Source organism: Treponema primitia ZAS-2 (assembly GCF_000214375.1).
GTDB classification, from domain to species: domain Bacteria; phylum Spirochaetota; class Spirochaetia; order Treponematales; family Breznakiellaceae; genus Termitinema; species Termitinema primitia.
On sequence record NC_015578.1, the window covers coordinates 979,773 to 1,441,145 of the forward strand.

The following is a 461,373-nucleotide window of genomic DNA, read 5'->3' on the forward strand; positions in this document are numbered from 1 at the left end:
CCCGTAGGGCTGCCAAGATGGTCATCCTGGATGCGGACCACCCGGATGTGGAGAAGTACGTGGAATGGAAGGCCGGGGAGGAACACAAGGTAGCCTCAATGGTGACCGGATCGGCGGTGGTGAAAAAGCGCCTGGAAGGCATAAAAAAGGCCCTCTCCGATTTCCGGGGTCCCGATGCGGATGCCTTCAATGCCGAAAAGAACCACGAACTGGCTGCGGCGATCCGCAATGCCCTGAACGACAAGATACCCCCCACTTACCTTTACCAGCTTTTGGGGCAGCTTGAGCAGGGCGACCAGGGGGTGAACCCCAAGCTCTTCACCACCGCTTGGGACGACGAGGCTTACAATACCGTGTCCGGCCAATCCTCCAACAACAGCCTCCGGGTCAGCGATGGCTTTATGCAGGCCGTGACGGAGGATGATGACTGGAACCTGGTCAGCCGTACCAGCCGGAAGCCCGTGAAAACCATCAAGGCCCGGCAGCTCTGGGACCAGGTCGCCCGCTCTGCCTGGCAATGCGCCGACCCCGGTCTCCAGTACCACACCACCATCAACGACTGGCACACCTGCCCGGCGGGCGGGGAAATTCGCGGCTCCAACCCCTGTTCGGAGTATATGTTCCTGGACGACACGGCCTGTAACCTGGCGTCGATCAACCTGGCGGCCCTCTATAACCGGGAAACCAGGGAATTTAATGTGGAAGGCTACCTCCACGCCATCCGAATATGGACCAGTATTCTGGAAATTTCTGTGGTCATGGCCCAGTTCCCGGCGCCGAAGATCGCCCAGCTTTCCTACGAGTACCGGACCCTGGGGCTGGGCTACGCCAACCTGGGGACCCTGCTGATGCTCATGGGCCTGGCCTATGACTCCGCGGAAGGCCGTGCCCTGGCCGGGGCCTTTTCGGCCCTCCTCTCCGGTGAAGCCTACGCCCAGTCAGCCCGTATGGCCGCGAACCTGGGTCCCTTCCTCCATTACGCCGACAACAAGGACGCCATGCTCCGGGTGATCCGCAACCACCGCCGGGCCGCCTACAATGCCCCTGCCGCAGATTACGAAGTCATCCACACCCCGCCCATGGGCATCGATCCCGCAGCCTGCCCCGTCTATCTTCTGGAAGCCGCCAAGGCCGCCTGGGACCGCGCCCTGGAATTGGGAAGCGCCCACGGGTTCCGGAATGCCCAGGTCAGCGCCATAGCCCCCACCGGGACCATCGGCCTCCTCATGGATTGCGACACCACCGGGGTGGAACCGGACTTTGCCCTGGTCAAGTTCAAAAAACTCGCCGGCGGGGGCTACTTCAAGATTATCAACCAGTCGGTTCCCCCGGCATTGGAAGCCCTGGGCTACAGTCCCGAGCAGATCGACGGGATCATCGCCTACGCCACGGGTCGGAAAACCCTGTCAGGCGCCCCGGCCATTTCCCCGGAGGCCTTGACGGAAAAGGGCTTCACCCCGGAAGCCCTGGCCGCCGCAGAGGATGCGGTCAAGACCGCATTGGGCCTGGACGGGGTCTTTAACCCCTGGATACTGGGAAAAGATTTTGTGGAAAAGACCCTCAAGGTGCCCGAATCGACCTGGTCCCTCCTGGGTTTCAGCCTCCTCAAGCACCTGGGTTTCAGCGACGAAGATATCGCCGGGGCGGAACTCTACGCATGCGGGACCATGGGCCTTGAAGGGGCTCCCCATTTGAAGCAGGAGCACCTATCAGTTTTTGACACCGCTACCCCTTCGGGCAAAAACGGCCGGCGATCCATACCCTGGACCGCCCACATCGGCATGATGGCCGCCGCCCAGCCCTTCATTTCCGGGGCCATCTCCAAGACCATCAACATGCCCAACAACTCAGGCTACGAGGACGTCAAGGGTGCCTATATGCTTTCCTGGAAAAGCGCCCTCAAGGCGGTGGCCCTGTACCGGGATGGCTCAAAACTCTCCCAGCCCCTGTCCTCCTTTGCCCCGGGCACGGATCCCCTGGCGGATACCATCCTCGCGGTGGAGCGGGGCCTTGAAAACCCGGCCCTGGCTGAGGAACGCAAATTCCCTGCAGCAGGGGAGGGCGCTTCCGGCAGCCGGAGCAAACGCAAGCCCCTGCCTAATCGCCGGGTAGGCTATACCCAGAAGGCAAAGCTCGGCGGCCATTCGATCTTTATCCGCACCGGGGAATACGACGACGGCGCTCTAGGTGAAATTTTCCTGGATATGCACAAAGAAGGCGCCGCCTTCCGCAGCCTCCTCAACAGTTTTGCTATCGCTGTATCCCTGGGCCTCCAGTACGGGGTGCCCCTGGAAGAATACGTGGACGCCTTCACCTTCAGCCGCTTTGAGCCCAATGGCATGGTCCAAGGCCACGACTATGTGAAGATGGCCACCAGTGTTATTGATTATATTTTTCGGGACCTGGCCATCAGCTACCTCAAGCGCACCGACCTGGGGCAGATCAAGCCAGAAGACATCGATGACAACAACAGTCCTAAAAACGAGGCCCCTGCAAATTCCGCCGGCCGCCATATCAACAGTAAAATTATGCGGGGAGCTTCGTCGCAAGCAGCGCACCGGGACAGCCCGGCCAAAGCTGTCGTCCCGGGTCCCAGCCTCCAGGACACCGGAGCTATCAAAATCGCCCAGGCCCGGATCAAGGGCTACGAAGGCGACCCTTGCCCCACCTGTGGTTCCTTCACCCTGGTCCGCAACGGGACCTGCATGAAGTGCGATACTTGTGGAGGGACCACCGGCTGTAGCTAAACTGAATCGCTGAAAATCCATCTTGACAAGCTGGTAAAACGGTACTAAAATAATACCAGGTATTAAATAATGATTTAATACTAATCGGACACTTAAAGGAGAAAGGTGATGGGTGAAGGCGATAAGGTACAAACCTCTGTGGAAACTCTACGGGATTATTTTGATTCCCTCCTGGTGGAACTGCGGGTAATTGATTCGGTTGAGGCATCAACCGGAATGACCCTCTATGGACATTCCTTTGCCACCCCTGTAATGGAGGCGGCGTTGTCGGGATTGGATAAGGTCCGCCCGAACGGCACGGTGGAAGCCGCGAAGGGGGTTGCCGCTGCCGGGGCCGTTATGTGGACCGGAATCGGCAGCGAGGAAGAGTTGGAATCCATCATTGCCGCCGGGGCTAAGACCATCAAGATTATTAAACCCTATGCGGATAAGGATTTGATTTTCAAAAAAATCGAACACGCTGAAAAGGCCGGGGCCATAGCAGTTGGTATGGATATTGACTTTGTATTCGGCGGCAAAAGCAAAAAAGGTTTTGCCATGGAATACCCGGTCAGCCCAAAAACCCTGGATGATGTCAAAAGTTTTGTTAAGGCAACAAAGCTCCCCTTCATTTTGAAAGGTATCCTGAGCGAAAGGGATGCGGAAAAGGCCCTGGAGGCAGGGGCCGGGGGTATCGTGGTTTCCCATCATGGTGGCATCGTGGATTGTGCAGTCCCGCCGCTCCAAATACTGCCCCGCATCACAAAGCTTATTAAGCGCAGGATTCCTATTTTTGTAGACTGCGGAATTACCAGGGGAACCGATGTTTTTAAGGCCCTGGCCCTGGGAGCTACCGCTGTTTCCGTTGGCAAGGTGATAATGCCGGCCCTGAAAAATGACGGCGCCCCGGGGGTGCAAAAAGTGTTTGAAGAAATAACTGCGGGACTCAATTGGGTTATGAGTTTAACCGGGTCCCGTGACCTTGAGCATATTGATCCCGCAGTATTATGGAATAAGCTTACGCAGTAATAGTAATACGATTTGCTGTCTAATCCGGGTAGTTCAGGTTTTCCTTGCCCGGGTTTTTCAGCACCGCCGCATAGCGCCGGGCTTCCCATTTGGCTATGTTCAGGTTCTGCTCCGAATAGTTCCCGCACTCCGCCGGGGCTGCCCCGGGGATATCCCCCTCAAAGGCGATGATCCAGTCCAGCAATTCCCGGATCAGGGGCAGGACTTTCTGGGAATCCCAGTCCCCTTCAAGGATCACGTAGCAGCCGGTACGGCAGCCCATGGGGCCAAAGTAGACCGTCTTGGGGGCCCATTCTTTATGGGAGCGCAGGAAGGTCGCGCCCAGATGTTCTATGGTGTGCAGGGCCGGCACGTCGATGACCGGCTCCTTATTGGGTTCCTTGAACCGCAGGTCGAAGGTGGTCAGAATGGTGCTACCGAATTTGTCCTTTCTGGAAACATACAGACCCGGCTTGAGCCGGAGGTGGTCCACCTGAAAACTGGCAATTTTTTCCATGATACGCTCCTTGCTGTAAAATACAGCTATATTTTACAGCAGTTGCTTAAATAATGCTATCCGCCATGGGCAGTCCCCCTCGCCAAAAAAGGGCGCCTGGCGCCGTTACCATAAACGCACGTGTTTTTTGTGTGTAAATTCACGTTTTTCCGGATCTTGTAAAATTGGTAAAATCTTTCGAAAATTTGTGTAAAAAACGAAAATTTATGATAAAATTCGACTTATGAATATAAGGGTGAAGTGCTTTTTTGCCGGTCTCCGGCTCCTTGCGGCGCTCGTTCTTACGGCGTTGTTTAGCGCCTGTCCCCAGGTGGAGGGTGTAAAGGCTTCCGATAACCGGCTCCTGTCGATTACTGCGTCCCGGGGTGATTTGTCCCCCTTGTTTAACCCGGATTATACGGATTATGAGCTTTTGGTCCCCTTTGATGCGGAAAGCGTCCGGCTGGAGGCGGTTCCCGGTGACGGAGGCGCCCGGGTGAGCCCCGGTAGGGTGGTGGAAAAACCCCTCGGCCCGGTGGACACGGTGGTGGTGTTTACCGTATACCCCCAGGACTGGTCGGCGGTCAGAGACTATACGGTTACGGTCAGGCGGAAAAGCCCGGTTTCCAAAAACACGAACCTGGCCTCGGTGTGGGTAGCGGATAAGGACGGGAACAAATGGCCTTTTTCCGACTATCACAATGACAATGATGAACCCCTGGCTTTTTCTCCGGGGCTAACTGCATATACCGTGAAGGTCCCCAATTCCATGGAGCGGATTGCCCTGATCTGCACGCCAACCAATGAAAACGCCGCTGTAAGTGATACGGGACATTATAAAAAAACCGCTGAATATACCTATACAGAGCTTGCGGTGGGCATTCCTGAGGAGATTAACGTTACTGTCACCTCAGAGGACAGGACGGAAACAAAGACCTATACCTTTACCGTCACCAGGGCGGCCCCTGATCCGGGGAACAATCGGCTGCGGAGGCTTTGGATTAACGGCAAGCTTGCGGCGGATTTTAAAGGCTCGGACGCCGCATATACCGCCAATGTCTCCTGGGCAGATTCAGTAACCCTAAAAGCGGAGGCGGAAGAACTGGGAGCAAGGATTTATGATAGCACTGATACTGCGATAAACCCGGAAGGCAGCGCTGTAACTGCGGTGCAGGATCTTCCTTTCTCCGGGGCGGGCGTAATCACCTATACCCTCAGGGTTGCGTCGGTGGACGGATCCGATATGGCTTATACCATAACCCTTACCCGCCTGTCCAAAGATGCCAGCTTGGGCAGTATTACGGTGACTGCGACTGCGGCTGGGAGCCTTGAAACCTGGACACCGGCTCTGATCGATTTTCTTCCAACCGATGATAGATCCTGGGCTTACGGCACTGAAGAAACCCCTTTAATTACCACCCAATCCGCAAACATTACGGTGACCGGGACCCTTCCGACAGGTTCTCTTGCACAGATAAGTTCTCCTTTGGAAAACACCCTGTCTGAGGGGGTGCATTGCCTGACCCTGACGGTCACCGCCCAGGACACCACGGTCCGTCACACCTACAGTATCTGGCTTGAGCGGCTGCCCGTGGACAGCAATGCTGATCTGTCGAACCTTCAGGTGCAAGCCGGAGGAATGACCCACACCTTGATCTCATCCTCTCCCTCGCCTGAAACCAATTATTCCCTGTCCATACCGGCGGCAACTGCCGGCGTTACTATTACTGCAACCCCCGCCTCTTCCCTTGCAAAAACCCTGACCGTGAAAGGGAGCAACGTTAGTTTCGGGGCTTCCCGGAACGTGACTGAAATATCCCCGGGTATAACTACCATTCCTGTGGTGGTTACCGCCCAGGACGGGACCACAAAGACCTATGTGATCACCCTCTACAAGCCGGGAACTGCGGGCCTCTCCATTACCCTGCTTCTCTCCGATGGGGGTGATTTCATAACTATAGATCGGGACCTGCCGGATTCCAATATATTTATCTATCAGAATGGCATCGCATCGGGCGCCGGGCATCAGGATCTGCCCAGGACGGTGGAATTTTCCTTCACCGGGGAAACCGGGTATTGGTGGTATGTGGATGGAAAGAAAAAGGGGAATAATAACGAGTCCCTTCTCATCGACGCCCTTAACTATTCTCTGACAAAACACCGGGTAACCCTGATGGTTCAGCAGGGGGACATTATTATTTCCAGAGAAATATTCTTTACCGTTACCATGAATGTTGTGGAGGATGGATTTGATGACTTGCCATCGTATTCTTATTAAGCTTATACCCTTACTGATAATTTCAGCGCTTTTCTTGCCCCGCTGTTCCAACATTTTGGCCTCCCGGGACATTCAGGGTGAAGAAGCCGCCATCCCCCCGGACATGGGCCTGGTCAGGCTGAACCTGGATAACGGTTCGCCCCTGAACAGAAGTCTGCTGCCTAACCCGGTTTTTGCCTATTACGAACTGGTTTTTACCGATGCGGGGAACAGCGACAACAGTATTACTGAGACCATCACCGGTAAAAACACTGCTGTCAGTATAAAAGCGGGGGTATGGAACCTTGCAGTCACCGCCTTTGTAAGGAGGGCGGGGCAAGACTTTTCTGCGGCGGCGGGGGAAAGCTCTTCTCCCCTGGTGGTGGAAGCGGGGGGGACTACCAGTGCGGAAATTTTCCTGTATGCCCGCACCGATGGGAAGGGCAGCTTCTCCTATACCGCCAGCTTTCCCTGGGGATTGGACAAGGCGGAGCTTACCCTTCAGTCCTTTGCTGATCCATCGGTGGAAAAGAAGGTGGACCTTCTTGCGTCCCCGGGGCTGACCAATCCCGGTTCCTTTGATGAGCTGCCTTCCGGTTTTTACCTGCTTTTTCTTAGTCTGGAAAAGGATGGGCAGGTCGCGGGAAAAACCGAAGCGGTCCATATTTATGACAACCTGGATACCCGGGCGGATTATGCCTTTACCGCCTCCGATTTTGCCAAGGCGGCCTTTTTCAGCGGTACGGTGAGCATGAGTGACGCGCTGTCCGCCGACTATACCATCACCGCTGTCTATCTGTTCAGCTCCGATGGAAATGAGATTTCCTATATGTATGACACTACTATTGAATGGCCGGATTGGACCATAAGGGCGCGGGCCTATTCCGGGCCGGCGTACTTTAAGGTAGAGCTTGGTAAGGATACTGATTCTGACGGGAGTCCTGATATATTCCGCCTGAGCAAATCCCAGCCTATAAACTTGTCCACAGAAGGCAAAAGCGGTATAGTGCTAACGGTTGAGAAGTATGCTATAACCGGGATTAGTAGTGTTGTGACGCCGGACCTTACCGAAGCCTTTGAAGGGGATAAAATTACCCTTAATATTGCCCCTGCCACAGGGAAACAGCTTGAAGGGGGTACTCTGGGCTATACCTACGGCAGCACTACGGTCAAGCTGGATGAATTGGCGGCCGTCCCCTCCTTTACTATGCCCGGAGCGGATATAAGCATTGTTGCGGGATTTGAAGATGTCCCTGATGCCGGACTTATTGTGGATGGCGTTCCTGTGACCCCTGCCCCTACTGGCTTGACTACAGCCTTGGCCAATATTGCTACCGATGTTACAGGTGGTTCATATCCATCTGCTGGCAAGCAGTACACCATCGTTCTTGGGGCTAATGAAGCTATTGGTCCCCAACAGCTTATCTATCCTGGCAAAACTGTAACCATAACCATTAAAGGCAGCGGAGCGCCCCGCACTGTAAGCCTGTCCACCCCATCAAGCAGCCTTTTTGCCCTGGGAAACGGGGTTACCCTTATCCTGGATGACAAGATCATCCTGCAAGGTATACACAATAATAATGCTCCATTGGTTGTAGTTAATTCCGGCGCTGTCTTTGAAATGCACGAAAGCACCGGACTGATAGATAATATCTTTAATGCCACCGGAACACTCGACGGCGGCGGTGGGGTGTATGTAGCTTCCGGCGGTACGTTTACCATGACAGGCGGAACCATTGCCGATAGCGGCGCTCTTTCCGGCGGCGGCGTGTATGTAGCTTCCGGTGGTAAGTTTGACATGAGTGGCGGGACCATCAGTAGTAATAGTTCTCAACGTGGCGGCGGCGTGTATGTGGCGTCTGCTGTAACTCCCAGCAGTGGGTTTACCATGACGGGTGGAAGCATATTCGGTAATCATATCAATATATCCAACTTCGGCGGCGGCGGGGTGTATGTAGCTTCTGGCGGAGAGTTTGTTATGGATGGGGAAAGCACTATCAACGGTAATGGCAACATTTTTGACAATGGTGGCGGGGTGTATGTAGCTTCCGGTGGAAAGCTTACCATGAAAGGGAAAAGCAGCATCAGCGGTAATGAAGCCGATGAACGTGGTGGCGGGGTGTATGTAGCTTCCAGCGGAGAGTTCGTTATGGAGGGTGAAAGTACCATTAGGGGCAATAAGTCTACCGCTGATGGCGGCGGCGGCGGGGTGTATGTTCATTCCGGTGGAGAGTTCGCTATGAACGGAGGGATAATCAATAGTAACACTGCCCTTGAAAACGGCGGCGGAGTGTATATGACAGGTGGCGACTTTACCATGAATGGCGGAACCATCAGCGGCAATACTGCTGCCTCTACCGGCGGCGGAGTGTATATGACAGGTGGCGGCTTTATCATGAATGGCGGAACCATCAGCGGCAATCAAGCCGCCTCTAGCGGCGGCGGGGTGTCTGTGCCAGGTGGCGTGTTTACCCTGGATGGAGGGACTATCAGCGCCAATACTGTCGACGATGGCTTGAGTGGCGGCTTGGGCGGCGGGGTGTCTGTGACAACGGGGCTGACGACGTGGGGTAAGTTTGTCATGAAGACAGGAAGCATCGGCGGTAATCAAGCCACATCTAGCGGCGGCGGGGTGTATGTGAAGGGATTGAATACCGACTTTACCATGGAAGGCGGAACCATCAGCGGTAATACCGCCCCTAATGGCGGCGGGGTATATGCCGGTAGTTGGTTTACCATGGAGGGGGGAAGTATCAGTGTTAATATCGCCTCCGCTTCCGGCGGCGGGGTATATGTCAAGGAAATCTTCACCTTGACAGGGGGAACCATAACCGGGAATACCGCACCCGCAGGCAGCGGGGTGTTTGTAGTATACGACTTTGTTATGGGCGCCGATGCAAGGGTGGCTGCGGATAATCGTGTTTTTATATCAAATAATGTAACGGCTGGTACGGATCCCGGTATTATTGAACTCTCCGGATCCGCTGGGACTGATCCCATAGCCGTAATAGACCTGGACGTTAATTCGGGTTTTGCCGCCGAGCAATGGGCTGGAAAAACTCTGCTTGAGAGGGGAGGAGGTTTCGGGATGGCAACCCCCCTTCCCCGGAGCCGTTTTATCCTGGGAAATTTTGTTAATCCCCAGACCCCGTCTGTATCGGTCCCCATCGACCCGGCTCATTATAGTATAGATGCCACCGGGCGTTTGCGGAGACAGTAAAAGTGAGGCCTTTATGAGTTGCTTAAAAAACAAAAGCCCCGGCCTCTTCACTGCGGCCCTGGCCCTTTCCGCTTTGCTGTCTGTTTCCTGTGAGCAGCCGGAAACAGACATCCTGGCCCTGGTGGACCAAAAGGTCTGGGAAGCCAATGCCCCCAGGATTCAGGTGTCCTATGAGGTGGATTCCGATAAGGGGCTTACTATCCCTTCGGTGTCCAGCGAGGCTAAACAGCGTTTGCCCTTTACGGTAAGTTACACTCCTATAAACCAGGAATGGGCCTTTGCCCAATGGACGGCTTATCATGATTCGACGCCTTTGACTTCCGGGGATATTTACTTTGAAAATAGCAGTAATACTGTTACTCAGGTTATCATCCTTACGGATAAGTATGATCGGATCACGTTGAAACCCCAGTTGGAGGAACGGCTCCGGGTTTGGGACTGGCGCCCCAACGGGGGTACGGATACCCCGCTGGTTAAGAATACCTCCATCGTGGTGCGCTTTACCCAGAACATTGCAGGTGAATCCTTTATCATCAGAAACGAACAGGGGCGGCTTCAATACGATGAAAACTATGAGCCCGTATACCGGGCTGCTGGCGAGTTCAGAAATATTACCATCCTGGGCAGCTCCTACGGAAACGAGCCGGTAAATTTCGCCCGGTACTTTAACGATCCGGTGATACAGGGGGATACCCTGAGGCTGGAGCCCAATCCCCTTGATGCCATACCATCCTACAGTTATATTACGGTAATACTTGGCCAGGGGATAAACAGCTCCGGAACCCAGGTAACCCTGTCGGCGCCTTTCCTGTTCCAATACGCAGTGAGTAATAAATTCGATGATGAAGGCCCGCACATCCTGTTCTTCGGCGTTAGCGGGGACGATGGGGAAACCCTGAGCTTCGCGGCGGTGGGGGAGGAGGATGCCCCCGTCGGGGACTTTACCCTGCACCCGGGGGTCCCCCTGTACTTTATGGTTTCCGCCAATGATACAATATCCGGGATGAATATCGGGCAAATCCGCATCACCGAAATTGCTGAAGGCGTCTCCTATCCGCCCCAGGCCCACTGGTACACCGGGGATTACAATGATCCCCTGCGGCAAAACCTGATAAAAAATGCGGAAAAGATATACGACAGCAGCGGAACCAATAAGCTGGAGGGAATACACATTTTCTCCTACACCCCCCTGGCCCGGACCGAGACTTACGACTATACCGGCCCCATGGAACTACAGGTCGATGTATTGGATCCCCAGGGTAATAGTACTACCCGGAGCTACCCGGTTTACCGGGAATAGGGGAGAGTTTTGCTCGTTGCAAAAAAGGGCGCCTGGCGCTATTTTGGTGAAGCTTACCTAACTCACAGCTCAAACGCACGAGTATTTGTGTGTAAACGCACGTTTTCTGTTTTGTGTGTATTGCACAGGTTTTTGAGTCTAAATGCACTATTTCTGTTGATCTTGCAAAGCTGCAAAAGAATACATAAAATCGTATCTATGAAAAAGCGAGGGAAGGTTTTTTTCAGCGGGCTCCTGCTTGCGGCGGGGATCCTGGTCAGCGCCTGTAACCAGGCGGTGGGGTCCGAAAACTCGGGGGATCTTTTGCAGACTATCCTGGTTTATGGGGGGACCGAGGTGCTTCAGCTCCAGGGGGTTCACCGGGAGTGGCCGGGCTTTGATCCCCGGGAAACCGAATACACCCTGGCAGTCCCAGCGCATATAGAGAGCATAACTCTGGAAGCGGCGCCCCGGGACATCAGTGTCCGAATCAGCCCCCAGAAGCAAATAGAGAAACATTTTTCCTACGGCGAAAGCGCGGAGATCACCTTTACGGTATACTCTGCGGACTGGGGCTCGGTGCAGACCTATACAATAACGGCGTCCCGGGAAAGCCCGGTATCCCGCAATGCGGCGCTTGCGGAAGTATGGGTGCGGGATCAGAACGGGAACCAGTGGCCCTTTTCCGATTATACTGGGGAAGACGGCAAAAATTTGAATTTTTTCCCGAGCGTAACGAGTTATTTCCTGAAAGCGCCCAGTACCATGAGCCAAATCGCCCTGGTCTGTACCCCTGCGGACACCAAGGCCGAAATAAGCGGGACTGAAACCTATCCCCTGAGTTTCGACGGTCCCCGGGAGATACCCATACGGGTAACTGCCCAGGATGGGACCGGGGAAACCTACACCTTTACGGTTACCCGAACTGCCCCGGACCCGGAAAACAACACCCTGCGGCATCTGTGGGTAAACGGCCTGGTGATTGATGAATCCGACGACAAGGTAAGCGTAAGCACCGGTCCGGAAGGGAATCTGGTTTATACAATAAAGGTACCCTACAATGAAAAAGCGACCCTCCGTGCGGAAGCGGCGGAATACGGGGCAACCATAGCCGATGGGGCCGGAGCCGGACTGACTTCCGGAGACAGCGCAGTAACCGAAGAAAGGGAACTCAGCTTTGATGGGACGGATACCCTGAGCTATACCATGAAGGTCCAGTCCGAAGGCGGGAGCCAGGAGTACACGGTCAACTTGGTCCGTATGTCCATCGATGCAGAACTTTCCGGTATCAGCATAAACGGCGCGCCCCTGTCAGGATTTGACCGGACCATTATGAGCTACGGCAGTTCCACAACACCAAAAATTACCACCACTGCTGAAACAATAAATGTGTCCGGCACGCTTTCTGATCCTAATGGGGCGGTGAACGCCCTGGACAATCATCCCCTGGCCCTGGGATCAAACCGGCTGACCCTGACGGTAAATGCCGAGGACCCCGGATACCGCAATACCTATACTATCTGGGTAAGGCGCAACTCCATCCCCGGCACTGGAAGCGAGCCTGGTGGTGGAACTGACCCCGGTGGTGGAACCGATCCTGGCGGTGGGACTGACCCCGGTGGCGGGACTGACCCTGGCGGTGGAACCGACTCCGGTAGCGGCGGTGCTGCGCCGGCCTTTACCCTTTCTCTGCCTACGGAAATAACGGGTATCACAGGTAGTCCTGCGGATGGAACGGCGCTTATCTATAAACAGGGGACTGTGGGTGATTCCGACAAACCCCGCAGCTTTACGGTAAGCGTACCTACCGGGCAGGGACTTACCGTATATGGCTGGTATGTGGATGGGCTGCAACGAGGCAGTGAATATTCCTTCAATGTGGACGCGGTAAGCTACCCGCTGGGGACTCATAGGGTGAGTGTTATCATCCTTAAGAATGGGAAACACTATTCCTATGAAAAGACCTTTACTGTTCATTATGATAAGTAGGGGGAGGAAATAATGAAAAAAGCCAATCGAATAATTATTCTGTGGGCCCTGGTATGTATCTTTCTCCTCTGGGGATGTTCCGATATATTAAAAGAATCGGTAAATTTTGAGCTGCCTGAAAACAAGGGCCTGGTCCTGGTAATCATCAACGGTTCTGATGGTGCGGGGCGTACCTTGCTGCCCAAAGCCCCGGATTTTGTCCGCTACGATCTGGTCTTTACCAAAGGCGCCGCTGAGGAATCCTATCCGGATTGGAAAACCACTGATGTAATAAGCCTGAACGTGGGGGAGTGGGCCCTGGAACTTACCGCCTATGTGGCCGGAGCTGCATTGCCCCTGGCTGCCGCCAAGGGCAATGCCACAGTAACGGTAAGCCCAAGCGCCCCCGCCACAGTAAACGTAAGCCTCTATGCCCTTACCGGCGGACAGGGGACCCTTAGTTACAATATCACGCTGCCCACAGATTTGAGTTCCGCCCAAATGATTGTGAGCCCCTTTGCCGGGGGAAGCGATCAAACGGTGGATTTACTGCTTAGCGGCGCTTCCGGTTCCCTGCCCCTAGCATCGGGAGATTATCGTTTAACCCTGACCCTGAATAAGGACGGACTCCCTGCGGGAAAAACCGTTGCCCTGCAGATCTACGACAATCTAGTGACCGAAGCGACGTATGAATTTAAAGATGCCGACTTTAGTTCCGCAGTAACCATAAGCGGCCCGGTTCCAACAAAAACGGGGTATACGGTAACGGAGATATATATTTATAGCAGCGCCGGTCAGAAGATTGATGCAGCAGTTGGGGGTATAAACACGGCAAAAACCGCATGGTCCTTCACGGTGCCATCGGGGTATGAATCGGTGTATTTTAAGGTGGAAGTGTGTAAAGATGGAACCCTTGCCCCAAAATTTCTCAGCAAACCCATTGCCCTTGACCAACTGCAAAGCCATGATGGGGAGGGAGCAATAGCGCTGGACTTTACGTATGCTATTACCATTCCCACAAGTTTAAGCGGCGGCAGTGTTACTGCGGTCCCTGTGGAAGCCTTTGAGGGGCAGACCGTTACCCTTACGATGCACCCGGATAGCGGTAAGCAGTTTAAGGGGGGGAGCCTGAAATACAAGGGTATCACCCAGGAAAAGGGTGTCATTCTGGAAACACAGACGGTTTCTGGTGATGAAACTGCGTCCTTTGTCATGCCTGCGGAGGATGTGGGCATTGCTGCGGAGTTTAAAACGCCGCTTACGGCAGGGTTGTTCAAGAAGAATGCTGCTGAAAGCCTTGAAGAAATAACCGGAGACTATACAACGCATTCCCTTGCCAATGCACTGAGTTACATCAAAACATCAGCATCTGTCAGTCCGGGAGATCGCTTTGTCATAATTTTAGGTGAGACTACGAATGCGACCCTCTCGCCGGCAAGCAGCACTGGTGATAGCACCGGCTATCTTAGCAAAGCTGTCACCGTTACCTTGCAGGGAAGTGGAGCAGCCCGGGAGGTGAGCCTTGACAATAGCGGCTCTCTTTTTGTTGTTGGTAATAATGCCGAATTGATTTTAGGTGATAAGATTATCCTGCAAGGACGTAATTCAAACGGCTATAGTTTAGTGCGCGTTGAGGGCACGGGTAAGCTAACCATGCAGAGCGGATCGGAAATTAAAGGAAATAAAACCTCTGCCAGTGTAAGCGGAGGTGGGGTGTCTGTAACATCCGGTGGAACCTTCACGATGGATGGCGGAACCATAAGTGGTAATTACGCTGCCAGCAACGGAGGTGGGGTGTATGTAACATCCGGTGGAACCTTCACGATGAATGGCGGAACCATAAGCGATAATACCCACAACGCCTCCTCCTCCTTCTCCGGTGGAGGGGTATTTGTAGAGACTGCTGGTGAAACAACTTCCAAATTCTTTATGAATGGCGGAGCCATAAATCGTAATACCTCCTCAAGCCGTGGCGGGGGGGTGAGTGTACTCAGCGGAACCTTCACTATGACTGGTGGAACCATAAGTGGTAATATCTCTGCCACTGCTGCCATTTCAGCCTCTTCCGGTGGGGGGGTATCTGTATCTGGAGGAACCTTCATTATGGATGGCGGAACCATAAGCGGCAATACCGCCTCTGCCACCGACTCATCTGCCACTACCAGTGGTGGGGGGGTATCTGTATCTGGAGGAACTTTTACTATGAATGATGGAACTATAAGCGGTAATACCACCACTACCACCACCTACAGTACCTCCTCTGGTGGGGGGGTATCTGTATCTAGTGGAGCCTTCGTGATGACTGGCGGAACCATAAGCGGCAATACCGCCACATCACCCAATGATAACAATCCCGCTGCCTACGGCGGGGGGGTGAATATATCTGGTGGAGCCTTCGAGATGACTGGCGGAGCCATAATCGGTAATGCTACGACATCCTCCCCTACCTCCCCTTCCATTAAGATCAATGGTGGTGGGGTGTATGTATCTGGTGGAACCTTTACTATGAAAGACGGACTCATCAGCGCTAATACTGCCCCCTTCGGTGGCGGGGTGTACGTGTCCGGCGGAACAACCAAGTTTGTTGAGAAAGCATCTCTTAGTGCTAATATTGCTGAAGAAGGCGGCGGGGTGTACGTAAGCGGTGGCTCCTTCACTCTGGCTGGCGGCGCTATCAACGGCAATATCGCCAATGGCGGATCTTATTCCAGAGGCGGCGGGGTGTATGTCAAGACCGGTATCTTCACCATAAGCGATGGAACCCTCGACAATAACAGCGCCATAGCTTCAGTCGCCTCCTATGGGGGCGGGGTGTATGTCGGCGGCGGAACCGTGAACATGACAAAAGGAACTATCACCGCCAATATCTCCTCATGTGAGTCCTATTCCTATGGCGGCGGAGTGTACCTGGACGGCGGAAAATTTACCATAAGCGGAGGTACCTTCAGTAATAATACCGCATCCTCACTTACCCCCTCCTATTCCCGAGGCGGCGGAGTTTACGTGTACACCGGAACCTTTGAAATGGCCGAGCTTGGCCGTATAGATACCAATAACCTGGTATGTATTGAGCCCGGTAAATGGATAACCCTTACCAAGCCGTTTACCGGCGCCGGTCCCATCGCCCTTATCGACCTTTCCGGCAGCTCCAGTAGTTGGCTCCCCCCTATAAAAGTGCTTAAGAAAGAAACATCATTTGGAACCCAGGATATCCCTCTGGATCGTTTTCTCCTGGGAGATTTTGTGATAGGCCCCCAGCGGAAATCCATTGAAGCCATGGGGTATTTTCTCAATACCGACGGAACCTTACAGTCATGGTAGCTAAACTAACGCTGCCTGTTTATGGCCGGCCCCTGGTTTTGGGGTTTCTCGCTGCCCTGCTCGCCGCTTCCTGCGATCTGTCCGGGGAGACGGATATCCTGGCAGTGGTGGATCAGAAGGTGTGGGAAGCTTCCGCCCCCCGGATCGCCGTGTCCTACAGCGTGGAAAATGACAAGGGCTTCACCATTCCTGCGGTGTCCGGGGAGGCTAAGCAGAAGATACCCTTTACCGTGACCTATACTCCCCTGAACCAGGATTGGGCTTTTACCGGCTGGACCGCCCTTGACCCATCGGGGAAAGTCCTGGCGTCCCGGGATATATACTTTGAGGAACCTAACAACAGTTCTACCCAGGTGATCATCCTTACGGATACCTACTCCCGGATTACTCTTAAGCCGGTTCTGGCGGAGCGGCCCCTGGTTTGGGACTGGCACCCCAATGGGGGGACCGATAACCCGGTGAATATCAATACTCCGGTGGTGGTGCGGTTTACTAAACCGATGCGTGTCGAATCCTTTGTTTTCCGGTACGATGCTAAGGGCGATCCGGTGTGGCGGAATGAAAGCGGGGAATTCAGAAATATTACCATCCTGGGCAGCCCCGAATTCGGAACCCGGGAACCGGTAAATTACGCCCCCTGGTTTCTCGATCCTCAGTTAAACGGGGATACCCTGAAGCTGGAAGTGAATTTGGCCTATGCCCGGGAACATTCCCTTGCCTATAGCTATATTTCCGTAACCCTGGGCCAGGAGATAAGCTCCGCCGATTATGTTACCCTCTCCGCCCCGGTGCGCTTTCAGTACGCGGTGAATGACGGTTTTGACACCGAAGGCCCGGTGATACGGCGTTTCAGCGCCGCCCTTCCCGCAGAGGAGGGGGAAGATCCGGTGGAGCTGCCCTATGGGAATCCGGACCACCCTCAGCGCCATCTGGCGCCGGGGGCTCAGTTGGACCTTATCATCTCTGCGCTGGATCAGATTTCCCTCGCAGATATCAGACAGATAGAGATTAGCGAAAAAAAGGCCGATGGTTCCGCCGTTTCCGGCCCCATTACCTTCTGGTATACTGAAGATTATCAAAAGCCCGAATGGCAGACTCTGATCGCTGATGTGGAAAAAAATTATGGCAATCTGTCGGGGCTTCATATTTTTAGGTATGAATTTAAAGGGGCCCCCGAATATCAGGGATACATAGATTTACAGGCCGATGTGTACGATCCCCTGGGAAATTTTTCTACCGCCCTGTACAGGATATACCAGGAAGGGCCGGAAATTACCGAATAGGAAAAAGTATGAAAACACGATTGATCCTGACAGTATTCATCCTTGCCATTACCGCCTCCGCCTTTTCGGTAGAATTTACCCTCCGCCCCCGCTTCTTTGCCCTTTTCCCCCTGGGTGACAAGACCGTAGAACGCTTTGATACGGGCTTTGGGGGGGACCTGCTCTTTGATGTGAATATATCCAGCCTCCTCACCAATCCCTGGGGTATCGGCTACTCTGCGGGCCTTGAAGGGGGCGCGGGTTTTACGCCCCTGAAAACCGACGCTGCGGACAGTATCAGTTTCCTTTCCGGCGGTCTGGGGCTGGGAGTATTTTACTACCCTATTTCCCGGCTTAACCTGCGGCTGGACGGCGCCCTGGGCCTTTACCAGGGGAGCCTTTCCTCCGGGGGAAATTCCGCAGAAGGGTCCGAATCCTCCCTGTGGTGGCGGGCCGGAGCCGAGGCGGGGTTCCGGTTTTCACCTCTGATTACCCTTTCTGCGAACGTCGGGTACCGTTACTATAATAACCGTTTCAGCGAAAGTACCGGCCCAGCATTCTATTCGGGACTTTACACGGGACTTACCCTGCAGCTTAATTTTGAAACCCGTTCTTCCTATAGGGGAATTGATGTCCGGCTGGACCAGGACGACGGGATTTACCCCTTGTACCATTCCCTGTACCGGAACAACCCTGTAGGGAGCCTTATACTGACAAACCGGGAAAGCGCGGAAATACGGAATGTACGGGTAAGCTTCCAGGCGGGGAGCTACACGTCCTCGGAACTGTTCTGCGGAAGCGTCCCCCTGCTGGTCCGGGGCAGGAGCACCGAAATTCCCCTGCTGGCGGATTTTTCCCGGGCCCTGATGGATTTTACCGCTGACGGGCGCATTATCGGGGAAGTGCTGGTCCGGTATACCCTGCTGGGCGCCGAGCGGACCGCCCTGTTGAGCGTCCCTGTGCAGGTCCATGGGCGCAACAGTTTCCTCTGGGCCGATCCCTGGGGGCTTGGGGCCTTTGTGTCCCCCACTTCGGCGGATACCCTGGAGTTTTCCAAGCAAATAACCGGCCTGGCCCGGGGGAGCCTGCGGCCCGAGCTGAACCGGAATATGCAGTTGGGGATCTGGCTCTTTGAGGGTCTCAAAGCTGCGGGTCTGGGCTATGGCGGGCCCCTGGAAACCCCCTATGTGGAGTACCGCCAGAGCCCTGAGAAAATTGACGATATTCAGTATCCCTTCCAGACCCTGGCCTTCCGTACCGGCGACCTGGACGATCTGGGTCTGCTTTTTGCGGCGATTCTGGAAGCGGCGGGGATTTCCTCCGCCTATATCCCCCTGGATGACGAATTCATCGTCGCCTGGCCCCTGAACATCAGCGAAGCCCAGGCAGGGAACTTTTTCAAGGATACGGAGAAACTCCTGGTAGTTAACGGCGAAATCTGGCTGCCCCTGGCCCTATCCGGTTTTAACGATGGGTTCATCGCCGCCTGGGACAAGGCGGGGGAACGTTTGAACCGGGCGGAGGCTTCCGGGGAAGGTTTTGAGTTTATCCCCAGCGCCGATGCCTGGACCGTGTATCCCCCGGCTGCGGCCCCGCCCCTGCGGAACCGGAATACCCGGCCCGATGAAAACGCCGCCGCCGCTGCGGTGGAAAGGGCCCTGAAAAGCTACATTGACCAGGAACTGGCCCCGGCTATAGTCCGGCTTCAGGAACAGATCCGGGGCGGGGCTACCCCTGCTCTGTACAACCAGTTGGGTCTGCTGCAACTGCGGGCCGGTTCCCACCGGGATGCCCAAAGGACCTTTGAACAGGCTGCGGGAATGGGGTCCCTTCCCGCCATGCTGAATTTGGGGAACCTGTTTCTCATGGACGATGACTGGAACAATGCGGAATCCTGGTTTAACCGGGCCCTGGACACGGACCCTGAGTATGAACCGGCTAAACGGGGATTGGAGAGGGTCAGGGCAGGCCGGGGCTAATATGAAAAAACGAAACTCGCCGGTTCTTTTTGCCCTGCTCTTTTTTTTACCTATCCTCTCCATTCATGCTGAACAGGGTCTTGAGTTCCGGCTTGCCCCGGGCGGGGCTTTTCCCCTTTCTGAAAACCGCTTTGAGCCGGGCTTTGGCCTTTCCGCCGCCCTGGACTGGACCTTCCTGCCCCTGGGCCGCTTGTTCAAGACCGGCCCTTTGCAGGACCGCCTAAACGCCGGTTTAAGCGGCCAGGGGGGATTAGGCTCCCTGGGCGTAAAGGACGGCTCTTCCCTTTCCCTGCTGGATCTGGGCCTGGGGCCCCTGGTGCGGCTCGACCTGGGGGAACGGTTTTCCCTGGAAATAACCGGGAACCTGGGCATATACCAGCTCAGCTACGATCAGCTCAAACAGTCCGCCCTGCGCTGGGGGGGAACCCTCTCAGGCGCTTTCCGGCTGGCCCCCTATTTATCGGTTTTCCTCAACGGGGGCTATCACCGCTATGAATACAACCGGGAACCCCTGGCCCAAACCCTGAGCATCGGCGCAGGGCTCAGCATAAACCTTCTGGAACTGATCCGGCCTCAGACCCGGATCAAGGCGGAGAAAACCCTGGACAACCCGGTATTCCCCGTTTCTTTCGCCTGGTACGAGGATAACCCCCTGGCAACGGTCCGGGTGACCAACAATGAGCGGAACACCCTGCGGGATCTGCGGCTGTCCTTTTTCCTGGAACAGTACATGAACGAACCCTTTCTCCTGCCCGGCATCCCCCAATTAAAGCCCGGCGAATCGGTGGATATCCCCGTAACAGCCCTGTTTAACGGGACCATGCTGGACCTGGAGGAAAATACCAACGCCAATGCCCGGATCATCCTGAGTTACCGCAATCTGGGCAGCCGCCGGGAAGCGGATTTTCCCCTAGAGATACCGGTCTATCACCGGAACGCCATGAACTGGGACGATGACCGCCGGGCTGCTTCTTTCGTATCCCCCCGGGATAGCGCCGCTCAGCTCTTTGCCCGGTATACCGCCTCGGTGGTGGACCGTCGTCTGCGCCCTGACACTCCCCGAAACATCCAATACGCCCTGGGCCTACTGGCGGCCCTCCAGGAATACGGCATTCACTACATCATTGACCCCTCCAGTTCCTACCTGGAGCTTTCGGAAAACGCCTCCGCCCTGGACAACCTTAACTACCCCTACCAGACCCTGCTCTACCACGGCGGTGACTGTGACGACCTTTCCATCTTGTTCTGTTCCCTCCTGGAAGTTCTTCGGGTAGATACGGCCTTCATCACCATACCGGGGCATATTTACGCCGCCTTTGACACGGGCCTGGAAGCCCCAGCCGAAGACCAGGAAAGTGACGGAGGCTTCATTGTGTATGATGACCGGCTCTGGATGCCCGTGGAAATCACCATCCCCGAAAAGGGCCTGTACCGGGCCTGGCAAACCGGCATTGAGCAATGGCGAAGCGCCGGTGAAGAGGGAAAATTCTACCCCATGGGTGATTCCTGGGCCGTCTATCCCCCGGTCAGCGTAGGTGAAGCCGGAAGGGACCCGCCGGCCCTGCCTGGAGAGGATGCCCTCATAGGTGCCTTTGAAAAAGAAATGGAAGGGAATTTTTCCAAAAAAACAGGTAAATGACCATCGGAAATCTCTAAAAACTCGGTTGGTTTTTAGAGATTTCCGACCTTATCTAACAGGCCGCTTTCCCCGGAGGAATTTTTTCACCGGCTGAGCCAGAAAGTAGCCGCCGAATATGACAATAAACCTGTCCACAATATTTATAGGTATCCGGGACAAAACATCCGCTGCCAGTAAAGGTACATTATTCCGCAGAAGGCCGAGTTTGAAGGCGTCCTCGGGAGAAAAGAGAATATTTTTTTGCAATAAAACAACGTGAATAACAAAATCAATAATGCCCCCAAGAACACTTAGCATGCCGCTATCGGTTATAAATACCAGGAGCAGTATCGCGATTTTGCTGATCGGGGAAGCCGACTCCGGTTCAGTATTTTCCGCCCAGGACCTGCAGAAACTCCAAATCAGCAGTACTTCCGCAATGCTGCAAAGGATATAATAGTAGGTTGTAACTTGCTCGGTTCTGAGCACGATAAGAACAGCGGTCAGAATGCCGGTAAGAATCCCCGGTATAGGCCCTGCGGCAAAGCATACAGCGCAGGTAAAGAGGGTGTCCAGAAACAGGGGCAGAAGGAAGACCTCGCAGATCAGGGTATTCAGGAGAAAATTGCATCCTGTTGCAAAGGCGCACAGAATAATCAGCTTTACAATTTTTCCTGGAGTCAATTTTCTTGCGCGGGGAACTGCGTTGCAAGATGCGGGCATTACCATTCCCGTACAATTCGCCGCACAATCTCCCCGGAATGTTTCGAAGCGATAGGCAGGAATTGGTCATGGGTAACCGGCGATTCGGTCCCCGCAATGTCCGAAAGGGCCCGGATGATCAGCCCAGGGACCTTAAAAATGTAGCAAGCCTGGGCTATAGCGGCCCCCTCCATTTCCACCGCCCGCAAGGTCGGAAACCGTTTACGCAGCTCGTTGATCATTTCAGGCTCGTGCATAAAGATATCCGCCGAACCGATGAGGCCCCTGCAATGGTTGAAGTTCTCAGGCAGTATCCCCTCCCGTTTAAGGCTATCCACCGCAGCCTCCGCCCGGCGTATCAAATCCTCGGTCACCGGAAAAATAGGCGGCATACCGGGTATCTGCCCCAGGGCGTAGTTAAAGGCCGTAACATCCGCATCGTAATAGACCAGCCCATCGGAGATGATAGCGTCCCCAAAGCTCAGTGCAGGGTCAATCCCCCCGGCGGACCCGGTATTGATCACCAGTTCCGGGTGATAATGATCGATGAGCAAAGCGCAGCCCACCGCAGCGCTTACCTTACCGATCCCGCAGAGCAGAAGCGCCACGGGCTTATTTTCCAGCTTCCCGATATAAAATTTATAGCCCCCGATTGTTTCCAGCCGGGAATCCTCCAGGGCTGAACGGAGAAGGCTTATCTCCTCCTCCATGGCTCCAATAATACCTATCATGGTTACCTCACTGGGCTTAGTATACCACAAATCGCCTGTTCGTGCTATATTTTTCCTATGCCCCACCGCTTCTTGCAACGAAGTTTCCCGCGCAACAGAGCCGCCATTTTTTTGGCCCTCCTGTGCCGCTGTATAGTTATTGCTCTCCCCATCTTCGGGACGGAGTATTCTTCCATCACCGGGGTATTTGCGGATTGGATGGAAGTGGAGAAAGCCCTTTCGGGAAACCCTGCTGAAAACGGCGCTCTTCTGTCTTCGCTCATGAAATTCCGGCTGACCCTGGAGGCTTACACCGAATCCCCCCTTTTTATGCAGTATGAGGGGGCGGTTCTTTTTTCTCTGGAACAAAAACAGCAGATGATGGAGTTAATCGAAACCTTTGCTGAGTCCGCTGCCAGGGGGAACATGGCTGAGGCTGCAGAAAACGCGGTTGCTATACGCTCCACGCTTGTTTTCTGGCAGCATTTTGAAGTCACCGTGTCGAATACGGTTTTCGCGAAAACCTTTTCGCTTTTTGTATTTTTTATTTTGATTATTGCGGCTCTTATATATTTTCTCTGGCACCAGCAGTCCGCCCTGCAGTATTCACGGCGGCAGAATCAGGAAGCTGCGGATCTTTCCCGGAGGATTATACTGGCCCAGGAAGCGGAACGTTCCCGGATTTCCATGGAGATCCACGATACGGTGCTGCAGGATCTGGGGCGGCTCATGCAGCTTACCGAAGAGTACGGGGCAAAGACCGGCCAGGGCAGTGAAGCTATCCTGGCTATGGAGGACCGGCTGATAACACAACTCAGGATGGTTTGCCGGGTAATAATGCCGCCCAATTTCAGCAGGCTCCTTTTGGCAGATTCCCTGATGCAGCTGTGTTTTGATTTTGAAAAGCGGACCAGAGTGAAATGCCAAGCCAGTATTAGTGAGGATATTTCTGCAGAGGGGCTTCAGCCGGATATGCAGTTACAGTGTTTCCGTATTGTCCAGGAGGCGCTTACTAATATTGAAAAACACGCCCATGCCACGGAAGTATCACTAACCGTGCGGAACAGCCAAAAAGGTGAACGGCCCACCCTGCTCATAATACTGTCCGATGACGGCTGCGGAATCGAAGATGATAGCCTGATCGGCCCATATCCATTAAGTGCCGCAAACCGGGCCGGGGAAGATGTCTTTGGCATTCGGGGCATGTATGAACGGACGTCCATTCTTAAAGGGGACCTTGCCTTTATAAACGAAATAGGTCAGGGCCTTACGGTACGGATAGAGATTCCATTAGGAATTTCTAAAAGCTTCAGTTTTTAGTGATGCCCCTGGGAGGAGATGTATGAAAACTCTTGTACTTATTGAAGATCACGACATGATGCGCCGTGGTCTGGCTTCTTATTTTTCCCAACAGAAACGCTGGGAAGTAGTGGGGGAAGCCGCAACACTGGATGAAGCTTCGGCGCTTTTTGAAACTCTGGTGAAAACCGGCGTGCCCCTGCCTGATATAGTACTTCTGGACATTGATCTGAACGGCGCCTGGGGTCTCGATCTTGTCCCTAAGCTCCGTGAATGGTACGGTAAAAAGCCCCCGGTGCTGGTATATTCGGTGTTTGACGACTATGCCCATGTCAAAGCCGCAACCCGCGCCGGTGTCGCAGGATATGTGTGCAAATCCCAGCGGGAAGCCGAGCTGGAAACCGCCATGGACACGATCCTTCAGGGTGATATTTATTTCACCCCCTACCTGTTCCCCAAAATTTCCGCCGTTTCCGATATCACCATATTTCTGACCAAACGAGAGCGACAAATCTTTGAGCTGGTACAGCGTTTGTATTCTAACGATCGGATCGCCGGAGAATTGGGCATCAATATCCGTACCGTAGAAAACAAACTGAGTATCATCTATGACAAGATCGGTGTTAAATCCCGGGGTGAACTGGAAAAGCTGTAAACGCGGTTTCGGGTATAATTCTATAACATTTTAGGCTTAATTTTCTGTGTGCTCAGGCGTCGATGGTTCCCACACCGTAGACCGGTTCCGCCCCTGTTCCTTAGACTGGTACAGAGCCGCATCAGCCCGCTTGATAATGTCATCTGCGGTGAGGCCCGCTTGCTTGTCAAAAGTCACTATCCCCAGGCTGATGGTTACCTGGGGCAGGGGCGGCTCCCAGGGGACTTCCATTTCCGCCACCGAATTCCGCAGCCGTTCTGCCACCAGCCAGGCAGCATCCCTGTTGGAACTGGGGAGCAGTATGGTAAACTCCTCGCCCCCGAAGCGGGAGGGCACATCTTCGGTGCGGACACTTCCTTTTATCGTCTGGGCCAGACATTCCAGAACCCGGTCCCCGGCCAGGTGGCCGTAGGAGTCGTTGAAGTTTTTGAACTTGTCCACATCAATAACGATAAGGGAAGAGATGTCGTCCCTCCGTCTTGTCCGGGCAATTTCTTCCATGAGCCGGGTCATAAAAAAACCGTGGTTAAAGAGGCCGGTCTTTACATCCCGCACTGATTGTTCGTAGTGGAGGTGGTTCTGTATGGCCTGGGAGACAAAGGACATGAGCTCTTCCAGGAAGGTCAGCTCCCGGGGGGTATATTCCTTTTCGAGCATCCTGTGGCCGATGATGATCAGCCCGTAGAGGTTCGAGGGCCCCATGATGGGCGCCACCAGTTCGGGCTTAAGCTGTTTCAGGGTACTGAAGGTGGTGGCGGCTTCCGTCTGGCTTTCCAGGAGATCAAAGTTGACCGGCTTGGGGTGAGTTTGAAAGAACGCTTCAAAGGGGGTGATGCTTTCAATCTTCAGGGAAATTTCTACGTTTTTGTAGTTCTGGTAACCTTTGATGGTTATCTCTTCTTTGTTCTGATGGGGTTTCCAGAGGAACACAATAAAGCCCGGTAAAAACTGATCCGAAATCTGGCGCACCGTGGCGTCCATGATCTCTTCAATATTGGTGCGGTTGAAAATATCCATGGCCCCGTCCAGGAGATCCTTATAGTCCCGGATCTCCTTGTTCAGGGAATCAATATGGGCAAAGACACCAACCTCTTCCAGCAGGGAATAGTGCTCCACGATCTTTGGGTCGCTTAAAAAATGGTGTAAATCTGGTGTTTCGTTCATTAGGTTATGGAATAATGATCCGCCAGGGACCTGCGCCAGTCCGCCCGGTGTTCCTTGTCCTCCCATTCAAATATTTTTTTTATGGTGAAGTTCCGGGGATCCTGGGGGTTGCTGAAATGGACCACCCCAAAACGGCCGCCGCCTATATAGGTGACCGTATCCCCCCGTTCCAGGGTCTCCTTTTCCGCCAGCCGGGCAACGACGCAATCAAAGTGGACCGCCTGGCCTGAGGACTTATCCGTCAGAGCCGCCGCAAGGTCCCGTATGGGTTTCCCGCAATAGGGGCATTCCGGAACCGGTATAGGTTCGGCGGATATTTTTGGCGCCGTCCACTTGGGCCGGTCAACCAGGGCCCCCTTGGCTTTATCGAACCGGACATTGTCCCCGGCTTTCTTTTTGTTATCCTTATCCCGCTCCCGGTGTTTAAAACCCCGGCGGTTATTTCCTCCCCTTCCGCTGCCGCTCATAAAAGGTCCCTCCCTGCGGAATCCCCAGGATCTCATTACTCAGGACCTGCGCCATGCGCTGAATCGCCTCGTAGAGATAATCCTCACTATTGATCTTGGCTCGTAAAAGCTCAAGTCTTGAGGGTCCTGTCGGGTTCTCCATCGCGTTTACCAATGGAGTTTTCCGCGGTACTGTAATCATACACGCTCCATAAACGCTGATGCAAGATGGGTAATATCATGGTGGTTTATAAATACCACGTCGAATCTGATACTCATTTCATTATATTCTCGATGTTCTGAGAGGAAATACTTAGCTGTTTCTATGATGCGCCGTTGCTTTTTTTCGTTTAAACCGATCCGAAGCTCCTCAAACCCAAAGGAAGACCAGGTTTTGACCTCTATAAACACAATTATGTCCCCATCCCGGGCGATTATATCGATTTCCCCGGTCCGGGAACGGAAATTTCGGGCAATAATCTCCATTCCCTTCTCTTCAAGGGCCGCCGCAGCCCTGGTTTCGCCCTCCCGACCGGGGTTGTTTTTAGGCGCCACCCTGGGAAAGCTCCTTAGGGTTAATGGCCCGGACTATAAAAAGAGATTTTTCACTTAATAGGTCGATAGTTTCCCCCTTGACCTGCTCCCGTATCTGCCCTGTTTCATCTATGAGTATGGCAATTTTTGGTCGAAGGGGAGCATCACCCCGGATTTCCATTACCCGGGCCATGGAACCGTTGTTCAGGAGTATGATGGACCCTATGGGGTAGACCCCCATGATCTTGATGAAAGCCTTGATCACATCCGGGTCAAAGCGCAGGGAATTGTCCGCCAGGAGGCTTTTCATGGCCTGGTAGCCTATCATGGAATTGCGGTAAGGTTTCTGGCTGACCATGGCTTCGAAGGCATCAGCCACCGAGATGATCCGGGCGCCCTGGTTAATCTCGTCGCCCTTGAGGCCCTGGGGGTAGCCTCCCCCGTCCCAGCGTTCATGGTGCTGCATCACTAGTTGCCCCAAATCTTCAGGGTAGTTAAGCTCCTCATGGACGATCTTGTAGGCGTAAAGGGTGTGGCTCTTAATATATTGGAGTTCCTCTTTTGTAAGCTTGCCGGCCTTGTTGACCAATTCCTTGGGCAGCCGAAGCATCCCCACGTCATGGAGCAGGGCGCCGGTGATGTATTGCATGATCCGGTGGTTGGGCATCCGCATCTCCTGGGCAATATGGGCGCTCAGAATGGCGGTATTCACGGAATTTTTTGCCATTTCATGGCCCTGAACTTCTCCGCCCAGGATGAAGTTGATAAAAACACTCCGGTCTTTCCTGATTAAATCAAGGATGCGGTTTGTCATGCTGTCTATGAGACGGTTATCCGTGGCAACCTTGGCGGTGATGGTCAGAAATATCCGGTCCAGCCAGGAGATAAGGGCGGTATAGTTGCGGTAGGTTCCGCTAGGCTCCTTAACCTCCGCCAGGGACAGGAAGCTTTTGGAGTCATTCCGGAGGGCCGCCCGTTCCGCCCTGGTTGTGGCGGAAATTTCCTGTTCAAATACCCCGGACGAAACCGGAAAATCCGGCAGCTGGACGCCCGGCGCCGGGGCGCCTGATGCAGCGGACGCTGGTAATGGGGACGAACCCAACCCAGGAGCTTCAGGGAGCGGAGAAGCCGATGCCGGCGATCCTGCCGCCTCCGGTACCAGAGGCGGCACCACCAGTTCCCCATCGGTTTCCACCTCTGTAATGCCCCAGTTATTCAGCCGGTCAATGGAGGATTGCTTGAGTACTACCCCTGAGGTCATGAAAAGGCTATCTCCCTCTATAAAAGCTGGCTTGGTAAAGACCAGGCCCTCCCGTAATTCCTTTACCGGGATTTTCTTCATTCTTTTTCCTTCGCAATTACGAAAGCCAAAATTTTTGCCATGGTATCCCAGCACCATTCGGGGATATAGTCCCCGGTTTTTGCCGCGTCCAGGATCGCCTCCAGTGAAGGGTCCTCCAGCACCGTAACCCCCGCTTCCCGGGCTATGGCGATGATCTGCTCCGCCTCCCGTCCCTTGCCTGAGGCGAGTATCCGGGGAGCGGGCTGTTCCGGGGCATAGCCGATGGCCGCCGCTTTTTTCACCGGGCTATACCTCCTCATTAACGACTGACAGGGACATATCCAGGTCATCCTCTTCAAACAGGAACCCTTCACCTATGTCTCTGAGAGTTACCTGTTCCGCAAGCGGTCCCAGCAGGGTCAACAATTCTTTTTCCAGAGAGATACCCCTTCCCGGTTCCAACGAAGGAAAGATCCCGACCACTGCCCGGGAGCCCTTTCCCCCGGGGTTTTCCAACATAAATGCCCAGCGGCGGCGTTCACTGTATATATCAAGAAAAAGGCGTGACGCTTTCCATGGGATAGTATTGGTATCGGTTAATACTATTCGTAACGAGACCTTAAATTCAACACCCTCCGCAGTAAAGGAGAAGGGTAGGGTAACCCAGCGTTTCCCGTCCCTGCCCCTTGCCCGGTTTAGCAGCCCCAGCAGGGGGGTTTCGGCCTCAACCCTGTCCGCCAGATCCCGAAATTGCCCGGCACCATCTTCGCCCTCGCCGGAATGGTGACTGTCACCTTTTTCGCCGTCATCATAGGCGGCGGTATAGCGTTCCAGGGCTTCGGTACTCAGGGTGAGGCCCTTGTCGGCGGCGGCTGCGGCGGCCAATGCTGTGGAACGGGGGAATTCCCGGGTTTTCAGGTCCCCCTCCTTGCGAGGGAGGCGATTTTTCAGGAACAGAATTTCCTGGCGGAGCTGCTGGATCAGCTTTGTATCCATGGGAAGGGAAAAAAATTTAAAAAAAGAGAGCAATGAAGATGATAGGGTATCCTGGGGAAGCCCCAGGGTAAGAATCAAGCGTTTCAATGCCCCAGGTTCCGCGGGGAGATCTCCGGTTGAAGTCGGTACTGAAAGTTCCGGAGGAAGCTTACCGGCTGAAGTCGGTACTGAAAGTTCCGTGGGGAGTTCTCCGGCTGAAGCGGGTACTGAAAGTTTCCCAGGGGGCTTACCGGCTAGTGCTGGAATATCCCCAGGGAGCTTGCCGGTTAAAGCCGGTGCTGGAAGTTCCGGGAGAAACCCGGGCCGCTTACCGATCCCTTCCTGGGCCGCGAGCTTCATTGGGGAACCTGCCCCGCCGGGATCGGCCTAGCTCTGGGCGCTTGCCGGAGCTTCAGCGGACGCTTCCGCAGGGGCGGCGGCAACTGCTGTCTGGGGCTTCTTCCTGATGATAAGTTCCCGGATTTTGGCGGCCTTACCGATCTTGTCACGGATATAGTAGAGTTTGGCCCGACGCACCCGGCCGGGGCGCATCAGTTCTACCCGGGCGATCCGGGGTGAATGAATGGGAAATATCCGTTCAACCCCGACGCCGTAGGAATTTTTCCTGACCGTAAAGGTCTTTCCTATCCGGGAATTCTTCATGGCAATGACCAGGCCTTCGTAGACCTGGATCCGTTCGGTTTTTCCTTCAACGATCTTAAAGTGGACCTTCACGGTATCCCCTACTTTGAAATCGTCCAGTGTTTCCTTCATCTGGGAGGCTTCAATCGCCCGTATTTCGTTCATCCTTTTCTCCCCCGGATTCGACGGGCTTTTCATCTGAAAGGCCGCCCAATTCCTGTATAAGTTTACGGGTTTCCCCATCAAACAGGTCCAACGCTTCCCCCCGGCGGATTAAATCCGGCCGCAGGGTAAGGGTTTTTTCAACCCGCTTTCTAAGGCGCCAACGCCGTATATTTTCATGGTGCCCCGAGAGCAACAGCTCCGGAACCCGTAGTGTATCATAAACTTCCGGCCGTGTATACTGGGGATACTCCAAAAGACCCCCGGAAAAGCTTTCCTCTTCCAGGGATTCCGGGGTAATCACCCTGTCCACCAGCCTATAGGTGGCGTCGATTACCGCCAGGGCCGCCACTTCCCCGGAGGAAAGCACATAGTCCCCCACGCAAATCTCATCGTCCACATAGGCGTCGATGATACGCTGGTCTATTCCCTCGTATCTGCCGCAGAGGAGTATCAGCTCCTCCTCCTGTGCCAGTTCCCGGGCAAGCTCCTGGGTAAAGGGCACACCACCCGGGCTCAAATAGATTACGCGCCCCGTGTCGGCGGCCTCAAAAAGGTGACTGTCACCTTTTTTGGCAGCGCCCACGGATTCCAGGGCCAGGCCTAAGGGTTCCGGCAGCATCAGCATACCCGCGCCGCCGCCGTAGGGAGCGTCATCGCAGGTATGGTGCTTATCTTGGGCAAAGTCCCGGATATTTACCGGTTGGTACTCCACAATGCCTCGGCTGACCGCCTTTGCCATGATGGAGCTGGCAAAGAAGGCGTCGATAATTTCCGGGAACAGGGTGAGCACCGTATACTTCACAGGCCCTTCTATTCCAAAACCCAGGGTTCCAGGAGCAGGGCCGTACGCTTTTCCATATCAATGGCCCCGAAAAATTCCTTTCTGAAAGGAGCCAGGCGGTGCTCCCCCCCGGTAAGCTTCACTTCTATCAACTGGCCGCCGCCGCCTTCGATCACATCGTGGACTTCCCCTAGGACTTTGCCGTCCCGATCAAGCACCTCGACGCCCCGCAGGTCCTCCACATAGTACTCGTCCTCCAAAAGGGGCGCCGCATGGGCCCGGTCAACCACCAATTCCGCCCCGGTGATGGTTTTGGCGGCCTCCGGGGTATCAATACCCCGGAATTTTATCCCCAGGGAAGGGCCGATCCGGGTGGTTTCTTCTATATGGAAGGGGGTTTCGCGGTTTTCCCGGCGGAGTAGTACAGTTTCAAGCTGCTCTAGGTGTTCCCTTTCCCCTGAAAAGGGTTTTATCTTCACAAAACCCTTAACGCCGAAGGGTGCGCCCACCAAGGCTGCCACAAATTTGTCGATCATTTTCCGTTGTTCATTATAAAACTTCCACCCGCCGGGTCGCAGCCCGGGGGTTTCGGTCAGTCCAAAATTTCCAGGACCGTGTGTTTCCCGCCCTTGGCGGTGGCGGCCTGCAAAACGGTCCTGATCGCCTTGGCGATGCGGCCATGTTTACCGATAACCTTACCGATATCGTCCGGCGCCACCCTCAGTTCCAGAATTGTAGACTTTTCCCCCTCAATGACCGTAAGTTCCACCGAAGCGGGGTCATCAACCAGGGATTTTACAATATACTCAACCAGATCCTTTTCCATAGGCTCTCCTTTTGAACGTGAAAATTATAAGGAGATGTTTTTCTTATTCAGGATCCTGCGTACCGTATCGCTTACGGTGGCACCATTTTGGAGCCAAGCCTTTACCTTATCCGCATCAAAGAGGATTTGCTTGTCCTCTGCTTCAATAGGATGATAATAGCCCAATTCCTCGATGGTCTTACTGTCCCGGGCTGCCCGTTTGTCCATAACCACAATGCGGTAATAGGGCCGTTTTTTCGTTCCGAATTTCTTGAGCCTGATTCTGGCGCTCATGAAGAATCCTCCTGGTATCTACGCTTTTCTGTCCCTCATAGGTAGCCGCATAAGCGGCATCAAACAGCGTGAAATATCATTATAGAAAATAGATTGTTTTTAGTCAATTACGCTTGACGCTTCCTATATTCTAGTCTATCCATAATATAGCCCATGATACAAATGTTATTTTCCCTACGATTCCAGTCACAGCTTCGCAGGACCAGGTCGGATTTGGTCTCGGCTTTGGAGGGGGCCATTGTCCGGGCGGCTGAAATCTCCGGGGCCAAGGTTCGGAAAGAACACCACTGTATCACCGCCTCCTTTAAGGAAGAAACCCTGGGGTTCTGGCTGGACATACTCATGACCCTGGAGGCTGTCCATGGGGCTCTGCAAAGGGCTGCGCCGGAGCTATACGGCCATGTATGCGTCCTGGGCCGGGATATAGCCGCCGGGGAGTATGAAACCGGGGAGGAGGGCTCCGAAGGCGGCCCGGTCTTGCTGCGGCAACTGCCCTGCGAGGCCGGCGCCACCGGGATATGGTGTTCTGAAACGGTACGAACGGCCCTGGAACCCTATGCGTTTTTTGAGGCCCCCGGTGAAAACAATGAAGCCTATGGGCAATTAAAAAACTTCAAAGCTCTTGCCGCTTATGATGCCGGCTTTGCCAAGCTCTTCCCCTTCAGCGAACAGATACAGGAAGCTCTGGGCCAGAGTGACTTAGCAAGCGCCCGCCGGGCGGTTTTGTTGGCCCCGGCCTTTACAGGTAAACGGGAAGCCCTTTCCCAGTATTGCCGGCGCCTGCTGGGGGAGTTCCCCCCCCTGGTTATCCGGTTTGGGGCCGGCGGGACCGGGCTTGCCTGCATCACCGATGCCCTGAGCCTGTCTATCCGTTCCCTTTTCACCCGCCCCCGGGACGCTGTACCCTCGCCGGAACTACCGGGGAAGGCGGGGCTCTTGACGGAACTCGACAGCATCGGGACTTTCATCTTCAAAGAACGGCTGGGGGATGAGTTTTCCCCCTTTGGGGTGCAGAAAACCCGTCGGTTTTTTCAATCGCTCCTGGAAAATTACGCTGTTGCAGCAAAGGACCGGTCAATTATCCCGGTTATCCTGCTGGAAAATATAAGCCAAGCCAATCCTTTGGCGGCCCGGCTTGTGGTAGAGGTCTGTAATGAACTGTTTCCCCCAACGGACCAGGGGGTTTATATACTGGGAACCTGTACCGGTGAAGCGGGATTCCCTGAAGCAAATGCTAACGAAGCAAACTCAGGCGAAGCAAGCTCCGATTTGGGGGGCGAAGGGAGTCCGGGGGGCAAACCGTCTTTGGGCATCTGGGAAGCCCTCTTTTCCCGGATGCTGCGTTTCTCCCCATCCCAGGAAACCATGCCGGAAGTTTCGGAATTTTCGAGCCCGGTGGATCCCCGTGGATTATCCCCGGAATTGCCCCGGGACTTATGGGAGATAGCCTATACCATGGGTCTGCTCAGGCGTTACTTCCCCCCGGCCTTGTTTCTCAGGCTTCTTGAGGAGGAAGGGAAGAATCCGGTAATGATCTCCCGGGCTCTTGATATGCTGGCCGCCCTGGGGATCATTGATTTTACCGGGGATCCTCTGCCCCGGTTCCGGGATTTTTTTACCCTGGCCGAGGAGCATTTGGGCCCCCTAAAGGACCGTATCCACTCCTTGGTACGGAACCGTTTGCTGGCCTGGGTGGGGGCGGGCAAACTGCGGCCCAGTTTTAAGCTGCTGGAGGCCCTGGCAGATCTGGGGGAAATCGGTTCCCCGGAACTGGTCCTGGAAGCCCTGAGCTTGGATCTGTCTAACGGTACCTGTCTGAACCTGCGTCGGGCCATTGAGCAGTCCCACCTGGAGGAGGTCGCCGGCCCGGACCGGCTCCCTACGCTGCTCTATATCTTCAAAACCCAGGAAAGTCTGCTTCGGGGTGACCGGGCAGCCATTATTGCCGCCTTTGGGGATCCGCCTCCTGAAGAGGATTTCCCCCCCTATAAGGTGCGTATCCTCACCAATGAGACCAGCTATAGTTTAAGTGTCCATGCTATTGATCAAGCCTCAGAGCTGATCAAAAAGGCCATGCTATTATGCCAGGGCCGATCGGTGGGCAGGGGGCTTGCCCAGGCGTACCGCCTTTTTTCCCTGGTGAACCTTTCCCGGCGGCGCCTGTCGGATGCCATGGACTACTTTGCCTTTGCCATGGAACAGGCGGAAAAGTCCGAGGATTTTGAGGAATTTACCCTCTCCGCCTATTATGCGGCCCAAGCCCAGTTCCTGTTCGGCAATATCGCCAAGGCAGAGCGGCTGGCCCGCAAGGCGGAGGAGACCGCCCTGATAGTAGGGCTTACCGCTTGGGCGGACCGGAGCCGCTTCCTCCGGGGGAAACTCCGCTTTGAGTCCGGCCTGTATCAGGATGCGTTGGATCTTTTTACGGAACTGCGAAGCCGGCCCACAGGAACCCTTTCCCCGGATGCCGAGGACACCCTGGAAGCCTGGATATACCGGTCTGCGGTGTACCTGGGAAGTGCCGGTATCCCCAAACCCGCTCGGGCAAACGGCGACGCCCGGTTTTTCGAAATCGAAGCCTCCTACCTGGCCGGGGACTACCCCCTGACGGCGGTCCTTTCGGAGCGGCTCCTGGAGGATCTCCCGGCCTGGGACTTTCTCTTTATTGAGCAGCCCGATTGGCGGAGCGGCTTTGCCCAGGGTGAACTGTACCTGTTTTCACAACGGGAATTCCTAGGCCCCTTGATCGCCGCCTACCACGCCCTGGCCCTTTGCCGCCTGGACAGGCCCGGCGAGGGTCCCTCCCCAAAGGCAGAAGCCCGCCGCAGCATGGACCAGCTCTTTCAGGACGAGCAGTTTTCCGATATGGACCCCAACGATGCTTTTTACTATTACGCTTATTACTGCGTACTCGGTGAGTCCGGGGCGGCGGAGGTGGACATGAATACCGCGGTCAGCATGGCCTTCAAACGGCTCCAGCGCCGGGCCAGCCGCATCGACGATATCGAAATTAACAAAGCTTTTCTGAACCGGCATTACTGGAACCAGGCGCTCTGCCTGGAGGCCAAGGAACACAAGCTGATTTAGGGCTGGCACTAAACCTGGCTTATTCTGTTTGTTGGCTATCCAGGTAAAGGCGAATATCGCTGATTAATTTTTCTGCTGCTTCTATGAAGCTGCTGTTTTTTTTCGTTAGTTTTTGAAAGTCGCCTGCTTTGGCAGCGAATTCCAGTTCTTCGGCCATATTGCCTATTTCTACGGCATCAATACCCCGGCTTGCCCCTTTTAAGCCGTGAACCGTGATCATATAATCGGAAAGATTTTTTTCATTTGGTTCGCGGATTGTGTCCAGCATCGCCGGGGCGCTTTTACTATAAGCTGTCAGGATGCGCTTGTATATTTTTTCACTGTTGTAGCGTTTAATGCCCCCTGGTATATCCAAACCGGGCACGGGTTTTTCGCTTTCATTTTTCTCAGCCTCGGCCGCGCCGGGTCTTTCTTTTTCTGCCTGCGCCAAAGTTTCGGCGCTCTGCTTGGCCTTTACCCATTTATTGAGCATCTCGTCAAGTTCCATAATATCTATGGGTTTTGACACAAAGCCGTTAAAACCATTTGCCAGAAACATCGCTTCGTTGCCCGTAAGGGCATTGGCGGTAAGGGCTGCAATCGGAATATTTTTTGCATATTCCGTGCCGATTTCATTTCTGATGATGCGCACTGTTTCTATGCCGTCCATTTCGGGCATCATGTGGTCCATGAGCACCAGATCGTAGGGGTGTTTTTCGTCTTTAATCATTTCTATGGCTTTCATGCCGCTGGAGGCACATTCAACCCTAAGCCCGTAAGGTTCAAGCAGGCCCTGGGCTACTTCAAGGTTTATGGCCACATCATCCACCACGAGCACCCTGCCGTAGGGCATCCAGGCCCTTTTCAAATCCTGGACAGGGTTCCGGGATTCTTCCATAAAGCGCAGGGCCGCGAACATCTCCGCTATTTCTTTCCCTATTACGGAATTTCCTATTGTTTTTTGCGGGAGTGTCATGGTAAAAGTACTGCCCTTTCCATATTCGCTTTCCACACTGATAGTACCGTTCATAAGGGTCAAAAGTTTTTTTGTGATCGAAAGCCCCAGGCCAGTGCCTTCGATTTTCCGGTTTGCCCTGGTGTCAAGCTGGCTGTATTCGGTAAAAAGTTTTTCCCTATCTTCCTGCTTGATCCCGATCCCCGTGTCGGAAACCTTCAGTATCAAAAGTATTCCGTTTTCAAAAGGCTCGTGGGTTATTTCAAGCCGCACCTTTCCTGCTTTGGTATATTTAATCCCATTGGATAGGATGTTGTTAAGGATCTGCTTAATCCGCAATTCATCGCCAAAAAGAGTTTCCGGTAAATCGTCGCTCACCGAAAGTTCAAAGCTTATCGGTTTTTCGCCTATGCGCACCATATTGAGGCGCACCGATTCGCTTATCAGAGAAGCGGTACTGTATTCTACCGGAATTATTTCAAAATTGCCCGTTTCAATTTTTGAAATATCCAGAATATCATTTATGATTCCCAACAGGGTAACTCCCGAAACTCTGATTTTTTCAATGCTGCCGTGGGCAGTTTCGGGCAGAGCTTTTTCCAGCACAATGTTTGAAAGGCCTATGATGGCATTAAGGGGCGTGCGTATTTCGTGGCTCATGGTCGCAAGGAATTCGCTTTTTGCCCTGGATGCGGATTCGGCAATCTTTACCTGTTCCGCAAGTTCCCGGGTTCTTTCCCCAACTAAAATTTCAAGCTCCGCTTTTTGCTGATGTACCTGGTTATACGAATCGGTCAGATGTTTTGCCAAAGCGATGGTCATACCGGTGGTCACAAAAAAGAAACTGTAGCGGGTCAGGAAAATACCGGTATGGATGAATGCCGCATCCAGTGTGTCAACTACGGCGGTCAGGCTCAAAAAGATAATAACCGTAACGATATTTCCGAACAGGGTCTTGGTAAGGCCGTTCTGTATCACTTTCAGGAGATTCCATTTGGCATAGGCATGTTTTTTCCATTGGCGGTGAATGTCTTTGCAGAAGGTAAATATTACATCATGTCCCAAAACAAAGATCAACATGAACATGCAGACTACCCGCCAAAGGTTCAATGCGTCGTCAGCAAATTCAGTGGAGAAAAACGACTGCAGGACAATCAGGACGAAACAGAACAGGCCATACAGCTTTGCAGGCAATAGAATGCGGTTAAAGTTGAGCTGTTCGATAAAAGACGCCAGAAAGAATACCAGAATATAGAGGGCCGAATATTCAATTTTTTGGGTGATTGCAGAATCGCTGATAAGGTTATGGATGATAGGGCTCCGGGCAATAAAATAAATCCCCGTCATAACAGAAAAGATGCCGTAATAGAAATTGTACTTTTCCTCTCTCCGCATCAGAAAGAAAAGCATAAGGGTATAGAGGCCGACAAAAATATACACGGTACAAAAAATCAATGTCCTTTGGTCGGCGCTCTGTCTCATCACGATGCGGTAATCATCAATAAAATGCGGGGCACTGTAAAAAAGCCCGCCGTAATCGAAACCGGGAGGGCTTATGATCCTGATGGCAAGAATGTTCGTGCCTGTATGAAAAATATCCCGGTACACCGGAATACCCGCGCCCCGCCGTGTCCGGTGTTTGGTTATTTGGCCCTTTGGGTCCAGGTGGATTTCTGAATGGACTAAAAACCCGTTGAGGTATATTTCCCAGTTATCCCCGATGCCCGCCAAATAAATGCCCGGGGTTACCGGCGGCGAACTTCTCAGGGCGCGCATCGCGTCGGTATCGACTTCAAAAGGGATGGCCATGGTGAATTCCTGATCGGCATCTGCCCACGGAGCAAGGAAAGGGCGGCTGCTTTTGAGGCCCAGGATGTCCTTAATAATAAGCGAGGGCTTTCCTTGCTTGGGCAGCGCCACCGCCTCCCAGTCAAGGGGAGAAAATTCCCGGATTATATCCTGAAAGGTAAAGCCGTTTTTTGCATAAATAGGGCAGTCGGACAGCGCTACCCTGAAGGGGCTTGCAACGGAATTTTTCGGCCTTGGAAAGAAAAGCGCCGCGCCTATGAGAACCGCGGCCAGAAGGAAATATATTGCAAATTGAGCAGGTTTTTTCATTCGGGATAAATGATATAGCAAAGTGATAAATTTATACTACCCGGTGTTAGTTTTGAACCGGGCTGGGGGTGCCAAGTGCCTGATAAGAGCGCCTTCGGCAGCTCCATTAAAGCATTTTTCCCTTTCAGGTCCCTCAAAGGCGGAGCCTGGGGTGCCAGGCTCCGCCTTTGGAATCCGTAGCCGGTAAAGCCATGCGTTCTGTTCGGGTTCCGGGTGAACATTTCCCCTTCCCCGGTGGTCAGCCATCAGTGCCATCTGTCCGGGACTTTATGTATTCTTCTGCGGTTTGGACTGCCATGTCTTTTATGGGATAATCCTTTGTGTTTCTGGTTACTAAAATAGTGATTTTATTTTCTTTTGCGGCAAAATATTGAAGGCTATCTTCAAAATCGCTGAATTTTGAGGATAGACCGGAATCGACTGTTTTCTCGTTTATAGGTACTATATGAATAATCGAGCGTAATTCGTAAAGCTTCGTTTTTGCCTTGTCGTTTCCGAATGATTTTCTGAGCATATAAAACACATTTGCCAATACAACCGGGGTGGTAAACAGCTGAACATTACTATTACTGCCAAGCTCAAATAATTCAGCGGCAGGCAAGGCAAAAGGATCGCGGTAAAGCAACACATCAAGAATAATGTCCGAATCAATAAAAACTTTTTCCATCCCTATTTTCCGCCGAGTATCCGTTGCAGCCGCTCATCGGTCTCCGCCAATTTATACAGCTTTTTCACTTCTTCCTTGGAAACCGCGCCAAGCAGACCTTCGACTACCGGCGAAAATTTCTTTTCAGGAGACGGTTTTTGGGTAAGATTCCTAAAATAGTTTTCAACAATCTTTGATAAGCTGCGATGGCGGCTATCGGCATATTCCTTTGCCGATAGAATTACGGATTGGTCCATTTGCAGGGTTAGCTTTGTTTCCATAGGTGACTCCTACGTGTAAATATAATATATTTTACACGTATTGTCAATAGCCGCGGACAATGTCAAAAGGCGCCCGGCGCCTTATTCCCCTGAATCGGCAATCCTATCCCCGGTCGGTCTGATACTTTTTTTTAAAAACCAGTATACACGGATATCCATATTGAATATGCTAAAACGCGAAAACTTTTTTCCTAAAAATCTATTTGCAAAGAGGTGTCGTCATGGTAAACAGGGGTGACTATATTTCCGATTCCGAGTGGCAGCGTTTCCAGGATTTTTCGAAAGACCGGGAAACTCCCTGCATTATCATGAACCTACAGACCATAAGGGAAAACTACCAGCGTCTGCGGGGCCTTTTCCCCTACAGCGAAATCTATTACGCCGTCAAGGCCAACCCGGACCCGGAAATTATCTCCATGCTGGCGGAGATGGATTCCTGTTTCGACATCGCCTCCCGGCCCGAGTTGGACAAAGTCCTCGCCCTGGGGGTTATCCCCGAGCGGATCTCCTACGGCAATACCATTAAAAAAGCCAGGGACATCGCCTACTTTTACGAGAAGGGGGTCCGCATGTTCGCCACCGACAGCAAGGAGGACCTTAAAAACATAGCCTCCGCTGCACCGGGGGCCAAAATCTACGTCCGTATTCTGGTGGAAAACTCCGTTACCGCCGACTGGCCCCTGTCCCGCAAATTCGGCTGCCACCCCGACATGGCCTACGATTTGCTCATCCTCGCCCGGGACCTGGGCTTGGTCCCCTACGGTATCTCCTTCCATGTGGGAAGCCAGCAGCGGGATATAGGCCAGTGGGACGATGCCATTGCCAAAACCAAATACCTCTTCTCCTCCCTGGAGGAGGACGAGGGCATACGTCTTTCGATGATCAACATGGGCGGCGGTTTCCCCGCCTCCTATACCACCCCCACCAACGATCTCAGCGAATACGCCACCGAAATACGGCGTTACCTTGAGGACGACTTTGGGGACGATCTCCCCAAAATCATCCTGGAACCCGGCCGCTCCCTGGTGGGCAACGCCGGCATCCTCATGACCGAGGTGGTCCTTGTCTCCCGGAAGAACAACACCGCTCTGAACCGTTGGGTCTACCTGGACGCGGGCAAATTTAACGGCCTCATAGAAACCCTGGACGAATCCATCAAGTACCCCATCGTCACCAGCAAGGACGCACCAGGGGTAAAGGAAGCGGAGGTCATCCTGGCCGGCCCCACCTGCGACAGCATGGACATCCTCTACGAAGACTATAAATACCGCCTGCCGGTGGATCTTAAGGTTGGGGACAAACTCTACTTCTTATCCACCGGAGCCTACACCGCAAGCTATGCATCCGTGGGCTTCAATGGGTTCCTGCCCATCAAGACCCATATCATGTAACAGCCCCGGCACCCTTAGGCCGCTTTAAGGAAAGCGCCGATACTTCCCGGGACATGGCAGCGCCTCAACCCGCCATGTCCGCAGTGAGCTCCGGAGCCCAAGGGCGCAGCATAAAATAAGCTCTGGAGCCTTACACCTTTGCGGCTGATTGAAGGAAACTTTCAAACCATTTAGCAAGACAATCACTGCTTTATTTGAAAGATTAAATTAATCATAAGTTTAGCTAATTCATGTATTGATTTATTCATACCATTATTTACCCAATGATATATAATGCCAATAGTACCCGTAGCTAAAAACATAAAATAGTATTCCTTGGTTTGCTCATCAGGCAATTTATCAGTTAAAAATTTTGAAAAATTTTTCCGATACATAGAACTGAAAAGCGTCTTGGAAAAATTAATATTTCCATTTTCGCTAAATAACACATAAATTGATTTATTATTGTCCGCAACATGCTGCAAAATTTCTTCCATCATTTGCAATGCGCCATGTTTATCATTTTTATAAAATTCATATTTATTAGATATACTATCAATAAAAGCAAGCGTTTCTTCTTCGGTTTTTCGGAGTAAATCATATTGATCGGCATAATAGGTATAGAATGTTGAACGGCTTATATCGGCAAGCGCACATATCTCTTTGACGGAAATGAGCGAAATTGGTTTTGTTTTCATCAATTCCATGAGGCTTTCACGTAGAACCATCCTGGTATAACGGGCTTTTCGGTTATCTTTTGCTTGTTTGTTTTCCATGAATTAACAATTCCTCCGTTTCTTTACCTTGACATTTTCTGGAATTTTGTCCAGAAATAGACATAAACACAACGTAGTGTTTCATTCAGTTTGTATTATATTGAACTCCATGTTAGGTTTTAGCATACCAAGGCTTTTAAGTCAATTATTTTTTGGGGAGCCATAAAGATGAAAGCTGGTATAGTTATTTATATTCTGCTTTTTACAACGGGAAATATTTTTGCACAATCCCCGCGGCTCTATTTTGGCGGAAAGTTTGGCCTTGGCCCAATCCTGGGGCAGGATGGAGTTGTTTTGGGGGGCAATCTCAATCCCATACAGCTTGACTGGCAGATGGCTAAATTTTTTGCCCTTGGAACCGGGATGGGGTTTTATTTTGCCCCGCAAACAAAGGTAGAAGCCCCGAAGCAAACAGATCCCAGTTCCGGCATAATGGAAACCTATGCCGGCATGGAAACACACATGGTTTTCCCGCTGCTTTTGAAGGCAACTATCAACCCAAGTATCTTTTCCGTTGAATTTGGCGGAGGTCTATATGTTGCCCCGGTACTAATGAATACAACAGTCGAAAGATCCAATGACAATGGATACACCGTTTCAGAAGCCTATGGCAAGAAACTTTTTTCAGTTGATCATCCTAATCCGTTAGGGCTCATTGTTTCCAGCAGTTTTGGAGTTAAAATTGGCAATGGAATCATTTTTTTAGATTTAGGTTATTTGAGAGATTTTTCCGAAGTTACCGTCAAATTCAACGATAAAAAGGTTGGGAATCATCTTTGGAATATGCTTGCTGTTAACATCGGCTATAAACATGGATTTTTATCCAAATAAAATCGGAAGGAGATTAAAAGTATGAAGACAAAATTTGGAATGTTTTTTTTGCTTGTATTGGTCGTCATATCTGTTTCATGTGCAACCGGGCAATACATGGAAATGAAATCAAAGGAAAATGCGGAAGTACTCGGGTTAGTTCAAAGTACATTTTTGGTGAGTGGTTCTTTCAGATACCGAAGCACCATTAATACGCAAGCCTATATCACCCTATTGGCTGAAGCGCAAAATAAATACCCCGATATAAATATTGATATACGGGATATTTCATGGGCAATTGGGCAAGGAGATGCTGCTAATAATAACTATGAGTACACTGCTATTGGAAAAGTAATTAAACAACAGTAGCCAAAAATGTATAGTAGGCATAGAGGTATCTGGAGGGCCCCGTTTTCTTGTGCTTATTCCCGGAGCCCCACCAGCACAAACCCCGCGGCGCCCACGTTCCACCCGTCCTGTTCCTCCCAGCTTGCCAGTACGGTCCGGGGAAATTTCTCTCCCGGAGACCCGCTCATGACCCCCAGGCCGGTATAGACAAAACCGGCCGGAAGGGCGGGTAGGCTCAGTTCCTGAATTTCCGTAAGCCCATTCCGGTTTATCCCAATAAACCCTTTTCCGCTTGGGCTGATCACCAGGGCAAGGGGTTTTTTGACATAGCCGCCGGAATTTTCCGGGGATACCGGATATTCCGTTTGATAAAACCCGGGGAATATCAGAATATCATTCTGGGTGTTGCCTAAAACTGAGTCATCGGCATAATACCGGAGGCTGGTGAATTCCGGGGAAACCACCGCTGCAATCCCCGGAGCTTCGGGGGATGCAGACAGCTTCGATGGGATCATCTTTTCCAAGACCTGGCGCAGCAGGTCCGGCGCCTGTTCCAGGGGGCGGGGTTGGGATGCGTTTTGCAGGGCCCCCGGGCTTGATTGCGTTCCGGGCGCCGATAAAGCCGCAGTATGGAAATACCCGATGCCCCGACCGGTTCCGGCCTTTTTTACCGCCCGGTAATACCAGGCGTCATCGGGGCCTTCCCGCAGGTCTTCCAAATCCCAGCCTTCCTCAGGGGGAAGATCCCTAAAAGCGGGGATGTCCAGTTCCTCAAGGCCCCCGGCTCTGGTTCCGGCGGCGGCCTGTAAGCCCCAGACCTGGGGCGAAGGGGGGGGCAGGTTTGTATCGATAAAGTAATCGTCCCGGTACAGCAGGGCTGCCGGGGTTTGCCCATAGATGAAAAGGGTATCCACCGAATAGTCCTTCCAATACCGGCCCATATCCGCCTGGTACAGGGCTATCCCGGCATTAGTGGCGGGGGTAACTCCCTCGCTCCCGTCGGCAGAACCTGCCCAGGGGGCGAAGGCCAGGAAGCCTTCACGGTTTATACCCAGGAAGAGCCGGTCCTCCCGGGCCAGGATGCCTGCAATACGCTGGGCAAGGGGCCAAGGTATATAGGGGGTCAGGGATGCCTCATCAGGGGAGGGGATCAGCGCCGGGCCATCCTCTCCAAGCTCAAACCACAGGGGGTTTTCCCCACTTTGCAGGATCGCCCGGGGAAGCTGCCCGTATTCTACCGGGGGCATTTTCGGGATCGCCGCTTCACCGGCTGGAAGTTCTGCAGGAAACTGCGCTGGAAGATCCGTGTTTTTTCCAGTGCATGAAAACAGGGAAAGCAGGCATATCAAGGATAAGACAGAGACCATAGTTTAATGTCGGAATGTAGACGCCAGGGAATGACTGGAATAAAGAGAAGATTTACCACAGGCGCCCACAAAGGGGTTCCTCCGCTCTCCCCCGGCCTAGTTCCCCGCCTTCACCCACATCCACCCGCTCCGGCTGACCCGGAGCAAGCCCCCGGCTGAAACATAGGTATCCGTCTCTGCACCGACCCTGAACCGGAACCCCACCCCAGGTTCGGCTATTACCGGTTTAGCAAAGGGGGATGGCCCGATAAAGGGCCCAATTGTTTCCCCTGGCTGCCCCGGCCCTTCCCTGAGCAGGGCTTCCCGGGATACCGGTAGTTCCACTTCTTTCCGAAGGGATATACGCCGTCGATCAAACCCGGACTTTACCGTGCGGACCGCGATGTCCGTCCAGTCCGCGCGCCAGGGGTCGGCCTGTATCTCCGGGGGGACTGAGGAACTTGCCAAAAGTGAGCGGAAACGGGGCCAATCGAAGTACTCGGGCCGCCGTTTCCCCGGATCCGCCGATGCTTCCGTTGCGGCGGCCATTTCCCGGTAGAACCAGGCCTCCGGGCCGCCCTGCCAGCTGAGGTAGATACTGCCTTCTTTAGCGTCGAAGGGGAAAATACCCCCGGCAGGACGCATTTCCCCGGGAAGTACCCCCCTGCTTGGCCAGTAGGGGAAGGCCAGGATGCCGGTCGCCCATTCCTGGACCACCGAAACAGCTGCCTTTCCCCCGGCGGTTTCCGCAGTTTGATAGACCCCCTCCTGGTTTAACCAGATAAGCCGCCAATGGGCTTGTCCCAGGGTCTCCTCCCAGAGGGAGGGCAGGGATGGCATTACCACGGTGTATTCCTGGGGAATAACCGGATCTCCGCAGGCCCCTAGGGCCATGATTAACAGAAAAACCAAAAATACACAATTTCCTTTCATACATAAGGTAGGTATATGGTATGAAGATTGCTTTAATTTCTTTTTTGTTGCATACTATTTTTATAATGGCTGAAATTGAAGATTATCAAAAACAGCTCACTGAAGTCCTGGAAGCCCGGGCCGCCTGGTTTGAGAAATCAGAACTGGCCAAGCTAAAGGAAGAATTTCGTACCTTTCATACCGCCTTTGCGGGGCTTTACAATTTATTTTTAAAAAAAGGGTTGATCATCGCGGATGTTTACAAAAATGAAGTAAAGATCAGCGAACTGGAAGTACCGGAAACCGGCCCGTTTGAGGAAGGGGACTGGAAGGATCAGTACAGTCTGCGCTTATCCAACTATGATAATCAGCTTGACTTCCTGGTTAACTTCTACCAATTCAGCGTTGATTTTCTGAGCATGGAGAAGATAAAAACCATTCTGGGCTTGGTACGGTTTATTGACTGGACCAAACTTTCCAGTAACAGCGAGGCCCCCAATAACAAGGCTACCATGGAGGTTATAAATCAGGCCAAAGCCGGAGCAGATCCCCTGTCTGCCAGTATTATCAATGAGGGGCTCTCCAAATTATCCAGGACCACCGGCAGCATCCTTTCATACCTAAAGATGCTCTCTGATTATAACCGGGAAGCCTATAAGGGAACCCTGAGGACCAAGGTTCTCGGCAGCCTGAACCCGGGGGAAGCCTCGTCCATACCGCTTTTAAAGAAAAAAATTGCCGCAGAAATGCCCGGCCAGCCTTTTTACCCGGAGCTGTTGGAGGAGATCAACAAAGAAAATTCCAAGGCCGGCAAAGCCCTGCGGGACAAGGTCCTGAAACAGCTTGTGGTGCCCGAGGATAAGTCCAAGATGGAGGCGCCCCAGATATCATTTAAGGGAATACTCATCGAAGGGCTCAACGCCATAGGCTCCTCCAATACTTCTATTAACGAAATTGCAGCCAAGTTGGATGAAAACGCCGAATTCCTGGAAGGGCGGAAAAACGGCTTCTGGGATAAACTCAAGCGTGTAATCCAGCAGATGCTGAACAAGGAACCGGACCCAACCATTTTCGATGTGGAGTACATAGACCCCATTAAGGGAGTACCGATCAAGGAAAAGGTAGATTTTTCCAACTTCAGGAGCGAAATGGACCGCAAGTGCCGTACCCTGATCGCCCTGTCCTCCCGAACCGGCGCCGCCTTCAACAAGATGCAGTCCATGAGTGAAAGCCAGCTTGTGGTGCTCCTGGAAAAAAATATCCGGGACATACAAACCATGCACAAGATCCTGGGCGCCCTGGATGATTTTTTCAAACTTGAGGCGGGCAGGGAAGACCGGGATAAGGTAAAGGGAATCAAACCGGAATTGGCGACCATGAAAAACGCCATTGTCAAAGCAAATCAAAGACGTCATGAATATAGCGCCCAGAAGGAAGAGGAAGAACAACTTAAGAAGCTTGGCATTACGTCCGGAACTTAAAGGGGAAAATTATGTATACACTTTGTGTATCTCAATCGGAAGCAAATCTGAAAGGTTTGCATACACCTTGTAAATTTCAATCGGAAGCAAACCTGAAGGGTTTGCCAAAGGCCTTTAAAGGGTATTCAGTTTTGTTAACAAAATGCGGGGCTGTACTTGTGGTACTGTGCCTTTTCTTCGCCGGCGTGCCCGGCGCCTTTGCTCAGCCCATGCAGGACCAATCGGGTCCCCAGCCGGGACAGACTGCTCCAGCTGCGTCCCCAGCGCCGGGTACTGCCCCAGCAGCGGACGCCCCTGCTTCCCCTGCGCCTGAGTCCCCCGGACAGCGCCCACTAGCGCCTCCATCTGCGGCGGATGCCCCGGCTTCCCCCTCGCCTGAATCCCCCGGGCAGCTAGTACCGCCCCCAACAGCGGAAACCCCCGTGCCCGGCGAAGTTCCTACAGCGCCGGACTTTGCCGAATCCCGGCCCCAGATTGCGAACCGGGAAGAGCTGACCATAGTGATTTCCCGGGACGAGGTGGAGCTGGATTTTCGGAAATCCTACCTTGCCAGCGAAGCCCAGCTATTTACCGCCCTTTACGAGGGGCTGTTCTCCTACCATCCCTATACCATGGAACCGGTACCTGCCGCAGCCAGCGCCTGGGAGGTCTCGGAGGATAAAAAAGAGTGGACCTTCACCATCCGGGAAACCGCCCGGTTTTGGAACGGGGACCCCCTCAGGGCGGAGGATTTCCGGGCCGCCTGGATTTCCCTGCTGGACCCCAAGCGGCAGTCCCCCTATTCGTCCCTCTTTGACATCATCGAAGGCGCCCGGGATTACCGGCTGGGTAATATCAGCGATCCCGCCGAGGTAGGCATTTCAGCCCCCGAACCCCGCAAACTGGTGGTAAAACTCAACTCCCCGGCCTCCTTCTTCCCCAGTATGCTCTGCCATCACTCCTTCAGCCCCATACATTCCGCCATGCTGGAAAATGAAGACTGGTCCCGGTTTCCACCGGTTTCCAACGGCCCTTTTTATATCTTGGAAAATACCGAGGACTCCATAGTGCTTACCCGGAATGAACTCTACTGGGATGTGGGCCGGGTAGCCTTGAAGAAGATCGTGGTCAAATATTCGGAAGACGCAGATGAAGCCTCGGCGTTCTGGAATTCCGGGGAAGCCCGGTGGATCGCCGGGGATGTGAATATGGAAACCCTGACGGATCGCAGCGGCATCGTGGTTAACCCCATGTTTGCCACCCACTACTACTTTATCCGCTCCTCCCTCAAACCCTGGTCGGATCCCCGGGTCCGGCGAGCCCTGGCCATAGCCCTGCCCTGGGAGCAGGTCCGGCAAGGCCATTTCCTCCCCGCCAAGACCCTCATCTACCCCATATCGGGCTACCCGGAAGTTGAAGGCCTGGATACCACGGACATTGACGAGGCCAAGCGGCTCCTGAGCGAAGCAGGATACCCCGATGGGATGGGCCTGCCCCAACTGGTGATACGCCTGACCCCCTCCCCGGAAGCCGCCCGTATCGGAGGCCTCATGGCCTCCACCTGGAAAGACGAACTGGGGATCCAGGTAAAGGTAGAGGTGGTTCCTTACAGGCGGTATTTTGAAACCCTGAAAGAGGATAACTACCAGGTAGGCTTTTCAACCTGGATAGGCGATTTCCCGGACCCCTATACCTTCCTCCAGATGTGGCGCCGGGACTCCAACCTGAATGACGCCCGGTACGACGATGCGGATTACGAAGACCTGATGGAAAAGTCCATGTCCGAAGACGGAACTGCCCGCTTGGAAACCCTGGCAGCGGCAGAAAAACTCCTCCTGTCCCGCGGGGCAGTACTCCCCATTTCCTTCAGCCCCGCTGTGAACGTGGTAGACACCGACGAACTGGAAGGCTGGTTCCCCAATGCCCTGGACATACACCCGGTCAAGTATTTTTCGTTTAAGGCCTTCCGGCCCCTGCCGGGGGTAACGATGCTGACTCATTGAGCTTGGGAGGATGTGAACAATAAAAGAGGCTATCCGGGACATCCCCGAATAGCCTCTTTTCTATTTTGTTTTCTTATTTATTTAGCGGGACTTTTCCACACCTGGCTTTCTTCAAAGCCGTTAATGGATTTGATCAGGGCCAGCCAGTAGTCGGCTTCGTTTTTGGAGGTGTAGGGGCCTACCCGTACCCGGAAATAGGTTTTCCCTTCTACCTCGCGATTTTCTATCAACGAGGTAATGCCCTTGCCGGAGAGAGTTTCTCTGACCCCTTCGGCCCGGACCTTGGTGGAGAAGGAGCCGGTCTGTACCCAGTAATTGTCCCGGGCTTTGGACGGGGACGGGACCGAGGCGACAGTGCTGGGCGCCGCAGTGGGCTGCCGGGCCGGGGCGGCAGCAGGAGCTGAAGTCCTTGCGGCAGGGCGGGGCGCATTGGGAACCGCCGCAGTTGTAGGACGGGGCACGTCAACGATCAGCCGATTGCCGCTTGTGGTGGTGCTTCGATCCACGGTCACCGTCTCATTGGGATTTTCGCCGTAAATGTAAAAGACATTTTCCTGCTGTTTGCCCGCCTCAGGCGGGGTCTGAAGCCCGGTGATGTCAATAGAATTCTTAACCAGCTCCACCGCATTGACCGATGCCGGCAACAGGGCCGTGTCTTCCGGCTCCCCCACAGGGATCGGGCGCACCTGGGGTTTAACCGATACCGCAGCCGCAGCAGGGGAGGGCCCCTTGGGTGCAACCACCAATATACAAGCTCCTATCACAATGACCAGGAAAACACCCACCGAAACCGCAATGAGGAGTAATTTTTTCTTTTCCATACTATTTATGCCGTCCCCTCCCGGGAGAGTATTTCGTTAAGCCTGGTTTCTATACGCCGCCTATCCAGGGGAGCGCAGAAACCAAAATATCCCGGGTTTTCTATTATATAAATATCGACCTTTTTTTCTAAATATTGAGAGGTGAAATCCTTTTGACTTTTAAATCGGCGCAGTACCTGTCCCAGGGGGAGCCCATCCCGTTTCCGGGCCCGGAGGAGCCGGACCAGGAAGGGCGCCTGCACCAGGAATATGCAGTCCAGCCTTTTAAAGACCGAAGATCGGTGAAGCAGCGCCGCGTTGATCACACAGGGCCGGTCCCCCTGTTCTGCAATCCACTCATCGGTCATGCGGTTAGCCAGAGGGTGGACTATCCCCTCCAATGCGGCCAATTCCGCCGGGCTGCCGAAAACCTTCTGCCCTAAAAGCCGCCGGTCTATAGCCCCCGCCTCGTCCAGAATATCCACCCCGAAGCGCTCCAGGATGGCCGCCTTCCCGGCCTCAATGGCCTGGTGCCCTAGTTTGTCCACATCCAGCACCGGCAGCCCCCGTTCCTCCAGAAGCCGGCCTATGAAGTTTTTTCCCGCGCAGTAGGGCCCGGTTAGACCGATGATCTTTTTCTGATTTGTACTATGTTCCACAGTCTGCATATATTACTGTATATATCTATAAAATGGAATGCCTTATTTTTCTTGTTTTTCCGCATCATCCGTGTTATATTATAAGCTCCAATACTGCATACAATTTAGGAGAAACACCTTTGGAGAAAAATTGGAAAAAAAATGTCGCCTGGTTTTTGTCCGGGCAAACCATATCTCTGTTCGGATCCATGTTGGTTCAGTATGCTATTATGTGGCATATTACCCTTAAAACCCAATCCGGGTCGATGATGACCCTGTTTGTTATCGTAGGAATGCTCCCGACCTTTTTCATTTCCCCCTTTGCCGGCGTCTGGGCGGATCGGCATAATCGAAAATACCTTATTAATGGTGCGGACAGTATCATTGCTCTTGCCTCGCTCCTGGTAGCGATTCTATTTTTGGCTGGTTTTGAGCAGTTGTGGATCCTGTTCGCCTGTGCAACCGTCAGAGCCTTAGGGCAAGGGGTACAGACACCGGCAGTTGGCGCCTTCATTCCCCAATTAGTTCCGGAAGAGCATCTGACAAAAGTTAACGGTATAAATGCATCTATCCAGTCCTGTATAATGCTTGTTTCTCCCATGGCAAGCGGAGCCTTATTAACCTTTGCTTCCATAGAATACCTTTTTTTTATCGATGTAATCACTGCGGCGATAGGAATCGGTTTTGTGTCTTTTTTGGTAAAAGTTCCTTCTGTACCGAAAACTGTTGAGACAGGAGAATCTGAGAACAGTAATGCTGCAAGTTATTTTCATGACCTTAAAAAAGGATTCTCCTATATCTCAAAGCACAAGTTTATTTTGCGTCTCATAATTCTTTCCGGTGTTTTTCTGTTTTTTGCCGCGCCCCCTGCGATGCTGACACCCTTGCAGGCAACCAGAAATTTTGGCGCAGAAGTATGGCGGCTTACGGCAATAGAAATTACCTTTTCTGCTGGTATGTTGGGGGGTGGGCTCCTAATGACTCTCTGGGGCGGTTTTAAAAATAAAATACACACCATAATACTTTCCTGCGTATTCTTCGGTATTGAGTCCATTGTGTTCGGCCTGGTGGCTAATTTCCCGGTGTATCTGGCAGTTATGGTAATTTGCGGCGTAACCATGCCGCTGTATAACACCACCAGCACCGTTTTAATACAAACAAAGGTGGATCCCGCCTACATGGGCAGGGTGTTCAGTGTTTTTGCCATGATGTCAACGATTTGCATGCCCTTGGGAATGCTGCTGTTCGGACCCCTGGCGGATCATATTTCCATAGATTGGATATTAATCGGCAGCGGCATGGTAACCGTTTTATTGGCGATCCCCTTTATGGCCAACCGGGAACTGCGGGAAGGCGGGAAAGCTCCGGCAACGAGCCCCTAATCCCGCCCTTCATAGGGCAAAAAACTGGACAATTTTCGCATTCCTGTGATAAAATCACCAGAGGTTTTAACACATATGGATTATACGATTATGTCTCCCGAATATTTTGCCCCCCTGCCGGACCTTGATATGGCTCTGGCCCGTATTGGCCTCCGCCGGAGTGATGTTTCGTCTCCCGGTTTAGAAAATCTCCGCACCCTGATGGATTCCTGCCTGATGACCGTGCCCTTTGAGAATCTGGATATCTATGATTATAAAAGGCAGATAGATTTCTGCCTTCCCCATCTGTTTGAAAAATTTGTCATAAACCGGCGCGGCGGGTATTGCTATGAAAGCAATGGTTTTTTTATGGGAATTCTGGAAGCCCTGGGCTATACCTGTTCCGCCTGCCAGGCCCGTATTTTATTCGGCGGAAACATTATGACCCCCGTGGCCCACCGCATAACTATTGTTACTCTTGGGAACACACGGTATCTGTGCGATGTGGGCTTCGGCGGCGCAGGCTGCGCTGAAGGGCCGGTCAACCTTGATGATCCGGGCATTCAGGAAATAGGGGGACATCAATTCTCCATACGCCGCCATGAAGGTGATATCCTTGGCGATATGACCCTGGTTACCCATACACCGCGGGAAGCTTCGTCGGGAGTTCCGGAAGGGGAGTCGGGTTTTTATACTTTTTATACCCGGCCCCAGTCTCCTTTGGAATTTATCGCCCTGAATAACAGTATGGCAACTAATCCTGTTTCGATGTTTTCCCTAAACCGAGTGGTCCGTATGCGTACCCCCACGGGAACTTTAGTCATCGACAATAAAATATTCAGAAAAACGGTGAACAGTGAAGTTGTGGAAGAAGAAATTACCACCAACAAAAGGCTCTACGAGATTCTTACCGGTGAATTTAAGATGATTGTGCCTAAAATGAGTTACAGTACTGATTTTCCCAGGGAATGGTTTTAAAGGTATAGAATTACAACTCTTCTTCTTCGGTGGTAAGTTCCTCAAACTCTTCTTTTTCAAGCTCTTCTGTTTTGCTGATGATCTGGACCGCTATCTTCTTCCCGATAACCCCGGGCCGGCAGAGGTACTTCTTTTTATTGCCAATGTTGAGGGAAAAGGTGTCCCCAACTTTGACATTGTAGAGCCGGACTACATCCCCGGCCCGCAGGGCAAGCACATCCTTGATAGGAACCTGTATTCTCCCAATTTCGGCCACCACGTCAATATCCACGGTGGAAAGTTTTTCCTTGAGGGTGTTGAGGTTTTCATTGGTGGCCGCCCGACGTGCCGAAGAATACCAAAACTGGGCGGACAGTTTTCCGATAATGGGCTCTATGGTCAGGTAGGGGATGCAGAAGTTCATCATCCCTTCCACTTCCCCCAGTTTGGTTTCCAGGGTGACCAGAACCACCATGTCCGTAGGGGGTACGATCTGGGCAAACTGAGGGTTGGTTTCGATCTGCCCCAGCCGGGGCCTGAGGTCGATCACCTGTGCCCAGGCTTCCCGCAAATTCCCCAGGATGCGGACTATCATCCCCTCCATGACCGCAGCCTCAATGTCGGTCAACTCGTGCTGGGACTTGGTCCCCTCCCCGGTGCCGCCGAAAAGACGCTCAATAATGGAAAAGGTGATGGCCGGGTCTATTTCCAGGATGGCATTCCCCTTCAGGGGGTCCATGTTGATAACCGCCAGGGTAGTGGGGGTGGGGATAGACCGGATAAATTCTTCATAAGTCAGCTGGTCCACCGAAGCCACGTGGACATGGGCCATGGACCGGAGCTGGGCGGACAGGGCGGTGGTGGTAAGCCGGGCAAAGGTCTCGTGCATGATAGAGATGGTCCGGATCTGTTCCTTGGAGAATTTGTCAGGCCGCTTGAAGTCATAAATTTTGATCTTCCGGGTATCCGCGGCAGGCTTAAAATCCTCCGGTTCCGTGTCTCCGGCGTTGATAGCGGTGAGCAGCTGGTCTATTTCATCCTGGGACAGAACTTCCGTCATTGAATAAAAAACCTCCGGTTTTTTATTTTGGAGTTTTCACCTGGGGCGAAAACTCCATACTGCATTCCGAATAACCGTTTTTCGGGTAAATCGGTTAAAAAACCCTAAAATCTCACCTTTCCCCAGTATAACAGAGGTGGGTAAATAAATCAATACGTAACCACCCAATGGGGCAATGGGTAAGGGCCGCTTAGACCTGCCCCCGTATCTCCGCCGCCAGGTAGAAGGACCCGGTCCCCAGAACCGGTAGCCCCGCCTTTCGGCTTTCTGTCAGAATGTACTGTATGGCCTTTTCCGTTTCCGGGATAAACAGCAGTTCCGGCGCCGTTTGCGCAGCCCCGGCCTTCTCCTTTATACGTTGCACTTCTTTTTCAAAGACCCCGTTTATCCTACCCGGGTCACTCACCTTGAAGTTTCCCGGGGTGGTGATAATGATCCTGGAAAAGGCCGGGGCCAGGATCGCCGCCATGGCCTCTACATTTTTTCCGGCAGCGCAGCCGAAGATGAGCATCCCCCCCGTTCCGTAAAGCGCAGTAAAAGTGTTTACACAAAGTTCCACACTTTTTTCAGTATGCGCCCCGTCAATGATCACCGGCGTATCCTCCCGCAGTTTTTCAAACCGGGCGGGGATTTTAAAGCCCCTGAGACCCCGTTGCAGGGTTTCCCCATCCAGGGAGGGGAAGGCTGTTTTCAGGGTTATTGCAGCCAGGGCGGCGTTCAAGGCCTGCACGGCCCCGGGTATGCTTACCGAAAGTTTCAGCGGCGCCGGGAAAAAGCCTTCCTTTTTAAAGCTCAGGGTAAAATTGGTGCCCTCTTCACTGACCGTGAGATCCCTGATTTCGGCGATCTCCGGTAAGTAGAGCAGGGGCGAATGTTTCTCCGCTGCAGTTTTTCTGAACAGCTCCAGGGCCTCTTCGCACTGTTCCGCCAGAACAACCGGTTTTCCGGGTTTGATGATCCCCGCCTTTTCGCCGGCCACTTCCGTAATGGTGTTGCCCAGGAATTCCGTATGCTCCAGTTCAATAACCGTAATCACCGAAACGATGCTCTCCACAATGTTGGTGGGGTCCAGCCGCCCTCCCATGCCGGTTTCCACCGCCAGGGTATCGCAGTGTATCATCCGGGCGCAGAGAAAGTAGTACAGAGTCAGGAGCTCAAAGTAGGTGGGGGGCCCCTCGTTGGCATTGTTCCCGGAAAAGATACGGTATTCGGGCTTTGAAAAGTCCTTCAGGGCCTCTTCCAGATTCCGCAGTTCGTTTCCCGCTTCAATATAGATGCGCTCATCAAGAAAACGGTGGCCCTCTGTTATCCGTTCCCGGTAGTCCATTATATGGGGGGAAACGTACTGGGCAGTTCTGAGCCCCATGGCTTCCAGAACCGATGTTATCATCCCTGTAACGGAACCCTTGCCCTTGGAGCCCGCCACATGAATAGAGGGGGCGCACAGTTCCGGATGCCCCGCCGCTGCTGCGATGGTATCCATCCGTTCGGGGCGGAAGCTGCTGGGCTGGACTGTTTCCGGATTTACAAACTGGTTGAGCCAGTCGAATACTTCCTGAGATGTTTTAAATGAAGGAAAAGATTTTTTTTCCATTACTCCCGCCTAAGCATAATTTGAACATCAATTATAGATAAACCCTAAAAGGGCTGCCGTCAAGTCCTAAACTACAGCAATTTCTCAGTTTATGATGACTTTATTAGGGTAGTGACCGGGAGGGGAGGGCGATTCGCTACTCCCCCTAACCTGTGGAGTCTGCTTACGGAGCCCGCTACACTCTTTTACGCGGTCTCCTCCAGCAGGGAATTCCAGAAAGAACCCACTTGCGTGGGGGAGGGGGGAGCAGCGAATCGCCCTCCCCTCCCTGCCGTTATCCCATATAGTTACCTTAAAGCGATTGCTGTGTTTTTGGTACGCAATGCCTTTTTCCCCCGAGGGGGGCCTGACGGCCAATTTTTCAACCAGGCCCCCCTGATCTGTTTACAGCAATTCTCCTAAGGTAAATGCATGGGGATAGAGGCAGGGGCGGGCGGGTACTACCCCCGCTCCCCGTCTCTGGAATTCCCCGCCGTAGCAGACCCGAAGGGGCTGACGGAGGCGGATTCTACAGGTTAGGGGAGTGGGGGTAGTACCCGCCCGCCCCGGTCAGTAACCCAATACAGCTATCATTAACAGAGAATAGCAGTAAAACAGCCGTTGACGTATGCCCCAAAGGGCAGTATATTGTAATTATGACGTACAGTATTGCCATGGCCGGAAAAGGCGGTGTGGGAAAAACCACCCTCTGCGGTTTGTTTTTGAATTACCTGGCCCAAACGGGAAAGGGTCCCATCCTTGCAGTGGATGCGGACGCTAATTCTAACCTGAATGAAGTCCTGGGGGTGGAAAAAACCATCACCCTGGGGGATATTCGGGAGGAGATTGCCAAATCGGAATATGCGGAGAAAAACCCTATTCCCACCGGGATGTCCAAGCAGGACTACGCCAATTTCCGTTTCAGCGCCGCGGTTACGGAAATGGACAATTACGATTTGCTGGCCATGGGGCGGACCCAGGGTAAGGGCTGTTATTGTTTTGTCAATGACCTGCTCCGGGATCAGCTTGAGAAGTACTACCAGAATTATAACTATCTAATAGTAGATAACGAAGCGGGGTTGGAGCATATCAGCCGGGGTATACTGCCTCCGGTGGACCTGATCCTCCTGGTGAGCGACTGTTCCCGCCGGGGTGTAGAGGCTGCAGGACGTATCGCCGAAATGATAGGCCAGTTGGACTTTAAGGCGAACAAGGTGTGCCTTATCGTGAACCGCGCCCCGGGTGGGAAACTGGAACAGGGGCTCCTGGACGAAATTGCCGAGCAAAAGCTTAACCTTATCGGTGTGATACCTTCGGATGATTCGGTCTATAAATTTGATGCTGAGGGGAAGCCCCTGGTTGACCTGCCCGATGATTCCCCCATTAAAAAAGCCCTGGGTGAGATCATCAAAAAATTGGAGTTAAAATAACGCTTGACAGCCCACAATAGTGCATTTATACTGTGACTGTATATGCGGCTCTCCGTAAAGTAATGTACAGGTAAACATACCTGCGACCCTTTTTACGGTTGAGTTTTGGGAATGGTTACCCCTTGGGGGTAAATCCGGTCCCGATTTTGAGAGGGTTATTATGTCCAAAACAAAGAAACTTGTCCTTGCCAGTTTATTACTGGCCATCCTGATCGTTGTTGAAAGACTTCTAAGCGTTCAAACCCCTATACTCCGAATCAGTTTCGCCTTTGTCCCAGTTACCCTGAGCGCCTTGCTCCTGGGGCCGGTCTGGAGCGCCCTGGTGGCGGGCTTGGGGGACGTGATTGGGGCCCTCCTTTTTCCCAAGGGGGTCTTTTTCCCGGGCTTTACCCTGAGTTCCCTGGTCACCGGTTTAATCTACGGCTTGTGCATCTACAACCCCAAATCCAACAAAAAATTCCTCCAGGGCCTGATCCTCGCCAATGTCCTTATCCTGATCTTTGTCCGCATGGGGCTTACCAGTATCTGGGTGGCTATTACCACCGGCAGGGCCTGGACCTTCTTTGTGGCAACCCGGCTCACCGCAGCCCTGATCATGATGCCCATACAGGTGGGGATCATGTACCTGCTGAAAGTGTTTCTGGATAAACCTATAAACCGATACCTGATGGATAACCGGGATCAGGATCCCCAAACTGTCCCGGAAGCGCAGTAATCTTGTCCGCGCCTTCTCTGATAGAAATTAAGGGGCTGGAGTATGCCTATCATTCCGGCGCCAGGGTATTGCATGATATCAATCTTTCTGTTTGCAAAGGGGAATTTGTCGCCATTGTCGGGCAGAACGGTTCAGGCAAATCAACCCTGGCCCGGCTTATGGCGGGTATAGATTTCCCCAGCGCCGGACAGGTTCTGGCAGGGGGGATCAATACCAGGGACAAAAAGCTGGCCCTGGATTTGCGGAAAACTATTGGCATCGTGTTTCAGAACCCGGAAAACCAGATCGTCTTTGAGAAGGTGGCCGACGATATGGCCTTTGCCCTGGGCAACCTGGGGCTTGATAAGGATGAAATCGCTGTCCGCATTCGGGAAACCGCCGCCATGATGGGCATCGAAAACTTTACCGACGGCTTTGAACTGTCCATGGGGCAGAAACAGCGGGTTGCTATTGCAGGGGTGCTTGCCATGCGGCCTGAGTGTATCATCTTTGACGAACCCACCGCCATGCTGGATCCCCGGGGAAAGAAGGATATCCACAGTATCATTGTGGATCAGCATAAGCGGGGCCTCACGGTGGTTTATGTCACCAATGTTATTGACGAGGTACTTTCAGCGGACCGGATAATCATCCTCAGCGGGGGCAGTGTAAAATACGAATTTGAAAAAAAGGACCTGTTTCGCAATATCGATAAACTAAAGGAACTGGGTCTGGAAACCCCCTTCATTTTTGAAAGTGTGGACAAACTGAAAAGCCGGGGCATTGACATTGAACTGGAAGACTATACCCTGGACGATTTAACAGAAAAAATAGCAGAAAAGGTAAAATGAAGAACCTGCTTATACTATTGCTATTTTTAGGTTACACCTTTATTGTATTTTTTACCTCAAACTACTATATCCTGGGGGCGTATTGCCTCATCAATATCTTTGTCATGATCCTTGTCCATGTAAAGGTTAAACCTGCTCTCCGCTATACCGCAGGTATCCTGCCTTTTATCATTTTTGCGGCGGCCATCAATTTCTTTCTGGAGGATACAAACACGGCGCTGCTTTTTTTTATACGCCTTTTGGTAGTCTGCAATGTTACCCACAGCTTTAAGTACATCCTCTCCACCACCCAACTTGCCAATGCCATAGAAACCTTGTTCTACCCCCTGAAACTATTCCGGGTGAATCCCAAGGATATAAGCCTCATGATCTGCATCTGTATCGCCTTTATCCCGGTGCTTTCCCGGGAGCTGGAACAGATCAAGCAGGGCTTGCAGGCCAAGGGCATGGAAATGCGTATAAAAAATGTCAAGTATGTACTGAAACCCTTCCTCTACGGTGTTTTTAAGCGGACCGATGAAATTTCGGACGCCCTCAGAGCCAAAGCATATATGGAATAGCCTTAGAACATAGCATTATTTATATATATAGCAAATTTTGCTTGACAAACCGCTGATTTGCCCGTATCATAAAAGGGCATTCGATAAATAGTTATATATATATAATTATCTATATCTATAACTATATCAGTAAGCAACAGGATTTTTTTCCTGTTATAACAAGCATAAACCAGAGAGGAGGTAAGGGATGAAAGTTTCAGAAATTCTGAAAACCAAGAAGACGTTTTCCTTTGAGGTGTTTCCCCCCAAGGAAAAAGATGGTGTTCCCAAGCTGCAAAAAGAATTGGATCAATTGTTTCAAATGAAGCCGGATTTTATTAGCTGTACCTATGGCGCCATGGGCACCAACGTAGGGGAGTCTAAGGAAATCTGCAAATACATCGTGGATCACAAGGTCAACTGTGTAACCCACTTTACATGTATTGGGAAAACAGCCGCCGAATTAAAGGCAATTTTTGCGGAATATGTGGCCATGGGGCTTGAAAACGGCCTTGCCATGCGCGGCGATTTTCAGAAAGATCCGGTCACCGGGGACATCAAGTCTTCCACAGGCGGCGAATTTGAACATGCAAACCAGCTTATCAGCTTTTTGCACAAAGAATTCCCCCAGGTGTGTTTTGCCGCTGCGGGTTATCCCGAAAGGCACCTCCTCGCCTCCAGCCTTGAAAGTGATATCAATTACCTCAAGGCGAAACAGGATGCAGGGGCCGAGCTTATTATGTGTCAGACCTGTCATGATATCCCCGCCTATGAGAAGTGGGTCGCCCAGTGCCGCAAGGCCGGTATCAAACTTCCCATTGTTATTGGCATTATGCCGATTCTTTCCCGCAGAAACGCCATCGACATGACCATTCCCGGCGCCGTTCCTGTGGAACTGTCACGGATCGTGGGCCAATACAGCCCCCCGCCCCCTCCGCCCAAGAGTGCTTCCGAGGAAACCCTCAAGCAGTACGATGATCTGGTCAAAAAATACGCAGGGGAATTTGAAAAATACGGCATGGAATACACCATCAACGAAGTAAAGAACTACCTGAAGACCGATCTTCAGGGCGTGCACTTCTATGCGCTCAACAAAGCTGAAAAAGTTATCAAAATTGTTAATGACGGCAACCTGATCGCACTGTGTAAGTAATTACCGGGAGTTTTGGCGGGGGATAGGCTTGTGCTTGTTCCCCCGCCAATTAATATTTTCAAACCATATAGGAGATTATTATGGCTAAAGGTTCAGATGCGGTGAAAAAATTCATCGGTTCAGATATTGACATTGCCCAGGCGGTTTATCCTGAACACGCTTATGATGTCAATGAGATCGCAGCAAAATTAAGCATTCCTGAAAAATATATTGAGCAATACGGAAAATACAAAGCTAAGATAGACTACAATTACCTGAACAACGAGCTGAAGAGCAAACCTGATGGCAAGCTCATCCTGGTAACCGCCATCACCCCCACTCCGGCTGGTGAAGGCAAGACCACCACCACGGTTGGTGTGGCGGACGGTCTTTCCAAGATCGGCAAAAAAGTCGTAGTAGCCCTGCGCGAACCCTCCCTGGGGCCGGTATTCGGCGTCAAGGGCGGCGCGGCCGGCGGTGGCTGGGCTCAGGTCATCCCCATGGAAGACATTAACCTGCACTTTACCGGAGACTTCCACGCCATCGGCGCTGCGAACAACCTCCTGGCAGCCATGATTGATAACCATATCTATCAGGGCAACAAGTGCAATATCGACCCCCGCAAGATCATTTGGCACCGCTGCGTTGACATGAACGACCGCCAGCTCCGCTTCATCGTGGACGGCCTGGGCGGCAAGGCCAACGGCGCCTCCCGTGAAGACTGGTTCGACATCACCGTAGCCTCGGAAGTTATGGCCATACTCTGCCTTTCCAAGGACATCGACGATCTGAAAGCCCGGCTGGGCCGCATCATCGTTGGGTACACCTACGGCAAGCAGTCCGATAATACCGAAAAACCGGTTACCGCCGGCCAGATCAATGCCCAGGGCGCCATGGCTGCCTTGCTCAAAGATGCCCTGAAACCGAACCTGGTCCAGACCCTGGAAGGTACCCCCGCGTTTATCCACGGCGGCCCCTTTGCCAACATCGCCCACGGTTGTAACTCCATCATGGCCACCCGGCTTGCCCTCAAAATGGGCGACTATGTGGTAACCGAAGGCGGCTTCGGCGCTGACCTGGGCGCAGAAAAATTCCTGGACATCAAGTGCCGCTTCGCCGGGCTCAAGCCCTCCGCAGTAGTTATCGTTGCCACCGTCCGGGCCCTCAAGTCCCACGGCGGGGTAGCCAAGGCTGACCTTGAAAAAGAAAACCTTGACGCCCTGGAGAAAGGCCTTCCCAACCTGCTCCAGCACGTAGAAAACATCACCAAGGTGTACAACCTTCCGGCGGTGGTTGCCATCAACGCCTTCCCGAAAGACACCAAGGCTGAACTGGACCTGGTGGAGAAGAAGTGCAAGGAACTGGGCGTCAATGTCGCGCTTTCCGAAGTGTGGGCAAAAGGCGGCGAAGGCGGCCAGAAATTGGCCGAAGAAGTCGTAAAACTGTGCGAACTGCCCAACAAGTTCACCTTCAGCTATGACGAAAAATCTTCCATCAAAGATAAGATCGAAGCCATTGCGAAGAAGATCTACCATGCCGACGGCATAAACATTCTTCCTGTGGCGCAAAAGCAGATTGCCCAGCTCGAAAAACTCGGCATGGACAAGGTGCCGATTTGCATGGCCAAGACCCAATACAGCTTCTCCGACAACCCGGACCTCAAAGGTGCGCCGAAAGGCTGGACCCTCACGGTTCGTAACATCAAGATTTCCGCCGGCGCGGGCTTCATTGTAGCCCTTACCGGTGACATCATGACCATGCCCGGTCTCCCCCCTGTGCCCTCCGCCGAAAAAATCGACGTGGACAACACCGGGAAAATTTCCGGCTTGTTCTGATTCAGTAACACTGAAGAACGGGTAGTGAGTATTTCTCATTACCCGTTCTTTTATTAAGGAAGGAAAGAATGGGTTTTGCTGAGAAAAGCTGCGTTGATTTTGTTACCGTGTTGGCAAGCAAGGAACCGGTGCCCGGCGGTGGCGGCGCGTCCGCCCTGGTGGGCGCCGTAGGGACCGCTCTGGGCAACATGGTGGGCTCCCTTACGGTGGGCAAGAAAAAATATGCCGATGTGGAAGCGGACATCATCAGGCTGAAAAAAGATTCTGACCGTATCCAGGCGGATTTTATCGCCCTGATTCAGCGGGATGCCGAGGTCTTTGCACCCCTGGCCAAGGCTTACGGGCTACCCAAGGAAACCGAGGCTGAAAAGGCGGAGAAGACCCGGGTTATGGAAGCGGCCCTGAAAGAGGCGTGCAGTGTTCCTGTGGCGATCATGAAGAAGTGCGGCGAGGCTATCAAGGTTATTGAAGAATTTGCCGCCAAGGGCAGCAAGCTTGCCCTGAGTGACGCCGGGGTAGGGGTACTGTTCTGCAAAGCTGCCCTGTCCGGGGCCAGCCTCAACGTGTTCATCAATACCGCTGCCATGACCGACCGGGCCTATGCGGAAGACATCAATCGTCAGGCTAACGCACTCCTTAACGAGTACGAACCCCTGGCGGATAAGATTTTCAAAGGCGTAAAAGATCAGTTGAAATGATCGAAACTTAGGGAATCCCTGAAACTTTAGTTTTTAGGGATTTACATCAAAATTAATCGAGGTAAAGTATGGCTCAATTATTAGACGGGAAAGTAGTTGCCGCCGCATTGGCGGAGTCTCTTAAGAAAGATGTGGAAGCTCTCAAGGCAAAGGGTGTTACACCCACCCTGGGGATTATCCGTTTGGGTGAAAAAGGCCCGGACATTTCCTATGAAAAGGGCGCGACCAAGCGGGCCGAAGAAGTGGGCGCGGCGGTAAAAAATTACATACTCCCGGAAGATACAACCCAGGAAGCCCTGCTCAAGGTTATTAAAGAAGCGAATGATGATAAGGGTGTCCATGGCATCCTGCTCTTCCGCCCCCTGCCCAAGCACATTGATGACAATGTAGCCCGGGCAGCCCTGCTTCCCCAAAAGGACATGGACGGCATCACCGATGGTTCCATGGCGGGAATCTATTCCGATTCAAACCAGGGCTATGCCCCCTGTACCGCCGAATCGGTTATCAAGATCCTTGATCATTACAAGATCGACCCTTCGGGAAAGAAAGTGGTCGTTCTGGGCCGCAGTACGGTTATCGGAAAACCCGTATCAATGCTGCTGCTTAAAAAGAACGGAACCGTGACTGTCTGCCATTCCAAGACCCAGAACCTTCCTGCAATAACCCAGGAAGCGGACATTGTGGTGGTTGCCATGGGACGCGCTCTGAGCGTGGGCAAGGAAAGCTTTAAGGCCGGCCAGTATGTAGTTGACGTGGGCGTCAATCCCAAGCCTAACGGCGAAAAGGGAACCTGCGGTGACGTAAAATTTGACGAAGTGGAACCCATTGTGGCCGGTATCAGCCCGGTACCCGGGGGTGTAGGATCGGTTACCAACTGTATCCTCATCTCCCACGTGGTGGATGCTGCAAAGAAAGCGTAGTTTTTGTTTTAGGGCTATGCAATACATAGCCCTAAAATTTCACACGTATTGAATGTGTACTTCCTTGAGGAAATTTTCCTCAAGGAGGGCCGCAATTTTTTTGACAACGTTTCTGCGGATTTCAAGTTCTTCAGGCATAGTCGGGTCCTGGTGGGCCTCGTTAATCTTTGTACCCACTAAAAAAACAATCCTATCGCTGTTCAGTAAATATTCCGTCATACGATGGGCGGGTGAATCCTTCCTATTTTTTACTTTCTTGTTTTCTTCCAGCAGTTCCGCTGTTGCCCCCAGAGTCAGTATTCCTTCGCATACCAAGTCAACCCCTTCTATTTTAGAAAGGGGCGGCCCTCCCCCGGACAGAAGATTGCCTCTTTCGATTTTCTTTCCCAGTTCCCGGGAGATTATCTGCGCGCTGGTCCCCCCGGAAACAATTTTTTTGCCCTTAAAGGCAACAAAGGTTTCCGCAATTTCCTTATCGCTTTCAGGGTGATAGGGCGGCCCGGTAAATACCAGTAAATCCCGGGGCTCCCTGAAATAAACCACCGCGCAGGTAATATCGTCCTTTGCGCCGGTCATATCCTTGTACTCCGCTTCGGTTACCAGGTTTTCTGAAAGTTCCCTGGCGCTTATAAGCGGGGTGGTTTCTATTTGTTTAAGGATAAAGTTTTTCGCATTTTCTATCCCCCAGCCCGGGGGGTAGGCTTCTGACCCCATGCCCGCCTGGGTAACCCCGTCTGAAAAAAAGACAATCCTGTCCCCGGGATATGCGGTCCATGTGGAAAAGGAAACGATTTCCTTTTCCGGCCCTGTTTTTTTATTTTTCCGTTCGATAGGGATTCTGTCTTTTTCAAGTTCTATTATTTTATCGTTTTGTACGATGATGGCAGGGGGATTATCATATTCCAGTATCTTCAGGGAACAGCTATCTTTGCTTGAGTGATTTATATCAAGCAGGGTAAAGGTGGCATAACTTAAATCCCGCACACTGCAAACAGGAAGGCTGTTGATTATTAATTCTGCTGAACGCTTTATGGGTATGTCAAAGGATACAAATTTATTTAACATTGTTGCGGTCAGGGAAGCCAGCACATTTGCCTTAATGCCGCTTCCCAGGCCGTCAGAAAGGGTGGTGATTATCCTGCCACCTGAGGGGCTCCGCTGGTAAAGAAAGATATCCCCCGCAGCGGTCTGCCCGGCCTTTTTTACCTGAAAATAATCCACCTCAACAAAAATGACCCCCGGGGCCAGCAGTTCGGTCATTTATTTTTTGCTCCCCTTTTTTCGGTTTCACCCTGGCTATGGGATTCTATGATTGTGTTTAATATGGCCTCGGTTTCTGCGGCATTTTCCCCGAGCAGAAACGCTATTTTCTGGACTGCCTGAACATTTTTTTCGATAATTTTCCGTGCCTTATTCACTGTCTTATCCCGCCTGATTTGCGGGACCGTGATGTCATCGATTACCCCGGCGACCACTTCTCCTTTTTCTATCACATAAATATTCAGATGAAGCACCTTCTTGTCATACCGAATATCGTAATCAAAGCTCGATGCGGTTTCCGCAGAAAAGGCATCTACAAAATAATCTGAAAAATCAATAATTTTGGTAAGGTTCAGTTCGATTAATTCCGGGACTAGCTCATAGAGTTCTTCGATTTCCTTCCCCATTAAGTGTGCAAAGTTTCTGTTCGCCTCCAGAATGTGAAGGTCCTTGTCGACGATCAATATCCCGCTAGGGCTGGCCTTAATCAGGGCATTGGCTTTTCTCTGTGCCATGTTCCGCATATAGGTGGCGCACATAGTTTTTTCCGCCCGCTTTTCCAGCAAGGCCGCAGCAAAGGTCCGGCAGTTATCATACCCGCACCTTCCGCAGTTAAGCTCGTCATCATCTCCGTATTTACCGATGGTTCTGAGGGCGGTCCGCAGTTCTGAAACCGAATGTTCCACATGGGGGCTTTTTATAAGGGTCAAGGTCGCCTTGGGCACAAAGCCGTCCTGCAGGGTTTTATCGTCAAGCTGTTTTTCGGCGGTCGCCGCATATTGCAGCAGATATGCCCGGCGCATAATCTCCGATGTGTCCCGTGTAGTGCAGGGGCCGTTAACACAGCCCCCGGGGCAGGCCAGCAGTTCAAGAAACAGGGGCGCGGGAAGATCCCCGGGCGAAAAATCGTTCTTTAACAGTTTTGCTATTGCATTGATCCCCGACACAGACATCCTTGACACCCCGGAAAAAGACTTGTAGTTTTCCAGCGAATGGGTCATCCCGCCGTCAACGGGATAGTAGACGCCCTTGGCAGCCCTACAAGGTACAAAGCCGTCCTCCCCGGCTTCGATATCCTCAGGGCTAATGCCTTCCTGGGCGAACCAGTTTCTCAGCTCATCAAAGGTAAGGGCAGCGTTTATCTCCCGCATCTGGTCAGCTTCCCTTTTTTTTGCAATACAGGGGCCAATAAAAACCACGGCAATTTTATCGCCATACAGTTTCCGCAGATATACTGCGTGGGACAGCAGGGGCGATGCCCGGTCATTAAGGTAGGGAACAAAGGCCGGGGCATTCTGCTTGACATACATAACAACGCTGGGGCAGGCAGAGGACAGAAAAAGCCGTTGGTTGTTTTCAGGCTCCTTTTCCAAATCCGCCGCGATATCCGCAGAGACAAAGTCGGCCCCCAGGGCGGTTTCGGAAACCCCAAAAAACCCCAGCTTTTTCAGGGCCCCGATAAATTTCGCCTGGGGAAGCCCATGAAACTCCGAAGCATAGGCGGGTGCAATTGAGGCATAGACCTTGACCCCCCGGCTTATCAGTTTTTTGACCTGATCCACATCGTTTCGGACGCGCTTGGCCCTGGCGGGGCAACTGATAACGCAATTCCCACAGTAGATGCAGATCTTTGGTATTATTTCAGCGTGTCCGTCCTTAACCTGGATTGACTTCACCGGGCAGCGGCTGATGCACTTGAAGCAATCCTGGCATTCTGATCGTTCTGTATAAATGGGGTATTGAATCATGGGGGAATTATAGCAGTATCAGGGGGCGGTTTCAACTGGTGGGATGGTTTAGCGCGATTCTCAGGGTTAAGCCATGGTGGCTCATTCTCCGGGAGAGGCATCCCCGCCCCTCCCGGAGGCTTGGGTCAATATGGGAAAACGGGTATTGCGTCATACCGTTATTTGTAACAAAGGGCTGAAGTATTCTGTTATATTTTGCAATGGTTTGAGGCTCTTTTTTATGTAAGTTCTTTACTTCGGTCTTGATCCTATACTTACCAAAAGCAATGACAGTATTTATAACTGCTTGAGTAATTTTTACCAATATTTTATACTTTTTCTATGAAAACTATATCGATACGACAGCCGTATGCTACACTTGTTTGTAAAGGGATAAAAGCTGTTGAAAATAGGGCTTGGGATACTAAATATCGGGGGAAGCTGCTTATTCACGCTTCCGGCAAGCCGCTTGCATGGCCAGAATTAAAATATATGCCGGATATTTTTACTAAATACCATCTTAAATATTATGGGTATGACCCTCTGCCTAAAGATGCCCCGGATTCTTTTAGAGGGTATATTCAATTTTTAAATGAGATAGTTAAGCTGTATGGTTTGGGCGAGAAACTTACTTATAAAATGCCTGTAGACGAAGCAAAAAATGCTGCCAAGAAATATGGGTTTATTATGCCTAGTCAATGTATTGTCGGGGAGGCTGAGCTGGTCGATATTATCGATGATTCGCAAGATGAATTTGCTGAGCCTTCTTGCTTGCACTGGATTTTTGACAAGGCTGTTTTGTATGAAAAACCGATTATGAATGTGATGGGGAAATTGCGGTTATGGGAGTATGAAAAATAGTTCTGCCCTTTTCATTTTAGCAATTTCCTGTTTTCGACAGATACCAGTATAGTCATTTGCTGGATAGCGATTTTGTTCAACCGTTTGAGGCGTTCGTGCTGTTCTATTCCGTCATTTATCAGGACGGCGTTGATATTTTCCGTGTTTGAAAGGCATATCAGTTCATTAATATCGGCGTAATCCCGGATATTTCCTTTTTGATTGGGGTTTTTGTCCCGCCATTCTTTGGCGGTAAGACCAAAGAGGGCGACGTTCAGGACATCGGCTTCATTGGCATAGATAATGGAGGTCTGCTTTTTGGTTAATTCGGGAGGTATAAGGTTTTGTTTTATGGCATCGGTGGTATCAATCCATTTTTGAGGGGACAGGGTAAAGGCGTTTAATCCGGCTTGTTTTCTAAACCCCTCGAATTCGAGGGGTTTAAAGCTGGGGTTATAAAGGGTTTCCTAAATTCCCAGATACTCTATGGTGTTCCGGTTGCGTAGCCAGTTGGCTATGACTGCCGTAGGGTCATCAGATTTGAACCTGGCAATATCGGTTAAGGAGATATAGTCGTTTTCATTGTTTTGGATGATGGTTACATCGGTATTTTTTACAGTGATTTTTTCCATGATAACTCCTTTGGGTTATTCCGACATTTGGAAGCGTTTCATTTGCCAATAACCCTATCGGAACCTAGGTTCTTGGTGCCACCATATCTGCCCGTCTTTGGCTGTAGGCTTATGACGGTGGTTAGCTCTACCAGCTCTTTGAAGCTGACTTTGAAACTGTTCAAACCGGACTTCCCTTTAATTATGGCGAATTCGCCATAATTAAAATCGGGGTTATGTATCTGTTCCCATATCCCTATATATTCCAGGGTATTACGATTTCGAAGCCAATCGGTAACAAAAAAGTCGCCGTCTTTGACTTTTAACATATCAGTGATACAGATATAGTCTTGATCGGCAATCTGCATTACGGTAATTTCTGTGTTCTGTACTGTGATTTTAGCCATATAGATACTCCTTTCAGATTTAATTTGTAAAGCTGGACACTTTTTGACTAAGTTCAGGCTTATGTATTTGTTCCCTCGCTTTCAGAAATTTCCGTCAATTCAGCTAGCTTTTTCCTAAGGATTTTTTTGTCAGGAAGTTTAAGAGTGTATTCAGCAATAAGAGCCGGGGTTAGGCTTCTGCTGAGGGCGTATTCTACGACGGTGTCGTCTTTGGAGGCACAAAGGATTAGGCCGACACTCGGATTTTCGTGGGGTTTTTTTATATCCCGGTCCAGGGCTTCAAGATAAAAGTTGAGCTGCCCTAAATGCTCGGGGCTGAATTTGCCTACTTTTAATTCGATGGCTACAAGGCAGGTTAATTCACGGTTATAAAAGAGCAAATCGATGTAGAAATCCTGATTACCAACTTGTACCCGGTATTCTTCACCAATAAGGGAGAAATCCTTACCGAATTCCAGGATAAACTTTTTCAGATTGGCAAGGATTGAGTGTTGCAAATCTTTTTCATGGTGTTTTTCAGGGAGATTGATAAATTCCAGGGTGTAATTATCACGAAGCACTGCAAGGCCATTACTTTTCTCTATAAGGCTTTTATTCTTCTTATTTGAGATCATGGTCCGTTCAAATAACATACTGTCTATCTGCCGTTCAAGTTCCCGTTTTGAATAGTTGTGCTTTATGCATAATCTGATATAAAATTCCATTGATTCATCGCTTTTTGCGCCGGCCATTATGAGGAGATTATTAGACCAGGTAATTTCTCTCACCAGTGGTGAGAGTTTTGACTTGTCTTTATAAATCTCATAAAATTGTTTCATTCTCCAGACGTTTTGAGGGGAAAACCCGTTAATGTCCGGATATTTGGATTGAACAAATTGTGAAAATTCCCGGATTGTGCCTTTTCCCCAACCGTTTTCAAGGACTTTCTGGCTTATATATTCGCCGACATCCCAATACATATCGATAAAAGCTTTGTTTACCGATTTATATATTTTAGCCTTGGCTTTTTCGATAATGGAGACTATTTCGGTAAAATGAGCGGTTAATTCATTTGGCATTGTTAAGCAAATCCTCCAATATAGTATTGGTTTATGGCGGTATTTTCAAGCATTTTGATTTACCTTGGGAAGGGGAAGGTTATATCCGGCAATATACCCTACGGTGATTTTTATATTCTGTACCGTTATTTTAACCATATATGTCACTCCTTTCGTATTTAATTTATAGTATCAAAGACATTTCATATTAATAAACGTATGAACCCTCATATACAATAAATGATTTTATCCTGTCTTTATTCTTGTGGTAATATCAAATGAAATAACATTTGTTTCAATTGATTTCACAAGATCAAGAAGATTGGAAATGTCTGTCAATTCAAATTCTGGTAAATCATCTTCCTCATGCGTTCCCTTGTTAAGTAAATTCCACATATATTGTCCTTTCAACTTTTCAAACAAATTATAGATATCCGATTTATTATCTATTTTTTTTAATTTTTCTTTAAGTGCATCAATAAGACTAGATAAATCTGGTTTAGAGTTAGGAGAACGCATTGATACAGAGAGATCGCTTTTCATTTTTTTCCCGATTTTTTTCCAAAGATTTTCTGCAATACTTTCAACTGCTTGGCGGCACTTTGAGGCCACATCTTTTAGTTCGTTTTTTTCAAAATGCTTTTGGGCCTGCACTAAATAATGAGATGAATCACCGATGGAGAATTTGATACCACGAACAGAATTTAATTCAGTGGGATAAAAGTAATATTGCGTTACTTCTTTTTGCGTTCTTTTTACACCTAGTTTATTTTCCAATATTCTAATAAACATTTCACCATGACATGTAATAATCAGTTCCCTATTTTTAAAATCAGAGTTGTTCATTAATAGTTCTGCTATTCCACTTCTATGATCATCGTCAATGGCATTAACAATATCATCAAAAATAATAAAACCAATATTTTCACTAATTACCTTTGCCAACAATATTGAAAGTCCCAAGACTCTTATATGCCCTTCGCTTAAAATATGCAGAGCGTCATAGCTATCGGTAGAACTAAAAAACTTTATCATGATTTTTTCACCTGATCCGGAAGGCAGTATTATGTTTTCAAGTTTTTCAAAATCTGAATCATGATCGTTTATAATATTGTAATAGTTTCTTACTTTTTCGGAAAGCCCAGCAGCAAATAATGATGGTAAACCATTGCGATATTTCTTTAATTGCGATATAATATTATTGTACGCATTTATATATTTTTTATATTCCATAACTTGATTGTTTTCATTTTCGATTTCTTTAAACATCGGTTCATTTATTTTTTCAAAATTTTCCAATGACAAATTAATACGATCTATTTCATCATTAACTAATTTCTCATTTGCAGTTAATTCGGATAACCTATTATTAAATATATGATATTTCTGTATTTCACTATCACTGGTTTCTTTTTCTTTTCGTTTCTGATTTAACAAATCATTATGTTTTTGTATCAATGATTTAATCTCTGGATATTTTTTAGATTCATTTTCCACTATAGTAATTTCATTTGAAATAATAGAAAGGTTAAGAAAAATTGAAGCAATGTCTGTAAATGTCTGCTCGGTTAATTTGCTTAAAAATCCATCGTAATCTATAACTCCCAAATATTCATTTATTTCCTGAATGTTTTTGTCCAGCTCGCGTATTTGACGTTCAACACTTTTTGCCACGTTAGGAATTTTGCTTTGTAGCTCTGTTAAGCTTTTTAGTTTATTAATCTCTGATCGTGCATTTATAAATGGATTGGAAATAGTCTGTGTAATTGGAGTTTTGCATGCTGGACAAATAGATTTGTCTGAATCGGCAATATTTTCAATTGCAACAATGGCTGAATATAGTTCCTTATAATTTAAATCAGAAGATAGTTCGTATAGACATCTAATATCTGTGTTTAATTTTGAAGTGTCGGAATGCAATTCAATTGTTTTTTTTGATACATTATCAATCGTTTCCGTTTTTATATCTTCCGATATTTGCTGTGCTTTCTGTTTTTGTAATTCTTCAATTTTCCCACCAGTTCCATTAGTCCCATTCAAAAATATATATAATTCGTCTCTGTTTTTAATATCTTTATTTCCGACTTCATCTATAAGTGTATTTACATTAGTTGAAATTTCTTCAAATTTTTTCTTATTCTCTACAAGTCTTTGTTTCTCCGATTCATTTTTTTCAATTTCAATTTTAAATAAATCTGCTTTAGGTGTATTTGTAGGAAGATATTGAAAATTATCTGTAAATCCATCTACAAAATCGCTAAAGGCATCAAGGCCAAATAAAGCCGCGATACGATTTTTTTGCTCATTGGGGGTATTTGCGGATATACGAGCAAATCCATCTATACGATTTTTTTCTATAAATGCAAAACGAAATCTTTCCTGATTTTTTATTATATTTTTCTTTTGCCCTGCGGAATCAATATAATAGACAATTGGAACTTCTGATATTTTCCTGCCAACATTTTGTATATAAAAATCAAGAGGTATTCGTTTTGCTTCAGCTTCTGAAATTTCGCCAAGAAGGGCGTATTCAAGGCCCTCACAAAAACTTGATTTACCAGAACCATTGGGCCCGTAAAGAAATGTATATTTTTTGTCAAATATGAAATGTTCCTGTGAGGTAAAACCTCGAAACGGACCTATCTCTAATTCATATATTCTTTCACATGAATCAATTTTAGCAGCATCTTTTTCTCCATTTATTGATAGTATTCCGGGTATAGTATCTTTTTCTTTTAGGATTAATTCCGAAATTTTTTTCGCCCGCTGGCCTGATGCCGTACCAAGAGAGGAAAGTAAATCAAAATTAGAAATGATTATATTGAGTAGTTTTATATCCATATCGGATAATGATTGTATATTTAATAGCCTAATCCAATTTAATAACTCCCTTTTTGCAATTTCATTCATAATTGTACTCGCTCATTCGTAAGAAATGTATTGCCTATCATTTCTATTCAACCTTTGGCAATCTATTTACAATATCAACCGTTTTCACACTTAGGCTTATGACTGACAGCAATAAGTCCAGTATATACCGTGGATCCCCATGTTCCGCAGCCCAATCATTGGGATTATTGGTTATACCGCTTTCTTTGTGGGTGGTTACAGCGTAACGTTCCATAATCCATTCGATGGCAGATTTTCCGTTTACCACATATTCATAGGCTTTAGCGGGGATGTTAGAAATTGTTATTTGGGCATTATAGATAATAGTATCTTTCTGTTCCTTCTTATCCTTTTTAGCGAATTCCATTTTATTAACTACAAAATCTTTTTTCTCTACCCCTGTTACTTTAACCTCGGCAGGTTTCTTCTGATCCTCATAAGTTAGATGAAGATCCGCAAGTTTTTTTCCGGCTTCGCTAAATTCCCAAAAATCATGAGGCTTTTCTACTAATGGAAGGCGGGGGAGCATTTTTTTAAGGTCGTTGGCGAAGGTTTTGCGATACTCCGGGCTATGGAGAATACCGTAGACATAATAAAAAATGTCTTCTTTTGTCACACGGTTCCCATAACGGGTTCTGGCCTGTTCAAAAATAAAATCTGAAATAGCGTCATGGCGAATATATTCATCATCTACATTTTCAAATAATCCACCCTGAACCTTATCTTTCTTTTCATACCAATACAGAGGAAAACATTGGGATTTTCCAATTACTTCAAGGTCTGGTAAAACATCGGTAATTATACAAGAAAATTCTTTTGTAACACCTACGCCAGAAACACAAATTAAATGATTTTTATATTCTGCTGTTGGAAATAACTTTTGTTGTTGATATGTTCTTTGGATGAATTGTTTTTCATAGCAAAATGTTTGCTTTACAAAAGGGCGGTATAAAGACACACATAATGAATTATTGTCGAAATTATATTTGATGTTATTTTCAAGATCTTTAAGAAACATATCTGTCCAAGTTATTTTACTTGTATCATAAGTTACCCAATTTTTAGAATAAATCTCATTCTCTGATTTTTGGTAATCAACTCTTTGCGAATTATAAAAGTTAACCATAGCCTTAATGTTTTTTGTAAGTAGGATTTCAGAAAAATTATAAAGCCATGCATCTTTATTAGTGGCTATACCTAATGAATGCGCTGTAAAATATGAATGTGAATTACTATCGAATTTATTTTCAGCCTCTATTGGTATAAATTCATTAAACCTGCTATTACGTTTATTTATCCAGTCCCCATGTTTATTTGGTTTGATCTGCGTCATTTTTATTGAAGGGTTAAGTATACTTTGCGCCGTGCTAACAATATTGAGTTTTTCCTCTCTACTTAAATAATCCCCAATGTCTTTATAAAAAATTTCATCTTTATTTTCAATTTCATTTGGTTTCTTAACAATTATGGAAATTGATACTGGCGTTCTGGAACCAGAACCAAATATTTTACCGCCTTCTTTTCGACTTAGTTCTCCACTTGTGCGTTGATTTCCTCGTAAATTATAAACATAAATTGTTGAAAATTCTTTTTCAAGAGCCATACGGAAACCGTCAAGACCATTGCTGTCAAGCCATGAACCGTTAGAAACAAAGCCAATAATACCACCATTATTGGGGTCTAAACGGTCAGAAGCCCACCGAAATGCCTTAATATAACTATCATAAGCCGCTTTATTCAAATTAGCATTGGAAGTTTCAACATAAGTTTGTGCAATTCGAGCTTCTAGTCTAGGATATACCTGATTCTGCGCATTATCATTTGCCGATTTCTGTCCTACAGAATAAGGCGGATTACCAATAATTACCCTGAGGGGCATTTTCTGCTGTTCCTGCACCCGGCGGGAGTTTTGGGGGAATATCTCGCTAAAAAGATTTTCTCCTTCTTTAGTCTCCCCTAACTGGAAAGTATCGGTAAGACAAATACCATTAAAAGCTGTATACCCATGATTAGCCGCTTTCTTTGGGAACTTCTTAATTTTAGCTTTTGCCCCGGAATCTGCAACGGCTAATTCCTTAATAGGCTCTAAAAATATTTCGTTATAGGGGTCAAGAGATTTTAATAAATCATGGTATACGTTCTCAATGTTAATCGAAGCGATATAATAAGCCAGCAACATTATTTCGTTGGCGTGGATTTCTTTGTTATACTTCCGTTCTAAATCTTCCGGGCGGATTATGCCGCTTTGGAGCAGGCGGGTTATAAAGGTCCCGGTCCCCGTGAAGGGGTCAAGGATATGGACATTCTCATCGGATAAGCTGCGGGAGAATTCCTTTTGTAAAACATCTTCAACGCTGTGAATAATAAAATCTACAATTTCCACCGGAGTATACACTATCCCCAATTTTTCCGTTACCAGCGGGAAAGCAGTGCGGAAAAATTTATCGTAAAGGTCGCTGATTACCCTTTGTTTGGCTTCTCCGTTGTCTAAACCTTCGGCACGTTTGCGGACCGATACATAGAAGCGGTCAAGCTGCTCGCTGTCCTCTTTGGTGGTTTTTTCATTAAGGACATTGATAATACCCTGCATGGATTGGGATACGGGGTTGTTTTTGACGAAAGAATAATCCTCAAAAAGGGCTTCAAATACAGGCTGGGTAATGATGTGCTGGGCCAGCATTTCTATTGCGTCTTTCTGTGATACGGAAGGGTTTATGTTTTTCTGTAAGCCCGATAGATAGCGGGTGAATTCGTCCTTGGGTTTTCCTTCCTGCGAGACAATGGCGGTGATTTGTTCGATATGACGCTCGGCAATTTTAGCAACATCGGCGGCCCATTGTTCCCAGTATAAACGGTTGCCGCATTTCTGTACCATCTTGGCATAAATGTAGCCCTGGAATTGGGCGAATTCCAGTTCCATTTGTTTCTGGAATTCGGATTTTAGTTTTCGGTCCTTTGCGGCGCCGCTTCCGCTGTCATCGTCTCCATCGGCGGCAGCCCCGCCTATACTGGTTCCGGTTACTTTAATTTTATCGGGCTTCTTTTTATTGAGTTCTATTTTATTGATGGTAGCGTTAAAACGGTCATCGTGGGCGCGGAGGGCATTAAGGACGGTCCATACTACATTAAAGCGGTCGGATGCAAGGATTTTTTCCGGTTCCGCTGTACTCGGTACAACCACAGGGATTATGATATAGCCGTATTTTTTATTGGGGGCTTTACGCATTACCCGGCCTACGGACTGGACTACATCAATCTGGCTGTTCCGGGCGGACAGGAACATAACGGCGTCCAGGGATGGAACATCTACACCCTCGGAAAGACAGCGGACATTATTAAGGATATGGCAATCCTGCTTTCCGGTATCCGCCGATTTAAGCCATTGCAATTTCCGTTCCCTGGTCTGCGCTCCCATGGTACCGTCTACATGTTTGGATTCTACGGTAACAATTTCCTTGCGCTGTTCTTCGGTGAGGCTTTCAAAATAGGCTTCCCGAACATCATTAAAAGCTTCGGCTGTTGCCTTTGATATGGCGATATTCTGACAAAAAGCAACGGCGCTGTGCATGGGCTGGGGGTCTATGTTTTCAAAGATTTCTTTGTCGGTTAAGGATTTTTTGGAAAGGGCATTGATACAACCGATAATTTTTAATGCATCCTCTACTTCGATTTCCTTGTTTTCATTTGAATTATGCTTTTCTATAGCGGCTTTTAATTTTTCGTTTAATTGCTCTGTTTCGATGGTTAAGACAATGACTTTATAATCGGATAATAATTCTTTATCTACGGCCTCGCCAAAACCAATACGGTACATTTCTTCACCGTATAATTTGGTATCATCCATGGAGCATAAAAGAGCATCCGCCTCTTTTGCCTTTTTCTGCGCCGATTCGGAATAGAGCCGGGGGGTGGCGGTCATGTAGATTCGTTTTTTGCTTTTGAGGAATTTGTCGTCGTGGACTTTTACAAAGGCCGATTCATCCTGGCCGGAAATAGTTACACCGGTGGTGCGGTGAGCTTCGTCGCATATTATAAGGTCAAATAGAAATGAGCCTTGTTTCTGCTTGTTTATGGATTTTTGTACCTGGCTGATTACGTCTATGGATTGGTAGGTTGAAAATACTACCACTAAGCCGCCTGACTTCTTTTGTGAAGCTATGGCACGGTCGTATTGCTGGGTAATGTTCTTAATGTTGGTGGAAGCTGGCAAGGCTAAATCAACGACAGAATCATCGTCCTTGGTTTTTGACACTTGGGCATCTGAACAAATACAGATGGGGTATAGGGGTTCCTGTGCCTGGGCGGACCATTCCCGGAGGGTTTGGCCTAAAAGGGCGATAGAGGGGACAAGGAAAAGGGCAAAGCCTTCCCCCCCGGTTTCGTTCTCGAGTATGCGAAGGCTGGTAAAGGTCTTGCCGGTTCCGCAGGCCATTATCAGTTTGCCCCGGTCGCTGGTTTTAAGGTAGTTATGGGTAGCATCTATGGCAGTCTGCTGGTGGGGTTTGGGGCTGTACCGCTTTTTTACGGCCTGTTCGCCGGAACTTCCTTTGTCCAGTTTGGCCCAATCTACGGGGGCGTCAACTAAATCTAAATACCCCCGCCGTATGACTTCCGGGGTTTGGCCTTTTATGGTGTTTTCAGCTTCGGGGTTAAACCCGGCTATGGTGGTATCAAGCCATAAGCGGCATGAGAAACGGACTTTTTTACCCGGCTCCAGAACATCGTAAAAGGATTTGCCGGAGGTAGACAGAAAGGTGTCTACCATTGGTTTGTTGATCCGGGTATCTTCTTTGAAACATTTACATTGGATAGCCCAATAATCGCCGTGGATAGTCCGGGCAACGAGGTCTATTCCGGTATCTTTGCCAGAAAAGTCCTTCCGTGAGGGGAAATCGCCCCATAGCCAGACATTGCTCCACTGAGCAGCATAGAGGGGATCGGATTTGAGGTATTCCTGCATGAGTTTTTCAAAGCGGTAGCCTTTGTCCCGTTCGGAGAAGGCGGTGTCACGGTATTTTTGGATTACGGTTTCAAAGGGGTTCATGCTGTCGCCTCTTTTGAGTTTATTTTATAGGAATTAATTCTATCAACTAATTGTAGGTTCTTGAAATATGGCAAGCCAATACAATATTCAAAATTAGAATTTCTATCCGCAATATAAATACCACCAAGTTTTAAGGACATTTTGCTATTTTCCTCTGCTATAAAAATATCTTGTTGGCTATTTTTAAGAAGAGTGAGCATTTTATCAATTTGAATATCAAGTTTTTTTAGAATGGTAATTAAAATACTGAATGGCTGCGAGTCCATGCCATCCCGGGACATTAATGCGGGCATATACAAACAATCGTTAATTAAAGGAATAACCGATCTTCCATTTTTTAATTGACACTCCAATTCCTTACCCCAACAAGGGTAACCTGGGTCATTGGCGGATGATAATTTATGGATTCCTAATGGCTCTAATAATTCAGGAAATTCTTCAATTAAAATTTTTGGCGTCTCTTCCTCGTATATGGAATTATGATTTCCTTTATTAATAAGATAGAGATTATCTTTAAAGATCACATAAAAGATCAAATCATTATCTTTATTCTTAACCAAATGAAAATGCCGTATTCTAAAAGAATTAAATAAAAAATCATTAATATACTTTCTGTGATTTTTATCTTTTGATTCATCAGTATAATATGTATATGCAGAGTTTGGAAGAAAATTATATGACCTGTCATTTATTTTTTTAGTTTCGCATTGAAAGTATTTGATCCTTTTTTTTAACTGTGTTTCAATATCACTATTTTCCATTAATTGGTTTTTTAGTTTTGATGAATGGAATATGTAGTATTTCTGGGGAATTATATGGGTGTTTAAAAATTTTTCAATGACAAAGAAATAGTCTTCAAAAATTTCAATGCTGTTACTATCAGAGAAATTAGGTGGCAGAAAGCGCCATTCATTATTTGGAAGAATAGAGAGAACAATTTTTCTTGTTTCCATATCAAGAAAATTAAATATGGATTGTTTTATTTTATTAGACCTTTCAGCCTTTGTTTGCAAATCTCTATTCATTTTAAAGAAATCCTATTTTCCCGGCTTTGACCCGATAAGCGTAAAGGTCAGCCCGCATTGATATCGCTCGCCGCTTTCCGGATTGGTTATTTTATCGGAAGCGTAAAAGCCGACTGATCCGGAGGAGAAGTCTTTGGGCTGGGCGATAGTTGTGGTCCATTCTTTGCCCTCGCTGTCCTTGATGGTAATCTGAAGGAATCGTGGGGCTTTGGGGTCTCGTTTGGCTGGTTCGGGCATGGCGGGTCTCCTTATGACCTTATTATACTATCAAACCCTATGCACGCAAGTAACCACCCGCCCCTGGATCCGCAGATTTTCCAGTTCCGCCCCGCTTATCTGCCGGGGAGGATAGGCAGGGTTGGCGCTGATGAGGAAGACCGACCGGGGTAGCTCGTCAAAGGATACCCGCTTGACCAGTAGGGAGGTGTCCAGGGACAGGACATAGATGCCGTTGCCTTCGGTAAGGCCAGGGTGGAAAATAACCGCATCACCATTGTAGATGTGTTCGCCTATCATGGAATCCCCGGCGACATAGACGGCTTGTAAGTTCTCCGGGCGGTAGGGGCTGATAAGGGATCGGGGGAGTTTGAGGGTCTCCTCCTCGGCGTAGTCTTCTATCTCCCGGCCCTGTCCGGCGGCGGCTTCCTGACGAAGCAGCTTGATAGTGGCTTTTTCGGTTTCAAAGGGGGAGCCTTCCCCCAGAAGGAACCAGTTTAGGTTGACGTTATATATAAATGAAAGCTTTTCTAGGGTTTCACGGGAGGGTTTGAGCATACCGGTGGAAATTTGGTAGCCCAGGGCTTTGGAAAGGCCGAGGCTTTCGGCAAAGCCCTTTTTGGTTAGGCCGGTGGTTTTTTGGATAAAATTGAACCGTTCTCTTTCGTTTTCCATTGACAACCCTAATAATATGGTATAGATTTTCTTTACTATTATAGATGATACTCTATACTGGATTGATTTGTAAAGGAGGTTTGTAGGATAATACGGCAAAAATCATAGTAGGAACCTGCGGGTTATGCTGTATCTTTTATAGCCCGGATTGTTTCATTTTGATATTTAATTCAGCAATCGCATTATAGTTATGATGCTTTGCATAAGAGCTTGCCACTCCCTTTTCCTTTAACAAAATTAAACTTTCTGTCCAATATGCTATAATGGCCCTTCGTATCCCATCCAGGTGCATAAATTCTTCTGCAACATTAAAATCGCCTTCGTATACTATAGAGACAGAACGGGGTAATGCCCTGTCATAGGCTTCCTCTTGTATATTTCCATTATGATTTTTTACCCACTCAATAACCGGTTTATAATCAAATACTAATTTATCCATGAGTATCATATGTGTTGATTTTTTGTTTTTGGTATTTAATGTACTAAATGCTACTTCATGGGGTCCAATATTTATGGTATAATATCTTCCGCCATTTGTCATTGGGAAAAGCACAAAAGTCCAAATGCCTTGAATATCCAGCCAATGCAGCAAGCCTGTAAAACTAAATAGCTGCATTATGTATTTACTAAAATCATCGTCTTGAAACATCCTGTCAACTTTTGGTTTTCTAATAATTTCATTTGGGTCGATTTCATTTAATTTTATTGATGCTTCATAAAGGCTTATTGAAAATAATTCTTTTTGCCCTTCAATTTCTTTGACTAATTTGCTTCTAAAAATATAATGCAAATTGTATTCTACTTTTCTCCAATCATTCACCTGCCGGAAATCACCTAATGCCCAGGGGCCAAATTGTTTATAGGGTTCAGTTGCATTTATTTCTTTTATCCGTTTCAATGGTGGATAATCAGTACCGCCAATTTTTATATAATTTGTATTCTGAGAAACCAGTACATAAACAAAGCCTCCATTGGCATTTTCCATGATGATATTTACACCTTTAACTTATAAATATTTGCTATTTCTTCTCTTACTTCCATTAATGCAAATCCTAAAATATTTTCACCTTTCCAGTAACTTGGTTCCTGTATATTTTTATTATCTTCGTCAATACCTATACCCCATATTTTGTCAAAAGGGCTGGCTTCAACCAATATTTTATTTCCGGTAGATAATAATATTTCCATCATGCCTTCATTTTGAGTAAACTTATAAAAATTGCCATCCAGAACTATTTTGTATTTGGCTTTATCCCACGCATTTGCATTGAAGTTTTTGACTTGCCGCCCAAGCGCTTTCATTTCTTTTGGGTTTATTGTCGATAATATTTTTTCAAAAGTTTCCTTATCATTAAATAATAAAGCCTTTTGTGCCATCATATATTGTTCTGCGCAGCTATAATTAAATTCACCTACTGTAAAATCTGATTCCTGCCATTGGCTAAAACAGCCTGTTGATAAATTGTGTTTGTCTGTTTTCCAAAAAAATATATAATCGAGTCTTTGTCCCAGAGAAATTTGTTCTATTATTTTATCTACAGAATATTTTTGAATGTGATTTTCACTTTTAAAGGGAGATGGTAAATAGTTAATTTCATCCATATTTTATGGTAACCTTTTTATCTTATATTGTCTACTGTCACTACTAGGATTTTCAATAATTTTTAAGGGCATATTATACATACTGTCCGACTGTTTTCTGAGTTTTTATTGCCCCAATATGAGTTTTTACTCTATTGCCGCATTATATTATTTTACATTCAGCTACAATTTTATCTTTTATCTCATTATATTTTATGCCCTCAGTTAATTTTTCCAATGATTTTAATGATATTGAACTATTGTTTTTGAAAATAGTATCTATCTTATTTGTCGATAATACATAAAACACCCATTGGTCCATGTTTAATGGATTAACCGTTTTCTTTTCTTTATGTTTTAATAAGCAAAAAACATAAATGTCAGAAGGTCTATTAAATTCGTTTTTATTCAATTTTATTTTCCAGTCACCTCTTTTTTTAATTGAAAATATTATCTTGGAATAATCAAATTGATCCCATGTTTGCAAATATGCAGATGATTTAACTTCAATTTTTATTCCATCCTCAGTTTCCAGATCGTATTCACTCCATTCACTTCTAACTTCGGATAAATCTATACCCATTGCTGTTGCTATTATAAATTCAGCAAACCTTCCCCGTGTTGCATTGCTTAATAAGTCAGAAACGCTCCATTTCCAAAAATCAGCTATACTATATTCGGTATTTGCTCCATTAAATGTTAAACATTCATCTCCTGTTTTTATTTTAGTTATTCTCTTGTGTAAATCTGCCATTATCCACTCCTTTCTTATATGGTATACTATATGATTACATTTTAGTAAATGATTTATAACTCTTATTGTGGGAATATTGCCATATAATTACTTGCATACTCCAGATGACCGGGGAATAAATTTTTGCGCCCGGTGCCCTTGCGCCACCAGAAGGCAGGCATATTGGTTCACCCTTGAAAATTGTAATTATTTCTTCATATATTATCCAGAACAATAAATATCATTTCTTTAATTGTAATCATATCATTAATAATTTGAATATGTATAGGAACTAATTTTGATTTTTCTGAAAAAGAATGCAAGAAATAATTAGCTGGACTTCCTATGGTCCATGTTTTGTTCAACATTTCATGTAATTCATTATAATTTGTACCATCAGCTTTATAATTATTAATTTTTTCTTCAATCTCGTTTCTCATTTTTATATCTTCATCACTTAATTCCATGGGTGGTACATATGGCGGAATTCTATGGGCCAGAGCATCCCGATAGTTTTTTGCATATTCATTATACCAAGCTTGCGATTTCTCACTCGAAAAATGATTTTTCAAATTATCATTCAATTTTATATAAAAATCCTTTTTATATAGTCCCATTTTATTTCTTTGCTTTTTTTCTGAAATTGATGGGTCAAATAAATTATTTTCGTATGCAATAAATAAGCTTAAATTTTCGATTATTCCATATACATTTATTAAAAAAGCGTGTAAGTTAATACAAATAGTTGTTACATTACTTAATCCCAACAAGGTATTTCTATCAGGAGGATATATTTCAAATATATTCTCAATACATTGATTCAAAATATTTATCCGCCTATTTACGCCATGAATTAAATATTCTCTTGCTTTATTGTTTTTTACTATTTTTTCTTTACTGCATATTTTTTCAACAATATCAGCATATATTTTCGGAATGCCAAAAAAATAATTATTAATTTGGTTTAACTGATCTTCGGTATATTTCATCTATTAATCCTATAAATTTATTTATTCGTCTTCGGAATAATCTTTCAAAGCCATTTCAGCTCTTATAGGATTATAATAAAGATAATCCAGAGTATTAAAGTAATATTCCCATATTTGTCTTCTTCTTTTTTTATAATATTTCCATATCGTTTTTGAACCTCAATAGCGGCTTGTTTTCCACCTTTTATGATTTTAGAGATATTTTCTATAAATTCTTGGTTCAATTTTTCTTTCATTTTTCAAGTTCCAGTTTAAATGGCTATAGGCCAGTTTTCACATTTTGCTTCGATTATCTTGTTCTCAAATAATCTCAAAATATTTTGAATCGAATAAATAGTCTTCCTTTGTTTCGTCAATAATCTGATACTTTTTATCATTATAATCATTTTTAATCCCTATTACTTCGTATATGTTTCCATTAATTAGTGAAAAACTTGATTTACCAATAAATTTTACTTTCATTATTGTTTCTTCGATTATCTCAAATAATTTCTTTTCATAAAAATTATCATTATTACTATCATCTTTTATACAATAATAATCACCAGGTATAGAATTTGTTTCATAAATGCACTCTTTATACAGCACACCGATTTTTGTTTCTCCTTTATAACGAATATTCATAGAAATATTTTATAGCAAAAATCAGATTTAATCAATACAAGTTTTACAAAATTCTTTCCCGAAAGCAGTAAGAAATAATCCTTTTTTATTAATTTTATTTGTTTTATAACCTTTTGCCTTATAATTTTCTGGAATGACCATTTTTTCTTTAATAAAAGGATGATTTTCTAGTTCTTCATAAATATTGTTTTCTGTCAATAAATAATCCGGAGGGATATAAGTTATCCCAAGTCTATTAAAATTATCAAAATAATGCTGTATCTTTATTGGTGGTTCGCAATCACATTTTTCTCCAACATTTGAAAAATGCTCTAGTATATTCATACCGATGCCTGTATTATCTATTTCATATCGTAATGTTATAATTGGAATGGCAGTTTTTTGTTTTAAATATTTTAATATTTTTGCTTCATTTGGGCAAAGCTGTTTTATTATTTCAACAAAAGCTGGGTGTACTCCGTTTTTTACCACTTTGTTCATTGAAGCAGCCAATAAATTAGCATACATATTTCGTAATTCAATATTATCCATACAATAACTAATATATTGAAGTGCAGGTACGGCTATATGAGTTTCAGGCGGTTCAATGTTCTCAGGGTTGATATTTTCCAATTTTATGTTTAATAATAATTTTGTTTCTGATAAGTTGTATTCTTTAGAAATAATCCATTTTTCCAGAGGCAATAGGGCAGCCTTTATTGCCCTGGGAATTAACCCAATTAATTCTCCGGTTGGTTCAACGATAGGTTTCCCACCATCATTATAAACAGCTTTCCCCACTTCTTTAACTAAATCTTTAGCTACTTCAAGAGAATCTTTATCCATCATTATATATTCCTATGGTTCTATATAATATTAGTTTTCATCATTTTTCAAGAACCCTTTAGGCATTTCACATAAATGAGTAAAAAATAAAACCCTCCTAGCCGGAAAGGTGCCAGCCGACTTTGTTGGGGAACACTTTTGCATAGGGCCGCCGCCTTATGCTTCGGCCTGAAATTTCGGGCGTATCCTTTTTTCATTATGGGTAATAATTGGCGTGGTATTAGAGACGGCCTTTAAGCGCTGCAAAATCGGCTCCTAACTCATCAGCCTCGGCGAATATGGAAACATGGTAATTTGAAAGCACATCCAAAAAAGCAATCCTCGGGATACCCAGGGCTTTTGCAGCTATACCGGAAGAAACTTTCCCAAGTTCGTAGAGTTTTACCAGAGAAAGGGTTTTCATTTCCTGGCCGAATTCTTCACTTTGCATTTTAAGGGAAAATGCCAGAGTTTCGGGATAGTTTATGGTTATTTGTTTCTCCATTATACCACCTTATGCCTTTCTTATCGGCGCTTCTTTATATATTAATTCGCTATCCTGGACCGGTCAAGCCATCGCTGCTAGAATAGTACCACCTCAACCTCGCTGCCCTCATTCAGAGCAGTACTCTGCGCCGGGATGTCTACGAAACAGTTGCAGCCCAAAAGGGACCGGATCTGCCCCGAAGAGTGGCCTTCGGGCAGGCTTACAAAAGGAAGGTCCCGGTTTTCTGGCTCTGTGAGTTTTGCCCGGATAAAGCGGCGGGTGGGGCTTTTCTTGAGGAAGGGGTCTTTCAGGCGGGCCAGGATACGGCGGGTTTCCAGGTCTCTGCGGCGGGCCAGTTTTGCCAGGGCCGGGCGCGCCAGGAGTTCAAAGCTAGTAAAACTGGCGAAGGGGTTACCGGACAGGCAGAGGAGAAGCGTGTTCCGGTACACCCCGCAGAGGACGGCGCTGCCGGGCTTGAAGGCTACACGCCAGAAAAGCTGTTCTGCCCCCAGCAGGGTAAACACTTCAGGCATGATGTCCTTGTCGCCCACGCTCACCGCGCCGGTGGTGATGAACATATCCAGGTTCCCAGCCTCCGCAGCAATTCTGGCGGCTACCGTAGCGGCGTCATCTGCCATTGCAGGCAGGAGCCGGGCATGAAAACCAAATTCTTCCAGCCGCGCGGAGAGCATAGTATCGTTGCTGGAATATATTTTTCCCGGCGCCAGGGGCTGGCCTGCCGGGGTAAGTTCGTCCCCGGTACAGAGGAGGCCGATCCGCGGGGCGCGCAGTACTGGTACGGTATCCATACCCATGGACGCAAGTAGCCCCAGATGGACTGCCCCGAGCCATTCCCCTTCCTGGACGAGCGGTTCCCCCTTGGGTATATCCTCACCCCGAAACACGTAGTTTTCCTGCGCTTTGACAGGACGGAATACCAGCAGCTCCCCGGCTTCGGTCCGCACATCCTCCAGGGGGACCATGCAGTCCGCGCCTAGAGGCATGGCAGCCCCGGTCATGATCCGCACCGCTTCCCCCGGCACAAGGGGGCGCTCAAAGACACCGCCGGCGTATACGACCCCGGTAATGCGCAGCCGCACCGGTTTATCCGCCGACGCAGTCGGGGTGTCCCCGCTGCGGAGGGCAAAGCCGTCCAGAGGGGAGCGGTCAAAGGGGGGATTGTCCATGGGGGCATGGATGGTTTCCCCGGCAATAAACCCCAGGGCCTTATTGAGGGGGAGGCGCTGAATTTCTTCGATGGGGGAGGTCTTGCTCAGGATCAGTTCCTGGGCTTTTTCCAAGCTTATCCATTCCATGACGATATTATAGTAGAGGGTATGGGGTGTGGGGTAGGGGGTTGAGGGCTATTACTCCGGCTTAGAAATGACCTTACCCCTCCGCCCTAACCTGTATCCGCCCCCCCGCATCCCGGCTCACATTCAAAGCCGCCATCACACCTTTCAGCCTCTCCGCCGTAATGGGGCTATCCACCGTTATCTGGGCCAGGTCCGCCACCCGGGCAGCGCTGGGTTTTACCTGTTCCCCTTCTCCGGCCTTGACCATGATAAAACAGCCCGGCTTCACCACTTCCCGCAGGCTGTTTGATTCGCCGATGATAAGCGCCGCCGGGGGTATCTGTTTCAGAAATTCACTAAAACCTTCTGCCAGGCTGGGCTTCACAGACCGGAGCCAGAAAACCCGCTTTGCTCCGGCTTGGAGCAGCCGGGAGGTGTCTTTTTCAGCGCTACTTGCAACGCAGTTCCCCGCGCATTCGGCGGGGATATCCCTGCCGCTGGAAATCCCCTCTTCTTCAAGCACATAGGGTGTAGAAATACTGCAAGCCCCGCAGCCTTTTCCGCCCCGGGGACAGGGCTCCCCCACTTGGGTCACCGTGGTAGTCTTGAGGGCGATCACGGTGAAATCATCCTTAAATAAACGTATCAGCTCCGTTGCCAGCACTGTTTTTCCCGCATTCCGCCCTGTGGCGCCAATGAGGATCATCTGTTCTGCAATGGGAAGGGTATCTTCCATACCTAACAATATATCCTATTGAGAGGTTCAGGACAATTATATAGGCCACTATTTTCTTGACCCCTGTAAATAAGGGTGATATAATAACTTATATTATAGATATATATTTATCTATATATTTATCCACACATTGGTCTATCCATATACCAGGAGAGGGGTTTTATGGCAAAGAAAGTTTCCGTTAAGGAAATTCAGACGACCTGTTGTTACTGCGGGACAGGTTGTCAGCTTTTGTTCACCGTTGACCAGGATGCAAACAAAATTTTGGATGTGCATCCGGTCTGGGGCAGAACGAACGAGGGAACCGCCTGTTTGAAGGGCTGGTACGGCTGGGATTATCTGAATGATCCCCAGATATTGACTAAACGCTTGAAGGAACCCATGATCCGCAAGAACGGGAAGGGTTCGCCCCTGGAAGTGGTGAGCTGGGATGAAGCCATCAAATTTGTGGCGGATAACTTCAAGAAGATCAAAGAGAAATGGGGCCCCGATTCTTTCCTCGGCGCAGCTTCGGCCCGGGGACCGGGAAACGAAGCGGGTTACATTACCCAGAAGTTTACCCGGGCGGTTATGGGGACCAACAATATCGACCACTGCGCCCGGATTTGCCACGCCGCTTCTGTCGCCGGTTCACGGCAGACCATTGGCGAAGGGGCCATGTCCCTGTCCATCCCGGAAATTGAGAATGCCGAGGTTATTTTCAACATCGGCTATAATGCGGCGGCTTCCCACCCCATCGTGGCCCGCCGTATCGTCAAGGCCAAGGAAAAAGGCGCCTTTATTATCTGCGCGGACCCCCGGATCACCGAAACCGCCCGGATCTCGGACCTGCATTTGCAGTTGAAGGGCGGGTCAAATGTAGCTTTGGTGAATTCCCTGGCGAATGTGATTATCAGCGAAGACTTAATCGACCATGAATTTGTTAAGCTCCATACTAAGGGCTTTGACGAATTCTGGGAAATTGTCAAAGAATATACCCCCGAATACGCCGCGACAATCACCGGCCTTTCTCCTGAGGACATACGCTTTACCGCCCGGAAGTACGCCAGCTCCAAGCATTCAGTTATCCTGTGGGGTATGGGGATCACCCAATTTTCCCAGGGGGTTGAAACGGTTAAATGCTGCTGCAGCCTTGCCATGCTCACCGGGAACTTCGGTCGGCCCAGCTGCGGCACCGGGCCTGTCCGGGGGCAGAACAATGTGCAGGGTACCTGCGACATGGGGGACCTGCCGGATGTGTACCCGGGGTACCAGAATGTTACGGACCCGGAAATACAGGCAAAGTTTGAAAAAGCCTGGGGGGTAAAACTTTCCAATAAAGCGGGCATTCAGCTTACCCGGGTTCCGGAATTTGTGATTCACGAAAAGGATCCTGCAAAGCGGATACATGCCTACTATATAACTGGGGAAGATCCGGCCCAGTCAGACCCGGATTTGGAAGAAATCCGCGAGACCCTGGACCAGGTTGACTTTGTGGTGGTTCAGGACATTTTCTGGAACAAGACCGCCGAACACGCCGACGCTGTTTTGCCCGCCACTGCCTGGGGCGAGCATGACGGCTGTTATACCAGTTCCGACCGGGGCTTCCAGCGGGTTCGCAAAGTACTGGAACCCCAGGGCAATGTCCTGCCGGATTGGGAAATCACCTGCCGTATCGCCACCGCCATGGGCTATCCCATGCACTACAACAATACTGAAGAAATCTGGAACGAGATGATCGATCTCTGTCCCAAGTTTACCGGCGCCACCTATGAAAAAATGGAACGCCAGGGCAGCGTCCAATGGCCCTGCTGGGACAAGGGACATGAGGACACGGGAACCATGTTCCTCCACAAGGATGGCCACTTTGCCACCCCGGACGGTATCGGCATATTAAAGACCTCCCCCTATCACCCGCCAACGGAAGTGGAGAATACGGAATTCCCCCTTTCCCTCTGTACGGTCCGCGAGGTGGGGCACTATTCGGTGCGTACCATGACGGGAAATTGCCGTATGCTGCGCAACCTGGAGGACGAACCCGGCTGGGTCGAAATGTCCCTGGAGGATTGCGATAAACTGGGGCTCCGGGAAGGGGAGATCGTGAAGGTTTTCTCCAAACGGGGCAGCGTCTACACCCGCTGCAAGCCCACAGAACGGGTAAAGCAGGGCGCGGTGTACATGACCTACCAGTGGTGGATAGGGGCGTGCAATGAATTGACCATTTCTTCCCTTGACCCTGCCAGCCGCACGCCGGAGTACAAATACTGCGCCGCCCGGGTGGAAAAGATCAAGGACCAGGCCTGGGCTAAAGAAGAGGTCGCCCGTATCTACGAAGACCTCCGTTCACGGATGCACATTGTAAAAGAGGAGGTTTTAGCATGAACTCTTTCATAAAAGCAAACCCGATTCGCTGCATAGGGTGTAGAACCTGTTTGATAAGCTGCGTGGTTGCCCATGAGGGTAAACGGATATTTGAAATCGACCCCGACGCCTATAACTTTAATCCCCGGCTTTTCATGGTTAAGACCGCCCGGGTCAGCGCCCCGGTCCATTGCCGGCACTGCGAAAATCCCGCCTGCAAGGCATCCTGTACCTCAGGGGCCATCTACGTGAGGGACAATGTGGTGCTTGTGGACACCAAGAAGTGTATAGGCTGCAAAAACTGCGTCATAGCCTGCCCCTTCGGTGCGGTGGAAATCGTGGAAACCGCAGAAGTCCAGCACGACGGGTCACCCAGGAAGATCGCCAATAAGTGCGATCTCTGCGCCGGTGTTGCAGACAGCCCCTCCTGTGTGAAGGTCTGCCCCACCCAAGCCTTGGCCCTGGTTACCGAGGATGACTTGAGCGAAAGCGTAGCGGATAAGCGCAGAAGCGCTGCTGTCGCTGCTCTGGTCTGAGAAGCGGGTACGCGGATTGTGAAACTGTGAGTGGAAGGGAGCAGGGCGCGGCCTGTTGGGAAGAGCGGGATATTGTCCGTATAGACGCAACGGGCCGCCATAGGCGAATCGACCGGGTAATTAAAGAGGAGCCCTGTACCCTGTTTATCAACGGGGAACAGGTCAACATCTTTGCCTGTTGTCCGGCTGATTTGGAGGAACTGGCCGTGGGCTACGCTTTTTCAAAGGGATACTTCAGGGATAAAAAAGAGATAGAGGCACTGTCCATAGATAGTGACTCCGTTTCTTTGTCCATTCGGAACAGTGGAACTGTCGCCGATGCGGACACTCGGGTTTTCCCGGAGGAAATTTCCCTTTCCCCCGACGATATATATGCTGTCTGGGAAAGCTTTAACGCCCAGTGCGAGTTGTTCCAGGCTACCGGGGCGGCCCATGCCATGGCCCTGACCGACGGCAAACAGATACTTTTGTTTGCCGAAGATGTGGCCCGCCACAATGCCCTGGCAAAATTAATCGGCAAAATAATTCTGGGCAGCGTTGATCCCCGGGGGAAGATTTTGCTGATAAGCAGCCGGCTGGCCCTTGAAATGTTCAGGATGATAGAATCCCTGGGGCTTGCAGTATTGCTGTGCCACGGGGCGGTCAGCGCCGGGGCGGTAAGAAAGGCGGAAGAAGCGGGGATAACCCTGGCGGGTTTTGTGGGGCGCGCTTACATGAACATTTACAGTCACGGTGAGCGGATTACCGGGGTAGGGGCTGTATGAAGGGCGTGAAAAAAACTGCCCAGGGAAAATCCGGCCCGGAACAAAGGGATTTTTTGCCCGAGGCCCTGTCCGGGGCAGAGACCCTGAAAGGGGAGCCGGCAAGGCCGCCGGCAGGGGAGCCAATAGTGGTACGGTGCGCGGACTGTGCCGAGTTTCCCTGTAGTATTAAATGCGATAGTAATGCTATCGCCTATGTCTGTGGGGATTTGATGATAGAGCTTGATAAATGTGCTGTATGCGGGCAGTACAAGGGCAACAGTATCCCTGACTGTGTTGTCTCCTGCGGGTTTTCCCAGGAGAAGGCAGTCCTGGAAATACCAAGCGTCGGAATGAAACAGATCAGGGCGGCCAACGCCCTGTCCTTGCTGAAACTTTAAGAGAGGAGTTTTCTATGAGCGGAGAGGGAGCGTTTTTTGTATTGGCTGACCCGGAAAAGTGTACCGGGTGCAGGGCCTGCGAGGTGGCGTGTTTTGCGGCCCACCAGAAAGGGGTCCTGAAAACGGTTGGGACGGTTACTACACCGCTTATTCCCAATTTATACCTAACCCGGACTGAGACTATCAAGATGCCGATCCAGTGTCACCACTGTGAAAACGCACCCTGTCTCCAGTCCTGCCTGCCCGGCGCCCTGGAACGGAAAGACGGGTCTGTAGTGGTGAACGGCAAAAAATGTATCGGTTGTCGGAACTGCGCTTTGGCCTGTCCCTTTGGGGCCATCCAGATTATAGGGGCGGATATCCTGCCTGAACTCGGCGGTGCGGCGCCGGCGTTCAAGTGCGACCTCTGTCCGGATCGGGAGAATGGCCCCGCCTGCGTGGCCACCTGCCCCAACGAAGCGTTGCGGGTGGTTGACACGGAAGAAGAACTGCGGGAAAAACGGATCAGGTCAAGTGAAGCGGCGGAAGCCATTCAGGGCAGCAGCAAGGGGGTGCAGTAATCATGGCGGTAATTCAGATAGATAAAGATATTTGTACGGGGTGTCAGGAATGTACCAAGGTTTGCCCGGTCTATGCTATTGAGGGAAACCCCGGTGAAGCCCAGACCCTGGTTGCGGAACGCTGCGTTATGTGCGGCCAGTGTGTGCAGAAATGCAAGTCCTATGTTTCCCTGATCGATCACGGCCCGGAAATGTACAATAAAAAGCGCGAGGAGCGGATGCTGCCTGAAACAGTGCGGGAGCCCCTTTTTGCGGCCCATAACGTGAGCCATTTGGCGGAAGTGATCAAGGCCCTGGGCGATCCTTCCCTGTTCACGATTGTGCAGGCCGCCCCGGCGGTGCGGGTGGGTATTGCGGAAGACTTCGGCCTGCCCCTGGGCTCCCTGGCTTCCGGCAAGATGGCCGCAGGCCTGCGGCGGCTGGGCTTCAAAAAAGTCTACGACACGAATTTTTCTGCGGACCTCACCATCATGGAAGAGGGCACTGAGCTGGTAAAGCGGGTCACCGAAAAAGGCGTCCTACCCATGTTTACTTCCTGTTGCCCTGGCTGGGTCCGGTATATGGAGAACAACCACCCCGAACTTACCAAACACCTTTCCTCCTGCAAGAGCCCTCAGCAGATGGCCGGCGCGGTTTTTAAAACCTACGGTGCCAAGCTCGACGGGGTCAAGGGCGCCAAGGTTTATAACGTATCGGTCATGCCCTGCACCTGCAAAACCTTTGAGGCTGCCCGGGCGGAGATGAACTCCTCGGGTTGGCAGGATATCGACGTGGTGATCACCACCCGGGAACTGGGCTATCTCCTCAAGTACAAGGGCATAGATCTGGCTACCCTGCCGGATGAAGAATTTGATATGCCCTTAGGCGAGTATACCGGGGCCGGGGCCATCTTCGGCGTAACCGGCGGGGTTATGGAAGCGGCCATCAGGACCGGCTACACCCTGATCACCGGCAAGGAACTCAAGGATGTGGACATCAATGCTGTGCGGGGAAGCGACGGCTTCCGTCGGGCGGAGATCAAGGCTGGGGATCTTACCCTCAAGGTAGGGGTGGTTACCAATCTTAAGAACATAGACCCGGTGATAGAACAGCTTCAGGCAGGAACCCTGGACGCCCACTTTGTGGAAGTCATGACCTGCCCCGAAGGCTGCATCTCCGGTGGAGGCCAGCCGAAACTGCTGTCAGACACTGATGTTCCCGAGGCATACCAGAGCCGGCGCAATGCCACCTATGACCATGACAAGGCCCTGCCGAAACGGAAGTCCCACGAAAGCGGGGCGATAAAGAAGATCTACGCCGAATTCCTGGAGAAGCCCAACGGACACAAATCCCACGAGCTTCTGCACACGAGTTATAAGAGTGAGTGAAGAAGCCAAGCCGCTGACAGGCAGCGCCCTGATCCTGGCCGGTGGCCAGGGTAAGCGGATTGGCTACGACAAAAAAAAGCTGGAACTGGCTGGGGAGCGCTTGCTTCCCAGCCTTGTTGAACGGCTGGGGAAACTTTTCAATGAGGTGTTCATCTCCTCCAATAACCCTACGGGGGTGAGCGGCCTCATTACCCTTCCCGACAGCATTGGTGAGGGTCCCATGGCGGGCATCTATCAGGGCTTGCTCCGCTGCACCAGCGAGTACCTCTATGTGGTTGCCTGCGATATGCCCTTTATCAATACTGACTATATCGCCTATATGCAGGAACTCTTGGCCCGGGAAGGCCCTGATGTGTGCATTGCCCGGCATGATAACGGCGACCTGGAACTTTTTAATTCCTTTTATAAAAAAAGCTGTGCTGCACCCATGGGGGAAGCCCTGTCCCGGGGAATATACAAGATACGCCTGGTGTTTGACCAGTTAAATGTCCACATGATCCATGGTGAAACCTTACAAAAATTTGGTGATGGGGAGATGTTTTTCAATATCAACTACAAAGAAGACCTGGAGCAGGCGGAACGCAACTTGCAAGGCCGGCTTTAGTCAGACCGACTTTAGCCAGCAGGTTCCCCGCGCTACTTGCAACGAAGTTTCCCGCGCTACTTGCAACGAAGTTCCCCGCGCAGTATTTCTATTAGAATACCCCGATACAAGCCGCCCCAATGGCGCCTGCGTAGATTCCCTGGGGTAAAAATTGCACATCAACCTTGAGTACCTCTGAAAGCGCCCTGCGGATACCGGAGCTTTCCGCAAGTCCTCCGGTTAATACTACCGGAGGTTTGAGGCCGACCCTGGCAGCAAGGCTGCTTATCTTTACTGCCATGGACAGCGCCACTCCTCCTACAATTTCTTCCCGGCTATGCCCTTTTGCCAGGAGCCCGATGATTTCCGATTCCGCAAATACCGCGCAGGTGCTATTTAATCGAATGATTTTTCCGGCGGCAAGTAAAGTGTCCAGGAGGTTTATGTCAGCATTGAACCTTTCTAAGACCATCTGCATAAAGCGGCCCGTACCAGCGGCACATTTGTCGTTCATCTGAAAAGACGTCACCTTGCCGTTTTCCACTGCAATGACCTTGCAGTCCTGGCCGCCTATATCGATAACCGTCCTGACCCCCGGCATCAGGTATTCTGCGCCCCGTGCGTGGGCGCTTATTTCGGTAACAGCCTTAGTCCTTTCGGTCACCATATCCCGGCCGTACCCGGTGGCGATAACCGGTATATTGACAGCCAGGTCATTATCAGCTGCGTTAAGGCCAACATCGGCGGCGTTGCCCTTAAGGTTCGCCAAAACATGAGAAGCGCTTTCCTGCAAATTCCACCCCGTGGGCTGCAGAGAATAAGCAGCAACCCCATGCCGGCTTAGTAAAACTCCCTTGCATAGTGTGGAACCGCAGTCTATGCCGATGGAGTATTCAGCTTTCCCGTCCATTTATAGCATCTCAATAAAGGCGGATATACGGGTTTTAAGCTGCTCCGTATCTCCGGAGGAATAATCGGTCTCCAGGCTCATAAAAGGTATGTTACGGGTCTTGAGAAATTCCCCAATAGTATAGGATTCTATAGCGTAGGTATGACAGGATTGCAGCACCATTTCCAGCACCCCGTCGGCCTTGAATTGATCGCAGAGCCGCCCCAGCAGTTCAAGCCGGTTTGGGTTGGGACTCATCACGCTGCATCCTATATTGAGATAATAGTCACAGAGGGCATCGTAGGGTTCGGCGGACTCGTCAATCTGCCGATCAAACTGTTTTGCTCCGGTACAGTTTTCATAGGCTACTACCACTGCCCCGCTTTCTTCAATGACCCGGGTGAATTTTTCTGTGGCCCCTCCTATGGGGCAGCCGGTAACAATGATGCGTTTCGCCGTGGCGGCAACAGGATGCTTTCCGTTTTGGTATTCATCGGTAATCTTGCTGATGGTCTCTTTTAATTCCTGTACTTTTTTTTCGTGATCGAATTTGAACTGAACGCCAAATAGTATCTGAAGCTGCTGTAAGCCGGAAAGGGGAGGGGGGTTCATCACCGATAGTTCATACACGTTTTTTAAAAGGGCACGTTCCTTGTTCCTTTGCTGTATAGCCTGGCGTAGTTTTTCTGTCGTAATGGTTACGCCGAATTTTTCTTCCACTCTGCTCTTTAAGCGTTTAATTTCTTCCATCCAGGTCGCCCGGGAAGCGGGCCTGTCCTGATTATGGGGAAGATCCATCACATGGACATCCTTGATCTTGCCCAGGAGTTCGTACATTTTTGTTTTCCCGTCACAAGTAGTCTCGCCAACCACCAGATCAGAAAAATACATATAGGGGCATTTATCGGCGGCGGCGAATCCGTAGGAAGCTTTAATAAGGGGGCAGAGGTTGCGGGGAAGGACCTTTTCCGCCTCCCCTATGGTTTCATCGCTGGTAGAACAAAGGCCCACAGGTATGAGGCCGACGGCCAAAAAAAGTTCTATCGGCACATAGGTACAAAAGGTTCCAACCACTCCCTTGCCCTGTTCCTTCAGGATTTTCATGGCGATAAAGCCCTGTTTACGGGCATCGGAAAAGGATTCAAAAATCTCAGGCAGCTCTCTTTGTTCAATCATTGTTTTATTACTCCTCCTATGAATATTATTCCGCATTCACATATTGCAAAAACTGTTGAATACGGGGGTTTTCAGGTTTATCCAATATTTCTGACGGGCTTCCGTCCGTTGCAATTGCCCCGTCATCCAAAAACAAGACCCGGCTCGCCACTTCTTTTGCGAAACGCACCTCGTGGGTTACCAATATCATTGTAGTTCCTTCGAAAGCTAATTTTTTGATAGTGTTAAGCACTTCCCCTACCAGTTCCGGGTCCAATGCAGATGTTGGCTCATCAAACAGCACTACATTGGGATTTACGGCAAGCGCCCTGGCGATGCCGACTCTTTGCTGCTGACCACCCGATAACTTTGACGGATAAAAATCTTTGCGATCCATTAACCCAACTTTATCCAGGAGCTTCAGGGCAATTTCTTCAGCTTCAGCCTTTGGCCTTTTGTGGACAATCATTAACGCTTCCATTATGTTTTGCAGAGCTGTCTTGTTCTTAAACAGATTGTAGCTTTGAAATACCATTGATGTATGCTTGCGTAAATCCAGTATTTCCTGTTTTGTGTGTTTTTCCGCATCTATTCTGATATCGCCTATGGTGATGATACCGCTTGTAGGAATCGTTAAATAATTCAGGCAGCGCAACAAGGTGGATTTACCTGTTCCGGAAGGTCCCATGATTGCCACCACCTGATTTTTGTATATTTGTAGATTGATGTCCTTTAGCACCTTTGTATGCTCATCAAAATTCTTATACAAATGCTCGGTTACTACCAATGGTTGTGCAGGGGACTTGCCGACTAAAGTCGGTCCGACTAAAGTCGGCGTTGCATGTAGCGCCATATAAATTAAACCCTCTTGTGCTCTGCCTTAAAGTTAAGGCTATGCGAAAAAACGCATAGCCCGGGTTATGGATAAGCCCTTAGTTGATGTAAATCGTCATATCCTCATACAGATATTTTTTTACGATTCTGCCGCAGGTGCCGTCATCCAGCATTTCTTGTATTACCTTGTTTACTTCCTCACACAACGCTTTACCCGCATCTGTTTTTTGGAAATAATAGCCTACATTATTCGCAAGCAGTTTTTCATCCAAAATTCTCAGGGTTTTCCCTGACACGTCCATGTATTGATTTGCGCCTGTAACAGGGCCGCCCATTACATCAAGTCTGCCTAAATCCACATCCGCATAGCCGGTATTTAACCCTTCATAAACCACGAGCTCAAAATTGTATTTGCCGGACATATCTTCCAGAATGGTTTCACTTGCCTGACCAGAGGAAACGCCGACTTTTTTACCCGCCAGGTCATTAAAGGTATTAATTTTTGTATTATCATTTTTTACAGTGAGACACTGTGCATCGCCGTAATATGCTATGGAAGGATAGTATTTTTCGCTTCTTTCCGCTTTTATAGCAAAACAATTTGCCGCTACATCCGCCCGAAGGGAGGAAAGCTCTCCAAACATGGAATCGAAACTTGCCCGCTTTACCACTACATTCCAACCTGTACGCTTTTCGATTTCCGCCCACATCTCCCCATCGATGCCTGTCCACTCGTTGCTCTCTGTTAACAGGCTGTATGGAAGGCCGCCGCCTCCCGTTACAACCGTAACGGTTCTCGCCGTCGTCGCCGCCGTCCCCGCGGTATTGTTTGTTTTGCCCTGACACCCGGTAATGAATAGTACTACGGTACAGGCAATAGCAAAAAAAAGTATTGTTCTTTTTTTCATTGTAATTCTCCTCCATAGAAAATTATTAATTCTCAATACGGAAAATCCGTAGTAAGTGCATCTTATAAACAGCTTAATAAGCCGCTTGGCATTTCTTTTCCAGATATTTATGTACAAATCCAAACAAAAAGATAATAACCCAATATACCAGCATCACTGCGGCATATATCTCAAAATATCGGAAGGAGCGCGCACCTGCCATTCTGGCGGCTCCCATAACATCCGCGACACCCAGCATAAAAGCAAGGGATGATGATTTGATTAGATTGATCATGTCATTAAAGAGGGGAGGCAAAGCAACCCGGACAGCCTGGGGCAAAATGATTCTTCGCATTAACTGTAAATTTGTCATCCCCAGGGAATATGCGGCTTCCTTCTGGCCTTCATCAACAGACATTAAGGCAGCCCGTATGCTTTCGGACATAAAAGCTCCTACATTCAGGCTCAGCACAACGGCAACCGCCGTTACAGGAACCATATTCCTTATGGTTACGCTGTAAATGGCCAGCCCATAGTAAAAAAAATACAACTGCGCCACAATCGGCGTGCCCCGAATAAGGGAAACGTATCCTCGTGTTATGGGATAAAATATCTTTATTTTGTAATATGCGATAACGGCAATGATAACGCCTATGATTAATGCAAAAACCGTTGCCGTTACTGTGATTTCCAGCGTTACATTTAATTTGGAAAAAATTCTGGGCAGAATTTCAATAAAATAACCTGCATCAAAATTCATAACAATCTCCCGTGGTGGGATCTGTCAAAAAATAGGGTATTTCATTTATATGGCAGGCGGGGCTTTTCGCCCTGTGTATAATCAAATTCTCCAGTGCGGCAAGCGGTAGGGGCGCCCTGGGGTTAAACTGGTATTCATTTTTCTTAAAATCTCGGCCGCCCGGGCCTTCAATACCGCCCATTCAGGGTACACCCCTGGGTGAAGCGGCGATCATCAAAACAATACTATGTTTCATGGCAAGCTCCTTTTTTTGCAGCGAACTGATAAATTTATATGATTTAGACAACTTATCAAGGATAGTACATTGCTGTCAAGCCTCTGGCGAGGTTTGTATGCTTTTGTTTTGCCAATTTTCAATAATTTGAAACCCGATGGCCCTTTTTGTATGGAACTTTACATAAGCGGCTTTATCCCCTACAATATCCTACAATAAAGGAATGAGTATGACAGATTCCGATACAAAGACCTTGCTGCGGTCCATCCCGGCAATGGATGAGCTGCTGAACGCACCCTGGGCCGCCGAATTTTCCGGCTCCCTGGGAAGGGAAAATGTAAAAAAAATAATAGAAGAGGCGCTTGGCGAAATCAGGCGTGAAATAAACGGCGGCACAACCGCCAGCATGCCGATGGATGAACTTGTGGCAAGCCGCGCTGCAACCCTGCTCCGTTTAAAATTATCCAGTACCCTGAAGCCCGTGGTCAATGCCACAGGGGTGATCATTCACACAAACCTCGGGCGCGCGCCCCTTGCCCCTGAGGCGCTTGCTGCAGTCAATGAAATATCGGGAACCTATAGCACCCTGGAATACGACCCTGAAAAAGGCGGACGGGGAGGGCGCAATGTTCATGTTGAGTGGCTCCTCCGCCGCCTGACCGGCGCGGAAGCGGCGCTGGTGGTCAACAACAATGCTGCCGCAGTGCTCTTGGCGCTGTCAGCGACAGCCGCAGGCCGGGAGGTCATCGTTTCCTCCGGAGAACTTGTTGAAATAGGCGACTCCTTCAGGATCCCGGAAATACTCGCCTTTTCAGGCGCGAAAATGATCGCCGTGGGCTGCACCAATTCTACGCGTATAAAAGACTATGGCGATGCCATCACAGAAAACACCGCAGTTTTGCTTAAAGTGCACCCTTCAAATTACCGGATAGAAGGTTTTGTCAAAACCACGGCCCGTGAAGAACTGGCGGAACTTGCCGCTGAGCGGGGACTCGTGTTTATGGAGGATCTTGGCAGCGGGCTCCTCGGCTCCCTTGGAGTAGGTGGCCCGCTTGGCGCAGCTTTGGCAAGCCGGGAGTGCTCAGTCCGGGAATGCCTCGAAGCCGGTTCCGGTGTCGTAACCTTTTCCGGGGACAAATTGCTCGGCGGTCCCCAGATTGGGGTGATTGCAGGGTCAAAGAAGCTTATTGACAGGATGAAGTCCCATCAGCTTCTCCGGGCCCTGCGGGTAGACAAAATGACTCTGGCGGCCTTTGAAGCGACCCTCCGGCTCCACCTTTCGGGTAAACAGGGAAGGATACCGGTGATTGGGATGATCGAAACGGACAAACCTGTCCTGCTCGAAAGAGCCCGCCGTCTGTGTCGTTTGTTAAAACAGAGCGCTACTTGCAACACCGACTTTAGTCGGCAAGTTCCCTGCGCAGTAAAGCCCGGGGCCGGTGATTTCACTATTGCTGTGGTAGAGACAGAAGACGCCATCGGAGGCGGTTCTTTCCCCACGGACCTGCTTCCCGGTTTCGGTGTGGCCATAAGCTCGCCTTCTTTCAGCGCAGAAATATTGGCGGCAGGACTGCGGGCGGCCACCATCCCGGTGATCCCGGCTATCCGTGAAGGCCGGGTGATCCTGCACCTCCGTACCCTTTTGCCCGGTGATGAGAAATTAATCGCCGCCTCATTCACATCGGCTATCAGGGGGGAGGCCGTATAAGATGGAGGAGTATCCTTTCATATTTGGGACGGCTGGACATATCGACCATGGCAAAACAGCTTTAGTACGTGCCATGACCGGTATTGACTGCGACCGCCTGGAGGAGGAAAAACGCCGGGGCATAACCATTGAACTCGGTTTTGCCCCCTTGAATTTACCCAACGGCAAGACCGTCAGCATCGTTGATGTCCCCGGGCACGAACGCTTCATACGGACCATGGCCTCAGGCGCCGCCGGCATGGATGCTGCCATGCTGATAATAGCGGCCACCGAAGGGGTCATGCCCCAGACCAGGGAACATCTTGATATCCTGAATATCCTTGGGGTCAGGTTCGGCCTGGTGGCGCTGACCAAGAAGGATTTGGCAGATGATGAAACTCTTGAACTGGCGACTGCGGAAGTGCTCGAATTAGTCCGGGGCACCTGCCTTGATGGGGCGCCAATCATACCGGTTTCATCGGTAACCGGGGAAGGGGTTTCACAAATCCTGGAAGAAATAGAAAAGATAATCGGCAAAATACCTCCACGGGAAGGCAGGGGCGCGTTTTTTCTACCCATTGACCGGGTCTTCAGTAAAAAAGGTTTCGGAAGTGTGGTAACCGGGACATCCTATCAAGGGAGTCTTTCTGAGGGCGACGAAGTAGAAATAATGCCCACCGGCGCGGTAGGAAGGGTGCGTTCCCTCCAGACCCATGGGGCGAAAGTCGCTTCTGTTACCGCAGGGCAGCGGGTGGCCGTCAACCTTGCCGGGGTTTCCCATGACCAAATAGAGCGGGGATCCGCGGTCTGCGAAAAAGGGGCTTTTATCGCCACGGACTGCATAAGCGCATGGTTAGAGATACTGCCTTCGGCGCTTGAAGCGGTGGCCCACTGGCAAAGGGTACGGCTCCATGTGGGGACGACCGATGTGGTCGCCAGAATCTCGCTCCTGCGAATGAATGCAGGTGTAAAAAAGTCAGGCATAGTTCCGGGAAACGGGGCTCCTGTACAGATTTTGTGCGAATCAAAAATTACAGTTGCAGCCGGGCAAAGGTTTGTGATACGTTTTTACAGCCCCCTCATGACCATAGGCGGAGGGCGGATCATGCTGCCAAACGCCGAACTGGCAAAGGGCAAAGCGGATCGGGAGGCAAAGGCCAGGATAGTTGAAAGCCTTGCCGCCGACTTCAGCCCCGTCACTCTGCTTGCGGCTATCATCCATGACAAAGGAATCCTTAGCGTATCCGGCCTGTCCGAGCTTTCCCAGATGGGCAAGGACACTTTTACTGAGTCTTTAAGCGTACTGTCCTCAATACCGGATACATACGCTTTTTTGGAATTCGGTACCCCGCAAAATTTTATCTCCAGCGAAGCCTTTGACACAGTAACCCGATCAGCCCTGCGTATTCTCCATGAGTTCCACGCAAAATACCCAGAACTCTCCGGTCTTGATGCAGAAAAACTATTTACATCCCTGGACAGCGTTCACGGCTCAGGCTTGGTTAAAGCCGGGGATTTCAAGGTCCTGCTTGGCATAATGGCTGCGAGAAATGCTATAAGCCCGGTTGCCGTGCAGGGAAAAACCTGTTACCGGGCGGCGGATTACCGCCAGGCCGTGGACAGCAAGTTGATGGATCTTGCGGGGCGCATCAGGGAAGCGATGACATCTGCGGGTTTCAATCTTTTAAAACTGCCGGAACTGGAAGAAAAACTGGGCGTCTCATCTTCCGATATAAAGCGGGCGGTAGCATATCTGCGGGAACAGGACGACCTCAGGACCATAGAAGGGGGGCTGCTCTTTTCCCGGGAGATGAGGGATAAACTGCTTAAGGCGCTTTCTTCGATGAGCGGTGATATTACGGTTGCTTCTTTACGGGATTCCATTGGCGTGAATAGAAAAGAAAGCCTGGCGATGCTGGACTTTCTGGATGCACAGGGATTGACGAAGCGGGTTGGGGATACGCGGGTGCTGGTGGGGTAGGGGTGTAATAGAAACACTGGAATATTTTAAAAAATAAGGGCTTGTCTAGAATTTTACACCCCATCCAGCGCTTCAAGTATCCCGTCAATCTCCGCTTCCGTGGTTCCGCTCCCAAAGCTGAAGCGGACCGTCCCGCCCGGAAATGTCCCGGCGGTCTGATGCGCCAGGGGTGAGCAGTGCAGCCCGCTGCGGGTAATGATGCCGTGGTTCTCAAACAGAAACCGTGAGACCTCTCCGGCATCCTTTCCCGGAATGACAATTGAAACGACCGGTACGCAGCGATCCGGATCAAGGGTTCCGCAGACGCTAATTTTTTTTATTTGCCCCAGGCCCGATATAAAACGCGCCGTGGAAGCGCGTTCACGCACCCGTATCGTTTCGACCCCGGTGCGTAAAATCTCTTCCACCGATGCGGCAAGGCTCAGTATACCCATGGTGTTTTGCGTGCCCGGCTCGAACTTGTCCGGCAAAAAATCAGGCATATCCAGGGACTGGGATACGCTGCCGGTACCGCCGCTTATCCATTGCCGCATCTGCCCTGCAGCCGCGGCCCCAATGGCGAAGCCCCCTGTGCCTGCAAGTCCCCGCAGCCCCTTATGCCCCGCAAAGGCAACAACATCGCTGTTTACAACACCGACTTTAGTCGGAGAGTTCTCTGCGCTACTTACCATAGAGTTCCCCGCGCCGTAATCTTCCATGGTAAAGGGCAGGATGCCCCCGGTCTGGGCCATGTCCAGGATAGTCAGGACGCCGTATTCATGGGCAATTCTGAAACATTCTGTTACGGGTAATATCGTGCCCAGGACGTTTGACCCATGGGGCATAACGAGCAGTCTTGTGTTTTTCCGTATTGCACTGCGTATCTTTTCAGGATCCAATGAACCATCCGGATCGCACTGGATCCAGTCAAGCTCAATCACGCCGCTTTTGCGAAGGCTCTCCAGAGGGCGGGCAGTTGCGTTGTGCTCCACGCTGGTGGCCAGTACATGATCCCCTTCTCTGACAAGGCCGTTTATGGCCATGTTCAGGGATTGTGTGGCGCCGCTTGAGAATATCACCCGCAGCGGATCGGCCACCCCCAGGAGCTTTGCTACAGCCCTGCGGGCCCGCAATGCAATGGTTCCTGCCTCCAGCCCTTCAAAATTCCGCCCGGCGTTGAGGTGGGTCTCCTCTAAATATCCGCGCAGTTCCTCGACTACCGCCGGGGACAATGCAGGCGAAGTGGCGGCGTAATTCGCGTATATCATATCACAATTATAGTGTGATAAGCCCGGAGGCCTTTGCCAGGGTGTTTGTTATTTTCATCATGTCAACGATACTTCCTACGGCAAGGGATTCGGTCAGCTTATAGTAATTGGCGCAGGTCCCGCAGGTATATACTTCCGTGCCTTTTTCCTGGAGCACTTTTAGATCCGGCACAGTGTTTGCTCCCTCGGTGGTCAGATGCGCTCCGCCATTCAAAAATATAACCGCTTCCGGCAGGGGGTTTAATTGGGTCAGGGAGAATATGAAACCCTTGATGAGCAGCTTTCCAAGATCCTCCGCCCCCCTGCCCATGCTGTCCGCAGTGATGAGAACCACCGGCCCCTTCTTCGCGCCTCCTGCAGTAGGGGCATTGGATGCAGTTTCGGTATCTTCCGGAGGCGCGTTAAAAGCCTGTTTGGGGTCCTTGGTGATAGTCACCTTGTAGAGCGATGCACCCTCATCGGTATACGAAAAACCGCAGCCTGTTCCTTTAGCCATTTTCTCCAGGTTCTGCACCGCAACAAAATTGTCTACTAAAACCACCACGCCATCAGCGCCCTGCTCGGCAAGGGCTTTTTTGGCGTTTACCACCGGTATCGGGCAGGGATTTCCCTGCATATCTAAAGTTTTCATGTATTAACCTCCTATTTGTACCTTATTGGAATAGTATCACCTTTTCCGCTTTTGGTGCAACTTCCCCTATGATTGCGGCGCTTTCGTCCCCGGCTTCCCTGATGCGGGCCGCAAGCGCTTCCGCCTCGTCGGGAGCTACGGCTATCAAAAGTCCCCCGGATGTCTGGGGATCGAATAACAGTTCCTGGGTGGCAAAGGGGAGGGCGCTTAGATCGGCGTACCTGCTCCCACGGTTGCGGTTGCGCTGTCCTGCGGCGGTCAGCAGGTATTCGTTTGCATAGGCCACCGCTTCCGGGATAAGGGGCAAGGCCTCCGGGTCCAGTATTATTGCCGCCTGATCCCCTGCCATCTCCAGGGCATGGACAAGCAGCCCAAAACCGGTAACATCCGTGCAGGCGCTTACGTTAAAACCCGCCATGCTCTCGCAGGCATAGCGGTTGAGCCGTTCCATAGAGGCTAGTGCCTGCCGAAGGGCACCTTCAGACACCATCTCCACCCGCAGTGCAGCCATCACAATCCCTACGCCCAGGGGCTTTGTCAATATTACTTTATGCCCGATCTTTGGAGTGTTGTTGCGTATCACCTTTGCTGTCTCGACCATGCCCGTGACGGCCAGCCCGTACTTTGGCTCCTTGTCGTATATCGAGTGCCCTCCACCCAATACGGCCCCTGCCTCGGCGATTTTTTCAGCGCCCCCGGCCAGTATCTCTGCCAAGATGCTTTTGTCCATGGCCTCGGGAAAACATACTAGGTTCAGGGCAACCATGGGTTTGCCGCCCATGGCCCATACATCGCTCAGGGCGTTTGCGGCGGCAATGCGCCCAAAAGTGCGGGCATCATCGACCATGGGGGGGAAAAAGTCCGCAGTAAAGATGAGCGAGTTTTTCTCATCAAGTATATAAACTGCGGCGTCATCGGAAGTGTCGTAGCCGACCAGGAGCTGTTTGTCCTTGCTTACAGGCAGAGCCGCCAGCAGCTTGGCAAGCCCATCGCTTTCTATCTTCGCCCCGCATCCGCCGCTTGTGCAGGAGGATAGTAGTCCTTTTGACAGCAGCGATTCAGCGTTCTTGCCCATCGGTTCCTCCATCCGTACTGTTGATCATGATCTTCTTGTATTCATTCCCCGATTTCTCCCAGGCCTCTCTTATAGCAAGTCCCCGCTCTGACAGAAACACGGCGGCCCGTTCAAGGTCTTCCGGTACAAACCTGAGGCAAAAACCGCATCCCGCCCTGATGCCCGCAGGCATGGGCATGACGCGGACATAAAACCCCTGCTCCAACAGCGCCTGCTCCGCCATAATGGCCTGGGCGACACCCTCGAAACCGACGATTAGTTCTTTGCTGCTGCTTTCCATATGGGCTGTTATCGACGGGGTAATGAGCTGCGCTTTTTGACAACAAAAAATGGCGGAGGCGTGTGAGAATCGAACTCACCAAGGACGTTTCCACCCTTTGACGGATTTGAAGTCCGCAGCCGCCACCAGGCGACATTCACCTCCACGGAATAATGATAGGATTTTGAAGCTTTGTTGTCAATCACGGCGGTGGAAACTGCGGATCGGAACTCGGGAACCCTTTTTCGGGATATTAAACCGGGCATATTTTTTTGGGGGGGAAAATGCTTGACTCTTTTTTTGCAGGACGCTACTGTTATTGTATCCTACTATTTTTATAGTGTTTATAGGACACTTGCTTAAAAAGCGCTTACATTATGGGCGATTATATGCCGCAGGAGGTTTTTATGAAAAAAAGCGCTATGTTTTTGCTATGGGTTGGGGCGGCAATTTCTGTTTCGGAAATATTTACCGGCGGTCTGCTTGCTCCCTTAGGACTTGTTCAGGGACTGATTGTAATAATTATCGGACATATAATCGGAACAGCGCTTTTTGCGGGGGGCGCGTGTGTTTCTTATTGCCGGAAACTTAATGCCATGGATAGCGTGGCTTTTTCCTTTGGTAAACTCGGAGGAAAATTAGTCGCCCTGTGCAATTTGGTACAACTTATGGGCTGGATTATTATTTTAGTTGTACAGGCAGGAGGCGCTATTGCCGGTGTATTTCCAACCCTGCCTTTCTGGACAGTAACACTGGGGTTGTCTATACTTCAAATAGTATGGGCCGTGATTTTCGGCACTCCCGGAGGCCGCATAAACGATGTGGCGGTTGTTCTCCTGGCAGGGCTTTGTGTTTTATTTTTCGTTGAATCATTTGGATACGCCGCCGGTTCCTTTTCCATTTCAAATAACATGAGCATAATGTTAGGAATAGAATTGTCCATAGCCATGCCGGTTTCCTGGCTGCCCTTGGCCGGAGACTATTCCTCCAAAGCAAATGACAAAATTGGCGCTACTCTAATGCCCTTTCTTGGATATTTTTTGGGAAGCTGCTTTATGTATATCATCGGGCTTTCCATTGTCGTTTCAAACGGGAGTGATATTTTTGCTTTCATCGCATCAAGCAGGTTTCGATATGTCGCCTGCGGCATAGTTTTACTGTCTACTATAACCACTAACTTTGTCGCTATTTATTCCGCAGCCGTTTCATCAACAAAATGGATAAAAACCAAAAACGTAAGGACATCAATTCTAGTTGTTGGAATATTTACATTATTTGTTTCTGTGTTTTTTCCGGTCAGCCGCTTTGAGCTAATACTGGAAAAATTTCTTACCTCTATCACCATGGTATTTGTGCCGATATTTACCCTTGTTTTACTTGAGTTCTTCATGAAAAAACAAAAGACTGAAAAACCCATCAATTGGGGACAGTTGTTTATTGTGTTTATCGGCATAGCCGGTAATTGGCTGTTTAATAAATACAGTATTTTCATCCCTACGGTTATGACTGCCTTGCTGGTTTCAACATTATTTACCATTAAATATATCGTTGGAAGAACTCAAGCAAGGGGTAGAAAAAACCCTTGATAGGGTATAAATAATGGGGGTAATCATATCAGCCCGCCCTTACCGAAGGGCAACTTTCCCGGCTGGAAAAAGCTGCCCTCGGGAGACTTCCCGCTCTCAAAAAATACTTGCGTTTCCACGGTTCCTATGGTATTATATAAGGTGTTAATGCTGAGCGCAGAGCCCTAAAGGGCGTTAATTCCTTATAGGAGAAGAAGATATGGCGGTAAAAGAAGTCCAGACCACCTGCGCGTATTGCGGCGCCGGTTGCCAGCTATTGTTTACGGTAGACCAGGATGTGAACAAGATCCTCGATGTGCATCCCGTTCAAGGCAGAACCAACGAGGGCACGGCGTGCCTGAAGGGCTGGTACGGCTGGGATTACCTCAACGACCCCCAGATTATTTCTAAAAGGCTCACCAAGCCCATGATGCGCAAGGGCGGCAAAAATAGCCCTCTGGAAGAGGTGGAATGGGACGAAGCCATTGCCTATACCGCGGGCCGGCTCATGGAAATCAAGGCAAAATACGGCCCCAACTCCATTATGGGCACCGGCTCGGCCCGGGGCTCGGGCAACGAGTCCAACTATATCATGCAAAAATTCATGCGCGCAGCGGTGGGCACTAACAATGTCGACCACTGCGCGCGTATATGACACGCTCCTTCTGTAGCGGGTCTACAGTATTCACTAGGTTCAGGCGCTATGACCATGGGAGTGCCTGAAATAGAAGATGCATCTCTCTTATTTGTTTTCGGCTATAACGGCGCCGATTCCCACCCCATAGTTGCCCGCCGCATTGTGCGCGCCAAGGAGAAGGGCGCCAAGATAATCTGCGTGGATCCCCGGATTATCGAAACCGCCCGCATTGCGGATATGCACCTCCAACTGAAAGGCGGCTCAAATCTCCTCTTGGTCAACGCCCTGGCCAATGTCATCCTGGAAGAAGGGCTCTGCGACTATAACTTTATAGAACAGCACGCCAATGGATTTGACGAGTTTAAGGAAATTGTAAAGAAATACACCCCCGAAAGCGTGGCCGCCCAGACCCAGATTCCCGCTGAGGACATCAGGGCAGCTGCCCGTATGTATGCCACTAGCGGCCGCTCCATGATCCTCTACGGCATGGGTGTCTGCCAGTTCGGGCAGGCTGTGGATGTGGTCAAGGGCCTGGCCAACCTGGCTATCATGACCGGCAACCTGGGCCGCCCCTCCACGGGCATTGGCCCGGTGCGGGGCCAGAACAATGTCCAGGGCGCCTGCGATATGGGCGCCTTGCCCAACGTGTATCCCGGCTACCAAAGCGTTGCCGTCCCGGCGATACAGGAAAAATTCGAAAAAGCCTGGGGTGTCAAACTGTCTGACAAGCCCGGCATCACCCTGACCGTGGTGCCCCACCATGTGCTGCACGAAAAGGACCCCACCAAGCAAATCCACGCCTATTACATCATGGGTGAAGACCCGGTCCAGTCCGACCCGGATTCGGCGGAAGTGCGGGAGTCCCTGGAAAAATGCGACTTTGTGGTGATGCAGGACATTTATATGAACAAAACCGGCCAGTACGCCGATGTCCTGCTGCCGGCCACAGGCTGGTGCGAACATGACTCGGTCTTTTCCTGCTGCGACCGGGGTTTTCAGAAGGCCCGCAAGGTCATTGAGCCCTCAGGGGATGTGAAGAACGACTGGGAAATCATCAGCTTGATTTCCACCGCCATGGGCTACCCCATGAAATATAACAACACCGTGGAAATCTGGAACGAACTGATCGATCTTTGCCCCAGCTTTGCCGGCGCCACCGACGAGAAGCTCGAAAAGAACCTCTCCATCCAGTGGCCCTGCCGGGACAAGGGACCGAACGATTTGGGCACAGTCTACCTGCACAAGGACGGCAAGTTCGCCAATGCCGATGGGAAGGCCAACTTTTTCGCCACCGAATGGCGGCCACCCCAGGAGCTGGAAAACAATGAGTATCCCCTTACCCTGTGCACGGTCCGCGAAGTGGGCCACTATTCGGTGCGCACCATGACCGGCAACTGCCGGACCCTCCGCAACCTTGAGGACGAGCCAGGCTGGGTACAGATTTCGGCGCGGGATGCGGAAAAGCTCGGTATAAAACACCAGGAACTTGTCAGGATAAGCTCAAAACGCGGCTCAGTTATTACCCGGGCCAATATTACTTCCCGGGTCAAGAAGGGCGCGGTGTATATGACCTACCAGTGGTGGGTCGGCGCCTGTAACGAACTGACCAACAGCACCCTGGACCCCATCAGCAAGACCCCGGAATACAAGTACTGCGCCTGCAAGGTGGAAAAACTTCCGGATCAAAAAGCGGCCTGGGACGATGTGAACAAGACCTTGGCGGATTTACGGAACAAGATGTTCATCAGCGTAGCACGGGAAGGCGTGTCAGGGTAAAGAAGAGACGATGTAGGCAAAGCCCAGGGTGGAAACATCTTGGGCTTTTTTTAAGCCCTGGGGAAATCAGGGCGCTGCGGAAAAACCATTGACCCTTTCCTGCCCAGCCTGTAGCATGGGGTAATGAAGGGCATCAACCGGATCCGTGACCGGATCGAAATAGCCATCGAGATTACCCGGGACAGCCAGGTCCCTATTTTGCTCATGGCCAATCCGGGGCTTGCAAAATCAACCGTGGTGTACAACTGGGCCAGACGTAACAATTACCATATAGAAACGTTGATCGGCTCACGCTTTTCCCAGGAGGAAATCCTGGGTTTTCAGGTCCGCGCCGAGGACCGTGAAACCGGCGAGCATTACCTGGAACTCCTTCCCCCCCACTGGTACCGGAATATCCTGGAACAGGAAAGCAGGCAGGTGCCTTCGGTACTGTTTCTGGACGAGTTAAGCACCGCCCAGGAAAACGTTCAGGGCGCTTTGCTCCAATTGGTGTTTGAGCGGAAAATCGGAAACGGCCGGACCCTGCCGGAATCAACCCTGGTGATCGCCGCAGCAAACTACAAGCAGAATATCCCCTTCCAGTTCAACATCATGGCCCCCATACTCAACCGCTTCTGTTTAATAAACCTGTCCTACGACAGTAATGATGCTTTTCTGGATGAATTTCTCCAGGATGAGGCGGAGCTTGTAAAAGACCTGGTTGTCTTTGAGGAAAAGGAAATTACCCCCTGGCAGCGGGACTATCTCCGGGACGGCTTAAAGATGATGTTCAGGACCCTGTTCCGTTCTTTCGAGGAAGACAACCGGGACATGGACAAGGACCTGATCTACACCATGGACATCAACAACCAGGTTTACAATACCATGTACGACGACGATTCCCGGTATGTGTACAATTTCATCTCCGGCCGCACCCTCTGGTACCTGCACAAGGTTACGCTTTCCTTCCTCCGCAAGGGCCTGACTATCGAAGAACACGGCGCCGCCATACTCAACATGGTTTTCGGCCTCATAGGGCTGGGGACCAACACTTTTACTGATACCCAGCGCAAAGCCTACCTGAAAAACGCAGAAACCCTATACCGGCGGCTCTACGGAATTCTCGCATCCCGGGATAGTCCGGGCGCCCTGGAAAGCGCATCAAGCGATCTGTCTGCAGCCCTGGACTTTACGGGGAAGAGCGCTGCCGATGCCATCAACGAATGGGTTCTCTTCCACGAATCTTCGGTGCTCCAGGAACTCCTGGACCCGAACCTGGAAGCCCTGGCCTCTCACATAGGCACCGCCTACGGCATAAGTCCCGGAGATATAGAACGGCTGCACCAGCGCATCAACCACAATAAGGCGGACCTCTACACCTTTTCCAACGATATGCAGCGCCTGGACTACCTCATCGGCATCATTGAGGACGAGCAGAAGGGTGTACCAATTGAAACCGCCGGGGACCAAGTCGGCGGCGGGCATGGCGCACTCAGCCTGCTGCGCAGTATCCGTGACGCCTACGGGCCCTGCCGGGACGAGGCGGCCCAGCTCATGATGAAAAACATCTGACCATGGAAGGTTCCTGGGAACCGGCCCTATACCGGGAAACCAACAAACATCTGGAGCGGCTCAATATCCGTATCAGTTATATTGACGCGCCCATGGCAGCCCTGATGCCGAATGTTCCGGTCAGTTTTTCCTACCGGGCCATGCGGGGAGAGTACTGCATTTATATCGACAGAAAAGCTGACCATCCGACGTTTATGGTCCGGGACCTTCATGAAAAGGGGCATATACTCTTTAACCACTTTACCCGTCCCCGGACCCACCGCCAGCAGTTCGAGGAATTTTTCCGCCGCAACCTCCATACCTTCCTGAACCGTCTTCCCCCAGAACGGAATTTGACCTCCAAACTGGGAAGCTATGCCACTTACATTTACAACCGCTTTTCCGATATCGCCCAGGCCATGGAGATCAACTCCAAGCTTTTTAGCGCTGACCGGGGGGTCAATTCGTCCGCCCCCCGGGGTGTGCTGGAGGGCTTTGTTTTCCCCCGGGACGGGTGGCCCGAAGGCCTGGACTGGATGAGCTACATGAGCTTCCTCTGCACGGAGCTGAACTTTTTTTTGGACCACATCGGTGATGGGCCGGGGCAAAAAATAAAGTCCAGCGACATTGCTAGCTATAACGCCATGCAGGCCGCTGAGCGGCGTATTCAGGACATCCAGGAAACCCGGAAAACCGCCGCCGATGCGGACAGTAACGCTGCCTATGAACCGGAGATTATCAAGCACGGAAGAACCGATAACTTTTCTGATACCAAATCGGTCAATACGGTTACTGAGCTAAATAACGTTAAAGACCTGGTACGGATACTGCGGGAACGGAGTCTCCTGCTGAAACGGAACCGGCTTCACACGGACATACTCTACAATATTAACCGGAATAGATTCGGTGACATCCTCATTCCCCGGCGCTACCGGGTTGAAAACTACAACCTGAACAATATCTGTATACTCCTGGATGTTTCAGGCAGCGTTCCTGCGGGCTTTGTACGGCGGGTTATCCATACCATCATGCAGGCCGAGGGGGCCTTTAACAAGCATATAAGCCGCCTGGTCTGCTGGTCCGACAGCCTCTGCTCAGACACAAGCCTGGCGGGCATTAGGGAGATCAGCTCCGGGGGTGGCACCATGCTGGGGGCTGGTATCGAATATTGTAAACGGTACCTCAACGAACGCTCCAGCTTTTTTATCATCAGCGATTTTCAGGACGATCTCAATGACTGGATCAGCGCCGCAAAGGACCTGGGCTGTGCGAAAACCGCCGTGGGCTACGGCAGGATGGGCCGGGAATCCAGCTTTGAGCAGTGGTTTTCCGCCATCGGCTCCAATGCTTCCTACCGCAAAAACCCCGTGGACATACGCCGCTTTGTTTCGGTTTTTGACACAGTGCTCCTGCGGGATAATTTGGTGCAGTGGGCGGAACTTCCGGCTTCCGCAAATTCCCCCAAAAAAATGGTTGACAGCAGCCCATAATACGGGTTACATTAGATAAAATAATAACGATATGGGTAGCAAAGAATGGGTAACAAAGAGTATCGGATAACTTTTGCCATTGAGGGTGGAGAGACCCTTTCCGCCCTTGCCCCTGAGGGGGAGACCCTTCTCGAAACTGCCCGCAAGGCCGGGATTGATATCGATGCCCCCTGTTCGGGGAACGGGACCTGCGGCAAATGCCGGGTCAGGCTCGCCGAAGGGGCCGCCGAAGGGGCGGTTCCCCGCCAAATCAGCCCCGAGGATTATGCCGCTGGTTGGCGGCTGGCCTGCGGTATTAAGGTTATCTCCGACTTGACCCTGGAAGTGCCCCCCTCAGCCGGGGCGTTCAAAAACCGCATGAAGGTAACTGACCTCAGCGAAGGCCGGGAACGGGCGGCTTTTGAGGCCCTGGGCAAGGATATGGACGAGATGGGCTTCCGGGGGGACAGCGGCCTGGAAACGATTGCCCTCAGCCTGGCGCCTCCGGCTATGGATGACGCCATGGCGGATCGTGAGCGGCTCTTGGCTAAGTACGCCGAAACGAGTGGCCGGGAGGCTGAACTTAGCATCTTTGCCCTGCGAAAGCTCCCACAGACCCTGCGGGAATCAGATTTTTCTATTATATGTGTCCTTAGAAAGGGGGAAGACCGGGATCCGGCAGTTCCCTCCCGAGACCTGATCCTGGATATACTCCCCCCGGGCGCCGAGCCGGTATTGCCGGGTCTGGCGGTGGACATTGGTACCACCTCGGTAGCCATGGTGCTCACGGACCTCAGGACCGGGAAACTCCTGGCAGGGGCTTCCGGCGGGAACGGACAGATCCGCTTTGGTGCGGATGTGATAAGCCGCATTATTGCCAGTACAAAGAAAGGCGGCCTGGAACGGCTGCGGCGGGCAGTGGTTGAGGAATGTATACTTCCCCTGATCCAGGGTATTTGTACCAAAGCGGGGATCCCCACTGAGGGCATCTACCGGGCGGTGGTGGCGGCCAATACCACCATGACCCACCTTTTTACCGGGGTCTACGCAGACTATCTCCGGCTGGAACCCTATGTGCCCACTTTTTTTCAAACTGCCAAGTACCGCAGCATCGACCTGGGTCTGAACCTTAACCCTGATGCCGAGGTACTGCTGGCCCCCAGTATAGGCAGCTATGTGGGTGGGGACATCACCGCCGGGGTCCTCTCTTCGGGTATTTACAAGAAAGACACTTTTTCCCTTTTCGTAGACCTGGGAACCAACGGGGAACTGGTCTTCGGTAATTCGGAGCTCCTCATGTCCTGCGCCTGTTCCGCCGGTCCTGCCTTTGAGGGCGGGGACATCAGCTGCGGTATGCGGGCCACCGACGGGGCCGTAGAAGCCTGCTCCATTGACGCGGAAACCATGGAACCTGCCCTGACCATCATCGGGCCTCCGGGCCAGAAGGCTGCGGGGCTCTGCGGTTCCGGGCTCATCGACGCCATCGGGGAGCTTTTCCGCTGTGGGATCATCAATGCCAAGGGGAAAATCATCAAGGAAGGGAAGCGGATCAGCCATGACGAATACGGCGCCGCCAGCTACATCCTGGCTTTTGGGGCGGACAGCGTTACCGGAGCCGATGTCTCCCTGAACGAGGTGGATATTGACAGCTTTATCCGGGCCAAGGGGGCGATTTTCTCCGCCATCAGGTCCATGCTGGCAATCATGGACTTTTCTGTTGACGCCATTGAGGAAGTCTACGTGGCCGGGGGCATAGGCAGCGGTATCAATGTGGAAAAGGCGATCCGTATCGGCATGTTCCCCAAGATCCCGGTGGAGAAATACCACTATATCGGCAATACCTCCCTGTCCGGAGCCTACGCCATGGTCAGCTCCGCCGGGGCCGCCGCCAAGGTGACCGAAATCAGCCAGGGCATTACCTACCTGGAACTGTCATCCCACCCGGGCTATATGGACGAATTTGTGGCGGCCTGTTTCCTGCCCCATACCAACGGAGCCCTTTTTGAGTGATGAACAGGGTCGGGCCGGGGGAACCATGGCGGCCCTTGCCGGAGGCGCCAGGACGGAGATAAAAAACCAGAAAGAGGGGGTCCCCCTGGCCCATTATCAGGGACTTTACCGTACCCGGGACCCTTTGGAGATAGGGGAGCGTTGCGGTCTTGTATATGAAAAAACCGGAGAAGGGGAGGGGGCTTTCCCTATCCGCCTCCTGGGGACCGAATATAAGGCTCTTTACCCGGAATTTGAGCTTCAGGATGACGCCGGTAAGCTTGTAACTGATCCTTATGAAAAGATCCTTCTTTTGAGGTATCTTTGCGAGGGGAAGTTCTTTGCAAGCCGGGGCAAGCAGCTTTCGTATAACGAGGTGCCCTGGGGCCAGACCTACTACCGCAACTTCGAGGGGCGCTGCCTTAAACGGCTGGCATTTACCTTTGGGAACGATTTAGAGGGTTTTCGTCAGATAGTTGAAGCGGCGCCGGGACTCCGGGCAGAAGCCCTGGACAAGGGGGATGTCGGGTACCGGTTTGAATTTATCAGCGGCCTGTTTATGAGTGTTTTGATCTGGGCAGGGGACGAGGAGTTTCCCCCCTCAGCCCAGATACTATTCGATGATAATTTTGTCTTTGCCTTTACCGCCGAAGATATGGCGGTGGTGGGGGAAGTGGTAATCAGGAGGTTCAAGGGGATGAAAAAATGAGGACTTTGAAGGCTAATTCGATAAAAAAATATCAATATTTGGAACATTTATAAATATTTACAGTTTACTTTTTTTAAATTCGCTGTTACTATAGATCCTGTTAGGGATTATTTAGTTGAGAGGAGGCTTATAGTGAGAACATTGGAGAATTTTACTACCATTGAACAAATGGAAACCGTAACCGCCAAGTTGAAGGAAATGGCAACCTTTGTGCATGCCGAAACCTGGCAGGATCGGGCTAAGAACCAGACCCCCCATTGCAAATTTGGGGAAGACGGGATTTGCTGCAAAAACTGTTCCATGGGACCTTGCCGGATTACCGCCAAGGCTTCCAGGGGCGTCTGCGGCGCCGATGCCCATGCCATAGCGGGCAGAAATTACCTCCGCACCATAGCGGCTGGTACTTCCGCCCACTCGGATCATGCCCGTGAGATCCTTCACGTGCTGCACAGCGCCAGCCGTGACGGTAATTACCAGGTGCGGGATGAGCAGAAGCTTATCAAACTGGCCAAAGAATGGGGTGTTGCGGTAGATGGCCGCGATATCTATGATGTAGCCCACGAAGTCGCCGAAGTGGGGCTTGCGGAATTCGGGAAAAGCTTCGGTACCCTGCGTTTTATCAGCCGGGCCACCCCGGAGCGGCAGAAAGTATGGAAGGAACAGGACATTGAACCCCGGGCTATTGACCGGGAAATCGCCACCTCCATGCATATGACCAATATGGGAAACAGCGCCGATGCGGCAGCTTTGCTTCACCAGGGTCTGCGGACCTCCCTTTCCAACGGCTGGGGCGGCTCCATGCTGGGTACGGAAATCACCGATATCCTGTTTGGTACCCCCACGGTATGGAATACCGAAGGCAATCTGGGCGTTCTGGAGAAGGACTATGTCAATATCGTGGTCCACGGCCATGATCCGGCCTTCTCGGAAATGGTGGTAACCGCCGGAGAGCTTAAAGAGCTGATCGATTACGCCAAGAGCAAGGGCGCCAAGGGCATCAACCTGGTAGGCCTCTGCTGTACCGCCAATGAAGTGGCCATGCGCCACGGGGTCCGCATGGCGGGCAACTTCCTCCAGCAGGAAAACGTGGTCCTCACCGGTGTGGTGGAAATGATGTGCGTGGACGTACAGTGTATCTTCCCCGCTCTTTCCGTGCTGACCGAATGCTACCACACCAAATTCGTTACCAGTTCCCCCATCGCCCGGATTCCCGGCTCGATCTATATCGAATTTAAGCCCGAAACTGCCTTTGAGCAGGCTAAGGAAATCATCAAGATGGCGATTGACAACTTCCAGAACCGGGATGCGTCGAAGGTCTATATTCCTGACACCAAGCAGAAGGCTACCGTAGGTTATCCCTGCGAACAGATCATCAAGCATCTGGATGGGGTCGCCAATAGCCATGTGGACGAATTAGGCTCCTACCGGCCGGCCATTGATGCCATTAAAGCCGGTGTTCTCCGGGGCGCAGTAGCCATTGTGGGTTGCAATAACCCCCGGGTACGGGCCGACTATTCCCACTTTGAAATCATGAAGGAACTCCTGGCAAACGATGTGCTTATCGTAGCCACAGGATGCGCCGCCCAGTTGGCAACCAAGGCAGGACTGCTCCAGAAGGAAGCTAAGTACCTCTGCGGCGCCGGTCTCCGCCGGGTCTGTGAACTGGTCGACATTCCGCCGATCCTCCACATGGGCGCCTGCGTCGATATCAGCCGCATGATGCTCCTGGCAACGGGCATAGCCAAGGACTGGGGGGTTGATACCACCCAGATCCCCGTCGTAGGCTGTGCGCCGGAATGGATGAGCGAGAAGGCGGTATCCATCGCCAACTACGTAGTGTCCACCGGGCTTGACGTATACCTGGGCATTGAGCCCCAGGTTAAGGGAAGCTCCCAGATGATGGAACTGATTACCGAAGGTACCAGGAAGATCACCGGGGCCGGATACATCATCAACACGGATCCCCATGAACTGGTTAAATCAATACTTGACGGGCTTGAGAAAAAACGGGCTGGTTTGGGTATCTGATGAAGATTGCGATCACCGGAAAGGGAGGCGTCGGGAAGACCACTTTGGCTGCGGTATTAGCGCGGCTGTATGCTGCCGAGAATCGAACGGTTCTGGCGGTAGATGTGGATCCCGATGCCAATCTGGGCTTAGCCCTCGGGTTTACCGAGGAGGAAGTGGCGGCCATCACCCCCATCTCCAAAATGAGCGACCTTATCGCCGAGCGTACCGGGTCAAACAAGGATACCTTTGGGAAGTTCTTCAAGATCAACCCCAAGGTAGACGACATACCCGAATTATTCGCCCGGGAGAAAAACGGGGTTAAGTTTCTGGTGATGGGTACTGTGGAAACCGGAGGCGGTGGCTGCGTGTGCCCTGAACATGTGATGGTCAAGAGGGTCATCTCCCACCTGGTGGTAGCCAGGGACGAGGTGGTTATCATGGATATGGAGGCCGGGCTTGAACACCTGGGCCGGGGCACCGCAGGAATGGTGGACCGGTTCATCGTGGTAATCGAGCCGGGTGAACGGAGTATCCAGACCTATCACAAAGTAAAATCCCTGGCCGCTGACCTGGGAGTTATGGCTGTAAGCGTGGTGGCCAGTAAGGTCCGGAGCAAGGACGATGAGGAATACCTCAAAGCCCGTATTCCTGCTGAGGATCTTTTCGGGTTCATCTCTTACAACGAAGAAATTATAGACGCCGACCGCCGGGGGGTATCGCCCTATGATACCAGCGGGAAGGCAAAAGCCGAGATCATGAAGATCAAGGAACGCATTGATGCGGCGAAGTGAAACGTTGCGGTAAACCGCGGCGTTATTTGCCGCAGGGTATGCGGCACATAAATCCTGAAGGAGAGGTGCTTTATGAAATTATTATTTAACCGGGTTTTTGACGGTGCCGACGAAATGGTGGCAGTAGCCGAAAAGACACTGAATGAGACCCTGAAAGAACTGGGGCCATCTGCCCCCCTGGCCATGCCCAACACGGCGTATTTTCTCGCCAATCATCTGGCCTATCTGGGTAAGAAGATTACCACCCTGGGTGAACTCAAGGCTGCTTTTGACGAGACTAAAGCTAACTGGATGCCCCGCAACCAGCGCCTGGGCGATGCCTTTAAAACCGGCTTCGGCACGGTGCTCGCAGGCGAAGTTGTTGAAGCCTGTAAATACGCCAAAAGCCCCACCCCTTACGGTGAGGGCGACAACCGGGAATACTGGGGCCACATGAGTGACGCCGAAGTGCGTGAACTCGGGGTACCCCTGGTAACCGGGGACATTCCCGGATTCGTGGTCATCATCGGTCCTGCCCCCTCGGATGAGGAAGCGGCTGAGCTGATCAAGGGATACCAGTCCCGGGCCATCTTCGTGTTCCTCATTGGCGGGGTCATCGATCAGGCCAAACGGATGAAGCTGAACATGAACTTCTCGGTCCGCGTTGTCCCTGTAGGGCCGGAACTCTGGCACGTGGCCCACATTATTTCTCTGGTAAACCGGGCCGCCATGATCTTTGGCAATGTCCAGCCCGGAGATCAGGAAGAATTTGACGATTATACCTTTAAGCGTATCCGGGCCTTTGTAAACGCCTATGACCCCTTGCCGGATCTGACTGTAGCTTACGGCGGCGGCGCCATTGCCATGGGTTTCCCGGTTATCACCAACTCCACCAAGGACGTGTGGCCCGTACCGAAGAGCCTGATCATCCAGAAGGATACCAAAGACTGGATCGAAACCTCCCTGGAAGCCCGGGATATCAAGATCAAGGTTACCAAGGTTGACATCCCCGTAGCCTTCTCCACCGCCTTCGAAGGCGAAATTATCCGCCGGGCTGATATGCACGTGGATATTGATGGTTCCAAGGGCGACTGTTTCGAATGGGTTGATACCAAAGAAGCCAACGAGATCGAGGATCACAAGATCGAACTTTTCGGGCCGGATTTGGACAGCGTAGCCGAAGGGTCCCGCTGGGCCCTGGGTATTGTGGTAGAAGTTGCGGGTAAGAACATGCAGAAGGACTTTGAGCCTGTGTTTGAACGCCGGCTCCACCACTACCTGAACTATGCTGAAGGGGTTATGCACACCGGGCAGCGGGACCTTATCCGTATCCGGGTCAGCAAGGCCTCCTATGCAGCGGGTTTCCGGGCAAAGCATTTGGGGGAAATCCTCTATGCCAAGCTTAAGGGCGACTTCGATGCCATCATCGACAAGGTCCAGGTAAAGATCTACACCAAGCCGGAAGATCTCAAACGGCTGAAGGCAGATGTAAACAAAGTCTACGCAGTCCGGGATGACCGGCTTAAGTCCCTCACCGACGAGAATGTGGAAGTTTTCTACAACTGCATACTCTGCCAGTCCTTCTCCCCGGCCCACGTGTGCGTGGTTACCCCGGAACGGCTGGGCCTCTGTGGCGCCGTGTCCTGGTTGGACGCTAAAGCCACCAACGAGATCGACCCCAATGGTTCCTGCCAGATTGTTACCAAGGAACGGGTGGTGGATGAAAAACTCGGCATCTGGGAAGACGTGAACGAAGCGGTGCAGACCGCCTCCCACGGCTCCCTCCAGGCGGTTACCCTCTATTCTATCATGCAGGATCCCATGACCAGCTGCGGTTGTTTCGAATGTATCTGCGGTATCGAGCCCGCCACCAACGGCGTGGTTATCGTTAACCGTGAACATTCCGGCATGACCCCCCTGGGGATGTCCTTCTCGGAAATGGCCTCCATGACCGGCGGCGGGGTTCAGACCCCGGGCTTCATGGGCCACGGCAAGCAGTTCATCAGTTCCAAGAAGTTTATGGCAGCTGAAGGCGGCCCCGCGCGTATCGTGTGGATGCCCAAGGCGCTCAAGGAATTTGTGGCTGCCAAGCTTAACGCAACTGCCAAGGACCTCTATGGGATCGACAACTTTGTGGACAGAATTGCTGATGAGACCGTTACCGAGGACGCGGAAAAATTGGTGGAATACCTGACCGAAAAGGAACACCCGGTACTGCAGCTTGAACCCCTGATGTAATGAGCAAAAAAAAGCAATGGCGGGTGTATCCCGCCATTGCTTTAACAGAGATTTACACATATCAAAGAAAGGAGAGATGTTATGTCGTTTAAACGCGTTCCGCAGAAATTTCCGGCCACCATTAAAGAGGTGATAATTGGCGCCGGGGACAAAACTGTTACCCTGGGGGGTGAGAATGTACTCCCCTTCTACAGTTTTGATGACAAGATCAAGAACCCTCCCCGGGTGGGCGTAGAAGTTTCTGATCTGGGGCCAAACCGGGATTTGCCGGAATTGGGCAAATTCTATGCCGGGGCCGAAAAAATCGCTGATGTGGCAAAAAAAGCCTGCACGATTCCCGGCGCCGATTTTATCAGCCTGGTGCTTGAAAGCGCCGACCCCAATGGGGCCAACAAGTCCATCGAAGACTGCGTTGCCCTCTGTAAAGAAGTGGCCGCTGCGGTAACTTTGCCCCTGGTGATTCAGGGCAGCAAAAACACCGAAAAAGACGGTCAGCTCTTTGTGAAGATCGCCGATGCCCTGCAGGGTAAAAACGTGCTCTTCATGTCTGCCAAGGAAGACAACCACAAGGGTATTGCGGTAGGCGCGGTTCAGGCCTATGGACAGAAGATAGCCGCCGAATCTGCGGTGGATATCAACCTGGCCAAACAGCTCAACGTGCTTATCACCCAGTTGGGGATTAAACACGAAAGCATCGCCATGAACGTGGGTACCGCTGCTGCGGGTTACGGTTTTGAGTACGTAGTGAGTACCATGGACCGGATCAAGCTGGCTGCCCTGACCCAGAACGATGACAAGCTCCAGATGCCCATCATTACCCCTGTAGGGGAACAGACCTGGGCCGTGGGTGAATCATTCAAGAGCGAAGAGGAAGCACCCGCCGGCTGGGGTCCCCGGGAATCACGGGGTATCGCCATGGAAGTGGCCACCGCTTCTGCGGCTTTAGCTGCCGGTTCAAACGCTGTTATTCTGCGCCATCCCGCATCGGTTGCCGCAGTTTCAAAACTTATTGCGGCATTGGTATAAGGAGGAGAAAAAATGGCGCTTAAAGGATTAGACATCTTTAAATTATTGCCCAAAACGAATTGCAAGAAATGTGGCAACCCTACCTGTATGGCCTTTGCTATGAAGGTAGCTCAGGGCGGGATTACTATCGACAAATGCCCTGACATTTCGGCGGAGGCCCTGGCTCAGCTCAGCGAAGCTTCGGCCCCCCCCATGAAGGCCCTAACCATCGGTGCTGGGGACAAAGTATACAAGCTTGGCGGCGAGACCGTACTGTTCCGGCATGATAAGACCTTTGTGTCCAAGAGCCTCTATGCAGTAACGGTGTGCCAGGATTGTGTGGACGAAAAGCTTCCCAAGATCAAGGCCGTTGACTATGAGCGTATCGGTGAGCGGATGATCGTGGACCTGATCAACGTGGAATTCTCCGGCGATAAGGCCAAGTTCCTTGACACCGTGAAGAAGGCCCAGGGCGCTGCCCGGACCCTCATCCTGGAAGTGTCCGATGCGGATGCCGCCAAGGCTGCCCTGGATCTGGTCAAAGCTGAAAAGCCCATCCTCAACGGGGCCAATGAGTCCAACTGGGAAGCCTTTAACAAGATCGCCACCGAAGCCGGGGTTGTCCTGGGCGTTACCGGGAAAGACCTGGATGTTATCTACGACACGGTGCAGAAACTGGAAGGCGCTGGCAACAAGAACCTGGTCATCGACGTGGGTTCCGTCTCCATTAAAGATGCCTTTGCCAACGCGGTGCAGATTCGCCGGGCAGCCCTGAAAGACCAGGACCGCAGTTTCGGCTATCCCAGCATCGTTAACCTGTCCAAACTTGCCAAGGGTGATGATGTACTGCAGACGGCATTGGCTTCGGTCTTTACCCTGAAATACGGTTCGATCATTATTCTGAGCAACATGAGCTATGCCCAGGCATTGCCCCTGTACGGCCTCAGGCAGAATATCTACACCGACCCCCAGAAGCCCATGAAGATGGAACCGAAGATCTACCCGGTCAACGGCGCGGACGAAAATTCTATTTGCGCCATCACCGTAGACTTTGCCCTTTCATACTTCGTTATCAACGGCGAACTGGAGCGGAGCGGGGTGCCTGTAAATCTAATCGTCTCCGATGCCGGCGGGTATTCGGTGCTTACCTCCTGGGCGGCGGGAAAATTCTCTGCCGGTACCATCTCCAAGTTCTTTAAGGAATCGGGTGTTGAGGGCAAGGTGAAGAGCCGTAACCTCCTTATCCCCGGCAAAGTTGCCGTCCTAAAGGGCGAGCTTGAAGAAAATCTGCCCGGCTGGAAGATCCTGGTCGGACCCAACGAAGCGGTTGGGGTAGTCAAATATCTCAAAGATTTTAAAGGTTAACAAGAAATCGCTAAAAACTAAGCAAGTTTTTAGCGATACCCACAATTTTATTGGAGGATTGTATTTATGGGTAAATTTATTGTAATTGGTGAACGTATTCACTGTATTTCTCCGGCGATTAAAGCGGCCATGGAGACCCGGGATCCCGAGCCTATCAAGAAACGGGCGAAGGAACAGCTTGATGCGGGGGCCACCTACCTGGACCTGAATATCGGGCCTGCGGAAAAGGGCGGCGAGGAACTGATGCAGTGGGGCGTAAAGCTCCTGCAGGAAAATTTCGACAATGTGCCCATCGCCCTGGATACGGCGAACAAAAAGGCCATTGAAGCGGGTATCAAGGTATACAACCGCTCCAAGGGCAAGCCCATTGTCAACTCCGCCGATGCGGGGGATCGTATTTCCTACATTGACGTTGCGGCGGCCAATGACGCTATCGTTATTGCCCTGGCATCGAAAGCCGGTGTTCCTTCGGACAACGAAGAGCGCCAGGGCTATGTTCTGGAAATGCTGGAATACGGCATGAACCTGGGCATGGATGCTGCAGATTTGTGGTTTGACCCGCTCTTCCTGGTTATCAAGGGTATGCAGGAAAAACAGCAGGAGACATTGCAGTTCATCAGCTGGCTTGCCGAACAGGGCTTTAACTCCACCGGTGGGCTTTCCAATGTGTCCAACATGATGCCCAAGACCTTGCGTCCCATCGTGGATTCCTTCATGGTTGCCATGTGCATCAGCCACGGCCTTACCTCCGCTATTGTGAATCCCTGTGATAAACAATTGATGCAGGGGATTAAGACTGCGGATATTATCATGAATCAGTCCCTGTTCTCCGATTCGTACTTGGAGCTGTAGTCTATGTCAGACGAAAACCACGGCCACGATCATGGGCATACTCACGCCCATGATCATGACCATGGCGCTGACCATGAGCATGATCACGGTCATGGTCATGGTCACAGCGATGGTCATACCCACGAGCATGAACATAGCCACAGTGATGGTCATACCCATGAGCATGAGCATAGCCACAGCGATGGTCATACCCACGAACATGAGCATGCCCACGGTGACGGTCAAACCCACAGTCATGAACATACCCATGGTCACGAACATGAGCATGCCCACGGCGATGGTCAGACTCACAGCCATGAACATGCCCATAGTCATGAACATGTCCACGGTCAGGGCGGCGGCGATTTAGCCAAGCTCAAGACCTTGCTGAAGTACATGCTGGATCACAACCGGGAACACGCGGATGAACTGGGTGACCTGGCGCACAATCTCTATCACGCCGGCCAGACAGAGTCTGCGGATAGTATCCACGAAGCGGTCAAGGACTTTCAGAAGGGGAACGAAAAACTCGATAAAGCCCTGGCTTTAATCAAGGATGGCAAGTAATGTGTCTTTCCACGGCCTATGAATTGGGCGGCGACGGAACAAGGAAGATGCTCTGCGAATATGTCAGCGTTATTAAAGTGGTGGGGGATACCATAACCTTCACCGACCTGATGGGCCAGGAACTTAGCGTAACCGGTGCGCTGGAAAGCGTGGACCTGGTAAAAAACGCGATCATCATAAGCCCATTCAGTATTTCAGTCAGTAATGCTGCCTCCGGGGCCGGAAAGAAACGCTACGAGCTTATCCGGGAGATTTTTAATTCCTGTTCGGGAAACCAGATGCGGGATGTGGATGTCCAGGAGATAGAGACCGACGATGTGGACGCCTACTTGGCGCATATGTACCAGGGAGAACATTTTACCAGCGACAAAACCGTGCGCGGCGACGGGGTGGTGGTGTTCGAAATCGACGCATCCGGGCTGGCTCAGCGGGTCTCATTTACGGAAATAAGTTAGCGGAAAATTAGGTAACATAGAAACGGGCAGTTGGCGGAAACGTCAGCTGCCCGTTTTTTTGGGTGGGGTATTTAGCCCTTCTGAATTAACCGGTCCCTTAGTGAAAATCTCCCCAGCGTTTTCCGGTTTCCACGCTGACCCGCAGGGGTATCCGCAGTTTTACTGCGTTTTCCATTACTTCTTTTACCATTTTTGCTGCGGCAGCGGCGTCGGCCTTTGGGCATTCAAGGATCAACTCATCGTGGACTTGCAAAAGCAGCTTTGCGGGGCTCTTTTCTTTGGTGAGCCGTTCGTCCAGGTGGAGCATGGCGGTCTTGACTATGTCCGCTGCGGAGCCCTGGATGGGGGTGTTTACCGCTACTCGTTCTGCACCAGCTTTTTCAGTTTTGTTCCGGGAGTTGATGGCCGGGATGTAGCGGCGGCGGCCCAGGATGGTGGAGGCGTAACCTGTTTGCTCAGTATTTGTGATGAGTTCTTCAATGAGGCGGCGGATACCGGCGTAGGTTTTGAAGTAGGCTTCAATAAAATTCGCCGCATCGGTGCGGGTGATGTTCAGCTCCCTGGCGAGGCGGAAGGCGCTCATGCCGTACATGACACCAAAATTGATGGTCTTGGCCATGCGGCGTTGGTCAGGGTGCACATCTTTTTCACTAACCCCGAAGATCAGGGCGGCGGTGCGGGCGTGAACGTCTTTACCTTCGTTGAAGGCGGCCAGGAGGTTTTCGTCCTGGGAAAGGTGGGCCAGTACCACCAGTTCTATCTGGCTGTAGTCGGCGGAGATCAGCACATTGCCCGGTTTGGCGATAAAGGCTTCCCGGATGCGGCGGCCTTCTTCGTCCCGGATAGGGATGTTCTGGAGGTTGGGTTCCCGGCTGGAAAGGCGGCCTGTGGCGGTGCCGGTCTGGACAAAGTTGGTGTGGAGCCGGCCTTCCCGGTCAGCCAGGTCTATCAGGGCATCCGTATAGGTGGACTTGAGTTTTGCCAGGGTGCGGTGGCGGAGGATCAGGGCCGGGACCGGGTCCTCATGGGCAAGCTCTTCCATCACCGCCACATCGGTGGAGTAACCGGTTTTGGTTTTTTTGCCTGGCTTGAGTTTTCGTTCCGTAAAGAGCACTTCCTGAAGCTGCTTGGGGGAGCCCAGGTTGAATTCGTGGCCTACCAGTTTGTAGGTATCCGCCTGTATCTGGTTCAGTTCCTGGAAGAGTTCGACCCCATAGTCCTTGAGAACCTTGGGCTCTATTTTGATCCCCAGGCCTTCCATTTCTGCAAGTATGGGGAGCAGGGGCATTTCCAGGTCCCGGAAAAGGCTTTGGGAGCCGGTTTTTTCCAGACGCCCTTCAATATAGGCCTTAACTCGCAGGGTAAGGTCAGCATCTTCTGCGGAATAGCGGGTGGCGGTTTCCAGGGGCACATAATCAAAGGTTTCACCCTTGGGAACGATGGTGTTGTAGGCTACGGGGGTGTAGCCGAAGTGGTAGGATGCCAGGGAATCCAGGGAATAGTTGTTCCGCTCAGGGTCATCCAGCCAGGCGGCTACCATGGTGTCCCAGATTTTGCAGTTCCACCGGGGGAGGCCCCAGCCCCGGGAAACCTTGTAGTCGTATTTGGCATTGTGGGCAACGGCGGTCATGGCCGGGTCCGCCAAAAACTGCCCCAGGCTTTCCCTCACCTTTTCCGGGTCTAGGAAGGGGGCGGGGTTCCCGGCGTCATCCGCCACGGTCCGGTGGGCCGCCACGGGCACGTAGAAGGCTTCTTTGGGCTTCAATGCCAGGGATATGCCTATGGGCCGGGCATTCCAGGCGTCCAGGGAATCGGTCTCAAAATCCAGGGCGATAAAGCCTTGTTGCCGGGCTTTGTTCAGGATCGCTTCAAATTCGGCAAAGTCCAGGATCGTCTTGTACACCCCGTCCCCCAGCAGGGCCGGGTCCACAGGGCTCCGCTCAGGGCCGCTTGCGCTGTATGCTGCCGGGCCGCCGAAATTGTTGCCGCCATCCGCCGGGCCGCTGGCACTGTCCCCGGTATAGGGCGCATCTCCGCCAGCTCTGTCCCCCGCGCCCCCAGCTTGGTCCCCGGTATGGGACGCACTGCCAGCTCCACCCATGCCATTCGCCAAGCTGCCGGCATAGGGCGCCCCGACTTTTCCCTTGGCCGCCGGGTCCAGGGCGGCCGCTATCTGGCGGATATCCTCCCGGAGTAGGACCTGGGCGCCGGCGCTTCGGTCCAGGTTTTCCACTGAAAATTCATCCAGGGCCTGGGAAGGGATGGGCGCCTCATAGCTCAGGGTGATTAGGGATTTGGCTAAATAGGCGCTTTTCTTACCTTCGGCGAGCTTTTTCCCCACCGCGCCTTCAATGCCGGCGATGTTTTTGTAGATTTCGTCCAGGGAGCTGTAGCGGGCCATAAGTTTTACCGCAGTCTTTTCGCCCACCCCCTTAACCCCGGGCACATTGTCCGAAGTATCCCCGATCAGGGAAAGCAGGTCCAGGACCTGGGTGGGGTTTACCCCCCATTCGGCCTTCACTTCCCCTGGGCCTACCAATTCGTAGGGGAGGCCGCCTCTGACCGTGTTGGAGGGTGCGCTAGTTTCACCGGCTTTGGCCGCCTTGGCGGGCCGGAGCTGGTAGGTCCCGTCACCCACCAGTTGGAGCAGGTCCTTGTCCGAGGAAAGGATGTAGCATTGGCGGCCCTCGGCCCGGCATTGCTTGGCCAGGGTGGCGATGATATCGTCAGCTTCGAAGCCGTCTGCCTTGAGGGCCGGGACTTTTAGGGCGGTCAGGACTTCTTCTACCAGAGGCACCTGGGTGTGGAGGTCCTCCGGGGCCTTTTGCCGGGTGGCCTTGTACTCCGGGTATTGTTTGTGACGGAAGGTGGGAGTGGGGGAGTCAAAAACCACTACCAGGCGACGGGGCTTTTGGGGCTTTGCCAGGAGCACCCCTGCCTCATCTGCACCGGGGGCGCCTTCATCCAGAAGGCTGACCAGGGTCCGGGCAAAGCCGAAGAGGGCGGATACGTTCTGGCCACGGCTGTTTCGCAGGGGACGGCTCAGGAAGGCGAAATAGGAGCGGTAAATCAGCCCGTAGGCGTCGATCAGGTAGAGGGGGTCTTTCATACCTTTATCATAAAGGATGCGGCCCCTTCGGTAAAGCGTGAATTTTCCCGTTAGCCAGGGCTTGGTAACAAGGGTACGGCCTAGGCCTTAACTTCGCAGTTCCTGTACCAGTTCCAGCAATTCCTCGGATTTACGGAGCAGGGACTGGAGCTCGCTGTCCACCTGGGTCACCATCACGTTGTTTTCCTTGGTGATGCCGCTCACATCATTGACCAGGGTGGTGATGGACTTGCTGAAGGCTGATTGTTCCTGCACCGCCTGGGCAATGGACTGAACCTGGATCATCGCTTCCTCGACTATTTTCTGGGCGGAGCTCAGGGAGCCTACGGTTTTTCCCGAAAGGTTCGTAACCTGGGAGATTGACGCTACCGCATTGTCCATGCCGGTGATATTGGTTTTGGTCAGTTTCTGCATTTCCGAGATGGAGCTTTCCACTTCCTTGGCGGCGGACATGGTTTTTTCCGCCAGTTTACGCACTTCCCCGGCGACCACCGCAAAGCCCCGGCCGGATTCGCCGGCATGGGCGGCCTCAATGGATGCGTTCATGGCCAGGAGGTTGATCTGGTCCGCGATGTCGGAGATCACGTTCATGATACTACCTATGTTGTTGGACTGTTCCCCTAAACGGGTGATATTCTCTGTCAGGGTCCCGGTGAGGGAGTGAAGGGCCTCCATGGCGCCTCCGGATTCCTGGGCCATGGAAACCCCGGCCTCAACCTTCTTATTGGACTCTTCGGATTTTTCTGCCGCCGTACCGGCGCTGTCGGTGATCCGGAACACTTGGGAACTGAGCTGTTCCACCGAGGAAAGGATATCGTTGATCCGTTCGGTCTGGGCATCCCCCCCGCTTTTTACCTTGGTGGCGCTCCGGGAAATGCTGGTTACCGAATTTTCCACATCGTGGGCGGCTTGTTCCACCTTAACGGCTATCTCCATTATCTTGGCGGTGGCCTGTTCGGCTTCCGCTGCCTTGGCGGTGGCTTCCTCTTCCTTTGCCTGTACCGCAGAAAAACTGGATTGGAGATTTTGAGACATACGGATGAAGGATTTTTGGAGCACCGTGATTTCGTCCTTCCCAGCGGCAGTAATCTGAATATCAAGCTTGCCCGAGGCCAGCTGTTCTGCGGCCTGGACGGTTTCCCGCAGGGGCTTGGTAATGGACCGCAGGGTAAAGACGCAGAGGGGTCCCAGGAGGATCACCAGCAATGCGGCGCAGCAAATTATAATGAAGATCATCTGCCTGTTAAGATCTGCGGACATGTTCTGTTCCATTTCTGTCTTGTAAGCATCGATATTGTCGATATAGATCCCCGTGGAAATCCAGATATCTGTACCGGGGATAAATTCCACATAGGCCAGTTTCGGGGCGTTCACCATATTTCCGTTGGGCCCTGGCTTGGGGAAAATAAAGGAGACAAAGCCCCCGCCTTTTTGGGCGTTTTCATAGAGTTCCCGCACATAGAGGACCCCCATAGCATCCGGGGTGTTCCCCAGGTCTTCCCCCTCGCGCTGGGGCAGGGTGGGGTGCATGAAGATCACCGTCCCCTTGTAGGTAAAGTAGTACCCGGACTGATCCTCCTCAAAGCGGTAGTCCTTGATATACTTGGAGATAATGTCGTGCTGTTCCTGGGGATCCGTTATGCCCTCTAGGGCTCTGCCCAGGGCAATTGCCATGGACTGGGTACCGAGTTTGAGCTTTTCCCGCTGTCCCTCCAGCATCACCGTTTCCGCCCGGGAAATACCCGCATCCTTAACCCCCTGGGCGGTAAAAAAAACCGTACCCATCAGGGCTACTATGGATAGAATCAAAATGGCAATGATGGCTATTATTCGTACGCCTATGGAAATGTTGCGAAGCATGGCTTCTCCTTTTTTTTTAATAATAATCCAAAAAGGAACCAGAAACAAGGGTCAGGGCGCCGGAATATCCCCCCCATCCCAGGCAGCTAGGGCTTCATCCATATCCCTGACTATCCCCTGGTCCAGAGCGCCTTTTTCCGCCATGGAGTATAGGACCGCCATGGTGTCCCGGTGATTTCGCTGGGGATGGTAGGGTCGTTCTTCGCTCACCGCCTGGTAGATGTCGATGCAGGCCATGAGACGGGAATTAAAGTCTAATTCCCCTGCCTTTTTACCGAAGGGATAGCCTGAGCCGTCCAGCTTTTCGTGGTGGTTGGAGGCCCAGGCGTGGATTTCATCAAGCCCTTCTATATTGGCAAGCAGATCGTGGGTAAGCCGGACATGGTCGGTGATGATGCGGAATTCGTCATCTGTGAGCCGGCCTGGTTTTTCCAGGATCGTTGTGGGGGTCGCCAGTTTGCCGATGTCGTGGAGGGACGCTGCCAGGTAGAGCTTTGAGCGGAGGGTGGGGGAGTAGCGGTAATGGCCGCCCATTGCCCAGGCCTTGCTGGCTATCTGGGTGGAATGGCGGCGGGTAAACTTTGACTTATAGTCAATAATACGGGTGATCAAATCCGCCAGGCGCAGGATCACCGCATCCTCAATGTCTACATAATAGGGGGAAAGGTACTGCCCGGTGCTGGCGGCGATTTGCTTGTCCCGGAGGGACTGGAGCATATCCTGGTCCAGCACGGCCAACATAGCCTTGGCGGCTTGTCCTGTGTAAAGCATCCCGGCCTGTTCTTCTATATAACTCCGGAGTTTCGGCAGCTCATCCCCGGGGTAGTTTTGCAGGCCCCAGGTAACATCCAGGTTATCTGAAATAGCGATAAGTTCCGCCTCTAGGGGGAATTCGCCGTTCCGTTTCCCGTAGGGGCCGGAACCGTCGGCCCGCTCGTGGTGGTAGAGGATAAAATCCTTCACACCAGTCTTAAACCCCAGGGTATCCACATTCCGCTGGCCTAATTGGCAGTGAAGTTTCATGTGTACATTCTGACCCGATCCGTTGCCCGAGGGCTCTCCCCGGTATTCCGCAGCGATATACTCGGTCAGGGCGTTATCGTGGAGCAGGGCGCAGCTGGTCAGGGCAAAGAGCCGGTCCTCCTCCATCCCCAGGTGCTGTCCCAGGGCCGCAGAAAGGACGGCGATCCGCTTTCCGTGGTTGGTACTTGCCCCCAGCAGTTCACCCTCTACAATATCCAGGGCTGCCCCTATGGTCTGTATTAATTTGTCCATACGAATATTCATTAAAAAAATGCTCCTTGTTCCTGTTACTGTTGAATAGTATACTACATTGTCAATGATTTTCCAAAAAATGAAGATCCCGGAGGCGCCGGACATGGACACTGAACAGCAGATCATCATGATTGTGGACGACAATATAGCCAACCTCACCATGGGGAAGAACATACTGAAGGATCTCTACCAGGTCTTTACCATCCCCTCGGCCGAACGGCTTTTCGCCATGATGGAACGGGTTACCCCGGACCTGATACTCCTGGACATAGAGATGCCCGGCATGGACGGCTACCAAACCATAAAAAAGCTCAAAGCCGATGAGAAATTGCGGGAAATCCCGGTGATCTTTATTACCGCCCGGTCTGACATGGACAGCGAGCTGGAAGGGCTGAACCTGGGGGCCATCGACTATATTTTCAAGCCCTTCTCGGCATCCCTGCTCCTGAAGCGCCTGGAAACCCATTTGACCATGATTAGCCAGCGGAAACAGGTAATTCGGGCCAAGGAAGCCGCCGAACAGGCCAACCGGGCTAAGAGTAATTTTCTGGCTTCCATCAGCCACGAGATCCGTACCCCCATGAACGCCATCATCGGCATGAGCGACCTCATGCGTACAGATAACCTTGACCTGGTACAGCAGGGCTACTTTCAGGATATCAAGAAAACTTCCAAAGCCCTGTTGCAGCTTATTAACGATATTCTTGATTTCTCCAAGATCGAAGCAGGAAAGATGGACCTGGTTCCCGTTCATTTCGATTTCCACGAACTCTTTGACCATATCTGCTCCATGAACCGTTTCCTCGCGGAAAGCAAGGACCTGGAATTCCGCAGCCTCATAGAAAACACTATCCCCCAGGCGCTCTACGGGGATGAGATGCGCTTCCGTCAGGTGATTGGCAATCTGGTCAGCAATGCCGTAAAGTACACCCGGGAAGGGTATGTATCCCTGTCGGCGTCAAGAACCGTGAAGGATGGGAATGACTACCTGGTAGTTACGGTTGAGGATTCCGGGATAGGGATAAAGAGCGAAGATTACGGGAAAGTATTCAATTCCTTCCAACAGTTTGATGCCGTAAAGAACCGGGGTATCCAGGGAACCGGCCTGGGGCTTTCCATTACCAAGGCCCTCATGGAAATGATGGGGGGTTTTCTGGAATTCACCAGTGAGTACGGCAAGGGCTCCCTGTTCACCGCTGCCTTTCCCCTGGTTCCCGGTGATCTTGCCCGGGTGGAGCACCGGGTGATCACCCAGCGGGTGCTGGCCGCAGATGATGTTTCCATCCTGGTGGTGGACGATAACTCGGTAAACCTTACGGTAGCCCAGGGCTTTCTTGCCACCCATAATATCAAGGCCGACGTCGCCGAAAGCGGCTTCCTGGCCATCGAAAAGATCCGGGCCAAATGCTACGACTTGATTTTCATGGATCACATGATGCCCGAGATGGATGGCATAGAAACCACCCGCCGGCTCAAGGCCATGGCAAAGGAAGAGGAATTTGCTTGGCTTGCCAAGGTCCCCATTATTGCCCTCAGCGCCAATGCTGTTACCGGGGCCCGGGAATCCTTCCTGGAAGCGGGAATGGCCGACTTTCTCTCCAAACCCATTGATGGCTATGAAATGAACCGCATCCTGGATAGGTGGCTTCCCCCGGATAAGCTAAAGGCAACCCACCCGCTTATCCCTGCCGACGAGCCATCGGCTTCCGGAACTTCCGCCACCCCTGAGGATTCCCTGATGAAGGAGCTTTCCCGTATTGAAGGGCTTGATCTGGTGGAGGGGCTCTCCCATCTGGGGAATAACCGGGAGGGGTATCTTAAAGCCCTCCGTCAGTTCTATGATGGTTATGAGGAATATAAGGATGCCATCCTTAAGGACCTTGAGCAGGAAGACTGGAAGGACTATGCTATACGGGTCCACGCGGTGAAGGGGGTCTTTGCCGCCCTGGGGGTACAGAAGCTGGCGAACTGGGCCTATACACTTGAGTTAGCCTCCAAGAGCGAGGCTGCCGGGACCTGCCTGGCTGAAACCGATGCCTTTTGTGCCGCCATGGACAGTTTTTGCGCCGCCCTTTCGGAAACTTCCCTGGCCGGGAAAGAGGAGGAAGGCGAAAAGACCGCCACCACGCCGGAATTTGTCCGGGAACAGCTTGAGTTGCTGAGAACAGCCTGCATAAACTGTTCCAGCGATGACGCCGATGCCATAGCGAAGGCCCTGGACAAACTCAGCTGCGGGGAAGGAACCGATATGGCTCTGAAGAAAATATGTCAATTGATCGAATCCTATGATTATGACGGAGCTCTGGAAAAGATTTCCGCCCTGACGGATTCACTGTAAGGTAAAAAAGGAGCTTGGCGAAACTGCGTTTCGCTTCGATTAGACTGCGCGGTAGGCACCGCACTAAATTAGGAGTTAATTATGGCAGAAAGAGAAACGATTCTTGCGGTGGACGACATGCCCGAGAATCTTACCGCCATACGGGCCATACTTCAGGATTATTTTGATCTTCGTCTCGCCCGTTCTGCAAAAATGGCCCTGACCCTGCTGGAAAATACCCATGTGGATATGATACTCCTGGATATTGAAATGCCCGGTATGAGCGGTTTTCAGTTTCTGGAACAGATGTACCGGGATCACCCAGGGAATAAAAAAATCCCGGTTATCTTTGTCACTTCCCACGCCAACCCGGAGTTCATAAATACTGCGGTCAATGCGGGCGCCAAAGACTATATCATCAAACCCATCAAGCCGGAGGTGCTTTTAAAAAAAATCGACACCATCATCGGGCTGCCCCAGAAAAAGCCCCAAGTGACCCCCCAGGAGGCAAAATTCCGGGAACTCCAGGAAGCCGCCGGCGCCGGGGACAGCGCCCGCTGCGAGGCGGTATTGAAGGAACTCACCGCTTTGACCGAATTCTCCCCGGAAAACATCCGTCAGCGGCTCCTGGATATAAAAACGCGGATCGCCAAATTTGATTTTGAAAAGGCAATCGAAAGGATCAACGAAGCCATCAGTTTTCTCTAAGCCCCGCAAAGTACTTGAGACGGCCCCTGTCTATGGCTATACTTAGTGCAGGAGACCTGTATGCCCCTCAAATGGATCGTGCTTATCATCGCAGTTATTATGTATGTGCTTGTGGTTATTTTCCCGGGCAAAAAATCCGTCAGCGCCCTGGGTGCCGCCCTGCTCACGGTGATCCTCGGGGTGGTAAGCCCTGGTGAAGCCCTGGGGGAACTGGTAAACTGGAACGTGCTCATGATCTTTGTGGGCAGCCTGGTGATCGCCGAACTTTTCATCTATTCACGGGTCCCCGCGGTGATCGCCGATTCAATCGTCCTCCATTCCCCTAACGTGGGGATCGCCATTGTGGCCATACTCATGATGACCGGCATCATCTCCGCCTTTGTGGAAAACGTGGCCACCGTCCTGGTGATGGCCCCCATAGCCCTGGCGCTCTGCAAAAAACTGAAGCTAGACCCCACCTACTTCATGGTGGGCCTGGCAGTGATGGCCAACCTCCAGGGCACCGCCACCCTGGTGGGGGACCCCCCCTCAATGATCTTTGCGGATTTCGCACAAAAACTATTCGGTGGCTTTGGGTTTAATGAATTTTTTGTCTTTCAGGGAAAGTTTTCCATATTTTTCGCCGTCCAGATCGGCATGATCGCCGGGGCGTTCTTTTTCTACGCCTACTTCGCCAAAAAGGGGGGTGGGAAAGTTCAGGTGGAACAGGAAACTTCCCTCAGCATGGTTCCGTCAATCCTGCTGATACTGATGATCCTGGGACTGGCGGCGGCATCCTTCGTCTTCGGGGGCATTTCCCTGGTTTCAGGGCTTTTGGTGGTGATCCTTGCAATAGCAGGACTGCTCTGGTTCAGGCTCATCCGCCGGGAAAGCGGGAGCAAAGTTCTTGAAATGATAAAGGGCCTGGATTGGGATACGGTACTCTTCCTGATCGGCATTTTTGTGGTGGTCGGCGCAGTGGCGAAGGTGGGGCTTCTTAATGATTTTTCAGTATTCCTTTCCCATGTCGTGGGGAACAGTGTGTTTTTGGGCTTCATCATTATCCTGATTGTCTCCATCCTCATTTCTGGTTTTGTGGACAACGTACCTTATATTATCGTCATGCTCCCTGTGGCGGCCCAAATGGCGGAATCTCTGTCCCTTCAGCCTTCCCTCTATATGTTTGCCCTGCTCATCGGTTCCTGCATGGGGGGCAACCTCACCCCCTTCGGTGCCTCCGCCAACATCGTTACTGTGGGGATACTGAAAAAGCAGGGGGTACAACTGAGCTTCAGCCAATGGCTTAAGATAAGCGTCCCCTTTACCCTAATCACCGTTGCCGCATCAGCGATCTTTGTTTGGGTTGTATGGAGATAAAAGTGATGAGGGAAGGGATGAATTTTTCTCTTATTTCTCGTTTCTTATAACTAGCCCTATTCGCTCTGCCGTCCAGGCCAGTTCTTCCCGGCTATGGGCCGCAGAAACCGTGATCCGCAGTCTGCTCTGCCCTGCAGGAACCGTGGGTGGCCGTATTGCCCCGACAATGATCCCCTCTTCCCGCAGGGATGCTGCGGCTTCAACTGCCTCCCGGTTACCCCCTATGATGATCGGTATAATTGGTGTTGGGGAGTCCGGGGTTTTTACGCCCTGTTCCGCCAACTTTTCTCGCATAAACGCGGCGTTGGCGCCAAGCTGCTGAACCAGTTCATCGGACTTTGAAAGTAAACTTACTGCGGCGTTAGCGGCGGCTATGGTCGCCGGGGACAGGGCTGTGGAGAAGATAAAACTCCGGGCCTTGTTGGTAAGATAGCCGATAAGCTTACTGCTGCCTGTAACATAGGCGCCTTCGGAGGCCAGGGCTTTGCTGAGGGTACCCATCTGTATGTCAACCTTGTCTGCCAGGCCAAAGTGGTGGGCAGTCCCCCGGCCCCTGCCTAGAACCCCTGTAGCATGGGCGTCGTCTACCATGAGGATCGCGCCGTATTTCTGGGCCAGTGGAACTATCCTGTCCAGAGGGGCGATGTCCCCATCCATGCTGAAGACACCATCGGTCACGATAAGCCGTTTGCGGGATGAGCCACCTTCCAGGGGGGTATCCTGGAGGAGTTTTTTTAGGGCATCGGTGTCGCAGTGGGGGTACACAATTATCTTGGCCCCCGAAAGGCGGCAGCCGTCAATAATGCTAGCGTGGTTCAGAGCATCGGAAAAAATCAAGTCCCCTTTTGTCATAAGAGATCCGATTATCCCCACATTGGCCATGTATCCGGTATTAAAGGTGAGCGCTTCTTCGGCGGATTTATAGGCCGCCAAATTCCGTTCCAGGGTTTCGTAGAGGGGGTGGGAGCCGGTGATGAGCCGGGCGCTGCCGGATCCGGTTCCCCAGCGTTGCAGCGCCTGTACTGCGGCATTGATCAGTTCCGGGTGGTGGGTAAGCCCCAGGTAGTTGTTGGAAGCCAGGACCAGGCAGGTTTTGCCTTCCGGGTCCCTGACGTGGGTGGCGTCCAGGGGGTCCCAGGTTTTATTTTCCCGGTAGAGCCCCAGGCTTTTAATTTCGTCCAAGCTGTTCTGTAGAAAAGAAAACATCCCCTTAATCCTCCCCGGAAAAAACCAGAACCGCCCTAGTTTCTAAATACAGTTTTAATGCGTCAATATCACTGCCCGGGTGTATGAAAAACACCCGGCCCCCCCGGGGATCATTTAGTGCTTTGAGTTTAGTAATTCTGTGGTAGAGTCCTTTAATCGCCACATAGCCTGTAACATATTCAGGATCATCGGACCAGCAGAGTTCAGCCAGGGTTTCCGGGGCGGATAGTACCTTGGAGGCAAGTACCAGGGCTTCCCGGGTATGGGAATTGTCCAGCCCCTGCCGGGAAAGCCAGGCGCCGAATGTAGCTTCATTCTCAAGGTCCATGCGGGAAACCCGTACGCCCCGGTTTCCACCGGGGTCAAGCCGTTCCCCGGTGACGGCGTCCAGGAGCATGGCCCCCCGCATATTGCTGTGCAGGGCAGTGAGGGCAGTAAAGGCCCGGTCTACTGCCTGGGCCTTTACTCCTGCATTGACAAGGAATTCTCCGGCGTGTTTCCGGCCTTCTTCGTAATTGGCGGCTTCCCAGGTTTCGATGGGGAGCCCAGGGATTCTGGTGATTTCATGGTCATCTATGCCTTCTATGGTCAGCCGGATAAAATCAGCCTTGCCCTTGGTATGGGACAGGGCCCGGCGTATCATTTCTGCGGCGGTCTTTTCTATCCGGTCTTCCTCAAGCAGCCGTTCAGCCCCTGAGATATGGGCTCCCCCTGATTCGTGGGACCCCCCTGCTGCGGCACGCATACGGACACTGTAGAGCATTTGTCTGTCCTCCCGAATTTAGATACTTAATTTCCCTATGCGCTGAATGGGAAAGCCAGGATGATATTTTTAAACAGCGTTACTGAGCGGTCAATCTCCGATTTAGTAATCGTCATGGGCGGGTTAAAGTAAAGCACATCCTCTAGGGGCCGCAGTAAAAGCCCCTCTTTAAGGGCGGCCTTGTAAATTTGGTAGCCCGTCCGCTGTGCCCCGTCAAAGGCCTCTTTTGTGTCCCGGTCCTTCACCAGTTCCAGGGCATTGATGAGCCCTATATGGCGTATCTCCCCCACATGGGGATGATCCGCGAATACCTTGGCCAGTTCGCCGTGCAGGTATACTGCGGTTTCTGCGGCCCTGTCCAGTACCCGGTCCCGTTCCAGGATTTTCAGGACCGCTATGGCCGCGGAGGCCGCCAGGGGATTGCCGCTGTAGGTGTGGCTGTGCATGAACGCCCTGCCCTGGGCATAGTCGGCGTAGAAGGCGTTGTAGATTTTTTCCGTGGTCACCGTGATAGCCATGGGGAGGTAGCCCCCGGTGAGGCTTTTGGAGATACACATAATATCCGGGCTTATGCCTGCATGATCGCAGGCGAACAGTTTTCCTGTGCGCCCGAATCCTGTGGCTATCTCGTCAACAATCAGGTGTATCCCATAACGGTCACAGGCAGCCCTGAGTTTTTGCAGGTACTCCGCCGGGTATATACGCATCCCCGCCGCGCATTGCACCAGGGGCTCAACGATAAAGGCGGCGGTTTCCCCGGCGTGCTTTTCCATAAGGGCTTCGGCCTTTTCAAAACATTGGGTCCCGCAGCTCTCCCGGGTCTTGCCATAGGAGCAGCGGTAACAGTCGGGCCCCTCCACCCGCAGTACATCCAGGAGCAGGGGTTTGTAAATTTTTGAAAATATGTCGGTTCCCCCGGTAGAAAGGGCCCCCAGGGTCTCGCCGTGGTAAGCTTCGCTCAGGGCCATGAAGCGCTTCTTTTCCGGCTTTCCGGTCTGGTAGTGATACTGAAAGCTCATCTTCAGAGCGCTTTCTACTGAAGAGGATCCGTTGTCAGCGAAGTTGAATTTGCTAAGTCCCGGGGGTACAATCGCTGCAAGACGCTCGCATAACTCTATGGCTGGCTCATGGGAAAAATTGGCGAAGATAACGTGCTCCAGTTTGTCCAGCTGCGCCTTTATGGCTTCGTTAATCTCAGGGTTACAGTGCCCCAGGAGGTTACACCACCAGGAGCTGATAATATCGATGTATTCTTTGCCATTGGTATCGTAGAGGTAGAGGCCTCGGGCGTGATCCACCACAATAGGCGGCAGTTCTTCGTAATCCTTCATCTGGGAACAGGGGTGCCAGATATGGCGCAGATCCCTTTCCTGCAATGGGTCCATCATTACTCCTTAAAAGAGCGCCCCTAGCAGGGAATCGCTAATAGTGATAGTTTCGGCATTTTCTTCTATACAGACCAGTACCGGCAGGCCTGTGAGTTTTTCTATCGTAATTTTATTGTCTTCATGCAGGGTGTTCCCAGGCAGGAAGCGGTTGATGATAAAGCCCCTGACCCGAAGACTTAAATGTTCAGCGTAGGAGGCGGTGAGGACAGCTCCGTTGATACCCCCCAGCGCCGGGGGGACCACGATCAGGATATCAAGGGACAGGGCTTTGATAATATCCGTGAGCATAATCTGTTTTTCGCCGTCCATGCGTATGGGGCAGACAATGCCCCCGCTCCCCTCGGCTACCATGTAGTCATGCCGGGCCGCCTGGGCGGTGTAATCGGCGCGGATCTTTTCCAGTTCCGCAGGATTGCCTTCGATTTGCGCGGCCAGGTGGGGGGAGTAGGGGTGTTCGTACACATAGGACACGGTTTCCTCTGCCGGAGTTTTCAGTCCCGCTATGCGCCGCACATATTCTGCGTCCCCGGGGATGAGCCGGCCCTGCTCTTTTTCCGCGCCGCTCAGGGCCGCCTTGTAATACCCCGCGTCGAGGCCCCGCTGAAGGATGCCCTTCAACAATAGTGCGGAGACAAAGGTTTTCCCCGTGTCGGTTCCCGTAGCGCTGATAAAAATACCCTTAGTTTTTTTCGTGTTTGAAGTCATTAATACTGAGTATAAACCTAAAAAAAAGGGGTGGAAAGGTCATTTCCACCCCTCTGTTAAAAATTACTTATGCGTTAAGCCGTTTTTCGATGGCGTCCAGTTCCGAATACAGTTCCTTGGGGAGCTTGTCGCCGAACTTAGGATAGTGGTTCTGCCGCACGTCGGCAATTTCCTTTTTCCAGCCTTCGATGTCCACGTTGAGGATCTCCTTCATGTCCGCCTCGCTTACCCCCGCAGGGCGCTCGATAGCGTCCGGTGTGGGGAGTATACCGATGGGAGTGTCCACGAATTTACCCTTGTTGTCACAGCGGTCGAAGATCCAGGCCAGGACCCGGGAATTTTCGCCGTACCCGGGCCAGATGAATTTGCCCGCATCATTTTTGCGGAACCAGTTGACGAAGAATATCTTGGGCAGCTTGGACTCGTCGTGGGTCTGGCCCAGTTTGATCCAATGCTTGAAGTAGTCCCCCATGTGGTAGCCGCAGAAGGGCAGCATGGCAAAGGGGTCCCGGCGTATGGTGCCGGCCTGAACGTCCAGGGCAGCGGCGGTTACTTCGGAGCCCACGATGGAGCCCATGAACACCCCGTGAATCCAGCTTTTGGCCTGGTTTACCAGGGGGATGGTCTTGGGACGGCGGCCGCCGAAGAGGAAAGCGCTGATGGGCACACCCTTGGGGTCCTCCCACTCGTCGGCAATAGCCGGGCACTGTTTGGCCGGGCCGGTGAACCGGGAATTGGGGTGGGCCGCGGGTTTCTGGTCCTTGTTGCTCTTGTCCTGGACCCAGGGATTGCCGTTCCAGTCGATGAGTTTTCCGGGAGCATCGTAGCCTATCCCTTCCCACCACACGTTTTTGTCCTCCGTCAGGGCGACGTTGGTGTAGATGGTGTTGCTCTTGATGGTATCCATGGCGTTTTTGTTGGAGTCGTTGTTGGTGCCCGGGGCCACGCCGAAGAAGCCCGCTTCCGGGTTGATGGCATAGAGCCGGCCGTCTTCCTTAAACTTCATCCAGGCGATATCGTCGCCCACGGTCTGTACTTTCCAGCCCGGGATGGTGGGGATGAGCATGGCCAGGTTGGTCTTGCCGCAGGCCGAGGGGAAGGCGCCGGTGATGTACTTTACTTCGCCCTGGGGGTTGGTGAGCTTGAGGATCAGCATGTGTTCCGCCAGCCAGCCTTCGTCCCGGGCCAGTACCGAGGCGATGCGGAGGGCCAGGCACTTTTTGCCCAGCAGGGCGTTTCCGCCGTAGCCCGAGCCGTAGGACCAGATTTCCCGGGTTTCCGGGAAGTGGGAGATGTACTTTTTGTCCACCGGGGCGCAGGGCCAGACCCCGTTGTCCTTTTCGCCGGCCCCCAGGGGCTTGCCTACCGAGTGGTAACAGGGTACGAAGAAGCCATCGGGTCCTAAAACATCGAGTACTTTGGTCCCTACCCGGGCCATGATGTGCATATTGGCCACCACGTAGGGGGAATCGGTGATTTCCACCCCGATTTTGGCAATATCCGAGCCAACCGGGCCCATGGAGAAGGGGATTACGAACATGGTCCGGCCCTTCATGCTTCCTTTATAGAGGCTGGTCATGTTTTTTTTCAGTTCCGCCGGGTCAATCCAGTTGTTGGTGGGCCCCGCATCGTCCTTGCTTTTGGAGGCGATATAGGTCCGGTTTTCCACCCGGGCCACGTCCGAGGGGTCGGACCGGAACAGGTAGCTGTTAGGCAGGATTTTCTCGTTCAGCTTGGTCGCCAAACCGGCGTCCAGGGTGAACTGGATCATCCGGTCATATTCGGCCTTGCTGCCATCACAGACCTCAACAGAGTCCGGGGTCATCAGGGAAACCGCGTCTTCAACCCACTTTTTGAGGCTGGCGTGCTTTAGTTCTTGGACTTTCATGAATACTTACTCCTTAATGTAGGCGGCTTTTAACCGCCAAGTAAAATCGGAAGGGAACCTACGGTTCCCACTACTCCTTGCAAATGTAATTAATTAAAACTAGTTATTTCCTTCATTATAAAAGAATATGGCAACTTGTAAAAGTGGGTGATTTTAATATATGCTATATATTATGATTATCGTGGGTATTATTGTATCCTTGGCCATGCTGGTGGTGATTATCCGGTTCGCCCTTTCCAAAAAGACCGAAAAGCTGGTGCGCTTGGCCTCAATTATCGCCCTGGGGCTTATCGTTCTTGCAATCGTTTTCTGTTTGATCATGATCGCAGCTGGGCCTAAGGAAGTGGAAGAGGAAGTGGCCTTCACCGCCCTCCCCCCATCCACGCCGGTAGCAGTGACGAATACCGGGGCCGTGTATTTTCTTATTTTTGGGATTGTGGTGGTGCTTTTTTTGGGGTTTATTATCTTTACGGCCATGCGGGATCAGAAAAAGGGCAAAAAGAGCCTTTAGGCCACCAGATTGACCAGGGCCCCGGTTGGGGAAGGGGGGGCAGGGTTATAGGGTAGGGCCACACTGGCCGCCTGGGCCTGGCGTATCTGGTTCCTGTACTGGTCGATCAGGGCATCGATACGCTCGTCGGAAGGATCCGTATCCATGGCGGGCTCGGGCCGCCGTTTGATCTGGGAAAGCTGTTCAATGAGCACATCCAGGACCTTGAGCCGGCTGATGGCCACGCCCCGGGTCCCTTCTGGCGCAGGAACCCCGGAGACATGCTTAAAGTGGGAATATATGTAGCTTCCGGGGGATACGGGCAAGGACATTCTGCCCCCCCGGGATGCGCTGATTGCGTAGCCGATACTGGGAATTGCGGTGTTGGCTGAAACCCCGAAACTCATACTCTGCTCCTTCCCTTTGAATATCGGATAAGCAAGTGAAAGTATTAGCAAAAAAGTTTAACCCCGCTCATACCGAAGGGCGGTATTTGACAAGTACTACCTGAAGCGGTAAAGCAAGATAAGGGGGTATAAAAAAGTGTGTAAAAAATGCACAGAATGTGAAGTATTTACACATTTCACCCTTGGAACTGCCTTGGGAATCCCTTCATTTTGTGGAAATTAACAGAAAATGAGCTTGGCACAGTTCTTGCTTAATCATTATAGGAAAGTGAAATATAAAGGAGCAATACTATGGTCGGCTTTTTGAGAACAAGGAAAATTGATTCCCGGGCAAGGAGTTTGAAATGGACATTTTCCGCGGTTTTATCGGTTTTGCTCTTGATCATGGGATGCGACAATTTAGCGGACAACACCCCGGAAAACAATAACAATGATGGTGATCAGACCTATGTCGGCGATACGACCGAGGCCGGAGATACAAGCGATGCCGGAGTGTGGGATGGGGTTGCGGACACTGAATTTTCCACCAATACAGATGCAGCTGCCATACTGGCTGCTATATACGCGCTGGAGGCCGACTCAGGGGATTATGAATCGGCGGTACCGGATTCTGCCAAAGATACCACCGTCCCCGCTGTTTCCGATGCGGCGTCTATCGTTCTTGATGACGGACATAGTACAGTAACTCCCAACGATTCGGTAGGAATAACTATTGATGACACGAACAATATCATCACCATCACTGCCGAAGGTACCTACGCATTGTCTGGCAGCCTTTCAGACGGACAAGTGATCGTCGATGTGGACAAAAATGTGAATTTGATTCTGAATGGGGTCAATATCACATCTTCAAAAGGCGCGCCCCTGGCCTTGTTTGGCAAAAAGAAAAAGATCATAAGCCTTGCCGAGGGTACGCAAAACACCCTCACCGATGCAGCGGCGTATACCAGTTTTTATAAAGATGACGAACCGAACGGAGCGCTCTTTTCAAAAAAAGCGCTCACCATTAACGGCAGCGGAAGCCTTACGGTAAATGGCAATTACAACAATGGTATTAGCTGCAAAGACAACCTGAAAATTCTTGGAGGAACTATCACAGTTTCCGCAAAGAACAATGCGCTGAAAGGTAATGATTCTGTGGTCATTAAGGGCGGGGATATAAATATTACATCCGACGCGGATGGTATCAAGTCTGATGCGGACGATGAAGGCGCGGGATATGTCTATATCAGCGGGGATGCAAAGCTCTCAATACGTTCGGCGGAAGACGGCATACAGGCATACCGGGCTGTGCATATTCTTGAAGACGCCGTGGTAAACATTAGATCCGGCGGCGGCACAACGAGTAAAACTACGGGATACGACGGTGATACCAGTTGCAAAGGTATAAAGAGCGACCTTGATTTGCTCATTGAAGACGGGACATTCAATTTGGACTGCCTTGATGATGCAATCCACTCAAATAATGGGGTACTTATTTCCGGGGGAACCTTTTCAATTAAAACCGATGACGACGCAATACACGGCGATTCCCTTGCAGTTATCAACGGCGGAAATATCTCAATTACCAAATCATACGAAGGGCTTGAGGCGGCAAAGGTGGTTGTAAACGGCGGTACCATCAATATGACCGCCTCTGACGACGGCATAAACGCTGCGGATGGAACCTCTACTACTCCCATGCAGCGTCCCGGACCTGGCGGAGGACCGGGCTGGCAGCCAGGACAAGGCGGTATGGCCGCAAATACAAATTGCGCCATCACCATAAATGGTGGAAATATAACGGTGAATGCCGGGGGCGATGGCATTGATTCCAACGGAAATGTCTGGATTTCCGGAGGCTTCATAGTTGTTCACGGGCCTACTTCCTCCGGGGACGGCGCCCTTGACTCGGATGGGACATTCTTCATAGACGGCGGCGTCCTGCTTGCGGCAGGCTCTGCGGGTATGGCTCAAAAGCCCTCAACCACTTCAACACAATATAGCCTGGCTTTCACATTCAGCGGCAGGAAGAATGTCGGAACCCAGGTTGTAGTTAAAGACTCCAAGGGTGAAACAATGGCGGACTACACTGGGGCTAAACAGTTCCAATCACTCATAATCAGTTCCCCGGATTTGGTGAACGGGGGGGTATATTCGGTGTATATAGGGAATGCCCTTTCAAAAACCTTTACAGTTTCCAGTAAAGTGACGTCCGTGTCTTTGTGACTGACGCCAAATTAGTTTGATGTCGGACCGTACAGGTGGGTATAACCGGAGCGCTACAGCCCCCGATTCAACCGTGCCCAGTCTGTAAGCCTCCGGTCCAAGCTGCGTATTTCCCCCTGGTTCGCCGAGCGTATCCGGTCATGCAGGTAGGGGAGTATGACCCGCTCTTTCATGGCCATCCAGTTCCTGGGCAGGATATTCGGCGGGGTTAGGAAGGTTTCAGGGGGCATACGCCCCAGGAGGCTGGGGTAGAACTGGGGGAAGATCCGCTCCGTCACTGTGCGGAGGGCGGAAAACCCGTTGGCTATGCCGAAGCGGGTCTCGTTGAGCCGGTTGTTTTTTCCTGCCTCCAGAAACAGCCGCTGGGTCTCTTCTTTAAAAAACCATTCAGTAAAGGCTTCGGCGGCTTTTTTCGCCCGGCTGTTCCGGAAAATGCCATAGTACACCATGTCCTCTGATAGGGGGATGGTATCCTTCCCGGCGATCCAGCGGAAATCCAGGCTTGCCCTTCGCTCCTGGGGGAGGGTGAAAAATTCTGAACTACCCATGTGGAAGAACAGGATACGCCCGGACTGGGCAAGTTTTGCCGGGGGATCGTAAAAATATTTGAACGAAAAATCATCTTCCGCCTGTATGCTGGTATTGGCCTCCTGTATCCAGTCCTGGATAAAAGACAGGGACCCCTCCAGGGCCCGGCTGTCCCATTCCAGGGGGGAGGCTTCCCGAAAGGAGGCGCCAAAGAGGACAGCGCTTACGAAAATAAAGTCATCATTCCAGGCGGGGGAAAAGCCCATCCGGGAATAGATGCCGTTGCTTTCGATATTGTAGGTTTTTCCGATTTCCCTGATTTCCTCCAGGGAAATTGTAAAGGGGTTGGACAGGAGTGTCCCCTTATCCCTGGAAAAGACAAGGGCGGGAATATTAAAAGCCACCGGGAGCAGGTACTGTTTTCCGTCGATATTCCCCAGGGCCAGCAGGGGAGGGTAGAATGATTCCCTTGAAATCTGGTTTTTCTTAAAAAAACTGTCCAGAGGTTGAAAAAGGTTCCTGGTGGCGGCACTTTTAAGCCAGCTTCCCACCACAATATCCGGGTAGGAGCCATCGTTATCCGTGAGCTTTTGGGCAGGGGACTCAAAATACCGGGTTTCGATCTTATAAATATCCTGGTTGGCATTAAAATATTCGGCATATAGGGCAAATTCCGGCTTATCGGTCCATAAAACAGCCGTATTGGAGCTCTGTAATGCGCAGGAATCCAACAGATGCAGGATCAGGGTTGTGAACAAAAAGGCCGTTAATGGCGAGTGCTTGTTTTTTCTCATCATAGGAAGTATATTGATATATAATGCAAATTCAAGAACCCCGAATAATAAGGCTCATAGAACAAATCAGCGAGCATTACCGCTCAAATATTGCCAACCGTTTTATCCGGCCGGCTCTATTGCAATTACCCATAGAGAATCAGGAATGGAGCTTGATCGAGGTTTTTATGGAACGGGGGGATCAATTCCGCTTCCAGGGCTATGAATTGGATGAACTCTACCATCAGCTCGCCGCTGCCGCCAACCTGGTTTCCCTGGCCCGGACCAGCCTAGCCCCGGGCTTTCGGAACCGCCAGGGGATAGACTCTGTTAAAGGTTCCGATAAGGTGCTGCGGGATATGGCTTTGAATAACTTTTCTTCCAACCTCCGGGTCCTGGCGGATCTGCTGAACGAACTCTTTGTGCTCCTGGTAGAAGCGGATAAAGTTGCAGCCCGGGGCCGCAAACCCCTCTATGCCCAGATGCCGGAATTGAACGATTTAGGGCGGAAGCTCATTGGATAACCCGCCTTTGGAAAACGGTTTTCCCGGGACTTGCGAATAAAATGGAAAAAAAATCAGCCTTTGTTGCGGTGGTGGGCCGTCCTTCAGTGGGAAAGTCAAGCTTAGTAAACCTGTTCTGCGGCCAAAAGGTAGCAATAGTAAGCGCGGTTCCCCAGACCACCAGAAACGCTATCAGGGGTATTGTGAACCGGCCCCAGGGCCAGTTGGTTTTTGTGGACACCCCGGGCCGCCATGCCTCGGAACGGAAACTCAATAAAAAACTTATGGAGGTCGCGGACCGGGCGGTAGCAGAGTCGGAGTTGGTCCTCTACCTGCTGGACGCCTCCCGCCCCCCGGGCGCCGAGGAAGAAGCCATTGTCACAGGGCTTGCTTCCTTTGCGCTTACTACCCTTGTGGTGGCTGTCAACAAGATGGACGCCAAGGGCGCCGACTTTGAGGCGGCCCGCAGTTTTATTACCCAGCGTCTTCCCCTGCTTCCCGAAGCCCGGATATTCGGGATTTCCGCCCTGAAAGATGAGGGGACCGGACCTTTACTGGATTGTCTTTTCAGCCTGGCCGTGGAGGGTGAGCCCCTTTACCCTGAGGAATACTACACCGACCAGGACCTTGGCTTCCGCATCGCCGAGATAATCCGGGAGAAGGCGATCAACCGCCTGCGCCAGGAACTGCCCCATTCCCTGTATGTGGAGGTGGCGGACACGGAGTTGCGCTCCAAAGAGGGGGCCCCCGAGGGGGACCCTGAAAAGACCCGGCTCTGGGTCCGGGCTTTTATCATTACTGAGCGGGAATCACAGAAGGGCATGGTAGTCGGCAAGGGCGGCGAAATGATCAAGGCTATACGCCAGGCCGCCCAAAAGGAACTGAACAGTATCCTTGACTGGAAGGTGGAACTGGATCTGCGGGTTAAAAGCTCCCACGACTGGCGTCACAACGACAAGGTGCTGAAGCGGTTAATTTCCCGGGAATAATACTGCTGTGGATCATTTGCCTTCAGGGTTAGATAAAAATCCATCGATCTGGGATAGTAAATCTGTGTAAGTATCTACACAAACAATATCGCTGTTGTCAGATCGTATCGCCGGGGGGGCGCGGAAGAGGCAGCCCGCATCGGCTTCCCGGATCATTGCCAGGTCGTTGAAGGAATCCCCTGCGGCGAATACCCCCAGGTTAATGGACTTGAAGGCGATAACCGCATGCTTTTTGCCGTCCTTCTGCCGGAGCTTGTACCCGGTAACGGTGCCGTCCGCCTCGGTGATCAGGGTGTTGCAGAAAAGGGTAGGGTAGCCTAGTTTTGCCATCAGGGGCTTGGCGAACTGTTCAAAGGTATCCGAAAGGATGATAAGCTGGGTGCGTTCTTTCAGGGCCCGGGTAAATTCCGCTGCCCCCTCCAGGGGTTCCATGGTCCCGATGACTTTCTGGATATCTGCCAGCTTAAGATGGTGTTCTTCCAGGAGTTTCAACCGGAACGACATGAGCTTATCGTAATCAGGCTCATCCCGGGTGGTACGCCGCAGTTCGGGAATACCCGCAGCTTCGGAAAAGGCTATCCAAATTTCGGGGATCAGAACCCCTTCCAGATCAAGGCAGACAATGGGCATTACAGAAACCGATCCTTTATACAAAATTGTTATTGGAGCATTCTACTATGGGGAATAGAATGGCGCAAGGCGTTGTATTGCCAATTTAACCAAAGGTGGCTCATCCTCCGGGAGGGGTGGGGATTGCCTCCATCCCCTAACCTGTAGAGTCCGCCTCCGTCAGCCTCGCTTCGCGAGTCTGCTACGGCGGGGAATTCCAGAGACGGGGACGGAGGCAATCCCCACCCCTCCCGGAGACATAGGTCAACATTAGGAAACTGGTATTGCGTGCTGTTATGTTTAGCAATGGCCTCAGGCAATCCTTACTTTTGTATGGCAATGGTTTTTTATTGTAGGTATATGGGGATAAAGGCAGGGGCGAATTGCCATCCCCCCCGGTCAGTAACCCAGTACAGCTATCACACTGACCGTTGCTTATGCAACTTTCATTCGTAACCTATTTTTGTAAAATAGGCCATAAAATAAGAATTTTCTTATATGGAAATAAAACTTTTTAATATAGTATTATAAAAAAAAGCTAAATTTGAATGGTAAAAATAAGTATTATTTTACTAAAAAGTGTTGCAAATGAAGAAACTTGAGTTGTACAACCCTTTTTCCGCCCCTGTTTTTCACCTGGAGACCACGGCCAGCACCATGCTGGACGCCCGGGAACTGGCTGCCCGGGGATCACCCCACGGTACGGTGATCATGGCGGATGTTCAGGAAGCGGGCCGGGGCCGTATCCCCAGCCGTCCCTGGAAGGCTGAAAAGGGCAGCCTTCTTTTTACCTTACTTCTCCGGTATCCCGGGATGGAAGCCATACCTCAGGCACTGACCCTCAGAACCGGCCTGGCCCTGGCCTTGGCTATCGAAGATTTTGTCCCGGCCTTTAAGGGGATGACCCGGGTCAAATGGCCCAATGACCTGATGCTGGGATCGAAAAAAGTGGCGGGGATACTCACCGAGGGGGACGGCAAAAATGTATATATCGGGATTGGGGTGAATGTGGCCCAGGGGGAATTTCCTCCTGATATCAGAGATAAGGCTGTGAGTTTGGGATTGGCGCCGGAGGCCCGGTTCCCCTTGCTGGAGGCTTTTCTCCGGCGTTTCCATGGGCAACTTGAGGGGCCTGATTCAGGGAGCGATAGCTGGCGGGAACAGCTTGACCGGCGGCTGTATATGAAGGGCAGTCAGGTACGCTTCATTGACGGCCCAGCCGCTTCGGGCCGCTTGGTGGAGGGGACTCTGCAAGGCATAGGCCCCGGGGGGGAGCTTCTTATCCAAACCGGAGACTCGGCGGAAGCCCAGGGTTTTATCACCGGGGAACTGGATGTGTATTGAGTTGACCCCCTGGCTAATTCACTCTATTATTAGGGAGTGGCAGCTTTAAAAAACCGGAATAAAAATACTTCTCCCCCTCCGAAAAAAACGATTCAGTTTGTTTTTTGGACCCTGTTTTTCATAGTGATTATCAGTCTTTTTATCGTCAGCTGGCAGCTTATTGAATCTAATGTAAAAAAAACCGGACTTCTGGACCGGCTCTTTAACCGGGAAGCGGCAAGGACTGAAAGCCCTTCGGAAATCCCGGTGCCCCTGGAAATTGGCCCCGGTGTACCCAGCCCCGGTCAGGCAGAAGATGGCCTGCCTATAGGCCCTACAGAACCTGCTCCCGAGCCAGCGGACGAATTTACCCTTACCGGGGATGAGGCCCCTGAGCCGCAATCGCTTACCGAAACCAAGCCTGCCGCCCCGCCTGTGACCCCGGCGCCTCCGGCCGTACAATCCCGGGACCGGGCTCTCTACTTCATCCGGGTTGACGGGGACGGGACCATCCTGCGTACTTCGGTTAACCGTACCGTAACCTTGAGCGATTCCCCTTTGGAGGATGTGTTGCGACTTCTCCTGCAGGGTCCCACAGCGGCAGAAAAAGCCCGGGGCCTTATCACCCTGATTCCCCCAGGGACCAAATTCCTCAGGGCCGAAGTACGGGGATCCACAGTCTACATCAGTTTTAGCGAGGATTTTCAGTTCAATACCTATGGAGTGGAGGGTTATGTGGGCCAGCTGCGACAGGTGGTGTGGACCGCCACGGAATTTTCCAATGTCAAGGATGTGCAGATACTCATAGAAGGCCGTCGGGTTGATTATCTGGGGGAAGGAATCAACATTGGGAGCCCCCTGGACAGGGATGCGTTCTAGGCTTCAGAAAACCCGAAGCCGCCGCATGGAAAGGGCCTTGCCGGTTTCCCGGTCCATTTCCGCAATCACCCCCCGGAGTTCCGGAACCTGATCCGCCGATGGTTCAGCGCAGGCCATACGGTACAGCACCTGGGTCCGCGCCCGGTCCAGGCAAATCTTAGCATCCATGCCGATTATGCCGCCTGATACGCCGGTCATACCCAGATCCGATATGTAGCCCGTACCCCCGGGGAGCACCTTTTCATCCGCAGTCTGTACATGGGTATGGGTACCCACCACTAGGCCTGCCCTGCCGTCCAGGTAATAACCCAGGGCTTCCTTTTCCCTGGTGGATTCTGCGTGAAAATCAACCAGTACTATGGCGGGAGACTTAAGGGACTCTTGAGTCCCAAGGGACTCTTGAGTCCCAAGGGTCTCTGGAGACCCAAGGGTCTCTGGAGACCCAAAGGTCTCTTGGATAACCGAGTCAAAGGAGCGGAAGGGGCAGTCGATGGGGGTCATCAGTTCCCGGCCCTGGAGATTTATCACCAGATAGGGGATCTCGTTTTTTCTGATCAGCACCCAGCCATGGCCCGGGGCGCCGGCGGGATAATTCAGGGGCCGCAGTATCCGTTCTTCAGTGTCCAGAACGGGCCAGAAATCCCGTTTCTCCCAGACATGGTTCCCCGAAGTAACTACATCCGCCCCGGCGGCAAGGATACGGCTCAGATTAGGGTTGGTAATACCGAAACCATCCGCGGCGTTTTCCCCGTTGACCACCACAAAATCTGCCCTCTCATCCCGGATAAGGGAAGGGAGCAGCTTTTCCAGAACATCCAGCCCCGGATTGCCCACCACATCGCCGATCATGATTACCCTTAGTGCATCCATAGGGGAAGTATACGGGGGAAGGGGGGATTAATCCAGGGTAGATTTTTAGAAATATTTTACGTGTATTATAATGAATAATGCGGCAATTGGTAAAATTTGTTGTGATACAAACATGATGCGATGTTTCGCCGGAATGATACCATCACGGCTGTTTAAGATACCGGTAATCAACAAGATCCAGGTGATGTTCCTCCAGCCAATTCCGGACCCGCTTGTCACAGAGGGTTTCCAGATCCTTGCATCGGGGCAGGGTTAAGCTGGTATTGTCCAGCAGGTACTGATCGATATAACCGGGGTGGAAATGCAGCACCCGAATTTCGTCGGAACTGTTTAAAAGGCCATAACGGTCTTCAAAAAAATCCTCTGGCTTCGCTCCACGGTTAATGATATCCCCATAGTCCAGCCTATCCACTGCGGAAAGGTAGCCCTTTTGGGGCTGCCCGTCCAGTTCAATATAGTGCAAGCCGTACCGAAGGGCAGCATCCCTGAGGGCTGCGGTAATTTCATCGCTTTGAACGGAGTGAATTTCAATATGCAGGGGATACTCCCCGGTGAGATCGCGAAACCTTTCTATCTGGGCGTTTGTTTCCCGCAGGGCATCGGGGTAACTAATCTGGTACCGGCCGGTTTTATACTCCCCGGAGCGGCGGAAACGTCCCTGTTCATCCACCAGGGAGGGAATGCTGTCCGGGGGGCTGCAGGGAAGGCCCTGTACAAAATTGGTATGCAGGACCAGGCACAGATCCGGCATTTCTTTTTTACGGAGCTCCAGGGCAAATTCCGCAGCGGGCATATTTACCATAAGCCCTGCGGTCCGGGCGATGCCGAATTTGCAGGCCTGGATAAGTCCAAGGCTAAAGGCCCGGGAAAAGCCAAAATCATCGGCGGCAATTATCAGTTTCATCCCCAGCAACTCCTACAGTTTAAGTTCTCTTCTACCGGTGATTTTGAAAATGACCAGCAGACAGATAACAGAAATACCCATAAAGATCACCGACAGCGCGGCGGCGTTGCCGTACATACCCCGGATAACCTCGGTATAAATGGCCACCGTGATGGTCCGGGTTCCCGCCACATAGAGCATGATGGAAGCACTGAGTTCAGAGGTGGTCTGCATCCAGGTCATGATGGAACCCGACAGGATTCCCGGACCCAGGATGGGCACCGTAATGCGGGTAAAAACCCTGAGGGGGGAAGCTCCTAAACTTATTCCCGCTTCTTCGGTACTCATGCTGATGGAACGCAACAGGGCGGATATGGAACGGATCATGTAGGGAAGCCTGCGGATCACATAAACCAGGATCAGGGCGCCGGCGGTGCCTGCCAGCACAAAGGGTTTGCGGAAGCTTACTGAAATGGCTATTCCCAATACTGAACCGGGAATGATAAAGGGTATCATGGAAAAGGCATCCAGGGCGGTGTTGAGTCTGCTGGGTCTGCGGACCACCACATAGGAAACCAACAATCCCAGGATTATAATAATGAGTACCGCAGCGCTGGAAAAAACCAGGGTATTACGAATGGAGTCCCCCAGCCGGGAAAACACGCGGTTAAAGCTGTCCAGGGAAAAACCATCCACAAACATGGACCCCGAGGGGGAGGTCTTTTTAAAAGCCGTATAGATGATCAGGGCCTGGGGAATAGTGGCCAGTCCTATGAGGGTGTAGCAATACAGATGGGCCAGGATACTCCGGAGCATCCCGGCCTTAACCGGTTCTATGGGCTGGTATGCGTTCATGGAATAGGAGTTGTGATCGGTTACATACTTTTGGGCCAGGAATACCGCCAGGGTGGTAAGCATCAGGATAAGGCTCATGGCGGCGGCAAAATTCTTGTCCGATCCCGTTTCGGCCATGTACTGGTTAAAAATAAGCACCGGCATGGTGCGGTACCCTTCTCCGATGAGCATGGGGGTGCCAAAGTCCGCGAGGGAACGCATGAACGCCAGGAGGGCTGCGGCAATAATGGTGGGCGTTATCAGGGGGATTACCACCAGGGTAAAGCGGCGAAAACCGGTACAGCCGAATCCTTCGGCAGCCTCAAAGAGGGAGGTGTCCATGCTGGACAGGGCGCCTGAAACGTAGAGGTAAATGACGGGCATCATAAAGAGGGAGGCCACCAGGAGTATGCCCCCAAAGCCGTAGATACCCTGGTAATGCAGGCCCAAAATGTCGTTTAAAAACCGGGTAAGCGCCCCGTTGCGGCCTAAAAGAAGTATCCAGGAATAGGCGCCGATAAAGGGAGGCGAGATCATGGAAAGGGTAATCACCAGATCCAAAAAAGAGCGGCCCCGGATCTTAACGGTTTTCATCACAAAGGCCAGGGTAGTACCAAGGACCGTGGCCAGCAGGGTAACGCAGGAAGTAACCTTCAGGCTGTTAAGGAGTGAATTGTAATAATACTTTCTGCTGAAAAACAGGGCAAAATTAGCCAATGTGAGTTCCCCGCTTTCATTGTCAAGGGCGCTCTGTTTTAAAATACCAAAGAGGGGATAGAGCAGAAATAAAACAAAAAAAATCAGGGCTCCGGCGCTGACGATCATCCAGATGTCAAAGGGCCGGCGTCTACTCAAGCTCATTCTGAACTCCCTTAAGGAAGTTTACCCTACCTTCGGGATCAAAAATATTTACCTTATGCCGGACAAAATCCAGGGTAACGGGGCTGCCGGTTTTAAATTCTCCCTGTTGGTCCGAGGTCATGATCACCTCTACCGGGGGGCTAAAACCGGTTTCAACCTGATAGTGGGTATTGGGTCCCAGAAACACTTTGCTGCGCACAGTTCCTCGGATTCCCGGCCCATCCCCCCGGACAATAAATTCCTCAGGACGTATGGAAACCAGAACCTTGCTTCCTGCGGGGGGGAGCTCGTCTCCCCAGGTGTCCAGGGGAACCCTGAAACCGTCAGGAAAAGTAACCGTCCCCCGATCAAACTCCGCTTCCAGCAGGTTGCTGCGCCCTATAAAGGTGGCTACAAAACGATTGGCCGGCCGGCCGTATATATTCTGGGGAGCGCCGACCTGTTGTATAACCCCGTCTTTCATAACGGCAATACGGTCGGAGATAGCCAGGGCTTCTTCCTGATCATGGGTAACATAGACAGTGGTAATACCCGTCTTGTTCTGTATATCCTTGATGGCATCCCGGGTTTCTATACGCAGCTTTGCGTCCAGATTTGAAAGGGGTTCATCCATCAGGAGCAGATCCGGTTCTATCACTATTGCCCGGGCCAAGGCTATGCGCTGCTGCTGGCCTCCGCTCATGCGGTTGGGCATACGATCCCGAAGCTCTTCAATATGTACGGTATGCAGGATGGCATCAACCCGGGACTCAATTTCCGGCCGGGGGATATTCCGGTTCCGCAGACCGAAGGCAACATTTTGAAAGGTGGACATATGGGGAAAGATGGCGTAGTTCTGAAACACCATACCCACATTGCGTTTATTAACCGGTACTTGGTTTATGACCCGATCGCCAAAAAGAATACGCCCGCCCTCAATGGAATTAAACCCTATCATCATCCTGAGCAGAGTTGTTTTGCCGCAACCCGAAGGACCCAGGAGGGTGAAAAATTCACCCTCCCGTATTTTAACCGAAAGATCGGGAATGATAGTATTATCTCCGTATTTTTTTACCAGATGTTCACAGGTAACGGCTACGCTCATGGTAAAACTCCTTCAAACCCGTTGTTCCTATTGAAGAACCCTGGTCATAAGATCATTGAATTGCGCCTGAATCCTCTTGGTGTTCTGGATGATCCACTCCTCGGGATAGTCCATGTGATTTTTGCCTACAATCCGTTCAATATCGCTGTAGGGTTTAAAGTAGGAAGCCAGGGCGGCGTTTTTACGGACCGGCCGGGAACTGGTGGTGGTCCCCATGGCGCCCTGCATCTCCTCGGAAATTACAAAGTCTACGAACAGCCGGGCATTTTGGGGGTTTGCCCCGCCTTTGACTATCTGAACGGTACTGGGGGCAAAATAGAGACATTCCCGGGGATACACAATTTCCAGATGTTTGGCTCCGTCCTTCATATAGGTTACCGATGGCGCCTCCCAGGTAAGGGCTACCCCGTATTCGCCGTCCGCCACGGATTTATGGATATTACCGGAACTCTCCAGCATGATGCCATGTTTCAACAGCTTTTCCACATAGCTCCAGCCGCTGTCAGATTCGTACCGTTTGCCCTCGGCAATGGCAAAGCCGTCCAAAATTTGCCCCAGGTGGCTGAAGGCGGAATTGGATTTTGCAGCGTTACCAAAAACAACCTTTTTGGCCAACTGGGGCTGCAACAGATCCGCATAGCTTTCAATCTTTATGTTTCCCACCACATTCCGGTTTACCAGCAGCACATGGGTAGTAAATTCAAAGCCCGTAAAATAGTTATCCGGATCCTGGGCCACTTCTTCTATAAAGGCAGCCTCGGGGCTGTGGTATGGCTCAAAAAGATCCTTGCTGTTCTGAAGCAGGGACTTGCCGCCGCCTATAAGCACATCCGCTATGGGATTATCCTTTTCTGCGGTCAGTCGGTTCATAAGCTCTCCGCCGCTGGCGGATATAACCTCTACCTTAACGCCGTACTTTGACTCAAAGGCCGGAATCAGCTGGCTCATAAAATCTTCCGAGGTATTGGAATAGACAACCAGATTCTTGGATACTCCGCCGCTGTTCTTGTCCTCTTTGCCGCCCCCGGCCGCTAAACCGGCCGCAATGCCTCCGAACAGCGCAAGGGCCAAAAAAAACCGTATGGATTTCTGCATTACATGATCCTCCTAAAAATTGACAGGTGATAAACACAATAGAAACTATATACCATTATTTTAAAAAGGGCAAGAAAAAAAGCAGGAATTGCTCCCGGGCTCAGATCAGCTCATCCGATGCCTGGACAATGAGCCGCAGTAGTTGGAGTATATTTGTGAGCCTGGTGACGATGCTCTGGAGCTGGCTTTCCATGGGCAACACGGAAAAGGTGTTCAGCTCTTCCCAGTTCAGGATGACTGTGGGGTCGTTTTTCCGGCAGTCTTCCAGGGTATCCGTAAAACCATCGTGCAGCACAGAAAGGTGGAAGATCGCCTCGTTGATGATGGTTTTCGCTTCCCCGTTGACCGTGTCCAGGTTTGCACTTATGATCTTTGTCTGGTTTTTATCCCGGTCTATTTTTATCATCGCGGTTTTAAGACGATTGCTGTAGACCCCGCCGTTGGCAAGTGAATCGTCAAGTTCGTTGATACGATCGTGATAGGGTATGAGCGTCCGAACCGATTCGGAAAGGGGCAGGGAAAGTGCGGGGGTAACCCATTGTGCCCGGACAAGGATCAAATCGTAGAGTCCCAGGAACTCCATTTTCTCTTCCAGAAGAAAGGCGCTTAAATAATTGAGCCCCTGGGAAAACCTGAAACCGGGAAACCCCTTCTTTACATACATTTCCCCGGCCCGGTCAGTATAGTTCTTAAGATTATTTACATTGGTATAGCCGAAAACCGCCTGGGCATATTCGGTGATTTGGGTGTTTTGTGTAACCGTGATAATTTTCTTGAGGTGGTCGAACATTTCAGTCTTTATAATTTCCAGGTAGGCCCCAGTGATGTCCTCATTGTGAACAGAGGGGACCCAACTCCAGTCAGGGTTCTTGTCGATAAACCGGATCATCATCTCCAGTATCCCCGAACGTTTAATATCCCGCAATTGGAGGAGCAGGCTGTTCCAGAGCTTGGGATTCACCACATCCGTATCTTTAAATGCCTTTAATGCCATCAAGGCGGAATTCCAGTCCAGGTTCGGATCAAGGGTACCGGTCAGTTCCAGAAAATCCTTAAGTTCATCCGAGATCAGCCGGCCCTGTACCGGAATAAACTGGGGGTTATAGCTGAAGTTGCGTTCCCGAAGGTGGCTGTCGAATTTTTTTAGAAAAAAGTAGAAATCAAAACTAACGAATTTGATCAGGGTCAAAATGAGATTATAACATTCATTTATACGGCCTTTCAGTTCTGTATCAAAGCTGCCGGCCAGGGTATCGAATTCGGTTTGTATTTGTCGGGCTAGATCCCGGGGGGGTATGTTTGTTGCCCGTTCATCAATGCTTTCCGGGGAAACCTGGGCCAGGATGTCCAATTGTCTGGGGTTAAGAAAATTGTTGACCGTAGCCAGTTTGAGCTGGGTCGACTGGAGGGCGTGCTGCAACAGGGTCTGGGCCGGGGAAACAACCTTGTAGATGCCGAAGAAAAACCGGGCAAGCTCCGGGTCAGCCTCTTCGGTCTTGATCCGGTAAAACTTCCCATACTTATTGGCCGCCACCATCTTGGACATCTTTTTAAGGGTCCGTCTTTTGGCCCGCTCGGGATCAGCTTTCCCGGTAAACAGGGAGATAAACCACTTATATAAAGAAAACGCCATGGTAAAAACTGACCTCTTAAAAGCATGGGAAAAGGGTAACCTGGCCGCCGCATAGCAGCGGCCGGGTTAAGTTTATCTCGCGTATTCGGTGATTCTGGTTTCCCTGATAATCGTTACTTTGATCCTGCCCGGATAGCGCAGATCGTTTTCGATTTTCTTTGCTATCTGTTTGGCCAGATCCCGGGACTCTTCGTCGTTCACCGCCTCGTTATTGACGATGATCCGCAGCTCCCTTCCCGCCTGGATGGCAAATGCCTTATCCACCCCGGTAAAGCCCGTGGCGATATTCTCCAGGTTTTCCAGACGCTTGACATAGTTGTCCAGGGTTTCCCGCCGGGCCCCGGGCCGGGCCGCGGAGATGGCATCGGCGATCTGGACCAGTACCGATTCAATACAGGAGGGCTCTATATCGTTGTGATGGCTCCCGATGGCGTTGATGATCCGGGGGTCCTCCCCCATCTTCCGGGCCATGTCCATGCCGATTTCCGCGTGGTTCAGGTCCGAGTCGCTTTCAATACCCTTGCCAATGTCGTGGAGCAGGGCCCCCCGCTTGGCTAGTTCCCGGTTGGCGCCGATTTCTGCGGCCAAGATGCCCGCGATAATCGCCACTTCCTTGGAATGGTAGAGCACGTTCTGGCCGTAGCTGGTGCGGAAATAGAGCCGCCCCAGGGTGCGGATCGCTTCCTGGTTGATGTTGTGGATACCCAGGTCAAAGAGGACCTTTTCGCCCTCCTCGAAGATTTTCTGGGAAATGTCTTTGGTTACCTTGGTGACAATTTCCTCGATCCGTGCGGGATGGATACGCCCGTCGGTGATGAGCCGTTCCAGGGCGATCTTGGCAATTTCCCGGCGCACCGGGTCAAAGCAGGAGATAACCACCGCCTCCGGGGTATCGTCGATGATGATATCCACCCCGGTCATGGTCTCCAGGGTACGGATATTCCGCCCCTCCCGCCCGATAATACGGCCCTTCATCTCGTCGTTGGGAAGGGTCACGGTGGCTACGGTTACCTCGCCGGTAACTTCCGTAGACAGGCGCTGGATAGTGGCGATCAGCACATCCCGAGCCTTCTTTTCCGCGGAAAGGTTGGCTTCCTGCTCGATCTTGTTGATCAGCCCCTGGGCGTCATGCTTAGCCTCGCTCTCCAGATCCTGGATAATCAAGGCCTTCGCTTCATCCACCGTGAGGCCGGAAATTCGTTCCAGCTCTGCCCGGTACCGTTCCTCTTCCATGCCCAGAGCATTATCCCGTTCCTGCAAATCCCGCTCTTTATCCGTCAGGACCTGTTCCGTCTTCTCTATCTGGGCCGTTTTTTTATCTATAGTCTCTTCTTTCTGCAAGACACGTCTCTCGTATCTTTGCAGCTCTGCCCTGCGTTCCCGAGTCTCCCTTTCCAGCTGGTTACGATCGCGTATAACTTGTTCTTTTGCTTCAAGAAGTATTTCCTTCTTTTTAGCGTCAGCTTCCTTTATAGCATCCTGTTTTATACGTTCGGCGCGTTGCTCCGATGCCGTAAGTTGAAATCTGGCATACAGCCATCTTATAGTCCAGCCTAAGGTTAACCCGGCAAGAGGGAGGATAATCCAAATTATCCAGTTCATTGCTTCACCCCTTACCGATGTGCATTAATTCACAGTACCATATTATAATAGAGGAAGATGGCGTGTCAAGGGGTCGGTATGACGGTTGCTTACTATCCCTGGAAGGGCCAGTCCTAGGGGCTATATAGGAAGCAGGCCACCTGGTGGTTTCCTTCCACGGTTTGTAAGGCTGGAACGGAGTTTTTGCAGCGTTCCATAGCATTGGGGCATCGGGAAGCTAGGGCGCAGCCCACTTTGCGGCCTATGGGACTGGGGATGTCCCCCTGGAGTTTGATTTTTTCCCGTTTTTCGAAGGGGCTTTCCGGGGGTATCGCCGAAAGAAGGGCCCTGGTATAGGGATGGAGGGGGTTTTTATAGATCCCCCCGGCCTCGCAGAGTTCCACAAGCTTCCCCAGATACATGATGGCGATCCGGTTGCTGATATACTTGATAACGCTCAGGTCATGGGAGATAAAAATATAGGAAAACCCCATTTCCTGCTGGAGTTCCTTAAAAAGATTAAGGATCTGGGCCTGGATGGAAAGGTCCAGGGCGGAGACCGGTTCGTCGCAAACCAGGATTTTGGGATTCAGGGACAGGGCCCGGGCAATATTGAGGCGCTGCCGCTGGCCTCCGGAAAATTCATGGGGGTAGCGTATGGAATACTGTTCGTCCAGGCCCACCTTTTTCATGTACCGGCGGACCTCCTGGATCCGCTGTTTGGGGTCCGTTACGGTTTTGTGGATCACCATAGATTCCCCCACAATTTCCTCGGCGGTTTTCTTTGGGTTCAGGGAGGAGTAGGGGTCCTGAAAGACCATCTGGATGTCCCGGCGCATTTCCTTCAGGGCATGGCCCCGAATGGCGGCGATATTGGTTCCGCCGTAGTAAATTTCCCCCTCCTCAGGCTGATAGAGCCGCACAATACAGCGCCCCAGGGTTGATTTTCCACATCCTGATTCTCCAATAATACCCAGGGTCTCCCCGGGATACAGATCCAGGGATATATCATCCAGGGCGTAAAGGTATTCGGCCTGTCCAAAAGGACCAGCGTTGCGGAGCCGGAATCGTTTTCCCAGGTGTTTAATACTTAAAATCGGTGGATCCTTATCCATTAACTCTTTCCTTCTTTTTTAGCCGTTCCATGTCGGATTCTTTCAACTGCTGTTGTGGCAACTGCCGATGGCAGGCCACCCAATGGCCATCCTCAATTTCCTGCAATTCCGGCACTTCCTGGGTGCAGCGGGGGATGGCGTAGGGACAACGGTTATGGAAATTGCAGTACTGCCCGGTTAACCGGAGATCCGGCGGGGTCCCTTCAATAGTATTGAGTTTTTCATTCTGATCCGCCGACAGTCGGGGGATGGAATCCAGAAGCCCCCAGGTATAGGGGTGGAGGGGGTTTTTGTAGAGTTCCCCGGTTTCGGCATGTTCCACGGTTTTGCCTGCGTACATGACCATCACGTCGTGGCACATCTCCCAGACTACCCCAATATTGTGGGTGATGAGTATGATGGATGTTCCCGCTTCTTCTTGGAGCCGGCGCAGAAGTTCCAGTACCTGATCCTGGACGGTTACATCCAGGGCAGTGGTGGGTTCATCGGCGATAACGAGCTTGGCCCGGTTGCAGAGGGCCATGGCGATGATGACCCGCTGGCACATTCCCCCGGAAAGTTCGTATGGGTAGGCGGACATACGGCTTTTGGGATTGGGTATCCCCACATCGGCCAGGGCTTTTACCGCCATGGCATAGGCTTCCTTCCGGGTCTTATCCTGATGGGCGCAGATGGTTTCTATCATCTGAAACCCTACTGTAAATACCGGGTCCAGGGAGGTCATGGGGTTTTGAAAAATAAAAGAAATATCCTTGCCCCGAAAATCCCGCATCCGTTTCTTGTCAAACTGGAGAACATCGGCGCCTTCAAAAAGAATACGGCCTTCCACGATACGCCCTGTGGGGGGGAGGAGCTTAATCAGGGAAAAGGCGGTAATACTCTTGCCGCATCCCGATTCCCCCACGATCCCCAGGGTTCGCCCTTCTTCAATGGAAAAGCTGACCCCGTCCACCGCCTTGGCAGTACCACTGGAAAGGAAGAAATAAGTTTTGAGATTATCTACGGTGAGTACTTTTTTACGTTCCATACCCGCCCCCTACCGTTTCATCTTGGGGTCCAGCACATCCCGGACTCCGTCACCAAAAAGATTAAAGCCAATCACCGTAATGAGGATGAACACCCCCGCAATGGTGGCAATATGGGGGGATGAATTCAGGCATCCCCGGCCGGCCCGGAGTATATTCCCCCAGGACGCGGTGGGGGCCACGATGCCCAGCCCCAGGAAGCTCAGGGCCGATTCGGAGATGATGGCGCTGGCAATATGCAGGGTGGCGTATACGATAATCTGAGGCAGGGCGTTGGGCAGAATGTGTACCAAGGCCAGCCGTATATCCGAGGCCCCCAGGACCCGCTCGGCGTTACAGTATTCTTCATTTTTCAGGATGCTGAACTGTCCCCTGACCACCCGGGCAAAGCCGGGGATGGTTCCTATGCCAATGGCGAGGATCACATTAAAGAGCCCTGACCCTAGGACGGTGATGAGCAGAATGGACAACAGTATATAGGGGAAAGCCGAAAGGCCGTCCATGATTCGCATGAGTATCGAATCCACGGCCCCTCCGATATAACCCGCCAGGATCCCTACCAGGGTTCCCAGGAGACCTCCGAGGAGTATACTCCCCAGGGATACCACAATGGACACCCGGGCGCCGTAGAGAATACGGCTAAAAAGGTCCCGGCCATAGTCGTCGGTACCGAAGATGTGGCCGTGCTGCCCCGGTTTAAGGAAGGGGTTGATCAGGTCAATTTTATTGGGGTCGTAGGAACTTAAAATTGGCGCCAGGATTGCCAGAAGGAGGATGGCCACAATAATCCCAAACCCCAGAAGGGCCACCCGGTTCCGGCAAAATTTATGGACAAAATCGTTCTGCCGCCGTTCCCGGCGGATAATTTCATTGTACGCCGCAAGTCGGGAGGCGCTATCTTGGGTATCCGGTATATCAGCCATTGGCTTTCCCCCATAACATGGTTTCCGCTGCAAATTTAGGGTTCACCAACATATAGATCAGGTCCGTGAGGAGGTTTACCAACACAAAGGCAATGGCAATTACCATCACTGTCCCCTGAATGAGGGCATAATCCCGGTTGTTAATGGCGTTGGCGATCATGGTGCCCATCCCGGGCCAGGAGAAAATGTTCTCCGTGAGTACCGCCCCGGAAAAAGCCCCGGCAAGCTGCATCCCCACCACGGTCACAATGGGGGGCAGAGCGTTTTTCAGGGTATGCCGCCAGAGCAGGGTTCCTTCTTTGAGTCCCCGGGCCCGGATGGACCGGATAGATTCGCTGCCCAGGGCTTCGATTACACTGGAACGGGTTACCCGGACAAAAGAGGCCAGGGGTACCAGGGTAAGGGTGATACAGGGCAGCGCCAGGTGCCGCAACAGTTCACCCAGGCCATCTACACTGCCGGACATGCCGAAGGTGGGGAGCCAGCCCAGATTCACGCTGAACACCAGGACCAGCATAAGCCCCACCCAGAACACCGGCAGGGAAACTCCCACCAGGGACAGCAGGGTCAGGATATAATCCAGGGTTGAAGACTGCCGGGACGCCGTGGTCACCCCGATGGCAATCCCCCCGATGGTGGCAATGATCAGGCTGGTGAGGGTCAGGAGCAAGGTATTGGGGATACGTTCGGCAATAATCGTCCCCACCGGGCGGTTATAAAAATAAGACCGCCCAAAATCCCCCTGGATGATATTTTTTAAGTACCGGATATACTGGACAAACATACTGTCATTCAGCCCCATCTCTTCCCGGATAAGCTCCATCATCTGAGGGCTCGCCTGGTCCCCCACCATGGCGGTAACCGGGTCCCCGGGAACCATCCGAGTAAGTATAAAGGTCAGGGTTACCACAATAAAAAGGGTGGGGAAAACCTGTAGGGTTCTACGGATAATGAATTTGATCATGTAACAGCCTTTTATAAGGAAGAACCGCAGGAGAGCTTGTTCCGGCATCTGCCGAAGCATTGATAAAATCAGCTCCCCTGTGGCTTTCCCTTATATAAAACAAGGTAGAAGTTAGTTAGCTATGGAAAGGTTGATATATCCCGGTTCGCCCTGGATGCCCTTGGTGACATCCAGTATTGCCGCCCACTGTTCCACATTTTTTACCCGGTTGGTGACACCCCAGGTCAGTTTTTCGTTGGCATAGAAGATCCCCACATTTTCGGGAACCACCTGTTCAAGGATCTCATGGTAAAGCTGGATACGCTTGGTCCGATCGGGGATCGCCACTGCTAAGGCGATTTTTGCGTCAATGGCTGGGTTGGAATAACCCCAAGGGTTATAGTTTCCCCCAATTTTGTCGGTGGAGAAGAAATAGCCCAGGGAGGTGGCGGGATCCGAGGTGCAACCCTGGCTCCCAGCTTGAAGTTCAAAGCTGCCGGTCTGGAGTATTTCCATATATACCGCCTGCTCAGTGGTAACGGGAACCAGCTCCACATTGAGAGCATCCTTCCACAGGGCCTGGAGTATGGTTACCGCCCGTTCCGCATTCCCGGTACCTACATAATTGATGGTTACTTTGAACCCGTTGGGATAACCCGCTTCGGCTAGCAGGGCCTTGGCAGCGGTGGGATTATAAGCGGGAACCAGTGCTTCCAGCGCCTTATCGTAACCCCAGCTGTTATTAGGCAGGGGCAGCTTCTGCACAGTTCCTTCATTATATCGGAATACCCCCTTGGCCAAGGTATCGTAGTCGGTGGCTTGAATCAAAGCCTTCCGTACCCGAGGATCGCTTAGGGGACCCTTGGCCCGGGTGTTAAAGCCTATCAGGTTGACCCGGAAGGCGGGGTTTTGGTATAGGGTCAGACTACTATTGTCTTTCACTGTCTGAATAGTTTCACCTACCACATTGAGGTCCACATCAATTTCCCCTGTGCGGAGGGCGTTAACCCGCTGTGCTGTGTCACTGATGATATAATATTCAACCCGTTCAATATTGGCCTTGGTCCCCCAGTATTTTTCGTTCCGCACCATGGTGGACTTTTGATCCGGAATATGGCTTTCCAGGATATAGGGGCCGGTACCGATAAAGTGGGTGGCAAAGTCCTGCCCCCAGCCTTCCTGTTCCTCCGGGGGGAAAATCGTATTGGTGGTACTGGTAAGGTTATAAAGGAAATTTGCATCGGGCACATTCAGGTGGCAAGTAACCTGGTAGGGACCGGTTACTTCCACTTCCCCTAACATATAGAGGTAATTGGAGAAATATCCCTTGGCCCGATTCAAGCAATAGACCACATCTGCAGGGGCCAACTCGCGGCCGTTCTGGAATTTTCCGGGGTGGTAAAGAACCCCTTTACGCAGGTTAAACACATAGGTTTTGCCATCTTCGCTGATTGTCCAATCGGTAGCCAAGTCGGGGAAGAAGTCAGACCGGCCCTTATTATTCCGTACCAGGGTATCCCCCAGTTGGCCGATAACATTATCCGCTGCGGTGCTATCCAAATAGAGAGGGTCCAGGGTTTTGACACTTCGGTTCAAGGAAACACGCAGGGTATTATCCGCCCGGGGAGTTCCACCGGCTTGAGATTTTCCGCCTCCGTAGACGGAACCGACGCCACCGGCCAATAGCAGGGCCAGAGCCAGGCCCGCTACAAGGGGTCTGGCTGCACAAAGTAAACTTTTTTTCATAAAATCCATCCTTTTTCATATCGAGAAAAATTTTTATAGCACCTTTGATAAATCTTATAAAACACATAAGAATTGTAGGTAGCCAATAGGTGGATAATAATCAATCCAAAATAATTTGTCAACAATTATTTTTAAAAAAGGAGTTTATTAAGCGGCAACTATTTATTCTTTAATAAAAAGGGTAGGGAAAACCTGTAGGGTTCTGCGGATAATGAATTTGATCATGTAACAGCCTTATAACAGGAAAGAACCGCCGGATATCCGGGTTTTTGACAAAAAGTCCCGGGCGTCCGGCGGTTTCCCATACCAGAAATGGATAGAAGCTAGTTGCTTATGGAAAGGTTAATATACCCCGGCTGGCCCTGGGTTCCCTTGCATATATCCATCACCGAAGAAGACCACTGTTCCACGTTCTTAACCCGGTTGGCCACACCCCAGGTTTGTTTTTCGTTGGCGAAGAAGATACCCACGTTTTCAGGTACCACTTGCTCAAGGATTTCATGATAAATCTGGATACGCTTTGCCCTATCTGGGGTGGCCACCGCCGCCGCAACCTTGGCGTCAATTTCGGGCTTAGAGAAGCGCCAGGGGTTATAATTACCTCCAATCTTATCAGTAGAATAGAAATACCCCAGGGAGGTGGCGGGGTCTGCGGTACAACCCTGGCCGCCTGCCATGATTTCAAAGTTGCCGGTATTGAGAATTTCCATATATACCGCCTGTTCCGAGGTACTGGGAACTAACTCCACATTCAGGGCTTCCTTCCACATAGCCTGGAGTATGGTAACCGCTCGTTCCCGGTTTGCGGTGGCCACATAGTTGATGGTTACCTTAAACCCGTTGGGGTAGCCCGCCTGAGCCAGCAGGGCCTTGGCTCCCGCCACATCATAGGAGGGGACCAGCCGTTCCAGGGACTTATCATAGCCCCAGCTATTAATAGGAAGGGGAAGTTTCTGGGCATCACCTTCGTTATAGCGGAACACTCCCTTAGACAGGGTTTCGTAATCCGTGGCCTTGATCAGAGCCTGGCGAACCCGGTTGTCACTGAGGGGTCCTTTGGACTGGGTGTTAAAACCCACCAGGTTAATCCGGTAAGCCGGGGTTTGGTACAGGGTCAGTCGATCACTGTCGATTACGGTTTGGATGGAATCCCCCACCAGGGCTACATCAACGTCGATCTCTCCAGTCCTGAGGGCATTAGTCCTCTGGGCGGTATCGGTGATGATATGGTATTCAACCCGGTCGATATTGGGTTTGGTCCCATAGTAGTTATCGTTCCTTACCAATATAGTCCGCTGATCCGGGGTATGGGTTTCCAACTTAAAAGGTCCGGTTCCGATAAAATGATTGGCAAATTCCGCGCCCCAGCCATCGACCTCTTCTTTGGGGATGATGATGTTGGAATTACTGGTCAGATTATACAAAAAGGTCGCATCGGGCACATTCAGGTGGCATGTAACCTGGAAGGGGCCGGTAGCCTCCACAGGGCCCAGCATATAGAGATAATTGGAGAAATATCCCTTGGCCCGGTTCAAGGAATAAACCACATCCTGGGCGTTTAGCTGCCGGCCATTTTGGTATTTTCCCGCATGAAAATACACATCCTGACGAAGATTGAACACATAGGTTATACCGTCGGCGCTGATGGTCCAATCGGTGGCCAGGCTCGGATAAAATTGTGATTGAGTCGCATCATTCCGGACCAGGGTATCCCCTATCTGCTGGATCACATTATCCGCTGCAACGCTATCCAAATAGAGGGGGTCCAGGGTTTTAACACTCCGAGACAGGGCAATACGCAGGGTATTATCCACCCGGGGGGTTCCTCCGGCTTGAGAATTTCCGCCTCCGTAGGCGGAACCGACGCCACCGGCCAATAGCAGGGCCAGAGCCAGGCCCGTTACAAGGGGTCTGGCTGCACAAAGTAAACTTTTCTTCATAAATCCATCCTTTTTCATATCGAGAAAAATTTTTATAGCACCCTTGACAAATCTTATAAATTACTTAAGAATTGTAGGTGACCAATATTTGGATAATAATCAATCGAAAATAATTAGTCAACAATTTTTTTAAAAAGGAGTTTATTAAGTGGCAACTATTTATTCTTTAACCACCCTAGAACTGGATGAATCCCAAAAAAAAGCCCTGGTGGATGAGCTAACTTCGGCCTTGGGCCAGATATACACCAAGGGCTTGTCCCTGTATTTCACCAAGGTAAAACCCGAGGACACCATAGGGGATGCGAAAAACCAGCTTCTCTTCTTTGTCTGCGTCCCCCCCTATATTACCCTGGAGAAAAAACGGCTTACCATTAAGATCCTCAATGATGCGGCGATTCGGGGGGCGGGGTATAAGGGGAAGCTCAAGGTGATAGTTCTCTTTCAGTACCATGATGATGACGGGGTGGGCAAAGACGGCCTCCTCTTTGCGGATGCGAAGGCCGCAGCCCATAACTAAGAAAAATTAATTTTTAAGGAGATACATATGGCAACTATTTTAGCAACCACGGCTCTGGAATTGAGCCCGGAAAAAAAGAAAGAGGTCATTGCGGCCTTGGGCGTATCAATTGGGGAGGTTTTTAAAACCTATTCCCTTTATTTCCAGCAGCTATCCCGGGAAAATGTGGCCGGCGCGGCGGTGGATCAAACCACCTTTTACGTTTTTGTCCCCCCTTATATGGAGGTGGATCGCCGGCGGACCCTGATCAAAAAGCTCCATGACACCATGGTGGCCCAGGTGGGCAATAAGGGGGATCTGAAAAACATTGTAATCTTCAAATACCATGATGATGAGGCATGCGGCGTAGACGGGATATTACGGTCCGACGCCAAGGCTGCAGCGGCCAAATAAAGAACCCTATATATGAAAACAATGAGTATAGGCAATTCGGGGCTTACAGCCTCGGTGCTCACCCTGGGAACCTGGTCCATCGGGGGCGGAGACTGGTGGCAAAATAACGACGATGAGGCTTCTATTAAGACCATACATCGGGCTCTGGAACTGGGGATCAACCTTATTGATACCGCCCCCATCTACGGCCTGGGTCACAGCGAGGAAGTGGTAGGGAAGGCCCTGGCCGGAGGGAAACGGGACAAAGCCCTGATCGCCACTAAGGGGACCTTCCAGTGGGACACCGAAGTGGGCCGCTATGTCTACGATGTGGATGGTCACCGGGTCTTTGTGGACCACAGTTATGGGACCATCATTAAGGATTGTGAAGACAGCCTAAAACGGCTGGGAACCGATTATATCGACATCTACTACCTCCACAACCCTGCCAGGGATACGGTAAAGTACCCTGTGGCGGATACGGTTCGGGCTCTTCAGGACCTGAAAAAACAGGGAAAGATCCGGGCCATCGGCCTTTCCAATGTCCAGGTGGAACATATCGAAAGCCATATTGCTGCGGGCTGTGAGTTGGATATAGTCCAGCGGAGGTACAGCCTCCTGGAGTCGGATGTAGAGAAGGATATACTCCCGCTTTGTGAAAAGCACGGGCTTTCCCTCCATGCATATACCCCCCTGGAACGGGGCATCCTGACCGGCACGGTAAAAGCGGATCAGGTTCCCCCGAAGGGGGATGCCCGGGATGGACAGTTTTGGTGGAAATCGGAAAACCTGCCCGACGCGGTCGAATTTGTCCGTAATCTGGGGGACCTTTGCGAAAAAAACCATTGTTCACCCATGGAGCTGGCCATTGCCTATCTGCGTAGCAAGCCCTTGGTGAATGTGATCTGCGGCGCCCGCCGGCCTGCCCAGATTGAGGTGGATGTGCCTGCTGCTGAACTGGTCCTGGCCCCTGAGGATGTGGCGGAAATCCGCCGCCGTGTCGGGGTACTCAAGGCCAAACACCCTGTTTAAGCGGTCTTTTTTTAAGGAGTAGCCCATGCATGATCCCCGGATTAAGGCCATTGCCAAAACGGCGGTTAACTTTTCGGTCTCCCTGCAAAGGGGAGAGAAGCTTCTTATCGATATAACGGACGGCGCTGAGGATTTTGCCCTGGCCCTGGTTGAGGCCGCCCATGAGGCCGGGGGGTTCCCCTATGTAAACCTCCAGACCAGCCGCTTGAACCGGGCTTTAATTCTGGATGGCAGCGAGGAATCCTGGGCAGCCTGGTACGAATACGAGCGGGTCCGAATGGAGGACATGGATGCCTACATTACGGTCCGCCGGAATGATAATCCCGCAGAACTTTCGGATGTGCCTGGGGAAAAGCTGGCCCTCTACAACAAGTACTATGGCAAACTCCACTATGGTATCAGGCTGCCTAAAACTAAATGGTGTGTCCTGCGCTACCCCAATTCCGCCATGGCCCAGGCCGCAGGGATGAGCTTTGAAGCCTTTGAGGACTTTTTTTTCCGGGCCTGCGGGGTGGACTACGCCAAAATGAACGAAGTGGTCCGTCCCCTGGTGGAACTGGTAAAGCGGACCGACCGGGTACGGATCATTGCCCCGGGGACGGACATTAGCTTTTCTATTAAGGACCAGGGGCCCAAGGACCCCATCTGCGGAATTTTTAACATACCCTGTGGTGAAGTGGGTTTCCCGGTAATCCCCGATTCAGTGAACGGCGTGATTGCCTACAATGTGCCATCCCTATTCCAGGGCTTTATGTTCCAGGATATCCGGTTCCGCTTTGAAGGGGGCCGCATTGTGGAAGCCTCCTCCAATGATACCGGGCGGATTAACCGCGTCCTGGATACTGACGAAAACGCCCGGCGCATTGGAGAGTTTGCCATGAGCTTTAACCCCCATGTTACCCGGCCTATCTTTGATACCCTCTTTGACGAAAAGATGGTCAAATCCATCCACTTTACCCCTGGCAACAGCCCCATCAACCCCTCAGGAATCCACTGGGACATTGTGCAGTCCCAGGATGCCAAGGATGGGGGCGGCGAGATATGGTTCGATGGAGTACTGATCCGCAAGGATGGCCTTTTTGTGCTCCAGGATCTGGAGAACATCAACCCCGAAAAAATATTTCCCTTGATTAGCTAAGCAGTTCATCCAGTTTCAGTATAGCCTGGACATAAATATGGATGGCCTCCTCCAGGGAGGCAACGGAAACTGCCTCGTTCACCTGATGGGCCTTCCCCTCCAGGGGCCCGAAGGGGGAGGGGATGTCCCTTCTTTCAGGGCCATAGCCCACCGCCCGGGGCAGCCTGCGGGCATGGGTACCCCCGCCCATGACAAAGGGCTTTAGGTCAGTGCCCAAATGGCGGTTTGCAATATCGTTTAAGGCTATTACCAGGGGATCATCCGCCGGGGTATAGCAAGGGGGGCGATTGTGAATTTTTTCCAGGGTATAGCCGTAGGCCGCTCCTCTTTGCCGCAGCCGTTCCACCAGTTCTTCCTGGGGGCTTGTAATGGCATAGCGCACATTAATCCCGATGATAAGTTTGCCCTCCCTGGTTGCCCCAGTACTGCCCACATGGGTGGTCTTCCCGGATAATTCGTCTTCAAAGGCAATATTGAGGCCTTCGCCGTAATAGTCCGCAAAGGAATCCGCCACAAAGGTCAGGGCAGGAACGGCGTCGCCCTGGGCCAGATTTGCTTTGAGGATACCCGCCGCCAGCTTTTGAAGGGCGTTTACCGAATTTTCCGGAAACGCTGCGTGGCCGCTGATCCCCCGGGCGCTTATCCGCACCAAAGCTCCTCCCGGTTGCCCGCTTCCTTCAAGGGCCTCCACAGTAAAATCGGATCCCAACACCGCCCGGGCTTCTTCGGCGCCGATACCACGTAATTCCACAGAGGCATAGTTAGGTACCATGTTGGACACGGTCCCTCCCTCAAATCGTACCAGATTTCCCTCCCCCAGATTGGCGACAAAATCGGCGGTAAGTATGCCCTTCTCCCCGTTGCAAACAGGAAAACTGCTATCCGAGACCAGCCCAAAGGCTGGCGGGTTATCCACTTCGAGAAAATGGGCTATATCCTGCATTCCCGCCTCTTCGTTACAGCCAAAAAAAGCATAAAGCCCGTGTTTAAGAACTATGCCCTGGTCCTGTAAAAATTTGAGGGTATAGAGCACTGCTACTGCGGGCCCCTTATTGTCCGTAGCCCCCCGGCCTATAATAAACCCATCCTGCTCCCGCCCTTCAAAGGGCGATCCTGTCCATCCGTCTCCCGGGGGCACCACATCAAGATGGGAAAAAAACCCGATGGAATTGGAGGAAAGCCGCTCAGCGGTATCTTTTCCATAAAGGGCGCCGATGCCATAATAATCGTAGGATTTTACCCCTAATCCATGTTTGCGAATGAGCCCTTCCATACTATCCACTACGGCGCCGCAGGGTTCCCCAAAGGGGTATTTCCCGTTTGGGGCGGCGGATATACTGGGAATCCGTACCAGGGTCTTAATGTCTTCTATCAATTCGCGCCGTTTATTTAGTATCCATGTATCCAACGCCCCGTCTAATTCTTCTCCGGTCTTCGATCTATTCATGGTTTTCGCGCCTCCACTGCATTGACAATTGTATAAAAAAAGTATAAAGCATATAAATACTGTATGACTAGTATAATAAAGGGAGTTTAAAAAATGACCAGTAAACAACGGATCAAGGCGCTTTTGGAGAATAAGTCCATAGATCGAAGCCCGGTAGCGGGATGGTTTCATATGCCTCTTTTGGATCGGAATGTGACCGATTTTACCCAGGCCCTGATCAGTACCCGGGATTATTACGGCTGGGATTTTATCAAGGTAATGACCAACGGCCATTTTATGACCGAGGCCTATGGAGGGGAGATTGAATTTTCCCAAAATCCCCTGAATTGGTATGGGACGGTTATACGCTACCCCGTCCGGGACCCTCATGATGCCGCCAAACTTCCTGTGCTGAATGCAAAAACTAATCCCCTGTTTAAACGGGAAGTGGCCATTGTAAAAAATCTGGTGAAGCATTACAAAAAAGAGGTGCCCATCATTGCCACCATTTTTAATGCCCTGACCTCCTTCCAGGAACTAAATGCCAGCCTCAACCCCCTGTTTACCCAGGTTATGATCCGCCATCATAAGGAAGAGCTCCATAAAGCCCTTCGCTCAATACAGCAAACCAACAAGAATTATTTGGATGCCCTCATCGCCGAAGGAATAGACGGTATCTTTCTGGTGAATCAGTATGCAGCCAAACATATTATTACGAGCAAAGAATATGATGAATTTGTCACCCCCTATGATAATGAGCTTTTGGAGTACATCAAGGGTAAGACCTGGTTTAACATGGCCCATATCCATGGAGAAAAAAACCTATGGGTTGATAAATATGTGGACACCCTCTATCATGCCCTGAACTGGGAGAATACTCCCAAGGGGATAAGCCCAGGGGCGGTGAGCAGTATTACTAAGGTGGCGAAGCAATTCCCCGGAAAGGTCCTGATTACCGGTCTGGATCAGAATCATGACTTTGTCAGTGAAACCAATGACCGGGAAGAGGTAAAGCGGGTATTAAAAAAACGCTATTTAAGAGCCAAAAAAGAGCTGGGTAGTAACCGGTTTATCTTTGGCCCGGGCTGCACCTTGCCGCTTTCGGTACCCAACTATCTTTTTACCCTCATCAGGGAAGTGGCGGAAGAAGAAGGGAACTAGCACTCATATAGCTTGATCAATATTTTTAATTTTAATATTGTTATTATTTATGGTCAAAATTGAAAACAATCTATCCAAGGGAAACGTGCTTACCAAACTGGTACTTTTTGCGCTTCCTTTTTTGGCGTCCAACCTGGTCCAGTCCTTCTACAATGTGGCGGATATGCTCATCGTGGGGAATTTTAGCGGGACCGCAAGCATGTCCGGTGTTAATATCGGGGGACAGATAACCTTTATTTTGACCAATGTGGTTATCGGGCTCTGTATGGGGGCCACGGTGCTTATCGGCCAGTATGTGGGGGCCGGGAACCGGGTCGGCCTGGAGCGGGTTACTGCCACCATCATCACCATGCTCATCGGGACCGCCCTGGCGATCACCGTGGTGATGCTGTTTTTTAAGGGACCGGTGCTGCGGCTCATCCGGACTCCGGCGGAATCATTTGCTGAAAGCGACCGGTACCTTACGGTGACTCTTATCGGGGCTGTATTCATCTTCGGGTACAATGCCTTGAGCGCCATACTCCGGGGCATGGGCAATTCCAAACAACCCTTCTATTTTGTGTCCATTGCCTGCGTTACCAATGTGGTTTTGGACTTGGTTTTTGTGGCGGCTTTTCATTGGGATGCCTTTGGCGCTGCCCTGGCTACGGTGATCTCCCAAGCCCTGAGTATGTTCCTCTGTATCATTTATATGGTACGGAACAATTTTCAGTTTGACTTCAAGCTCCGGTCTTTTAAGATTTACAAGGATCAGTTGGCCCTGATTTTTAAGATAGGCCTGCCTACCTGCTTACAAAATGCGGTTACCAGCCTTTCCTTCCTGTTTCTTACAGCAATAGTGAATATAGTGGGCGGGGTCACCGCTTCTGCGGCGGTGGGAGCGGTGGGCAAATTCAACAGCTTTGCCTTTATGCCCACCATGGCCATGAGCGCCTCGATTTCTGCCATGACCGCCCAGAATATCGGGGCCGGCAAAATGGAAAGGGCAATTCAGACCTGCAAGATCGGGACAATTTTTTCGGTCTGTGTTACCTGGACCTTTTTTGTTCTGGTTCAATTATTCCCCTCAGTCATCCTGAACGCCTTTGGCAGCGATCCGGAGATGATCCAGGACGGGATTAGCTACCTCCGCATCTTTAGCTTTGATTTTCTGTTTATCCCCTTTATTTTTTGCATTAATGGGTTTCTTATTGGCGGCGGCCATACCATATTTACTCTGTTCAGCAGTATGCTTTCAGCGATACTGCTCCGGGTGCCTGTTTGCTACATCTTTGGTGTGGTCATCGGCTGGGGTCTTCAGGGTGTCGCCCTGGGCGGTCCTGCCGCCGCCGTTGGAGCTTTGGTTGTAACGATCATCTACCTGGCAACCGGCAAGTGGAGAAAAATTGTGATCAGAGCCGGTAGGCCGGTTGCTGAGGAAAGCTGAGTCGGCCTCACATCCTGAATTCGCTGCCCAGGTACACTTCCCGCACCATTTCGTTTGCCAGGATCAGATCCCGGTCTCCCTGGGCGACTATGGTGCCGTCGGCGATGATGAAGGCTTCGGTGGTTATCTCCAGGGTGTCCCGGACATTGTGGTCTGTGATGAGTATCCCTATGCCCTTTTCCGCCAGCCGGCGGATAATTTGCTTGATCTCATAAACCGCGATGGGGTCGATACCCGCAAAGGGTTCGTCCAGCAGGAGGAACTTCGGCTCCGTGGCCAAGGCCCGGGCGATCTCGGTACGCCGCCGTTCGCCCCCTGAGAGGGTGTAGCCGTACTGGGTGCGGATGCGGCCTATGCCGAATTCATCCAGCAGGGCTTCAAGGCGATCCTTTTGGGCTGCTTTGTCAATATCCCTGCGGCTTTCCAGGATAGCCCGTATATTCTGTTCCACCGTAAGTTTGCGGAAAATCGAGGCTTCCTGGGGAAGGTAAGCAACTCCCATCCGGGCCCGGCGAAACATGGGTTTTAATGTGATATCATCCCCGTTCAGGGCCACTGTTCCCATGCTGGGTTTGTAGAAGCCCACAATCATGTAGAATATCGTTGTTTTCCCCGCGCCATTGGGGCCCAGGAGCCCCGCCACTTCTCCGTTCTTCATGGTAAAATCAACGCCTCGGACCACCTCCTTGGCGCCGAAACGCTTGTGAAGGTTCGTTACCGTTAAAATGTGGTTTGTTATGGTGTTGGAGTCAAGCTCGTCCACGGGCTATTCCTCTTCTTTTGTTTCTTCTGTCACTTCTTCTGTTGCTTCTTCTTTCGCTTTCTCTTTGATAGAGCCGGAAACTGAGCCCTCCATGGTAACATCATCCGTATCAAGGTCTACCCTGATCCGGTCGGCCCTGAATTCATCGTTAGTTTTATAGACCACCGGAAACCCCGACAGATCCAGCAGTTTTGCCTGACGGCGGTACACGGCGTATTCGGAACGGCACACCATATCATCCTTGAAGAGCCGAACCGAGATTTGGAATACCGTTATTTCGGCCTGATCGTCATATTCAATAAAACGGCCCTTGGCGACGATTTCGTTTTCCCGGTCCTCCAGGGTGGAATTCCCCTCCAGCCGGGCTATTTTGAGTTTTCGGTCATAGCGTAGGCGGTCGGTCTGGAAGAGTATGTTTTTATCCTCCTCCAGCCCCCAGACTTCGCCGAAGCAGTCGATAAACTGATTATCTTCCCCCTGAAGCTCTATCCGGTTAGCCCTGAGCAGCAGCTTATCGGACCGCACCTCGGCATTCCCGGTAAGCATGGTGATTTCTTTCCCCGACGCCCGACCCCCGGTCATGTGATCCGCCCTGAAAGTAAAGGTATCTGCATTGACAGAAAAGCTAAGGGCCAACAGTAAAAGTGTCAGGGGAAGGGTTTTTATGACCATAGGGCCGGTTCCATGGGCTCATACCCATCCGCATCCGGGCTTTGTTCCGGATTAATGAAAGGTTCCCCGTTTTCGGGGTAGCTGCCCGGTTCGGCCACTTCTTCGGAGGATTCCTCCCCGGAAGAATCCTCCTCATCCTTATCAACAAAAGTTCCATCTACGCCGCCGGAAAAGGCCCAGGTTCTGCTCCGGGCATCGGCGAAAAAACCCTTGCCTGAAAAAAGGGTCCCGTCGGAACGCTGGATGCCCACGGTATCCTCTTCGCCCCCGGTAAGCAGCCTCGGTTCGTCCTCCCAGGAAAGGTTATCTGTTTCTATGGTTATATCTTCCGACTCAACGGCGATAATAATACTTTTTTCCAGCAATATATTTCCTGACTCCAGTTCCACCAGGGCATTCCCCGCCCGGCCTGAGGCATTTACATCATCACCGTGATTGTAAAACTGTTCAAAGGAAAAATTCCGGAGTTCCATGGTCTGCCGTTTTTCATACCGTTCCGCCAGCTGGGCCCGGAAACGCACCACCGGGTCCCCATCCCGCATCCGGACATACTCCACCTCTCCCATAATAATGTCCGGCTGGTCTTCATTTTCAGATTCCATGTCACCGTAATCAAAGGAGCAGCTGCCCAGCAAAACTAAGGCTATACCAATGAGGAATGAGAAATGAGAAATGAGGAATTTGTGTTTTGTCGCCACTCTTTTTTTGCCTGGTTTCGTATCTTTCATTCCTAACTTCTGCTTCCTAATTTCTAATTCCCTTTCGTTTTTTTGACCGCAGCGATGAAGTCCCGGAACAGGGGGCTGGCTGCGGTGGGTTTGGACTTAAATTCCGGGTGGAATTGTACCCCCAGGCCCCAGGGGTGATCCGACCATTCTACGGCTTCCACCAAACTTTTATCCTCCGTAAAGCCTGTAAGCTGAAGCCCTGCATCGGTCATTTCCTTGCGGAAGGTATTGGCAAATTCGTAACGGTGCCGGTGGCGCTCGGAAACGGTCTTTTCTTTATAGGCCGCGAAAAACAGGGAGTTTGGTTCCGCCAGGGATATCCATTTTCCCAGCCGCATGGTGCCGCCGTAGTTCTTCACATCCACCTGATCCTCCAGGAGGCTTACCACCGGGTGCTTGGTGTCCTGGTTAAATTCCGTAGAATCCGCGTCCTCCCAGCCCAGCACATTCCGGGCCCAGTCTATCACCATGATCTGCATCCCCAAACAAATGCCGAAGTAGGGGAGCTTGTTTTTCCGGGCCCATGCCGAAGCCTTAACCATGCCGTTGATGCCCCGCTGGCCAAAGCCTCCGGGCACCAGGATACCATCCACCCCCCCATCCGCAGCGGAAGCCCCCAGGACAGCATCGGCATCCTCGGTTTCTTCCAGTCGGGAGGAGTCGATCTTTACCAACTCCACTTCCACCCGGTTTTCCAGCCCCGCATGGAACAGGGCTTCAAACACCGACTTATAGGAGTCGTGAAGGTCCATATACTTACCCACGATGCCGATTCGGACCTTGCCGCTCAGGCTGTTAAAACGCTCCATCATGGAGTACCAGGGTTTGAGGTTGGCGTGCCTGCTCTCTACCCCCAACTTTTTCAATACCACCTGATCCAGTTTCTGATCGAAAAAAACCAGGGGTACCTCATAAATTGTAGTGTCCACATTGTAGGAAGTAAAGACCGCCTCGCTTTCCACATTGGTAAAAAGGGCTATCTTCCGTCGGGTTGCCTCTTCCAGCATTACCGGGGCCCGGCAAATCAGCACATCCGGCTGAATTCCCTGTTCCTGCATAGCCTTCACCGAGTGTTGGGTGGGTTTGGTCTTTAACTCACCCTCGCCGACCTCCGGGATCAGGGTCAGGTGGGCTGAAAGGACGTTTTCCCGGCCCAATTCATGAATAAGTTGCCGGGCTGCTTCCAGAAAGGGGATGGATTCAATATCCCCCACGGTCCCACCGATTTCCACGATCACCACATCAGTATCGGCGTCTTCCTTGGAAACCGCCAAAATCCGATTTTTAATTTCGTCGGTTATGTGGGGGATCACCTGGACACAACGCCCCAGGTACCGGCCCTCCCGTTCCTTACGGATCACGGTTTCGTAAACCTGGCCGGTGGTGATGGAATTGGCCCGGGAAAGGGGCCCGGAGGTAAACCGGGCGTAATTTCCCAGATCCAGGTCCGTTTCCCCCCCATCGTCGGTTACATAGACCTCCCCATGCTGGTAGGGGCTCATGGTCCCAGCATCCACGTTAATATAGGGATCGCACTTGACCATCCGGACATTAAACCCCCGTCCTTCAAGCAAGGCTCCCAGGGAGGAGGCCGCGACCCCCTTACCAAGGCTTGAACACACGCCCCCGGTGACAAAAATAAACTTATTCATGTAAACCAATTATCCCGATGCGGGGGGGCTTAGTCAACGTACTGACAAATTCCCGGTTTGCTCAAAGGGGGTTCCGCCCGGTCACTACCCCAGCAGTAAAAGCCCACATTTTACTAATATTATAAAATTGATAATTGACACTATCTAGCGCAGTCCTTACTATAAAGGGTATGGCAGATGAAATAGTTTTGACCGATGCTGATTTTGAGCAGTACCGAAACCTCATTTACAATGAAAGCGGTATCAATTTTACCAAGACCAATCGCTCCATTCTGGAGGGCAGGCTCAAGGAGCGGCTTCGGGGTAAGACGGGGATCACCTTGGGTTCCTATTTTACTACCATCTCCAAAGATAAAGAGGAGCTCAAGGGCTTTCTTGATTCGGTTACCACCAATCTGACCCGGTTTTTTCGTAATCAGGCCCAATTTGACGCTCTGGAACACCATGTTATCCCGGAATTGATGAAGATTAAGAAGCCTACAGGCAATACTACCATCAAAATCTGGAGTGCCGGCTGTTCCACCGGGGAGGAACCCTATACTATCGCCATGCTTTTGACCGAAATTCTGCCCCCGCCCTGGAAATTTGAGATCGTGGCCAGTGATATCAGCCTGAAATGCCTTATGACCGGCAAGGAGGGCTTCTACGCCGATGGTCGTATGGACGGTATCCCGGATAATTACCTGAAAAAGTACTTCGACAAGGTAACCGGAGGCTATAAGGTTAAGCCCGAGCTGATGGCTAAGATACGTTTTGATTACCATAACCTTAAAAACGATTCGGGGCAGCGCAATCTGGACATCGTATTCTGTCGGAATGTGATCATCTATTTTGATGAACAAACCCAGCTCGGGGTGGTTAACCGTTTCTGGGATTCCATGGCGTCCAAGGCCTTTCTTTTTATCGGCCATTCTGAATCCCTCTTCGGGATGAATACCAAATTCGAATTTGTTAAAACCGAGTGGGCAACCTTGTACCGGAAATTTATATAGGGCAGAGAAAAATAGTAAAAGGAGAACGATTGTGGCTGAGGATGTTGCGGTATTAATTGTTGACGATTCGGCGCTGATGCGTAATCTCATAGGCAGGATGATAGAAGCCACCCCTGGGTTGGTGATTGCTGAAAAGGCCATGAACGGACGTTTCGCCCTGGATAAGATACCCCGGGTCAACCCGGATATTATCGTCCTGGACCTGGAAATGCCGGAAATGAACGGCATTGAATTCCTTAAGGAACGAAAAAAACAGGGGATCACCATCCCGGTGGTGATCCTTTCTTCCATTGCCGCCAAAGGCGCGGAGATCACCTTTGAAGCCCTTTCTCTGGGGGCCAGCGACTTTATTCAGAAACCCTCAGGTTCGGTGTCCGAGGACATCCACACCGTAAAGGATACCCTGGTGGGCATGCTCTTAGGCTATGGCGGTCAGTACCGCCGGAGTCAGGGCCGCAAGGTAGTCCCCTCCATTGATTTTACCGCCAAGACCATTACCCCCATTGCACACGGAACCGAGCCGGCGAAAAGTTCCACGGTCAGTCAGATCCTGGGTAGCCCAGCCACCGGGCCGGCCAAGCCGCTGGTAGCGGTACGCAAGCCCGCTAAGACCGAAATTATTGCCATCGGTATCTCCACCGGCGGACCTGACGCCCTGCGGGTGGTGTTTGCCAACCTGGATAAGGACCTGAAGGTGCCCATCGTGGTGGTTCAGCATATGCCCCAGGGCTTTACTAACGAATTTGCCAAAAGCCTGGACCGGCTCTGCCCCTTGGATGTGAAGGAAGCCGAAGAAGGGGACGCTATACAGCCCGGGCGCATCCTCATTGCCCAGGGGAATAAGCACCTGGAAGTGGAGCGGAGGGGCGGGGGAGTTGTAGCCCACCTTTCCGATGCGCCCCAGGTGAGCGGTCACCGGCCTTCGGCGGATGTGCTCTTCGCCTCGGTGGCTCTTGTGTATACCAACCATGCCCTGGGGGTGATCATGACCGGTATGGGCCGGGACGGCGCCCAACAGCTGGGGACCATTTTCAAGGAAGGGGGCATGACCCTGGGCCAGGATGAGGCGTCCGCCGTGGTTTACGGTATGCCCCGGGTAGCCCATGAACTGGGCCATGTGCAGGAGCAGGTTTCCCTGGAGAAAATGGCCCGCCGAATCTGCGATGTGGCCAAGGCGGTGCGGTAAAGGTTTTTTCAGGTAAGAAAAATTTTAAAAATTACCGGGGATTAGCGGATATTCGCCGGATCTTGTAAAAAAAATATGAAAAATAGGTATGAAGATTTACTGGAATATTACGATGAGTTGTTTCCGGTTGAAAAGAAGCGCATGGAATTTATTGAATTCCTGACAAAAAACCTGGATCCCTCCAGGCCTTTTCGGGTTCTGGATATAGGCTGCGCCACCGGGACCACCGCCCTGTACCTGGCCCGGCAGGGCATGGATCTGGTGGGCATTGATGTCAATGAGACCATGATCCAAAGCGCCAACCGTCGTAACCGGGAACCCAAAAGCAACGCCCGTTTTTTTTGCATGGATATGCGCGCCTGCCGCTCCTATTTCCCCGCAGCAAGCTTTGACATGATTCTCTGCCTGGGAAACAGTCTGGCCTGCCTCAACAGTAAAGGTGAAATTGATTCCCTGTTCCGCCAAGTCCGGGAACTTTTGGTGCAGGACGGGGTTTTTGTGTTTGAGCTTTTGAATTACGACCGTATTGTGGTGGGAAAAAGCGGCGAAATACCCCCCAAAGAAACGGTGCGGGTGAATCTTACCCAGCGTTATAATACCATCCCGGACGGCCATATACGACTCAGCACTGCGGTCCTTTCCCTTAACGGCTACCCGGTCTTCTCCGAAGACACCCTGCTCTACCCGGTGGGTTCCCGGGAATTAAGCTCCCTGCTCCGGAATGCCCCGCTCAGTGGAGAACCTTTTTACCGGGACTTTGACAAAAACCCCCTGAGCCGGGAGGCGGTTACCCTGGTGGGGACTGCCAGGAAGGATTAACTCCCCGGGCTTTAGCCCATTGGACTTTAGTCCGCCGGGCTTTTAGCCCGCCTTCACCTGCCACTTGCCCTCGATTTTTTCGAACCGGGCGGCGGGTAGGGTGACCTGGCGGCTGTCTTCGGCGCTGAGTTTTACGGTACCTACCACCACATTGACCTCCACCACTTTCCAGATAGCATCGTCATAGCTGATCTTGCAGCCCTCAGGGGGGATGAGCCGGCGCTGTTCGTTGTAAAAATTGTGCTCGTAGGCCAGGCAACAGAGGAGACGGCCGCAGGGGCCGGAAATTTTCATGGAGTTCAGGGAGAGGTTCTGGTCCTTGGCCATTTTTATAGAGACCGGCTTGAGTTTGTCCGAAACCGCGTGGCAGCAGTAGGCCCGGCCACAGACACCCAGGCCGCCCACTACCCGGGATTCGTCCCGGACCCCGATCTGGCGCAGCTCAATACGGGTCTTGAAGATACTTACCAGGTCCTTTACCAGTTCACGGAAGTCCACCCGGTTTTCTGCGGTAAAGAAAAAGAGGATCTTTGGTTCCTCCAGTAGGTAATGGACCGAAACCAGCTTCATTTCCAAACGGTGGGTCTCGATTTTTTCCTTACAGATCCGGAAGGCGTCTTTTTCCTGTTTCCGGTTATATTGGGATTTTTCCAGGTCATCCTTGGAGGCGGGCCGTTCTATCCGGGATATTTCGCCTAAGCCCGGAGAATTCCGGTGCTGTATGGGGCCGATTATCTGGGCCAGATCCCGTCCGTACCGGGTGGGAACCATGACCCAGCTTCCGGCGCCCAGTTCTTCCCCTTTATAGGCGGCGAGAAAGGTTTCATTGGAGTAGGAAAGCCGGAGCCGGTAAACCGGGGTGTCCGGGGCCAGGGGGTCATCCACGGCTACAACGATAACATCGGTTTCTTCCCCCAGGGAGTCAGAATTATCCTCTAGGGCGGAAATATCCTCATCCCCGTCCATATCTTCATATTCATCAGACATAATGGTTTCCTTTTTTGGCGAAAGCAGGATCGCCGAGGTCGCGTTACAATAAAAACATAGGTCTTTATTGTACTAAATCTACAAGCAGGCCGGTGATTTCATCAAGCCGGGCCAACAGTCCAAGCTGGTCAACCTGGCCCGCAAGTATTCCCGCAGCCAGTTGTTCCAGTTTTTCATCCACCACCCGGATCACGTGATGCCGTTTTGCCTCTTTTGATTCCGAGGTTCCACGCTCACCCTTAAACCCGGGTTTTAAGTAATTGGGGATGCCGATCTGGGCTTCAATATCGTAGCCATTTGCCACCACATAGCGGAGGAAACGGCGGACCGCCCGTTTGTACTGTGCTATCTCCTCACCCAGGGGCCGCAGCCGCAGATCGTCACCGGCGCTGTGGACCCCGTCAAGGAGTTCCTGGAGGACCTCTTCCGAGGGGGCAAGGCTGTCCAGGGCGGCCGAGGCTTCAAGGTCCTCAGCTTCCCGGGTTTCGGTTCCCTCCAGGAGACGGGAGAAGGCACTCTTTTTTGTGCCTTTTATTGCCTTGTCCCCGGGTTTCCGGGTCTGGGCGTAGGCTGCGGGGTTAAAAAGCGGGATGTTGCTGGGGAGCTCTATTTTATCCATTCGATCCCCCGGAGCGGGAAGCCTTTTTTGAATGGGAGAAAGCCGAAAGGGCGGATTTGACCCCCTGGGCGTCCCGGTGCTCCGCAACGGCCCGATCCCAGGCTTCATCGCTTTGGCAGACCGTTACCTTGCCGTGGATAAGGCAGCCCTCGTCAGCCTGGATGCGCCGGGTGATAATGTCACCCAGGACCAGGGCGGTATTGAGGATGATGATTCGCTCGTCGGCCAGGATGTTTCCATAAACAACCCCCCCTATGGTTACCGTGGTGCCCGTGATATTGCCCTTCATCCGTGCCCGTTCCCCCACCACGACCCGGCCCCGGGCGGTCAAATTGCCCTGTATGCTGCCGTCCACCCGGGTAAAGCCCCCGGACTCAATATCGCCGTTAATCGAAGCGCCGGGACCTAAGATGGTATTAATGGAAAAATCTTCGTATCTGTCGTTGGACATTCACCCTCCCGCCTTCGGCTGCCTGAGGGTTTACCGTTGGTTTTTTGCGATGCTGGAACGGATATTAAGGTACTTGAAGGGGTCTACCACGTCGGAGCCGATATGAACCTCGTAATGCAGGTGGGGTCCTGTGGAAAGGCCGGTGTTCCCGATATAGCCTATGGTTTCCCCCTGCTGTACCCGCTGCCCAGTGGTTACCCGGAACTGCTGCATATGGCCGTAGCGGGTGTAGAACCCATGCTTGTGCTTGATGATCACATAGTTCCCGAAGCCCGTGGCGTCGTAGTCCACGGTTACCACCTGCCCGTCCGCGGCAGCCACAATGGCATCCCCCTGGCGGTAGGTGGACATATCAATGCCCTTATGAATGTAATATTGGCCGGTAAAGGGGTTTTCATTCTGTCCAAAGAACATGGAAATATGGCCTATGCCGCCTTTGATAGGCCAGATGCTGGGAATTTCCGTGAGCAGGGCACTCTGGGAATCCAGGAGGGTGCCGATTTCCTTGACCGGCTCCACCGCTGAGGCCAGGTATTCAGAAAGCCGCCGCACATCGTCCACTTCCTGGAGGGTCCCTTCGGCGGTTTCTTTGATATCGAAGAATGAGGAAAGGTCCCCGGAAAGGGAGGGATTGGAAGCCCTATTTGCAGGAGTATCCACCCCCAGGGCGGAAAGGGTGCTGGAAAGTGCCACTTCGAAGCCCCGGGCAGTGCGCAGGAGCCGGGAGGTTTCGTCCCGTAACTGGTCCAGGCTGGCCTGGGCGTTCTTGAGCCGCCCATCCTTGTCCGCCAATACACCCCTGGTATTGCTGTAGGAAGCGCCGTACCAGAAGAAAGCCCCGACTATACCTGCCAGGACCAGGGCCATACAGGCCATGGACAGCACGGTTACATGGAGATTGTAGACTTTTTTCTCAGAATGGGGGACTAAGACGATGGTATACCGGCGGGTTAGCTCCTGAAAGATGACTTTGAAAAAGGAAGCTATCCCTTTGACAAGTATAAGGGCAAGGTTTTTTACCTTAAAGACCAGACTGTTTTCAAACCGTTTATACTCGTGAACCGATGCCACTCTATACCTCTATGTAATTATCGGGTTATATCCCTTTTTTCATTGTACGAAAAAGCACTGTTTTCTGTCAAATTATAAAAATTTCGTTCTCCATATTGTACTCCAAATACTTTCTTTTGTCAAATGGGGTTTCTTTTTAATTTTTTCCATATTCCTTTCCTTTTTTGACAAAAAATCTATAAAAGAGTATACTATCAGTAAATTTATCTCGGGGAAACGAAATTTTCAATAAAAAATGAAATATTTTTTAAGAATGGGCATAGCTTTATTTGGCTTATTGTCCCTGGCGGCCTTTCTCGTTTCCCTTTTCCTGGCCCGGGATATGACCAGTTCCGCAGGAAACCTCACCGGAAGCTCCGGGGCCCTCCCTTCCCCTCTGAATTACCACTTTGCCCTTTATTTGCCGGATAACCGGAATTCCTTCTTCACCGGGATTATCCGGGGGGCGGAACAGGCTGCGGCGGAGCTGAATTTAGCGGTTTCCATCCATTCTATTGACCCGGCCAAAAATGAGCTGGAAATGGCTTCCTATACCGGGATAGACGGGGCTGTGGTTTGCCCCTACCTGGACGACGCTCTGGCCCGGCGCCAGCTGGATAAGCTGGGGGCGCAGCAGATTCCGGTGGTGATCATCAACCACAATGTGCCCAACGATCAGCCCTGGCCCTTTATCGGGTCCAACAACTTCGAGGTAGGCCGCAGGGTAGGCCTTTCTGTGGGCGCCATCAACGAAGGGCCCATACGGCTGGCCCTGGTGTACAGCGACAAGGCGCCGGGCATATACGGGGAGCGGGAACTGATGGAGATGGGGATATCCGCCGCCTTGGGGCAAAGGCTGGCCGCCCCTATCCTGGGGCTGCGGACCAACCTGAATCCCCTGGATGCGGAGGAACTCCTGTACCGGCTTTTCAGGACCAGGCAGGACATCAATACCATCATCTTTACGGACCCGAACGATACCCTGGCGGCGGTCCAAACCTTGATCGACATGAACCTGGTGGGTCAGGTCCAGATCATCGGTTTTGGTGATGATCCGGGGATACTGGAAAATATCCGCAAAGGCCTCATCGCCTGTAGTGTCCTGACCAATCCTGAACGGATAGGCTACGAATCCATACGGTCCCTGTGGTCCCTGCGGAACACAGGCTATACCCCCACCTCCATTGATACGGGGATAGGGATCATAGATCGGAGCAGCCTGTGAAATCCCCCCTTGGAAGGATACGGGGTTCCATCCGCCTGCAAATGCTCTTCAGCGGGGTGGGGGTCTTTTTGATCCTGGTTCTTTCCACCGCCTATATTCTCTTTTCCTCCATAAGACTCCAGGCGGTGTCGGCCCGCAGCTTTGAGAAGGAGCGGTTTATCAAGTCCATCCAGGAGGGGCTTGAGGCTTTTCAGGAACCCCTGCTCAACTATCTTTCTACCCGTTCCTCCAACGCCCTCTCCCGGATTCTCATTGATACCCAGGCCCTGCGGTGGAAGCTGCCCACCTATATGCCCATAACGGTGAACCAGTCCGAATTGAAGGAACGGGAGCTTTATTCCCTGATCCATTCCTATCTGAATCTGGCGGACCAGGCCATGGAGGAAAAGCGGGGACGGAATGTATCCGCCTATACCCGGATCTACGATGAGATGGAGGGGCTCCTGGGCTACATCAATAACGAGATAGACCACATCAGCACCGAACGGTTCAGGAGCCAGTTGGATGCCTATGGGATTTTTATCGCCGATGCCTGGGCGGTTCAGTTCTGGAATTTTTTGTTCATCATTTTTATTTCCATCTTCGCAATCCTCATGCTTTTCAGTTCCATCAGACGTATCACCAGCCCCCTGGTCAGACTTTCCGCCATGGCGGTGGAGATCTCCGCGGGGAATTTTGGGGTTAACGATATTGAGCCCAGTTCTGTTGAGGAAATGGATCAGCTGGTCCGGGCTTTTAACCGGATGAAGCACGATATCAGCCAATATGTTGAGGCCATACGCCGTCAGGAAAACATCAGGCAGGAATATATGCAGGAGCGCTTGCGGAATATGAATATGGAAGGCCTGGTGCGGCACATGGAGATCTACGCCCTCCAGGCCCAGATGAATCCCCACTTCCTGTTCAATACCCTGAACACGGGGATGCAGCTTGCCATTGTGGAGGGGGCGGACCGGACTGGGGAATACATGGAGTACCTGGCCCGGCTCTTCCGGCATATTATCAGAAACAAAGAAATTATTGTTCCCCTGCGCCATGAAATTGAAGGGATGAATTACTATTTCTACCTGTTAAGGGTACGGTTCCCCAAGAGCCTCGATCTTGCCATGGACTGCGACGAGGCCCTGCTGGACAGATACAAGGTGCCGGTTTCTATACTCCAGCCCCTGGTGGAAAACTGTGTGGTCCACGCCTTTAAGAACGTTCCGGCCTATCCTGAGGAAAGTTCCGCCCGGGCTTCCCACATCAGGGTTAGTGCGGCTCTGGAAGGGGAACGGCTGGTGTTACAAGTGGTGGACAATGGCAGCGGCATGACCGGGGAAACCCGGGAAAAGCTGCTCCATCCCCAGTCCATAGCCCAGTCCTCTCTGTCCAGGGTTATGGGGCTGGAAAACGTGATCCAGCGGCTGTACTTTTTCTACCCCGATGATCCTGAAGTGGTGGATATCAAGAGCGGCGAGGGCGGGGAAGGGACCGCCATCATTATCCGTATCAATACCCTGAGGGAACCCTCGTATCCCGGAGGAAGCCGTGTATAGAGTTCTGATTGTGGACGATGAGGAGCCGGTCCTGGACAGTTACGAATTTATGCTGAAGGGCACCGGCGATTTTGCCCTGGCGGGAAAGGCGCGTACGGGCTTTGAAGCCCTGAAACTGATCTACGAGCTGGAACCGGATCTGGTGTTTATGGATATCAACATCCCCGGCCTGGATGGGCTGGAGGTGATCACCGAGGTCCGCAAAAAATTTGTCCCCATGGTTTTTATCCTTTCCACCGCCTATGAGCGTTTCGATCTTGCCCAGCGGGCCATACCCCTGGGGGTGTTTGCCTACTTGGTTAAACCGGTTTCAAAGAAAACTTTTTTAGGCGCCCTGGATGAGGTCCGCGCTGCCCTGAAAAACCGGGTGCCCGATCAGGCCCCCCAAACCGAAGATGAGGCGGCCCGGCAGTTTCTGCAGAAAACCATCTGGAAGGAGATTTCCGCCGAAGACTGGGAAGGGTACCGGGAACGGTTCAGCCTGCCCTCGGACAAAGGGATAGTGTTTATGGCGGAACTGGATCAGGATACGGAAATCTGGTGCGGAAAAATTGCCGAACAGCTTTCCTACCGCCATCGTTGCCGCTGGGATGTGATACTGAACCGGGGATTTTTTCTTGTTTTTGAGGAACTGCCCCGGGATACCCTGGAGGGCCGGCTTCTGGGTATATTCAGGGAAATTAAGCTGCCCCCTGGAATCTGCTGCTACGGCATAGGGGAACCCCGTCCGGGGCCGGAACTGTACCAGTCCTGCAACGGCGCATTGAGGGAACTGCAAAACAAACTGAACTCTACGGATATGAAGCAGAGGGAACGGCAAAAAATAGTACAGCTGCGGCATAAGATCGGGATTGCCGGGGCGGAGGAGGTAAAAAAGCTCTTCAAGTCCCTCTGGGAGGAGGTGTTTTCCTCAGGCGATTTTACCCTGGCAAAGATGAAGATGTGCGCACTTTTTCTGTTCCTGATAGACGACTGTACCGGATCCTACGGCGCCCATTCTGAGCTGGAACCCCCCTTTTACCCTGCCGAGGAGATACTGGCCCTGGAGGATATGGCGGAATGGGAACTCTGGGCGGATGACGCCTTCGGGAAGCTTCTGTTCCAGGCCACCCTGCACAGATCGGGCAACTTTCCCCTGCCCCTGGGCAAGGCCATTGAGTACATCCACGGGCATTTTGCGGAGGGGCTCCAGCTCAGTGCTGCGGCGGAGGCAGCCCAGGTTTCCTCAGCCTATTTAAGTCGCCTCTTTTCGGAACACCTGAAAACAAACTTTGTGGATTACCTGACCGAGCTGCGGATAGAACAGGCGGAGAAGCTTATCCTGGAGGGGAGGATGAATATCAAGGAAGTGGCCTTTGCGGTGGGGTACCAGGACCCGAATTATTTCAGCAAGATATTCAGGAAAACCACCGGAGTGCTGCCCACGGTGTATGCTGCCCAGGGCAGGGTATCTTCAGCGCAGGAGGGTGGATATGAAACGGATAAACTTTAGCTGGTTGATAGTAGTAGTGTTGGTGTTTTCCGGCTGTTCCCGGGGGAAGACTGCGGCCTCTCCGGCGCCGGTACAGGGTGCGGCAGTATCTTCGGAGATCCCCAGTGTTGCAGTGCCGGAGCCGGACGGGACCAAGCGGGTGACCATAGGGTTTTCGGTAGCCACGGCGACCTTTATTGTTGAACGGTGGAACAAGGATGTGAAGGTCTTTTCCGGGGCGGCCCAGGAACTGGGGGCGGATGTGCTGGTTCAGCTTTCCGCCGGGGGGACCAGGGAGCAGATTGCCCAGATAAACTATATGGCCAATCAGAAGATAGATATTCTGGTGGTGATCGCCAATAATACTGAGATGATGACCGGGGTAATCAAACAGGTCCGGGATGCAGGTATACCCGTGATAGCCTATGACCGGATGATCATGGGGGTGCCCATTGATGCGTATATTTCTTTTGATAACCGGGAGGTGGGCCGTAAGTTCGGGCAGGCCCTGACCGATGCGGTTCCCCGGGGGAAGTATTTGGTGGTTAACGGCTCTCTGGCGGATTCCAACAGTTACGAAGTAAATGTCGGGCTTCATGAAATACTGGACCCCCCCATTGCCGCAGGGGACATAGAGCTTGTACAGGAAATCTGGCTTGAGGAGTGGAGTTTTGACGAGGCCCTGGAAAAGGTAGGCGCCATATTTGAAGAGCGTTCGGACTTTGACGCCATCTCCTGTGGCAATGATCAGATAGCCGGCGCGGTGATCCAGCTTTTATCCGAGCGGCGCCTTGCCGGAAAGGTGATGGTGGTAGGCCAGGATGCGGAACTGATCAGCTGCCAATATGTGGTGGAGGGGCTTCAGCTCATGACCGTGTATAAGCCCATAGGAAAACTCGCTGTCCGGGCAGCCCAACTGGCCATGTCCATCGTGGAGAAGCACCCCATTCCCCCGGCTACCATGCTGGACAACCAGAGCGGGACCATGGTTCCGGGGTATATAGAAATGCCTGTAGCGGTGGATAAAACCAATATGGATGTGGTCATCCGGGACGGTTTTCACTCCCAGGAGGATATTTACCGGAATGTTATGGAGTCCCACGAATGGGGAAAATATTGACATTAAAATATTCCTTCTAAAAGGGGGCACATTTTTGGAAAAGGGGAATATTCTTCTTTTTTGTCAAAAGATTACGGTATCCAATAGACATGTTTCCGATCCAAAATAGATCAAGTTTATAATTCATTATTCATTATGGAGGAAAAAAATGAAGAAAATTAGTTTAGTCTTAGTGATCCTTCTGGCCTTTGGCGCCATGGCATTTGCCGGTGGCGGACAGCAGGGCGGCGGAACCGGCGGAGCCAGTGCTGCACCCCTTATTGGTATAGCAATGCCCGAAACCACGGTTCTGCGCTGGGTAAAAGACGGCGCCAGCCTTAAAGCGGAGGCGGAAAAACTCGGCTACCGCGCGGAACTCCAGAACGGCAACGGCGATCAGGTTCAGCAGAACCAGCAGATCGGTAATCTCCTGACCCAGGGCGCCAAGCTCCTGGTGGTCGGTCAGTTGAATGACGGCGTCGCCTCTGCGATTTCCGATGCGGCCCGGGACAAAGTTGCGGTCATCGCCTATGACCGTATCATCCAGAATTCAGCGGACTACGATTACTACATCACCTTTAACAACTTCAAGGTCGGCCAGCTTCAGGGCCAGGGCCTGGTAAAGGCTATGAACCTCGACGCCGCCACCACCGCGGCCCCCAAGTACATCACCTACTTTGCCGGTTCCCCCACTGACGGAAACGCCTTCTTCTTCTTTGACGGCGCCACCAGCGTTCTCAATCCCTATATTGAGAAGGGCGTACTCAAGGTAGTGGGCCCGGCGCCCAAGGATTCCAAGGACACCGCCAATTTCCAGCGTATAGCCACTGAAGGCTGGCTGCCCAATATCGCCAAAAACAGGATGGAAAACCTCCTCACCGGGGATGCCCGCAGCGTAACCCTTGATGCGGTTCTTGCCCCCAACGACACCCTGGCCCGGGCCATCATCGAAGCCTGCCTTGCGGATGCCAAATATGCCCAGAAGCTGCCCGTGGTATCAGGGCAGGACGCCGAAGCCGCTTCCCTGGCCATGATCAAGAACGGCCAGCAGGCCATGACCGTGTTCAAGGATACGGGCAAACTGGCTGAAGCCGCCATCATCCTTGCGGACCAGATCCTCAAGGGCGTGGCGAATCCCGTGGTTCCCGGGGCGGTCCTGGCTTCCAGCATCGGCCTTGAGAGCATCGGCGATACGGGGAAGAAAGTGGTAAAAGCCTATCTTCTCGATCCCATTAATATCACCAAGGACAATTGGAGAGAACCCATCACCGCAGGATTCATCAGTGCTGATGAAGTTGCAGCCAACGGTTTGCAATAAGCGTGTGAAATCGCTGTTTTGTTAGAGCGTTTTTGAATATAGGGCCGGCTATGAAGGTACACTTCATGTCCGGCCTTGTATCTTTTCTATTGATAAAGGAAACGCCATGGACGAGTATATTCTTGAAGTACAAAACCTGACTAAGGAATTTCCCGGGGTCCGCGCCCTGGACCGGGTGAATTTCAGGGTTAAGAAGGGCGAAATCCATTCCCTCTGCGGGGAAAACGGCGCCGGCAAATCAACCCTGATGAGCGTAATCAGCGGGGTGTATCCCAAGAGCAGCTACGATGGGACGGTCCTGTACAAGGGCCATGAAACCGGTTACCACAGTGTAAAGGATAGCGAAAAAGAAGGACTTGCCATTATCCATCAGGAGTTGGCCCTGAGTCCCTATTTATCAATTTACGAAAATATATTCTTGGGACACATGAAAACCCGGCTTGGGATTATTAACTGGAATTTTTATATAAAGGAATCGCAAAAGTACCTGGACCGGGTAGGCTTGAAAGAAAGCCCCTATACTACGGTCAGCAAGCTGGGGGTGGGAAAACAGCAGCTTGTGGAAATTGCCCGGGCCCTTTCCAAAGAAGTGGACCTTCTCATCCTTGATGAGCCCACCTCTTCCCTGAATGATGAAGAAAGCAACCATCTGTTAAACCTCATCCTTGAATTTAAGCGCCAGGGCATTACGGCGATTATGATTTCCCATAAACTTAATGAGGTGCTCAAGATTGCGGACAGTATTACTATTTTTCGTGACGGCAAGACTATTTCCACCTACGATGTCAAGGCGGATAAGGTCACAGAAGAAATGATCATCAAGGATATGGTGGGGCGGGATTTAACCCATCGTTTTCCGGGTAGGAAATCAAACCCCGGGGAAACGGTCATGGAAGTCAAAAACTGGTCGGTTTATCATCCTGACTATCACAATATGAAAGTTGTGGACAACGCTTCATTCTACCTGCGGAAGGGGGAGATCCTCGCCTTCTGCGGGCCTATGGGGGCAGGGCGCACCGAATTGATGATGAGCATCTACGGTAAATCCTACGGTTCCCGCAGCGAAGGGGAACTCTCTCTCCACGGAAAAAAGATTGAGCCCCGTTCCGCAAAAGCCGCCCTGGAAGCGGGGATCGGGTATGTTTCGGAGGACAGGAAAAATCTGGGGCTGATCCTGATCCAAACTATAAAGAACAATATTTCTGCTTCTTCCCTGGCAAAAAAATTCTCCCGGTTCGGTCTGGTGCAGGCGGCAAAGGAAATCGCGGAAGCTGAAAAATACCGGAATGAACTGCGGATCAAGACCCCTTCGATAGATCAGCTTACCCGGAACCTTTCGGGTGGTAATCAGCAGAAGGTGGTGGTAGGCCGCATCCTGCTGGCGGACCCGGAGATCTTTATTGTTGACGAACCCACCAGGGGTATAGACGTCGGCGCAAAAACTGAGATATATGAAATCATAAACGATTTGGCGGCCCAGGGGAAAAGCGTGATCATGATCAGCTCGGAACTTCCCGAAGCCCTGGGCATGGCGGACCGGATCTATGTTATGAATGAAGGTAAAATTAAGGGCGTGCTGAGCCACGATGAGGCGACTCAAGAAAAGATAATGCACATGGCCCTGGTAGGGTAGTTCCCTTCCGATTTACGGAAAAAAATAGAGGAGTAGTGATTATGAGCGATACAGTGGAAAAAAAGCCCAGTATTGGCAGTTTGCTTATGGGCAGCTTAAAGGGCTATTCAATGTTCTTTGTCCTGGTATTGATAATGATTGCCTTTGCCTATCTTACCGGGGGCACCAATTTTTCATCCCGCAACTTTACTAATATCCTCATTCAGTACAGCTATGTACTGATCCTTGCGGTAGGAATGGTGATGGTAATCATCGTGCTGGGCATAGACCTTTCGGTTGGATCGGTCTGCGCCTTTGTGGGGTCCATCAGCGCCATGACCTACAATACCGGCATAGGCATGGCTCCCACCCTGCTCATTGCCCTGGCCATAGGGGTTTTGGTGGGCGCCTTTTACGGGTTCTGGATAGCCTACATGAACGTGCCGGCCTTCATTGCGACTCTGGCGGGGATGCTCCTGTTTCGGGGCTTAAGCTATATTGTTACGAGCCTTAACCCCATACAGCTCCGTGACAACGGCTACAAGCAGATGGCTTCAGGGTTTTTTCCCAATATATGGATTGATGAAGCCCAAAGCTTTGACATCCTTCCCCTCATTGTTGGAACAATTGTAGCACTGCTATTCGTTGTTTTTGATGTTATTACCCGGATTAACCGGAAAAAGAACAAGTTTGCTGTTTCCCCTGTTTGGGCCTTTGTTTTAAAGCTAATCATCATCAGCGCATTGATACTCGCCCTGAGTCAGCGCTTTGCAACCTACCGGGGCCTGCCGATAGTGGTGGCGGTTCTAGCCATCACGATTTTTATCTTTCAGTTTATGATGAACAACACGATTCTGGGGCGCTACATTTATGCAGTAGGCGGGAACGCCAGATCAGCAAAACTGTCGGGGATAAACTCGGAACTGGTTGTTTTCCTTGTATTCTGTCTGATGGGCCTCCTCACAGGCCTTGCTGCGGTTATCCACACCGGTTACATGAACTCGGCGCTGCCTGCTGCCGGCATGGGCTTTGAGATGGACGCCATCGCCTCCTGTTACATAGGCGGGGTTTCCGCAGCCGGCGGTATAGGCACCGTAGGCGGCGTTGTTATCGGCGCCTTTATTATGTGCGCCATCAACAACGGCATGTCCCTGATGAACCTGGGTGCCGCATGGCAGCAGGTGGTCCGGGCAATAATACTGCTCCTGGCAGTATTCTACGACGTGTATACCCGGCGCAAAGCGGGCTTGGGCTGATATGTCCGTATATAAGCCTTTATTGAGCCCCACGCCATGCGGCCTGGAAACGTCTACCCGCTCACCGGTTCGCGGGCGTTTTTCTGGCGGGGCTCGGTTGATAGTAAAAACGCGGGGTCTCTTGGCTGCCGTATAAAAAGGTGGTGTTTTTATGACCCCGAAAGAACGGCTCTATACCCGGCTTGCAGGGAAGCCGGTAGATAAGATCCCCAATATGAACATCATGATGCACATCGTGGCCCGGGAAGCGGGGGTTTCATACCGGGAGTACGTTCAGGATTACCGGAAGCTGGTTGAGGGGAACCTTATCTGCGCGGAGAAGTACGGCCTGGATACGGTGAGCGCCATCTCGGATCCCATGCGGGAGGCCGCGGCTTTCGGCGCGGAGCTGACCTTTCCTGAGACCACGGTCCCCTATGCAAAGAAATCCCTGATTAGCGATGACTGGGATCTTTCGGTGCTGAAGCGTTTTGATCCAACGGAAAGCGAGCGTACTCTGGATCGCATCAAAGGCTGCGAACTGCTCAGACAAAGGGTGGGGAAGGATTACCCCGTGGTGGGATGGATAGAAGGCTGCATCGCCGAGGCGGCGGACCTTAGGGGCTTAAATGAACTCTTGATAGACCTTGCCATGGAGGAAGAGCGCCTTCCGGAATTGTTTCAAATCATTTTTGAGGAGCAGAAACTCTTTGCAAAAGCCCAGATCCATGCCGGGGCGGATATTATCGGGGTGGGCAATGCCGCAGCATCACTAATTGGCCCGGTCTTGTATAAAAACTACGGTCTGGAATGGGACAAAAAAATCACCGAATATATTCATGCCTGCGGAGCAAAGGTGAAGCTCCATATATGCGGGAATATTACGCCTCTCTTAGAATTACTGCGGGAAGTGAAGGCGGATATCCTTGATATTGACTCCATGGTGGACTTCGCCAGGGCTGCAAGGTTCTTTGAAGGGACAGGTACCGCGGTGAGCGGGAACGTACACCCCGCAGGGGTGTTGATGCAGGGGACGGCTGAGCTGGTGGAACGGGAGATAAAACGCTGCATGAACATCAGCTCGGCCACTTCCCTGGTCGCTGCGGGGTGCGAGGTTCCTTTGGCTACGCCGGAGGAGAATTTGCTTTTGATGGATCGGCTGCTTTATCTGTAGGGATGCGGATACGCAATTATTCCACCCTAATGCAAGAAATTTGCTATAATCATAGAAAGAATACCAGCTTATTGCTTTTAGCCCTACCCCCTCTTGAAACTAATTGAAATCTTTGCTATATTATCGCAATTCAGAGCGTCTATTAGCATTTTTTATCATACCATAACGGATGAACCTAAGGAGTAGTGTAGATGGGCATCGATATTACCAAGATGCGGAACATTGGGATTAGCGCGCATATTGACTCGGGGAAAACCACCCTTTCGGAACGTATTTTGTTCTATTGTGACAAAATTCACGCCATCCATGAGGTCCGCGGGAAGGACGGGGTAGGCGCCACCATGGACCACATGGAGCTTGAGCGGGAGCGGGGGATTACGATTCAGTCCGCCGCGACCCAGGTTGAATGGAAGGATTATACCATTAACCTCATTGATACACCCGGGCATGTGGACTTTACCATTGAAGTGGAGCGGTCTTTGCGGGTCCTGGACGGGGCGATCCTGGTGCTTTGCGCGGTGGGGGGGGTTCAGTCCCAGTCCATCACCGTGGACAGGCAGCTTAAGCGTTACCATGTGCCCCGTATTGCCTTTGTCAACAAGTGTGACCGTACCGGGGCCAACCCCTTTAAGGTGCGGCTCCAACTCCGGGAAAAACTGGGGCTTAACGCGGTGATGATACAGATCCCCATTGGGCTTGAGGATAAACTTGAGGGCCTGGTGGACCTGATTACCATGAAGGCCGTGTACTTTGACGGCGACTCGGGGACCGAACTCCGGTACGCCGAGATCCCCCCCCACCTTAAGGGGGATGCGGAAAAGTACCGGGAAGAGCTGATCGATGCGGTTTCCCTCTTTTCCGATGAGCTTGCGGAGAAATTCCTGGGCGGGGAGGATATAAGCGAGGATCTCATCCATCAGGCTATCCGTAAGGGGACTCTGGCGGAACAGTTTGTGCCGGTGATGATAGGTTCCGCTTATAAAAACAAGGGTATCCAGACCCTCCTGGATGGGGTGAGCAACTACCTGCCCAACCCGACAGAGGTAAAGAACTACGCCCTAGACCTGGACCACGGGGAAGAGCGGAAGGAGCTTATTTCCGACGAAAAGAGCCCCACCGTGGCTCTGGGCTTTAAACTTGAGGACGGCCAGTACGGCCAGCTTACCTATGTGCGGATTTACCAGGGCTCCCTGAAAAAGGGTGAAGAATTGATCAATACCCGGGCTCGGAAAAAGTTCAAGGTAGGCCGGCTGGTGCGTATGCACTCCAACGATATGGAAGATATTACCGAAGGGGCGCCCGGGGACATTGTGGCCCTGTTCGGGGTCGAATGCGCCTCCGGGGACACCTTTTGCGGGGGCGGGCTTAACTATGCCATGAGCTCCATGTACGTCCCCGAACCGGTTATCTCCCTGGCAATCAACCCCACGGACAAAAAGTCCGCAGACCAGATGGCCAAGGCCCTGAACCGTTTCACCAAGGAGGATCCGACTTTCCGGACCTTTGTGGACCAGGAATCAAACCAGACCATCATCCAGGGTATGGGAGAACTCCACCTAGAAGTGTACATCGAGCGGATGCGCCGGGAGTACAAGTGCGAGGTGGAAACCGGTATGCCCCAGGTTGCGTACCGTGAAGCTATTCAACAGCGCTCGGACTTCAACTACACCCACAAAAAGCAAACCGGCGGTTCCGGCCAGTACGGAAGGGTAGCGGGTTATATGGAACCCTACGGCGACGGGGACTACGAATTTGTGGACAACATTAAGGGCGGGTCCATACCCAACGAGTTCATCTCCAGCTGCGATAAGGGCTTTAAGGAAGCGGTCAAGCGGGGCAGCCTCATCGGGTTCCCCATTGTCAATATCCGCTGTTTGATCAACGACGGAGCGTCCCACCCGGTGGACTCCTCGGATATAGCCTTCCAGTTAGCCGCCATCGGCGCCTTCCGGGAAGCTTACAATAAGGCAAAGCCCTGTATCCTGGAGCCTATTATGAAGGTTGCCGTGGAGGGACCCACTGAATTTCAGGGGAATATTTATGCCTCAATTAACCAAAGGCGTGGTATAATATCCGCATCCACTGAAGATGGGACCTTCTCCCGGGTGGAAGCTGAGGTACCCTTGAGCGAAATGTTCGGCTATTCAACGGTGCTCCGGTCCTTGACCCAGGGCAAGGCTGAGTTTAGCATGGAATTTGAAAAGTACGGCAAAGTTCCGACAAGCATTTCCGAGGCCCTCGTGAAAGAATACGAGGAAAAACGAAGAAAAGAGCAGGGAAGGTAGGAAAAATGGTTAAACAGGAACTGATACAGAGAAGTCCGGTGCGAATATTTGAGAAATCCATCCACGGCGGGCTTGGGGCCGGGGAAGTGGGGATTATTTCATCCCAGAGCGGCATCGGCAAGACTTCGGTGCTGGTGCAGATTGCCCTGGACAAGCTTTTACAGACCAAAAAGGTCATCCATGTATCTTTTACCCAGCATACCGACTATGTCCTTGCCTGGTATGAGGATATTTTCGATGAATTTGTCAAGAAAAAGAACCTGGAAAATTCCCGGGAAGTGAAAAACGAACTGATAAAAAACCGGGTCCTGATGAACTTTAACCAGGATGGGGTTACCGGGGAGCAGATCCTCAAAAGCCTTCGGGCGATGATCGTGGATGGGGGCTTCAATGCCGATGCCCTGATCATCGACGGATTTGACTTTAACAGGATGAGCCGGGAACGTATCGCTGGGGCTAAAGAATTTGCCAAGGAACTGGGATTTTCGGTCTGGTACAGCTGTACCGTCAAGAGTGACGCCCCGGCCTACGACAAGAAGGGCATCCCCCTGGTGGTAACGGATTTTGTGGATCTGGTGGATGTGGTGATTGTCCTGGAACCCAGGCAGGATCACATTGCACTTACGGTTTCCAAAGACCGAGACACTTATAACCCTGAACACATGGACCTGAAACTGGACCCGAAAACCCTGCTTATTTTGACTTAATAGCTGCGGCCCGGAGGGGACTATGCGTAGTTTGATAAGAAACCTGCTCTCCGGCGCGGTACTTTTAGCTCTGTGTTTTTCCTGTGCCAGTTCCGGAGGTGCCCGGGCGCTTCGTGCGGCCAAGGTGCCCATAGAGCAGACGAAACTCTATCCCCAACTTGGGCATAGCTTTCCGGTTTCTTCTGTTGTTTTCAGCCCTGATAACACCCTGATCATTTCCGGCGCTGCGGATAACCTGGTTAAAATCTGGGATATCGAAAGCGGCCGGGAACTGTGGACCCTCTCGGGGCATAGTTCTACGGTAAAATCCGTGGCCGTAAGCCCGGAGGGCAAACATATTGTCTCGGGTTCCCTGGATAATACCATCATCATCTGGGATACCGAAAATGGCCGTGCTCTGCAAACCCTGACAGGCCATGGCGCCGCTGTCTATTCCGTGGCCTACAGCCCCGACGGCCGGTATATTGCCTCAGGTTCCGCAGACCGGACCGTCCGCTTATGGGACGCCGAGAGCGGTCAGGAACTGCGGACCTTCACCGGTCATAGCTTTTGGGTGAATGCGGTGAGTTTCAGCCCCGACTCCCGTTACCTGGCTTCCTGTTCCCGGGATAATACCATCAGAATCTGGGACGTCCAGAGCGGCCGCTTACTCCGCTCCCTTTCCGGGCACAGCGATGAGGTGGATGCCCTTTGCTACAGCCCGGATGGTAAGTTTATTGCCTCGGGTTCCCATGACATGACTATCAAAGTATGGAACGCCGAAAATGGCCGGGAGATGCGGACCCTGGAGGGACATTCGGGGGTGGTAAAATCCATTGCTTACAGCCCCGATGGCCGGTATATTGTTTCCGGTTCCAGCGTGGATGCTACCATAAAGATCTGGGACGCCGGTACCGGTCAGGAACTGAATACTATTGAATCCACAGGTATCGAAAGCCTCAGTTACAGCCCGGACGGGCAGCGTTTTGCCTCAGGCTCCCATGATAACAGTATCAGTGTCTGGAGCGCTGCTGGCGGTGTGGAGTTGCAAAAGCTGTCCAGCCGTTCCTCCTGGGCCCGGGCCTTGGCTTACAGCCCGGACGGAAAGTTTATTGCCGCAGGTTCCGCGGATCGGACTATCAGGATATGGGAAGCCGGTTATGGCCGGGTGGTGCGTTTTCTGACCGGCCATACCGCTTCGGTACGGGCCCTGGCCTACAGCCCGGACGGTAAGTATATCGCTTCCGGAGGGGCGGATAATTCGGTCAGGGTGTGGAACGCCGAAACCGGACAGGAACTGTGGACCCTGACGGATCACAGCTCGGTGGTCCGGGCCGTAGCCTATAGCCCGGATGGCCGCTTTATCCTTTCAGGCTCCGCAGATAACACCCTCAAGATATGGGATACCGAAACCGGCCTTGCCCTGCGGACCCTTTCGGGGCATGGCGCTCCGGTGAATACCCTGGCCTACAGCCCCGATGGTTTGTATATCGCTTCCGGTTCGGAGGATGCTTCTATTAAAATATGGGAAGCTGAAACTGGCCTGGAACTGCGGACCCTCAGGGGGCATGATTCATGGATTATCAATTTGGCCTACAGCTCCAATGGCAGGTATATCATATCCGGATCAATGGATAGGACCATGAAGGTATGGGACCTCGAAAGCGGCGAAGCAACGGATACCCTGGAGGGGTATTCCGGGGAACAGCAATCCGGCATGGCTCTGAGCCCTAATGGCCGTTTTATTGCCGCCACTACCGGTGGCGACGCCACCGGTAGTGGCGTAGACAGCAGAACTATCCGTATCCGGGATGCCGATAGCGGCAAACTGCGCTTTGAGCTTACCGGGCATACCAACGAAATCTATGCCCTGGCCTACAGCCCCGATGGCCGCTTTATCGCTTCCACCTCCCTGGACGGAACTACCCGGATATGGGACTCCGTTGTGGGCAGAGAACTGGCCCAATTCATCGGTTTTAATGATGATGAGTGGATTTCTGTCACCCCCGATGGCTATTACAATTCTTCCTTCAAGGGAGACGGGTACTTCAATATACGGCGGAGCGGCCAGGTGTACGGCCTGGACCGGTACCGGCCGGCTTTTTTCAAACCTGCACTGGTTCAATCCCGGCTTCAGGGGCTTTCCACCAGGAGTTCCCGGGGATTCCGGGGTCCGAACATCAACGGGGTATCTGCCCCGCCGGATATACTTGTGGGTGAGTACGAAGCCGGTAAACTGCCAGTTCAGATATCCAGCCGCTACCTTCCCCTTAAAATGGTCAAGGTTTTTCAGAATGGCCGCCTTTTGGGGAACGATGTATTAGGCTCTCTTGAAGGAACGGGATTTAAACCTGCCCCCACGGGGCTTACGGTTACCGGAAACGCCAAAAAATTGGACTTTATTCTTCCTCTTACCCTGGAAGGGGGAACCAATACCATAGAGATTGTCGCCCTTGACGGCTTTACCGAAGGCCGTCACTTTGTGGAACTGGAGGGCCCTCCCGAGCAACCTGAAGCCGAAGAGGAGCTTCCCAAGCTCTGGGTTTTTTCCATCGGTGTTAGCCGTTATGATGACCCCCGGATTAACCACCTGGGTTTTGCCGCCTTTGATGCCCGGGAGGTCCTCAATTTTTTCAAGGCCCAGGAAGGAAAACAATTCGGGAAGGTGAATACCCTGTTCCTCAGCACCGGGGAACTTTTGAGCCCCACCTGGAATAATATCACCCAGGGGCTGGGTGCCTTTTTTCGGGAGGTCGGTTCCCGGGATACAGTGATACTGTTCCTCTCCGGTCATGGGGTGAGCGATAAAGAGGGGAACTACCACTTCCTTCCGTCGGATTTGCGCCTTACCGAAGGGAATATTCCCTTTGAAGGGACCCTGTCCTGCCAGGATATCAATGCAGCCCTGGATATTCCGGGGCGGAAACTGGTATTTATTGATTCCTCCCATACCGCGGGAATTAGGGCGGGAAATATCCGGAATGTAGACAGTATCCGCCTGGCCAGGGAATTCCAGGATAACCGCCCCCTGATTTTTAACTCCGGGCATGGGGATGAGCTATCCTACGAAAACGCCCAATACCAGTTGGGGCTCTTTACCTATGCCCTGCTCCAGGGTTTGCAGGGCCAGGCGGATACCCGCCGGGACGGCCAGGTAACCATGGCGGAACTGGACGCCTATGTGACGAAAACCGTATCGACCCTATCCGGGGGCCGACAGAACCCCTCCGCCTCAGGCGGCTATAAGGACTTTGTGGTTGCAGTGACAGAGTAGGGTGCGAAACCCTCTCAGTCCACTTTTTCCCAGAAGACGGTTTTTTCCAGGGGCGCTCGTTCGCCATGCCGGTCTGCGGGGCTTGCGTCATCCCCGGGGTAACCCAGCATCAGTATTGCTGCGGGAACCAGATTTTCCGGGATATTGAATTCTTTCACCAATACTGCAGGATCAAAGTGCATGACCCAGAGGGTTCCCAGGCCCAGTTCCACCGCCTGGTACATGAGCTGGGTAGTAACGATACTGGCATCAATTTCTCCGCTTTTGGCATCGTCGGCTTTTCTGACCCAGCATAGGTTTGTATCATAACAGACGATGAATACCGCGGGGGCGCCGTTCCTGCAGGGGGTACTGGCATCAATTTTTTTAAGACCCTCCGCCCCGGTTACCGCCAGGATGCGCTGGGGCTGTTTATTTGCCGCAGTAGGGGCGATTCTCCCGGTTTCAAGGATAATGTTCAATTTTTCCCGTTCCACCGGTGTGTCCTTGTACTTGCGTACCGAATAACGGCTGAGGGCTAATTCTTTAAAAGTCATGGGTGGGCTCCTTTTTTTAAGTATATCAGGAACCACCACAGGGTTAAAGGCCGGTTTGAGTTAAGCGGGCTCTCCGGGAAACCGTAATCCCCAGATGGCTCTTATGGCGTCCATGGTTTCCATCACCCGGATGATGTCCCGGTGGGGCATTTCAGGGCATTCGGATGAACCGGATTCGATAGCTTTCCTGCAGGCTTCAACCTCATACTCAAAACCGGTCAGTTGCGGCGGAGGGTCAAATGAAGCAATGAGTTTATCATCAGTATTATAAACCCGAATGCCCGCACAATTGTTAATGTTAAGAAATTCAATATAACCCTTATCGCCATATATAATGCCGCGCCGGTCACTCCGGTACAGCATGCCAAACTGGAGGAAGGCAATTTTTCCATCATCATAGCTAAAGTTGACACTGCTCATGGCGTCTACCCCTGTTTTATAGGGGATCAGGGTTGAGCCGATTTTTTTAATTTTATCCCCAAAGTGCATCAGCGCAAAATTGACCGGGTATACCCCGATATCCAACAAGGCGCCCCCGCCCAATTCAAGTTTTCCCAGCCTCTCCACATTATGAACCGGGTACGCTAAATTTGCGGAAAGCGCATGGATTTCCCCTATTAAATTTTTTGCAAGTATTTCATCCATGGTTTTTCTCATGGGCATATACCGGGTCCAGATAGCTTCCGCCACCAGCAGTTTTTTCTCCCGTCCAAGGGCAAGTACTTCCTTTGCCTGAGCGGCATTCAGGGTAAAAGCCTTTTCGCAAAGGACATTTTTTCCGTTAAGAAGCGCCGCCTTTATCTGTTCCGCATGGTGGGAAATTGTTGTGGCAATATAAATTAAATCAACATTTTTGTCCTGATACAATTCTTCGTAGGACCCATAGGTATGGGGTATTTTGTATTTATCCGCAAACTCCCCGGCTCGTTTTAAATCCCTGGATGCCACGGCATAGGCCTTTGCGTTTTCCATCTGGTTTAAGGTTCTTGCCATGGTATTGGCAATATTTCCGGCTCCGATAATACCTACGTTCATTTTAGTCTCCCTGGCACTTGGCCCGCGCGGACCCTCAGCGGACAATACGCCCGCTTGATGAGCCCTTCATCAGTGACAGTATTTCATCTTTTGTGGAAAAGTTAAAGTCCCCGTAAATTGAATGGCATAAGCAGGAAGCTGCTACGGCAAATGAAACGACATCACAGTCGCTTTTAGACAATTCGGAATCCTGAAGCGCGTAAATCAAGCCGGCGGAAAACGAATCCCCGCCGCCTATGCGGTCAACAATATTATGGATTTCGTAGGGGGTATAAACACCCTTGTTTTCCGGGGCAAAGCAGGGGGTGTCAGTTTTTTTGTTGTACAGCATGGCGCCCCAATTATTATGGCTGGCGGAAATGCTTTCTCTGAGCGTGAAGGCAACTTTTGATACATTCGGGTACTTTTCGGTGATTTGACGAGCCACATCGGGATATTTCCCCGTTTCAAGCTTACCCCCCGCAGCATCACTGTTGCCGGCTTTGATATTAAGCATATCGTCAGCGTCTTCCTCGTTACCGATAACAATATCCGCGTGGGGTATTATTTTTGCCATAACCTTACGGGCCAGTTCCCTGGGCTTATAAGAATCGTCCCAATTCCAGAGTTTTTTGCGGAAGTTAAGGTCCACCGAAACAGTTACCCCCCTGTCCCGGGCCATTTTTACCCCAAGTTCCGCCGCCTCTGCGGCATTTTTTGAAAGCGCAGGGGTAATTCCGGTAATATGGAACCAACGGCAATCTTTGAAAATTGCTTCCCAATCATAGGCGTCAGGGGGCGTCAGAGCGATTGCGGAATAGTCACGGTCATAGATAACATTGCTGGGCCGCTGATTGGCCCCGGCTTCCACAAAATAAATCCCCAGCCGCCCTGATTTCCGGCGAAGGACAAACCGGGCGCCTACCCCGGCAGCATTCAGGTTAGCAATACATGCGTCGCTGATAGGATTCTCCGGCAATGCGCTCACCATTTCTACCGGCAGGCCCTGGAGTCCCAGAAAAGCTGCAACATTGGCTTCTGCGCCGGCGAAGCTCATGTCCGTCGGGCCGGGCAGGGCCTGTCTGAAACGCAGGTACCCCGGCATGGTCACCCGGAGCATCACCTCGCCGAAACTTACAAAGGTTTTTCTATCGCTCATTTTGTTCCCCTGTAGGCCTGCCAAATAGCTATAGCCCGTTTGGCCCGGCGGCTAATCTCGTCCCATTGCTTTGCCCGTATCAGGGGCCGCTGGGCAATCCATGTGCCGCCTATCCCAAGTACCTGGGGAATATTTGCATACTGCCCGATATTTTCTTCGCTCACCCCGCCCAGGGGAATATAGCTTAGCTTAAGATAATTATAGGGGTTATTCAGGCTTTTCAGATAGGAAGCGCCCCCGGAGGGTTCGGCGGGAAAAAATTTCAGGATACTTGCACCGGCTTCCAGGGCTGCTTCAAGTTCCGAGGGGGTGACAATGCCCGGGATAAAGGGCAAATTCGCCTGCTTTGCCTCCGCAGCAATTGCGGGATTGAAACCCGGGGCAAGCCCAAAGGCCGCTCCGAGCTTTTTTACCCGCTGGGCCTGGCCGCTCTTTATAATGGTTCCTATCCCTATGGTCATTTCCGGCACATCACGGGCGATACGTTCTATTGAAGGTTCCGCTGCTTCTGTTCTGAGGGCAAGCTCAATGGCGCTGATCCCCCCGGCAACCAGGGCCCGGCAAAGGGGGACCGCATCCCCGGGATCATCAATTTCCAGTACCGCAATAATGCCCTTTGGGGCGAGTAAGTCATATAATTCTGCATGTGTATCGCCGCTCATAGCTAATGCTCCTAACGTTTCATTTTTTTACAATCCGTTTCATTTTATGATAGTAAGGGTGAATTTAGGTTCTGTCAATACGGTGTTCCATTTTTTAAAAAAATTTGATACAACAAAGTATGGATACTAATGAAAAGGTAAGCGCCGTGGCCCGGACCATGGCTATCCTTGAAATCCTGAGTAAGGATGACCAACTGGGGGTCAGCGAAATAGCCCGCCGAAGCGGCCTGAATAAAAGCACGGTATTTCGTTTTCTCAGCACCCTTTCCCAATTGGGGTATGTGTACCGGGATGCGGCCAATGATCGGTATGGCCTTTCGCTAAAACTCAATGCCCTGGTGGGAATTCGTTCAAGCTCCCGGGATATCCTCCGTTATGCCTCTTCGCCCCTTGATTTTCTTGCAAAAGAGACCGGAGAAACCATTCATTTGGCAATTTTAGAGGATGGGGAGCTGGTTTACCTTCGGAAAATCGAGTCGGCCCACTCATTACGGGTCGTTTCAATGACTTCTTCGGTTGGGGACAGCGTTCCCATGTACTGCACCGGGCTTGGAAAGGCAATTTTAGCGTGGTTTTCCGTAGCTGAACAGGAAAAATATATCGCCCACCAGGTTTTTACCAAATATACCGAGACAACCATAGTGGATGGCCCCTCTTTATTGAAGGAATTGGGGCAAATTAAGGATTGCGGGTATGCCTTTGACAGGCAGGAGCATGAGCAAGGGGTGGTTTGCGTTGCCGCCCCGGTGTTTACCTCGGGGCAATTGCCCATTGCGGCGGTGAGTATTGCGGGGCCTTCGATACGGATGCGGGAGGAGATCCTTCCCCGGTATATCGACCTTATTTTATCGGTTACTAAAGAAATATCGGAAAAACTGGGAACCATGAGCTCTGAAGACGAGAATTTACCGGTATTTTCTGAACCGGAACTTAAATAATGAAACATGTTTCAATATTTGCTTGACAAAATGAATTTTCCCATGTAATAATAAATTGATGTTCAATATGGGAGGCTTTTAGATATTCCTGTAATTGATACAATAAATTTTTTGGAGGAAATTTATGGTTAAGAAAGAAAAATGGTTTATTGGTTTAGTCATGATCCTGGCACTTGCTTTTGCCGCTAACCCACTCCGGGTCGATGCCGGGGGACAGGCTCAGCCGGCCGGGAAAAACACGATCACCGTTTGGGCGTGGGATGACAATTTCAATATCGCTATCATGAAGACCGCCGTGGCCCGTTACAAGGAACTGAGGCCGGATGTAGATTTCAATGTTGAAATTATTTCCAGTTCTAAAGAAGATGTTTACAAAAAACTTCAGACAGGCCTGGCCTCCGGGGGCAGGAATTTACCCGACATTGTTCTGATAGAGGATTACAGCTTTTATCAGTATGTCAGCGCCTATTCAAAATACTTCTATCCCTTGAATGATGTACTGGATTATTCCCAGTTTTCCCCCTACAAGGTTCAGGTAATGACCCTGAACGGTAAGCGCTACGGCGTCCCCTTTGATACCGGGGTATGCGCGAACTTTTTCCGCCATGACATTCTGGAAAAAGCGGGCTTTACGGATGCGGATATTACCGATATAACCTGGGATCGGTTTCTGGAAATCGGGAAGGTTGTAGAGCAGAAAACCGGTGTTAAGATGACCATTGCCAATGGTACCAACTGGTCATCTTTCTTCCGTATGATGATTCAGTCCGGCGGGGCATGGTATTTTGATGCCAATAACAACATGACTATTACGAATAACGCCGTCCTGCGTGAAACCTTTGAGACGATCAAAAAACTCCGGGATGCCGGGGTAATTCTTGAATGTGCCGACGATTCACAGCTTGCGGGGGCCCTCAATAACGGTACCACCGCTTCGGTTATCAATGCTGCATGGCGGGTTTCCACGGTCAAGGCGGAGCCATCCCAGTCCGGCCAGTGGCGGGTTACCACCATGCCCCGGCTGAACAATGCCAAGGGTGTTAACGCTTCTAATACCGGCGGTTCGAGCTGGTACGTGATTGAAAACAACCAGCCCAAGGATTTGGTCAATGACTTCCTCAAAACTATTTTTGCCGGAGATCAGTCATTCTACAACAAGATCCTGGTTGATCAGGGCGCTGTCTGCGCCTGGCTTCCTTCCCAGTCCGGCCCGGCCTATTCCGTAGGCGATCCCTTCTTTGGCGGCCAAAAGGTAAATCTGTTTTTTGCTGAACAGCTTCCCAAGATTCCGCCGGTAAATTATGGCCAGTATGTTCCTGAAGCCAATACAGCGGTCAATTCCGCGCTGTTTAATTATCTTCAGGGCAACATAACAATTGATGAAGCGCTTAAACGCGCTGAGGACCAGCTCAAAAACCAGATACAGTAAATCTGTTCCAGGCGGGGTGATTATGAATAGTATTGTGCATAGGGCTAATAAATATGATAAGTATGGCTGGGCTTTTATATCCCTTGCCATGCTTGCCTTTGCCCTGTTTACGGTTTATCCTATAATCAGCTCGCTTGGACTTTCTCTGAAAGTACTGCGCCAAGGTGATTATGTTTTCGGGGGGCTTGCCAATATCAAGCGCTTGATTGGGGACAAAATTTTTCACCGGACCATTGGCAACACGTTTATTTTTTTGGTAATCCAGGGGCCTATCATGCTTTTCCTGGCCCTTGTTTTTGCAAGTATCCTGAATAATAAAATAAAGTTTCGTTCGTTTTACCGTACCGCAATATTTATTCCCTGTGTTATGTCCCTTGTTTCCTATTCTGTCCTGTTCAAGATGATGTTTGCCACAAACGGCATTATCAATAATTTTCTTATGTGGACCCATGTACTGAAGGAGCCCATATTTTTTATAAATGATCCCTTCTGGGCACGAGTGGTAATCATGATCGCCATGACATGGCGCTGGACAGGGTACAATATGATGTTTTACCTTGCGGCAATGCAGAATATTCCCCTTGAAACCTATGAAGCGGCCCATGTTGACGGCGCTGGTCCTGTGACCATTTTTTTCCGCATTACCCTGCCGCAGCTTAAGCCAATTATCCTGTTGACCACGATAATGACCACCAACGGCAATTTGCAGCTTTTTGATGAGCCCATGAATTTAACCGGTGGTGGGCCGGCGGAGTTGACGACTACCATGTCCCAGTATATTTATAACAATGCTTTTGTATTTTCTCCCGCATTTGGGTATTCGGTAATGATGTCCTATGTGATCGTAATAATGGTCGCTCTTCTTGCTTTCATTCAATTCAAGGTTGTCAAGGACGATTAGGCATGAAATATAAAATGGCTGCGAAATCTGTAGTTATATGGGAGAAAATCGCGACGGTCTTCAAGCATATATTCCTCATAGTAGTTGCTCTGATGAGTATTTTCCCGTTTTTCTGGATGATTATTGGTGCAACAAATGAAACCAGGGAAATAACCAAGGGTGTCCTGATCCCGGGCACAAATTTTCTTAAAAACCTTACAGGATTACAGCAAACAGGAAATATTTTTCATTCAATTATTAATACCGCTGTTATAACATTGTTTCAGGTATTTTTTTCCCTGTTGATCTGTTCTATGGCAGGATACGGTTTTACAAAATACCCAAACAGGATAAGAAGCCGTCTGTTCAGTGTGTTTTTGCTTACCATGATGATTCCCTTTGCTGCGATAATGATTCCCCTTTTCACCATGATGAGCAGCTTTAATCTTATTGATACCAAGATTAGCGTTATAATTGCATCCCTTTCCAATACATTTCTAATTTTTTTCTTCCGCCAGAGCTTCAAGTCATTTCCTACGGAGATAATTGAAGCCGCACGTATTGATGGTGCCGGTGAATTTTATACTTACTTCAGGATTGTGATACCTGCCATGCGGTCAACTTTTGCCGCCGCCCTGATCTATGCCTTTATGAAAGAGTGGAATAACTACCAATGGCCCCTTCTGACATTGCAGTCCACCGGCAGCAAGACCCTGACATTGTTTATTTCAAACCTGTCTTCCGCTTACTATGTTGATTACGGACAGATTATGGCTGCTGTTCTGATAGCGACCATCCCGACCATAATTGTTTTTATGACTATGCAAAAACAATTTGTTGCCGGAATTATTGGTTCTGTTAAGGGCTAATTGAAAGAGGAGAATTATCATGGATTATTATCTTAATGCGCGGGATGTGAATAGTAAAATTTATCCTTGCCCTGTTGAATATACGGGCGTAGATCCTGCGGGAAACAGAATTGACTTTACCAACTATTATATGCGTTACAACGGTAAGCCCTATTATGCAGTTTCCGGGGAAATGCATTTTTCGAGAATAGATATGCGGTCCCTGGAAGATGAAATCATCAAGATGAAGATGGCCGGAATTACCATGATTTCAACCTATCTTTTTTGGATACACCATGAAGAAGTAAAAGGACAATTTGACTGGAAGGGGAATAAAAATCTGCGTGAATTCCTGAGCCTGTGCAAAAAGCAGGGTATTTTTGTTTTGCTTAGGCTCGGGCCTTTTTCCCATGGGGAATGCAGGAACGGCGGACTTCCGGACTGGCTTTTCGGCGTTCCCTTTGATATTAGAAGCAATGACGAAGAATATCTCTTTTATGTTAAAAGATACTTTAATGAAATCGGGAATCAGGCAAAGGGTTTTATGTTTAAGGATGGAGGCCCTGTTGTCAGTATACAGATCGAAAATGAATATGAACATGCTTCTTCTCCCTGGGAACCGACTACGGAAAATTCAGGCGAATGGACACCTAGCGGTAACGATGGGCCTTCTCATTTCAAAGAGCTAAAAAAAATTGCCCTGGAAGCGGGGCTGATTGCACCCCTCTACAGTACAACAGCCTGGGGCGGCGCATGCGCTCCGGTTGAATATGTCATGCCCCTTTGGGGGGGATATCCCTTTTGGCCCTGGATTTTCTATGGGGACGACATAAAAGAGCATCCTGCCACCACGGAATTTATTTATAAAGATTTTCATAATAATGATGCCCCCAAATATTATAATTTTGATCCCATTTACCCCCCTGAGGATTTTCCCTTTGTTTGCTGCGAAATGGGCGGAGGTATGGCCAGTTTTTACCGCTATCGCTTTAAGCTGCCCTGGGCCAGCGTGGAAGCCCTGGCAAACATAAAGGCCGCAAGCGGCTGTAATTTTCTTGGGTATTATATGTATCACGGCGGCACAAACCCAAAGGGCCTGAAAGTCCCCTATCTCAATGAATGTGCCCTGCCGAAGGTTTCCTATGATTATCAGGCGGCAATCGGGGAATACGGACAGATACGCGAATCTTTCAAGCGCAGCAAACTGCTGCATTATTTTTACAAAGATTTTGAAGCTGTTTTCTGCGACACAAAAACAGTGCTCCCCGATGATGCAAAGGATATGAAGCCCGATGATATGGAAAGCCTGCGCTACAGCATCCGTGTTAACAAGGGTAGGGGGTTTCTTTTCCTGAATAACTATCAGGATCATGCCGAAACCAGGGCAAAGGAAGATTTTTCCATAGCTGTCGAACTTTCAGAAGGAAAAATCCGGGTGCCGGAGGAAGGCGCCCTGTGCCTTGACAAGGATGCATCGGCTGTTTTGCCCCTGAATCAGGACCTGGACGGCGTTACTGTACGGTATGCAACGGTCCAGCCTGTGACAAGGCTGCAAAAAGGCGATGAGATCTGGTACTTTTTCTGCCGGGTCAGGGGGATGAAACCTGAAATTTGTGTTGAAGGAAATGATCCGGTCAAATTTAGCGATACTAAAACTGAAAAGGCCATTCTGAAAGGAAAGGATGGCAGACAGATAATGGTCTGTGTTTTGAGTGTAGAAGATAGCCTGCGTTTCTGGAGAATTAAACTCCCCGGCGGAGATTTGGCTTTTTTGTGCGACCAAACCATGCTTGAGGATGCCGGTAATTTGCGGATAGAAAGTATAGGCTCTGTGGAGGGGGAGATTGCCGTTTTCCCCGCCCGTGAAAGTATCAGTATTAATGATACAAGTTACAAGGCAAAGAGAGATGACGGTATTTTTTCATACTTTGATATATCCTATGGTAAAAATAACGTTTCCCTTTCCTGGGAAGATGCCAGCTCAAAGGCGAAAGATTCTGACGGCGCTCTGCGCCGCCCTGTTATCGGCAGCCCTATAACTTCAACAAAGATTACAAATGCCAGGGCAAAGATAAAAATAGACCCTGCTTCATTTGATTGCTGCAAACAAGTTTTGCTGCGGGTTGAATATACAGGCGACATAGGGTATGCGTATACGGATACAGAGCTTGTCAGTGATAATTTTTGTAATGGCGATGTATGGGAATTCGGCCTCAGGGAATACAGGAATGAGGTACTGGAAAAGGGTATACACATTTACATTTCCCCGCGCAGAAAGGGCGGTAAGGTTTGCAGCGATTCGGAGATGGCAGCCCGTTTTGCCGTATACGATGAGTCCTATGCGGAAATTTCAGGCATAAGCGCTATACCCGTGTTTGACTGTCGGCTCGTTTTATAAGATAGCATAGAAACTGATAGATGAGGGGTATTGTACTATGAAAATTAAGCAAATGGAATTGTTTAAAGTTCCTCCGCGCTGGCTCTTTTTGAAAATTACCACCGACGATGGATTGTTCGGTTGGGGTGAGCCTGTTGTCGAAGGAAGGGCGGATACCGTTAGGGCCTGTGTGGAAGAATTGAAGGATTATGTAATCGGCAAGGACCCGATGCGTATTGAGGATATCTGGCAGGTATTGTATCGCTGCGGTTTTTACCGGGGCGGCCCTATCCTTTCATCCGCAATTTCCGGCATCGAACAGGCGCTTTGGGACATAAAGGGAAAATATTACAATGCCCCGGTATATGATCTCCTGGGCGGCGCCTGCAGGGACAGCATAAAAATTTATTCCTGGATAGGCGGAGACCGCCCTTCCGATGTGGCAAAGGCCGCATTAGAAAAAAAGGAAATAGGTTTCAGCGCTGTTAAGATGAATGCCACAGAAGAGCTGAATTATATTGATAATTTCAGTAAGGTGGAGGAAGTTATAAGCCGTGTTTCCGGTATCAGGGAAGCCTGCGGAAAAGATTTTGGCATTGCCGTTGACTTTCACGGGCGGGTTCATAAACCAATGGCAAAAATTCTGGCTAAAGAACTGGATCCCTTTCATCTCATGTTTATTGAGGAACCGGTACTTAGTGAAAATTATGAAGCCTTTAAGGAAATTGCCGCTTATACGTCCACTCCTATAGCTACCGGGGAGAGGCTTTATACCAGATGGGATTTTAAGAAAATTTTCGAGCAGGGCACCGTAAATATCATTCAGCCCGATCCTTCCCATGCCGGGGGCATACTTGAATGCAGAAAAATTGCCGCCATGGCGGAAGCCTACGATGTAGCGGTCGCCCCCCATTGCCCCCTGGGGCCAATCGCTCTGGCAGCCTGCCTGCAACTGGACGCCTGCACACCGAATGCGATCATACAGGAACAAAGCCTGGGTATACACTACAACAAGGGCAACGATTTAATGGATTATGTTAAAGATAAAAATGTTTTCCGCTACAGCGACGGATATGTTCCTGTTTCTACGGCCCCGGGGCTGGGAATTGATATTGATGAGGATATGGTCAGGGAAAGAGCAAAGATCGGGCATCATTGGAAGAACGATGTCTGGCGTAACGCCGATGGAACTGCTGCGGAGTGGTGAAGGCTATCGCCGGCTCCGGGGCGGTCCCCGCTTTCCCATGCTTGTAGTTCCAGTTCCCGAGGCCGGTTTTATAATCGGGTCTCCCGGGGTATTCCGGGAAAAGGTGCAGGCCCTTCGGGCAGCATCCTCGGGTAGGGTAGCAAAGGCGCAGTAATCCTTCACTTCAATGTCGTCCACCAGTCGGCCCGGTACACCCCCGGCCCGCCCGAGCAGTTCCGCCACATCCCGGGCCCCGGCGCCATTACGCCTGCCCAGCCCCACGTATACCCGCGCGCCGCCCCCGGCGGAGGAGAAGGCTTCTCCGGAGAAATTTCCCCCGGCGGGCCTTGCAGGAACACCGCGTTTGCCCTTGACCGGGTGTTGCTTGAAATCAAGCTCCCGTTTGGGGTCCTCGCTAAGTTCGGTAATTGCCCCATACCGTGAGGGGTCAAGTTTTTCCCCATAGGCCATGGCGATAAGGGCCTCTACGGCGCTCTCGGCGCCCAGCCGTTTTATCAGTTTCCTTCCCAGCCTGGTCTGGGGCAGGGCTGCCTGTAAGGCCGCCGGCAGGGCCACTGCCTGGGCTTCCGGCGCCTGTTCCGGCCCGCTTTCCCCCTCAGAAACAACGGCTTCTGCTGTTTCGGCTTCAAAAATGGTGTCCGCCACCGTTTCCGGTAGGGCCTCCATGATACCCCGGAGTATGCGGTTTTCCAGGGATTTGGTCACCGAGGAAACCGCCGGGGCTTTCATCCAGTTGATCTTGCTCCCCAGGGTCCGCTCCATGCTTCGGGAAATGTGGCTGATGCGGCCCCGATCCGAGGGTAGGGCCAAAGTGATGGCAATGCCCCGCCTGCCCGCCCGGCCGGTGCGGCCTATGCGGTGGACGTAGGTTTCCCCGTCATTGGGAAGGTCCCAGTTGATCACATGGGTAAGCCGTTCTATATCCAGACCCCGGGCTGCAACATCTGTGGCCACCAGGATGGAAACATCCCCGCCATTGGCACTGTACCGGGTGCGGAAACGCCTGAGGGTCCGTTCCCGGGCTTCCTGGGAAAGGTCACCGTGGATGGCCTCTGCGGAATAGCCCCCTTCCATGAGTCGCCGGGATAGCTCATCAGCCCCCACCTTGGTGGCGCAAAAGATAAGCCCGTAGAAACTTTCTGCACTATCGATAAGCCGCCTGAGGGCTTCCAGGCGGTCTTCCTTTTTGAGCACCAGGTAGTATTGATCCACCAGGGGCTTTTCATCATCCGGGGCAGTATCTTCCAGGATATCCACCGCCCCTATATGGTTTTTGACAATTTTTAAGATCGGGTCCGGCATGGTGGCAGAAAAGAGAGCCACCCGGCGGTCACTTTTTACGGACTTTAGTATCCGTTCCACATCTTCGATAAAGCCCATATCCAGCATCTCATCCGCTTCATCCAGGATGAACCATTCTATGGCCGATAAGTCCAGTACCTTCCGTTCCATCAGATCCATGACCCGCCCTGGGGTGCCCACCACGATCTCGGTCCCCCGTTTCAGGTCCAGAATCTGGCTTCTGATGGAGGCCCCACCGTATACTGCGGTGATCCGGGGTATGGGGGAAGAGGCCAGGGAGGCAATTTCCCGGGAAACCTGGAGAGCCAATTCCCTGGTAGGGGTCAGGATCAGTGCCTTGGGTGCATGGCCGCTCTGCCGCAGCCGTTCCACCAGGGGAATGCCGAAAGCCGCGGTCTTGCCGGTTCCGGTCCGGGCCTTGACGATCAGGTGCCCCTGATTCGCCAAAAGCCGGGGAAGGGCGATGCTCTGGATGGAGCTTGGGGCGGTAAAACCCTTGCGGGTCAATGCTGCTAAAATGTCATCGGACAAGCCAAAGGAAGAGAAGGGATGGGTATCGTCGGTGGTCATAAATTCCTTAAAAACAAATGATTTCTAATATATGGTAGCATTTGCGGGGTATTCCGTCTAGGGGTAGAAAAAAGATGGGAAATAACATAGGTGGATATAACGCGGGGCCTGGTGGGTAAATCGCATCGGCCCCCGCGGAATAATGCGGGGGCGATGCGATTTACCCACCACCCGCGCTTTTGTACGATGGTATTTCCCATCTTTTTTCTGCTGATGGGGGGGGGGGAAGCGGTGTGGTAGGCGGGGGGCGACTCAATTCGAGATAAGCCACGAGTCTAGGGGGCTTATTCTTCTTCCCAGTAACGTCTTAGGACTTGGGAGGAGAAGCCTTCGCTTTTTAGGTTGCTTCTTAGAAAACGGGTTTCTCCGCCGGCGGGGCTTCCGTGAGCTGTGGCGGGGTATCGTTTTTCGATGAAACGTGCAAGTAGGGCTGTTTCTTGCTCAAGGCTTAGGGCTTTTTTGCAAGTATCCCGGGCGGTTTCCCGGTCAATGCCCCGGCGGCATAGCCCATTGATAAGTCTGCGGGGACTTTCTGCGCCGCGGTTCAGCCGGGATTCTATCCACCGTTCCGCAAAACGGCGGTCGTCCACGATTTCTAACTCCGTCAGGCTGGAAACTGCCGCTTTTATGTAGGCCTTAGCATAGCCCCGTTTCTCAAGCTTCACCTTGAGTCCCGTCACGGTCTGTTCAGCCAGGGCTACCAGGCGCAGGGCTGCCCGCTCGGCACGGTAGCACTCTGCCGCAAAACGCAGGGACTCTTCTTCATCGGGACTGATTTCTTTATTTGGGAAAAAATAATCCCCCTCCTGAAGCGGGGGGGGAAGGTATCTGGGATTATAAGAAAACAACGCCCCATCCGAAAGCCCGATGCGGCAAATAACCGGCCCTGCCTTAGGCGCATTGGTTTTTAAGGACACCACGGTCATTTCGTCCCCACCGGTATTTGGTAGTTGTTAAAAATAGAAAATTACCGCTTGGAGAACTGGAAGCGTCTACGTGCCCCGGCCTGGCCGTATTTCTTACGTTCCACCATCCGGGAGTCCCGGGTAAGAAACCCGTTGCTCCGCAGGGCAGCATAGTTGGCCTGGTCAATCTGGCAAAGCGCACGGGAAAGTCCGTGACGACAAGCACCGGCCTGGCCATTTATACCACCGCCGTAGACATTGATCAGAATGTCAAACTTGTTTTCATTGGCGGTCACCATCAGGGGCTGCCGCACAATAACGGCATGTTCGCTTTGGACAAAATACTGGCCCAAATCTTTGCCGTTTACCACTATTTTGCCTTCCCCGTCCCGGATATACACCCGGGCAACAGAAGTCTTCCGCCTGCCGGTTCCAATACCAAGATTCTTAATCACCTTATAACCCTCTACTTAGTGCGGTGACTACCGCACAGTTTAATCGAAGCGAAACGAAGTTTCGCACAAACTTATAACTCAATAGCCTGGGGGCTCTGAGCTCCATGGGGATGTTCAGAACCCGCATAGACCTTAACGTTCTTCCATAATTTCCGGCCCAGGGGTCCCTTGGGCAACATGCCCTTAATGGCCAACTCCAGGGGAGACGTGGGATGCCGTGCGGCAAGCTTTTCGTAGGTGACGGTCTTAAGCCCCCCTACATAGCCTGAATGATGATGATAGAGCTTATTCTGGACTTTCCGTCCGGTCAGCACCAGCTTTTCCGCATTAATCACCACCACAAAATCACCCACTTCCTGATGAGGGGCAAACACGGCCTTTTCTTTTCCCCTGACAATGGAAGCAGCCCTAGCCGCGACCCTGCCAAGCACTTTGCCGCTGGCGTCAATAACAAACCACTTCCGCTCTACATCAGCGGGTTTTACAAATATAGTCTTCATACCTTACCTTCTAAATAATATACAGGGCGAGTTAAAATAATGCCATAAAACAGAGATTTATGTCAAGTAGGGGTTTCCCCCGCTTATTCCTCGGTTTTTTCTGTTTTTTCTTCTTTTTTCGCTTCCGCCCGGTCTTTAATATCCGCAATGCCGATGAAAACCGCGATAAGGCCGATAAATACGGCAATCACCGGCAGCCCGCCCCGGAGAAAGGCCAGAACATCCCCCCACCAGCCAAGCCCCGCAGGCAGAACCGCGCAAACCGCTGCGGCAATGATAATAAGACCAAGAATAAGAGCTTTCATAGTAACCTCCAAAAACTAATGATGAATTTTACGGATAATCATAACCAAAAATGCGGCTATGAAGAAACCGGTTGGTAAATTGGATAGTATCAGCATCGCCAGGGGTACGGAACCCACCAGAAACGCCGATCCGCTGGTGATCCCGAACATACCAAGGATAGAATACACAATTTCGGCATAGGCCGTTATGGTTCCTATGACCATGAGCATCCAGGCTGCATCCCGGGTTTTTGACCAGACTATGATGGCAAAAAAGGACGCTAGGGCTCCCAGAAGCAGACGGCTCGATATGTAGAGGATCTCCCCTATATCCATATCAATAGTATCCCCATTAAGCGGGAAAATTTCAAGATAGGATTTTAGGGGCTGCTTTGGGCAGCCCTATAATTATCCCACGGTACAATCAACATACCCGCTGCAGAGCAATGGGGTATCTTGTTCTGTACGGCATGGATTGTATGCGGGTTTAATACGTATTAAACCCGCTTGCGAATAAAGACCAGGAAATCAAAAAATCATACTAAGCATTTTCAATAAGACTCCTATACTGATATTGAGCTTAAATAGAGGTTATGCGAAACTTCGTTTCGCTTCGATTAACATAGCAGCTAACGCTGCTTAGTATAGAGGTTAATAATGAGTTTGTCTAAACGGGTTTCCCTGCTGATTGCAATTCTGGTGTTTTTTGTTTCTCTTTGTATCGGCCTCATTTCTCTGGCGGTCGCTACCAGGGTAGTGTTGGCGACTTCTGAAGACGCCATCAGGGCCGAAGCAAATCTGGGCGCTGAAATAGTATCCGCCATGATTGATACCCAGCTTGATAGATTACAGGAACTGGCAAACCGCCGCCGGGTCCAGTCCCTGAATTGGGAAGACCAGGTAGAGGACCTTATCACTGAGATGGACCGGGTGGGGTATCTGGATATGGCCATCGTTACCCCCGATGGGACCGCCCATTATATAAAGGAGAAAACTACCGCCATGCTCGGCGATAGGGATTATATAATACGGGCCTTTCAGGGAGAAAAGGCGGTTTCCGATGTCATTGTCAGCCGGGTTATCAATAAGCCGGTGGTTATGTTTGCAGTCCCCATCTATGCAGAGGGCAAGGTGGCGCCACTTGCAACACCGACTTCAGTCGGCAAGTTCCCCGCGCCACTTGCAACGCAGTTTCCCGCGCCACTTGCAACGCAGTTTCCCGCGCCACTTGCAACGCAGTTTCCCGCGCAGGTCCTCATCAGCAGGCAGGATGGGACCTTTCTGGATACTATGACCAAAAGTATCGGCGTTTCCAACGGCGGTTATGCCTTTATGATTAACCACAACGGGGTTATCATTGCACATCAGAATACTGACTATGTAGTAAAACAGATTGCCCCGATAGAAGAAGCAAAGGCTAACCCTGCACTGCTATCCCTGGGGAATGCGGTCCGGGAAATGATCAGCAGCAAACAGGGGTTCACCAGTTACACTGTTGACAAGCGGGGTATGGTGGCCGCCTATGCCCCTGTTGAGGGCTTGAACTGGATACTTGCGGCTACCGCCGCGCAGGAAACTATTCTTGAGGGGGTTACTGCCCTGCGGAATCTCCTTATTATCGTTGTGGCAATTTTCCTTGCCCTCGGGATTATCGCAGCTCTATTGATAGGTAAATCCGTTTCAAAACCCCTGGTTAAAATGATCCCCATTCTGGAAGATATGTCCAACGGGGACTTAACAAAAAAACTGGAAGTAAAATCAAAGGATGAGATCGGCGCTATGGCCGATAAATTCAATACCTCCATCGGGAATCTCTCCGGCATGGTTTCGGGGACCAAGCTGGCGGTGGGAAAACTTAAAGCAATGGCCGACAATCTTTACAGTACCATGCAGCAAAGCTCCGAAGCGGCGGGCCTTATTGCACAAAGCGTCTCCTTAATCAAGCAGAAGGCTATGTCCCAGGCGGCATCGGTAACCGAAACTCATGCCACCATTGGGGAAATAAAATCCCACGCTGAAAAGCTTAACGATTCTATCGAAAGTCAGAGTGCAGCGGTGGTGGAATCCTCATCGGCTATTGAGGAAATGGCGGCTAACATTAAATCTGTTGCGGAGATTCTTACCAGGAATTCCGAATCCATGGAGGAGCTCCTTAAGGCTTCGGAAACCGGCAAGGATGGTATCCAGCAGGTCTCGGAGGTGCTCAAAAAACTTGAGGATGATTCCGAGGGCCTCCTTGAAGCCAGCTCCATGATTCAAAGTATAGCCCAGCAGACCAACCTCCTGGCGATGAACGCCGCAGTCGAGGCGGCCCATGCGGGAGAGTCCGGCCTGGGTTTTGCGGTAGTTGCCAACGAGATACGAAAACTGGCGGAGAATTCATCCGCCCAGGGCAAGTCAATTTCCGCTGTCCTCAATAACCTCAAGGGCCAGATAAACCAGGCCGTCTCCCTGGCAGGGGAATCCCAGGAACGCTTCTCCCGGGTTTCGGAATTGCTGGATCAGGTCCGTAACCAAGAGACGGTGATCAAGAACGCCATGGATGAGCAGACCACGGGGAGTTCCCAGGTCCTGGAGGCCATCCATGCGATCAAAGAGATTACCACCCAGGTAAAGGACGGTTCCGGCGAGATGGTGCATGCCAGCGCCGCCATCCTTGAAGAGATGGATCATCTTGCAGGGGCCACCGAGGAAACCAACTCAGAGGTGGACGGCATAGCGGGCAGTACAGACCGGATCAATAACGCGGTGAGCGCCCTTAACGAGATCACCGGTGAAACCAAGGAAAGTATTTCCCGGCTCTCCCGGGATGTGGACAAGTTTAAAGTTGCCCAATAGGGGAGAGCAAGCTTGCTATTACCCTAAATACCCTTTGGCTTTCAACAACTCTGCATTCAATATCCCCCCGCCGGCAGCGCCCCGGACCGTGTTATGGGACACCGCGACAAAGCGGATGTCGAACACGTTGCAGGGACGGAGCCGCCCGATAGACACCGCCATGCCCTTTTCGGCATCCCGGTCCTTCCGGGGTTGGGGCCGGTTCGGCTCTTCCCGGATGATGATGGGCTGGTTCGGCGCCATGGGCAGATCCAGTTCCTGGGGCAGTGCCCGGAAATCGGTCCAGATACGCTTTATCTCATCAATGGACGGCTTTTTGGCGCCAAATTCCAGGCTCACGCAGGCGGTATGGCCGTCTATCACCGGTACCCGGTTGCAGTGGGCGCTGATTTTCGGGCCTGGGGCGTTAACAAAACTGTTCCCCTGTATGGAGCCCAGAATTTTCAGGGGTTCCTGTTCTGTTTTTTCTTCTTCCCCGCCAATGTAGGGCACCACATTGTCCACAATGTCCAGGCTGGGTACCCCGGGATAGCCGCCGCCTGAAACTGCCTGGAGGGTGCTGACGATGATCCGCTGAACCCCGTAGCCTGCCTGAAGCAGGGCCCAGAGGGGGGTCATGTAGCTCTGTATCGAACAGTTGGGCTTCACGGCGATAAAGCCCTTGTCCCAGCCTCTGTTTTTTTTCTGAAGGGGGATAATGTCCGCGTGTCCTGGGTTCACCTCGGCGATAAGCATGGGCACGTCGCTGGTCCAGCGGTTAGCCGATGCGTTGGACACCACAGGAATCCCCGCCGCAGCATAACTGTCTTCCAGGGCGGTGATCTCATCCTTCCCCATTTCCAGGGCGGAGAACACAAAGGCACAGTCCCCCCGTTTCACCGCCGCCGCAGCTTTGGTCACATCGTTGGCATCCTCCACAATCAGGGAGGCGGCGTCAAGGCGACTGGTCCCGCCCAAATCGCCCCGGGTAGCGTTCCATTTGCCCCCCACGGCTTCACTATACAATTTTCCTGCGCTCCGGGGAGAAGCTGCCACATACCGTACTTCAAACCAGGGATGGTTTGCCAAAAGCGCAATGTACTGCTGTCCCACCATGCCGGTGGCGCCTAATATTCCTACGGGAATCTTTTCCAAAATTAACCTCTGTTTAGTGCGGCTGCTGCTGCACTGTTTGATCGAAGCAAAACAAAGTTTCGCATAACTTCTATATTGTCACTATTCTTTTAGCGTAAATCCCAGTCCTTCTACCACTGTCCTCAGCGGCGCTACGCTGCCTGATGCCAGGGGCCCCAGAGGGAGCCGGGCCGGCCCTGCGGGAAGCCCCGCCCAGTTCATTGCTGCCTTGATGGGAACCGGGTTCGTTTCGATGAAGGCGGTTTTGGCGAAGGGCAGCAGTTCGTAGTGCAGCTTTCTGCCCTCCTCAAAATTACCCTCCAGACAGGCCTTGGTCAGGGCGGCAATTTTTTTCGGTATCAGGTTGGATATCACCGAAACGACACCGTCGCCCCCCAGGGCGATCAGGGGCAGGGTGAAGGAATCATCCCCGGATAGCACCGTGAAGGGCTTCCCCGCCGCCTTTCCTGGCAGGGCAATTTCCCTGATGATGTCCCCCATCTGGGTGATATCCCCGGAAGCTTCCTTAACCCCGATGATGCCGGGTATTTCCGCAAGCTTTTTCATCAACTGTACGGGGATATTCTTCCCGGTCCGGCCGGCGATGTTGTAGATCACCACCGGTATGCCCACTGCGGCGGCAGCCTCAAAGTGTTTGATAAGCCCCGAGTCGTTGGGTTTATTGTAATAGGGGGTGACCACCAGGGCAGCGTCGGCCCCCAGGTCTTTGGCCCGTTTGACGTAGCCCACCATATGTTTAGTGGAGTTGGAGCCCGCTCCGATGATTACCGGAACGCGCCCCCGGATTTCCTCCAAGGCAATCCTGATCAGCTTTTCTTCCTCATCATCATCCAGGGTCGGGGTTTCCCCGGTGGTCCCCATGGGAACCAGGCCGTTGATCCCTTCGTCAATCTGGAACTTGACGAGCTTCCGCCATCCCTCAAAATCCACATCCCCGTTTTCCTTCATAGGGGTGATCAGAGCCGTAAAGGCTCCGCGGAACCTTTGGTACAGTTCCTGTTGGGATTGGTTCATAGTATGCTCCATTTCTTTCGTTGTAATTGCACGGCGCAGAGGCCGCACGGTGACTTATTATTTCACAAAGCGGGGCTGTCAAACAAGGGTTTCCTTCAAGATATCTTCCATTACATCATCAAAGGTGAATACCCCGTTCCTGGCCTTGCCCGCAGCTTTCCCGGGCTTGCAGTCCAGGAGCCATTCGGCGGCCCGTATGGCCCCTAAAGCAAGGCCGTCCCGGTTCCGGGCGCTGTGACTTATCTCGATGGTGTCCGAAGGGGAATCGAAGCTCAGGGCGTGGAGCCCGGGCACAGAACCCAGGCGCAGGCTGGGAAAGTGGATCTCATCCGGCTCAGGGGGGCGATCCAGTTTTTCCCAGACCGCCTTCTTTTTCCGGGTCATCGCCTGGAGCACCTTGCCCACCAGGATTTTGGCAGTCCCGGAAGGGCTGTCAACTTTTTTGTTGTGGTGAAATTCCCAGCCTCCCACGTCGTATTCCGGAAAAGGGTCCGCCAGTTTGGCCGCCAGGGCGGCGATGCGGTAGAAGAGATTTACCCCCAGGGAATAGTTGGAGGACCAGCAAAGGGAGGCGCCTTTTGCGTTTACCAGTTTTTCTATCTCCGGGAGCTTATCGTACCAGCCCGTGGTACCCGCCACGGTGGGGATCCCCCGCTCTATCAGGGCAGCGATGTTTCCTGCCGCCGTATCGGGCCGGGTAAACTCCACCGCCACATCCGTTCCCCCAAGTTCCTTCGCCTCCGCAATAGCCTTGTACAGGGGCGCCCCCGAGGCGGTCGGCCCCGGGGCGGCGGGGTCAAGCGCCACAGTAATAGTGTGGCCCCGTTCCAGGGCGGTTCTTTCCAGTATCCGGCCCATCTTGCCGTATCCGATAAGGGCAATGTTCATAGCCTCTCCTCTTTCGACAGGGGTTCAAAAAAGCATTTGTGCAGGGCGATTACTACTTCCCCCGCCTGGGTGTCATCCACAATAAAACTGATATTTACTTTACTGGCCCCCTGGGAAATCATCTGCACCTGTATCCCCAGGAGTACGCAGGTCCCGAAGGCCCGCTGGAGTATCTCCGATGAACGCCGCACATCACCTACAATGGTGACTATAGCCTTGCCAGTCCGTATCTCCACACTGGCTATGCGGGACAGGTCCTGTTTCAGGGCTCCCAGCTCGTGGTCCGCGTCCAGGGTCAGGGACACCGAAACTTCACTGGTGGCTACCATGTCCACCGAAAGTTTATGCTCCGCGAAGGTGGTAAATACCTCGGCCAAAAAGCCGTGCTGCCCCACCATGCGGGTAGAAACGATATCCACCAGGGTAACGTTTTTCCGGGAAGTGATGGCCCGCACCGGGCCTGCCTTTTTATCCAGGCTTCCCACAATCCGGGTGCCCGGCGCATCGGGGTTATAGGAATTTTTCACCCGCACCGGGGTCCCGGTTTTGATACAGGGCTGCATGGCCCGGGGGTGCAGCACCTGGGCGCCGAAATAGGCCAGCTCTGCCGCTTCCTCGTAGGTCACGGTCTCCACAGGCCGGGCCTTTTTCACCAGCCGCGGGTCCGCAGTTAGTATGCCGTCCACATCTTTCCAGACCTGGGCCTCATCAGCTTTCAGGGCCGAGGCGATCATGGTGGCGCTTAAGTCCGAGCCCCCCCGTCCCAGGGTGGTGATATTCCCCTGCCGGTCCCTAGCGATGAACCCCGTAACCACCGGCACAAGCCCCCCGCCAATCAAAGGAAGCAGGGCCTTTGGGATTAGGTTCCAGCTGTCCTTTTCAAGCTCCGCGGAACTAAAATTTGAATCCGAAAGAAACCCTGCGTCCCAAGAATCCAGGGCCCGGGCTTGTATGCTAATGGAATTGAGGTAGGCTGCGACGATCCGTACGGAAAGCCGTTCCCCAAAGGAAACCAGATAGTCCCTGGTCTTGCCCGTAAGTTCCTTGATCATGGAAATCCCCGTCAAAAGGGTGTTCAGTTCCTTAAGCAGGGCCGTCACTTCCCCCAGGCCGGTACTTTCCAGGCCCAGTTCTTTTACCGTATCCAGGTGAAGCTTTTCTATGCTGTCCGTAACCACAAGCCCTTCGTTCAGGGCCTTGTCGGCGGCTTCCAGAAGGTGATCCGTGGTATCCCCCATGGCGGACAATACCAGGACCGGCTTTTCTGCGATGCGGCGGGCTACAATATCAGCTACATGGCGGATCCGTTCAGCATTGGCAACGGAACTCCCCCCAAATTTCATGACGATCATCGGTTATTCCCTCTTTGTCCCCGAATATTGACCACCACTGTAGCAAAAGCTGTATTTATATGCAATGGTTTTGTAATTTCCAACAGTACCGGCCATTCACTTCATTGAGGCATCCTGAGTTTTGTGTTACACTGTTAACAATGATTGCGGAAAAAAGTCTTGTGGCGTATAAAAACCGTCCGGCCCTGGTTTCGGAAAGAACCGGGGATAAGCTGGGTATTTCCCTGGCAGGGGGTGAAAAACTCAAGGTCCGGGAAAAGGACATTGAGCTGCTCCACCCCGGGCCCTGTACCCAGGCAACTATTGAGGGTCTTCTGTCCGGGGATGAAACCGGGGAGATTGATATTAAGGGCGCCTGGGAACTCCTGTTGGGCAATAAGGTTCCATTGCGGGATTTGGCGGAACTGATTTACGGTGAATATACTCCCCGAACTGCCTGGGCCGCTTATGAAATCTTCAAGAAGGGGCTGTATTTTTCCGGGGACATAGCCGGGATAAGCAGCCGGGATGCGGCGGCGGTAGCGGCGGATGGGGAACGGCGGAGCCTGAAACAGCGGGACCAGGCTGAGCGGGAAGCCTTTCTGGAACTCCTCAAATCAGGAACCGCGGATTTTTCCGACCCTTCCGGCGAGGAAATCCGTTTTTTACAGGATGTTGAAGCCCTGGCCTACGGGCGTACCGAAAAGAGCCGTACCCTGCGGGACCTGGGCCGCCAGGAAACCCCCCTGGAAGCGCACAGGCTGCTCCTGTCCGCCGCTTTCTGGACTCCCTGGGTAAATCCCCACCCCCAGCGTTATGAGCTTTCCCTGGCCCCAGCACGGCATTTGCCGGATCCGCCTCCCCCGGAGGCCCGCACCGACCTTAGCGGGCTTGAAGCCTATGCCATAGACAGCCCCTGGAGTCACGATCCGGATGACGCGGTTTCTCTGGAGAAGCACCCCGCAGGGGGGCCGGATACCCTGTATGTCCACGTTGCCGACCCAGCGGCATCGATCCTTTCCGGCAGCCCTGGGGATCTGGAAGCTCGGGGTCGGGGGGCCACCCTCTATCTCCCGGAAGGGACGGCGCGTATGCTTGCGGAAGAGTCCCTGTCCCTCTACGCCCTGGGGCTCAGTTCCATTCCGGATACCAGTCCGGCCACGGAACTTTCCCCGGCCCTCAGTTTCAAACTCCTCCTGGGCGATGATGGCTCAATTCTGGAAACCGACATTTTCCCCTCCTTGATTCGGGTTACCCGGCTCAGTTATGCCGGTGCGGACGCCCAGGTTGCTGGGGACGCCAATCCCGTGCTGGCCGGACTTTTCCAAATAGCGGAACGTAACCTGAGGCGCCGTATGGCTGCCGGGGCGGTAGTGATCGAACTGCCGGAAACCCATATGTCTGTGAACCTGCCGGAAAAGCCCGGCGCGGACGGAACCGTTTCCATCCACCTTTTGGAGAACTATAAATCTGCGGATATGGTCCGGGAGTGTATGCTCCTGGCAGGGGAGGGCGCCGCCGGCTGGGCTCTCCAGAAGCGGCTTCCCTTCCCCTACGTGAGCCAGGAAACGGGGGATCTTCCCTCTTCCCCCCTGCCCGGCATGGCCGGTTCCTATCAATTGCGCCGGTGTATGCGCCCCAGGACCCTTTCGGTCAAACCGGGGCTCCACTGGGGGCTCGGTTTGGACCAGTATACCCAGGTGACCAGCCCCTTGCGCCGCTACACGGACCTCCTGGCCCACCAGCAGATCCGCGCCTTGCTTTCCGGGGCTGTCCCTCTGAGCGAAGATGATCTTATGGTCGCCTTAGCCGCCGGAGAAGCTGCCGCAGCCGCCACGGTGCAGGCGGAACGGGCCTCCCGGGCCCATTGGATCGCGGTCTATCTCCGGGATAAAAAGGGATCCCCCTGGGAAGGCATTATGATGGAAAAAAAGGGAAACCGTGTAGTGGTAATGATCCCCGGCCTGGGCCTTGAAACCCAGGTCGCGGCTAATTCAGAGCTTGCCCCCAATGATCCGGTAACCCTAACCCTCTCGGGGGTCAAAATTCCCGAGGCGGAGGCGCTTTTTATCATCAATCAGGAATAAGTGTATACTTCTTTAGGGTGGAATTTGGTTTTACTCTCTTGACGGAAGATGAATTGTGTATAAGACTAACTTTATATGAGTGACTATCTGGATCCAAATAATGAGGAGCTTCTCAAAGACTTTTTTAGTGAAGCCCAGATGCAAGTCGATACTCTGGAACAGAATATTCTGGTCCTTGAGAATGAAGGCGGCAACAAAGACGCGGTAGACGAAATATTCCGTGCGGCCCATACCCTGAAAGGGGGGTCCGCGACTGTGGAAATGATGGAATTGTCCCATTTTACCCACATGGTAGAGGATGTTTTGGATGCTATCCGCTCGGATCAGCTTGCGGTCAACGAGGATGTGGTAGACACCCTCCTGGCAGCCATCGATATCATTAAAGCCATGCTCGGACAGCGCATGGAAGGGGCGATCTATCAGGCGGATACTTCCGAGATGGAAGGCCGGCTGGAGGCTTTGATCCCCGAAAGCTCCAAGGGCAAGAAAGGGGGCGCCGTAAAGGCTAAACCCCCTGCGGCTGCCGCTCCTGCCCCGGCCGCAGCTGCCGTTGCTGCTCCCGCCGCCCCTGCCGGGGGTCTTTCGGAAGACGATCTCCGGGAACTGCGGGAATCCGTGGATGGCGGAATGCCTATCTTCCGCATTTCCGTAGTTTTTGACGAAAGCAGCCTGATGAATACCGTTGGGGGTATCCAGGTATACGCCGCCCTCAAGGGGGATGGCACGGTACTGCGGACCATACCGGATTTTGAACAGCTCTACGAGGATAATTTCTACCCCACGGTGGAATATTACGTTGCCAGCAATAAAACCCCGGAGGATCTGAAAAAACACGTTCTCATCCCCGATGTATCCCTTTCAGCCATTGTGACTGATGTAAGCAAACCTGCCGCCGAGGCCGCCCCTGCTCCTGCCGCTGCTCCGGCGCCGGTTGCTGCTCCTGCTGCCCCGGCTCCTGCAGCCGCCCCAGCGGAAGCTGCCGCCCCTGCGGCAAAATCTGCGGCAGCCACCGCAGCAGCCGGTGAGGATGCCAAGAAGGCCGGGAAAGAGGCGGGCTCCATACTCAGGGTAGACTCCAAACGCATTGACGACCTCCTCAACCTGGTATCCGAAACGGTTATCACCAAGGCGACCTTTAACCAGATAAGTAACCAGTTCGGCGATTTGGTAAACGATCTCCACAGCATAGAGGGCGCCTACCGGGAGAAAATTAAAAACCTCTTCGATCGGCTTCCGGATTATCTGGAGGGCATCCAGGAAGGACGCTCTATAAAGGATGTCCGTAAGGAAATCAACGAAGAATACGGGGATATTTTCGCCCTCTTTGACGGCTTTGAAGCGTCCCTGAAAAACAATATGGGCAAATTCCGGTCCACCTCCCAGAACCTGGGGCGGATCACTGGGGAACTCCAGGAAGGGGTCATGCGTATCCGTATGGTGCCCATCAGCCAGATATTCAGCCGTTTTCCCCGGCTCGTCCGGGACCTGTCCAAGTCTCTTAATAAGAAAATTAATCTGGTTATCGAAGGGGAGGAGACCGAACTGGATAAGTCGGTTATTGAAGACCTCCTGGACCCGATCATGCACTCGGTACGGAACTCCATCGACCACGGGATCGAATCCCAGGAAGAACGGAAGGCTTCGGGCAAACCCGAGGAAGGCATGGTCCTCCTCAAGGCAACCAACGAAGGCAATATGATCGTCATCGAGATTTCCGATGACGGCAAGGGCATAGACGTGGAAGCGGTCAAGGGCAAGGCGGTTGAACGGGGGCTTATCAGTCCCAACAAGCTCCTTACAGACCCGGAAGCCTTCAACCTGATCTTTGAACCCGGGTTTTCCACTGCCAAAACCATCACCAGTATATCCGGCCGGGGGGTCGGCCTGGATGTAGTCCGCCGGTCCATTGAAAAACTCAACGGAACCGTTACGGTTACCTCCGAAAAAGGGAAGGGCACTACTTTCCTCATCAAACTGCCCCTCACCCTGGCAATTATCCAGGGCCTTTTGGTCCGGGTGGGCGGGGAAATCTACTCTATCCCAATTACATCGGTCATCGAAAGCCTGCGGATTAAGCCCGAGGAAATCAGGATGATCGACAATTACGAAGTGTTCAACATCCGTAACGATGTTATCTCCCTGCTCAGGCTCAACCGGCTCTTTGGTATACACACCGAGGAACAGCAGGATTACAATTTTATCGTTATCGTGGGCACCGCAGAAAAGAAGATGGGCTTCATGGTGGACAGCCTGATCGGCGAAGAAGACGTGGTCATCAAACCCCTGCGGGATCAGTTCACCAACTCTCCGGGCATTGCCGGGGCGTCCATACTGGGGGACGGTTCAGTCTCCCTGATCATCGACGTAAGTCAGCTATTGGAACTGGGGCTCCACCAGGAATTGGAAGCGCGGAGGGTTCGGGAGTTGTCGAACCGGTAGCGCCCCGGTACAGTGAGGATAAAATATGGCAGTGATTAGAGATTTAGCTGAGGTAAACGCCGAGCTTCAGGAACAGATGGAACGGACCGATACGGTTGATTTCAAGATGATCACCTTTTCCCTTGCCGGGAAAGACTATGCGGTGGACATCATGAACGTCAAAGAAATCGCCAAAGCGGATAAGTTCACCTACGTTCCCAACGCCGCGTCCTTTGTCCGGGGGGTATACAACCTCCGGGGGGACATCATCCCGATTGTAGACCTCAGGACCTTCTTCCACCTTCCCACGGATAAAAAGAAGGATGGCCTGGAAAATATGCTGATTCTCCGCATTGAGGATCGGGTCTACGGGACTATCGTTGATAAGATCGACCGGGTGGTGGGGATCAATTCCGATTCCATCCAGCCTCCGCATCCCATATTCGGGGACATTAATATCAAATACATCAGCGGTGTGGTTGAAAAGCAGGGGGAGCTTTTCATCATCTTGGACGTGATCCGGATCTTTACCCAGAGCGAAGAGGACAAGGCGAAACCCCGGGGCCAGGCCATACAGGAAGCTTCCGTAAGCCCGGCGCCGGACAATTTCTTCCCTGCCCCCCAGAGCGCGGCTGCGGCTGCACTGCCTGAGCCTCCCCGGGACTCGGACCTCCAGTTTGTCAAAGAAAGTTTAGGCGCCCTTAAGCGGTTTACCGCCGGCCCCTACAACGATACCTGGGTCCGCAAGCGTTTTGCCGATTGGGCCACCACCCACGGGGGCAGCGATCTCCAGCTTAAAAACGCCTCCGAGGCTGAGGAATTCCTCAAGCCCTTCTATTCCCCCAGTACCGGGGCCTTCTGGAACGACGACTTTGCCTATACCCTTAAAGCAGCGCTGCCGGATATGCCCTCCAACAGCATCCAGGTTTGGAACCTGGGCTGCGGAAAGGGCTATGAAACTTTTTCATTAGCCTGTATACTCAAGTCACGGTATCCTGATGGTCATATCAAGGTCTGGGCCAATGATAACGACATCATGGCCATATCTTCGGCGCCAAATATGATTTTTGACCTGGAGGATGTGCCGGAGTATTGCCGGGGCTTTATGTCCAAAGGAAAGAACGGGTACAGTTTCAGCCCTGCTATCAAGGACTCGATACTTTTCGAGTACCATGACGTGCTGAATGAAAACCCCCTTCCTGAACTGGACATTATCCTGGCGCGGGATTTGATTTCCTTCTTTAATGAGCAGCAGCAGGGAAAAATCTTTGCCGATTTTTCCGAAAAACTGAAGACTCGGGGGGTAATTATTCTGGGAACAAATGAAGAACTTCCTGAAGGCGAATGGCTATCCATCGGGAAGAGCGGCGTTTCCGCATTTATGCGAGCTTAATTTTAGTTTTGAAAGGAGTATGTTATGAGAGTTGAATATATTAACCCTTTTGTTGAAGCGGCCTTTAATGTTTTGAAAGAAGTCCTCAATACGGATGTGAAGCGGGGGGACCTCTACCTCAAATCCACCACCATGTCCATTATGGGGGTCGCCGCCATGGTCGGCCTTGCGGGGGATGTGGAAGGCCGGGTTCTCTTTGATATGACCAAGCCCACCGCCCTGGGGATTGCAGGGGCCATGAATGGTGAAGCTTTCACCGTCATGGACGAGCTTGCCAAGGCTACCATCCAGGAACTGGCCAACATGATCACCGCCCAGGCGGTTACCAAGCTCCATGACCTGGGCTTCAAGTTTGACCTGACCCCGCCGGCCCTTTTTACCGGTGAGAACATGGAAATCTCCAACCGCGAGGTGGAAGCCCTGATTGTTCCCATGGAGCTTGGCAATAATATCGGTAAAATCGAGATTAACGTAGCTGTCCGGGAACGGGGCTAGATACTTTTAGGCCTTGCCGGGTAACGCCCCTGGGCTTTCCGGGGGGTGTTGTCTTTGTTTAAGCAGTTTCCCGTTGACAAGGTCCTGCAATATATGTAAGAATTAGTGTACCCAAAACAGGGGCGGTTAGCTCAGTTGGTTAGAGCATCAGTATGACACGCTGAGGGTCGACAGTTCAATTCCGTCATCGCCCATCCCGGTAAGTTCTTATTAAACGAGGATTTACCGGGTTTTTTTATGCCAATCCACTTTTGGCGTCCTGTTTCTGTGCCAAATCTCCAGGTGTTTTTCTTGCTTTCTCAATTTTCGTCTGTTACGATGATTATATGAATTAGCAAATATTCAGGTAAATAAATGGAGGATGGAATGAAACAAGCAGTTCAAAAAGTCGGGCGCTCGTTAAGTGCAATGGTTATGCCTAATCTGGGAGCGTTTATTGCATGGGGGCTCATAACTGCCCTTTTTATTGATACCGGCTGGATACCAAATAAAACATTAAGTGCCATGGTAGATCCCATGTTGAAGTATTTACTGCCCCTGCTGATTGGGTATACCGGCGGTAAGCTGGCGGGTGGTGGTGTCCGGGGCGGCGTAGTTGGTTCTATTGCCACCATCGGTGTCATTATGGGCGCCGGGATTCCTATGTTCCTGGGCGCAATGATTGCCGGGCCTCTGGGTGGTTTTTGTATCAAAAAATTTGATGAAGCTATTGATGGTCATATCCCGGCAGGTTTCGAAATGCTCATCAATAATTTTTCTGCGGGCATTATCGGTGCAATTCTTTCGATACTCTGTTATCTTGGTATCGGGCCGGTTGCAGAAACAATAACTAATGCCTTAGGCGCCGGGGTCGGCTGGCTGGTGGATCACAGGCTTTTGCCCTTTGCCTCAATCATTGTTGAACCTGCTAAGATTCTCTTCCTCAATAACGCAATAAACCACGGAGTCTTTACACCTCTGGGAAGCCAGCAGGCGGAAACCATGGGACGTTCAATCTATTATATGATTGAATCAAACCCCGGTCCCGGCATGGGGCTTTTGCTGGCCTACTGCCTTGTGGGAAAGGGCAGCGCCAAGAGCAGCGCCCCCGGAGCGGCAATCATTCATTTCTTTGGGGGTATTCACGAAATTTATTTCCCCTATGTGCTGATGAATCCGGTACTGATTCTCGCCATGATTGGCGGCGGTTTTTCCGGTGTACTTACTTTAACTATTTTTAAGGGCGGCCTTATCGCCCCGGCTTCTCCGGGATCAATTTTCGCAGAACTGATGATGACTCCCAAGGGCGCTTATATTCCCAATATTCTGGGTATCCTGGTAGGCGGGACAGTATCATTTTTCCTTTCACTGATCCTGCTTAAAGCCTTTGGAAAGGGAGACGCTGATCTTGAAGCCGCCCAGTCAAAAGTTAAGGCAAATAAAGCTGAATCAAAAGGTGTAGAGCTTAATGAAGTTAAAACCGCCTGGGACAATAAAGGCGCTGGGTCTTCACCGGCGGAAGTTAAGAAAATAGTCTTTGCCTGTGACGCAGGAATGGGTTCAAGTGCAATGGGCGCCACAAAACTGCGCAAGAAGATACTGGCCGCCGGATTTAGTGATATTACCGTAGTACATTCCCCGGTGAGTGAAATCCCTGCGGATGCTGATATTATTGTATGTCACAAGGAATTAGGCGGGCGGGCGTCCGCCGCTAAGCCGGGGGCGCGTTTGGTAACCATCACTGATTTCCTCAATGCTCCGGAGTATGAGGAACTTATCAATAGCCTGAAAAAGTAGAAAGGAAGGATATGATGCTGCAATTTACCCATACTATTACGGATCCTAATGGTATCCATGCGAGGCCCGCAGGACTCTTTGTTAAAGAAATGCAGGTTTTTAAAAGCAATGTTACTATTAATCGTGAGGAACAAAGCGCCAGTGCAAAGCAGCTTATCGCGCTTATGAAGATGCGGCTCAAATGCGGCCAGACCTTTACCGTTATTGCCGAAGGAGAAGATGAGGCTGTTGCAATAGAAGCGGCAAAAACTTTTCTTGCCTCTAATTTGTAAGGGCTGTGGGTAAAATGAATTTATCCGGGATTTCGGCGCGGCTTGCACATCTTCTGGAACTGCTGCTGGCCGCGCAGGAACCGGTAAAGGTTGATTTCCTGGCAGAGGCCCTTGGAACCAGCCGGCGTACCGTATTTCGGGAACTGGAAACCGCGGGCCCTGTTTTGAATTCCTTTCAGGCGGAGCTTGTTTCCATTCCCGGAAAGGGTATCGCCTTTTCAGGAACAGAAGACGCGCGGAAAAGCATTTATGCAGCCCTTGGGGATTATGGTTTGCAGCCCGCTTCCAAACGGGAGCGTCTTTTGCTGCTGGTGATTGAAATTCTTGCGAATTCGGGGGTAATACAAAAACTGTTTTATTATTCCAATATACTAAAGGTTAGTGAATCCACAGTCAGCAATGATATTAATGAGCTGGAACCCTGGTTTAAGCAGCATGGTATACATCTTGTAAGAAAAGGCGGGATAGGGATAATGCCTGAGGGGACGGAAGAAGCGATACGCACCGCCCTGGTGAGCCGTCTTATTACGGATGGTGAGACAGGTGGAAAATCGTATACTGCTTCTTTTTCTTTTCCCGGAGATCTTATAGAACAGGGGGTACGGGAGGTTATGCAAAGCAACGGTGATAAGTTTGAATGGATGACCGCCGAATCCTATTCCATGATTACCGTATATTTAATGGTGATGGTAAAGCGTATCTTTGCGGAAAAGTCCCTTGGGGATGAAAATAAAGTCCTGGGTGATTATCAGATAACGCTTGCAGGTATTGTGGCAGGTGATCTTTCCAACTATTTTTCAGTATCCTGCGGAAATGCGGAAATTCAGGGACTAGCAGTTCAGATACAGGCTTGCCGGGCCAAGCAGGAAACGCCGGTAGAAACAGGCTCCCCGGAACGGAAGGAATTAATCCGGGCTTTAACCTACGAAATGATAGATCGTTTTGATTCTTCCATTGCCGGGGTTCTTAAAACTAATGAGAAATTGGTGCAGCTTCTGGGCAAACATTTAGGATCGGCTTTGACCAGGTTACAGGCAGGTCTGGATGATCCTAATCCTCTGCAAATGGAACTTATTAACAAGTATCCTGAAGTTTTTCAGAAAACCTGCCGCGCCGTAACGGCAATGGAAGAAAGCCTTGGGTTTAAGGTTCCTGTAAATGAAATTACTTATATTGAAATACATTTTCTGTCAGCCCTTGCGGCGCTTGGAGAAAAAAACATCAGGAAGCGGATCCTCCGGGCAGGGGTTATTTGTGTTGCCGGTATAGGGACATCCTATATGGTGGCGGCTCAAATACGAAAGCGTTTTATCGGGGATCTGGAATTGGATGTATGCGGTTGGGATGACAGGGAATCCTGGGAAAAGGATGATTTTATAATTTCAACAATTCCCCTGGAAAATACAGAAAAGCCGGTGGTATTAATCCAGGCAATCTTACAGGAAAATGATTATCAGCAAATACAAAATACAATCAATGCCTATGCCTTTGTTGAACGGGGAATGATTGTTCAAAAGGTAGATCGATCCCTTGATGAACAGCTTGAAAAACTGGAAAATATTTTGTTGTTTACCAGAATGCTTCTGGGTAGTTTTACGGTTATACGGATAAATGCTGATTGCAGTTTTGATTATTTGTTTCGTTTTGCATCTGATCGTTTTGCCCCTCTGGCCAGAGAGACTATTTACAATAAATTGATGGATCGTGAAAAAATTTCAAGCCAGGTAATCCCCGATCTGGGGGTTATTTTGCTCCATACCCGCAGCGATGCTATTACAATTCCGGTATTTGCGATACTTAAACCTGATGGAGAAAAATTCAAGGATGAGTATTTCAGAGGTGCAAAAAGTTGTGTGGTCATGCTCCTGCCCGAAGCTGCGCCGGCTGAAATGACCGACTTAATGGGCGGTTTATCAAGCGCCCTTATAGATGTACCGGCGTTTCTTGATGCAATTCATGATGGTAACGAAAAAGTAATTAAGGCTTTATTGGAAGCGGAAATTTCCGACTCCCTTCTTCAATACAGTAACGAAAAATTAAAGAAATAGGAGGCTTTTATGGCGAATTTACCAATGCTCAGGAAGGAAAACATTCTGCTGAATCAACCCAAAGCGGATAGGGAAAGCATTATACGCCGCTGCGGAAGGATGCTGGTTGATTCGGGGTATGCGAATGAACGTTATATTGAAGGGATGGTAAAGAGGGATAATTCTTTTACCACTTATATCGGTAACTATATTGCACTACCCCACGGGGAAGAAGCGTACAAGGTTGATATTATTGCTACAGGTATTGTGGTACTTGCTTTTCCTGAGGGTATTGATTGGCAGGGAACCCTGGCATACCTGGTGATCGGAATTGCAGCCAAGGGTGATGAGCATATTGATATCATGGGCAACGTGGTGGATAACCTTGAAACCGGCGATGATGTTGAGAAACTTGTCAGGGAAGGAACTGTTGAGGATGTTTATAAAATGCTCGCCGGTGCTTCTGTATGATCATCACGGTAACCTTAAATCCGGCCCTGGATAAGACTGCCAGGGTAGAGATTATGCAGCCCAATACCCTTAACCGCCTTTCCGATGTGCGTGTTGATGCCGGCGGAAAAGGGGTAAATGTGTCCGCCATGATAAGCGCTCTGGGCGGCAACAGTTTGGCTACCGGCTTTGCGGGAGGCGGGGCGGGTGAAGAGCTCTTGTCGAGAATTGCGGGGCAGGGTTTGGCCCATGATTTTGTGCGGATAAAATCGGTAACCCGCACAAATCTTAAAGTTGTTGATTCAAAAGGCGCCTTAACCGAATTAAACGAACCGGGACCGGAAATTACGGCTGAGGAATATTCGGCCTTGGAAAAAAAGCTTTTAGGTTTTGGAACAAACGGGAACACCTTTGTTCTTTCCGGGAGCCTCCCCAGGGGGCTTAAAAGCGATACGTATAAAAAACTCTGCGGCCTGCTTCGGCAAAACGGGGCTGCGGTATTTTTAGATGCCGATGGCCCGGCGTTGGAGCTGGCCCTCAATTCGGATACATCCGCTTTGCATGGGGTTGGACTTCCCAATTTTATTAAGCCCAACCGGTATGAGCTTTTAAAACTGTTCAGCATGGAAGACCAGGAAACTTCTGAAAAAATTTTAGCCCGCCTGTGCTTGCAATTGCTTGATAAGGGAGTTGAGCTGGTTAGTCTTTCTTTGGGGGCCGAGGGTGCGCTTTTTGCCAGGGCAGAGGGTATCTGGCGATGCCCGGGGCTCCCGATACGGGTACAGTCAAGTGTTGGCGCAGGGGACAGCATGGTGGCCGCCCTGGTATACGGTTTTGAAAAAGGTCTGGGGATGGAAGAATGTTTTGCCCTGGCCATGGCCGCCTCAGCAGGGGCCTGTACTACTGAAGGTACCAGGCCGCCTTCAAGGAATTTGGTAGATGAGTATTTGAAACAGGTTAGTTTACAAAAAATAGTATATGGGAATCTCTAAAAACTTCAGTTTTTAGAGATTTACAGCTTAAAAAAGCATTTGCACAGTCTTTAGACGAGCAAATGCAGGGTACCTCTAAAAACTAACCGAGTTTTTAGAGGTACCCATAAAGGAGAAATGTTAAAATGGGACAAAAAACAAAAGCGGTGAGGCTCTACGGGGCGGATGATCTCAGGCTGGAAGAATTTGAACTTCCTGAAATAAAGGATGATGAGATTCTTGTCAGAATAATAAGCGATAGTATTTGTATGTCTACGTACAAGCTTGCGAAACAGGGAAAAAAACACAAACGATGTCCTCAGAATGTGGATACCAATCCTATTATCATTGGCCATGAGTTTGCCGGGGATATAGTAAAAGTGGGGGCAAAATGGAGCGGTGAATTTAAAGCAGGCGAAAAATTTGCCCAGCAGCCTGCGCTTAATTATAAAGGAAGCCTTGCCTCCCCCGGTTATTCCTACGAATTTTTCGGCGGGGATGCAAGTTATTGTATTCTTCCCCATGAGGTGATGGAATTGGGCTGCCTTCTTCATTACGATGGAGACGCTTATTTTTATGCTTCCCTGGCAGAACCGGTAAGCTGTATTATCGGCGGCTATCATATTATGTACCATACCAACAAGCAGAATTATGATCATGCCATGGACATTAAAGAAGGCGGCAATGTGCTTATCCTCGGCGGCGCCGGCCCCATGGGGCTTGAAGCAGTTGAATACCCCCTGTACGGCGGTAATAAACCCACTCGGATTGTTGTTACCGATGTGGATGACGGCCGGCTTGAACGGGCAAAAAAACTAATCCCCCCTGAACTGGCAAAAAAACAGGGTGTAGAGCTGCACTATGTAAATCCCCGCGGTTTTGCGGATCAGTATACTGCTCTTATGGATATTACCGGGGGGAAAGGGTACGACGATGTATTTGTCTACGCCCCTATTAAGGAGCTTGCGGAGGCGGGAGATCGGCTTATGGCCTTTGACGGCTGCCTTAACTTTTTTGCAGGTCCCTCGGATAAAAACTTTTCTGCCATGATGAACCTCTACAACTGCCATTATACCAGCACCCACATACTGGGAAGCACCGGGGGTAATACTGATGACCTCAAGGAAGCTATTAAGCTGGCATCGGAAAAGAAAATCCGTCCTGCGGTTATGGTAACCCATATCTGCGGTATTGATGCTGTGGCCTCAGCGGTTATTAATTTGCCGGAATTACGGGCGGGAAAGATTGTTACCTATACGCATATCAATATGCCCTTAACTGCCATAAGTGATTTTGCCAAACTGGGTGAAAAGGATCCTCTATTTGCGGACCTGCATAAAAGTTGTGATGCCCATCAGGGATTGTGGAATGCGGAAGCGGAAAAAATCCTTTTAAAACACTTTAAAGTGGGAGCATAAAATGATCACATTGCAGGGTAAGGGAGTGAGTGATGGCATAGCGCTTGGAAAACTGACTTTTCTGGAACGTACCCATTTTTCGGTGGAAAAGAGGACCATTACCGATGTTCCGGCTGAAGTTGAACGTTTTAATGCAGCCAGAGAAACAGCCGCTGCACAATTGGAAGAGCTTTCCAGGACCATGGCTGAAAAAATAGGTAAAGAAAATGCCCTGCTTTTTGATATTCACAGTATGATGCTCTCTGACCCTGATTTTTTTGAACCTATGATAGGCATTATCGAAAACCAGAAGATCTGCGCAGAATATGCGGTTATGGAAGCCGGCTCCGCGCTGGCCCAGGATTTTGCGGACATGGACGATGATTATATGAAAGAGCGGGCTGCGGATGTCCGGGATGTGGCTAACCGGGTAGTAGCGATACTGTCAGGTACCTGGATGGATGTTTCTGCAGGAAGCGATCCGGTTATTCTTGCGGCAGATGATTTTAGCCCCAGTGAAACGGTTCAGTTTGACCGTTCCAAGGTGTTAGCCCTGGTTTCCAGGGCAGGGGCAGCAAATTCTCATACTGCCATATTTGCCCGGACCATGGGGATTCCGGCTATTATAGGTTTTGGGTCCTCCCTTTCAGCGGGGCTTGCGGGTGTAAATGCAGCGGTAGACGGCGGTACAGGGGTGCTTTGCATTGACCCCGGGCCTGCGGTTATTGAAGAATTTCAGAAAAAACATGAACTCCTGGAAGAAGAAAAACAGGCCATGGAAAAATACCGGGGCAGGGAAACGCTTACAAAAAGCGGAAAAAAGATACAGCTCTTTGCCAACATTGGTTCTGTTACGGATGTGGAAGCAGCTATTCTGGGGGATGCCGAAGGGATAGGTCTTTTCCGCAGCGAATTTCTTTACCTGGGCCGTGAGGATTATCCCGGTGAAGAAGAGCAATATGAAACCTATAAGCGGGTACTTGAATTAATGAAGGGCAAACAGGTAATTATCCGTACCATGGACATAGGGGCTGACAAACAAGCCGCGTATTTCGGCCTCCCTGGGGAAGAAAACCCTGCCCTGGGGATGCGGGCAATACGTATTTGCTTGACCCGGCCTGAACTGTTCAAGACCCAGTTGCGGGCAATTTACCGGGCTTCCTCTTTCGGCAACGCCGCAATCATGTTTCCCATGATCTGTTCTGTGGCAGAATTACTGCGTGCAAAAGCGATTTTAAAGGAAGTGCGGAATGAGTTGCAGGTTCAGGGAATCGCTTTTAATGAAAAAGTGCCCGTCGGTATCATGATTGAAACCCCTGCCGCCGCCATAATAAGTGACCTTCTGGCAAAGGAGGCTGATTTTTTCAGTATAGGTACCAACGATCTGACCCAGTACACCCTTGCTATAGACCGTCAAAATGATTTGTTAAGCGAGTTTTGCGATATTCACCATGAAGCAATACTCAGGCTCATAAAGCTTAGCTGCGATAACGCCCATAACGCGGGTATTCCGATTGGTATCTGCGGCAGCCTGGGCGCCGACAAGACCCTTACTCAGTTTTTTATTGAAACCGGCATTGATGAGCTTTCGGTGGAACCTTCCTGTGTGCTGCCTTTGCGGAAAGTGATTGCGAAATTGTAGGAAGGATGCTCAAGCTCTACCTTTGCCCGAAGACTTCGGATATTGCCTTTTTATAAAGATTCTGGTAGAACGAATACAGTAAAAAGGAGACACCATGAAAGTTATTCAAACCGCTGCGGCGCCTGCTGCTATCGGTCCCTATTCCCAGGCTATGGTCACGGGAAATTTGGTTTTTAGTTCCGGGCAGATCCCCCTTTCTGCGGAAACCGGGGAAGTAGTCGGTGCCGAAGTGAAAGAGCAGACCGAGCAGGTTATCAGGAACCTCAAGGCGGTGCTGGAAGCCGCCGGCTCTTCTCTTGCTGCTGTGGTCAAGACTACCTGCTTCCTGGCGGACATGCAGGATTTCGCTGCTTTTAACGAGGTCTACGCCAAGCATTTCAGCGGCAAACCTGCCCGCTCTACCGTGGCGGTGAAGCAGTTGCCCAGAAACGTCCTGGTAGAAATTGAGGCGGTAGGGGAACTGGTGAATTAAACCAGGTGGCAACGGTATGAGGTAGCCGGGGCTATATTTCATAGTTTTGCCTGGCGCCTCTACGTTGCCTCTGGGCCGCATACGGCTGCAGCCTACTCCCTCGCGCGGGCTGTATTAGAACTGCTCCCTTAACATTGCTATTATTTCAGCTGTTTGTACATCCAAGGCTTTCACACTTATACGCCGTGTTGAACCTGTTCCGCTAACAGTACCGGTAATAACAATATTTGCACCCAGCATTTTACCTATGGATAGTGCAGAGTTATCGGAAACATCTCCTGATAACTGAAAGTTTTGTTCTTCCTTTATCTTATCGATAGTATTTCTATTTACGATTTTGAACTTTCCGGTATTTACCAGCTGATACTCAAGCTCATCAGTAATATATTCTGCGCTTTCACGATCACTCGATGAAATTGATAATACCGCCAGTGTTGTATTTCCCGTTAATTGTTGTGCCAAAACGTCGCTTAATTTCATAACGGCACTTTCAAGTTCTTTTGTTGCCCTAACGCTGAGTTGAGGGCGTTCTATTAAATTGGATTCTGTTAATATAAAATATTGATCCGGTACAGGACCTTCCAACCATGCTGCATTAATCCATAAAAGCATAGGAATTAAAGCCCAACAAAATACATAACCCACTACAACGGCAGCGGCATTAGCTTTTTTTGTTTCTGTATGCAAAGTCCTTTGCAAAGTTTCATAGCCTTCTTTTTCAATCACAATACGATATTTTTTGTCCACGGAGTTTTTTATTTTTGTTTTTGTTATGGGAGTTGAACCAACAGTTTTGCCATCTATTGTAACTCGAGCATCAGGAATATTAGTATTGATATTAACAAGGGTTGTAGTTTGACATCCTGTGAATATCGCAAGAATCAATAATAGGCATATTAATTTTTTCATAAAATGTCTCCCTGTCATGAAAATCTCCAAGGATATGTATAAAATTTCATACACATTCTTTTAACTTTTCCTACTATATATGGCTATCAGTTTTTTTGCAACAGCTCGAACCGGTTTTTATTGAACCGGATGAGGCCTTGGTCCTGCATTTTGCCCAATTCTGCGGACATGGCGCTGCGGTCTACCGAAAGGTATTCCGCCAGCTCCTGGCGCTTAAAGGGTATGGTGAGGACAGTACTTCCCTGTTGCTGGGCCTGGGAGGAAAGGTAGGAAAGCAGTTTTTCCCTGGTGGTGCGGCGGGTAATATGCTCCATCTTTTTTATCAGGGCAATATTTTTGCGGGCCATATCCTGGAGGGTGTTTTTTATAAGGTCCCGGTGGAATACGCAGACGGAAGAACAGGTGGTGATGATCCTGGTCAGATCGATCAATAGGACTTCGGATTTTTCCACCGCTTGAACGCTCACGGGCAGCTTTTTTACGCCCCCGCAGGAAAAGGCTTCCCCGAAAAGTTCCCCCGGTTCCGCCCGGGCCAGGATAACCCGGTTGCCCCAAAAATCATCCTGAAGTATATGCAGGGCCCCTGACAGGACCACCCCGATAAACCGGGGCTCATCATCGGCCATGAAAACAAAGGAGTCTTTCTCATATTTTTTATGCCGCGCTGAAAGGCATTCCAGAAGGCTCACCAGATCGGGTCCGGCTATCCCCTTAAAAAGGGGGCACCTGGCTAAAAGGGGTAAATATTTTTTCATGAAATGGCCTCCAAAAAAGCTTTCGTTGTAAAAACAACAGACTATAGAGCTATCATTTTCTATATTTTCAGTATAAGGTCAATACGGGGGTATTCCATGATACGGCAAATCGTAAAAATCGATACTGAAAAATGCAATGGCTGCGGCATTTGCGCCGAGGCCTGCCATGAGGCGGCTATAGGGATAGTAGATGGTAAGGCAACATTGCTGCGGGACGATTACTGCGATGGTATGGGGAACTGCCTCCCCGCCTGCCCAAGCGGGGCCATCGCCTTTGAAGAACGGGAGGCGGCTGCATACGACGAAAAGGCGGTTAAGGCGAACCAGGCGGCAGGAACCGGGCAGAGGGCGGGGACGGAACCGGGGACTGGGAGTGCTGGGCAGAAGACAGCGCAAGCCGGGAGCACCGGGACTGTAGAAAGCCGGCTCAGTCAGTGGCCGGTGCAGATCAAGCTGGCTCCGGTGAAGGCGCCCTTTTTTGACCAGGCCAGGCTTTTGGTGAGTGCCGACTGCGGGGCCTACGCTTACGGCAATTTTCATAATGAGTTTATGAAGGGGCGTATCACCCTGATCGGCTGCCCAAAACTGGACCAGACTGATTACAGCGAAAAATTAACGGAAATATTCAAGGGGAACGATATCAAGTCCGTGACCGTGGTGAGGATGGAGGTTCCCTGCTGCGGTGGGATCGAGAATGCCGTGATCGCGGCGCTGAAAAACTGCGTTGCAAGTAGCGGGAAGATAATACCCTGGGAGGCGGTGACCCTGTCGGTTAAGGGGGAGCTGCTGGAGGGGTAGAATTAGTCTGTGGATCGACTAAAAAAGGTAAAAAAGAGCTTGACAAAGTTGGAATAATTCTCCATACTGGTCTCTGAACTAAGGATTGTTAGTGAAGGTATTCCCGTTTCACGGGACGCCTTTACGCATGACCTAAATTTCTGATAGCTGCGGACCAAGCGGCTTTTCGGGGATTTAGGTCTTTTTTTTGGTTTTTTGCGGGACGGTCCATGAAAGCTATCAGGAAATACAATAACAATATCATCCTCGCAAATGACCAGGGTCATGAAGTCATTGTCCTGGGGAAAGGGATAGGGTTTCAGGCAAATCCGGGGGACCCGGTGGATACAAGGCTTATCGAAAAAACCTTTATTCCCCAGGAGACCGTCCAAATCAGCCGTTTCGCCGATACTCTTGCGGATCTGCCCTATGAATATATACTCCTGGCAACTAAAGTCGTGGATTGCGGGAAGGAACTATTGCAGGCCGAGCTAAACCCCAGTGTGGTAATTGCCCTAGCAGACCATTTCTCCGGTACCTTGCCCCATTTTGCGGAACGTAAAACCCTGGAGTCTCCCCTCAAGTGGGACCTCCGGCATCTTTATCCCCGTGAATTTAAGGCGAGTATGCGGGGACTGGAGATTATCCGGCAGGAACGGCACGAGGATTACCCCGAATATGAGGCCTACAATATAGCCCTGCATTTTATCAATGCGGAGACTGATACTGCGGATATGCCTACCACGTTCAAAATCGTGGCGATTACCAGCGATATTATCGGGATTATTAAAGAGTCCCTGCATATCAACTTCGATGAAGAATCCTTTGATGTAATGCCCTTTGTGATTCATCTGCGGAATTTGGTGCTGAAATACACCGTGAATCCGGAACAGAAAATCCGGGGGGATGATGACTTATACGCCCTGGTGATGAAGCGTTATCCCGAAGCAGCGGATTGCTGCACACGGATCTGCGCATATTTGCGGGAAACCCACGGTTGGGAACCGGTACGGAACGATCGCTTGTTTCTGGTACTGCATATCAAACGTATCTCCGATGGGATGGCAAAGTGAAGGGCAAGATAGTGTTTTTAGACTTTGACGGTACCGTGGGGGACCGCAACTTTATACCCTTCTCCGCTTCTCGCGCCTGCCGCAGGGCACGGGCTAACGGGCACATCCTCTACCTCGCCACCGGGAGGTCCCTGGTGCAGGTCAATCCCGGGCTGGTTAAAAAAATGTTTGACGGGGCAGTGTATTCCTCGGGCGCGTATATTGAAGCTGCGCCGGAACTGCGCGGGGAACTGCGTTGCAAGTGGCGCGGGGGCAAGCGGGAACTTATTTACACTGCGGTCATGGACAGCGCTCTGGTAGACCGGCTCATCGGCTTTTTGGATAAGCATGGAGCCTTCTATATGCTGGAACTGGCGGACCGGGTGATTGCCGGTCCCGGCTTTGATGCATATTTCAAAGCCCTCTTTACAGGTAGAAAGTGGACTCCGGCTTTGCTCTTGGAAAAGTTTTTTGTCGGAATGATTTACCGCAGGAGTCTCTCCCTGAATGAACCAATGCTGCACCGTGCGGATGTTCTCAAGCTGGTCTTCATGATCCGGGGGGGTATTAGCTTTGAGGATATACAGAAGGAATTCGGCGGGGAATGTGAAATTGTCCGTAGCTCTATCCCTATTACGGGTATGTCCGGGGGGGAAATCAGCCCGAAAGGGGTACACAAGGGAGCGGCGCTGCTCAAGGTTATTGCCCGCCACGGCATAGCGAGAGAAAACAGCATTGCTATTGGGGACAGCGATAACGACCGCACCATGATAGAAGCTGCAGGGATCGGCATTGCCATGGGTAACGGAGATGAAAAGCTGAAGGCCATTGCAGACGATGTTACGGACACACTCTACCGGAATGGTCTGGCCAAGGCGTTCAAAAAATACGGTTTAGTGTGATGGATAAAATAGTGATTGTGTAATACCAGCCTCGTATGGGGCGTGGAATTTTTATTTTTCGGAGAAGTTGATGAAAAAATTTGGTTTAATTTTGGTTGTGCTTTTGGCAATCTGTTCTCTGTCCGTGTTTGCGGGCGGCGGCAAAGACGGAGGCAAGGATGGAGGCCAGGACAGTGCCAAGGCAAATCCTGAGATACTCACGATATATGTCGTGAGGCATGGACAGACGATCTTCAACCTGATGGACAGGGTACAGGGGATCTCAGACGGCATCCTTACAGAAAGGGGAATTGTCGGAGCAGTTAACATGGGGAAGGGCTTACGGGACATTAAGTTCGATAACGTGTATTCCAGCGACCTGAAAAGGGCAAGCGAAACCGCTCGTCTCGCTCTGGAACAGAACCGCGTCACAAAAAACTGGACGGTAAAAGAATTAAGCGAACTGCGCGAGGTAAGCTTCGGCATATTCGAGGGCGACCCCAACTACATGATGTACGTTGCGTTCGGCAAAGACCTTGGCGTACAGGTACCGGCGGATGCAAAAACAATTGCGGCAGCGGCGGCCCCAATACAGGAGTATTACCATGGTGATTTTGGCACGTTCCTTGAGGGTCTGGCGGATTTTAACAAAAGAGTTGACACCCAGTACAAGATTTCTGAGGATGCCTCCGAAGTGTACGTGCGGCTTCAGGCAGGTGTGGACAAGATTATCGCCGAAAACCCTTCAGGCGGAAACGTGATGCTCGTAGCACACGGTCAGTCAATCACATTTCTCTTAAAACAGATTAATGTGGAACTTCCTCCGGGAACAGGTTTAGGCAACTCAAGCGTTACAAAAATTGTCTATAACTATGCGGATAAGACATTTACGCTTGAAGGCACAGTTGGCGATATGAGCTACGCGGAAGCGGGTGCGAAACTCTAAAGCCTGAGCAAATGTAGGGCGCCATAAAAACTAACCGCGTTTTTAGAGCTGCCCTATATTAAATAGAGGTTAACTATGGCAAAGGATTTTGCAAAGACGGCACAGGGTATTCTCGACGGCGTGGGCGGCAGGGAAAACATCAAAAATGTGGTTCATTGCGCCACTCGCCTGCGTTTCACCCTGGCGGACAACGCTAAGGCGTCCGATGAGGCGACAAAGGGCACCCCAGGGGTGGTGAGCGTGGTGAAGGCGGCGGGCCAGTATCAGGTTGTCATCGGGAACGATGTTCACGAGGTTTACGTCGAACTGGAAAAACTTGGCGTCCCCTGTGGCGGGCAGGTGGCGGCGGCAGAGAGTGAAAAAGGGCCGGTAACCCTGGCCTCAATCGGCAATGGCCTTATCGGCACCATAAGCGGCTTGTTTACCCCGATTTTGCCCGCCCTGATGGGCATCGGCATGATCAAGGGCGTGATTGCTATCCTGACCGTGGTATTTCCCGGATGGGCCGCATCCGGCGATATGTCCTACACGGTGCTCTATACCGCAGGAGATGCCCTCATGTACTTCCTGCCTATATTGGTCGCCTTCACTTCGGCGCAGCGTTTCGGCCTTGACCCGATAGTCGGCATGGTGATGGGAGCAGCCCTGGTCTACCCCGACATTGTAGCCCTCTATCCTTTTGGCCCCTGGGGGGTGCATAAGTTTTTCGGGGTGGATATCTTCGTTATGATGCGCTACTCGGGTACGGTGCTTCCTTCGATTTTCGGAGTCTACGGCGCATCAATACTGTACAAATATTTACGGAAGACCCTGCCTTCTGCGATAAAGAATTTTGTGGCGCCCTTTGCCACCCTGTTTATTGCAATTCCTCTGATGTTCCTCATCGTCGGCCCTATATTCGGCGTGGTAGGCCTCGGTATTCAGAACGGGATTACCAGTATTGTGGCAATCAACTTTATCGGGCCAATTCTTATTGGATTGATTATAGGCGGTTTTTGGCAGGTCTTGGTAATCTTTGGTTTGCACTGGGCGATTGTGCCGATTGCTATTCTGGAAACGGCGTCGCCGAATCCTGTTTTTGCGGGTAACCATGTGAGCGCTATCTTTGCTTATGGGCAAATTGCCGTTATCGCGCAGATGGGCGCCGTGTTTGCCATGGCGCTCCGCATGAAAAACGCCGAGCGCCGTTCCGGCGCCATTGCCGCGGGGATTTCGGGCATATTCGGCATCACAGAGCCGATTATTTACGGCTTTACACTGCCCAAAAAACAACCCTTCGTCCTTGCCTGTATTTCCGGCGCGGTCTTCGGCGCCCTGGCGGGACTTTTAGGCAGCATCAACTCAGGGGGTTACGGTATAGCGACCCAGATGGGGGCGATGGGCGTTTTTGCCTATCCCAGCTATCTTCTGCCCGGTTACGCCGGGTCCACCATAAACTTCCTTATCGCCCTTGGTGCGAGCATTCTTTCTGTGGGTGCTTCATTCATCCTTGTCTACGCCACCTATAAGCCTAATGAAGCGGAGCTTAAAGATGATGGGGCGACAGTGATCGATACTTCCGCTGTAAACAAAGCCACGGCGCTCAAAATCATCTCTCCCGCAAAGGGGCGCGTGATGGCCCTCAAGCTGTCCGCCGACCCTGCCCACCAGGAAGAAGCATTGGGTAAAGGGGTATGCATTATGCCTTTGGGGGGCAAGATTTTTGCGCCCTTTGACGGCACAGTAGATATGGTGTTCGACTCAAAACACGCGGTAAATCTTAAATCAAAGGATGGCATTGAACTTCTGATTCACTGTGGCATTGATACAGTGAAACTTGGTGGCAAGGGCTTTATCATGCACATCAAGGAAGGCGACGCAATCAAGGCGGGGCAGCTTTTGTTTGAGTACGACAAGGATGTGATAGCCCGGGCCGGTTACAGCCTGGAAACCCAGGTGGCGATCACCAATTCTGAAAGCTATAAGAAGATCACCCAAGCCAAAGCCGGCGAGGCCGCCGTAGGCGATGTGGTGTTGTATCTGGAATAAAAGGAGATTAAACCATGAAACTAAGGAAATTATTTTTATCATTCGCCATCCTACTGGCATTGACAGGTACAAGCTTTGCCGGAGGTTCAAAGGAACCGCAAACCATCACAATCATACACACCAACGATGTGCATGGGCGCGTGGAGGTATATCCTTATGTGAAGGGCTACGCGGATGCCCTTCGCAAGGAAAAAAAGAACGTAGTGGTAGTGTCCGCCGGTGATGAATTTGACGGCACGCCATTCGCGTCTCTTTCCGGCGGGCGGGACATTGCGGAAGTGATGAACCTGACCGGCTACGATTTGTTTGTTATGGGGAATCACGAACAGTTTCCCCAGATGGATTTTCAAATGCTGGCGACCTTGGCAAAGTTCCCCATACTGGCGGCAAATATCGGTGCGAATTGGAAAACCCAAATTCCCCAAATTAAAAATTACACTATCAAAAAATTCGGAGCCACGAAGATAGCATTTATCGGGATTACCACGGGGACAAGCGGGGATGAATCCGTGGCAGTGGTGGAAAAAGCGCGAAAAGATGCGACCAAGGAAGGCGCCAACGTGTTCATCGCCGTTACCCACTTGGGCGTACAGGACCCGGATCTAACAATTCGCAGCACCTACATCGCCGAAAAATGCCCTTGGCTTACCGCTATCATTGACGGCCATTGTCACACCGCGCACTCCAACGGCTTACTGCACAATGGCATCCTCATTGGTGAAACCGGTGAATACGGCAACAATATCGGTGTGGTGGAAGTGACCGCAAAAAAGGGTGAAGTCCTGGGTGTCACCGCCCGGCTAATCCCCATCGCGGGACATCAGGCGGAATCGGGTATCATAGCCGACGCGGCGGTGCAAACCTTTATAGACACAGTAAACACGCGAAATGCCGCCTACCTGGACGAAGTACTGTTTACGCTGCCAACCACACTCATTGGCACACGGGACTACAGCCGCCGCGTTGAATCAGTGTTTGGCGATATGCTCACCGATGCTATGCGCTTGAAAACAGGGGCTCAAATAGGCTTGCTTGTGGGAACAGCGATTCGGGCAAATATTGACGCAGGGGAGGTTACACGGGGGGAACTCAAAACCGCCCTTTATGAGGACTTGCCGCTTTGTACGCTTTACCTTTCAGGCGCGGAAATACGCGGGGAGTTTGAAACCGCCCTTAAGGCATATCCCAACGAGAACAACTACTTTTTACATGTCTCAGGGCTTTTTGTGGAGTTTGATACCACGCTTCCGGTTGGTGAACGCGTTACGAGCATCAAGCTGGAAAATGGCGCTCCGCTGGAACCGGATACATCGTATTTGTGCGTAAGCAAAAGTGACTCGCTATACTTTGTGTCTTTCTATGATGAATTGATGCGGACACAGGATTTTAATATCGGCTTTGGAACCATAGCCGAATCGTTGGCCGATTATATTACCGGTGGAGCGCAAATTCCCGCCGGAGTTGCCGGCAGAATTAAACCAATAAACTAGGGAGTTACTGAGATGGCATTTCCGAAGAATTTTTTGTGGGGCGGCGCCATTGCCGCTCATCAGGCTGAGGGAGCTTACCTAGAAGGCGGTAAGTCCCTTGCAACCTGCGATGTTATTCATGGCGGTAAGGGGCGTATCGCCGAGATACTTGACCCGGCGGCGATAAAGACGAATATCGCAAAACAAGAGGGCTACTTCCCTGAACATATTGCGGTGGATTTTTATCACCATTACAAAGAAGACATAGCACTTTTTGCCGAGATGGGCTTTAAGGTGTTCCGCACCTCCATTAGCTGGGCGCGGATTTTTCCGAATGGTGATGGGGATCCTAACGAGGCGGGTCTGGCGTTTTACGACAGCATGTTTGATGAGTGTGCAAAACACGGCATCGAGCCCCTGGTTACCCTGTCCCACTGGGAGATGCCTGTAAGTCTTACCACGAAGTACAACGGTTGGGCAAGCCGCGAGATCATCCCCCTGTTTGAGCGCTATGCCCGCACTGTCCTGACACGGTACAAAAACAAGGTGCGCTATTGGCTTACCTTTAACGAAATCAACATGACCCTGCACATGCCCTTCATGGGGGCCGGGGTCATAGTGGACAACCCTGCCCAAAAAAAGCAGCTTTCCTGCCAGGCGGCGCACAATATGCTTGTGGCAAGCGCCCTGTCGGTTAAGGCCTGCCACGAAATCAGCCCTGCCGCAAAAATCGGCAGCATGGTTGCCGCCATGACAGCCTACCCTTACTCCTGCAAGCCTGAGGATACCTGGGAAAAGACGCGCATGGAGCGTGAGAACTATTACCTTACGGATGTTCAGGCCCGGGGCAGCTATCCGCCTTTTGTTTTAAAGCTGCTCGAAAAAGACGGTGTGAAGCTCGACATTACGGCGGATGACAAAAAACTCTTTGCTGAAAACATCGTAGATTTTGTGTCTTTCAGTTACTATTCTTCCAGCGCCGTCACTACGGATCCTGCCATTGCCGGCGATAAAGGAACCGGTAACATCTTCGGGGGTATCAAAAATCCGCACCTCAAATCTTCCGATTGGGGCTGGCAGATTGATCCCCTGGGGCTACGGATAGCGCTCAATTTTCTCTACGACCGCTATCAGAAGCCCTTGTTTATCGTGGAAAACGGTCTTGGGGCGGTGGATAAGGTCGAACCGGACGGCAGCGTGAACGATGATTACCGCATCGAGTATCTCCGGGAACACGTCAAGGCGATGAAGGCGGCAATCGAAGAAGACGCAGTGGAACTGTGGGGCTACACCACTTGGGGCTGCATCGATATTGTCAGTGCGTCCACCGGCGAAATGTCCAAACGTTACGGTTTTATCTATGTTGACCAGGACAACGATGGCAAGGGTACCTTGAGGCGCAGTAAAAAGAAGTCCTTTGGATGGTACAAAAAAGTCATCGAGAGCAATGGAGAAGTGTTATGAAAGAATTCAAGTACACCATCAAGGATCCGGTGGGTATTCATGCACGGCCTGCAGGTTTGCTGGTAAAAGAATTGACGGCTTTTTCCAGCAATGTATCCATTCACCGGGGTGAAGACTCCTGTGACGGGAAAAAACTGTTGGCTATGATGAAGCTGCGGGTGAAACAGGGTGAAGAAATTATTCTAAGGGTGGAAGGCCCAGACGAAGACGCTGCAACTGCGGCGGCAAAAGCTTTCATCGAATCTACTCTGTAGGAGGCGTTATGATTACTCTGCAGGGGAAAGGCGTATCCGACGGCATTGCCCTGGGTCGGTTGGTGTTCTTTGAGCGTTCAAGTGTGGTGGTAGAGAGGAAGCCTATCACGGACCTTACGGCTGAGCTTGAGCGCTTCTATGGGGCAAAACGCACCACCAGCGACCAGTTGGATGAATTGGCAAACAGCATGGCGGAAAAAATCGGCAAGGAAAATGCGCTGTTATTTGAAATCCACCGGATGATGCTTGACGACTCGGATTACATCGACCCGATTATTAAGATGATCGAGACCCAGATGGTTTGCGCCGAGTATGCTGTAGAGGTATGCGGTAAACGGCTTGCCCAGGACTTTGCAGAGATGGACGACACGTACATGAAGGAACGGGCCGCGGATGTTGATGATGTTTCAAGACGGCTCATCGGAGTGCTTTACGGTACACAGAAAGCCGTAGGCGTTGGGGATGGGCCGGTTATTTTTGCTTCCGACGACTTTAGCCCCAGCGAAACTGCTCAGTTTGACCGCAGGAATGTGCTGGCCCTGGTATCCCAGCAGGGAGCGGCGAACTCACATACGGCGATCTTCGCCCGCACCATGGGGATACCGGCGATCATCGGCTTAGGCGCAACCCTGGCGCCGGGATTCGGCGGCAAGGATGCTGCGCTTGACGGCGAAACAGGGGTTCTCTACATTGAGCCGGATGCAGCCACCATAACTGCCATTGAAGAAAAGCGGCAAAGACTTGAGCACAAAAAGAACATCCTTGAAAAGTTCAGGGGCCTGCCCACTCTTACCAAGGGCGGCCAAAAGGTAAAGCTATACGCCAACATCGGTTCGGTAGCGGACGTGGAGGCGGTTATTGCCGGTGATGCTGAAGGGATAGGATTATTCCGCAGCGAATTTTTGTACCTGGGCCGCAGCGATTATCCCAGCGAAGACATTCAGTACGAAAGCTACCGCAAGGTGGTAGAGGATATGCAGGGCAAGCAGGTGATAATCCGCACCCTGGACATCGGTGCGGACAAACAGGTTGAATATTTTGCCCTGCCCCACGAAGAAAATCCCGCTTTGGGTATGCGGGCTATACGTATCTGCCTGACCCGCCCGGAATTGTTTGAAACCCAACTACGGGCAATTTACCGGGCTTCGGCCTACGGCAACACAGCGATCATGTTCCCCATGATTAGCGATGTTAGCGAACTGCGCCGTGCCAAAAAAATTGCCGCCGGGGTACGGGAAAAACTCAAAGCGGATAATATCCCCTTCAATCCCGAAACCCCTGTAGGCATTATGATTGAAACTCCGGCCGCTGCGATGATCAGCGATCTCCTTGCCGTAGAAGCAGACTTTTTCAGCATCGGTACCAATGATTTGACCCAATATACCCTGGCGGTGGACCGGCAAAACAATGCCCTGAGTGAATTCTGCAATACCCACCACGAAGCGATTCTCCGTTTTATCCGCCTGACCGCGGAGAACGCTCATAGGGCAGGCATCTGGTGCGGCATCTGCGGTATGCTCGGGGCGGACAGCGAGCTCACCGAAAGTTTCGTGAACATGGGCATTGATGAGCTTTCGGTGGAGCCGTCCTGCATCCTGGACCTTAGAAGCCGGATTGCAGGGTATGAGTAGATAAAGGCCTGAGTATACAGGTACTTCTGATCCAAGGCGGATTCGAACCGTCGACCTGCCGCTTAGGAGGCGGCCGCTCTATCCCCTGAGCTATTGGACCCTAGCAATAGGGTACCCTTTTCGGGGGCTGTCTGTCAATGTTTAAGCCGGGCTTTTCCTAAGGCACGGGATGCATTGAGGATGGCGATAAACGCCACACCCACGTCGCCGAACACCGCTTCCCACATATTTGCCATGCCCAGGGCGCCCAGGACCAGGATGATCCCCTTTACCCCCAGGGCAAAGACGATGTTTTGGGTTACGATGGTCCGGGTTTTTTTTGCGATCCCCAGGGCGGTGACAAGTTTGGAGGGCTCGTCGGTCATGAGCACTATGTCCGCCGCTTCAATGGCTGCATCGGAACCCAGGCCCCCCATGGCGATGCCTATGTCGCTGCGGGCCAGTACCGGGGCGTCGTTGATGCCGTCCCCCACAAAGACCAGTTTTCCTCCAGGAGACTTTTCCCCCTCCAGGATCTCAAGTTGTTCGACTTTCTGGTGGGGCAGCAGTTCCGTATATACCCTGTCCAGGCCCAGTTCACGGCCTATCTTTTCGCCCACCGCCCTGGTGTCCCCGGTGAGCATCACGGTGTTTGTTACCCCCGCTGCTTTCAGGGCACGGATTGTTTCTACGCTGTCCTGCTTGAGCTCATCGCTGATACCCAGGTGTCCCGCATAAACGCCGTCCACGGCCAGGTAGACCAGGGTCCCCTCAAAATGGGGATTTCCGGCTTTCTGGCTTGAGGCAGTGGGTCGGGAAATGTTTTCCGCTTCCAGTAAACGGCTGTTTCCTGCGAGCACAGTTTTACTGTCAATAGTAACCTTGATGCCCTGCCCTGCGATTTCTTCAAGGTCCTTGATTTTCTGCTGGTCCATGGCCTGTCCATAGGCCCGCTGTATGGAAATGGCAATGGGGTGGCTGGAATTGCTTTCTGCATGGGCCGCGTAATAGAGCAGGTCTGCATTGGTGAAACCTGGTTCAGGGGCAATTTCAGTGACCGTGAATACGCCTTTGGTGAGGGTTCCTGTTTTGTCAAACACCACGGTCTCAACTTTAGTGAGGGCGTCCAGGTAGTTGCTGCCTTTAACCAGTATGCCCTGCCGGGATGCGCCGCCTATGCCGCCGAAAAAGCTTAAGGGTATGGAGATGACCAGGGCGCAGGGGCAGGATACCACCAGGAATACTAAGGCCCGGTTGATCCAGTCGGAGAAAAGGGCGCCGGGAATAAAGAGGGGGGGGACGATGGCCAGGAAAACTGCCATACCTACCACCACCGGGGTATAGTAGCGGGCAAATTTGGTGATGAAGTTTTCGATGGGGGCCTTTTTGCTCCCCGCGTTTTGTACCAGGTCGAGGATTTTGGAAACCGTGGATTCCCCGAACACCTTGGAGACCTGGATTACCAGGAGCCCGCTTTTGTTGATGGAACCGGAAAGCGCCGTGTCCCCCGGGGCCGCATCCCGGGGCATGGATTCCCCGGTAAGGGCGGATGTATCCAGGGCTGAACGGCCTTCCCGCACAAGGCCGTCCAGGGGGACCTTTTCTCCGGGCTTTACCACCATGAGATCCCCCACCAGGGCTTCTGTGGGGTCGGCGCGTACAATCTCTTCCCCCCGTTTTAGGTTGACATAGTCGGGTCTGATATCCATCAATGCGCTGATGGATCGCCTGGAATTGTTTACCGCATGGTCCTGGAAGGCTTCGCCGATCTGATAAAACAGCATTACTGCGACGCCTTCGGGGTATTCGCCGATGGCGAAGGCGCCTACGGTGGCCAGGCTCATGAGAAAGTTTTCGTCAAAAATTTGGCCCCTGGTGATATTCCTCAATGCCCGGAGTAAGACTTCTCCGCCTATCAGTAAATAGGCGGCTAAAAAAAGCGCCAGTTCCGGGACGGGAGAAAGGTGCAGGATCATGCCGGTGATAAAGAGAGCGATCCCAAGGCCAAAGCGGGCATAGTCAAAAACTTTTTCCCGGGCATCATGGTGTTCCTCCCCATGGCTGTGACCATGATCGTGGGTATGAGCATGGTCATGGGAGGCTTCGGGCTTGGTCGCCCCGGGGCCTATTCTGGTCATGACTATATCCGGTTCGAGTTTTTTTACGATTGAACTTGCCCGGGCTATGATTGTCTCCTCATTCCCGCCTGTTTCCAGGATCAGTTTTTGTGCGGTAAAATCAACCACCGCATGGTGGACACCTTCCAGTTTCCGTATACCTGCTTCGATTTTTCCGGCGCAAACCGGGCAGCAAAGGCCTTCCAGTGAAAATTGCATTTCCATAGCTAATTCCTTTCGCTCACATGGAGTAAACCAGTGGCGATAATGTTGCTCACATGTTCATCTTCCAGGGAATAGAACACTACCTTTCCTTCCCGGCGGTATTTGACCAGCTTGGTCTGCCTGAGCGCCCGGAGTTGGTGGGAAATCGAGGATTTTGTCATCCCCAGGAGGACCGCAATATCGCAGACGCACATTTCCGAGTGGAGCAGGGCGCAGACGATCTTTACCCGGGTGGAATCCCCGAAGACCTTGAAGAGATCCGCCAGGTCCAACAGGGATTCCTCCTCGGGCATCAGGGTCCTGACCTTGGCTACAACCTCTTCGTGGATGGTATTGCAGTCGCAGCGGTCAATTTCGGCGATGTAGTTGCTCATGTATTCCTCCAATGGTTGAACAGTTGAGTATATAGACAACTATAATAACAGAGAAAAAAATTGTCAAGGATATGTTGCAAAAAAAGTGGAAAAACTAAAAAATTACCAGGCTTGTTTTAATTTAGGGCATCTCTAAAAACTCGGTTAGTTTTTAGAGATGCCCTTTATGCAGATTTATACTGCTTCTGCCTTCTGTATTGCTTCTTCCAGGGTGGATGCCATGTTTTCCTCGCCTATTTCGGCGATGAAACCTGCTTTTTCCAGGGCCTTTCGGGGTTGATCCCGAGCCTCGCTGATGATGAGCCTGATCTTGCCGCTGCGGCATTGGGCCAGAAAGGATTCTAGGGCGGTGATGCCTGTGGAGTCCACTGCGGGGACATCCCGCATACGCAGAATAAAGGCCTGGGGTTTTTTTGCCACTCCCCGCAGAACATGCTGGAGCATATCCGCTACCCCGAAAAAGAAGGGGCCCGTAATTTCGTATACTTCAATATTTTTGGGATGCACCGGCCGGGCGCCTTCATCCGCAGGGCTGAGGGGAACCCCCGTGCCGCTATACACCGTTTCAAATCCCGGCAACTTATCGCCGGGACGTATGCCCGTCACTTCGATCATCCGTTTGAGGAAGAGGAAGACCGCCATGATCATCCCCACCTCCACCGCAAAGGTCAGGTCCACGGCGATGGTAAGTATGAAGGTGGTGAGGAGCACAATGGTGTCGCTCTTGGGCGCCCGGTAGACGATTCGGGTGAACCGGGGCAGGTTGCTCATATCCCAGGCTACCACCATGAGTACTGCGGAAAGGCTTGCCAGGGGAATGGAGGATGCGACCGGGGCCAGAAAGAGGATGAAGAGTACCAGTACCACCGAGTGGATTATCCCTGAAACCGGGCTTACCGCGCCGGCTTTGATGTTTGTGGCGGTCCGGGCTATGGCCCCGGTGGCAGGGATGCCCCCCATGAAGGCGGCGGCTATATTGCCCACCCCCTGGGCGACCAGTTCCATGTTGGCATTATGCCGGTCCCCGGTCATGGTATCCGCCACCACCGCGGAAAGTAGGGACTCGATGGCTGCCAGCAGAGCAATGGTAAAGGTATCCGGCAGCAGGTCCCGGACCAGACCCCAGCTGAGATTGGGCATCACCGGCACGGGTAGCCCCCGGGGAATGCCCCCGAACCGGGTCCCGATGGTTTCCGTGGGCAGGGCGAGGAAATGGCACACCACCGTGGCGGCAATCACCCCAACCACCGCGGCGGGGATGCGGGGGTAGAGTTTGCGGATCAGCAGTATGATAGCCAGGGTACCCAGGCCCACGCCTAAGGTTACCGGGTTGAGGGTAGTAAAGGAACCGATATACTGCCCCCAGGATTCAAAAAATTCCGGGGAGGTTTTTTCAATGGAAAAGCCAAAAAAATCTTTTATTTGCTGGGAAAAGATCAGCACCCCGATGCCGGTGGTAAACCCCGTGGTCACCGGGTAGGGAATGAACTTAATGAGCTTTCCCAACCCTGAAATACCCATGAGTATCAGGATGATCCCCGCCATGGCGGTGGCAACTATGAGCCCCCCCATGCCGTGCCGGGATATTACCCCATAGAGTATCACCACAAAAGCCCCGGTGGGCCCGCCGATCTGGAATTTGCTACCCCCCAGGAGGCTGATAAAGAACCCTGCTGCAATGGTAGTATACAAGCCCTGGGCGGGGGTTCCCCCGGCGGCAATGCTGAAGGCCATGGCCAGGGGCAGGGCGACGATTCCCACGGTAATACCGGAGATACAGTCCTTGCTCAGGGATTTAAGGGAGTAGCCGCCCCCTTCTTTTTTAGAAAACAGCTCAAAGGTTCTGGGGATAAAATCCCGGAGATACGCGAGTTTTAATGGATTGAATGATGCCATACTTGCAGTATCGGAAAAGAAATTCATACTAACAAGGGGAAAACACTATACCCTAGTTAAACTGAGAATTGCTGCCCGCATACCCTTCCCACTGTGCTATATTTCCTATATAATGGATAGGATATGTCGATTGACTCTTCGAACCCTCTGATTGTGCAAAGTGATCGGACTCTGCTTTTGGATGTCCACGCCCCTAAGGCTGAGGAGGCCCGGGCTGCTATTATGCCCTTTGCGGAATTGGAAAAGTCCCCGGAACATATACATACCTTCAGGATAACCCCCCTGTCCCTCTGGAATGCTGCCAGCGCCGGTTTTTCTCCGGAGGATGTGACTGCGGTCCTTGATACCTACAGCCGCTACCCGGTGCCCCAGAGCATAGTCGAAGGTTTCTCCGATACCATGGACCGGTATGGCAAGATACGCTTGGTATCGGCGCCTCAGGCTGCGGCGGCAGAGGCGGCTTTTCCGGTGGATTCATCTGGGGCGCCCCAGGCCGGGGCGGTTCGGAGTTTGCCCGAGGAATTGCTCCTGGTGGCAGATGAAGAGGCTATCCTGGCGGAGATAGGGGCGGCCAAGTCCCTGGAAAAGCTTTTGCGGATTACCGAACAGGGTTTCAAGCTGAGGCTGACCGATCGGGGGAGCGTCAAACGGGAGCTTATCCGCATGGGCTGGCCGGTGCAGGACATGGCTCCCCTGGTCAGCGGGGCGTCCCTGGAACTGGAACTGCGGGATATCGCCGCTTCGGGCCAGTCTTTTACCCTGCGGGACTACCAAGCCGAGGCTGCCCGGTCGGTGCTGGGGAACAATGGCCCGGGTACAGGGTATGGGGTGGTGGTACTACCCTGCGGTTCCGGGAAGACCATGGTGGGGATGGCCCTCATGACCCTGCTCAAGACCAATACCCTGGTGCTGACCACCAATGTGGCGGCGGTGCACCAGTGGATAGACGAACTTTTGGATAAAACAGATCTCACCAAGGATCAGATTGCCGAGTACACCGGTGATTCTAAGGGGGTGGCGCCGGTTACTATTGCCACCTACCAGATCATCACCTGGCGGCCCGATAGGGATGCGGATTTCCCCCACTTCAAACTGTTCAGGGAACGGCCCTGGGGGCTGATCATCTACGACGAGGTCCATCTGCTGCCGGCCCCGGTGTTCCGGGTCACCGCGGAATTGCAGGCGGTTCGGCGCCTGGGGCTTACCGCTACCCTGATCCGTGAGGATCGGGCGGAGGATGCGGTGTTCAGCCTGGTGGGGCCCAAGCGCTACGATGTGCCCTGGAAGGACCTTGAGGGCAAGGGGTGGATTGCCGAGGCGCTCTGCACGGAGATACGCCTGGATATGCCGGAAAAGCTCAAGATACCCTACGCCGTGGCTGCCCCCCGGGAGAAGTACCGCATCGCCAGCGAGAATCCTTATAAGGAAATTATCGCCCGGCAGTTGGTGGAAAACCACCCGGAAGATCATATCCTGGTGATAGGCCAGTACATTGCCCAGTTAGAATCCCTTGCCCGACTTTTAAAGGCCCCCCTGATCACCGGCAAGACCGCCAATGCGGAACGGGAAAAGGTATACGGCGCATTTAAGCGGGGGGATGTCCGGGTCATCGTGGTTTCTAAGGTGGCGAATTTCGCCATCGACCTGCCCGATGCCTCCATGGCTATCCAGGTTTCAGGCTCCTTTGGTTCCCGGCAGGAGGAAGCCCAGCGGCTGGGCCGCATTTTGCGCCCCAAAGGCCGGAACTCCTACTTTTACACCCTGGTTTCCCGGTATACTGTGGAGGAGGACTTTGCCGCCAACCGGCAAAAATTCCTGGCCGAACAGGGCTATAAGTACGCCATCCAGCACTGGACCGAAAAGGAGATACTCTCAGGTCAGAGCGGGATTGTGTCCGGTCCGGAAAAGGGTGATTCCAAATGAAAGATTTTCAGTTCCGTTCCCCCGATACCTGGAAGTCCGCCTTGCTGACCCTGCCGGACAGTGCCTATTTTGAGCTTATGCGCAGTGTCTTTGGGAATATCAAGACCCCCTTCAATAAACAACGTTTGGTGGAGGATCTGGAGGGCTTTTTTTCCCGTAAGGAAATTCAGGAAATAATTGCCGCCTATTTGGACGAAACCGACGCCAGGATCATTACCGCCGTGGCTGCCCTGGATGAGCCTGCTCCGGGTGAATTGGAAACCTTTTTTGCCGGGGAACTGAGTTTTGCGGAGCTGCACAGCATACTTCTCAACCTGGAGGAACGGCTCATCCTCTACCGTTTCCAAGACAGGGGGGTCTCCCGCCTGGCCCTGAATCCCCTGCTGGAACCGGTGTTAGGTCCGCTTATCGCCGATAAGGGTTCCCTTTTTCCCTCTGAAACCAGGGTGCAAGAGGGGGGGGGCGCTCTCCTGGATGACCGGGTTCTGGCGGCACTTTTCGCCTTTATTCCTGAAGAACCGGATTTTTTCAAAGCAGAGGGAGGGGTGCGGAAAAAAGTTCTGGATGACGGAAAGCTTCTCTTCCCGGCCCTGGATCTGGAAACCTTGATAGGAGGTCTGCAAAACCTGGGGCTTCTGAGCCAGAAAGGTGAGGGGCTGGCTATTGACGAGTTGAGGCTCCGTCATTTTGGGAGCCTCTCTTCCCGGGAACGGCGGGAGTATCTGGCCGCGGGCCTTTGCTTTGACAAGAACCCCCCCAAACCGTTTCCGGGCATGTTTAACCGGAGCCGGATCCAAGCCCTGACCCGGTTCATCCATACCTATCTGGACATCCTCAAACCTGACCGGCAATACCCTAAAACAACCCTAAAGCGGATCGCGGATATTCTGGAACGGAGCGGTATTGAACAAGTCGCCTGGGACGCCGAAATCAGCAGCCTTAAGCGGCCTGGCCCGGAGTTACCCGGCTCGACCCTCCAGGAAAAGCCTGGGGTGGTATCCGCCCTGTTTGATTCGATTCTCTCTGCCCTGAAGAGTTCCGGCCTCCTGGGAATGGCGGGGGAATGGTATTTTCTTTACCCATTAGAAACCCAGGATGCCGGGTCTAAGCCGGTTATTGCCATGGATACCGCCTTTTCCTGCATACTCTACCCGGAGATCGGCTTTACCGACGCCCTGGCCCTGGCCTCTTTTTGCGTGGTTCGGGAAACCGGTACGGCGGTACGTTTTGAGTTGACCCGGGAATCCGTGGTCCGGGGCTTTGACCGGAACCTGGATTCACAGACCATGCTGTCCTTACTGGATCGGCTTTCGGGGAACCAGGTTGAGCAGAACCTCCGCTGGACAGTCAAGGACTGGGAATCCCGGTATTCCGGGGTTTCCCTCTTCCAGGGCCTGGTCCTTTCCCTTTCCGAAGACCGGCGCTATCTGGCCGAGGCGGAACCCGTGGCCTCCCTGATTTTCCGGACCCTGAACCCCGGGGTGTACCTCCTCTCGGTTTCGGATAAGGCCGATGCGGTGCAGGCCCTGCACAAGGCGGGGATAGACATCATTGCCCAGCCCCCACAGATCACAGAATCCTTTCCCGGGGAACGGCATTCACCCTATCCGTCCTTGGAAGCCGGTCCCCGGTTCCGGGGAAACGGCTTTTATGACAATTCCCCGGAATTACTCTTCCCCAAATCCGGGGGAAATTCTTTCCCTTTCACCAACGAAAAGTCCGAGTCCTACAAGGGACGGTTCCGTTCCGCCCTGGAAAGTATTAGCCTTTCCAAGCCCGAACGGGACGAGCTGACCGCGCGGATAGAGCGGCGGCTGATACTCAATGAATCCCAGCTGGTGGGGGTCTCGGTACGGTATGAAAAACTGGAAGCCCGGGGCCTGGACTATGTGGGAAAGACCTCCATCGCAAAACAGGCCATCGCATCAAAGCTGCTCATAGAAATCATGTGGTCGGATCAGAACGGGGAACTTAACCGGGTTATCGGAATACCCGAAGCTTTGGAAAAATCCGGCGGGGATACTATTTTAGTACTCAAGCCCGTAAGCCCGGGGGAAACTATCCGGCTCCCCCTGGGAAAAATCAGCCTGCTCAGGCGGATTAAACAATCAATTTTTGGAGAATGAGCTCCGCTTTGCGGGTCTTCCAATTGAAATTCTAAGGAGTAAACCATGCCCTTATTACCTTTTTCAAGCAACCAGGCGGAGTCCCAGTTCAAACTGGCAGTACTCATCGACGCCGATAATACCCAGCCCGCCATCATCGAAGGCCTCCTGGATGAGGTCGCCAAGTACGGCGTAGCCAGTGTCAAGCGTATCTACGGCGACTGGACCAGTACCAACCTCCGGTCCTGGAAAGACCGGCTTCTGGAACACGCCATCCAGCCCATCCAACAGTTTTCTTACACTACCGGGAAAAACGCCACCGACAGCGCCATGATCATCGACGCCATGGACCTGCTCTACAGCGATAAGTTGGACGGTTTCTGCATCGTATCCAGTGATTCGGACTTTACCCGCCTGGCAGCACGGCTGCGGGAAAGCGGCCGGACCGTCTATGGTTTTGGGGAAAAGAAAACCCCCCGGGCCTTTGTTTCGGTTTGCGACAAATTTATCTACACAGAAATACTGCGGGACAACCAGGAAGAGGCAGACGAGGACGAATCCCGCCCGGCAGCCAGACCTAGGAAGGACTTCAAGGTGGACCGGAAGCTGCTCAAGCTCCTGCGGGACACTGTGGACGACCTGGCCGACGAATCCGGCTGGGCCTACCTGGGCGGGATAGGGCAGAAGATCACCCTCCGTTCCAGCGAATTTGATCCCCGGAACTACGGCTTCAAAAAGCTGGGGGATCTCTTCCGTGCGGTCTCCCAGTTTGAAACCGAGGAGCGGCCCCAGGAAAACGGCACCGGCAGGCAGGTGTATATACGGTGGAAACGGCGGGCCCATTAGCTCCTAAAGAAAAATTACGGAAAAATAATAGCACTCATCTGAATATTATTCAAACACCCCCAGGCTTCTTCCCTTAAAGTTAAAGCAGGTATTTATCTGCGCGGGGAACTTCGTTGCAAGTAGCGCGGGGAACTTCGTTGCAAGTAGCGCTTATGGAGGCGGCCATTATGAAACTCAGAGTACGCTTAAGCATATTGGTAATAGCAATAATGGTAGCGGTTATTTCCGTTATTTCTGTCGTCATTCTGAGCCGCGCTTCGGAAATGCAGACGGAAACAGCCATAGAAAGTACAACGAACATGGCTAATATGTATGCCATGGATTTACGGCGGCGTTTTGAAACCTATATGCAAACCGCAATCCTGCTGTCCCAGATAATGAAGGATTACGAATCCGTGGACCTAAGCCAGCGGCGTATCCGCTACAATGGCATCATACGCAGTGTGTTGGTGGAAAACCCGAGTTATTTGGGTATTTTTACTATATGGAAGCCCAATGCCCTGGACGGCAGGGATGCTGAATTTGCCAATACCCCAGGTACCGATGAGACCGGCCGTTATATAAGCCGGTACCACCGGGATTCAGGCCTGATAACCCTAAGCCTCTTTGATGCATATAACGAGACACTGGAAGGGGCAAGCGGGGTTATGAGTATCGCCAACCCTGTTTGGCGGGAAGCCAGGGGTTCCACAGTTTTGGTGGTGGATGTCACGGTCCCCATAGTATCATCCCAGGGTGAAATGGTGGCCCTAGTGGGGATTAATATTGATATCAGCGCCATGCAGGACATAGTCTCGGGGATTAAACCCTATGGAACGGGAATAGCAACGGTCTATTCCAATGACGGGACCGTGGCGGCCCACAATATTCCTGCGCGGACCGGTCAGCATATGGTGGAAACCGATACGCCCCTTTTTAAAGACTATACCTCCCTGGCATTGGAATGTATACAACAGGGAAAACCCGTCAATTTCCAGGGACATTCCCCGGCCCTGGATGTGGATCTCCAGATAATTATTGAGCCCTTTACGGTTTCTGAAACCACCACTCCCTGGTCCATAATGATAGCCATTCCCATGGATAAGGTGCTGGAAGATGTACAGGCATTGACCTTTTTCACCATTATACTATCCCTGGTTGCCATGATTGCCGCAGGGGTAATTATCTTTTTTGTGGCCGGCAGTATAGCAAAGCCCATCGTTAATGTTTCCCGTACCCTCAAGGATATTTCCGAAGGGGAAGGGGATTTGACCAAGCAGATTGCCGTCAAATCCGCTGATGAGATCGGCGATCTGGCCCGGTACTTCAACATGACCCTGGAAAAAATCAGGGACCTGGTGATCACCATCAAAAAACAGGCCGTAGCCCTCTTCAATATTGGTAACGATCTCTCCTCCAATATGACAGAAACTGCTGCGGCGATAAATGAGATCACCGCCAATGTCCAGAGCATTAAAGGCCGGATTCTCAACCAATCTGCCTCGGTGACTGAAACAAATGCGACCATGGAGCAGATCACCGTCAATATCAACAAACTGGACGAACTCATTGAACAGCAGTCCGTTAATGTGGCCCAGTCATCTTCCTCAATTGAACAAATGCTCGCCAATATTCAATCGGTTACCCAGACCCTGAAAAAAAACGCAGATAATGTAACTGATTTGGCCACCGCTTCGGAGGTTGGCCGCTCCAGCCTTCAGGAGGTAGCCGGAGATATTCTGGAAATTACCCGGGAATCCGAGGGGCTTCTGGAGATCAATTCGGTGATGGAAAATATCGCCAGCCAGACCAACCTTCTTTCCATGAATGCCGCCATTGAAGCCGCCCACGCCGGAGAAGCGGGCAAAGGTTTTGCGGTGGTGGCGGATGAAATACGCAAACTCGCCGAATCTTCGGGGGAACAGTCCAAGACCATTTCTGTGATACTCAGGAAAATCAAGGACGCCATTGACAAGATCACTAAATCTACCGACGAGGTGCTTACTAAATTTGAAGCCATTGATTTGGGGGTTAAAACCGTTTCGGATCAGGAAGGAAATATACGCAGCGCCATGGAAGAACAGAATACCGGGAGCCAGCAGATCCTGGAGGCCATAGGGCAACTGAACAATATAACCCAGATGGTCAAAAGCGGTTCCATGGAGATGCTTGAGGGGAGCAAAGAAGTTATCCAGGAGAGCAAAAACCTGGAGATGGTTACCCAGGAAATCACCGACGGGATGAACGAGATGGCCACCGGGGCGGAGGAGATCAATGTGGCGGTAAGCGAGGTAAACAACATCTCAGGGGAAAACAAGGAAAACATAGACATCCTGGTCAAGGAGGTTTCCCGGTTTAAGGTCGAATAAGGTTTTTAAGAAGCACCTTATAATGCAGAATCACAAAGCAGTAACAGATTTTTAATATTATAAGACGCCTGATGAGGCTGTTTAAGGAAAAAGACCTGTCCGGAAAGCAGAACGCTACCCGGACAGATGTGAAATATTTAGAAGTTGAAAACCTTCTCAGTGAAATATATGAGGTTGGCGTTCTGCCCGCCGTTCATGTAGGTTGCTATAGCCGAATTATTCCGTTGGTATATTCCAGGGGTGATCGTCCCTTTGATAACACCGTTCACGCAGGTCAACATATTCTGTGCATAGAGCTGGTTGAACTGTTTGCGGTATTCATAATGTCCGGGCAAGATGAAGTAGGAATTGTTGCCTATCCTGTCCAATAGCTTTTGAACGTTCTTTTGATAGTCCACGATTGAACACATCCCGATCTGCATCCAGGCATCGCCGGAACCAATGGCATCACCGGAAAAAATAATATTTTTATAGAAGTAAACCAAAGAACCCGGGGTATGGCCTATGACCTCAAAGGCTTCAAGCTTGTCCCCGCCCAGGGGAATGGAAAAACCATCTTTGATTGTTTGCAGTTTGCCAATATCCGGGCCCAAACGGGATGGATAGGAATCCTCTTCAGTTTCATGGACATAGACGGCTTTAAGCTGGTCCTGACCAACAAAATTGTCCAGGCGGCTTATATGATCTCCGTGTCTATGGGTGATAAAGATGCTTATGGGAAGAGTCTTGTTTATCAGAACATTGTCCCTGATAAATTCGTACAGATTGCCCGCCCCCATGCCGGTATCAATAATGACCACTTTTTCGGCATCCTCAACCACATGGATCTTCCCAAGTTCATAATCCAATATTTCCGTCACGCCCCCTATTGTCTTCTTTATGGTATAACCCAGGGATGGGTTTGTGGTATTCCCATTGGACCGGGTGAGGGATTGCTCGAAGAGCCAGTTGTAGGCGGTGAGGCCGGTGAAAATTTTCTGCCAAGCTTCATGGGGCGGGACGATAGAACCGGGGGTGTAGTTTTCGGATTTTATGCAGGCGCTGCCGGCTGCTTTCAAAGCATCTACCGCATCGGTCATGGCATTTACGGGAACCACATCATCATCCGCGGCATGATTGACCCAAATAGCCATATTGGCGATTGCCTTGAAGGCAGCTCCGTTATTTTCATAGTACTTTTGATCCACCTGGGCGCTGATAGGCAAGGCGCCGGCAAATTTTGTCGGGTTTTTCAGGATATAATCCCAAACACCATTGCCCCCCAGAGAGATTCCCACGATGTAGAGCCTGTTGGTATCAATTGAGGCATTTGCATTAATTAGATCATTTAGGGCTTTAAAGACGAGGGTATAAACCACATCATCGGTCCAAGTCTTGCCTTGTGGACATTGGGGGGCAAGCACATATACCGGATTTTTGGTGATAAGATCATCCGCAACCCAGAAGGTAGCGCCGTTGGATTCGGTCAACTGCGCTATATTATCGGTTCCCAAGCCTTTTTCGCCATGCAGATAGAGGACAAGAGGATATTTTCCATCGGCGGAGGCCCTATTAACAGCTATAGGATCAACCGTAGGGTCGAAATATCTGTAGGGTATCTGGTTTTTCCCCTCTGTCACGCTTCCTGCTTTAAATCCGCCGGGAACATAGGTATTTTTTTCAGCCGCCGGACCAGCCATCACGGTAGCGGTAAACCATAAGGAAACCACCAACATCAGACCTAGCATCAATGCAGCGCGATTTTGCCCCCATTGCCATTTGATTCGTTTCTTATCCATCTTAACCTCCTAGATATTTATATATTCAAAATAGAATATAAACTAGATTCAAGGTAATGTATCGAGGATTTCTTTGTCAATGCGCTCTGAATAAGGGGCCGGGTCTGTTTTGACCACCCTGGGCCGTCCCTGACCCCCCCCCCTTCCCATTCTCCCCCCTTTGTTGTATAGTGATAAAAATGATCATTTTTACAAGGAGCAATCATGTCCGGCCATAGTAAATGGGCGACTATTAAACACGCTAAGGGCGCAGCGGATGCAAAACGCGGCCAAATTTTTACCAAGCTGATCAAGGAAATTTCCATTGCCGCCAGGATGGGTGGGGGGAGTCCCGATGCCAATCCGCGCTTGCGGACCGCTATTCTCAAGGCCCGGGGGGCCAATATGCCCAAGGATAACATCGACAGGGCTATCAAAAAGGGTACCGGCGAGCTTGAAGGGGTCAATTACGAAGAATTGATCTACGAAGCCTATGCCCCAGGGGGTGTGGCGATTTTCATCGAGGTCCTGACGGACAATAAAAACCGGGCCGCTGCGGATATCCGCAATATGCTGACCCGGGCGGGGGGGCAGCTTGCCACTTCCGGTTCGGTTTCCCGGCTCTTCAAACGCGAGGGGATCATCACCGTGGATGGGGAAAAGTACACCGAGGACCAGATCATGGAGATCGCCATCGAGGGGGGCGCGGAAGACGTGGCCCTTTCCGACGGGATCATCGAGGTTACCACCGCGCCCGAGGATTTCGAGTCCGTGGCGAACTGCCTGAACGATAAGGGCATCGAAACCATGAGCGCCGAGGTGAGCATGGTGGCTGATGTCGAGGTGGCCCTGGATTTGGATGCCACCGGCAAGGTAGCTAAGCTTATCGACCGGCTGGAAGAAAACGAAGACGTGCAGAACGTGTATTCCAACCTGGAGATCCCCGAAGGCTTTGAGTCGGAGTAAAAAGGCCGCCGCCGAGCCTCCGGCTGGCCCGGTTTCCCCGGCAAAGCAGCCTGCTCCAGCTAAAACTGGGGCAGGGGTGGCAAAACCGCCGGCATCCGGGACCGCTGGGACCGGGCTGCTGCTTAAGGCCGGTGCGGTAAAAGCCAGCACGGCTAAAGCCGAAACCGGGTCGCTGGTAAAAGCCAGCGCGGCACGGCGGATTATCGGGGTTGACCCCGGGCTTGCCTCCACAGGCTGGGGGGTTATCGACATTAGGGGCCGGCGGCTGGTGCATATTGCCCACGGTAGCATTGAAAGCAAGGCGGATCGCCCCCAGGCGGAACGCCTTTTTTCTATATATACGGCCTTCCGGCAGATTTTGGAGACCTATAAGCCCGGGGAATCCGCCATGGAGACCCTTTACTTTGGCCGGAATGTGTCCAGCGCCCTGCCGGTGGCGGAAGCCCGGGGGGTGCTTTCCCTGGCCTTGGTGGAACAGGGGCTGGTGGTGGTGGAATTTTCCCCCAATGCTATTAAAAAGGCGGTGACCGGGGTTGCCCGGGCGGATAAAAGCCAAATTCAGGAGATGGTCCGGCTTATTCTGGGGCTGGACGGGATTCCTAAGCCGGATCATGCTGCGGATGCCTTGGCTATGGCTATTTGTTCGGCTAATACCCTTTTACTTTAAAGGCGGCTTGTATTATACTTGCAGAAAGATCGATTCAATAGTACAGTGGGGTGAGGATAAGAGGGAGTTGCTATGGCTGATCAGAATCAATTAGTTACCTTTCAGCTTGGGGAAGAATTATACGGGATCAATATCATGGACGTGAAGGAAATCGTCCGGGTACAGGAAATTCGGGCTATCCCCAACGCTCCGGCCTATGTGGAAGGTATTTTCAACCTTCGCAGTGAGATAATTCCGATTGTTAACCTTCACAAGCGCTTCCACCTTAAAAGGATCACCCATACAGAGGAAGATGAATTGCTCTCGGGCTTTATTATCCTGGATATTGACGGGATGAAGCTGGGGGTTATCATTGACCGGGTTTCCCGGGTGGTGACTATAGAACGGGAAGAAATCCAGCCTCCTCCGCAAATGCTCAGCGGTATTGGGGCGGAATATATAAAAGGGGTTGTCCGTCAGGAGTATGGGTACCTTATTATCCTGAATATACGGGATCTCTTTAATGCCAAAGAGTTGCAGAAGATCGCGGAACTTAACAGGCGATAGATCGCCCGGCCGGGCCTAATACATTTAAAGAACAGCCAAGCCCGTTCTGCGATTGGGTTGGTTAATTATAATTATTGACAGGTAAGAAATTATGCAATTTTTTACCCGGCAAATCTAAATCTATGGAGTATACATGAAGATTGAGGTCTATTCTCCGACCATCAGACGTAAAGAGATGGACGCGGTTCTTACCGCCCTGGTGGAGGATAAAATCGGCCCCGGCGAGCATACCCAGCATCTGGTCCAGATTGCCAAGGAACGGCTCAAGTTCGACTATTCATTGGCCCTGCGGAGTCCCGTCATTGCCCTTTCCCTGGCCCTGAAATCCCTGAACCTGGAGGATGGTCAGGGGGTGATCATCTCCGCCCTGTCCCCCGGTTATTATAAGCAGGTGATTGAAGATCTGCGGCTGGTTCCGATCTATGCGGATGTGCTGCCCTCTTCGGCATCCATAGGCCCGGAAACCATTGAGGCCGCCCGATCCCGGCAAGCTTCCGCCCGGTGCGTTGTGGTTCACCATACCCTGGGCTTTGTGCCCGATATGGCTGCCATCCTTGATCTGGGCCTCCCGGTGATCGATGACCGCTCCCAAAGTTACGGCGCCCTTTCCGCTGAACGGCCTGTACCTGCGTCTATTGTTGCGGCAGCTGAATCTTCCGCTGAAGCGCCGGCGGTACAGGCGGTGGAACCGGCGCCGGAAACCCCCTATTCCCCGGGGGCGCTGACCATACTGGGCCTGGAGGAGAAGGATCTGCTCACTGCCGGGGGTGGGGCGTTGCTCTATGCCATGAACCGACGGGAAGCGGGGGTGCTTCGGAACTATGCGGAGCTGCTTCCGGAATACGGCCTGCCGGATATGAACGCCGCCATGGGTGTGGTCCAGTTTAGAGAAGCGGGAAAGAACCTGGAAAAGCGGAAGGAGATCGCAAAGATCTATGCCCAGGCAAGTCAGCGGACCCGGCATAAACGGTTTGTCCAGAACGATATTTACGAATACAATAACTATGTCTTTCCCCTGATCCTGGAGACCGGGATGAAGGATGTAAAGGCCTATGCTAAAAAGAAGGATATTGCGGTGGAAAGTGCTCTGGAGGATACCCTCATGGGGGCCGGCCTGGTTCCCACCGAGGATTGTCCGGAAAGCTACTCACTTTCCCTTAGAACGGCCCTCTTTCCCCTCTATCCCCGGCTCAGCGGGGCGGAGATTGAAAAGGTCTCCAAGCTTATCCTGACCCTTCCGTAAACCGGAAAACAAAGGAGTGTGGGATGGGTGAAATCAAACGGGCTTTGTTGATTATTAACCTTCACAAAGAGAACGCCCAATCTCTGGGACGGAAAATTGAGGCGGAACTTGGGCGTCGGGATATAGGGGTCCATTCTTTTTCCTTTGACGGGCAGGGTGATTTTAGCCCCGATGGGGAATATGCCTGCTGTTTCAGCCTGGGCGGGGATGGTACGGTCCTCTATGCCGCCCGGACCTTGGCGCAGTTGGGGGTTCCCATTTTACCGATAAACCTGGGGTCCCTGGGCTTCATCGCCGCGGTTCATCCCGATGAATGGCTGCAGGTCTTTGAGTCCTGGCTCCGGGGTGAGGCGGTTCTTTCGCGGCGGCTCATGCTGGATGTCTGGGTGGAACGGCAGGGTAAAATCATAGCCCGTGAAACCTGCCTGAACGATGCGGTGATTTCTGCCCTGGGGATCGCCAGGCTGATAAGCCTGGGGGTTGCAACGGAATTTTCTTCCGGGGATAAAACTAGCCGCATACACCTGGGGCACTACCGGTCCGACGGGCTCATCGTGGCCACCCCCACAGGCTCCACCGCCTACTCGGTGGCCGCCGGGGGGCCCATTCTGGACCCGGAACTGGCGGCGGTGATTATCAATCCTCTCTGCCCCTTTACCCTGTCCAACCGCCCCCTGGTGGTCCCGGCCAATGAAACGGTGATCGTGGAACTGGAAAACGAACAGCGCAGCGGTATCATCCTCACTGTGGACGGCCAGGTAACCGAGGCCCTGGAACCCCGGGACCGGATCTATATACACCGTGCCCCCCGGGACGCCCTGCTCATTGCTTCTGACCGGGAAGGCTTTTACAAAGCCCTGCGCACAAAGCTTAACTGGTCAGGGGGGAGTTTAACCGGCGGAGCGGGCAATGCTTGAAGAACTTAATGTCCGCAACTACGCCCTGATAGATACTCTTTCTGCTTCCTTTGAGAGGGGCCTCACTATCCTTACCGGGGAAACCGGGGCAGGGAAGTCCATCATCGTGGGGGCCTTAAGTTTTCTTTTGGGGGCCAAGGCGGACACCACAGTGATTCGTACCGGAAGCGAGGAAGCTTCAGTTTCTGCGGTGGTCTCCATCAGTGAAGGCAACCGGGATGTACTGACATGGCTGACGAGCAGGGATATTGAAGCCGAGGATCGGCGCATCATAGTCCGGCGGAGTATAAAAACTAACGGTCGATCTTCCATCTACATACAGGACGTACCGGTCACCCGGAACGATCTGGAAGAGTTTATGGCCCTGCTTTTCGATCTCCACGGCCAGCATTCCCACGAATCCCTGCTCCGCAAGGAAAGCCACCGTAAATTTTTGGATCGCTTTGCCGGCCTGGAAGAGGAAGCCGCCGCTTTTAACCGGATCTTTACGGACCTGGCGGATAAGCGGAAGGCCCTGGATGGCTTACTGTCCAATGAGCGGGACCGGGATGCCCGGCTGGAACTGCTCCGCTACGCTGTGGAGGAGATAGACAAGGCGGCGGTGAAAAGCGGGGAAAGCCGGGATCTGGAAATTGAGTCCCGGCGGCTTGCTTCTTTTGAAAAGCTGGCGGGCCACATGAATGCTGCTGGGGATGCTTTTTTTGACGGCGAAACCTCGGGTCTTGATCTGATCCGGCGGGCCCGGAGTTCTCTTGAAGCTGCCGCCGCCATAGACAGCGATCTAGGCGCCCTGCAGCAGCGTATGGCAGACCTTTATTACGAGGCGGAGGATTTGGCGGAGGAATTCCGGGGTTATAGGGACGGCCTCCGCGATGAGCCCGGGCGGCTTGAGGAAGTGGAGGAACGGCTTGCCCTGCTGTACCGGCTGCGGAAGAAGTACGGAAGCGCTGAAGCTGTACCCGAAGAGGATGGGATACTGGCCTATAAGGCTGAGGCTGAAGCTGAGATTGAAGCCCTGTCCAATGCGGGTGAAAACCGGGGAAAACTTTCCGCTGAGATTGCCCTGCTGGAAAAGGAGATTGCGCAGCGGGCCGCCGCCCTGGGTGAAAAAAGACGGGCCGCTTCGCTAAAGCTGGGGGAACGGATCACCGGCATACTCACGGGCCTGGGAATGCCCAATGCCCGCTTTGCGGTGGGGGTAAATCCCAAGGTGAGGGCAGCGGACCCGGAGGGCGAGGCGGCTAGGGGACAAGGGCGGCCAAGCAGCCAGCAATCCCTACCGGGGCGGCAGGCCTCTCTGGTTATCGGTCCCTGGGGGGCAGAGGATGTGGAATTCCTCATTTCCGCTAATACCGGGGAGCCCGTAAAGGACCTTTCCCGTATTGCCTCCGGGGGGGAGCTTTCCCGGGTTATGCTGGCCATCAAGACCGTACTTGCGGGGACGGATTCTTCAAGCGCTTCTTTTGGAAGTTCTGCTTCCAAAAGAAGCGCCGATTCCCAGGAAACCCTGGTCTTTGACGAGATTGACACCGGCATCGGAGGGGAGGTTGCCCTGGCTGTGGGGGAATACCTTTCCAAGATCGGAAAGATTAAACAGATTTTTTGCGTTACCCACCTTGCCAGCATCGCGGTTCGGGCGGATAATAATCTGAAGGTTGAGAAGAAAACCTCCGGTGGGCGGACGGCAACTTCCATTTCCATGCTGTCCGCCGATGCTCTGCGGAAGGAAATTGCCAGAATGCTGGCGGGGGATGCGGCCGGTACCGCGGCCTTGGCCCATGCGGATGAATTGCTCGCGAAGTACAGAAAGTAAGCGGGGGGTACCATGGCAAAGATCTCTACTATTGAGCGGCTCCGGTATCTGGAAAAAATTAAAACCTATAGTGAGAATGTTGAAACCCTGCTGCTCCGGGAAAAGGGAACCCTTACCCTCATACACCAGAAAAGTCAAGGGGCAGGTATGAGGCAGATTGCCCTGTCAGAAGATATGCTCAACCTGGCTTCCAACTACCTTATCATGAACGGTGTTTCCCAGGCGGTGCTGGGTATCAAAAACGAGGATGCCCTCAATGATGCCCGGAAGTCCCTCTACAAGAGCATGATTTACATAGAAGAGGCGGTGAGTAATTATGTGGATGCTCCTGTTTCGGATTACGAGGACAAGCTTAAGGAAATAGCGGAAATTGACGCCGCCGGGCGTTACCGGCTGATACGGAAAATGAGGCTCACCATCAGGCTCCTGGAAGACGCCTACGGGGATAACTCAAAATGGAAGTGGTCCTTCGTTGAGCTTGAGGGACGTTCTGCGGCGGTGGCAAAGAACATTTTTGATTTGAAAAAGGCCCGAATCAATACGGATCCCCGCTCGACCGACTATGAACCCACGGTATACCATCTGCGGCTGATAAAGGAACTGCTGGCCCAGGCAGCAGACCGGTACCGGGAAAAGTATGAGCTGTCCAGTAATAGTATTGAAGATTTTAAGATGGGGATCAATTTTCTTTCGGCTCTGCGGCGTATCCATGCTCTTTTGGGGGACCGGGACAAGATAGTACTGACAAAGAAAAAACTCGATATATGGACCGCCAAACTTGAAGCGGACATAAAACGGAATAGTGGAACCTTGCCAAAAAGAATGCAGGATGAAGGGGACGGCGACGACCAAGCAGAAGAATAGGGTTTCCCTGGGGGAATATAGGGCCATTCTGCCCTACCTGACCCGGTACCGCAAACAGTATATTCTGGGTTTCCTCTGCCTTATGATCGTTGATGCAGCGCAGGTGCTGATCCCCCAGTTTACCCGTCGGGCAGTGGATTTGATAGCTGCCGGGGGCGGGAGCGCTTCTGATCGGCGCAGTATTATTATTCTCTGTCTTTGTATGATTGGCGCCATGGCCCTGATTTCATCAGGCCGGTTCCTTTGGCGTTATTTTATTCACGGTTCTTCCCGGCGCATTGAAATGGAACTCCGGGACCGGCTCTTTGACCGGCTCCTTACCCTGTCCTATGATTTTTATCAGGAGAACAAGATTGGCGACCTCATGGCCAGGGCCACCAACGATGTGGGAGCGGTACGGAACGCCATAGGTATGGGCCTGGTCGCCCTGGTGGACGGCACTGTCCTGGCCGCAGCTATTCTGGTGATCGTTTTTATCCAGGATGCCCGGACTGCGTCCTTTGCGGTATTGCCCATACTCCCCATAACTGTGTTAATACTCCGCTTTGGCAATACTGTGGGAAAGCAATTCCACCAGGCTCAGGAAACCTACTCTGCTATGAGCGACACGGTTCAGGAAACCTTCGCCGGTATCCGGGTGGTTAAATCCTTTGTCAAGGAATGGTGGTTTGTAAAGAAATTCGCCGACACCAACGATGATTACCGGGACGCCAACATGGCCCTGGTCAAGACCTTCGGCCTCTTCTTTCCCTTCATAACTTTTTTGTCCGGGATTACTACCCTGATCCTGCTCCTGGTGGGGGGAGGCCGGGTGGTAGAAGGGCTCATGAGCCCTGGGGAACTGGTGGCCCTCTTCGGCTATCTCCAGATGCTCATCTGGCCCCTCATGGGCGCAGGGTTTATGGTAAATCTGATCCAGCGGGGTGCAGTGTCCCTGGGCCGGGTAAACGCGGTGCTGAACACCCAGCCTTCTATTGCCCCGCCTTCCTACCCGAAACGCCCGGATCCTAACCTAAGGGGGGACACGGAAATTGAAATCCGGAACCTGAGCTTTGCTTACAAAGATAAACCGGTTCTGGAGAATATCAGCCTGAAGGTAAGCCGGGGTTCCTGGGTGGGTATCCTGGGCCGGACAGGCTCCGGGAAATCTACCCTGCTTAAGGCCCTGACCCGTATGGTGGATCCACCGGAGGGAACAGTATTTGTGCGGGGTGTTGATGTGCGGGACTGGGACCCGGAGGAACTGCGCTCCCTCTTTGGGGTGACCCCTCAGGATAGTTACCTTTTTTCGGATTCCATCAAAAACAACATCGGCTACGGCCTGGAAGATGCCTCGGATTCCCGGATTCAGAGGAGCGTTGAACTTTCCGCACTGGACCGGGACCTGGCTGGTTTTACTCAGGGCCTGGATACCCTGGTAGGGGAGCGGGGGCTTACCCTGTCGGGAGGGCAGAAACAGCGGACCGCCATTTCCCGGGCGGTGATCATGGATACGGACTTCCTTATCCTGGACGATTCCCTTTCTGCGGTGGATGTGGAAACGGAAAAGCGGGTTCTTAGGGGGCTTTTGGAAGAACGGGAGCGGAAGCTTAAGGGGGGCGGTAGTTCTACTGCCATTATTGTTTCCCACCGGGTTTCTACCCTGGCCTACACAGACACGGTGTTGGTCCTGGATCAGGGCCGTATTACAGAAAGCGGTTCCCCCCGGGAACTTATATCCCGGGGCGGCTTCTACGCCAGGATGGCGGATCTGCAGCGGCTGGAACAGGGGGATCTGCCCAATGGGTGATTTTTTTGAAACCGAAGAAGTGGTAAAGGGTTACGACGGTACTATTATCAAACGCATACTCAGTTATGTTAAACCCTACCGTTTTCTGACCGTAATCATGTTCTTTGCCCTGGCCCTTTCCACCATTGGAGAACTGGCGCTTCCCATGATTCAGCAGCGCCTCATCGATGATGCGATACTGGCCCGTTTTCTTCTTCTCCGTATTCCCGTGGCCTTCACCGGAAATATGACGGTGGAAGCGCAGAAGTCCCTGGATGTACTCCGGCTTTCCCGGGGCAGTATTGCTGTGGGATCAGATCTTTTCGTACCCCAAAACCGGGACCGGAATATATCTTCCCGGGCGGAAGAGGAGCTGCGTTCCCTGGGGCTTCTGGGTGATGAACAGTGGTACGCCTTCACCCTGGAGCCGGCGGATCCTGCCCTGGCCCTTATCAGGGATCGCCGTGATCTGTTCCTTTTGGATGAACCTTCCGCGGGAAGCGCCGACCTTAGTCGGAACCCCGGAAGTACTGCCGCTATCAGGGTGGCAGACCTCTACGCCCTGTCCCTGGATGAAATCCGGCTGATACGGGGCCGCGATTTGGGCAGCATTTTCCGCACAGTTACGGAAATGTTGATCATCCTTGCCCTGGTCTTTGTGTGTACTTTTTGCCAGACCTGGAACGCATCTCTCATAGGCCAGCGGGCCATGAAGGATATGCGTCTGGCACTGTTCCAAAAAACTGCTTCTCAATCCACAGCGTTTCTGGCCCGGCACCCTGTAGGGAGGATCGTTACCCGGCTTACCGGGGACGTAGAAACACTGAACGAATTTTTTACTACCGTCCTGGTGGCCTTCCTCAAAGACTTCTCTGTTATGGCAGGTGTTCTGGTAACCCTCTTTATACTTTCCCCCAAACTGGCAGTGGTGGTCCTCCTGATTCTGCCTCCTGTGATGATCATCACCGCAGTGAGCCGGCTCAAGGCCCGGGACGCCTTTCGCCGGCAGCGGGTAGCCTCCTCTCGGGTAAACTCCTATCTTTCGGAACGTATCTCCGGGATCCAGGTGGTACAGCTCTTCAGGGGTGAAAAGAAAAGCAACCGGGAATTTTCAGAGCGAAATAAGGAACTCCTGGACGCCAACCTGGGGGAGATGTTTGTCTTCGCCACTTTTCGGCCATTGGTAGAATTTTTGTCCACAGTAACGGTGGCGGCAGTTATCGTGGTGGGAGCCAATATGGTTTTCAGCCTCTCCCTTTCCCTGGGGGTGCTTATCGCCTTTATCAATCTGGTGTCTATGTTCTATTCGCCGGTGATGGATATTTCGGAAAAGTATACCCTGCTCCAGTCTGCTATGGCCGGGGGTGAGCGGGTTTTTAAGCTTTTGGATACCGAAGAGCACATCAGTGATACCGGAACTGTATCTGTGGAAGGTTCGGTCAGAGGGGATATTGCTTTTGAGAATGTCCGGTTCTCCTATAAGGAAGGTGATCCCATACTGAAGGATCTTAGCTTTTCTGTCAAAGCTGGTGAGATGATAGCCATTGTGGGCTATACCGGGGCGGGGAAGACCACCATTACTAACGTTCTTGCCCGGCTCTGGGATATTGATTCCGGGCGCATTACCCTGGATGGCATTCCTGTGACCGAGATCCCGTTACAGGAACTGCGCCGCTCGGTGCTTCCGGTATTACAGGACGTGTTCCTCTTTTCCGGCACCGTGGCGGATAATATACGCCTGGGCTCTCCCCTGACTGATGCACAGGTAGAGGACGCCGCCCGGGCGGTTCATGCCCACGAATTTATCACCCGGCTCAGCGAGGGCTATCAAACCAAACTTTCCGAGGGGGCCGCCAATATCTCTTCGGGCCAGCGGCAGCTCATCAGCTTTGCCCGGGTCATTGCCCACAACCCGGCGGTGGTGATTTTGGATGAGGCCACCAGTTCCATTGATACCGAGACGGAGCACCTTATCCAGATGGGACTCCAGCGGGTACTGGCAAACCGCACATCAATTGTAATCGCCCACCGGCTCTCCACCATACGACATGCAAACCGCATCCTGGTACTTTCCGGAGGCCGCCTGGTGGAGCAGGGCTCTCACCAGGAACTAATTGATCATAACGGGCTTTATGCAGGGCTGTATCGATTACAGTACGAAGGGGAGTGAGGAGTGTTACGGCCCACAATCCGGGCCCGTAACACCGGTCTCAAATCATTTAAATTCTTCTAATAATTGTATGGTCATATCTTTGGTTTTGAACTTGCCGATTTGGGGGATAATCCTGGTGAAATGCTCAGAGGCCATGTGTTTATCCAGGACGGCTTGATTTTCCCATTCCTCGATAAAAATATAAACCCCTTTTTCATCCGGTTTTTTAAAAAGCCGGTATTCGATGCAGCCACTTTCTTTGCGGGTTGCCGCGATGAGTTCACGAAAAAGCGGATTAAATGCTTCCTCTTGTTCCTGTTTGAGGTAGTTTGTTGCGATTACTTTGATCATTTTTTTCTCCTTTACTAAAACTAGCATATTTTTTATACACTCGTCAATGATCTTTTACCTGGGACCGATAATTTCCGGTTTATGATACAGAGCTGGACCGAAAAATTAATCGTAATCAGTACATTTGCCCAGGAAGATGGTTGTTATAAATATGGATTTTGTGTAGTATAAAATGAAGAGGAATTTTATGAACAATAAAAAAACCGTTTTTATCCTGACCATGGGCATTTGCTGCGTGCTGTCATCGGCGTTGATTTTTTTGATTACTTTTTTTATGGGCGACCTGGATACCCCACTGGGACAAACCATATTGGGCCTGGTCCTGCCCCTGGTGCTCTATCCGGCCCTGACCATCGCCGCCCTTTTTCCCAAGGCCAGCCTCTTCGGGGATCAAAATTTTACTGCCCTGAAGAAAATCCCCTCGGGAACCAACAATAAGGCGGATAACGAATCCTATAAAAAAAACCTGAAAAAATTGGGCAGTTTGCCCCTGGCTGTTTTCGGTATTAATATCCTTGTCAGCCTGGTATTCCTGCTGATTATTTATTCCCGGCATGATGCGGTGGGGGTTTCCACGGCTCTCCTGAATCCCCTGTTTCTCCTCTGCCTTTCCACGGCCATGTTTGTTTCCGCCTTCGCCTATGTGCTGTCCGACAGCCTGGTATCCAAAACCTTTTCGTCCTATAACCTTATTTCCTATCCCCGGGACCTGCGGGAAGGCCGGATGAGCGTGAAGATGCTTATCATTCCCATGGCGATATTGGTGATTGCCCTGCTCTTTGAACTGGGCCTGACCGTCTATTCGGCGGTAGTTTCCGGAAAGCCCATGACGGAAATGAATGATGCGGCGGACTGGACCGTGTCCCTAATCCTTACGGTTCCCTTTGTGGTGGGCGTTGCCGCTCTTGCGCTGGCGCTGAAAAAAAATACCGCTTCCCTTTTTGCTTCGGTTATTGCCCAGTTGGAAAACCTTTCCTCGGAGAAAAGGGACCTTACCCGGCGGATTTCAATCTGTTCCGTGGATGAGCTGGGGACCATTTCCGGTATGGTAAACAGTTTTACTGAGAACATGGAAAACGGTATGCGGGAGATAAAAAATGGCCAGCACAGCCTGTCCGCCTCGGGGGTGGAATTGGGGCAGAACGCACAAAGCATGGTCGAATCGGTGGCCCGCATCCAGGGGGGCATTGAACAGGTCCGGGAAAAGGCGGACCGGCAGATGCGCAGCGTTTCAGAGTCCTCCAGCGCCATACAGGAGATTGCCAAAAACATTGAGTCCCTGGATAGTTCCATATCCCATCAAACTGAAAGTATGAACCAGGCTTCCGCCGCGGTAGAGGAAATGGTGGGCAATATCAAATCTATCGGCTCCATGGTAGAAAAGATGCAGGGTCAGTTCGGGACCGTAAATACCGCCGCTGTGGAGGGCGGGAAGATACAGCAGGAGAGCGCTGCCAAGGTGCAGGAAATTGTGCAGGAGTCTCAGTCCCTTCTGGAGGCGAATAAAATTATTGCCACCATTGCTGCCCAGACAAACCTCTTGGCCATGAACGCCGCCATCGAAGCCGCCCATGCAGGGGAGGCCGGCCGGGGTTTTGCGGTGGTAGCCGATGAAATCCGCAAGCTGGCGGAAAATTCTGCCCATGAATCTCAGCGGATCAGCGCGGAACTTAAACAGATTAGCGGGACCATTGACGGTATTGTTAAGGGAACCCGGGCTTCCGAGGAGGCCTTTACGGTTGTTGCTGAGCGGGTGGGGGACACGGAAACATTGATTTATGAGGTAAGCAACGCCGTCCGGGAACAGCAGACCGGGGCCGATCAGGTACTGGGAGCCCTTAAAACCATGAAGGATATCAGCTACGAAGTCAGTACCGGTTCCAAGGAGATGAATGAGGGCAACGCATCCATGCTTTCGGAGATGACAAAACTGCAAAGCGATTCCCGGGAAATATTTTCAGGCATGGAAGAGATGGTCACCGGTATGGCGGACATAAATTCCGGCGCACAGAAAGTTTCCACCTTGGCGGAGGGTAATCAGGAGACTGTTAAAGCTATTACCCTTGTGGCCGACGGGTTTGAGGTGTAGCGCAGTCTTGAGGAGCACAAAAAAACCGCAGGTTACCCTGCGGTTTTTTTGTGCCTATCCAGCCACTAACTGTTCAGCAATGCTGCGATATCCGAGCGGCGCCATTTAATCGCCACATCCGCAGGACTTTCGGAGGAGATGTTCCGTATGGTCTTGTTGGCCCCCAGATCGATGAGCAAGGAGATAAGATCCGGCGTGCCCGTATGGGCGGCGTAGTGCAGGATGGTATTGCCCGTGGGGTCCTTGGCGGCTATGGCGTTGCCACTGAACAGGGCGTTGATTGCCGGGCGGCCCTTGATAAGGGCGACTTCTGCGGGGGTTTTCCCGTCACCGGCCACGGTAAAGACGTTGGATCCCGCATCGGCCAGAAGTTTTGCCTGCTCCCACTTTTCCTGTTCCAGAGCCAGCCTGAGGGGGGTATACCCGTCGGCATCGATGGAAGAGACCCGACCGCCCATGTCAATGATGGTTTTTATTACTTCCGCCGGGGCGCTTGACAGTATTGCTATGTGCAAGGGGGTGTGGCCGTCATCATCCGGCGCCAGGAGCCAGTCTCTGGTCAGGAGGGCGGACACCATACGGGGAGAAGTGATCAGAGCTACCTGGAAGGGGGTTGTCCCCAGGATGTTTTTCGCATGGATCTTGGCGCCCATGTTGAGGAGCAGGACAACAAGGTCAGTGCGGTCCTGGGCCACCGCTATATGGAGCGGGGTATCCCCCCGGTTGTTTCTGATATTGGGATCCGCCCTGATGTCCGCCAGCCGTTCTGCGGAGGCGCCGGAGCCGGCGATGATGGCTTCCATGAAGGGGGTATTCCCCTCGTTATCCCGGGCCTCCAGGTCTGCGCCGTTTCCTATGAGCAGGGTTTCCATCCTCACTATGCCCCAGCGTATAGAATCGTGGAGCGGGGTCTTCCCATTTAGGGCATGGGCGTTGATGTTCGCCGCTTTTGCGATCAGGGTCTGGGCGGCGTTAACTGAATTCCAGCGTACAGCCGCATGGAGGCAGTTGTTCCCCTGAGAATCCCGGAAATCGATCTGGGCCCCTGCGGCGAGCAGCACTATTACGGTGCTCCGGGAATCTTCCTTAACCGCCTTAAATAGGGGCGGTTCTCCCATGGCGTTGGGAATGTTGGGGTTCATACCCTTCTGGATCATCAGGGGGATATGGTCGTCCAGTTTCCACTGGGCCGCATAGTGAAGGATCGTATTCCCCGCACCATCCCGTGCAGTAACGGTGGTGGGGTTGATGATCCATTCCCGTACTTTTCCCGGGGGAATCTTCTCGGGGAAACTCAGGTAGAGGGGGCTTTCCCCCCTGGCATTGTTGGCGAATATATCCGCTCCCCGGCTTATCAGTAATTCTCCGCTTTCCTGTAGATCCTGGCGGACCGTAATATGGAGGCTGGTGTCTCCTTCTTTATTCCTGGCGTTAACCAGGGCTTTCTTATCAAGCATGAGCACCAGGATGTCCGCTCTTGCCTCCGCCTTTACTGCAATATGAAGGGCGGTGTTTCCGGTGCTGTCGCTCTGGGCCATGGTTTCTTCGGTGATCAGGAAAGGCAGGGCCTCCCCATCGTTCCTCAGGGCAATATCCAGGGGAGTAATGCCGGCGTTATCCGCAGCAAAGATATCCGATTTATACTGAAGCAGTATAGGAATACTGTTGAGACGGTTTTCCTGCACCGCCAGGTAGAGGGGAGTTTTGCCTTCGATATTCCGGAAGCTTACATCCGCCCCGCTTGCCAACAGTACTCCTGTTATGGATGGGTCCCGGTTCAGGGTTATCAGTATATGCAGGGGTGAATCCCCGTGTTCATCCCGGAGATTAGGATCCGCCCCATTGAGGATGAGCAGGCTCAGGGCCGCCTGGTGGCTTTCCAGGGGGACGCCGATGTGCATGGGGGTATTCCCCTTGCCGTCCCGGGCATTCACATCCGCCCCATTGCGGATGAGTAAATCCATGATCCCCGTCTGACCTCCCCGGGCCGCTTCATGGAGGGGGGTAGTGCCGGCGGCATTTTTAACATTGATATCCGCCCGCTTGTCCAGGAGGAATTCCACCAGGCCGACATAGCCCTCTCCGGCGGCATAATGCAGTGGGGTAATGCCGTCTCCGATGCGGGTGTTGTAGTTGGAACTACGCACTGCCGGAGCCAGGTAGGTATAGATGGGATTGGCAGAAACCGCGCCGGCGAGGATCAGTTTTTCTGCTGTTTCCATGTGCTCTTTAGAATTTGTTTCAGCCAGCGCCAGGTCCAGGGCGGTCTTCCCTTGTTTGTCAGTTTTTTTCAGGTTCCTGTCCGCCCCCAGAATGATCTCCGCCGATGAAGCGTTCCCCGCTATGGCAGCCAGGTGCAACAGATTTCTTCCATTGTCGTCCACGGTTTCTAAAGTGGTAGGGGTCAGGATAGCTTTAAGAAATTCCCCCCCAATGGCAATGGCCCGTACCGCCGGGGTTTGCCGTCTTGGCTGGGGATGATGAATATTAGCGCCCCCGTCGATGAGCATCCGGGCTATTGTGCCGTCACGGTGCTCTGTGGCGATGGACAGGGGGGTATAGTTCTGGTTGTCCAGCAGATCCGGTTTCGCGCCCAGGGCAATAAAAAAGGCTGCCCATTCGGAGGCGCCGGTCTCCGCGGCGATATGCAGGGGGGTGCGCCCCTGGGGATCCGTGGAGTTAAGGTTAGTCCGGCCCTGGAAGTGCTGTTGGGCCTGGGCAAAATCACCCTTTTCCAGCAGGGTCCAGACATCATCTTCCACCTCCTCAACCGGAGGCGGAGGAGCGGGCGGGGGCGGGCTGGCGCAGGCTGCGACAAGCAGGAACGCGAGGCTGACAAGGAGCGCCAGCTTAAAAGTACAATTCGCACTATTCGTTTTCATCATAATACCTATGATATCGACAGAAATTAGGTGTTTTAACAGGGATAATTTTGGCGGAAGGCGCGGCTATTTCTTTTTCTGAGCCCCTGCAGGGGTCGCGGCGGCTTTAAGGTCCACATTGTTCAGGATCGCGGAAAGGCGGTCCTTTTCTATCAGATCTATGAGCCGGGCCTCGGTAAAGCGTTTGGCCTCTTCTGTAAAATTGCCCACCGTGACACAGATACCCTTACCGGCCTTCACTTCCTTAAGGTGGGAGTGGAAATCCCGCATGATAAGCTCCCCCACTGAGCCCGGGGATCTGATAAAACGGAACATCACGATATCGGACCACTTGGGGGTGTCCACCTCCGCCTGGATATCCGCCCATTCGTTTTTATTGACCGAAATATTGGTGATCTTTGTTTTTGCCTTTTGGTAAAAGGTCATTACTATCTTACGGCAAAGGGCGACAAAATCCGCCGAAGGGGCCATGAGGAAAATTTGCAAATTCCTGTTGGCGTTCAATTCCTGGTACTTCCCGATCAGCAGAGGTACATCTTTATAGGAGGCATTCTGGTTTTGGATAGCCTTGAGGTGCCCCAGAGCTTTGCCGATTTCCTGCTTTTTCAGGTAGACCGTGGCAAGCCGGTACTTCAATTCCAGCAAAATATCAGGTTTGATGTTTTCATGCTTCAGCCCAATCTCAAAATCCTGGATAGCCTTTTCTTCCTGGTGCTGGTTCATGTTGATGGTCCCCGCAAAGAGGCTGGCAGAGGGGCCCAGAACCGGATCGGGCCTGAGATGGCTGAAGATTTTCAAAGCCTGATCCACCTGGTTAGCATCATAGTAACATTCCGCCAGGGTATAGAGGGAATCCTTGTCATCCGGGGCTATCTCAATAGCCTTACGTATGAAGTTCATCGCCTCCTTGTACTTTTTTAACTTAAAAAAAGAATGACCGATATAACGGAGGGTAGCGGGATTTTCCGGGTCTTGGGTGCGGGCCTGCTGGAGAAGCTGGATAGCTTTTTCGTAATTTTTTTTCTGAAATTCCAGGTACCCCAGATTAAAATTAACCTCAAAATTACCCTGATTGAGGTTACGGGCCGTGGTGAGCCCCTTGTACGCCTCATCGATCATCCCCAGCTTTAAGGCAGATACACCGTAGCGGAGATTTGCTTCAAATTCATTGATATCCGGCTTTGCCCCAACCATTTCTACCAGGGCCTGGTAGGTTTTAAAGGCATTATCCCAGGCTTCTTCCCGGTAATATAGATCCCCCATGGCACTCAGAGCCTGGACATCCTGGGGGTTTTGCGCCAGCCTTTTGTTGGCGTCCTTAAGGATGGACTCCCTGCCCTTGGTTCTTTTCCCCGGTTTGCCCCCTGAGTCATCCACCCCACCTATCTCTTTGGTCCGGGTCATTATGGTTATGGCAACAAAAACCCCGAGGATAAGTAGAACTACCACGCCAAGAATCGGAAGAAATCCACCCATGACATGATTATCGGTAAAAACCGCACATTTCTCAAGGAGGCCTTCTATATAGAGCAATTTTTACTTATGATTAGCTGTATTAGCGCCGTTTACTCTCCATCTCCATGGTAAATCTCTCTGATAAATCCTGCGCAGGCTGGCGTCGTAAAAAAAAACAATTCATTAAAGCAAAATCCCTCCTTATCCCCCTAACCCCCTCTATAAGGAGAATTTTTATGAACAATCAAGAATCCGACACCTTCACCGTAATCCCCGCTGACAAAAAGCGGGTACAGCTCAAAGCGGAAGACGATCTCCTGGATATCTCCCAGGACCCGATCTTCAAAGCCGTGCTTACCCAGGACACACCCGCCTCCCGAAACGCCCTCCGCTTCCTCGTTTCCGCCGCCATCGGGCAGCCGGTCACTATCATTTCCGTTTCTACCAACGAACCCCCGGTCAGGGGAATCCGGGACCGGCAGCTCCGGTACGACATTTCCGTCAAATTTAACGACGGCAGCCTGGGCGACATCGAAATGACCGTGTACCCTGATGTCTATGAACATTTCAGGCAGGAATACTACCTCGCCCGGCTTTTTACTACCCAGGATATCAAAGGTACCGAGCTCGGCTATAGGAATTTGAAGCCCACCTGGCAGATATCCCTTCTGGGGGAAAATATCCATGCTGACAACGCCCTGGTTCACCAGTTCCGGTACTATGACAAGGAAAATAACTTGCCATTCCGGGGGCTGACCTCTATAATAGATATCGAGCTGCCAAAGGCGGAACAGTTCCTGGAAAAACCGGTCTCAGAGATGGCGCCCATAGAACGCTGGGCGGTATTTTTTCGGTATAGCCAGGACCCGACGCGGCGGGCTTTGATCAATGAAATACTGGACCAGGAGGAAGGGATACAAATGGCGACGGAAGAACTCTTATTGATAAGCGAGGACGAAAACAGGCGGTTTCAGCTTGAACATGAGCTTAAGAATTTCCTGGATATAAAGTGCGGGATGGTAGACGCCAGATGGGAAGGGTATAAACAGGCTAAAGAAGAATATGCAGGAATAATCCAGGAGAAGGATGCGGCGATCCAGGCGGTGCTTCAGGAGAAGGATCGGGAAATAGCGGAACTCAGGGCAAAGCTCGGTAGGCCGTAACTTATTCGGCAAGTTCCTGCGGAACTTGCTTCGTGGTGAAATTCTTCTTCTGCTTGTTATGATTCAAGTGTAACCATCAAATTTGACATAAACGACGAAACACCGCGACGGGGTTTTGGGATATCTTTGCGTCGTGGCGCCGGGCGCTATTTTTCTGCGCCAAAAAAAGCCCTCCCTGCGTTGTGCGGGGAGGGCCGATTTAACGGTACGTTTGCGGGGCTGTTAGATGCCGGTTGCAACCGTTACTGAGCTAATCTTTAGATCATCATCGCTAGTGGGGCCTGTTATGGTGTTATTGGCGGCGGCGCCGGTAATCCTGGTTAAGGTACCGGAACCACTTGCTGAAGAGTTTCCTGTTAAGCCAGTGTCAACAGCTATGCCATTGGTGCCATCCCCCAATGCAGTTTTAAGAGCTGCATTACTAAGCGTACCAGTTGCAGCGCCAGTGCCAAAGTACAGTATGGATGTAGGATCCAGGGTAACGGTGGCTGCGGGGCTTGCCGTTTTGAGCACCAGGGAGCCTTTATCAGCAAAGTTAATAGCAGTAACTTCGTTGCTATCACCCTCTACAACATAAAGGTAATCCGAGGCGTCACCTGCCTGGGTTATTGCTGCGCCGGCTTCTATTGCCGTTAATGTCGCATCGTCTTCATGAGCTTGAATGCCCGTAACGTTGTAAGTATCGGTATAAGATATGGCGATAGCTCCTCCTGCTGCTCCAACTCCCTGCCATTGGCCGGTAATGGTGGTAGAACCTGCAAGAAGCTTCCCAGTCCCTTTGAGTATTGCACCCTTAGTACCAGTACCCGCCCCTAACGCTAAAGCGCCGCCGTCATTAATATTGACTAGCGCTGCATTGGTGAGGCTTTTTCCCGGTTGAATAATGAGAGGGCTCTCAAGATTGAGGGTTCCGTTGATGGTAATGTTCCCATCAGGGGAAGAATAATCCGCCGGAGTCACATTCGTACTTTTAATCGTAAGGCTTTTCCCAGCAGCTATGGTAAGGTTAGTCCCGGCGCCACCTGCTTTGATATGATCGATGGAAAGGTCTTGAATGCCCAGGAGCTTGCTTATTACAGTGGATTGATGGCCTTCCGTGAAGGTGGCCTCGAGGGTGCCGTTTCCGCTTGCGGTAAGCCCGCTGGCGGTAAATGTGCCTTCTGGGGCAGTGAAGGTCCCGGCTACGGTGAGTTTCGTAAGCTTTTCAAAGGTGCTGATGGCGGCAGTGAAGGTCCCGTCTACGGTAAGTTTCGTAAGTTTTTCAAAGGTGCCGGCAGGGGCGGTGAAGGGCTGCTTCACGGTGAGTTCTGTAAGCTTTTCAAAGGTGCCGGCGGTGGCAGTGAAGGCCCCGTCTACGGTGAGTTTCGTAAGCTTTGCAAAGGTACCACTGGCAGCGTTGAAGGTTCCGTTCACGGTGAGGTCTGTAAGGGCCGCAAATACTGCGCCGGTGGTATCAACATCAATGGTGACACCTGCGGGTATTGTCAGGGTCGTTGCCCCAAAGTCTGCGACTTCATTATAGGTAACGCTGGAGCCGGTCACGAGTTTTGCCAGGTTGGCCGTGTTAAGGGCAAAGTAGTTATTATTTCCTGCCGTCGCCGCTGTGGCAAGGTCACCCTTCAGTTTTGCGTTGCCTACAATAGCGAGGGTATCGGTGAGAGTGATAGTGGCGGCGTTTGCTAAGACAAAGGTATTTCCTTCCAGCTCACTCACTTTGAAAGCGGGGTTGACGGCGCCTAAGGTAAGTTTATTGGCTGGAACTGCTGCGGCAAAAGACGTAAGGGCAGCGCCATATACGCCGTTAGCAGCAACGAAACCGCTTATGCTGTCTACCTGAAGACTGGTTGCATTTGCAATGGATACGTCCTGGTTGTTCCCAATTATGGCGCTAAGTTTTAAGGGGACAGGGGCGCCGGTGGTGGCAGGACCGGGGATGGTAAGGGTGGTCGCGCCGGTTGCCGCGCTGAAGTCCAGGGTTGCATCGGATACATCGAAATTGCCGGCTAGTGCAAGAGCTGTGCCGGTGGCGAGTTTAAGCGTGCCCTTTACAACCACGCCCGGGTCAGTAGCACTACCTCCGGTAATCGCAATGCCACTGGGAACGGTAACAATCGCGTCTTTGCCTATAATAAGCTTGCCACCGGAAGTAGTGTTGATTGAACTGACAGTATTTGTGCCGATGAGGGTCACCGTTTTTCCTGCGCGGATTTCAGTGGCTGCAAGCGCGGTACCAGCGTTGGTGATAACCAGGTCATCACCAGTCCCGGGACTATTATCCCAGTAATCGGCTATGTTTGTACTAGTTATTGGTGTTGTTCCGCCCAGGACTTTTTTGGCACTCCCGGCAAATGAAACGCCGGACGGCGATGTAAACTGGCCTATATCGTATATTATAATGCCCGTGCCGTTGGAAAATCCGCCTGGCTGAAAAGCTAAAGTGCCGCCTGCGCCTGTGTAGGCATTAAACACGGCGCCTTCTCTTATTTTGAGGTCGCCATAGACGTTAAGGGTTCCGCCGCTCAGAACCACTGGGTTGCCTATCACCTCAAGGGTGCGGCCTGCCGGTACTTCACCTTCAACGTCTGTCACCGAGCTTGCAAGGTAGACATTGCCTCCGTAGGTGGTGCCTGCGCGGTATTTTTCACCTTTTGTAATCTCAAATGCCGCTGCAAGGTCCGCTGCTCTTACAATGGGGCCCGTAAGGAATGCCGGGCCTAAAATGGTATCCCCTTCTGCGCCGGGTTCGCCCGCCGTGCCGCTTATGCCGTTTATACCGCTTGTGCCGTCAGCCGGACTTTCGCAGCTGATGATAAAGCATGACAGCGTAAAGACGCTAATCATGACCAGAATAGAAATCTTTTTCAAATTCATATATATTCTCCCTTATAACTTGTCTGTTCACACAGACCATATATTTGTCCGCTTAGATGGACATCTTAACCCCGTATAAACGGGAAAAAAGCCTGGAAAATAGTTGAGCGTCAAGGATGTAGAACTTGGAGCCGGAGTTGGTATTTTTGCGGCATATAGTCATAGGACCATAATAACCATATTTATGTAAAAAAAGAAAGGGGTATATAGGGGGAAAATGGTAAAAAAGTATAGAAAATTAGTGCGAAAAAAGAGGTATTTGGAAGGGACCCCTACTCCCGGCCATTTTTTGGCTGTTATGGTTGACAAATAGCAATGACCACGACTAAAGTCTATAGAGGACTCGTTTTCTCTCCAGGCTTGGATCTGAGTGTTGTATAATAAGGAGCAGGGCCGATGGCATCAACTATTGGTATAAAAATAGCCAATGGTGAATTTTATCCGATTATGGAGGAGAATTCATCTATTAAGAAGCGGCTTGTTCTTACCACTGTTCATGATAAACAGAAAAGTGTGCAGATAGATCTCTATAATAGCTTCGCGAAAACCATGGCGGATGCCCTCTATATAGGTACCCTAGTGGTGGAGAATATCAAATCCCGGCCCAAGGGGGAGGCCTCCATAGAAATGATCCTGAGTTCCAATTCAAAGGGGGAAATTTCCGCCGATGCGGTGGATTTGGACGCAAGCTCCGGAGAACACCAGCGTTTGAACGTTTCCCTTACTTCCATGGAAGAAGATGATCCCTTTGCGGAAATGCCCGATTTTGATCTGGATTCCCAGGACCATCCGCCCCTGGGGCTCTATGATAAGGATTCGATTATTCATGAAAGGGAGCAAAAAAAGCGCTTCCCTTGGGGTATATTTGCGGTCATTTGTATCGTTGTACTGGCTGTTTGCGCCTTGTTGTATTTTTTCTTCTTAACCGACACCGGCGCGGCTGTCCGTACCGGTATTAGCCGGCGTTTTTCGAGTTCTTCCACAGTGATTCCTCCCCGGTCTACCCCGGCTCCGGTGGCACCCTCAAGCCCGGCCCCGGCGGCTCCGGTGACACAAGCCCCGGTCCCGGCAGCGTCTTCACCCCCGGCGCCGCAAACCCCGGCAGCTCCGGTGACACAAACCCCGGTCCCGGCAAGCCCGACACCGCCGGCTTCCCCGGCGGCCCCATCGGTGCCGCTTATCTCCGCATCCCAGCAGCCGGCGCAAAGTCCGGCTCCGGCAGCAGCCCGGCAGACCCGGTCCGGGCCGCCGGTGGCTTCGTATAAGGTTCCCCAAACCATTCCCAGAGCCGGGGCGCCTTATACTGTACGCTGGGGAGATACACTCTGGGATATTTCGGAGGCATTTTATCGTAACCCTTGGCTATATCCGCGCATTGCCCGGTTTAATAATATCCGCAACCCGGATTTTATCATTTCTGGAAGAACCATCAGAATCCCCCCCAGAAATTAGGGGTAAGCGGCGCGGCACTTCCAAGTCGTTTTCCCGGAGTATGAAACTTTTTGGCCCCGGTGGAGGATTCAGGCTTCTCTTTTCCCTTCTTTTTTTCTCCCTTCTCAGCCTCGCTTCCTGCGGGGCTCAAACTGTTTTGGGCCTGAGTCGGAATGAGGCGGGCCGGAGATTAAAGGAGGGGGATATTGATTTTATCCTGGATAAAGCCCCGTACCGTATGGAGGAGATCGGTCTGATCCACCCCTCCGCCCCCTATTACGCAGGGATGCTGGTGAAAGCCCGGGCCGGGGAATTGCCCGCGGATGGGGCACTACTTGCAACACCGACTTTAGTCGGCAAGTTCCCCGCGCAAGCTCTGCCTGAGCATGGGACCCAGGCCCTTGCCGAAGCCCTGTTTGAGGCTGCCTTGGACGGGAAGGGTAAGATACAGCGTGAAGCTGCCCGGGAACTTATGGGGCCATTGTTGGCTAAGGACCCTGGTGCCGCCGGATCATTCCTGGACCGGCTTGAGCAAAGGCCTCCCTCGGTGCTTCTGGCGCCTGATGTGTTGGTTCTGCGGGGGGCGGCGCTGTATAAACTGGGGCGCTATGATGAGGCGGCGGCCCTTTTTGAGGGGCGGGACGGGGATGAGGGCGCTGGCTGGGACAGGGCTTTTGCCCTTTTGTCCGCCCTGGAGGCTAAAAATTGGGGGGCCGGGGCTAAAGAAGAACTGACGACCTTCTTTTTAAGCCGTGCCCCCGGTGAAGCCCAGCAATGGGCCCAGGGGGAACTGGGGGACCGGCTTCAGGAACTGCTGGGCCCGGCCCGGGCTGCCGCTGTAAGGGGCCGTTTTGCCCTGGCCGGTTGGGCCTATGGTCAGGGGCTTGGGTATTTCCGGGAAGCTCTGGCCGGGGAGGAGGACCTGTTCTTCCGTTACCCGGATATGCTGGGGGATTTGGGTCGGGCTTTTCTCTATGGACCAGGGCGGAGCCAGGGGCTGGAACTGCTCCTGGGGTGGGACCGGAGTTTACGCGAGGCGTCAGCTGGGAAAGACTGGGATATTCGGGGTTTGCGGTACCGCATCCTCTACTATGCAGGCAGGATACAGCGGCAGTCAGGGCAGTATGCTGATGCTGCGAAGAGCTTTGATTCTGCCCTGGAATTTGCTCCCGACGGGCTTCAGAGGGATGCCTGTATCTGGTACATCCTCAGCATGGGCTTCCAGGAACAACCCGGGGAAACTGTCGCTTTGCTGCGGAAATACCTGCCCCGCTGGCATTCCCCAGTCTACTTTGAGGATATTATGGACCGTCTGGCCCGGTATCTCACGGTAAACCGGCGCTGGGATACCCTGGCGGAGCTGTTTTCCCTGATTCGGGACAGCCGGGACGGGGGAACTGTTGCAAAATACGCCTATATCCTGGGCCGGGCCCTTTCGGAGGGGTTTTTGCCAGCCGCATCGGCGCCTATGAAGGCGGAGGAGCTGTTCCGGATAGCCTTTGAACAGGAAAAGGGCTCTTTCTATTACCGGGCCCTGGCCGCTTCCCGGCTGGGGAGGACCACGGTTCCTGTCCCCGAAAAGGCCGAGGCGCCGGGGAAGGGTCCGGATTTTGGGGAGGATGCGGAATTTATCCTGGGGTTTTTTGAGTATGGCTTGGGGGGACTGGCTTTTTCATACCTGGGCGACACGACAGAGTTTTCCCCGGAGGAACTGCGGGCCATGGCCGGCGCCTTTGCCGGGGCTGGGCTTTGGGCTGAATCGATACGGGTGGTTTCCGCCTATATGGGCCGGGAGGATTTTGGGGTAACCCGGCAGGATTTGGAGCTTTACTACCCGCGGGCTTTCACGGATATGGTGGAGACCCGGGCTAAGGAAACGGAGATTCCCGCGGAACTGCTCTTTGCTCTTGTCCGCACTGAAAGCGCCTTTGTCCCGGAAATTCGATCCCAGGCCGGGGCGGTGGGGCTTACCCAGCTCATGCCGGCTACTGCCCTGGATATGGCGGGCCGTATCAGGAGGCAGGGGGGGACCGATTACCTTGAAGAAGGGAAGATCAACCTGGAGGACCCGAAAACCAATATCCACCTGGGGGCGGTGTACCTGGCCTATCTTGAGGACCGGATGGAAAGCCCCATGTTTGCCCTGCTGGCCTATAACGGCGGCATGGGTCGGGTGCGGAACTGGCGGCGCTCTGCCCCTGCCTTGCCCGGGGACCTTTTCCTGGAAACCATCGAATATCCTGAAACCCGGGAATACGGGCGAAAGGTACTGGCGGCAGCGGCGGCGTACGGATATCTGTATTATGGTATGACGATGGAAGCGGTTGTTGCCGATATATATAGATAGAGGGAATCCCTAAAACCCGGCTGGTTTTTGCCCAAAAATCTGAAATATGGAGGACTTCGGTCTGTGCCGCTGAAACTGTTGGAACTTCTGAAAACCCTGAAAGCCATGAAGGCGCCCCATCCTCTGCAGGCGCTGAAGGCCTTTCGCGCCCGCCGGGATTTCCGGTTTCGCCTGGCCTCCCTGATTGCCACCTTTTCCCTGGCCCTTATTGCCCTGCTCCTGGGCATTTCCATTGCCGGGGCGGTTTTTAATATACCGGAACTTGCCGCAGGGCCCGGGGATTTTCTGGTTCGCTCCTACGGTATTCTGGCCTTCATGATCCCCATCTACCTCCTGGCAGCGGGGCTTATCCTGGCGGATACCCATTTTCGGCCTGACCGGATCTTTATCCTGACGGGAACCACCTTTCCCTTCCTGACCCTGGCCATAGGCTTCGCCTTCCTTAGGGACTACAATACCCGGGCTGAGCAATGGGATTTTCTGGCCCGGGCCGGGCGTATTGGGTTCAGCCTGATCATCATTTTGATGACGGTTATCGAAAGCTTCCTGATTATGGCCCTGACTTCCCTCTTTTTTCCCGGCCCCGAGTCGCTTAAGCCCCCGGAAGAGGAGCCTGAAAAAGAAAAGGAGCCCTCCGGGGTTTTTCTGCTTCCCGGTCCCACGGGAACTACGGATCCCATTGCAGTCCCGGCCTTTCTCAACGATCTTGATGAAAGGGCCTTAACAATACCTGGGGATGAAGAAGATGAGTCGGCATTTGAGCCGGGAGAGCCTGAGCTTGATCCCTTTTTTGAAACCCTCTACAGTTCCAAATCCGGGGACATTCCGGATCCCCTGGAAGCGCCGACTTTAGTCGGAACCCTGGAAGTTCCGGATGATACGTCTCTGCCCTATACCCCGCCCAAAGGAAAGGCCCCCAGGGCGAAACGCCGGGCGGTCTACTCGGTGCCCGTGGAGGGCATCCTGAACCAGTACCCTGATGGTCAATATTGGATCATCGATCAGACCACCAGGGACGCCGCAGTAATCCTGCGGGAGACCCTGGAAGAATTTAAGATACAAGCGGAGGTTACCGGGATAAGCAAGGGGCCGGTGATCACCATGTTCGAGATACTCCCCGCAGCGGGGATACGGCTTGGCAAGATCGAGGGCCTGGCGGACAATATCGCCATGCGCCTGGCAGCCCAGTCCGTGCGTATTGTGGCCCCCATACCGGGGAAACACGCCGTGGGCATCGAAGTGCCTAATAAAAAGCGGAACATCGTATCCTTCCGGGAGATCATCGAAGGGGAACTGCGCCGGGAAAAGGACCGGGATGCGAAAAAGCTGGAGATTCCGGTGATTTTGGGCAAAGATATAACCGGGGAAGCCCAGACCGTGGACCTGGTCCAGACCCCCCATCTGCTCATCGCCGGCGCCACGGGTTCCGGAAAGTCGGTCTGCGTGAACGCTATGATACTCTCCATCCTGTACCAGCGTTCCCCCTCAGAATGCCGGCTCATCCTGATAGATCCCAAGCGGGTGGAACTCAAACTCTACAATGATATTCCCCATCTCCTGACACCGGTGATCACGGAACCGAAAAAGGCGTTCCAGGCCCTGCAATACTGTATCTACGAGATGGAACGCCGCTACGCCTGCCTGGATTCCATGGGGGTCCGGGACATACGGAGTTACAATAAGCGGATAAAAGAGCGTAATATCGCTGCGGAACACATGCCCTACATCGTGGTGGTGATCGACGAATTTGCGGACCTTATGGCCACCACGGGCAAGGAGCTGGACCGCACGGTATCCCGCCTGGCCGCCATGAGCCGGGCCGTGGGCATACACCTGGTCCTAGCCACCCAGCGGCCCTCTATCGACGTCATCACCGGCATTATCAAAGCCAACATCCCCAGCCGCATCGCCTTCATGGTGGCCGGCAAGATGGACAGCCGGATCATCATCGATCAGGTAGGCGCCGACAAGCTCCTGGGCAAAGGTGATATGCTCTACGCCGGTGTGGTGGACCCCTTCCCGGTCCGCATCCAGGGGGCCTTTGTCTCCGAGGAAGAGGTAGAGCGGGTGGTGGACTATGTCAAAACTCTGGGAGAGCCGGACTACATTGACGACGAAATCTTTATTGACGATGACGAAGAAGACCTGACCCCCTCCCTCTTTGGGGAAGGTGATGATCCCCTCTACGAAAAAGCCCTGGAAATTGTCATGCAGCAGGGCAAAGCCAGCGCCAGCTACATACAGCGCCGTCTCCAAATAGGCTACAACCGCGCAGCCCGTCTGGTAGAGGAAATGGAACACCAGGGACTGGTAGGCCCCGCCCAGGGGTCAAAGCCCCGGGAATTGCTGCGCGGGGTATAGGGCCTATCGTCCTCCCTTGAACCAGGCCCCCATACTCTATTATGAATAATAGTCTTAAGGTGTATGCAAGGGATAAAGGCAGGGAGGGGAGGGCAATTCGCCTCTGTCCCCGTCTCTGGAATTCCCTGCCGGAGGAGACCTACCGGGCTCCGCAGGCAGACTCTACAGGTTAGGGCTCCCTCGCGCAAGCGTCTATGATAAATGTCAAGCACTTTTTTTCAAAACCGCCGCATTTTTTTGCCCTTTCAGGAATCGGCGGTATTCGGCCATCTTTGCCTCATGTTTTTTGGGATCCCGGCCATAATGATACTCCCCTTTTTTCAGCATCTGAAAGATTTCTGCAAAGACTCGCCGCCGTAAACCCGTTCGTACTAGCCCCGGCTTCTTGTACTCCGCCAGCCGGTCATACCAGCGCCGGAGTTTAGGGCTGACCGCCATCACATGGTTGAGGGACTGGGTTAGCAGGGTCGCCGACAGTTTCCGCCCTTTCTTGTTGGTTCCCCGGATACTCGTTGAGGTATTGGAATTGGCCACATGGGGCGCCGACCGCAGATAGGAGGTAAAGGCCTTGGCGTTTCTGAATCGGCTCACCTCAATGATGTCTGCGATGATGGCTATGGCAATGAACACGCTCACCCCCTTCATGCTGGTCAGGATTTCTATCTGCGCCATAAACGGGGCGGCCTGAAGTAATACCTGGTCTTTCAGGGCTTCCGCATCGACCTCGTCCCGCTCAAGCCGGTCCAGCAGCTGGTTTAGTTGGAAGCGGAGAACCGGATCATCGGAGATGTCCCGTATCTCCTGGCGGCTCTTCCGACCGAAGATTTCTTCCTGGGTAAAACCGTACAAGTGCTCCTTCAGCAGGGAGTGTATCCGGTTTTTCAGCTGGGTATTCTGCTTCTTGTAGAGTCGGTAGGTGGAAAACAGACTCCGCAGGTCCTGGATCTCCTTCGGGGGGATGGTTACCGGGGAGATCGTCTGCTCCCGGGAAAGTACCTGCATCTTGAGTATCCGACACAATTTGTCCGCATCTATCTTGTCCGTATTACACCGGGCAAGGCTAATCTGTTTCAGCTCGTAGGTATTGGCGATGACTACCTCCTTCACCCGGTCCCGAAACAGACGGGCAAACGAGAAGGTCGTTATCGTCGCCTCTACGAGCACGTAGGTATCTACCGTCAGGGTGGCATAAAAGGCCGCCAGCCCTTCCGCGTCCAGCTCAAAGGTCTTGACGACCCGGTCTTTTCGGGGGTCTTCCATCGATGCCCACTCATCCCGGTAACAGCAAGTAAACCGGTTGGTATGCAGATCAATGCCGATAAAGTTCATCTGAACCTCCACAGAGAAAAGATTGATTGTTCGGTTGAATTCCGGTATACTGATACCATGCGTCTATTCGGGGTGTTGATCGGGCTAAGGACCAGCCCCCAAGAAGCAAATGCGGCTACCGGTTGTTAATCGAGTTCACGGGGTCATTACTGCTCCAGCTTGCGCTACAACCGGTAGTTGTTCTTCCGAACGCCTACAGTATACCAGGTAACCGCATGCTTTTATCATAGCTTCGAGTTCTTGAGGCGAATTGCCCTCCCCTCCCGGTCACTGTCTATACAATCACCATTAAACCAATCCATTACTGATACAATAATTATTCTCTAAATCATTGGACATTTAACAATTTCTTTACTATTGTTTAAGAGGTGAGACGAACAACATTGTTACTGCTTCTTACCTTTCCCCTGCTCTGCTGTACCGGCAAGTCGGAATATTCTGCAAAAAACAGTAAAAGAAACCCGGAGTATCCCCCGCATTATCGGAGTTATAAAGAAATACCCGGGGTGAGTGATGAAGAAATAAAAGCCATCGAAGCCCTGAAGGAAACTTACAGTTTTTTTACCTACGGTATGAACTACAGTTCCGACTGTTTTTACCAGAATGACGGAACCCTTGGGGGATATGCGGTCCTGTTCAGCCGGTGGTTGGAGGATCTTTTTGGTATACCCTTTGTGATAAAAATTCACGAATGGGACGAACTTGTTTCCGGCCTGGAATCCGGGGAAATTGGTTTTACCGGGGAATTAACCGCCACTGAGGAGCGCCGGAAAATCTACCACATGACCGATGCTATCTCCGAGCGGCCGGTTATATTTGTGCAGATCCGGGGCAGGGAAACCCTTGGGGAGCTGGTGAAGCTGCGGCCCCTGCGTTTGGGATTCTTTTCCGGGTCTATCTTTCGTGATCTAGTGGCTCCCTTTATCAGCGGCCCATGGGAGTCCTTCTTCATTGATGATTACGAGACTGTGTATCGTATGCTGAAATCCGGTGAGATCGACGCCTTTTACGATGGCAGTACCCCAGAGGCGCTCTTTGATCAATACGAGGATGTGGTTACCATGGAATTTTCTCCCCTCATCTATGAGCATGTGTCCTTCAGTACCCGGCGGGAAGAACTGGCGCCTGTGATATCGGTGGTGCAGAAATACCTGGACCAGGGGGCGATCTATCATCTGACCAACCTGTATAATCAGGGGCAGGATGAATATCAGCGGCACAAACTCTACGACCGCTTGACCCGGGAGGAACAGGCATGGTTACTGAGCCGACAGGCTGTGGATGAACCCATACCGGTGGCTGCAGGGTACGATAATTATCCTGTCAGTTTTTACAACCAGCAGGAGCGTCAATGGCAGGGGATAGTCTGGGATCTGCTTAAAAAAGCGGAGGAGTTAACAGGGCTGCGCTTTGTCCGGGTGAACTGTGACAGCAACCAGAGGGCGGAGCTTTCGGAGCTGATGGATTCCGGAAAGGCGGTGATGATCGCTGAGCTTATCCCCCCTGAAAGCCTGTCCAGCCGTTATTTACTGGCCAATAGCCCCTATCAAAGCGATTACTTCGCCCTTTTATCCGCCATGAATTACCAGGATATCAGCTTAAATGATGTGCCCTTTACCAGGATAGGGTTGATAAAAAATTCCGCCTGGACGGAGGTGTTTAATACATGGTTCCCAAACCACACTAATACTGTGTACTACAATAACAGTACTCTGGCTTTTGATGCCCTGGGCAGGGGGGATGTGGAGATGGTCATGGCGGACCGCAACCAGCTCCTATACCTGACTAATTATATGGAACAGCCCTGGTTCAAGGCGAACCTGATTTTTGACCGGACTTATGATTCTTACTTTGGGTTTAACCCCGGTGAAGGGATACTCTGTTCGATTATGTCCAAGGCCCAGGGTTTTATCAACACAAAAATTATCGTGGATCTCTGGAGCCGGCGTATCTTCGATTACCGGGGCAAGCTGGCCCGGGCCCAGGTTCCCTATCTGGTGGGCCTTTCCCTGCTCCTGGCCTGTGTCCTGGTCCTGGTAACAAGCCTGCTGGTCCGGCGCAGGAATACCGGCAGATACCTGGAAGCCACTATAAACGAGCGTACCAAGGCCCTGGAGATTCAAACTGCCGCAGCAAAGGTAGCCTCCCAATCCAAGAGTGAATTCTTGGCCCGGATGAGCCATGAAATCCGCACACCCCTGAACGCTATCATCGGTATGACCCACATTGCCCGAAAGTCCGCAGGAACCCTGTCGGCAGCAAATCTGAGTTCCGAAAGAAACCGGATGGTCTCCGCAATAGAGGAAATTTCACTGGCATCTTCTCATCTCCTGGACATACTTAACGATGTCCTGGATATGTCAAAGATCGAGTCGGGAAAATTTATCCTGGTTAATGCGGCTTTTTCAATGGAACAAGCCCTGGAAGAGGTATCGGATATCATCAGGAACCGCTGCCTGGAAAGGGGTGTCAAATTTGTCATCAACTTTGGGGCACTCCCTGCCACAGGGGTTCTGGGCGATCGGCTGCGACTTAAACAGACACTGATCAACCTCCTGGGAAATGCGGTGAAGTTTACCTCCAAGGGAGGATCCGTTACTTTTAGTATGGAACTCTGCGGGGAAACCGATGAACAGATCCTTCTTAAATTCACGGTAACCGATACAGGCATAGGCATGACCGAAGAGCAGTCTTCCCGGCTCTTTACTGCCTTTGAACAGGCTGATGAAAGTATTGCTGCCCGCTTCGGCGGTACCGGCCTGGGGCTTGCTATCAGCCAGAGATTGGTGCGCCTCATGGGAGGTAATATTACCGTTAAGAGTAAAATAGGGGAGGGTTCTGAATTTTCTTTCACCATAGGCCTTGAAAAAACCGAGTACGCCCGGGAACAGTCGGTGGATCCCCTGTTGTCCCTGCCGGATTTGACAGGCCGGCGTTTGCTGTTGACTGAGGATATTGAAATAAACCGGATCATACTCCGGGAACTGCTGTCTGAAACCCATGTGGAGATCCGGGAAGCGGTGGACGGACAGGATGCCCTGGAACAGTTTTCTGCTTCCGATTCAGGATACTACGATCTTATCTTCATGGATGTGCAGATGCCCCGCATGGACGGTTACGAAGCGACCCGCCGGATCCGCGCCCTGGATCGCCGGGATGCAGAAAATGTACCGATTGTTGCCATGACCGCCAACGCCTACCGTGAGGATATAGAGAAAGCCCTTGCCTCAGGGATGAACGATCACCTGGCGAAACCCATCGATATCCAGGCTACAGGGCGGGCCCTGGCAAAATGGCTGGTGAAGAAAACTTGATAAGGTTTAGAAAAACTGCGGTTCCGGAAAGCAGCGCAATCTTCCCTTGTTATTTCGCCTTAAGGGCGGCTTCGTAGAGCCCTGTGCCATCCCCGGGCTTGGGGCAGAATGTAGGGTTGTGAAACTGATAGATATCGATATGATCGGTTTTCAGGTTTCTAAGGCTGGTTTCCAGATCCCCTGTCATATCCTCTCCTTTTTTTGCCGGGGACTTGGTGGCCAGGAAAAATCCCCCCGCCGGGAAGACAATGCGGCTCCCAGTTTTTTTTCGCTGTCCGTATAGCCCCGAGCGGTATCAAAAAAATTGATGCCCCTGTCCAAGGCTCTCCGCAGTAATGCTACTGCCTCTGTCATAGGTGTGCGCTGCACCGGTAATGCGCCGAATCCGTCTTTGTTTATCCTAATGCCTGTCCGCCTCAATGTGATCTCCGGCATGATATACCCCTTGTATTCTTTGTCTAAGGATACTATAAAAAACTCACAATGTTTGTGTGTAGGAAAGCCCTGCCCCGATAGCAGTGGTGTATTCGGCCTCAGCGGGGTATTCAAAATGTACTGAGTACATGACGGTTATGGCGTCCAGGATTTTTTTGCCTATAGGGTTGTGGCTGCCGTTCCCGGTAACGATGACCCTGTCGGTACCCTTGCTCTTCGCGGCAAACACCGAAACCATACCGATTACCTGGAACACCAGGTTAAGAAGACCCAGGGCTATATCCTCGTTCCGGGCGGTGTCCAGCATCTTGCCGAAGTTGGAGGCCGTGGTTTCCCGGTTAAGAAAGCTCATTTCCATGTCCGTAATGTCTTCCATATTCAGATCCACCTGGTTCAGAATCCCATGCTCCGCCAGTTCCATGATACCGTTGAAGTCCGAGGTAGATATGAGCTTCTTTGCCAGCCCCAGGATGGTGCCTCCCCCAACCCCGGAGCCCCCCATGTGGGTGATGGATCCCTTTTTCGCGTAGATGATCGCCGTACCGGTACCGATGTTGGTGATCACAATATCTTCTTTGCCCGAAAGGAACATTCCCCCGATGCCGATGGCTTGCATCTCGTCCACCCGCTGGGTGGGGATGCCGAAAAGATCGTTTTTGATCATGGAAGCCCCGGCGCCGGTGATCATGATACGGCTGATATCCCCAATTTTGAAATTGTTCTCCACCAGCATTTTGCCGAAGGCCCCGGTGGCGGAGGTTACGGCGTCCATGGCCTTGGTTTTGATCTTCCTGATCTTTCCGCCCTCTTCAATAGATACCGCCTTGGTGGTGGTGCTGCCTATATCTATTCCTATGATCATTTACAGTTCTTCCTTTGAGAATTCATTTTTCAGATTGAGGGTCCAGTATCCCACATCAAGCCACTGGTCCATTTTATAGCCTATCTCCGGAAACTGGGCAACCTTTTTAAAGCCGAATTTTTCATGAAGCCCCATGCTCCGGTCATTGGGAAGGGTGATGCCCGCCACAATGGTGCGGAGTTCCATTTTCCGAAGTTCTCCCAGCAGGGAGCTGAGGAGCTTTTGCCCCAGCCCTTTACCTTCAAAGCCGTGTTTTATATAGATGGAATTCTCCACAGAATAACGGTAGGCGCTCCGTTCCTTCCACTGATGGGCATAGGCATAACCCAGAACCTGCCCCGCATCTTCCCAGACGATCCAGGGGAAGCCGCTGCAAACTTCCGCGATACGGCTTTCCATTTCCTCTACCGGAACAGAGAGTTCCTCAAAGGTGGCAACGGTATTCTGAATAAAATAGTTATATATACCGCAGATACTTTCCGCATCTTGGGTTTTCACTGACCGTATCATGGGCGCCTCCATATACCTTATGATAACGATTATTTTTGCTTTAACCAATATAGTGGCGCTATTCTCCGGGAGGGGAGGGGATTACCCCCGGCCCCTAACCTGTAGAGCCTGCTTGCGGAGCCCAGTAGGTCTCCTCCAGCAGAGAATTCCAGAGACGGGTCCAGGGGTAATCCCCACCCCTCCCGGAGCCTGGGTCAACATTTGGGAAAGTTCGGTTTAAGGCATTGTGTCCTGGTGTGTATAGCAGTCGCTTTAAGGCATTCCTCACGATTGTATATAGCAATGTTTTTATGGTAGGCATACCGGGACAGAGGCAGGGAGGGGAGGGCAATTCGTCTCCGCCCCCGTCTCTGGAATTCCTCCCCGGAGCAGACCGCGTAGCGGGCTGACGGAGGGGAATTCTACAGGTTAGGGGGTGGAGGCGAATTGCCCTCCCCTCCCGGTCGCTGCCACAATATAGTTATCATAAACCAAGAATTGCTATATACTAAAAGCCTCTATGATTTTAATACTATGTTTTTTTCTTGCCCTGTCCTCCTGCGCCTCGGCGCCTCAGCCGCCTGATCCTGTTCCGGAACAGTCCCCAGATGATCCGGCTCGGGATATCCCGGCGGATGAGGAGGATGTACCTGAAATATTCGTCTATGGGGAAATACCCGACGACGCAAAGAATCTGCCGGTTCTGCTCTTTGATGAAATTTGGGGCTATGTGATGGCTGGCCGGGAACAGGCTTTGAAAACAAATTACCCCCTGAGCGATGTGGGATACTTTGGTGCTGAAATAGATGTCTACGGCAAACTTACCGATGTGCCCCGTCGGAGCAGGCTCCGCAGCTTTCCCGGGCGGGTCCACCTGGTGGTGGTCTGTAACAGCATGGCCCTGACCCACTTTGTTCTGGAACCGGGAAGTCCGGTTCGAAAACAATTGGTGGCGGATCTCCTGGAAGCTTCAAGAGCTTACGATGGCTTGCAGATCGATTTTGAAAACATCCCCGCTAGGGATGGGGCCAATTTCCTTTCCTTCTTGCAGGATCTACGGGAGGGCCTGGGGAACCGGCTTTTTACCATTGCCCTGAAAGCCCGGACCAGAACCCTCCAGGATGATGCCTACGATTACGGGAAGATAAAGCCCCTGGTGGATCGGATTCTGGTAATGGCCTACGATGAGCATTGGTCCCGGGGTGAGCCGGGCCCCATCGCGTCCATGGGTTGGAGCCGCCAGGTGGCGGATTATGCCCTGAAAACCGTGGGCCCGGAAAAGCTGATCATGGGCCTGCCTTTTTACGGCCGGACCTGGGGAGACACAGACCCCTTCAGCGCTTACGTCTACTCGGGCATTGAGCGAATCAAAAGCGAAAACGCAATAACCGAGATCAACCGGGAAAACGGGGTTCCCAACTTTTCATATAATGTATCCGTAAAAATGTGGGCCTATTACGAGGATGTTTTTTCCCTGAATATCCGGAGCAGTCTGTACCTGGACATGGGTATTCGGTCCATAGGGTTCTGGCGTATCGGGCAGGAGGACCCCCTTATATGGAACTTCCTCCAAATAGCCAATTGATTGTTTTTATCGTTTTTATTATGTTTTGTTGTTCCTCTTGTGTAAAATCGGTGTATATGATATAAGGAAAGCGGATAATACGATCCAAAGGAGATAAGAATGAAGAGAGGAATTATTCGTTTTGTTAAGGTTTTATTGGTAAGTAGCCTGATTCTGCCGGCGGCTCTGTTTGGGGGCGGAAAAAAGGATGCGGCCCCCCAGTCTGCCCCGGTGGAACAGCATGAGCCGGTCACCATCCTGGTAGCCGCCGCTGCAAGCCTGGAATATTCATACGTGCAGCAGCTCATCCCCCTGTTCCAGAGCAAGTACCCCTGGATCACCGTAGAGGGAACCTACGATAGTTCCGGTAAGCTCCAGACCCAGATTGAGTCGGGGCTCCAGGCTGATGTGTTTATGTCCGCCGCTACCACCCAGATGGATAACCTGGTGGGCAAAAACCTCATAGCCCCGGATTCTGTAAAGCCCTTGTTGGAAAACAAGATCGTTCTGATCAAGCCCGCAGGGGGCGCCACCACGGTGACCGGTTTCCAGAACGCGACCCAGGCCCGGGTCATCGCCCTGGGAGACCCCGCCAGTGTGCCCGCAGGGCAATACGCCCGTGAAGCCTTTACCAGCCTGGGCATTTGGGACGCTGTGTCCGCCAAGGCTAGCCTGGGAACCAATGTCACGGAAGTGCTGAACTGGGTAGGGGAGGCCAGCGCTGAAGTGGGAGTGGTCTACGCTACCGATGCAGCCACCACCAAAAAGGTGGAAGTAATCGCCGAGGCCCCTGCGGGAAGCCTGGCCCGGAAGGTGATCTACCCCGTGGGAATCACCGCTTCCTCCGCACACCCCGCTGAGGCAAAACTGTTTGTGGATTTCCTCGCCTCCCCTGATGGTCTGGCTGTCTTTATAAGTTACGGTTTCGCCCCGAATCTATGAATTTTTCGCCCATACTGATATCCATAAAAACCGCCTCTGCGGCGATTGTGGTTACCTTTTTTCTGGGCCTCTTCGCCGCCAAGTGGGTGGCAGGTATCAGGCGCCGTTTTCTCAAGATGATCCTGGACGGCATCCTGACCCTGCCCCTGGTACTGCCCCCCACGGTGGCGGGTTTTTTCCTGCTCTATATCTTCGGGGCCAGGCGTCCGGTGGGTCAATTCTTCCTGGATTATTTTAGCATACGCATCGCCTTTTCCTGGGGCGCCACAGTCCTGGCGGCGGTGGCCATCTCCTTTCCCCTGATGTACCGTTCCGCCCGGGGCGCCCTGGAGCAGGTTGATGAAAACCTCATTTACGCCGCCCGTACCCTGGGCCTTTCCGAGTGGAGCATATTCTGGCGCATCTGCCTGCCCACCGCCCTGCCGGGAATCGCTTCCGGCGGGGTCCTGGCCTTTGCCCGGGGCCTGGGGGAATTTGGCGCCACCGCCATGATCGCCGGCAACATAGCCGGCAAAACCCGGACCTTGCCCCTGGCTATCTATTCAGCAGTCGCCTCAGGGGACATGGAAAGCGCCTACACCCACGTGCTCATCATTGTGCTCATCTCCTTTGTGGTGGTGGCCCTGATGAACTACTTTACGGTGTTAGAGGGGAAGGCCTTCACCGGGCGCGGACGTGGCAGCAGGCGGTCCCGGTGAGTATTAGTGTTACTGTGCGCAAGCGCCTGTCCCGGCAGTTCACCCTGGAAACGGAATTCAAAACCGGCGAAGGCTGCCTGGGGATACTGGGCGCTTCGGGCTGCGGGAAGAGCATGACCCTCAAGTGTATAGCCGGCATTGAAACCCCTGACGAAGGCTTTATCTCGGTTAACGGCCGGGTCCTTTTTGATTCTGCAAAGGGAATCAACCTCAAGCCCCAGGAACGCCGGGTGGGCTACCTCTTTCAGAATTACGCCCTTTTCCCCCGGATGACTGTACTGGGTAATATCACTGTGGGCCTCTCCGGTCCTGGTTCTGAAAACACCGCCCTGGCCCGCACCTGGCTTAAGCGCTTCGGCATTGAGGACTTAGAAGACCGGTATCCGGCCCAGCTTTCCGGGGGCCAGCAACAGCGGGCCGCCCTGGCCCGTATGCTTATCCGGGAGCCGGAACTACTGCTGCTGGACGAGCCTTTTTCCGCCCTGGACAGTTTTCTTAGGGAACAGATGCAGCTTCAGCTGCTGGAACTTCTGGGGGTCCATCGGGATATAATCATGGTGACCCACAGCCGGGACGAGGTGTACAAGATCTGCGATGAACTTTTAGTCATGGACGCCGGCCGCTCCCTTGCCCAGGGCAATACCCGAGAACTATTTCTGAACCCCGATACGGTGCAGACCGCCCGGCTTACGGGGTGCAAAAATATTTCCCCTATCAAGTGGACAGGCCCCCAGGAAGCCTGCGCCCTGGACTGGGGCCTCCAACTTCGTATGCCGGTTCCCGCGGATACCCGCATTACCCACATCGGCATACGGGCCCACGACTTTGTCCCGGTTTCGGATAGTGGAACTGCTGCCTCCGGGGAAAAATTTAACCAAGTACGGATCAAAGTGACGGTCAGTTCTGAATCCCCCTTTGAGCGCATCGTCCTATTTACCAATGCCGACACCCCCGGGCAGGCAACTGAACTCTGGTGGTTGTACAGTAAGTATACCCGGTGTATAATACCTGAACGGCTCTTTATTCCCCCGGAGGCGATCTTGCCCCTGAGGGAGATGATACCGGCGGGGTGAAACAGCCCCGTACATTTTCCGGAGGTAGAGTATGAAAATCAGTGCGCGGAATCAGTTAAAAGGAAAGGTCCTGAGTATTAAGGAAGGGGCGGTGAACGGCATCGTACTCCTGGATATAGGGGGCGGAAACAAGATTTCTTCTACCATCTCCATAGATGCCATAAAGGAGCTGGGCCTTACGGTGGGCAGCGAAGCCTACGCCATCATCAAGGCCACCTCGGTGATGATCGGCATCGACCACTAAGAGTCCATGATACGTTTTAACAGGGCTATGCTCCGTTCAAACCATTGGATATCTGCCTGTTCACGGTAAATAGTCAGTTCCAGGGCAAGGTAGTCCCCCCGGTCAGCCCGACTGAGCAGGGTGGGATCGATTTCGTCGTAGCTTTTTTCAAGCCGTATGGCGTACCGTTCTCGGCGAACCTTCAGCTGGGATTCCAGTTGGGTAAGCAGATTGGCGTCACTCATGCTGCCGGAAAAGTAGAGCCGTAGTTTGAACACATCCTTGGTGTTTAATTCCATCGGTTCATCCCGGGTAAGCCATTGTAAAAATTCGTCCTGCCCCGGTTTGGTAAGGGTATAGAGTTTCTTTTCCAGTTTTCCCTGGGACACCACATCAAACACTACCAATGCTTCATCCACCAGTTTTTTCAGTTCCGGATAAATCTGGCTATGGGTGGCGTTCCAGTACCGCAGGAGCCCGTGGCTGAATTCCTTGCTTAAATCATAACCGGTCATCGGTTCACGGGAGAGCAGGCCCAGGATGGCGTATTTTAAGGTGCGAACTTCATTTTTCATCTATGCTATAACAGATAATACACTTTTCCGGGGGAATTGATCAATTATCCTAAAACAGGTATTTCTTGACATATCAGGATAAACATACTAAAATAGACCCAGCTGATAGGATGGTTCACGTGGGCAGGATCAAGGACTCTTTGTTTAAGCTGGAAGATGAGAAAGTTTTAGCGGAAGTACAAAAGACCCTGGACGCCGGGGTTCCCCCGGAAAAAGTTCTGGAAGAATGTAAGACCGCCATGGTCGCTTTCAGCGAGGCCTTTTTGCAAGGAAAGATGTTCGTCTCGGACCTCCTCATTTCCGGGGTAATTTTTGAAGATATCAACAAACTGGTGATGCCCAGGATGAAAGCCTCGGCGGCGAAAAAAAACGCCGGCAAGGTAGTCATCGGTACGGTAAAAAATGATATTCACAACATAGGGAAAATTTTCGTATCCAACATGCTGGCTGCCTCAGGTTTTGAGGTCATCGATGTGGGGGTTGATGTGCCCCCGAAAAACTTTATCGAGGCCGTAGGGGACAGCAACGCCCGGGCCCTTGCCATGTCATGCCTTCTGGCTAACTGTTATGATTCCATTAAGGAAACTGTCGAAGCCCTGGAAAAAGCGGGGCTTCGGGATCGGGTGAAGATCATCATAGGCGGCGGCTGGGTGGACGCCCATGTGGTCAGATACTCCGGGGCAGATGCCTTTGGGTTCAATCCCCAGCAATGCGTTCATTTTTGTGAGGAAGTGTACGCCCGGTGAGGCGGGCTCTGCGGTGCGTATCTATTGAATAGGGGATAATATAAAAATAATGACCAATAATAATATTGGACAAATAAGATTGCTCGTCTTTATTCGCAAGCGGGTTTAATACCCTCTGCACACTTTCGCGTGCGAGCTTTAGGGCGGTTTTATCCCGGTAAAAACCCTGGATTGTAGTGGTTTTAAACCCGCATACAATCCATACCTTACAGAACAACATACCCAGTTGCTCTGCAGCGGGGTATGTTGATTCAATATTTCCCTCCAAAAATTCCCTAAAAAAAACAAATATTTTAGGCTTACTAAAGCAAATTTCCCCTCGATGACATCTCTTTGGCAAGGAGAATTGTTATGATTGATACAAACCCCAGCCAAAATCCCGAAAATACCGGCTTGAAAAAGCGGGTGCAACTTAGCCCGGAAGACGACCCACTGGATATCACCCGCGACCCTGTCTTCAAGGCCGTGCTGACCAGAGAAACCCCCGAGTCCCGCAATGCCCTGCGTTGCCTCGTCTCCGCTGCCATCGGGCAGCCGGTTACCGTTATTTCCGTTGTCGCCAACGAGCCCCCGGTCAACGATATCCGGGATCGCCAGATCCGCTACGATATTTCAATCAGGTTTAACGATGGTAATCTGGGTAATATCGAAATGACCCTATACCCGGATACGCATGAACATCTCAGGCAGGAATGCCACCTCGCCTGGCTCTTTGCCACCCAGGACATCAGGGGAATTGAACACCGCTATGGGGATCTACAGCCCGCTTACCAAATATCTCTTCTGGGCGAGAACCTCCACAAGGATGATGTACTGGTCCATCGATTCCGGTATTACGATCCGGAGCATAACTTGTCATTCGGGGGGCTGACCTCTATAATTGACATAGAGTTACCGAAAGCGGAGCAGTTCCTGGCAAAACCGGTTTCTGGAATGACGGAGATTGAGCGCTGGGCGGTATTTTTCCGGTATATCCAGGATTTTGAGCAGCGGGAACTGATCAATGATCTACTTGACCAGGAGGAGGGCCTAGCCATGGCAACGGCGGAACTTTTAACGGTGAGCAAGGACGATGAAATGCGGGCCCGGCTTGAGAGCCAGCTCAAGAACCAACTGGATTGGCAGAGCGGCATGGTAAATGCGAAACAGGACGGAGAAGCCGTCGGGTATGAGAAGGCTAAAAGGGAATACACAGGGATAATCGGGGAGAAGGACGCAAAAATCCAGGCTTTGGAGCAAAAATTGCGGGACTTGGGGCTGACGGCGGAGTAAATTCCCAAGACGAAAGCCGTTGAGATGCGGAGCGCTTAGCCGCTACGGCGAAAGGGGCAGACTCGCTTACTTTTTCGAAGCCGCTGCATTTCGCAGGGCGCTGTAAAATATATCGACGTCAATAGGTTTGGTCAGGTGGTCTTCCATGCCCAGGGCAATGCAGCGCTCCTTTTCCTCGGGGAACGCATGGGCGGTCAGCGCATAAACCGGCATGTCCTTGTATTCGGGAGTTTCCTTGATGATCCGGGTAGCCTCGTAACCGTCCATAACCGGCATTTGGAGATCCATCAGCACCAGGTCAAAGGGCGGAAGCTGCGACTTGGCTTTATCGGAAAGAATATCCAAAGCTTCCTGGCCGTTTTGCGCCGTGGTAACTTCCATGCCAACCGCACTGAGGAGTTCCTGAACGATCATAGCGTTAATTTCATTGTCTTCTACCAGTAGAACGCGTACGCCATGCAATACGGCATTTTCAGTATTCGCCGGCGCCGTATCCTTGGCTACCCGGGGAACTTCGTTAGCTATGCGGAGAACTTCGTTGAAAGCGGCGGTTTTTTCCGCTGCCCCTGGCACTGCCAACGGCTCCGCCAGGGGAGCAGCCAGCGGGAAGGTACAGGAAAACAGGAAGGTTGTTCCGTTTTTCAGTTCACTGGTGGCGGAAATTTTTCCGCCCATGAGCTCCACTATTTCACGGGTGACCGCAAGCCCCATGCCTGCCCCTCCGTATTTACGGGTTGCGGAATTATCCGCCTGGTCAAAGGCGGCGAATAGTTTTTCCATCTGATCCCGGCTCATGCCTATGCCCGTATCCCGAACCGCAAAGTCCAGGGTAGCACTAGTACTGTCATGTTTGGATACGATCGCACGAACCGTGATGGAACCTTTTTCGGTAAACTTATATGCGTTACCGATAAGGTTGGTAAAGATCTGCCTTAGCCGTTGTTCGTCTCCCACAATGGAGGTAGGCAGGGCAGAATCCAGTTCAAAGCGCAGATCAAGCGATGAGTTTTTGTTTTTCTCCCGGAAAAATACCGAAAGTTCATCGAACATTTTACGTATATCAAAGGGGGCATTTTTTAGTTTCATGTGCCCTTCTTCGGCTTCGGAAAAATCGAGGATATCATTGACCAGGCCGAGCAGGGTTGCGGAAGCGCCTTTTATTTTTTCAATGTAGTCCCGCTGTTTGTCGTCCACATTGGTTTTAAGCAGGAGATCGTTCAGCCCCATAACGGCATTCAAGGGTGTGCGAATCTCATGGCTTATGTTTGCCATAAAGAGGCCTTTCGCCTTATTTGCATCCACCGCTTCTTTCATGGCGCCGTTCAGTTTTTCTACCATGAACTTAAATGCCTTTGACAGGGCTCCGATTTCATCATTGCTTTTTATAAGAGGCACCTCGGTATCAAAATGGCCTTCCCCCAGGGTTTTGGCCGTATCCGAAAGTATAAGTATAGGTTTTGTAACGCTTCTTACAATAAAATATAAAATAATTGCGATTACAAATATTGCGATAAGTGAAACCAGGATAACGTAATTACGAATACTGTCGGCATTGGCCAGAATTTTTGCCATAGGGATACTGACTGCAACTGACCAGGGATTCGTAACACTGCTGAATTGGATGGGCATATATACGGTATAAAAATTCTTACCCGTTGAAATATACATTTCGCCGCTATTTATGGCGCTTTTGATCTCATCAATATGTTGAAGCCGGCTCTGGCCTTCCACCAAAGTTTCCTCTAAATCCTTTCCCAAATAATCTTTATTGGGATGGGCTATAACAGCGCCTGAATGTGAAATAATTTCCGTATAGCCTTCCTGCCCGTGGGGGTTTACCTTGTCGACCATTTCCTGGAGCTTGTCCAGGACGATGTCGGAAGAGATGATGCCAATAAATTTATCACTATGAATAATCGGAAAAATCAGACTGGCCAGCATAACTGTTCTTCCCTGAAGCCCATAAGGGTAGGGGTCGGTGATATATTCATGGCGTTCAGCCTTGGGAACAATATACCAGTCTTCGCTGTCAATGTCGGGCAGAAATTCAACGTCGATATTGCCCCCCAGTTTGTTCCAATAGGGGGCATAGCGCCCGGTCTCGTCATAGGCCGGCCCCTGCCCTGCATACTGGGCGTCCTTCCCGTCCATGGCGTTAGGGTCATAGGCGATACAAAAAGCGGTGATGTATTCCTTATTCGCCAGGGCATTCTTGAGTATGTCATTCATCATATCCCGGTCGGTAAGGTTATAATCCTTTAAGGTTTCAAAAACCGTTGAGAATGTTTCCGCAGTTATCCGGGCGCCCTGCAATTCCGCAATAATTGCGTTTTTGTATTTATCCGCCGTTTCCTGGGCCAGGCTGAAAGCGTCTTTCTGGGCCATTTCGATAGACCTGTTGGAAACGATTATGGTAAGGGTCAGGAACGAAACGATGACAACCGCCGAAACCAGGAAGAAAATCTTAAATTTCAGGCTTAAATTTTTGAACATAATTTATCCTTGAGCATATATTATCGAATATTATAACATTCTATGAAAGATCGTGTAAACGGTATGCGTTGAACAGAGTCCTAAATTTCCATTAATCCATATATATTGTATTTAATATATATTATTATGTATTTGAGAGTAAGTGCCTGGCGCCATAATTATTTGGGAATGATGAACTCTCCGACTAAAGTCGGCGTTGTAAGTTGTGCTCAAGTCTTTAGGGCGAGGTTGTTGATTCACCCGGCAGCCTTGGAGGCAAGGCGTTCCTGGACCAGTTCACCGATGATTTGGGCAGGGGTTTTATGCGCCGATTCCGCCCATGCAACAACACTGCCGGTAGTTTTAGGGTCTAGTTTTACCATCATTCCGTATTTGCGGGCAAAATAGCCCGGTTTGTTTAAATCCGGCATGATAGTGTTCTCGGTAAAGTAGGTGTCCAGCGCGTCCGCTTCTTCTTCGGTCATTTCTGCCATACTACCCTCCTATAGATTGAAAAAATCACGATACGCCTTGCGGCATGGCATGAAAAACATTGATAGTCCGCTCATCAATCACATTATAAAGGATTTCCAATAAATTACCATTGCGGTCAATCCCGATCAGGAGATTCTTGTCTTCTTCACCAGGCAAGAGGTGATCATAGAGGCGTAGCTCAAACGCATGCCGAATATCCAGCTCTTTTATATTATGCTTGAAGGCGGATGCCCTAAAAACGATTTTTTCTTCCACAATATGTTTCAAATATAGCCGGGAAGGAAGAGGATTTCAAGGAAACGAGAGGCGTCTGGCGCCGAATTTGACAGATTTCATATATATTACTCATCTCAAGATTCGTGAATATTTTGCTTGACATGTTGATATTGACATGTTATCATGCACATATCTTAGAGATGGAGGTTAATTATGGGTGTGATTAAGGATTCGTTATCCAACCTGGATGATGAAAAAGCTTTAGCGGAAGTCAAAAAGGCCCTGGACGCCAATACGGCGCCGGACAAAATCCTGGGGGAGTGCCAGGACGCCATGGTAGCCATAGGCAACGCCTTTTCTGCGGGGACTATGTTCGTTTCGGACCTGATGATGGCCGGGGCCATCTTCGAGGATATCAGCAAACTGGTATTGCCTAAAATAAAAGCAGCCGGAACCGGGAAAAGTGGCGCCAAGGTGGTCATCGGCACGGTTAAAAACGATATCCACAATATCGGCAAGGACATTGTAGCCAATATGCTGACCGCCTCGGGGTTTGATGTTATTGATGTGGGGGTTGATGTGCCGGCGGAAAATTTTGTCAAAGCGGTGAAGGACAGCGGCGCTAAGGCGCTGGCCATGTCCTGTCTGCTGGTTTCCTGTTATGATTCCATTAAGGATACTGTGGAGGCTCTGAAAAAAGAAGGGCTTAGGGACAAGGTAAAGATCATCATAGGCGGCGGGCCGGTGGATGATCATGTGGTTAAGTATTCAGGGGCGGATGGCTTTGGTTTGGATCCCCAGGCATGTATCCATCTCTGCGAGGAGGCTTATGCATGAATTACAATGATTTGTATAACCAACGCTATGATAAGATCAAAGACACAATCGCTTTTAAGAATAAACATGCCACTGCAGTCTATATGGGCAGTACAACCCCTGCAGCGGAAGAGGGCATGACCATCGCCGAATATCTGACTGATCCGCACAAAACGATGGACCTTTTTTTCCATTATGTAGGACGTCTCAACGAGAGGGGTCAGATAGACGGGTTGAATACCATGCATCCAACTGTTCAAAATGTGCCTCTTGCCTCCAGATGGTGGTCATTAATCAAGATGCCGGGACGGGAACTTCCTCCCAATTCGATATGGCAGGTTGATGAAAAGGCTAATATTGATGTTAGTGATTATGATTTCATTATCAAGAATGGTTTGGATGCAATGACCCAAAGGTTATTGCCGAGCCTTGTCCCTGACGAAGATTTAAAAATTTTCAAGACCGCAGTCCAGGAGCGGCCACAGATAATGCAGAGATATGTTGATGAGGGATATCCTCTGTTATCCTGTGGAACCATTGCTCCGCCTTTTGAAACATTGTGCGGTGGGCGGGGGATGAATAAATTCTATATGGACTGCTATAAAATACCCGATAAAATCAAGGAAACCCTGGATGTGATGATGGTGGATATCCGAAAAAATATTGCGGGGATGTCTACTGAGAAATTCATGCTAGGCGTCTGGATTGGCGGATGGCGTGGGGCTAGTAATTTAGTTAATCAGAAGATATGGGATACTTTGGTATGGCCTTATATAAAAGAAATCGCAGGACTTTTAATTGCTAAGGGTATTACACCTATTCTGCATATGGATGCCTGCTGGGACCGGGATATTGCGCGTTTCAAGGAACTGCCTGCCAGATCCGTAATTCTCAATACTGATGGAATGACCGACCTTCGCAAGGCCCGTAAAATTTTAGGTGATCACGCCGCTTTCTTGGGTGATGTACCCGTACAGATGCTGGCGATCTCATCAAAAGCGGAAGTCGAGGAATATATCCGCCGTCTTATCGGTGATATCGGCGCCCAGGGACTACTCCTTGCTCCCGGCTGTGACGCCCCATCAAACGCTAAGTTTGAAAACATGGCTGCTATTTACGAGCTGGCCAAAGAGTTTTAAGGCAAAGGAATAGGACGATATGATATTCATCGGTGAAAAGATAAACGGCACCAGAAAGATTGTACAACAGGCGGTGCTGGACCGTAACGCCGCCTACATTGCCGAAGCGGCTAAGGCCCAGGCGGAAGCAGGGGCGGATTACCTGGACATCAATGCGGGTACCTCCCCGGAGCGGGAAACCGCTGACATGCTCTGGCTCATTGATACGGTGCAGGCTGCAGTAGAGACCCCAATCTGTATTGACAGCTCTTCCCCAAAAACCCTGATAGCCGCCCTGGAACGGGTCAAAAGGACACCCCTGGTCAATTCGGTAAACGCCGACCCGGCCCGGCTTAACAGTTTCCTGCCCCTGATACGGGAGAAAAACTGCGCGGTCATCGCCCTGGCCATGGATGAATCAAAGTCCGGGATGCCTAAGGATAACGGTGAACGCCGGAAAAACATCGAAACCATTTTTACGGCCACCAGAGAAGCGGGTATACCTGACGACAGTGTTTTTGTGGACCCTCTTATCATGGCGGTGGCCACCGATCAGACCGCAGGAACCCAGGCCTTTGAGATGATCCGATGGATACGGGAAAGCTATGCCGAGGCTCACATTACCGGGGGGTTTAGCAATATTTCCTTCGGGCTTCCCAACCGTGCCTTGGTGAACCGGAGCTTCCTCAGTCTGGCCATAGCCTTTGGGGCGGACGCTGCGGTGATTGACCCATGCAGTGTTACTATCATAGAATCACTTAAAGCAACGGATATGCTGCTGGGTAAAGACCGGTTCTGCCGGAAATACACCATGGCTGCTAAAGAGGGGTTTGTCAGGAAATGACCTCAAATCTCTGACCGGATGAGTTAAAGAGTTATTTTAGAGGATGGTGATAAGTTATTCCCTATTTTGTTTTTTTGGAGGATTATCATATGAAGAAACTTGGCGTTATCGGTCTGGCAGGTCTGTTTTGCGTATGCCTGCTCCAGGGCGGGGCTACGATTTTAAGTCCTGCCGTTGCAGGTATTGCGGGAAATTTGAACCTTAATTCTGCTGTTGTTGCCCAGATAGTGACTCTGCCGGCAATTTTTGCGGTTCTTATCAATTTGTTAGTCGGCAGCCTTGCTGGCAGGATTATAAAATATAAGACGTTCCTGATTGTTTCTCTGCTGATTTCAATTGTCGGAGGGTCCTGTGCAGTATTTATTCCCACATGGCCCGTCATTCTGTTTTCACGAGCCTGTGTTGGTATTGGCGTCGGCGCCGCTTTTTCGCTTCCTCCTGCACTCATTCAGAAATTTTATTCCGGTGATCAGCAGCATAATTATCTTGGCATAGCCAATGCCTTTGGATCCGGAGGTGGTCTCATAATGATGTGGCTTGTTGGCCTTCTGGTTGACATTCAGTGGAATCTCGTTTTTATTGTGTATGTCATTGGAATATTCGGTTTTATTCTGGTACTGGTCGGTCTGCCCGAGCCGGAAAAAGCCGTTACTGTACCAAAAGAGCCTGGCGCTGTTAAAGCAAAAGTTAAGGTGAGTGCGCCAGTGATTTTTAACTGTGTATTGATATTCCTGGCATATACTTTGTGGGTTCCTGCCCTTGCACTTATTTCTAACGTGGTTATTGAACGGGGCCTTGGAACTGGCCTTCATGCGGGTACTGTAGCGATTATGTTCAATGTTTCTGCGCTTGTTTTATCATTTTTATTCGGAAAAATTTATAAAATATTTAAGAAGTTTCTTGTTGTAATCATACTTGCAGTAATTACCGTTGGTATGGCTTTAGTATATTATGCAAATAGTCTTTTTATGGCAGGCGCTGGAATGTTCTGTGTTGGCTCTGTTTTGCTTTTAATCCCTACTTTGCTGTCGGATAACGGTAAATACCTTGCCCCGGAAAGCATAACTGTGGTTACATCAATATTTATGATAGTTATGAACATAGGAAGGTTTGCTGCGGGTCCTTTTATGCAGATCTCGGCGGCCATCAACCCAACAATTCCTCTGGCCGGACTTTTTATGGCGATATTCGGCATGGGTGCGGCAACGGTGATATACCTCATTATAAGAATTTTGCAAAAAGATCCAATTGAGGCAAAGACAGTTTAAATTATTTTTAAAGGGGCAAAAAAAATAAAGTTCCGGAGAAGGCGTTATTTTTCTAAACAAATAGCGTTTTCTTCGGCTTTATTCAAATTATGAAACAGACCATCAAGATAGATATCATCTCCGGCTTCCTGGGTGCCGGGAAAACCACCCTGATCAACAAGCTGCTGGCCGAAGCCTATGCAGGTGAACGGGTTGCCCTGCTGGAAAACGAATTCGGAGAGATCGGTATTGACGGTGACCTGTTACAGGGCTCGGGCATTACGGTAAAGGAGCTTGCCAACGGCTGTATCTGCTGTACTTTGCAGGGAGATTTTGTCGACGGCATCAGGGAACTGGTGGAAACCTGTAATCCCGAGCGCATTATCATTGAACCCACGGGCTTGGCAAAACTTTTGGATATCATCGCTCCCTGTAAAAAAGCGGCTGAATCCCTTCCCCTGGAAATCAACCTGGTAGTATCACTGGTCAATGCAGCGTCCTATACCCCATTGATAAATGTGGGCGGGGAGTTTTTTACCAATCAGATTATTGACGCATGGTTTATCCTCATCAGCGCGGTACAGGACATACCGGATGACGACATGAGCCTTGCGGAAATTGTGGAATCTATACGCACCCTTAATGATAAAGCCCCGATTTTTACTGATCCCTGGGACACTACCGACGGCCTTACCCTGCTGACGGCGGCGGAACAAGCCGCCGTCATGGGGCAAGCTACCGCTGAGGAGCAGGCCGCTGTTAAGGCCGGGCAGGACCCGCATGAAGAATATCACCATGATCATGAACATGATAGTCATCACGACCATGTCCATGATCATAATCATGATACCAACGGTTTTTCCTCAGTCTCTTTCCACTTGAAATCTCCATGGACCGCAGAGAAAGTACAAGGACTGGCAGCTATTTTTAAAAGCGGTGAATGTGGCGAAGTTTTTCGGGCAAAAGGTTTACTGCCCACGGATAAAAAAAGGGCTCTCAAGTTTGACTATGTATATGGAACAGTAAAACTAATTGAAATTGACTTTCCGGGTGAAGGAAAACTGGTGATCATAGGACGGGACCTTAAAACGGACAGACTGGAAAGCTATTTAAAGGTATAGGAGGCTTTTTCTATGGATAACATACATATCCTGGCCTGTGAAACCCTCAAACCGGAACTCAGCCTGGTGATGTCTTCCCAGGGCTGCGACTATCCCATTGCATGGGTTGAATCGGGGAAGCACGCCTGGCCGGATAAGCTCCATGTGTGCATCCAGGAGACCCTTGACAAAATTCCTCCTACCTATAAGACCATACTTTTAGTGTTCGGTTTCTGCGGAAACGCCATGGTGGGTATTAAGGCCGGTGAACACCAGTTGGTACTGCCCCGGGCGTCCGATTGTATTCCTATTTTTCTGGGTTCTCAGAAAAAACGGGAAGAGTACGGCGCGGCCACTTATTTTTTTACCGAAGGGTATCTCAATTCGGAGACCAATGTTGCCACCGAGCATATCCAGTATATAAAAAAATATGGTGAAGAAAAGGCGCTCATGGTTACAAGAATGATGATGGAGCATTATAAGCAAATTGCCATCATAGACACCGGCGCTTTTAATCCTGAGGATGTGGTTCGCAAGGTTGAGCCCTTTGCTAAAATCATCGATACGCCGCTTTCCATAATCTCCGGGAATTTACGGCTTATCGACGCGCTTCTGGCGGGAAATTGGGATACCGGCGAATTCCTCATTGTTCCCCCAAAGGGCGTCATCAGTTTTGAGGATTCCTTTTTTAAATAAGGCACCCCGCCTGTTGACTGATTGCAAATTCCAGGGTTTGCCTCTATACTGGAGAAAGAGGTAGAACCATGCCGCTTGCCAAAGAAGAGACCTATTATACCTACGCCGATTACCTGGAATGGGATGAGGGCGTCCGGTGCGAAATTATCGACGGGGAAGCTTTTATGATGGCCCCCCCTACCCGTATGCACCAGGGAATCAGCGGGGAATTGTTTGTCAAAATCAAAAATTTTTTGGTCGGGAAACCCTGTAAGGTATATTCAGCGCCTTTCGGGGTCCGTTTGAACCCGAAAAAGGACAACAGCGACGATACTGTTCTGGAACCGGATATCTCGGTGATCTGCGATCCTTCAAAACTGGATGACCGGGGCTGCAACGGGGCTCCGGATCTGGTGATAGAGGTACTTTCCCCTTCCACCGCCCGGCATGATCGGGTTGTGAAATTCCGCAAGTACCAGGAAGCGGGGGTCCGGGAATACTGGACTGTGGACCCGGACACAAAATCTGTGCAGGTGTTTACCCTTAATGATGGGCAGTATATCGTCTCCACTTACGACGATACCGACATGGCGCCCATCTCTGTCCTGCCGGGCTGCGAGATTAAGCTGGGGGATGTGTTCGCCGAATAGCCCATTAAACCCCGGCGTTATTACCGGCGTTCCCTTCGCTCCCATCAGGTTCTCTGGTTTTTAGCCCGTACCTGGATACCCGCAATGCCATGACCCGTCCTGATATGCCTAAATTTCCGGCTGCCCTGGTGATGTTTCCCCGGGTCCACCGTAGTTCTTCTTCAATCAGTTCCTTCTCTACCCGTTCCAGGACTTCCTTCAGGGTTTGCCGGCCTTCGCTGTGACCGGCCTGTTTTTTCTGTAAACTTGGGGGCAGATGGTAACTGTGGATGGTTCCATCGGTAGACAGAATAACTGCTCGCTCAATACAGTTTTCCAGTTCCCGGACATTGCCGGGCCAGGAATAACTGGTCATTAAATTAATTGCACCGGGGGAAATATTGTGGATCTTCTTATTATGTCCGGCGGAGAATTTTTCTACGAAGTGATCCGCTAAGAGCATAACGTCCGTTTTCCGTTCCCGCAAAGGCGGGACAACCAGGGGGAAGACGCTGAGCCGGTAGTAAAGATCCTCCCGAAACTTCCCCTCCCGAATCAGTTTGGTCAAATCCCGGTTGGTGGCGGCAATGACCCTAATATCCACCTTGATAGTTTGGGCGCCCCCGATACGTTCAAATTCCCGTTCCTGGAGAACCCGGAGAAATTTTATCTGAGCCGCCGGGGGCATTTCCCCGATTTCGTCCAGGAATATGGTGCCGCAGTGGGCCTGCTCAAAATAGCCCTTGTGCTGGTTGATGGCCCCGGTGAAGGAACCCCTCTCATGGCCGAAGAGAGCGCTTTCGATAAGGTTTTCCGGGATAGCGGCGCAGTTCAGTTTTACGAAGGGCTTATTCACCCGGGGGGAGGCGTAGTGAATGGCGTTGGCTATCCGTTCTTTGCCGACTCCGCTTTCACCCAATAGTAAAACTGTGGCGGTAGTTCCGCTGACCTGTTCCATCTGCTGGTACAGGAGCCGCATGATCTTTGAATTGCCCACCACATACTTGGGCCGATCATAATGGGTCTCCAGCTCCTTGCGTAGCAATTTTTGTAAGCGTAGGTTTTCCGCCTTGAGGTTCTCCATCTCCTCATACTTGAGCTGACGGATACGGACTATCTGGCTAATGGAGGCCGCAACGATGGTGAGTATACATAGCTCGTGGTCCAGGCCGGTTTCAGTATAGGGAAGGTCAATCCCGATGGCGCCGATAACCTCGGCGCCGGTGTGGATGGGGACGCAGACAAAGGAGATGTCCCGGGTTTCGGCGTTTTTCCGGGCCCCGGTACGGTTGAGAAACCGGGGCTCGTCGGCGATCCGTTTAATGGTCACCGGGTTCCCGGTCTCAATAACCTTGCCGGTGATGCCCTCTCCCAGACCATAGCGGCCTTTGAGTTTTTGGGAGCCGTCCAGCCCCCAGGCTTCGGCGGTGGCGATTTCCCCCTTGTTGCGGTTCAGGATGGTGATCATCCCCCGGATGGCGCCAAGACAGGTGGCGATACGATCCAGGATTAGTTTCAGGCTAGTCTCCATGGTTTCCGATTCCGAGAGAAGCTTGCTGATGTCAAAGAGCAGATGCAGCCCTTCCTGTTCACGCCGGCGGGCCGGGTGTTCATAGGAGGATGATTTCAAAGGGTAGTTATGGGCTTCCATATTTGCTTAAAATATCGATATTTATACATTAGATCAATAGTAAATGTATAATGATTCATTATTTTGTATAGAACGCTTTCTTTTTTCCTACAAAAATGTATCATTTTAATCCTGGATGTTACATTTGTAAGAATGGGCTTACAAGCATAATCCCCGGTTCGCCCTGCTTTCGGTGATTAAAGTTTCTTTTCCATGGCATACGAAGGATAAAAATGACAAATTCCATGATATTTGTCATTTTTATGCACTTGGCATGATTATTGCTACACTAAGTTATAGATGCTGTTTTAAGGCGGCAAAACGGATGTATGGGGAGAAATGTATGAGAAAGATTGCAATCTACGGTAAGGGGGGTATCGGGAAATCCACCACTACCCAAAACACGGTAGCCGCGCTTGCCGAAATGGGGAATAACATGATGGTGGTGGGCTGCGACCCCAAGGCGGACTCGACCCGGCTTTTGCTGAACGGCCTGGCCCAGAAAACGGTGCTGGATACCCTGCGCACCGAAGGTGAGGACCTGGATTTGGATGATGTGGTCAAGGTCGGTTTTAAGGGAACCCGGTGCGTGGAATCCGGCGGACCTGAGCCGGGGGTCGGCTGTGCGGGCCGGGGTATCATTACTTCTATTAACCTCCTGGAACAGCTCGGCGCCTTTGGGGATCAGTACAAACTGGATTACACCTTCTACGATGTCTTGGGGGATGTAGTGTGCGGCGGGTTTGCCATGCCCATACGGGACGGGAAGGCAGAGGAAATCTACATTGTCTGTTCCGGTGAAATGATGGCCATGTACGCGGCCAACAATATCTGTAAGGGGATCATGAAATTTGCTGAAGCCGGGGCAGTGCGCCTGGGGGGGCTTATCTGTAACAGTCGTAAGACCGACCGGGAGGACGAGCTTATCATGGCCCTGGCGGAAAAACTGGGGACCCACATGATCCACTTTGTGCCCCGGGACAATATGGTCCAGAAGGCGGAGATTAATAAGAAAACGGTGATTGATTTTGATCCTACCCTTGGACAGGCCGATGAATACCGGAAGCTTGCTAAATCAATAGAAGAAAACAAGAAGTTTGTCATTCCTAAGCCTCTGGAAATTGCGGATCTGGAAAAGTTGTTAATGGAGTTCGGGATAGCGGACTAAAAACCTTGCGTTTTTTAGTCTTGGAGTTTTAACTTTGTTAAAACTCCACATGTTATATAGATAATATTATTACTGCAATCAACCGGAGGATAATGATGGTAATGATTAGAGCGATAGTGCGGCCTGAAAAGGCGGACTCGGTGATGGCCGCCCTGATGGCGGATGGGTTCCCCGCAGTAACCCGGATGAATGTATCCGGTCGGGGCAAGCAGCGGGGTATCAAGATAGGGGATGTTACCTATGATGAGATCCCCAAGGAACAGTTGCTCATGGTGGTCAAGGATACTGACAAGGATTTTGTTATAAAAAAAATAATGGAAGTAGCCCGGACCGGGAAAGGTTCCTTTGGGGACGGGAAGATATTTGTGTCCCCGGTGGATGAGGTTTACACAGTCAGTTCCGGCCTCAAGGAAGCATCGGACGAAAAGCCGACAGTGGCCCTGGAGGAAACCCCATGAAGGAGGTAATGGCCATAGTCCGGCTCAATATGATGAACCGGACCAAACGCGCCCTGGCGGATGCGGGGATTACCTCCATGCACGCCAAGGAATGTCTTGGCCGGGGAAAGGGGCTGGTGGAGATTCCCATTCTCAATGGCGCTGAGAAGCGCTATGAGGAAATGATGGACGAACTGGGCAGCGCAGGCCGGTTGGTTCCCAAACGGATGATTAGTATTATTGTGCCCAACAAACTGGTTAAGACCGTGGTGGATACCATTATCACGGTAAATAAGACCGGCAAAAGCGGGGACGGTAAAATATTTGTGTTACCCGTGGCAAATGCCCACCGGGTGCGTACCGGAGAATCCGGGGACGAAGTTCTAGACTTATAAGGAGTATCCATGTTACCAGTGCAGGAATTGTCATCTGTGGAGGATTTCAAGGCTAACATTCTTGAAGCCTATCCGCCCAAGATCGCCAAGAAACGGGCCAGGCAGATAATTGTTAATAAAGTTGAAAACACAGAAGATGTGCCCGTGATTATGGCCAACACCAGAACTATTCCGGGGATCATCACTATGCGGGGCTGTGCCTATGCAGGGTGTAAGGGAGTTGTGCTGGGGCCCACCAGGGATATACTTCAGATAACCCACGGTCCTATAGGCTGCGGGTTCTACAGCTGGCTGACTCGGCGGAACCAGACCAGGCCTACTTCAGACCAGGATGAAAACTACATGACCTACGCCATGTCCACGGATTTGCAGGAAGACGAGATAATCTTTGGAGGGGAGAAAAAACTGCGGGCCGCGGTTGAAGAAGCGGTTGCCCTATTTCACCCTAAAGCCATCGGTATCTTTGCCACCTGCCCTGTGGGGCTTATCGGTGACGATGTTCATGCTGTAGCCCGGGCCATGGAAGAAAAGTACCCGGATATTAATATTTTTGCATTTTCCTGTGAGGGGTATAAAGGGGTCAGCCAGTCGGCGGGACACCATGTGGCGAATAACAAGGTTTTTACCGATGTGGTTGGCCAAGATGATACCTTCAGTAAGCCCGGGGAATTTAAATTCAACATCCTGGGTGAGTACAACATAGGAGGAGATGCCTTTGAGATCGAGCGGATTGTGGAAGACTGCGGTCTGACCCTCCACTCCACCTTCAGCGGAAATTCTACCTATCAGGAATTTTCCTCCGCCCATAATGTGGACCTTAATGTGGTTATGTGCCACAGGTCCATCAACTACCTGGCGGAAATGATGGATAAAAAATACGGCATCCCATGGTTTAAGGTAAACTTTGTGGGCGCCGAAGGGACTTCAAAATCCCTGCGGAAGATTGCACAGTTCTACCAGAATGATGATCTGGCCAAAAAAACTGAGGCGGTGATTGAAAGGGAAATGGTGGAAGTGGCAAAGGTTCGGGATGATGTAAAGTCCCGGTGCGAGGGAAAAACTGCGGTACTCTACGTGGGCGGTTCCCGGGCACACCATTACCAGGACCTGCTCCGGGAAATCGGGGTGGTTACCATTTCTGCGGGTTACGAATTTGCCCACCGGGATGACTATGAGGGACGGAAGGTGATGCCCAGCATCACTGTGGATGCCGATTCCCGGAATATCGAGGAACTCAGCGTGGAGGCGGATCCTGCACGGTACAAGCCGAGGATCAGTGCGGAGGAACGGGCCAAGCGGGAGAGCGAAGGTTTTGAGTTCGCTGATTATCACGGCATGATGCCTGATATGGAAGATTCCACCCTGATTATCGATGACTGCAATCACTATGAGTTAGAAGAACTGCTGGATCGATTCCACCCGGATTTGGTCTGCGCAGGGGTTAAGGAAAAATATGTGGTCCAGAAGCGGGGCATACCCATGAAGCAGCTCCACAGCTACGACTATATGGGGCCCTTTGCGGGGTATAAGGGGGCGATCAACTTCTACAAAGAAATTGACCGGCTCCTGAACTGCAATGCTTTTAAATTTACGAAAGCCCCCTGGGATACGGAGCCCGAGCTTTCCGCCACCTACAGTTACAATGATTAAAGGGAGAGAATTATGCTTTTAAGACATACGCCAAAAGAAATATCCGAGCGGAAAGCCCTGACCATAAACCCGGCAAAGACCTGCCAGCCCGTGGGGGCCATGTACGCCGCCCTGGGGATTCACCGCTGCCTGCCCCATAGCCACGGCTCACAGGGATGCTGCGCCTATCACCGGAGCGCCCTGACCCGCCACTATGCGGAGCCCATCATGGCAAGTACCTCGTCCTTCACCGAAGGGGCCTCGGTATTCGGCGGCCAGTCGAATATGCTGGAATCTATCCAGAATATCTTTGCCCTTTACGATCCGGATATCATCGCGGTAAACACCACCTGCCTGTCCGAAGTTATCGGGGACGATCTTAAGCAGATAATCAACCGGGCCATGGGGGACAATAAGATACCCCCGGGGAAAACGGTGATGTACGCCAGTACCCCCAGTTTCAAGGGTTCCCATGTTACAGGTTATGCCAATATGCTTAGCGCTATTGTGCAGAATTTTGCTGTCGCTACTGGAACCAGAAATGATGCGATAACTATTCTGCCCTCCTTTATTGAGCCCAGTGATATGAGCGAAATCAAGCATATTGCCGAGGAAATGGGGATAAAATACATTATGTACCCCGATACCAGCGATGTGGTGAACGCCCCCATGGACGGGAAGTTCCATATGTACCCCAAAGGGGGCACCACAAAGGAACTTATCCGGCAGTCCGGAGATTCACGGCGCGCCATAGCACTTGGCAGGGTGGGGGTATTTCCTGCGGCCCAGCTTTTGGACACCAAGTGTAAGGTTAAGACCGATATTCTCGACCTGCCCATCGGTATCACCGCCACCGACACCTTTGTAGATACCCTGCGGAAAATAGCCGGGGTTACGGTTCCTGAAAGCATCAATGATGAGCGGGGGCGGCTGGTGGATGTGCTGTGCGACAAGGCGCAGTATGTCTACGGGAAAAAGGTTTCCCTCATGGGGGACCCGGACACCCTTTTCGGCCTGGCCCAGTTTTGCAAAGATGCGGGTATGCAGGTGCTCCATGTGGTTACCGGCACCCCTGCAGGGGCCAAGTGGGACCGGCGGGTGAAGGAACTTTTGGGAGATGGAACTATTGTCAAGTCCGGCGCCCAAGCGGACCTGTTCTATCTCCACCAGCTTATGCAGAATGATAAGCCTGATTTGCTTTTCGGGAACACCTATTGCAAGTACATAGCCCGGGATATGGACATCCCCCTGATCCGTACCGCATTCCCGATTTACGACCGTATGGGCCATTCATATTTTCCCATTACCGGTTACCGGGGCGGTCTCCACCTGCTGATCAAGGTTCTTGACGCCTTTATGGACCGCCAGGACCGGGATGCGCCGGAAGAGAAATTCGAACTGGTCATGTGAGACTTTCAAAAGGCGTTGGCGCCTTTTGAAAGTCTCTTGGAGAAAAATTGCTTTGCAATTTTCTCCAGAAATGATTTTACGACTATTGAGGACTATATGGTAGAAGTATTAGCGGCGCGGAAACAACAGGTTCTCGAAAAAGGGAAGGATGTATTCAATATTGAATGCGAAAAGCCCAGTACTGCCGGTTCTGTGAGCCAGCGGGCCTGCGTGTTTTGCGGGTCCCGGGTGGTGTTGTACCCCATTGCGGATGCGGTACACCTTATCCATGGGCCCATAGGCTGCGCGGCCTATACTTGGGAGCTGCGGGGTTCCCTGTCCAGCGGACCAGAGCTTCACCGGCTTAGTTTTTCTACGGATATCCGGGAACATGAAGTTATTTATGGTGGTGAAAAGAAACTCTATGCTGCCTTGAAAGAACTCATCGGCGCCTATAAGCCTAACGCAGCTTTTGTGTACTGTACCTGCATTATCGGCCTTATCGGGGATGATGTGGAGGCGGTGTGTGCAAAAGTCGAAAAGGAAGTGGGTATCCCGGTCATCCCGGTTCACTCCGAAGGTTTCAAGGGTACCAAGAAGGATGGGTATAAGGCTGCCTGTGAAGCGGCGTTTAAGCTTGTCGGAAAGGATGATATCACTCCGGTTTCTAAAACGAGCATTAATATTCTTGGCGAATTTAATCTTGCCGGGGAAACCTGGATCATAAAGGATTACTACAAGCGCATGGGAGTGGAGGTTACTGCCTGCATTACCGGGGACGGAAGGGTGGCGGAGATTGGACGGGCCCACCGGGCCAAGCTCAATGTGGTGCAGTGTTCCGGCTCCATGACCTACCTTGCAAAAATGATGGAAGAAAAGTACGGCATCCCCTATATCCGGGTCTCTTATTTTGGAATAGAAGATATGAGCAAGGCCCTCTACGATGTGGCGGAATATTTTAAGGATGAAACTATTCTGCACAATACCCAGGAGCTGGTGAAGTCCGAGGTGAACGCATTGCTGCCGAAGCTTACGGAATACCGGAAAGATCTGGAGGGGAAAAAAGCCGGGGTCTATGTGGGCGGGTCTTTCAAGGCTTTCTCCATGGTTAAGGCCCTGCGCCATCTGGGTATGGAAACCGTGGTGGTAGGTTCCCAGACCGGCTCCCCGGAGGATTATGAATACCTCAAGGAAATTACCAATGAGGGGACCATCATCCTGGATGACACTAATCCCCTGGAACTTTCGGGATTTATTTTGGAGAAGGGGGCGGATCTCCTGATCGGCGGGGTCAAGGAACGGCCAATTGCCTATAAAATGGGCATTGGTTTCTGCGATCACAACCATGAGCGGAAGGAAGCTCTGGCAGGTTATGAGGGGATGCTCAACTTTGCCCGGGAAGTCCATACATCGGTGACCAGTCCGGTGTGGAAATATTCTCCTGCACGCATTAAGGCTGCGGAAGCTGCCCAGGCTGCGGAAGCTGCCCAGGCTGCGGAAGCTGCCCAGGCTGCGGAAGCTGCCCAGGCTGCGGAAGCTGCCCAGGCTGCGGAAGCTGCCCGAGCTGGGAAGGAAATTTTGGTATGACAGTATCGGTCGCTGAAGAAAACTACACATCTACGCGGAACGCCTGTAAACTTTGTTCACCATTGGGTGCCTGTTTGGTTCTTAGGGGCATTGAGGGCTGCATTCCTCTGATCCACGGGTCCCAGGGCTGCTCGACGTATATACGCCGTTATGGGATAAGCCACTTCAGGGAACCTTTGGATATCGCTTCTTCTAACTTTGTGGAATCTACGGCGATATTCGGGGGCAGGGAAAATCTTTTTACCGCCCTGGACAACGTTACCCGATCCTATAAGCCTGAAGCTATCGGCATTACTTCTACCTGTCTGGCTGAGACTATCGGCGAGGATGTGCCCATGTACCTCAGGCAGTATCTGGCGTCCCGAGAGAAGGGCGGCCGTGATACTAAGGGCCTCGCACCGGTACTGTTCTATGCTTCTACTCCCTCTTACAAGGGAACCCACATGGACGGCTTCCATGAGGCTATTTTGGCTGCGGTGAGCGCCCTGGCGGGTTTCGGAGAGAGAGTCCCTGTTAAGACTGACCGTATCAACCTTGTTTCAAATTTTGTATCCGCAGAAGATCTGCGGGAGCTGCACAGCATCCTGCAATCCTTCGGTGTTCCCTATACCCTGCTTCCGGATTATTCCGAAAGCCTGGATGGGGGGACTTGGGAGACCTATCAAAAACTCCCCGAAGGGGGAACTAAAATTGCGGATATAGGGCGTATGGGGGAGGCCGCAGGAACGGTGTACCTGGGTATTCCGCCGGGTAAAAAGGACGCAGGAAAATGGCTGGAAGAAAACTGCGGGGTTCCCCTTTTCAGGCGGGAACTTCCCATAGGCATTGAGAACAATGACGCCTTCTTCAGCAGTCTTTCTGAAATAAGCGGAAAGCCTGTTCCGGATCTGTGGGAGCGGCAACGGAGCCGGCTCATTGACGCCTACATTGACGGCCACAAGTACGTGAACGGAAAGCGGGCGGTGATTTACGGCGAAGAGGATTTTGTGGCTGCTCTGGCGGCCTTCTTGGACGAAATTGGTGTTGTCCCGGTAATCGCCGCCACCGGCGCCAGCAATCCCGGTTTTAAGGCCCACATACAGGGGGCGCTAAAAAATACCCGCCGGGATGTGGAAATTCTGGACGACGCCGACTTTGTTACCATACTGGCCCATGCCCGGGAATTGGCGCCGGATTTTATTCTGGGCCACAGTAAAGGTCTCTACCTTTCCCGTGAGCTGGGAATACCCCTGATACGCTGCGGTTTCCCGGTCCATGACCGGATAGGCGGCCAGCGCATACTTCACCTGGGCTACCGGGGAACCCTAAACCTGTTTGACCTTATCTGTAATTCACTCATGGAGGCGAAGCAGAATCAATTTGACAAGGGGTACACCTATTTATGATCTCAGGACAGGAAACTAAAAAAGATTTTTCAAATCACCCCTGTTTTAGCAGCGATGCCCGGCATAGTACCGGCAGAATACACCTGCCGGTGGCAGGGAAATGCAATGTCCAGTGCAACTTTTGTAACCGTAAGTATAACTGCGTCAACGAAAGCCGCCCTGGGGTAAGCAGCGCCCTTCTTTCACCCTTCCAGGCCCTGGATTATCTGAAATCGGTACTGAATATCGTGGACAATATTTCTGTGATAGGAATAGCCGGCCCGGGTGATCCCTTTGCCAATCCTGAGGAAACCCTGGCAACCATGGAACTGGTGCAGAAAAACTACCCTGACAAGATACTGTGTCTGGCTACCAACGGCCTGGCCCTCTCTGATTACGGGGAACGCCTGGGAAAGCTCAATATCTCCCATGTGACCATCACGGTGAACGCCGTGGACCCCGCCATAGGGGCAAAGATCTACGCCTGGGTCCGCTACGGTCCCCATGTCTACCGGGGCGTCACCGGGGCGGACCTGCTTATCCAGCGCCAGACAGAAGCTATCAAGGTCCTCAAGTCCCTGGGAATCATAGTTAAAATAAACACTGTTGTTATTCCCGGCATCAACGATGCTCATGCCGCCGAGGTGGCTGCCTATACCGCGTCTCTGGGGGCGGATGTACAGAACTGTATCCCCATGATGCACGTGGAAGAAACCGCCTTTGCGGATATCCCTTCTCCTACAGGGGAATCCATGACGGCTCTGCGGCTTGAAACGGGGAAGCACTTAAGACAGATGTCACATTGCGCCCGCTGCCGGGCTGACGCCGCAGGGTTTCTGGGGGAGGAAAACCCCCGGGAAATAGAGCGATTGCTGGAAGAGGCAAAGTTACTGCGGCCCACAGCGGAGCGGCCCTATGTGGCGGTGGCTTCCATGGAAGGGCTCTTTGTAAACCAGCATTTGGGGGAAGCGACACAGATGTGGATCTTCGGCTTTGAAGAGGGGAAGCTGGTCCTGAAAGGCCAGCGGCCCACCCCGGCGCCGGGCTCAGGGGACAAACGCTGGGAAAGACTTGCGGATACCCTGGAGGACTGTATCGCCATCCTGGTGAGTAACTGCGGGGAAACTCCAAAACGGATACTGGAAAAGCAGGGCCTTGCGGTTATTGCCGGAGAAGGACTTATCACTGATCTTGCGCTTCCCCTGTTTCAGGGCAGAAGCATTCCGAAAATATTTACTGTAACTCCGGGCCAATGCGGCGTAGGTGTTTCCTGCGGCGGTAAGGGTATGGGTTGCGGAGCATAAGCATAATAATGCAACTGTGTAGCTGCGGAGTAGCAGCGTTACGCATAAAAAAGGGAGAGTAGAAAAATGACGAAACCAAAGCATCATGTTTTTGTATGCGGGTCCTTTAGGGCCAATGGGACGCCTCAGGGAGTTTGTAGCAAGGGCGGTTCCATGCAGCTCATGCAGTATTTGGAGGAAGAATTAGCGGATAAGGGGCTCGTGGATGTGAGCGTGTCCAGCACCGGATGCCTCAAGGTCTGCGACCGGGGGCCCGCCTTGGTGGTATACCCGGAAAACTGGTGGTTCGGTCATATCGACAGCGAAGAAGCTATCGACGCGGTGATCGGCTCCATTGAGAGCGGAACCCCTGCGGCAGATTATGTGATAGCTTAAAAAGCTTGTAACTTTACTTTACAGAAACACTCAATGCTTCTACTGGGAATGGATACTCAATGTTTGGTAGAAGGGGGAAATAAAAAGTGAGGATACATTACCTGCAGCATGTTCCTTTTGAAAATCCCGGGTATATTTTGACCTGGGCAAAAAATCATGGCTGGGGGATGACGAACACCCTCCTCTATGAGTACCCTTCGGGGAATGTTCCTTTTCCCCTGGCCCGTAATTATGATTGGCTGGTGATCATGGGGGGCCCCATGAATATCTACGAGGATGCGGAATATCCCTGGCTTGTGGAAGAAAAAGAATTCATTAAACATGCCATTGATAAGGGAAAGGTAGTTATCGGCCTCTGCCTGGGGGCGCAGCTTCTTGCCGGTGTTCTGGGGGGAACGGTTACGCAAAACCCGCAAAAGGAAATAGGCTGGTTTCCGGTAACCCTGAGCCCTGAAGCCCGGTCGCTGCCGCTTTTTTCCTTTCTGCCGGAAAAACCTTTAGTCTTTCAATGGCATGGAGACACTTTTAGTACCCTGCCGGCGGAAGCGGTTCTTTTAGCTTCCAGCGAAGCCTGTAAGAACCAGGCGTTTATGTACCGGGATCGGGTTTTTGCATTTCAGTTTCATCTGGAAAATACCTTTGAAGTCATCTCGGCTCTGATAGAAAACAGCGGGAATGAACTGGTTGATGGGCCCTGGATACAAAGCGCTAAAGAAATGCTCGGTCATGCTGAGTATATTACCCAGGATAATTCGTGGATGGACGAGTTTCTTACCCAGTTGGAAAACCAAGGGAAGAATAACTGTACATACTGATGGGCTGGTTTGTTGGAGTATAAGATTTAATAACCACGGATCTGATCATATTTTTCCCTGAACCCCCAGAGCGTTCACCGCATCCAGGCAGCACTGAAACAGAAGCAGTCCCTGTGAGGAACCGGTACGCTCCATCGCAAAAAGTCTTTCTTCGCCGGAAAGATCCCGGACGTTTATCTCCGCATAAAGCCTGAGGCGCTCCCCGTAACCTGTTACGGTAGTCCGGAGCCGTGGTTCAGCTTTTGTGAGTTTTCTTACCGCTCCTAGGACCGCCTCTGTTTCGTTCGCTCCTTCACCGGCAAACTCCAGGGTCTGCCCGCCATAAACCGCCGCGGTCCCACTGACCCTGACCTGAGACGGCTTTACCTCGTCGGGCTGAATACTTTTACTGTGGGTATCAGCGCTGCTCTGCACAGGAAGCCTGGCTTCAGTGATAGTTTCCGAGAAAGCCAGACATACCAGGGGGCCGGCATAAGAGGGTGGCAGCAGCTTCATATCAGCCAGGAGGCAGAGAAACTCCGTGATCTCCAGGGAGCTGTTTCCCTCTCCGGCAGCTCCTGATCCACGAATAAAACTGTTGATGTATTTAAGATTTACGTCTTTCAGATGGGCGCATATACGGGAAAGGGCGGCCTCATCCGGAGCAAGGCCGCAATAACGTTGGGCGAAGAGCTGTACCCCGGCCTGGCCTGAATGGCGGGTGAGGACTATCCGCTCAGGCGCCGTGTTCCAGCGGTTCAGCAGGGGGAGGGAGTAGGTTTCCGCATCCCTGGACAGGCCCTGTTGGTGTATGCCCGAACCGTGGGCCCGGGTGTTCCAGCCGCTTAAGGGTTTCATGGGGGAAAGGGATGTGCCCGAAGCTTCCGCAGTCAGGCGCAGCAGCGCCGGAAGCCGTTCCGGTTTCAGGCCCGTCACTGCCCGGTATAGATCCGGCCGGGCTTCCAGGTTGGCGGCCACTTCTTCCAGGGCGGCGTTTCCCGCCCGCTCACCCAGGCCTAGGGCAGAAACTTCCGCCTGACCGCAGCCGGCCAGTATCCCTGCCAGGGTATTGGCGCAGGCCAGGCCCAGATCGTTGTGACAGTGGATGCTGAGTATGCACTGCCCTTGGGCAAGGGAGGGAATATTTTCACAAAGAAACGCAATAAGATTCCCTGTTTCTTCGGGAGAAAAAAGCCCCAGAGTGTCGGCGATGTTGACCACGTCGGCCCCGGCGTCAAAGGCGGCTTCGCAGTATTCCTGCAAGAAACTCCGGTCCGCCCTGGTGGCGTCCTCCGCCCCAAGCTCCACCCTGGAGCAGAGGCCTGCGGCAAAGGAAACCGCTTCCCGGGCCATGGCGATAATTTCAGCTTCAGTTTTTCCGAGCTTTGCCCGTATGTGTATGGGGCTCACCGGCAGGGACAGGTGCAGGGTTCCCTGACCGGTTCCCCCAAAAACGCCGGCGCTTTCCCGGATATCCGCAGGAATGCTGCGGCACATCACGGCGGTGCGGCCCGGAAGCTCCCGGGCTGTCAGATGGCAGAGTTCGTAATCAGTTTTATTGGAAAGGGGAAAGCCGGTTTCAATAATATCCACCCCCGCTTCCGCCAGGCTCAGGGCCAGGGCAAGTTTTTTGTCCCGGGAAAAAGCAAAGCCCGCCGCCTGATCCCCTTCCCGCAGGGTAGTGTCGAAAAGGATTATTCGCCGTGGGGGATTGCCCGGGTTATCCGGCAATTTCCTGTTCCGCCAGAAGCGCTACCCGGTCGATGGCGTCCATAAAGCGGGGTACATCCTCCGGTACGGGCTTGATAATCCTGAAATCGAAGACCGAGCAGATGGACTGGAGGGAATCAAAGTACAAAAGGGATTCTTCCAGATCCGCAGGCAGGGTCATGAAGGCTTTGACCTCCCCCACAAAATCGGACATGGTGTGGTTTTGGGGCAGCAGCCCCCGGTGGGTAAATATGGACATGAAGTACTTTTCAATGCCCATGGCGGCGACATTCTGGATAATTTCGGGGGTAAAGACCTCAGGCCGCTTTACACTGCCCCGAACCGTCCGGTGAAAGCCCTGGCCGTCCTCGAAAAATTGTTCCCAGTCTTTTTTTTGTATTTTCATAGCCTATTCTATCATGATTATAAAAACATATCAGCTCCCCAGGCTATAAACAGGGCTTCTCTCCGATTACCCTCCTGGGTGGTCTCTGTATTGTTATAATCGATAAATTTTTCTTGACATAATTGCAAGCTCCAAAATATAATGCTTTAATGGGCGCTTCGGGAATGAAGATGTTGCAGATTGAGGATGCGGTGGGTCAGGTGCTTTGCCATGACATGACCCGAATCGTGCAGGGGGAGATGAAAGGCCCCCAGTTCCGCAAGGGCCACATTATCCAGGCTGCTGACATCCCCATGCTCCTTTCTATGGGCAAGGAACAGATCTTTGTCTGGGAAAAACGGCCCGGAATGCTCCACGAGGATGAAGCAGCAGAAGCGCTGGCCCGTATCTGCCGGGGGGCAAACATCCGGCAAAGCGGTCCGATTGAGGGAAAGATCGAATTTTTTGCCGAAACCGACGGGCTTTTCTGCTTTGACACGGAAACCCTAAACCGTATCAACGATATAGAGGACCTGGTCATCGCTGCCCGCCATGCCCTGAGCCCGGTAAAGGCGGGGGACAAACTTGCGGGGATGAAGGCGGTGCCCCTGGTCATACCGGCTGAAAAACTGCGCCAGGCCCGGGAAGCCGCCGGGGAAGGCCCTCTGATGCAGGTTAAGCCCTATCTCCTGAAAAGCGCCTGTGTGATCACCACGGGCAGCGAGATCGCCAAGGGCCTCATCACCGACACCTTTACCCCGGTCATCATGGACAAACTGGCAGGCTACGGAATTTCGGTGATAAAGCATATCATCACCGGGGACGGCATTGACAAGGTGGCCGGGGCAATAGCCTGCGCCCGGAAAGAAAATCCGGATCTGATCCTCTGTACCGGCGGCATGAGCGTCGATCCCGACGACAACACCCCCGGCGCAATTCGGCAAAGCGGCGCCGCCATTGTGAGCTACGGCGCCCCGGTCATGCCGGGGGTAATGTTTGTCCTGGGCTATTACGAAGACGGAAGGCCCATCATTGGGCTCCCGGGCTGCGTGATGTACGCCGCCGCCACGATTTTTGACATAGTCCTCCCCCGGGTCGCCGCGGGGCTGCCCATGAAACGCCGGGACTTTTCCCGCATGGGCAATGGGGGCCTGTGCCTGGGCTGTGGGGTGTGCCATTACCCCATCTGTCCCTTTGGAAAGGGGTAATTTGCGTAATAAAATTTATATGCTATACTACAATCCAGAAAGTGTTAAAGGAGGTTCCTGATGTGGAACCAATTGAAGACCGACGAGTATGAGGGGATGCTGGCGGAGACCGTGGCCATCACCGGCTATAAGGGCGATTCTGTGCGTGCGTACCTTTCGCGCCCCTTGGGAAAAGGGCCCTATCCGGGTATCGTCCTTATCCCCCACATGCCCGGCTGGGACGAGTTTTGCCGGGAGACCGCCCGAAGGTTCACCCAGCATGGGTATATGACCCTGTGCCCGGACATTTTCAGCCGCTTTGGGAGCGGAAGGCCGGAGGAAGTGGCGGGCAAGGCCCGCGCCGAAGGCGGTGTACCCGATGACAGCGTAATGGGTGATTGCGAAGGATCCGTGGATTTGCTGCGGAATACGCCCTTTTCCAACGGCAAAGTGGGGGTTATCGGAATGTGTTCCGGTGGCCGCCATGCGTTTCTTGCGGCGTGCAGGGTGGAGGGCCTTGACGCGGCAGTTGATTGCTGGGGAGGCGGCGTGGTTGCCGCGGAAAAGGACCTTACACCTGCGCGGCCTGTGGCCCCGATTGACTATACGCCCCAGCTTTCCTGCCCCCTTCTGGGGATCTTTGGCAACGACGACCAGATGCCCACTGCGGAACAGGTGAATCTCCACGAAGAAGCGCTGAAAAAGCATGGGAAGGACTACCAATTCCACCGCTACGATGATGCGGGGCACGGAATTTGGTACTACCACACCCCCATGTACCGGCAGGCCCAAGCCATGGATTCCTGGGAAAAGGTGTTCGATTTTTTCGGCAAGCATCTGCGTAGTTAGCTTCGATGGGAAATTCCGCTCCCTTTGCAGTAATGGCAAAACCGGTGGGGCCCCGCTGCAACCTGCGCTGCGCTTACTGCTATTACACCGGGGATGAACAGCGTTCAAACCAGCTCGGCGCCCGCACATCCCGTATGCCGGACAGCCTGCTTGACTTGTACATCCGCAAATACATAGAGGCAAGCCCCGGGCCGGTGGTGCCCTTTACCTGGCATGGCGGCGAGCCGGCCCTGGCAGGGCTGGATTTCTATCGGCTTGCGGTGGATCTGCAGAAACGGTATCTCCCCCCAGGCTGGACCTGCTGGAACAATATCCAGACCAATGGGACTTTGCTTGACGACGAATGGTGCGCGTTTTTGGCGGGCGCTCATTTTGATGTGGGCCTGAGCCTGGACGGCACAGTAGAACTGCACGACCGGCAGCGCCCGGATCAGGGTGGCAAGGGAAGCTATGCCCGCTCTGCCCAGGCGGTTAGCCGTTTGCAGGCCCAGGGCATCCAGCCCGACCTGCTCTGCACCGTCACCGCTGATACTGCAAAAAATCCCCTGGGGGTATACCGCGCCCTGGCAGAGCTCAACACCGGATGGATTCAGTTTATCCCGATTGTGCGGCGCACGCCGGACGGACAGCTTACCCAGGACTCTGTGAGCGGCGCCGACTATGGGCGCTTCCTTTGCACAGTTCTGGACGAATGGAGCCTCCATGACCTGGGCAAGCTGGACATACAGCTATTCGCCGAAATGTCCCTGGTCTGGTCCGGGGGAACCGCCAGCCTCTGCTGGATGGCCCCCAGCTGCGGCCGGGTGCTCATTGTGGAGCAGGACGGCGGCGTATATTCCTGCGATCACTTCGTCAACCCCGAACACCGCATCGGCGACCTGGCCTCCGCAAGCCTGGACCAGCTCCTTGCCCTGCCTGAACAACGCCGCTTTGGCAATGACAAGCGGGACCACCTTCCCGGGCAATGCAGATCCTGCCCCCACCTGGCTGTGTGCAACGGCGGCTGCCCAAAGGACCGCTTCGCCCAGGCCGCAAACGGCGAGCCGGGCCTGAATGTTCTCTGCGACGGCCTCCGGCAATTCTATGCCTACGCCGAGCGCCCGCTCAAACAGATCATGCGGCTCCGGCGCCAGGGCCAAACGCCGGCTGCCATTATGGCTGAACTGCGGAGCGAAGCCTTAGCCCGCTGGAAGGGCGTTGGGCGCAACGACCCCTGTCCCTGCGGCAGCGGCCGCAAGGCAAAGCATTGCTGCTGGCCCGGGCCGTTGTAGGGGGGAGGGAATTAAACCAGCGGCGGGGTCTATCTTACAAAAAATGAGTTTATAAAATGTTAATAACATTGTAAATAAGATGTTATTGGCATATTTTGGAAAAAGATGATATTATTTTGACCGATCAAGCGTTGATTTCTCGGCTAAGGATGTATTACAACGCTCTGCCAGAGGGGGTTTATGGACACTCTTGTAGGCATGGCTACTGACACAACGAAGAACCGCCCAAATGATGATCAGGAAACGGCAAAAAAGCCAGACATCACCCCATCTATACCTACTTAGATATATTTGATATTATTTCATAGAAAGATAAATAAGGAGTTATACCATGAAAAAGGTTCTATCAGTTTTATCCGTGATTGTTGTATGTCTGTTGGGTATTACCGGCTGCCCTACAGGAAATGATGATCCTTCGGGGTCTTCTAAATTGAATGGCTTCATACAGCCAAGCGTGCAATTCGTGAACAGAAATGCATCGCCTTCCAAATCAATATTGCAATCCAGGACGGGCATAAGCCGCGCTGTTGATTTACCGGAGCCGGATGCTTCGTTAAATCCCTTGCGGGATTTTTATGATAAATTGGGAACTCTTAGAGGCTCCTATACACCAACGGAATTCAAATTATTTATACAAGAAATAGTTCTCCATAATAATGAGAAGGGTTATGAATTAGATTATCCTATAACAGCTGCTTCAAAGGATGAGAATTTTGCAAACGCCCATCATTATGCCGATTTTGTTACTTCAATTATTCTTAAACCTGAAATTTACATTGACCCCGGGACATATACCGGTTTATTTTTCTTCTTCTTTACCGCCAATGAAAAAATGGGGGTCGGCAAAGGGCTTTGGAGTCAAAATCATCCAAACCCGGATTTTTGGATGAATATAAACCCCAGGATTACTGTTACAATTCCCGGTATAAGCAATGTTTGGGAACAGGATGTACAAAGCCGTTTCTATGGCAAATTTGATGTAAAAAAAGGCTCTGGAGATACTTATCAAGTGGTACCGGAAGTGCTTCAGCCAACATATTGGCAACAACGCTATCAGGATTTACAAGATTCTAATAATCCAGGTGAATGGATAGAACGTATCCAGATGTTTGCGTACCAGGGTTCTGATTACCGGGCAATATTACCCGGTGCTGTCGGACATCCCCGTATTTGGAGCACTGACCCCCAAACACTTTTAGTGCCTAATCATGGTTCTGGAGAAACCAACAATAGCGTGATAATAATGCCCTTATCTGAAAATATCACTATTCCCAAAAATGCTACAGGGGTAAAATTTGAAGTGCAGTGGGATCTTGACGGGATTGTTGAAGTGTATGATCACGGTACACCCAATGATACATCAGATGACATTGTGGTGCTTGCCAGGAATTTTTGGGAACGTTTCAGTTTAAAACCGACTATTGATTATGATGCTCCTCCCTCCAGTGTTGTAGATTCTCCGTTTTTAGGGATTTGGGTCTGCGCTGATGGCGGAAATTATAATGGGGCTGTTGTTACCATGACGGATAATACGTGGACAATGTCTTTGGGAGGACTATTAGTGACCGGAATGTACAGGTATGGCCCAAAGACCCAAACAATACGCGGATATGCTGATAATAGCGATGATTATGATTTTACAGCCACATATGATCCGGTAGCCGAAACGATAAGCATAAAAGGGGCTGCTACGTTTACACGACAACGATAATTTATTTATAGAGAAAAGCCCGGCACCTAAGCCGGGCTTTTTAGCTCCCTTTAGTTTTCTAATTTCTTACAATACAACAAATTAAATTACTGCGGCCAAGAAGACTTGAACTTCCATTCCTCTCGGAACCAGCACCTCAAGCTGGCGTGTCTACCAGTTCCACCATGGCCGCGTTTAAGCAAAAACAGGGTAGCTTTTTTCAGGAGTTGTTGTCAACAAGGGGCCGCTCACGGGGCGTTCAAGGTTCACATAAAATGGTATATTCGCTATACTTTTAATATCCGAAATAACGAAGGAATTTCCATGTTGTCCCTTGACAAACCCTATCAAATAGGGTTATGCTATGTGTATGGTTTTTAGGGGGAAAGCGTCTGAACCGGATGTTTGTTTACGCTAAAAAGTTTGATCGGGAATGGAACGCCCTAGGCCTGACCGCCGAGGATCTGCGCAAGCTGGAAGACGCGCTCTTGGAACATCCTACCTTGGGCAGAATGATGGAGGGAACCGGAGGCCTGCGTAAAGTCCGCTGGAATTTAGAGGGCGGTGGAAAAAGCGGTGGAGTTCGGGTTCTCTATATTGACATGCCCACCGCGCAAATCATCTGCATGATCGATCTGTTCCCAAAAAACGAGAAAGACAATTTGACCAAAGACGAAAAAAACAAGATCAAAAAAGTAGTGAAACTGATTGTGGAGGAATTGGGAAATGAGCAAACAATTTGAAAGCATTATGGAAGGCCTTAATGACTTGCTGGATTACGCCCAGGGAGATAAAACCAAGGCGCGGGTTCGGGTGGCCGAGGCGCCGGATATCACAATTGCACCCCTCCATGTCTATGACCGGGAGGCTATCAGGCAGATCCGATTGCGGAGCAACTTAACCTTGAAGTCTTTTGCGATCTGCATGGGGGTTAGCCAAAAAACCGTGGAAAGCTGGGAAAGCGGTGTCAACGCCCCCTCCGGCGCTTCCTGTCGCCTTTTACAAATCCTGGAAAAAAGCCCCAATGCCCTTCGAGAACTGGAAATAATCAGCGTGGCGGGTTGACATCGCAGCCCAAGGGGTAAGCGATACGTAAACAATTAAGCGAGAGCGTCCAGCCTCAGAATCTCTTGTGGATCACCCGCCGTATGGGTTGTCGCAGAAAATGCAACCCTAAGATATATGCCTATTTGGCCTTGAGCCACTCGTTTTCGGATAAAGATGATAAAATTTTGCGGCCAAGAAGACTTGAACTTCCATTCCTCTCGGAACCAGCACCTCAAGCTGGCGTGTCTACCAGTTCCACCGGGCGCATTTTAGCAAAGATAGGGTAGCCTTTTTCTGACGTGTTCGTCAACAGGAGACTGGTGTTGCACAATGGTCAAAGGCATATTCTGCTATCGGCAAAACTTGCAAAGGACTATGGGAAGGGCTTTAATGTAACCAATTTAGGCTGTATGAAGCAGTTCCATCTGCTTTTCCCGAATATTGGCGCACTGCGTCAAGAATTGACCGGATGGTATATAAGTTGTATGGTTTAACGGAGAGAAAGAAATGAGAGTTTATCTTGATAATTGTTGTTTTAATCGCCCCTTTGACGACCAAGCATCTTTAGTTGTGCAGTTTGAGACTGACGCAAAATTGCGAATTCAGGAACTCATTAAGCAAAAAGAGCTTGAGCTTGTCTGGTCATTCGTATTGGATTACGAAAATGAGGCAAATCCTTTTAAAGAGGTAAGAAATAAAATTGCCGAATGGGAAGGCCTTTCAACGATTAACTGTGATTATTATGATAGTATCGCTCGAAAAGCTCGTGAATTGGCTTTACTGGGATTGCGTCAGATGGATGCATCCCACATTGCCTGTGCCATTTTTACCAAAGCAGATGTTTTTATTACTACCGATAAAAAAATATTGAATAAATCAGTTAAAGAAATTGAAGTTCTTAATCCTATAGATTTTATAAGGAGATATTTTCATGACTAATGCAACTGTATTAAAGACGGAAGGGTTTCAAATCCTTTCTGAAAAGCTTGGTATTTTAGAGGCTGAACATTTTATAGCGTTAATTAAACGCGAACCTTTTGATTATACCCAATGGCGTGAAGGTTTATATAAAGACGTTCCGCTGGACGAATATTTAACCGCAGCGGATAATTTTAGAAAAAGCAAGGCCAAATGACCAAATTCACCGAACATTCCCTGGAACTTGCCATATAAACAGGATTGATTAAGTCCCTTGACCCGGCTTTACAAGCCCTAAGATATATGCCTATTTGGCCTTGAGCCACTCGTTTTCGGATAAAGATGATAAAATTTTGCGGCCAAGAAGACTTGAACTTCCATTCCTCTCGGAACCAGCACCTCAAGCTGGCGTGTCTACCAGTTCCACCATGGCCGCGTTTAAGCAAAGATAGGGTAGCCCTTTTCCGGCGTGTTCGTCAAGGGGGGCTCTGGCTTGGCTGTTCACATAAAAGGGTATATTCGCTATACTTTATACCGAAAATGACTATAGTATCTCTTTAAGGAATAAGGTAACCGGAGTGGGAAGAATTTTAGGCCGGGTTTTTATATTGTTGCTGCTCATCGCTATTCTGGCCGGGGGCGGCCTGGTGTGGTTTGATTACCTCAATGTTATCGACGCTAAGGCGGTGCTGGCCCCGGTGTACCGGCTTATCGGGCTGAGCCCCCGTTCCCAGGAGCCGGCCGGGGAGGGGGAATTTATTTCTCTGGATGCGGAGCGCCTGGCGGTGCGGCTGGAAGCCCTGGAACTGCGGAATATGGAAATGGAGAAACAGGAGCAGGAAATCACTTCCCGGCAGGGCGAAATCGAACAAATGGCCCAGGAACTGGAAGAACGGCAAAAAGCGCTGGATGAACGGGAGAATTCCTTTAATGCGATGGTCGAAGACGCCGAAATTAGATCCAGGAACGTGGAGCAGAATGCGCGGTATCTGAACGGTATGCCTCCGGACCAGGCGGTGCGGATTATTATCGCGATGAGCGATCAGGATGCTATCGACGTACTCCGGAAGACCGAAGAGATTGCCCAGGCTGAGGGGACTTCTTCCATCGTATCCTACTGGATGTCCCTGATGCCCCCTGAACGGGCGGCGGAGCTCCAGCGGAAGATGGCCGGGAGGCCCTCCCTCAGAGAATAGACAGTCCCCCGGTCTCCGGTACTAGGTTTCGCGTCTTTTGGCGCATACTAGGAGGTCGGGCGGTGCTGGCAGTAAGCAGTGAAGTATCCCCCCAAACAAATTCCGTAGAGGCCCCTGAAAAAGGACCGGTTAAACACGCTAAAGGCGCCAAAAAAGACGCCCTGAGCGGTTTTTCCAAGATCCTGGCGGGGCTGTTGCGGAAAACTAAGGCCGGCGGCGAAAATGCCGCCGAATCAGCCGCGGAAGCTCTTGTCTCCCTGGAAAATGCCTCTGAAGCGGTCAAGGATGCCGCCGAAAAAGAGGCGAAATTTCCGGGAACCGGGGACAAGATCTCCGCGGGTAGCAAAAAACCCACAAACAAGGACGGCCTTTCCTTACTTACCCTTAGTTCCGAAGAAGGGGATGACACCCTTTCTCCGGCTGAACGGGTTCGGAAGGCGATGGCCGCTAAACAAGAAGAGGATGGGGTGGATACGGATGTCCCCCTGTTCGCAGGAGTTGCCCTGGATACTGATCCCGGGCAGGTACGCATTGATGAGCTGTTCCGGGAGGGGCTCAGCCCCGGGGATGAACAGGAGGGGGAGGAACTTTTCCTCAGCTCGGTCTCCGAAGGCCGGCTCAAGGCTAAGGCAAGCGCGGAAGAGCTTCTTTCCCGCTCTGATGCCCAGTCTGATGCCGCTTTAAACCCCGAAAAGGCCCTCAGGCTTTCCCAGGGGCAGAGGCAAAACCCGGAAACAACGGAAAAAAAGGCCACTGCGGCGGAAACCAGGAACAGCAGGAAGAACCGGGAACGGGTTTCCCTGGAAGTCCAGGATCAGAGGACCGGGCAAAACGGCCCGGCCCCTTTACCGGGACAGGAACTGAAGCCGTTTGGGGAAACCGGGCCGGAACGAGTGTCAGAACTGACGGTGGACCTTAAAAACGGGGGCAGAAACCGGGAGTTTCCGGAAGCGGGGCATGAAAAGACCGCGGGCCAGGCCTTTGAGGATATTCTGGCCCGGGAACTCCACCAGAACCTTAACGGGGACATAGTCCGCCAGGCATCGATCATGGTTAAGGATGGCGGGGAGGGGACTATAAAGCTGTCCCTGAAGCCTGAATCCTTAGGAATGGTAAAGATACGCCTTGAAATGGTCGAGAACAAGATAACGGGTCATATCATCGTTGAAAGCAACGAGGCACTCCGGGCCTTTGAGCGGGAAATGCACTCCCTGGAGCAGGCGTTTCGGGATTCCGGCTTTGAGGGGGCCAGCCTTGATATGGCCCTTGCCCAGGATGGGGGCCGGAACAGCGGACAGGGACGGTGGAACGGTGAGCCGGAACGGCCCCTGTTTTCGCCCCAGCTTGTTTCTTCCAGCTACGATTCTTCGGTGGAAAGCACCCTGGTTTCAGGCGGGGAGTTTTTCAATGCTGCGGGAGGCCCGGGTATGATCCGGGTCAATGTGTTGGTGTAAGACTAGTGTTTTTAGGAGATAGAGATGACGCTTGAAGCGGTTCTTAGTTCACAGGAAAAGGCAGTCCTAAACAGGGAAGTAGACTCCTTCAATAAAACGATACAGCAGGGCAGGATGCCCAGCCAGAGCCTGGGGAAGGATGATTTTTTGAAGATCCTCATTACCCAGTTAAGCCACCAGGACCCCACGGCTCCCATGGAAGACAAGGAATTCATCGGACAGATGGCCCAGTTCTCCACCCTGGAGCAGATGACCGGCATGGCCAGCGATTTCAGCCGTTTAGCGGACCTGCTCACCGGCGGGGAAGCTACCTCCGCCTTGGGGCGTTCGGTGGAAATTGTCGAAGGGGACCGGGTTGTCCAGGGGACGGTCCGGGCGGTTTCCCGGGGGGCAAGCCCCGAAGTACTGGTCAACGGGTCCTACTATCAGTGGGATCAAGTCACCAGGGTTTTTGAGGAATAAGGAGTATACAACTATGATGCGATCATTATTTTCCGGGGTTTCCGGACTTCAGAATCATCAGACCAGAATGGATGTGGTGGGTAATAACATTTCCAATGTTAACACCACGGGGTTCAAGAAGAACCGGGTCAATTTTCAGGATATGATTTACCAGCAGCTTTCCGGGGCAGCCAAGCCCACGGATGATTTAGGGGGGGTAAACCCCAAAGAAGTCGGCCTGGGCATGTCCATTGCCTCCATCGACACTATCCATACCCAGGGGTCCCTCCAGACCACCGGGGTGGGCACCGACCTGGCGATCCAGGGCAACGGCTTTTTTGTCCTGAAACAGGGCGAAAAGTCCTACTTCACCCGGGCCGGGGCCTTTAGCCTTGACTCCGAAGGCCTCATGGTGAACCCCGCCAACGGTATGCGGGTCCAGGGCTGGATGGCCCGTACCATGGGGGGCGAACAGGTGCTAGACGTTTCCCGGGATACCGAGGACCTGGTCATCCCCGTGGGTGGCAAAGACGCGGCCCGGGCCACCACCCAGGTCAACTTTGCCTGTAACCTGGACAAGCGGACCCCCACGATTCCCAACTTTGACCCTACGCCGGGGGATATAGCCCGGGGCACCTGGGGCACGGAAATGGAGATCTTCGACAGCTTCGGGATCGAGCACATACTCCGGGTGGAATTTACCCGGAACTGGGGAACCAATGCGGACGGTCAGCCAGCTCTGGAACTCAACAACCGGTGGACCGCCACAGTGACCGTGGACCCGGAAAATGAGGCGCCCACCAATACCGAGGTGGGCATGGCAGGGGGGGCGCCTCCGGCTGGGGGAAACATCTTTACCGTGATTTTCAACAATAACGGTACCCTCCAGGCGGTGGAAGATTTGAACGGCGCCTTGTCCAACGGTGAAGGGTCGGTGATCATGAACGTGGCCTTCGATGTGCAGAGCGCTGCCCCCCAGGAAGGGGGAATCCCGGTACGCCAGCAGTTCACCCTGAACCTGGGGACCGTGAACGGCCTGGTGAACAGCATCACCCAATACGCCGAGCAGAGTTCCACAAAAGCTATCATCCAAGACGGCTACACCATGGGTTACCTGGATAACTTCAAGATCGACAACAGCGGGGTTATCACCGGGGTCTACTCCAACGGCACCACCCGTACCCTGGGGCAGGTTGCCCTGGCCAGCTTCTCTAATCAAGGGGGCCTGGAAAAAGGTGGGGACAATATCTTCGTGAGGAGCAACAACTCGGGGTACGCCAATGTGGGCCCCTCGGGCATAGCCGGGAAGGGCAAGATCATCGCCGGTACCCTGGAAATGTCCAACGTGGACCTTTCGGAACAGTTTGTGGACATGATAGTCACCCAGCGCGGGTTCCAGGCAAACTCCCGGACCATACAGACAGCGGACCAGCTTTTGCAGGAAATTTTGAGCCTGAAGCGTTAGACTGATTTCCCCCGCTAAAGCGGGGAAAATCAGTTAAGGAGTTTTTGCTTTGCAAAAACTCCCCATACTTATGGTGACTAAAAAGGTGCCTGGCACCTTTTTAGTCACCGGGAACGGACCCAGGAGGGTACATGATACAGGTAACCCGGTTAAACGGTTTGGAATATTACATAAATCCCCATCAGATTGAGTCCATTGAGACCCGGCCGGATACCACTTTTCTGATGCTTTCCGGCAAGGTTGTGATTGTCAAAGAAAATGTAACAGAAGTTATTGACAAGATTGTGGAGTACCGCCGGCGTATCGGCGGCTTTAAGAACGAGGAGTAGTTTACATGGATATATCAACCCTAATCGGAGTAGCAGGTTGTTTTGCGATGGTCGGCCTGGGGGTCATCTCCGGGGGAACAAGCCTTGGGACCTTCGTGGATATTCCTTCGGTCTTAATCGTTGTGCTGGGTTCCTATTTTGGCCTCTTTACCTTCAGCAGTATTCCTGACGCGGTGGGTATCTTTACTACCATAGGTTTGACCTTTAGAGCTTCCAACTACAATGAGAAGAGCCTGATCCAGCAGCTTATGGCCATGTCGGAGAAGGCCCGCCGTGAGGGGCTCCTGGCCCTGGAAGAGATGCTGGACGATATAGAAAGCGATTTTATCAAGAAGGGGCTGCGCCTGGTGGTGGACGGTACGGACGCCGAAATTGTGCGAACCCTGATGGAAACCGAGATGGGCCAGATGCAGGAACGGCATGTGTCGAAAATCCAGGTCGTCAATATGTGGGGCACCCTGGCCCCGGGACTTGGGATGTTGGGCACCGTTATCGGGCTTATCGGTATGTTGAAAAACCTGGAAGACAAATCCGCCCTGGGCCCGAACATGGCAGTCGCCCTGATCACCACCCTTTACGGTTCCATGGTGGCAAACCTTCTGATGATCCCCTGGGCGGGCAAATTAAAAATCAGTGACGCCAAGGAATCCAAGGTAATGGAAATGGCCATTGAGGGGGTGCTCTCCATCCAGGCCGGGGACAACCCCCGTATTCTGGGCATGAAGCTCCTTTCCTATCTGACCCCGGTGGAACGCAAGGCTATGGAAGCGGAAATATTGAAGGATTAGGGGACTTTGAAACCAAAGGTTTCAAAGTCCCTTGGAGAAAATTGCTTTGCAATTTTCTCCATACATAAGGACTGATATATGGCAAAAAAAAAGAAGCCTGATGCGGGCGGGGCGGGGGGCGAGTGGATCGTAACCTATTCGGACATGGTTACTTTGATGCTCTGTTTCTTTGTCGCCCTGTTCAACCCCGACGAATCTACCCCTTCCACCCTGGAAGCCCTGATTTCGGCCTTTAACAATATAGGCATCGGGGCAAATATCGGGGGCAATACCCTGTCGGTGGGAAAAAGCGCAGACTTGGGAAATACCATCGCTTCATTGCCCGCCATGGAAAAGGGCCAGAGTCTGGGCACGGCTCTGAAAAAGGCGGTAAGCCTCTTTAACCCGGAAGTGAAGTCTAACAAGGTTAAGGTTACCCACGACGAACGGGGACTGGTCATAAGCCTGGCCTCGGACGCCTTCTTTAACCCTGCCAGCGCCCGGATCAATGTGGAACAGACCCGGGATATACTGCTCCGGCTGGGAACTCTCCTGGCCTCCGACGAGATTAGGGGGCGGAAATTCCGCATAGAGGGGCATACTGACGACACCCCGGTGGACCCCGACGGCCCCTGGGAGTCGAACTGGGAACTTTCCACCCGCCGATCTATCAGCGTTCTCCATTATTTAACCGATATTGGAGTAGCTGAAAACCGGTTCCAGGTGGCGGGTTTTGCCAATACCATGCCCGTGGCTTCCAACGATACCGCCGAAGGCAGGGCCTATAACCGGCGGGTGGATGTCATCATCCTGGATGACGGCCATTTATGATGGCCCGGGCTTCATGAAGAAAAGAGGTTTGCATAAAATCTTTTTTTTGTATACTATAGAAATAGATTTCGGGAGGAATTGAGTCATGGCAGAAGATGATGATGTCTTAGGCGATAGCGGCGACGCACCGGAAGGCGGCGGCGGCGGGGGTGCGAAAAAGCCGAGCGGCTTGGGCGCATTGCTGCCGAATCTCCTTAAATTTGTGGCAATCGGCCTTGGGGCCTTGATTTTTATTGTAACCGTCACGGTCATTACCTTTAATTTTATGAACAAGGGGGGCAAACCCCAGACCGGAGTGGCCGATGCCGCTTCTCCCTACATAGGGAAGCGGCCGGAGTACCTGTATTTCAATTCCATCGGTACTGTGCGGACCCGGACCAAGGATGTTACCTCCCATTCGGTGGTGGTTGATATGGCCATCGGCTATGATATGAACGATAAAAACGCCGCCACCGAGCTGACCACCCGGCTCTATGAACTCCAGGATTTTGTGCGGAATTTTTTCAGTTCCAAGTACGCCGAGGAGCTTTCCACGGAGCGGGAAGCCCGGTTGAAACAGGAAATAATTGAAGCCCTGAACACCAGGGTCCTGAATTCATCCAAAGCAAAGAATATAGTCTTTAAACAGTTGGATGTGATGGAATTATGAGATAAAAAAACTTCGTTTTTTTATCTCTTGGAGTTTGGACGAAACCCTGCGGGTTTCGCCTTGGAGTTTTCTACGAAAACTCCATTTTACCGAGCATGGAGTTTTTGGCGCAGCTAAAAACTCCAAAATAAAAAACCGGAGGTTTTTTATTCAGTGACAGAAGTTCTGTCCCAGGATGAAATAGATCAGTTACTCACCGCAATCAACGCCGGGGATACGGAGCCTGAGGTTTTTAAACCCGCCGCAGACACCCGGAAGATCAAAATTTACGACTTCAAGCGGCCTGATAAATTTTCCAAGGAACAGATCCGGACAGTCTCCATTATGCACGAAACCTTTGCCCGGCTTACCACTACCGCCCTGTCCGCCCAGCTCAGGGCCATGGTGCACGTCCATGTGGCCTCGGTGGACCAGCTGACCTACGAGGAATTTATCCGCTCCATCCCCACCCCCACCACCCTGGCGGTTATCAACATGGACCCCTTAAAGGGGAACGCCATCCTGGAAATAGACCCGGCCATCACCTTTTCTATCATTGAGCGCCTCTTCGGCGGCCCCGGGGAGGGAACCAAGTCCCAGCACGAACTCACGGACATTGAATCTGCGGTTATGGAAGGGATCGTGGTCCGCATCCTGGGGAATATGCGGGAAGCCTGGGCCCAGGTGATTGACCTCAGGCCCCGGCTGGGGCAGATCGATACCAACCCCCAGTTTGCCCAAATCGTACCCCCCACAGAAATGGTGGTCCTGGTCACCCTGGAAACCAAAATCGGGGAGGTGGAGGGGATGATGAACTTTTGTATCCCCTACCTGACCATAGAGCCCATCATCGGAAAACTATCGACCCAGTTCTGGTTTTCTTCGGTACACCGGGGCACCACCCCGGAAAACCTCAATTTGCTTAAGGAGAAGCTTGCAAACGTCGATGTTAGTGTTATAGCGGAAATCGGCAGCATACAGGTTCCCATACGGGATGTGCTTGGCCTGCGGGCCGGGGATGTGGTCCGGCTCAACAATGTCAGAGCCGGGGATGCTTTTTCCCTCAATATCGGCAATAAAACGAAATTTTTATGCCGGCCCGGTATAATCGGGAAGAAGGTTGCGGTGCAGATCATCAAAAAAACAGAAGAACTTGAAAAAGAAGAATTTGAAGAACTTACGGCGGAAGGGGAGGAAGCATTATGAGCGATGGCGCTCTTTCACAGGATGAGATAGATGCACTGTTGTCGGGAGTAGATTCCTCCGGTCCTGGAGACATCCCGGGCAATGGTAACGGCGATGCGGAGTCAAAGGCCCTCCAGGGCTACCTTTCGGGTACCGTGGATGCCCAGTCTTCCAACCTTTCCACCATGACAGGCGCTACGGTTTCCCTTAAGGGGCCTACAGTAAGCGCTTCCACCCGGGATTCTCTGGTAGAAAAGCTCCCGGATATGGTTACTGCGGTTAAGGCGGATTTCAGCGGCGGGTTCCCGGGGGAACATGTTTTCCTCTTTTCTGAGGATGCCGCCAAGGCAATAGCCGCCCTGATGAACAAAGAAGAAAACATCGAACTGGACGAAATGGCCATGTCCGTGATCGGGGAAATGGTGGGCACCCTGGTGGGTACTCAGATCACCACCCTGACCGGAAAAACAGGTAATAAGTCTATCGCCAATGTGGCCCCCGAAGCAGCCAATGTCCCCAAGGCCACAGCAGCCCTGCCGGCAGGGGAGTTCCAGGTCGCCGACTACCAGCTTGATCTGGGGGACGGCAAGGCCTACCAGGTTTGGGAAGTCTACGGCCCCCAGGTGTCGGCGGATATAACCCGGGCTCTGAGCGGGCCTCCGCCTGCTGCACCCGGCGCGGCCTCCCAGGCAGCCCGGCCGGCCAACGGTGGGTCTGCTATGGGGGGTATGTTTGGAGGAGCAGCCATGGGCGGCGGCGGCATGGGCGCCATGATGGGATCCCCCACCAATGTGCAGTCCGTACAATTCCCCAACCTTATGCCCAGCCCCACAGCCCAGGAGCAGGGAAATATCGGCCTGATCATGGACGTGTACATGGAAATGACCGTCGAATTGGGCCGTACCCGGAAGCTCATCAAGGAAATTCTCGGCATGGGGGAGGGCACTATCATTGAATTAGACAAACTTGCCGGTGAGCCTGTGGACATTCTGGTCAATCATAAGCTCATAGCCAAGGGAGAAGTGGTAGTAATTGATGAAAATTTTGGTGTCCGGGTCACAGAAATTGTTTCTCCTATGGAAAGAATGAGTGAACTGAGCTAGAATAGGGGTAGTATAATAATACTAATAGTGGTATAAGTTAAGAATCAGTTTGTACTTGGGAGGGGAAAAACTGAATCGACGACAATGTTTTTTTGCCGCGCTGTTTTTAAGCGCCGGCCTTTTTATTAACAATCTCAATACTCTGTCCGCTCAAACGCCGGATATCAGTGTGGATAGCCCTGTCCCAAGGGATGGCAGCCTTCCGCTTACAGAAACTGCCGCACAAACTTTGCCTGAAAGCCAGATCATCCTGGGCGAAGCGATCCCCGGAGAGGCGATAAACGCCCCCGCAAGCTCGTCATTATTTATAGTCCTCCGTATGGTCCTGGTCCTCGCCCTGGCGGCGGCGGCCATCTACGGGCTGGTCTTTTTCTTTAAACGCCTGTCCCGCCCTCCGGGGCAGAGCAACCCCTACCTAAAGGTCCTGGCCAACGCCCCCCTGGGCGCGGGCTCTCGTGTATCGGTAGTTTCCTTAGGCAGCAAGGCCTGGCTGGTGGGCGCTTCCGATAGCGGCGGCGTCTCCCTGATATCGGAAATTGAGGACCAGGAACTGGTGGACGCCATGCTCCTGGACGAGTCCCGCAACGGTTCCCGGGGTGGCGGCGGGAAGCTGCTGAATTTTTCCGCCCTCCTGCGCCGCCTGGGTGGGGCCGCCGCTCCGGATCACCGCCCCACCCCAGAAAGCCTGCGGAAACGGCGGGAAAGGCTGAAGGACCTATGAGGCGTCCCGTTGCCCTGGCAGGGGCAGTAATCCTGCTGGCTTTGTTTGCCCCTCCCCGGGCTGCGGCTCAAACTTCGCCCTTCCCGTTTCCGGATCTGTCCACCCCGGGTACTATGGGGATCCCCTCGGCGCCCTCGGACCCGGTGATACCCTTTATCGATTTGACGGTCCGCAACCCTGAAACAGGCCGGGAGGTTGCCTTTTCCCTCCAGTTACTATTGCTCCTCACGGCCCTCTCCCTGGCCCCCAGCGTTATTATCCTGATGACCAGTTTTCTGCGCATCTCCATTGTGCTGGACTTTATCAAACGCGCCTTGTCCCTCCAGCAGTCCCCTCCTAACCAGGTGATTTTGGGAATCTCCCTGTTCCTGACCGTTTTTATCATGTGGCCCACCATAGATGAGATATACCAAAATTCCTTCCAGCCCCTCCAGGAAGGAACCATCTCGGTGCAGGAAGCCTACCGTGGGGCCGAGGCGCCTTTGCGGCTTTTTATGTACCGCCAGATGCAGGGCAACCCGGGCAATATACGGCTCTTCATGTCCATGCGGGGTCTGGATCGGCCTGAAACCCTGGCGGATGTGCCCACCTATGTGCTGATCCCCGCCTTTATTTTGAACGAGCTAACCGTTGCCTTTAAGATAGGCATTTTGTTGTTTATACCCTTTATCGTGATCGATATGGTGGTGGCCAGCGCCCTCATGTCCATGGGCATGATCATGCTGCCCCCGGTGATGATTTCCATGCCCTTCAAGCTGATCCTCTTTATTTTGGTGGATGGCTGGGGGCTTTTGACGGACCAGATAGTCCGTTCCTTTTTGTAAGGAAGCGTAGAATATGAGTGTTGGTGAAATTACGTCCCTTCTCCGGGGGGGGATCTTTGAGACCCTGCTCCTGGCTTTGCCCCTGCTTTTGTCCGCCCTGGTAGTAGGGCTGGTGGTAGCCATCTTTCAGGCCACCACCTCTATTCAGGAGCAGACTCTCACCTTTGTACCAAAGGTGCTGGTAATACTTCTGATGCTTGGCGCATTGGGGGGCTGGATGTTTACATCCCTGGGGGATTACACGGTGCAACTGTTCAGAATGATTCCGGCAATGGCGCGCTAGCGCGCCATTGCTTGCAGTTTGGCTTGCAGCCAAACTGCGGCATAAATGTTTAGGCGAAAGCCGGTTAGTGGCTAAGTGAATGAAGGGTAAAGGGGTTGTTTGGTGATTGAGACACAGTATCTCAACGAGATTATGGCGGCGGCGCCGGTTTTTCTCCTGATTGCAGCCAGGGCTCTGGCTATGATCGAGACTGCGCCCCTCCTGTCCTCGGATGCCATACCCCAGGTCGCCAAAATTGCCCTGGCAGGGTTTGCGGCCTTCTCGGCGTTTCCCACGGCCCTGAGTGCGGGCTGGAATGTTTCGCCCTTTGGCATGTACTTTGTGCTGCTCCTCATCGGGGAGGCCATCGTGGGGATAATCATAGGGTTTTACCTCACCCTGATCTTCGCCGCCTTCTCCACGGCAGGACAGTTTTTCTCCCTCCAGATGGGCTTCGGGGCATCTGAAACCTTTGACCCCCTTGCTCAAATTGAAAACCCCCTGATGGGCCAGTACCTGAACCTGGTGGCCATGCTGGTATTCCTTTCCATAGGCGGCTTCCGGGAACTGTTCCTGGGGGGCTTCTGGGCTTCCATCAGGTCCATCAGCGCCATGTCCCTGGTTACAGGCCGGGAGGCGGTGGTACAAATGCTGCTCTCCGGGCTTTCCCGGCTTTTCCTGGACGCCATCATCATCAGTATGCCCATACTGGGAACCCTGTTCCTGGTTTCCCTGTCCACAGGGCTCATCTCCAAAGCGGCCCCCCAGATCAATATCCTTACTGAGGGCTTTCCCATTTCCATCACCGTAGCCTTTGTGTTGATCATGGCAACCATGCCCTTCATGGTGGAAGCTTTTGCCCGGGTAGTGGACGCAGGCTTTCAGAATATAGAAGCCCTCTACGGGCGTATTGGGGTACGAATCGGGGGCGGGTCATGAGTTGCCTTAATGATGAAGCCTTAAAAGCCGCCTTGCTCATGGATTTACAGTGGTTCGCCGCAGAAGACGAGGGCCGTACCGAGGAACCTACCGAGTACAAGATACAGAAGGCCCGGGAAGACGGGCGGGTTGCCAAAAGCCAGGAGCTTGTGGGCGCATTGGTACTGTTGCTGCCGGCGCTGACCATCTTTTTCCTGGCCCCCTCTATGCTCAGGACCTGCGTAGAAATGCTGCGCTTCTACTTTTCCCGGATCACCGAACTGGACCCTATCCGGGACCGTGTAGTAGCCCAGGCCTTTTTTGACTACCTGATAAAGCTGACCCTGCCCATTGTGGCCATGTCCATGGTGGCGGCGGTTTTCGCCAATGTGGTGCAGACCGGGTTTCTCTTTACCACTAAGCCCCTGACCCCGGATTTTTCTAAGGTGGTCCCCCGGCTGGGGCGGTATTTCCAGAAGACCCTCTTTTCTATGGAAGGGCTCTTCAATATTGCCAAGTCCATCATCAAGATGCTCATCATAGGCTCCGTGGCTTTCTTTCTTATCCGCTCGGAGATTAAGGAACTGGCAAACCTCCAGACCGCAAGCCTCTGGTTGGGGGTCACCACTGTGGCAGGCCTGGCAATACGGATGCTGATCATCGCAGCATTACTGCTGCTCCTTCTTTCCATACCGGATATGCTCTTCCAGCGCTGGCAGTACCGGGAATCCTTGAAAATGTCCAAGCAGGAAGTGAAGGAAGAACGGAAGATGTACGAAGGGGACCCCCTGATCAAGTCCCGGCTGCGCCAGCGTATGCGGGAGCTGATGAACAGGAATATTGCCGTCACGGTTCCCCGGGCGGATGTGGTTATTGCAAACCCGACCCACTTTGCGGTGGCTTTGGAGTACAAAAGCGGCATGGACGGCCCCACGGTGAGCGCCAAGGGGGAGGACGAGCTGGCCCTGCGGATACGCCGCATTGCCGAGGAAAACGATGTGCCGGTGGTAGAAAACAAACCTTTGGCCCGGGCTCTGTATGCCGAGGCGGAGGTGGGAGAAATCATACCGGAAACCTATTACCGGGCCGTAGCGGATGTGCTGGCCTATGTGTACCGCACCAATGAGGAACGGCGCCGCAACGCCGGTCTTGGGGCATGAGGGGGAATGTAGCAGATGTCTGACACTAATAGAGGCATAATGCCGAATAATCTTTTTGGAAACCGCACGGAACTTTTCATGGCCGTAGCGGTGGTGGCGGTGGTAATGATGCTGATCATACCCCTGCCCACCATACTCCTGGACGCCCTGATGGCCATGAACCTGGTTCTGGCTTTGCTCATATTACTGATCGTGCTCTATACCAGAAAAGCTACTGACTTCAGTATCTTCCCAACCATACTGTTGGTGTCCACGGTGTTCAGCCTGGCCCTGAACGTTTCCTCTACCCGGCTCATCCTGACCAAGGGCTCCTCTTTTGACGGCCGCATGGTCCGGGCCTTCTCCTCCTTTGTGGTGGGCTCCGGAGGAACCGAAGGCTTAGTGGTGGGCGCAGTGATATTCGTCGTTATCATCGCTGTGCAGGCCATGGTGATCACCAAGGGCGCCACCCGTATTGCGGAAGTGGCGGCCCGGTTTGCCCTGGACGCTCTGCCGGGTAAGCAGATGGCTATTGAGGCGGAGTACAATTCCCAGGCCATCACCGAAGAAGAGGCCATAGCCCGGAAGAACGATCTCCAGCGGGAGGTTGACTTCTACGGCGCCATGGACGGTTCCAGTAAATTTATCTCCGGCAACGTCAAGGTGGGGATACTCATCACGGTGGTGAATGTCATTGGGGGCTTCATCATCGGCATGGTGATCCACGGGGAGCCCCCAGCCCTGGCCATCTCTAACTATATCGCCTTTGCCATCGGGGACGGCCTCCTGTCCCAGTTCCCGGCGCTGCTCATTTCCACCGCCACGGGCATCATTGTTACCCGGTCGGTTTCCAACGGTACCTTCGGTGAGGATGTCTCAGAACAGTTTACCCGGGACGCCCGGATCTACTGGATAGGCGCGGTTGCCCTGGGCGCCCTTGCCCTGCTGCCCGGCTTCCCCTGGTACGTGCTCCTCCCCATGGCGGGGCTCCTGGTTTTCATGGCCATACGTCTGGGCCGGCGTCAGACCAAGCGGGATACCGCTGCGGCTAAAACTGCGGAGGCCAAGAAGGCCAAACCTGAAACCGAGGACATGTCCCCGATTGTGCCCCTGGATCCCCTGTCCCTGGAATTGGGCTACGGCCTGATCCCCCTGGTGGACCGGGAAAAAGGCGCGGAGCTCCTGGAACGGGTCCACCGCATACGCCGGGAATCCGGGCTGGACCTGGGGCTGGTAATTCCCCAGATACGGATCATCGACAACATACGGCTGGAACCTTCGGAGTACTGCTTCAAAATCCAGGGGGTCGATGTGGGCCGGGGCAAGATACGCATGGGCTACTATCTCTGCATCAACCCCGGGGGGGTCAAAGACGAACTGCCCGGGGAAAAAACCCGGGACCCCACCTTTGGGCTGCCCGCCCTTTGGGTCAATGAGGATAAACGGGACGAGGCTGAACGGGCGGGCTATACCGTGGTGGACCCCCCCTCGATCATCGCAACCCATTTAACGGACATTATCAAACGCCATGCTGCGGAGATACTGGGCCGCCAGGCTACTCAGAAGATATTGGACACCCTCAAAAAGGACTATCCCGCGGTGGTGGAAGAAGCCCAGAAGGTTCTCAGCTTAGGGGAGATTCAGAAGGTGCTCCAGTCCCTGCTCCGGGAACAGGTGTCCATCCGTAATATGGTCGCCATCCTGGAAGCCCTGGCGGATTACGGCCAGGCCGCCAAGACTGCCAAAAATATGCAGTTCCTCGTGGAAAAGGCCCGGCAGGCCCTGAGCCGGCAGATCTGTTTGCAGTTTGCCACTGACGACCGGGTCCTCCGGGTGCTGACCATCAACCAGGCCCTGGAGCAGAAGATCCTGGACAGCGCCGTGGAAACCGCCTCAGGTGTCATATCTGCCATGGACCCGCCTACCAGGATGGCCTGGATCAAGTCCCTTTCCCGGGCGGTGGCGGCGGTTCAGGACCAGGGCTGGTACCCGGTGATCCTTTGTTCTGAAGCTGCCCGGTATTTGGTAAAATCTTCATCGGATCGGGAACTGCCGAATCTGGTGGTGCTTTCTATTCCCGAGATCGTACCGGACATTTCCGTAGAAGCGGTGGGGGAAATCAAAATAGAAAGCGAAGTGGATGGGAAATTAGCCGGATGAGTTTTAAAAATAAGAAGGAGAAACGATAGTGTCTGTAGAACAGTTTATAGAACAGGGCGCATCCTATTCGGAATGTTTACAGAAGGTCCGCCTGAAATACGGTGAACGGGCCAAAGTGATGAACTACCGGACCATCCGCATGGGGGGCTTTTTAGGTCTCTTTACCCGGGAAGGGGTGGAGATGACCGGGTATATTTCCACTGATATCCGCTATGCCACCATGGGCGGCTATGGCGCTTCTTCCTCCGGCCTGGCTCAGGGCGCCAGGCAGCCTGGTCAAACTAGCCTGACTAGTCATAATATTCCGACAGCTCAGAACGGCCAGACGGGTCTGGCAAATCAGACCTTGGACTTTGAAGAAGAGAAGAAAAAGATCCTTGCGGCGAATAATAAGACAGACCCCACCCTGCAAAAACTCCTCAATGAAGTAAAAACCCTGAGCGAAAAGCTTGATGCCAATGTACGTCCCCAGGGGGAGGAACACCCTACCCTGGGCCGTCTGGAGGAGATCTTCTATCAAAACGATTTTTCCCCCGGCTATACCAAGGCCATGCTGGAACGGGTCAGAAAAGAATTTTCCCTGGAAGATCTGGGAAATTACGATGTAGTCCAGGATAAGGTGGTGGAATGGATAGGGGAAACCATAAAAATACATAATACAACCCAGAGCCGCCGCAAGAGCCGGATACTGGTCCTGGTTGGCCCCACCGGGGTAGGGAAGACCACCACCATTGCCAAGCTGGCCGCCGCCTACGGGATAGACGGCTGGGGCCGCCCCCCCCTGGCGGTGCGGATGATCACCATCGACGGCTACCGTATCGCCGCCAAAGAGCAGCTTGAGATCTACGGGGACATCATGGGCATCCCGGTCTCCTACGTAAACACCACCGATGAGCTGCGGAAAACCCTGGCCTTCTACGAGAATGGCGCGGACCTGATTCTGGTGGATACCATTGGAAAGAGTCCCCGGGACGCGGTGAAACTGGGGGAAATGAAACAGTTTCTGGAAGTTTGCGGTTCCTCCGCAGAGGTACACCTGGCCCTGGCGGCAAGTACCAAGTACAGTGACATCAAGGAAATAATCCGGCAGTTTGCCCCCTTCAATTTCCAGTCCGTGGTGATCACCAAGCTGGACGAAACCGTACGGGTGGGGAATGTGATTTCCGCCCTGGAAGCGGAGGGCAAGCCGGTGGCCTATATCACCGATGGCCAGCCGGTAGATAAGCATATTCATCGGGCCAGTGTGGTCCGGTTCTTAATCAACCTTGAGGGATTCCGGATCAACCGGGAAGAAATTGAGCAGCGATTTCCCCCTGGAGCCTCCACCGAGGCGGCAGGTCGAAGTTCCCCTCTGAATGGAGAAAAGTAATGGAAGATCAGGCGGAAAACTTACGGGAAATAATGCGAAAAAAGCGGGGCGCCTCGGAGCCTGCCCAGGATAAACCCAAGGAGGGTAAGCGGGCCCGGGTCATCACCATCACCAGCGGCAAAGGCGGGGTGGGAAAGACCAATGTGTCGGTCAACATGGCCCTAGCCTATGCCCGGCTGGGTAAAAAGGTGGTGGTCATGGACGCCGACCTGGGGATGGCCAATGTCAATGTGATGCTTAACATGATCCCCAAATGGAGCCTCTACCATGTGATCCGCAAACAAAAAACCATGAAGGAAATTATGGTGGAAACCGAATACGGGATCTCCATCGTAGCCGGGGCCTCAGGGTTTTCCAAAATCGCCAACCTCACCGAGGATGAGCGGATGAATTTTATCGAGGAGCTGGATACCCTGTCCAATGCGGACATCATCATCATCGACACCTCCGCAGGGGTTTCCAGTAATGTGCTGGACTTTATCGCCGCCGCGGATGATGCGGTGATTGTCACCACCCCGGAACCCACAGCCATCACCGACGCCTATGGGATCATCAAGATCATAGCCACGGAAATTGACAGCCTGAACATGGGGCTTAAACTGGTGGTTAACCGGGTTAGAACCGTAGCAGAGGCAAAGAAGGTGGCTGACCGGATAACCAATAGCGCCGGCCAGTTTCTGAACCTCAAGGTTGATTACCTGGGATTCATTTATGAGGACACTGTAGTCTCCCATGCGGTACTGCGGCAGCGTCCCTTTATGGTAATTGATCCCAAATGCAAGGCCTCGCTCTGCATACAGCATATTGTGGGGCGCATGGAAAAGAGCGATATTAAAGAAAGCGGGGGCTTCGGGAATATGATTAAACGGATTTTTAGCGGCAATTAGGAGGCGGCGCATGTTTGATCCCAAGATCAGTGGTATAGCCGGCGGAATTGGTTTTCTCCTGTCCATCCTGATAGGCATTATCAGCGGCGCCGGCCTGGGTATCGTTTTTATCCGGGCCTTTATCTTTGGGGGCGCCTTTTTCATCCTGGTAACCATCGTCTATGCGGCGATAAACATGTATTTGCCGGATCTTTTAAAGGCTTCCAATGCTCCGGGCTCCCAGATAGATATCTCTATTGGAGGAGGCGATGAGGGTACGGGGAGCGAATTACCCGATACAATTGGGGGACTTGGGGACGGATTAAACGAATTTATGGAAAATCCTGGGGGATCGGATGAAAATATGGAGCCTTTCCCGGTAAATAGTCTGGACCAGAACGGCGAAGCGGGGTATACTGGAGAGGGTAATTTGGAAGAATTGCCCCGTTCTTCAGGCCCGGCCCTTCCGGCAGAGGCTGATTTTGATGGGGACTTCGGCGATTCGGTGGATGTACTGCCGGATCTGGACCTTATATCCGGGGCCTTTACCGGCTCCGGCGGAGAAAAAGCGGCAGCCGCGAGTACCGGCGGCGGTGCTTCCGAGAGTTTCGGTACTGAGGCCGCTAAGCCTCTTGCAGGAAAAAAAGGCTTGGATGGAGATTTCAATGCCAATGAGTTGGCTTCGGCCATCCAGACAATTTTAAAAAGGGAAAAATAGGGATAAGCTATGGGGAAGGTCCTCGGGAATAATCTTACGGAATATTCTCTGGAAGAAAAGACAGAAGAGGAACTCTGGCAGGAATACCGCCAAAACCACGATCCCAGGATCCGTGAGACCTTTATTAAACAGTACGCCCCGCTGGTAAAGTATGTGGCCGGAAAACTCGCGGTCGGCATGCCCCATAATGTTGAATTTGATGACCTGGTAGGATTCGGTGTTTTCGGCCTTTTGGATGCTATTGATAAATTTGACCCGGATAAAAATGTAAAATTTAAGACCTATGCGGTAACCCGCATACGGGGCGCCATTTTTGACGAACTGCGGTCCATAGACTGGGTCCCCCGGTCGGTGCGGCAGAAGACCCGGGAGGTGGACGAAGCCGTAGGCGCCCTGGAAGCCCAGCTGGGCCGTACTGCCACGGATCAGGAAATCGCCAATTCCCTGGGGATGGATGAAAGCGAATACCTCAAGACCATGATGAAAATTTCCGGTACATCCATCCTTTCCCTGAATGATGTATGGTTTTCCGGGGATGAAAACGACAAGGTCTCCATCGGGGACAGTATTGAATCCCCCTCAAGCCTCAATCCGGACGTGATCGTAGAAAAGAACGAAATCCGCCGGGTCATCGTGGAAGCCATAGAGGAACTGCCAGACAAAGAAAAAAAGATACTGGTTCTCTATTATTATGAGGACCTGACCCTGAAAGAAATTGGACAGGTCTTGGAAGTAACCGAATCCCGGGTATCCCAGCTGCATACCAAGGCAATCCTGCGGCTCCGGGCAAAACTTACAAATATCCGCAAGGGTATCATGTAAGATAGGGTCTTAGATAACGGAGCATACCATGGTCGATTTTGTCCAACTGCAACATGTAATGAAGGAACAGTTGGATCAGGACAGGGCCATAAGTGCCGTGGAAGCCCAGGGCCCCACCCTGGATGATGCGGTTTCCCAGGCAGCGGCCCTGCTCAATATCCCCATCCGAAGAATGGAATACGAAGTTACGGAACGGGGCTCAACGGGCTTTATGGGTTCCGGTAAAAAAGACTGGAAGATCAAGGCCTATGAACGGGCCTTTGCTGCAGATGAATCGGCCCAGGATGAATCCTTTGACAATGATGCTGACTTTGAAATTGAAGCCCCGCTTATTCAGGAAAAAAACGGAGAGGTTTTTGTCCATCTGCTCCATGACGGCGCTTTTATCAAAGTTACCCAGCCCATCGGCAAGGGTAAACGGGCTACCGATGCCCAGGCTATGGCAGCCCTGGGCGCCCGGCAGGTAAAGGACATTAACCAGGCAGCGGTCAACGAAGCTGTTAAGGCTGCCACCGGGGAGTATATCCGGGTAGGGGATTTTCAGCATAATTCCGGCGCCGATGCTTCCATGACTGTGGAAATCACGGATCAGGAGATGCGGGCCCTACTCTATGTAACTCCCCCGGGTGAGGGCGGCCATGATATTACCGTGGAAACCTACAAGAACTTTTTAAAGAGCAACCAGGTCTATTACGGCATCGACGAGGAATTTCTGGTGGAATTCGCCGACAACCCTTCTTATAAAGAAAAGATACTTATCGCCGAGGGGGCCCAGCCGGTCAATGGCCGGGACGCCTATTTGCAGTATAACTTTGAAACCGATCAGTCCAAGGTGCGTATTAAGGAAGGGGCCAATGGGAAGGTCGATTTCAAGGACCTGAACATCATTCAGAATGTGGTGGAATCCCAGCCCCTGGCCAAGAAAATAGCCCCGGAACGGGGCGCCCCTGGCAGAACCGTCACGGGCAAGCAACTAGCCGCCCGGGATGGCAAGGACATGGCCCTGCCCCTGGGGAAAAATGTCCATGTGGGAGACGACGGGGTTACCATCATCGCCGATATGAACGGCCAGGTGGTGGAGGTATCGGGTAAAATCAATGTGGAGCCCGTCTACACCGTCCAGGGGGATGTGAACCTCAAGACCGGCAACATTATGTTCCTGGGCACGGTGATCATCAATGGCAATGTGGAGGACGGTTTCTCCGTCCAGGCTGCGGGCAATATTGAAGTAAACGGTACTGTGGAAAAGGCGGAGCTGGATGCGGAAGGGGATATCATCGTCCACCAGGGAATCACCGGCAGCAAGGCCGGCTGCATAATCCGGGCGGGCAAATCCCTCTGGGCCCGGTTCATTGAGAACACCGCAATAGAGGCGGGAAATATGGTAGTAGCCTCGGATGGCATTATCAATTCCCGGGTGGATGCTTTTAAGCGGATCATTTGCCAGGGCAAGCGGGCTTCCATTGTAGGGGGCCGCCTCCGTGCGTCGGAAGAAATCAACGCCAAGGTACTGGGCAGCCCCACCGCAGGGACTGAAACGATCTGCGAAGTAGGGGTGGACCCCAAAACCAAGGAACTGCTTACCCAGCTTTTTGAAAAGAAGGCAACCATGGAAAAACAGCTGGAGGAAATCCAGCTCAATATACAGACCCTGGTCAATATCAAGAAACAGCGTAAATCCCTGCCCGAGGATAAGGAAAGCTACCTCGCGGAACTGGAAGAAAAACGGGTAGAGATCATCACGGATCTGAAAAAGAACGAGACCGAGATAGAAAAGGCCCAGGATTTTCTGGGCAACATTCAAGCCCGGGGCAGGGTTTCCGCATCCGCCAAGGTCTACCCGGGAGTCCGGATTATCATCAAAGATGCCAAGGAGGATGTCCGCACCGAGTACCGGGCGGTCACCTTTGTCCTTGAGAATGGCTTGGTTCAGGTAACCCAATACGAAGAGCCTGATGCTGAGGCAATGCGAGGTCCCGATGGCTATACAACCAATTGACCTGCAAGCCCTCTTTACCCAGCTTGATAAGGTCGGCAAGGAACAGGCCAGTCAGAAACAGGGGCTTCAATTACAGCAAGCCATCCAGGGCGCCCAGATACAGCGAGAAACCGAAGAACGGATCCAATCGGTCAACGAATCCCAGGATACCGGAGACGGCCTTGAAAGGGTCAAGGACCGTTCCGCCAAAAAACACCGGGAATATGCCGGGGGAGGGAAGGGGGACAGTTCCGAAACCGGGGATGATGCCGAAGTGGAAGAGGACCCCTCGATTATCCGCGATCCCGCCCTGGGCAAAAATGTTGATTTAAGCGGGTAGCCTGTAATGACCCTGTCGATTCTTTTATCAGCTGCCAGCCTCATCATTTGCGGTTTTTCGTTTATTTACCTCCAGTCCTATCTCCGCCGCCGCACCGGAGCGGAACGGATTTTGGCGGACTTTGAGGAAGAGGTGGATAAGATCATAGCCGGCATAGACGCCGCCACGGACCGGGATATCACCCTTCTGGAAGATAAGGCCAAGTCCATAAAAGCCCTGCTGGAAACCCTGGACCGACGCATTGCGGCCTACGCCCGGGAACTGGAGCGGCGGAATACCCAGGAATCGGCCCTGAACACCCTGGCCGGAGAAGGCTCAAAAAAGACTGCCGCCCTCCAAACCGAAAAAAACTACGCCGCCCTAGGCCGCGGCCTCCGGTCCCTGACCATAAACCCCGGCCCGGAGACAGCGCCCCCGGGAGCGCCGCCCCCACAAGCTGTACCCGGCTCACCCTACCCACCGGCCGCCGGCGGCCCTGGACCCAATTTAACTGGTTCCAACCCAATCGAGCCCGGTTCCGCCCGGGAGCCCCAAGTTGAAGCCGGTCCCGAGGCCCCTTCCTCGCCCCGGTTTACCCGTTCTCCAACCCAGCTTAAACCCAAGGCCCCCCTGACGGAGCGGGTAAGCGAATTGTCCCTGAACGGCTTCTCCCCAGAAACCATCGCCGCCCGCCTGGGGGTAACCATAGCCGAAGTAGACCTTGCCCTGGCCATTTCAAGACGGGAAGCCCGGCGGGGAACAGCCCCTGAGGGCAATGTCACAGACGACAATCCATCATAATGCGTGTCGATTGAAGGACCTTTTTTTCTGGGCCTTAATAACTATTGACTTTTTTTTTACTTCCGGGTATAAAGGTATTATTCAAGCCACCTTAGCTCAGTTGGTAGAGCAAAGGACTGAAAATCCTTGTGTCTAGGGTTCAATTCCCTGAGGTGGCAAATATCAATAGTAACCGAGAAAATCAGAGAAAAGTCAAAAAATTCTAAATCTCCAAGAAAAGCTGGGAATTGAACCGGAGCCCCCGCCCCACGAATGTGGGGAAAAGGCGCCATAAAAAAACCGTCCCGTCCGGAAACCGGACAAGACGGCATTTAACAAATGCAGAAAGTCCTAAGGGGCAATGCCCCCGATAACCTTAAGCCGCCCGTCGGTGGAGGGGGTAATAACGCCGCCCTGGGCGCGGATATATTCCACCACCACGTAGGAAAGCAGAAGCGAAGTGTTGAAGGGGTTTTCCGACTTGGTCATGGCCACATAACCGTCGCCGCCGCCCAGAAGGTAATCGTCGGTGCTGAAACGGTAGGTCTTGTTGGGATCAACCGGTGCGCCGCCTATGGTCAGGTCTTTAACCACCCCGCCCTCCACAGTCTTGTCAATGGTAAAGCGCACTTCACTGGAGACCTGGGGGAAACCGCCTGCGCCCTGGGGGATGGTGCCGATAAACTTGAAGAGCTCCAGGATATCCGATCCCTTAAGGGACACGATAAAGAGGTAGTTCTCGAAAGGCAGCACCGTGAGGATCTGTTCCCGGGTAAGCTTTCCCTTGGGAAGGCCGGTACGGATACTGCCGCCGGCGTGGAAGACAAAATCCAGCTGCTGGTTAGACACGGTCTTGAAATACCACGCCTCGGCATCGGTAATCATGTTTCCGATGGCGGTTTCCTGATACCTTGTAAGCCGGTTCCCGAAGACAAATTCCGCTGAGGCTTCCCCCACCACTTCTTTAAGGCTGGCATTGGCTTTTTCGATATAGGGGGCCAGCATTTTGACCACTTCCGGATCCGGCTCTATCGCGATGGGCTTCCAGGCGAAGTCCAGGAGCTTCCCGTTCTGAACGGTAAGTTTCCCGTGGCCCACATATTTTCCCCATTCGTTGGCGGAAACTATCCAGGTGGACCCCACCTTTATGGGCGCTTCCAGGTAACTATGGGAATGGCCGTCTACGATGATGTCGATACCGGGAACCGCCGCAGCCACTTCCGGGGATATAATATGATCCGCCGCTTCCTTTATGTTCCCGATGTGGGAAACCATTATCACAATATCAACCTTTTCCTTGTTCCGCAGTATATCTACCACTTCCCGGGCAGCCTCGATCTCGTCGATAAAGGTCAGGCTCTTGTCGGGGCTGGCGATAATTTTGGTCCGCAGGGTGGTAAGGCCGAAGATCCCCACGGTAAAGCCGTCATATTTTTTGATAAGATAACGATTCCCCCCCAGGTACTCTCCGTCGGGGGTTTTGATGTTGGATGAAACAAAGGGGAATTGGGCCAGCCCAATCTGCTTGAGCAGTTTTTCCTGATTGCCGTCGAATTCATGGTTGCCGAAGATTCCCGCATCATAGCCCATGATGTTATAGCCCAGGATATCCGGCTCCGCGGCAAACATATTGGAAAGGGCGCTGCCTGTATTGATATCCCCGGCGTCCAGCAGAAGTACCTGGGGATTGGTTGCCTTTACCGCCTTGATATAGGCCGCCACTTCCGCAAGCCCGCCCCGCCCGCCATTGGGGAGAATAGACCCATGATGATCGTTGGTATGGAGCAGGGTCAGCTCGTAGGTCTTTCCCCCACCGCGATCCCCCGCCCCCCCGGCAAATAGGGGCAAGCCCGCCAAAGACAACAAGACCGCTACACTTAGAAATTTCGCCATAGATTTCATAAATTCCTCCTGATTATATGCTATGTTGGCTTAAGTATATAAAATTAACGGTTCTTTGTCTCTACTGATGCCTGACCTCCACCCTTAGGCGCTTCACCAGGTCACCGATATCGAGAGCCCTATGATCATAACCCAGGAAGAGGAGGCTAAGCTTGTCCCCCTTGACGTCCAACGGTATCAAATCATGGTCGATACGATAAACCTGTTAAGGCTCCGCAGTCTATATCATCCATTAATTTCTTGACTATGGGCAAATCTGCCGCAGCCCATTCAACACGTAGTAAATCCATTTTTTTTAGCCACACAAAACTTTTATGCTCTTTCAGTGTAAACGTACAATCATTTACCCTGCATAAAAAGCTATGTAGGGTAATTTCAAAGTCCGGATAACTATGATCTACCGTCATGTAGAAATCCTGCTCCCGGATATTAATATCCATGGCTAGTTCTTCATTAAGCTCCCTCATCAACGCCTGGCAATGAGACTCCCCCGGTTCAACCTTCCCGCCGGGAAACTCAAACTTGTAAGAAATATAATCATATTTACCCGCATCTTTTTGCAAGCAAAGGATTTTCCCGCCGAATGTTATAATACCCGCAACAACTTCCAGATGTTTCATAAAAAATATAAAATAAGATCCGGTAATTTTTTCATATCTGTAATTCCCTTTATCACAAAACTATGGATTAATCCAAATGAATTGTCAAGTAAAACTCACACCCCGACCACCGGGGTTGGACAAAAGTCGCCATTTAGGTATATACTAATATCAGGAAGGAACCATGGTTGTATGGGAGTATCATAAAGGAGGTTTGAGATGAGAAAATTTTTTGTTTTACCAATATTGGTTGGCTTAACCACATTAGTGATTTCGCAAGAATCGGGTTTAAAGACGGATTTTACAAATCCGTCTTCACTACCGTTAGTGAGAAATGGAGATTATGTAATACGCGGGACAGTTTTGGTTCAGTATACAGGCAGGGACGCTGTACTCACTATTCCGGAATCATTAGGAATAACAGAGCTTGGGGATGCTGCTTTTTCACATTCAAGATTAACTGATATAGTCATTCCGAAATCTGTAAAAAAAATAGGTATAAGTGCTTTTGCATCATGTTACTCACTTAAAAATATTTCTTTTGAAAACGGGATTGAAGTAATCGGAGATAGTGCTTTTACAGGGTGTTCAAATTTAATTAGAATTTCTTTCCCGGATAGCCTGAAAGTCATAGGGGCTAAAGCCTTTAGTGGTTGTTTAAAACTTGTGCGTATTACCCTTCCGGCAAATATGCTATATATTAGTTCTTCGGCGATGGACGATTCTTATTATGACAATAATAATGCCAATGGAAATTTATATTATTCATATTATATGGCAGGACAACAGGCAGGGGTGTATAATTACTCACCAGGATTCAGATCGTGGTATATTGGAACGAACCCGGTACCGCAGGCAGTTCTGATTACTGCTGGTTCTGTTTCAAATGTGACATCAAACGAGGCATGGTTTATGATCCAGCTTCCTGCTGAAGGGTCTTTATTAACAGCATTTACCGGGGGATCTCGCGGCGATCCTTATATAACTGTTTATTCTATCAATGGTTCTAAATTAGGGGATGATGATGATAGTGGTGGCAATAATAATGCTAAGATTGAGCTTATGGCTACCGGCATAACTTATATAAAAGTAACCAGAGGTCAAAACTACACATTAAATGTACGTGTTGAATAGTATGAGCTGTGGTTGTTAAATGAAATGCCGTACATTTGTATTGGGCGGTTTGATTTTATTTCTTGCTCTGCTGTTTTACGGGCCGTTTGAATCATTCAAATTGCTGTGGGTAAATACCGCAATGTACTCAAGTAATTTCAAATGGCTTGCAAAATTAGTGTATTCTGATAATTATATTACAACAATACTTGAACAAAACGATATATCCAAACTTGAAAAAATGGATATTTCCAGAATAAATATATTGAATAATAACAGCTTATATTTTGCAGAGGTGAAAGGTAATTATTATAAAGGCTTTATCATAAAGATTGAAAATCCGGCACGGCTTAATTTAGTTTGTTCAAACAATAATTATGGGAAATTACTTGAAGAGTTGGTATGGGAAAATGGTGCATTGGGTGGCATTAATGCTTCTGCATATTCCGATGATACAATGAGAGGTATTGTTTGGGGAACAACAATTATTAATGGTAAAATAACCAATATGGGTAAAAAGGATGTCTTGCATACAATAGCAGGGATTAATCAAGATTATAAATTAGTAATTGGATATTTTACCAATGAGGAAATTTTATATCAAGACTATTTGTGGGCCGTTGAATTCGGTCCAATTCTTATTATTAATGGTGAAAAAACAATATTGTCGGCTTATTCGGGCGGAATTGCGCCAAGAACAGCAATTGGCCAAATGAAAGACGGATCGGTATTACTTGTGGTAATTGATGGAAGACAAATTGATAGTTATGGAGCAACCTTTCAAGATATCCAGGAAATTATGTTTGCGAATGGTGTAATTAATGCTATTTGTCTGGATGGGGGGTCTTCATCAACGATTATGTATAACGGAAAAGTGCAAAACAAGCCGTCGGGTGACAAGAATGAACGGTTATTGCCTAATGCGATTATCTTTAAATGATAATCATAAAGTAGTCGTGTGCTGGCAACCAAAATCGAATATCTGGATATACGTCTGGAGGAGATAAATGGTGCGTATTATGAAAAAATATCGCCAAAAAGAGAAGGCGCTTAAAATTAAATAAACCCATCCGGTCCCTTCTATGGGGCTGGGTTTTTATCTCTTTTTACCCTGTGGGCTGGATTCTTTGTCGGGGACCTTGCCCATTAATTCCAGTGAGGAGTTTACCAGGGAGGCCATATCGACGGTCAGTTTATCGACAATCCCTTTAATGTCTGCGGCAACAGGGTTTTCAGGGCTAAAAAGGTCCCGAACTTCCACCCCCAGGGCATTGGTTAGCCTCACCAATATATCCGGATGCGGCCACCGTTCGCACCTTTCAATAGATCCAAGGTGGGTTAAAGAAATATCCGCTTTTTCCGCCAGAACCTGCTGTGAAAACCCGCGAAATGCCCTAAATTTTTTTAAATTATGGCTCAAAAGAGCCCGCAGGCTATCACCGTCCACTATGACGTACCCCTCCAAACAGGATAATAAAGGCCTCTTGACTATTGATAAACTTACAGATAAGGTTTTTAACAGCCTTATTTAGGTATATTTTAAATTGTTCAAAGGTCGCCCGGCAGGAGACCTCAAAGGGCTTTAAGGTCAATATAGTGGTTCAGACAGGAGTCGGAGGTAGGTTTGACTAAGAATACCAGAAAAAAATCCCAGGCTAGTGAAGGAAAAACAAAAACCAAGGCCACACAGGAAGAAATTGACGAATTCCCCGCTCAGATCAGCAATCTAATAGGTCAGGTTACCAATAGTGGAAGCGGGATAGTGGGGGAGGCTACCCGTAAAATCAAAGACTTGGCCGGGGATGAGAGTCTCAAACCCATTTTCAAGGAACTCAAGGAATATCTTAAGCGGAACGGTAAGCCTTCACCGTCATCCTTATTTAATCTTTTTGACAAATTTTCTATGCCGAGAACTGATCGTGAAATTATATTTTAACAGCAGGAAAAGGCTGTCGTAAGATTAAATATTAAGAAGGAGAGCATATTATGAGCGAAGGAAAAGTTAAAGCGCAGGACAAGGTTTTTTGTTTTGCGTACATCGGAGGAACTTTTTTGAAAAAGATTATTTGTATTATTTTTATCGGTTTTGCAGTCATTTCGTTATTTGCAGAAGAACCAAAAAAATTTGCAAGTGGTACCTTTTTCGGTGGGCCAAATTGGTATAAAGATACTCTCAACACTGATCGTACGGAAGCCGGTGGTGCTGCAATAGGAGTTGATGTAAATTTTGTATCGAAACCTGGACTAGCTGTTTCAATTGGGGGGTTTGATAGATTCCAAAATAACTATGGATCATGGCCTGTAGTTGAAGTTGGCATGGGATATTCTATGAATTATATAGAAAATGTATCTATCGACGCATTTTTAATGTTTATTCCGGATATTTTTATTGGTAACACATCAATTGGACCTAAGTTTAGATTTACACATTGGTTTAGAGATATTGGAATAAATATTCAAGTTCTTCATTATATTCCATATACTTATGATTGGGGAAATATGACTCAATTACGATTCGGTATTTCCGTGAGAATTTAATTGTTTGAAGTTTAATTCCCTTATCGTTTTAATATAAAAATAGGGAGTATTTTTACTGATTATTATAAAAATAGTATTCTGAAGTCATTTTCCAGTTTATGCCCTCCATAATAGTATTAGAAGGCGATTGGTGTAAGGGGGCGGACCAATAGGCACCGACACTTTTTTCAGTACCAGCGGTGACCGGGTAATTAATCTACCCGCCAAGGGAAGTACAGAGGCACGATTTTTCAAGGTAAGTATCAAGGGCTATACCCCGCCTCTGAATGTCAGAATTGTCAGTGTTAATGGGATTATTTCAGAAGCCTCCAACGAAACTGGGTATATGCGAGTTTTAAACCAGACAGAGCATTACGCTTTACCGGAAGAAACAGCCAAGCGATAGGCGGTATTGGATAAGGCCACTGCAAGATGGCAAGAGGAGTATGGCAGACAGCCGCTCATCATAAAGGATGGAATTATAGCTGAATACAAAGGAAGTGAAAAGGATGTTACGATACCATTGCAGATTTGGAATATCCCAGTCACTGGGATAGGCGATGAGGTTTTTAAAGATAAGAGGTTAACTAGTAACACTATTCCCAATAGTGTTACTTCTATTGGGAATAGTGCATTTGCTGGTAATCAATTAACCAGTATTATTATCCCTAATTGGGAGCGGAAAAGGTGTCTGGCACTAATTTTGAAAGCGGGAGGGGGGATTTCCCTCTTCCCGCTTTTCAATGAGGAGTGAGGAATGCTGTGGAGTTAATCGACCGTAATCATCGCAAGAAACTGTTCGGGGCTGACAGTCGGAATTTCCGACTGGGCAAAATCTCCGGCATCTCTGGTTGTGATATAGCTTGCCGCGAGCCGTTCTCCGGCGGTGAACTGCACGCAGTCCTCAAAATCGGTCCAGGCAAGGTCGATGGCCCGGCGGATTTCCACGTCGGTTACGGCGGCGATGTCCACGGTTTCAAGCAGCGCTTTAAGCCGCGACATAACCAGCTTTTTATGCCTGAGTATGACGTCAAGGGCACTATTGGTGTCGAGCAATACGTTCATAGACCGTATTTGTCCCTGAGGCGCATTTCGCGGATATCCTTGTGGGTAAGGGTTTCCGGCGTTACGCCTTCGGGGAGCCAGCTCCAGTCAAGTTCGACCGGCTGGTCCAGCAACTGCCAAACCGGGTTAGTCTTGCGCCTCTCGGCCATCTCGGCCCATTGCGCCCGGGTCACCTTGGGCAGCGGTTCCTTAGGGTCGGCTTTGGCGGGGGCTTTATGGGTAAGCTGATCGATAAAATCGAAAACCTGGGCTATATAAGCGGGGGGAAGCCCCTCAATTTTCTTCAAAAGCAATTCGATGTCGGACATACGTACCTAACTTTCTTTAATTTAACGCTAAAATCATCGAATTTCAAGGTTCAAAAGGCGCCTGTTTCAATGTGGGTGGCTAAGAAACAGTCCGTATCCCATGGCGCACCTCGCGGTCGGTTTTGAAGTCAAGCGCAGAAACCCATCAAAATCTGAATGACATAGCTGATTGCACTCATGATTGAGCCTCTGGTGGACTTTCAAAACGTATATACCAAACCAACTTTCACAAAGCTGTTGCCGTGGTATTGCCCTAGTTGGCCGTTTTTATCCCCACCAAAAATACCGGCAGCCAGTTCAAGTTGAACATCTTGAATCGTCCAATAAATGCCCCCCGGAACGATGAGAAAGTCTTTGGTCTCAATGCCACAAATGCCTGTGGCGCGGACTTCAAGTTCATCCCGGAGGAATTTTTTTGAAAGTATAGCGCTTATGCGGGTACTGGTCAGTTCACTGCCGGCTTCAATGTCAAGAAGAGGGTCATCGGAAACTTCATCGTTCATAAGATGGATGGATTCGTTGCATTGCAGGTTCAGGTTGATGCCCCAGAACAAATCTCGGTCAAAACCGAGGGACCAGGCAATCGTGGGATTGTACACCGCGCCATCGTCTCCGTCGAGGTCGCCGGTAAGGTTTGTGGCGGCTTCCGCACGAACATTAAAGCCTGCGATTACCTGGGCATAATCAAGGCCTATCTGATGGTAGCGGTTGTAGTCAAGGGCGATGCCTGCGGGAATAGCTCCGGTGAAGGTAATGGCGGCGGCTGGCTGGTACATCCGTCCGTAGAAATACTGCGCTCCGATATCCGCAGGCCCAATCGTCGTGGTAAAGCGGGCGCCTGCCTGGGCATACTTCAAGGTGTTAAGCTCATCGTTTGACGGGCGGGTAACTGGCAATGGTGAGGTGGAGGATTGTGCCCAACGCCCTGATTCGGCAAAACGGTGGGGCGAAAACCACGGCAATAGGACCGCTTCAATTTTTGAAAATGAACCTGCATGATAAGAGGCATGAATCATCGGCTGGGCGAGTTTAATCTCCATACTGTCAGCGATGTTAGTAAAACTGCGGTAATCATAGGGGTTTATCACGTCCAGGGGGCCCATGCTGTCCGCCTTGCCCCATGTCAGTTTTCGCAGGCCGCCTTCTATTTCAAAATCGCCGAACCATGTTTGCAGATAGGCTTCATCCAGGGTGACAGAGCCGAAGGTGAATGTTTCGTCCGGCGGGTTTACGTTCAGGTTGATGGCCCCTTTTACGTTGGCGCCCTGGGCCTCAAAATTGAGCCTGCCCTGTAAATTGCCGTCCAGGGCGGTATCTAAGGGTTCGTCAAATTCCCTGACATAGCCCAGTAATTCCATGCCCACTTCGCCGGATACCGAGACGGCAAGCGGAGAGCCGCCGCCCAGGCCGCCGAACCCGGCGCTCCCGTCATCGGCAATGTCTCCAAAACCGAAACCTTCCTGCGCCGCCAGGGGGAATGAAAGGATGCACAGTAAAACAAGCACCCATGAAAAAAACCGCTCTTTCATCTTGCTCTCCCAGTTTCAAGATACGCCGTGGTAAATACCCCTTCAGGGATTGGGTCGTCGTATTTGATGATGTCCATGTAGATGGTGGTTGAAGTTCCGGCGCTCACCGTACTTACCGTGGTTTGGGTGGCGGTTAAACGTCCCTGAACCTCTTTGAGGTCGCCGCTTTCCATTGTTTTTAACAAGGCGCCCCGCCGATCATACATTTCGCTTTTGTAAACAACGCTGGTGCTTTTATCTATCCATGAAATGGTTTTGGAATAGGGAAAATCGCTGTCTTTTGGGACCGACTGAATAACGTAACAGGTTGCGCCGTTCAGGGTTTCTTCCCGCACTATTGTGTTAGTGTCTTTTTCGGCGCCCCGGTTCATCAAAGACATATCGTCGTAGGAAAAATCGGTTCCCATAAAACTGCCCCCGCTTTCCGATGCGGCGATGCGGCGCACTTTTCCAAGGTTGGGCAGGAAAATCCACCGGTCGCTGCCCCCTGCGGATTTGTCGATGGTGAGAAAGCGTGTACCCCGAACCGATGCGGGGCTTTGAAAGACCACCACGGTGCGCTCGTTTCCCTCTGCGTCGTCCTTGGAATACTGGTCAATATTGCGCTCCGTGATGGCGCCATTCTTTGCGGTAATAACCATGCGGGAACGGGACGATTGGGTGTCGGCGCTTATGCGGTTCCGGGCCGCCCGGACTATTGCTTCGGCATCCTGGGCAAACAGGATACCCGTTCCCATAATCAGTGATACAACAAGTAATGAAAATCGCTTCATAATTTTACTCCCATACATATTACTTTCACCCCTCATACGAGGCGATGATTTTCTTTCCATAAATAAACTTTGGCTTTATCGTTACCAAAAGCGCGGGTATTACGGTAAGGCTTAAAAAGGCGGTGATAATCATTGCCAGGGCGACTAAAAGGCCTAAGTCGGCGATGATCCGAAACCTGGAAAAGGCAAGCACCGCAAAACCACCGCCAACGGAAAGGGCATTGACAATAATTGCCTTGCCGGAGCTTTTAAAGGTACGATGCAAGAAGGCGTTTGCATCAGTGTCCTTGTTTCCGGCAAGGTATTCCCGTTTAAAACTGTCCATAAAATGGATCGTGTAATCAATGCCGATGCCTACGATGAGGCTGGCAATAATTGCGGTCCCGATATTGAGCTTAATGCCCAGGAAACCCATGATTGCGAAATTACAGAGAACAGCTATTATAATTGACAGGCTGCCGATTAGGCCCGCTGCCAGGGACTTGTTAGAAAGGGCGATGATAATAAATACCATCAAAATAGAAATGCCAATCGTAATCATTTGGGAATCAACTACTAAATCAGTAATCGCCACTTCCAGGGCTGATCCGCCGCCTAAAATAAAGCGGATCGTATCGGGGAATAGTTTTGAAGCATAGGCATTAATGGTATCAATCACCTGCACGGTGTCCTTACAGCCGGTGGTCCGCATCTGAATCGTAGATTTTATCGCTGTCGGTTCGATGGGATCGTTGGAATAATCGGTATTGTCCCCTGAAAGTAATACTAAGTAATTGGCAATAAGCCCTTCCAGTTCGGCGTCAGTGGTTTTGCCGTATTTTTCCGGGTCCCGGGGAATTTCGTAATACGCCATGCCTTCGTAATTTGTCCGCCTCTTGAGTTCCCGTACCAGATCATTGGCGTTCATATTCACTTTTGTTCCTGCCGCCGAATCAAGCAGGGCGATTAAATCTGCTGATGAAAGTTGGGCTGTCAGAAGATCGGCGTTTCCATCGGAGAAAACAGGGTCCGTTAAAGGGTCGCCCACCGGTTCACTTTCATCAAAGCCGAAACTGTCAAAACCAAAACTGTCACCTTCTTCATCCCGGATTATGGTAGAATAATTAGCAGCAATTCTGTCCGGGCTTTCATCGGCATTAAATACCTGGTTGATACGTTTAACCATGTCGCTGAAACCCGCTGCTTTTCCGACAAGGGGTTCCCGCTCCATAAGTATTGTCGAAAGGTCATCCATTGCGCCGAGTACCTTGGGGTCCAGCAGAGCTTCCGTGCTGTCCGCCTCAAGCACCATACTTATGCTTTTTGATCCGCCGAACTTTTCACGGATAAACCGGTCTGATTTCACTATATCCGTATTGTCATCAAAAAATTCTACCAGAACATTATCAATGATGAGCTTTGAGCTTCCATAAAGGGCGATTACGGTTAGTAGTATCGTACATACCAGCACAAGCCGCCGCCGCATCACCAGGGAGAAAAAACCCTGCTCGATTGCTGCGTCCCAATCCCTTCTCTGTTTTTCATTTTTGTGTTTTGTTTTTAGCTCTTTTGGCCCCCGGATTAAAAAACACGCAGGGATCAGGGTTACTGCCACAATAAATGCGGCAAATACCCCCAGAGAGGTAACGACGCCAAATTCAAACATCGGAACAACCGGTGTAAAGCAGAAGGAAATAAAACCCGCCAAGGTGGTCAGGGCGGCAAGAAAAACCGGTTTAAATAAACGTCGAACCAAATCGAATACTATCTGCCGGTGTTTCTCGGCAGTTAATTTTCTTTTCCCCGTTTCTTCATAATAATGGGTTACAATGTGAATTCCGTATGCGCTCCCTACAGCTACAAGAAGAACGGGAACTATCATTGAAAGGATAGAAAGTTTAATGCCCAAAAATGGCATAACACCCACGGACCAAATGGTTGCAATCAGTACCGTTAATGTTGGAAGAATAATACCGGACGCGCGGTGGAACGCAAAAAATAATACTCCCAGCAGCACAATAACCACCAGGGGAATGAGCAGCACAATATCATCGTTCATAGCTTCGGAGATGGTGGCGCTTATCACCGGATCTCCTGTGATATACACCGTGGCAAAGCCGTCAAACATTTCATGCGCTGTATCGCGGACCTTAAAGAGGGTTGCGATAACCTCAGGTTTTCCGGCATCCGCTTGGGGTACATCAATGGGTATCAAAATCTGTGTTGAGCTAAGATCGTCAGAAACCAGGGACCCCTGGTACAAATCCCATGAGGCAATCCGCTGTTGTAAAGCGGCAATTTCTTCGGCTGTCCCGGAAAAATCTTCCCCCACCAAATCGGTAACAACAATCGTGTCGCCTTCAGCGGTAATATAATCGGTGGTCATAATTGAAGACACATCATCGATAAATTCAAAGCTCTGTATTGTGGAGATATAATCCCGAATACGGGTTAGGAATACCGGGTCAAATACCGATCCCACCGGGCGTTCAAGCCCGACCATAATCGCCGCAGAATTGCCGAAGGTTTCTTCAAAGCGATCGGAAATAATACGCGACTGGTGGGTCGCGGGCAAAAACCGGTAATTGTTGTTGTCTAATTCCGTGCGCGGCAGCTGCAGCGCAAAGAACACGGTGATGAGGGCTATCACTCCCACAATCACTTTTGGATACTTAAAGAATTTTTCCATTGTTCCATATCTCCTTTACTGTTCGCTTGCCATTGTTGACATAGGTGAATATAAAGGACATAATGCTTAATAAGCAACAGACAGTTGTTTTAAAAACGTTGAGATGTCAACACAATACGCTGTAGTGTTGGTTTTGCGATATTATTTGTTGTTTTGTTAGGAAAAAAAGGTGAAAATATGGAAACCAAACAGAACCGGAAGGTGTTGTATACCAAAAAAGTGTTGACAGAAGCGCTTGTAAACTTGATGCAGGAGCGATCTATTGCGGACATATCGATCAAAGAGCTATGCGCCCTTGCCGACATAAACAGGTCAACCTTCTATGCACACTACAAAAACCAATACAGCATTCTACAGGAATTAGAGGATGCGGCCATTAAAACTTTCGAGCAGATAGTCGGCAAATATGTGCTACAATCCCCAAAAACTGCCTTGTTACAAACCATCAAAGAGTCGCTTGACCTCACCGCCGACAACGTTAATTGGGTAAGGGTTTTATTAAGCGAGCAGGGGGATATTCATTTTCAGCGGAAACTGTTCAGCCTTATCCTGAAAAATGAAATGATGAGTTTCAAAAACGATGAACAACTTGACGATATTACCAAGGAATACTACCTTACTTTTGGGCTAAACGGCAGTGTCGCCCTGGTTCAGTATTGGATAAAAAACGGCATGAACATCCCCAAGGAAAATCTCGCCCATATGCTCCTCAAACTGAACCTGCAGGATTGAAACGCAGGTTTTGAATTAAACTATTGAAATACCCATAAGAAAATGCTAAACTGCTGTCAAAGCGAATATCTTATGATGTCAGGCTTAGCTTATTTTTTTCTATAATACAGAATTATTTTATTCTGAAAGAGGTGTTTTATGAAAATACGTAGAGTATCAAAAGTTCTATTGGCGATTCTTCTTGCTGCCTTTATTGGCTGTGGGACCTCAAACAAGGCTGTCGAAAACACGGTGGTTCAGGAAGCTGTTGTCTATGTTGAGCTTCAGGGAACCGTGGCTTCGGTGGATAAATACGGAAATGTCCAGACCGACATCAGCGTAGAAGCCCTTGCAGAGGCCGGGTACGAGCTGGGGGATATAGTTACCGTACAGGCTGGGAATATAAACGACCCGGCGCCATATGTAAGCACCTATAGCGATGTCAACCGCGGCAATCTTCTGATCAATCTCTCTGATGGAAAGGTGCAATTGGCTATTAATTACGGAAACCTGAGCGAACGGGGGGGTATAACTGTAGGCAATGCAGTTACCCTGAATTTGGCAAAAAAAGGAGCCTACCGGGCCGAGTATGAGGTCCGTCACCTGACGGAGAGCGAAAAACGGGAGGATTATCCCAGTGACGCGGCCTTTGCCAACTTCCGGGAGGTCAAATATGGGGCCATTAGTTCCCATACCCTGTACCGCAGCCGGCACCCCGCCTCCGGGGATGCCAAGGCGCCCTATGCCGCAGCATTGGATGAAGGGGCGGGGATCAAGACCGTGATTAACTTGGCGGATAACGCCGAAGAATTTGCGCAACGGGCGGCATCTTCTCCCTGGTACCAGAAACTGGCCGATGGGGGAAATATCATTTACCTGAGCATGGGGGTTGATTTTGGAATTCCCGACTTCCAGGGCAAGCTCAAAACGGGATTGCAGTATCTTATTAGCCATGAAGGTCCCTACCTTATCCATTGCAATGAAGGCAAGGATCGGACCGGTATGGTCGTCGCCCTCCTGGAGGCAATTTCTGGCGCCACCATTGCGGATATCAAGGCGGATTATATCGCAAGTTTTGTCAACCAATACGGCATTAAGAGCGATGAAGAGCGGTACAGCATTATTTCCCAGGCCATCGTGGATATTCTCCAGGAAATCAATGGGGGGATCGTGGTAAATGACCGGAACCTCCGTCAGACAGCGGAAAATTACCTTACCGGTACCATAGGCCTGAGCGCCCAGGAACTGGCAAGCCTCAAGGCGCGTCTTTCAAAGTAGGAATACTGTCCCTAAGCTTATAAACAAGGAATGAATTTGAAACAAAATGACAACAGAACAGATAGGCTTGGGACAGAACGGGTAGGGAAGCTTCTTTTAGATTTTTCCATTCCGGCAATTATCGGAATGCTGGTTAATGCGATTTATAACATTGTGGATAGGATTTATGTGGGCCAGGGGGTTGATTCATTAGGGATCGCCGGGATAACCGTTGCCATGCCCCTGATGATGGTTATTATGGCTTCATCGATGCTAATCGGCATCGGCGCCAATTCGCTTTTTTCTATCCGCCTTGGCCAGGGGCGCAGGGATGAGGTTGAAAAGCTTATGGGGCACGCCCTGGCCCTGCTTTTTATTGTCCCGGGAATAGTCATTGTTTTCAGCCTCATCTTTCTTGACGATATTATCGTTCATATTCTTGGGGCCAGTGAAACGGTGTTCCCCTTCGCAAAGGCCTATTTGCAGATTATCCTCTATGGTGGTATTTTTAGCGCCATGGGTCCCGGTATCAATCACTTTATCCGTTCCGACGGGCATCCGCGCACATCAATGGTGACCCAGCTTATCGGCGCGGTGATAAATATTATCCTGGATCCGATTTTTATTTTTGGTTTTGGCTGGGGTATTGCGGGTGCCGCATGGGCAACGATTATTTCACAGTTTATTTCCTTCGTATGGGTTATGGGGTATTTTAATTCCCGGCATACCCAGCTCCGTTTTCGCCTCCGCAATATGAAGCTTGAATTAAAACTGGTGTTGAACATCCTGGCGATTGGATTTGCGCCCTTTGCCATGCAGTTGGCCATGAGCCTTGTGGGGGTTTTGCAGAACCACGCCCTGAACGTCTATGGCGGGGATATCGCGGTTTCGGCCATGGGAATTGGCTTCAGCATCATGATTGTCTTTTTTATGCCCCTTATGGGGCTTAACCAGGGCGCTCAGCCCATCATTGGTTATAACTACGGCGCAAAAAAATATGACCGGGTTTTAAAAACCTACAAGTGGGCGGTAATTGCCGGCACAATTTTTATCACCCTCGGCTTTCTGATTATCCAGATAGCGCCGAAAATGTTTATTTCCCTTTTCAGTAATGAAGAAGGGCCTCTCATGGAGATGGGTATTTATTGCCTGCGCATAAGCACCCTCTTGTTCCCCATACTGGGTTTTCAAATACTAACCTCAAATTATTTTCAGGCGATTGGGAAACCGATCCAGGGGACAATTTTAAGTTTATCCCGGCAGCTGCTCTTATACATACCCTTGCTGACCCTGCTGCCCAGGTTTTTTGGCCTAAAGGGTGTCTTTTTTGCCATGCCGGCTGCTGATTTTGGTGCAGTAATCATGTCGGCTTGTTTTATGATGAAAGAGTTAAAGTGGCTTAAGGCCGGGCAAATTTCTTAAAAAGATGCGGGAACGTTTTTTCTTCATAATTTCTTCACATTTCCGGTATATACTTGAGTTATAAACCGGTGACACCTGATCAAATTCAGAAAGAGGGACGTGGTATATGAAAGAAACGGGAGTGGTGGTAAATATCAAAGGCGCCTTAGCGACCGTTAAGGTTAAACGGCCGGCTGCTTCAAAGGGCTGCTGTCATTTTGATACCACCAAGGATGAATTCCTGGAAGCCTATAATAATTGCAATGCCGCAGTCAATGATACGGTGTCCGTCGAATCTGAAGTAGAAACGGAAAAAAGACAGGCTTTTATCAAGTTTGGATTATTTATCGCCGCTTTTATGATCGGCCTGGTTGGGGGTTATTATGTAGCGGGACTGTTCAATGCGGCAAATCTGAACGGTTTGTTTTCCATTGCCGCAGCCCTGTTGGCCATTGTTATTACCCATATTGTCTATAAGCGGCTGAATGGTGAAGCAAAAAGGATACCGGTTATCAACGAGATTGTATATAACACATAGTACAAAGGCTGTACCTGTTGCTTTTTAGGAATCCACGCAAGTGGGTTCTTGTGCTTGAATTTGGAATTTCTGCGCCTATTATCCGCCGCTTGATATTATATCCCCAAGGGTTGTACTATTTACATATTAATGGAGGAAAGGACGGTGAAAATAGTTTTGCTCCATGATGGGGATGATAAAAAGTCCGCATCAGATCTGTTGGAAGTGATAAAGGAACAGAGGATCAACGGCGAATCCCTGCCTTTTGAGGGGGATTGGGAGACTAAAGGGCCTTCATGGGAAGAAAAATTCGCTGAAGCCACCCATTTTATAGCAATTTTTTCCGAATCCTCGGATCAGAGACCCTCAGGCCCCTCCTGGTTTAGCTTTGCCGCGGGTTTTGCCCGGGGTTCCGGGCGTCCCCTGGTACTTTTTGGGGCAAATATGGATGCCCTGGGGGCTCATTTTATAAAAGACGGTATCCGGATCAGGGATGGCGGGGAATTTTCGGCCTATCTTATCCGGGAATCAGAGGAATGGACCAGGGCTAACAGGGTCAAGCAGGCCCGGGATTCTCTGCTGGAGCAGGGTATCCCGGTCACCCTGGATTCCCTGGGCCGTTGTATAAAGGAAAAGGATTGCCAGGCGGTTTCTCTGTTCCTCCAGGCGGGCTTTGCTGCGGATACCCTGGATAAGGCCGGGGTTCCCCTGCTCTGTCTGGCTGTCCGGGCCGGTGACCGGGGCATTGTCTCCCTGCTGCTCCAGGCCGGCGCCCAAGTGAACCTTAAATCCCAGGACCGGGGCGGTTCTGCCCTGATCGACGCGGCTTTGGGAAAACACAGTGAGATATTGGGGGATCTGCTGGCCGCTGGGGCGGACACGGATACTAAGAGCAAGGACGGTCAGTCGCCACTGATCATTTCTGTGGGCCTGAACGATGAACCCACCGTAGAAATGCTGTTGAAAGCCGGTGCCAATGCCGACGAGCCTGACAGTCTGGGGGCCAGCGCCCGGAAGTATGCCACTCTCTTTAACAAGCCCGGTATGGTAGCCCTTTTTCAGAAATACGCCCCGGCCAAGTAGGGAGAAATCATGCCTCTGGATAGTAAAACTGATGTCGCTAAACTATACGAACTTATCTCATCGGCTAAGTACTTTGTCACCCTCACCGGCGCGGGGGTAAGTACCCTGTCGGGTATCCGGGATTTTCGGGGAAAGAACGGCCTGTACAATGATATGAATGCGGAGAAAATTTTCGATATCGATCTGTTTCGCCGGGATCCTTCCTTCTATTATAAAGCCACTGGGGACTTTATCTACAATGTCAATGAACGGCAGCCTTCTATAGTGCATACCACCCTGGGCGCCCTGGAAAAACGGGGTTTCCTCAAGAGCCTTATTACCCAAAACGTCGATCTTCTCCACCAGAAGGGGGGAAGCAAACGGGTGATAGAGATACACGGTTCCCCTTCGGTACACTACTGCCTTCATTGTTCCGATCTATCCCGGGTAGAAGAACTGGCAGCCTCAGGTCCCGGTGCGGAACTGCCCGCAAACGCCGGGGATCTTTTGGGCTTTGACGCCGTCGCAGCCCTGGTCAAGGCCGGTGAATTGCCCCGGTGTAAAAAATGCGGCAAGGTGCTGAAACCGGCGATAACTTTTTTCGGGGAATCCCTGCCGGTCCGGGCACTGAAAAGCGCCGAAGATGACGCCCGGAAGGCGGATCTGATGCTGGTCCTGGGTACCACCCTAACGGTGTTTCCTGCCGCAGGCCTGCCCCAGGTAACCCTCCGCAGCGGAGGAAAGCTGGTTATTGTGAACAACATGGAAACCCCCATGGATTCTCATGCGGTTCTGAAGTTTGAGGATCTTGGGGAGGTTTTTGAGGTGCTGGCAGCTTTACTGTAGATTTGGAGAAATCAATAATGAATAGTGTTCAGAATATCCCTGATGGTTTCTTGCGTCGGGGCATAGTTTTACTGATGGTTATTATTGCAGCAGTTCCGTCCCTTATGGCGGATCCCCTGAACACCATGAGCCTTAGCGGGGCTACTGGTCTTTATACGGTACCCACCGGGCGGGTAGCTTGGACGAATGATGCAAAGGTAGGTCTTGATTTTGGGTACCATACTATTATTGCTAAGAAGCATAACTACTTTAGCAATTCTGCTCTGCAAAACAAAGATAGTGATGGATATGAGCTGAACCACATACCTAAAATCAGCGCTAGTTTCTTTAAGTGGGTGGATGTTTTTTTAGCTTCTGATTTTCAGCCCTCCTATGGTCTTCCCGGGGATGATAATGACAGTAACAATGATCTGATTACGGGTTTAAAGGTTCAATTACCCACCAAAGGTGCCGATATAGCCCTGGGCACAAATTTCCAGGCCCTGAATTTGAGAAACAGCGAATTTGGTTACCAGGCCCTTCAGCTTTATGCAGCCTTTACCCATGAGGCTACCATCGTAACCCTTCCCGCTGAAACTTCGGTGACCCTGGGAAAGACCTTTGGTTTTAACAATGATTATGACGATTCCCTGCAGGATTTTAATTTTGATTTTGGCATGGGCCTTGATTTGAGCCTTTTCCCCAAGGCTATACCGGGCTTTTTTCACTGGATAATAGACTATTCGAACTTTTCCTATTCCGCCAATCCCTGGGGGGCAAATGCCTGGTTTCGGGGCACCCTGAATACAGGAATCCGCTTCAATTTTGCATCCATTGCGGCCCTGAACGATTACAAATTTGTATTTGATATTATCCTTACCGATGCCTTTGATGAATATTACCGTTCTTTTTCCTTCGGTTTGGTTTTTGGGGTTCCTTTCAAGTAGTAATGCTGTTTTAGCCCGATACTTCCGCAGAGAGCGCCGCCAGGGCCTTGTCTACCCGTGCTAGCGCCTGTTCAGCCCCCAGTATGCGCAGGGAACCGAAAAGGGGAGGGCTGACCCGGGCCCCGGTAACAGCAACCCTGAGAGGCATCATCAGGTCCCCCAGCTTTACCCCCGCCTTTTCCGCCGCAGCTTTGATAAGCGCCTCCGCATCTGCATCATTCGATTTGGCCATGGGTCGCACCAGTTCACGGCCCAGTTTGAGCAGGGTTACTGTTTGGGCAAGGTCCGATTTTTTGGGAATGAATTCTGCAGCAGCCGGAGTTGGGGGCTCTGAAAAAAGGTAGCCCAGTTTTTCCGCCGCCTCGTGGAGGAAATTTATCCGCTCCTTTATCAAAGGCATGGCGGCAATAAAAGTAAGCTTCTGTGTCCCCTCCGGCTCGACTCCGGCCTTCCCGAATAGTCCCGCTGTTATGGCGTAGGGTAGGGCAAGTGCCGCCAGTTCATCGTCGCTTTTCATCCGTATATATTGGCCGTTGAACCATTCCAGTTTTTTATAGTCGAAAATAGCCGGGGCTTTGTTCAGTTTTTCCAGGCTGAACCGGGCGGATAGTTCCTCTGGGGTGTAGATTTCCTTTCCTTCTTCGTAGGAGGCGCCCAAAAGGGCCACGTAGTTAAGCAGCGCCTCGGGCAGGTAGCCCTGGCGGCGGAATTCATCAATGCTGGTAGCCCCGTGGCGTTTGCTCAGCTTCTTGCCGTCCTGGCCCATCACCATGGGGAGGTGGCAGAATTCCGGATGCTCCCAGCCGAAACTTTTGTACATGATCACGTGCAGGGGTGTTGAGGAAAGCCACTCCTGGGCCCGGAGCACATGGGTAATCCCCATGAGGTGATCGTCCACGATATTGGCCAGGTGGTAGGTGGGGAAGCCATCGGTTTTGAGGAGTACCGGATCGGGGTTCACATCGTCGTTTTTCCATTCAATGTCCCCCAGCAGGTGGTCATGGAATTTGGTGGATTCCCCCAAAGGTATCTTGAGCCTGATGGTACACTTTTCACCGGCTCGCACCCGTTCCGCCGCCTCTTCACGGTCTATGTCCCGGCAGTGCCGGTCGTAGCCTGATTCGTGGGAACCGGACGCTCCCTGGGCCGCCTCCCGATCCGCGCGGACCTTATCCAGCCGTTCCTGGGAACAGAAACAGTAATAGGCCCGATCCTTTTCTATCAGTTCCAGGGCGTACTTTTTGTAAAGTTCAAATCGTTCTGACTGGATGTAGGGGCCAAAAGGCCCGCCTATATCCGGCCCTTCGTCCCAGCGGAGATTCAGCCAGGCAAAGGTGTCGTAGAGGTTTTGGACAAAGCTCTGGTCGGACCGGGTACGATCCGTGTCTTCCAGGCGCAGGATAAATTTGCCCCCTGCGGAACGGGCGTAAAGGTAGTTAAACAGGGCAGTCCGTATCCCCCCGATGTGCTGAAGCCCCGTGGGGGAGGGCGCGTAACGATCTCGTATACTCATGAACCCACTATATTGAATTTTTTCTGAAAAAGGAATAGGCTGGGTAAAGAGGTGTATCCATGGGAACCAATTCAGGGGAAGAAAAGAAAACCGAAGGGCAACAGCTTTCGGAAAAACTGTTTTTTGAGATAAAGAACTGCTGGGACACCGCCACCGGGGCGGAACTTGAGGAAGTTGAAACTTTTGGGAAGGCCTACAAACAGTTCCTGGATGCGGGAAAAACAGAACGGGAATTTACCCGCCATACGGTGGAACTTCTGAAGGAAAAGGGCTTTCAGGATCTCAACAGCCTGCTCAATGAAAAGGGAACCCTGAGCCCTGGTTCAAAAGTCTATCAGCTTAACCGGGACAAGTCCCTGGTTTTTGCGGTTATCGGGAAGCGGCCCCTGACTGAGGGGATCAACATAGTGGGCGCCCATGTGGACTCCCCCCGCATTGATTTGAAGACCAACCCCATCTATGAAGATTCGGAACTGGCCCTCCTGGATACCCATTACTACGGGGGCATCAAGCCCTACCAGTGGACTGCCATAGCCCTGGCTATGCACGGAACCGTGGTTGGGAAGGATGGTAAAAAGCGGGACATCTGCATTGGGGAGGATGAGGGGGATCCGGTCTTTACCATTACGGACCTTTTGCCCCACCTGGCCCGGGATCAGATGCAGAAGAAGGCGGCGGACTTTATCGATGGTGAAGGGCTTGATATTCTGGCAGGCTCCCGGCCCTACAAGGACCCCAAGGCCAAGGACAAGGTGAAGCTCAACCTGCTCAGCCTGATCCATGACAAATACGGTATCCTGGAAGAGGATTTTGCGGGGGCGGAATTTGAATTTGTCCCTGCCCAAAAAGCCCGGGACCTGGGCCTGGACCGGAGCATGATAGGCGGCTACGGCCACGATGATCGGAGCTGTTCCTTTGCCGCATTGAAGGCGCTTCTGGATTTTTCAGGCGGAACCCCACCTGAAAAAACCGTGGTCTGCCTCTTAACCGACAAGGAAGAAGTGGGCTCCATGGGAAACACCGGCGCCCAGTCCCGGCTCTTTGAAAATTTTGTGGCCTACCTGGGCGTAAAGACCCTGAACAGTTATTCTGAAATAGCCCTGCGCCAATGCCTGGGCAATTCCTCCATGCTCTCCGCAGATGTGAACGCCGCCTTTGACCCCAACTTCGATTCGGTGTTCGATAAAAAGACCTCCAGCTACTTCGGCAAAGGCCTGGTACTGTCCAAATTTACCGGTCGGGGCGGCAAGGCCGGGGGCAGCGAGGCCAACGCCGAATTTTGCCAGAAGGTCCAGGGTATCCTGAACAAAAATACTGTGCGTTGGCAATACGGTGAGCTGGGTAAAGTTGACAAAGGCGGCGGGGGAACCATCGCCCTGCATGTGGCAAACCTGGGGGTGGAAGTCCTGGACTGCGGCATCCCGGTGCTGTCCATGCACTCACCTTTTGAGGTGATAAGCAAGATCGACCTCTACACCGCATATCGCGGTTATTTGGCATTTTTGCGGGAAGCCTGAGTTTCGTGGAAGGGGTTCTTTTGGGTTTTTAGAGTTGCTCTTTAGCCCAAAAGATCTACATTGTTGCCCACAGCTGTGTCGGTAACAACTTTTGTAGATTCCATCAGCTTGGCAAAGGCTTCGCCCTGTTCTTCAGCATTCTTAATGCTCAGACTCTGAACCTTAGCCGCCGCTTCCTGTTGTACCCGTTCCTGGGACATGCCTGTAGAAACATTTTCTATATCCATAAAGCAAGTATACTATGAAGGCAATAAAAATACAAGGAAAAGCTGAAAAGTCCAAATCCTCAGCCTTCTGCCGGCGCCCCGTAGAGCCTCCACCAGTTTCCCCGCCGGTCCTGGGCATCCAAATTGCCGGCATTCCGCAGGGAAAGGGCTTCACCCAGGAGCCGGAGATATTCCTTCCGGCTGATCTCCTGGCCCCCTAAGCTTTCCAGATGATCCGTATGGACCTGGCAGTCGATGAAGGAGACCCCATCGTCAAAAAGTATCCTGGCCAGGCGCAGGAAGGCTGCTTTTGAGGCATTAGGCTGCCGTGCAAACATGGATTCCCCGATAAAGGCGTTGCCCAGGCGTACCCCGTAACAGCCTCCGACCAGTTTCCCTTCCATGTAGCTTTCCGCCGAGTGGGCCCAGCCCAGGCGGTGAAGCTCCCCGTAGGCGGCCAGTATGTCGCCGGTGATCCAGGTCCCCCCCTGGCCCGGGCGGTACACTTCCCGGCAGCCCCGGACCACACCGGGAAAATCCCGGTCCAGGGCGAATTCAAATTCACCTTTCTTAAAAACTTTTTCCATGGATTTAGAGACATGGAGTTTTTCCGGGAAAATGACGAAGCGCGGGTCCGGGGACTGCCAGAGCAGGGGATCATCCTGATTGTACCAGGGAAAAATCCCCTGTTCATAGGCTGAGAGGAGCATCCCCGGGGAGAGGTTGCCCCCCACAGCGACGATCCAGTCAGGGCTTTCCTCCGGGGGAGGGAAGCCGTACCTATCGTGCTCGGTGAGGTAGGGGAAATTAGGATCCGGGCCGGAACGGAGCCGCATGATCATAGGATAGCAGAAAAGAGGGTGCGCGAAAAGGGAGCCGGTTTTTTAGGCGCCTGTCCTGAAATGCTCAGGCTTCCGCTGTCACCGCCTCTCTGGCGCCTGCCACCTCGATCCGGTACTCCCCATCCCGCCAGTCTGCCTGGGCGGCGCCGCCTGAGACGAGCCGGCCGAAGAGGACCTCGTCCACAAAGAAGGACTTGATCTTATCTTCGATAACACGGCCCACATTGCGGGCGCCGAATTCCTGGCTGTAGCCTTCTTCGGCCAGGTGTTCCACGCAGGCATCGCTTATTGAAAGGCTTATCTTTTTTTCTGCCAGCTGGTCCCGGAAAATTTCCAGTTCCTTGCGGACTATGGACTCCATCACTTCCTTGGACAGGTGGCCGAAGCGGACCACCGCGTCCAGGCGGTTGCGGAATTCCGGGGTGAACAGTTTTTCTACTGCGCTATCCAGTTCCGCTTCCCCGCCTATACGCTCCCCAAAGCCGATGAGGCTTTTTCCGACTTCCCGGGCTCCGGCGTTGCTGGTCATGATGAAAACCACATTGCGGAAATCCGCCTTGCGGCCATTGTTGTCCGTCAGGGTGGCGTAGTCCATGATCTGGAGAAGTATATTGTAAATATCCGGATGGGCTTTTTCGATTTCGTCCAATAAAACGACCGCATGGGGCTGTTTCCGTATGACGTCCGTAAGGAGGCCCCCCTCCTCATAGCCCACATAACCCGGGGGGGATCCGATGAGCCGGGAGACGGTGTGCTTTTCCTGGTATTCGCTCATGTCGAAGCGGTGCATGGGCACACCCAGGATATCCGCCAGTTGGCGGGCCAGTTCGGTTTTCCCCACCCCGGTGGGGCCCACAAAGAGGAAGTTTGCCACGGGCTTGTTGTCCGCCCGGAAGCCTGCCCGGGATCGTTTGACTGCCTTGACCGCCGCCAGGATCGCCTCGTCCTGGCCGAAAATACGCTCCCGGAGCTTTTGTTCCAGGAACCGGAGCTTGTCTTTTTCGTTTTCACCCACTGACCGCTCGGGGATCCGGGCTATTTTGGACACCACGGTCTCGATCAGGGGGAGGCCGATGTCTATCACCGCAACGGTCCCTTCCTGCACAGAAATGGGTTCCTCCCTTGGGGTTTCGGCGCCCACCGGGCCGCTGCTAAGGGTTGGGCCTCTGGTAAGTGTGGGCTCCCCAGGGTCACCGGTAGCCGGAGTATCCGCGCCGGAGGAGTTTCCTGCAGCGGTAGAAGCGCCGGCAAGAGTATCGGCGGGGTTTTCGGTCTTGCCGTTGTCCTTGAAAGCCTGGATCCGGGCAAAGGCGCCGGCTTCGTCGATCACATCGATGGCTTTATCCGGCAGCCGCCGTTCGGTGATAAACTGGGCGGAAAGACGCACCGCCCCTTCCACGGCCTCATCACTGTACTTAACCCGATGGTATTCTTCGTATTTGGACCTGAGCCCCTTGAGGATCGCGATGGCGTCTTCCTGGCTGGGCTCGTCAATGTCAATTTTCTGGAAACGCCGGGACAGGGCCCGGTCTTTGTCAAAGAATTTGCCGTATTCCTCGTGGGTGGTGGACCCGATGCAGCGGATTTTTCCCGATGCAAGGGCAGGTTTGAGCAGGTTTGAGGCATCTAAAGCGCTGCCGGAGACTGAGCCGGCCCCTACCAGGGTGTGGATTTCATCGATAAAGAGGATGGCCTTTTCTTTTTTCAGGATTTCTTCAATGACCCGCTTGATCCGTTCCTCAAAGTCCCCCCGGTACTTGGTTCCCGCTACCAGGGCGCCCATATCCAGGGAATAGATGGCGAAATCTTTCAAAGTGGGGGGCACGTTCCCGGCGACTATGCGCTGGGCCAGCCCTTCGGTGATGGCGGTTTTTCCTACTCCGGAATCGCCCACATGGACCGGGTTGTTTTTGAGCCGGCGGCAAAGTACCTGCACGGTCCGGTCCAGTTCGGTCTGCCGGCCTATGACCGGTTCCAGCCGGCCCAGCTTTGCCAGGGCGGTGAGTTCCGTGGCGTAGCGCTCCAGGGCGCTCTTTTTATTGGCCTTAGTTTTCTGGGCCGCATCGGAAGCCTCACCCTCAAAGGGAATTTCCTCATGGCCGTCTCCGTCATTCATGTGGGGGTTCATACGGGTGAATTTCGGAGTATAGGCACGGGAAAAATTGAAACCCTGCTCACCTTCATCCTCATATTCCCGGGAAAGACTCTCCAAAAGCTCCAGCCGATTCCTGATTCCCGACTTGCGGAGGAAATAGGCGCAATAATTCCGTTCCTCATCGTAGAGGGAGACCAGAATGTCCGCAATATCCAGGGTTTCCTTCTGGGATGACTGGCTTTGAAGCACTGCTCGTTCCAGGACGCTCTGGAAACTCACAGTTTGGGTGGGCTCGGTGTTATCCTGGGTGGGGGGCACTTGCTGTTCAAAGTAGTTTTCCATCCCATGTTTAAGTTGATCCAGGTTAGCCCCGCAGGATGAAAGTATGCTCTGTACCTCATTGAATGCAAGGGCGGCATAGAGTATATGTTCGGGGGTCAGGTATTCGTGGTTACGTACCTTGGCCTCATTATAGGCGGCATTGATGATAGCCTGCACATGGCGGCTGATTTTCATTTTTCACCCCTCTCCATTAAATGTAATCAAAAACCATAAAAAAAGCTATGCTTTTTCCAAGTCGAAAAAGCTATGCTTTTTCGACCACGCACCGCAGGGGGAATTCGTTCTGCCGGGCCAGGGTATGGACCTGCTCAGCCTTAGTCTGGGCTATATCCCAGGAATAGACCCCCGCGATGCTTCGGCCTTTCCGGTGGATTTCCAGCATGAGGCGGTTTGCCTCCTCTACGCTTTTATGAAAGATTCCCATCAGTATCTCCACCACAAATTCCATGGTGGTAAAATGATCATTCAGTATGACAACCCGAAAATCCTCGGGCTCTGACAGCTTTTCCTTTTTTTTTGCGGCTAAATCCGTCTCGTTTCCGAAAAGGCTGGGCATAGAGAAAGGATACTGCAAAATAAAAGGGTATACAATACGTAGTAGAAGGGCTGCCATTTTTTTATTTTCCGATAGAACCGGAAATTTACACACGCCTTGGATCGGTATGTTGATTAAAGGGCCTCCCGGCGGTTATACTTGCTCTGATGCGTATTTTAAGCTTCAATGTCAATGGAATTCGGGCTGTGGAAAAGCGGGGCTTTGTGGACTGGATCCGGCAGGAGTCTCCGGATGTGCTCTGCCTCCAGGAAACTAAGGCCCACCCGGATCAGCTTTCCTCGGAACTGAACAAGCCTGTGGATAAGGATGGCAAGGCCTACTTTTCCTACTGGGCCAGCGCCCAAAAAAAAGGTTATTCCGGGGTGGCCATATACAGCCGCATAGAGCCCCGGGATATAAAACCCCTGGGGGTTCCGGAATTTGACGCCGAGGGGAGGGTGCTTCAGGCGGATTTTAAGGACTTTGTGCTGATCAGCGCCTATTTTCCCAATTCCCAGGATGCCGGCGCCCGGCTGGGTTATAAGCTTGACTTTTGCGCCGCCATGCTGGAATGTTGCAATAAACTGGTTTCTGCAGGGCGCCACCTGGTACTCTGCGGGGATTACAATATCGCCCATACCCCCATTGATCTGGCCCGGCCCAAGGAAAACGAGGGGAACGCCGGGTATCTGCCGGAGGAACGGGCCTGGATGGATACCTTTATTGCCGCAGGTTATGTGGATACCTTCCGCAGCTTTCATCCCGGGGAAACCGGCTGCTACAGCTGGTGGTCCTACCGGATGAGCGCCCGGGAACGGAATGTGGGGTGGCGTCTTGATTATCATTGTGTGGATAAGGCCTTTATGCCCAAGGTTAGCGCTTCCATTATCCGGCCCGATGTTCAAGGGTCAGACCATTGCCCGGTTCAGATTGAGCTAAAATTAAAATAAGGTGTGATTATGAAAATCAGGTACAATTCCCCCACGGTGCTGACTTACGCGTTTTTGAGTGCCATAGTTCTGGTGCTGTCACAGTTTTTCTTTCATTCCCTGACCGAGCTCTGGTTCGCCGTGCCCGGAAAGGGGGGATTTGATCCCGGCAGGATCCGCAGCTGGGTTACCCTTTTTACCCATGTTGTGGGCCACGCCTCCTGGAACCACCTGCTTTCCAATTTTGCCTTTATACTCCTCATCGGACCTATGCTGGAAACCTCCTACGGTTCCCTGCCCCTGCTGGTGATGATCGCCATCACCGCCCTGGTAACCGGGGCACTGAACGTGCTCCTGTTCCGCACCGCCCTCCTGGGCGCTTCCGGGGTAGTGTTTATGATGATACTCTTGGCGTCATTCACTAACTTTAACGAAGGGGAAATCCCTCTGACCTTTATCCTGGTGCTGGCCCTGTATATAGGCCGGGAACTTTTTAATTCATTCAGTGCCAACAATGTTTCCGAATTTGCCCATATCGCAGGAGGATTCTGCGGCAGCCTCTTTGGATTCTTTAGATCCCCCAAACGAAGCAATGTATAAACCGCAGTTGTTATTTTTACTGTTTCTGGCTCCAACACTCCATGGGCTTGATGTGCGTATTACCGGGAAGGAAGCGGGTGTTGATGTTAAGAACGAATACAACCGGACCTATAATCAATGCTGGACCTTTTCAGGATTCGGCGCGCTTACCCTGAACGACCGGTATACCCTGAAAACCGGCTTGGCCTTGTGGGAAACTACTGTCGCCTGGGAGACAGATGCCTTTGTCTCAGCCAGCGCCGCCCTGCCTCTGCCCATCCCCTTCCCGGTCTATGCGGATTTTGCTTATATGCTAAACGCCATGCCGGATTATGAGACTTCGTCCCATACCCTACTCCCCGCGCTGGGGGTCAGGGGAAAGTATGCCGGATTTGCCCTGGGCCTTAGGGCCCGGTTTTCTGTTTTTTATGATGATCCACCCATTTTTGAACCTATTCTGGCCTTTTCCGGGTATGTCAACTTTTTTAATTCCGAACCCTTCCGTCTTGGCCTGGGCTGCGCCAATTACGATGATTTTATTGCCGGCAATTTCGGTTCCTATTACTTCAACCTGAATAGCAAAATCAGACTCCTTAAATTTCTCTTCTTGGTCAATGGCCTGGATCTGTACCAGACCGGGAGCGTTGGTTTGGCCGCCAACCTGTATGGCCTTGCCTTTAATATGGGAGTAGTATTCAATTGGTAGAAAGGCTGCGAATATCCGGAATAGTAAAGCTGTTTGTTATTATCCTTGTCGCCCTGATGGTTGTGGCTTGCAATGTGGACCTCTTTGGATTTTTTGCCGCCAACGAACAGGATGACAGGCTGGAAAGCAGGGATATTTTCAATTTTCTCGGACCTTCCGATCAGGGACGCGATTTAGGGGCTGCTTATTCCTTTGTCGTGGTGAGCGATACCCATATAGAGGATGGTAATGCCCACGGGCTTGAAAAACTGGCCTATGCTGTCAGTGCTGCCGGTGATAAGTTTGTGGTTGTCACCGGGGATATTACCCAGAACGGGAAACGGGAGGATCTGAATAAATTTATTAGTATAGCCGAAGAATTGCGAAAAGCAGGGATTCCCTGCTATCCGGTCATCGGAAACCACGATATTTATTTTGACAATTGGCCTGTGTGGAAAGAATTGATAGGATCAACCAGTTATCGAATTGATCACAGTAATACAACTCTTTTTATTCTTGATTCTGCCAATGCTTCCTTTGGATCCGATCAGCTGGACTGGCTTCAGCAGGGACTGGGTTCAGCGAAGGAACATGTCTTTGTATTCACCCATACCAATCTGTTTACAGAATCACCCGGTGATATCATGCAGATCACCGACTCCCGCGAACGGGCCCGGATCGTGTCTATCCTGAAGGGCCGCTGCGATGTCATGTTCATGGGCCATGTTCACCACCGTATCATCCGGGAAGTCGGGGGGGTCAGGTACATTAACCTTGAAGATTATGTGGGCTACCGCACGTACTGCCGGGTTTACGTAGGTCCCGGGGGTATAAGCTGGGCGTTTGAGAAACTGTAGGCTCTTTGCAAAGGCAATTTTTTTGATAATTTGAATATTGCCATCCTTTTCCCCCTATAGTACAATGCGCATATGGTTAAGGAATTCCTCCCCTATGACATGGTCCGCAATAATGCCCTGAAACTGGCCCATCGTATCTACCATGACGGCTTCATCCCCGATGTGATCTACGTGTCCCTCCGGGGCGGGGCCTACCTGGGGAATGTGATAAGCGAGTACTTCAAGATAGTCCGCCGGGGCAGTCGCCCGGTGTACTATGCCGCCGTGGTAGCCCGGTCCTATACAGGGGTCCGGGAATCAGATCAGGTGAAGGTTGAAGGTTGGACCTATGCGCCGGAACACCTGCGCATCGGGGACAAGGTGCTCCTGGTGGACGATATCTTTGATTCAGGCAGGACCATCAACCACCTCACAGGGGTCATCCTGGAAAAGGGCATACCCCGGGATGACATCAAGGTGGCGGTTCACGATTATAAGTACGTCTACGATAAGGGGGAACAGCTCCCCATACAGCCCGATTACTGGTGCCGTAAGCACGAGCTTTCTGTTAAAGATGAGGACCTTTGGATCCACTATATGAGCCATGAACTGGTAGGCCTCAGTCCCGCCGAGCTGGAGGAACATTACTACGCCCATGATCCGGAACTCCGGGCTGTCCTGGATGTGCTGAAAGGCTCCGACAATTAGGAGGCAGCCTTGATCTGCGGCCTTGACGAAGCCGGGCGCGGTCCTCTGGCGGGGCCGGTTTGCGCCGCTGCAGTGGTCCTTCCCCCGGACTTCCCCCGGGAGATCCTGGGGGATTCCAAGAAACTCAGCAAAGAAAAGCGGGAAGCTGCCCGGGGGATCATCATGAAAGACGCCCTAGCCTGGGGCATAGGCTGGGCCGATCATGAGGAAATCGACAAAATCAACATACTCCGGGCCAGCCTCCTGGCCATGGAGCGGGCCTTTGAAGCCCTGGCCGCCATGTTGGCAGGGCCGGGGGGCGCTGGCTTGCCCTTAAGCGCCCTGGAAGCCATCGTTGACGGGCTCTATATCCCGGAAATTGCCATCCCCTGCATCGCCCTGGTAAAGGCGGACGGCAAAATCCCCGAGGTTATGGCCGCTTCCATCCTCGCCAAGACCGAGCGGGACCGGGAAATGGAACGCTACGCCAAGCTCTACCCCCAGTACGGCTATGAAAAGCACAAGGGCTATCCCACCAAGGCCCACCGGGAGGCGGTGCTCCGCTACGGGCCTTCCCCCATACAGCGGCTGAGCTTCCGGGTTAAAGGGGATATACAGCCGGAGTTGTTCGGGGAAGGGTGAGAAGCGCTGGCAGCCTCCTTGGCGGCGGGCTGCGGGGGCCGTTTTCCCTTGCCTGGGGCCTTAAAAGCTGGTATACTCTGTGGGTAAGGAGAAGCGTATGCCCCAAGTTCAGACCATGACTTTAGAAGAACGGTTTGCTATAGCCGATAAGGCGCGTGAGTTGGAGGAGGCCGGTAAAAAAAACGAAAGCACTATGTATATGATACAACATTACCCCATGCCTCCGTATCTGGCTAAATTTGCCAAAAGTCACATGGGAGCCGATTTCCTTATAAAAGGTGGTTTTAACCTAGCGGAAGCAGAGGAAGAATTTGGAAAAGACTGGCTTGCTGTATGAGGTATTTAAAAGCGTTTACAACATTGATCTAGGGCGAAAAGGGTTTGCCACCGATGGCGGTGAACATCAGGGGCGGCTCTTTTACGAAAGCGGCATTTCCTCAGCCATGTTTTGTTTTCAGGAAGCCCAAGCAGCGGGAGACTGCGAGCTTTTAATACTTGCTGAAGAGACTTTTTTACAGCAGGAGCTTCATTTTTTCGAAGCTGAAGACACCATAACCCTCAATAGCCTTACCTAGGCAATCCAGGACTTTGAAGATTCCCTCCGCTCCCTCAAAATCGTAGAAGTTAAAACCCTATACCAAGCAGCGGAAGCTACCTACTCAACAACAAAAAACCGTATTCGGGGATTTCCAAAGGACATTTTTCACCAGGCCTGTAATGCCCACTATACCCGGCTGAGTAACTCCCTCCGTACCCCCGGGATCAACATGAAAGAAAAGGCGGTTATACAGCAGCGCATGGCGAACATGAAAACTGCTGTGAGTAGCTATATAGAGAAACAAAAGACAGCGTTACGGGGCTGAGTTTGTTGTTTAGCTAAAATAGCTTAATTATAGTTCCCCTATTGCCGCAAGGGCCCCAATAAAACAACCGTTTAATACTGCGAGGGGTTCAAATTTATAAAACAGTATTGCTGTTTTATCATAGAGGATCTGCAATTTTGTGGGGTATTCTTCGTCACCTTCATAATAAACTATTTTTATTGGAATCTTGGGCAACATCGAATATCGCCAGGTGTATTTCAAATTTGATTTGTTTTCCTCAAATACCATGCCGAGTTTTTCAGCGACTCTGCAAAATTTTTGATAATCAGCGCCATAAACCCTTCCCAGGGCGTTATTAAAGATATCTCCGCTGTCACCTTCACGGAACACTCCTCCGGAAAAACTGGTGATAACGCAAAAATCATTCAGAGGGTCCAGGTTTGCTTCGGACAGGACATAATAGCCAAGGACGCTTTTTAAGTTGTAGTCAAATCCTTCAGATTTGCAGGACCAGGCTATATTCTGTTCTGTAAGGTGGACGCCTTTTTTATTAACCAGGTATGTTCGTCCTAAGAATTCAACCGAAACTTCATCCCGGGATGGTTGTTTAAGGTTGAGCCTTTTTGCTGCGTCTTCAAAATCACAATCATGCAACAGTTTTGCTACCCAATCGTAGGTTTTTTCATAGCCTTTCTGCATATTGCTTACTCCTTTCTATATAAAACGTGCATCTTATTTAAACTCTACCATTGGGTTGACAAGCATACAAGCTCTACTTCCTCAGGCAGAAACGGGCCCTGGTAAACCAGGGGGCGCAACTTGCAACGGAGTTTCCCGGGCGGTATATCCGGACTGGAGCTTCCACGGTTCGCCTCGCCATCCTGAGCCAGGGGGAGAATACCCCGTTTTGCGAACATGAAAGTCTCCATAAGTTACTATATATAGAAACAAAAACCATCCTTAGCGCCCCTTCCGGGTAAAAAGCTGAATTTTCGCATATCCTAAATAATTTATTGAGAATTTTATTGAACAACCCGGCTTTTTCCTATACTATAGGCTTGAGAGGGTGTAACCTGTCTCCAGTCTTTTGAATGAAGGATTTTTAACTATGCTGGACATCGGTCCCATCCACCGTACGGAATACGAGATAGACGCCGACCGACCCGAGACTGTTGTCATTGCCGAAGCGCCCGGCAGAATTCACTTTTTGGGTGAACATGGTGAGCCAAAGGCCGGATTATTTTTGTCATCCGCTATTGATCGGTATATCCGGGTAGCCGTGAGTGTTAGAAAGGATAACTCCCTGCGTTTTTATGCAGCAGACCTGGGGGAACGGAAGCGTACCACCCTGGTTAACCTCAAATTTAAGCGGGAGGACCGCTGGGCCAACTATATTAAGGTAGCTATCCAGGTTTTTGCCGATTTGGGCTACCCTGTAAAGGGGCTGAACTTTACTGTTGGGGGAAATATCCCCCAGCAAGTGGGGCTGGCCTCTTCTTCCGCCATTGAAGTGGCCTCCGCAGTGGCTTTGAAGGGCTTTTTTCAGGCTTCTATCAGCGATAAAGAGCTTTTGAACCGACTTATTGCTGCCCAGGCTGCTTTTTTTGGAAAGAATACCAGCCCAGTGGACTATCTTATCGCTTTTAATGCCCGTAAAGATCATTTTCTTCTGGTAGATGAGGCTTCTCTGGAGGTGCGGCGGATAAAATCCCCTCTGGGGAAATATAAAATTCTGATCATGGACTCCCGGGTGCCCCGACTGGGAGTGGAAGATGAGCTGAAACAGCGGCGGCAGGATATCAAAAGGGGACTGGAGCTGCTTTCCCAGAAAAAAACCGGGACCAGTTTCCGGGATTACGCGGCCTTGGACCTGGTGGAATCCATGGGTGACCTGCCCGAGGAGATACGCCGGCGTTCCATGCACATAGTCCAGGAGATACGCCGGGTCTATGATGCCGAGGATGCCTTGAAACACCAGGATTTTCCGCTTCTGTCTAAGGTGCTCCTCCATTCCCATGAAAGCCTCCGGGACCTCTACGAAGTTTCCTGCCCCGAGATAGACTGGCTGGTGAAACGGGCCCAGGAGATCGAGGGGGTTCTGGGTTCCCGTATGACCGGCCAGGGCTTTGGGGGTTGTACCTACACGATTATCACCGAAAGCGCTATTGACGAATACAAGCGCCGTTTTGAGGATTATGAACGGATCTTTGGGTTTCATCCCCTGATCCATCCTATACGGCCCGCGGCTGCTGCCCGGGTTATTGAGGTACAATGAACATACTGCTGACCAATGATGACGGTATAAGCTGCGAAGGGCTGCTCCGGCTTGCGGACGCCCTGCGGGAGTTGAAACAACATACTATTTACGTACTTGCCCCGGATCGGGAGCGTTCCGGGGTGTCCAATTGCATTTCCTTTTACGACTCTATCAGGATTCGGGATCTGGGGAACAATACCTGGACCTGCTCGGGAACCCCCGCAGACTGTGCGCTTTTGGGGATTCTGGGGGCTCTCCCGGTAAAGCCTGACCTGGTAGTTTCGGGTATCAATGCCGGGGCAAACCTGGGTACCGATTTGGTCTATTCGGGCACCGCTGCGGCGGCTCGGCAGGCCGCCCTTCATGGTATCCCCGCCATTGCCCTTTCTCTGGTGATCCATGAGGGCCCGGTGTTCTGGGAACCTGCGGTGGCCTATGCCCGGGATCATCTGGAGGAACTGATCGCCTTTTGGAAGGAAGATACCTTTGTTAATGTCAATTTCCCCAATAGCCCCTCCTATACTGCCCCTCCGGTGCTAAGCTTTCCAAGCCGCCGCCGTTACCAGGATAGCTTAACGTCCTTTGACGCTCCGGATGGTTACCGGTATTGTTTTGTCAAAGGGAGCGGCGTGGTGGTTGAAGATGAACTTGATTCAGATTCTGATGCGGTTTCCCGGAACCGGGTGTCTATGAGCCCGGTGTTTATCCATCCGGTGGTGCTGCGGGACATCTGTTCCCACGCCCCGGAGCATAGTATCACTTCGGCCCGAAGCGCCGTGGTGAATGGCAAAAGGTAGAATATGGCAGGAAACAGGGCTTCTGAGGATAAATTACAGGAAGGGATACGGCTTTTCAATCTAAAACGTTGGGATCCGGCGCTTCAGGAATTTCTCAGGATCGATGCGGGGCAGTGCAGTGCCGAAGAGGTTACTGAAATTGCCTATTACCTTGGGCTCTGTTATATGAAATTGGAACGTCATGAGGACGCCTTGATCTACCTGGAGCAGGTAGTTACCAATAGCGAGGAACCCTTGCGGGTTTACCAGTGCCGTTTGACCCTGGCCTATATTTATGTGACAACCAAGCGGGCCAAGATGGCGGAGTTTGAGCTGCAAAGGCTTTCTCAGAGCGGTTTCGAGTCGGTACAGATCTACACCACCCTGGGGTATGCCGCCTGGTCCCAGAAAAATTTTAAAGGGGCGGTTGAATTCTACGAGCAAGCCCTGGAGATGGATGAAAAAAACGCTACCGCCATGAACGGGCTGGGGTATATCCTGGTGGACTCCAATATCGATCTGGCCAGGGGCCTGCGATTCTGCCGAAGGGCGGTTGACCATGCCCCCCAGAACGCCTCCTACATGGATTCCCTGGGCTGGGCTTATTATAAAAACGGGGATACCCAGGAAGCCAGGATTTGGCTGCGCCGTGCCTTTGAATTGGCCCCCCATAACCCGGTGATTCGGGCCCACATGCGTCTGGTGGTCGGGGAAGCTTCATGAAGCTAAGGGCCGCCCCGGGTTTCTCCCTTTTGGTGCTGATATTCCTGGGTGCGGCCGGATTCATCGCTGCCCAAACCGGGGAAGCGGCGAATTCCCCCACCTGGGGTATCGAGGGAACTGACCGGGATGCCCTTTCCGCCCGAGAGGAATTCCGCCTGGGGGTTCAGGCCTATAACCGCAGCAGTTTTAACGAGGCGATCCTCTCCTTTGAACGGGCCCTTTCCTACCGCCCTGGGGAACCTCTGATTTTAGACTGGCTTGGCCGCTCCTATTACCGGTCCGGCATGGAGGATACTGCCCTGCGGCAGTGGCGTTCTGCGGTGGACGCCTACGGCCCTTCCCGTAATGAAACCCTGGTATTGGCTGGCCGCATTGAAACCGTGCGGAACCGGCGCAGCCTCTTTTCTTTCCTTGACGAAGATATCCGCTATGTGGAGGCCGGCCATTTTCCCGGCAAGGTTGGTGATATCCAGGTATACCGTCAGCCCACTGCGGTGCTTCCCCTGGAGGATGGCTCTGTATGGGTTGTAGCCTATGGCAGTAATGAACTGGTCCGGATAGACGTGAACGGCATAGTCCGTCAGCGTCAGCGGGGGCCCTTGAACGGTTTTGACCGGCCCTACGATCTGGTCCAAGGACCGGACGGTAGGCTCTACCTTTCGGAATTTCGGGGCGACAGGGTAAGCGTCCTCAATAGCCGGGGTGAATGGCAGTTCTACATCGGTTCTAAAGGCCGGGGTGATGGAATGTTTGTGGGTCCCCAGTACATCACCATTGATAATGAGGGATACCTCTATGTGGTGGATTACGGTAATAAACGTATCTCTAAATTTGACCCCGATGGAAGCTTTATCCTTTCCTTCGGGGACCGATCTTCTGGCTTCACAGGCTTTATTTCCCCCACAGGCATTGCCGCCCTGGAAGGCAGGGTTTATGTGGCGGACAACATTACCCGGCAGATCTACATCTTTGACCGTAACGGCGGCTACCTGGGGATACTCGTGACCGAGGGGCTCAGGAGCCCCGAAAGCCTGAGCCCCTTGCCGGATGGCCGCCTCCTGGTCACCGACGCCAACCGGCTCCTCATCATTGACCCCAATTCGGCGCTGATCCGCGAAATGGGGCTGCTGGGCAATACCCGGGTGCGTATTGCCGGGGCCAAGCCGGATCTAAACGGCAATATCCTGGCGGCAAATTTTGAAGGGAATGAGGTGTCCATCATGACCCCCCTGGACGATATGGCCGCCGGGCTCTTTGTCCAGATAGAGCGGGTGAATTCCGATAGCTTCCCCCTGATTACGGTGGATCTCCAGGTGCAGGACCGGCGGCGCCGGCCCATCATAGGCCTGGATTCCCGAAATTTTGTACTCAGCGAACAGGGCCGCCTGGCAGGGGAACAAAATTTTCTGGGCGCCGGATACCGTTCGGAAACTTCTGACTTGGCCCTGCTCCTGGATCGATCCCCTGCAGCCTTAAGCCTGGGACCGGACTTGAATGTAGCCATTCGGGATATCCACGCCGCAGGAGGGCATATAGTATCCCTGATAGCCGCGGGGGAACAGCCCCTGCGCCAGCGGGTTGAAGGGACCGCCCCTTCGGTTACCGCCCTGGCCGCTTCTGCCCGGGGGACTGCTGCTTCTTATACCCCCCGCTGGCGTTTCGACCTGGGGCTCCGCCTGGCAGCCACGGACCTTTTAAACGGCCAGCGGAAGCGTGCGGTGGTCTTTATCAGTTCCGGGGAAATGGGGGAACTGGCCTTTGATCAGTACGGCCTTTCAGAACTGGCCGCTTACTTAGCTAATAACAATATTATTTTCTATACCGTGATCCTGGGGGGTGCGCAGGCCCCGGAGGAACTCCGTTACCTCTGCGAGCAAACCGGCGGCGACATTCTGCCCCTCTACCGCCCCGAAGGGATAAGCCCGGTTCTCAGCAGACTGGGTTCCCGTCCTTCCGGTTCCTACACCCTCAGCTACCGCTCGTCTCTTCCCACTGACTTCGGCCGCGCCTACCTCCCGGTAGAAGCCGAGGTCTACCTCCTGGAACGCTCGGGGCGGGATGCTACGGGGTACTTCCCGCCGATGGAATAGGCGCTTACCCTGGAAACGATTAGGCAGTCAAAAATGTATTGACAATAGGCACACATTATGATATATTTCATTTGTGATAATCCAATGGAATGACGAGAAAAATACAGTGCTTAAACGTATACGGGGTGTTTCTTTTGAGCAGATCGTAATCCTCCTGGAAGAAAATACCATGATTGATATGCTGGATCATCCTAACAAAGAAAAATATGGTAACCAAAAGCTTATGCTTTTCAATATAGAAAATTATATTTATGTCGTTCCGGCTGTTATAGAAGGGGAATCAATTTTTCTGAAAACCATCTATCCAAGCCGAAAATATACGGAAAAATATCTGAGGGATAACAAATGAAAAATATCAACAACAAATTTCTGGATGATGAAGAAAAAGATTTGGCTAAATCTATTGCAAATGATGAATGGCAGTCTATTGGCAATCTCGATCAGATGAAGCGTCTCTTACAGGAAGCGGCCAGGACAACTATGACAAAAGATCAGCGCATGAATATCCGGCTTACAAAAAAAGACCTGGATGGAATTAAAACCAGGGCCCTTGCAGAAGGAATGCCCTATCAAACCTTAGTGTCAAGTATTATACACAAGTATATAAGCGGCCAATTAACGGAAAAAGAAGCATAGCATAGCATAGAAAAACATGGGAAACATTATGGATGGGCCTCTCTGTAATTCCTCTGTGATAAATCTTCATAGTATTTCTGCGCTTACCCTGGAAACGAACACCGCTCCATAACGCTTTCCCTGATAGCGGTATCTATCATCTCCCCCAGTTCCAGCCCCTCGTAGAGCCGGTTTGCTTCGCCGATGTCGCCCCGCAGTACCGGATGGGGGGGGCTGAAAAGGACGCAGCAGTCGGGGTAGGGGAGTATCGAGGTTTCGTAGGTGCCCAGTTCCACTGCCGCCCGGATGATGGATTCCTTGTCCATGCCGATCAGGGGGCGGAGTATGGGGAGTTTTACCCGGCTGCCGGTGCAGTTGATGTTTTCGATGGTTTGGCTGGCTACCTGGGAAAGGCTCTCTCCGGTGATGAGGCATTTGCTGCGCCGGTGTTTTGCCAGTTTTTCTGCGCACTCCATCATGGCCATCCGCAGGAGCACCGTGGTCCACTCTTCCGGGGCCTGTTCCTTGATCCGCATCTGCAGGGAGGTGAAGCCTACGGTGAAAAGCCTTATCCCCAGAGAAAAGCGGCCCACGATTTCCGCTAGTTTTACTACTTTTTGCCGGGCTTCTTCGGAGGTGTAGGGGTAGGCGTGGAAGTAGACCGCGTCTATCTTCATGCCCCGGGATGCCATCATGTAGCCTGCCACCGGGGAATCAATGCCCCCTGAAAGGAGGAGCAGCCCCCTGCCCGCAGTGCCTACCGGTAGGCCCCGGCGGCCTTGGCGGCTGAAACCATAAATATAGGCCCTTTCCCGGATTTCAACCGTAATCACCCCCTGGGGTTTGCGGACATCTACCCTGAGCTCCGGCACCGCTTCGCTTACCGCGTCCCCGGCGCCCCGGGCTATGCCGTAGGAGTCCAGGGGGAAACTTTTGTCGGTCCTGCGGGCTTCAATTTTGAAGCTCTCTATGCCCTGTGCGGCCAAGGCCTTCCCCTCGGCAACGCAGACGGCAAAGACCGCTTGGGGGCTTTTTTCGCAGATCCGGGTTTTTGCCCAGCCTGAAATCCCCATGAGCCGGTCCAGGGTCTCCTCAACCCGCGCTTCCCCTTCCTGGGGGGTGCGCACATAAAAGCGGCCTGCGGTGGTCAGTATCTTTGCCCCGGTTCCCCGGAGCAGGTCCCGGAGGTTCCGTTCCAGGATATCCTCAAAGCCCGCGCGGTTCCCCCCCTTCAAGGTCAGCTCCCCCAGCTTGAGCAAATAGAGGCTGGACTCCGAAGCTGCCATTAGAGGGCCTCCAGAATTTTCTGTATTGCCCGGGTAAGCATCTCTATTTCTTCTATAGTAGTGGACCAGCCCTGGGAAAAGCGCACCCCCTCAAGGCTTTGGTCCCTCCCAATGCCCATGGCTTCCAGGACCGGCCGTTTTTGCTCCCGGGAAGAACAGGCGGAGCCGGTGGAAACTGCGAACCCCGCATCGTCCAAGGCCCGGGCCATTACTTCCCCGGGTATGCCCCGGAAACCCGCCTGGAGTATCCAGGGGGAAAACCGGGGATCCTCATCACTGCGATCCTCCGGGATAAGGGTGCAGCGGTCCATGGAGCGGAGGGCCTGTATCAAGGGCTTCCAGCGTTTTGTGGCGGCGGCATACCCGGCCTCTACCGCTTCCCTGGTGGCGAAGGCTTCCATACATTCCGCCAAGGCCAGGGCGCCGGCGGTGTTTTCAGTACCCGGCCGTATGCCCCCCTCCTGGCCGCCTCCGACACCCAGCACTTCTAGGGGCTGCGGGCCTTTGGTCCCCCGGAGCCAGAGCAGGCCTACCCCCCGGGGCCCCCCGATTTTGTGGGCGCTGAAGGCCGCCGAATCCAGATCCCAGCCGCTAATATCCAGAGGTATCTTCCCCAGGGCTTGGACCAGATCGCTGTGCACATGGACCGGCGGCCCCTGTCTGGAGCTCTGGCGGATATACTTCACCAGTGCCCCCAGGTCCATCACCGCCCCGGTCTCGTTGTTCACCCCCATGATCGCCGCAAAACGCAGGGTGGGTATTTTGGCCAACGCCGCCTCCAGGGTGCTTTCCGTCACCCGGCCGTCTTTTTCAACCCCGATAGGCATAATTGTCGCTCCCAGCCGTTTCAGGACCAGGGCGTTTTCCCGCACCGAGGGGTGTTCTACCGAGGAAACCAGGGCGGCGGCATTTTTTCGCAGGAGCAGGGATTGCAGGGGGATGGCATTGGACTCGGTGCCCCCGGAACTGAAGTACAGCTGTTTTGGGGGCACCCCCAGTACAGCGGCGCAGCGGGACCGGGCTGCCTCCAGGGTTTCCCGGGCTTGGCGGCCTTCAAGATGCCGGGACGAGGGGTTGCCGAAGGGGACCGAGCCGGAAGGGGAGGGAAGATCCAGCGGCAGCGCCGTGGCAGCCCAGTCAAAATAATGCCGCATATACTTGGATCATAATAAAATGACCACCGCCGGGCAAGTGGTGAATTTCTCGCTGAAGATAGCTGCAAAGTCTCTCTTAGTTCAAAAAAACAAAAAAAAACATTGACTATCCACAAAGACCATGCAATGCTAAATTCATATGGATAGTCAGCTTGCTTGTACCGAAATGGCTGTTGTTAATGAATATTCACGAAAAATGAAGGTCTGTGGTCATCCTGTGCGCTTAAAACTACTTTGTCATATCTACAGACAGGGGGACCCCTGTGTAACCAACCTTTGGACCAGCCTGGGGGAAAGCCAGCCGGTTATAAGCCAGCATCTGGCGATTCTCAAGGAAAACCGGGTGGTGGATTCCGTGGTTCAGGGAAACCGTCGTATTTATTCAATCTGTGATGATTTTATCAGGGAAGTGATAGCCAAAATGGTCGCCGAAGTGGGCGAACAGGGGCCATGCTGAAAACTCAGGTTTCCGAGGTATGGGTTTTCAGCTGTTTTTGAATTGCCCGGTTTGCAAAGTGGATGAAGGTGAAAAAACCAGCCGTCGCCGCATAGGCTGCCCCCAGTAAAAGTATCGAGAGGCCGCCCTTAAACCGCAGGGACTCAAATACCAGGACACCCAACAAAATTTGCAATCCATAGAGAACCGCATCCACTTTTCGGGAGCTGAGGCCCATATTCATTAGTTTATGATGAATATGAAGCCGATCAGGGCTGTCAATCCGCCGCCCGTCCCTGAGTCTGCGCCAAATGGCGGCGATGGTGTCAAAGATCGGGATGCTGAGCAGCGCAGCGGCGTAGAAGACCGGTATACCGGTGCCGGTCCCGTTGCTCAGAGGGAGCAGCGCCAGGGTGAAGCCCAGAAACTGGCTGCCCCCATCGCCCATGAATATCCTGGCCCGGGGAAAGGGTAAATTAAACACCAGAAAGCCCCCCAAAGCCGCCACAAGGCAGAGAGCGAGGAGGCTTGTGGGGCCTCCGTTGGGAGAATGCATAAAAATAAGAGCATAAAACAGGGCCGCCAGGGCCGAAACCCCTCCGGCCAGGCCGTCCACCCCGTCAATGAAGTTTACCGCATTGGTGAGCCCCACTATCCAGAGGAAAGTAATGGGGTAGCGCAGCCAAATGAGCTCCCCCAGGGATCCAATATTGAAGGGAAATATCCTGTTAAAGGTATAATTGGGGATAAGCACCAAAATTCCCGCGATAAACTGGATAAACAGCTTATACCGGGGCGCCATGGGATGGAAATCATCAAAAACACCGGAAATAAAGATGATGATTATCGAAATCAGGGGGAATATGAAGCTTGGCCCTAAAAGTGCATTGGGAAGTTTTATCCCCAGGGCCGGAACCAGGAAGATAATGCCAAAAACTACCAGTATAAAAGCCGTTGCGAAGCCTAGTCCCCCCAGGCGGGGTACCTCGCCGGTGTGGATTTTCCGCTCATCAATGGGATCAAACCAGGCTTTTTTACGGGACAGACGAAGAACTATGGCTACAAAAGTGCAGGACAAAACAAATGTTGTAGTAATAATCCCCAAAGCCATTCCACAGTACCCCCGACCTATGCATTATAAACATACAAAATCTAATCCAAAGCCAAGTTGAATTTCAGGTTTTTATATTATCATAAAAAAAAAACTACCGCTATGGGTGTATAAAAGGATAGATTTCTTTTTTTCAGCTTTTCCAATAAACGATTGAAAAATACCCGGAAAAAGCGTATAAGTAGTTGATATTTTATGGGATGCCGGTTTTTGAAAATATCGCGGTTTTCCAGGGGGATCTTTTCATGGTAGTACTGAAATTCGGGGGCACTTCGGTTGGGTCCCCAGAGGCGATTCGGAAATTGATAGGTATTCTGGGTGATTCGGAGCATGCCGGTAAAGTCCGGGTAGTGGTGGTTTCCGCCCTGTCCGGGGTTACCGACAGCCTTATCGGCCTGGCCCGGCAGGCGGCGGAGGGCGAAGTTGCCCGGGCGGCTCTTAAGACCCTGGAAGAACGGCACCGCAAAATAAGCCATGCCTTCCTTGCCGGGACAGAGCGGCAGGAAACGGACGCCGCCATAAAGGCTTCCTTTGCGGAGCTGAGCCGTACCCTGGACGGTATAGGTATACTCCGGGAGCTTTCCCCCCGGAGCTTTGATTATGTGATGAGCTTTGGGGAACGGCTGTCTGCGGCTCTCCTTGCCCATATCTGCACCGCCCAGGGTGTTCAGGCGGAATACCTGGACGCCCGGCCCCTGGTCCTGACCGACGGCAACTATGGGTCTGCCCGGTATCAGGGCGATGAAAGCTACAGCCGCATCCGGTCCTACCTTAAAAAACACCCGGCCCTTCAAATAGCCACGGGCTTTATCGGGTCAAACGCCGAAGGGCATACCACCACCCTGGGCCGGGGGGGATCGGACCTGAGCGCCGCCATTTTCGGCGCCGCCATGGGGGCAAAATGTGTGGAAATCTGGACCGATGTGGACGGCATACTTACCGCGGACCCGAAGCTTGTTAAGACCGCTTTCAAAATTGATTCTCTGTCATATAATGAAGCTATGGAGCTTTCCCATTTTGGCGCCAAAGTTCTTCATCCCCCCACGGTGCGTCCTGCCCTGGAAAAAGGCATACCCATAGTGATACGGAATACCTTCAATCCCCCAGGGGGGGGCACCCGGATCGCCGACGACGCGGATCCGGGGAATTACCCCATACGGGGGATCTCTTCTATGGGAAATGTGACCCTGGTCCGGGTGCAGGGTTCGGGCATGGTGGGGATGACCGGCTTCTCCGCCCGGCTTTTTGGCGCCCTGGCCCGGAAGGGGATCAGTATCATCCTCATTACCCAGGCCTCCAGCGAATACTCCATCTGCGTTGTGGTTGCACCCCAGGACGGACCCCTGGCGGCAGCTGTTATAGGGGAGGAATTTGAGCGGGAAATCGCTTCCGGGGCCATTGAGGCGCCTGCGGTGATGGAGGACCTGGCGATTATAGCCGTGGTGGGTTCCAATATGGAGCATACCACGGGCATTTCCGGCAAGGTCTTCCACGCCCTGGGCCGGAACGGGATCAACGTGGTGGCCATAGCCCAGGGTTCCTCGGAAATCAACATCTCCGCAGTTATCGGCGCCCAGGATGTGGCCAAGGCCCTGAACGCGATTCACGAGGCCTTTTTCCTGGCCGGGGTCCGCACGGTCAACCTCTTCCTCATCGGCATCGGCAATATAGGCGGAACCCTGCTGGACCAGATCACCAGCCATAAAGAGACCCTGGCTGACCAGTATAAAATACGGATCAACCTGGTGGGGGTGGCCAATTCCAGCCGGATGATCTTCAACCCTGCAGGCTTGGAACCGAAAAAGATCCGGGGGGTCCTCAGTTCCGGGGATATCAAACAGGGCTCAGCAGGTACCGAACTACTCCCCCTGACCTTGCCTGAATTTATCCGCAAGATGAAATCCTTCAACCTCCCCACCACCGCCTTCTGCGACTGTACCGCCAACCCCGATGTGGCCGCTGTTTACGCAGAGATACTGCAGGCCGCCATACCCGTGGTCACCCCCAACAAGCGGGCCAACTCCGGTTCCCTGGATTACTACAAAACCATCACCGGCTATTCCCGTGACCGGGGCATCCCCTATCTCTACGAAACCACGGTCTGCGCGGGGCTCCCGGTAATCTCGGTGCTCCGGGACCTGGCCCTTTCCGGGGACAAGGTCCGGCGCATTGAGGCGGTGCTTTCCGGCACCCTGAGCTTCATTTTCAACAACTTTGACGGCAGCAAAACCTTTTCCGCCCTGGTCCGGGAAGCCAAGGCCAAAGGCTACACCGAGCCGGACCCCCGGGACGACCTCAACGCCATGGACGCCGCCCGCAAAGCCCTGATCCTGGCCCGGGAATGCGGCATGTCCCTGGAATTTCCCGCCGTAGCCATTGAGCCCATACTTCCCCCCTCCTGCTTCAAGGCCAACGGGGTTGAAGCCTTCTTTACGGAACTGGAAAAGGCCGACGCCGACTTTGAAAAGCGCCGCCTGGAAGCCGCCAAAGAGGGCAAGGTCCTGCGCTATGTTTCAATCATCGAGGAAGGTTCCGCCCGGCTCTCCCTCCGGGCCGAATCCCCGGGCAGCCCCTTCCTGTCCCTGGTGGACTCGGACAACATCGTGGTGATCACCACGGACCGGTATTCCAAACTGCCCATGGTGATAAAAGGCCCCGGAGCCGGCGCCCAGGTAACCGCCGGCGGGGTATTCGCGGACATACTGCGGATCGCCAGGACCCTGGTGTAAGGGGCGCAGCGGACTTTACGAATTTTAGTAAAATTCTTCGAGTAAGGGAACCATTGGCGGGGCCGGTGATTCCAAAAACATCGCCGCCACCAGCGGCGGCGGGGTGAATAAAGCCGGCGCCGGGACCTTCACCTTGAGCGCAGGAACCATCAGCGCCAATACCGAAAGGCAACGCAAGAAAACGGGGGCCGTAGGGCGCAATGCCCCCGGGAAGAAAAAGGCGCTGGCAACGCGCACACCACCAAAGACTTGTACTACCGATAATTAACCCTTAAACTGTTCGTATGTTTCCGAATATCGAATACAATGAAGCGGCGTTCAAGCACGGTGTGACAGAAACCGCCATTCGCTATGCCCTCTGGCATCCCCTTCATGAACAATTGCTCGAAGCCTATAAAAACAAATGGCTTGTCATCGGGTATGATACCACCGGAAATTTGATAGAAGTCGCATATAATATCATTGATGATGAAACGGTTAATGTCTTTCATGCAATGCCATGCAGAAAGAAATTTTTTGGCGAGCTTACATTATAGGAGAAACCCATGGCAAGAATGACCGAGGAAGAAGCACATGCTTTGGATGAAGCAATTACCAATGCCGATATAACCCTTAAACCGGGCAAAGGCGGTATGTTTATCCGCCAGCGGGAGCTGCTTGACGCTTTGGACCGCCCAAGCGCCGACTATATCATGACCCGCGCGATGGCCACCAACAAAATGCCCCTGCAAATTCTGGGTGAACTGGTGCATGAACAAATCATTCAAAACAAAGAGGCTCTCGCACAGGGCTAACAGGCGCCGGATTTACGCTTCCCCCTTTCTTTTTTGGGGGCTGACGAGTTGCGGAAATAGGGGTTTTTGATATGCCTTACATCGGAATCCGTAATAAAACAGAAAAATTGCCTTTTTAGCCCCCCCAGTCATGGGCCCTCCCGCTACTTTTACGAATTTTAGTAAAATTCTTCACAAAAAAGTGGAAAATTTCTTTTTATTGGTATATTATACTCATGTAGTCAGAAATAGGGGGATATATGTCAGATAGCCCATATACCCGTTTTCGCTCTCTTTGTAATCTGCGCTTATTGCGGAAGCTTATTTATTATATGTGTAATGGGAATACTATGATATATTTCTTACATCCTAACAATTCCGATAGGATTACTAAGATAAGTCCTACATCTTTCAGATTCCCAATCTCATGCTGCATTATGCTAAGGAGCTGTGCTATGAAAGCAATGCGCTTTTTTACCCTGGTCTGCGGAGTTGCCCTCATATTTGCCGGGTGCGAACTCTTTCTCAATAAACCGGAAAAGGACGCCCTTTCCGGGGCGGAATACGAGGTATGGCTGGCCAAGGCGCCCCACCTTTCGGTGCGTATGGAACTGGTCCCCGGGTCGGGCTCCGCCAATCCTCCTACGGGGCTTATTGTGCTGCCGGAGAACCGGCCCAAGCTGGAAGTACCCTTTAACGCCTCCTTTACCGTAAACCCCGGGTTCGGCTTTGTGGAATGGCAGGCCTACAGGGCTGCCGCGCCGGGCGTGAAATTAGGAACCGAGGTGCAGTTTAGAAGCCTTAACGCTTCGGGGACCGAAGTTGAAGTGACGGCCCTTATCAATGAAGAACTCATCATCACCCCCTTTTGCGCGGCCCTGCCGGGGGTAACGGACCATAACCTACCCAACGCCACCTTTGAGCGGCTGCCCACCAACTACCCGGTGGAGATACGGTTTAATGCGCCGATTGATCCGGAAAGCCTCGCCTTCCTGAATGCGGACAACCCCCAGGGGACCATCGCCATTACCGGGAAGGCTGACCAGGGGATGAACCCGACGGCCCGAGATTTGACGGGCCAGTACGATCTGCAAAAGGACCCGGCGGGGCTCTGGATACGCCTGGAGCCGGTGCGGAACGGCCTCTCCCTTTCCAATAACAATATTACGATAGAACTGGGCACAGGCATACGGCGCAAAGACTACCCCTTATTTATGGTGGAAAGCCGGGCTTTTAGCTACGGGGCTGGGGACGGCCCTGACCTGAACTTCCCGGTGGTTGACAGCAACCTTATCAAGGGAACCCTGGGCCTTGAGGAGGAGGATGTCTTTTTCCCCGGGAAAACTATTAGCTATGACAGCGCCGGGCGGACCTGGCCGGAGGGATATGCCCTGAAAAGTGACGAAGAGGGGACGCGGACCGTGTACCTGCTTTTTGACGCCTATAAAAGCTCGGCAATGATAAAGGAAATAAGCATCACCGAGGAACGGATTATGGATATCGTAGGCCGTGCGGTGACCGCCGAGATCCTGCCTTCCCCGGCCTACCCCAATGAGAATTTGCGGAATGCCGATTCTCCCCTGGCTTGGAAGTATGCCCAGGAATTCCAAAAGACGCCCTTTGTAATCCCCCACACGGTACAGACCGCCAAGGAAGGGGTCATCCGGTTTTACATACAGCCCCGGGACTCTTTCGGGATCGGGTACAGCTATGTGGATGCCCAGACCCGGGGCCTGTATGTGGAAGCCCTGCTGGACCTGCCCCCTGACCCGGTGACCGGGATTGGGGGGGTGTATAACCGGGCTGCCGGGACTATCACCCTGGCCTGGGCTGATCCGGCCCAAGCGGATCTGGATTATATCGACATAAGCTGGGCCGGGGGTACAGCAAAAGCGAATGCTGGGGAGCAGAAGGCGGTCCTAACCGGCATTGATTCCGGGCTCTATAACTTTACCCTTAGCGCCGTCGACCGGGGCGGGAACCGCACTACGGCTGAGTTCGCCTTTAACGCGGATTCCACGATCCCCAGCCCGGTCAGTGATCTGCAGGGTTCCTACAATCAGGCATCAGAGAGCATGGTCCTTTCCTGGAATAACCCCGTGGGGGATACGGAAGCGGAAACTATCAGGATAAGCTGGGGCGGTACTGCCGGCGGTTCAGCCACCGTAGCGTTAAGCGGCCCAAGCCAGGGCTATGCCATTCCCGGCATAGCGCCGGCCAATGGCGCGGCATACACCGTAACGGTGAAGACTGCCAACGCCCTGAAAGAATCCGGCGGGGTCTCGGTAAACATATACCCGGACATCACGCCGCCTGGGCCCCTTACGGTTGGCGCCTCCTATAACCAGGTCTCCAGGACCATCGCGGCCAGCTGGACCGATCCGGCGGACGCGGATTTGCAGGAGATACTCCTGGAATGGGGGATCAACGGGGAAGGCATTGCGGGAAGCCAGCGGATAGGCCGGGGTCAGGAATCCTACGTTATTACCGGGGTTGTTTCGGACAGCCGGGGCTATACGGTGCGGGCTTATGCAATTGACCGCGCGGGAAACCAATCTGCGGGGAAAACCCTGCAGGTGGAAACCGACACCACCCCGCCAGGCGCCGTGTGGAGCCTGGCGGGTTCCTATAACCGGGAGGCGCAGCAGATTACCGTTACCTGGACCGATCCGGCGGACCCTGACTTGAAGGAGATCCGCCTTGCCTGGCAGGCGGGAACCGGGGCTTTGACGGAAATAACCCTGGAGCCGGGGATAAAAACCTACACCATCGGGCAAGTGGGGTATAACAGCGGGCAATACGCCATCACGGTTACTGCGGCGGACCGGGCGGGCAATGCGGGGAACGCCGAAACAGTAAATGTACGGACCGACAGCCGGCCTGAGCGCTTGCCCGCTCCCACGGGGGTACAGGTCCTGCCCACAGGCAGCGCCGATTCCAAGACACTTACCATCGAATGGAACGCGGTTAGCGGCGCTACAGGCTATGAGGTGGTTTACAGCATCTATAACGATAGCAGCACGGCGTTACCCGGTGGCGGTACGATTACTGATGCCGCCAGCGGTAAAAAGACTACGACGATTACCGGCCTGAGCCGGGCGTCCTATTATGTGTGGGTACGGGCAAAGAACGCGCTTGACGCCGGGGAATACAACATCGCCCCTGCTATCGGGACCCCTAAGTACAATGTTGCAAGCCTTTCGAACCTGGTGATGAGCCCTGTGTCGATAAGCGGGTTTTCTCCCGGAACATATACTGGGTATTCGGTGACAATCCCTTCTACCAGCTCCAGCTTCACGGCAACGGGCTACCCCAATTTTTTCGGAACGGTGCAATATAAGTTCAGCGGCGCCTTCGATTCCCTCAACACATGGAATATTAGCCCCGGGGCCAGTGGCACGGTAACCGTACGGGTGACCGCAGAAGACGGCTCGGCACAGCAAGACTACACCGTAGCCGTAAGCGCGGCCTGGTCGAATCCCGGGGGCATCGTCCTGCCGGGGGAGAAAATCACCCTGAGCCCCACGGGGCCGGTGAACCTTAGCTGGGCTGCCGCCGCAACACAGGAATTTACTGTGAGTTCGGTTTCGGGGGCTACACTAACTGGTATAGAGTGGTTTGTGGACGGGAAAAAGAAAACAGGCGCGGCAGATAAGTTCACTGTAACGGCGAAAGAGTATTCCCTGGAGAGGCCTCACACATTAACAGTGCGGGCCAAAGTGGACGGCTTGCCCTATTCGCTGGATGCCCAGTTCACGGTAATACGGTAATAATGGAGTAGGCGATGAAAAACATACGAAAGACGATGCAAACAGTATCCCTGTTGAGCGCCCTGGCGGCGGCCCTGCTCCTGGGTTCCTGCGCCAATCCCTTTGCGCCTGACAAGCCTAATCCGGAGTATAAGCCATCTCCGGATACGACGATTCCCCAGGGATACGGCCGCCTGCTTGTCAGTCTGGGCCTTGAGGAGCCGGCGGAGCTCGCGGTTGCGCAGCAGGAGGCGCCCGAGGCGGCGTTACAAGCCGCGCGGACCCTGATACCCGGCGCTTTTACCCGGTATGAAGTCACCTTCACCAATAAAGATGATCCCCCCGTGGTGGTTACCAAAACCTGGACGACGCCAACGGGGAATGTGGTGGACCTGATACCCGGAACCTGGACCATCGCCGTGACGGCCTATGCCGGGACCGGGACCGGGGCGGTGGCATCGGGGACGGGGCAGCTTACCAATGTAGCCGTGACCGCCGCCGCCGCCGCGGAGATTAGCATTCCCCTGAGTATGAAGGCGGGAGGCTCGGGGACCCTGAGCTATACCATCACCTTTCCGGGAACCCTGAGCAGCTATACAACAAGGAAGCTGACCATATACAACGATAACGGGGAGCCCATTTCTTCCCTGCCTGCGGAAAACCCCAGCACTACCAACCCCATCACCTTTACCACTTCCCCGGCAACGGGGACAGTGTCGCTGAATGCGGGGGGCTATTACCTGGTGGCGGAACTGGAGAATAGCCAGGGCCGCTTTGCCCGGTGGACCACGGCGTTCCATATTTATAACGGCCAGACCACTCCTGCGGCGCATAGCTTTGGAGATGGCGATTTTGAAGAGTCTATTCCGGTTTCCGGGACCGCTACGCTTACCGTCGGGATGGGCATCACCCTGAGCGAAGTAACGGTAAGCGCCTATGGCACCGCAGCCTGTGATGGGCTGCCCGTTGCCGGTCCGGTGGCGCTTGCTTCGGTTACGACCGGTGGTACCTATACCCTGTTTATCCCCAACAGATATGCCGCAGTCTGGCTGCGCCTGGGGGCGAAGGATAGCGCCGATCAGCCGGTGTCCGGGGCCGAGGCGTCAGTGACGGAGGTTCCCATTAACGAGGATCCGGTCACCCAGAACCTCAGCGCCGGTATCTATGCCATTACTCCTTATGCTGCCGACGGAGGCAAGGTTACCGCACCCTCCGCAGCCTTTAAGGGCAGCACGGTGGCGGTTACGGTAAGCCCGGCGCCAGGGTATTTCCAGAGCGGGAAATCGCAGTATACGGACAGCGCCAGCATTACGATGTCTTTTGATGGCGGGACCTTTACGATGCCCGCTCTGAACGTAACCCTGAGCGCCAATTTTGCGCTCATCGCCACTGGCGGCGAGACTGATGTAGCCATCGTGAACAACGTGGGCTATGACAACCTGAACGCTGCCTTTGCGGCAGTACCGGCTGGGACCGGGACCGCAGCAAGCCCTGTGGTGATCACGGTGCTGAAGAGTACCGTCACCGTCACCGAGACTATCACGGTCGACGGCGGGCGGTATGTGCAACTGGTCGGGGCAGGTTACACAACGGCTACCATCACTTTTAATGAAAACACCTTTCTGGAGGTGAAAGCCGGGGCGGGGCTGATACTGGGGGACGGCACTTTACCGATTGCCCTGGACGGCGACGCGAGATGGACCAACTTTGACACGGGGGAGCACGCCGGCGTTTCCCGGGGAGGCGCCCTGGTACGGACCGCAGGGGCCTTCACCATTAAAGGTTCCGCCCGGGTGCAGAATAACTATGGGGGAACAACCGGCGAAGGCGGGGGCGTGTACGTGGCGGAGGCAACCGGAAACCTGGTAGTTGACGGAGGCGCCATCGAAAACAACTGGGCGTCCAAAGGCGGCGGGGTGTATCTGTCCGGCGCCGGCGCAGATCTGACCGTAACTCAGTATGGAAGCATCAGCGGCAATGCGGCGGAGACCGGCGGCGGGGTGTATCTGTCCGGCGCCGGCGCAGCCCTGACCGTAACTCAGTATGGAAGCATCAGCGGCAATGCGGCGGAGACCGGCGGCGGGGTATATGCTGCCGGAGGGAACAGCACCCTACAAGACGGCGGCTCCGTGGAGGGGAACCTTGCCCAGGACGGCGGCGGGGTGTACCTGGTGGCAGTGGAAACCGGGATAGGGCCCCGCCTGAACATCAGGGTCGGCGGCGCGGTAAAGGCCAACCAGGCGAGCCGCAACGGCGGCGGCGTCTATGTAGGCAAAAAGGCCAACCTGACCATGACCGAGACCAGCGTCATTGGGAACAGCCCCACTGAGACCGATGCGGGCAATAGCGCGACGGTAGGGGGGGGCGGCCTCTATCTGGCAGTGGACGCCACGGCAAGCCTGGAAGGGAAAGCCCGGATTACCGGGAACACCGCCCCGACCGGCAAAGGCCCGGATGCGGCCCTTGCGGCGACCCTGAATCTGAACGGCGGCGCCCTGGTGAGCGATGCGTACCTTATCAACGCTACCGGAGCCATCGGGGTTCCAGGCATCCTAACCGCGACTGTCTCGGCGAAGATTACCCCCCATGACTACGACCGCAATCAGCCGGTGCTGACCGGCGTCAATGTTGCGGCCAACTATACCAGGTTTACCCTGGCAAATCCAACCGCAGACGGAAATAACTATATGATTAGACGCACCGGGTCCCTGGTGAACGCAAGGTACACCCGATACCGGAATGCCACTACCGTGGACTATTACACGACCCTGGGGGATTTGCTGTACGATGATGGTTTCCCATCCGAGAGCAGCAGCGAAGACCCTCCCGATGAGATCCGGATAGCATCCGGGACGAGCTCCATAACCCTTGGTGCGGGTGAAGGTTTCACCATACCCGCCGGCGTCCACGTTAAGCTGGTACCGCCGTCAGAGGGCTTCACCATCAGCCGAAACGCCGCTTCAAGCACCCCGGTGTTTACCGTGAACACCGGCACTTCCCTGGCCATCGGAGGAACGACGTACGCCCTTACCCTGGACGGGGGCTCTTCCACCCATACAAGCCCATTGGTACAAGTGAACGGCGGGACCTTCACCATGGGGAACATTGCAACGCTGAAGAATAACAAACGCTCAGGCGATGGCGGCGCGGTCTCTGTCGCAAGCGGGACCTTCACCATGAGCGGGGGAACCATTGGCGGGACATCGTCGACCAAGAACACGGCGACTTACGGCGGCGCGGTCTCTGTCTCCTCAGGAGGGTCCTTCACCATGAGCGGAGGGAGCATCACCGGAAATACCGCAACGGCTAACGGCGGCGCGGTCTCTGTCTCAGGCGGGACCTTCACCCTGAGCGGGGGGACGATCACCGCGAATACGGCAACGGCTAACGGCGGCGCGGTCTCTGTCACAGCCGGGTTATTCACCCTGAGCGGGGGAACCATTGGCGGGTCATCGTCGGACAAGAACACGGCGACTTACGGCGGCGGAGTGTATGTGTCCAGCAGTGGGGAGTTCAAACTAAGCACCGGAACCATCAGCTACAATACTGCTACTTACGGCGGCGGGGTCTCCGTCTCAGGCGGGTCCTTCACCCTGAGCGGGGGGACGATCACCGCGAATACGGCAACGGCTAACGGCGGCGGGGTCTCCGTCTCAGGCGGGTCCTTCACCCTGAACACCCCGAGCTCCCAGGTCAGCATCACCGCTAATAGCGCGGACAATGGCGGCGCGGTCTCTGTCACAGGCGGGACCTTCGCCCTGAACGGAGGAATCATTGGCGGGTCATCGTCGAACAGGAACACGGCGGTTAACGGCGGCGGGGTGTATGTGTACGGCGGGGCGTTCAATCTAACCTCCGGAAGCATCAGCTACAATACTGCTACGACTAACGGCGGCGGGGTGTATATGAACATCTCCAATCCCTTAACCCTGAGCAACGGAAGCATCCACGACAATACTGCTACTAACGGCGGCGGGGTGTATAAAACCGGTAGCGGGACCTTCACCATGAATGGGGGTACATTATCCATCACCAACAATACCGCCACCGGCAGCGAGACCAATGGCGGCGGGGTGTATGTGGCCAACGGGAAGTTCGAACTAATCGCCGGAAGTATCGGCGGCAATACTGCTACTAACGGCGGCGGGGTCTCTGTGGCCAGCGAAGGGACCTTCACCATGACTGGGGGAACCATTGGCTCGACGAGGAACACGGCGACTGACAAAGGCGGCGGGGTATACGCCCGCGGGCCCTTCACTATGAGCGCCGGAACCATCAGCTCCAATACTGCTAAAGACGGCGGCGGGGTATACGCCACCACCTCGCCCTTCACTATGAGCAACACGGCGAGCATCAGCAGCAATACTGCTACTAACGACGGCGGCGGGGTGTATGCGAGTAACTTCACCCTAAACGCCGGAACTATCAGCAACAATACTGCTACTAACAACGGCGGCGGCGTGTTCAAAGCCGGGTACGATACTTTCACCATGAATGGTGGAACCATTGGCGGGTCGTCATCGTCGGCCAATAACACGGCGGCTATGGGCGCCGGGGTGTATGTGGACGCAGCGGAGTTCGAACTAAAAGCCGGAACCATCAGCTACAATACTGCTACGACTCGCGGCGGCGGGGTGTATGTGAAGACCTTTGCGACCCTCACTATGAGCGGGAGCGGGGGAACCATCAGCAACAATTCCGTCAGCGGCATTGGATCTGGCGGCGGGGTGTTTGTGGACGCCAGTGCGACCTTCACTATGAGCGCAGGAGCCATCAGCAACAATGCCATGACCCACACCTCTGTCGGGCCGTGCTATGGCGGCGGGGTGGCCGTTACTGGCATTTTCTACATGTCGGGTGGAACCATTTCCAACAACACTAACAGCAGCATCACGGGTTTGGGTAACAACTTGTTTAAGGGCCCGGACGCTATAGCAATGTACGGCACCGCAGATACCCCCAGCAGTACCTGGATCGCAGGCTCTTCAGGTAATGCTGGTTACACGAACGACACGTTACCCGTACCCGGGGCCTTGTGAGACCCTTCGGAACGGGCGCGCCGTAGGCCGTCAGGCGCCGGAAATGCCTTGGCATCGACGTTTGAACCTACGAAAAACCCCCTGCGTATGCGGGGGGGTATATAATGCTGGGAAGAAAAAGGCCGCCTGGCGCCGGAACGGTAAATTAGAAATTGGGAGGATACATGTCAGATAGCCTAAACTCACGTTGCATTATGCCAAGGAGCTTCGCTATGAAAGCAGCGCGTTTTTTTGCCCTGGCCTGCGGAGCCGCCCTCATATTTGCCGGATGCGACCTTTTTCTCAACAAGCCGGAAAAGGACGCCATTTCCGGGGCGGAATACGAGGTATGGCTGGCCAAGGCGCCCCACCTTTCGGTGCGCATGGAACTGGTTCCCGGTTCGGGTTCCGCCAATCCCCCGGCAGGGGTTATTGTACTGCCGGACAACCGGCCCAAGCTGGAAGTGCCCTTTAACGCCTCCTTTACCGTAAACCCCGGGTTCGGCTTTGTGGAATGGCAGGCTTATCGGGCTGCCGCGCCGGGCGTGAAATTAGGGGCCGAGGTGCAGTTTAGAAGCCTTAACGCCTCGGGGACCGAAGTTGAAGTGGCGGCCTTTATCAATGAAGAACTAATCATCATCCCCTTTTGCGCAACCCTGCCGGGGGTGACAGACCATAACCTGCCCAACGCCACCTTTGAGCGGCTGCCTACCAATTACCCCGTGGAGATACGGTTTAACACGCCGATTGATCCGGAAAGCCTCTCCTTCCTGACCGCAGACAACCCCCAGGGGACCATCGCCATTACCGGGAAGGCTGACCAGGGGATGACCCCGACGGCCCGGGATTTGACGGGCCAGTACGATATGCAAAAGGACCCCTCGGGGCTCTGGATACGCCTGGAGCCGGTACGGTACGGCCTCGCCCTTTCTAATAACAATATTACTATAGAACTGGGGACCGGCATACGCAGCAGGGACTATCCCATATATATGGTGGAAAGCCGGGCCCTTAGCTACGGGGCTGGGGACGGCCCGGACCTGAACTTCCCGGTGGTTGACAGCAGGCTTATCAAGGGAGCCTTGGGCCTTGAGGAGGATGATGTCTTTTTCTCCGGGAAAACCATTAGCTATGACAACATCGGGCGGGTCTGGCCGGCCGGATTTCTTCTGAAAAGCGATCAAGCGGGGCAGCGGACCGTGTACCTGTTTTTTGACGCCTATAAAACCTCGGCAATGATAAAGGACATTACCATCACCGAGGAACGGGTTATGGATATCGTAGGCCGTGCGGTGACCGCTGAGATTCTGCCCGCTCCGGCCTACCCCAACGAGAATTTGCGGAACGCCGATTCCCCCCTGGCCTGGAAATACGCCCAGGAATTCCAAAAGACGCCCTTTGTTGTCGCCCACACGGTGCAGACTGTTAAGGAAGGGGTCATCCGGTTTTATATACAGCCCCGGGATTCTTTCGGGATTGGGTACAGCTATGCGGATGCCCAGTCCCGGAGCCTGTATGTAGAGGCCCTCCTGGACCTGCCCCCTGACCCGGTGACCGGGATTGGGGGCGTGTATAACCGTATTGACGGGACTATCACCCTGACCTGGGCCGATCCGGCGAATGTGGACCTGGATTACATCGACATAAGCTGGGCCGGGGGTACAGCAAAAGCGAAGGCGGGGGAACAGCGGGCGGTCCTGGCCGATATGGTTTCCGGGTCCTATGGCTTTACGATTGCCGCAGTGGACAGGGGAGGGAACCGCAGCCCGGCTGAGGAGTTCGCTTTTAACGCAGATTCCACGATCCCCAGCCCGGTAACCGGGCTTAGCGGGTATTACAATAAGGATACCCAGAGCATGGTCCTTTCCTGGACTAACCCCCAGGACCCGGAAGTGGAAACTATCGAGATAAGCTGGGCCGGCATGGCCGCCGGCGCAACGAGCATAGCCAAAAGCGGCCTAAGCCAAGGCTATGCCATACCCAACATACTCCCCGCCAACGGCGCGGCCTATACGGTAACGGTCAAGACGGCCAATACCCTGAAAAAATCCGGCGGGGCTTCGGTAAACATATACCCGGACATCACGCCGCCTGGGCCCCTTACGGTTGGCGCTTTTTATGACAAAGGCTCCAGGACTATCATGCTTAGCTGGGCCGATCCGGCGGATACGGATTTGCAGGAGATACTCCTGGAATGGGGGATCAGCGGGGCGGGCATTGCGGGAACAGAGCGGGTAGGCCGGGGGCAGGGATCCTACGTTATTACCGAGGCTGTTTCGGACAGCCGGGGCTATACGGTGCGGGCCTACGCGTTTGACCGCGCGGGAAACCAATCTGCGGGGAAAACCCTGCAGGTGGAAACCGACACCACCCCGCCCGGCGCCGTATGGGGCCTGGCAGGTTCCTATGACCGGGAGGCGCAGCAGATTACCGTTGCCTGGACCGATCCGGTGGACGCTGACTTGAAAGAGATCCGCCTTGGCTGGCAGGCGGAAAACGGGGCTTTGACAACCCTTACCCTGGGCAAAGGGGTAGGCGCCTATACCATTAATTCAGTGGGCTATAACAGCGGGGAATACAGTATTACCGTTACTGCGGCAGACCAGGCCGGGAATGCGGGGAAGAGCGAGACGGTAAATGTGCGGACCGACAACCGGCCCGCCACGCCGGGTAGTATTGCTGCGGTTAATACCCTTAATTCCAAGGAACTTTTGGTAAGTTGGAACAAGGCAAGCGGGGCCACCGGCTACGATCTGCGCTACGGTCTTTCAAGCAGCGGCAGCGGCGCTGTAGTGGTGGGCATTGATGGGGGAACGACCCTCAGCAAAACCCTGAGCGGCCTGAGCGATGGGGCTGCCTACTATGTGTGGGTCCGGGCAAAAGACGGGACCGTACTGGGGGACTACAATACAACGCCGGTCACCGGGACGCCGAAAAACAACAATGCTGCCCTGGGCAGCCTTAGCATAAAAGGGGCGGCTTTGAGCCCTGCCTTTGCGGCGGATACTACGAAATACACGGCAATACTTCCGGCGGGTAGCAGCGAGGTCACTGTTGATGCGGCAGCGGAGGACAGCAATGCGGCGGTTTCTTACGGATTTGACGGCGGTTTTTTGAGCAGCGCTGCGAATTTCAAGACTATCAACCCCGGCGCTGTGGTACAAGCCCGGGTGTCGGTGACGGCGCAAAACGGCGCAACTACCAAAACCTACACCATAACTGTAACCCGCTTACAGCAGGCGGATATAGTCATCGGCGGACCCCAAAACCCCATTAGCGTAAGCCCCGAAACGGCCAAGATAAGCTGGCGCGGCGGGGCGAAGGCCTTTACGGTGAAGGGAACCGGACCCAGAGACGCTATACAGTGGTACGTGGACGGCGTACCGAAGCGCGACGCAACCGGTGATTCCGTTACCATCGTCGCCAGTGATTACCTGGCGACGGAACACACCCTTATGGTGAAGGTGATAACAGCAGCCGGGGTTTTGTATACCCGGGAATTGAAATTTACGGTTACCCAGTAAAGAGGAAGGATCGCCATGAACATATACGGGAAAAACGGTACTAAAATAGCAATCGTGTTGGCAGCCTTGCTGGCAGCGGGCCTCATCCTGGGCTCCTGCGCCAACGCCCTGGGCCCGGAAAACACGCCCGTCCTGGAATCTGCAACCCAGTTTCCCGCGCAGGGGATGGGGCGGCTGCAAATCTCCCTGGAACTTCCCTCTGATACGGATCTCCCGTCCCGGACGATCTTCCCCGAAAACCAGTTTACCAGGTATGAGCTGTCCTTTGCGGAAACCGGCGGACCCGGCGCCTATACCCATGGGGATGAAGAATTGACCAGCGCAAGGGCCTCCGTGGACCTGCCCCCGGGAACCTGGACCATCACGGTGAAAGCCTATGCAGGCGCTGAGAGGGACATCCTCTCCGGAACCGGAACTGCCACAAACGTGGTGGTGAGCGCCGGCTCCGCAGCATCGGCGCCAATCACCCTTGGCAGGTATACTGAAAGCGCTGTAAGCGGCAAACTCAGTTGGAACATCACCTTACCTTCCGGCGGAACCTATGCGGATAATACCCTTACGGCGCTTGCTAAAGACGGGAATAATCTTACTGCGGGCCTTTTTGCGGATCCGATTAACCTGAGCGATCAATCCTCGTTGCTGGATTTGGACGGGAAGGAAATTGCGCCGGGGGAATACCTGGTGAAGCTGAGCATAAAAAGCGCCGCCGGGCCGGTCGCAACCTGGCTGGAGAGCGTCCATATTTATCCCGGACAGACCACCCACATCAGCCCGATTTTTAGCGCGGAGGCTTTCAGCGTCCAGGTTCCCGTGTATGGAGTGGTTACTAGTACCGGCAGCCTCAGCTTTACTTCAAAGACCGTGGAGGCTTTTAGCGAAGCCGACTATACGGCCCGCAATTTTAACGCCCCCCTCGATGTCAGCGTCGTTGACGCCCAAGGTTACGTCCTGTTTATTCCCGCAACGGTTCCCAAGGTGTACCTGCGCCTAACGGCTCTGGTGGATAGTAAGATCATCTACAAAGTGTACCCGGATGCGCTTCTCGTGGGCGCCGCCGCCGGCCCGAGAAACAAGCCCTTGCCCGCGGCGGCCTATGGCATTACCACGAACACCCCCGAGAATGGAACCATTACGGCCCCCTCCGCAGCCTTTGAGGGCGAACCGGTTGCCGTGACGGTAGAGCCGGACCCCAATTATTTGTTGCAAGGGGGGTCCCTGACGTACAACTCAACCGCATTCACCGATACCTTCACCATGCCCGGCGAGGCCATAACCATAACGGCGACCTTCCTGTCAAGCTCCGGCATGGCGGCATCAGTGAACGGCGCCGCCTATGACACCCTGAGCAAAGCCTTTGACGCCGTGAACCGGGCGGAAACCGGCAGCCTCCTGGCGGGAACCCAGAGCAAGCCCGTGGTAATCACCCTGTTGAAGAACGCGGACATAGGCGCCGCAGCCAACTGCATAACCCTTGACACGGGCAGGTATGTCCAGCTGATCAGCAACAACAGCAGCGGGCTTACCATCAAACTGACCACCAACGATGTAGGCTCCATCTTCACCGTGGCGACCGGCGCCGGCCTCACCCTGGGGGACGGGATCAACCCCCTCACCCTGGACGGCGGCGCGGCATCCACCCCCATCTGCACCAACACTGACGCCCTGGTAACGGTGACCGGTTCCCTGACCATCAAGGCCGGGGCCATCGTGCAGAACAATAGGAACACAACCGCGACCACCTCAGCTTACGGCGGCGGCGTGCGGGTAAACGGAACCGGGACCATGCTCCTGGAAGGAACCATCAAGCAGAACAGCAGCGATAGTGGCGGCGGCATCTACCTGGATGCGGGCAGCGCCCTGACCATCCAGGGCAGCGCCCAGGTGTTCTCCAACAACGAAGTATATCTTGCCGCCACAAGCGCAAAGATAAGCATGGGGGATAGCCTTACCCAGGCCGCCGTGGCGGTGATTAAACCCGCCGTATATGCCGACTGGGAGACGACGCCGCTGATCACCGGCGATGTGAACTTGTTCGCGGACCACTACACCCAGTTTACGGTGAGCCCCGAGCCCAGCCACAACTGGAAGATAAGCCCCAATGCCACCCCGGTGGGCGCCCTGATGGACGCCCAGTTCATCGTTACCTACAATACCCGGTTGATAGGCTACTACAAAACCCTCGCCACTGCGCTGAGCGGCATCACCGCCGCCGGCTCTGCAGGCAGCATAAACGAACCCATTATCATCACCATGTATACGAATACCAGTCTTGCCAGCGACGGTGACGCTATGACAATCAGCGGGGATTCCTTTATTCAACTGATTCCCGGCAACCAGGATGGCGTCACCATCAGTCGGGCATACAGTTCGTCAACTAAACCGGTCTTTACGGTGGCTGCCGGCTCCCGGTTAACCCTGGGGGTGGATGGGGGAACCATCCCCCTGATCATAGACGGCACGTCAAAGACCACCACGGCCGCATTGATTGGGGTGGTGGGAACCCTGATCATGAACGGGGGAACCATCAGAGGCAATACTGGCTCCACCACCGCCAACGGCGGCGGGGTGTATATGACCAACGGGACCTTCACCATGAACGGGGGAACTATCTCCGGCAATAGATTCAACAACGGCGGCGGGGTGTATATGACCAGCGGGACCTTCACCATGAACGGGGGAACCATCACCGACAATAGCTCCAACAGTAAAGGCGGCGGTGTGTATGTGGCCGGCGGGATCTTCACCATGACTGGGGGAATCATCAGCGGCAATCGCTCCAGCAGCGACGGCGGCGGGGTGTATGTGGACGGCGGGACCTTCACCATGGGCGTGGGAGGGGAAACTATCACCGGCAACACCGCCTACAAGGGCGGCGGCGGGGTGTATGTGACCGGCGATAAGACCTTCACCATGAACGGGGGAACCATCACCGTCAACAACGGCTCCGACGGCGGCGGGGTGTATGCGAGTACGGACTTCGCCATGAACGGGGGAATTATCACCGCCAACGATGGCGTCAGCGGCGGCGGAGTGTATACGAGCAAGAGCTTCACCTTGAATACGGGAGCCATCACCGGCAACAACGGCTTCGACGGCGCCGGGGTGTATGTGAACGCCGGGGACTTCAACATAAAAGGGGGAACCATCAACCGCAATAGAGCAGACAACAACGGCGGCGGGGTGTATATGAGCGGAGGGAACTCCGAAATGAGATTGGGAGAAATCCGCGACAATACCTGCAACAACGACGGCGGCGGGGTGTTTATTAGTTACGGTGCACGCTTCAGCATGGTCACTGGAACCTTCAACCGCAATAGAGCAGGCAACGACGGCGGCGGGGTGTATGTGGCCGGCGTGTTCGCCTGGGATGTTGGGCAGGGAAGCGGAACCATTGCTGCCGACCAGATTGCCGGCCGTTTTGGCAAAGTCATGTATAAGACTCAATACGGTACGGCAAAGTATTCACAGGTCTTAGATATCCCACTCGAAGGCATAAACACCCCTGACAAGTATAGGGACTTCGTGCTGCCGCCGGTATAAATTAAGGGGAAGAAACCGGCGCCTGCGGGGCTCCCCTGGAGTACGGGGGGTTCCCCCGCAAGCCGTGGGAGGGAAAACGGCGCCTGGCGCCGGGGCCATGAAATTGAACCCGGAAATAGGAGTTTTTGAATGAAAAGAGCATTATTTCTCAGCACGGTGTTGATTTTTACCTTGGCGGGTCTTGCCTTTGGGGCGGATACCTTCACGGTGAAAAGCTTTTCCGGAAAAGTGGACCAGCTGGAGCCTTCCGGCCAGTGGGTTTCTGTTTCTGTAGGGGGAACCCTCAGTGCATCAACCACGGTGAAACTCGGGCTTAATTCTATCCTGGTTGTCGTGCAGGGTGACCAGGAGTCGACCATCCGGGCGGCCCGCCAGGGCACCTTGGAAAGCCTACTGAGCGCCGGAACCGGGGGCGGCAAGATTTCTGTAGGGGGAACGGTGACCAATTCCACGGTGGAGGGAAATGCCCAGGGAGTATCCAATATTCCCACCGCTACTTCCCGGGCAGGCGATACAGCCGCCGACCTGGACTGGGTTAAATAGGCACCTGGTGCCGAAGAAAAGGCAAGGTCACAGTAAAAGGATGAAAACAGACATGATATCTCGGCAGTATAAAGCCATCTTTTTCCTCCTGTTCCTGGCCTTTGGCCGGTTCGCCCGGCTTCCGGCCCTGGATTTTACCCTGCGGCCCCGGCCCTTCCTGCTTATCCCTCAGGGCGAAGTAGCCGACCTCTATGCCATGGGCTACGGGGGGGATCTGCTTTTTGACCTGGATGTTTCCAGCATCCTTACCAATCCCTGGGGGCTCGGGTATTCCCTGGGCCTGGAAGGGGCTTTTATCTACGCAGATCTTGCCCAGGGGGCGGAGGGGGATATCCAGATCTATTCCGCCGGGGCGGGGGCGCGGCTTTTCGGCTATCCTCTTTCCCGGCTTGCCCTTTCCCTGGACGGGGCTTTTGGGCTTTCCCAGGCTATTCAGCATTATGGGCACCAGGAAGACGGCAGCGCCGCCTCCTGGTACTGGCGGGCCGGGGCGGAGGCGGGGTTCCGCTTTGCCCCGTTTTTCACCTTTGCCCTGAACGGCGGCTACCGGTATTACCATAACGAGCGCCGGGACGGAGCCCTGTACCAGGGGCTCTACGCTGGGCTTACGTTTCAGTTTACCCTTTCTACCAAAAAAGCTGCGGGTTTACGTCTGGAACTGATCCAGGAAGAGCCTGTATACCCGTTGTTCCTGTCCCTCTACCAGCGGAACGGCGCAGGGACCCTCAGGATTAGTAATTATGAAACGGCAGAGATACGGAATGTGCGGGTGAGTTTCCGGGCGGGGCAGTATACATCATCGGAGATCAGCTGCGGGAATATCGGCTTTATCGGCCGGGGCCGCCATGCAGAACTGCCCCTGTATGCGGATTTTTCCCCGGCGCTGCTTAACTTTACTGAGGACGGCCGTATCCTGGGGGAAGTGGTGATCCGCTATACCTTCCTGGGCTCGGAGCGGACAGCGGTCATCAGTAGTACTGTGCGGGTGGTAAACCGCAATGCCTACCGCTGGGGGGATAACGCAAGCCTGGCGGCCTTTGTATCCCCCACCGCGCCGGCGCCCCTGGAGTACGCCAAGTATGTGGTGGGCCTGGCCCGGAGCAAGCGGCGCACCGGCTTAAATCAGAATATGCAGTTTTCCCTCTGGCTCTACGAGGGCCTTCTGACCGCAGGGCTCAGGCAGAGCGCCGGCTCTAACAGGGTTACTGACATTGATAGCATCCAGTTCCCCTCGGAGACCCTGGCTTTCCGTTCCGGGAACGCCGTGGATATTGGTCTGCTCTACGCCAATACCCTGGAATCCTCAGGCATTCCCGCCGCGATTATACCCCTGGAGGATGATTTTATGGTCCTCTATTCCTTAGGTATAAGCCAGGCTGCCGCGGACAGTCTTTTTACCAATATAGAAAATCTTTTGGTTATCAATGATGAAATGTGGATGCCCCTTTCCATGGCGAATTTCAATAACGGCTTTATGAACAGTTGGGAAGGGGGAAGCAAACGGTTGAACCAGGCCTTTGAAGCCGGGGAGGCCCTTGATTTTATCAGGTTTGCCGATGCCTGGGCGGCCTATCCTCCGGTGGTTCCCCCGGTGGAGGCTCAGAGCGCCCGGCCGGAGGAAGGGGCCTTAAACCGCCGGGTGGACACCGCCTTTGGCATATACATTGCCACTGAGCTTGAGCCTAAGATAGGGGCCCTGGAAGCCCAGCTCGGCGCCAATCCTGGGGCTGCATCATTTAACCAGTTGGGCTTACTATTACTGCGGGCCAACCGCCCGGAAGATGCAAAGCCGGTTTTTGAACAGGCCGCTTCGTACGGCTCTGCGGCGGGGATGGTCAACCGGGGAAACCTTTCCCTGCTTGACAAGGATTTTACCGGGGCGGAAGCCTGGTTCACCCAGGCCCTGGGGCTGAACCCGGAAAACGCCGCAGCGAAAAACGGCCTGGCCCAGATGGCCCTGCAGCGGGGAGAGTAGGGTGGTGCGCCTTGCAACGCCGGCTTTAGTCGGCCCGACTTTAGTCGGCAAGTTCCCCGCGCTACTTGCAACGCAGTTCCCCGCGCACAAACGCTGCCGGATTTTCCCTGTGCTTATCGCCTTTTTGCTGCTTAGCGCTGCCGCCGCCTATGGCGAAAACAGCATTGCCCTGCGGCTTTCCCCGGGCGCCGCCATTCCCTTGGGGGATAGCGTCTTTGTGCCCGGTTTCGGGGCCGCAGGCCTGGCGGAGTGGGCGTTCAGCCTGAAGCCCCAAAGCCGGTTTTTTTCGGGCCTACGGCTGGGGGGTGGGTTTTTCCAAATTGCCGTGGAAACCGGGTCCCCTATTGTTTTTACCCAGGGGAAGCTGGGGCTTTTTTTCCAGTGGCGCGCCCTGGACCGGCTCTCCCTCTGGGTGGAAGGAAACGGGGGTATCTTTACCTACAACTACTCCTGGGATGATACCGCCGACACCCGGCTGCGCCTGGGAGGGAGCCTGGGGGCGGATTTTCATCTTACCCCGGCTATAGCCCTCTATGCCGCCGCAGATTACAACTGGCACAGTATTACTCCCGACAGTTCCCTCACTACCCTGGGCATTAACCTGGGAGTACGCCTTGATCTGTTAGAATTACTGCGCAAGGAGACAAGGGTTGCCGGGGAAAAGAAAACCCAGGAGTCGGTATTTCCCGTTTCTTACGCCTGGTACGAAAATAACCCCCTAGCTTCCGTGCGGGTCACCAACCAGGAACCCACCGCTATAAACGATGTGCAGCTTTCTTTTTACCTGGAGCGGTACATGGGGCAGCCCACCCTGTTTTATACCATACCCCTTCTCAAGCCCGGGGAGTCTGTGGAGGTCCCGGTCACCGCCCTGTTTAATGAAGCCATGATGGACCTGACGGAGAACATCACCGCCAATGCGTCCCTGCGTATTGATTATCGGGCGCTGAGCCAGGTTAAGCAGGCGGAACTGCCCTTGCAAATGCCCATCTACCACCGGAACGCCATGAGCTGGGACGATGACCGCCGGGCCGCATCTTTTGTGTCATCCCAGGACCCGGCGGCAAAATTCTTTGCCCGGCATGTGCAGTCCATCACCGATACCCGGCTCAGGCCCTTTAAGGGCTCCCCGGAGCGTATCCCCCGGAATATCCAATACGCCCTGGGCCTCTTTGAGGCCCTCAAGGTCTACGGCATCAATTATGTCATTGATCCCTCAAGCTCCTATATTGAACTGTCGGAAAACGCAAGCAGCCTGGATACCCTGAACTATCCCTACCAGACCCTGTACTACCGGGGCGGGGACTGCGATGACCTGTCTATCCTGTTCTGTTCAATGCTGGAAGTATTGGGCATAGACACGGCGTTTATAACCATACCGGGACATATCTATATGGCCTTTGATTCAGGGCTCACCGAAGAAGAAGGGCGGGAACAATTTTTTCTCCCCGATGATTTGATTTACCAGGGGGGAAAAGCCTGGGTTCCCCTGGAGATAACCCAGACCGCCGCGCCCTTTTATCAGGCCTGGCGGACCGGGGCGCAGGAATGGCGGGACGCCGGATCAGAAGGCAGCTTCTTCCCCATGCAGGAATCCTGGGCCCGCTATAAGCCGGTAAGCGTCAGTGATGCTGCGGACAAGATGCCCGAGCTGCCCGATGAGGACAGCCTTATTGACGCCATCGAGGAATCCCTGAACATCTATGCCGGGTTTCTTATACGCCCCCGGACCCGGGAACTGGAAGGGCAGATCGCGGCCTCTTCATCGGGGATCGCCATGGTGCGGCGGAACGACTTGGGCGGCTTGTACGGAAAGACCGGGATGCTCCTCAATGCAGAAACCGAACTAAGCCGCATACCCTCAAACGCCCCGGTGGCGCTCAACCTGGGAAACATAGCTTTTGTGCGGGGCCACTATGATGACGCCGAAAGCCTGTACCGGGAAAGCCTGGAGCGGGAACCGGAAAACATCCTGGCCCGGCTCGGTCTGGCCCGGACCTGCTATGAGCAGGGGGACTATGCCGGGGCGGAACGGGAGTACCGGTATTTACAGGAAGCCAACCCGGAACTGGCGGAACAGTATCCCTACCTGGGAATCTGGCGGGAAACCCTGGGACAGCCCCTGAGCTACTCGGACCGCCTGGTAACAACCCTGTGGATGGATGCCCAATGGCAGCTGGAAACGAACAGAATAGCTGCGGAGGCTGCGGAAACGGAGTGGCTTACGGAGGCGGAGCAGACTGCGGTGGAGCAGGAAGAAGAATCACCCGCCCTGGCCGCCTTCTACCGGGTTGTCTATGGCGACAGCTTAGTTCGCATTGCCCAGCGGGGTTACATCTACGGCGATTGGAAACAGTGGAGACGTATTTATGAAGCCAACAAGGCCGCGTTCCCCCGCCGGGGCGATCCGGATTTCATACTGCCCGGTATGATCCTGCGTATCCCGTCAATCAACGGAGAGAAGCGCAGCGGGACATGGTAAGACGCCAACAGTATGGTGACTGAATAGCCGCCTTTAGCTATGGCCCATAGCCGGTATCCCGCTCTCGCAGGGCACGGCGCTCTGGCATTTACCGCACCCGTAGCGGGGCCGGTGTTTTTCCTTGGTACGATCCAGAAATGCCGAGCAAAGGGGATGATTTTTTCCTTCCTCCAAAGTAATGGCCCCCGCAGGACAGTTCCGGACGCAGGCGCCGCAGCGGGTACAGTAATCGCTGATCCCCGAATAGGGCCGTACCGTAGGCGCAAACTGCGCATCGCTAATAAAACTGGCGAGACGCCCGGAGATGCCCTTTGGGGTGATCAGTCCCCGGGAAAGGCCGAAGGTTCCCAGGCCGCATACATGGGCTACATGGCGTTCCGACCAGTTGCTGGTGTAGAAATCCTGACGAGTATTGTCCCTGATTGCCGGGTTTCCAGTCTTAAAACGGGGATCGAAACAGGGGATGGCGCAGGAAAATCCTGAGTCTTTCAGAAAGGCTGCGGTGTACCGGCAGAGTTCTTCAATAAAAGCCTGGCCCTCTATCCTAGCCTGGAGCCATTCATCGGCAGGCCATTCCATGGTTTGGCGATTCGCCTTTTTTACCGCCTCTGAGTGGGGAAAAAAGACCGATACCACGGTCCGGGCGCCGCTCAGCCATTCCCGGGGCAGCAGAAAATGATCCCCGATTACCCCAGGCTTTTTCAGCTCCCCAAAATAGGGATCATCCGCCGCCGCAAAACCCAGGACAGGCTCCTCAAAGAAGGGCATCCCCGCCAGTTCCGGCCTGAGGGCAGCCTCCGGTTTTAGCCGGTTGCCCGAACTCGTTTTTACCTGGTCCCTGATAAGGGCAATAAAGTCACCGTTCTCCATGGTTTTCCCCCGGGTTTCCCTCAAAAAGCTGTTTCCTCAGGGAACTCTCCGCCTGAATGAAGTCGGCGCTGGAAGTTCCGAGCTATGTTGATTTTCGGTCATATTTCCGGTTCTTTTCAAGTATCTGCGCAGCCTGCCGAAATATAGCTTGACAAAATGTAATACATTTCATATTATATGATAGGAAACAGAATGAATTTTGAATGGGATTCGGAGAAGGACGTAAAAAACGTCAAAATTCATAAATTGTCTTTCTCCACCGCAAAATTGGTTTTTAATGATCCGGAACGTATGGAACGCTTTGACCGGAACCATAGTGACCATGAAGCGCGTTACCAGACTTTGGGTATGGTTGATGAGGTGCTTTTTGTGGTGTATACGGAACGGGATGACATTACCCGTATTATAAGCGCCCGATTAGCGGATAAGGATGAACGGAGGATTTATTATGGCAATAGTAAGGGAGACTTTGCAGGGTGGACAAAAGCCGACTAAAGAGCAGATAGATGAAATCAGAAATGCCGCAAAATATCCAGTTGTATATAATGAAGTCAGTCCTAAATTGACCGCCGGGGAATTGGCGGAATTTCGCAGGGTATCGGAAATCAACGCCGCTGAACGGGAACGGGTCATGTGTTCCATTCGGCTTCAAAAAAGGACCCTGGATTGGTGGAAGTCTCTGGGAGAAGGTTATACTGCCGTTATGGCCCGGCTTCTGGATGAAGCCCGGAATTACCCGGATTTAATCAAAAAGTGTCTTTAGGGCGCCATAAAAACCCGGTTAGTTTTTAGAGAGTCCCTGGAAGGCAGCTATCATCCCCATGAATGGTATCCGTCTAAACCTGCTTCTGCAGGAAGGCGATAATATCTGCGCCCCCCGGAGGGCAGCCTTTCAAAGAAGCATCGCATGAAAGAGTACAGCGGCCTATTCCGAGTTTTCCCGGTTTTCCCTTAAAGCCCTGGCCTATGCAGATCTTTCCCTTAATGCGATTCAGTTCATTATGGTTCATCCGGGAAAGGGCAAAGATGAGGTTGGCGTAACAGGCGCTGCATGCCTGATCTTCCTCTATAAAAGAAGCGTATTGCCGCGCCTTGCCCGATGGTGTTGTCTCTATTGCCGATGAAGGGGGTGAAAGTTCCCGGATCACCGCCTTTGCCGGGTCCCCGCATCCTACCCCAAGGCCCTCGGCCAAACCTATGTAGGGGATCTCCTCGGGTCGGTAGCCCATCTGGGAGGCGGTCCAGGCATCGCAGAGCACCGGGTCCCGGGCGGCGTAAAGCTTTCCTGAATATACCGGGTTTCCCCCTTCCTCAAAATCCAGGTCCCCGCATATCCCGTCCACCAGGATAAAGTCGTTTTTAGCCACCGTATTCAGGTGGGCTATGGGTTTATCGAGCCCCAGGGTATGGAAACGCCGTTTTTCCTTGTCCGGCATGATGCCCTTGTTGTTTTTCAGTGCGCAGGTCATAAGGGTCTGGCAGTGGCCCTTCATCACCGGCAGGTTGATCATAAAATCCACCCCCATGGCGCTGTCACAGATTTCAATCTTCATCCCCTTACAATCATAGGGCTTGGAAGAATCAAGCTGGGTGTCGATAAGTTCCACTCCGGTTTCCTGGGCAAGTTTGGTGTAGCCGCAGCAGGGAAAGGCTTCCCCGGTCCGGGCGCCTACCCAGGAACCTTCCAGGATTACCAGGTTTTGGAACCCATTTTTCTGTAAATATCGGATAAGCCCCCGGGCAATCTCCGGATGGGTAGTGGCTCCATCTGCTGCCGGACGGGCCACTACCAGATTCGGTTTTAGCCCGATTCGGCGGTCCCTGTCCCGGATAAGGTCCGCCAGATCCGCCGCTTCCGCCAGGGAGAAGGCCATTTCCTCAATTTTTTTGCCGTAGATCACTAAAATTTCGTTCTTTTCCATTCCCAATCTTCTTTTTCCTTCTTTTCAAGGGTCTCTGCATCGAAAAATAACACATTTTTTCATAAAATACATAATAAATGTACCTAAGCGTTGACATTCCTTTTACAGAAGCATAAGCTAAAAATATGAATATATCTACTTATACGATTAAACCGAAACTTCCTAATTCCCTTAAGCCTTTGGAAGAGCTTGCCCGCAATCTCTGGCTTTCCTGGAATTTCGACGCAGTTCAGCTCTATATCAGGCTGGATTACGATGTCTGGCTACAATCCCAGCAAAGTCCCGTCCGGACCTTGGGTATGGTCAGCCAGGAACGGCTGGCGGAAGTTGCCAAGGATGATTCGTATCTTTCCGCACTTAACGAGGTTTACGGTCGTTTTTTGAAGTATAAAAAAGGCGAAACCTGGTATAGGGGTTCACGGAAGGATGTGGTTGCCTATTTCTCCATGGAATACGGCATGGATGTGTCCCTGCCCATCTATTCAGGCGGCCTGGGTATGCTTTCCGGGGACCACATGAAAACCTCCTCCGACATGGGGCTGCCTCTGGTGGGCATCGGCCTCCTGTATCGGCAGGGCTATTTTAAGCAATACCTCAATGCCGATGGGTTTCAGCAGGAAACCTACCCGGAAAACGACTGGTATAACATGCCCGTGGAGCGGAAAAACGACAAAAACGGTAATCCTTTGAAAATTTCCGTAGATCTGGCGGGCCGTGTGGCGGTAGCCCAGATCTGGGAGGTCAAAGTAGGCCGCAGTTTCTTGTATCTGCTGGATACTAATATTGAAGAAAACGCCCAGGATTTCCGGAACATTACCTCCGCCCTCTATGGCGGGGACAAAGAAACTCGGATTCAGCAGGAAATACTCCTGGGTATCGGGGGCATACGGGCACTCCGGGCCCTGGGGATCAACCCTGCGGCTACCCACATGAACGAAGGCCATGCGGCTTTCCTGGGCCTGGAACGGGTCCGGGAAATCATGGTGGAAAAGCACTTTAACTTTGACGAAGCCCGGGAAGTGGTGTGGCCTACCAATATCTTTACCACCCATACCCCGGTTCCTGCGGGAAACGAGCGCTTTGATATCGGCCTTATCGAAAAATATTTCCGGCCCTGGACCCAAACCCTGGGCATTTCCTGGAAGGATTTCCTGGGCCTCGGCCGGGAACGGGTCTACGATGACCACGAGCCGTTCTGCATGACCGTCCTGGCTCTGAAAATGGCCGCCTATGCCAACGGGGTTTCCAAGCTCCACGGCGAGGTTTCCCGGATTATGTGGAAGGGTCTCTGGCCCAACCTTCCCCTGGAAGAAATACCTATCAGCCATGTAACCAACGGGGTGCATCCCCGGACCTGGGTTTCCAATAACATGACCGACCTCTTGGATCGGTATTTTGGCACCCACTTTAATGATGAACCTACAGATTTAGCAATCTGGGACCGCATGGACCGCATCTCCGATGAGGAACTATGGCGCACCCATGAGAGGCGCCGTGAACGGTTGGTTGCCTTTGCCCGGGACCGGATCAGGCAGAACCTCAAGCGCAACGGCGCAGTGGAACGGCGTATCCAGAAAGCTGAAGACGCCCTTTCTCCCTACGTGCTGACCCTGGCTTTTGCCCGCCGTTTCGCCACCTATAAGCGGGGTAACCTGCTGCTTCGTGACCCGGACCGGCTGCTTCGTCTCCTCAGGGACAAGGATCGGCCCATACAGCTGATTTTTGCCGGTAAAGCCCATCCCATGGACATGCCCGGCAAGGAACTGATTAAAGAGATCATCCACTTTGCGGAACACCACGATGTGGAAAGCCGGATCATTTTCCTGGAAAATTACGACATGACCATGGGCCACTACCTCACCGCCGGTGCAGACGTATGGCTCAATACCCCCCGCCGCCCTCTGGAAGCCTCGGGCACCAGCGGTATGAAGGCCTCCATGAACGGGGTCCTCAACTGCTCCATCCTGGACGGCTGGTGGGACGAAGCCTACAACCCCGAAGTGGGCTGGGCCATAGGCCGGGGCGAAGAATACGAGGATACAAAATTGCAGGACGAAGTGGAGAGCAAGGCCCTCTACGATCTCCTGGAACGGGAGATAATCCCCCTGTTCTACCAGCGCGGTCGTGACGGCCTGCCCCGTGAATGGATCAAGATGATGAAGACCTGTATGAAGGAAATCGGTCATTCCATGTCCAGCCATCGTATGCTCATGGATTATTCCAACAAGTTCTACTTCCCGGCCCTGAAGAACTACCGCCGCCTGGTCAAAGACGACTATACCGAGGCTAAATCCTTGGCAGCCTATATGACCAAGCTCCACCAGTCCTGGGACTCCCTGAAGATCAACAAGGTTGAATCCAACTCCAAACCGGTGATGCAGCGGGGGGATTCCCTCACTGTAAGCGCCACCATAGAGCTGGGCGCCCTGAAGCCCGAAGACGTTCTGGTAGAGCTGTACCACGGTACCGTATCCAACCAGGGCAACGATATTACCAATGCCCGGCGTACAGAAATGAAACCCTTAGGCCAGCAAGGCAACAGCTACCAGTATCAGGTGCGTATCGAATGCGCCGACACCGGCCAGCAGGGCCACACGGTCCGCATACTACCCAAGCATGAGGCTTTGGTCCATCCATATCGGACCGGGCTGATTAAGTGGGCGTAGACTTTGTAAAAGCCTTCGGGCTTTTACAAAGTCTATTGGAGTTTTAACCTTTGGTTAAAACTCCAGGGTTTAGACGAAAGCAGAGGGCCGGGGGAGTGATCCTCCGGCTTTTTTTTAGGGATAGCGGGGGGCATAGTTATGGCAAGCGTCCGGTTGCCGGTCGAGATTGAGCAAAAACTTGCGGCTGTTTCAAAAATTAGAAATAGGCCTAAATCGGATTTGATTAGAGAGGCCCTTGAATTTTTTTCGCCCGGGAGGAAAACGAAAAAGATTCTTATGAAATCGGGAAGGCCTATTTTGGTAAATTCGGCAGTGAAAACGGCGGGTTATCAAGTAATTACAAAAAAATTCTAAAGGAAAAGCTGTCGCAGAAAAAACTCGGAGTTAGTGAGTAATTTTCAAAAATATACCATTTTCCATGAATCCTCCCTTGACAGGCTGTTATATAGGTATTATTATACTACCTGGTAATATTATAATACCATTAGTCGCCATGATCCAAACCCTGGGGGGAATTATGCCAAAGATAATTGGAATATCAGGAAGCCCAATACCTGACAGCAATACCGATAGATTGATAAAACATATTTTGGAAGAAAGCGTAATAGAAAACGAATGGGAAGCTGAGTTTGTCAAATTGAGCAGTATAACTGTGGCGCCTTGCAGGGCGTGTAAACGTTGTGTTGAGGATAATATTTGTAAAGTGGCTGACGATTTTCCCGCTTTAGCGGAAAAGCTTCGTCTCGCAGATGCTGTTGTAATTGGCGGTTACATCCCCTATGGGATGCTGGATGCGTTTACCAAGGCGTTTCTTGAAAGGCTCTGGTCAATGCGGCACGTTCACAATTTGAACAAGGACAAAGTATTTATTACAGTTATATCCGGCTTGTCAAAACAGGGGCGTGAAACAGCATTACGCTTGATGGCCGTGGAGCTTAAAATGGAAAGAGTCCGGCATATAGCTGAACTTCAGATTGAGGGCAATGTCCCCTGTCTCACCTGCGGACATGGGGACAATTGTTGGGGCAGCGGTGTCCCCCGCCATTATCCGGGTGCAAAGGCATCCGCTGATTTGTGTGTTGCGGTTGAAAATCAGGCTGTTTGGGGAGAAGCGTCTAAAATTGCTGAAATGGTCCGTGGTCTTGGAAATCGATCAAGTTAGAACCCCAAGGTCTTGACCATGTATGCCTGGCCATGCCAAGCATACATGGTTACCGGAATTTATCAATTATATGAAAATATTTTTAATGGTAGTATTGTTGATTTTTTGACTATCTTGTAAATCTTCGCTTAACAGAAGCGTACATTCGCATTTTAAAGCTGAAGCAATAACAAGACTATCATAATATGAATATTTGTAACGATCCTGTATAACAAGCGCTTCTTTAATAGTATTTTCGTTTACCATAAATAGAGCGCATGCGTGAAGAATTTCGTTTATGCTTTCAAGGATTTGGTCAATTGGATAATGCAATTTTTTGATACACACATTGCAGAACTCATTCAAAATGTGAGTACTCACGATACACTTATGCGTATCAATTGCATTCACCGCTATATTTTGTTTACGTAAATCATCTTCCGAATAGGCGTAAATCAGTACATTCGTGTCAAGAAATGCCACATCATCGCTCATTGGCTTCTTCCCGGTCAAACTTAAAATTCTTGGTAGAAATCCTTAAAGCCTTAAAATTATCTTTTGTGATTTGGCCTTTTCCTTTCCGGGGAATGATAAGCGGGATATCGTCTTGCATAATCGTAATAGTTACCAATACCGGCTTTCTGTTATCAAAGTGGTATTGTTGGGGTATGTGAATCGTATTATCCTCTACTACTGATTCAAATGCAAAGGCATTCATAGCATAATCTCCTCTTTCATAAAGTATACGCTATTCTTTGCAGTTTGTCATTGTTTTTGCGTTTTTTTTTACTTGCGCATCCTTGTGTTCCTTCGCCTGTATCTCCTGGTAAGCTTTCTCATCCAGTGAATAAAACTGCATCACCACCAGGGCGCCGATGAAGATTATCGCCGGTATAGGCCCGATGAGGAACCGTATCGCCATGATTGCCCCCGCTCCCTGGTCCACCCCGGCTATGTAGCCTCCCAGGGAGAGGATGATCCCCGACAGGAACGCTGAAAGGGCGGTGCCCAGTTTGGAGACAAAGGTCCACATGCCGTAATAGGCTCCTTCTTTCCGCTCTCCGCTGCGGGCGGCCTCAAAGTCTATGGCGTCCGGGACCATGGCGAAGGGGGCCACATAACTGAACCCCACCCCTATGCCGGCGTATACCATGAAGCCCAGGAAAAAATTCGGCCCCAGAATATGACCCAGGGCAAAGATAATCAGGCAGGCGCTGGCGATAATGACAAAACAGATCTGGTAGGTCCGCTTTTTCCCGATGCGCTTTGAAACCAGAACCGAAATGGGAATAAAGACCATTGCAGTAAGGAGGAGTATGATCATGGCCAGGGTGGTCAGGTCCTCCCGGTTGTACACGTAACGGGTGTAGTAGACCAGTATGCTCTGGAGAAAGGTCAGGGCCATGATGTGGAAGCCGTAGGCCAGAAGCAGAAGTACAAAGGGCTTGTTGGTAAAAACTATCTTGTAGGTAGCAAAAACCCCTTCCGTGGGAAGGTCAGCTTTGGTGTGGGGCCGCTCCCGGGTTCCAAAAAAGGTGAGCAGGGTGGTGAACAGCATTACTGCGCCCAGGATCAGGCCCATCATGGAGAAGCCCCGGGCAGCGGGAGGGAATCTGCTCACCAGAGGCTGCACTGCTGCGGCGCCCAGGATGGTGCCGAAAATGGCGCAGCCGAAGCGGTAGCCGTTCAGGCTGGTCCGCTCGTGGTAGTCATCGGTCAGTTCCGGGGTCAGGGAAGAGTAGGGGATGTTGATCACCGTGGCCGCAGTGTTGAGGAGCGCCAGGGCCAGGGTTGCCCAGATAACCAGGGACCCTGTCCCGGTAAAGCCCGGCTTGGTGAAAAAGAACCACAGGGCCAGCGCCATGGGCAGGGCGCCGAAGAGCAGGTAGGGCCGGCGGCGGCCCCAGCGGGACAGGGTACGGTCGCTGATGTAGCCCATCAGGGGGTCGGTCACCGCGTCCCAGACTTTGCCGGCCATGAAGGCGGCCCCGGCCAGGGCGGCGGCAAGCCCTACGGTGTCGGTGAGGAAATTCAGGGTCCAGAAGCCCATGAGGGTAAAGAACATATTACCCCCCAGATCAAAGATGCCGAATCCCAGTTTTTGTTTGACCGATAAGCCTTTTTTCCCCATGGCGCCCCCTGTTCCCCCAGCCTAACCCAGAGGGTCCCTTGCGGCAAGGGTCTTAAAAGGATATGCTGAAATCATCCCCGGTTTATATCGCTAAGGTTTTTCCGTTGGGATATTCGGGTATGTATATCCTGAAACCTTATACAATATGGACTAAAAAATGTTAAAGAGATTTGTTTTTTCCCTGCTTATTGGAACTACCGCATTATTTGCTTGTAATGCCGGGGGTAAATCGGATAATAATGCATCTTCGGGCCCTTCCGGCACAGGGGATAAGGACGTAGGCTATGCGATAGGCATGTTTATTGGATCAGAGTATAAACAGCAGGGTCAACTATCCATGATTACCGTTGATTACGATGCCTTTACCCGGGGTTTTAAAGACGCCCTGGAAGGAAATGAGACCGCCATCACCTTGGACCAGGCTATTCCCCTGATTCAGGAGGCCATAAACGTGGCGGTAGAGCGGGCAGGCCGGGAAAACAGGGAAAAAGAAACCCAGTTTCTGGAGGATAACGGTAAAAAAGCCGGGATTCAGCGCACCCCTAGCGGTGTCCAGTACGAGGTCATCACCCAGGGAAACGGTCCCAAGCCATCGGATACTGACACAGTCCTGGTAAATTATGAGGGGGCCTTCATCGACGGCACGGTCTTTGACAGTTCCTACACCCGGGGAGAACCCACAGAGTTCAGCCAGACCGAGATGATCCCCGGCTGGACCGAGGGATTAACCCTGATGAACCTGGGCAGCACCTACCGCCTGTTCATCCCATCAGCCCTAGCCTTCGGAGAAGAGGGCATTCCCGGCCTGGTCCCTCCAAATTCGGTGCTGATCTTTAAGGTGGAACTTCTCGAGATTATAACGGAATAGCTCGTATCTAACTGGGAGCTTAAGTTACCTAGCGAACCAGGTATTCCATACCATTGAACACAGCAATCACTTTAGGTCTCTATATGGAAATATAGGCAGGGGAGGGCGGGCGGTTCCCTGCCATCTTCCGGGAGCTTAGGTTACCTAGCGAACCAGGTATTTCATACCATTGAATACAGCAACCATTTTAAGTCTCTATATGGGACAGAGGCAGGGGAGGGAGGGCAAGTCATGCCTCCCCCGTCTCTGGAATTCCCTGCCGGAGGAGACCGCGTAAAAGAATGTTGCGGGCTCCGTAGGCAGACTCCACAGGTTAGGGGGAGGCGTGACTTGCCCTCCCTCCCCGGTCACTACCCCAATACAGCCATCATAAACTGAAAAATTGCTGCATATCAAAAAAAAGCTATTGACAAAAATCTCAATAAACGGCAATGTACCCCAATTAAATAATCTAATAGGGGGGGTATATGGACCAAGAATTCGTTACACGCATGGATAAATCCCTAACCGCGCTCAAGACGGAAATTGTCTCCAACCTCATAGCCAGTAATGAGGATTTTAAGGAAATCGTTGAGGGTATGGACCCCAAGGATCTGGCGGATATCGCTTCCGATGATATCGATCGTAAGATGATTGAAGCCATAGGTTCCCAGGAATTGAAGCGCCTGAAACTGATCGATTCCGCCTTGACCAGGATTCAGCAGGGTAAATACGGGCTCTGCGTAAAGTGTGGTAAACGTATACCCCAGGATCGCCTGGAAGCCATTCCCTACGCCCTGATGTGCATCGAATGTAAAACTGCGGAAGAACGGAGAAACAGGTAACATTAAGGGAAGATTAAACTTCCCTTATTCCTGTCCTATTATTTCCTCACTCCAAACCGTTTTTCCGTCTTTTTTGCCCTCAAAAAAGGCTGTTTTTGTATACCCTGCCTGGGCCAGTATTTCCTGGGCCAGGCCATAGTAGCCCCCCAGGTGTTCCGGGGCATGGGCGTCTGCAGTGATGATCACCGGGACATTTTGCAGGCGGAGCAGTCCCAGCAGTTCCGGAGAAGGGTAGGGTTCCCGGGTGCTACCCCGATTAAGGCCTCCGGTGTTTAGTTCCGTTACGGCCCCGCTTTTGCCTACCGAAACCGCAATGTCCCTGATCCGCCGCTTATAGGCTTCGCTTTCCGGGGAGAACCATTCCCGGTTGGGGTTGTTCTTTTTTACCAGGTCCAGATGGCCCAGGATATCGAAACCCCCGGCGGCGATCATCCCTTTCAGAGAGTCCCAGTAGGCCTCTATCAGGGCTGCCCCGTCCCCGTCAAAATGCCGTTTTATATCTGCCTCAAATTCTTCCCTTGGGCTGTCCACGGTAAAGGGTTCCCCGCCCTTTGGGGGGAAGACATAGTGTACCGACCCGATGATGTAATCCAGGCCCAGTTCCTGGAAATCCCTATCCGCCGGGCCGGAGAGGCCCTTGATATAGTCCACCTCCAGGCCCAGGTAGACCGGCAATTTCCCCGCCCATCGGCGGCGGGCGGCGTGTACCGCATCGATGTATTCGTTCAGCCTTTCGTCCGGGAGATGCCAGTCAGTTTTGAGCCCCGTTTTTTTTGCAATAGGGGCATGGGAACTGAAGCCTATAGCCGCAAGCCCCTTTTCCCATGCCGCCCGGCAAAAGGATTCAATTTCCCCCTTTCCGTCACAAAAGTCCGAATGGGTATGGAGGCAGGTATAGCGCATAGGTTTTCCTAAAAAGTAGTTTTGAGGATTTCTACGGTTTTTTTGAAGATATCCTCGGGATTCATGGGTTTGATGAGATAGCTTTTAACACCCATCTGGAAGGCTTTGACCACCATTTCCCGTTTGCTCAGGGCGGAAAGGACCACCACCGGGGTCTGGTAATTACGTTCCTGAAGAGCCTGGAGTACCGCAAATCCGTCCATTTCAGGCATCAGGATGTCCAAAAAAACCAGATCGTATTGATTGATATTCGGGCTTTTGAGGAATTCCGCCCCCCTTGAAAAGGTTTTTACCGGGACCCCTACGGACTGGAAGGCGTTTTTGATCAGCTCCTGCATGATGGGTTCGTCATCCACCGCAGCAATTTTAAGGTTTTTGATTGCCCTGGTCAGGGCCTCCGGGGACAGCCGCTTCCGGGCATCCATATCAAACTGGAACTGCATGGACCCGGGCTTTGGGTTTTCCATGGCAAGCAGGGAATCGTCCAAATCATCCAGGTCCCCCGCTTCCTCCAACAGCTCAAGCTCATCACCCCCGGCGAGCCCCTCTACTTCCCCCACCGTGGCCGTGGCGATGGCTGGGGCCGGCTCCTGAGCTGCCGGGCCGGGCTTTTCCTTTCCCATCAGAGCATCCGTGGCTTCCTGAAGGCTGGAAACCAGGTTGAATACGACGTATTCCGCTTGCCCTGCGATAAATTTCTTTACCCTATCATCATTGGTCAGGATCAGAAGAAGCTTGTGTTTTCCCTTGGAAACCTTGAGTAGTAAGTTCAGCAGTTTTTCTAATTTGTGGATCTCCGTGCCATGGAGATCGAGGTCATGGAGCATAAGGATGATCTTCAGGAATTTGATTTCATATAACTCTATCAATTCCCTGACTTTGAAAAAGAGCAGGTCCAGCTTGTCCGCGTTAAGTCCCTGGGCCAGCTCGACAAAGATTATATTATCGTTTACATGGACATCCACAATGCTGGGGCTTTCATCAATTTCAAATTTAATTCCCAGGATATCCTTGAGTGTTTTGAAAAGTATATCGACCTTAATGGGCTTGGTAAAAACCTTTTGTACCCCGTAGGGAACCAGTGCAAAGAGCTTTTGCTGGTCGATTTTCTGGGCTACCATGATCACCGGAACCTTGGCAGTGTTAGGATTGAGTTTCTTTTCCTTTAGAACATCCATATAGGTTTGTTCACCCAGGGGATAATCAAGGATAATCAGGTCCGGATACCCGAGCCGCATTTTGGACACCCCTTCCTGGCTGTTGCCGGCGGTATCCACATCCAGATCCAGCTCATTCTCTGCGAGTTTTGTTACAAGATATTCCCTGAACAGGGGCGATTCGTCAATAATAAGGATAGTTTTCTTCATGGCTCCCAATTCTTATGCTGAGAAGATTCTAGTTAATTATAGTTGAAAACGATGATTTTTGCTATACTCTTTTAAGGGCTGTAGTTTTCAGTTTGACTAATGGTGGCGCTTATTCTCCGGGAGGGGTGGGGATGCCCCTGGGGCTAACATGTTGAGTCCGCCTCCGTCAGCCCGCTACGCGGTCTGCTACGGCGGGGAATTCCATAGACGCCCCAGGGGTATCCCCACCCCTCCCGGAGCCTTGTGTCAATATTGGGGAAACGGGATTCTGCCGCCTAAGTGTATGGCAAGGGTTTGGGAAGGCATTAGCCTCTGGGGACATAGGCCAACATGGGGAAATAGGGATTCCGCCGCCTAAGCGTATGGCACGGCGACATAGGCCAACATGGGGAAACAGGGATTCCGCCGCCTAAGCGTATGGCACGGCGACAGAGGTCAACATTGGGAAACAAGTATTCCGTACCGCTGTGTATAGCAACGTTTTAAGGTTAATATACAGGGATAGAGGCAGGGGCGGGCGGGCGATTCGCTTCTCCCCCGTCTTTGGAATTCCCTGCTGGAGGAGACCTACTGGGCTCCGCAAGCAGACTCTACAAGTTAGGGGGAGGGGCGAATCGCCCGCCCGCCCCGGGCAGTAACCCAGTACAGCTATCATAAACAGAGAATTGTTATGTCACGGAGGAATACATGTTGAAAAAAGCGATTGTTTTTCTGGCTGACGGCTTGGAGGAAGTGGAGGCTATTACCCCCATTGATTATCTCCGCCGGGCCGGGGTGGAAGTAACTACGGTCTCTATTGGTTCCGGTGAGCAGGTGATGGGGTCCCATAAGATACCTATCGCCGCGGATACTACCCTGGAAAAGCTTCACGTCCAGGGTAAGGATGCTGCTGCGGACTGGGACGCCGTGGTGCTTCCCGGCGGCGGGGTGGGTTCGGAAAACCTGGCTGCTTCCCCTGGGGTCGGGGGCTTTCTGAAAGAAATGGCCGGGGCGGGGAAACTTGTCTGCGCCATCTGCGCTGCTCCTGCGGTGGTCCTGGCGCCCCTGGGGCTGCTTCAGGGGCGCCGTTTTACCTGTTACCCGGGCATGGAGGATAGGGTCAGGGGGGCCCAGTGGTCCGGTGACCGGGTGGTGATCGACGGCCTTTTTATCACCAGCCGGGGGGCGGGGACAGCCGGGGAATTTGCCCGGGGAATCATCGGGAAACTGGTGGGCCAGGCTGAAGCGGATAAACTGGCGGAATCGGTATTGCTGTAAGCGTTTGAATCAGGGCGAAGTAGGGGCGGAAAGGGCGAATTAGCCAAGCGCCCGAATAACCCGGCGCTTGGCTTCCAGGGGGAAGCGGCGGCGGTAAAAGTAGCAGCTTACAGCAACGGCGAAGAGGAGCAGAGCCCCGCCAGCGGCCCGGGGAGGGTCCCCGGCGGTGGGGAATAGGGCGCCGGTTAGCAGGAAACCTGCGATGAAGCCCAGGATCGGGGGGATCAGGGCGCCCAGCCCCTGTTTCAGGGCGGAGCTGGCGGTTTCGGTTTCTACCCGCTGCCCCGGTTCCACGGCCATGGCTGTGGGTTTTTCTGCGGTGAAGGATATGGCTTTTTCCTTGCACTCCTGGCTCATGCAGCCGAAACAGGCGATATTATTTTCCTTGATCAGAGTCAGGGTGTTCCCGGTGATTTCCTGTACTATGCCGGTCTCAATCATGCTTCCTCCTCCTCCTCCTCGGCGGTGGCGACTTTTTCTTTAACCGGCATCTCCGGAACCGGCCACTGTATTCGTTCTATGGAAATGGCCTTTCCCTGGCTGTTTATCTCCAGGTATACCCCCTGGAGTTCCGGTTTTTCCAATCCATCCTTGGTCCAGTCAGGAATCCCCGTCAGGTACTCCCGGATACGCTCTTCCTTATCCGCACCTCCCACGGAGAACTGGCTGCCTGTGCGGCCTGCATCGGTGATCACTGCGGTACCACCAGGCATCACCATCTCGTCTGCGGTTTGGACCCGGTTGTGGGAGCCAATTACCGCCGAGCAGGACCCATCGGCCAGGGCAAAGAGGGTGCGCTTTTCTGCGGTAGCTTCGGCATGAAAATCCACCAGCACATAGGGGGTTTCCCGGCGCAGCCGTTCCAGCAGGGCCGGCAGCCGCGAAAAGGGGTTTTCCCCGTGGAGCCGGGTAAAACCGCTCTGACCCAGGAGTACCGCCACGGCTATTTTGAAACTGCCGCAATTGTAGATCCGGGCGCCTATACCCGGCGCCTGGGAGTTCAGGTTTTCCGGCCGCAGCACGTAGGGGATCTTTCCCAGATTTTCCACCAGGTCCTTTTTGTAGAAACAGCATTCCCCGGTGGTCAGTACATTGACCCCCAGTTTGTGGATATAGGCGGCGTGGTTACGCCCCAGGCCGTTACCCCCGGTGGCGCCATCAGCGCAGGCGATGACGAAGTCTGCGGGTTTTTGCTTTTTCAGATCATCCAGGGATTTTTTAAGGGCATAGACCCCGGTTTTTCCAACTAGCTCGGCGATATAGAGGACCTTCAAAAAAACCTCCGCTCTTAATTATTGTAGATGAAGCGGATAGGACGCCCCATATCGGGGGGTAACTGGCCCAGAATACGTTCAAATTCCGCAGCGGCCCGGTAATCTTGGAGTTCCCGGCAGGCGTCCCTGAGGTTATAAAGTGCTTCGTAGTACATGGGGGCCATGCTCACCGCCTCTTCAAAGCAGTGCCGGGCTTCTTCATAACTGCCCTCCACAAAGTAGAGCACCCCCAGGTTGTTCCAGGTTTTCGGTGAGGAGTCATCCCTGACCAGGGCCGACTGGTAGCACTCTTCGGAAAGATCAAACTGTTCAATTTCATAGTAGATCAGCCCCATAGAGACCCAGGCCTCGGTTAAATCGTCGTTGATAAAAACTGCCCGTTGAAAACTGTTCAAGGCTTCCTCATAATCCCCGGTTCGCTGCTGGGCAATACCCAGGTTCATCCAGAGCAGGGGGTTTTCGGGTTCCATGATCAGGGCTTTTCTGAACAGGGGAATAGCCTCATAGGGACGGTTAGCCTCAGTTAAGGCTATACCGGAGTCGTTTAAGGATGATGCTGTTTCCATTGTGCCCCCTCCCATCTAAATATAACCCATTACGGGATTGATAACCACAAAAAGGCTGCTATTTTCTCTAAATTTCTTTTTTTTATACCATAATGAATTGTTAAACAAGGCTCGTTGACAAATTCACTCAGGTACTGATATATTTAGCTGAAAATTGGTAAAATTGTCCTCTGGGGTGATATGTTTAAGATAAAAGGGGGAACCTTGGATTGATACGCAAAGAAGTTCAGGACCATTTTATTGAAAACGCAGAAACCTATACCCGCCTGACCAATGAAAAATTGCCCGGGGGACTAAACGCGGAAGAAGTAATCCAGACCATGGTTGAACGGACTGGAAAATGCCGTATCATCATGACCGAAAACAACACCTTTATTGACGAAAATCTTAAACCGGTATTTGCGGATCCCGCCGCCCTGGCGGAAGCCGAGGCGGATGAGCTTTTTGCGTTTGCCTGCCGGCTCTATTCGGTTCCCTATTTAGAAGATGAAGGCAAAAGCGTGGATCAGTTTCTGGCCCTGGACCTCTTCAAGGCCCTGGCTGTAAATGCCCAGGCTTCCGGAAAGATCGAGCGGGAGCTTCAATGCCAGTACATAATTGGGGAAATCTGTCATTACCTAAACGGCATTATGTTCACCGCCGAGGCTATCGACGCCATGCATCGAGTATTGGATTTAGCCGGGGACTATATTTCTATAAAGGATAAAAAAACCCGGTATTACGCCGCTGTGGCCTACCGCGGCCTGACAGCCTGTTTGTTCAATTACGGATCATACCGGGAGTTTTTTGACACCGTGGATAAGGCCATTTTGTTCTATGCCCGGCAGGATGTACGCAGCCTGGACCCGGATTTTCCCTGGGACGAATTTACGAATAAGGTCTATAAGCTCCAGGGCTGGGTTGGAAGCCATTTGGAGTTCGGGGTTGGCAAACCCATAGATGAAGATCTGGCGGAACGGAATTACCAGGTCCTGGTTCAGGGCTTTGACAGCCGTGAGCTGGAGATACTGCACGGGCAGGACCGGGAAAAGCGGCGGGCTGTTATACTGGAAGATACCAAAAAAACAGAAAAAGAAAACGGCATGAGCATAGCCTGCTACGCCGTTTCCGCCTTCCACACCGGCCACGTCACCCTGGAACAATACCTGGACATACTCCGTGACTGCCTGGCAGTCCAATTTGAGTGGAAGGATCCCCCCCGGGATTTTGTAATCACCAATAACCGGATCAACGTGGTGATAACCTGCAGCGCCATCCTTGCCCGTTATCTGAACAGAATTTCCAGCAGCCATGAGGAGCTCCCGGGGGTAGCCCTGGGCTTGTTTAAATTCCTGCGGGGTATTTCCCTGGTAGACCTTAGTTTGATTGAAGCCATGGGGGATGAACTCCAGTGCGTCATGGATAATGCCCTGGATATACAAAATCGCCGGGAGTATATCGATCTGATCCTCAAAACCACCACCCACAACCACCTGCCCACCTATGTCCATTCCATGGTGGTCGCCAGGATGATAACCCTGATCACCAAGTACTTCATCGACCATGATCCTGCAAAGCTCATCAATATGCGGGGGGCAAAAACCGCCGAAGAAGTTGTCGCCCTGGAAGAAGAAATACTGGAAGAGGCAAACCTGGCCGGCATGGCCCACGATGTGGGTAAGATATCCTACATACAGGCAGTCTCGGTTACCTCCCGCCGTCTGACGGATAATGAGTTCTTCATGATAAAGCGGCATCCCGGCGGAGGCTTTAAGTTTCTTGACAAGGAAATCTACGGCAGCATCCCCGATGTGGTGCGGGGCCATCATAAGGACCATAACGGTAAGCGGGGCTATCCCCCTGAATTTGACAACACCACCTCACCCTACCAGTTTATGATTGATATTTGTACCATAGCGGATTGTATTGACGCCGCCACGGATACCATAGGCCGGAGCTATCAAATTAACCGTACTGCGGATTTTATCATGAATGAACTCATAGAGCTGGCCGGAGACCGGTACAACGCTGAGGCGGTGGAAGCCCTGAAAGATCCGGAGATACGCTCCCAAATTTCGGATACCCTGAACAATTACCGTCGGGAAGCCTATTACAAGGCCTACCGGGAAATGGTATAGTCTGCTTTTCCCGGTTATGGTTTTCAGTACTGTAAAAAACTTTTGTTTATGCTATACTTTACCCTAGAGTAAAGTAACAAAAGAAGAGCCTAGTGAAAGACCTAACAGAATATAACGACGACACCTCAGAGTATGAATTATTTTCCTTCCTATGCGATAGAATCATCTCCGGGGAAATACATACTTTTTCAGCTCTTAAAGAATTCGCCCAGCCGGTGCTGCGGAACAAGCGGACCCATCCGGTAATCAGCCGGGCCTTTACGGTGATCCGGCGTTTGTACTGGGGGTTTTTTTCAGGGATGACCATGGCTACCCACAAGAAGCTCTGGCCGGAACTAGTGATTTCGGATAAGGAATTTCCCGAGGCGGGGGATCTGAAGCGTACCCTTTCCATTTCCGATCTCTATATTTCCATGATGGACATTCACGGGTATACCAAGTTGTGTCAGGATTCCCGGAAAAATCTGTCCATGCTCCATACCCTGGATCGGACCATCAACAATGAGATACGGAATATCTCCACCCAATGTCAGTCCGTAAGTCAGCGGGAGCGGGGGGACGAAATAGTCTTGATTTCCGCTTCCGCTACCGATGCCCTGACCGCTACCATTGCTATTATTGACTACTTTGGTAAAACCAGTGTGCTGAAGGACCCGGAGATTTCCACGGTTCGTACCGGGGACGCCGCCATTCTGCCGGTTCTGAAGATCACCGCGGGGATCACCGGGGGTAATACCACCAGTCCCCTGATCATTACCGAAAGCGGCAACCTTTCGGGGTTTCTCCTCAATAGCGGCGCCAGGCTGCAAAACAGGGCCAACGAACTTTCCCCCCAGGAATCCCGGGTGATGGTCACCAAGCAGGTGTATCTGAGTTACATGAAGGAAAACAACGTCGCCAAAACGAGCTTGTTCAAAAACGATGTGGTATATTTCTTTGACACCGGGATCATCGAATTCAAGGGGGTTCAGATGCCCACCTGCGAGGCGGTTTTCAAACCCGAGGAACGGTACAAAGAAGGGTTCAGTGATGAGATGAACCGGCTTTTCTCTTCCACCAAGGATTCTCTCTGGGAACAGCGGGTCTACCAGGACCTGATGGACCTTTTGACCAAGGCCGCCACGGTGATGCCCCGGTTTCATATCAACCTGAAATACCCCGTCAGCGGTTTGGGGAACATTACCAACGATGCGGTGATTGAACTCTGCCGCCAAGGGCTGAAAGCCTATACCCAGGATGAGGATTATTCCACGGCGGTACAAACCCTCAGGCATTTCCAGGTTCTGCTGGAGCAGATCCCCAACTTCGATCGGCTTATCCTGGATTACCTTAGAGGTATAACTGACAAGTACGATACCCTGCTTAAATCCTATGAGGCTACTATTGATATGGAAATTGAGAATAATGCTCAGTCCATCTTTTCAGGGAACCACCTCAAGACCTACCAGGCCTCCAAGAACGGCGCCGCTATTTATGAAAAGCTCCGGGCCATTGGCCGGAAAAGCCCTGCTTTGACCCGAAAAAAACCCTCTGGTTCAACCTGATACGGCAGAACAAGGAAGAGATGGAGTTTACCCTGTATTCGGGGAAAAAGTAGCAAGAATTAGCAACCCAATGACAAAAAAAACCCGGCCTTGACCGGGTTTTTGCTTTCTGGGGTTTCTTTACTCAATAATGGCGATGATATCCGCCATTTTGAGGATAAGATGTTCCACATCATCGATCTTTACCTGGGTTCCGGCGTACTTGTCATACATAACCTTATCCCCGGATTTAACCTTGATCACCTCTTTGTCATCACCTACCGCAACAACAGTCCCGGTCTGGGTCTTTTCCTGGGCGGTATCGGGGATGAAAAGTCCCCCGGCAGTTTTTGACTCGCTCTTTTCCAGCTTAACCATGACCCTGTCGGCCAAAGGCTTTACCTTCATATGGTCCTCCATTCTTTTAGTGAATTTAAAATGTTTCGATACCTAGAATATACAAAAAATCCGGGCCGGGAGTCAAGAAAATACTGGGCAATCTCTAAAAAAGGCAGTTTTTAGAGATTGCCCTCTTAAAAAGGCAGTTGCACAGTCTTTAGACTGGGCGAATTGCCTGCTATTCTTCCCGTATAAGAATTTCCTGGAATCCGGCACGGCCAAGTTTTCCCGCCAGGGCCGGGATTTCCTCAGCCGGCACCTTATCAATCACCACCCGGTAGAATTCCCCATACCGTTCATAGGATGGTTCCAGGCCCAGGCTTTTTACCTTGTCAAAGGTATCCACTGCGTTCCGGGTGATCCGGTAGGCGCCCAGCTGGATGCGGTACTGTTTACCCGTTCCAAAGGGGGGGATGCCCGGCCTGACCGCCGCAGCATTGGGGTCCAGGGCTATTGAAGGCTGGATCTGTATCGGGAGCTCTGGGGGTGCTGCTGAAACCGGCGGAGCGGCGCTAACCGACGGGGGGAAGGGGGGGCTCAGGGGCGGAATCGGGGCAATCCAGGGCTCGCTTATGATCGGGGGCGCCGGAGGGGCGCTCAGGACCGGTTCGCCGGAAAGTTCCACAATGACCGGGGCAGTCCCGGTGCTGATCATGTCCAGGACCTCCGCAGCCGCCCGGGAAACGTCGATGATCCGGGTATTAACAAAGGGGCCCCGGTCATTAACCCGTACCGTTACCTGCCGGTTATTCTGGGTATTGGTTACCCTCAGCATGGTGCCAAAGGGCAGGGTGGGGTGGGCGGCGCTTAATTGTGAGGGGTTGAAAATTTCACCCGAGGCAGTGGGGTGGCCTTCAAATTCGGTTCCATACCAGGAGGCGATGCCTTCCTGGCGGAAAGCGGAAGTGCTGATGCCGCTGGTGGCGGCGGGGGTATATGCAAAAGGTGCAGCCTGCGCAGCTCCGCCGCTTCCGGATTGGACGCTGAGATCATAATCACCGCCGGAAAGGCTTGAACTTCCGGGATACGCGACCCCGGAAAAGGGATCCAGCGTTAAATCGGCGACATCCTGGGCCTGGAGCATGGAAAACCCTGCCAGGGCAAAAAAACCTATAAAAACTCGGGTTATCTGTTTCATACTGAATTTATCGGCAGGCCAAGGTCAAAGCAATAGGGCAGCGCTAAAAACTCGGTTAGTTTTTGGTCAGGCGCCGGCGAGCTTGGGCAGGGTTTCCTTCCCCAGAATATACCGCTCTATCAGATCCGCCACCCCGTCATCGTCGTTGGATTTGTCGGTTATTATAGCGGCAATGTCCTTAATCCGGTCATCCCCATTGGCCATGGCAACCCCGACCCCTGCCCAGCGTATCATAGCCTCATCGTTCATGGAGTCCCCGATGGCCAGTACTGCCTGCTGGGATATACCCGCCGCTTCCGCCACCTTGGCCAGAGCGCTGCCTTTATCGGTATTGGCGGGCAGTATTTCCAGAAAATAGGGTTTGCTGGTAAAAATGGTGGATTCGGCGCCGATATAGGTTTTCAGTATATGCTCCAGGGGTTTCAGGATCAGGGGATCCCCGGGAATCAGCAGCTTATAACAGCCATTGCCCACCATGGCCCGGAAATTTTCTACCACCACCTGGCGCAGGCCGGTTATTTTTTGATCATAATCGGCGAATTCATTAGGCCGGGAGATATACATGATATCATCCTCGTAGATTTGTACCGGGAAACCTTCTGCGGCCGCCAAATCGTAGGCGGTCAGGGCAATCTTCGGGTTTATCCTCACTTCATAGATAACCTTGCCCGTATGGCTTTCCTGGATCATGGCGCCGTTATTGCTGATCAGGTAGCCCGGCCGCTTGTTGAGCCCCAGAAGCCGGGCAAACTGTTCCATAGCGGAGGGGATACGGCCTGAAGCCAGAACCACCACGCACCCTGCCGCTTCAGCCTTTCGGATGGCGTTCCTGGTACGAAAGGATATGGTCAGATCCGACCGCAACAGGGTATCGTCTAAATCAATGGCAAGCATTCGTATTGATGTCATACGTCCCTCCGTGAATTGATCCGCTTCCAGAATAACCTTTTCCGCGCCTCTGTTCAATACCATTGAATAAGCAGGTTTAAGTATACTACTATAAAGAGTAGTCTTATACGATAGGTTGGGAAATGGGTAAAACATACGTTTTTGTAAACCAGAAGGGAGGGGTCGGCAAGACCACCTCTGCGATCAGCCTGGGCGCCTACCTTGCGGAAGCGGGGAAGTCGGTGCTTTTGGTGGATTTTGATTCCCAGGCGAACCTTTCCAACGGGATAGGCGCCGGCCACGGCAAGCCCGGGGTCTATGAGCTTATTTCCGGGACCGCCACCCTGGAGCAGGTTATCCGGTCTACGGAAATCCCCACCCTACAGGTGATCCCCGCCAGCATCGATCTTTCCGGCGCCGCGGTGGAGCTGGTTGAAGAAGAAGGCCGGGACTTTTTCCTGAAAAATGCCCTGGCCCCGATCCGGGACCGCTACGACTATATACTGATTGACTGTCCCCCTTCCCTGGGGGTGCTTACCCTGAACGGAATGGTGGCTGCCGATGCGGCGCTGATCCCCATGCAATGCGAGTACTTTGCCATGGAGGGCCTGGCCCTGCTGCTCCAGACCATTAAACGCATCCAGAAAAAACTCAATCCCTCTCTGGAAGTCGGGGGGCTTTTCTTTACCATGTACGATTCCCGGACCCGCCTGGCCCAGGAGGTGGTGACCCAGGTAAGCGCCTATTTCAAGCAGAAGGTCTTTACCACCATTGTTCCCCGGAATGTTCGGCTTTCCGAGGCCCCATCCTACGGTCAGCCCATCTCCCGCTATGACCCCAACTGTTCCGGCGCCAAAGCCTACAAGAGCCTGGCCGGCGAGGTGATACGCCGTGGCGCCTAAGAGCCGCCTGGGCCGGGGTCTGGATGCCCTGCTTTCCGACGGTGATGACGAAGCTGTCCAGTCTGTGTTTGGCACTCCCAGCGATAGCTTCAGCCGGGTAGAGGCGGGCAGCGCGGAAGTTCCATCCCGGGTTTTGGATGCCCAGGGTTCGCAAACCCCGCCTTCCGCAGTTCCGCAAACATCAGGCCTCCAGGCCGCAGAAATACTGACCATACCCCTGGATAAGCTCAAAGCCAACCCCGGCCAGCCCCGCAAACGTTTTGAAGAAGAAAGCCTCCGGGAGCTGGCGGATTCCATCGCCCAGCTCGGGATTATCCAGCCCCTGATCGTGGAAGAAGCCGGAGACGGGACCTGGCTCATCGTAGCCGGGGAGCGCCGCAGCCGTGCTGCACATTTGGCAGGGCTCACGGAAGTCCCGGTTATAGTGCGCAGTTATTCTGATGAAAAGCGCATGGAAGTTGCGCTGATAGAAAATGTGCAGCGTTCCGATTTGAACCCCATAGAAGAAGCCGCCGCCTACCGTCAGATCATGGATATTACCGGCTGCTCCCAGGACGAGGTCGCCGTAAAGGTGGGCCGGAACCGTTCCACCGTGGCCAATGCCCTGCGCCTCCTCAAGCTGCCCCCGCTTATACGGGAAGCCCTGGAACGGGATGAAATCACATCGGGCCATGGCCGGGCTATTCTTTCGGTGCAGGAAGAGGCGAACCAGGAACAACTCTACAGGGAAATTAGCGTAGAGGGTCTTTCGGTACGGGAGGCGGAGAAACGGGCCGCTGCCCTGAACAAGCCCAGGCCTGAAAAAGCCGCCCCAGCCCCCGCTGAAACAGAACGCCGGGACCCGGAACTGGCCGCCATGGAACAGCGCTTCATCGACCGCCTGGGCACCAAGGTTGCTATCAAGGGCGATTTCAAAAAAGGTAACATACAGATAGAGTACTACTCCATGGATGATCTGGACCGGCTGCTGGGGATACTGGGGTAAATTTCATAATACTATTCAGACAATATCACTGTGCAGAGGCTCATTTAGTTTCTTTGTTATTTTGTATTTTCACCAGGCCCTTTATCTGATCTAATAAAAAATCCTGAAAGTGGCGGTTCAGGGAATTAAAATTGATTATCAATTCTTCAAGCCTTTTGTCAGGTTCCCTGCTGAACATTTTACCCTCGCCGGAGACCAGCCAGTTTTTATTTACCCCGTAAACAGAAGAAATAAGTTCAATGATACGTTCGTTTGCTTTTTTGTTGCCCAATTCCATATTGGCATAATATCCATTGGAAAGGTGTATTCCCCTGGAAAAATTGATCTGCGAAAGATTTAGGGAAGCTCTCACCTGTTTAATACGTTCATTTACCGTCATCGCACTACCCACCTAAAACCATAGCTTATTACAGCGTTTTTAGCAAGTTTTGAGGAAATATCGGTAATTTGATAAAATCCGGCGGATGGGGGTATTGCCCACTTTTTAATAAAGCTATAAAATACTTTATTGAAAAGATTATGCGAAATTTGCCGTTCATAAAAGGAGTTTAGGTATGGCAAAGGCAATTGAAAAAAAAGTTGAAACCCTGTACAAAAAATATTTGATTCTTACCGATGAAAACAAGAAAAAAATTCTTGATATGTCACGAATACTGGTTCGTACACAAAATAAAATAGTTCCCTCTGTAAAGGATAAGGAATCGGATAAAGGCAAAAAATAAGAGGCCTCTGTTTTGGATAAGCCCGGGAAAAACCCCGCCGATTCCTGAAACCGATAGGTTTTTTACTCCGCCGGGCTAAATCTGTACCCGCTGCCATCGGCGCTGACCGTACCGATAGCCGGGTAGGCCAGGTGCATGCCACCAATGGCTATGTGGTTTGCAGTGGCGTATTCCAGTATGCGGCGGCGTGTGAGCGCGGCGGCTGCCGGATCAGTGTCGTAGGTAACCGACTGATCCGGCAGGGGGAACTGGATGGGCCCGGCATGCATCACATCCCCCCAGAGGATGATTTTTTTGCCCTCCGATTCCACCAGAAAAGCGGTGTGCCCCGGTGTGTGGCCAAAGGCGGCGATGGCTTTAATGCCCGGCAGTAATTCTGTCAGGGTTGAACCCAGTTCACCAGGGCGGAATGTTTCTACCCGGTTACCGTAGGGCGCCAGGGCTTCTGAGGCTGAAGGATTAGCCCCGGGTTTTACCCAGAAGTCCTTTTCCTGCTGGGCCAGGTAGACCTTGGCCTTGGGGAACAGGGGCATGCCGTTTTTTTGAAGCCCCCCTATATGGTCCCCGTGCATGTGGGTTAGTAATACTGCGTCCACTTGGTCAGGGCTTGTCCCCAAGGTTTTCATTGAGTCAAAGATGGTCCTGCCGAAGCCGGTATCCACCAAAATGATTTTGCCGGGGCTGCGGATCAGGAAGACGTTAGTTTGGGAGATGTATTTCCCACCGGGAATGTACTTGTCCAGGGCGGCTTTGTTAGGGTTCAGGAGGATTCCGGGGTTACCCTCGCCGCGCGCCTCAACCAGCATGTGGACATCTATATGCCCCAGGCGGTAAGTGAAGTAGGAATCATCCGCAGAAACACTGTTTACTGCCATGGCGCCCATGATAATACCGCCCAGTACATTGATTTTCATAAAATCCCCTGTCTAATAGCCCTGTAATATTTCCAACAGTTGTGATCTGTCTATGGAGCGTAGAAAATTTGCCAGCCTGGGTCCCTGGTCTTTGCCGATTAAAGCTTGGTAAGCGGCGCGGAACAGGGCCTTCCCGTCCATCTGGTGATTCTCCGCCACCTTGTAGATGGCTTCGGCGCAGGATTTGTCATCTCCGAACTGGTCAATGACGGCAATAACCTGGTCCCGCAGGTCCCGGATAGCGGCGGCCTCAGTATCCCTGAGCGCGGAGCTGCCGGCTGTATCGCCGGGGGTGCGCAGGCGGAAGCGGAATTCTTCCGGGGCGCAGTTTTCTGCCCAGTATTTGGCCCGCTTTGCCCGCTCTTTAAGGCCCGGCAATTGCTCCGGTTTGGGGCCTCCGGGGCTGTTTGCCAGGCTCTCCAGGGCGCGGTCTATGTCGCCGTCGGCGATCTGGATGAGGTTGCAGAGGTGGCGGAAGGGGATTTGCCAGGGCATCACCGGGGGAACCGATGCCACCTGGGAAAGCTCGTAGATGCGCCGGGCCTTGCGGTAAGCGGCCTCGTCCTTTGCCTCCTCGGCTTTCCAGGCTATGCGTTCCAGGCGGTCGTAGTCTTCGTAAATTTTAATCACGTCCAGATCAAAGGAGATGGTAAATTCCGTGTTAGGCCGGGTTCCGGCAAAGAGGTAGCGGGTGAGCTCCGGGGTATAGACCCGCAGCACGTCCCGTAAGTCTATCACATTGCCCGAGGAACTGGACATCTTTCCCGGCACACCTTTGGTGCCGATGAAGTCGTAGCGGAAGGTGACCGGGGCATCCCAGGCGTACACATCTTTACTGACATGCCGGGCAGTGTCAAAGGAGCCGCCCTGGCTGTGGTGGTCCTTTCCTGCAGGCTCAAAGTCAACCTGCTCGTGTTCCCAGCGCATGGGCCAGTCTATGCGCCAGCCCAGCTTGACCCCCTTGGCGGTACGCAGGTCCACGGTTTCGCTGTGGCCGCAGCTTTCGCAGTGGTAGCTCAGGGCCCATTCGCCGTCCCAGCTATCAGGTTCCGTAGTATCCTTGTTGCATTTGTCGCAGAAAACGCTCAGGGGCCACCACTCGCCCTGGATTTTATGGTCCTCGTCCCGGAATTTGTCCAGGATGCTTTTCAGGGCGTCCCGGTGTTCCAGGGCTTTACGGATGCCGCCGGCATAGCGGGAAGCCCGGTAGCGTTCCGCCTGGTAGAGGTATTCCGGGTGGATGCCCACTTCGGGGAGTATGGTTTCCACGTCCACCTCGTGGTGCCGGGCGTAGCTTTCGTCTCGTTCCCAAGGATCCGGAACCATGGTGATGGGGAAGCGGAGGCAGCTTTTCAACTCATCCTGTTTGGGCATATTCCCAGGTATCTTGCGGAACACGTCGTAATCGTCCCAGGAATAGATGAACCGGACCTTTTTGCCCAGGTCACGCAGGGCCCGGGCTACCAGGTCCACGGAGATGATCTCCCGGAAGTTGCCGATATGCACGGTTCCTGAGGGGGTGATGCCGGAAGCGCAGGTATACTGTTCCTTTTCGCCCTTCTCCCGGAGTATCTTTGCTGCAGCCTCATCTGCCCAATGGGCAGATGACTGCGAAGCAGCTCCTGCTTCACCGCGCCCTTCGGTAGTATTACTCTTCTTGCTCATCAGTATTCCTATTTCCTCACTCCCAGATACGCATCAATGATGCTAGCCAGGGTGTTTTCGTTGTACTTGATTATGGCCTTTTCCCGTTCCACGCTTTCCGCGGAATCCGAGGCATGGGCGGTGTTGACCATCACGTTGCTGCCGAATTCCCGGCGCACGGTTCCGCCCGGGGCCTTCAATGGGTCCGTGGGACCCAGGACATCCCGGATTTTTTTGACCGCATTCTCCCCTTCATAGAACAGGATCATACACTTGACCACCCCGGGGTGGCTGATCTCGTCAGGGGGGCATTTCCCGGTGCGGGTGCCGGACATGAATTCGATGATCTGGTCAAACTGGTCCTTGGCATAGGAAACGCCGAAGCTTTCGGTCAGGCCTTTTTCCACATCCTCAGAAAGCTGGATGTTGAAGTCCTTTTCCAGAACCTCCCGGGCCTTCTTTCCAAAGAGAGGGGCCAGCTTTTCCCGCAGGGCCTGTTCCACAGGGCCGTAAAAGTCCAGGGCTTCTGCCAGGGAAAAGCGGTGCACCTTGATGCCGATAATCCGCAGCCCGGTACGGGAGAACATGTCAATGATGGTGCCGGGCTTGGAAGAGGCGTACTGCCAGTTGTCGGGTTTGATGATCACCAGGGTCTGTTCGATCTTGGTAGGGTCCGTGTACTGGATGTTCCGGATGATGTTTTCCTTGCCCTTGAGGTGCCGGGAAAACAGAGCCAGGTCCTTGTCCGCCCACTCCTGGTTCCGGGGGGTGATCACCGCCGGCTCAAAGTAGGTGACCTTGTTGGGATCCTCCGGGTCGCTGATGAGGTCCGCGTAGGTGTCCCTGATGGTTTCCCCGGTCACATCGTCCACATCCTGGTGCTCCGGGTGCATGTGCCCGCAAATGGCCGCAAGTTTCCCGCAGGGATTCTCCCCCCGGAAGAGCAGCAGCAGCGCACGGTGCTTCCGCCCCCCGGAAGGGCCGAGGTTCTGCTCCACATAGTCCGCCAGAAGAGTGACGGCATTGTTCGGGTTCTGTAGCCGCAGGTGGTTGGCGAACTCCTTGGTAAGGGTCTCGTCGGCGGCTATCATCTGGCTCCCCACCAGTTCCAGTTCTGCTCTGGAGATAAGCCGCGCCAATACACCCCCGGTTCTGCTTTTGGCAATGGTATAGGGGGTGACTAAAACGTAGGAGAGGGTTTGTTCCATGATTAAACTCCTAAAGGAGCTTATGATACTACATAAATTAAAAAAAGAGAAGCTAAGTATACCCCGGCGGAGTCATAATAAGCTCAATGGCTGTTGCCTTGCATATTTTTTTACTAATTATTACTATAATATATAATTATGACTAATGAATTCTCCTCCCTGCGTTTAGGGATTGATGTAGGCTCCACCACGGTAAAAGTGGTGGTCATGGAGCCGCAGAGCAAAAAAGTCCTTTTTTCCCGCTACAAACGGCACAACGCTTACCAGGCTGAAACGGTTCATGCCCTTTTGACTGAGGTTATTTCCCTTTTTCCTGGGGTCGAATTTAAGGCCGCGGTCTGCGGTTCCGGGGGTAAACCCATCGCTGAAGCCCTGCACGCCCACTATATCCAGGAAGTGGTGGCCAATGCCGTGGCGGTCCGTACCTTTTACCCCCAGGCACGGGTTGCCGTGGAGTTAGGCGGTCAGGACGCCAAGGTGGTTTTTTTCTATTATGATGAAGGGGTAAAGCGCCTGGTGGCTTCGGATATGCGGATGAACGGGAGCTGCGCCGGTGGGACCGGGGCTTTCATCGACGAGGTTGCCTCCCTGCTCCGGGTCCCGGTGGAGGAATTTGAAGCCCTGGCATCTCGGGGCACCGCGGTCTACGATATTTCAGGCCGCTGCGGGGTATTTGCCAAAACCGATATCCAGCCCCTGTTGAACCAGGGGGGATTGCCCGAGGATATCGCCCTTTCCGCCTTTCACGCCATTGTAAAGCAAACCATAGGGGGCCTTGCCCAGGGGCTGGAACTCAAGCCCCCCATTATCTTTGAAGGGGGGCCCCTGACCTTTAACCCCACCCTGATCCGGGTATTTGCCGAACGGCTGGGCTTGAAGCCGGCGGATATTATCCGCCCTGAAAACCCCGAAACCTTGATAGCCTATGGTACCGCCCTTTCTTTGGACGAGATGTTTGCCGACTCCCCCCTGGTATTTCATGTGGAGAAGGCCCTTATGGCGCTGGTTCATTTTCGGGAGAGGATCAGCGCCGAAGTTCCGGTAAAGAAGAGCCAGTATTTTGCTTCCCCCGGGGAGCGCATGGTCTTTGAGGAACGGCATAAACTTCCGCCGCCGCCCCGAGCGGATTTTAAAAAAGGGGATAAGCTGCGGGTGTATTTGGGGATTGACGCAGGTTCCACCACCTCAAAATTTGTGCTCCTGGATGAGCATGAAAATGTGGTTGACAGCTTCTATTCCAATAACCAGGGCGAACCCCTGCGGGTTATAAAAAAAGCCCTGGTGGATTTGAAAAAGCGATATGATGATATGGGGGTTGCCCTGGAAATAATCGCCCTGGGTACCACTGGCTATGGGGAACTGCTCTTTGACAAGGCCTTTGGCGCGGATTACCACACCGTGGAAACCGTGGCCCATGCAGAGGCGGCCCAGAAGTATATGGACAGGGTCAGCTTCATCCTGGACATAGGCGGCCAGGATATGAAGGCCATTACCATCGCCGACGGTATTGTTACCAATATTACCCTCAACGAAGCCTGCTCCTCAGGCTGCGGTTCCTTCCTGGAAACTTTTGCCTCCAACCTGAATATCCCGGTGAATAAAATTGCCGATGCAGCCTTTAACGCGAAAAACCCGGCGGAACTGGGGAGCCGCTGTACGGTGTTTATGAACAGCACTATTATTACGGAGCAGAAAAACGGCAAGCAGGCGGATGATATTATGGCCGGGCTTTGCCGCTCAATAATAGAAAATGTGTTTACCAAGGTTATCCGTATATCAAACTTTAGCGGCCTGGGCGACAAGATCGTTGTGCAGGGGGGTACCTTTAAAAACAATGCGGTGCTCCGCGCCCTGGAACAGTATCTGGAAAAGCCGGTGATCCGCGCCCCCTATCCGGGGGAGATGGGGGCCATCGGTATCGCCCTGCTTACAAAAAAACATATTACCGAAAATGGCTTTACGTCTCCCCACGGGACTGCAGGCAGGACCCGCTTTATCGGCCTGGAGGCCATGGCGGGTTTTGACTATACCCAGCAAACCAATGTAAAGTGTAATTTTTGTACCAACAACTGTAACCGTACCCTGGTTACCTTTTCTTACGGCAATTCTGCAGGACCGGCGTCCGGCGAAGCTCAGGCGACTACCTGGATTACCGGGAACCGCTGCGAGCGGGGGGAGGTAATCGGCAGCATGGATGATAGCGTCATCAGGGAACGGATCAAACAGATCAACACCCGGATGGATGAGGTTCCGGATATGATTAAATTCCGGGAAAAACTTCTCTTTCGGGATTATCCCTTTACCCTTGCCTGCCCCGAGAGGAATATTACCATCGGCCTTCCCCGGGCTCTGGATTTCTGGCGTACCATGCCCTTCTTTACGGTTTTTTTCCGGGCCCTGGGTTTTAATATTAAGGTCTCTAATCCCAGCTCAAAAAAACTGTTTGAAAAGGGGCTTCAGTCTGTGGCTTCGGACACGGTCTGTTTCCCTGCAAAACTCGTTCATGGGCATATCCACGATCTGATCGAAAGTAAAGTTGACCGGATTTTTCTGCCCCTCTTTTCCCATCTTCCCCCGGACAACCCCGAGCCCCTCAGTACCTATACCTGCCCAGTGCTCAAGGGTTACCCCTTGGTGGTAAAATATTCCGATGATCCCCAGCGTAACTGGAACATCCCCCTGGATTCGCCGGTATTCCACTGGTTTAAACAGGCGGACCGGGACCATCAGCTTTGCCGGTACATGCAGAAGACATACGGCATTCCTCGGGAAATCGTCCTCAAGGCTATTGCCCAGGGGGATGAGGCCCTGGAAACTTTTAATACAGAACTGGTTGCAGAGGGAGCGCGTATTATTGAGGAAGTTGAAAGGGAAGGGAAATTCGCGGTGGTTATTACCGGGCGGCATTATCAGTTCGATGAACTGGTCAACCACCAGTTGTCCCGCTATTTCACTAACTGGGGCATTCCGGTCATTACCGTGGACGCCCTTTCCGGATTGAAGGAAGTGGACCTTTCCAGGACCATGCTGGACATTAATAACAGTAACCATGCGCGGCTCCTTTCCGGGGCCATTCTTACCGCCCGGCATCCTGCCCTGGAGTATGTGCAGATCTTCAGTTTTGGTTGCGGCCACGATGCGATTTACACCGATGAGGTAACCCGTCTGATGAAGGAAATTTCCGGGAAAGCGCCGCTTATACTAAAGCTGGATGAAAGCGAAGTGGCGGGCCCCTTGCGGATACGGGTACGCTCCTTTATCGAAACCGTCCAGGCCAGGCGCGAGCGTGAAACAGGCAGGATGGAAGTTAAGCCCCTGCGGGATCCCTATCCGGTTAAATTTACTAAAAAGAACAAAGACAAAATTTTTCTGATACCCAATGTAAGCCGGGCCTTCTGCAAGGTCATGTCCGCAGCAATCGGAAAGCAGGGCTTCAAGGTTGCCCCCCTTCCCATGGGCGGCAAGGAAGCTATTCAGCTGGGCAAGAAATATGTACACAACGATAGTTGTTTTCCTGCCCAGATGCTCATCGGGGAAGCCCTGGCGGTTTTGAAAAGCGGGGAGTACAACCCCGATGAGGTGGTTGTGGGTACCGGAAAAACCTACTGCGATTGCCGCTTGGTGAATTATATGGTCCTTACCCGGAAAGCCCTGGACGATGCGGGATACCCCCAGGTGCCTATCTATTCCACGGACATCCACGATCTGAAAAACATCCATCCCGGTTTTAAGCTGAGCGAACTATCCTTTGCCCGGGCTGGCTGGACCCTGGTGATGGTGGAGATCCTGGAAAATCTGCGCCGAAAGATCCGCCCCTACGAGTTTGAAAAAGGGGAGACCGACCGGGTTTTTGAAATTTCGGTGGATAGGATTACTGAGGCTCTGTACCGGGGGGGTATGCTGAGCGCCCTCTGGGCCTATAGAAAGGCTATAAAAGCCATCCGGGCCATCCGCTACGACAGAACCGTACGGAAACCCCTGGTTTTTATCACCGGGGAATACCTTCTGACCTATCATGCGGGTTCAAATTATTATATTGAAGACTACCTTGAAAAGAACGACATGGAAGTGGAGCTTCCCCGGATGAACGATATATACCGGAATCTCATGCTCATGCACATCATTTCAAAGTTTAAGGATTACCAGGTTATCTATTCCAAGTTTGAAATGCTGCGGGCCTTTGCGGGGGACAAGTTTTTTGATATTGCCCAGCGGATAATGGAGCTGTCGGCCCGTAAACATCCCCTGTATGAGCCTGCCCTGCAACTGCCTGAACTGGCAAAGTATAGCGATCCTTTCATCGACCGTTCAATTTGTTCCGGTGAGTCCTTCCTCATGGCCGCAGATATACTGCACCGCGCATCCGAGGGGGTAAAGAGCTTCATACTGCTCCAGCCCTTCGGCTGCCTACCTAACCATTTTGCGGGCCGGGGCATTGTAAAACGCATTAAAGAAGAGTATCCGGGCATACAGATACTGGCCCTGGATTATGATCCCGATACCAGCTTTGCGAACATAGAAAACCGTTTGCAGATGCTGATCATGAACACCCGGATTGCCTAAAATGGATAGTATCCTTAGCCTGGACCCAAAATCCCTGGTATTTGCCTTTTTTTTCTTTTCCTTCAGCGGCTGGGTAGGGGAAACCATCATGGAATCCCTGGTCCGCAAGCGGTTTGTTAGTAAAGGTTTTTTTAAGGGGCCCTGGGTCCCGGTACACGGTGTCGGTGGCTTTGCGGTGTATGCCGCAGGTTTTCCCCTTAAGGCCCGCCCTATTCTGTTGTTTATCACCAGTACCCTCCTGTGTACCGCCGTAGAGTACTTGGCGGCCCTGCTTCTGGAAAAGGTCTTTAATAAAAAATGCTGGGATTATGATACCTATCCTTTTACCTGGTGGTGTCATTATAAAAAGCGCATAGCCCTGACTACATCCCTGTTCTTCGGCCTGGTAGCTTTAGTCCTGGTATACTTTTATTGGGACCTGGCTATGGATATTGCCCGGTTCATCGGCCCCCAAGCGCTTTTCATCATCGATCTGGTTCTTGTGACAGTATTTCTTGTGGATGCGTTTTTTACTATTAGAAAATATATTAAAAATAAAATTGCGGGGATAGAGAATCCTATAGATGGGCTGCTGTGAAAGATATTGTACTCTTTGGAAGTATTGCAAAAGAAATTCTCGAACATCCGGTATTTTCGGAATCCAAGGGATTTATCCAGCACGGCAGGATCTCGGTCTACGAGCACAGTCTTGATGTGGCGAAACTGAGTTTCAGCATGGGCGAGTTTTTTAAGATAGCCGACAAGGAGAGTCTGGTCAGGGGCGCCCTGCTCCACGATTTTTTTTTATACGACTGGCACAAGCCTGAAAAGATGTGGTCCCCACACGGCTGGACCCACCCGGTGGTTGCCGCAGAAAACGGCAGAAAATATTTTAACATATCCGATAAAGAGGCGTCCATAATCAGGACCCACATGTGGCCCTATACCCTGCTGCACCCGCCCCAGTACCGGGAAGGCTGGATAGTCTGCATCGCTGACAAGATATGCTCCGCCTTAGAAACCCTGTGCCGGTGGAGACGTTCTGCCGTTTGATCAGGAACTAAGCGTCTGGGCGCCAACCAACGGCACGCGAAACATTGAGCGCGTTGAAGAACTAATGCGCCAAGGCGTGGGCCCCAAAAATGTCACAACTAAGACGTAGCCATTTGGGCCCGCAGTTTTTTCATCTCAAAAAGGATCATAATGCTGGTAGCCACGAATGAAACCCCGTCCGCTACCGGCGCTGCCGCTACGATCCCCCAGAGACCCCAGATTCTCCCAAAGATGAAAATGCAGGGGATAAGGGCGAGACATTGCCTGAGCATGGATAGAATGATTGATGTTCTCGGCCTGCCGGTTACCACAAAGAAATTGGCAGATATTATCTGAAAGCCGTTCAGGGGCAAGAGGAGCATCATTACCCGCATGGCCCAGGGGGTAAAACGCAGAAGCGCGGGGCTGCCGATTGGGGCGAAGAGTTTTACCAGTTGTAGGGGGAACAGTTCCGTCATGGCAAAGCCCAGGACGCAGATGACGGTGGCTACCACCACCGCCGCGCGATAGGCCTTGAAAACCCGGTCAAACTTTTTTGCTCCGTAGTTGAATCCCAGAATGGGCTGGGCGCCCTGGCTGATGCCGAAGACAGGCATGAGGATCAGCATGGCCATGGAGCCGTTGATGTTCATCCCCGACAGGGCAATATCCCCGCCGTTGGACACCCCCAGGGATGCAACCCCATACCTGCCCACGCTGGTATTGTAGATCAGTTGGACGGCGGACATGACAAACTGGAGGAAAAACTGGGCGGACCCGAAAGCCATAATCTGGGTCACTATCCCGGGAGATGGCTTAAAGCTGCGCGGGGAACTGCGTTGCAAGAGGCGAAGCCTGAGCCGGATAACCGCCTTTTTGCTGAAGCTGAAGGCGAGTATCCAGATAGCCTGTGCAAGCTGGGCGATGATTGTCGCCCAAGCGGCGCCATCCACTCCCCAGCGAAAGACAAAGATTAAGAGTGGGTCCAGGATGAAGTTAATCCCCGCTCCGATAAACATACTTATCATGGAGATGGCGGGGAAACCCTGGGCCCGGGTACAGTGGGAGAAGCCAAAACCTACAGAGAGGAACACCTGTCCATAGAGGATTATCAGGTAATAAGAGCGGGCATAGGGCAGGGAGGCGCTTCCCTGCTGGGCTCCTAAAATCGAAAGAAGCGGATCCAGGAAGATCAGCTGCAGGGCCATAAGAATTATCCCCGAAATCAGGAGGAGCCAGAAACAGTGGTTCAGGGCGTTTTCAGCTTCCGACTTCCGGCCCTGGCCCAGGCGCATGGAGATCATATTTGCGGCGCCGACCCCAAAAAGCATAGCAAAAGCCATACTGACGGTCATCAGGGGCATAACCAGGGAAAGGCCTCCCAGGGCCATTTCATTTACCCACCGTCCGACAAAGATCCGGTCCACCACATTATACAGGGCGTTAACGATCATCCCGGTAATCGCCGGAATGGAAAACCGGAGCAGCAGCTTGCCTACCCCATCAGTTCCCAGCCGTTCCGCAGCATCGGCCTGGATACTGGGATTTCCGGGGACATTATCATTTGCAAGATCAGACATAAAATAGTTTCTCATATATATGAATATTTATACAAGCCTTTTTTTGTATTTTCTAATGAAAAATATTGTAACAATTTTATAAAATCTGTGTTAAAATAAGAAATTAGTTTACAGTCTTCCGCGGGGGAAGAAAATTAGGAGTGGAATATGAAAAAAATGGCGTTTCTTCTTTTAATGGCGGGCTTGGCCCTGTCTTTGTATGCTCAGAGCAAGATTCCTGAATACCGCTTTGCTTCGGGTAGTTGGAAATTTACCGGGGACCGTCTTTACCAGAGCGATTCCCGCGCCCGGCTTGCCAAGGTCAATTTTCGGGTTCCCCAGAGCGGCGCCATGGAGTACGAATTCAATATTCGCTATGAAGGGGGCGCCGAGGACGGCCATGGCGGGTTTGGGGTCCATGTTTTTTCGGATACCTCCTACAATGGCGCTTCCTGGGGCTGCGGCCGCTCCTACCTGCTCTGGCTTAACTACGACGAACATCCCATAAGCCGGGATATTCCCGCCGGCCTAAGCGCCCAAATTTACCGCAGTTATACCAATTCCCGGATGGACCTTATCCAAAGCATCAGTCTGAAGGATTATGAGCAATACCTCACCGCTGAAAACCTTGGCCAGCCTGTCTCCTTCAGGGTTGAAGTATATGGCAACACCGGGGATATCCGGATATACGATCCCACCGGGCGGGCGTCTTACTACGAGTTCAAGGTGAACCCAAGGGATATTCCCCTGAAGGGAGACTGGGTTGCCCTCAGAACCAACGGCCTGCTCGCATCTTTTGCCCTGGGTTTATGAGACCATACCGAAAATGAGGCCGATTCCCGGGACCATATAGATGCTTTCAGTTGTGCTTATGGGGATCAGCCTCTCAATGGATGCATGCGCGGTATCGATCAGCGCCGGTGTAAGCATACCGGGCTTACAGAAGTTTCACATATTCCGCGCATCGTCCTTTTTCGGTATTTTTCAGTTTCTCATGCCCATAATTGGGTTTTATTTGGGGAAAAGTTTTGTTTTCTATATTGTAAATTTTGACCACTGGATTGCCTTTGCCCTGCTGGCCTTTATCGGCGGTAAGATGATTTTTGAAACCCTGTCAAAAAGGGATAAGGACCAGGAAGAAAAGACCCTTGAGGAAAGCCATGCTGAAAAAAAATCAGGGGATATACGGGATATAAAAACCCTTTTAATACTTGCCCTGGCCACCAGCATTGATGCCCTGGCTGTGGGCATATCCTTAAGCATTATGGACCAGGGCATTTGGCTTTCAGCAGCCCTTATCGGGGGCATTACCTTTACGATCTGTATTTTAGGCTTTGACTTCGGCAAACGTATCGGAATGATAGTTGCCAAGGGCGCCCAGCTTGCGGGGGGCATTATCCTCATCGGAATCGGCGTTAAAATCGTGGTGGAGCATCTTTTTTTGTAAGCCGGTGTTATCGGCGGAGAGCTTGTATTTGGCAACGATATGTGCTAACTTATTGAAATTAACGCCGCTTAACGCGGCAGGCTCTAAGAGCCTGCTTACGCAGGGGAGGGCGCGGCGCACTGGGCTGACTAAAGTCAGCCCGCCGTTGGTCGGTGCGGTGGCCTTTATTGGGCGCCGACGCGTGCTAACTTATTGAAATTAACGCCGCTTAACGCGGCGCTTTGCCGGCGTGGTGGAATGGTAGACACGGTAGACTCAAAATCTACTGTCCGCGAGGATGTAAGAGTTCAAGTCTCTTCGCCGGTAACGAACTATGGAAACGACTATATTAACGACCCTCTTGAAGGGTTGCGGCTGTTATCGCTGCTCAAATTTTGTATACAATCCATACTTTACAGAACAACATACCCCGTTGTACCAGGCATCGTTTGTCCCTGGATGAAGTTGTTTTAAGAAAATTGGAGAATCTTAAATATGAACAAGAATAACCTTATTGAGCGCAAACAATATATGCAAATACTCCGTGACCTTAAAGACCAACATATTATTAAGGTCATTACCGGTGTACGCCGTTGCGGTAAGTCAACGCTGTTGGAGATGTTTGCCGACGAACTCCTGCAAAGTGGAATAAAGCCTGAGCAAATTCAATTTCTTAATTTTGAAGACCCCGATATTTATACAATTGGGGATTGGAAAGCTGTTTATGACCATATTAAAGTTCAGCTTTTGCCTGATAAAATGAATTATGTTTTTTTAGATGAAGTTCAAAATATTGATGTTTTTCAACGCCTTGTGGATGGACTTTTTATCAAGAAAAATGTCGATTTATATATTACCGGCTCAAATGCCCATTTACTTTCAGGTGAGTTGGCTACATTACTTACCGGTCGGTATATTGAAACCAATATCTTACCTTTGCAACTCGCTGAAATATATGACTTCAAATCGAAACCGCCAAACTTATCAAAATTAGAAACTTTGGCGGCTTACTTGCAAGAAGGCGGTATTCCGGAATATTACAATCAGAAGCAAATCAGTCAAAAACAGGCTGATAAATTTGTAGAAAGCGTTTTGAACACCATTATTGAAAAAGACATTTTTCAGCGATTAGTAATTAAAGACAAACATAATTTCAACAAAATCATCGATTTTGTTTTTGATTCAGTAGGCTCCTTTGTTTCGCCACGCTCCATTTCAGATACTTTGCGTACCCATGGGACAATTATAGACAAGGAAGCCGTGGCAAGGTATTTAGATGCTATGTGTGATGCATTTTTAATATACAAAGTGCCTCGTTACGAGATAAAGGGAAAAGGACTTTTGCAAACCCTCAACAAATACTATCTTGTTGACCCTTGTTTTCGTAAAGTAAGACTCAAAAGGGAAATGTCAAAAGACCGCCCGCATTGGTTAGAAAATGCCGTATATTTTGAACTGATCAGACGTTATCGTGATGTTTTAATTGGTAAAACAGGTAACCTTGAAGTTGATTTTGTTGTTACCGACCACGAAGGCTACACTTCGTATTATCAAGTATCCTGGACTACCGAAAATCCCGAGACGCTCGAACGTGAACTTGCGCCACTCAATGCCATTAAGGATTCCAACCCAAAATATTTACTGACTACCGATATAGATTTTAATCCTGTATATAATGGTATTCGCAAATTAAATGTTACAGATTGGATGTTAGGAAATAAATAACTATTCTGCGGGAATGAAAGGTTGAAATTGTGGGTACACTGTCCCCACAATTTGCACATAATGATTTTTCGGCAATGAAACATTTTTTATGACTAAATATGACAAATTCCGACCCATAGGGATTGACTTAATTTCATATGTGATATACAATTATCAATAATGATTGATGCGGGGACTCCCTCAAAATCTACTGTCCGCGAGGATGTAAGAGTTCAAGTCTCTTCGCCGGTAACAAGCTGATTTTTTGTGAAATAAGGAATTACAAACTTCAAAGAGAGAATACTATAGGAAAGACCTGCGCATCAATCAAATCACTATGAGAAAGCGGATTTTCAGTCCGTGGGCTAAACCGGCCTTTTTTCGAAGGATGGGGTTCATGTGCAGATTTTATGCAACCCAATTATATCCGGATATCGCCTGGTCAATGATATGGTCAAAAATGATGGAACTTTTTTGTTCAAACAAAACCCTATCGTAACTTTCGGGGAGGTTTGTATCAAGAATGTCGGTAATTTCTTTCTTAATTCTTTCCCGGGGTTTCGGATCCTTGTACCAGTCAATAACAAAAAGTTCTTGCTGTTTTTCAACAAGGGTCTTATATAAAGTCTTGGCTGCCAATTTTACTATTTTTGTTTCTTCTTTTGATAATTTTTCTTTTTGAAGCAGGTCAAAAAGTTCCAGTTCTGCTTCGCTTAAGTCTTCTTTAATATGGCGTTCTTCCTCATCACGGAGCGATTCCATAAGTTTAATGATTTTTTCATAAAAGTCATCGTTCTGTGAACCCCCGGAATTATATTCATCTATGATTTTTCTGAAACGCTCGGCAAAATCAGTGCGGGTACAATTCCGTTTTAGCATTATCTCGATTTTCTTTGCGATATATTCCCG

Annotated in this window: 401 protein-coding genes, 8 tRNA genes and 3 pseudogenes (2 of these 412 running past the window's edge); 244 read left to right on the top strand and 168 right to left on the bottom strand. The window is 52.1% G+C overall.

Going from position 1 to position 461,373, the window contains the following annotated elements; all coding sequences use genetic code 11:
• Both TREPR_RS04385 and TREPR_RS04390 read left to right on the top strand, forming a co-directional pair.
• A protein-coding gene (locus TREPR_RS04385; RefSeq protein ID WP_015707086.1) for an adenosylcobalamin-dependent ribonucleoside-diphosphate reductase crosses the window boundary here: on the top strand, positions 1-2,747 show its 3' portion. The gene continues 784 nt to the left of window position 1, outside the view; the window shows 2,747 of its 3,531 coding nt (coding positions 785-3,531); its start codon lies beyond the left edge, outside the window; its stop codon occupies positions 2,745-2,747.
• Positions 2,748-2,855: 108 nt separating this feature from the next.
• Positions 2,856-3,755, top strand: coding sequence for an alpha-hydroxy acid oxidase (locus TREPR_RS04390; RefSeq protein WP_015707087.1), 900 nt, complete (start codon positions 2,856-2,858; stop codon positions 3,753-3,755).
• 19 nt (positions 3,756-3,774) lie between these two features.
• Here the strand turns inward: TREPR_RS04390 and TREPR_RS04395 are convergent, their stop codons facing one another.
• Entirely contained in the window at positions 3,775-4,251 is a 477-nt protein-coding gene (locus tag TREPR_RS04395; protein WP_015707088.1) for an S-ribosylhomocysteine lyase, read from the bottom strand.
• Between the two features lie 223 nt (positions 4,252-4,474).
• On the opposite strand from TREPR_RS04395, the gene TREPR_RS04400 reads away from it, so the two are divergent.
• From TREPR_RS04400 to TREPR_RS04435, 8 genes are all read left to right on the top strand, one after another.
• A complete protein-coding gene (locus tag TREPR_RS04400) occupies positions 4,475-6,508 on the top strand; it encodes a cadherin-like beta sandwich domain-containing protein (protein WP_015707089.1) in 2,034 nt (677 codons plus the stop codon).
• Entirely contained in the window at positions 6,483-9,707 is a 3,225-nt protein-coding gene (locus TREPR_RS04405) for an autotransporter outer membrane beta-barrel domain-containing protein (protein WP_015707090.1), read from the top strand. Before TREPR_RS04400 ends, TREPR_RS04405 begins: the two co-directional genes overlap by 26 nt.
• Positions 9,708-9,720: 13 nt before the next feature.
• Positions 9,721-11,007 (top strand): hypothetical protein, encoded by a 1,287-nt coding sequence (locus tag TREPR_RS04410; RefSeq protein ID WP_015707091.1) that lies wholly within the window; start codon positions 9,721-9,723, stop codon positions 11,005-11,007.
• A gap of 198 nt (positions 11,008-11,205) precedes the next feature.
• Positions 11,206-12,975, top strand: a complete 1,770-nt coding sequence (locus TREPR_RS04415) for a cadherin-like beta sandwich domain-containing protein (RefSeq protein ID WP_015707092.1) — start codon at positions 11,206-11,208, stop codon at positions 12,973-12,975.
• A 12-nt stretch (positions 12,976-12,987) separates the two neighbouring features.
• Positions 12,988-16,275 carry an InlB B-repeat-containing protein gene (locus TREPR_RS04420; RefSeq protein ID WP_015707093.1) on the top strand — a complete coding sequence of 1,096 codons (3,288 nt, stop codon included), beginning with the start codon at positions 12,988-12,990 and terminating at the stop codon, positions 16,273-16,275.
• Positions 16,269-17,558 (top strand): hypothetical protein, encoded by a 1,290-nt coding sequence (locus TREPR_RS04425; protein WP_015707094.1) that lies wholly within the window; start codon positions 16,269-16,271, stop codon positions 17,556-17,558. The genes TREPR_RS04420 and TREPR_RS04425 overlap by 7 nt, the downstream gene beginning before the upstream one ends.
• 8 nt (positions 17,559-17,566) lie before the next feature.
• Positions 17,567-19,516: a tetratricopeptide repeat protein gene (locus tag TREPR_RS04430; protein ID WP_015707095.1), complete on the top strand. Its 1,950-nt coding sequence runs from the start codon at positions 17,567-17,569 to the stop codon at positions 19,514-19,516.
• A 1-nt stretch (position 19,517) separates the two neighbouring features.
• The gene (locus tag TREPR_RS04435; protein ID WP_015707096.1) at positions 19,518-21,155 is read left to right on the top strand and encodes a hypothetical protein; all 1,638 of its coding nucleotides are present in this window, start codon (positions 19,518-19,520) and stop codon (positions 21,153-21,155) included.
• A gap of 48 nt (positions 21,156-21,203) precedes the next feature.
• Here the strand turns inward: TREPR_RS04435 and TREPR_RS04440 are convergent, their stop codons facing one another.
• Both TREPR_RS04440 and mtnN read right to left on the bottom strand, forming a co-directional pair.
• Positions 21,204-21,857 carry a hypothetical protein gene (locus TREPR_RS04440; RefSeq protein WP_015707097.1) on the bottom strand — a complete coding sequence of 218 codons (654 nt, stop codon included), beginning with the start codon at positions 21,855-21,857 and terminating at the stop codon, positions 21,204-21,206.
• Entirely contained in the window at positions 21,857-22,567 is a 711-nt protein-coding gene (mtnN, locus tag TREPR_RS04445) for a 5'-methylthioadenosine/S-adenosylhomocysteine nucleosidase (protein WP_015707098.1), read from the bottom strand. Before mtnN ends, TREPR_RS04440 begins: the two co-directional genes overlap by 1 nt.
• Positions 22,568-22,678: 111 nt before the next feature.
• Here mtnN and TREPR_RS04450 point away from each other — a divergent pair, with 111 nt between their 5' ends.
• On the top strand, positions 22,679-23,866 hold the full coding sequence (locus TREPR_RS04450; RefSeq protein WP_015707099.1) for a sensor histidine kinase: 1,188 nt from the start codon (positions 22,679-22,681) through the stop codon (positions 23,864-23,866).
• Between the two features lie 22 nt (positions 23,867-23,888).
• A complete protein-coding gene (locus TREPR_RS04455; protein ID WP_015707100.1) occupies positions 23,889-24,500 on the top strand; it encodes a response regulator transcription factor in 612 nt (203 codons plus the stop codon).
• A 36-nt stretch (positions 24,501-24,536) separates the two neighbouring features.
• Here TREPR_RS04455 and TREPR_RS04460 read toward each other — a convergent pair whose 3' ends face one another.
• Genes TREPR_RS04460 through rpsP form a run of 12 tightly spaced genes read right to left on the bottom strand, consistent with a single transcriptional unit; the run spans position 24,537 to position 31,588 of the window.
• Positions 24,537-25,664, bottom strand: a complete 1,128-nt coding sequence (locus TREPR_RS04460) for a GGDEF domain-containing protein (RefSeq protein WP_015707101.1) — start codon at positions 25,662-25,664, stop codon at positions 24,537-24,539.
• Positions 25,664-26,131, bottom strand: a complete 468-nt coding sequence (locus TREPR_RS04465; RefSeq protein WP_015707102.1) for a hypothetical protein — start codon at positions 26,129-26,131, stop codon at positions 25,664-25,666. Before TREPR_RS04465 ends, TREPR_RS04460 begins: the two co-directional genes overlap by 1 nt.
• Positions 26,103-26,312, bottom strand: a complete 210-nt coding sequence (locus TREPR_RS04470; protein ID WP_041611013.1) for a hypothetical protein — start codon at positions 26,310-26,312, stop codon at positions 26,103-26,105. Before TREPR_RS04470 ends, TREPR_RS04465 begins: the two co-directional genes overlap by 29 nt.
• Entirely contained in the window at positions 26,309-26,665 is a 357-nt protein-coding gene (locus TREPR_RS04475; RefSeq protein WP_015707103.1) for a YraN family protein, read from the bottom strand. The genes TREPR_RS04470 and TREPR_RS04475 overlap by 4 nt, the downstream gene beginning before the upstream one ends.
• Positions 26,655-27,986, bottom strand: a complete 1,332-nt coding sequence (locus TREPR_RS04480; protein WP_015707104.1) for a cyclic di-GMP phosphodiesterase — start codon at positions 27,984-27,986, stop codon at positions 26,655-26,657. Before TREPR_RS04480 ends, TREPR_RS04475 begins: the two co-directional genes overlap by 11 nt.
• Positions 27,983-28,228 carry an EscU/YscU/HrcU family type III secretion system export apparatus switch protein gene (locus TREPR_RS04485; RefSeq protein WP_015707105.1) on the bottom strand — a complete coding sequence of 82 codons (246 nt, stop codon included), beginning with the start codon at positions 28,226-28,228 and terminating at the stop codon, positions 27,983-27,985. Before TREPR_RS04485 ends, TREPR_RS04480 begins: the two co-directional genes overlap by 4 nt.
• Before the next feature lie 4 nt (positions 28,229-28,232).
• The gene (locus tag TREPR_RS04490) at positions 28,233-29,261 is read right to left on the bottom strand and encodes a hypothetical protein (RefSeq protein WP_041611015.1); all 1,029 of its coding nucleotides are present in this window, start codon (positions 29,259-29,261) and stop codon (positions 28,233-28,235) included.
• 27 nt (positions 29,262-29,288) lie between these two features.
• Positions 29,289-29,708 (bottom strand): 50S ribosomal protein L19, encoded by a 420-nt coding sequence (rplS, locus tag TREPR_RS04495; protein WP_015707106.1) that lies wholly within the window; start codon positions 29,706-29,708, stop codon positions 29,289-29,291.
• Entirely contained in the window at positions 29,686-30,510 is an 825-nt protein-coding gene (trmD, locus tag TREPR_RS04500; protein ID WP_015707107.1) for a tRNA (guanosine(37)-N1)-methyltransferase TrmD, read from the bottom strand. Before trmD ends, rplS begins: the two co-directional genes overlap by 23 nt.
• Before the next feature lie 8 nt (positions 30,511-30,518).
• Positions 30,519-31,025, bottom strand: a complete 507-nt coding sequence (gene rimM, locus TREPR_RS04505; protein WP_015707108.1) for a ribosome maturation factor RimM — start codon at positions 31,023-31,025, stop codon at positions 30,519-30,521.
• 56 nt (positions 31,026-31,081) lie between these two features.
• A complete protein-coding gene (locus TREPR_RS04510; RefSeq protein WP_015707109.1) occupies positions 31,082-31,315 on the bottom strand; it encodes a KH domain-containing protein in 234 nt (77 codons plus the stop codon).
• Between the two features lie 24 nt (positions 31,316-31,339).
• Positions 31,340-31,588, bottom strand: coding sequence for a 30S ribosomal protein S16 (gene rpsP / locus TREPR_RS04515; protein ID WP_015707110.1), 249 nt, complete (start codon positions 31,586-31,588; stop codon positions 31,340-31,342).
• A 153-nt stretch (positions 31,589-31,741) separates the two neighbouring features.
• Between rpsP and TREPR_RS04520 the strand changes: the two genes are divergently transcribed.
• Positions 31,742-34,675, top strand: coding sequence for a hypothetical protein (locus tag TREPR_RS04520; RefSeq protein ID WP_245534786.1), 2,934 nt, complete (start codon positions 31,742-31,744; stop codon positions 34,673-34,675).
• Positions 34,676-34,694: 19 nt separating this feature from the next.
• On the opposite strand, the gene TREPR_RS04525 is transcribed toward TREPR_RS04520, so the two are convergent.
• Genes TREPR_RS04525 through TREPR_RS04540 form a run of 4 tightly spaced genes read right to left on the bottom strand, consistent with a single transcriptional unit; the run spans position 34,695 to position 38,654 of the window.
• A complete protein-coding gene (locus TREPR_RS04525; protein WP_015707112.1) occupies positions 34,695-37,727 on the bottom strand; it encodes an ATP-binding protein in 3,033 nt (1,010 codons plus the stop codon).
• A 36-nt stretch (positions 37,728-37,763) separates the two neighbouring features.
• The gene (locus TREPR_RS04530) at positions 37,764-37,973 is read right to left on the bottom strand and encodes a hypothetical protein (RefSeq protein ID WP_015707113.1); all 210 of its coding nucleotides are present in this window, start codon (positions 37,971-37,973) and stop codon (positions 37,764-37,766) included.
• Positions 37,966-38,394 carry a type II toxin-antitoxin system VapC family toxin gene (locus TREPR_RS04535; protein ID WP_015707114.1) on the bottom strand — a complete coding sequence of 143 codons (429 nt, stop codon included), beginning with the start codon at positions 38,392-38,394 and terminating at the stop codon, positions 37,966-37,968. The genes TREPR_RS04530 and TREPR_RS04535 overlap by 8 nt, the downstream gene beginning before the upstream one ends.
• 2 nt (positions 38,395-38,396) lie before the next feature.
• Positions 38,397-38,654 (bottom strand): DUF6364 family protein, encoded by a 258-nt coding sequence (locus TREPR_RS04540; protein WP_015707115.1) that lies wholly within the window; start codon positions 38,652-38,654, stop codon positions 38,397-38,399.
• Between the two features lie 221 nt (positions 38,655-38,875).
• Between TREPR_RS04540 and TREPR_RS04545 the strand changes: the two genes are divergently transcribed.
• Positions 38,876-40,045 carry a type III PLP-dependent enzyme gene (locus TREPR_RS04545; RefSeq protein WP_015707116.1) on the top strand — a complete coding sequence of 390 codons (1,170 nt, stop codon included), beginning with the start codon at positions 38,876-38,878 and terminating at the stop codon, positions 40,043-40,045.
• A 182-nt stretch (positions 40,046-40,227) separates the two neighbouring features.
• On the opposite strand, the gene TREPR_RS04550 is transcribed toward TREPR_RS04545, so the two are convergent.
• The gene (locus TREPR_RS04550; protein WP_015707117.1) at positions 40,228-40,800 is read right to left on the bottom strand and encodes a TetR/AcrR family transcriptional regulator; all 573 of its coding nucleotides are present in this window, start codon (positions 40,798-40,800) and stop codon (positions 40,228-40,230) included.
• A 168-nt stretch (positions 40,801-40,968) separates the two neighbouring features.
• On the opposite strand from TREPR_RS04550, the gene TREPR_RS04555 reads away from it, so the two are divergent.
• Positions 40,969-41,631 carry a hypothetical protein gene (locus TREPR_RS04555; protein ID WP_015707118.1) on the top strand — a complete coding sequence of 221 codons (663 nt, stop codon included), beginning with the start codon at positions 40,969-40,971 and terminating at the stop codon, positions 41,629-41,631.
• A 21-nt stretch (positions 41,632-41,652) separates the two neighbouring features.
• Complete coding sequence (locus tag TREPR_RS04560) at positions 41,653-41,979, top strand: hypothetical protein (protein ID WP_015707119.1); 327 nt, start codon at positions 41,653-41,655, stop codon at positions 41,977-41,979.
• Positions 41,980-42,032: 53 nt separating this feature from the next.
• Here TREPR_RS04560 and TREPR_RS04565 read toward each other — a convergent pair whose 3' ends face one another.
• Positions 42,033-43,307, bottom strand: coding sequence for a DUF8086 family protein (locus TREPR_RS04565; RefSeq protein ID WP_245534787.1), 1,275 nt, complete (start codon positions 43,305-43,307; stop codon positions 42,033-42,035).
• A gap of 114 nt (positions 43,308-43,421) precedes the next feature.
• Positions 43,422-44,216, bottom strand: coding sequence for a hypothetical protein (locus TREPR_RS04570; RefSeq protein ID WP_015707121.1), 795 nt, complete (start codon positions 44,214-44,216; stop codon positions 43,422-43,424).
• Positions 44,217-44,302: 86 nt separating this feature from the next.
• On the opposite strand from TREPR_RS04570, the gene TREPR_RS04575 reads away from it, so the two are divergent.
• The gene (locus TREPR_RS04575; RefSeq protein ID WP_041611444.1) at positions 44,303-45,697 is read left to right on the top strand and encodes a TP0584 family protein; all 1,395 of its coding nucleotides are present in this window, start codon (positions 44,303-44,305) and stop codon (positions 45,695-45,697) included.
• 131 nt (positions 45,698-45,828) lie between these two features.
• Entirely contained in the window at positions 45,829-47,679 is a 1,851-nt protein-coding gene (locus tag TREPR_RS04585) for a peptide ABC transporter substrate-binding protein (protein WP_245534788.1), read from the top strand.
• 77 nt (positions 47,680-47,756) lie between these two features.
• Here the strand turns inward: TREPR_RS04585 and TREPR_RS04590 are convergent, their stop codons facing one another.
• Both TREPR_RS04590 and coaE read right to left on the bottom strand, forming a co-directional pair.
• Positions 47,757-48,500 carry an SPOR domain-containing protein gene (locus tag TREPR_RS04590; protein WP_015707125.1) on the bottom strand — a complete coding sequence of 248 codons (744 nt, stop codon included), beginning with the start codon at positions 48,498-48,500 and terminating at the stop codon, positions 47,757-47,759.
• A gap of 5 nt (positions 48,501-48,505) precedes the next feature.
• A complete protein-coding gene (gene coaE, locus TREPR_RS04595) occupies positions 48,506-49,147 on the bottom strand; it encodes a dephospho-CoA kinase (RefSeq protein ID WP_015707126.1) in 642 nt (213 codons plus the stop codon).
• A gap of 110 nt (positions 49,148-49,257) precedes the next feature.
• Between coaE and TREPR_RS04600 the strand changes: the two genes are divergently transcribed.
• Both TREPR_RS04600 and TREPR_RS17790 read left to right on the top strand, forming a co-directional pair.
• Positions 49,258-50,499: an MFS transporter gene (locus tag TREPR_RS04600; RefSeq protein WP_041611018.1), complete on the top strand. Its 1,242-nt coding sequence runs from the start codon at positions 49,258-49,260 to the stop codon at positions 50,497-50,499.
• A gap of 75 nt (positions 50,500-50,574) precedes the next feature.
• Complete coding sequence (locus TREPR_RS17790) at positions 50,575-51,456, top strand: arylamine N-acetyltransferase family protein (protein WP_015707128.1); 882 nt, start codon at positions 50,575-50,577, stop codon at positions 51,454-51,456.
• A gap of 130 nt (positions 51,457-51,586) precedes the next feature.
• Here TREPR_RS17790 and fliM (TREPR_RS04610) read toward each other — a convergent pair.
• Positions 51,587-52,495, bottom strand: a pseudogene (gene fliM / locus TREPR_RS04610) (flagellar motor switch protein FliM); the annotation flags it as partial.
• Between the two features lie 190 nt (positions 52,496-52,685).
• Positions 52,686-54,089 carry a bifunctional folylpolyglutamate synthase/dihydrofolate synthase gene (locus TREPR_RS04615; protein WP_015707130.1) on the bottom strand — a complete coding sequence of 468 codons (1,404 nt, stop codon included), beginning with the start codon at positions 54,087-54,089 and terminating at the stop codon, positions 52,686-52,688.
• Positions 54,090-54,724: 635 nt separating this feature from the next.
• On the opposite strand from TREPR_RS04615, the gene TREPR_RS04620 reads away from it, so the two are divergent.
• From TREPR_RS04620 to TREPR_RS04655, 8 genes are all read left to right on the top strand, one after another.
• Entirely contained in the window at positions 54,725-55,498 is a 774-nt protein-coding gene (locus TREPR_RS04620; protein WP_015707131.1) for a carbon monoxide dehydrogenase accessory protein CooC, read from the top strand.
• 160 nt (positions 55,499-55,658) lie between these two features.
• Positions 55,659-56,213 carry a folate family ECF transporter S component gene (locus TREPR_RS04625; protein WP_015707132.1) on the top strand — a complete coding sequence of 185 codons (555 nt, stop codon included), beginning with the start codon at positions 55,659-55,661 and terminating at the stop codon, positions 56,211-56,213.
• A gap of 2 nt (positions 56,214-56,215) precedes the next feature.
• A complete protein-coding gene (locus TREPR_RS04630; protein WP_015707133.1) occupies positions 56,216-57,043 on the top strand; it encodes an ATP-binding cassette domain-containing protein in 828 nt (275 codons plus the stop codon).
• The gene (locus tag TREPR_RS04635; protein ID WP_015707134.1) at positions 57,040-57,603 is read left to right on the top strand and encodes an energy-coupling factor transporter transmembrane component T family protein; all 564 of its coding nucleotides are present in this window, start codon (positions 57,040-57,042) and stop codon (positions 57,601-57,603) included. The genes TREPR_RS04630 and TREPR_RS04635 overlap by 4 nt, the downstream gene beginning before the upstream one ends.
• 187 nt (positions 57,604-57,790) lie before the next feature.
• Positions 57,791-58,735, top strand: a complete 945-nt coding sequence (locus TREPR_RS04640; protein ID WP_015707136.1) for a methylenetetrahydrofolate reductase — start codon at positions 57,791-57,793, stop codon at positions 58,733-58,735.
• 80 nt (positions 58,736-58,815) lie between these two features.
• Positions 58,816-60,549, top strand: a complete 1,734-nt coding sequence (locus TREPR_RS04645; RefSeq protein ID WP_015707137.1) for a formate--tetrahydrofolate ligase — start codon at positions 58,816-58,818, stop codon at positions 60,547-60,549.
• Between the two features lie 68 nt (positions 60,550-60,617).
• Positions 60,618-61,247, top strand: coding sequence for a cyclodeaminase/cyclohydrolase family protein (locus TREPR_RS04650; protein WP_015707138.1), 630 nt, complete (start codon positions 60,618-60,620; stop codon positions 61,245-61,247).
• A gap of 68 nt (positions 61,248-61,315) precedes the next feature.
• Positions 61,316-62,167: a bifunctional 5,10-methylenetetrahydrofolate dehydrogenase/5,10-methenyltetrahydrofolate cyclohydrolase gene (locus TREPR_RS04655; RefSeq protein ID WP_015707139.1), complete on the top strand. Its 852-nt coding sequence runs from the start codon at positions 61,316-61,318 to the stop codon at positions 62,165-62,167.
• Positions 62,168-62,206: 39 nt separating this feature from the next.
• Here the strand turns inward: TREPR_RS04655 and TREPR_RS04660 are convergent, their stop codons facing one another.
• Both TREPR_RS04660 and TREPR_RS04665 read right to left on the bottom strand, forming a co-directional pair.
• Positions 62,207-63,427: a SpoIIE family protein phosphatase gene (locus TREPR_RS04660; protein ID WP_015707140.1), complete on the bottom strand. Its 1,221-nt coding sequence runs from the start codon at positions 63,425-63,427 to the stop codon at positions 62,207-62,209.
• Positions 63,424-65,175 (bottom strand): [Fe-Fe] hydrogenase large subunit C-terminal domain-containing protein, encoded by a 1,752-nt coding sequence (locus TREPR_RS04665; protein WP_015707141.1) that lies wholly within the window; start codon positions 65,173-65,175, stop codon positions 63,424-63,426. The genes TREPR_RS04660 and TREPR_RS04665 overlap by 4 nt, the downstream gene beginning before the upstream one ends.
• 321 nt (positions 65,176-65,496) lie before the next feature.
• Between TREPR_RS04665 and TREPR_RS04670 the strand changes: the two genes are divergently transcribed.
• On the top strand, positions 65,497-66,015 hold the full coding sequence (locus tag TREPR_RS04670) for an ASCH domain-containing protein (RefSeq protein WP_041611019.1): 519 nt from the start codon (positions 65,497-65,499) through the stop codon (positions 66,013-66,015).
• Positions 66,016-66,461: 446 nt separating this feature from the next.
• Here TREPR_RS04670 and TREPR_RS18875 read toward each other — a convergent pair whose 3' ends face one another.
• The 18 genes from TREPR_RS18875 to TREPR_RS04755 all read right to left on the bottom strand — a co-directional run bounded on the left by TREPR_RS18875 (position 66,462) and on the right by TREPR_RS04755 (position 85,147).
• Positions 66,462-66,626, bottom strand: coding sequence for a KilA-N domain-containing protein (locus TREPR_RS18875; RefSeq protein ID WP_245534789.1), 165 nt, complete (start codon positions 66,624-66,626; stop codon positions 66,462-66,464).
• Positions 66,627-66,664: 38 nt separating this feature from the next.
• A complete protein-coding gene (locus TREPR_RS04680; RefSeq protein WP_015707142.1) occupies positions 66,665-67,012 on the bottom strand; it encodes a KilA-N domain-containing protein in 348 nt (115 codons plus the stop codon).
• A 59-nt stretch (positions 67,013-67,071) separates the two neighbouring features.
• Positions 67,072-68,070: a PDDEXK nuclease domain-containing protein gene (locus TREPR_RS04685; RefSeq protein ID WP_015707143.1), complete on the bottom strand. Its 999-nt coding sequence runs from the start codon at positions 68,068-68,070 to the stop codon at positions 67,072-67,074.
• A gap of 225 nt (positions 68,071-68,295) precedes the next feature.
• On the bottom strand, positions 68,296-70,959 hold the full coding sequence (locus tag TREPR_RS04690; protein ID WP_015707144.1) for a DNA recombination protein RecF: 2,664 nt from the start codon (positions 70,957-70,959) through the stop codon (positions 68,296-68,298).
• Between the two features lie 43 nt (positions 70,960-71,002).
• The gene (locus TREPR_RS04695) at positions 71,003-75,898 is read right to left on the bottom strand and encodes a DEAD/DEAH box helicase (RefSeq protein ID WP_245534790.1); all 4,896 of its coding nucleotides are present in this window, start codon (positions 75,896-75,898) and stop codon (positions 71,003-71,005) included.
• Between the two features lie 80 nt (positions 75,899-75,978).
• Positions 75,979-77,007, bottom strand: a complete 1,029-nt coding sequence (locus tag TREPR_RS04700; RefSeq protein WP_015707146.1) for a hypothetical protein — start codon at positions 77,005-77,007, stop codon at positions 75,979-75,981.
• 12 nt (positions 77,008-77,019) lie between these two features.
• Positions 77,020-77,244: a hypothetical protein gene (locus tag TREPR_RS04705; RefSeq protein WP_015707147.1), complete on the bottom strand. Its 225-nt coding sequence runs from the start codon at positions 77,242-77,244 to the stop codon at positions 77,020-77,022.
• Positions 77,245-77,274: 30 nt separating this feature from the next.
• Positions 77,275-77,898: a S24 family peptidase gene (locus TREPR_RS04710; protein WP_015707148.1), complete on the bottom strand. Its 624-nt coding sequence runs from the start codon at positions 77,896-77,898 to the stop codon at positions 77,275-77,277.
• A 136-nt stretch (positions 77,899-78,034) separates the two neighbouring features.
• A complete protein-coding gene (locus TREPR_RS04715; protein ID WP_015707149.1) occupies positions 78,035-78,883 on the bottom strand; it encodes a GIY-YIG nuclease family protein in 849 nt (282 codons plus the stop codon).
• Positions 78,884-78,891: 8 nt separating this feature from the next.
• Positions 78,892-79,500, bottom strand: a complete 609-nt coding sequence (locus TREPR_RS04720) for a riboflavin biosynthesis intermediates N-glycosidase (RefSeq protein WP_015707150.1) — start codon at positions 79,498-79,500, stop codon at positions 78,892-78,894.
• A gap of 142 nt (positions 79,501-79,642) precedes the next feature.
• Positions 79,643-80,233 (bottom strand): hypothetical protein, encoded by a 591-nt coding sequence (locus tag TREPR_RS04725; protein WP_015707151.1) that lies wholly within the window; start codon positions 80,231-80,233, stop codon positions 79,643-79,645.
• Positions 80,234-80,427: 194 nt separating this feature from the next.
• The gene (locus TREPR_RS04730; protein WP_015707153.1) at positions 80,428-81,201 is read right to left on the bottom strand and encodes a hypothetical protein; all 774 of its coding nucleotides are present in this window, start codon (positions 81,199-81,201) and stop codon (positions 80,428-80,430) included.
• 62 nt (positions 81,202-81,263) lie between these two features.
• Complete coding sequence (locus TREPR_RS18565; RefSeq protein WP_015707154.1) at positions 81,264-81,437, bottom strand: hypothetical protein; 174 nt, start codon at positions 81,435-81,437, stop codon at positions 81,264-81,266.
• 64 nt (positions 81,438-81,501) lie between these two features.
• Positions 81,502-81,825 (bottom strand): hypothetical protein, encoded by a 324-nt coding sequence (locus TREPR_RS04735; RefSeq protein WP_015707155.1) that lies wholly within the window; start codon positions 81,823-81,825, stop codon positions 81,502-81,504.
• 27 nt (positions 81,826-81,852) lie between these two features.
• A complete protein-coding gene (locus tag TREPR_RS17795; protein ID WP_015707156.1) occupies positions 81,853-82,653 on the bottom strand; it encodes a DUF4393 domain-containing protein in 801 nt (266 codons plus the stop codon).
• Positions 82,654-82,870: 217 nt separating this feature from the next.
• Positions 82,871-83,134 carry a UPF0175 family protein gene (locus TREPR_RS04745; protein WP_015707157.1) on the bottom strand — a complete coding sequence of 88 codons (264 nt, stop codon included), beginning with the start codon at positions 83,132-83,134 and terminating at the stop codon, positions 82,871-82,873.
• Between the two features lie 77 nt (positions 83,135-83,211).
• A complete protein-coding gene (locus tag TREPR_RS04750; protein ID WP_015707158.1) occupies positions 83,212-84,432 on the bottom strand; it encodes a molybdopterin molybdotransferase MoeA in 1,221 nt (406 codons plus the stop codon).
• A 73-nt stretch (positions 84,433-84,505) separates the two neighbouring features.
• The gene (locus TREPR_RS04755) at positions 84,506-85,147 is read right to left on the bottom strand and encodes a hypothetical protein (protein WP_015707159.1); all 642 of its coding nucleotides are present in this window, start codon (positions 85,145-85,147) and stop codon (positions 84,506-84,508) included.
• 162 nt (positions 85,148-85,309) lie between these two features.
• On the opposite strand from TREPR_RS04755, the gene fdhF (TREPR_RS04760) reads away from it, so the two are divergent.
• Genes fdhF (TREPR_RS04760) through mobA form a run of 7 tightly spaced genes read left to right on the top strand, consistent with a single transcriptional unit; the run spans position 85,310 to position 91,695 of the window.
• On the top strand, positions 85,310-87,508 hold the full coding sequence (gene fdhF, locus TREPR_RS04760; protein WP_015707160.1) for a formate dehydrogenase subunit alpha: 2,199 nt from the start codon (positions 85,310-85,312) through the stop codon (positions 87,506-87,508).
• Entirely contained in the window at positions 87,505-88,023 is a 519-nt protein-coding gene (locus TREPR_RS04765) for a 4Fe-4S dicluster domain-containing protein (protein ID WP_015707161.1), read from the top strand. The genes fdhF (TREPR_RS04760) and TREPR_RS04765 overlap by 4 nt, the downstream gene beginning before the upstream one ends.
• A 26-nt stretch (positions 88,024-88,049) precedes the next feature.
• Positions 88,050-88,787, top strand: coding sequence for a formate dehydrogenase accessory sulfurtransferase FdhD (locus tag TREPR_RS04770; RefSeq protein WP_015707162.1), 738 nt, complete (start codon positions 88,050-88,052; stop codon positions 88,785-88,787).
• Positions 88,784-89,164 carry a hypothetical protein gene (locus TREPR_RS04775; protein WP_015707163.1) on the top strand — a complete coding sequence of 127 codons (381 nt, stop codon included), beginning with the start codon at positions 88,784-88,786 and terminating at the stop codon, positions 89,162-89,164. The genes TREPR_RS04770 and TREPR_RS04775 overlap by 4 nt, the downstream gene beginning before the upstream one ends.
• Positions 89,165-89,178: 14 nt before the next feature.
• Positions 89,179-89,724, top strand: coding sequence for a 4Fe-4S dicluster domain-containing protein (locus tag TREPR_RS04780; RefSeq protein WP_015707164.1), 546 nt, complete (start codon positions 89,179-89,181; stop codon positions 89,722-89,724).
• A gap of 2 nt (positions 89,725-89,726) precedes the next feature.
• Positions 89,727-91,091, top strand: coding sequence for a [FeFe] hydrogenase, group A (locus tag TREPR_RS04785; RefSeq protein ID WP_015707165.1), 1,365 nt, complete (start codon positions 89,727-89,729; stop codon positions 91,089-91,091).
• Positions 91,084-91,695 (top strand): molybdenum cofactor guanylyltransferase, encoded by a 612-nt coding sequence (mobA, locus tag TREPR_RS04790; RefSeq protein WP_015707166.1) that lies wholly within the window; start codon positions 91,084-91,086, stop codon positions 91,693-91,695. Before TREPR_RS04785 ends, mobA begins: the two co-directional genes overlap by 8 nt.
• Positions 91,696-91,786: 91 nt before the next feature.
• Here the strand turns inward: mobA and TREPR_RS04795 are convergent, their stop codons facing one another.
• The 5 genes from TREPR_RS04795 to TREPR_RS04815 all read right to left on the bottom strand — a co-directional run bounded on the left by TREPR_RS04795 (position 91,787) and on the right by TREPR_RS04815 (position 96,199).
• Positions 91,787-92,584, bottom strand: a complete 798-nt coding sequence (locus TREPR_RS04795; RefSeq protein ID WP_015707168.1) for an acyl-CoA dehydratase activase — start codon at positions 92,582-92,584, stop codon at positions 91,787-91,789.
• Entirely contained in the window at positions 92,585-93,739 is a 1,155-nt protein-coding gene (locus tag TREPR_RS04800) for a double-cubane-cluster-containing anaerobic reductase (protein WP_015707169.1), read from the bottom strand.
• 25 nt (positions 93,740-93,764) lie between these two features.
• Complete coding sequence (locus TREPR_RS04805) at positions 93,765-94,571, bottom strand: amino acid ABC transporter ATP-binding protein (protein WP_015707170.1); 807 nt, start codon at positions 94,569-94,571, stop codon at positions 93,765-93,767.
• Positions 94,572-94,650: 79 nt separating this feature from the next.
• A complete protein-coding gene (locus tag TREPR_RS04810) occupies positions 94,651-95,496 on the bottom strand; it encodes a transporter substrate-binding domain-containing protein (RefSeq protein WP_201765764.1) in 846 nt (281 codons plus the stop codon).
• Between the two features lie 37 nt (positions 95,497-95,533).
• Entirely contained in the window at positions 95,534-96,199 is a 666-nt protein-coding gene (locus tag TREPR_RS04815; protein WP_015707172.1) for an amino acid ABC transporter permease, read from the bottom strand.
• Positions 96,200-96,642: 443 nt separating this feature from the next.
• Between TREPR_RS04815 and selA the strand changes: the two genes are divergently transcribed.
• Together selA and selB are read left to right on the top strand one after the other, a co-directional pair.
• Complete coding sequence (gene selA / locus TREPR_RS04825) at positions 96,643-98,121, top strand: L-seryl-tRNA(Sec) selenium transferase (protein ID WP_015707175.1); 1,479 nt, start codon at positions 96,643-96,645, stop codon at positions 98,119-98,121.
• Between the two features lies 1 nt (position 98,122).
• Entirely contained in the window at positions 98,123-100,081 is a 1,959-nt protein-coding gene (gene selB, locus TREPR_RS04830) for a selenocysteine-specific translation elongation factor (RefSeq protein WP_015707176.1), read from the top strand.
• Positions 100,082-100,134: 53 nt separating this feature from the next.
• Here the strand turns inward: selB and TREPR_RS04835 are convergent, their stop codons facing one another.
• The 5 genes from TREPR_RS04835 to TREPR_RS04855 all read right to left on the bottom strand — a co-directional run bounded on the left by TREPR_RS04835 (position 100,135) and on the right by TREPR_RS04855 (position 103,458).
• Positions 100,135-101,328, bottom strand: coding sequence for an aminotransferase class V-fold PLP-dependent enzyme (locus tag TREPR_RS04835; protein WP_015707177.1), 1,194 nt, complete (start codon positions 101,326-101,328; stop codon positions 100,135-100,137).
• Between the two features lie 7 nt (positions 101,329-101,335).
• On the bottom strand, positions 101,336-101,959 hold the full coding sequence (yedF, locus tag TREPR_RS04840; protein WP_015707178.1) for a sulfurtransferase-like selenium metabolism protein YedF: 624 nt from the start codon (positions 101,957-101,959) through the stop codon (positions 101,336-101,338).
• A 22-nt stretch (positions 101,960-101,981) separates the two neighbouring features.
• Positions 101,982-103,034 carry a selenide, water dikinase SelD gene (selD, locus tag TREPR_RS04845; protein ID WP_015707179.1) on the bottom strand — a complete coding sequence of 351 codons (1,053 nt, stop codon included), beginning with the start codon at positions 103,032-103,034 and terminating at the stop codon, positions 101,982-101,984.
• Positions 103,018-103,314 carry a putative Se/S carrier protein gene (locus TREPR_RS04850; protein WP_015707180.1) on the bottom strand — a complete coding sequence of 99 codons (297 nt, stop codon included), beginning with the start codon at positions 103,312-103,314 and terminating at the stop codon, positions 103,018-103,020. Before TREPR_RS04850 ends, selD begins: the two co-directional genes overlap by 17 nt.
• A gap of 50 nt (positions 103,315-103,364) precedes the next feature.
• A tRNA-Sec gene (locus tag TREPR_RS04855) sits at positions 103,365-103,458 on the bottom strand.
• A gap of 242 nt (positions 103,459-103,700) precedes the next feature.
• Between TREPR_RS04855 and TREPR_RS04860 the strand changes: the two genes are divergently transcribed.
• The 12 genes from TREPR_RS04860 to acsE all read left to right on the top strand — a co-directional run bounded on the left by TREPR_RS04860 (position 103,701) and on the right by acsE (position 121,208).
• Positions 103,701-104,879: an SLC5/6 family protein gene (locus tag TREPR_RS04860; RefSeq protein ID WP_015707182.1), complete on the top strand. Its 1,179-nt coding sequence runs from the start codon at positions 103,701-103,703 to the stop codon at positions 104,877-104,879.
• A gap of 199 nt (positions 104,880-105,078) precedes the next feature.
• Positions 105,079-107,271 carry a formate dehydrogenase subunit alpha gene (gene fdhF / locus TREPR_RS19095; RefSeq protein WP_081468636.1) on the top strand — a complete coding sequence of 731 codons (2,193 nt, stop codon included), beginning with the start codon at positions 105,079-105,081 and terminating at the stop codon, positions 107,269-107,271.
• A gap of 123 nt (positions 107,272-107,394) precedes the next feature.
• Positions 107,395-108,822, top strand: a complete 1,428-nt coding sequence (locus TREPR_RS04875; RefSeq protein WP_015707183.1) for an AAA family ATPase — start codon at positions 107,395-107,397, stop codon at positions 108,820-108,822.
• 2 nt (positions 108,823-108,824) lie between these two features.
• The gene (locus TREPR_RS04880) at positions 108,825-110,291 is read left to right on the top strand and encodes a vWA domain-containing protein (RefSeq protein WP_015707184.1); all 1,467 of its coding nucleotides are present in this window, start codon (positions 108,825-108,827) and stop codon (positions 110,289-110,291) included.
• Between the two features lie 45 nt (positions 110,292-110,336).
• Positions 110,337-112,280, top strand: a complete 1,944-nt coding sequence (gene acsV / locus TREPR_RS04885; RefSeq protein ID WP_015707185.1) for a corrinoid activation/regeneration protein AcsV — start codon at positions 110,337-110,339, stop codon at positions 112,278-112,280.
• Positions 112,273-112,968 carry a DUF3786 domain-containing protein gene (locus TREPR_RS04890; RefSeq protein ID WP_015707186.1) on the top strand — a complete coding sequence of 232 codons (696 nt, stop codon included), beginning with the start codon at positions 112,273-112,275 and terminating at the stop codon, positions 112,966-112,968. The genes acsV and TREPR_RS04890 overlap by 8 nt, the downstream gene beginning before the upstream one ends.
• Positions 112,969-113,100: 132 nt before the next feature.
• Entirely contained in the window at positions 113,101-114,996 is a 1,896-nt protein-coding gene (gene cooS, locus TREPR_RS04895) for an anaerobic carbon-monoxide dehydrogenase catalytic subunit (protein WP_015707187.1), read from the top strand.
• A complete protein-coding gene (locus TREPR_RS04900; RefSeq protein ID WP_015707188.1) occupies positions 114,996-115,769 on the top strand; it encodes an ATP-binding protein in 774 nt (257 codons plus the stop codon). The genes cooS and TREPR_RS04900 overlap by 1 nt, the downstream gene beginning before the upstream one ends.
• A 72-nt stretch (positions 115,770-115,841) precedes the next feature.
• On the top strand, positions 115,842-117,986 hold the full coding sequence (acsB, locus tag TREPR_RS04905; RefSeq protein WP_015707189.1) for an acetyl-CoA decarbonylase/synthase complex subunit alpha/beta: 2,145 nt from the start codon (positions 115,842-115,844) through the stop codon (positions 117,984-117,986).
• 81 nt (positions 117,987-118,067) lie between these two features.
• Positions 118,068-119,012 carry an acetyl-CoA decarbonylase/synthase complex subunit delta gene (gene acsD / locus TREPR_RS04910; RefSeq protein ID WP_015707190.1) on the top strand — a complete coding sequence of 315 codons (945 nt, stop codon included), beginning with the start codon at positions 118,068-118,070 and terminating at the stop codon, positions 119,010-119,012.
• Between the two features lie 12 nt (positions 119,013-119,024).
• Entirely contained in the window at positions 119,025-120,356 is a 1,332-nt protein-coding gene (gene acsC, locus TREPR_RS04915) for an acetyl-CoA decarbonylase/synthase complex subunit gamma (protein ID WP_015707191.1), read from the top strand.
• A gap of 66 nt (positions 120,357-120,422) precedes the next feature.
• The gene (acsE, locus tag TREPR_RS04920) at positions 120,423-121,208 is read left to right on the top strand and encodes a carbon monoxide dehydrogenase/acetyl-CoA synthase methytransferase subunit (protein ID WP_015707192.1); all 786 of its coding nucleotides are present in this window, start codon (positions 120,423-120,425) and stop codon (positions 121,206-121,208) included.
• 6 nt (positions 121,209-121,214) lie between these two features.
• On the opposite strand, the gene TREPR_RS04925 is transcribed toward acsE, so the two are convergent.
• Complete coding sequence (locus TREPR_RS04925; RefSeq protein WP_148257236.1) at positions 121,215-121,505, bottom strand: hypothetical protein; 291 nt, start codon at positions 121,503-121,505, stop codon at positions 121,215-121,217.
• Positions 121,506-121,571: 66 nt separating this feature from the next.
• Here TREPR_RS04925 and TREPR_RS18395 point away from each other — a divergent pair, with 66 nt between their 5' ends.
• The gene (locus tag TREPR_RS18395; protein ID WP_148257237.1) at positions 121,572-121,754 is read left to right on the top strand and encodes a DUF8180 domain-containing protein; all 183 of its coding nucleotides are present in this window, start codon (positions 121,572-121,574) and stop codon (positions 121,752-121,754) included.
• Positions 121,754-122,209, top strand: a complete 456-nt coding sequence (locus tag TREPR_RS04930; RefSeq protein ID WP_015707195.1) for a CooT family nickel-binding protein — start codon at positions 121,754-121,756, stop codon at positions 122,207-122,209. Before TREPR_RS18395 ends, TREPR_RS04930 begins: the two co-directional genes overlap by 1 nt.
• Before the next feature lie 97 nt (positions 122,210-122,306).
• Here TREPR_RS04930 and polA read toward each other — a convergent pair whose 3' ends face one another.
• The 3 genes from polA to TREPR_RS04945 form a co-directional block, all read right to left on the bottom strand.
• A complete protein-coding gene (gene polA / locus TREPR_RS04935; RefSeq protein WP_015707196.1) occupies positions 122,307-125,318 on the bottom strand; it encodes a DNA polymerase I in 3,012 nt (1,003 codons plus the stop codon).
• Between the two features lie 87 nt (positions 125,319-125,405).
• Positions 125,406-127,178, bottom strand: a complete 1,773-nt coding sequence (locus TREPR_RS04940; protein ID WP_041611456.1) for a methyl-accepting chemotaxis protein — start codon at positions 127,176-127,178, stop codon at positions 125,406-125,408.
• Between the two features lie 51 nt (positions 127,179-127,229).
• Entirely contained in the window at positions 127,230-128,465 is a 1,236-nt protein-coding gene (locus TREPR_RS04945; protein ID WP_015707198.1) for an HD-GYP domain-containing protein, read from the bottom strand.
• A gap of 67 nt (positions 128,466-128,532) precedes the next feature.
• On the opposite strand from TREPR_RS04945, the gene TREPR_RS04950 reads away from it, so the two are divergent.
• The 3 genes from TREPR_RS04950 to TREPR_RS04960 all read left to right on the top strand — a co-directional run bounded on the left by TREPR_RS04950 (position 128,533) and on the right by TREPR_RS04960 (position 132,834).
• Entirely contained in the window at positions 128,533-130,791 is a 2,259-nt protein-coding gene (locus tag TREPR_RS04950; RefSeq protein WP_041611024.1) for a response regulator, read from the top strand.
• 81 nt (positions 130,792-130,872) lie between these two features.
• Complete coding sequence (locus TREPR_RS04955) at positions 130,873-131,478, top strand: response regulator (protein ID WP_015707200.1); 606 nt, start codon at positions 130,873-130,875, stop codon at positions 131,476-131,478.
• Positions 131,479-131,538: 60 nt separating this feature from the next.
• A complete protein-coding gene (locus tag TREPR_RS04960) occupies positions 131,539-132,834 on the top strand; it encodes an ArsB/NhaD family transporter (protein WP_015707201.1) in 1,296 nt (431 codons plus the stop codon).
• Between the two features lie 30 nt (positions 132,835-132,864).
• Here the strand turns inward: TREPR_RS04960 and bioF are convergent, their stop codons facing one another.
• The 5 genes from bioF to TREPR_RS04985 form a co-directional block, all read right to left on the bottom strand.
• Complete coding sequence (gene bioF, locus TREPR_RS04965) at positions 132,865-134,040, bottom strand: 8-amino-7-oxononanoate synthase (protein ID WP_015707202.1); 1,176 nt, start codon at positions 134,038-134,040, stop codon at positions 132,865-132,867.
• A gap of 4 nt (positions 134,041-134,044) precedes the next feature.
• The gene (locus TREPR_RS04970) at positions 134,045-134,803 is read right to left on the bottom strand and encodes a 6-carboxyhexanoate--CoA ligase (protein WP_015707203.1); all 759 of its coding nucleotides are present in this window, start codon (positions 134,801-134,803) and stop codon (positions 134,045-134,047) included.
• A gap of 35 nt (positions 134,804-134,838) precedes the next feature.
• A complete protein-coding gene (gene bioA, locus TREPR_RS04975; RefSeq protein WP_201765765.1) occupies positions 134,839-136,191 on the bottom strand; it encodes an adenosylmethionine--8-amino-7-oxononanoate transaminase in 1,353 nt (450 codons plus the stop codon).
• A 6-nt stretch (positions 136,192-136,197) separates the two neighbouring features.
• Positions 136,198-136,896 carry a dethiobiotin synthase gene (bioD, locus tag TREPR_RS04980; protein ID WP_015707205.1) on the bottom strand — a complete coding sequence of 233 codons (699 nt, stop codon included), beginning with the start codon at positions 136,894-136,896 and terminating at the stop codon, positions 136,198-136,200.
• A gap of 67 nt (positions 136,897-136,963) precedes the next feature.
• A complete protein-coding gene (locus tag TREPR_RS04985) occupies positions 136,964-138,784 on the bottom strand; it encodes a phosphoenolpyruvate carboxykinase (GTP) (protein ID WP_015707206.1) in 1,821 nt (606 codons plus the stop codon).
• Positions 138,785-138,944: 160 nt separating this feature from the next.
• Here TREPR_RS04985 and TREPR_RS04990 point away from each other — a divergent pair, with 160 nt between their 5' ends.
• Positions 138,945-139,295, top strand: a complete 351-nt coding sequence (locus tag TREPR_RS04990; protein ID WP_015707207.1) for a hypothetical protein — start codon at positions 138,945-138,947, stop codon at positions 139,293-139,295.
• Here TREPR_RS04990 and TREPR_RS04995 read toward each other — a convergent pair.
• Entirely contained in the window at positions 139,292-139,681 is a 390-nt protein-coding gene (locus tag TREPR_RS04995; protein WP_015707208.1) for a hypothetical protein, read from the bottom strand. The genes TREPR_RS04990 and TREPR_RS04995 overlap by 4 nt on opposite strands.
• Before the next feature lie 339 nt (positions 139,682-140,020).
• Here TREPR_RS04995 and TREPR_RS05000 point away from each other — a divergent pair, with 339 nt between their 5' ends.
• The gene (locus TREPR_RS05000; protein ID WP_169313404.1) at positions 140,021-141,889 is read left to right on the top strand and encodes a carbohydrate-binding domain-containing protein; all 1,869 of its coding nucleotides are present in this window, start codon (positions 140,021-140,023) and stop codon (positions 141,887-141,889) included.
• 53 nt (positions 141,890-141,942) lie between these two features.
• Here TREPR_RS05000 and TREPR_RS05005 read toward each other — a convergent pair whose 3' ends face one another.
• Positions 141,943-143,214 carry an ABC transporter substrate-binding protein gene (locus TREPR_RS05005; RefSeq protein ID WP_015707210.1) on the bottom strand — a complete coding sequence of 424 codons (1,272 nt, stop codon included), beginning with the start codon at positions 143,212-143,214 and terminating at the stop codon, positions 141,943-141,945.
• A gap of 20 nt (positions 143,215-143,234) precedes the next feature.
• Here TREPR_RS05005 and TREPR_RS05010 point away from each other — a divergent pair, with 20 nt between their 5' ends.
• Both TREPR_RS05010 and era read left to right on the top strand, forming a co-directional pair.
• Positions 143,235-143,714 carry a hypothetical protein gene (locus TREPR_RS05010; protein WP_015707211.1) on the top strand — a complete coding sequence of 160 codons (480 nt, stop codon included), beginning with the start codon at positions 143,235-143,237 and terminating at the stop codon, positions 143,712-143,714.
• Positions 143,715-143,755: 41 nt separating this feature from the next.
• Positions 143,756-144,682: a GTPase Era gene (gene era, locus TREPR_RS05015; protein WP_015707212.1), complete on the top strand. Its 927-nt coding sequence runs from the start codon at positions 143,756-143,758 to the stop codon at positions 144,680-144,682.
• Positions 144,683-144,694: 12 nt separating this feature from the next.
• Here era and thrH read toward each other — a convergent pair whose 3' ends face one another.
• A complete protein-coding gene (gene thrH, locus TREPR_RS05020; RefSeq protein ID WP_015707213.1) occupies positions 144,695-145,312 on the bottom strand; it encodes a bifunctional phosphoserine phosphatase/homoserine phosphotransferase ThrH in 618 nt (205 codons plus the stop codon).
• Positions 145,313-145,879: 567 nt separating this feature from the next.
• Here thrH and TREPR_RS05025 point away from each other — a divergent pair.
• Together TREPR_RS05025 and TREPR_RS05030 are read left to right on the top strand one after the other, a co-directional pair.
• Positions 145,880-146,635 (top strand): biotin--[acetyl-CoA-carboxylase] ligase, encoded by a 756-nt coding sequence (locus TREPR_RS05025; RefSeq protein WP_015707214.1) that lies wholly within the window; start codon positions 145,880-145,882, stop codon positions 146,633-146,635.
• A gap of 36 nt (positions 146,636-146,671) precedes the next feature.
• Positions 146,672-147,493 (top strand): GerMN domain-containing protein, encoded by an 822-nt coding sequence (locus TREPR_RS05030; protein ID WP_015707215.1) that lies wholly within the window; start codon positions 146,672-146,674, stop codon positions 147,491-147,493.
• A 3-nt stretch (positions 147,494-147,496) separates the two neighbouring features.
• Here TREPR_RS05030 and TREPR_RS05035 read toward each other — a convergent pair whose 3' ends face one another.
• The 13 genes from TREPR_RS05035 to TREPR_RS05095 all read right to left on the bottom strand — a co-directional run bounded on the left by TREPR_RS05035 (position 147,497) and on the right by TREPR_RS05095 (position 164,026).
• On the bottom strand, positions 147,497-148,363 hold the full coding sequence (locus TREPR_RS05035) for a TIGR00282 family metallophosphoesterase (RefSeq protein WP_015707216.1): 867 nt from the start codon (positions 148,361-148,363) through the stop codon (positions 147,497-147,499).
• A 142-nt stretch (positions 148,364-148,505) separates the two neighbouring features.
• Positions 148,506-149,267: a ChbG/HpnK family deacetylase gene (locus TREPR_RS05040; RefSeq protein ID WP_015707217.1), complete on the bottom strand. Its 762-nt coding sequence runs from the start codon at positions 149,265-149,267 to the stop codon at positions 148,506-148,508.
• A 12-nt stretch (positions 149,268-149,279) separates the two neighbouring features.
• Positions 149,280-150,941 (bottom strand): ABC transporter permease, encoded by a 1,662-nt coding sequence (locus TREPR_RS05045; RefSeq protein WP_041611025.1) that lies wholly within the window; start codon positions 150,939-150,941, stop codon positions 149,280-149,282.
• Positions 150,928-152,025, bottom strand: coding sequence for an ABC transporter ATP-binding protein (locus tag TREPR_RS05050; RefSeq protein WP_015707219.1), 1,098 nt, complete (start codon positions 152,023-152,025; stop codon positions 150,928-150,930). The genes TREPR_RS05045 and TREPR_RS05050 overlap by 14 nt, the downstream gene beginning before the upstream one ends.
• Positions 152,026-152,052: 27 nt before the next feature.
• Positions 152,053-153,120 (bottom strand): ABC transporter substrate-binding protein, encoded by a 1,068-nt coding sequence (locus TREPR_RS05055; protein WP_015707220.1) that lies wholly within the window; start codon positions 153,118-153,120, stop codon positions 152,053-152,055.
• A gap of 100 nt (positions 153,121-153,220) precedes the next feature.
• Positions 153,221-154,753 carry a hypothetical protein gene (locus TREPR_RS05060; RefSeq protein WP_041611026.1) on the bottom strand — a complete coding sequence of 511 codons (1,533 nt, stop codon included), beginning with the start codon at positions 154,751-154,753 and terminating at the stop codon, positions 153,221-153,223.
• A gap of 72 nt (positions 154,754-154,825) precedes the next feature.
• The gene (gene rny / locus TREPR_RS05065) at positions 154,826-156,355 is read right to left on the bottom strand and encodes a ribonuclease Y (RefSeq protein ID WP_015707223.1); all 1,530 of its coding nucleotides are present in this window, start codon (positions 156,353-156,355) and stop codon (positions 154,826-154,828) included.
• A 113-nt stretch (positions 156,356-156,468) separates the two neighbouring features.
• Positions 156,469-157,449 carry an ABC transporter ATP-binding protein gene (locus TREPR_RS05070; protein ID WP_015707224.1) on the bottom strand — a complete coding sequence of 327 codons (981 nt, stop codon included), beginning with the start codon at positions 157,447-157,449 and terminating at the stop codon, positions 156,469-156,471.
• Entirely contained in the window at positions 157,442-158,476 is a 1,035-nt protein-coding gene (locus TREPR_RS05075; protein ID WP_015707225.1) for an ABC transporter ATP-binding protein, read from the bottom strand. Before TREPR_RS05075 ends, TREPR_RS05070 begins: the two co-directional genes overlap by 8 nt.
• A 9-nt stretch (positions 158,477-158,485) precedes the next feature.
• Positions 158,486-159,397, bottom strand: coding sequence for an ABC transporter permease (locus TREPR_RS05080; RefSeq protein WP_015707226.1), 912 nt, complete (start codon positions 159,395-159,397; stop codon positions 158,486-158,488).
• Positions 159,390-160,361 (bottom strand): ABC transporter permease, encoded by a 972-nt coding sequence (locus TREPR_RS05085; protein WP_015707227.1) that lies wholly within the window; start codon positions 160,359-160,361, stop codon positions 159,390-159,392. Before TREPR_RS05085 ends, TREPR_RS05080 begins: the two co-directional genes overlap by 8 nt.
• A gap of 111 nt (positions 160,362-160,472) precedes the next feature.
• The gene (locus TREPR_RS05090; RefSeq protein WP_052299698.1) at positions 160,473-162,086 is read right to left on the bottom strand and encodes an ABC transporter substrate-binding protein; all 1,614 of its coding nucleotides are present in this window, start codon (positions 162,084-162,086) and stop codon (positions 160,473-160,475) included.
• Positions 162,087-162,409: 323 nt separating this feature from the next.
• Complete coding sequence (locus TREPR_RS05095; RefSeq protein ID WP_015707229.1) at positions 162,410-164,026, bottom strand: ABC transporter substrate-binding protein; 1,617 nt, start codon at positions 164,024-164,026, stop codon at positions 162,410-162,412.
• Between the two features lie 148 nt (positions 164,027-164,174).
• Between TREPR_RS05095 and TREPR_RS05100 the strand changes: the two genes are divergently transcribed.
• From TREPR_RS05100 to TREPR_RS05115, 4 genes are read left to right on the top strand one after another with little or no spacing between them, the layout of a single operon-like run.
• Positions 164,175-164,543, top strand: coding sequence for a hypothetical protein (locus TREPR_RS05100; protein WP_015707230.1), 369 nt, complete (start codon positions 164,175-164,177; stop codon positions 164,541-164,543).
• Between the two features lie 27 nt (positions 164,544-164,570).
• Entirely contained in the window at positions 164,571-164,936 is a 366-nt protein-coding gene (locus TREPR_RS05105; RefSeq protein WP_015707231.1) for a hypothetical protein, read from the top strand.
• 12 nt (positions 164,937-164,948) lie between these two features.
• Positions 164,949-165,947 carry an aldo/keto reductase gene (locus tag TREPR_RS05110; RefSeq protein WP_015707232.1) on the top strand — a complete coding sequence of 333 codons (999 nt, stop codon included), beginning with the start codon at positions 164,949-164,951 and terminating at the stop codon, positions 165,945-165,947.
• A gap of 25 nt (positions 165,948-165,972) precedes the next feature.
• Positions 165,973-167,085 carry an aminopeptidase gene (locus TREPR_RS05115; protein WP_015707233.1) on the top strand — a complete coding sequence of 371 codons (1,113 nt, stop codon included), beginning with the start codon at positions 165,973-165,975 and terminating at the stop codon, positions 167,083-167,085.
• Here TREPR_RS05115 and TREPR_RS05120 read toward each other — a convergent pair.
• Complete coding sequence (locus TREPR_RS05120) at positions 167,078-168,532, bottom strand: Sapep family Mn(2+)-dependent dipeptidase (protein ID WP_015707234.1); 1,455 nt, start codon at positions 168,530-168,532, stop codon at positions 167,078-167,080. The genes TREPR_RS05115 and TREPR_RS05120 overlap by 8 nt on opposite strands.
• Before the next feature lie 93 nt (positions 168,533-168,625).
• Between TREPR_RS05120 and TREPR_RS05125 the strand changes: the two genes are divergently transcribed.
• Entirely contained in the window at positions 168,626-169,672 is a 1,047-nt protein-coding gene (locus TREPR_RS05125; RefSeq protein ID WP_015707235.1) for a uroporphyrinogen decarboxylase family protein, read from the top strand.
• 49 nt (positions 169,673-169,721) lie between these two features.
• Positions 169,722-171,098 (top strand): MATE family efflux transporter, encoded by a 1,377-nt coding sequence (locus TREPR_RS05130; protein ID WP_041611027.1) that lies wholly within the window; start codon positions 169,722-169,724, stop codon positions 171,096-171,098.
• Positions 171,099-171,105: 7 nt separating this feature from the next.
• Here the strand turns inward: TREPR_RS05130 and lptB are convergent, their stop codons facing one another.
• From lptB to TREPR_RS05150, 4 genes are read right to left on the bottom strand one after another with little or no spacing between them, the layout of a single operon-like run.
• Complete coding sequence (gene lptB / locus TREPR_RS05135; RefSeq protein WP_015707238.1) at positions 171,106-171,861, bottom strand: LPS export ABC transporter ATP-binding protein; 756 nt, start codon at positions 171,859-171,861, stop codon at positions 171,106-171,108.
• A 3-nt stretch (positions 171,862-171,864) separates the two neighbouring features.
• Positions 171,865-172,533, bottom strand: coding sequence for an OstA-like protein (locus TREPR_RS05140; protein WP_015707239.1), 669 nt, complete (start codon positions 172,531-172,533; stop codon positions 171,865-171,867).
• Entirely contained in the window at positions 172,524-173,261 is a 738-nt protein-coding gene (gene lptC / locus TREPR_RS05145) for an LPS export ABC transporter periplasmic protein LptC (protein ID WP_015707240.1), read from the bottom strand. The genes TREPR_RS05140 and lptC overlap by 10 nt, the downstream gene beginning before the upstream one ends.
• A gap of 23 nt (positions 173,262-173,284) precedes the next feature.
• Positions 173,285-174,913, bottom strand: coding sequence for a CTP synthase (locus TREPR_RS05150; RefSeq protein WP_015707241.1), 1,629 nt, complete (start codon positions 174,911-174,913; stop codon positions 173,285-173,287).
• A gap of 170 nt (positions 174,914-175,083) precedes the next feature.
• On the opposite strand from TREPR_RS05150, the gene TREPR_RS05155 reads away from it, so the two are divergent.
• From TREPR_RS05155 to TREPR_RS05165, 3 genes are all read left to right on the top strand, one after another.
• Positions 175,084-175,905, top strand: a complete 822-nt coding sequence (locus tag TREPR_RS05155) for a CheR family methyltransferase (protein WP_015707242.1) — start codon at positions 175,084-175,086, stop codon at positions 175,903-175,905.
• 76 nt (positions 175,906-175,981) lie between these two features.
• A complete protein-coding gene (gene cheB / locus TREPR_RS05160; RefSeq protein WP_052299785.1) occupies positions 175,982-177,091 on the top strand; it encodes a chemotaxis-specific protein-glutamate methyltransferase CheB in 1,110 nt (369 codons plus the stop codon).
• A gap of 75 nt (positions 177,092-177,166) precedes the next feature.
• On the top strand, positions 177,167-177,910 hold the full coding sequence (locus TREPR_RS05165) for a class I SAM-dependent methyltransferase (RefSeq protein ID WP_015707244.1): 744 nt from the start codon (positions 177,167-177,169) through the stop codon (positions 177,908-177,910).
• 42 nt (positions 177,911-177,952) lie between these two features.
• Here the strand turns inward: TREPR_RS05165 and TREPR_RS05170 are convergent, their stop codons facing one another.
• The 4 genes from TREPR_RS05170 to TREPR_RS05185 form a co-directional block, all read right to left on the bottom strand.
• Positions 177,953-178,897: a PSP1 domain-containing protein gene (locus TREPR_RS05170; protein ID WP_015707245.1), complete on the bottom strand. Its 945-nt coding sequence runs from the start codon at positions 178,895-178,897 to the stop codon at positions 177,953-177,955.
• Between the two features lie 64 nt (positions 178,898-178,961).
• Positions 178,962-179,516, bottom strand: a complete 555-nt coding sequence (locus TREPR_RS05175) for a YaaR family protein (protein WP_015707246.1) — start codon at positions 179,514-179,516, stop codon at positions 178,962-178,964.
• Positions 179,509-179,967, bottom strand: a complete 459-nt coding sequence (locus TREPR_RS05180) for a bactofilin family protein (protein ID WP_015707247.1) — start codon at positions 179,965-179,967, stop codon at positions 179,509-179,511. Before TREPR_RS05180 ends, TREPR_RS05175 begins: the two co-directional genes overlap by 8 nt.
• A 30-nt stretch (positions 179,968-179,997) precedes the next feature.
• Positions 179,998-181,038 carry a M23 family metallopeptidase gene (locus TREPR_RS05185; RefSeq protein WP_015707248.1) on the bottom strand — a complete coding sequence of 347 codons (1,041 nt, stop codon included), beginning with the start codon at positions 181,036-181,038 and terminating at the stop codon, positions 179,998-180,000.
• Positions 181,039-181,291: 253 nt separating this feature from the next.
• On the opposite strand from TREPR_RS05185, the gene TREPR_RS05190 reads away from it, so the two are divergent.
• The 11 genes from TREPR_RS05190 to TREPR_RS05240 all read left to right on the top strand — a co-directional run bounded on the left by TREPR_RS05190 (position 181,292) and on the right by TREPR_RS05240 (position 197,934).
• The gene (locus TREPR_RS05190) at positions 181,292-182,242 is read left to right on the top strand and encodes a sugar ABC transporter substrate-binding protein (protein ID WP_015707249.1); all 951 of its coding nucleotides are present in this window, start codon (positions 181,292-181,294) and stop codon (positions 182,240-182,242) included.
• Entirely contained in the window at positions 182,239-183,780 is a 1,542-nt protein-coding gene (locus TREPR_RS05195) for a sensor histidine kinase (protein WP_015707250.1), read from the top strand. The genes TREPR_RS05190 and TREPR_RS05195 overlap by 4 nt, the downstream gene beginning before the upstream one ends.
• On the top strand, positions 183,773-185,272 hold the full coding sequence (locus TREPR_RS05200; protein WP_015707251.1) for a response regulator transcription factor: 1,500 nt from the start codon (positions 183,773-183,775) through the stop codon (positions 185,270-185,272). Before TREPR_RS05195 ends, TREPR_RS05200 begins: the two co-directional genes overlap by 8 nt.
• A complete protein-coding gene (locus TREPR_RS05205; protein ID WP_015707252.1) occupies positions 185,253-186,371 on the top strand; it encodes a substrate-binding domain-containing protein in 1,119 nt (372 codons plus the stop codon). Before TREPR_RS05200 ends, TREPR_RS05205 begins: the two co-directional genes overlap by 20 nt.
• 148 nt (positions 186,372-186,519) lie before the next feature.
• A complete protein-coding gene (locus TREPR_RS05210; protein ID WP_015707254.1) occupies positions 186,520-187,668 on the top strand; it encodes a sugar ABC transporter substrate-binding protein in 1,149 nt (382 codons plus the stop codon).
• Between the two features lie 106 nt (positions 187,669-187,774).
• Complete coding sequence (locus tag TREPR_RS05215; protein ID WP_015707255.1) at positions 187,775-189,301, top strand: sugar ABC transporter ATP-binding protein; 1,527 nt, start codon at positions 187,775-187,777, stop codon at positions 189,299-189,301.
• Positions 189,302-189,342: 41 nt separating this feature from the next.
• Positions 189,343-190,536, top strand: a complete 1,194-nt coding sequence (locus TREPR_RS05220) for an ABC transporter permease subunit (RefSeq protein ID WP_015707256.1) — start codon at positions 189,343-189,345, stop codon at positions 190,534-190,536.
• A 151-nt stretch (positions 190,537-190,687) separates the two neighbouring features.
• On the top strand, positions 190,688-191,689 hold the full coding sequence (locus tag TREPR_RS05225) for a uroporphyrinogen decarboxylase family protein (protein WP_015707257.1): 1,002 nt from the start codon (positions 190,688-190,690) through the stop codon (positions 191,687-191,689).
• A 191-nt stretch (positions 191,690-191,880) separates the two neighbouring features.
• Entirely contained in the window at positions 191,881-193,974 is a 2,094-nt protein-coding gene (gene fusA / locus TREPR_RS05230) for an elongation factor G (protein ID WP_015707258.1), read from the top strand.
• A 5-nt stretch (positions 193,975-193,979) separates the two neighbouring features.
• The gene (locus TREPR_RS05235; protein WP_015707259.1) at positions 193,980-194,681 is read left to right on the top strand and encodes a P-loop NTPase family protein; all 702 of its coding nucleotides are present in this window, start codon (positions 193,980-193,982) and stop codon (positions 194,679-194,681) included.
• Positions 194,682-194,703: 22 nt separating this feature from the next.
• The gene (locus TREPR_RS05240) at positions 194,704-197,934 is read left to right on the top strand and encodes a WD40 domain-containing protein (RefSeq protein WP_015707260.1); all 3,231 of its coding nucleotides are present in this window, start codon (positions 194,704-194,706) and stop codon (positions 197,932-197,934) included.
• A 14-nt stretch (positions 197,935-197,948) separates the two neighbouring features.
• Here the strand turns inward: TREPR_RS05240 and TREPR_RS05245 are convergent, their stop codons facing one another.
• Genes TREPR_RS05245 through TREPR_RS05260 form a run of 4 tightly spaced genes read right to left on the bottom strand, consistent with a single transcriptional unit; the run spans position 197,949 to position 201,305 of the window.
• Positions 197,949-198,470, bottom strand: coding sequence for a nitroreductase family protein (locus TREPR_RS05245; RefSeq protein WP_015707261.1), 522 nt, complete (start codon positions 198,468-198,470; stop codon positions 197,949-197,951).
• A 60-nt stretch (positions 198,471-198,530) separates the two neighbouring features.
• Positions 198,531-199,505: a Gfo/Idh/MocA family protein gene (locus tag TREPR_RS05250; RefSeq protein ID WP_015707262.1), complete on the bottom strand. Its 975-nt coding sequence runs from the start codon at positions 199,503-199,505 to the stop codon at positions 198,531-198,533.
• Positions 199,506-199,539: 34 nt separating this feature from the next.
• Positions 199,540-200,643: a sugar kinase gene (locus tag TREPR_RS05255; RefSeq protein ID WP_015707263.1), complete on the bottom strand. Its 1,104-nt coding sequence runs from the start codon at positions 200,641-200,643 to the stop codon at positions 199,540-199,542.
• Positions 200,640-201,305, bottom strand: coding sequence for a bifunctional 4-hydroxy-2-oxoglutarate aldolase/2-dehydro-3-deoxy-phosphogluconate aldolase (locus tag TREPR_RS05260; RefSeq protein WP_015707264.1), 666 nt, complete (start codon positions 201,303-201,305; stop codon positions 200,640-200,642). Before TREPR_RS05260 ends, TREPR_RS05255 begins: the two co-directional genes overlap by 4 nt.
• Before the next feature lie 119 nt (positions 201,306-201,424).
• Between TREPR_RS05260 and TREPR_RS05265 the strand changes: the two genes are divergently transcribed.
• The 6 genes from TREPR_RS05265 (at position 201,425) to dgoD (ending at position 208,984) form a co-directional block, all read left to right on the top strand.
• Positions 201,425-202,243, top strand: coding sequence for an IclR family transcriptional regulator (locus TREPR_RS05265; protein ID WP_015707265.1), 819 nt, complete (start codon positions 201,425-201,427; stop codon positions 202,241-202,243).
• A 124-nt stretch (positions 202,244-202,367) separates the two neighbouring features.
• The gene (locus TREPR_RS05270; RefSeq protein ID WP_015707266.1) at positions 202,368-203,672 is read left to right on the top strand and encodes an ABC transporter substrate-binding protein; all 1,305 of its coding nucleotides are present in this window, start codon (positions 202,368-202,370) and stop codon (positions 203,670-203,672) included.
• Between the two features lie 22 nt (positions 203,673-203,694).
• Positions 203,695-204,573 (top strand): carbohydrate ABC transporter permease, encoded by an 879-nt coding sequence (locus TREPR_RS05275; RefSeq protein WP_015707267.1) that lies wholly within the window; start codon positions 203,695-203,697, stop codon positions 204,571-204,573.
• Positions 204,574-204,575: 2 nt separating this feature from the next.
• Positions 204,576-205,421 (top strand): carbohydrate ABC transporter permease, encoded by an 846-nt coding sequence (locus tag TREPR_RS05280; RefSeq protein WP_015707268.1) that lies wholly within the window; start codon positions 204,576-204,578, stop codon positions 205,419-205,421.
• A 19-nt stretch (positions 205,422-205,440) separates the two neighbouring features.
• Positions 205,441-207,798 carry a beta-galactosidase gene (locus TREPR_RS05285; protein ID WP_015707269.1) on the top strand — a complete coding sequence of 786 codons (2,358 nt, stop codon included), beginning with the start codon at positions 205,441-205,443 and terminating at the stop codon, positions 207,796-207,798.
• Between the two features lie 37 nt (positions 207,799-207,835).
• Positions 207,836-208,984 (top strand): galactonate dehydratase, encoded by a 1,149-nt coding sequence (gene dgoD / locus TREPR_RS05290; protein ID WP_015707270.1) that lies wholly within the window; start codon positions 207,836-207,838, stop codon positions 208,982-208,984.
• 3 nt (positions 208,985-208,987) lie between these two features.
• Here the strand turns inward: dgoD and TREPR_RS05295 are convergent, their stop codons facing one another.
• The 6 genes from TREPR_RS05295 to TREPR_RS05320 form a co-directional block, all read right to left on the bottom strand.
• Entirely contained in the window at positions 208,988-210,856 is a 1,869-nt protein-coding gene (locus TREPR_RS05295) for a DEAD/DEAH box helicase (protein ID WP_015707271.1), read from the bottom strand.
• A 284-nt stretch (positions 210,857-211,140) separates the two neighbouring features.
• Positions 211,141-211,782, bottom strand: a complete 642-nt coding sequence (locus tag TREPR_RS05300) for a regulatory protein RecX (protein WP_015707272.1) — start codon at positions 211,780-211,782, stop codon at positions 211,141-211,143.
• Between the two features lie 41 nt (positions 211,783-211,823).
• Positions 211,824-212,216 carry a 30S ribosomal protein S9 gene (gene rpsI / locus TREPR_RS05305; RefSeq protein WP_015707273.1) on the bottom strand — a complete coding sequence of 131 codons (393 nt, stop codon included), beginning with the start codon at positions 212,214-212,216 and terminating at the stop codon, positions 211,824-211,826.
• A gap of 71 nt (positions 212,217-212,287) precedes the next feature.
• Positions 212,288-212,716, bottom strand: coding sequence for a 50S ribosomal protein L13 (gene rplM, locus TREPR_RS05310; protein WP_015707274.1), 429 nt, complete (start codon positions 212,714-212,716; stop codon positions 212,288-212,290).
• A gap of 83 nt (positions 212,717-212,799) precedes the next feature.
• Positions 212,800-213,021: a hypothetical protein gene (locus tag TREPR_RS05315; RefSeq protein ID WP_015707275.1), complete on the bottom strand. Its 222-nt coding sequence runs from the start codon at positions 213,019-213,021 to the stop codon at positions 212,800-212,802.
• Positions 213,022-213,036: 15 nt separating this feature from the next.
• On the bottom strand, positions 213,037-213,336 hold the full coding sequence (locus TREPR_RS05320; protein ID WP_015707276.1) for a hypothetical protein: 300 nt from the start codon (positions 213,334-213,336) through the stop codon (positions 213,037-213,039).
• A 321-nt stretch (positions 213,337-213,657) separates the two neighbouring features.
• On the opposite strand from TREPR_RS05320, the gene TREPR_RS05325 reads away from it, so the two are divergent.
• Positions 213,658-215,838 (top strand): methyl-accepting chemotaxis protein, encoded by a 2,181-nt coding sequence (locus tag TREPR_RS05325; protein ID WP_015707277.1) that lies wholly within the window; start codon positions 213,658-213,660, stop codon positions 215,836-215,838.
• An 18-nt stretch (positions 215,839-215,856) separates the two neighbouring features.
• Here the strand turns inward: TREPR_RS05325 and asd are convergent, their stop codons facing one another.
• The 4 genes from asd to TREPR_RS05345 form a co-directional block, all read right to left on the bottom strand.
• Entirely contained in the window at positions 215,857-216,972 is a 1,116-nt protein-coding gene (asd, locus tag TREPR_RS05330) for an aspartate-semialdehyde dehydrogenase (protein WP_015707278.1), read from the bottom strand.
• 81 nt (positions 216,973-217,053) lie between these two features.
• Positions 217,054-217,986 carry a 4-hydroxy-tetrahydrodipicolinate synthase gene (dapA, locus tag TREPR_RS05335; protein ID WP_015707279.1) on the bottom strand — a complete coding sequence of 311 codons (933 nt, stop codon included), beginning with the start codon at positions 217,984-217,986 and terminating at the stop codon, positions 217,054-217,056.
• 78 nt (positions 217,987-218,064) lie between these two features.
• Complete coding sequence (locus TREPR_RS05340; RefSeq protein ID WP_015707280.1) at positions 218,065-218,874, bottom strand: 4-hydroxy-tetrahydrodipicolinate reductase; 810 nt, start codon at positions 218,872-218,874, stop codon at positions 218,065-218,067.
• Positions 218,871-220,226, bottom strand: a complete 1,356-nt coding sequence (locus tag TREPR_RS05345) for an aspartate kinase (protein ID WP_015707281.1) — start codon at positions 220,224-220,226, stop codon at positions 218,871-218,873. Before TREPR_RS05345 ends, TREPR_RS05340 begins: the two co-directional genes overlap by 4 nt.
• 161 nt (positions 220,227-220,387) lie before the next feature.
• On the opposite strand from TREPR_RS05345, the gene TREPR_RS05350 reads away from it, so the two are divergent.
• The 13 genes from TREPR_RS05350 (at position 220,388) to TREPR_RS05410 (ending at position 235,605) form a co-directional block, all read left to right on the top strand.
• Complete coding sequence (locus TREPR_RS05350) at positions 220,388-222,292, top strand: ribonuclease catalytic domain-containing protein (RefSeq protein ID WP_245534791.1); 1,905 nt, start codon at positions 220,388-220,390, stop codon at positions 222,290-222,292.
• Between the two features lie 75 nt (positions 222,293-222,367).
• Positions 222,368-224,731, top strand: coding sequence for a chemotaxis protein CheA (locus tag TREPR_RS05355; RefSeq protein WP_015707283.1), 2,364 nt, complete (start codon positions 222,368-222,370; stop codon positions 224,729-224,731).
• A 25-nt stretch (positions 224,732-224,756) separates the two neighbouring features.
• Positions 224,757-226,103 (top strand): CheR family methyltransferase, encoded by a 1,347-nt coding sequence (locus TREPR_RS05360; RefSeq protein ID WP_015707284.1) that lies wholly within the window; start codon positions 224,757-224,759, stop codon positions 226,101-226,103.
• Positions 226,104-226,127: 24 nt separating this feature from the next.
• Positions 226,128-226,598, top strand: coding sequence for a chemotaxis protein CheX (locus tag TREPR_RS05365; RefSeq protein ID WP_015707285.1), 471 nt, complete (start codon positions 226,128-226,130; stop codon positions 226,596-226,598).
• Between the two features lie 120 nt (positions 226,599-226,718).
• Positions 226,719-226,792, top strand: a tRNA-Val gene (locus tag TREPR_RS05370).
• Positions 226,793-226,964: 172 nt separating this feature from the next.
• Positions 226,965-228,374: a PTS mannitol transporter subunit IIBC gene (locus TREPR_RS05375; protein WP_041611030.1), complete on the top strand. Its 1,410-nt coding sequence runs from the start codon at positions 226,965-226,967 to the stop codon at positions 228,372-228,374.
• A gap of 11 nt (positions 228,375-228,385) precedes the next feature.
• Positions 228,386-228,646 carry an HPr family phosphocarrier protein gene (locus TREPR_RS05380; RefSeq protein WP_245534792.1) on the top strand — a complete coding sequence of 87 codons (261 nt, stop codon included), beginning with the start codon at positions 228,386-228,388 and terminating at the stop codon, positions 228,644-228,646.
• Between the two features lie 14 nt (positions 228,647-228,660).
• A complete protein-coding gene (locus tag TREPR_RS05385; RefSeq protein ID WP_015707288.1) occupies positions 228,661-230,694 on the top strand; it encodes a BglG family transcription antiterminator in 2,034 nt (677 codons plus the stop codon).
• 9 nt (positions 230,695-230,703) lie between these two features.
• Positions 230,704-231,144 (top strand): PTS mannitol transporter subunit IIA, encoded by a 441-nt coding sequence (locus TREPR_RS05390; protein ID WP_015707289.1) that lies wholly within the window; start codon positions 230,704-230,706, stop codon positions 231,142-231,144.
• The gene (locus tag TREPR_RS05395; RefSeq protein ID WP_015707290.1) at positions 231,141-232,115 is read left to right on the top strand and encodes a 1-phosphofructokinase family hexose kinase; all 975 of its coding nucleotides are present in this window, start codon (positions 231,141-231,143) and stop codon (positions 232,113-232,115) included. Before TREPR_RS05390 ends, TREPR_RS05395 begins: the two co-directional genes overlap by 4 nt.
• A 125-nt stretch (positions 232,116-232,240) precedes the next feature.
• The gene (locus tag TREPR_RS05400) at positions 232,241-233,512 is read left to right on the top strand and encodes a zinc-binding dehydrogenase (protein WP_015707291.1); all 1,272 of its coding nucleotides are present in this window, start codon (positions 232,241-232,243) and stop codon (positions 233,510-233,512) included.
• 1 nt (position 233,513) lies between these two features.
• Positions 233,514-235,133, top strand: coding sequence for a phosphoenolpyruvate--protein phosphotransferase (gene ptsP / locus TREPR_RS05405; protein WP_015707292.1), 1,620 nt, complete (start codon positions 233,514-233,516; stop codon positions 235,131-235,133).
• A 94-nt stretch (positions 235,134-235,227) separates the two neighbouring features.
• Entirely contained in the window at positions 235,228-235,605 is a 378-nt protein-coding gene (locus tag TREPR_RS05410) for a RidA family protein (RefSeq protein WP_015707293.1), read from the top strand.
• Positions 235,606-235,719: 114 nt separating this feature from the next.
• On the opposite strand, the gene TREPR_RS05415 is transcribed toward TREPR_RS05410, so the two are convergent.
• Positions 235,720-236,514, bottom strand: coding sequence for a PEGA domain-containing protein (locus tag TREPR_RS05415; protein ID WP_169313405.1), 795 nt, complete (start codon positions 236,512-236,514; stop codon positions 235,720-235,722).
• A gap of 86 nt (positions 236,515-236,600) precedes the next feature.
• Positions 236,601-237,269 (bottom strand): Crp/Fnr family transcriptional regulator, encoded by a 669-nt coding sequence (locus TREPR_RS05420; protein WP_015707295.1) that lies wholly within the window; start codon positions 237,267-237,269, stop codon positions 236,601-236,603.
• A 96-nt stretch (positions 237,270-237,365) separates the two neighbouring features.
• Between TREPR_RS05420 and TREPR_RS05425 the strand changes: the two genes are divergently transcribed.
• From TREPR_RS05425 to ptsP (TREPR_RS05465), 9 genes are all read left to right on the top strand, one after another.
• Complete coding sequence (locus tag TREPR_RS05425) at positions 237,366-238,067, top strand: ATP-binding protein (RefSeq protein ID WP_041611468.1); 702 nt, start codon at positions 237,366-237,368, stop codon at positions 238,065-238,067.
• 209 nt (positions 238,068-238,276) lie between these two features.
• On the top strand, positions 238,277-239,119 hold the full coding sequence (locus TREPR_RS05430; RefSeq protein WP_015707297.1) for a PRD domain-containing protein: 843 nt from the start codon (positions 238,277-238,279) through the stop codon (positions 239,117-239,119).
• Positions 239,116-240,000 carry an HAD hydrolase family protein gene (locus TREPR_RS05435; protein ID WP_015707298.1) on the top strand — a complete coding sequence of 295 codons (885 nt, stop codon included), beginning with the start codon at positions 239,116-239,118 and terminating at the stop codon, positions 239,998-240,000. The genes TREPR_RS05430 and TREPR_RS05435 overlap by 4 nt, the downstream gene beginning before the upstream one ends.
• 70 nt (positions 240,001-240,070) lie before the next feature.
• Positions 240,071-240,925: a histidine phosphatase family protein gene (locus tag TREPR_RS05440; RefSeq protein WP_015707299.1), complete on the top strand. Its 855-nt coding sequence runs from the start codon at positions 240,071-240,073 to the stop codon at positions 240,923-240,925.
• Positions 240,926-241,000: 75 nt separating this feature from the next.
• Positions 241,001-242,953, top strand: a complete 1,953-nt coding sequence (locus TREPR_RS05445; RefSeq protein WP_015707300.1) for a glucose PTS transporter subunit IIA — start codon at positions 241,001-241,003, stop codon at positions 242,951-242,953.
• A 14-nt stretch (positions 242,954-242,967) separates the two neighbouring features.
• Entirely contained in the window at positions 242,968-244,443 is a 1,476-nt protein-coding gene (locus TREPR_RS05450) for a bifunctional metallophosphatase/5'-nucleotidase (RefSeq protein ID WP_015707301.1), read from the top strand.
• Between the two features lie 12 nt (positions 244,444-244,455).
• On the top strand, positions 244,456-245,886 hold the full coding sequence (locus TREPR_RS05455; RefSeq protein ID WP_015707302.1) for a 6-phospho-beta-glucosidase: 1,431 nt from the start codon (positions 244,456-244,458) through the stop codon (positions 245,884-245,886).
• The gene (locus TREPR_RS05460; RefSeq protein WP_015707303.1) at positions 245,883-246,140 is read left to right on the top strand and encodes an HPr family phosphocarrier protein; all 258 of its coding nucleotides are present in this window, start codon (positions 245,883-245,885) and stop codon (positions 246,138-246,140) included. The genes TREPR_RS05455 and TREPR_RS05460 overlap by 4 nt, the downstream gene beginning before the upstream one ends.
• 8 nt (positions 246,141-246,148) lie before the next feature.
• A complete protein-coding gene (gene ptsP / locus TREPR_RS05465) occupies positions 246,149-247,771 on the top strand; it encodes a phosphoenolpyruvate--protein phosphotransferase (RefSeq protein ID WP_015707304.1) in 1,623 nt (540 codons plus the stop codon).
• Between the two features lie 27 nt (positions 247,772-247,798).
• Here ptsP (TREPR_RS05465) and TREPR_RS05470 read toward each other — a convergent pair.
• From TREPR_RS05470 to TREPR_RS05485, 4 genes are all read right to left on the bottom strand, one after another.
• Positions 247,799-247,871 (bottom strand) — tRNA-Arg (locus TREPR_RS05470).
• A 34-nt stretch (positions 247,872-247,905) separates the two neighbouring features.
• Entirely contained in the window at positions 247,906-250,092 is a 2,187-nt protein-coding gene (locus TREPR_RS05475) for a heavy metal translocating P-type ATPase (protein ID WP_015707305.1), read from the bottom strand.
• Positions 250,093-250,094: 2 nt separating this feature from the next.
• Positions 250,095-250,466, bottom strand: coding sequence for an ArsR/SmtB family transcription factor (locus TREPR_RS05480; RefSeq protein WP_015707306.1), 372 nt, complete (start codon positions 250,464-250,466; stop codon positions 250,095-250,097).
• A 174-nt stretch (positions 250,467-250,640) separates the two neighbouring features.
• Positions 250,641-252,362, bottom strand: a complete 1,722-nt coding sequence (locus TREPR_RS05485) for a SulP family inorganic anion transporter (RefSeq protein WP_041611470.1) — start codon at positions 252,360-252,362, stop codon at positions 250,641-250,643.
• A gap of 123 nt (positions 252,363-252,485) precedes the next feature.
• Between TREPR_RS05485 and TREPR_RS05490 the strand changes: the two genes are divergently transcribed.
• The 4 genes from TREPR_RS05490 to TREPR_RS05505 all read left to right on the top strand — a co-directional run bounded on the left by TREPR_RS05490 (position 252,486) and on the right by TREPR_RS05505 (position 259,584).
• Entirely contained in the window at positions 252,486-254,285 is a 1,800-nt protein-coding gene (locus TREPR_RS05490) for a DNA repair helicase XPB (RefSeq protein ID WP_015707308.1), read from the top strand.
• Positions 254,282-256,411, top strand: coding sequence for a hypothetical protein (locus tag TREPR_RS05495; RefSeq protein WP_015707309.1), 2,130 nt, complete (start codon positions 254,282-254,284; stop codon positions 256,409-256,411). The genes TREPR_RS05490 and TREPR_RS05495 overlap by 4 nt, the downstream gene beginning before the upstream one ends.
• 45 nt (positions 256,412-256,456) lie before the next feature.
• Positions 256,457-257,236, top strand: coding sequence for an NYN domain-containing protein (locus TREPR_RS05500; protein ID WP_015707310.1), 780 nt, complete (start codon positions 256,457-256,459; stop codon positions 257,234-257,236).
• Positions 257,237-257,403: 167 nt separating this feature from the next.
• Positions 257,404-259,584, top strand: a complete 2,181-nt coding sequence (locus tag TREPR_RS05505; protein WP_041611031.1) for a methyl-accepting chemotaxis protein — start codon at positions 257,404-257,406, stop codon at positions 259,582-259,584.
• Between the two features lie 137 nt (positions 259,585-259,721).
• Here the strand turns inward: TREPR_RS05505 and TREPR_RS17800 are convergent, their stop codons facing one another.
• Entirely contained in the window at positions 259,722-261,362 is a 1,641-nt protein-coding gene (locus TREPR_RS17800) for an MBL fold metallo-hydrolase (protein ID WP_015707312.1), read from the bottom strand.
• A 204-nt stretch (positions 261,363-261,566) separates the two neighbouring features.
• Here TREPR_RS17800 and TREPR_RS05515 point away from each other — a divergent pair, with 204 nt between their 5' ends.
• From TREPR_RS05515 to TREPR_RS05555, 9 genes are all read left to right on the top strand, one after another.
• Positions 261,567-262,307, top strand: a complete 741-nt coding sequence (locus TREPR_RS05515) for a YebC/PmpR family DNA-binding transcriptional regulator (protein WP_015707313.1) — start codon at positions 261,567-261,569, stop codon at positions 262,305-262,307.
• 172 nt (positions 262,308-262,479) lie between these two features.
• Positions 262,480-262,974, top strand: coding sequence for a crossover junction endodeoxyribonuclease RuvC (gene ruvC, locus TREPR_RS05520; protein ID WP_041611473.1), 495 nt, complete (start codon positions 262,480-262,482; stop codon positions 262,972-262,974).
• Positions 262,975-263,046: 72 nt separating this feature from the next.
• Complete coding sequence (locus TREPR_RS05525) at positions 263,047-263,520, top strand: chemotaxis protein CheW (protein ID WP_015707315.1); 474 nt, start codon at positions 263,047-263,049, stop codon at positions 263,518-263,520.
• Between the two features lie 133 nt (positions 263,521-263,653).
• Positions 263,654-264,763, top strand: a complete 1,110-nt coding sequence (locus tag TREPR_RS05530) for a DegT/DnrJ/EryC1/StrS family aminotransferase (RefSeq protein ID WP_015707316.1) — start codon at positions 263,654-263,656, stop codon at positions 264,761-264,763.
• Between the two features lie 23 nt (positions 264,764-264,786).
• On the top strand, positions 264,787-265,680 hold the full coding sequence (locus TREPR_RS05535; RefSeq protein WP_015707317.1) for an NAD(+)/NADH kinase: 894 nt from the start codon (positions 264,787-264,789) through the stop codon (positions 265,678-265,680).
• On the top strand, positions 265,673-267,493 hold the full coding sequence (gene recN / locus TREPR_RS05540) for a DNA repair protein RecN (RefSeq protein ID WP_015707318.1): 1,821 nt from the start codon (positions 265,673-265,675) through the stop codon (positions 267,491-267,493). The genes TREPR_RS05535 and recN overlap by 8 nt, the downstream gene beginning before the upstream one ends.
• Positions 267,494-267,505: 12 nt before the next feature.
• Entirely contained in the window at positions 267,506-268,357 is an 852-nt protein-coding gene (locus tag TREPR_RS05545; RefSeq protein ID WP_015707319.1) for a hypothetical protein, read from the top strand.
• On the top strand, positions 268,323-270,146 hold the full coding sequence (locus tag TREPR_RS05550; protein WP_015707320.1) for an ABC transporter ATP-binding protein: 1,824 nt from the start codon (positions 268,323-268,325) through the stop codon (positions 270,144-270,146). Before TREPR_RS05545 ends, TREPR_RS05550 begins: the two co-directional genes overlap by 35 nt.
• Complete coding sequence (locus TREPR_RS05555) at positions 270,139-272,295, top strand: ABC transporter ATP-binding protein (protein WP_015707321.1); 2,157 nt, start codon at positions 270,139-270,141, stop codon at positions 272,293-272,295. The genes TREPR_RS05550 and TREPR_RS05555 overlap by 8 nt, the downstream gene beginning before the upstream one ends.
• Before the next feature lie 45 nt (positions 272,296-272,340).
• Here the strand turns inward: TREPR_RS05555 and TREPR_RS05560 are convergent, their stop codons facing one another.
• Positions 272,341-272,628 carry a putative quinol monooxygenase gene (locus TREPR_RS05560; protein ID WP_015707322.1) on the bottom strand — a complete coding sequence of 96 codons (288 nt, stop codon included), beginning with the start codon at positions 272,626-272,628 and terminating at the stop codon, positions 272,341-272,343.
• Between the two features lie 187 nt (positions 272,629-272,815).
• Here TREPR_RS05560 and TREPR_RS05565 point away from each other — a divergent pair, with 187 nt between their 5' ends.
• A complete protein-coding gene (locus tag TREPR_RS05565) occupies positions 272,816-274,717 on the top strand; it encodes a methyl-accepting chemotaxis protein (protein ID WP_015707323.1) in 1,902 nt (633 codons plus the stop codon).
• Positions 274,718-274,782: 65 nt separating this feature from the next.
• Here TREPR_RS05565 and TREPR_RS05570 read toward each other — a convergent pair whose 3' ends face one another.
• Entirely contained in the window at positions 274,783-277,602 is a 2,820-nt protein-coding gene (locus TREPR_RS05570; RefSeq protein ID WP_148257239.1) for an ankyrin repeat domain-containing protein, read from the bottom strand.
• A 63-nt stretch (positions 277,603-277,665) separates the two neighbouring features.
• The gene (locus TREPR_RS05575) at positions 277,666-279,075 is read right to left on the bottom strand and encodes a tetratricopeptide repeat protein (RefSeq protein WP_041611475.1); all 1,410 of its coding nucleotides are present in this window, start codon (positions 279,073-279,075) and stop codon (positions 277,666-277,668) included.
• 215 nt (positions 279,076-279,290) lie between these two features.
• Here TREPR_RS05575 and TREPR_RS05580 point away from each other — a divergent pair, with 215 nt between their 5' ends.
• Positions 279,291-280,217 carry a PD-(D/E)XK nuclease family transposase gene (locus TREPR_RS05580; protein WP_015707326.1) on the top strand — a complete coding sequence of 309 codons (927 nt, stop codon included), beginning with the start codon at positions 279,291-279,293 and terminating at the stop codon, positions 280,215-280,217.
• A 222-nt stretch (positions 280,218-280,439) separates the two neighbouring features.
• On the opposite strand, the gene TREPR_RS05585 is transcribed toward TREPR_RS05580, so the two are convergent.
• Positions 280,440-283,088 carry a beta strand repeat-containing protein gene (locus tag TREPR_RS05585; RefSeq protein ID WP_015707327.1) on the bottom strand — a complete coding sequence of 883 codons (2,649 nt, stop codon included), beginning with the start codon at positions 283,086-283,088 and terminating at the stop codon, positions 280,440-280,442.
• 396 nt (positions 283,089-283,484) lie between these two features.
• On the opposite strand from TREPR_RS05585, the gene TREPR_RS19100 reads away from it, so the two are divergent.
• The 3 genes from TREPR_RS19100 (at position 283,485) to TREPR_RS05600 (ending at position 289,227) form a co-directional block, all read left to right on the top strand.
• Positions 283,485-284,540 carry a LysM peptidoglycan-binding domain-containing protein gene (locus TREPR_RS19100; protein ID WP_015707329.1) on the top strand — a complete coding sequence of 352 codons (1,056 nt, stop codon included), beginning with the start codon at positions 283,485-283,487 and terminating at the stop codon, positions 284,538-284,540.
• Positions 284,541-284,580: 40 nt separating this feature from the next.
• Positions 284,581-286,866: a flagellar assembly lytic transglycosylase gene (locus TREPR_RS05595; RefSeq protein ID WP_245534793.1), complete on the top strand. Its 2,286-nt coding sequence runs from the start codon at positions 284,581-284,583 to the stop codon at positions 286,864-286,866.
• A 63-nt stretch (positions 286,867-286,929) separates the two neighbouring features.
• A complete protein-coding gene (locus TREPR_RS05600; RefSeq protein ID WP_015707331.1) occupies positions 286,930-289,227 on the top strand; it encodes a DNA translocase FtsK in 2,298 nt (765 codons plus the stop codon).
• 204 nt (positions 289,228-289,431) lie between these two features.
• On the opposite strand, the gene TREPR_RS05605 is transcribed toward TREPR_RS05600, so the two are convergent.
• A complete protein-coding gene (locus TREPR_RS05605; protein WP_015707332.1) occupies positions 289,432-290,556 on the bottom strand; it encodes an IS110 family RNA-guided transposase in 1,125 nt (374 codons plus the stop codon).
• A 383-nt stretch (positions 290,557-290,939) separates the two neighbouring features.
• On the opposite strand from TREPR_RS05605, the gene TREPR_RS05610 reads away from it, so the two are divergent.
• The gene (locus tag TREPR_RS05610) at positions 290,940-293,870 is read left to right on the top strand and encodes an ATP-binding protein (protein WP_015707333.1); all 2,931 of its coding nucleotides are present in this window, start codon (positions 290,940-290,942) and stop codon (positions 293,868-293,870) included.
• Positions 293,871-293,919: 49 nt separating this feature from the next.
• On the opposite strand, the gene TREPR_RS19105 is transcribed toward TREPR_RS05610, so the two are convergent.
• The 4 genes from TREPR_RS19105 to TREPR_RS05625 are packed head-to-tail and all read right to left on the bottom strand — an operon-like array spanning position 293,920 to position 295,677.
• Positions 293,920-294,057, bottom strand: coding sequence for a hypothetical protein (locus TREPR_RS19105; protein WP_281054603.1), 138 nt, complete (start codon positions 294,055-294,057; stop codon positions 293,920-293,922).
• Complete coding sequence (locus TREPR_RS19110; protein WP_052299701.1) at positions 294,054-294,305, bottom strand: aldo/keto reductase; 252 nt, start codon at positions 294,303-294,305, stop codon at positions 294,054-294,056. Before TREPR_RS19110 ends, TREPR_RS19105 begins: the two co-directional genes overlap by 4 nt.
• Before the next feature lie 43 nt (positions 294,306-294,348).
• The gene (locus TREPR_RS05620) at positions 294,349-295,167 is read right to left on the bottom strand and encodes an acetate and sugar kinases/Hsc70/actin family protein (protein ID WP_015707334.1); all 819 of its coding nucleotides are present in this window, start codon (positions 295,165-295,167) and stop codon (positions 294,349-294,351) included.
• On the bottom strand, positions 295,168-295,677 hold the full coding sequence (locus TREPR_RS05625) for a GNAT family N-acetyltransferase (RefSeq protein WP_015707335.1): 510 nt from the start codon (positions 295,675-295,677) through the stop codon (positions 295,168-295,170).
• 499 nt (positions 295,678-296,176) lie between these two features.
• Here TREPR_RS05625 and TREPR_RS05630 point away from each other — a divergent pair, with 499 nt between their 5' ends.
• From TREPR_RS05630 to TREPR_RS05650, 5 genes are all read left to right on the top strand, one after another.
• Positions 296,177-297,241 (top strand): glycosyl hydrolase family 18 protein, encoded by a 1,065-nt coding sequence (locus TREPR_RS05630; protein WP_015707336.1) that lies wholly within the window; start codon positions 296,177-296,179, stop codon positions 297,239-297,241.
• A 99-nt stretch (positions 297,242-297,340) separates the two neighbouring features.
• Entirely contained in the window at positions 297,341-298,162 is an 822-nt protein-coding gene (gene modA / locus TREPR_RS05635) for a molybdate ABC transporter substrate-binding protein (RefSeq protein WP_015707337.1), read from the top strand.
• Complete coding sequence (gene modB / locus TREPR_RS05640; protein ID WP_041611032.1) at positions 298,159-298,860, top strand: molybdate ABC transporter permease subunit; 702 nt, start codon at positions 298,159-298,161, stop codon at positions 298,858-298,860. The genes modA and modB overlap by 4 nt, the downstream gene beginning before the upstream one ends.
• Positions 298,857-299,933, top strand: coding sequence for a sulfate/molybdate ABC transporter ATP-binding protein (locus TREPR_RS05645; RefSeq protein ID WP_041611033.1), 1,077 nt, complete (start codon positions 298,857-298,859; stop codon positions 299,931-299,933). The genes modB and TREPR_RS05645 overlap by 4 nt, the downstream gene beginning before the upstream one ends.
• 31 nt (positions 299,934-299,964) lie before the next feature.
• Positions 299,965-300,177 carry a TOBE domain-containing protein gene (locus TREPR_RS05650; RefSeq protein WP_015707338.1) on the top strand — a complete coding sequence of 71 codons (213 nt, stop codon included), beginning with the start codon at positions 299,965-299,967 and terminating at the stop codon, positions 300,175-300,177.
• On the opposite strand, the gene TREPR_RS05655 is transcribed toward TREPR_RS05650, so the two are convergent.
• The gene (locus TREPR_RS05655) at positions 300,174-300,731 is read right to left on the bottom strand and encodes a PadR family transcriptional regulator (protein WP_015707339.1); all 558 of its coding nucleotides are present in this window, start codon (positions 300,729-300,731) and stop codon (positions 300,174-300,176) included. The genes TREPR_RS05650 and TREPR_RS05655 overlap by 4 nt on opposite strands.
• A 110-nt stretch (positions 300,732-300,841) precedes the next feature.
• Here TREPR_RS05655 and TREPR_RS05660 point away from each other — a divergent pair, with 110 nt between their 5' ends.
• Both TREPR_RS05660 and TREPR_RS05665 read left to right on the top strand, forming a co-directional pair.
• Positions 300,842-301,477, top strand: a complete 636-nt coding sequence (locus TREPR_RS05660; protein WP_041611034.1) for a cobalamin B12-binding domain-containing protein — start codon at positions 300,842-300,844, stop codon at positions 301,475-301,477.
• A 351-nt stretch (positions 301,478-301,828) separates the two neighbouring features.
• Positions 301,829-302,749, top strand: coding sequence for a PD-(D/E)XK nuclease family transposase (locus tag TREPR_RS05665; protein WP_015707341.1), 921 nt, complete (start codon positions 301,829-301,831; stop codon positions 302,747-302,749).
• Between the two features lie 66 nt (positions 302,750-302,815).
• Here TREPR_RS05665 and TREPR_RS19245 read toward each other — a convergent pair whose 3' ends face one another.
• The 5 genes and pseudogenes from TREPR_RS19245 to TREPR_RS05680 form a co-directional block, all read right to left on the bottom strand.
• Positions 302,816-303,322 (bottom strand): response regulator, encoded by a 507-nt coding sequence (locus TREPR_RS19245; protein WP_425358178.1) that lies wholly within the window; start codon positions 303,320-303,322, stop codon positions 302,816-302,818.
• A gap of 39 nt (positions 303,323-303,361) precedes the next feature.
• Positions 303,362-303,835 (bottom strand): annotated as a pseudogene (locus TREPR_RS19250) (ATP-binding protein); the annotation flags it as partial.
• Positions 303,836-303,850: 15 nt separating this feature from the next.
• Positions 303,851-305,242 (bottom strand): annotated as a pseudogene (locus tag TREPR_RS19255) (sensor histidine kinase); the annotation flags it as partial.
• A 236-nt stretch (positions 305,243-305,478) separates the two neighbouring features.
• Positions 305,479-305,715, bottom strand: a complete 237-nt coding sequence (locus TREPR_RS05675; RefSeq protein ID WP_015707343.1) for a hypothetical protein — start codon at positions 305,713-305,715, stop codon at positions 305,479-305,481.
• 25 nt (positions 305,716-305,740) lie between these two features.
• Positions 305,741-305,971, bottom strand: coding sequence for a hypothetical protein (locus tag TREPR_RS05680; RefSeq protein ID WP_041611478.1), 231 nt, complete (start codon positions 305,969-305,971; stop codon positions 305,741-305,743).
• A gap of 174 nt (positions 305,972-306,145) precedes the next feature.
• Here TREPR_RS05680 and TREPR_RS05685 point away from each other — a divergent pair, with 174 nt between their 5' ends.
• From TREPR_RS05685 to TREPR_RS05715, 7 genes are all read left to right on the top strand, one after another.
• Entirely contained in the window at positions 306,146-306,769 is a 624-nt protein-coding gene (locus tag TREPR_RS05685; RefSeq protein ID WP_015707345.1) for a cobalamin B12-binding domain-containing protein, read from the top strand.
• Positions 306,766-307,887: a uroporphyrinogen decarboxylase family protein gene (locus tag TREPR_RS05690; RefSeq protein WP_015707346.1), complete on the top strand. Its 1,122-nt coding sequence runs from the start codon at positions 306,766-306,768 to the stop codon at positions 307,885-307,887. Before TREPR_RS05685 ends, TREPR_RS05690 begins: the two co-directional genes overlap by 4 nt.
• A gap of 19 nt (positions 307,888-307,906) precedes the next feature.
• Entirely contained in the window at positions 307,907-308,710 is an 804-nt protein-coding gene (locus tag TREPR_RS05695) for a dihydropteroate synthase (RefSeq protein ID WP_015707347.1), read from the top strand.
• Positions 308,711-308,799: 89 nt separating this feature from the next.
• Positions 308,800-309,978 carry an MFS transporter gene (locus TREPR_RS05700; RefSeq protein WP_015707348.1) on the top strand — a complete coding sequence of 393 codons (1,179 nt, stop codon included), beginning with the start codon at positions 308,800-308,802 and terminating at the stop codon, positions 309,976-309,978.
• An 89-nt stretch (positions 309,979-310,067) separates the two neighbouring features.
• Positions 310,068-311,078 carry a CobW family GTP-binding protein gene (locus tag TREPR_RS05705; RefSeq protein WP_015707349.1) on the top strand — a complete coding sequence of 337 codons (1,011 nt, stop codon included), beginning with the start codon at positions 310,068-310,070 and terminating at the stop codon, positions 311,076-311,078.
• A 12-nt stretch (positions 311,079-311,090) separates the two neighbouring features.
• The gene (locus TREPR_RS05710; protein ID WP_015707350.1) at positions 311,091-311,753 is read left to right on the top strand and encodes a DUF1638 domain-containing protein; all 663 of its coding nucleotides are present in this window, start codon (positions 311,091-311,093) and stop codon (positions 311,751-311,753) included.
• A 68-nt stretch (positions 311,754-311,821) separates the two neighbouring features.
• The gene (locus tag TREPR_RS05715; RefSeq protein ID WP_015707351.1) at positions 311,822-312,382 is read left to right on the top strand and encodes a Uma2 family endonuclease; all 561 of its coding nucleotides are present in this window, start codon (positions 311,822-311,824) and stop codon (positions 312,380-312,382) included.
• Between the two features lie 4 nt (positions 312,383-312,386).
• Here TREPR_RS05715 and TREPR_RS05720 read toward each other — a convergent pair whose 3' ends face one another.
• Entirely contained in the window at positions 312,387-314,012 is a 1,626-nt protein-coding gene (locus TREPR_RS05720) for a sigma-54 interaction domain-containing protein (protein WP_015707352.1), read from the bottom strand.
• A 322-nt stretch (positions 314,013-314,334) separates the two neighbouring features.
• Between TREPR_RS05720 and nifH the strand changes: the two genes are divergently transcribed.
• The 10 genes from nifH (at position 314,335) to TREPR_RS05770 (ending at position 324,454) form a co-directional block, all read left to right on the top strand.
• On the top strand, positions 314,335-315,159 hold the full coding sequence (gene nifH, locus TREPR_RS05725) for a nitrogenase iron protein (protein ID WP_041611035.1): 825 nt from the start codon (positions 314,335-314,337) through the stop codon (positions 315,157-315,159).
• A 101-nt stretch (positions 315,160-315,260) separates the two neighbouring features.
• The gene (locus TREPR_RS05730) at positions 315,261-315,617 is read left to right on the top strand and encodes a P-II family nitrogen regulator (RefSeq protein ID WP_342610066.1); all 357 of its coding nucleotides are present in this window, start codon (positions 315,261-315,263) and stop codon (positions 315,615-315,617) included.
• Positions 315,614-315,991: a P-II family nitrogen regulator gene (locus tag TREPR_RS05735; RefSeq protein WP_015707356.1), complete on the top strand. Its 378-nt coding sequence runs from the start codon at positions 315,614-315,616 to the stop codon at positions 315,989-315,991. Before TREPR_RS05730 ends, TREPR_RS05735 begins: the two co-directional genes overlap by 4 nt.
• A 9-nt stretch (positions 315,992-316,000) precedes the next feature.
• Entirely contained in the window at positions 316,001-317,641 is a 1,641-nt protein-coding gene (locus tag TREPR_RS05740; protein ID WP_015707357.1) for a nitrogenase component I subunit alpha, read from the top strand.
• Positions 317,642-317,653: 12 nt separating this feature from the next.
• Positions 317,654-319,030 (top strand): nitrogenase molybdenum-iron protein subunit beta, encoded by a 1,377-nt coding sequence (gene nifK, locus TREPR_RS05745; protein WP_015707358.1) that lies wholly within the window; start codon positions 317,654-317,656, stop codon positions 319,028-319,030.
• A gap of 96 nt (positions 319,031-319,126) precedes the next feature.
• Positions 319,127-320,596 carry a nitrogenase iron-molybdenum cofactor biosynthesis protein NifE gene (nifE, locus tag TREPR_RS05750; RefSeq protein WP_148257242.1) on the top strand — a complete coding sequence of 490 codons (1,470 nt, stop codon included), beginning with the start codon at positions 319,127-319,129 and terminating at the stop codon, positions 320,594-320,596.
• The gene (locus tag TREPR_RS05755) at positions 320,593-321,981 is read left to right on the top strand and encodes a nitrogenase component 1 (RefSeq protein ID WP_015707360.1); all 1,389 of its coding nucleotides are present in this window, start codon (positions 320,593-320,595) and stop codon (positions 321,979-321,981) included. The genes nifE and TREPR_RS05755 overlap by 4 nt, the downstream gene beginning before the upstream one ends.
• Positions 321,978-323,264: a radical SAM protein gene (locus TREPR_RS05760; RefSeq protein WP_015707361.1), complete on the top strand. Its 1,287-nt coding sequence runs from the start codon at positions 321,978-321,980 to the stop codon at positions 323,262-323,264. The genes TREPR_RS05755 and TREPR_RS05760 overlap by 4 nt, the downstream gene beginning before the upstream one ends.
• A gap of 66 nt (positions 323,265-323,330) precedes the next feature.
• Positions 323,331-323,639 carry a (2Fe-2S) ferredoxin domain-containing protein gene (locus TREPR_RS05765; protein WP_015707362.1) on the top strand — a complete coding sequence of 103 codons (309 nt, stop codon included), beginning with the start codon at positions 323,331-323,333 and terminating at the stop codon, positions 323,637-323,639.
• A 167-nt stretch (positions 323,640-323,806) separates the two neighbouring features.
• Positions 323,807-324,454, top strand: coding sequence for a type 1 glutamine amidotransferase (locus TREPR_RS05770; RefSeq protein ID WP_245534794.1), 648 nt, complete (start codon positions 323,807-323,809; stop codon positions 324,452-324,454).
• Between the two features lie 45 nt (positions 324,455-324,499).
• On the opposite strand, the gene TREPR_RS05775 is transcribed toward TREPR_RS05770, so the two are convergent.
• Positions 324,500-326,164, bottom strand: coding sequence for a LeuA family protein (locus TREPR_RS05775; RefSeq protein ID WP_015707364.1), 1,665 nt, complete (start codon positions 326,162-326,164; stop codon positions 324,500-324,502).
• A complete protein-coding gene (locus TREPR_RS05780) occupies positions 326,154-326,549 on the bottom strand; it encodes a hypothetical protein (protein WP_041611036.1) in 396 nt (131 codons plus the stop codon). Before TREPR_RS05780 ends, TREPR_RS05775 begins: the two co-directional genes overlap by 11 nt.
• 164 nt (positions 326,550-326,713) lie before the next feature.
• Between TREPR_RS05780 and TREPR_RS05785 the strand changes: the two genes are divergently transcribed.
• From TREPR_RS05785 to TREPR_RS05800, 4 genes are all read left to right on the top strand, one after another.
• Positions 326,714-327,736 carry a molybdopterin-binding protein gene (locus TREPR_RS05785; protein ID WP_041611037.1) on the top strand — a complete coding sequence of 341 codons (1,023 nt, stop codon included), beginning with the start codon at positions 326,714-326,716 and terminating at the stop codon, positions 327,734-327,736.
• Between the two features lie 60 nt (positions 327,737-327,796).
• Positions 327,797-328,564 (top strand): dienelactone hydrolase family protein, encoded by a 768-nt coding sequence (locus TREPR_RS05790; protein WP_015707366.1) that lies wholly within the window; start codon positions 327,797-327,799, stop codon positions 328,562-328,564.
• 5 nt (positions 328,565-328,569) lie between these two features.
• Positions 328,570-329,835, top strand: coding sequence for an anaerobic sulfatase maturase (locus tag TREPR_RS05795; RefSeq protein ID WP_015707367.1), 1,266 nt, complete (start codon positions 328,570-328,572; stop codon positions 329,833-329,835).
• A gap of 331 nt (positions 329,836-330,166) precedes the next feature.
• Complete coding sequence (locus TREPR_RS05800; protein ID WP_015707368.1) at positions 330,167-331,546, top strand: hypothetical protein; 1,380 nt, start codon at positions 330,167-330,169, stop codon at positions 331,544-331,546.
• Positions 331,547-331,636: 90 nt separating this feature from the next.
• On the opposite strand, the gene TREPR_RS05805 is transcribed toward TREPR_RS05800, so the two are convergent.
• A tRNA-Leu gene (locus tag TREPR_RS05805) sits at positions 331,637-331,718 on the bottom strand.
• A 208-nt stretch (positions 331,719-331,926) separates the two neighbouring features.
• Between TREPR_RS05805 and TREPR_RS05810 the strand changes: the two genes are divergently transcribed.
• Positions 331,927-332,268: a type II toxin-antitoxin system RelE/ParE family toxin gene (locus TREPR_RS05810; protein ID WP_015707369.1), complete on the top strand. Its 342-nt coding sequence runs from the start codon at positions 331,927-331,929 to the stop codon at positions 332,266-332,268.
• Entirely contained in the window at positions 332,252-332,590 is a 339-nt protein-coding gene (locus tag TREPR_RS05815; RefSeq protein WP_015707370.1) for a helix-turn-helix domain-containing protein, read from the top strand. The genes TREPR_RS05810 and TREPR_RS05815 overlap by 17 nt, the downstream gene beginning before the upstream one ends.
• A 168-nt stretch (positions 332,591-332,758) precedes the next feature.
• Here TREPR_RS05815 and TREPR_RS05820 read toward each other — a convergent pair.
• Positions 332,759-332,838: transfer RNA gene (locus tag TREPR_RS05820), tRNA-Leu, on the bottom strand.
• A 241-nt stretch (positions 332,839-333,079) separates the two neighbouring features.
• Here TREPR_RS05820 and TREPR_RS05825 point away from each other — a divergent pair.
• Positions 333,080-333,511 (top strand): PIN domain-containing protein, encoded by a 432-nt coding sequence (locus TREPR_RS05825; RefSeq protein ID WP_015707372.1) that lies wholly within the window; start codon positions 333,080-333,082, stop codon positions 333,509-333,511.
• A complete protein-coding gene (locus TREPR_RS05830; RefSeq protein WP_015707373.1) occupies positions 333,504-333,707 on the top strand; it encodes a hypothetical protein in 204 nt (67 codons plus the stop codon). The genes TREPR_RS05825 and TREPR_RS05830 overlap by 8 nt, the downstream gene beginning before the upstream one ends.
• 137 nt (positions 333,708-333,844) lie before the next feature.
• Here the strand turns inward: TREPR_RS05830 and TREPR_RS05835 are convergent.
• Positions 333,845-333,926 (bottom strand) — tRNA-Leu (locus TREPR_RS05835).
• Positions 333,927-334,068: 142 nt separating this feature from the next.
• On the opposite strand from TREPR_RS05835, the gene TREPR_RS05840 reads away from it, so the two are divergent.
• The 24 genes from TREPR_RS05840 to TREPR_RS05955 all read left to right on the top strand — a co-directional run bounded on the left by TREPR_RS05840 (position 334,069) and on the right by TREPR_RS05955 (position 355,944).
• The gene (locus TREPR_RS05840; RefSeq protein ID WP_015707374.1) at positions 334,069-334,686 is read left to right on the top strand and encodes a periplasmic-type flagellar collar protein FlbB; all 618 of its coding nucleotides are present in this window, start codon (positions 334,069-334,071) and stop codon (positions 334,684-334,686) included.
• A 62-nt stretch (positions 334,687-334,748) separates the two neighbouring features.
• Positions 334,749-336,140 carry a flagellar hook-length control protein FliK gene (locus TREPR_RS05845; RefSeq protein WP_015707375.1) on the top strand — a complete coding sequence of 464 codons (1,392 nt, stop codon included), beginning with the start codon at positions 334,749-334,751 and terminating at the stop codon, positions 336,138-336,140.
• Between the two features lie 24 nt (positions 336,141-336,164).
• Positions 336,165-336,602, top strand: a complete 438-nt coding sequence (gene flgD / locus TREPR_RS05850; protein ID WP_015707376.1) for a flagellar hook assembly protein FlgD — start codon at positions 336,165-336,167, stop codon at positions 336,600-336,602.
• A gap of 13 nt (positions 336,603-336,615) precedes the next feature.
• Positions 336,616-338,046 (top strand): flagellar hook protein FlgE, encoded by a 1,431-nt coding sequence (gene flgE / locus TREPR_RS05855; RefSeq protein ID WP_015707377.1) that lies wholly within the window; start codon positions 336,616-336,618, stop codon positions 338,044-338,046.
• 131 nt (positions 338,047-338,177) lie between these two features.
• Positions 338,178-338,375, top strand: coding sequence for a flagellar FlbD family protein (locus TREPR_RS05860; protein ID WP_015707378.1), 198 nt, complete (start codon positions 338,178-338,180; stop codon positions 338,373-338,375).
• 5 nt (positions 338,376-338,380) lie between these two features.
• Positions 338,381-339,163: a motility protein A gene (locus TREPR_RS05865; RefSeq protein ID WP_015707379.1), complete on the top strand. Its 783-nt coding sequence runs from the start codon at positions 338,381-338,383 to the stop codon at positions 339,161-339,163.
• 78 nt (positions 339,164-339,241) lie between these two features.
• A complete protein-coding gene (motB, locus tag TREPR_RS05870; RefSeq protein ID WP_015707380.1) occupies positions 339,242-339,973 on the top strand; it encodes a flagellar motor protein MotB in 732 nt (243 codons plus the stop codon).
• 85 nt (positions 339,974-340,058) lie between these two features.
• On the top strand, positions 340,059-340,622 hold the full coding sequence (locus TREPR_RS05875) for a flagellar basal body-associated FliL family protein (RefSeq protein WP_015707382.1): 564 nt from the start codon (positions 340,059-340,061) through the stop codon (positions 340,620-340,622).
• Between the two features lie 153 nt (positions 340,623-340,775).
• A complete protein-coding gene (fliM, locus tag TREPR_RS05880) occupies positions 340,776-341,807 on the top strand; it encodes a flagellar motor switch protein FliM (RefSeq protein WP_015707384.1) in 1,032 nt (343 codons plus the stop codon).
• A complete protein-coding gene (gene fliN / locus TREPR_RS05885) occupies positions 341,804-342,889 on the top strand; it encodes a flagellar motor switch protein FliN (RefSeq protein ID WP_015707385.1) in 1,086 nt (361 codons plus the stop codon). The genes fliM (TREPR_RS05880) and fliN overlap by 4 nt, the downstream gene beginning before the upstream one ends.
• A 169-nt stretch (positions 342,890-343,058) precedes the next feature.
• The gene (locus TREPR_RS05890) at positions 343,059-343,610 is read left to right on the top strand and encodes a flagellar biosynthetic protein FliO (RefSeq protein ID WP_245534795.1); all 552 of its coding nucleotides are present in this window, start codon (positions 343,059-343,061) and stop codon (positions 343,608-343,610) included.
• Complete coding sequence (gene fliP / locus TREPR_RS05895) at positions 343,607-344,434, top strand: flagellar type III secretion system pore protein FliP (protein WP_015707387.1); 828 nt, start codon at positions 343,607-343,609, stop codon at positions 344,432-344,434. Before TREPR_RS05890 ends, fliP begins: the two co-directional genes overlap by 4 nt.
• 13 nt (positions 344,435-344,447) lie before the next feature.
• The gene (gene fliQ / locus TREPR_RS05900; protein WP_015707388.1) at positions 344,448-344,717 is read left to right on the top strand and encodes a flagellar biosynthesis protein FliQ; all 270 of its coding nucleotides are present in this window, start codon (positions 344,448-344,450) and stop codon (positions 344,715-344,717) included.
• Between the two features lie 102 nt (positions 344,718-344,819).
• Positions 344,820-345,635 carry a flagellar biosynthetic protein FliR gene (gene fliR, locus TREPR_RS05905; protein WP_015707389.1) on the top strand — a complete coding sequence of 272 codons (816 nt, stop codon included), beginning with the start codon at positions 344,820-344,822 and terminating at the stop codon, positions 345,633-345,635.
• Positions 345,632-346,774 carry a flagellar biosynthesis protein FlhB gene (flhB, locus tag TREPR_RS05910; RefSeq protein WP_015707390.1) on the top strand — a complete coding sequence of 381 codons (1,143 nt, stop codon included), beginning with the start codon at positions 345,632-345,634 and terminating at the stop codon, positions 346,772-346,774. Before fliR ends, flhB begins: the two co-directional genes overlap by 4 nt.
• Before the next feature lie 39 nt (positions 346,775-346,813).
• Positions 346,814-348,913 carry a flagellar biosynthesis protein FlhA gene (flhA, locus tag TREPR_RS05915; protein ID WP_015707391.1) on the top strand — a complete coding sequence of 700 codons (2,100 nt, stop codon included), beginning with the start codon at positions 346,814-346,816 and terminating at the stop codon, positions 348,911-348,913.
• 28 nt (positions 348,914-348,941) lie between these two features.
• Entirely contained in the window at positions 348,942-350,282 is a 1,341-nt protein-coding gene (gene flhF, locus TREPR_RS05920) for a flagellar biosynthesis GTPase FlhF (protein ID WP_015707392.1), read from the top strand.
• Positions 350,282-351,169, top strand: a complete 888-nt coding sequence (locus TREPR_RS05925; RefSeq protein WP_015707393.1) for a MinD/ParA family protein — start codon at positions 350,282-350,284, stop codon at positions 351,167-351,169. The genes flhF and TREPR_RS05925 overlap by 1 nt, the downstream gene beginning before the upstream one ends.
• 10 nt (positions 351,170-351,179) lie before the next feature.
• The gene (locus TREPR_RS05930; RefSeq protein ID WP_015707394.1) at positions 351,180-351,866 is read left to right on the top strand and encodes a hypothetical protein; all 687 of its coding nucleotides are present in this window, start codon (positions 351,180-351,182) and stop codon (positions 351,864-351,866) included.
• A gap of 9 nt (positions 351,867-351,875) precedes the next feature.
• Entirely contained in the window at positions 351,876-352,688 is an 813-nt protein-coding gene (gene whiG, locus TREPR_RS05935) for an RNA polymerase sigma factor WhiG (protein WP_015707395.1), read from the top strand.
• Positions 352,689-352,716: 28 nt separating this feature from the next.
• Positions 352,717-354,687, top strand: coding sequence for a FapA family protein (locus TREPR_RS05940; RefSeq protein WP_015707396.1), 1,971 nt, complete (start codon positions 352,717-352,719; stop codon positions 354,685-354,687).
• Positions 354,668-355,006 (top strand): hypothetical protein, encoded by a 339-nt coding sequence (locus TREPR_RS05945; protein ID WP_015707397.1) that lies wholly within the window; start codon positions 354,668-354,670, stop codon positions 355,004-355,006. The genes TREPR_RS05940 and TREPR_RS05945 overlap by 20 nt, the downstream gene beginning before the upstream one ends.
• A 6-nt stretch (positions 355,007-355,012) precedes the next feature.
• Positions 355,013-355,786, top strand: a complete 774-nt coding sequence (locus TREPR_RS05950; RefSeq protein ID WP_015707398.1) for a hypothetical protein — start codon at positions 355,013-355,015, stop codon at positions 355,784-355,786.
• A gap of 85 nt (positions 355,787-355,871) precedes the next feature.
• Positions 355,872-355,944 (top strand) — tRNA-Phe (locus tag TREPR_RS05955).
• Positions 355,945-356,116: 172 nt separating this feature from the next.
• Here the strand turns inward: TREPR_RS05955 and TREPR_RS05960 are convergent.
• Together TREPR_RS05960 and TREPR_RS05965 are read right to left on the bottom strand one after the other, a co-directional pair.
• Positions 356,117-357,667, bottom strand: coding sequence for a bifunctional metallophosphatase/5'-nucleotidase (locus tag TREPR_RS05960; RefSeq protein WP_015707399.1), 1,551 nt, complete (start codon positions 357,665-357,667; stop codon positions 356,117-356,119).
• 182 nt (positions 357,668-357,849) lie between these two features.
• Complete coding sequence (locus TREPR_RS05965; RefSeq protein WP_015707400.1) at positions 357,850-358,287, bottom strand: (deoxy)nucleoside triphosphate pyrophosphohydrolase; 438 nt, start codon at positions 358,285-358,287, stop codon at positions 357,850-357,852.
• 198 nt (positions 358,288-358,485) lie between these two features.
• Here TREPR_RS05965 and TREPR_RS05970 point away from each other — a divergent pair, with 198 nt between their 5' ends.
• Both TREPR_RS05970 and TREPR_RS05975 read left to right on the top strand, forming a co-directional pair.
• Complete coding sequence (locus TREPR_RS05970; RefSeq protein WP_015707401.1) at positions 358,486-359,400, top strand: leucine-rich repeat domain-containing protein; 915 nt, start codon at positions 358,486-358,488, stop codon at positions 359,398-359,400.
• Between the two features lie 19 nt (positions 359,401-359,419).
• Positions 359,420-360,319: a phosphodiester glycosidase family protein gene (locus TREPR_RS05975; protein WP_015707402.1), complete on the top strand. Its 900-nt coding sequence runs from the start codon at positions 359,420-359,422 to the stop codon at positions 360,317-360,319.
• Positions 360,320-360,475: 156 nt separating this feature from the next.
• Here the strand turns inward: TREPR_RS05975 and TREPR_RS19115 are convergent, their stop codons facing one another.
• Positions 360,476-360,826, bottom strand: a complete 351-nt coding sequence (locus TREPR_RS19115) for a helix-turn-helix domain-containing protein (RefSeq protein WP_169313406.1) — start codon at positions 360,824-360,826, stop codon at positions 360,476-360,478.
• A gap of 177 nt (positions 360,827-361,003) precedes the next feature.
• Here TREPR_RS19115 and TREPR_RS05990 point away from each other — a divergent pair, with 177 nt between their 5' ends.
• The 3 genes from TREPR_RS05990 to TREPR_RS06000 all read left to right on the top strand — a co-directional run bounded on the left by TREPR_RS05990 (position 361,004) and on the right by TREPR_RS06000 (position 362,650).
• Positions 361,004-361,315: a hypothetical protein gene (locus TREPR_RS05990; protein WP_015707404.1), complete on the top strand. Its 312-nt coding sequence runs from the start codon at positions 361,004-361,006 to the stop codon at positions 361,313-361,315.
• Positions 361,316-361,365: 50 nt separating this feature from the next.
• A complete protein-coding gene (locus TREPR_RS05995; RefSeq protein WP_015707405.1) occupies positions 361,366-361,917 on the top strand; it encodes a hypothetical protein in 552 nt (183 codons plus the stop codon).
• A gap of 391 nt (positions 361,918-362,308) precedes the next feature.
• Positions 362,309-362,650 carry a leucine-rich repeat protein gene (locus tag TREPR_RS06000; protein ID WP_041611039.1) on the top strand — a complete coding sequence of 114 codons (342 nt, stop codon included), beginning with the start codon at positions 362,309-362,311 and terminating at the stop codon, positions 362,648-362,650.
• A gap of 14 nt (positions 362,651-362,664) precedes the next feature.
• Here the strand turns inward: TREPR_RS06000 and TREPR_RS06005 are convergent, their stop codons facing one another.
• The 5 genes from TREPR_RS06005 to TREPR_RS06025 form a co-directional block, all read right to left on the bottom strand.
• Positions 362,665-362,961, bottom strand: a complete 297-nt coding sequence (locus tag TREPR_RS06005) for a hypothetical protein (protein WP_015707406.1) — start codon at positions 362,959-362,961, stop codon at positions 362,665-362,667.
• Entirely contained in the window at positions 362,958-363,269 is a 312-nt protein-coding gene (locus tag TREPR_RS06010) for a hypothetical protein (protein ID WP_041611040.1), read from the bottom strand. Before TREPR_RS06010 ends, TREPR_RS06005 begins: the two co-directional genes overlap by 4 nt.
• Before the next feature lie 200 nt (positions 363,270-363,469).
• The gene (locus TREPR_RS06015) at positions 363,470-364,798 is read right to left on the bottom strand and encodes a hypothetical protein (RefSeq protein ID WP_015707407.1); all 1,329 of its coding nucleotides are present in this window, start codon (positions 364,796-364,798) and stop codon (positions 363,470-363,472) included.
• On the bottom strand, positions 364,795-365,571 hold the full coding sequence (locus TREPR_RS06020; RefSeq protein WP_041611486.1) for an outer membrane lipoprotein-sorting protein: 777 nt from the start codon (positions 365,569-365,571) through the stop codon (positions 364,795-364,797). Before TREPR_RS06020 ends, TREPR_RS06015 begins: the two co-directional genes overlap by 4 nt.
• Before the next feature lie 25 nt (positions 365,572-365,596).
• On the bottom strand, positions 365,597-368,239 hold the full coding sequence (locus TREPR_RS06025) for an efflux RND transporter permease subunit (RefSeq protein WP_015707409.1): 2,643 nt from the start codon (positions 368,237-368,239) through the stop codon (positions 365,597-365,599).
• A 177-nt stretch (positions 368,240-368,416) separates the two neighbouring features.
• Between TREPR_RS06025 and TREPR_RS06030 the strand changes: the two genes are divergently transcribed.
• From TREPR_RS06030 to TREPR_RS06060, 7 genes are all read left to right on the top strand, one after another.
• Positions 368,417-368,971 carry a TetR/AcrR family transcriptional regulator gene (locus tag TREPR_RS06030; RefSeq protein WP_015707410.1) on the top strand — a complete coding sequence of 185 codons (555 nt, stop codon included), beginning with the start codon at positions 368,417-368,419 and terminating at the stop codon, positions 368,969-368,971.
• A 138-nt stretch (positions 368,972-369,109) separates the two neighbouring features.
• Positions 369,110-370,228: a tyrosine-protein phosphatase gene (locus tag TREPR_RS06035; RefSeq protein WP_015707411.1), complete on the top strand. Its 1,119-nt coding sequence runs from the start codon at positions 369,110-369,112 to the stop codon at positions 370,226-370,228.
• A gap of 30 nt (positions 370,229-370,258) precedes the next feature.
• Entirely contained in the window at positions 370,259-371,629 is a 1,371-nt protein-coding gene (locus tag TREPR_RS06040; protein WP_041611041.1) for an MATE family efflux transporter, read from the top strand.
• A gap of 106 nt (positions 371,630-371,735) precedes the next feature.
• Positions 371,736-372,146: a SoxR reducing system RseC family protein gene (locus TREPR_RS06045; protein WP_015707413.1), complete on the top strand. Its 411-nt coding sequence runs from the start codon at positions 371,736-371,738 to the stop codon at positions 372,144-372,146.
• 144 nt (positions 372,147-372,290) lie between these two features.
• Positions 372,291-373,208 (top strand): ankyrin repeat domain-containing protein, encoded by a 918-nt coding sequence (locus tag TREPR_RS06050; RefSeq protein ID WP_015707415.1) that lies wholly within the window; start codon positions 372,291-372,293, stop codon positions 373,206-373,208.
• Between the two features lie 9 nt (positions 373,209-373,217).
• Positions 373,218-374,033 (top strand): Sir2 family NAD-dependent protein deacetylase, encoded by an 816-nt coding sequence (locus TREPR_RS06055; RefSeq protein ID WP_015707416.1) that lies wholly within the window; start codon positions 373,218-373,220, stop codon positions 374,031-374,033.
• 17 nt (positions 374,034-374,050) lie between these two features.
• The gene (locus TREPR_RS06060; protein ID WP_015707417.1) at positions 374,051-374,959 is read left to right on the top strand and encodes a hypothetical protein; all 909 of its coding nucleotides are present in this window, start codon (positions 374,051-374,053) and stop codon (positions 374,957-374,959) included.
• Positions 374,960-374,969: 10 nt separating this feature from the next.
• On the opposite strand, the gene gltX is transcribed toward TREPR_RS06060, so the two are convergent.
• The gene (gene gltX, locus TREPR_RS06065; protein ID WP_015707418.1) at positions 374,970-376,472 is read right to left on the bottom strand and encodes a glutamate--tRNA ligase; all 1,503 of its coding nucleotides are present in this window, start codon (positions 376,470-376,472) and stop codon (positions 374,970-374,972) included.
• Positions 376,473-376,531: 59 nt separating this feature from the next.
• Here gltX and TREPR_RS06070 point away from each other — a divergent pair, with 59 nt between their 5' ends.
• Positions 376,532-377,989: an aminopeptidase gene (locus tag TREPR_RS06070; RefSeq protein ID WP_015707419.1), complete on the top strand. Its 1,458-nt coding sequence runs from the start codon at positions 376,532-376,534 to the stop codon at positions 377,987-377,989.
• 41 nt (positions 377,990-378,030) lie between these two features.
• Here TREPR_RS06070 and TREPR_RS06075 read toward each other — a convergent pair whose 3' ends face one another.
• The 4 genes from TREPR_RS06075 to TREPR_RS06090 all read right to left on the bottom strand — a co-directional run bounded on the left by TREPR_RS06075 (position 378,031) and on the right by TREPR_RS06090 (position 382,030).
• Positions 378,031-378,216, bottom strand: a complete 186-nt coding sequence (locus tag TREPR_RS06075) for a YjfB family protein (protein WP_015707420.1) — start codon at positions 378,214-378,216, stop codon at positions 378,031-378,033.
• Positions 378,217-378,275: 59 nt separating this feature from the next.
• Entirely contained in the window at positions 378,276-379,037 is a 762-nt protein-coding gene (aat, locus tag TREPR_RS06080; RefSeq protein WP_015707421.1) for a leucyl/phenylalanyl-tRNA--protein transferase, read from the bottom strand.
• A 64-nt stretch (positions 379,038-379,101) separates the two neighbouring features.
• Positions 379,102-381,648 (bottom strand): ATP-dependent Clp protease ATP-binding subunit ClpA, encoded by a 2,547-nt coding sequence (gene clpA / locus TREPR_RS06085; protein WP_015707422.1) that lies wholly within the window; start codon positions 381,646-381,648, stop codon positions 379,102-379,104.
• 70 nt (positions 381,649-381,718) lie between these two features.
• Positions 381,719-382,030: an ATP-dependent Clp protease adaptor ClpS gene (locus TREPR_RS06090; RefSeq protein WP_015707423.1), complete on the bottom strand. Its 312-nt coding sequence runs from the start codon at positions 382,028-382,030 to the stop codon at positions 381,719-381,721.
• 146 nt (positions 382,031-382,176) lie between these two features.
• On the opposite strand from TREPR_RS06090, the gene TREPR_RS06095 reads away from it, so the two are divergent.
• From TREPR_RS06095 to TREPR_RS06130, 8 genes are all read left to right on the top strand, one after another.
• Positions 382,177-382,959, top strand: a complete 783-nt coding sequence (locus TREPR_RS06095; RefSeq protein WP_015707424.1) for an exodeoxyribonuclease III — start codon at positions 382,177-382,179, stop codon at positions 382,957-382,959.
• A gap of 9 nt (positions 382,960-382,968) precedes the next feature.
• Positions 382,969-383,538, top strand: a complete 570-nt coding sequence (locus TREPR_RS06100) for a rhomboid family intramembrane serine protease (RefSeq protein WP_015707425.1) — start codon at positions 382,969-382,971, stop codon at positions 383,536-383,538.
• Positions 383,531-384,223, top strand: coding sequence for a hypothetical protein (locus TREPR_RS06105; protein ID WP_015707426.1), 693 nt, complete (start codon positions 383,531-383,533; stop codon positions 384,221-384,223). Before TREPR_RS06100 ends, TREPR_RS06105 begins: the two co-directional genes overlap by 8 nt.
• On the top strand, positions 384,217-385,059 hold the full coding sequence (locus TREPR_RS06110) for a metallophosphoesterase family protein (RefSeq protein WP_015707427.1): 843 nt from the start codon (positions 384,217-384,219) through the stop codon (positions 385,057-385,059). The genes TREPR_RS06105 and TREPR_RS06110 overlap by 7 nt, the downstream gene beginning before the upstream one ends.
• Positions 385,060-385,131: 72 nt before the next feature.
• Positions 385,132-385,746, top strand: coding sequence for a phosphoribosyltransferase (locus TREPR_RS06115; RefSeq protein ID WP_015707428.1), 615 nt, complete (start codon positions 385,132-385,134; stop codon positions 385,744-385,746).
• A gap of 9 nt (positions 385,747-385,755) precedes the next feature.
• Positions 385,756-386,367, top strand: coding sequence for a ribonuclease HII (locus TREPR_RS06120; protein ID WP_015707429.1), 612 nt, complete (start codon positions 385,756-385,758; stop codon positions 386,365-386,367).
• A gap of 97 nt (positions 386,368-386,464) precedes the next feature.
• Positions 386,465-386,704, top strand: a complete 240-nt coding sequence (locus tag TREPR_RS06125) for a hypothetical protein (RefSeq protein ID WP_015707430.1) — start codon at positions 386,465-386,467, stop codon at positions 386,702-386,704.
• On the top strand, positions 386,679-386,942 hold the full coding sequence (locus TREPR_RS06130) for a hypothetical protein (protein ID WP_148257245.1): 264 nt from the start codon (positions 386,679-386,681) through the stop codon (positions 386,940-386,942). The genes TREPR_RS06125 and TREPR_RS06130 overlap by 26 nt, the downstream gene beginning before the upstream one ends.
• A 315-nt stretch (positions 386,943-387,257) precedes the next feature.
• On the opposite strand, the gene TREPR_RS06135 is transcribed toward TREPR_RS06130, so the two are convergent.
• Positions 387,258-387,890, bottom strand: a complete 633-nt coding sequence (locus TREPR_RS06135) for a DUF3786 domain-containing protein (RefSeq protein WP_015707431.1) — start codon at positions 387,888-387,890, stop codon at positions 387,258-387,260.
• 409 nt (positions 387,891-388,299) lie between these two features.
• Here TREPR_RS06135 and TREPR_RS06140 point away from each other — a divergent pair, with 409 nt between their 5' ends.
• From TREPR_RS06140 to TREPR_RS06165, 6 genes are all read left to right on the top strand, one after another.
• On the top strand, positions 388,300-389,466 hold the full coding sequence (locus tag TREPR_RS06140; RefSeq protein WP_015707433.1) for a galactokinase: 1,167 nt from the start codon (positions 388,300-388,302) through the stop codon (positions 389,464-389,466).
• Complete coding sequence (gene surE / locus TREPR_RS06145) at positions 389,463-390,245, top strand: 5'/3'-nucleotidase SurE (RefSeq protein ID WP_015707434.1); 783 nt, start codon at positions 389,463-389,465, stop codon at positions 390,243-390,245. Before TREPR_RS06140 ends, surE begins: the two co-directional genes overlap by 4 nt.
• A gap of 3 nt (positions 390,246-390,248) precedes the next feature.
• On the top strand, positions 390,249-390,947 hold the full coding sequence (locus TREPR_RS06150; protein WP_015707435.1) for a tetratricopeptide repeat protein: 699 nt from the start codon (positions 390,249-390,251) through the stop codon (positions 390,945-390,947).
• The gene (locus tag TREPR_RS06155) at positions 390,944-393,037 is read left to right on the top strand and encodes an NHL repeat-containing protein (protein WP_041611043.1); all 2,094 of its coding nucleotides are present in this window, start codon (positions 390,944-390,946) and stop codon (positions 393,035-393,037) included. Before TREPR_RS06150 ends, TREPR_RS06155 begins: the two co-directional genes overlap by 4 nt.
• 169 nt (positions 393,038-393,206) lie before the next feature.
• Positions 393,207-393,386, top strand: coding sequence for a hypothetical protein (locus TREPR_RS06160; protein WP_245534797.1), 180 nt, complete (start codon positions 393,207-393,209; stop codon positions 393,384-393,386).
• Positions 393,383-393,673 carry an antitoxin gene (locus TREPR_RS06165; RefSeq protein WP_015707437.1) on the top strand — a complete coding sequence of 97 codons (291 nt, stop codon included), beginning with the start codon at positions 393,383-393,385 and terminating at the stop codon, positions 393,671-393,673. The genes TREPR_RS06160 and TREPR_RS06165 overlap by 4 nt, the downstream gene beginning before the upstream one ends.
• An 83-nt stretch (positions 393,674-393,756) precedes the next feature.
• Here the strand turns inward: TREPR_RS06165 and thiI are convergent, their stop codons facing one another.
• Positions 393,757-394,938 (bottom strand): tRNA uracil 4-sulfurtransferase ThiI, encoded by a 1,182-nt coding sequence (gene thiI / locus TREPR_RS06170; RefSeq protein WP_015707438.1) that lies wholly within the window; start codon positions 394,936-394,938, stop codon positions 393,757-393,759.
• Complete coding sequence (locus TREPR_RS06175; protein ID WP_015707439.1) at positions 394,938-396,092, bottom strand: cysteine desulfurase family protein; 1,155 nt, start codon at positions 396,090-396,092, stop codon at positions 394,938-394,940. The genes thiI and TREPR_RS06175 overlap by 1 nt, the downstream gene beginning before the upstream one ends.
• Positions 396,093-396,231: 139 nt before the next feature.
• Here TREPR_RS06175 and TREPR_RS06180 point away from each other — a divergent pair, with 139 nt between their 5' ends.
• Positions 396,232-396,549, top strand: a complete 318-nt coding sequence (locus tag TREPR_RS06180; protein ID WP_041611044.1) for an ArsR/SmtB family transcription factor — start codon at positions 396,232-396,234, stop codon at positions 396,547-396,549.
• Between the two features lie 4 nt (positions 396,550-396,553).
• On the opposite strand, the gene TREPR_RS06185 is transcribed toward TREPR_RS06180, so the two are convergent.
• Entirely contained in the window at positions 396,554-397,639 is a 1,086-nt protein-coding gene (locus TREPR_RS06185) for an MraY family glycosyltransferase (protein ID WP_015707441.1), read from the bottom strand.
• Between the two features lie 245 nt (positions 397,640-397,884).
• Between TREPR_RS06185 and thrA the strand changes: the two genes are divergently transcribed.
• From thrA to TREPR_RS06235, 11 genes are all read left to right on the top strand, one after another.
• A complete protein-coding gene (gene thrA / locus TREPR_RS06190; protein WP_041611489.1) occupies positions 397,885-400,368 on the top strand; it encodes a bifunctional aspartate kinase/homoserine dehydrogenase I in 2,484 nt (827 codons plus the stop codon).
• A gap of 103 nt (positions 400,369-400,471) precedes the next feature.
• Positions 400,472-400,636, top strand: a complete 165-nt coding sequence (locus tag TREPR_RS18575; RefSeq protein ID WP_169313407.1) for a hypothetical protein — start codon at positions 400,472-400,474, stop codon at positions 400,634-400,636.
• Positions 400,637-400,652: 16 nt separating this feature from the next.
• Positions 400,653-400,904, top strand: a complete 252-nt coding sequence (locus TREPR_RS18135) for a hypothetical protein (RefSeq protein WP_015707444.1) — start codon at positions 400,653-400,655, stop codon at positions 400,902-400,904.
• A gap of 9 nt (positions 400,905-400,913) precedes the next feature.
• Positions 400,914-401,162: a hypothetical protein gene (locus TREPR_RS06200; RefSeq protein ID WP_015707445.1), complete on the top strand. Its 249-nt coding sequence runs from the start codon at positions 400,914-400,916 to the stop codon at positions 401,160-401,162.
• A 434-nt stretch (positions 401,163-401,596) separates the two neighbouring features.
• Positions 401,597-404,911, top strand: a complete 3,315-nt coding sequence (locus TREPR_RS06205) for a cadherin-like beta sandwich domain-containing protein (protein WP_015707446.1) — start codon at positions 401,597-401,599, stop codon at positions 404,909-404,911.
• 14 nt (positions 404,912-404,925) lie between these two features.
• A complete protein-coding gene (locus tag TREPR_RS06210; RefSeq protein ID WP_015707447.1) occupies positions 404,926-409,929 on the top strand; it encodes a beta strand repeat-containing protein in 5,004 nt (1,667 codons plus the stop codon).
• A 212-nt stretch (positions 409,930-410,141) separates the two neighbouring features.
• A complete protein-coding gene (locus TREPR_RS06215) occupies positions 410,142-413,432 on the top strand; it encodes a cadherin-like beta sandwich domain-containing protein (RefSeq protein ID WP_015707448.1) in 3,291 nt (1,096 codons plus the stop codon).
• 15 nt (positions 413,433-413,447) lie between these two features.
• Positions 413,448-416,972 (top strand): InlB B-repeat-containing protein, encoded by a 3,525-nt coding sequence (locus tag TREPR_RS06220; protein ID WP_015707449.1) that lies wholly within the window; start codon positions 413,448-413,450, stop codon positions 416,970-416,972.
• 129 nt (positions 416,973-417,101) lie between these two features.
• Positions 417,102-417,515: a hypothetical protein gene (locus TREPR_RS06225; RefSeq protein ID WP_015707450.1), complete on the top strand. Its 414-nt coding sequence runs from the start codon at positions 417,102-417,104 to the stop codon at positions 417,513-417,515.
• A 52-nt stretch (positions 417,516-417,567) separates the two neighbouring features.
• The gene (locus TREPR_RS06230) at positions 417,568-419,490 is read left to right on the top strand and encodes a tetratricopeptide repeat protein (protein ID WP_041611046.1); all 1,923 of its coding nucleotides are present in this window, start codon (positions 417,568-417,570) and stop codon (positions 419,488-419,490) included.
• Position 419,491: 1 nt separating this feature from the next.
• Positions 419,492-421,972 carry a tetratricopeptide repeat protein gene (locus tag TREPR_RS06235; protein ID WP_245534798.1) on the top strand — a complete coding sequence of 827 codons (2,481 nt, stop codon included), beginning with the start codon at positions 419,492-419,494 and terminating at the stop codon, positions 421,970-421,972.
• 33 nt (positions 421,973-422,005) lie between these two features.
• Here the strand turns inward: TREPR_RS06235 and TREPR_RS06240 are convergent, their stop codons facing one another.
• Complete coding sequence (locus tag TREPR_RS06240; protein WP_041611490.1) at positions 422,006-422,842, bottom strand: 4Fe-4S binding protein; 837 nt, start codon at positions 422,840-422,842, stop codon at positions 422,006-422,008.
• 192 nt (positions 422,843-423,034) lie between these two features.
• Here TREPR_RS06240 and TREPR_RS06245 point away from each other — a divergent pair, with 192 nt between their 5' ends.
• Complete coding sequence (locus tag TREPR_RS06245) at positions 423,035-423,337, top strand: BrnT family toxin (protein ID WP_015707453.1); 303 nt, start codon at positions 423,035-423,037, stop codon at positions 423,335-423,337.
• Positions 423,291-423,605 (top strand): hypothetical protein, encoded by a 315-nt coding sequence (locus TREPR_RS06250; protein ID WP_015707454.1) that lies wholly within the window; start codon positions 423,291-423,293, stop codon positions 423,603-423,605. The genes TREPR_RS06245 and TREPR_RS06250 overlap by 47 nt, the downstream gene beginning before the upstream one ends.
• A 73-nt stretch (positions 423,606-423,678) precedes the next feature.
• Here the strand turns inward: TREPR_RS06250 and TREPR_RS06255 are convergent, their stop codons facing one another.
• Positions 423,679-424,764 (bottom strand): DUF362 domain-containing protein, encoded by a 1,086-nt coding sequence (locus TREPR_RS06255; RefSeq protein ID WP_041611047.1) that lies wholly within the window; start codon positions 424,762-424,764, stop codon positions 423,679-423,681.
• A 125-nt stretch (positions 424,765-424,889) separates the two neighbouring features.
• On the opposite strand from TREPR_RS06255, the gene glgP reads away from it, so the two are divergent.
• From glgP to TREPR_RS06270, 3 genes are all read left to right on the top strand, one after another.
• Positions 424,890-427,430 (top strand): alpha-glucan family phosphorylase, encoded by a 2,541-nt coding sequence (glgP, locus tag TREPR_RS06260; RefSeq protein WP_015707456.1) that lies wholly within the window; start codon positions 424,890-424,892, stop codon positions 427,428-427,430.
• Positions 427,431-427,568: 138 nt separating this feature from the next.
• Positions 427,569-427,784, top strand: coding sequence for a ribbon-helix-helix domain-containing protein (locus TREPR_RS06265; RefSeq protein ID WP_041611048.1), 216 nt, complete (start codon positions 427,569-427,571; stop codon positions 427,782-427,784).
• 163 nt (positions 427,785-427,947) lie between these two features.
• Entirely contained in the window at positions 427,948-428,592 is a 645-nt protein-coding gene (locus TREPR_RS06270; protein ID WP_041611491.1) for a flavodoxin family protein, read from the top strand.
• 66 nt (positions 428,593-428,658) lie between these two features.
• On the opposite strand, the gene TREPR_RS06275 is transcribed toward TREPR_RS06270, so the two are convergent.
• Genes TREPR_RS06275 through TREPR_RS06285 form a run of 3 tightly spaced genes read right to left on the bottom strand, consistent with a single transcriptional unit; the run spans position 428,659 to position 430,702 of the window.
• Entirely contained in the window at positions 428,659-429,066 is a 408-nt protein-coding gene (locus tag TREPR_RS06275) for a PIN domain-containing protein (protein ID WP_041611049.1), read from the bottom strand.
• Positions 429,056-429,289 (bottom strand): hypothetical protein, encoded by a 234-nt coding sequence (locus TREPR_RS06280; protein ID WP_015707459.1) that lies wholly within the window; start codon positions 429,287-429,289, stop codon positions 429,056-429,058. Before TREPR_RS06280 ends, TREPR_RS06275 begins: the two co-directional genes overlap by 11 nt.
• Before the next feature lie 30 nt (positions 429,290-429,319).
• A complete protein-coding gene (locus TREPR_RS06285; RefSeq protein ID WP_015707460.1) occupies positions 429,320-430,702 on the bottom strand; it encodes an MFS transporter in 1,383 nt (460 codons plus the stop codon).
• A gap of 157 nt (positions 430,703-430,859) precedes the next feature.
• Here TREPR_RS06285 and TREPR_RS06290 point away from each other — a divergent pair, with 157 nt between their 5' ends.
• Entirely contained in the window at positions 430,860-431,570 is a 711-nt protein-coding gene (locus tag TREPR_RS06290; protein WP_015707461.1) for an FKBP-type peptidyl-prolyl cis-trans isomerase, read from the top strand.
• Between the two features lie 467 nt (positions 431,571-432,037).
• Complete coding sequence (locus TREPR_RS06295; RefSeq protein ID WP_041611050.1) at positions 432,038-432,394, top strand: TraR/DksA family transcriptional regulator; 357 nt, start codon at positions 432,038-432,040, stop codon at positions 432,392-432,394.
• 24 nt (positions 432,395-432,418) lie between these two features.
• Here the strand turns inward: TREPR_RS06295 and TREPR_RS06300 are convergent, their stop codons facing one another.
• Positions 432,419-433,297 (bottom strand): histidinol-phosphatase, encoded by an 879-nt coding sequence (locus TREPR_RS06300; protein WP_015707463.1) that lies wholly within the window; start codon positions 433,295-433,297, stop codon positions 432,419-432,421.
• 8 nt (positions 433,298-433,305) lie between these two features.
• Positions 433,306-434,664 carry a response regulator gene (locus TREPR_RS06305; protein ID WP_041611051.1) on the bottom strand — a complete coding sequence of 453 codons (1,359 nt, stop codon included), beginning with the start codon at positions 434,662-434,664 and terminating at the stop codon, positions 433,306-433,308.
• A gap of 687 nt (positions 434,665-435,351) precedes the next feature.
• Between TREPR_RS06305 and TREPR_RS06310 the strand changes: the two genes are divergently transcribed.
• Positions 435,352-435,921: a DJ-1 family glyoxalase III gene (locus TREPR_RS06310; RefSeq protein ID WP_015707465.1), complete on the top strand. Its 570-nt coding sequence runs from the start codon at positions 435,352-435,354 to the stop codon at positions 435,919-435,921.
• A gap of 39 nt (positions 435,922-435,960) precedes the next feature.
• Here TREPR_RS06310 and TREPR_RS06315 read toward each other — a convergent pair whose 3' ends face one another.
• The 3 genes from TREPR_RS06315 to TREPR_RS06325 are packed head-to-tail and all read right to left on the bottom strand — an operon-like array spanning position 435,961 to position 437,761.
• The gene (locus TREPR_RS06315) at positions 435,961-436,362 is read right to left on the bottom strand and encodes a SoxR reducing system RseC family protein (RefSeq protein WP_015707466.1); all 402 of its coding nucleotides are present in this window, start codon (positions 436,360-436,362) and stop codon (positions 435,961-435,963) included.
• A complete protein-coding gene (locus TREPR_RS06320) occupies positions 436,359-437,195 on the bottom strand; it encodes a TIGR00282 family metallophosphoesterase (RefSeq protein ID WP_015707467.1) in 837 nt (278 codons plus the stop codon). Before TREPR_RS06320 ends, TREPR_RS06315 begins: the two co-directional genes overlap by 4 nt.
• Positions 437,196-437,209: 14 nt before the next feature.
• On the bottom strand, positions 437,210-437,761 hold the full coding sequence (locus TREPR_RS06325; RefSeq protein WP_015707468.1) for a tetratricopeptide repeat protein: 552 nt from the start codon (positions 437,759-437,761) through the stop codon (positions 437,210-437,212).
• 209 nt (positions 437,762-437,970) lie between these two features.
• Here TREPR_RS06325 and TREPR_RS06330 point away from each other — a divergent pair, with 209 nt between their 5' ends.
• Entirely contained in the window at positions 437,971-439,878 is a 1,908-nt protein-coding gene (locus TREPR_RS06330) for an HD-GYP domain-containing protein (protein WP_015707469.1), read from the top strand.
• A gap of 92 nt (positions 439,879-439,970) precedes the next feature.
• Positions 439,971-441,422 carry a hypothetical protein gene (locus tag TREPR_RS06335; RefSeq protein ID WP_015707470.1) on the top strand — a complete coding sequence of 484 codons (1,452 nt, stop codon included), beginning with the start codon at positions 439,971-439,973 and terminating at the stop codon, positions 441,420-441,422.
• Between the two features lie 120 nt (positions 441,423-441,542).
• On the opposite strand, the gene TREPR_RS06340 is transcribed toward TREPR_RS06335, so the two are convergent.
• From TREPR_RS06340 to TREPR_RS06350, 3 genes are all read right to left on the bottom strand, one after another.
• Positions 441,543-441,809 (bottom strand): co-chaperone GroES, encoded by a 267-nt coding sequence (locus tag TREPR_RS06340; protein ID WP_015707471.1) that lies wholly within the window; start codon positions 441,807-441,809, stop codon positions 441,543-441,545.
• Between the two features lie 169 nt (positions 441,810-441,978).
• On the bottom strand, positions 441,979-442,938 hold the full coding sequence (locus tag TREPR_RS06345; protein ID WP_015707472.1) for a septal ring lytic transglycosylase RlpA family protein: 960 nt from the start codon (positions 442,936-442,938) through the stop codon (positions 441,979-441,981).
• A 66-nt stretch (positions 442,939-443,004) separates the two neighbouring features.
• Positions 443,005-443,847: a Cof-type HAD-IIB family hydrolase gene (locus TREPR_RS06350; protein ID WP_015707473.1), complete on the bottom strand. Its 843-nt coding sequence runs from the start codon at positions 443,845-443,847 to the stop codon at positions 443,005-443,007.
• A 122-nt stretch (positions 443,848-443,969) separates the two neighbouring features.
• Here TREPR_RS06350 and TREPR_RS06355 point away from each other — a divergent pair, with 122 nt between their 5' ends.
• Both TREPR_RS06355 and TREPR_RS06360 read left to right on the top strand, forming a co-directional pair.
• On the top strand, positions 443,970-444,728 hold the full coding sequence (locus TREPR_RS06355) for a ParA family protein (protein WP_015707474.1): 759 nt from the start codon (positions 443,970-443,972) through the stop codon (positions 444,726-444,728).
• Positions 444,718-445,713, top strand: coding sequence for a ParB/RepB/Spo0J family partition protein (locus TREPR_RS06360; RefSeq protein WP_015707475.1), 996 nt, complete (start codon positions 444,718-444,720; stop codon positions 445,711-445,713). Before TREPR_RS06355 ends, TREPR_RS06360 begins: the two co-directional genes overlap by 11 nt.
• Before the next feature lie 40 nt (positions 445,714-445,753).
• Here TREPR_RS06360 and TREPR_RS06365 read toward each other — a convergent pair whose 3' ends face one another.
• Positions 445,754-446,092 carry a helix-turn-helix domain-containing protein gene (locus tag TREPR_RS06365; RefSeq protein ID WP_015707476.1) on the bottom strand — a complete coding sequence of 113 codons (339 nt, stop codon included), beginning with the start codon at positions 446,090-446,092 and terminating at the stop codon, positions 445,754-445,756.
• A gap of 175 nt (positions 446,093-446,267) precedes the next feature.
• Between TREPR_RS06365 and TREPR_RS18580 the strand changes: the two genes are divergently transcribed.
• The gene (locus TREPR_RS18580; protein ID WP_015707477.1) at positions 446,268-446,435 is read left to right on the top strand and encodes a hypothetical protein; all 168 of its coding nucleotides are present in this window, start codon (positions 446,268-446,270) and stop codon (positions 446,433-446,435) included.
• A gap of 62 nt (positions 446,436-446,497) precedes the next feature.
• Here TREPR_RS18580 and TREPR_RS06370 read toward each other — a convergent pair whose 3' ends face one another.
• Genes TREPR_RS06370 through TREPR_RS06380 form a run of 3 tightly spaced genes read right to left on the bottom strand, consistent with a single transcriptional unit; the run spans position 446,498 to position 450,201 of the window.
• Positions 446,498-447,349 (bottom strand): MBL fold metallo-hydrolase, encoded by an 852-nt coding sequence (locus tag TREPR_RS06370; RefSeq protein WP_015707478.1) that lies wholly within the window; start codon positions 447,347-447,349, stop codon positions 446,498-446,500.
• A 12-nt stretch (positions 447,350-447,361) separates the two neighbouring features.
• The gene (lysS, locus tag TREPR_RS06375; protein WP_015707479.1) at positions 447,362-449,014 is read right to left on the bottom strand and encodes a lysine--tRNA ligase; all 1,653 of its coding nucleotides are present in this window, start codon (positions 449,012-449,014) and stop codon (positions 447,362-447,364) included.
• 8 nt (positions 449,015-449,022) lie between these two features.
• Positions 449,023-450,201 carry a nucleoside-diphosphate kinase gene (locus TREPR_RS06380; RefSeq protein WP_015707480.1) on the bottom strand — a complete coding sequence of 393 codons (1,179 nt, stop codon included), beginning with the start codon at positions 450,199-450,201 and terminating at the stop codon, positions 449,023-449,025.
• A gap of 138 nt (positions 450,202-450,339) precedes the next feature.
• On the opposite strand from TREPR_RS06380, the gene TREPR_RS06385 reads away from it, so the two are divergent.
• Genes TREPR_RS06385 through TREPR_RS06395 form a run of 3 tightly spaced genes read left to right on the top strand, consistent with a single transcriptional unit; the run spans position 450,340 to position 455,796 of the window.
• Complete coding sequence (locus TREPR_RS06385; RefSeq protein ID WP_015707482.1) at positions 450,340-454,764, top strand: acyl-CoA dehydratase activase; 4,425 nt, start codon at positions 450,340-450,342, stop codon at positions 454,762-454,764.
• A 1-nt stretch (position 454,765) separates the two neighbouring features.
• Positions 454,766-455,341 carry a putative ABC transporter permease gene (locus TREPR_RS06390; protein ID WP_015707483.1) on the top strand — a complete coding sequence of 192 codons (576 nt, stop codon included), beginning with the start codon at positions 454,766-454,768 and terminating at the stop codon, positions 455,339-455,341.
• On the top strand, positions 455,338-455,796 hold the full coding sequence (locus tag TREPR_RS06395; RefSeq protein ID WP_015707484.1) for an HD domain-containing protein: 459 nt from the start codon (positions 455,338-455,340) through the stop codon (positions 455,794-455,796). Before TREPR_RS06390 ends, TREPR_RS06395 begins: the two co-directional genes overlap by 4 nt.
• Positions 455,797-455,894: 98 nt before the next feature.
• On the opposite strand, the gene TREPR_RS06400 is transcribed toward TREPR_RS06395, so the two are convergent.
• Entirely contained in the window at positions 455,895-457,355 is a 1,461-nt protein-coding gene (locus tag TREPR_RS06400; RefSeq protein ID WP_015707485.1) for an MATE family efflux transporter, read from the bottom strand.
• Between the two features lie 147 nt (positions 457,356-457,502).
• Between TREPR_RS06400 and TREPR_RS06405 the strand changes: the two genes are divergently transcribed.
• The 4 genes from TREPR_RS06405 (at position 457,503) to TREPR_RS06420 (ending at position 460,485) form a co-directional block, all read left to right on the top strand.
• Complete coding sequence (locus tag TREPR_RS06405; RefSeq protein WP_015707486.1) at positions 457,503-458,147, top strand: hypothetical protein; 645 nt, start codon at positions 457,503-457,505, stop codon at positions 458,145-458,147.
• A 40-nt stretch (positions 458,148-458,187) separates the two neighbouring features.
• Positions 458,188-458,781: a manganese efflux pump MntP gene (locus TREPR_RS06410; protein WP_015707487.1), complete on the top strand. Its 594-nt coding sequence runs from the start codon at positions 458,188-458,190 to the stop codon at positions 458,779-458,781.
• Between the two features lie 223 nt (positions 458,782-459,004).
• Positions 459,005-459,087 (top strand) — tRNA-Leu (locus TREPR_RS06415).
• Between the two features lie 168 nt (positions 459,088-459,255).
• Positions 459,256-460,485: an ATP-binding protein gene (locus TREPR_RS06420; RefSeq protein ID WP_015707488.1), complete on the top strand. Its 1,230-nt coding sequence runs from the start codon at positions 459,256-459,258 to the stop codon at positions 460,483-460,485.
• Between the two features lie 387 nt (positions 460,486-460,872).
• Here TREPR_RS06420 and TREPR_RS06425 read toward each other — a convergent pair whose 3' ends face one another.
• Positions 460,873-461,373: the 3' portion of a type I restriction endonuclease subunit R gene (locus TREPR_RS06425; RefSeq protein WP_015707489.1), read on the bottom strand. Its footprint extends 2,721 nt past the window's final position; 501 of the gene's 3,222 nt are visible here — the last part of the coding sequence; its start codon lies beyond the right edge, outside the window; its stop codon occupies positions 460,873-460,875.

What these genes read in the sequence shown, in the direction of transcription:
- TREPR_RS04390 (WP_015707087.1), top strand. Translation starts at nt 2,856, where the DNA reads ATGGGTGAAGGCGATAAGGTACAAACCTCTGTGGAAACTCTACGGGAT.
- TREPR_RS04395 (WP_015707088.1), bottom strand. Translation starts at nt 4,251, where the DNA reads ATGGAAAAAATTGCCAGTTTTCAGGTGGACCACCTCCGGCTCAAGCCG.
- TREPR_RS04400 (WP_015707089.1), top strand. Translation starts at nt 4,475, where the DNA reads ATGAATATAAGGGTGAAGTGCTTTTTTGCCGGTCTCCGGCTCCTTGCG.
- TREPR_RS04405 (WP_015707090.1), top strand. Translation starts at nt 6,483, where the DNA reads ATGACTTGCCATCGTATTCTTATTAAGCTTATACCCTTACTGATAATT.
- TREPR_RS04410 (WP_015707091.1), top strand. Translation starts at nt 9,721, where the DNA reads ATGAGTTGCTTAAAAAACAAAAGCCCCGGCCTCTTCACTGCGGCCCTG.
- TREPR_RS04415 (WP_015707092.1), top strand. Translation starts at nt 11,206, where the DNA reads ATGAAAAAGCGAGGGAAGGTTTTTTTCAGCGGGCTCCTGCTTGCGGCG.
- TREPR_RS04420 (WP_015707093.1), top strand. Translation starts at nt 12,988, where the DNA reads ATGAAAAAAGCCAATCGAATAATTATTCTGTGGGCCCTGGTATGTATC.
- TREPR_RS04425 (WP_015707094.1), top strand. Translation starts at nt 16,269, where the DNA reads ATGGTAGCTAAACTAACGCTGCCTGTTTATGGCCGGCCCCTGGTTTTG.
- TREPR_RS04430 (WP_015707095.1), top strand. Translation starts at nt 17,567, where the DNA reads ATGAAAACACGATTGATCCTGACAGTATTCATCCTTGCCATTACCGCC.
- TREPR_RS04435 (WP_015707096.1), top strand. Translation starts at nt 19,518, where the DNA reads ATGAAAAAACGAAACTCGCCGGTTCTTTTTGCCCTGCTCTTTTTTTTA.
- TREPR_RS04440 (WP_015707097.1), bottom strand. Translation starts at nt 21,857, where the DNA reads ATGCCCGCATCTTGCAACGCAGTTCCCCGCGCAAGAAAATTGACTCCA.
- mtnN (WP_015707098.1), bottom strand. Translation starts at nt 22,567, where the DNA reads ATGATAGGTATTATTGGAGCCATGGAGGAGGAGATAAGCCTTCTCCGT.
- TREPR_RS04455 (WP_015707100.1), top strand. Translation starts at nt 23,889, where the DNA reads ATGAAAACTCTTGTACTTATTGAAGATCACGACATGATGCGCCGTGGT.
- TREPR_RS04460 (WP_015707101.1), bottom strand. Translation starts at nt 25,664, where the DNA reads ATGAACGAAACACCAGATTTACACCATTTTTTAAGCGACCCAAAGATC.
- TREPR_RS04465 (WP_015707102.1), bottom strand. Translation starts at nt 26,131, where the DNA reads ATGAGCGGCAGCGGAAGGGGAGGAAATAACCGCCGGGGTTTTAAACAC.
- TREPR_RS04470 (WP_041611013.1), bottom strand. Translation starts at nt 26,312, where the DNA reads ATGATTACAGTACCGCGGAAAACTCCATTGGTAAACGCGATGGAGAAC.
- TREPR_RS04480 (WP_015707104.1), bottom strand. Translation starts at nt 27,986, where the DNA reads ATGAAGAAAATCCCGGTAAAGGAATTACGGGAGGGCCTGGTCTTTACC.
- TREPR_RS04490 (WP_041611015.1), bottom strand. Translation starts at nt 29,261, where the DNA reads ATGAAGCTCGCGGCCCAGGAAGGGATCGGTAAGCGGCCCGGGTTTCTC.
- rplS (WP_015707106.1), bottom strand. Translation starts at nt 29,708, where the DNA reads ATGAACGAAATACGGGCGATTGAAGCCTCCCAGATGAAGGAAACACTG.
- rimM (WP_015707108.1), bottom strand. Translation starts at nt 31,025, where the DNA reads ATGATCGACAAATTTGTGGCAGCCTTGGTGGGCGCACCCTTCGGCGTT.
- TREPR_RS04510 (WP_015707109.1), bottom strand. Translation starts at nt 31,315, where the DNA reads ATGGAAAAGGATCTGGTTGAGTATATTGTAAAATCCCTGGTTGATGAC.
- rpsP (WP_015707110.1), bottom strand. Translation starts at nt 31,588, where the DNA reads ATGAGCGCCAGAATCAGGCTCAAGAAATTCGGAACGAAAAAACGGCCC.
- TREPR_RS04520 (WP_245534786.1), top strand. Translation starts at nt 31,742, where the DNA reads ATGATACAAATGTTATTTTCCCTACGATTCCAGTCACAGCTTCGCAGG.
- TREPR_RS04525 (WP_015707112.1), bottom strand. Translation starts at nt 37,727, where the DNA reads ATGAAAAAACCTGCTCAATTTGCAATATATTTCCTTCTGGCCGCGGTT.
- TREPR_RS04530 (WP_015707113.1), bottom strand. Translation starts at nt 37,973, where the DNA reads ATGGCTGACCACCGGGGAAGGGGAAATGTTCACCCGGAACCCGAACAG.
- TREPR_RS04535 (WP_015707114.1), bottom strand. Translation starts at nt 38,394, where the DNA reads ATGGAAAAAGTTTTTATTGATTCGGACATTATTCTTGATGTGTTGCTT.
- TREPR_RS04540 (WP_015707115.1), bottom strand. Translation starts at nt 38,654, where the DNA reads ATGGAAACAAAGCTAACCCTGCAAATGGACCAATCCGTAATTCTATCG.
- TREPR_RS04545 (WP_015707116.1), top strand. Translation starts at nt 38,876, where the DNA reads ATGGTAAACAGGGGTGACTATATTTCCGATTCCGAGTGGCAGCGTTTC.
- TREPR_RS04550 (WP_015707117.1), bottom strand. Translation starts at nt 40,800, where the DNA reads ATGGAAAACAAACAAGCAAAAGATAACCGAAAAGCCCGTTATACCAGG.
- TREPR_RS04555 (WP_015707118.1), top strand. Translation starts at nt 40,969, where the DNA reads ATGAAAGCTGGTATAGTTATTTATATTCTGCTTTTTACAACGGGAAAT.
- TREPR_RS04560 (WP_015707119.1), top strand. Translation starts at nt 41,653, where the DNA reads ATGAAGACAAAATTTGGAATGTTTTTTTTGCTTGTATTGGTCGTCATA.
- TREPR_RS04575 (WP_041611444.1), top strand. Translation starts at nt 44,303, where the DNA reads ATGGCTGAAATTGAAGATTATCAAAAACAGCTCACTGAAGTCCTGGAA.
- TREPR_RS04590 (WP_015707125.1), bottom strand. Translation starts at nt 48,500, where the DNA reads ATGGAAAAGAAAAAATTACTCCTCATTGCGGTTTCGGTGGGTGTTTTC.
- coaE (WP_015707126.1), bottom strand. Translation starts at nt 49,147, where the DNA reads ATGCAGACTGTGGAACATAGTACAAATCAGAAAAAGATCATCGGTCTA.
- TREPR_RS17790 (WP_015707128.1), top strand. Translation starts at nt 50,575, where the DNA reads ATGGATTATACGATTATGTCTCCCGAATATTTTGCCCCCCTGCCGGAC.
- TREPR_RS04615 (WP_015707130.1), bottom strand. Translation starts at nt 54,089, where the DNA reads ATGGAAAAAAAATCTTTTCCTTCATTTAAAACATCTCAGGAAGTATTC.
- TREPR_RS04620 (WP_015707131.1), top strand. Translation starts at nt 54,725, where the DNA reads ATGACGTACAGTATTGCCATGGCCGGAAAAGGCGGTGTGGGAAAAACC.
- TREPR_RS04625 (WP_015707132.1), top strand. Translation starts at nt 55,659, where the DNA reads ATGTCCAAAACAAAGAAACTTGTCCTTGCCAGTTTATTACTGGCCATC.
- TREPR_RS04635 (WP_015707134.1), top strand. Translation starts at nt 57,040, where the DNA reads ATGAAGAACCTGCTTATACTATTGCTATTTTTAGGTTACACCTTTATT.
- TREPR_RS04640 (WP_015707136.1), top strand. Translation starts at nt 57,791, where the DNA reads ATGAAAGTTTCAGAAATTCTGAAAACCAAGAAGACGTTTTCCTTTGAG.
- TREPR_RS04645 (WP_015707137.1), top strand. Translation starts at nt 58,816, where the DNA reads ATGGCTAAAGGTTCAGATGCGGTGAAAAAATTCATCGGTTCAGATATT.
- TREPR_RS04650 (WP_015707138.1), top strand. Translation starts at nt 60,618, where the DNA reads ATGGGTTTTGCTGAGAAAAGCTGCGTTGATTTTGTTACCGTGTTGGCA.
- TREPR_RS04655 (WP_015707139.1), top strand. Translation starts at nt 61,316, where the DNA reads ATGGCTCAATTATTAGACGGGAAAGTAGTTGCCGCCGCATTGGCGGAG.
- TREPR_RS04660 (WP_015707140.1), bottom strand. Translation starts at nt 63,427, where the DNA reads ATGACCGAACTGCTGGCCCCGGGGGTCATTTTTGTTGAGGTGGATTAT.
- TREPR_RS04665 (WP_015707141.1), bottom strand. Translation starts at nt 65,175, where the DNA reads ATGATTCAATACCCCATTTATACAGAACGATCAGAATGCCAGGATTGC.
- TREPR_RS04670 (WP_041611019.1), top strand. Translation starts at nt 65,497, where the DNA reads ATGAAAACTATATCGATACGACAGCCGTATGCTACACTTGTTTGTAAA.
- TREPR_RS18875 (WP_245534789.1), bottom strand. Translation starts at nt 66,626, where the DNA reads ATGGAAAAAATCACTGTAAAAAATACCGATGTAACCATCATCCAAAAC.
- TREPR_RS04680 (WP_015707142.1), bottom strand. Translation starts at nt 67,012, where the DNA reads ATGGCTAAAATCACAGTACAGAACACAGAAATTACCGTAATGCAGATT.
- TREPR_RS04685 (WP_015707143.1), bottom strand. Translation starts at nt 68,070, where the DNA reads ATGCCAAATGAATTAACCGCTCATTTTACCGAAATAGTCTCCATTATC.
- TREPR_RS04690 (WP_015707144.1), bottom strand. Translation starts at nt 70,959, where the DNA reads ATGAATGAAATTGCAAAAAGGGAGTTATTAAATTGGATTAGGCTATTA.
- TREPR_RS04695 (WP_245534790.1), bottom strand. Translation starts at nt 75,898, where the DNA reads ATGCAGGAATACCTCAAATCCGATCCCCTCTATGCTGCTCAGTGGAGC.
- TREPR_RS04700 (WP_015707146.1), bottom strand. Translation starts at nt 77,007, where the DNA reads ATGAATAGAGATTTGCAAACAAAGGCTGAAAGGTCTAATAAAATAAAA.
- TREPR_RS04705 (WP_015707147.1), bottom strand. Translation starts at nt 77,244, where the DNA reads ATGCCCGAACCAGCCAAACGAGACCCCAAAGCCCCACGATTCCTTCAG.
- TREPR_RS04710 (WP_015707148.1), bottom strand. Translation starts at nt 77,898, where the DNA reads ATGGAAAACGAAAGAGAACGGTTCAATTTTATCCAAAAAACCACCGGC.
- TREPR_RS04715 (WP_015707149.1), bottom strand. Translation starts at nt 78,883, where the DNA reads ATGGAAAATGCCAATGGAGGCTTTGTTTATGTACTGGTTTCTCAGAAT.
- TREPR_RS04720 (WP_015707150.1), bottom strand. Translation starts at nt 79,500, where the DNA reads ATGGATGAAATTAACTATTTACCATCTCCCTTTAAAAGTGAAAATCAC.
- TREPR_RS04725 (WP_015707151.1), bottom strand. Translation starts at nt 80,233, where the DNA reads ATGGCAGATTTACACAAGAGAATAACTAAAATAAAAACAGGAGATGAA.
- TREPR_RS04730 (WP_015707153.1), bottom strand. Translation starts at nt 81,201, where the DNA reads ATGAAATATACCGAAGATCAGTTAAACCAAATTAATAATTATTTTTTT.
- TREPR_RS18565 (WP_015707154.1), bottom strand. Translation starts at nt 81,437, where the DNA reads ATGAAAGAAAAATTGAACCAAGAATTTATAGAAAATATCTCTAAAATC.
- TREPR_RS04735 (WP_015707155.1), bottom strand. Translation starts at nt 81,825, where the DNA reads ATGAATATTCGTTATAAAGGAGAAACAAAAATCGGTGTGCTGTATAAA.
- TREPR_RS17795 (WP_015707156.1), bottom strand. Translation starts at nt 82,653, where the DNA reads ATGATGGATAAAGATTCTCTTGAAGTAGCTAAAGATTTAGTTAAAGAA.
- TREPR_RS04745 (WP_015707157.1), bottom strand. Translation starts at nt 83,134, where the DNA reads ATGGAGAAACAAATAACCATAAACTATCCCGAAACTCTGGCATTTTCC.
- TREPR_RS04750 (WP_015707158.1), bottom strand. Translation starts at nt 84,432, where the DNA reads ATGGAATGGATAAGCTTGGAAAAAGCCCAGGAACTGATCCTGAGCAAG.
- TREPR_RS04755 (WP_015707159.1), bottom strand. Translation starts at nt 85,147, where the DNA reads ATGGAAGATACCCTTCCCATTGCAGAACAGATGATCCTCATTGGCGCC.
- fdhF (WP_015707160.1), top strand. Translation starts at nt 85,310, where the DNA reads ATGGCAAAGAAAGTTTCCGTTAAGGAAATTCAGACGACCTGTTGTTAC.
- TREPR_RS04765 (WP_015707161.1), top strand. Translation starts at nt 87,505, where the DNA reads ATGAACTCTTTCATAAAAGCAAACCCGATTCGCTGCATAGGGTGTAGA.
- TREPR_RS04775 (WP_015707163.1), top strand. Translation starts at nt 88,784, where the DNA reads ATGAAGGGCGTGAAAAAAACTGCCCAGGGAAAATCCGGCCCGGAACAA.
- TREPR_RS04780 (WP_015707164.1), top strand. Translation starts at nt 89,179, where the DNA reads ATGAGCGGAGAGGGAGCGTTTTTTGTATTGGCTGACCCGGAAAAGTGT.
- TREPR_RS04785 (WP_015707165.1), top strand. Translation starts at nt 89,727, where the DNA reads ATGGCGGTAATTCAGATAGATAAAGATATTTGTACGGGGTGTCAGGAA.
- TREPR_RS04795 (WP_015707168.1), bottom strand. Translation starts at nt 92,584, where the DNA reads ATGGACGGGAAAGCTGAATACTCCATCGGCATAGACTGCGGTTCCACA.
- TREPR_RS04800 (WP_015707169.1), bottom strand. Translation starts at nt 93,739, where the DNA reads ATGATTGAACAAAGAGAGCTGCCTGAGATTTTTGAATCCTTTTCCGAT.
- TREPR_RS04805 (WP_015707170.1), bottom strand. Translation starts at nt 94,571, where the DNA reads ATGGCGCTACATGCAACGCCGACTTTAGTCGGACCGACTTTAGTCGGC.
- TREPR_RS04815 (WP_015707172.1), bottom strand. Translation starts at nt 96,199, where the DNA reads ATGAATTTTGATGCAGGTTATTTTATTGAAATTCTGCCCAGAATTTTT.
- selA (WP_015707175.1), top strand. Translation starts at nt 96,643, where the DNA reads ATGACAGATTCCGATACAAAGACCTTGCTGCGGTCCATCCCGGCAATG.
- selB (WP_015707176.1), top strand. Translation starts at nt 98,123, where the DNA reads ATGGAGGAGTATCCTTTCATATTTGGGACGGCTGGACATATCGACCAT.
- TREPR_RS04835 (WP_015707177.1), bottom strand. Translation starts at nt 101,328, where the DNA reads ATGATATACGCGAATTACGCCGCCACTTCGCCTGCATTGTCCCCGGCG.
- yedF (WP_015707178.1), bottom strand. Translation starts at nt 101,959, where the DNA reads ATGAAAACTTTAGATATGCAGGGAAATCCCTGCCCGATACCGGTGGTA.
- selD (WP_015707179.1), bottom strand. Translation starts at nt 103,034, where the DNA reads ATGGGCAAGAACGCTGAATCGCTGCTGTCAAAAGGACTACTATCCTCC.
- TREPR_RS04850 (WP_015707180.1), bottom strand. Translation starts at nt 103,314, where the DNA reads ATGGAAAGCAGCAGCAAAGAACTAATCGTCGGTTTCGAGGGTGTCGCC.
- TREPR_RS04860 (WP_015707182.1), top strand. Translation starts at nt 103,701, where the DNA reads ATGAAAAAAAGCGCTATGTTTTTGCTATGGGTTGGGGCGGCAATTTCT.
- TREPR_RS04875 (WP_015707183.1), top strand. Translation starts at nt 107,395, where the DNA reads ATGAAGGGCATCAACCGGATCCGTGACCGGATCGAAATAGCCATCGAG.
- TREPR_RS04880 (WP_015707184.1), top strand. Translation starts at nt 108,825, where the DNA reads ATGGAAGGTTCCTGGGAACCGGCCCTATACCGGGAAACCAACAAACAT.
- acsV (WP_015707185.1), top strand. Translation starts at nt 110,337, where the DNA reads ATGGGTAACAAAGAGTATCGGATAACTTTTGCCATTGAGGGTGGAGAG.
- TREPR_RS04900 (WP_015707188.1), top strand. Translation starts at nt 114,996, where the DNA reads ATGAAGATTGCGATCACCGGAAAGGGAGGCGTCGGGAAGACCACTTTG.
- acsB (WP_015707189.1), top strand. Translation starts at nt 115,842, where the DNA reads ATGAAATTATTATTTAACCGGGTTTTTGACGGTGCCGACGAAATGGTG.
- acsD (WP_015707190.1), top strand. Translation starts at nt 118,068, where the DNA reads ATGTCGTTTAAACGCGTTCCGCAGAAATTTCCGGCCACCATTAAAGAG.
- acsC (WP_015707191.1), top strand. Translation starts at nt 119,025, where the DNA reads ATGGCGCTTAAAGGATTAGACATCTTTAAATTATTGCCCAAAACGAAT.
- acsE (WP_015707192.1), top strand. Translation starts at nt 120,423, where the DNA reads ATGGGTAAATTTATTGTAATTGGTGAACGTATTCACTGTATTTCTCCG.
- TREPR_RS04925 (WP_148257236.1), bottom strand. Translation starts at nt 121,505, where the DNA reads ATGGCTGTGAGTCTGACCATCGCCGTGGGCATGCTCATGTTCGTGACC.
- TREPR_RS04930 (WP_015707195.1), top strand. Translation starts at nt 121,754, where the DNA reads ATGTGTCTTTCCACGGCCTATGAATTGGGCGGCGACGGAACAAGGAAG.
- polA (WP_015707196.1), bottom strand. Translation starts at nt 125,318, where the DNA reads ATGAAAGACCCCCTCTACCTGATCGACGCCTACGGGCTGATTTACCGC.
- TREPR_RS04940 (WP_041611456.1), bottom strand. Translation starts at nt 127,178, where the DNA reads ATGCTTCGCAACATTTCCATAGGCGTACGAATAATAGCCATCATTGCC.
- TREPR_RS04945 (WP_015707198.1), bottom strand. Translation starts at nt 128,465, where the DNA reads ATGAATATTCGTATGGACAAATTAATACAGACCATAGGGGCAGCCCTG.
- TREPR_RS04950 (WP_041611024.1), top strand. Translation starts at nt 128,533, where the DNA reads ATGAAGATCCCGGAGGCGCCGGACATGGACACTGAACAGCAGATCATC.
- TREPR_RS04955 (WP_015707200.1), top strand. Translation starts at nt 130,873, where the DNA reads ATGGCAGAAAGAGAAACGATTCTTGCGGTGGACGACATGCCCGAGAAT.
- TREPR_RS04960 (WP_015707201.1), top strand. Translation starts at nt 131,539, where the DNA reads ATGCCCCTCAAATGGATCGTGCTTATCATCGCAGTTATTATGTATGTG.
- bioF (WP_015707202.1), bottom strand. Translation starts at nt 134,040, where the DNA reads ATGTTTTCTTTTCTACAGAACAGCTTGGACGAAATTAAAAGCCTGGGG.
- TREPR_RS04970 (WP_015707203.1), bottom strand. Translation starts at nt 134,803, where the DNA reads ATGCTCTACAGTGTCCGTATGCGTGCCGCAGCAGGGGGGTCCCACGAA.
- bioA (WP_201765765.1), bottom strand. Translation starts at nt 136,191, where the DNA reads ATGATGGACCCATTGCAGGAAAGGGATCTGCGCCATATCTGGCACCCC.
- bioD (WP_015707205.1), bottom strand. Translation starts at nt 136,896, where the DNA reads ATGACTTCAAACACGAAAAAAACTAAGGGTATTTTTATCAGCGCTACG.
- TREPR_RS04985 (WP_015707206.1), bottom strand. Translation starts at nt 138,784, where the DNA reads ATGAAAGTCCAAGAACTAAAGCACGCCAGCCTCAAAAAGTGGGTTGAA.
- TREPR_RS04990 (WP_015707207.1), top strand. Translation starts at nt 138,945, where the DNA reads ATGCTATATATTATGATTATCGTGGGTATTATTGTATCCTTGGCCATG.
- TREPR_RS04995 (WP_015707208.1), bottom strand. Translation starts at nt 139,681, where the DNA reads ATGAGTTTCGGGGTTTCAGCCAACACCGCAATTCCCAGTATCGGCTAC.
- TREPR_RS05005 (WP_015707210.1), bottom strand. Translation starts at nt 143,214, where the DNA reads ATGATGAGAAAAAACAAGCACTCGCCATTAACGGCCTTTTTGTTCACA.
- TREPR_RS05010 (WP_015707211.1), top strand. Translation starts at nt 143,235, where the DNA reads ATGCAAATTCAAGAACCCCGAATAATAAGGCTCATAGAACAAATCAGC.
- era (WP_015707212.1), top strand. Translation starts at nt 143,756, where the DNA reads ATGGAAAAAAAATCAGCCTTTGTTGCGGTGGTGGGCCGTCCTTCAGTG.
- thrH (WP_015707213.1), bottom strand. Translation starts at nt 145,312, where the DNA reads ATGCCCATTGTCTGCCTTGATCTGGAAGGGGTTCTGATCCCCGAAATT.
- TREPR_RS05025 (WP_015707214.1), top strand. Translation starts at nt 145,880, where the DNA reads ATGAAGAAACTTGAGTTGTACAACCCTTTTTCCGCCCCTGTTTTTCAC.
- TREPR_RS05035 (WP_015707216.1), bottom strand. Translation starts at nt 148,363, where the DNA reads ATGGATGCACTAAGGGTAATCATGATCGGCGATGTGGTGGGCAATCCG.
- TREPR_RS05040 (WP_015707217.1), bottom strand. Translation starts at nt 149,267, where the DNA reads ATGAAACTGATAATTGCCGCCGATGATTTTGGCTTTTCCCGGGCCTTT.
- TREPR_RS05045 (WP_041611025.1), bottom strand. Translation starts at nt 150,941, where the DNA reads ATGAGCTTGAGTAGACGCCGGCCCTTTGACATCTGGATGATCGTCAGC.
- TREPR_RS05050 (WP_015707219.1), bottom strand. Translation starts at nt 152,025, where the DNA reads ATGAGCGTAGCCGTTACCTGTGAACATCTGGTAAAAAAATACGGAGAT.
- TREPR_RS05055 (WP_015707220.1), bottom strand. Translation starts at nt 153,120, where the DNA reads ATGCAGAAATCCATACGGTTTTTTTTGGCCCTTGCGCTGTTCGGAGGC.
- TREPR_RS05060 (WP_041611026.1), bottom strand. Translation starts at nt 154,753, where the DNA reads ATGGCGTTTTCTTTATATAAGTGGTTTATCTCCCTGTTTACCGGGAAA.
- rny (WP_015707223.1), bottom strand. Translation starts at nt 156,355, where the DNA reads ATGAACTGGATAATTTGGATTATCCTCCCTCTTGCCGGGTTAACCTTA.
- TREPR_RS05070 (WP_015707224.1), bottom strand. Translation starts at nt 157,449, where the DNA reads ATGGATAAGGATCCACCGATTTTAAGTATTAAACACCTGGGAAAACGA.
- TREPR_RS05075 (WP_015707225.1), bottom strand. Translation starts at nt 158,476, where the DNA reads ATGGAACGTAAAAAAGTACTCACCGTAGATAATCTCAAAACTTATTTC.
- TREPR_RS05080 (WP_015707226.1), bottom strand. Translation starts at nt 159,397, where the DNA reads ATGGCTGATATACCGGATACCCAAGATAGCGCCTCCCGACTTGCGGCG.
- TREPR_RS05085 (WP_015707227.1), bottom strand. Translation starts at nt 160,361, where the DNA reads ATGATCAAATTCATTATCCGTAGAACCCTACAGGTTTTCCCCACCCTT.
- TREPR_RS05090 (WP_052299698.1), bottom strand. Translation starts at nt 162,086, where the DNA reads ATGAAAAAAAGTTTACTTTGTGCAGCCAGACCCCTTGTAGCGGGCCTG.
- TREPR_RS05095 (WP_015707229.1), bottom strand. Translation starts at nt 164,026, where the DNA reads ATGAAGAAAAGTTTACTTTGTGCAGCCAGACCCCTTGTAACGGGCCTG.
- TREPR_RS05105 (WP_015707231.1), top strand. Translation starts at nt 164,571, where the DNA reads ATGGCAACTATTTTAGCAACCACGGCTCTGGAATTGAGCCCGGAAAAA.
- TREPR_RS05110 (WP_015707232.1), top strand. Translation starts at nt 164,949, where the DNA reads ATGAAAACAATGAGTATAGGCAATTCGGGGCTTACAGCCTCGGTGCTC.
- TREPR_RS05115 (WP_015707233.1), top strand. Translation starts at nt 165,973, where the DNA reads ATGCATGATCCCCGGATTAAGGCCATTGCCAAAACGGCGGTTAACTTT.
- TREPR_RS05120 (WP_015707234.1), bottom strand. Translation starts at nt 168,532, where the DNA reads ATGAATAGATCGAAGACCGGAGAAGAATTAGACGGGGCGTTGGATACA.
- TREPR_RS05125 (WP_015707235.1), top strand. Translation starts at nt 168,626, where the DNA reads ATGACCAGTAAACAACGGATCAAGGCGCTTTTGGAGAATAAGTCCATA.
- TREPR_RS05130 (WP_041611027.1), top strand. Translation starts at nt 169,722, where the DNA reads ATGGTCAAAATTGAAAACAATCTATCCAAGGGAAACGTGCTTACCAAA.
- TREPR_RS05140 (WP_015707239.1), bottom strand. Translation starts at nt 172,533, where the DNA reads ATGGTCATAAAAACCCTTCCCCTGACACTTTTACTGTTGGCCCTTAGC.
- lptC (WP_015707240.1), bottom strand. Translation starts at nt 173,261, where the DNA reads ATGAAAGATACGAAACCAGGCAAAAAAAGAGTGGCGACAAAACACAAA.
- TREPR_RS05150 (WP_015707241.1), bottom strand. Translation starts at nt 174,913, where the DNA reads ATGAATAAGTTTATTTTTGTCACCGGGGGCGTGTGTTCAAGCCTTGGT.
- TREPR_RS05155 (WP_015707242.1), top strand. Translation starts at nt 175,084, where the DNA reads ATGGCAGATGAAATAGTTTTGACCGATGCTGATTTTGAGCAGTACCGA.
- cheB (WP_052299785.1), top strand. Translation starts at nt 175,982, where the DNA reads ATGCGTAATCTCATAGGCAGGATGATAGAAGCCACCCCTGGGTTGGTG.
- TREPR_RS05165 (WP_015707244.1), top strand. Translation starts at nt 177,167, where the DNA reads ATGAAAAATAGGTATGAAGATTTACTGGAATATTACGATGAGTTGTTT.
- TREPR_RS05170 (WP_015707245.1), bottom strand. Translation starts at nt 178,897, where the DNA reads ATGTCTGATGAATATGAAGATATGGACGGGGATGAGGATATTTCCGCC.
- TREPR_RS05175 (WP_015707246.1), bottom strand. Translation starts at nt 179,516, where the DNA reads ATGGATAAAATAGAGCTCCCCAGCAACATCCCGCTTTTTAACCCCGCA.
- TREPR_RS05180 (WP_015707247.1), bottom strand. Translation starts at nt 179,967, where the DNA reads ATGTCCAACGACAGATACGAAGATTTTTCCATTAATACCATCTTAGGT.
- TREPR_RS05190 (WP_015707249.1), top strand. Translation starts at nt 181,292, where the DNA reads ATGGGCATAGCTTTATTTGGCTTATTGTCCCTGGCGGCCTTTCTCGTT.
- TREPR_RS05205 (WP_015707252.1), top strand. Translation starts at nt 185,253, where the DNA reads ATGAAACGGATAAACTTTAGCTGGTTGATAGTAGTAGTGTTGGTGTTT.
- TREPR_RS05210 (WP_015707254.1), top strand. Translation starts at nt 186,520, where the DNA reads ATGAAGAAAATTAGTTTAGTCTTAGTGATCCTTCTGGCCTTTGGCGCC.
- TREPR_RS05215 (WP_015707255.1), top strand. Translation starts at nt 187,775, where the DNA reads ATGGACGAGTATATTCTTGAAGTACAAAACCTGACTAAGGAATTTCCC.
- TREPR_RS05220 (WP_015707256.1), top strand. Translation starts at nt 189,343, where the DNA reads ATGAGCGATACAGTGGAAAAAAAGCCCAGTATTGGCAGTTTGCTTATG.
- TREPR_RS05225 (WP_015707257.1), top strand. Translation starts at nt 190,688, where the DNA reads ATGACCCCGAAAGAACGGCTCTATACCCGGCTTGCAGGGAAGCCGGTA.
- fusA (WP_015707258.1), top strand. Translation starts at nt 191,881, where the DNA reads ATGGGCATCGATATTACCAAGATGCGGAACATTGGGATTAGCGCGCAT.
- TREPR_RS05235 (WP_015707259.1), top strand. Translation starts at nt 193,980, where the DNA reads ATGGTTAAACAGGAACTGATACAGAGAAGTCCGGTGCGAATATTTGAG.
- TREPR_RS05240 (WP_015707260.1), top strand. Translation starts at nt 194,704, where the DNA reads ATGCGTAGTTTGATAAGAAACCTGCTCTCCGGCGCGGTACTTTTAGCT.
- TREPR_RS05245 (WP_015707261.1), bottom strand. Translation starts at nt 198,470, where the DNA reads ATGACTTTTAAAGAATTAGCCCTCAGCCGTTATTCGGTACGCAAGTAC.
- TREPR_RS05250 (WP_015707262.1), bottom strand. Translation starts at nt 199,505, where the DNA reads ATGAACGTAGGTATTATCGGAGCCGGAAATATTGCCAATACCATGGCA.
- TREPR_RS05255 (WP_015707263.1), bottom strand. Translation starts at nt 200,643, where the DNA reads ATGAGCGATAGAAAAACCTTTGTAAGTTTCGGCGAGGTGATGCTCCGG.
- TREPR_RS05260 (WP_015707264.1), bottom strand. Translation starts at nt 201,305, where the DNA reads ATGAGCGGCGATACACATGCAGAATTATATGACTTACTCGCCCCAAAG.
- TREPR_RS05265 (WP_015707265.1), top strand. Translation starts at nt 201,425, where the DNA reads ATGGATACTAATGAAAAGGTAAGCGCCGTGGCCCGGACCATGGCTATC.
- TREPR_RS05270 (WP_015707266.1), top strand. Translation starts at nt 202,368, where the DNA reads ATGGTTAAGAAAGAAAAATGGTTTATTGGTTTAGTCATGATCCTGGCA.
- TREPR_RS05275 (WP_015707267.1), top strand. Translation starts at nt 203,695, where the DNA reads ATGAATAGTATTGTGCATAGGGCTAATAAATATGATAAGTATGGCTGG.
- TREPR_RS05280 (WP_015707268.1), top strand. Translation starts at nt 204,576, where the DNA reads ATGAAATATAAAATGGCTGCGAAATCTGTAGTTATATGGGAGAAAATC.
- TREPR_RS05285 (WP_015707269.1), top strand. Translation starts at nt 205,441, where the DNA reads ATGGATTATTATCTTAATGCGCGGGATGTGAATAGTAAAATTTATCCT.
- dgoD (WP_015707270.1), top strand. Translation starts at nt 207,836, where the DNA reads ATGAAAATTAAGCAAATGGAATTGTTTAAAGTTCCTCCGCGCTGGCTC.
- TREPR_RS05295 (WP_015707271.1), bottom strand. Translation starts at nt 210,856, where the DNA reads ATGACCACCGACGATACCCATCCCTTCTCTTCCTTTGGCTTGTCCGAT.
- TREPR_RS05300 (WP_015707272.1), bottom strand. Translation starts at nt 211,782, where the DNA reads ATGACCGTGGTGTCCTTAAAAACCAATGCGCCTAAGGCAGGGCCGGTT.
- rplM (WP_015707274.1), bottom strand. Translation starts at nt 212,716, where the DNA reads ATGAAGACTATATTTGTAAAACCCGCTGATGTAGAGCGGAAGTGGTTT.
- TREPR_RS05315 (WP_015707275.1), bottom strand. Translation starts at nt 213,021, where the DNA reads ATGAAAGCTCTTATTCTTGGTCTTATTATCATTGCCGCAGCGGTTTGC.
- TREPR_RS05320 (WP_015707276.1), bottom strand. Translation starts at nt 213,336, where the DNA reads ATGGATATAGGGGAGATCCTCTACATATCGAGCCGTCTGCTTCTGGGA.
- TREPR_RS05325 (WP_015707277.1), top strand. Translation starts at nt 213,658, where the DNA reads ATGAGTTTGTCTAAACGGGTTTCCCTGCTGATTGCAATTCTGGTGTTT.
- dapA (WP_015707279.1), bottom strand. Translation starts at nt 217,986, where the DNA reads ATGAACCAATCCCAACAGGAACTGTACCAAAGGTTCCGCGGAGCCTTT.
- TREPR_RS05340 (WP_015707280.1), bottom strand. Translation starts at nt 218,874, where the DNA reads ATGAACATTGCCCTTATCGGATACGGCAAGATGGGCCGGATACTGGAA.
- TREPR_RS05345 (WP_015707281.1), bottom strand. Translation starts at nt 220,226, where the DNA reads ATGATCGTCATGAAATTTGGGGGGAGTTCCGTTGCCAATGCTGAACGG.
- TREPR_RS05355 (WP_015707283.1), top strand. Translation starts at nt 222,368, where the DNA reads ATGAGTGACTATCTGGATCCAAATAATGAGGAGCTTCTCAAAGACTTT.
- TREPR_RS05360 (WP_015707284.1), top strand. Translation starts at nt 224,757, where the DNA reads ATGGCAGTGATTAGAGATTTAGCTGAGGTAAACGCCGAGCTTCAGGAA.
- TREPR_RS05365 (WP_015707285.1), top strand. Translation starts at nt 226,128, where the DNA reads ATGAGAGTTGAATATATTAACCCTTTTGTTGAAGCGGCCTTTAATGTT.
- TREPR_RS05375 (WP_041611030.1), top strand. Translation starts at nt 226,965, where the DNA reads ATGAAACAAGCAGTTCAAAAAGTCGGGCGCTCGTTAAGTGCAATGGTT.
- TREPR_RS05380 (WP_245534792.1), top strand. Translation starts at nt 228,386, where the DNA reads ATGATGCTGCAATTTACCCATACTATTACGGATCCTAATGGTATCCAT.
- TREPR_RS05385 (WP_015707288.1), top strand. Translation starts at nt 228,661, where the DNA reads ATGAATTTATCCGGGATTTCGGCGCGGCTTGCACATCTTCTGGAACTG.
- TREPR_RS05390 (WP_015707289.1), top strand. Translation starts at nt 230,704, where the DNA reads ATGGCGAATTTACCAATGCTCAGGAAGGAAAACATTCTGCTGAATCAA.
- TREPR_RS05395 (WP_015707290.1), top strand. Translation starts at nt 231,141, where the DNA reads ATGATCATCACGGTAACCTTAAATCCGGCCCTGGATAAGACTGCCAGG.
- TREPR_RS05400 (WP_015707291.1), top strand. Translation starts at nt 232,241, where the DNA reads ATGGGACAAAAAACAAAAGCGGTGAGGCTCTACGGGGCGGATGATCTC.
- ptsP (WP_015707292.1), top strand. Translation starts at nt 233,514, where the DNA reads ATGATCACATTGCAGGGTAAGGGAGTGAGTGATGGCATAGCGCTTGGA.
- TREPR_RS05410 (WP_015707293.1), top strand. Translation starts at nt 235,228, where the DNA reads ATGAAAGTTATTCAAACCGCTGCGGCGCCTGCTGCTATCGGTCCCTAT.
- TREPR_RS05415 (WP_169313405.1), bottom strand. Translation starts at nt 236,514, where the DNA reads ATGAAAAAATTAATATGCCTATTATTGATTCTTGCGATATTCACAGGA.
- TREPR_RS05420 (WP_015707295.1), bottom strand. Translation starts at nt 237,269, where the DNA reads ATGAAAAAATATTTACCCCTTTTAGCCAGGTGCCCCCTTTTTAAGGGG.
- TREPR_RS05425 (WP_041611468.1), top strand. Translation starts at nt 237,366, where the DNA reads ATGATACGGCAAATCGTAAAAATCGATACTGAAAAATGCAATGGCTGC.
- TREPR_RS05430 (WP_015707297.1), top strand. Translation starts at nt 238,277, where the DNA reads ATGAAAGCTATCAGGAAATACAATAACAATATCATCCTCGCAAATGAC.
- TREPR_RS05440 (WP_015707299.1), top strand. Translation starts at nt 240,071, where the DNA reads ATGAAAAAATTTGGTTTAATTTTGGTTGTGCTTTTGGCAATCTGTTCT.
- TREPR_RS05445 (WP_015707300.1), top strand. Translation starts at nt 241,001, where the DNA reads ATGGCAAAGGATTTTGCAAAGACGGCACAGGGTATTCTCGACGGCGTG.
- TREPR_RS05450 (WP_015707301.1), top strand. Translation starts at nt 242,968, where the DNA reads ATGAAACTAAGGAAATTATTTTTATCATTCGCCATCCTACTGGCATTG.
- TREPR_RS05455 (WP_015707302.1), top strand. Translation starts at nt 244,456, where the DNA reads ATGGCATTTCCGAAGAATTTTTTGTGGGGCGGCGCCATTGCCGCTCAT.
- TREPR_RS05460 (WP_015707303.1), top strand. Translation starts at nt 245,883, where the DNA reads ATGAAAGAATTCAAGTACACCATCAAGGATCCGGTGGGTATTCATGCA.
- ptsP (WP_015707304.1), top strand. Translation starts at nt 246,149, where the DNA reads ATGATTACTCTGCAGGGGAAAGGCGTATCCGACGGCATTGCCCTGGGT.
- TREPR_RS05475 (WP_015707305.1), bottom strand. Translation starts at nt 250,092, where the DNA reads ATGGAAATGCAATTTTCACTGGAAGGCCTTTGCTGCCCGGTTTGCGCC.
- TREPR_RS05480 (WP_015707306.1), bottom strand. Translation starts at nt 250,466, where the DNA reads ATGAGCAACTACATCGCCGAAATTGACCGCTGCGACTGCAATACCATC.
- TREPR_RS05485 (WP_041611470.1), bottom strand. Translation starts at nt 252,362, where the DNA reads ATGGCATCATTCAATCCATTAAAACTCGCGTATCTCCGGGATTTTATC.
- TREPR_RS05490 (WP_015707308.1), top strand. Translation starts at nt 252,486, where the DNA reads ATGTCGATTGACTCTTCGAACCCTCTGATTGTGCAAAGTGATCGGACT.
- TREPR_RS05495 (WP_015707309.1), top strand. Translation starts at nt 254,282, where the DNA reads ATGAAAGATTTTCAGTTCCGTTCCCCCGATACCTGGAAGTCCGCCTTG.
- TREPR_RS05500 (WP_015707310.1), top strand. Translation starts at nt 256,457, where the DNA reads ATGCCCTTATTACCTTTTTCAAGCAACCAGGCGGAGTCCCAGTTCAAA.
- TREPR_RS05505 (WP_041611031.1), top strand. Translation starts at nt 257,404, where the DNA reads ATGAAACTCAGAGTACGCTTAAGCATATTGGTAATAGCAATAATGGTA.
- TREPR_RS17800 (WP_015707312.1), bottom strand. Translation starts at nt 261,362, where the DNA reads ATGGATAAGAAACGAATCAAATGGCAATGGGGGCAAAATCGCGCTGCA.
- TREPR_RS05515 (WP_015707313.1), top strand. Translation starts at nt 261,567, where the DNA reads ATGTCCGGCCATAGTAAATGGGCGACTATTAAACACGCTAAGGGCGCA.
- TREPR_RS05525 (WP_015707315.1), top strand. Translation starts at nt 263,047, where the DNA reads ATGGCTGATCAGAATCAATTAGTTACCTTTCAGCTTGGGGAAGAATTA.
- TREPR_RS05530 (WP_015707316.1), top strand. Translation starts at nt 263,654, where the DNA reads ATGAAGATTGAGGTCTATTCTCCGACCATCAGACGTAAAGAGATGGAC.
- TREPR_RS05535 (WP_015707317.1), top strand. Translation starts at nt 264,787, where the DNA reads ATGGGTGAAATCAAACGGGCTTTGTTGATTATTAACCTTCACAAAGAG.
- recN (WP_015707318.1), top strand. Translation starts at nt 265,673, where the DNA reads ATGCTTGAAGAACTTAATGTCCGCAACTACGCCCTGATAGATACTCTT.
- TREPR_RS05545 (WP_015707319.1), top strand. Translation starts at nt 267,506, where the DNA reads ATGGCAAAGATCTCTACTATTGAGCGGCTCCGGTATCTGGAAAAAATT.
- TREPR_RS05550 (WP_015707320.1), top strand. Translation starts at nt 268,323, where the DNA reads ATGAAGGGGACGGCGACGACCAAGCAGAAGAATAGGGTTTCCCTGGGG.
- TREPR_RS05555 (WP_015707321.1), top strand. Translation starts at nt 270,139, where the DNA reads ATGGGTGATTTTTTTGAAACCGAAGAAGTGGTAAAGGGTTACGACGGT.
- TREPR_RS05560 (WP_015707322.1), bottom strand. Translation starts at nt 272,628, where the DNA reads ATGATCAAAGTAATCGCAACAAACTACCTCAAACAGGAACAAGAGGAA.
- TREPR_RS05565 (WP_015707323.1), top strand. Translation starts at nt 272,816, where the DNA reads ATGAACAATAAAAAAACCGTTTTTATCCTGACCATGGGCATTTGCTGC.
- TREPR_RS05570 (WP_148257239.1), bottom strand. Translation starts at nt 277,602, where the DNA reads ATGATGAAAACGAATAGTGCGAATTGTACTTTTAAGCTGGCGCTCCTT.
- TREPR_RS05575 (WP_041611475.1), bottom strand. Translation starts at nt 279,075, where the DNA reads ATGGGTGGATTTCTTCCGATTCTTGGCGTGGTAGTTCTACTTATCCTC.
- TREPR_RS05580 (WP_015707326.1), top strand. Translation starts at nt 279,291, where the DNA reads ATGAACAATCAAGAATCCGACACCTTCACCGTAATCCCCGCTGACAAA.
- TREPR_RS05585 (WP_015707327.1), bottom strand. Translation starts at nt 283,088, where the DNA reads ATGAATTTGAAAAAGATTTCTATTCTGGTCATGATTAGCGTCTTTACG.
- TREPR_RS19100 (WP_015707329.1), top strand. Translation starts at nt 283,485, where the DNA reads ATGGCATCAACTATTGGTATAAAAATAGCCAATGGTGAATTTTATCCG.
- TREPR_RS05595 (WP_245534793.1), top strand. Translation starts at nt 284,581, where the DNA reads ATGAAACTTTTTGGCCCCGGTGGAGGATTCAGGCTTCTCTTTTCCCTT.
- TREPR_RS05605 (WP_015707332.1), bottom strand. Translation starts at nt 290,556, where the DNA reads ATGAACTTTATCGGCATTGATCTGCATACCAACCGGTTTACTTGCTGT.
- TREPR_RS19105 (WP_281054603.1), bottom strand. Translation starts at nt 294,057, where the DNA reads ATGACAGGGGATCTGGAAACCAGCCTTAGAAACCTGAAAACCGATCAT.
- TREPR_RS19110 (WP_052299701.1), bottom strand. Translation starts at nt 294,305, where the DNA reads ATGCCGGAGATCACATTGAGGCGGACAGGCATTAGGATAAACAAAGAC.
- TREPR_RS05620 (WP_015707334.1), bottom strand. Translation starts at nt 295,167, where the DNA reads ATGATCATAGGAATAGATATAGGCAGCACCACCACCAAGGCGGTATCT.
- TREPR_RS05625 (WP_015707335.1), bottom strand. Translation starts at nt 295,677, where the DNA reads ATGATACGGTCAGTGAAAACCCAAGATGCGGAAAGTATCTGCGGTATA.
- TREPR_RS05630 (WP_015707336.1), top strand. Translation starts at nt 296,177, where the DNA reads ATGATTTTAATACTATGTTTTTTTCTTGCCCTGTCCTCCTGCGCCTCG.
- modA (WP_015707337.1), top strand. Translation starts at nt 297,341, where the DNA reads ATGAAGAGAGGAATTATTCGTTTTGTTAAGGTTTTATTGGTAAGTAGC.
- modB (WP_041611032.1), top strand. Translation starts at nt 298,159, where the DNA reads ATGAATTTTTCGCCCATACTGATATCCATAAAAACCGCCTCTGCGGCG.
- TREPR_RS05650 (WP_015707338.1), top strand. Translation starts at nt 299,965, where the DNA reads ATGAAAATCAGTGCGCGGAATCAGTTAAAAGGAAAGGTCCTGAGTATT.
- TREPR_RS05655 (WP_015707339.1), bottom strand. Translation starts at nt 300,731, where the DNA reads ATGAAAAATGAAGTTCGCACCTTAAAATACGCCATCCTGGGCCTGCTC.
- TREPR_RS05660 (WP_041611034.1), top strand. Translation starts at nt 300,842, where the DNA reads ATGGTTCACGTGGGCAGGATCAAGGACTCTTTGTTTAAGCTGGAAGAT.
- TREPR_RS05665 (WP_015707341.1), top strand. Translation starts at nt 301,829, where the DNA reads ATGATTGATACAAACCCCAGCCAAAATCCCGAAAATACCGGCTTGAAA.
- TREPR_RS05675 (WP_015707343.1), bottom strand. Translation starts at nt 305,715, where the DNA reads ATGGCAGAAATGACCGAAGAAGAAGCGGACGCGCTGGACACCTACTTT.
- TREPR_RS05685 (WP_015707345.1), top strand. Translation starts at nt 306,146, where the DNA reads ATGGGTGTGATTAAGGATTCGTTATCCAACCTGGATGATGAAAAAGCT.
- TREPR_RS05690 (WP_015707346.1), top strand. Translation starts at nt 306,766, where the DNA reads ATGAATTACAATGATTTGTATAACCAACGCTATGATAAGATCAAAGAC.
- TREPR_RS05695 (WP_015707347.1), top strand. Translation starts at nt 307,907, where the DNA reads ATGATATTCATCGGTGAAAAGATAAACGGCACCAGAAAGATTGTACAA.
- TREPR_RS05700 (WP_015707348.1), top strand. Translation starts at nt 308,800, where the DNA reads ATGAAGAAACTTGGCGTTATCGGTCTGGCAGGTCTGTTTTGCGTATGC.
- TREPR_RS05705 (WP_015707349.1), top strand. Translation starts at nt 310,068, where the DNA reads ATGAAACAGACCATCAAGATAGATATCATCTCCGGCTTCCTGGGTGCC.
- TREPR_RS05710 (WP_015707350.1), top strand. Translation starts at nt 311,091, where the DNA reads ATGGATAACATACATATCCTGGCCTGTGAAACCCTCAAACCGGAACTC.
- TREPR_RS05715 (WP_015707351.1), top strand. Translation starts at nt 311,822, where the DNA reads ATGCCGCTTGCCAAAGAAGAGACCTATTATACCTACGCCGATTACCTG.
- TREPR_RS05720 (WP_015707352.1), bottom strand. Translation starts at nt 314,012, where the DNA reads ATGGAAGCCCATAACTACCCTTTGAAATCATCCTCCTATGAACACCCG.
- nifH (WP_041611035.1), top strand. Translation starts at nt 314,335, where the DNA reads ATGAGAAAGATTGCAATCTACGGTAAGGGGGGTATCGGGAAATCCACC.
- TREPR_RS05730 (WP_342610066.1), top strand. Translation starts at nt 315,261, where the DNA reads ATGATTAGAGCGATAGTGCGGCCTGAAAAGGCGGACTCGGTGATGGCC.
- TREPR_RS05735 (WP_015707356.1), top strand. Translation starts at nt 315,614, where the DNA reads ATGAAGGAGGTAATGGCCATAGTCCGGCTCAATATGATGAACCGGACC.
- TREPR_RS05740 (WP_015707357.1), top strand. Translation starts at nt 316,001, where the DNA reads ATGTTACCAGTGCAGGAATTGTCATCTGTGGAGGATTTCAAGGCTAAC.
- nifK (WP_015707358.1), top strand. Translation starts at nt 317,654, where the DNA reads ATGCTTTTAAGACATACGCCAAAAGAAATATCCGAGCGGAAAGCCCTG.
- nifE (WP_148257242.1), top strand. Translation starts at nt 319,127, where the DNA reads ATGGTAGAAGTATTAGCGGCGCGGAAACAACAGGTTCTCGAAAAAGGG.
- TREPR_RS05755 (WP_015707360.1), top strand. Translation starts at nt 320,593, where the DNA reads ATGACAGTATCGGTCGCTGAAGAAAACTACACATCTACGCGGAACGCC.
- TREPR_RS05760 (WP_015707361.1), top strand. Translation starts at nt 321,978, where the DNA reads ATGATCTCAGGACAGGAAACTAAAAAAGATTTTTCAAATCACCCCTGT.
- TREPR_RS05765 (WP_015707362.1), top strand. Translation starts at nt 323,331, where the DNA reads ATGACGAAACCAAAGCATCATGTTTTTGTATGCGGGTCCTTTAGGGCC.
- TREPR_RS05770 (WP_245534794.1), top strand. Translation starts at nt 323,807, where the DNA reads ATGACGAACACCCTCCTCTATGAGTACCCTTCGGGGAATGTTCCTTTT.
- TREPR_RS05780 (WP_041611036.1), bottom strand. Translation starts at nt 326,549, where the DNA reads ATGAAAATACAAAAAAAAGACTGGGAACAATTTTTCGAGGACGGCCAG.
- TREPR_RS05785 (WP_041611037.1), top strand. Translation starts at nt 326,714, where the DNA reads ATGAAGATGTTGCAGATTGAGGATGCGGTGGGTCAGGTGCTTTGCCAT.
- TREPR_RS05790 (WP_015707366.1), top strand. Translation starts at nt 327,797, where the DNA reads ATGTGGAACCAATTGAAGACCGACGAGTATGAGGGGATGCTGGCGGAG.
- TREPR_RS05795 (WP_015707367.1), top strand. Translation starts at nt 328,570, where the DNA reads ATGGGAAATTCCGCTCCCTTTGCAGTAATGGCAAAACCGGTGGGGCCC.
- TREPR_RS05800 (WP_015707368.1), top strand. Translation starts at nt 330,167, where the DNA reads ATGAAAAAGGTTCTATCAGTTTTATCCGTGATTGTTGTATGTCTGTTG.
- TREPR_RS05810 (WP_015707369.1), top strand. Translation starts at nt 331,927, where the DNA reads ATGTTTGTTTACGCTAAAAAGTTTGATCGGGAATGGAACGCCCTAGGC.
- TREPR_RS05815 (WP_015707370.1), top strand. Translation starts at nt 332,252, where the DNA reads ATGAGCAAACAATTTGAAAGCATTATGGAAGGCCTTAATGACTTGCTG.
- TREPR_RS05825 (WP_015707372.1), top strand. Translation starts at nt 333,080, where the DNA reads ATGAGAGTTTATCTTGATAATTGTTGTTTTAATCGCCCCTTTGACGAC.
- TREPR_RS05830 (WP_015707373.1), top strand. Translation starts at nt 333,504, where the DNA reads ATGACTAATGCAACTGTATTAAAGACGGAAGGGTTTCAAATCCTTTCT.
- flgD (WP_015707376.1), top strand. Translation starts at nt 336,165, where the DNA reads ATGACGCTTGAAGCGGTTCTTAGTTCACAGGAAAAGGCAGTCCTAAAC.
- flgE (WP_015707377.1), top strand. Translation starts at nt 336,616, where the DNA reads ATGATGCGATCATTATTTTCCGGGGTTTCCGGACTTCAGAATCATCAG.
- TREPR_RS05860 (WP_015707378.1), top strand. Translation starts at nt 338,178, where the DNA reads ATGATACAGGTAACCCGGTTAAACGGTTTGGAATATTACATAAATCCC.
- TREPR_RS05865 (WP_015707379.1), top strand. Translation starts at nt 338,381, where the DNA reads ATGGATATATCAACCCTAATCGGAGTAGCAGGTTGTTTTGCGATGGTC.
- motB (WP_015707380.1), top strand. Translation starts at nt 339,242, where the DNA reads ATGGCAAAAAAAAAGAAGCCTGATGCGGGCGGGGCGGGGGGCGAGTGG.
- TREPR_RS05875 (WP_015707382.1), top strand. Translation starts at nt 340,059, where the DNA reads ATGGCAGAAGATGATGATGTCTTAGGCGATAGCGGCGACGCACCGGAA.
- fliN (WP_015707385.1), top strand. Translation starts at nt 341,804, where the DNA reads ATGAGCGATGGCGCTCTTTCACAGGATGAGATAGATGCACTGTTGTCG.
- fliP (WP_015707387.1), top strand. Translation starts at nt 343,607, where the DNA reads ATGAGGCGTCCCGTTGCCCTGGCAGGGGCAGTAATCCTGCTGGCTTTG.
- fliQ (WP_015707388.1), top strand. Translation starts at nt 344,448, where the DNA reads ATGAGTGTTGGTGAAATTACGTCCCTTCTCCGGGGGGGGATCTTTGAG.
- flhB (WP_015707390.1), top strand. Translation starts at nt 345,632, where the DNA reads ATGAGTTGCCTTAATGATGAAGCCTTAAAAGCCGCCTTGCTCATGGAT.
- flhA (WP_015707391.1), top strand. Translation starts at nt 346,814, where the DNA reads ATGCCGAATAATCTTTTTGGAAACCGCACGGAACTTTTCATGGCCGTA.
- TREPR_RS05925 (WP_015707393.1), top strand. Translation starts at nt 350,282, where the DNA reads ATGGAAGATCAGGCGGAAAACTTACGGGAAATAATGCGAAAAAAGCGG.
- TREPR_RS05930 (WP_015707394.1), top strand. Translation starts at nt 351,180, where the DNA reads ATGTTTGATCCCAAGATCAGTGGTATAGCCGGCGGAATTGGTTTTCTC.
- whiG (WP_015707395.1), top strand. Translation starts at nt 351,876, where the DNA reads ATGGGGAAGGTCCTCGGGAATAATCTTACGGAATATTCTCTGGAAGAA.
- TREPR_RS05940 (WP_015707396.1), top strand. Translation starts at nt 352,717, where the DNA reads ATGGTCGATTTTGTCCAACTGCAACATGTAATGAAGGAACAGTTGGAT.
- TREPR_RS05945 (WP_015707397.1), top strand. Translation starts at nt 354,668, where the DNA reads ATGGCTATACAACCAATTGACCTGCAAGCCCTCTTTACCCAGCTTGAT.
- TREPR_RS05950 (WP_015707398.1), top strand. Translation starts at nt 355,013, where the DNA reads ATGACCCTGTCGATTCTTTTATCAGCTGCCAGCCTCATCATTTGCGGT.
- TREPR_RS05960 (WP_015707399.1), bottom strand. Translation starts at nt 357,667, where the DNA reads ATGAAATCTATGGCGAAATTTCTAAGTGTAGCGGTCTTGTTGTCTTTG.
- TREPR_RS05965 (WP_015707400.1), bottom strand. Translation starts at nt 358,287, where the DNA reads ATGAAACATCTGGAAGTTGTTGCGGGTATTATAACATTCGGCGGGAAA.
- TREPR_RS05970 (WP_015707401.1), top strand. Translation starts at nt 358,486, where the DNA reads ATGAGAAAATTTTTTGTTTTACCAATATTGGTTGGCTTAACCACATTA.
- TREPR_RS05975 (WP_015707402.1), top strand. Translation starts at nt 359,420, where the DNA reads ATGAAATGCCGTACATTTGTATTGGGCGGTTTGATTTTATTTCTTGCT.
- TREPR_RS05995 (WP_015707405.1), top strand. Translation starts at nt 361,366, where the DNA reads ATGAGCGAAGGAAAAGTTAAAGCGCAGGACAAGGTTTTTTGTTTTGCG.
- TREPR_RS06005 (WP_015707406.1), bottom strand. Translation starts at nt 362,961, where the DNA reads ATGAACGTATTGCTCGACACCAATAGTGCCCTTGACGTCATACTCAGG.
- TREPR_RS06010 (WP_041611040.1), bottom strand. Translation starts at nt 363,269, where the DNA reads ATGTCCGACATCGAATTGCTTTTGAAGAAAATTGAGGGGCTTCCCCCC.
- TREPR_RS06015 (WP_015707407.1), bottom strand. Translation starts at nt 364,798, where the DNA reads ATGAAAGAGCGGTTTTTTTCATGGGTGCTTGTTTTACTGTGCATCCTT.
- TREPR_RS06020 (WP_041611486.1), bottom strand. Translation starts at nt 365,571, where the DNA reads ATGAAGCGATTTTCATTACTTGTTGTATCACTGATTATGGGAACGGGT.
- TREPR_RS06025 (WP_015707409.1), bottom strand. Translation starts at nt 368,239, where the DNA reads ATGGAAAAATTCTTTAAGTATCCAAAAGTGATTGTGGGAGTGATAGCC.
- TREPR_RS06030 (WP_015707410.1), top strand. Translation starts at nt 368,417, where the DNA reads ATGGAAACCAAACAGAACCGGAAGGTGTTGTATACCAAAAAAGTGTTG.
- TREPR_RS06035 (WP_015707411.1), top strand. Translation starts at nt 369,110, where the DNA reads ATGAAAATACGTAGAGTATCAAAAGTTCTATTGGCGATTCTTCTTGCT.
- TREPR_RS06040 (WP_041611041.1), top strand. Translation starts at nt 370,259, where the DNA reads ATGAATTTGAAACAAAATGACAACAGAACAGATAGGCTTGGGACAGAA.
- TREPR_RS06045 (WP_015707413.1), top strand. Translation starts at nt 371,736, where the DNA reads ATGAAAGAAACGGGAGTGGTGGTAAATATCAAAGGCGCCTTAGCGACC.
- TREPR_RS06055 (WP_015707416.1), top strand. Translation starts at nt 373,218, where the DNA reads ATGCCTCTGGATAGTAAAACTGATGTCGCTAAACTATACGAACTTATC.
- TREPR_RS06060 (WP_015707417.1), top strand. Translation starts at nt 374,051, where the DNA reads ATGAATAGTGTTCAGAATATCCCTGATGGTTTCTTGCGTCGGGGCATA.
- gltX (WP_015707418.1), bottom strand. Translation starts at nt 376,472, where the DNA reads ATGAGTATACGAGATCGTTACGCGCCCTCCCCCACGGGGCTTCAGCAC.
- TREPR_RS06070 (WP_015707419.1), top strand. Translation starts at nt 376,532, where the DNA reads ATGGGAACCAATTCAGGGGAAGAAAAGAAAACCGAAGGGCAACAGCTT.
- TREPR_RS06075 (WP_015707420.1), bottom strand. Translation starts at nt 378,216, where the DNA reads ATGGATATAGAAAATGTTTCTACAGGCATGTCCCAGGAACGGGTACAA.
- aat (WP_015707421.1), bottom strand. Translation starts at nt 379,037, where the DNA reads ATGATCATGCGGCTCCGTTCCGGCCCGGATCCTAATTTCCCCTACCTC.
- clpA (WP_015707422.1), bottom strand. Translation starts at nt 381,648, where the DNA reads ATGAAAATCAGCCGCCATGTGCAGGCTATCATCAATGCCGCCTATAAT.
- TREPR_RS06090 (WP_015707423.1), bottom strand. Translation starts at nt 382,030, where the DNA reads ATGCCCAGCCTTTTCGGAAACGAGACGGATTTAGCCGCAAAAAAAAAG.
- TREPR_RS06095 (WP_015707424.1), top strand. Translation starts at nt 382,177, where the DNA reads ATGCGTATTTTAAGCTTCAATGTCAATGGAATTCGGGCTGTGGAAAAG.
- TREPR_RS06100 (WP_015707425.1), top strand. Translation starts at nt 382,969, where the DNA reads ATGAAAATCAGGTACAATTCCCCCACGGTGCTGACTTACGCGTTTTTG.
- TREPR_RS06105 (WP_015707426.1), top strand. Translation starts at nt 383,531, where the DNA reads ATGTATAAACCGCAGTTGTTATTTTTACTGTTTCTGGCTCCAACACTC.
- TREPR_RS06115 (WP_015707428.1), top strand. Translation starts at nt 385,132, where the DNA reads ATGGTTAAGGAATTCCTCCCCTATGACATGGTCCGCAATAATGCCCTG.
- TREPR_RS06125 (WP_015707430.1), top strand. Translation starts at nt 386,465, where the DNA reads ATGCCCCAAGTTCAGACCATGACTTTAGAAGAACGGTTTGCTATAGCC.
- TREPR_RS06135 (WP_015707431.1), bottom strand. Translation starts at nt 387,890, where the DNA reads ATGCAGAAAGGCTATGAAAAAACCTACGATTGGGTAGCAAAACTGTTG.
- TREPR_RS06140 (WP_015707433.1), top strand. Translation starts at nt 388,300, where the DNA reads ATGCTGGACATCGGTCCCATCCACCGTACGGAATACGAGATAGACGCC.
- surE (WP_015707434.1), top strand. Translation starts at nt 389,463, where the DNA reads ATGAACATACTGCTGACCAATGATGACGGTATAAGCTGCGAAGGGCTG.
- TREPR_RS06150 (WP_015707435.1), top strand. Translation starts at nt 390,249, where the DNA reads ATGGCAGGAAACAGGGCTTCTGAGGATAAATTACAGGAAGGGATACGG.
- TREPR_RS06155 (WP_041611043.1), top strand. Translation starts at nt 390,944, where the DNA reads ATGAAGCTAAGGGCCGCCCCGGGTTTCTCCCTTTTGGTGCTGATATTC.
- TREPR_RS06160 (WP_245534797.1), top strand. Translation starts at nt 393,207, where the DNA reads ATGATTGATATGCTGGATCATCCTAACAAAGAAAAATATGGTAACCAA.
- TREPR_RS06165 (WP_015707437.1), top strand. Translation starts at nt 393,383, where the DNA reads ATGAAAAATATCAACAACAAATTTCTGGATGATGAAGAAAAAGATTTG.
- thiI (WP_015707438.1), bottom strand. Translation starts at nt 394,938, where the DNA reads ATGGCAGCTTCGGAGTCCAGCCTCTATTTGCTCAAGCTGGGGGAGCTG.
- TREPR_RS06175 (WP_015707439.1), bottom strand. Translation starts at nt 396,092, where the DNA reads ATGCGGCATTATTTTGACTGGGCTGCCACGGCGCTGCCGCTGGATCTT.
- TREPR_RS06180 (WP_041611044.1), top strand. Translation starts at nt 396,232, where the DNA reads ATGGATAGTCAGCTTGCTTGTACCGAAATGGCTGTTGTTAATGAATAT.
- TREPR_RS06185 (WP_015707441.1), bottom strand. Translation starts at nt 397,639, where the DNA reads ATGGCTTTGGGGATTATTACTACAACATTTGTTTTGTCCTGCACTTTT.
- thrA (WP_041611489.1), top strand. Translation starts at nt 397,885, where the DNA reads ATGGTAGTACTGAAATTCGGGGGCACTTCGGTTGGGTCCCCAGAGGCG.
- TREPR_RS18135 (WP_015707444.1), top strand. Translation starts at nt 400,653, where the DNA reads ATGTTTCCGAATATCGAATACAATGAAGCGGCGTTCAAGCACGGTGTG.
- TREPR_RS06200 (WP_015707445.1), top strand. Translation starts at nt 400,914, where the DNA reads ATGGCAAGAATGACCGAGGAAGAAGCACATGCTTTGGATGAAGCAATT.
- TREPR_RS06205 (WP_015707446.1), top strand. Translation starts at nt 401,597, where the DNA reads ATGAAAGCAATGCGCTTTTTTACCCTGGTCTGCGGAGTTGCCCTCATA.
- TREPR_RS06210 (WP_015707447.1), top strand. Translation starts at nt 404,926, where the DNA reads ATGAAAAACATACGAAAGACGATGCAAACAGTATCCCTGTTGAGCGCC.
- TREPR_RS06215 (WP_015707448.1), top strand. Translation starts at nt 410,142, where the DNA reads ATGAAAGCAGCGCGTTTTTTTGCCCTGGCCTGCGGAGCCGCCCTCATA.
- TREPR_RS06220 (WP_015707449.1), top strand. Translation starts at nt 413,448, where the DNA reads ATGAACATATACGGGAAAAACGGTACTAAAATAGCAATCGTGTTGGCA.
- TREPR_RS06225 (WP_015707450.1), top strand. Translation starts at nt 417,102, where the DNA reads ATGAAAAGAGCATTATTTCTCAGCACGGTGTTGATTTTTACCTTGGCG.
- TREPR_RS06230 (WP_041611046.1), top strand. Translation starts at nt 417,568, where the DNA reads ATGATATCTCGGCAGTATAAAGCCATCTTTTTCCTCCTGTTCCTGGCC.
- TREPR_RS06240 (WP_041611490.1), bottom strand. Translation starts at nt 422,842, where the DNA reads ATGGAGAACGGTGACTTTATTGCCCTTATCAGGGACCAGGTAAAAACG.
- TREPR_RS06245 (WP_015707453.1), top strand. Translation starts at nt 423,035, where the DNA reads ATGAATTTTGAATGGGATTCGGAGAAGGACGTAAAAAACGTCAAAATT.
- TREPR_RS06250 (WP_015707454.1), top strand. Translation starts at nt 423,291, where the DNA reads ATGGCAATAGTAAGGGAGACTTTGCAGGGTGGACAAAAGCCGACTAAA.
- TREPR_RS06255 (WP_041611047.1), bottom strand. Translation starts at nt 424,764, where the DNA reads ATGGAAAAGAACGAAATTTTAGTGATCTACGGCAAAAAAATTGAGGAA.
- glgP (WP_015707456.1), top strand. Translation starts at nt 424,890, where the DNA reads ATGAATATATCTACTTATACGATTAAACCGAAACTTCCTAATTCCCTT.
- TREPR_RS06265 (WP_041611048.1), top strand. Translation starts at nt 427,569, where the DNA reads ATGGCAAGCGTCCGGTTGCCGGTCGAGATTGAGCAAAAACTTGCGGCT.
- TREPR_RS06270 (WP_041611491.1), top strand. Translation starts at nt 427,948, where the DNA reads ATGCCAAAGATAATTGGAATATCAGGAAGCCCAATACCTGACAGCAAT.
- TREPR_RS06275 (WP_041611049.1), bottom strand. Translation starts at nt 429,066, where the DNA reads ATGAGCGATGATGTGGCATTTCTTGACACGAATGTACTGATTTACGCC.
- TREPR_RS06280 (WP_015707459.1), bottom strand. Translation starts at nt 429,289, where the DNA reads ATGAATGCCTTTGCATTTGAATCAGTAGTAGAGGATAATACGATTCAC.
- TREPR_RS06285 (WP_015707460.1), bottom strand. Translation starts at nt 430,702, where the DNA reads ATGGGGAAAAAAGGCTTATCGGTCAAACAAAAACTGGGATTCGGCATC.
- TREPR_RS06290 (WP_015707461.1), top strand. Translation starts at nt 430,860, where the DNA reads ATGTTAAAGAGATTTGTTTTTTCCCTGCTTATTGGAACTACCGCATTA.
- TREPR_RS06295 (WP_041611050.1), top strand. Translation starts at nt 432,038, where the DNA reads ATGGACCAAGAATTCGTTACACGCATGGATAAATCCCTAACCGCGCTC.
- TREPR_RS06300 (WP_015707463.1), bottom strand. Translation starts at nt 433,297, where the DNA reads ATGCGCTATACCTGCCTCCATACCCATTCGGACTTTTGTGACGGAAAG.
- TREPR_RS06305 (WP_041611051.1), bottom strand. Translation starts at nt 434,664, where the DNA reads ATGAAGAAAACTATCCTTATTATTGACGAATCGCCCCTGTTCAGGGAA.
- TREPR_RS06310 (WP_015707465.1), top strand. Translation starts at nt 435,352, where the DNA reads ATGTTGAAAAAAGCGATTGTTTTTCTGGCTGACGGCTTGGAGGAAGTG.
- TREPR_RS06315 (WP_015707466.1), bottom strand. Translation starts at nt 436,362, where the DNA reads ATGATTGAGACCGGCATAGTACAGGAAATCACCGGGAACACCCTGACT.
- TREPR_RS06325 (WP_015707468.1), bottom strand. Translation starts at nt 437,761, where the DNA reads ATGGAAACAGCATCATCCTTAAACGACTCCGGTATAGCCTTAACTGAG.
- TREPR_RS06340 (WP_015707471.1), bottom strand. Translation starts at nt 441,809, where the DNA reads ATGAAGGTAAAGCCTTTGGCCGACAGGGTCATGGTTAAGCTGGAAAAG.
- TREPR_RS06345 (WP_015707472.1), bottom strand. Translation starts at nt 442,938, where the DNA reads ATGAAACAGATAACCCGAGTTTTTATAGGTTTTTTTGCCCTGGCAGGG.
- TREPR_RS06350 (WP_015707473.1), bottom strand. Translation starts at nt 443,847, where the DNA reads ATGACATCAATACGAATGCTTGCCATTGATTTAGACGATACCCTGTTG.
- TREPR_RS06355 (WP_015707474.1), top strand. Translation starts at nt 443,970, where the DNA reads ATGGGTAAAACATACGTTTTTGTAAACCAGAAGGGAGGGGTCGGCAAG.
- TREPR_RS06365 (WP_015707476.1), bottom strand. Translation starts at nt 446,092, where the DNA reads ATGACGGTAAATGAACGTATTAAACAGGTGAGAGCTTCCCTAAATCTT.
- TREPR_RS18580 (WP_015707477.1), top strand. Translation starts at nt 446,268, where the DNA reads ATGGCAAAGGCAATTGAAAAAAAAGTTGAAACCCTGTACAAAAAATAT.
- TREPR_RS06370 (WP_015707478.1), bottom strand. Translation starts at nt 447,349, where the DNA reads ATGAAAATCAATGTACTGGGCGGTATTATCATGGGCGCCATGGCAGTA.
- lysS (WP_015707479.1), bottom strand. Translation starts at nt 449,014, where the DNA reads ATGAGCAAGAAGAGTAATACTACCGAAGGGCGCGGTGAAGCAGGAGCT.
- TREPR_RS06380 (WP_015707480.1), bottom strand. Translation starts at nt 450,201, where the DNA reads ATGGAACAAACCCTCTCCTACGTTTTAGTCACCCCCTATACCATTGCC.
- TREPR_RS06385 (WP_015707482.1), top strand. Translation starts at nt 450,340, where the DNA reads ATGACTAATGAATTCTCCTCCCTGCGTTTAGGGATTGATGTAGGCTCC.
- TREPR_RS06390 (WP_015707483.1), top strand. Translation starts at nt 454,766, where the DNA reads ATGGATAGTATCCTTAGCCTGGACCCAAAATCCCTGGTATTTGCCTTT.
- TREPR_RS06400 (WP_015707485.1), bottom strand. Translation starts at nt 457,355, where the DNA reads ATGTCTGATCTTGCAAATGATAATGTCCCCGGAAATCCCAGTATCCAG.
- TREPR_RS06405 (WP_015707486.1), top strand. Translation starts at nt 457,503, where the DNA reads ATGAAAAAAATGGCGTTTCTTCTTTTAATGGCGGGCTTGGCCCTGTCT.
- TREPR_RS06410 (WP_015707487.1), top strand. Translation starts at nt 458,188, where the DNA reads ATGCTTTCAGTTGTGCTTATGGGGATCAGCCTCTCAATGGATGCATGC.
- TREPR_RS06420 (WP_015707488.1), top strand. Translation starts at nt 459,256, where the DNA reads ATGAACAAGAATAACCTTATTGAGCGCAAACAATATATGCAAATACTC.